General features: G+C 49.4%; 292 protein-coding genes, 8 tRNA genes, 47 pseudogenes, 1 CRISPR repeat array, 1 riboswitch and 1 other annotated feature. Of the genes and pseudogenes, 200 read left to right on the forward strand and 147 right to left on the reverse strand.

Annotated elements, in window-relative coordinates; translation table 11 throughout:
• Positions 1 to 22 precede the first annotated feature (22 nt).
• Positions 23 to 171: direct repeats of the CRISPR family, unit length 28 nt; unit sequence TTTCTAAGCTGCCTGTACGGCAGTGAAC.
• A 212-nt stretch (positions 172 to 383) separates the two neighbouring features.
• The 3 genes and pseudogenes from clpA to CRI63_RS24500 all read right to left on the reverse strand — a co-directional run bounded on the left by clpA (position 384) and on the right by CRI63_RS24500 (position 3,185).
• On the reverse strand, positions 384 to 2,660 hold the full coding sequence (gene clpA / locus CRI63_RS19030) for an ATP-dependent Clp protease ATP-binding subunit ClpA (protein ID WP_130205255.1): 2,277 nt from the start codon (positions 2,658 to 2,660) through the stop codon (positions 384 to 386).
• Positions 2,661 to 2,690: 30 nt separating this feature from the next.
• A pseudogene (gene clpS, locus CRI63_RS19035) lies at positions 2,691 to 3,012 on the reverse strand (ATP-dependent Clp protease adapter ClpS).
• Between the two features lie 98 nt (positions 3,013 to 3,110).
• Positions 3,111 to 3,185 carry a hypothetical protein gene (locus CRI63_RS24500; protein ID WP_214251107.1) on the reverse strand — a complete coding sequence of 25 codons (75 nt, stop codon included), beginning with the start codon at positions 3,183 to 3,185 and terminating at the stop codon, positions 3,111 to 3,113.
• Positions 3,186 to 3,334: 149 nt separating this feature from the next.
• Between CRI63_RS24500 and cspD the strand changes: the two genes are divergently transcribed.
• Entirely contained in the window at positions 3,335 to 3,559 is a 225-nt protein-coding gene (cspD, locus tag CRI63_RS19040; RefSeq protein WP_064530179.1) for a cold shock-like protein CspD, read from the forward strand.
• Between the two features lie 72 nt (positions 3,560 to 3,631).
• On the opposite strand, the gene macB is transcribed toward cspD, so the two are convergent.
• Positions 3,632 to 5,578, reverse strand: a complete 1,947-nt coding sequence (gene macB / locus CRI63_RS19045) for a macrolide ABC transporter ATP-binding protein/permease MacB (RefSeq protein ID WP_135520448.1) — start codon at positions 5,576 to 5,578, stop codon at positions 3,632 to 3,634.
• Positions 5,575 to 6,690 (reverse strand): macrolide transporter subunit MacA, encoded by a 1,116-nt coding sequence (macA, locus tag CRI63_RS19050; protein ID WP_130215658.1) that lies wholly within the window; start codon positions 6,688 to 6,690, stop codon positions 5,575 to 5,577. Before macA ends, macB begins: the two co-directional genes overlap by 4 nt.
• A 151-nt stretch (positions 6,691 to 6,841) precedes the next feature.
• Between macA and CRI63_RS19055 the strand changes: the two are divergent.
• Positions 6,842 to 7,797 (forward strand): annotated as a pseudogene (locus CRI63_RS19055) (VirK/YbjX family protein).
• On the opposite strand, the gene CRI63_RS19060 reads toward CRI63_RS19055, so the two are convergent.
• Positions 7,794 to 9,452, reverse strand: a complete 1,659-nt coding sequence (locus CRI63_RS19060; RefSeq protein ID WP_130215656.1) for an ATP-dependent endonuclease — start codon at positions 9,450 to 9,452, stop codon at positions 7,794 to 7,796. The pseudogene CRI63_RS19055 and the gene CRI63_RS19060 overlap by 4 nt on opposite strands.
• A gap of 423 nt (positions 9,453 to 9,875) precedes the next feature.
• Between CRI63_RS19060 and aqpZ the strand changes: the two genes are divergently transcribed.
• Positions 9,876 to 10,571, forward strand: a complete 696-nt coding sequence (aqpZ, locus tag CRI63_RS19065; protein WP_130215654.1) for an aquaporin Z — start codon at positions 9,876 to 9,878, stop codon at positions 10,569 to 10,571.
• A 232-nt stretch (positions 10,572 to 10,803) separates the two neighbouring features.
• Positions 10,804 to 11,829 (forward strand): IS110 family transposase, encoded by a 1,026-nt coding sequence (locus tag CRI63_RS19070; RefSeq protein ID WP_000868863.1) that lies wholly within the window; start codon positions 10,804 to 10,806, stop codon positions 11,827 to 11,829.
• A gap of 527 nt (positions 11,830 to 12,356) precedes the next feature.
• Here the strand turns inward: CRI63_RS19070 and CRI63_RS19075 are convergent.
• Positions 12,357 to 13,940, reverse strand: coding sequence for a TerC family protein (locus CRI63_RS19075; RefSeq protein WP_135405205.1), 1,584 nt, complete (start codon positions 13,938 to 13,940; stop codon positions 12,357 to 12,359).
• Positions 13,941 to 14,600: 660 nt separating this feature from the next.
• On the opposite strand from CRI63_RS19075, the gene wza reads away from it, so the two are divergent.
• The 39 genes and pseudogenes from wza (at position 14,601) to wzzB (ending at position 57,084) form a co-directional block, all read left to right on the forward strand.
• On the forward strand, positions 14,601 to 15,740 hold the full coding sequence (wza, locus tag CRI63_RS19080) for a polysaccharide export protein Wza (protein ID WP_000978094.1): 1,140 nt from the start codon (positions 14,601 to 14,603) through the stop codon (positions 15,738 to 15,740).
• 5 nt (positions 15,741 to 15,745) lie between these two features.
• Positions 15,746 to 16,189, forward strand: coding sequence for a low molecular weight protein-tyrosine-phosphatase Wzb (wzb, locus tag CRI63_RS19085; RefSeq protein WP_000482891.1), 444 nt, complete (start codon positions 15,746 to 15,748; stop codon positions 16,187 to 16,189).
• 2 nt (positions 16,190 to 16,191) lie between these two features.
• Positions 16,192 to 18,353, forward strand: a pseudogene (gene wzc, locus CRI63_RS19090) (tyrosine-protein kinase Wzc).
• A gap of 92 nt (positions 18,354 to 18,445) precedes the next feature.
• Complete coding sequence (wcaA, locus tag CRI63_RS19095; RefSeq protein ID WP_135520450.1) at positions 18,446 to 19,285, forward strand: colanic acid biosynthesis glycosyltransferase WcaA; 840 nt, start codon at positions 18,446 to 18,448, stop codon at positions 19,283 to 19,285.
• 2 nt (positions 19,286 to 19,287) lie between these two features.
• Positions 19,288 to 19,776, forward strand: coding sequence for a colanic acid biosynthesis acetyltransferase WcaB (gene wcaB / locus CRI63_RS19100; protein WP_135520452.1), 489 nt, complete (start codon positions 19,288 to 19,290; stop codon positions 19,774 to 19,776).
• On the forward strand, positions 19,773 to 20,990 hold the full coding sequence (gene wcaC / locus CRI63_RS19105) for a colanic acid biosynthesis glycosyltransferase WcaC (protein ID WP_135520454.1): 1,218 nt from the start codon (positions 19,773 to 19,775) through the stop codon (positions 20,988 to 20,990). Before wcaB ends, wcaC begins: the two co-directional genes overlap by 4 nt.
• Positions 20,965 to 22,182 carry a colanic acid polymerase WcaD gene (gene wcaD / locus CRI63_RS19110; protein ID WP_088475006.1) on the forward strand — a complete coding sequence of 406 codons (1,218 nt, stop codon included), beginning with the start codon at positions 20,965 to 20,967 and terminating at the stop codon, positions 22,180 to 22,182. Before wcaC ends, wcaD begins: the two co-directional genes overlap by 26 nt.
• 10 nt (positions 22,183 to 22,192) lie before the next feature.
• The gene (wcaE, locus tag CRI63_RS19115) at positions 22,193 to 22,939 is read left to right on the forward strand and encodes a colanic acid biosynthesis glycosyltransferase WcaE (protein WP_135520456.1); all 747 of its coding nucleotides are present in this window, start codon (positions 22,193 to 22,195) and stop codon (positions 22,937 to 22,939) included.
• 15 nt (positions 22,940 to 22,954) lie between these two features.
• Positions 22,955 to 23,503 (forward strand): colanic acid biosynthesis acetyltransferase WcaF, encoded by a 549-nt coding sequence (gene wcaF / locus CRI63_RS19120; RefSeq protein WP_135520458.1) that lies wholly within the window; start codon positions 22,955 to 22,957, stop codon positions 23,501 to 23,503.
• 26 nt (positions 23,504 to 23,529) lie between these two features.
• Positions 23,530 to 24,651, forward strand: a complete 1,122-nt coding sequence (gmd, locus tag CRI63_RS19125) for a GDP-mannose 4,6-dehydratase (RefSeq protein ID WP_000048207.1) — start codon at positions 23,530 to 23,532, stop codon at positions 24,649 to 24,651.
• Positions 24,652 to 24,653: 2 nt separating this feature from the next.
• On the forward strand, positions 24,654 to 25,619 hold the full coding sequence (fcl, locus tag CRI63_RS19130; protein ID WP_135520460.1) for a GDP-L-fucose synthase: 966 nt from the start codon (positions 24,654 to 24,656) through the stop codon (positions 25,617 to 25,619).
• A 2-nt stretch (positions 25,620 to 25,621) separates the two neighbouring features.
• Positions 25,622 to 26,101, forward strand: coding sequence for a GDP-mannose mannosyl hydrolase (gene gmm, locus CRI63_RS19135; protein WP_135520621.1), 480 nt, complete (start codon positions 25,622 to 25,624; stop codon positions 26,099 to 26,101).
• Positions 26,098 to 27,321 carry a colanic acid biosynthesis fucosyltransferase WcaI gene (gene wcaI, locus CRI63_RS19140; RefSeq protein ID WP_135520462.1) on the forward strand — a complete coding sequence of 408 codons (1,224 nt, stop codon included), beginning with the start codon at positions 26,098 to 26,100 and terminating at the stop codon, positions 27,319 to 27,321. The genes gmm and wcaI overlap by 4 nt, the downstream gene beginning before the upstream one ends.
• 2 nt (positions 27,322 to 27,323) lie before the next feature.
• On the forward strand, positions 27,324 to 28,760 hold the full coding sequence (gene cpsB / locus CRI63_RS19145) for a mannose-1-phosphate guanyltransferase (RefSeq protein ID WP_135520464.1): 1,437 nt from the start codon (positions 27,324 to 27,326) through the stop codon (positions 28,758 to 28,760).
• Positions 28,761 to 28,952: 192 nt separating this feature from the next.
• Positions 28,953 to 30,323 (forward strand): colanic acid biosynthesis phosphomannomutase CpsG, encoded by a 1,371-nt coding sequence (gene cpsG, locus CRI63_RS19150; RefSeq protein WP_130219638.1) that lies wholly within the window; start codon positions 28,953 to 28,955, stop codon positions 30,321 to 30,323.
• Positions 30,324 to 30,377: 54 nt separating this feature from the next.
• Positions 30,378 to 31,773: pseudogene (gene wcaJ / locus CRI63_RS19155) on the forward strand (undecaprenyl-phosphate glucose phosphotransferase).
• 1 nt (position 31,774) lies between these two features.
• Positions 31,775 to 33,253 (forward strand): colanic acid undecaprenyl disphosphate flippase WzxC, encoded by a 1,479-nt coding sequence (gene wzxC, locus CRI63_RS19160; RefSeq protein WP_089703468.1) that lies wholly within the window; start codon positions 31,775 to 31,777, stop codon positions 33,251 to 33,253.
• A 274-nt stretch (positions 33,254 to 33,527) separates the two neighbouring features.
• On the forward strand, positions 33,528 to 34,808 hold the full coding sequence (gene wcaK, locus CRI63_RS19165; RefSeq protein WP_130221817.1) for a colanic acid biosynthesis pyruvyl transferase WcaK: 1,281 nt from the start codon (positions 33,528 to 33,530) through the stop codon (positions 34,806 to 34,808).
• A pseudogene (gene wcaL / locus CRI63_RS24000) lies at positions 34,805 to 36,027 on the forward strand (colanic acid biosynthesis glycosyltransferase WcaL). Before wcaK ends, wcaL begins: the two are co-directional and overlap by 4 nt.
• 10 nt (positions 36,028 to 36,037) lie before the next feature.
• Positions 36,038 to 37,432: a colanic acid biosynthesis protein WcaM gene (gene wcaM, locus CRI63_RS19180; RefSeq protein WP_135520468.1), complete on the forward strand. Its 1,395-nt coding sequence runs from the start codon at positions 36,038 to 36,040 to the stop codon at positions 37,430 to 37,432.
• A 174-nt stretch (positions 37,433 to 37,606) separates the two neighbouring features.
• Complete coding sequence (gene galF, locus CRI63_RS19185; protein WP_000183029.1) at positions 37,607 to 38,500, forward strand: UTP--glucose-1-phosphate uridylyltransferase GalF; 894 nt, start codon at positions 37,607 to 37,609, stop codon at positions 38,498 to 38,500.
• Positions 38,501 to 38,874: 374 nt separating this feature from the next.
• A pseudogene (gene rfbB / locus CRI63_RS19190) lies at positions 38,875 to 39,961 on the forward strand (dTDP-glucose 4,6-dehydratase).
• A pseudogene (rfbD, locus tag CRI63_RS19195) lies at positions 39,961 to 40,861 on the forward strand (dTDP-4-dehydrorhamnose reductase). Before rfbB ends, rfbD begins: the two co-directional pseudogenes overlap by 1 nt.
• Before the next feature lie 59 nt (positions 40,862 to 40,920).
• The gene (gene rfbA / locus CRI63_RS19200) at positions 40,921 to 41,799 is read left to right on the forward strand and encodes a glucose-1-phosphate thymidylyltransferase RfbA (RefSeq protein ID WP_105280193.1); all 879 of its coding nucleotides are present in this window, start codon (positions 40,921 to 40,923) and stop codon (positions 41,797 to 41,799) included.
• Positions 41,800 to 41,803: 4 nt separating this feature from the next.
• A pseudogene (rfbC, locus tag CRI63_RS19205) lies at positions 41,804 to 42,356 on the forward strand (dTDP-4-dehydrorhamnose 3,5-epimerase).
• The gene (gene rffA, locus CRI63_RS19210; RefSeq protein ID WP_130206905.1) at positions 42,353 to 43,486 is read left to right on the forward strand and encodes a dTDP-4-amino-4,6-dideoxygalactose transaminase; all 1,134 of its coding nucleotides are present in this window, start codon (positions 42,353 to 42,355) and stop codon (positions 43,484 to 43,486) included. The pseudogene rfbC and the gene rffA overlap by 4 nt, the downstream one beginning before the upstream one ends.
• Positions 43,487 to 43,832: 346 nt before the next feature.
• Positions 43,833 to 45,080, forward strand: coding sequence for an oligosaccharide flippase family protein (locus CRI63_RS19215; RefSeq protein WP_276606374.1), 1,248 nt, complete (start codon positions 43,833 to 43,835; stop codon positions 45,078 to 45,080).
• Positions 45,077 to 45,979: a WavQ gene (locus tag CRI63_RS19220; RefSeq protein ID WP_135520470.1), complete on the forward strand. Its 903-nt coding sequence runs from the start codon at positions 45,077 to 45,079 to the stop codon at positions 45,977 to 45,979. Before CRI63_RS19215 ends, CRI63_RS19220 begins: the two co-directional genes overlap by 4 nt.
• A gap of 117 nt (positions 45,980 to 46,096) precedes the next feature.
• Positions 46,097 to 46,645, forward strand: a complete 549-nt coding sequence (locus tag CRI63_RS24505) for a glycosyltransferase (RefSeq protein ID WP_240782774.1) — start codon at positions 46,097 to 46,099, stop codon at positions 46,643 to 46,645.
• Positions 46,638 to 47,018, forward strand: a complete 381-nt coding sequence (locus CRI63_RS24510; protein ID WP_240782775.1) for a hypothetical protein — start codon at positions 46,638 to 46,640, stop codon at positions 47,016 to 47,018. Before CRI63_RS24505 ends, CRI63_RS24510 begins: the two co-directional genes overlap by 8 nt.
• 1,213 nt (positions 47,019 to 48,231) lie before the next feature.
• The gene (locus CRI63_RS24515) at positions 48,232 to 48,414 is read left to right on the forward strand and encodes a glycosyltransferase (RefSeq protein WP_240782776.1); all 183 of its coding nucleotides are present in this window, start codon (positions 48,232 to 48,234) and stop codon (positions 48,412 to 48,414) included.
• A complete protein-coding gene (locus CRI63_RS19235; protein WP_240782777.1) occupies positions 48,362 to 48,976 on the forward strand; it encodes a hypothetical protein in 615 nt (204 codons plus the stop codon). The genes CRI63_RS24515 and CRI63_RS19235 overlap by 53 nt, the downstream gene beginning before the upstream one ends.
• Positions 48,977 to 49,172: 196 nt before the next feature.
• Positions 49,173 to 49,346: a hypothetical protein gene (locus CRI63_RS24520; RefSeq protein ID WP_240782778.1), complete on the forward strand. Its 174-nt coding sequence runs from the start codon at positions 49,173 to 49,175 to the stop codon at positions 49,344 to 49,346.
• 4 nt (positions 49,347 to 49,350) lie between these two features.
• Positions 49,351 to 50,313: a glycosyltransferase family 4 protein gene (locus tag CRI63_RS19240; protein WP_240782785.1), complete on the forward strand. Its 963-nt coding sequence runs from the start codon at positions 49,351 to 49,353 to the stop codon at positions 50,311 to 50,313.
• Positions 50,314 to 50,740: 427 nt separating this feature from the next.
• Complete coding sequence (locus tag CRI63_RS19245) at positions 50,741 to 51,319, forward strand: acyltransferase (RefSeq protein WP_135520472.1); 579 nt, start codon at positions 50,741 to 50,743, stop codon at positions 51,317 to 51,319.
• Positions 51,320 to 51,576: 257 nt separating this feature from the next.
• Entirely contained in the window at positions 51,577 to 52,713 is a 1,137-nt protein-coding gene (locus CRI63_RS19250; RefSeq protein ID WP_135520474.1) for an ISAs1-like element ISEc1 family transposase, read from the forward strand.
• A gap of 425 nt (positions 52,714 to 53,138) precedes the next feature.
• Complete coding sequence (gene gndA / locus CRI63_RS19260; RefSeq protein ID WP_135520476.1) at positions 53,139 to 54,545, forward strand: NADP-dependent phosphogluconate dehydrogenase; 1,407 nt, start codon at positions 53,139 to 53,141, stop codon at positions 54,543 to 54,545.
• A gap of 245 nt (positions 54,546 to 54,790) precedes the next feature.
• Positions 54,791 to 55,959: pseudogene (gene ugd / locus CRI63_RS19265) on the forward strand (UDP-glucose 6-dehydrogenase).
• Positions 55,960 to 56,103: 144 nt separating this feature from the next.
• On the forward strand, positions 56,104 to 57,084 hold the full coding sequence (wzzB, locus tag CRI63_RS19270; RefSeq protein WP_135520623.1) for an LPS O-antigen chain length determinant protein WzzB: 981 nt from the start codon (positions 56,104 to 56,106) through the stop codon (positions 57,082 to 57,084).
• Positions 57,085 to 57,266: 182 nt separating this feature from the next.
• Here wzzB and hisIE read toward each other — a convergent pair whose 3' ends face one another.
• The 9 genes from hisIE to hisL form a co-directional block, all read right to left on the reverse strand.
• Positions 57,267 to 57,878 (reverse strand): bifunctional phosphoribosyl-AMP cyclohydrolase/phosphoribosyl-ATP diphosphatase HisIE, encoded by a 612-nt coding sequence (gene hisIE / locus CRI63_RS19275; protein ID WP_135487595.1) that lies wholly within the window; start codon positions 57,876 to 57,878, stop codon positions 57,267 to 57,269.
• Complete coding sequence (gene hisF / locus CRI63_RS19280) at positions 57,872 to 58,648, reverse strand: imidazole glycerol phosphate synthase subunit HisF (RefSeq protein WP_135489124.1); 777 nt, start codon at positions 58,646 to 58,648, stop codon at positions 57,872 to 57,874. Before hisF ends, hisIE begins: the two co-directional genes overlap by 7 nt.
• On the reverse strand, positions 58,630 to 59,367 hold the full coding sequence (gene hisA / locus CRI63_RS19285) for a 1-(5-phosphoribosyl)-5-[(5-phosphoribosylamino)methylideneamino]imidazole-4-carboxamide isomerase (protein WP_135520478.1): 738 nt from the start codon (positions 59,365 to 59,367) through the stop codon (positions 58,630 to 58,632). Before hisA ends, hisF begins: the two co-directional genes overlap by 19 nt.
• A complete protein-coding gene (gene hisH, locus CRI63_RS19290) occupies positions 59,367 to 59,957 on the reverse strand; it encodes an imidazole glycerol phosphate synthase subunit HisH (protein WP_096842980.1) in 591 nt (196 codons plus the stop codon). The genes hisA and hisH overlap by 1 nt, the downstream gene beginning before the upstream one ends.
• A complete protein-coding gene (gene hisB / locus CRI63_RS19295; RefSeq protein WP_135520480.1) occupies positions 59,957 to 61,024 on the reverse strand; it encodes a bifunctional histidinol-phosphatase/imidazoleglycerol-phosphate dehydratase HisB in 1,068 nt (355 codons plus the stop codon). The genes hisH and hisB overlap by 1 nt, the downstream gene beginning before the upstream one ends.
• Positions 61,024 to 62,094: a histidinol-phosphate transaminase gene (gene hisC / locus CRI63_RS19300; protein ID WP_135520482.1), complete on the reverse strand. Its 1,071-nt coding sequence runs from the start codon at positions 62,092 to 62,094 to the stop codon at positions 61,024 to 61,026. The genes hisB and hisC overlap by 1 nt, the downstream gene beginning before the upstream one ends.
• Entirely contained in the window at positions 62,091 to 63,395 is a 1,305-nt protein-coding gene (gene hisD, locus CRI63_RS19305; protein WP_135520484.1) for a histidinol dehydrogenase, read from the reverse strand. Before hisD ends, hisC begins: the two co-directional genes overlap by 4 nt.
• 5 nt (positions 63,396 to 63,400) lie before the next feature.
• A complete protein-coding gene (hisG, locus tag CRI63_RS19310; protein ID WP_000131780.1) occupies positions 63,401 to 64,300 on the reverse strand; it encodes an ATP phosphoribosyltransferase in 900 nt (299 codons plus the stop codon).
• 46 nt (positions 64,301 to 64,346) lie between these two features.
• Positions 64,347 to 64,470 (reverse strand) — a sequence feature (His leader region).
• Complete coding sequence (gene hisL, locus CRI63_RS19315) at positions 64,446 to 64,496, reverse strand: his operon leader peptide (protein ID WP_001364200.1); 51 nt, start codon at positions 64,494 to 64,496, stop codon at positions 64,446 to 64,448. (Overlaps the previous feature by 25 nt.)
• A 433-nt stretch (positions 64,497 to 64,929) precedes the next feature.
• On the opposite strand from hisL, the gene CRI63_RS19320 reads away from it, so the two are divergent.
• The 4 genes from CRI63_RS19320 (at position 64,930) to plaP (ending at position 68,355) form a co-directional block, all read left to right on the forward strand.
• The gene (locus CRI63_RS19320) at positions 64,930 to 65,754 is read left to right on the forward strand and encodes an SDR family oxidoreductase (protein ID WP_135520486.1); all 825 of its coding nucleotides are present in this window, start codon (positions 64,930 to 64,932) and stop codon (positions 65,752 to 65,754) included.
• A 45-nt stretch (positions 65,755 to 65,799) separates the two neighbouring features.
• Positions 65,800 to 66,729, forward strand: coding sequence for a LysR substrate-binding domain-containing protein (locus CRI63_RS19325; RefSeq protein ID WP_135520488.1), 930 nt, complete (start codon positions 65,800 to 65,802; stop codon positions 66,727 to 66,729).
• A 215-nt stretch (positions 66,730 to 66,944) separates the two neighbouring features.
• The gene (yoeI, locus tag CRI63_RS19330; RefSeq protein ID WP_010723108.1) at positions 66,945 to 67,007 is read left to right on the forward strand and encodes a membrane protein YoeI; all 63 of its coding nucleotides are present in this window, start codon (positions 66,945 to 66,947) and stop codon (positions 67,005 to 67,007) included.
• The gene (gene plaP / locus CRI63_RS19335) at positions 66,997 to 68,355 is read left to right on the forward strand and encodes a putrescine/proton symporter PlaP (protein WP_000019197.1); all 1,359 of its coding nucleotides are present in this window, start codon (positions 66,997 to 66,999) and stop codon (positions 68,353 to 68,355) included. Before yoeI ends, plaP begins: the two co-directional genes overlap by 11 nt.
• Before the next feature lie 75 nt (positions 68,356 to 68,430).
• Here the strand turns inward: plaP and sbcB are convergent, their stop codons facing one another.
• Positions 68,431 to 69,855 (reverse strand): exodeoxyribonuclease I, encoded by a 1,425-nt coding sequence (sbcB, locus tag CRI63_RS19340; protein WP_135520490.1) that lies wholly within the window; start codon positions 69,853 to 69,855, stop codon positions 68,431 to 68,433.
• Positions 69,856 to 70,066: 211 nt separating this feature from the next.
• On the opposite strand from sbcB, the gene dacD reads away from it, so the two are divergent.
• The 4 genes and pseudogenes from dacD to CRI63_RS19360 all read left to right on the forward strand — a co-directional run bounded on the left by dacD (position 70,067) and on the right by CRI63_RS19360 (position 73,588).
• Positions 70,067 to 71,233 carry a serine-type D-Ala-D-Ala carboxypeptidase DacD gene (gene dacD / locus CRI63_RS19345; RefSeq protein ID WP_135520492.1) on the forward strand — a complete coding sequence of 389 codons (1,167 nt, stop codon included), beginning with the start codon at positions 70,067 to 70,069 and terminating at the stop codon, positions 71,231 to 71,233.
• Between the two features lie 118 nt (positions 71,234 to 71,351).
• A complete protein-coding gene (gene sbmC, locus CRI63_RS19350; RefSeq protein WP_135520494.1) occupies positions 71,352 to 71,825 on the forward strand; it encodes a DNA gyrase inhibitor SbmC in 474 nt (157 codons plus the stop codon).
• 202 nt (positions 71,826 to 72,027) lie between these two features.
• On the forward strand, positions 72,028 to 73,086 hold the full coding sequence (locus CRI63_RS19355; protein WP_135520496.1) for an FUSC family protein: 1,059 nt from the start codon (positions 72,028 to 72,030) through the stop codon (positions 73,084 to 73,086).
• A gap of 171 nt (positions 73,087 to 73,257) precedes the next feature.
• A pseudogene (locus CRI63_RS19360) lies at positions 73,258 to 73,588 on the forward strand (DUF496 family protein).
• Positions 73,589 to 73,697: 109 nt separating this feature from the next.
• On the opposite strand, the gene CRI63_RS19365 reads toward CRI63_RS19360, so the two are convergent.
• From CRI63_RS19365 to pduA, 19 genes and pseudogenes are all read right to left on the reverse strand, one after another.
• Positions 73,698 to 74,141, reverse strand: coding sequence for a EutP/PduV family microcompartment system protein (locus tag CRI63_RS19365; RefSeq protein WP_135520498.1), 444 nt, complete (start codon positions 74,139 to 74,141; stop codon positions 73,698 to 73,700).
• 4 nt (positions 74,142 to 74,145) lie between these two features.
• Positions 74,146 to 74,496: a propanediol utilization microcompartment protein PduU gene (gene pduU / locus CRI63_RS19370; protein WP_130216389.1), complete on the reverse strand. Its 351-nt coding sequence runs from the start codon at positions 74,494 to 74,496 to the stop codon at positions 74,146 to 74,148.
• The gene (gene pduT / locus CRI63_RS19375) at positions 74,496 to 75,050 is read right to left on the reverse strand and encodes a propanediol utilization microcompartment protein PduT (RefSeq protein ID WP_130257601.1); all 555 of its coding nucleotides are present in this window, start codon (positions 75,048 to 75,050) and stop codon (positions 74,496 to 74,498) included. The genes pduU and pduT overlap by 1 nt, the downstream gene beginning before the upstream one ends.
• Positions 75,051 to 75,052: 2 nt before the next feature.
• Positions 75,053 to 76,397, reverse strand: a pseudogene (locus CRI63_RS19380) (4Fe-4S dicluster domain-containing protein).
• Complete coding sequence (locus CRI63_RS19385; protein WP_135520500.1) at positions 76,394 to 77,506, reverse strand: 1-propanol dehydrogenase PduQ; 1,113 nt, start codon at positions 77,504 to 77,506, stop codon at positions 76,394 to 76,396. The pseudogene CRI63_RS19380 and the gene CRI63_RS19385 overlap by 4 nt, the downstream one beginning before the upstream one ends.
• Positions 77,507 to 77,516: 10 nt before the next feature.
• A pseudogene (gene pduP, locus CRI63_RS19390) lies at positions 77,517 to 78,903 on the reverse strand (CoA-acylating propionaldehyde dehydrogenase PduP).
• Positions 78,900 to 79,908 (reverse strand): annotated as a pseudogene (gene pduO, locus CRI63_RS19395) (two-domain cob(I)yrinic acid a,c-diamide adenosyltransferase PduO). The pseudogenes pduP and pduO overlap by 4 nt, the downstream one beginning before the upstream one ends.
• An 11-nt stretch (positions 79,909 to 79,919) precedes the next feature.
• Complete coding sequence (locus tag CRI63_RS19400; protein ID WP_130208669.1) at positions 79,920 to 80,195, reverse strand: EutN/CcmL family microcompartment protein; 276 nt, start codon at positions 80,193 to 80,195, stop codon at positions 79,920 to 79,922.
• A gap of 3 nt (positions 80,196 to 80,198) precedes the next feature.
• Positions 80,199 to 80,690, reverse strand: coding sequence for a microcompartment protein PduM (gene pduM, locus CRI63_RS19405; protein ID WP_135520502.1), 492 nt, complete (start codon positions 80,688 to 80,690; stop codon positions 80,199 to 80,201).
• Positions 80,687 to 81,319, reverse strand: coding sequence for a phosphate propanoyltransferase (locus tag CRI63_RS19410; protein ID WP_135405071.1), 633 nt, complete (start codon positions 81,317 to 81,319; stop codon positions 80,687 to 80,689). Before CRI63_RS19410 ends, pduM begins: the two co-directional genes overlap by 4 nt.
• 2 nt (positions 81,320 to 81,321) lie before the next feature.
• Complete coding sequence (locus CRI63_RS19415; protein WP_205713432.1) at positions 81,322 to 81,744, reverse strand: BMC domain-containing protein; 423 nt, start codon at positions 81,742 to 81,744, stop codon at positions 81,322 to 81,324.
• A gap of 23 nt (positions 81,745 to 81,767) precedes the next feature.
• Positions 81,768 to 82,043 carry a propanediol utilization microcompartment protein PduJ gene (gene pduJ, locus CRI63_RS19420; protein WP_001057752.1) on the reverse strand — a complete coding sequence of 92 codons (276 nt, stop codon included), beginning with the start codon at positions 82,041 to 82,043 and terminating at the stop codon, positions 81,768 to 81,770.
• 19 nt (positions 82,044 to 82,062) lie between these two features.
• A complete protein-coding gene (locus CRI63_RS19425) occupies positions 82,063 to 82,413 on the reverse strand; it encodes a glycerol dehydratase reactivase beta/small subunit family protein (protein WP_000444000.1) in 351 nt (116 codons plus the stop codon).
• The gene (locus CRI63_RS19430) at positions 82,403 to 84,235 is read right to left on the reverse strand and encodes a diol dehydratase reactivase subunit alpha (protein WP_130257609.1); all 1,833 of its coding nucleotides are present in this window, start codon (positions 84,233 to 84,235) and stop codon (positions 82,403 to 82,405) included. The genes CRI63_RS19425 and CRI63_RS19430 overlap by 11 nt, the downstream gene beginning before the upstream one ends.
• A gap of 9 nt (positions 84,236 to 84,244) precedes the next feature.
• A complete protein-coding gene (gene pduE, locus CRI63_RS19435) occupies positions 84,245 to 84,763 on the reverse strand; it encodes a propanediol dehydratase small subunit PduE (RefSeq protein ID WP_135385803.1) in 519 nt (172 codons plus the stop codon).
• A 14-nt stretch (positions 84,764 to 84,777) separates the two neighbouring features.
• Positions 84,778 to 85,447 (reverse strand): annotated as a pseudogene (gene pduD / locus CRI63_RS19440) (propanediol dehydratase medium subunit PduD).
• Between the two features lie 9 nt (positions 85,448 to 85,456).
• Entirely contained in the window at positions 85,457 to 87,121 is a 1,665-nt protein-coding gene (pduC, locus tag CRI63_RS19445) for a propanediol dehydratase large subunit PduC (protein ID WP_130259966.1), read from the reverse strand.
• A gap of 18 nt (positions 87,122 to 87,139) precedes the next feature.
• Entirely contained in the window at positions 87,140 to 87,952 is an 813-nt protein-coding gene (gene pduB / locus CRI63_RS19450) for a propanediol utilization microcompartment protein PduB (RefSeq protein ID WP_130216411.1), read from the reverse strand.
• Positions 87,949 to 88,233 carry a propanediol utilization microcompartment protein PduA gene (gene pduA, locus CRI63_RS19455; protein ID WP_001183614.1) on the reverse strand — a complete coding sequence of 95 codons (285 nt, stop codon included), beginning with the start codon at positions 88,231 to 88,233 and terminating at the stop codon, positions 87,949 to 87,951. The genes pduB and pduA overlap by 4 nt, the downstream gene beginning before the upstream one ends.
• Before the next feature lie 514 nt (positions 88,234 to 88,747).
• On the opposite strand from pduA, the gene pduF reads away from it, so the two are divergent.
• From pduF to ldtA, 7 genes and pseudogenes are all read left to right on the forward strand, one after another.
• Positions 88,748 to 89,530, forward strand: coding sequence for a propanediol diffusion facilitator PduF (gene pduF / locus CRI63_RS19460; protein ID WP_135520505.1), 783 nt, complete (start codon positions 88,748 to 88,750; stop codon positions 89,528 to 89,530).
• Between the two features lie 231 nt (positions 89,531 to 89,761).
• Positions 89,762 to 90,676 (forward strand): regulatory protein PocR, encoded by a 915-nt coding sequence (gene pocR / locus CRI63_RS19465; RefSeq protein WP_135520507.1) that lies wholly within the window; start codon positions 89,762 to 89,764, stop codon positions 90,674 to 90,676.
• Positions 90,677 to 90,759: 83 nt separating this feature from the next.
• A riboswitch (cobalamin riboswitch) is annotated at positions 90,760 to 90,935 on the forward strand.
• Positions 90,936 to 91,152: 217 nt separating this feature from the next.
• On the forward strand, positions 91,153 to 91,587 hold the full coding sequence (locus CRI63_RS19470) for a cobalamin biosynthesis protein (protein ID WP_135405084.1): 435 nt from the start codon (positions 91,153 to 91,155) through the stop codon (positions 91,585 to 91,587).
• A 134-nt stretch (positions 91,588 to 91,721) separates the two neighbouring features.
• Positions 91,722 to 92,268, forward strand: a pseudogene (gene cobU, locus CRI63_RS19475) (bifunctional adenosylcobinamide kinase/adenosylcobinamide-phosphate guanylyltransferase).
• Entirely contained in the window at positions 92,265 to 93,008 is a 744-nt protein-coding gene (cobS, locus tag CRI63_RS19480; protein WP_130257616.1) for an adenosylcobinamide-GDP ribazoletransferase, read from the forward strand. The pseudogene cobU and the gene cobS overlap by 4 nt, the downstream one beginning before the upstream one ends.
• 24 nt (positions 93,009 to 93,032) lie before the next feature.
• Positions 93,033 to 94,112 carry a nicotinate-nucleotide--dimethylbenzimidazole phosphoribosyltransferase gene (gene cobT, locus CRI63_RS19485; protein WP_135520509.1) on the forward strand — a complete coding sequence of 360 codons (1,080 nt, stop codon included), beginning with the start codon at positions 93,033 to 93,035 and terminating at the stop codon, positions 94,110 to 94,112.
• 61 nt (positions 94,113 to 94,173) lie between these two features.
• Complete coding sequence (gene ldtA, locus CRI63_RS19490; RefSeq protein ID WP_130257618.1) at positions 94,174 to 95,109, forward strand: L,D-transpeptidase; 936 nt, start codon at positions 94,174 to 94,176, stop codon at positions 95,107 to 95,109.
• 55 nt (positions 95,110 to 95,164) lie between these two features.
• Here the strand turns inward: ldtA and CRI63_RS19495 are convergent.
• A tRNA-Asn gene (locus CRI63_RS19495) sits at positions 95,165 to 95,240 on the reverse strand.
• Between the two features lie 323 nt (positions 95,241 to 95,563).
• Here CRI63_RS19495 and nac point away from each other — a divergent pair.
• Together nac and cbl are read left to right on the forward strand one after the other, a co-directional pair.
• Complete coding sequence (gene nac / locus CRI63_RS19500) at positions 95,564 to 96,481, forward strand: nitrogen assimilation transcriptional regulator NAC (protein ID WP_130222268.1); 918 nt, start codon at positions 95,564 to 95,566, stop codon at positions 96,479 to 96,481.
• Positions 96,482 to 96,582: 101 nt separating this feature from the next.
• Entirely contained in the window at positions 96,583 to 97,533 is a 951-nt protein-coding gene (cbl, locus tag CRI63_RS19505; protein ID WP_135489138.1) for an HTH-type transcriptional regulator Cbl, read from the forward strand.
• A gap of 36 nt (positions 97,534 to 97,569) precedes the next feature.
• Here cbl and CRI63_RS19510 read toward each other — a convergent pair.
• Positions 97,570 to 97,645 (reverse strand) — tRNA-Asn (locus tag CRI63_RS19510).
• Positions 97,646 to 97,805: 160 nt separating this feature from the next.
• Here CRI63_RS19510 and yeeO point away from each other — a divergent pair.
• Together yeeO and CRI63_RS19520 are read left to right on the forward strand one after the other, a co-directional pair.
• On the forward strand, positions 97,806 to 99,263 hold the full coding sequence (gene yeeO, locus CRI63_RS19515; protein WP_346763498.1) for a toxic metabolite efflux MATE transporter YeeO: 1,458 nt from the start codon (positions 97,806 to 97,808) through the stop codon (positions 99,261 to 99,263).
• Between the two features lie 130 nt (positions 99,264 to 99,393).
• Positions 99,394 to 99,469, forward strand: a tRNA-Asn gene (locus CRI63_RS19520).
• Positions 99,470 to 99,563: 94 nt separating this feature from the next.
• On the opposite strand, the pseudogene amn reads toward CRI63_RS19520, so the two are convergent.
• The 3 genes and pseudogenes from amn to CRI63_RS19535 form a co-directional block, all read right to left on the reverse strand.
• Positions 99,564 to 101,017, reverse strand: a pseudogene (gene amn / locus CRI63_RS19525) (AMP nucleosidase).
• Between the two features lie 101 nt (positions 101,018 to 101,118).
• Positions 101,119 to 102,435 (reverse strand): shikimate transporter, encoded by a 1,317-nt coding sequence (gene shiA, locus CRI63_RS19530; RefSeq protein WP_135487617.1) that lies wholly within the window; start codon positions 102,433 to 102,435, stop codon positions 101,119 to 101,121.
• A 306-nt stretch (positions 102,436 to 102,741) separates the two neighbouring features.
• Positions 102,742 to 102,831 (reverse strand) — tRNA-Ser (locus CRI63_RS19535).
• A 93-nt stretch (positions 102,832 to 102,924) separates the two neighbouring features.
• Here CRI63_RS19535 and mtfA point away from each other — a divergent pair.
• A complete protein-coding gene (gene mtfA / locus CRI63_RS19540) occupies positions 102,925 to 103,722 on the forward strand; it encodes a DgsA anti-repressor MtfA (protein WP_130257621.1) in 798 nt (265 codons plus the stop codon).
• A gap of 100 nt (positions 103,723 to 103,822) precedes the next feature.
• Positions 103,823 to 103,898: transfer RNA gene (locus CRI63_RS19545), tRNA-Asn, on the forward strand.
• Positions 103,899 to 103,981: 83 nt separating this feature from the next.
• On the opposite strand, the gene CRI63_RS19550 is transcribed toward CRI63_RS19545, so the two are convergent.
• Both CRI63_RS19550 and hchA read right to left on the reverse strand, forming a co-directional pair.
• Positions 103,982 to 105,046 carry a glycosyltransferase family 9 protein gene (locus CRI63_RS19550; protein ID WP_135520625.1) on the reverse strand — a complete coding sequence of 355 codons (1,065 nt, stop codon included), beginning with the start codon at positions 105,044 to 105,046 and terminating at the stop codon, positions 103,982 to 103,984.
• Between the two features lie 292 nt (positions 105,047 to 105,338).
• Positions 105,339 to 106,191: pseudogene (gene hchA, locus CRI63_RS19555) on the reverse strand (glyoxalase III HchA).
• Between the two features lie 721 nt (positions 106,192 to 106,912).
• Here hchA and CRI63_RS24525 point away from each other — a divergent pair.
• Positions 106,913 to 107,290, forward strand: a complete 378-nt coding sequence (locus tag CRI63_RS24525; protein ID WP_240782779.1) for a hypothetical protein — start codon at positions 106,913 to 106,915, stop codon at positions 107,288 to 107,290.
• A gap of 89 nt (positions 107,291 to 107,379) precedes the next feature.
• Here CRI63_RS24525 and CRI63_RS19565 read toward each other — a convergent pair whose 3' ends face one another.
• A complete protein-coding gene (locus tag CRI63_RS19565) occupies positions 107,380 to 108,495 on the reverse strand; it encodes a porin (RefSeq protein WP_135405098.1) in 1,116 nt (371 codons plus the stop codon).
• Between the two features lie 649 nt (positions 108,496 to 109,144).
• Here CRI63_RS19565 and drpB point away from each other — a divergent pair.
• Genes drpB through CRI63_RS19585 form a run of 4 tightly spaced genes read left to right on the forward strand, consistent with a single transcriptional unit; the run spans position 109,145 to position 112,097 of the window.
• Positions 109,145 to 109,426 (forward strand): cell division protein DrpB, encoded by a 282-nt coding sequence (drpB, locus tag CRI63_RS19570; RefSeq protein ID WP_254446237.1) that lies wholly within the window; start codon positions 109,145 to 109,147, stop codon positions 109,424 to 109,426.
• 39 nt (positions 109,427 to 109,465) lie between these two features.
• Positions 109,466 to 110,185, forward strand: coding sequence for a phosphohydrolase (locus CRI63_RS19575; protein ID WP_135520513.1), 720 nt, complete (start codon positions 109,466 to 109,468; stop codon positions 110,183 to 110,185).
• Positions 110,186 to 110,227: 42 nt separating this feature from the next.
• Complete coding sequence (gene dcm / locus CRI63_RS19580; protein WP_135405101.1) at positions 110,228 to 111,646, forward strand: DNA-cytosine methyltransferase; 1,419 nt, start codon at positions 110,228 to 110,230, stop codon at positions 111,644 to 111,646.
• Positions 111,627 to 112,097 (forward strand): very short patch repair endonuclease, encoded by a 471-nt coding sequence (locus CRI63_RS19585; protein ID WP_130257626.1) that lies wholly within the window; start codon positions 111,627 to 111,629, stop codon positions 112,095 to 112,097. The genes dcm and CRI63_RS19585 overlap by 20 nt, the downstream gene beginning before the upstream one ends.
• On the opposite strand, the gene yedA is transcribed toward CRI63_RS19585, so the two are convergent.
• Positions 112,086 to 113,006 carry a drug/metabolite exporter YedA gene (gene yedA / locus CRI63_RS19590; protein ID WP_130259947.1) on the reverse strand — a complete coding sequence of 307 codons (921 nt, stop codon included), beginning with the start codon at positions 113,004 to 113,006 and terminating at the stop codon, positions 112,086 to 112,088. The genes CRI63_RS19585 and yedA overlap by 12 nt on opposite strands.
• A 172-nt stretch (positions 113,007 to 113,178) precedes the next feature.
• Between yedA and CRI63_RS19595 the strand changes: the two genes are divergently transcribed.
• From CRI63_RS19595 to dgcQ, 3 genes and pseudogenes are all read left to right on the forward strand, one after another.
• Positions 113,179 to 114,096: a DUF808 domain-containing protein gene (locus tag CRI63_RS19595; protein WP_130216453.1), complete on the forward strand. Its 918-nt coding sequence runs from the start codon at positions 113,179 to 113,181 to the stop codon at positions 114,094 to 114,096.
• Between the two features lie 78 nt (positions 114,097 to 114,174).
• Positions 114,175 to 114,357, forward strand: a complete 183-nt coding sequence (locus CRI63_RS19600) for a DUF2158 domain-containing protein (RefSeq protein WP_130208609.1) — start codon at positions 114,175 to 114,177, stop codon at positions 114,355 to 114,357.
• Positions 114,358 to 114,539: 182 nt separating this feature from the next.
• Positions 114,540 to 116,235 (forward strand): annotated as a pseudogene (gene dgcQ / locus CRI63_RS19605) (cellulose biosynthesis regulator diguanylate cyclase DgcQ).
• On the opposite strand, the gene CRI63_RS19610 reads toward dgcQ, so the two are convergent.
• Together CRI63_RS19610 and yodD are read right to left on the reverse strand one after the other, a co-directional pair.
• Positions 116,232 to 117,047 carry a mannosyl-3-phosphoglycerate phosphatase-related protein gene (locus CRI63_RS19610; RefSeq protein ID WP_130216459.1) on the reverse strand — a complete coding sequence of 272 codons (816 nt, stop codon included), beginning with the start codon at positions 117,045 to 117,047 and terminating at the stop codon, positions 116,232 to 116,234. The pseudogene dgcQ and the gene CRI63_RS19610 sit on opposite strands and share 4 nt — an antisense overlap.
• Before the next feature lie 297 nt (positions 117,048 to 117,344).
• A complete protein-coding gene (gene yodD / locus CRI63_RS19615; RefSeq protein WP_135520627.1) occupies positions 117,345 to 117,572 on the reverse strand; it encodes a peroxide/acid resistance protein YodD in 228 nt (75 codons plus the stop codon).
• 163 nt (positions 117,573 to 117,735) lie between these two features.
• On the opposite strand from yodD, the gene dsrB reads away from it, so the two are divergent.
• A complete protein-coding gene (gene dsrB, locus CRI63_RS19620) occupies positions 117,736 to 117,924 on the forward strand; it encodes a protein DsrB (RefSeq protein WP_000867217.1) in 189 nt (62 codons plus the stop codon).
• A gap of 43 nt (positions 117,925 to 117,967) precedes the next feature.
• On the opposite strand, the pseudogene rcsA reads toward dsrB, so the two are convergent.
• The 14 genes and pseudogenes from rcsA to fliF form a co-directional block, all read right to left on the reverse strand.
• A pseudogene (gene rcsA / locus CRI63_RS19625) lies at positions 117,968 to 118,592 on the reverse strand (transcriptional regulator RcsA).
• Positions 118,593 to 118,881: 289 nt separating this feature from the next.
• Positions 118,882 to 119,668 (reverse strand): annotated as a pseudogene (gene fliR, locus CRI63_RS19630) (flagellar biosynthetic protein FliR).
• 8 nt (positions 119,669 to 119,676) lie between these two features.
• A complete protein-coding gene (fliQ, locus tag CRI63_RS19635; protein ID WP_000187358.1) occupies positions 119,677 to 119,946 on the reverse strand; it encodes a flagellar biosynthesis protein FliQ in 270 nt (89 codons plus the stop codon).
• Between the two features lie 9 nt (positions 119,947 to 119,955).
• A complete protein-coding gene (gene fliP, locus CRI63_RS19640; protein WP_135520517.1) occupies positions 119,956 to 120,693 on the reverse strand; it encodes a flagellar type III secretion system pore protein FliP in 738 nt (245 codons plus the stop codon).
• Positions 120,693 to 121,058: a flagellar biosynthetic protein FliO gene (gene fliO / locus CRI63_RS19645; RefSeq protein ID WP_135520519.1), complete on the reverse strand. Its 366-nt coding sequence runs from the start codon at positions 121,056 to 121,058 to the stop codon at positions 120,693 to 120,695. The genes fliP and fliO overlap by 1 nt, the downstream gene beginning before the upstream one ends.
• Positions 121,059 to 121,060: 2 nt before the next feature.
• A complete protein-coding gene (fliN, locus tag CRI63_RS19650; protein ID WP_130208597.1) occupies positions 121,061 to 121,474 on the reverse strand; it encodes a flagellar motor switch protein FliN in 414 nt (137 codons plus the stop codon).
• The gene (gene fliM, locus CRI63_RS19655) at positions 121,471 to 122,475 is read right to left on the reverse strand and encodes a flagellar motor switch protein FliM (RefSeq protein WP_135520521.1); all 1,005 of its coding nucleotides are present in this window, start codon (positions 122,473 to 122,475) and stop codon (positions 121,471 to 121,473) included. The genes fliN and fliM overlap by 4 nt, the downstream gene beginning before the upstream one ends.
• A 4-nt stretch (positions 122,476 to 122,479) precedes the next feature.
• Positions 122,480 to 122,944, reverse strand: a complete 465-nt coding sequence (gene fliL / locus CRI63_RS19660) for a flagellar basal body-associated protein FliL (protein WP_135492736.1) — start codon at positions 122,942 to 122,944, stop codon at positions 122,480 to 122,482.
• A gap of 104 nt (positions 122,945 to 123,048) precedes the next feature.
• Complete coding sequence (locus CRI63_RS19665; RefSeq protein WP_135520523.1) at positions 123,049 to 124,176, reverse strand: flagellar hook-length control protein FliK; 1,128 nt, start codon at positions 124,174 to 124,176, stop codon at positions 123,049 to 123,051.
• Entirely contained in the window at positions 124,173 to 124,616 is a 444-nt protein-coding gene (gene fliJ, locus CRI63_RS19670) for a flagellar export protein FliJ (RefSeq protein ID WP_130208591.1), read from the reverse strand. Before fliJ ends, CRI63_RS19665 begins: the two co-directional genes overlap by 4 nt.
• Positions 124,617 to 124,637: 21 nt before the next feature.
• Positions 124,638 to 126,007, reverse strand: a pseudogene (fliI, locus tag CRI63_RS19675) (flagellar protein export ATPase FliI).
• Entirely contained in the window at positions 126,007 to 126,693 is a 687-nt protein-coding gene (fliH, locus tag CRI63_RS19680) for a flagellar assembly protein FliH (protein WP_135520525.1), read from the reverse strand. Before fliH ends, fliI begins: the two are co-directional and overlap by 1 nt.
• On the reverse strand, positions 126,686 to 127,681 hold the full coding sequence (fliG, locus tag CRI63_RS19685) for a flagellar motor switch protein FliG (RefSeq protein WP_032184453.1): 996 nt from the start codon (positions 127,679 to 127,681) through the stop codon (positions 126,686 to 126,688). Before fliG ends, fliH begins: the two co-directional genes overlap by 8 nt.
• Positions 127,674 to 129,332: a flagellar basal-body MS-ring/collar protein FliF gene (gene fliF, locus CRI63_RS19690; protein ID WP_135489151.1), complete on the reverse strand. Its 1,659-nt coding sequence runs from the start codon at positions 129,330 to 129,332 to the stop codon at positions 127,674 to 127,676. Before fliF ends, fliG begins: the two co-directional genes overlap by 8 nt.
• A 214-nt stretch (positions 129,333 to 129,546) precedes the next feature.
• Here fliF and fliE point away from each other — a divergent pair, with 214 nt between their 5' ends.
• A complete protein-coding gene (gene fliE, locus CRI63_RS19695) occupies positions 129,547 to 129,861 on the forward strand; it encodes a flagellar hook-basal body complex protein FliE (protein ID WP_130216481.1) in 315 nt (104 codons plus the stop codon).
• 112 nt (positions 129,862 to 129,973) lie between these two features.
• Here fliE and CRI63_RS19700 read toward each other — a convergent pair whose 3' ends face one another.
• The 4 genes from CRI63_RS19700 to yedE all read right to left on the reverse strand — a co-directional run bounded on the left by CRI63_RS19700 (position 129,974) and on the right by yedE (position 132,886).
• Entirely contained in the window at positions 129,974 to 130,453 is a 480-nt protein-coding gene (locus CRI63_RS19700; protein WP_130223609.1) for a GNAT family N-acetyltransferase, read from the reverse strand.
• Positions 130,454 to 130,856: 403 nt separating this feature from the next.
• A complete protein-coding gene (locus CRI63_RS19705; protein WP_130218640.1) occupies positions 130,857 to 131,261 on the reverse strand; it encodes a DUF1398 domain-containing protein in 405 nt (134 codons plus the stop codon).
• Positions 131,262 to 131,450: 189 nt separating this feature from the next.
• Positions 131,451 to 131,684, reverse strand: coding sequence for a sulfurtransferase-like selenium metabolism protein YedF (yedF, locus tag CRI63_RS19710; RefSeq protein WP_000790504.1), 234 nt, complete (start codon positions 131,682 to 131,684; stop codon positions 131,451 to 131,453).
• Complete coding sequence (yedE, locus tag CRI63_RS19715) at positions 131,681 to 132,886, reverse strand: selenium metabolism membrane protein YedE/FdhT (protein WP_130208577.1); 1,206 nt, start codon at positions 132,884 to 132,886, stop codon at positions 131,681 to 131,683. Before yedE ends, yedF begins: the two co-directional genes overlap by 4 nt.
• A gap of 185 nt (positions 132,887 to 133,071) precedes the next feature.
• Here yedE and yedD point away from each other — a divergent pair, with 185 nt between their 5' ends.
• Positions 133,072 to 133,485 carry a lipoprotein YedD gene (yedD, locus tag CRI63_RS19720; RefSeq protein WP_064529329.1) on the forward strand — a complete coding sequence of 138 codons (414 nt, stop codon included), beginning with the start codon at positions 133,072 to 133,074 and terminating at the stop codon, positions 133,483 to 133,485.
• A 120-nt stretch (positions 133,486 to 133,605) separates the two neighbouring features.
• Here yedD and amyA read toward each other — a convergent pair.
• The 4 genes and pseudogenes from amyA to fliD form a co-directional block, all read right to left on the reverse strand.
• Positions 133,606 to 135,094 (reverse strand): annotated as a pseudogene (amyA, locus tag CRI63_RS19725) (alpha-amylase).
• A gap of 70 nt (positions 135,095 to 135,164) precedes the next feature.
• Entirely contained in the window at positions 135,165 to 135,563 is a 399-nt protein-coding gene (fliT, locus tag CRI63_RS19730) for a flagella biosynthesis regulatory protein FliT (RefSeq protein WP_130257635.1), read from the reverse strand.
• Positions 135,563 to 135,973, reverse strand: a complete 411-nt coding sequence (fliS, locus tag CRI63_RS19735; RefSeq protein ID WP_130208571.1) for a flagellar export chaperone FliS — start codon at positions 135,971 to 135,973, stop codon at positions 135,563 to 135,565. Before fliS ends, fliT begins: the two co-directional genes overlap by 1 nt.
• Positions 135,974 to 135,988: 15 nt before the next feature.
• Positions 135,989 to 137,404, reverse strand: coding sequence for a flagellar filament capping protein FliD (gene fliD / locus CRI63_RS19740; RefSeq protein ID WP_135520527.1), 1,416 nt, complete (start codon positions 137,402 to 137,404; stop codon positions 135,989 to 135,991).
• Positions 137,405 to 137,650: 246 nt separating this feature from the next.
• Between fliD and CRI63_RS19745 the strand changes: the two genes are divergently transcribed.
• The 4 genes from CRI63_RS19745 to tcyJ all read left to right on the forward strand — a co-directional run bounded on the left by CRI63_RS19745 (position 137,651) and on the right by tcyJ (position 141,483).
• Complete coding sequence (locus CRI63_RS19745; protein ID WP_135487637.1) at positions 137,651 to 138,961, forward strand: FliC/FljB family flagellin; 1,311 nt, start codon at positions 137,651 to 137,653, stop codon at positions 138,959 to 138,961.
• A 317-nt stretch (positions 138,962 to 139,278) separates the two neighbouring features.
• Positions 139,279 to 139,998 (forward strand): RNA polymerase sigma factor FliA, encoded by a 720-nt coding sequence (gene fliA, locus CRI63_RS19750; protein ID WP_064529323.1) that lies wholly within the window; start codon positions 139,279 to 139,281, stop codon positions 139,996 to 139,998.
• A gap of 45 nt (positions 139,999 to 140,043) precedes the next feature.
• Positions 140,044 to 140,595: a flagella biosynthesis regulatory protein FliZ gene (fliZ, locus tag CRI63_RS19755; RefSeq protein WP_130208735.1), complete on the forward strand. Its 552-nt coding sequence runs from the start codon at positions 140,044 to 140,046 to the stop codon at positions 140,593 to 140,595.
• A gap of 87 nt (positions 140,596 to 140,682) precedes the next feature.
• Positions 140,683 to 141,483 (forward strand): cystine ABC transporter substrate-binding protein, encoded by an 801-nt coding sequence (gene tcyJ / locus CRI63_RS19760; protein WP_135520529.1) that lies wholly within the window; start codon positions 140,683 to 140,685, stop codon positions 141,481 to 141,483.
• A 21-nt stretch (positions 141,484 to 141,504) separates the two neighbouring features.
• Here the strand turns inward: tcyJ and CRI63_RS19765 are convergent.
• The 3 genes and pseudogenes from CRI63_RS19765 to CRI63_RS24540 all read right to left on the reverse strand — a co-directional run.
• A pseudogene (locus tag CRI63_RS19765) lies at positions 141,505 to 141,750 on the reverse strand (integrase core domain-containing protein); the annotation flags it as partial.
• Positions 141,751 to 141,773: 23 nt separating this feature from the next.
• On the reverse strand, positions 141,774 to 145,748 hold the full coding sequence (locus CRI63_RS24760; protein ID WP_135520531.1) for an autotransporter outer membrane beta-barrel domain-containing protein: 3,975 nt from the start codon (positions 145,746 to 145,748) through the stop codon (positions 141,774 to 141,776).
• A gap of 440 nt (positions 145,749 to 146,188) precedes the next feature.
• Positions 146,189 to 146,320 (reverse strand): annotated as a pseudogene (locus CRI63_RS24540) (integrase); the annotation flags it as partial.
• A gap of 240 nt (positions 146,321 to 146,560) precedes the next feature.
• Here CRI63_RS24540 and dcyD point away from each other — a divergent pair.
• The 4 genes from dcyD (at position 146,561) to sdiA (ending at position 149,931) form a co-directional block, all read left to right on the forward strand.
• Positions 146,561 to 147,547: a D-cysteine desulfhydrase gene (gene dcyD, locus CRI63_RS19780; RefSeq protein WP_135520533.1), complete on the forward strand. Its 987-nt coding sequence runs from the start codon at positions 146,561 to 146,563 to the stop codon at positions 147,545 to 147,547.
• A 14-nt stretch (positions 147,548 to 147,561) separates the two neighbouring features.
• Positions 147,562 to 148,230 carry a cystine ABC transporter permease gene (gene tcyL / locus CRI63_RS19785; RefSeq protein WP_130223595.1) on the forward strand — a complete coding sequence of 223 codons (669 nt, stop codon included), beginning with the start codon at positions 147,562 to 147,564 and terminating at the stop codon, positions 148,228 to 148,230.
• Positions 148,227 to 148,979 (forward strand): L-cystine ABC transporter ATP-binding protein TcyN, encoded by a 753-nt coding sequence (gene tcyN / locus CRI63_RS19790; protein ID WP_130218658.1) that lies wholly within the window; start codon positions 148,227 to 148,229, stop codon positions 148,977 to 148,979. Before tcyL ends, tcyN begins: the two co-directional genes overlap by 4 nt.
• Positions 148,980 to 149,208: 229 nt before the next feature.
• A complete protein-coding gene (gene sdiA / locus CRI63_RS19795) occupies positions 149,209 to 149,931 on the forward strand; it encodes a transcriptional regulator SdiA (RefSeq protein WP_130208555.1) in 723 nt (240 codons plus the stop codon).
• A 66-nt stretch (positions 149,932 to 149,997) separates the two neighbouring features.
• Here the strand turns inward: sdiA and yecF are convergent, their stop codons facing one another.
• Both yecF and CRI63_RS24545 read right to left on the reverse strand, forming a co-directional pair.
• The gene (gene yecF, locus CRI63_RS19800; RefSeq protein WP_000106474.1) at positions 149,998 to 150,222 is read right to left on the reverse strand and encodes a DUF2594 family protein YecF; all 225 of its coding nucleotides are present in this window, start codon (positions 150,220 to 150,222) and stop codon (positions 149,998 to 150,000) included.
• Positions 150,223 to 150,245: 23 nt separating this feature from the next.
• Positions 150,246 to 150,327: pseudogene (locus CRI63_RS24545) on the reverse strand (hypothetical protein); the annotation flags it as partial.
• A gap of 355 nt (positions 150,328 to 150,682) precedes the next feature.
• On the opposite strand from CRI63_RS24545, the gene uvrY reads away from it, so the two are divergent.
• The 6 genes and pseudogenes from uvrY to CRI63_RS19830 all read left to right on the forward strand — a co-directional run bounded on the left by uvrY (position 150,683) and on the right by CRI63_RS19830 (position 154,227).
• Entirely contained in the window at positions 150,683 to 151,339 is a 657-nt protein-coding gene (gene uvrY, locus CRI63_RS19805; protein WP_064529316.1) for a UvrY/SirA/GacA family response regulator transcription factor, read from the forward strand.
• Complete coding sequence (uvrC, locus tag CRI63_RS19810) at positions 151,336 to 153,168, forward strand: excinuclease ABC subunit UvrC (RefSeq protein WP_135520535.1); 1,833 nt, start codon at positions 151,336 to 151,338, stop codon at positions 153,166 to 153,168. The genes uvrY and uvrC overlap by 4 nt, the downstream gene beginning before the upstream one ends.
• Positions 153,169 to 153,224: 56 nt before the next feature.
• Positions 153,225 to 153,774: pseudogene (pgsA, locus tag CRI63_RS19815) on the forward strand (CDP-diacylglycerol--glycerol-3-phosphate 3-phosphatidyltransferase).
• A 151-nt stretch (positions 153,775 to 153,925) separates the two neighbouring features.
• Positions 153,926 to 154,001 (forward strand) — tRNA-Gly (locus CRI63_RS19820).
• Between the two features lie 54 nt (positions 154,002 to 154,055).
• Positions 154,056 to 154,129, forward strand: a tRNA-Cys gene (locus tag CRI63_RS19825).
• Positions 154,130 to 154,140: 11 nt separating this feature from the next.
• Positions 154,141 to 154,227 (forward strand) — tRNA-Leu (locus tag CRI63_RS19830).
• A gap of 122 nt (positions 154,228 to 154,349) precedes the next feature.
• Here CRI63_RS19830 and CRI63_RS24550 read toward each other — a convergent pair.
• Positions 154,350 to 154,720 (reverse strand): annotated as a pseudogene (locus tag CRI63_RS24550) (hypothetical protein); the annotation flags it as partial.
• Between the two features lie 325 nt (positions 154,721 to 155,045).
• On the opposite strand from CRI63_RS24550, the gene mzaA reads away from it, so the two are divergent.
• The 7 genes from mzaA (at position 155,046) to yecA (ending at position 165,368) form a co-directional block, all read left to right on the forward strand.
• A complete protein-coding gene (gene mzaA, locus CRI63_RS19840) occupies positions 155,046 to 157,088 on the forward strand; it encodes an MZA anti-phage system associated sigma-70 family RNA polymerase sigma factor MzaA (protein WP_135520539.1) in 2,043 nt (680 codons plus the stop codon).
• A gap of 5 nt (positions 157,089 to 157,093) precedes the next feature.
• The gene (gene mzaB / locus CRI63_RS19845) at positions 157,094 to 158,587 is read left to right on the forward strand and encodes an MZA anti-phage system associated ATPase MzaB (protein ID WP_240782781.1); all 1,494 of its coding nucleotides are present in this window, start codon (positions 157,094 to 157,096) and stop codon (positions 158,585 to 158,587) included.
• On the forward strand, positions 158,584 to 160,845 hold the full coding sequence (locus tag CRI63_RS19850) for a Z1 domain-containing protein (protein WP_240782782.1): 2,262 nt from the start codon (positions 158,584 to 158,586) through the stop codon (positions 160,843 to 160,845). The genes mzaB and CRI63_RS19850 overlap by 4 nt, the downstream gene beginning before the upstream one ends.
• A complete protein-coding gene (locus CRI63_RS24555) occupies positions 160,790 to 161,443 on the forward strand; it encodes a hypothetical protein (RefSeq protein ID WP_240782783.1) in 654 nt (217 codons plus the stop codon). The genes CRI63_RS19850 and CRI63_RS24555 overlap by 56 nt, the downstream gene beginning before the upstream one ends.
• The gene (gene mzaD / locus CRI63_RS19855) at positions 161,427 to 162,455 is read left to right on the forward strand and encodes an MZA anti-phage system associated PD-(D/E)XK motif protein MzaD (RefSeq protein ID WP_130223583.1); all 1,029 of its coding nucleotides are present in this window, start codon (positions 161,427 to 161,429) and stop codon (positions 162,453 to 162,455) included. The genes CRI63_RS24555 and mzaD overlap by 17 nt, the downstream gene beginning before the upstream one ends.
• Entirely contained in the window at positions 162,442 to 164,238 is a 1,797-nt protein-coding gene (gene mzaE, locus CRI63_RS19860) for an MZA anti-phage system associated AIPR family protein MzaE (protein ID WP_135520543.1), read from the forward strand. The genes mzaD and mzaE overlap by 14 nt, the downstream gene beginning before the upstream one ends.
• A 464-nt stretch (positions 164,239 to 164,702) precedes the next feature.
• Positions 164,703 to 165,368: a UPF0149 family protein YecA gene (gene yecA, locus CRI63_RS19865; protein ID WP_135520545.1), complete on the forward strand. Its 666-nt coding sequence runs from the start codon at positions 164,703 to 164,705 to the stop codon at positions 165,366 to 165,368.
• Between the two features lie 93 nt (positions 165,369 to 165,461).
• Here the strand turns inward: yecA and tyrP are convergent, their stop codons facing one another.
• Positions 165,462 to 166,673 carry a tyrosine transporter TyrP gene (gene tyrP, locus CRI63_RS19870; RefSeq protein ID WP_130208549.1) on the reverse strand — a complete coding sequence of 404 codons (1,212 nt, stop codon included), beginning with the start codon at positions 166,671 to 166,673 and terminating at the stop codon, positions 165,462 to 165,464.
• A gap of 189 nt (positions 166,674 to 166,862) precedes the next feature.
• On the opposite strand from tyrP, the gene CRI63_RS19875 reads away from it, so the two are divergent.
• Positions 166,863 to 167,102 (forward strand): YecH family metal-binding protein, encoded by a 240-nt coding sequence (locus CRI63_RS19875; protein ID WP_064529312.1) that lies wholly within the window; start codon positions 166,863 to 166,865, stop codon positions 167,100 to 167,102.
• A gap of 37 nt (positions 167,103 to 167,139) precedes the next feature.
• Here the strand turns inward: CRI63_RS19875 and ftnA are convergent, their stop codons facing one another.
• Both ftnA and yecR read right to left on the reverse strand, forming a co-directional pair.
• The gene (gene ftnA / locus CRI63_RS19880) at positions 167,140 to 167,637 is read right to left on the reverse strand and encodes a non-heme ferritin (RefSeq protein WP_000917207.1); all 498 of its coding nucleotides are present in this window, start codon (positions 167,635 to 167,637) and stop codon (positions 167,140 to 167,142) included.
• Positions 167,638 to 167,815: 178 nt separating this feature from the next.
• Positions 167,816 to 168,139, reverse strand: a complete 324-nt coding sequence (gene yecR / locus CRI63_RS19885; RefSeq protein WP_130208545.1) for a YecR family lipoprotein — start codon at positions 168,137 to 168,139, stop codon at positions 167,816 to 167,818.
• Positions 168,140 to 168,392: 253 nt separating this feature from the next.
• On the opposite strand from yecR, the gene azuC reads away from it, so the two are divergent.
• Positions 168,393 to 168,479: a stress response protein AzuC gene (gene azuC / locus CRI63_RS19890; protein ID WP_010723106.1), complete on the forward strand. Its 87-nt coding sequence runs from the start codon at positions 168,393 to 168,395 to the stop codon at positions 168,477 to 168,479.
• Positions 168,480 to 168,594: 115 nt separating this feature from the next.
• Positions 168,595 to 168,846 carry a DUF2766 family protein YecJ gene (gene yecJ / locus CRI63_RS19895; RefSeq protein WP_064529310.1) on the forward strand — a complete coding sequence of 84 codons (252 nt, stop codon included), beginning with the start codon at positions 168,595 to 168,597 and terminating at the stop codon, positions 168,844 to 168,846.
• An 82-nt stretch (positions 168,847 to 168,928) separates the two neighbouring features.
• Here the strand turns inward: yecJ and CRI63_RS19900 are convergent, their stop codons facing one another.
• Entirely contained in the window at positions 168,929 to 169,432 is a 504-nt protein-coding gene (locus tag CRI63_RS19900) for a non-heme ferritin-like protein (RefSeq protein ID WP_130208543.1), read from the reverse strand.
• A gap of 792 nt (positions 169,433 to 170,224) precedes the next feature.
• On the opposite strand from CRI63_RS19900, the gene araF reads away from it, so the two are divergent.
• From araF to otsA, 5 genes and pseudogenes are all read left to right on the forward strand, one after another.
• Positions 170,225 to 171,214: an arabinose ABC transporter substrate-binding protein AraF gene (gene araF / locus CRI63_RS19905; protein WP_130208541.1), complete on the forward strand. Its 990-nt coding sequence runs from the start codon at positions 170,225 to 170,227 to the stop codon at positions 171,212 to 171,214.
• Between the two features lie 70 nt (positions 171,215 to 171,284).
• On the forward strand, positions 171,285 to 172,799 hold the full coding sequence (araG, locus tag CRI63_RS19910) for an arabinose ABC transporter ATP-binding protein AraG (protein WP_130218664.1): 1,515 nt from the start codon (positions 171,285 to 171,287) through the stop codon (positions 172,797 to 172,799).
• Positions 172,800 to 172,813: 14 nt separating this feature from the next.
• The gene (gene araH, locus CRI63_RS19915; protein WP_135520547.1) at positions 172,814 to 173,824 is read left to right on the forward strand and encodes an arabinose ABC transporter permease AraH; all 1,011 of its coding nucleotides are present in this window, start codon (positions 172,814 to 172,816) and stop codon (positions 173,822 to 173,824) included.
• Positions 173,825 to 173,963: 139 nt separating this feature from the next.
• Positions 173,964 to 174,769: pseudogene (gene otsB / locus CRI63_RS19920) on the forward strand (trehalose-phosphatase).
• Positions 174,744 to 176,168, forward strand: a complete 1,425-nt coding sequence (gene otsA, locus CRI63_RS19925) for an alpha,alpha-trehalose-phosphate synthase (RefSeq protein ID WP_135520549.1) — start codon at positions 174,744 to 174,746, stop codon at positions 176,166 to 176,168. The pseudogene otsB and the gene otsA overlap by 26 nt, the downstream one beginning before the upstream one ends.
• Before the next feature lie 6 nt (positions 176,169 to 176,174).
• Here otsA and uspC read toward each other — a convergent pair whose 3' ends face one another.
• On the reverse strand, positions 176,175 to 176,603 hold the full coding sequence (uspC, locus tag CRI63_RS19930; protein WP_130208531.1) for a universal stress protein UspC: 429 nt from the start codon (positions 176,601 to 176,603) through the stop codon (positions 176,175 to 176,177).
• A 780-nt stretch (positions 176,604 to 177,383) separates the two neighbouring features.
• On the opposite strand from uspC, the gene flhD reads away from it, so the two are divergent.
• The 14 genes and pseudogenes from flhD (at position 177,384) to flhe (ending at position 191,498) form a co-directional block, all read left to right on the forward strand.
• On the forward strand, positions 177,384 to 177,734 hold the full coding sequence (gene flhD, locus CRI63_RS19935) for a flagellar transcriptional regulator FlhD (protein WP_130218670.1): 351 nt from the start codon (positions 177,384 to 177,386) through the stop codon (positions 177,732 to 177,734).
• A gap of 2 nt (positions 177,735 to 177,736) precedes the next feature.
• Positions 177,737 to 178,315 (forward strand): flagellar transcriptional regulator FlhC, encoded by a 579-nt coding sequence (gene flhC, locus CRI63_RS19940; RefSeq protein WP_064529301.1) that lies wholly within the window; start codon positions 177,737 to 177,739, stop codon positions 178,313 to 178,315.
• Positions 178,316 to 178,440: 125 nt separating this feature from the next.
• Positions 178,441 to 179,328: a flagellar motor stator protein MotA gene (gene motA, locus CRI63_RS19945; RefSeq protein WP_130208527.1), complete on the forward strand. Its 888-nt coding sequence runs from the start codon at positions 178,441 to 178,443 to the stop codon at positions 179,326 to 179,328.
• Complete coding sequence (motB, locus tag CRI63_RS19950; RefSeq protein ID WP_130208525.1) at positions 179,325 to 180,251, forward strand: flagellar motor protein MotB; 927 nt, start codon at positions 179,325 to 179,327, stop codon at positions 180,249 to 180,251. Before motA ends, motB begins: the two co-directional genes overlap by 4 nt.
• A gap of 4 nt (positions 180,252 to 180,255) precedes the next feature.
• On the forward strand, positions 180,256 to 182,220 hold the full coding sequence (gene cheA / locus CRI63_RS19955) for a chemotaxis protein CheA (RefSeq protein WP_135520551.1): 1,965 nt from the start codon (positions 180,256 to 180,258) through the stop codon (positions 182,218 to 182,220).
• Between the two features lie 21 nt (positions 182,221 to 182,241).
• Entirely contained in the window at positions 182,242 to 182,745 is a 504-nt protein-coding gene (gene cheW / locus CRI63_RS19960) for a chemotaxis protein CheW (protein WP_130218676.1), read from the forward strand.
• Positions 182,746 to 182,890: 145 nt separating this feature from the next.
• Positions 182,891 to 184,588 carry a methyl-accepting chemotaxis protein II gene (tar, locus tag CRI63_RS19965; protein WP_135520553.1) on the forward strand — a complete coding sequence of 566 codons (1,698 nt, stop codon included), beginning with the start codon at positions 182,891 to 182,893 and terminating at the stop codon, positions 184,586 to 184,588.
• 127 nt (positions 184,589 to 184,715) lie between these two features.
• Positions 184,716 to 185,576 carry a protein-glutamate O-methyltransferase CheR gene (gene cheR, locus CRI63_RS19970; protein WP_135520555.1) on the forward strand — a complete coding sequence of 287 codons (861 nt, stop codon included), beginning with the start codon at positions 184,716 to 184,718 and terminating at the stop codon, positions 185,574 to 185,576.
• 2 nt (positions 185,577 to 185,578) lie between these two features.
• Positions 185,579 to 186,628 (forward strand): protein-glutamate methylesterase/protein glutamine deamidase, encoded by a 1,050-nt coding sequence (gene cheB, locus CRI63_RS19975; protein ID WP_064529294.1) that lies wholly within the window; start codon positions 185,579 to 185,581, stop codon positions 186,626 to 186,628.
• 14 nt (positions 186,629 to 186,642) lie between these two features.
• A complete protein-coding gene (gene cheY / locus CRI63_RS19980; RefSeq protein ID WP_000763855.1) occupies positions 186,643 to 187,032 on the forward strand; it encodes a chemotaxis response regulator CheY in 390 nt (129 codons plus the stop codon).
• Between the two features lie 10 nt (positions 187,033 to 187,042).
• On the forward strand, positions 187,043 to 187,687 hold the full coding sequence (cheZ, locus tag CRI63_RS19985; RefSeq protein WP_064529292.1) for a protein phosphatase CheZ: 645 nt from the start codon (positions 187,043 to 187,045) through the stop codon (positions 187,685 to 187,687).
• A 194-nt stretch (positions 187,688 to 187,881) separates the two neighbouring features.
• Positions 187,882 to 189,030: a flagellar biosynthesis protein FlhB gene (flhB, locus tag CRI63_RS19990; protein ID WP_001563506.1), complete on the forward strand. Its 1,149-nt coding sequence runs from the start codon at positions 187,882 to 187,884 to the stop codon at positions 189,028 to 189,030.
• Positions 189,023 to 191,103, forward strand: a pseudogene (flhA, locus tag CRI63_RS19995) (flagellar biosynthesis protein FlhA). The gene flhB and the pseudogene flhA overlap by 8 nt, the downstream one beginning before the upstream one ends.
• Positions 191,103 to 191,498 (forward strand): flagellar protein FlhE, encoded by a 396-nt coding sequence (gene flhe / locus CRI63_RS20000; protein ID WP_135520631.1) that lies wholly within the window; start codon positions 191,103 to 191,105, stop codon positions 191,496 to 191,498. Before flhA ends, flhe begins: the two are co-directional and overlap by 1 nt.
• A 52-nt stretch (positions 191,499 to 191,550) precedes the next feature.
• Here the strand turns inward: flhe and argS are convergent, their stop codons facing one another.
• Positions 191,551 to 193,284, reverse strand: coding sequence for an arginine--tRNA ligase (gene argS, locus CRI63_RS20005; RefSeq protein WP_130208507.1), 1,734 nt, complete (start codon positions 193,282 to 193,284; stop codon positions 191,551 to 191,553).
• Positions 193,285 to 193,499: 215 nt separating this feature from the next.
• Between argS and CRI63_RS20010 the strand changes: the two genes are divergently transcribed.
• The 4 genes and pseudogenes from CRI63_RS20010 to torZ all read left to right on the forward strand — a co-directional run bounded on the left by CRI63_RS20010 (position 193,500) and on the right by torZ (position 198,765).
• Positions 193,500 to 194,066, forward strand: a complete 567-nt coding sequence (locus tag CRI63_RS20010; protein ID WP_130218686.1) for a VOC family protein — start codon at positions 193,500 to 193,502, stop codon at positions 194,064 to 194,066.
• 13 nt (positions 194,067 to 194,079) lie between these two features.
• A pseudogene (gene cutC / locus CRI63_RS20015) lies at positions 194,080 to 194,825 on the forward strand (copper homeostasis protein CutC).
• Between the two features lie 386 nt (positions 194,826 to 195,211).
• Positions 195,212 to 196,311, forward strand: a pseudogene (locus tag CRI63_RS20020) (NapC/NirT family cytochrome c).
• Between the two features lie 24 nt (positions 196,312 to 196,335).
• Positions 196,336 to 198,765, forward strand: a complete 2,430-nt coding sequence (gene torZ, locus CRI63_RS20025) for a trimethylamine N-oxide reductase TorZ (RefSeq protein ID WP_135520557.1) — start codon at positions 196,336 to 196,338, stop codon at positions 198,763 to 198,765.
• 164 nt (positions 198,766 to 198,929) lie between these two features.
• Here torZ and cmoB read toward each other — a convergent pair whose 3' ends face one another.
• The 5 genes from cmoB to CRI63_RS20050 are packed head-to-tail and all read right to left on the reverse strand — an operon-like array spanning position 198,930 to position 202,511.
• Positions 198,930 to 199,901: a tRNA 5-methoxyuridine(34)/uridine 5-oxyacetic acid(34) synthase CmoB gene (gene cmoB / locus CRI63_RS20030; protein ID WP_000564757.1), complete on the reverse strand. Its 972-nt coding sequence runs from the start codon at positions 199,899 to 199,901 to the stop codon at positions 198,930 to 198,932.
• Positions 199,898 to 200,641 (reverse strand): carboxy-S-adenosyl-L-methionine synthase CmoA, encoded by a 744-nt coding sequence (gene cmoA / locus CRI63_RS20035; RefSeq protein ID WP_130208500.1) that lies wholly within the window; start codon positions 200,639 to 200,641, stop codon positions 199,898 to 199,900. The genes cmoB and cmoA overlap by 4 nt, the downstream gene beginning before the upstream one ends.
• Before the next feature lie 40 nt (positions 200,642 to 200,681).
• Positions 200,682 to 201,077: an MAPEG family protein gene (locus CRI63_RS20040; protein WP_130218694.1), complete on the reverse strand. Its 396-nt coding sequence runs from the start codon at positions 201,075 to 201,077 to the stop codon at positions 200,682 to 200,684.
• A 52-nt stretch (positions 201,078 to 201,129) separates the two neighbouring features.
• A complete protein-coding gene (locus CRI63_RS20045) occupies positions 201,130 to 201,948 on the reverse strand; it encodes a DUF72 domain-containing protein (protein WP_135520559.1) in 819 nt (272 codons plus the stop codon).
• Positions 201,945 to 202,511, reverse strand: a complete 567-nt coding sequence (locus CRI63_RS20050; protein WP_130218698.1) for a hydrolase — start codon at positions 202,509 to 202,511, stop codon at positions 201,945 to 201,947. The genes CRI63_RS20045 and CRI63_RS20050 overlap by 4 nt, the downstream gene beginning before the upstream one ends.
• Before the next feature lie 310 nt (positions 202,512 to 202,821).
• Between CRI63_RS20050 and aspS the strand changes: the two are divergent.
• The 4 genes and pseudogenes from aspS to ruvC all read left to right on the forward strand — a co-directional run bounded on the left by aspS (position 202,822) and on the right by ruvC (position 206,491).
• A pseudogene (gene aspS / locus CRI63_RS20060) lies at positions 202,822 to 204,596 on the forward strand (aspartate--tRNA ligase).
• Positions 204,597 to 204,713: 117 nt separating this feature from the next.
• Entirely contained in the window at positions 204,714 to 205,166 is a 453-nt protein-coding gene (gene nudB / locus CRI63_RS20065) for a dihydroneopterin triphosphate diphosphatase (protein WP_001300367.1), read from the forward strand.
• A 28-nt stretch (positions 205,167 to 205,194) separates the two neighbouring features.
• Entirely contained in the window at positions 205,195 to 205,935 is a 741-nt protein-coding gene (locus tag CRI63_RS20070) for a YebC/PmpR family DNA-binding transcriptional regulator (RefSeq protein WP_000907234.1), read from the forward strand.
• 34 nt (positions 205,936 to 205,969) lie between these two features.
• On the forward strand, positions 205,970 to 206,491 hold the full coding sequence (ruvC, locus tag CRI63_RS20075) for a crossover junction endodeoxyribonuclease RuvC (protein ID WP_010350951.1): 522 nt from the start codon (positions 205,970 to 205,972) through the stop codon (positions 206,489 to 206,491).
• 1 nt (position 206,492) lies between these two features.
• On the opposite strand, the gene CRI63_RS20080 is transcribed toward ruvC, so the two are convergent.
• On the reverse strand, positions 206,493 to 207,095 hold the full coding sequence (locus CRI63_RS20080; protein WP_001024929.1) for a YebB family permuted papain-like enzyme: 603 nt from the start codon (positions 207,093 to 207,095) through the stop codon (positions 206,493 to 206,495).
• A 274-nt stretch (positions 207,096 to 207,369) separates the two neighbouring features.
• Here CRI63_RS20080 and ruvA point away from each other — a divergent pair, with 274 nt between their 5' ends.
• Positions 207,370 to 207,981: a Holliday junction branch migration protein RuvA gene (gene ruvA, locus CRI63_RS20085; protein ID WP_000580323.1), complete on the forward strand. Its 612-nt coding sequence runs from the start codon at positions 207,370 to 207,372 to the stop codon at positions 207,979 to 207,981.
• Positions 207,982 to 207,989: 8 nt separating this feature from the next.
• Positions 207,990 to 209,000: a Holliday junction branch migration DNA helicase RuvB gene (gene ruvB / locus CRI63_RS20090; RefSeq protein WP_000568522.1), complete on the forward strand. Its 1,011-nt coding sequence runs from the start codon at positions 207,990 to 207,992 to the stop codon at positions 208,998 to 209,000.
• 284 nt (positions 209,001 to 209,284) lie between these two features.
• On the opposite strand, the gene znuB is transcribed toward ruvB, so the two are convergent.
• Positions 209,285 to 210,070 carry a zinc ABC transporter permease subunit ZnuB gene (gene znuB, locus CRI63_RS20095; RefSeq protein ID WP_130208494.1) on the reverse strand — a complete coding sequence of 262 codons (786 nt, stop codon included), beginning with the start codon at positions 210,068 to 210,070 and terminating at the stop codon, positions 209,285 to 209,287.
• A complete protein-coding gene (gene znuC / locus CRI63_RS20100; RefSeq protein WP_130208493.1) occupies positions 210,067 to 210,822 on the reverse strand; it encodes a zinc ABC transporter ATP-binding protein ZnuC in 756 nt (251 codons plus the stop codon). The genes znuB and znuC overlap by 4 nt, the downstream gene beginning before the upstream one ends.
• Before the next feature lie 78 nt (positions 210,823 to 210,900).
• On the opposite strand from znuC, the gene znuA reads away from it, so the two are divergent.
• The 3 genes from znuA to lpxM all read left to right on the forward strand — a co-directional run bounded on the left by znuA (position 210,901) and on the right by lpxM (position 214,261).
• Positions 210,901 to 211,833 carry a zinc ABC transporter substrate-binding protein ZnuA gene (gene znuA / locus CRI63_RS20105; RefSeq protein ID WP_074399578.1) on the forward strand — a complete coding sequence of 311 codons (933 nt, stop codon included), beginning with the start codon at positions 210,901 to 210,903 and terminating at the stop codon, positions 211,831 to 211,833.
• Positions 211,834 to 211,848: 15 nt separating this feature from the next.
• The gene (gene mepM, locus CRI63_RS20110) at positions 211,849 to 213,171 is read left to right on the forward strand and encodes a murein DD-endopeptidase MepM (protein ID WP_130218704.1); all 1,323 of its coding nucleotides are present in this window, start codon (positions 211,849 to 211,851) and stop codon (positions 213,169 to 213,171) included.
• A gap of 118 nt (positions 213,172 to 213,289) precedes the next feature.
• Positions 213,290 to 214,261 (forward strand): lauroyl-Kdo(2)-lipid IV(A) myristoyltransferase, encoded by a 972-nt coding sequence (gene lpxM / locus CRI63_RS20115; protein ID WP_135520561.1) that lies wholly within the window; start codon positions 213,290 to 213,292, stop codon positions 214,259 to 214,261.
• A 131-nt stretch (positions 214,262 to 214,392) separates the two neighbouring features.
• On the opposite strand, the gene pyk is transcribed toward lpxM, so the two are convergent.
• Together pyk and hexR are read right to left on the reverse strand one after the other, a co-directional pair.
• Entirely contained in the window at positions 214,393 to 215,835 is a 1,443-nt protein-coding gene (pyk, locus tag CRI63_RS20120; RefSeq protein ID WP_130223539.1) for a pyruvate kinase, read from the reverse strand.
• A gap of 125 nt (positions 215,836 to 215,960) precedes the next feature.
• A pseudogene (gene hexR, locus CRI63_RS20125) lies at positions 215,961 to 216,829 on the reverse strand (DNA-binding transcriptional regulator HexR).
• 336 nt (positions 216,830 to 217,165) lie between these two features.
• Here hexR and zwf point away from each other — a divergent pair.
• The 3 genes and pseudogenes from zwf (at position 217,166) to kdgA (ending at position 221,368) form a co-directional block, all read left to right on the forward strand.
• Positions 217,166 to 218,641 (forward strand): glucose-6-phosphate dehydrogenase, encoded by a 1,476-nt coding sequence (zwf, locus tag CRI63_RS20130; RefSeq protein WP_130208489.1) that lies wholly within the window; start codon positions 217,166 to 217,168, stop codon positions 218,639 to 218,641.
• 235 nt (positions 218,642 to 218,876) lie between these two features.
• Positions 218,877 to 220,689: pseudogene (gene edd, locus CRI63_RS20135) on the forward strand (phosphogluconate dehydratase).
• A 37-nt stretch (positions 220,690 to 220,726) separates the two neighbouring features.
• Positions 220,727 to 221,368 carry a bifunctional 4-hydroxy-2-oxoglutarate aldolase/2-dehydro-3-deoxy-phosphogluconate aldolase gene (gene kdgA / locus CRI63_RS20140; protein ID WP_130257657.1) on the forward strand — a complete coding sequence of 214 codons (642 nt, stop codon included), beginning with the start codon at positions 220,727 to 220,729 and terminating at the stop codon, positions 221,366 to 221,368.
• A gap of 53 nt (positions 221,369 to 221,421) precedes the next feature.
• Here kdgA and purT read toward each other — a convergent pair whose 3' ends face one another.
• Positions 221,422 to 222,600: a formate-dependent phosphoribosylglycinamide formyltransferase gene (gene purT, locus CRI63_RS20145; protein WP_135520563.1), complete on the reverse strand. Its 1,179-nt coding sequence runs from the start codon at positions 222,598 to 222,600 to the stop codon at positions 221,422 to 221,424.
• 141 nt (positions 222,601 to 222,741) lie between these two features.
• Between purT and yebG the strand changes: the two genes are divergently transcribed.
• From yebG to ptrB, 4 genes and pseudogenes are all read left to right on the forward strand, one after another.
• Positions 222,742 to 223,032 carry a DNA damage-inducible protein YebG gene (gene yebG / locus CRI63_RS20150; RefSeq protein ID WP_130208483.1) on the forward strand — a complete coding sequence of 97 codons (291 nt, stop codon included), beginning with the start codon at positions 222,742 to 222,744 and terminating at the stop codon, positions 223,030 to 223,032.
• Between the two features lie 66 nt (positions 223,033 to 223,098).
• A complete protein-coding gene (gene yebF, locus CRI63_RS20155; protein ID WP_130208481.1) occupies positions 223,099 to 223,455 on the forward strand; it encodes a protein YebF in 357 nt (118 codons plus the stop codon).
• Positions 223,456 to 223,749: 294 nt separating this feature from the next.
• A complete protein-coding gene (locus CRI63_RS20160) occupies positions 223,750 to 224,406 on the forward strand; it encodes a tellurite resistance TerB family protein (RefSeq protein WP_130218718.1) in 657 nt (218 codons plus the stop codon).
• 208 nt (positions 224,407 to 224,614) lie between these two features.
• Positions 224,615 to 226,676, forward strand: a pseudogene (ptrB, locus tag CRI63_RS20165) (oligopeptidase B).
• Here the strand turns inward: ptrB and exoX are convergent.
• The 3 genes from exoX to holE form a co-directional block, all read right to left on the reverse strand.
• On the reverse strand, positions 226,673 to 227,335 hold the full coding sequence (gene exoX, locus CRI63_RS20170) for an exodeoxyribonuclease X (protein WP_135520565.1): 663 nt from the start codon (positions 227,333 to 227,335) through the stop codon (positions 226,673 to 226,675). The pseudogene ptrB and the gene exoX sit on opposite strands and share 4 nt — an antisense overlap.
• A gap of 24 nt (positions 227,336 to 227,359) precedes the next feature.
• Positions 227,360 to 228,016, reverse strand: coding sequence for a carbon-nitrogen hydrolase family protein YobB (gene yobB / locus CRI63_RS20175; RefSeq protein WP_130257660.1), 657 nt, complete (start codon positions 228,014 to 228,016; stop codon positions 227,360 to 227,362).
• A 100-nt stretch (positions 228,017 to 228,116) separates the two neighbouring features.
• On the reverse strand, positions 228,117 to 228,347 hold the full coding sequence (gene holE, locus CRI63_RS20180; RefSeq protein WP_135405188.1) for a DNA polymerase III subunit theta: 231 nt from the start codon (positions 228,345 to 228,347) through the stop codon (positions 228,117 to 228,119).
• Between the two features lie 138 nt (positions 228,348 to 228,485).
• Here holE and yobA point away from each other — a divergent pair, with 138 nt between their 5' ends.
• The 4 genes from yobA to pphA all read left to right on the forward strand — a co-directional run bounded on the left by yobA (position 228,486) and on the right by pphA (position 231,157).
• Positions 228,486 to 228,860 (forward strand): CopC domain-containing protein YobA, encoded by a 375-nt coding sequence (yobA, locus tag CRI63_RS20185; protein ID WP_135520567.1) that lies wholly within the window; start codon positions 228,486 to 228,488, stop codon positions 228,858 to 228,860.
• 3 nt (positions 228,861 to 228,863) lie between these two features.
• Entirely contained in the window at positions 228,864 to 229,736 is an 873-nt protein-coding gene (copD, locus tag CRI63_RS20190; protein ID WP_130223529.1) for a copper homeostasis membrane protein CopD, read from the forward strand.
• A gap of 13 nt (positions 229,737 to 229,749) precedes the next feature.
• Positions 229,750 to 230,091: a YebY family protein gene (locus tag CRI63_RS20195; protein ID WP_130208467.1), complete on the forward strand. Its 342-nt coding sequence runs from the start codon at positions 229,750 to 229,752 to the stop codon at positions 230,089 to 230,091.
• Between the two features lie 409 nt (positions 230,092 to 230,500).
• A complete protein-coding gene (gene pphA / locus CRI63_RS20200) occupies positions 230,501 to 231,157 on the forward strand; it encodes a protein-serine/threonine phosphatase (protein ID WP_135487660.1) in 657 nt (218 codons plus the stop codon).
• Here pphA and CRI63_RS20205 read toward each other — a convergent pair whose 3' ends face one another.
• From CRI63_RS20205 to yebS, 5 genes and pseudogenes are all read right to left on the reverse strand, one after another.
• On the reverse strand, positions 231,158 to 231,349 hold the full coding sequence (locus tag CRI63_RS20205) for a YebW family protein (RefSeq protein WP_130208463.1): 192 nt from the start codon (positions 231,347 to 231,349) through the stop codon (positions 231,158 to 231,160).
• Positions 231,350 to 231,454: 105 nt separating this feature from the next.
• Positions 231,455 to 231,691, reverse strand: a complete 237-nt coding sequence (locus CRI63_RS20210) for a YebV family protein (protein WP_002431586.1) — start codon at positions 231,689 to 231,691, stop codon at positions 231,455 to 231,457.
• A gap of 117 nt (positions 231,692 to 231,808) precedes the next feature.
• Positions 231,809 to 233,247 (reverse strand): annotated as a pseudogene (rsmF, locus tag CRI63_RS20215) (16S rRNA (cytosine(1407)-C(5))-methyltransferase RsmF).
• A 79-nt stretch (positions 233,248 to 233,326) separates the two neighbouring features.
• Positions 233,327 to 235,960 (reverse strand): lipid-binding membrane homeostasis protein YebT, encoded by a 2,634-nt coding sequence (gene yebT / locus CRI63_RS20220; protein WP_135385894.1) that lies wholly within the window; start codon positions 235,958 to 235,960, stop codon positions 233,327 to 233,329.
• Positions 235,929 to 237,212, reverse strand: coding sequence for a membrane integrity lipid transport subunit YebS (gene yebS / locus CRI63_RS20225; protein ID WP_130223519.1), 1,284 nt, complete (start codon positions 237,210 to 237,212; stop codon positions 235,929 to 235,931). The genes yebT and yebS overlap by 32 nt, the downstream gene beginning before the upstream one ends.
• Positions 237,213 to 237,341: 129 nt before the next feature.
• Between yebS and msrC the strand changes: the two genes are divergently transcribed.
• The 4 genes and pseudogenes from msrC (at position 237,342) to htpX (ending at position 241,776) form a co-directional block, all read left to right on the forward strand.
• Positions 237,342 to 237,839: an L-methionine (R)-S-oxide reductase gene (gene msrC, locus CRI63_RS20230; protein ID WP_130208455.1), complete on the forward strand. Its 498-nt coding sequence runs from the start codon at positions 237,342 to 237,344 to the stop codon at positions 237,837 to 237,839.
• A 96-nt stretch (positions 237,840 to 237,935) separates the two neighbouring features.
• Positions 237,936 to 238,634 carry an RNA chaperone ProQ gene (gene proQ, locus CRI63_RS20235; RefSeq protein ID WP_000431365.1) on the forward strand — a complete coding sequence of 233 codons (699 nt, stop codon included), beginning with the start codon at positions 237,936 to 237,938 and terminating at the stop codon, positions 238,632 to 238,634.
• Positions 238,635 to 238,653: 19 nt separating this feature from the next.
• Positions 238,654 to 240,703 (forward strand): annotated as a pseudogene (prc, locus tag CRI63_RS20240) (carboxy terminal-processing peptidase).
• A gap of 191 nt (positions 240,704 to 240,894) precedes the next feature.
• The gene (gene htpX / locus CRI63_RS20245) at positions 240,895 to 241,776 is read left to right on the forward strand and encodes a protease HtpX (RefSeq protein WP_000984517.1); all 882 of its coding nucleotides are present in this window, start codon (positions 240,895 to 240,897) and stop codon (positions 241,774 to 241,776) included.
• A gap of 48 nt (positions 241,777 to 241,824) precedes the next feature.
• On the opposite strand, the gene CRI63_RS20250 is transcribed toward htpX, so the two are convergent.
• Positions 241,825 to 243,198, reverse strand: a complete 1,374-nt coding sequence (locus tag CRI63_RS20250; protein WP_130208451.1) for an MFS transporter — start codon at positions 243,196 to 243,198, stop codon at positions 241,825 to 241,827.
• Positions 243,199 to 243,374: 176 nt separating this feature from the next.
• On the opposite strand from CRI63_RS20250, the gene kdgR reads away from it, so the two are divergent.
• On the forward strand, positions 243,375 to 244,166 hold the full coding sequence (gene kdgR, locus CRI63_RS20255) for a DNA-binding transcriptional regulator KdgR (RefSeq protein WP_096849880.1): 792 nt from the start codon (positions 243,375 to 243,377) through the stop codon (positions 244,164 to 244,166).
• A gap of 146 nt (positions 244,167 to 244,312) precedes the next feature.
• On the opposite strand, the gene CRI63_RS20260 is transcribed toward kdgR, so the two are convergent.
• Positions 244,313 to 244,552, reverse strand: a complete 240-nt coding sequence (locus CRI63_RS20260; RefSeq protein ID WP_130208729.1) for a YobH family protein — start codon at positions 244,550 to 244,552, stop codon at positions 244,313 to 244,315.
• Positions 244,553 to 244,708: 156 nt separating this feature from the next.
• Between CRI63_RS20260 and mgrB the strand changes: the two genes are divergently transcribed.
• From mgrB to rlmA, 5 genes are all read left to right on the forward strand, one after another.
• Positions 244,709 to 244,852 carry a PhoP/PhoQ regulator MgrB gene (gene mgrB / locus CRI63_RS20265; protein ID WP_130208449.1) on the forward strand — a complete coding sequence of 48 codons (144 nt, stop codon included), beginning with the start codon at positions 244,709 to 244,711 and terminating at the stop codon, positions 244,850 to 244,852.
• Between the two features lie 74 nt (positions 244,853 to 244,926).
• Positions 244,927 to 245,214: a YebO family protein gene (locus tag CRI63_RS20270; protein WP_130223513.1), complete on the forward strand. Its 288-nt coding sequence runs from the start codon at positions 244,927 to 244,929 to the stop codon at positions 245,212 to 245,214.
• A gap of 667 nt (positions 245,215 to 245,881) precedes the next feature.
• Positions 245,882 to 245,998, forward strand: coding sequence for a DUF2627 domain-containing protein (locus CRI63_RS20275; protein WP_064529246.1), 117 nt, complete (start codon positions 245,882 to 245,884; stop codon positions 245,996 to 245,998).
• Positions 245,999 to 246,037: 39 nt separating this feature from the next.
• A complete protein-coding gene (gene cspE / locus CRI63_RS20280; RefSeq protein ID WP_001062678.1) occupies positions 246,038 to 246,247 on the forward strand; it encodes a transcription antiterminator/RNA stability regulator CspE in 210 nt (69 codons plus the stop codon).
• A gap of 166 nt (positions 246,248 to 246,413) precedes the next feature.
• On the forward strand, positions 246,414 to 247,223 hold the full coding sequence (rlmA, locus tag CRI63_RS20285) for a 23S rRNA (guanine(745)-N(1))-methyltransferase (RefSeq protein WP_135520569.1): 810 nt from the start codon (positions 246,414 to 246,416) through the stop codon (positions 247,221 to 247,223).
• Here rlmA and mntP read toward each other — a convergent pair.
• The 5 genes from mntP to manX all read right to left on the reverse strand — a co-directional run bounded on the left by mntP (position 247,220) and on the right by manX (position 251,415).
• The gene (gene mntP, locus CRI63_RS20290; protein WP_001353153.1) at positions 247,220 to 247,786 is read right to left on the reverse strand and encodes a manganese efflux pump MntP; all 567 of its coding nucleotides are present in this window, start codon (positions 247,784 to 247,786) and stop codon (positions 247,220 to 247,222) included. The genes rlmA and mntP overlap by 4 nt on opposite strands.
• Before the next feature lie 417 nt (positions 247,787 to 248,203).
• Positions 248,204 to 248,662: a DUF986 family protein gene (locus tag CRI63_RS20295; RefSeq protein WP_135520571.1), complete on the reverse strand. Its 459-nt coding sequence runs from the start codon at positions 248,660 to 248,662 to the stop codon at positions 248,204 to 248,206.
• Positions 248,663 to 248,716: 54 nt separating this feature from the next.
• On the reverse strand, positions 248,717 to 249,568 hold the full coding sequence (manZ, locus tag CRI63_RS20300) for a PTS mannose transporter subunit IID (protein ID WP_130208438.1): 852 nt from the start codon (positions 249,566 to 249,568) through the stop codon (positions 248,717 to 248,719).
• Positions 249,569 to 249,580: 12 nt separating this feature from the next.
• Positions 249,581 to 250,381: a PTS mannose transporter subunit IIC gene (manY, locus tag CRI63_RS20305; RefSeq protein WP_064529241.1), complete on the reverse strand. Its 801-nt coding sequence runs from the start codon at positions 250,379 to 250,381 to the stop codon at positions 249,581 to 249,583.
• A 62-nt stretch (positions 250,382 to 250,443) separates the two neighbouring features.
• A complete protein-coding gene (gene manX, locus CRI63_RS20310) occupies positions 250,444 to 251,415 on the reverse strand; it encodes a PTS mannose transporter subunit IIAB (protein WP_130223509.1) in 972 nt (323 codons plus the stop codon).
• A 315-nt stretch (positions 251,416 to 251,730) separates the two neighbouring features.
• Between manX and CRI63_RS24765 the strand changes: the two genes are divergently transcribed.
• Both CRI63_RS24765 and yoaE read left to right on the forward strand, forming a co-directional pair.
• Positions 251,731 to 251,889: a hypothetical protein gene (locus tag CRI63_RS24765; RefSeq protein ID WP_276319693.1), complete on the forward strand. Its 159-nt coding sequence runs from the start codon at positions 251,731 to 251,733 to the stop codon at positions 251,887 to 251,889.
• The gene (gene yoaE / locus CRI63_RS20315) at positions 251,877 to 253,433 is read left to right on the forward strand and encodes a CNNM family cation transport protein YoaE (RefSeq protein WP_130218755.1); all 1,557 of its coding nucleotides are present in this window, start codon (positions 251,877 to 251,879) and stop codon (positions 253,431 to 253,433) included. The genes CRI63_RS24765 and yoaE overlap by 13 nt, the downstream gene beginning before the upstream one ends.
• Positions 253,434 to 253,435: 2 nt before the next feature.
• On the opposite strand, the pseudogene CRI63_RS20320 reads toward yoaE, so the two are convergent.
• The 4 genes and pseudogenes from CRI63_RS20320 to pabB form a co-directional block, all read right to left on the reverse strand.
• Positions 253,436 to 255,035, reverse strand: a pseudogene (locus CRI63_RS20320) (cyclic diguanylate phosphodiesterase).
• 130 nt (positions 255,036 to 255,165) lie between these two features.
• A complete protein-coding gene (gene sdaA, locus CRI63_RS20325; RefSeq protein WP_130208430.1) occupies positions 255,166 to 256,530 on the reverse strand; it encodes an L-serine ammonia-lyase in 1,365 nt (454 codons plus the stop codon).
• A 183-nt stretch (positions 256,531 to 256,713) separates the two neighbouring features.
• The gene (locus tag CRI63_RS20330) at positions 256,714 to 257,292 is read right to left on the reverse strand and encodes a CoA pyrophosphatase (protein ID WP_064529235.1); all 579 of its coding nucleotides are present in this window, start codon (positions 257,290 to 257,292) and stop codon (positions 256,714 to 256,716) included.
• A 3-nt stretch (positions 257,293 to 257,295) separates the two neighbouring features.
• Positions 257,296 to 258,657 carry an aminodeoxychorismate synthase component 1 gene (gene pabB, locus CRI63_RS20335; protein ID WP_135520573.1) on the reverse strand — a complete coding sequence of 454 codons (1,362 nt, stop codon included), beginning with the start codon at positions 258,655 to 258,657 and terminating at the stop codon, positions 257,296 to 257,298.
• Positions 258,658 to 258,730: 73 nt separating this feature from the next.
• Here pabB and CRI63_RS20340 point away from each other — a divergent pair, with 73 nt between their 5' ends.
• Positions 258,731 to 258,910 (forward strand): YoaH family protein, encoded by a 180-nt coding sequence (locus CRI63_RS20340; protein ID WP_130218763.1) that lies wholly within the window; start codon positions 258,731 to 258,733, stop codon positions 258,908 to 258,910.
• A 282-nt stretch (positions 258,911 to 259,192) separates the two neighbouring features.
• On the opposite strand, the gene CRI63_RS20350 is transcribed toward CRI63_RS20340, so the two are convergent.
• Together CRI63_RS20350 and CRI63_RS20355 are read right to left on the reverse strand one after the other, a co-directional pair.
• Positions 259,193 to 259,492: a DUF1889 family protein gene (locus CRI63_RS20350; protein ID WP_130208426.1), complete on the reverse strand. Its 300-nt coding sequence runs from the start codon at positions 259,490 to 259,492 to the stop codon at positions 259,193 to 259,195.
• A 433-nt stretch (positions 259,493 to 259,925) separates the two neighbouring features.
• Positions 259,926 to 260,270, reverse strand: coding sequence for a RidA family protein (locus CRI63_RS20355; protein WP_130223696.1), 345 nt, complete (start codon positions 260,268 to 260,270; stop codon positions 259,926 to 259,928).
• Between the two features lie 131 nt (positions 260,271 to 260,401).
• Here CRI63_RS20355 and CRI63_RS20360 point away from each other — a divergent pair, with 131 nt between their 5' ends.
• The 5 genes and pseudogenes from CRI63_RS20360 to rnd all read left to right on the forward strand — a co-directional run bounded on the left by CRI63_RS20360 (position 260,402) and on the right by rnd (position 266,772).
• Complete coding sequence (locus CRI63_RS20360) at positions 260,402 to 262,312, forward strand: ATP-dependent DNA helicase (RefSeq protein ID WP_135385903.1); 1,911 nt, start codon at positions 260,402 to 260,404, stop codon at positions 262,310 to 262,312.
• A gap of 57 nt (positions 262,313 to 262,369) precedes the next feature.
• Entirely contained in the window at positions 262,370 to 263,065 is a 696-nt protein-coding gene (gene tsaB / locus CRI63_RS20365) for a tRNA (adenosine(37)-N6)-threonylcarbamoyltransferase complex dimerization subunit type 1 TsaB (protein WP_135520575.1), read from the forward strand.
• A gap of 38 nt (positions 263,066 to 263,103) precedes the next feature.
• Entirely contained in the window at positions 263,104 to 263,685 is a 582-nt protein-coding gene (gene yeaY, locus CRI63_RS20370) for a Slp family lipoprotein YeaY (protein WP_130218769.1), read from the forward strand.
• Between the two features lie 204 nt (positions 263,686 to 263,889).
• Positions 263,890 to 265,575 carry a long-chain-fatty-acid--CoA ligase FadD gene (fadD, locus tag CRI63_RS20375; protein WP_130218771.1) on the forward strand — a complete coding sequence of 562 codons (1,686 nt, stop codon included), beginning with the start codon at positions 263,890 to 263,892 and terminating at the stop codon, positions 265,573 to 265,575.
• Between the two features lie 82 nt (positions 265,576 to 265,657).
• A pseudogene (gene rnd, locus CRI63_RS20380) lies at positions 265,658 to 266,772 on the forward strand (ribonuclease D).
• Between the two features lie 41 nt (positions 266,773 to 266,813).
• On the opposite strand, the gene yeaX reads toward rnd, so the two are convergent.
• The 4 genes from yeaX to dmlA all read right to left on the reverse strand — a co-directional run bounded on the left by yeaX (position 266,814) and on the right by dmlA (position 271,937).
• Positions 266,814 to 267,779 carry a carnitine monooxygenase reductase subunit YeaX gene (gene yeaX, locus CRI63_RS20385; protein WP_135520577.1) on the reverse strand — a complete coding sequence of 322 codons (966 nt, stop codon included), beginning with the start codon at positions 267,777 to 267,779 and terminating at the stop codon, positions 266,814 to 266,816.
• 55 nt (positions 267,780 to 267,834) lie between these two features.
• A complete protein-coding gene (gene yeaW / locus CRI63_RS20390; protein ID WP_000067822.1) occupies positions 267,835 to 268,959 on the reverse strand; it encodes a carnitine monooxygenase, oxygenase subunit YeaW in 1,125 nt (374 codons plus the stop codon).
• Positions 268,960 to 268,990: 31 nt separating this feature from the next.
• Complete coding sequence (yeaV, locus tag CRI63_RS20395) at positions 268,991 to 270,601, reverse strand: BCCT family transporter YeaV (protein WP_130257680.1); 1,611 nt, start codon at positions 270,599 to 270,601, stop codon at positions 268,991 to 268,993.
• 250 nt (positions 270,602 to 270,851) lie between these two features.
• The gene (gene dmlA / locus CRI63_RS20400; RefSeq protein ID WP_135385906.1) at positions 270,852 to 271,937 is read right to left on the reverse strand and encodes a multifunctional D-malate/3-isopropylmalate/tartarate dehydrogenase; all 1,086 of its coding nucleotides are present in this window, start codon (positions 271,935 to 271,937) and stop codon (positions 270,852 to 270,854) included.
• 102 nt (positions 271,938 to 272,039) lie between these two features.
• Between dmlA and dmlR the strand changes: the two genes are divergently transcribed.
• The 5 genes from dmlR to CRI63_RS20425 all read left to right on the forward strand — a co-directional run bounded on the left by dmlR (position 272,040) and on the right by CRI63_RS20425 (position 274,844).
• The gene (gene dmlR, locus CRI63_RS20405) at positions 272,040 to 272,963 is read left to right on the forward strand and encodes a DNA-binding transcriptional regulator DmlR (RefSeq protein ID WP_135520579.1); all 924 of its coding nucleotides are present in this window, start codon (positions 272,040 to 272,042) and stop codon (positions 272,961 to 272,963) included.
• 126 nt (positions 272,964 to 273,089) lie between these two features.
• A complete protein-coding gene (leuE, locus tag CRI63_RS20410) occupies positions 273,090 to 273,728 on the forward strand; it encodes a leucine efflux protein LeuE (RefSeq protein WP_130208404.1) in 639 nt (212 codons plus the stop codon).
• A gap of 181 nt (positions 273,729 to 273,909) precedes the next feature.
• Positions 273,910 to 274,260 carry a DUF1971 domain-containing protein YeaR gene (gene yeaR, locus CRI63_RS20415; protein WP_240725503.1) on the forward strand — a complete coding sequence of 117 codons (351 nt, stop codon included), beginning with the start codon at positions 273,910 to 273,912 and terminating at the stop codon, positions 274,258 to 274,260.
• Between the two features lie 3 nt (positions 274,261 to 274,263).
• Entirely contained in the window at positions 274,264 to 274,446 is a 183-nt protein-coding gene (locus tag CRI63_RS20420) for a DUF1869 domain-containing protein (protein WP_064529220.1), read from the forward strand.
• A gap of 149 nt (positions 274,447 to 274,595) precedes the next feature.
• The gene (locus tag CRI63_RS20425) at positions 274,596 to 274,844 is read left to right on the forward strand and encodes a GlsB/YeaQ/YmgE family stress response membrane protein (RefSeq protein ID WP_064529219.1); all 249 of its coding nucleotides are present in this window, start codon (positions 274,596 to 274,598) and stop codon (positions 274,842 to 274,844) included.
• Positions 274,845 to 274,903: 59 nt separating this feature from the next.
• Here CRI63_RS20425 and yoaJ read toward each other — a convergent pair whose 3' ends face one another.
• The 3 genes and pseudogenes from yoaJ to CRI63_RS20440 all read right to left on the reverse strand — a co-directional run bounded on the left by yoaJ (position 274,904) and on the right by CRI63_RS20440 (position 276,136).
• Positions 274,904 to 274,978: a protein YoaJ gene (yoaJ, locus tag CRI63_RS20430; protein WP_001386836.1), complete on the reverse strand. Its 75-nt coding sequence runs from the start codon at positions 274,976 to 274,978 to the stop codon at positions 274,904 to 274,906.
• Between the two features lie 2 nt (positions 274,979 to 274,980).
• Positions 274,981 to 275,079, reverse strand: coding sequence for a YoaK family small membrane protein (locus tag CRI63_RS20435; RefSeq protein ID WP_001219350.1), 99 nt, complete (start codon positions 275,077 to 275,079; stop codon positions 274,981 to 274,983).
• A 32-nt stretch (positions 275,080 to 275,111) separates the two neighbouring features.
• Positions 275,112 to 276,136: pseudogene (locus tag CRI63_RS20440) on the reverse strand (sensor domain-containing diguanylate cyclase).
• A 184-nt stretch (positions 276,137 to 276,320) separates the two neighbouring features.
• Here CRI63_RS20440 and CRI63_RS20445 point away from each other — a divergent pair.
• Entirely contained in the window at positions 276,321 to 276,575 is a 255-nt protein-coding gene (locus tag CRI63_RS20445; RefSeq protein ID WP_130218784.1) for a DUF333 domain-containing protein, read from the forward strand.
• 21 nt (positions 276,576 to 276,596) lie between these two features.
• Here the strand turns inward: CRI63_RS20445 and CRI63_RS20450 are convergent, their stop codons facing one another.
• The gene (locus CRI63_RS20450; RefSeq protein ID WP_130257685.1) at positions 276,597 to 276,944 is read right to left on the reverse strand and encodes a DUF488 domain-containing protein; all 348 of its coding nucleotides are present in this window, start codon (positions 276,942 to 276,944) and stop codon (positions 276,597 to 276,599) included.
• Between the two features lie 81 nt (positions 276,945 to 277,025).
• Positions 277,026 to 277,472 (reverse strand): DUF441 domain-containing protein, encoded by a 447-nt coding sequence (locus tag CRI63_RS20455; protein WP_130223473.1) that lies wholly within the window; start codon positions 277,470 to 277,472, stop codon positions 277,026 to 277,028.
• A 169-nt stretch (positions 277,473 to 277,641) separates the two neighbouring features.
• Here CRI63_RS20455 and yoaI point away from each other — a divergent pair, with 169 nt between their 5' ends.
• Positions 277,642 to 277,746: a small membrane protein YoaI gene (gene yoaI / locus CRI63_RS20460; RefSeq protein ID WP_130218789.1), complete on the forward strand. Its 105-nt coding sequence runs from the start codon at positions 277,642 to 277,644 to the stop codon at positions 277,744 to 277,746.
• Here yoaI and yeaK read toward each other — a convergent pair whose 3' ends face one another.
• From yeaK to yeaG, 5 genes and pseudogenes are all read right to left on the reverse strand, one after another.
• A complete protein-coding gene (gene yeaK, locus CRI63_RS20465; protein ID WP_135520581.1) occupies positions 277,747 to 278,250 on the reverse strand; it encodes a mischarged aminoacyl-tRNA deacylase in 504 nt (167 codons plus the stop codon).
• Between the two features lie 42 nt (positions 278,251 to 278,292).
• A complete protein-coding gene (gene dgcJ / locus CRI63_RS20470) occupies positions 278,293 to 279,783 on the reverse strand; it encodes a diguanylate cyclase DgcJ (RefSeq protein WP_130208727.1) in 1,491 nt (496 codons plus the stop codon).
• 180 nt (positions 279,784 to 279,963) lie between these two features.
• Positions 279,964 to 281,441, reverse strand: a pseudogene (locus tag CRI63_RS20475) (GGDEF domain-containing protein).
• A gap of 146 nt (positions 281,442 to 281,587) precedes the next feature.
• Positions 281,588 to 282,871 (reverse strand): YeaH/YhbH family protein, encoded by a 1,284-nt coding sequence (locus CRI63_RS20480; RefSeq protein ID WP_064529212.1) that lies wholly within the window; start codon positions 282,869 to 282,871, stop codon positions 281,588 to 281,590.
• A 111-nt stretch (positions 282,872 to 282,982) separates the two neighbouring features.
• Entirely contained in the window at positions 282,983 to 284,917 is a 1,935-nt protein-coding gene (gene yeaG / locus CRI63_RS20485; protein ID WP_064529211.1) for a protein kinase YeaG, read from the reverse strand.
• Positions 284,918 to 285,354: 437 nt separating this feature from the next.
• On the opposite strand from yeaG, the gene mipA reads away from it, so the two are divergent.
• Both mipA and CRI63_RS20495 read left to right on the forward strand, forming a co-directional pair.
• Positions 285,355 to 286,101: a scaffolding protein MipA gene (gene mipA / locus CRI63_RS20490; protein WP_130223469.1), complete on the forward strand. Its 747-nt coding sequence runs from the start codon at positions 285,355 to 285,357 to the stop codon at positions 286,099 to 286,101.
• Between the two features lie 89 nt (positions 286,102 to 286,190).
• Entirely contained in the window at positions 286,191 to 287,045 is an 855-nt protein-coding gene (locus CRI63_RS20495; protein WP_135520583.1) for an aldo/keto reductase, read from the forward strand.
• A 48-nt stretch (positions 287,046 to 287,093) separates the two neighbouring features.
• Here CRI63_RS20495 and CRI63_RS20500 read toward each other — a convergent pair whose 3' ends face one another.
• Complete coding sequence (locus CRI63_RS20500; protein WP_130223465.1) at positions 287,094 to 287,978, reverse strand: D-hexose-6-phosphate mutarotase; 885 nt, start codon at positions 287,976 to 287,978, stop codon at positions 287,094 to 287,096.
• An 83-nt stretch (positions 287,979 to 288,061) separates the two neighbouring features.
• Positions 288,062 to 289,057 carry a glyceraldehyde-3-phosphate dehydrogenase gene (gapA, locus tag CRI63_RS20505; RefSeq protein ID WP_000153502.1) on the reverse strand — a complete coding sequence of 332 codons (996 nt, stop codon included), beginning with the start codon at positions 289,055 to 289,057 and terminating at the stop codon, positions 288,062 to 288,064.
• Between the two features lie 341 nt (positions 289,058 to 289,398).
• Here gapA and msrB point away from each other — a divergent pair, with 341 nt between their 5' ends.
• From msrB to CRI63_RS20555, 10 genes are all read left to right on the forward strand, one after another.
• Positions 289,399 to 289,812, forward strand: a complete 414-nt coding sequence (msrB, locus tag CRI63_RS20510) for a peptide-methionine (R)-S-oxide reductase MsrB (RefSeq protein WP_130218799.1) — start codon at positions 289,399 to 289,401, stop codon at positions 289,810 to 289,812.
• Between the two features lie 42 nt (positions 289,813 to 289,854).
• The gene (locus CRI63_RS20515) at positions 289,855 to 290,127 is read left to right on the forward strand and encodes a YeaC family protein (protein ID WP_130208380.1); all 273 of its coding nucleotides are present in this window, start codon (positions 289,855 to 289,857) and stop codon (positions 290,125 to 290,127) included.
• A 360-nt stretch (positions 290,128 to 290,487) separates the two neighbouring features.
• Entirely contained in the window at positions 290,488 to 291,564 is a 1,077-nt protein-coding gene (locus tag CRI63_RS20520; protein WP_135520585.1) for a zinc-binding dehydrogenase, read from the forward strand.
• Positions 291,565 to 291,590: 26 nt separating this feature from the next.
• On the forward strand, positions 291,591 to 292,970 hold the full coding sequence (locus CRI63_RS20525; protein WP_130223459.1) for an MFS transporter: 1,380 nt from the start codon (positions 291,591 to 291,593) through the stop codon (positions 292,968 to 292,970).
• A 15-nt stretch (positions 292,971 to 292,985) separates the two neighbouring features.
• Positions 292,986 to 294,029 (forward strand): NAD(P)-dependent alcohol dehydrogenase, encoded by a 1,044-nt coding sequence (locus CRI63_RS20530; RefSeq protein WP_135520587.1) that lies wholly within the window; start codon positions 292,986 to 292,988, stop codon positions 294,027 to 294,029.
• Positions 294,030 to 294,049: 20 nt separating this feature from the next.
• Positions 294,050 to 294,886: a ketose-bisphosphate aldolase gene (locus CRI63_RS20535; RefSeq protein ID WP_135520589.1), complete on the forward strand. Its 837-nt coding sequence runs from the start codon at positions 294,050 to 294,052 to the stop codon at positions 294,884 to 294,886.
• Positions 294,887 to 294,890: 4 nt separating this feature from the next.
• Positions 294,891 to 295,838 (forward strand): sugar kinase, encoded by a 948-nt coding sequence (locus CRI63_RS20540; RefSeq protein ID WP_130257695.1) that lies wholly within the window; start codon positions 294,891 to 294,893, stop codon positions 295,836 to 295,838.
• Between the two features lie 9 nt (positions 295,839 to 295,847).
• A complete protein-coding gene (gene ydjG / locus CRI63_RS20545) occupies positions 295,848 to 296,828 on the forward strand; it encodes an NADH-dependent methylglyoxal reductase (protein ID WP_130257696.1) in 981 nt (326 codons plus the stop codon).
• 135 nt (positions 296,829 to 296,963) lie between these two features.
• Complete coding sequence (locus CRI63_RS20550) at positions 296,964 to 297,722, forward strand: DeoR/GlpR family DNA-binding transcription regulator (protein ID WP_130218813.1); 759 nt, start codon at positions 296,964 to 296,966, stop codon at positions 297,720 to 297,722.
• Positions 297,723 to 297,841: 119 nt separating this feature from the next.
• Complete coding sequence (locus tag CRI63_RS20555) at positions 297,842 to 299,200, forward strand: MFS transporter (protein WP_135520591.1); 1,359 nt, start codon at positions 297,842 to 297,844, stop codon at positions 299,198 to 299,200.
• Positions 299,201 to 299,301: 101 nt separating this feature from the next.
• Here CRI63_RS20555 and pncA read toward each other — a convergent pair whose 3' ends face one another.
• From pncA to sppA, 4 genes are all read right to left on the reverse strand, one after another.
• Complete coding sequence (gene pncA, locus CRI63_RS20560) at positions 299,302 to 299,943, reverse strand: bifunctional nicotinamidase/pyrazinamidase (protein ID WP_135487682.1); 642 nt, start codon at positions 299,941 to 299,943, stop codon at positions 299,302 to 299,304.
• A 10-nt stretch (positions 299,944 to 299,953) separates the two neighbouring features.
• Positions 299,954 to 300,970 (reverse strand): asparaginase, encoded by a 1,017-nt coding sequence (gene ansA, locus CRI63_RS20565; protein WP_135520593.1) that lies wholly within the window; start codon positions 300,968 to 300,970, stop codon positions 299,954 to 299,956.
• 131 nt (positions 300,971 to 301,101) lie between these two features.
• Complete coding sequence (locus CRI63_RS20570) at positions 301,102 to 301,812, reverse strand: SIMPL domain-containing protein (protein ID WP_130218821.1); 711 nt, start codon at positions 301,810 to 301,812, stop codon at positions 301,102 to 301,104.
• Between the two features lie 115 nt (positions 301,813 to 301,927).
• The gene (gene sppA, locus CRI63_RS20575) at positions 301,928 to 303,784 is read right to left on the reverse strand and encodes a signal peptide peptidase SppA (RefSeq protein ID WP_135520595.1); all 1,857 of its coding nucleotides are present in this window, start codon (positions 303,782 to 303,784) and stop codon (positions 301,928 to 301,930) included.
• Positions 303,785 to 303,945: 161 nt separating this feature from the next.
• On the opposite strand from sppA, the gene CRI63_RS20580 reads away from it, so the two are divergent.
• The 5 genes and pseudogenes from CRI63_RS20580 (at position 303,946) to CRI63_RS20600 (ending at position 311,504) form a co-directional block, all read left to right on the forward strand.
• Positions 303,946 to 304,497 carry an NAD(P)H nitroreductase gene (locus CRI63_RS20580; RefSeq protein ID WP_130218825.1) on the forward strand — a complete coding sequence of 184 codons (552 nt, stop codon included), beginning with the start codon at positions 303,946 to 303,948 and terminating at the stop codon, positions 304,495 to 304,497.
• Positions 304,498 to 304,613: 116 nt separating this feature from the next.
• Positions 304,614 to 305,657: a selenide, water dikinase SelD gene (gene selD, locus CRI63_RS20585; protein ID WP_001295485.1), complete on the forward strand. Its 1,044-nt coding sequence runs from the start codon at positions 304,614 to 304,616 to the stop codon at positions 305,655 to 305,657.
• A 4-nt stretch (positions 305,658 to 305,661) separates the two neighbouring features.
• Positions 305,662 to 307,607: pseudogene (gene topB / locus CRI63_RS20590) on the forward strand (DNA topoisomerase III).
• Positions 307,608 to 307,848: 241 nt separating this feature from the next.
• The gene (locus CRI63_RS20595; protein WP_240782784.1) at positions 307,849 to 309,288 is read left to right on the forward strand and encodes a molecular chaperone HscC; all 1,440 of its coding nucleotides are present in this window, start codon (positions 307,849 to 307,851) and stop codon (positions 309,286 to 309,288) included.
• 256 nt (positions 309,289 to 309,544) lie between these two features.
• Positions 309,545 to 311,504, forward strand: a pseudogene (locus tag CRI63_RS20600) (molecular chaperone DnaJ).
• A gap of 55 nt (positions 311,505 to 311,559) precedes the next feature.
• Here the strand turns inward: CRI63_RS20600 and gdhA are convergent.
• Positions 311,560 to 312,903, reverse strand: coding sequence for an NADP-specific glutamate dehydrogenase (gene gdhA, locus CRI63_RS20605; RefSeq protein WP_135405810.1), 1,344 nt, complete (start codon positions 312,901 to 312,903; stop codon positions 311,560 to 311,562).
• A gap of 295 nt (positions 312,904 to 313,198) precedes the next feature.
• Here gdhA and CRI63_RS20610 point away from each other — a divergent pair, with 295 nt between their 5' ends.
• Positions 313,199 to 313,471 carry a YnjH family protein gene (locus CRI63_RS20610; RefSeq protein WP_130218835.1) on the forward strand — a complete coding sequence of 91 codons (273 nt, stop codon included), beginning with the start codon at positions 313,199 to 313,201 and terminating at the stop codon, positions 313,469 to 313,471.
• On the opposite strand, the gene CRI63_RS20615 is transcribed toward CRI63_RS20610, so the two are convergent.
• Positions 313,437 to 313,844, reverse strand: a complete 408-nt coding sequence (locus tag CRI63_RS20615) for a pyrimidine (deoxy)nucleoside triphosphate diphosphatase (protein WP_135520597.1) — start codon at positions 313,842 to 313,844, stop codon at positions 313,437 to 313,439. The genes CRI63_RS20610 and CRI63_RS20615 overlap by 35 nt on opposite strands.
• 87 nt (positions 313,845 to 313,931) lie before the next feature.
• On the opposite strand from CRI63_RS20615, the gene CRI63_RS20620 reads away from it, so the two are divergent.
• The gene (locus CRI63_RS20620) at positions 313,932 to 314,552 is read left to right on the forward strand and encodes a CDP-alcohol phosphatidyltransferase family protein (protein ID WP_135520599.1); all 621 of its coding nucleotides are present in this window, start codon (positions 313,932 to 313,934) and stop codon (positions 314,550 to 314,552) included.
• An 8-nt stretch (positions 314,553 to 314,560) separates the two neighbouring features.
• On the opposite strand, the gene ynjE is transcribed toward CRI63_RS20620, so the two are convergent.
• The 9 genes from ynjE to xthA all read right to left on the reverse strand — a co-directional run bounded on the left by ynjE (position 314,561) and on the right by xthA (position 322,908).
• Positions 314,561 to 315,868 (reverse strand): thiosulfate sulfurtransferase YnjE, encoded by a 1,308-nt coding sequence (gene ynjE, locus CRI63_RS20625; RefSeq protein ID WP_135520601.1) that lies wholly within the window; start codon positions 315,866 to 315,868, stop codon positions 314,561 to 314,563.
• 66 nt (positions 315,869 to 315,934) lie between these two features.
• Positions 315,935 to 316,588 carry an ATP-binding cassette domain-containing protein gene (locus tag CRI63_RS20630; protein WP_135520603.1) on the reverse strand — a complete coding sequence of 218 codons (654 nt, stop codon included), beginning with the start codon at positions 316,586 to 316,588 and terminating at the stop codon, positions 315,935 to 315,937.
• Positions 316,588 to 318,123 carry a thiamine ABC transporter permease gene (locus tag CRI63_RS20635; RefSeq protein WP_135520605.1) on the reverse strand — a complete coding sequence of 512 codons (1,536 nt, stop codon included), beginning with the start codon at positions 318,121 to 318,123 and terminating at the stop codon, positions 316,588 to 316,590. The genes CRI63_RS20630 and CRI63_RS20635 overlap by 1 nt, the downstream gene beginning before the upstream one ends.
• Positions 318,096 to 319,262, reverse strand: coding sequence for an ABC transporter substrate-binding protein (locus CRI63_RS20640; RefSeq protein WP_135520633.1), 1,167 nt, complete (start codon positions 319,260 to 319,262; stop codon positions 318,096 to 318,098). The genes CRI63_RS20635 and CRI63_RS20640 overlap by 28 nt, the downstream gene beginning before the upstream one ends.
• A gap of 9 nt (positions 319,263 to 319,271) precedes the next feature.
• Positions 319,272 to 319,820 carry a carboxymuconolactone decarboxylase family protein gene (locus tag CRI63_RS20645; RefSeq protein ID WP_135405815.1) on the reverse strand — a complete coding sequence of 183 codons (549 nt, stop codon included), beginning with the start codon at positions 319,818 to 319,820 and terminating at the stop codon, positions 319,272 to 319,274.
• Positions 319,820 to 320,527 (reverse strand): TVP38/TMEM64 family protein, encoded by a 708-nt coding sequence (locus CRI63_RS20650; RefSeq protein WP_000977139.1) that lies wholly within the window; start codon positions 320,525 to 320,527, stop codon positions 319,820 to 319,822. The genes CRI63_RS20645 and CRI63_RS20650 overlap by 1 nt, the downstream gene beginning before the upstream one ends.
• A gap of 14 nt (positions 320,528 to 320,541) precedes the next feature.
• Positions 320,542 to 321,219 (reverse strand): lipoprotein YdjY, encoded by a 678-nt coding sequence (gene ydjY / locus CRI63_RS20655; RefSeq protein WP_135489206.1) that lies wholly within the window; start codon positions 321,217 to 321,219, stop codon positions 320,542 to 320,544.
• A 4-nt stretch (positions 321,220 to 321,223) separates the two neighbouring features.
• Positions 321,224 to 321,934, reverse strand: a complete 711-nt coding sequence (locus CRI63_RS20660) for a TVP38/TMEM64 family protein (protein WP_130257709.1) — start codon at positions 321,932 to 321,934, stop codon at positions 321,224 to 321,226.
• 167 nt (positions 321,935 to 322,101) lie between these two features.
• Complete coding sequence (gene xthA / locus CRI63_RS20665; protein WP_135520607.1) at positions 322,102 to 322,908, reverse strand: exodeoxyribonuclease III; 807 nt, start codon at positions 322,906 to 322,908, stop codon at positions 322,102 to 322,104.
• Positions 322,909 to 323,353: 445 nt separating this feature from the next.
• Here xthA and astC point away from each other — a divergent pair, with 445 nt between their 5' ends.
• The 7 genes and pseudogenes from astC (at position 323,354) to ves (ending at position 330,969) form a co-directional block, all read left to right on the forward strand.
• Positions 323,354 to 324,574 carry a succinylornithine/acetylornithine transaminase gene (gene astC, locus CRI63_RS20675; protein WP_135520609.1) on the forward strand — a complete coding sequence of 407 codons (1,221 nt, stop codon included), beginning with the start codon at positions 323,354 to 323,356 and terminating at the stop codon, positions 324,572 to 324,574.
• Positions 324,571 to 325,606 (forward strand): annotated as a pseudogene (gene astA, locus CRI63_RS20680) (arginine N-succinyltransferase). Before astC ends, astA begins: the two are co-directional and overlap by 4 nt.
• Complete coding sequence (gene astD, locus CRI63_RS20685; RefSeq protein ID WP_135520611.1) at positions 325,603 to 327,081, forward strand: succinylglutamate-semialdehyde dehydrogenase; 1,479 nt, start codon at positions 325,603 to 325,605, stop codon at positions 327,079 to 327,081. The pseudogene astA and the gene astD overlap by 4 nt, the downstream one beginning before the upstream one ends.
• Positions 327,078 to 328,421 carry an N-succinylarginine dihydrolase gene (astB, locus tag CRI63_RS20690; protein ID WP_135520613.1) on the forward strand — a complete coding sequence of 448 codons (1,344 nt, stop codon included), beginning with the start codon at positions 327,078 to 327,080 and terminating at the stop codon, positions 328,419 to 328,421. The genes astD and astB overlap by 4 nt, the downstream gene beginning before the upstream one ends.
• Positions 328,414 to 329,382, forward strand: coding sequence for a succinylglutamate desuccinylase (gene astE / locus CRI63_RS20695; protein WP_135520615.1), 969 nt, complete (start codon positions 328,414 to 328,416; stop codon positions 329,380 to 329,382). The genes astB and astE overlap by 8 nt, the downstream gene beginning before the upstream one ends.
• Positions 329,383 to 329,710: 328 nt before the next feature.
• Positions 329,711 to 330,196, forward strand: a complete 486-nt coding sequence (spy, locus tag CRI63_RS20700; protein ID WP_135487701.1) for an ATP-independent periplasmic protein-refolding chaperone Spy — start codon at positions 329,711 to 329,713, stop codon at positions 330,194 to 330,196.
• 197 nt (positions 330,197 to 330,393) lie between these two features.
• On the forward strand, positions 330,394 to 330,969 hold the full coding sequence (ves, locus tag CRI63_RS20705) for an environmental stress-induced protein Ves (protein ID WP_130218867.1): 576 nt from the start codon (positions 330,394 to 330,396) through the stop codon (positions 330,967 to 330,969).
• On the opposite strand, the pseudogene cho reads toward ves, so the two are convergent.
• Positions 330,929 to 331,817, reverse strand: a pseudogene (gene cho / locus CRI63_RS20710) (excinuclease Cho). The gene ves and the pseudogene cho overlap by 41 nt on opposite strands.
• Before the next feature lie 234 nt (positions 331,818 to 332,051).
• Positions 332,052 to 332,879 (reverse strand): ammonia-dependent NAD(+) synthetase, encoded by an 828-nt coding sequence (gene nadE / locus CRI63_RS20715; RefSeq protein ID WP_064529168.1) that lies wholly within the window; start codon positions 332,877 to 332,879, stop codon positions 332,052 to 332,054.
• A 200-nt stretch (positions 332,880 to 333,079) separates the two neighbouring features.
• On the opposite strand from nadE, the gene osmE reads away from it, so the two are divergent.
• The 7 genes and pseudogenes from osmE (at position 333,080) to chbG (ending at position 338,977) form a co-directional block, all read left to right on the forward strand.
• A complete protein-coding gene (gene osmE / locus CRI63_RS20720) occupies positions 333,080 to 333,418 on the forward strand; it encodes an osmotically-inducible lipoprotein OsmE (RefSeq protein ID WP_064529167.1) in 339 nt (112 codons plus the stop codon).
• Positions 333,419 to 333,716: 298 nt separating this feature from the next.
• The gene (gene chbB, locus CRI63_RS20730; protein WP_000412160.1) at positions 333,717 to 334,037 is read left to right on the forward strand and encodes a PTS N,N'-diacetylchitobiose transporter subunit IIB; all 321 of its coding nucleotides are present in this window, start codon (positions 333,717 to 333,719) and stop codon (positions 334,035 to 334,037) included.
• Positions 334,038 to 334,118: 81 nt separating this feature from the next.
• Positions 334,119 to 335,479: pseudogene (gene chbC / locus CRI63_RS20735) on the forward strand (PTS N,N'-diacetylchitobiose transporter subunit IIC).
• 53 nt (positions 335,480 to 335,532) lie between these two features.
• The gene (gene chbA / locus CRI63_RS20740) at positions 335,533 to 335,883 is read left to right on the forward strand and encodes a PTS N,N'-diacetylchitobiose transporter subunit IIA (RefSeq protein WP_064529165.1); all 351 of its coding nucleotides are present in this window, start codon (positions 335,533 to 335,535) and stop codon (positions 335,881 to 335,883) included.
• Positions 335,884 to 335,890: 7 nt separating this feature from the next.
• A pseudogene (gene chbR / locus CRI63_RS20745) lies at positions 335,891 to 336,734 on the forward strand (transcriptional regulator ChbR).
• Between the two features lie 119 nt (positions 336,735 to 336,853).
• Positions 336,854 to 338,206, forward strand: coding sequence for a 6-phospho-beta-glucosidase (celF, locus tag CRI63_RS20750; RefSeq protein ID WP_135520617.1), 1,353 nt, complete (start codon positions 336,854 to 336,856; stop codon positions 338,204 to 338,206).
• Positions 338,207 to 338,218: 12 nt separating this feature from the next.
• Positions 338,219 to 338,977 (forward strand): chitin disaccharide deacetylase, encoded by a 759-nt coding sequence (chbG, locus tag CRI63_RS20755; RefSeq protein WP_130218875.1) that lies wholly within the window; start codon positions 338,219 to 338,221, stop codon positions 338,975 to 338,977.
• Between the two features lie 139 nt (positions 338,978 to 339,116).
• Here the strand turns inward: chbG and katE are convergent, their stop codons facing one another.
• Positions 339,117 to 341,378: a catalase HPII gene (katE, locus tag CRI63_RS20760; RefSeq protein ID WP_135520619.1), complete on the reverse strand. Its 2,262-nt coding sequence runs from the start codon at positions 341,376 to 341,378 to the stop codon at positions 339,117 to 339,119.
• Positions 341,379 to 341,715 lie beyond the last annotated feature (337 nt).

The following is a 341,715-nucleotide window of genomic DNA, read 5'->3' on the forward strand; positions in this document are numbered from 1 at the left end:
ACGTACTGTCATCGATCGATGNTTTCTAAGCTGCCTGTACGGCAGTGAACAGCTCGCAGCACAACGCGGTGAATACGTTGAGTTTCTAAGCTGCCTGTACGGCAGTGAACTGACGCGGATATAGCGCAGGCTATCCTCTCACTTTCTAAGCTGCCTGTACGGCAGTGAACTCAAATACTACACGTTTAGCCCGTTGTTAATAAAGCAAAACCATCTCATTTTCCTGCTGCCACCCTTTTTTATCCTTACCTTCCAGCAGCACTAATTATCAACAACTTACCATCATCATCAAAAAAAGGGTCTGAACTTCCTCCACCCCATAAACAAAAAGTCCGTAACCCCTGACGAGATTACGGACTTCACCAACCTACTTAACAATCTGATTAATGCGCGGCTTCCGGTTTATGCTTTTGTGCACTCTGGAACCCGTAGGTCAGCTCATTTTTCTCTTTATCCAGCGCGACTGTCACCTGGCCACCATCCACCAGCGAGCCAAACAGCAGTTCGTTAGCGAGCGGTTTTTTCAGGTTGTCCTGGATGACACGCGCCATCGGACGTGCGCCCATTGCCCGGTCGTAACCTTTCTCGGCCAGCCAGTTACGCGCTTCCTGGCTCACTTCCAGAGAAACACCTTTCTGATCCAGCTGAACCTGCAACTCGACGATGAATTTATCCACCACCTGATGGATCACGTCGGTTGACAGATGATCGAACCAGATAATGTTGTCGAGACGGTTACGGAACTCCGGCGTAAAGATCTTCTTGATCTCTTCCATCGCATCGGTGCTGTTATCCTGCTGAATAAGACCAATGGATTTACGCTCGGTTTCACGCACCCCGGCGTTGGTGGTCATCACCAGTACCACGTTACGGAAATCGGCCTTGCGCCCGTTGTTATCGGTCAGCGTGCCGTTGTCCATCACCTGCAACAGAATGTTGAATACGTCCGGATGCGCTTTCTCGATTTCGTCCAGCAGCAGCACCGCATGCGGATGCTTGATGACCGCATCGGTCAGCAGACCGCCCTGATCAAAACCAACGTATCCTGGAGGCGCACCAATCAGGCGGCTGACAGTATGACGTTCCATATATTCGGACATATCAAAGCGCAGAAGCTCAATACCCAGTGCTTTGGAAAGCTGTACCGTCACCTCGGTTTTCCCGACCCCGGTTGGACCAGCAAACAGGAATGAACCAACTGGTTTATGTTCGTGACCTAAACCCGCACGCGCCATCTTGATGGCCTCGGTAAGCGCTTCAATGGCTTTATCCTGACCGAAGACCAGCATTTTCAGGCGATCGCCAAGGTTTTTCAGCGTATCGCGGTCACTCTGAGAAACGCTCTTCTCAGGGATACGTGCTATACGGGCTACCACGGACTCGATATCCGCCACATTCACCGTTTTCTTGCGCTTGCTTACCGGCATCAAACGTGCGCGAGCGCCCGCTTCGTCGATAACGTCAATCGCTTTGTCCGGCAGATGACGATCGTTAATGTATTTCACCGCCAGCTCCACCGCCGCACGCACCGCTTTCGCGGTATAACGCACATCGTGATGCGCTTCGTACTTCGGTTTCAGGCCATTGATGATTTGCACAGTTTCTTCGATCGACGGTTCAGTAATATCGATTTTCTGGAAGCGACGCGCCAGAGCACGGTCTTTCTCGAAAATGTTGCTGAACTCCTGATAGGTCGTCGATCCAATCACGCGAATTTTACCGCTGGAGAGCAACGGTTTGATCAGGTTAGCCGCATCGACCTGCCCGCCAGACGCTGCGCCCGCTCCAATGATGGTATGGATCTCATCGATAAACAGGATGCTGTTAGTATCCTGTTCCAGCTGCTTGAGCAACGCTTTAAACCGTTTTTCAAAGTCGCCGCGATATTTGGTGCCTGCTAACAGGGAGCCGATATCGAGAGAGTAAATCGTACAGTCAGCCATGATTTCCGGCACATCGCCCTGAACAATTCGCCAGGCAAGACCTTCAGCAATCGCCGTTTTACCGACGCCAGACTCCCCAACCAGCAGCGGGTTGTTTTTACGGCGGCGGCAGAGAACCTGAATGGCGCGCTCCAGTTCCTTCTCACGACCAATCAGCGGGTCAATTCCGCCCACGCGTGCAAGCTGGTTCAGGTTAGTCGTGAAATTCTCCATACGGTCCTCCCCACCAGCTTGTTCTTCACTGCTCGGCTGGTTTCCTGGTTCAGAAGACTGAGATGGCTCGTCTTTACGCGTGCCATGAGAAATAAAGTTCACCACATCAAGACGGCTGACTTCATGTTTGCGCAACAGATATGCCGCCTGCGACTCCTGTTCGCTAAAGATAGCGACCAGAACATTCGCACCGGTAACCTCACTGCGACCGGAGGACTGAACATGGAAGACTGCACGCTGCAATACACGCTGAAAACTCAAGGTCGGCTGCGTGTCGCGCTCCTCTTCACTGGCGGGCAGAACAGGTGTGGTTTGTTCAATAAAGGCTTCCAGTTCCTGACGGAGCGCAACCAGGTCCACGGAACACGCTTCCAGCGCCTCCCGGGCCGACGGGTTACTGAGCAATGCCAGTAACAAGTGCTCGACGGTCATAAACTCATGACGGTGCTCGCGCGCTCTGGCGAAAGCCATGTTTAAACTGAGTTCCAGTTCTTGATTGAGCATAGGCACCTCCCCCAATTTTTATACCTGCATTCAGGCTTTTTCCAGCGTACACAGCAATGGATGCTCGTTCTCCCTTGCGTACTTGTTCACCATCGCCACTTTGGTTTCTGCAACCTCAGCGGTAAAGACTCCGCAAATGGCCTTCCCCTGGTAGTGAACAGCAAGCATCAATTGCGTTGCACGTTCTACATCATAAGAAAAGAATTTTTTGTAACACGTCAATAACAAACTCCATTGGAGTGTAATCATCATTGACTAATATCACTTTATACATAGATGGCGGTTTTAGCGCGTCGCGAACTTTTTCTTCCGCCAGTTGATCAAAGTCCAGCCAGTCGTTCGTTTTACCCATTGTCAGTTATCATCTTCGGTTACGGTTACCGGCAGAACGCTCTGCCGCTGACAAGAGCGTATTTGCCTGACCAATCTACTCCACATGATAGATAATTATCATCTATCGTTGGTATAAGCGACATCAGTGACATTACTGTCAATAGCGTTAACTGCTTCAAATTTTTGATGCATACCTACCCCCTGGCCCCTGTCAAACGCTTGACGACTCGCCCCATTTCTCTAAATTGTATTTCAAGAGTTGGCGAGGTTTTGAACTGCCCCCTCTCTGACCCCGGTTTATTCCATCTTACTTGTATAAGATTTGCGAAGGATGTCGAAGCATGGAAAAGGGTACTGTTAAGTGGTTCAACAATGCCAAAGGGTTCGGTTTCATCTGCCCTGAAGGCGGTGGCGAAGATATTTTCGCTCATTATTCCACCATCCAGATGGATGGTTACAGAACGCTAAAAGCTGGACAACCCGTTCAGTTTGATGTCCACCAAGGGCCAAAAGGCAATCACGCCAGTGTTATTGTGCCCGTTGAAGTAGAAGTAGCAGTCGCATAGCTCTTCTGTCTCATTGTGTACATCCTAAAGGCAAAATGCCAGCCCGATCGGCTGGCATTTTTATCTCAAAAATCACTCTCGCGCCAAAGCATCCACTGGATCCAGCCGTGCCGCATTTCGTGCAGGTAGCCAGCCAAATAAAATGCCCGTAACGGTTGAGCATAAAAACGCCAGCAGCAACGCCAGTGGAGAAAAGCCTATCTCCCAGCCGGGTAAAAAAAGCTGTAGGGTGAAGGCAATTAACAGCGACAGCATTATCCCCATCGCGCCGCCCACCAGGCAAACCAGCACGGCTTCAATCAGAAATTGTTGCAGAACATCGCTGGCACGCGCGCCAACAGCCATGCGAATACCAATTTCCCGCGTCCGCTCTGTTACTGACACCAGCATAATATTCATAACGCCAATGCCGCCTACCACCAGCGAAATCACCGCCACCAGCGTCAGAAACAGTTGTAAAGTACGTGTGGTTTTTTCGACTGTTTTCAAGACGCCGTCCATGTTCCAGGTAAAGAAGTCTTTTTTGCCGTGGCGCAGCGACAACAAACGGGTGAGTTGTTGTTCCGCTTCGGTGCTGTCATAGCCTTCTTTTACTCTTACAGTGATGGAGTTCAGCCACGACTGGCCCATAACCCGCCCGGACATGGTGCTGTAAGGCAACCAGACGCGCAGCACTTTACTGCTACCAAACATCGACTGTTTTTCTTCCGCCACGCCGATGACTCTCGCAGGCATATTACCAACCAGAATGACCTCACCAACCACATCGGCCTTATGCGGGAAAAGCTGGCGGCGGGTATTACTGTCGAGAACCACCACCTGTGCGCGGCCGTTCAGTTGCTCCTGATTAAAGGTATTCCCTTCGCTGAAGGTCATGCCATAGACATCGAAATAATCGCCGCTCACGCCGTTGGCACTGGCAGCCACATCAACATTGTTATAACGCAGACGCAGGTTTTGCGAGACGGCGGGTGTGGCAGAGGCGACCCACGGTTGTTTTTGGATAGCGATTAAATCGTCGTACTTTAGCGCCTGCTGATATTGCGGATCGTCATCGCCAAAATCTTTCCCGGGATAGACATCAATAGTATTCGTACCAATAGAACGAATATCCGCCAGCACCATTTGTTTGGCGGCGTCGCCCACCACGACGATAGAAACCACCGACGCAATACCAATAATAATCCCCAGCATGGTCAGTAAGGTGCGCATTTTATTCGCTGCCAGCGCCCGCCACGCCATCGTCAGCGCCTCATTAAAACCACTGACGAATTGCCGCCAGCCAGACGCCGTTTTGACTATCGATTCCCTCCCCGTGGCGGTATTCACCTTTTCAATGGCGGGAGGATTACGCACAATTTCGCCGTCACGAATTTCGATTACCCGCTCCGCCTGAGCCGCAACCTGTGGATCGTGGGTAACGATAATCACCGTGTGCCCGCGATCGCGCAACTGATGCAATATCGCCATCACCTCTTCACCAGAATGGCTGTCCAGTGCGCCGGTAGGTTCATCGGCGAGGATCACCTGCCCACCGTTCATTAACGCACGAGCAATACTGACACGCTGCTGCTGGCCACCGGAAAGCTGGGCGGGGTAATAATCTAGCCGTTCTTCCAGTCCCAGTCGTTGCAGCAACTCCTGAGCGCGCAGCAATCGCTGTTTACGCTCAAGTCCGGCATAGACGGCGGGTACTTCAACGTTCTGCTCGGCGGTTAAGTGCGAAAGCAAGTGGTAACGCTGGAAAATAAAGCCGAAATGCTCACGACGAAGCTGCGCCAGCGCATCGGCGTCCAGCGTGGCAACATCCTGGCCGGCAACGCGATAGGTTCCACTGGTCGCTTTATCCAGACAGCCGAGAATATTCATCAGGGTCGATTTACCAGAGCCCGAAGCACCGACAATTGCCACCATCTCACCTGCATAAATATCCAGGCTGATACCCTTTAGCACCTCAACCTGCTCGTCTCCAGCAGGATAGCTACGGCGAATATCCTTTAGTTCGAGCAAGGGCGTCATTGTGCAGCTCCTGGTTTGGCCTCACCAATCACCACTTCATCACCCGCTTCCAGACCTTTGACAATCTCAACATCGGTGTCGTTGCGCGCGCCAATCGTCACTTCGCGCTCGCGTATTTCGCCATTACGCAGCAGTTTGATTTTATAACGGTTATCGCCAACCGAATCCCCCAGTGCTGACAACGGAATGGTGAGTACGTTTTTCACATCAGTGAGTTGAATGTGGACTTGCGCAGTCATATCCAGCCGCAGTAAACCATTGGGGTTTGGTACTTCAAAACGGGCGTAGTAGAAAATGGCATCGTTGACCTTTTCTGGCGTCGGCAGCACATCTTTAATCTGCCCCTCGTAGCGCGTCAGCGGATCGCCAAGCACGGTGAACCAGGCTTTTTGACCGGGTTTCAGGTGAATGACATCCGCTTCCGACACTTGCGCTTTTACCAGCATGGTACTCATATCTGCCAGCGTCAGAATGTTTGGCGCTTGTTGTGCGGCAATCACCGTCTGCCCTTGCAGAGTGGTGATTTGCGTAACTTCCCCAGCCATCGGGGCAACGATGCGGGTGTAATCGAGATTCGTTTTCGCCGTGTCGAGTGACGCCTGATTCCGTTTGATTTGCGCATCGATAGTACCTATTTGCGCCTGTTTAACTGCCATCTCCGTCGCTGCGGTGTCAAGATCCTGTTGCGAAACCGCCTGCGTTTGCGCCAGTCGTTGCTGGCGTGAGTATGTCACCCGTGCCAGTTTCAGTTCTGCTTCTGCCTGTTGCCTTTGCGCACGCAGCTCCATCAGTGTCGCTTCCACTTCCTTGATCTGGTTTTCAGCCTGTTCAGGATCAATAACCCCTAAAAGCTGGTCTTTTTTTACTTTATCGCCAATCGCCACCGACAGCGTTTTCAACTGACCGCTGACCTGCGCGCCCACATCAACCTTACGCAGCGCGTCCAGCTTTCCAGTCGCCAGCACGCTTTGCTGCAAATCACCGGGGCGGACAATCAATGTCTGATAAGTCGGCACGGGCGCGTTGAGTGTTCTCCACAACGCAATCAGCGCAGCGATGACTATCACCAGCGCAATAGCGTAACGCTTCTTAAGGTTTTTTCGCTTTTTCATAAATACTCTGAATGCTCCATATGCGCGAACGGGGCTGCCAACTTCAACGAAACATCAACAAAAACCGAAAATTTACGTTAGTAATTATACGATTGATGTTTGGTTAAGATGCCCGATGGTGAAATCAGTGTTACGTATAATCATTGATTTTATGAATATGTCTCAGATCACTGAACGAGCATTTACACCATCTGAATCTCTTAGCAGCATGTCTCTTTTCCTTAATCTGGCAGGGGGTCAGTGGCGGCCGGGTAAATTCTGGCATCGCCGTCGGTTTCGCCAGAAATTTTTGCTGCGCTCTTTGATTATGCCGCGTTTAAGCGTTGAGTGGATGAACGAACTCTCCCACTGGCCTAATCTCAGAACGCTGTTAACGCGTCAGCCGCGCCTGCCGGTTCGCCTGCATCGCCCTTACCTTGCCGTGAATATGACCCGTAAGCAATTGCTGGAGCGTTACGTTACCATTATGCGTTGCTGCGCGCGTGCATGTCGGCGGAAGAGTTCAGCTTATATTTGAACACCCCGGGACTGCAACTTGCGAAGCTGGAAGGAAAAAACGGCGAGCAGTTCACGCTTGAACTGACCATGATGATCTCAATGGATAAGGAAGGTGACAGCACAATTCTGTTCCGCAACAGCGAAGGTATTCCTCTGGCGGAGATCACATTTACACTGTGTGAGTATCAGGGGAAAAGGACGTTATTTATAGGCGGGCTGCAAGGTGCGAAATGGGAAATTCCACACCAACAGATCCAGAATGCGACGAAAGCCTGCCACGGGCTATTTCCCAAACGGCTCGTGATGGAAGCGGTCTGCCTCTTCGCCCAACGCTTACAGGTCGAACAAATTATTGCTGTCAGCAATGAAACACATATTTACCGCAGCCTGCGTTATCGCGATAAGGAAGGAAAAATCCATGCTGACTATAACGCGTTCTGGGAATCGGTTGGTGGTGAATGCGATGCCGAGCGGCATTATCGGCTTCCCGCTAGAATAGCGCGAAAAGAGATTGCGGATATCGCCAGCAAAAAGCGGGCTGAATACCGTCGACGCTACGAGATGCTTGACGCTATTCAGCCGCAGATGGCAAGGATGTTTTGCGGTTAATCAGCCCGACCGCGCGCCAGCCACAGCACGCGTGAGAACATTTTTTTCAGCAGCGTCGGTACGGAATCCACACCACGACGTCCGGCCTCCATTGCCACTTCAATGGCAAGGTCGGGCTTGGAAGAGCGATGGATCGCTTTTGAAATAATTTTGCGCAAATTCATCGGCACGTTTTCCGGGATCTGCGCCACGCGATGGAACACGTCGGAAAACCCCTGGCGATACATAAAATGTTCCATATCCAGCGCCGGTAACGTTGTCAAATGTTCACGTTCAGCTTCGCGATCGTTATTCAGCAGGCTGCGCACCGTTGCGGCATATTTCTTCCCGGCTTCATCGCCATCGACCAGCACATGCCACTCAATCCCCATCCGCCGGGCAAATTTCACCAGTGGTTTTAGCCCGGACTGGGCAAACTCAATGACCTTAATCCCTTCGGCATCGAAATGGTGTCCACACTGGCGCGCCAGTTCGTTGATAACCCAGGTTTCTGTTTCCCCTTCCACCAGCAACCAGCAGCGAGCAAACAGCGATGACGGACGATTAAAACGAATGTGAAAAGAGATGCGGCGGCTGTCTTCGGTGCTCAAGCCACTTGGCCCCAGACGCCAGGCGGCAACACGAGAAGATTCACGCACCAGGCGGCAAACATGTTCCACTGGAGTTAACGAAAGCAGCTCGCCAGAGTTGGTGGTAGCAATACGTTGTAAAGGCAAAAGATTCAACAGATGCCAGGCAACGGAAAGCATAATCGGATGCAGGCGGGTTTCTGGATCTTCAATTAGCAATAACGGACGCGCGTCTTTATCCAGTCGCAATGTCCCTTTTGCCTGCAATAAAGTGGCAAACAGGCCGAGTAAAATGACCCGATACGAACGCCCCCCTGGCCTGTCAATCATCCGGTTGATGATATCGAGGTAACGCCAGCTCCGTTGCTCATTGCTGGCTCGCCGACGCATTAAGCGATATCTCGCCTGCCCGGCCCCTTGCTCCGAGAAATAATGCTCAAGCAGTTGCACCATTGCCGAAAGCCCCTGGCGAATCTGCCCATCGGAGAGATTTTGCGGGTGTGAGGATAACTCGCGGGCGAGAAAATCCAACTGGCGCGCGGTGACTTCCACATTGGGTACATTTGGTACAGTTCCATTGCGAATGCGGCGCATAAAACGGGCGTCGCGCAAACGCAGAACCGGCATTAAACGCACCAGATGACGCGCCTGATCGTTAATATCTTCGACATCAATCGGATGACCGTCTTTATCAAGAAAGCTGCGTAACGTCATCACGCTACCGTCTTCCGCACTTTCCCCTTCCAGGCGATAAAAAATGCGGTGATAACCATCAGTACAGGGCGTCCAGCATGCTTCAAGCGGGCGATAACGGCGTACACGATGCCGTCCAGGCAGCGATTCGCGAAAGGTCAGAATGATATGCAGATGGTGTTCCCGACCATTAATATCACCTGGCGGAAACCAGAAATCATCACGTTCAAAATGGTAGAGATCTGACTCTGGTGATAACAGCAGGGTTAAGGCGTCCAGCAAGCTGGATTTACCCCACGCGTTCTCCCCAATCAGGACGTTGTTTTGCTCCAGCATCAATGACAATCGGTTGATACCGCGAAAGCCCACAATTTCAACGCGCTCAAGAATCATATCCCCTCCAGAAATATGTTACTCATCCTTTACTCTGGCAGTATAACGGGAAAGGCCGAGACAATACGTGACGACATCACAATTAAGCATGGCAAATGTCTGAAAAATGAGCGAATAATTGTGTTATACGTCTTCATGTTGTCTCTCATTAAAAAACAATAAAATCAAATAATTAACCTTGTAAATTATTTTTATTACCTCCAAAGGCTTATTTCAGCCGTTTGCACTACACTGTCAATCAGGCAAATGACTATATGGGGGAACTTACTGTTGCCCTAAATCAAAATTACTGGATTTATTTATCTGGCGAATGGCTCGACTTCGTTTTTAAAATACCGATGCATTATTTCTGTCGTCATTTTTTACGACGACCCTATAAAACGACCATATTTTTCACAGGGTCAATTTTTAATTGAGGTGGATATGTTCAGAAAATTAGCAGCTGAATGTTTTGGTACTTTCTGGCTTGTATTTGGTGGCTGCGGTAGCGCCGTGCTGGCGGCAGCGTTCCCGGAATTAGGCATTGGCTTTGCCGGTGTCGCGCTGGCGTTTGGTTTGACTGTACTGACGATGGCCTTCGCTGTCGGTCATATCTCCGGTGGCCACTTTAACCCGGCGGTCACTATTGGTTTATGGGCTGGTGGCCGTTTCCCGGCAAAAGAAGTCGTTGGTTACGTGGTAGCCCAGGTTGTCGGTGGTATTGTTGCGGCGGCACTGCTGTATTTAATCGCCAGCGGTAAAGCTGGGTTTGACGCAGCGGCCAGCGGCTTTGCTTCTAACGGTTATGGCGAGCATTCACCGGGCGGCTATTCCATGCTTTCTGCACTGGTGGTTGAACTGGTATTGAGTGCCGGTTTCTTGCTGGTGATCCACGGTGCAACTGACAAATACGCGCCGGCAGGCTTTGCGCCGATCGCGATTGGTCTGGCGTTAACCTTGATTCACTTAATCAGTATTCCGGTGACTAACACTTCTGTTAACCCAGCGCGCAGCACCGCAGTTGCCATCTTCCAGGGCGGCTGGGCGTTAGAACAGCTGTGGTTCTTCTGGGTAGTGCCAATTGTCGGCGGTATTATCGGTGGTCTGATTTACCGGACCCTGCTGGAAAAACGCGATTAATTAGCATTGGCATTTTATCTGCCCTGATTGTTTTATCATCGACGTTACAAACCGCACGGGTGTTGGTGGCGTCAAAATCGCTGAAGCGTTCCCCGAAGGCCGGGGCAGCCCACATGGATGTGGGCTGAGGGCGCGTCTTACAGGGATAATGAGATGGACGCTCCAGATTTTACGGTATCAAAGTACCAGACTGGATCGTTGCAATACGTCCTGAAAAATTAGGAGCGTCCACATGAAAGTATCAACTCTTGGTATCGACCTGGCAAAGAACGTTTTTCAGCTTCATGGTGTCGATCATGAAGGCCATACTATTTTGCGTAAAAAGCTCACCCGGGCTAAGTTTGTTCAGTTTGTGATTCAACTGGAACCTTGTCTGATTGGCATGGAAGCCTGCTCATCCAGTCATTATTTTGCGCGATTATTCACCCGCTATGGTCATGAGGTAAAACTCATACCTCCGCAGTATGTGAAGCCTTATGTGAAAACGAACAAGACGGATGCAGCAGATGCTGAAGCAATCTGCGAAGCGGTAACCCGTCCGAATATGCGTTTTGTTCAGATAAAAACCGAAGAGCAGCAGGCCGTTTTAGCGTTACACACTGAACGGGGAATACTTATCCGTGAGCGGATTGCCTGTGCCAATAGTTTAAGAGCCACACTTGCTGAGTTTGGTATTACGATTGCGGCCGGACAAAGCCATTTAACCCGTGAGCTGCCAGCCATTCTGGAGGATGGCGAAAATGGTTTATCTCCCTTTGTCAGAACCAGCATCTACAGACAGTCTAAACATATCCGGGAACTTGAAGAACAAGTTAAACAGGTAGAAGAAGCTCTGGCCTCCTGGTATAGAACGCAGGAAGCCTGCCAGAGAATGGCCAAAATCCCGGGGGTTGGCATGCTAACGGCCACTTATGTGGTAGCAGCAGTGGGTAATGCCCGACAATTCAGTACCGCAAAGCAGTTCGCTTCATGGCTGGGGCTGACACCAAAGGAACATTCCAGCGGCGGGAAACAGCAACTGGGAGGGATCAGCAAACGTGGAGATGGATATTTCCGATACCTGCTGGTTCACGGCGCACGCGCACTTACCGCCTGGGTCAACCGAAACGGCGCAGTTGAGGAGAATTCCTGGCTTCAGGGACTCCTGGAGCGGAAGCACTACAATGTAGCTGTTGTCGCCATGGCGGCAAAAACAGCGAGGATCATGTGGTCAATGTTGTCACACAATACTGAATATCAACCTCGGCAGCTCGCCTGACACAAGGTCAGTCAATCTGACGAGGTGCTGAAAAAAAAGTTAACGTTCTGGTAGGTGCAGGTGACTTCAGAAGATGGCAAAACAGGTAAGACCGCAGGCAGGATACACCGAGAGGTAACAAGGGCAAGTTAGCCCGTAGAGGATGATTGGTACCTGCCTGGCGGATTTCATCATGGTTCGGGATAAAAATCCCATCAGAAACCGGATATATGGCTGCACCTACCCGTTTTATTACATAACTGAAGAAAGCATTGCATTCCGGGAGCGTCCATATATGTTACCTCGCGCCCGTACCCGATAGCCGAAAGGAATAAGATGAGGGGACCGCGCTAGCGGCGATTTACCGCCGGGAGCCCGGGTTGCCAGGGTGGTGGCGATTGAGCCACCCTGGCACGTTCACCGACTTGAGCGTTCCATAGTAGCGAGGAACATAAAGTGAACGGAACAGCCTTCAATGTCACATACTCTCCCGGTTGAACGAAACGCCTGATGCGACGCTTTACGCGTCTTATCAGGCCTACATGCCATCACACCTCGTACTCCATCTCGCCATCCTTACGCAGCGGAATAATCTGCACCTTCTGCACGCGATGGCTTTCCACCTGCAACGTTTTAAGCAAATAATCCCCCACCTGAACTTCTTCGCCAGGTTTTGGAATACGCTGCAAATATTCCATCAACAGCCCGGCAATGGTGTGATATTCACGTTTTTCATCCAGCGGCAGCGGCACATATTGCACCAGATCTTCCAGCGGCATATGACCATTCGCCGTCCAGGAACCGTCCGCATTCTTCTGAATATCATGGCGGGCGTCGATCTCTTCCACTTCGTTCGGTAAGTTACCGGCAATGGTTTCAGTGACGTCACTTAATGTCACAATCCCTTCCACCGAGCCAAACTCATCCACCACAAAAGCAAAGTGCGTGCGGGCATTACGGAACTGCTCCAGGGCTGGTAACAACGGCAAGGTTTCCGGGAACACCAGCGGCTGGCGAATCAACACCCGCAGGTTGAGCGGTTCGCCGCGCAGTGACTGTTGTAGCAAGTCGATAACGTGAACAACACCGAGCAAATCTTCTGCGTCATCACCGTCGGTAACCACCAGCCGCGTATGCTGATTTCGCTCCAGCAACTGGCGGATCTCGTCTTCCGGCGCGTTGAGATCGATATGCTCAATATCATGGCGCGACGTCATAATGCTGCTGACGGTACGCTGGTTAAGATTAAGTACCCGCTCAATCATCCGCCGTTCCTGCGGATTAAAGATCTGCTGGTTACCATGATCCACCAGCATGGACGCGGTTTCGGCGTCCAGTTCCGCATCTTCTTTTTGTCCGCTTAACAGGCGCATTACCGCTTCGGTAGTCCGCTGGCGCAGCGTCTGGTTAGCGGAGAGAAAACGTCGCCGGTTAAAGATAGCCAACTGATTGAGCGCCTCGATCATCACCGAGAAACCAATGGCAGCGTACAGATAGCCCTTCGGAATAGCGAATCCGAAACCTTCCGCCACCAGGCTAAAGCCAATCATCAACAGGAAACTTAAGCAGAGTATGACGATGGTCGGATGGCTATTAACGAACTGGGTTAACGGTTTGCTGGCCATCAGCATCAGGCTGATAGCGATAACGACGGCGGCCATCATGACCAGTAAATGGTCGACCATCCCGACGGCGGTAATCACCGAGTCGAGTGAGAAGATGGCGTCCAGCACCACAATTTGCGTCACCACGCCCCAGAACTTCGCACCTTTGCGTTGTGTGGGATTATTGCTGTCTTTCCCTTCCAGCCGTTCGTTCAGCTCCATCGTGGCTTTGAACAACAGGAAGAAACCACCAAACAGCATGATTAAGTCGCGGGCGCTAAAGGTAAACGAGCGGAAGCTGAACAGTGGTTGAGTCAGGGTGACCAGCCAGGAGATTGACGCCAGCAGTAACAGGCGCATTAACATCGCCAGCAGCAGCCCGGTAACCCGTGCGCGGTCGCGCTGCTTCGGCGGTAGTTTTTCGGCGAGGATGGCAATAAAGACCAGGTTATCAATGCCGAGGACCAGTTCGATCACAATCAGCGTGATTAACCCGGCCCAGATAGACGGATCGGCAATCCATTCCATAGTAAGTACAAAACCTATTCGTTGTATGACAAATGTCACAATTCGATCATGGATAAATCAGGGCAAAAATGCAATGTTGCGGCACTATTTATCTCACATTATTTGAGGATTATAACATCGCATTATCCCTGAATTAAAAGTGGTAATAATAAAATATTATTTAAGAAATATCGCATGTGAAGATGCCATATTAATTATTGTCAACATAAAGAAATTCCTAAAAACCATATTGAATGACACTTAATATAATTCTTAAAAATAGCCAATTGCCGAATTGTTACCTTGCCTGCTATTCCGTTAGCTGTAACACTTCCTCCTGCATTATTGGAACGCCAATATTCAAATACCATAATGCCGCCTTATATCTGGAAAATTAATTCACGCAATAACGCTTTTTCATAAACGATCGCATGATGAAAGAGTTAGAAAATCTAAACTAAATCAGTGTATTGGTAGCTAAAAAGCCAGGGGCGGTAGCGTGTCTGGATGCCTGAAAGACCAGTCTGAATTATTCTGTCAATAGCCTGCGGATGAAATCAATTTTTTTTAGGACTGATGCCAGTTAAATTTTTATTCAATTAACTGCAAGGTAAATGTGCATGGCGACATTGCTATTAATAGTGCACAGGATAATTACTCTGCCAAAGTGATAAATAAACAATGATGAAATCCAAAATGAAATTGATGCCATTATTGGTGTCAGTAACCTTGATAAGCGGTTGCACAGTACTTCCGGGCAGCAATATGTCGACGATGGGTAAAGACGTCATCAAACAGCAGGACGCTGATTTCGATCTCGACAAAATGGTGAATGTTTATCCGCTGACCCCGCGCCTGATTGATCAATTACGCCCACGACCCAACGTAGCGCGCCCCAATATGACGCTGGAAAGTGAGATCGCGAATTACCAGTATCGTGTCGGGCCGGGGGACGTTCTTAATGTCACCGTCTGGGATCACCCGGAACTCACCACGCCAGCCGGTCAGTACCGCAGCTCCAGCGACACTGGCAACTGGGTACAGCCTGACGGCACCATGTTCTACCCGTATATCGGCAAGGTTCACGTAGTGGGGAAAACGCTCGCTGAAATTCGCAGTGATATTACCGGGCGCTTAGCGACGTACATCGCTGACCCGCAGGTGGACGTTAATATCGCCGCCTTCCGCTCGCAAAAAGCCTATATCTCCGGTCAGGTGAATAAATCCGGTCAACAGGCCATTACCAACGTGCCTCTGACCATTCTCGACGCCATCAACGCCGCAGGTGGCCTGACCGACACCGCTGACTGGCGCAACGTGGTGCTAACACACAATGGTCGTGAAGAACGCATTTCTTTGCAGGCGCTGATGCAAAACGGCGACCTCAACCAGAATCGCCTGCTTTACCCCGGCGATATTCTCTACGTGCCGCGTAATGATGATCTGAAAGTATTTGTGATGGGTGAAGTGAAGAAACAGAGCACCCTGAAAATGGACTTTAGCGGCATGACCCTGACTGAAGCCCTGGGCAATGCTGAAGGCATCGACATGACCACCTCCAACGCCAGCGGCATCTTTGTCATTCGTCCGTTGAAAGGCGAGGGCGGGCGTAACGGCAAGATTGCCAATATCTACCAGCTGGATATGTCCGATGCCACGTCGCTGGTGATGGCGACAGAATTCCGCCTGCAACCTTATGACGTGGTGTATGTCACCACCGCACCGGTTTCCCGCTGGAACCGTCTGATCAATCAGTTGCTGCCAACTATTAGCGGTGTCCGTTACATGACGGATACAGCCAGCGACATTCATAACTGGTAATCGTCATGTTTAACAACATCTTAGTTGTCTGTGTCGGCAATATTTGCCGTTCCCCGACGGCGGAACGCTTACTGCAACGTTATCACCCGGAGCTGAAAGTGGAGTCCGCTGGACTCGGCGCGCTGGTCGGTAAGGGCGCTGATCCTACCGCTATCAGCATCGCCGCAGAACATCAACTGTCTCTGGAAGGCCACTGTGCACGACAAATCAGCCGCCGTCTGTGTCGCAACTACGACCTGATTTTGACCATGGAAAAGCGCCATATCGAACGCTTATGCGAGATGGCACCTGAGATGCGCGGCAAAGTGATGCTGTTTGGTCACTGGGATAACGAATGTGAAATTCCCGATCCGTATCGCAAAAGCCGGGAAACGTTTGCAGCGGTGTACACATTACTTGAACGGTCTGCCCGCCAGTGGGCGCAGGCATTGAACGCAGAGCAGGTATAAGAATGACAGAAAAAGTAAAACAACATGCCGCTCCGGTAACGGGCAGTGATGAAATCGATATTGGTCGCCTGGTCGGCACCGTCATTGAAGCGCGCTGGTGGGTGATTGGCATCACCGCCGTATTTGCCCTCTGTGCCGTGGTTTACACCTTCTTCGCTACGCCGATATACAGTGCCGACGCACTGGTACAAATCGAGCAAAGCGGCGGCAATTCGCTGGTGCAGGATATCGGCTCGGCGTTAGCCAACAAACCGCCTGCATCGGACGCCGAGATCCAGTTGATTCGTTCTCGTCTGGTGCTTGGTAAAACGGTGGACGATCTCGACCTCGATATTGCGGTGAGCAAAAACACGTTCCCGATTTTCGGTGCGGGCTGGGATCGCCTGATGGGACGCCAGAACGAGACGGTGAAAGTGACCACCTTTAACCGCCCGAAAGAGATGGCGGATCAGGTGTTTACGCTTAATGTGCTGGACAAAAAAACTACACCTTGAGCAGCGACGGCGGCTTTAGCGCCCGTGGGCAAGCGGGCCAGATGCTGAAAAAAGAAGGCGTCACGCTGATGGTTGAAGCTATTCACGCCAGCCCGGGCAGTGAGTTTACCGTCACCAAATACTCCACGCTGGGGATGATCAACCAACTGCAAAACAGCCTGACGGTAACGGAGAACGGCAAAGACGCAGGCGTACTGAGCCTGACTTATACCGGTGAAGATCGCGAACAGATCCGCGACATTCTTAACAGCATCGCCCGTAACTATCAGGAACAAAATATTGAGCGCAAATCGGCGGAAGCGTCGAAAAGCCTCGCCTTCCTCGCGCAACAATTGCCGGAAGTACGCAGCCGCCTTGATGTCGCCGAAAACAAACTGAATGCCTTCCGTCAGGATAAAGATTCTGTTGATCTGCCGCTGGAAGCAAAAGCGGTGCTCGATTCGATGGTGAACATCGACGCGCAGCTGAACGAACTGACCTTTAAAGAGGCGGAAATCTCCAAGCTGTTCACCAAAGTTCATCCGGCGTACCGCACGCTGCTGGAGAAACGTCAGGCGCTGGAAGACGAAAAAGCCAAACTTAATGGTCGCGTAACGGCGATGCCGAAAACCCAGCAGGAAATTGTGCGTCTGACCCGCGATGTCGAGTCCGGTCAGCAGGTCTATATGCAACTGCTGAATAAAGAGCAGGAGCTGAAAATCACCGAAGCCAGCACCGTCGGCGATGTGCGCATTGTTGACCCGGCAATCACCCAGCCTGGTGTGCTGAAACCGAAGAAAGGGCTGATTATCCTCGGCGCGATTATCCTTGGCCTGATGCTCTCTATCGTGGGTGTACTGCTGCGCTCGTTGTTTAATCGCGGCATCGAAAGCCCGCAGGTGCTGGAAGAACACGGTATTAGCGTCTATGCCAGCATCCCGCTGTCGGAATGGCAGAAAGCGCGCGATAGCGTCAAAACCATCAAAGGGGTTAAACGCTATAAACAGAGCCAGCTACTGGCGGTGGGGAATCCAACCGATCTGGCGATTGAAGCCATCCGTAGTCTGCGTACCAGTCTGCACTTCGCGATGATGCAGGCACAGAACAATGTGTTGATGATGACCGGGGTTAGCCCGTCAATCGGTAAAACCTTTGTCTGCGCCAACCTGGCGGCGGTGATCAGCCAGACCAATAAACGGGTGTTGTTGATCGACTGTGATATGCGCAAAGGCTACACCCACGAGCTGTTGGGCACCAATAACGTCAATGGCCTGTCGGAAATTCTGATTGGTCAGGGCGATATTACTACCGCTGCTAAACCAACCTCTATTGCCAAATTTGACCTGATCCCGCGCGGTCAGGTGCCGCCAAATCCTTCTGAACTGTTGATGAGCGAACGCTTTGCCGAATTGGTGAACTGGGCGAGTAAAAACTACGACCTGGTGTTGATTGATACGCCGCCTATTCTGGCAGTGACCGATGCAGCAATTGTCGGGCGTCACGCCGGAACCACGTTGATGGTGGCGCGTTATGCGGTCAACACATTGAAAGAAGTGGAAACCAGTCTGAGCCGCTTTGAGCAAAACGGTATTCCGGTGAAAGGGGTGATTCTGAACTCCATCTTCCGCCGCGCCAGTGCGTATCAGGATTATGGCTATTACGAATACGAATATAAGTCGGACGCGAAATAACGACACCTGCATTCGCACCGCCCCGTAGGCCGGATAAGGCGTTCACGCCGCATCCGGCAAGCAAACCAGCTCATAAGCCGGGAGAACAAACTATGAAAGACAATCCTCTGATCTCAATTTATATGCCGACCTGGAACCGCCAACAACTGGCGATTCGGGCGATAAAATCGGTCCTGCGCCAGGACTACAGCAACTGGGAGATGATCATCGTGGATGATTGCTCCTCCTCCTGGGAACAACTGCAACAGTACGTCACCGCACTCAACGATCCGCGTATCACTTACATTCACAACGACATTAATAGCGGGGCGTGCGCGGTACGTAACCAGGCGATTATGCTGGCGCAAGGGGAATACATCACCGGGATCGATGATGATGATGAATGGACACCCAACCGTCTGAGCGTCTTCCTCGGCCATAAACAGCAACTGGTCACTCACGCCTTTTTGTACGCTAACGACTACGTTTGCCAGGGCGAAGTCTATTCCCAACCGGCAAGTTTGCCGCTGTATCCCAAATCGCCGTATTCACGCCGCCTGTTTTATAAACGCAATATCATTGGCAATCAGGTCTTTACCTGGGCGTGGCGTTTCAAAGAGTGCTTGTTCGATACCGAACTGAAAGCGGCACAGGATTACGACATCTTCCTGCGGATGGTGGTGGAGTACGGCGAGCCGTGGAAAGTAGAAGAGGCGACGCAGATCCTGCATATCAATCACGGCGAAATGCAGATCACCTCGTCACCGAAAAAATTCTCCGGATACTTCCACTTTTACCGCAAGCACAAAGACAAATTCGACCGCGCCAGCAAAAAATATCAGCTGTTTACCCTCTACCAGATCCGCAATAAACGCATGACCTGGCGCACTTTGCTGACGCTGCTGTCGGTGCGTAACGGCAAACGTCTGGCTGATGGTATTCGGGGGCGCTAAAGATGCTGGAAGATCTGCGCGCCAACAGCTGGAGTTTACGCCCGTGCTGCATGGTTCTTGCCTATCGCGCCGCTCATATTTGTTCGGTGTGGCGCAAAAAGAGCGTCCTCAACAATCTTTGGGCGGCCCCGCTGCTGGTGCTGTATCGCATTATCACCGAATGCTTTTTCGGTTATGAAATCCAGGCCGCCGCGACCATAGGCCGACGCTTTACTATCCATCACGGTTACGCCGTGGTGATCAATAAAAACGTGGTCGCGGGGGATGATTTCACCATTCGCCACGGTGTCACTATCGGCAATCGTGGCGCCGATAACATGGCATGTCCACACATTGGCAACGGCGTCGAACTCGGAGCCAACGTCATAATTCTTGGTGATATCACGCTTGGTAACAACGTCACCGTGGGCGCGGGCAGCGTGGTGCTCGACTCTGTCCCGGATAACGCGCTGGTGGCGGGAGAAAAAGCGCGAGTGAAGGTAATTAAATGAATATTCTGCAATTTAATGTGCGACTGGCGGAAGGCGGGGCGGCAGGTGTGGCGTTAGATCTCCACCAGCGTGCGCTGCAACAGGGGCTGGCGTCACATTTTGTCTACGGCTACGGCAAAGGCGGTAAAGAGAGCGTCAGCCATCAGAATTATCCGCAGGTCATCAAACATACGCCGCGGATGACCGCGATGGCGAACATTGCCCTGTTTCGTCTGTTTAATCGCGATCTGTTTGGCAATTTCAATGAGTTATATCGCACCATTACTCGCACAGCGGGTCCGGTGGTCCTGCATTTTCATGTGCTGCACAGCTACTGGTTGAATCTTAAGAGCGTGGTGCGCTTTTGCGAAAAAGTGAAAAACCATAAACCGGACGTCACGCTGGTCTGGACACTGCACGACCACTGGAGCGTTACCGGACGCTGCGCTTTTACCGACGGTTGCGAAGGCTGGAAAACGGGTTGCCAGAAATGCCCGACCTTAAATAACTATCCGCCGGTGAAGATTGATCGCGCGCACCAGCTGGTGGCGGGCAAACGCCAGTTATTTCGTGAGATGCTGGCACTGGGCTGTCAGTTTATTTCCCCCAGCCAGCATGTGGCTGATGCTTTCAATAGCCTGTACGGTCCAGGGCGTTGCCGGATTATCAATAACGGGATTGATATGGCAACCGAGGCGATTCTGGCGGATTTGCCTCCGGTGCGCGAAACTCAGGGTAAGCCGAAAATCGCGGTGGTGGCGCATGACCTGCGTTACGACGGCAAAACTAACCAGCAACTGGTGCGCGAGATGATGGCGCTGGGCGACAAAATCGAACTGCATACCTTCGGTAAGTTCTCGCCGTTCACCGCTGGCAACGTGGTTAATCACGGCTTTGAAACCGACAAACGTAAGTTAATGAGCGCGCTCAATCAGATGGATTCGCTGGTGTTCAGTTCTCGCGTCGATAACTACCCGTTGATTTTGTGTGAGGCGCTATCGATTGGCGTGCCGGTGATTGCCACCCATAGCGATGCAGCGCGGGAAGTGCTGCAAAAATCCGGCGGTAAAACCGTCAGCGAAGAAGAGGTGCTGCAACTGGTGCAGTTAAGCAAACCGGAAATCGCGCAGGCGATATTTTGTACCACGCTGGCTGAGTTCAGCCAACGCAGCCGCGCCGCCTACAGTGGACAACAGATGCTGGAGGAGTATGTCAACTTCTATCAGAATCTGTAGCTACCTGCTGCTGCCGCTGATCTACCTGCTGGTTAACGTCAAAATCGCCCAGCTTGGCGAAAGTTTCCCCATCACCATCGTCACTTTTTTACCTGTCTTGTTACTGCTGTTTTTAGAGCGCATCAGCGTTAAAAAATTGATGATTGCCTTAGGGATTGGTGCGGGACTCACGGCGTTCAACTATCTGTTTGGTCAGTCGTTGGATGCCAGTAAATACGTCACTTCAACCATGCTGTTTGTCTATATTGTGATCATTATTGGCATGGTGTGGAGTATTCGCTTTAAAACGATTTCGCCACACAACCATCGCAAGATATTACGTTTCTTTTATCTGGTGGTTGGGCTGGTGGTGGCGCTGGCGGCGGTGGAGATGGCGCAAATTATCCTCACCGGCGGCAGCAGTATTATGGAGTCGATTTCGAAGTATCTGATTTACAGCAACAGTTATGTACTGAATTTCATTAAATTCGGCGGCAAGCGCACGACAGCACTTTATTTCGAACCGGCATTTTTCGCTCTGGCATTAATCTCAATTTGGCTCAGTATCAAACAGTTTGGTATCAAAACGCCTAAAACCGATGCTATGATTCTCGCAGGGATAATATTATCCGGATCGTTTTCAGGGGTTATGACCTTTATCCTGTTTTATTTGCTGGAGTGGGCATTTCAATATCTGAATAAAGAGGCGATTAAGAAAAAATTACCGTTAGCATTGATTTCTCTGGCTGTATTCCTGGTTGGTGTGGTAATCGCGTTTCCTTATATTTCCACCCGCTTGGGCGATTTAGGTACGGAAGGAACGTCATCATATTATCGTATTGTCGGTCCGCTGGTGATGGTCGGTTATTCTTTGACCCATATTGACGGTGTAGTCAGATTTGGCTCACTTTATGAATATGTCGCATCATTCGGAATATTTAACGGTGCGGATGTCGGAAAAACCATAGACAATGGTTTGTATCTGCTGATTATTTATTTTTCCTGGTTCGCAGTTTTTTTATCGCTGTGGTACATGGGGAAAGTGATAAAAATGATGATCAACGCTTTTGGTGATAACCGCAATTTTCGCGTGCAATTATATCTTTTCACCCCGGTATCGCTGTTTTTTACCGGTTCGATATTTAGCCCGGAATATGCATTTTTAATCGTCTGTCCGTTTATTTTGCGAAAAGCGTTAAATATTACGAGGTAAGAATAAGAACATGTTGCTTAGCATAATCACTGTCGCATTTCGTAACCTTGAAGGGATTGCTAAAACCTATGCCTCGCTGGCGCATCTGGCGCAGGCGGACGATATCAGCTTCGAATGGATTGTTGTCGATGGTGGTTCCAACGACGGCACCCGTGAGTACCTGGAAAATCTCAATGGTATCTATAACCTACGCTTTGTCAGTGAGCCAGATAACGGTATCTACGACGCCATGAACAAAGGTATTGAAATGGCGCAAGGCAAGTTCGCGCTGTTTCTCAACTCGGGCGATATTTTTCATCAGGATGCCGCAAATTTTGTCCGTAAGTTAAAAATGCAAAAAGATAACATGATGATCACCGGCGATGCGCTGCTGAATTTTGGCGACGGGCATAAAATTAAACGTAGCGCCAAACCGGGTTGGTATATTTATCACAGCCTGCCCGCCAGTCATCAGGCGATATTTTTCCCGGTATCCGGCTTGAAAAAATGGCGTTATGACCTGGAATATAAAGTTTCTTCCGACTACGCGCTGGCAGCCAAAATGTATAAAGCCGGTTATGCATTTAAAAAACTCAATGGCCTGGTGTCTGAATTTTCCATGGGTGGGGTATCAACCACCAATAATATGGAATTGTGTGCAGACGCGAAAAAAGTCCAACGGCAGATATTACATGTGCCTGGCTTCTGGGCAGAATTATCCTGGCATTTACGCCAACGTACTACCTCAAAGACGAAAGCCTTATATAACAAAAGCTGAATATAAGGGAAAACGATGCAGGATTTAAGTGGATTCTCGGTGCCGAAAGGGTTCCGGGGCGGCAACGCTATTAAAGTGCAATTGTGGTGGGCAGTACAGGCAACATTATTTGCCTGGTCGCCACAAGTATTGTATCGCTGGCGGGCTTTTTTATTACGTTTATTCGGCGCAAAAATAGGAAAAAACGTAGTTATTCGTCCGTCAGTAAAAATTACCTATCCGTGGAAATTAACCTTAGCTGATTACGCGTGGGTCGGCGATGACGTCAATTTATATACCCTCGGTGAAATAACCATTGGCGCACATTCGGTGATATCGCAAAAAAGTTACTTATGCACCGGTAGCCACGACCATGCAAGTCAACATTTCACCATTAACGCCACGCCTATTGTGATTGGCGAGAAATGCTGGCTGGCGACAGATGTTTTTGTTGCCCCTGGCGTCACGATCGGCGACGGCACCGTCGTGGGTGCGCGAAGCAGTGTTTTTAAATCGCTTCCGGCAAATGTGGTTTGCCGGGGGAATCCCGCAGTGGTGATACGCGAACGCGTTGAAACTGAATAAATTCAAAAAATACAGAGGAATAAGACATGTCAAAAGTCGCTCTCATCACCGGTGTAACCGGACAAGACGGTTCTTACCTGGCAGAACTGCTGCTGGAAAAAGGTTACGAGGTGCATGGTATTAAGCGTCGTGCATCGTCATTCAACACCGAGCGCGTGGATCACATTTATCAGGATCCGCACACCTGCAACCCGAAATTCCATCTGCATTATGGCGACCTGAGTGATACCTCCAACCTGACGCGCATTTTGCGTGAAGTGCAGCCGGATGAAGTGTACAACCTGGGCGCAATGAGCCACGTTGCGGTTTCTTTTGAGTCACCGGAATATACCGCAGACGTTGATGCGATGGGTACGCTGCGCCTGCTGGAGGCGATCCGCTTCCTCGGTCTGGAAAAGAAAACCCGTTTTTATCAGGCTTCCACCTCTGAACTGTACGGTCTGGTGCAGGAAATTCCGCAGAAAGAAACCACGCCGTTCTACCCGCGATCTCCGTATGCGGTCGCCAAACTGTACGCCTACTGGATCACCGTTAACTACCGCGAATCCTACGGCATGTACGCCTGTAACGGTATTCTCTTTAACCATGAATCCCCGCGCCGCGGCGAAACCTTCGTTACCCGCAAAATCACCCGCGCAATCGCCAACATCGCCCAGGGGCTGGAGTCGTGCCTGTACCTCGGCAATATGGATTCCCTGCGTGACTGGGGCCATGCCAAAGACTACGTAAAAATGCAGTGGATGATGCTGCAACAGGAACAACCAGAAGATTTCGTTATTGCTACCGGCGTTCAGTACTCCGTGCGTCAGTTCGTGGAAATGGCGGCAGCACAGCTGGGCATCAAACTGCGCTTTGAAGGCACGGGCGTTGAAGAGAAGGGCATTGTGGTTTCCGTCACCGGGCATGACGCGCCGGGCGTTAAACCGGGCGATGTGATTATCGCCGTTGACCCGCGTTACTTCCGTCCGGCTGAAGTTGAAACGCTGCTCGGCGACCCGACCAAAGCGCACGAAAAACTGGGCTGGAAACCGGAAATCACCCTCAGAGAGATGGTGTCTGAAATGGTGGCTAATGACCTCGAAGCGGCGAAAAAACACTCTCTGCTGAAATCTCACGGCTACGACGTGGCGATCGCGCTGGAGTCATAAACATGCGTAAACAACGAATCTTTATCGCTGGCCATCGTGGGATGGTTGGTTCCGCCATCAGGCGTCAGCTCGAACAGCGCGGTGATGTGGAGCTGGTATTACGCACCCGCGACGAGCTGGATTTGCTGGACAGCCGCGCGGTGCATGATTTCTTTGCCAGCGAACGCATTGACCAGGTCTATCTGGCGGCGGCGAAAGTGGGCGGCATTGTTGCCAACAACACGTATCCGGCGGATTTCATCTACCAGAACATGATGATTGAGAGCAACATCATTCACGCCGCGCATCAGAACGACGTGAACAAACTGCTGTTTCTCGGTTCGTCCTGTATCTACCCGAAACTGGCAAAACAGCCGATGGCAGAAAGCGAGCTGTTGCAGGGTACGCTGGAGCCGACCAACGAGCCTTATGCCATTGCCAAAATCGCCGGGATCAAACTGTGCGAATCTTACAACCGCCAGTATGGACGTGATTACCGCTCAGTCATGCCGACCAACCTGTATGGCCCGCATGACAACTTCCACCCGAGTAATTCGCATGTGATCCCAGCATTACTGCGTCGCTTCCACGAGGCGACGGCACAGAATGCGCCGGACGTGGTGGTGTGGGGCAGCGGTACACCGATGCGTGAATTCCTGCACGTCGATGATATGGCGGCGGCGAGCATTCATGTGATGGAGCTGGCGCACGAAGTCTGGCTGGAAAATACCCAGCCGATGCTGTCGCACATTAACGTCGGCACGGGCGTTGACTGCACCATCCGTGAACTGGCGCAAACCATCGCCAAAGTGGTGGGTTACAAAGGTCGGGTGGTTTTTGATGCCAGTAAACCAGATGGTACGCCGCGCAAACTGCTGGATGTGACGCGCCTGCATCAGCTTGGCTGGTATCACGAAATCTCACTGGAAGCGGGGCTTGCCAGCACTTACCAGTGGTTCCTTGAGAATCAAGACCGCTTTCGGGGGTAATGATGTTTTTACGTCAGGAAGACTTTGCCACGGTAGTGCGCTCCACACCGCTTGTCTCTCTCGACTTTATTGTCGAGAACAGTCGCGGCGAGTTTCTGCTTGGCAAAAGAACCAACCGCCCGGCGCAGGGTTACTGGTTTGTGCCGGGAGGGCGCGTGCAGAAAGACGAAACGCTGGAAGCCGCATTTGAGCGGCTGACGATGGCGGAACTGGGGCTGCGTCTGCCGATAACAGTAGGCCAGTTTTACGGTGTCTGGCAGCACTTTTATGACGATAACTTCTCCGGCACGGATTTCACCACTCACTATGTGGTGCTCGGTTTTCGCTTCAGAGTCGCTGAAGAAGATCTGTTACTGCCGGATGAGCAGCATGACGATTACCGCTGGCTGACGCCGGACGCGCTGCTCGCCAGTAACGATGTTCACGCTAACAGCCGCGCCTATTTTCTCGCTGAGAAGCGTGCCGGAGTACCCGGATTATGAAAATACTGGTCTACGGCATTAACTACTCGCCGGAGTTAACCGGTATCGGCAAATACACCGGCGAGATGGTGGAATGGCTGGCGGCACAAGGTCATGAGGTGCGGGTTATTACCGCACCGCCTTACTACCCGCAGTGGCAGGTGGGCGAGAACTATTCCGCCTGGCGGTACAAACGAGAAGAGGGGGCCGCCACGGTGTGGCGCTGCCCGCTGTACGTGCCAAAACAGCCGAGCACCCTGAAACGCTTGTTGCATCTCGGCAGTTTTGCCGTCAGCAGTTTTTTCCCGTTGATGGCGCAACGTCGCTGGAAGCCGGATCGCATTATCGGCGTAGTGCCAACGCTGTTTTGTACGCCGGGAATGCGCCTGCTGGCGAAACTCTCTGGTGCGCGTACCGTGCTGCATATTCAGGATTACGAAGTGGACGCCATGCTGGGGCTGGGCCTTGCCGGAAAAGGCAAAGGCGGCAAAGTGGCACAGCTGGCAACGGCGTTTGAGCGTAGCGGACTACATAACGTCGATAACGTCTCCACGATTTCGCGTTCGATGATGAATAAAGCCATCGAAAAAGGCGTGGCGGCGGAAAGCGTCATCTTCTTCCCCAACTGGTCGGAAATTGCCCGTTTTCAGCATGTCGCAGAGGCCGGTGTTGATGCCCTTCGTAACCAGCTTGGCCTGCCGGATAACAAAAAAATCATTCTTTACTCCGGCAATATTGGTGAAAAGCAGGGGCTGGAAAACGTTATTGAAGCTGCCGATCTCCTGCGCGATGAACCGCTGATTTTTGCCATTGTTGGGCAGGGCGGCGGCAAAGCGCGGCTGGAAAAAATGGCGCAGCAGCGTGGACTGCACAACATGCAATTTTTTCCGCTGCAATCGTATGACGCTTTACCCGCACTGCTGAAGATGGGCGATTGCCATCTGGTGGTGCAAAAACGCGGCGCGGCAGATGCCGTATTGCCGTCGAAACTGACCAATATTCTGGCAGTAGGTGGTAACGCGGTGATTACCGCAGAGGCCCACACAGAACTGGGACAGCTTTGCGAAACCTTTCCGGGCATTGCGGTTTGCGTGGAACCGGAATCGGTCGAGGCGCTGGTGGCGGGGATCCGTCAGGCGCTTCTGCTGCCCAAACACAACACGGTGGCACGTGAATATGCCGAACGCACGCTCGATAAAGAGAACGTGTTACGTCAATTTATAAATGATATTCGGGGATAATTATGGCGCAGTCGAAACTCTATCCAGTTGTGATGGCAGGTGGCTCCGGTAGCCGCTTATGGCCGCTTTCCCGCGTACTTTACCCCAAGCAGTTTTTATGCCTGAAAGGCGATCTCACCATGCTGCAAACCACCATCTGCCGCCTGAACGGCGTGGAGTGCGAAAGCCCGGTGGTGATTTGCAATGAGCAGCACCGCTTTATTGTCGCGGAACAGCTGCGCCAACTGAACAAACTCACCGAGAACATTATTCTCGAACCGGCAGGGCGAAACACGGCACCTGCCATTGCGCTGGCGGCGCTGGCGGCAACACGTCATAGCCCGGAGAGCGACCCGTTAATGCTGGTGCTGGCGGCGGATCATGTGATTGCTGATGAAGACGCGTTCCGCGCCGCCGTGCGTAATGCCATGCCGTATGCCGAAGCGGGCAAGCTGGTGACCTTCGGCATTGTGCCGGATCTACCTGAAACCGGTTATGGCTATATTCGTCGCGGTGAAGTATCTGCGGGCGAGCAGGATGCGGTGGCCTTTGAAGTGGCGCAGTTTGTCGAAAAACCGAATCTGGAAACCGCTCAGGCCTATGTGGCAAGCGGCGAATATTACTGGAACAGCGGCATGTTCCTGTTTCGCGCCGGACGTTATCTCGAAGAACTGAAAAAATATCGCCCGGATATTCTCGATGCCTGTGAAAAAGCGATGAGCGCCGTCGATCCGGATCTCGATTTTATTCGTGTGGATGAAGAAGCATTTCTCGCCTGCCCGGAAGAGTCGGTGGATTACGCGGTCATGGAACGCACGGCAGATGCCGTTGTGGTGCCGATGGATGCGGGCTGGAGCGATGTCGGTTCATGGTCTTCATTATGGGAGATCAGCGCCCACACCGCCGAGGGCAACGTTTGCCACGGCGATGTGATTAATCACAAAACCGAAAACAGCTATGTGTATGCCGAATCTGGCCTCGTAACCACCGTCGGGGTGAAAGATCTGGTGGTAGTACAGACCAAAGATGCGGTGCTGATTGCCGACCGTAACGCGGTGCAGGATGTGAAAAAAGTGGTCGAGCAGATCAAAGCCGATGGTCGCCATGAGCATCGGGTGCATCGCGAAGTGTATCGCCCGTGGGGCAAATATGACTCTATCGACGCAGGCGACCGCTACCAGGTGAAACGCATCACTGTGAAACCGGGCGAAGGCTTATCGGTACAGATGCACCATCACCGGGCAGAACACTGGGTGGTTGTCGCGGGAACGGCAAAAGTCACCATTGACGGTGATATCAAACTGCTTGGTGAAAATGAGTCCATTTATATTCCGCTGGGGGCGACGCATTGCCTGGAAAACCCGGGGAAAATTCCGCTCGATTTAATTGAAGTGCGGTCCGGCTCTTATCTCGAAGAGGATGATGTGGTGCGTTTCGCGGATCGCTACGGACGGGTGTAAACGTCGCATCAGGCGCTGTTTGTCGGATGCGGCGTGAACGCCTTATCCGACCTACGGTTCGGGTTTGTAGGCCTGATAAGACGCGGCAGCGTCGCATCAGGCAATGAATGCGAAACAGCGATGTAAATAACGACAAAAACAAAATTGGCCGCTTCGGTCAGGGCCAACTATTGCCTGAAAAAGGGTAACGACATGAAAAAATTAACCTGCTTTAAAGCCTATGATATTCGTGGAAAATTAGGCGAAGAACTGAATGAAAATATTGCCTGGCGCATTGGTCGCGCTTATGGCGAATTTCTCAAACCGAAAACCATTGTGTTAGGTGGTGATGTCCGCCTCACCAGCGAAACCTTAAAACTGGCGCTGGCAAAAGGTTTACAGGATGCGGGCGTCGATGTGCTGGATATCGGTATGTCCGGCACCGAAGAGATCTATTTCGCCACTTTCCATCTCGGCGTTGATGGCGGCATTGAAGTTACCGCCAGCCATAACCCGATGGATTACAACGGCATGAAACTGGTGCGCGAAGGGGCTCGCCCGATCAGCGGCGATACCGGACTGCGCGATGTCCAGCGTCTGGCAGAAGCCAACGACTTCCCTCCCGTCGATGAAACCAAACGCGGCCGCTATCAGCAAATCAATCTGCGTGACGCTTACGTTGATCACCTGTTCGGTTATATCAACGTCAAAAACCTCACGCCGCTCAAGCTGGTGATCAACTCCGGGAACGGCGCTGCGGGTCCGGTGGTGGACGCCATCGAAGCCCGCTTTAAGGCCCTCGGCGCGCCTGTGGAATTAATCAAAGTGCACAACACGCCGGACGGCAATTTCCCCAACGGTATTCCTAACCCGCTGCTGCCAGAATGCCGCGATGACACCCGCAATGCGGTCATCAAACACGGCGCAGATATGGGCATTGCTTTTGATGGCGATTTTGACCGCTGTTTCCTGTTTGACGAAAAAGGGCAGTTTATCGAGGGCTACTACATTGTCGGCCTGCTGGCAGAAGCATTCCTCGAAAAAAATCCCGGCGCGAAGATCATCCACGATCCGCGTCTTTCCTGGAACACCGTTGATGTGGTGACTGCCGCAGGCGGCACGCCGGTGATGTCGAAAACCGGACACGCCTTTATTAAAGAACGTATGCGCAAGGAAGACGCCATCTACGGTGGTGAAATGAGCGCCCACCACTACTTCCGTGATTTCGCTTACTGCGACAGCGGCATGATCCCGTGGCTGCTGGTCGCTGAACTGGTGTGCCTGAAAGGAAAAACGCTGGGCGAACTGGTGCGCGACCGGATGGCGGCGTTCCCGGCAAGCGGTGAGATCAACAGCAAACTGGTGCAACCCGTTGAGGCGATTAACCGCGTCGAACAGCACTTTAGCCGCGAGGCGCTGGCGGTGGATCGCACCGATGGCATCAGCATGACCTTTGCCGACTGGCGCTTTAACCTGCGCTCTTCCAACACCGAACCGGTGGTGCGGTTGAATGTGGAATCGCGCGGTGATGTGCCGCTGATGGAAGCGCGAACGCGAACTCTGCTGACGTTGCTGAACGAGTAATGTCGGATCTTCCCTTACCCCACTGCGGGTAAGGGGCTAATAACAGGAACAACGATGACAAATCTAAAAAAGCGCGAGCGAGCGAAAACCAATGCATCGTTAATCTCTATGGTGCAACGCTTTTCAGATATCACCATCATGTTTGCCGGACTATGGCTGGTTTGCGAAGTCAGCGGACTGTCATTCCTCTACATGCACCTGTTGGTGGCGCTGATTACGCTGGTGGTGTTCCAGATGCTGGGCGGCATCACCGATTTTTATCGCTCATGGCGCGGTGTTCGGGCAGCGACAGAATTTGCCCTGCTGCTACAAAACTGGACCTTAAGCGTGATTTTCAGCGCCGGACTGGTGGCGTTCAACAATGATTTCGACACGCAACTGAAAATCTGGCTGGCGTGGTATGGGCTGACCAGTATCGGACTGGTGGTTTGCCGTTCATGTATTCGCATTGGCGCGGGCTGGCTGCGTAATCATGGCTATAACAAGCGGATGGTCGCGGTGGCGGGGGATTTAGCCGCCGGACAAATGCTGATGGAGAGCTTCCGTAATCAGCCGTGGTTAGGGTTTGAAGTGGTGGGCGTTTACCACGACCCGAAACCGGGCGGCGTTTCTAACGACTGGGCGGGTAATCTGCAACAGCTGGTCGAGGACGCGAAAGCGGGCAAGATTCATAACGTCTATATCGCGATGCAAATGTGCGACGGCGCGCGCGTGAAAAAACTGGTCCATCAACTGGCGGATACCACCTGTTCGGTGCTGCTGATCCCCGATGTTTTTACCTTCAATATTCTTCATTCCCGTATCGAAGAGATGAACGGCGTTCCGGTGGTGCCGCTATACGACACGCCGCTTTCCGGGGTTAACCGCCTGCTCAAACGTGCGGAAGATATTGTGCTGGCGACGTTGATCTTGCTGCTGATCTCCCCTGTGCTGTGCTGCATTGCGCTGGCGGTGAAACTGAGTTCACCAGGGCCGGTCATTTTCCGCCAGACTCGCTACGGCATGGATGGCAAGCCGATCAAAGTGTGGAAGTTCCGTTCCATGAAAGTGATGGAGAACGACAAAGTGGTGACTCAGGCGACGCAGAACGATCCGCGCGTCACCAAAGTGGGGAACTTTCTGCGCCGCACCTCGCTGGATGAATTGCCGCAATTTATCAATGTACTGACCGGCGGGATGTCGATTGTGGGTCCACGTCCACACGCAGTGGCGCATAACGAACAGTATCGCCAGCTCATTGAAGGCTACATGCTGCGCCATAAGGTGAAACCTGGCATTACTGGCTGGGCGCAGATTAATGGCTGGCGCGGCGAAACCGACACGCTGGAGAAAATGGAAAAAACGCGTCGAGTTCGACCTTGAGTACATCCGCGAATGGAGCGTCTGGTTCGATATCAAAATCGTTTTCCTGACGGTGTTCAAAGGCTTCGTTAACAAAGCGGCATATTGATATGAGCTTACGTGAAAAAACCATCAGCGGCGCGAAGTGGTCGGCGATTGCCACGGTAATCATCATCGGCCTCGGGCTGGTGCAGATGACCGTGCTGGCGCGGATTATCGATAACCACCAGTTCGGTTTGCTTACCGTGTCGCTGGTGATTATCGCGCTGGCAGATACGCTTTCTGACTTCGGCATCGCTAACTCCATTATTCAGCGAAAAGAAATCAGCCACCTGGAACTCACCACGCTGTACTGGCTGAACGTCGGGCTGGGGATCGTGGTGTGCGTGGCGGTGTTTCTGTTGAGTGATGTCATCGGCGACGTGCTGAATAACCCGGATCTGGCGCCGTTGATTAAAACATTGTCGCTGGCGTTTGTGGTGATCCCCCACGGGCAGCAGTTCCGCGCGTTGATGCAGAAGGAGTTGGAGTTCAACAAAATCGGCATGATCGAAACCAGCGCGGTGCTGGCGGGCTTTACTTTTACGGTGGTTAGCGCCCATTTCTGGCCGCTGGCGATGACCGCGATCCTCGGTTATCTGGTCAATAGTGCGGTGAGAACGCTGCTGTTTGGCTACTTTGGCCGCAAAATTTATCGCCCCGGTCTGCATTTCTCGCTGGCGTCGGTTGCACCGAACTTACGCTTTGGTGCCTGGCTGACGGCGGACAGTATCATCAACTATCTCAACACTAACCTTTCAACGCTGGTGCTGGCGCGTATTCTCGGCGCGGGCGTGGCAGGGGGATACAACCTGGCGTACAACGTGGCCGTTGTGCCGCCGATGAAGCTGAACCCCATCATCACCCGCGTGTTGTTTCCGGCGTTTGCCAAAATTCAGGACGACACCGAAAAGCTGCGCGTCAACTTCTACAAGTTGCTGTCGGTGGTGGGGATTATCAACTTTCCGGCGCTGCTGGGGCTGATGGTGGTGTCGAATAACTTTGTACCGCTGGTCTTTGGTGAAAAGTGGAACAGTATTATTCCGGTGCTGCAATTGCTGTGTATTGTGGGGCTGCTGCGTTCGGTGGGTAACCCGATTGGTTCGCTGCTGATGGCGAAAGCGCGGGTCGATATCAGCTTTAAATTCAACGTATTCAAAACATTTCTGTTTATTCCGGCGATTGTTATTGGTGGGCAGATGGCGGGCGCAATCGGCGTCACGCTCGGTTTCCTGCTGGTGCAGATTATCAACACCATTCTGAGTTACTTCGTGATGATTAAACCGGTGCTCGGTTCCAGTTATCGCCAGTACATCCTGAGTTTGTGGCTGCCGTTTTATCTCTCGCTGCCGACGCTGGTGGTCAGTTATGCGCTGGGCATTGTGCTGAAAGGGCAACTGGCGCTGGGGATGCTGCTGGCGGTGCAAATAGCCGCGGGCGTGCTGGCGTTTGTAGTGATGATTGTGCTGTCGCGCCATCCGCTGGTGGTGGAAGTGAAGCGTCAGTTTTGTCGCAGCGAAAAAATGAAAATGCTTTTACGGGCGGGGTGAGTTGTTGTTTTCGGTTCCGACAACGGTTGCCGGATGCGGCGTGAACGCCTTATCCGGCCTACGGTTCTGTGCTCGGATCTTGTAGGCCTGATAAGACGCGTCAGCGTCGCATCAGGCACTGAATGCCGGATGCGGCGTGAACGCCTTATCCGTCCTACGGTTCAGGGCTCGGGACTTGTAGGCCTGATAAGACGCGTCAGCGTCGCATCAGGCAAAAAGCGGCAACGAACACAACAAACACAGCCTCACCTGGCATCAAATTTATGAGGAAAAAATGAAATTACTTATTCTGGGCAACCACACTTGCGGCAATCGTGGCGACAGCGCCATCTTGCGCGGCTTACTTGATGCCATCAACATCCTCAATCCACACGCCGAAGTGGACGTGATGAGCCGCTATCCTGTCAGTTCTTCCTGGCTGCTCAACCGCCCGGTAATGGGCGATCCGCTGTTCCTGCAAATGAAACAACACAACAGCGCGGCGGGCGTTGTCGGGCGCGTTAAAAAAGTCCTCCGTCGCCGCTACCAGCATCAGGTATTGCTCTCACGCGTCACCGACACTGGCAAGCTGCGTAATATCGCCATCGCCCAGGGATTCACCGACTTCGTGCGCCTGCTGTCAGGTTACGACGCCATTATTCAGGTCGGCGGATCGTTTTTTGTCGATCTCTACGGCGTGCCGCAGTTTGAACACGCACTTTGCACGTTTATGGCGAAAAAGCCGCTGTTTATGATTGGTCACAGCGTCGGCCCCTTCCAGGATGAGCAATTTAACCAACTGGCGAACTATGTTTTTGGTCACTGCGACGCGCTGATCCTGCGCGAATCGGTCAGTCTCGATCTGATGAAACGCAGCAATATCACTACCGCAAAAGTGGAACATGGCGTTGATACCGCGTGGCTGGTCGATCACCACACAGAAGACTTTACCGCCAGCTATGCCGTTCAACACTGGCTGGACGTTGCCGCACAACAGAAAACGGTGGCAATTACCCTGCGCGAACTGGCACCGTTCGACAAACGTCTCGGCACCACTCAACAAGCGTATGAAAAAGCTTTTGCCGGGGTGGTCAATCGCATTCTCGACGAAGGGTATCAGGTCATTGCGCTCTCCACCTGTACGGGTATCGACAGCTATAACAAAGACGACCGCATGGTGGCGCTCAATCTGCGCCAGCACATCAGCGATCCTGCCCGTTATCACGTAGTGATGGATGAACTCAACGACCTGGAAATGGGCAAAATTCTTGGTGCCTGTGAACTCACCGTCGGTACGCGCCTGCACTCTGCCATTATCTCAATGAACTTTGCCACTCCGGCGATTGCCATCAACTACGAACATAAATCCGCCGGGATTATGCAGCAGCTGGGGCTGCCAGAGATGGCAATTGATATCCGTCATTTATTAGACGACAGCCTGCAAGCGATGGTTGCGGATACCTTAGGCCAGCTTCCGGCGCTGAACGCGCGACTTAACGAAGCCGTCAGTCGCGAACGTCAGACGGGAATGCAGATGGTGCAATCTGTGCTTGAGCGCATCGGGGAGGCGAAATGAAGGTCGGCTTCTTTTTACTGAAATTTCCGCTGTCGTCGGAAACCTTCGTTCTCAACCAAATCACTGCATTTATTGATATGGGATTTGAGGTGGAGATTGTCGCGCTGCAAAAAGGCGACACCCAGAACACCCACTCGGCATGGACGAAATATAACCTTGCCGCCAGAACCCGCTGGTTACAGGACGAACCTACGGGCAAAGTGGCGAAACTGCGCCACCGCGCCAGTCAGACCTTGCGCGGCATTCATCGTAAAAATACCTGGCAGGCGCTCAACCTCAAACGCTATGGTGCCGAGTCGCGGAACCTGATTTTGTCTGCCATTTGCGGCCAGGTCGCAACACCGCTTCATGCCGATGTCTTTATCGCTCATTTTGGCCCAGCGGGGGTTACCGCAGCAAAACTACGCGAACTGGGTGTCATTCGCGGCAAAATTGCCACTATTTTCCACGGCATTGATATTTCCAGTCGGGAAGTGCTCAACCATTACACTCCCGAATATCAGCAACTGTTTCGCCGTGGCGACCTGATGTTACCGATAAGTAATCTGTGGGCCGGAAGGCTGCAAAAAATGGGCTGCCCGAGGGAAAAAAATTGCCGTATCGCGTATGGGCGTGGACATGACGCGTTTTAGCCCGCGTCCGGTGAAAGCGCCCGCAACGCCGCTGGAAATCATTTCCGTCGCACGCTTAACCGAGAAAAAAAGGCCTGCATGTGGCGATCGAAGCCTGCCGTCAGTTGAAAGAGCAGGGTGTGGCATTTCGCTATCGCATCCTCGGCATTGGCCCGTGGGAACGACGCCTGCGCACGCTCATCGAACAATATCAACTGGAAGATGTGGTAGAGATGCCGGGCTTTAAACCGAGCCATGAAGTGAAGGCGATGCTCGACGACGCGGATGTCTTCCTGTTGCCATCGGTAACGGGTGCGGATGGCGATATGGAAGGCATTCCGGTGGCGCTGATGGAGGCGATGGCGGTCGGCATTCCGGTGGTTTCTACTCTGCATAGCGGAATTCCGGAACTGGTAGAGGCCGATAAATCCGGCTGGCTGGTGCCTGAGAACGATGCCTGTGCACTGGCGCAACGTCTGGCGGCGTTTAGCCAACTGGACACCGACGAACTGGCTCCGGTCGTCAAACGCGCGCGCGAAAAAGTTGAACACGATTTTAACCAGCAGGTGATTAACCGAGAACTCGCCAGCTTGTTGCAAGCTTTATAGAGGAGAACGCATGTCATTTAAAAAACTCTCCCGACGCACCTTCCTGACGGCAAGCTCGGCGCTTGCCTTCCTCCATACCCCCTTCGCCCGCGCACTTCCTGCCCGACCAAGCGTTAATATCAACGATTACAATCCGCACGACTGGATCGCCTCATTTAAACAAGCTTTTAGTGAAGGGCAAACGGTCGTCGTCACTGCCGGATTGGTGTGTGAAAATATCAACACCGGCATCTTCATCCCTCCCGGCAAAACGTTACACCTCCTCGGTAGCCTGCGCGGCAACGGCAGAGGGCGATTTGTCTTACAGGACGGCAGCCAGGTGACAGGGGAGAAGGGCGGCAGTATGCATAACATCACCCTGGATGTGCGCGGTTCTGACTGCATCATCAAAGGGTTGGCGATGAGCGGCTATGGCCCGGTAACGCAGATTTATATCGGCGGCAAAAATAAACGTGTCATGCGCAACCTGACTATCGATAACCTGACTGTTAGCCACGCTAATTACGCCATCTTACGCCAGGGATTTCATAACCAGATTATCGGTGCCAACATCACCAATTGTAAGTTCAGCGACTTACAGGGCGACGCCATCGAATGGAACGTGGCGATTAACGACAGTGATATTTTGATATCCGACCATGTCATCGAGCGCATCAACTGTACTAATGGCAAAATCAACTGGGGTATTGGCATAGGACTGGCAGGAAGTACTTACGATAATAACTACCCGGAAGACCAGTCGGTTAAAAACTTTGTCGTGGCGAATATCACGGGATCGGATTGTCGGCAGTTGATTCATGTTGAGAACGGCAAACACTTCATCATTCGTAATATCAAGGCTCATAATATTACGCCCGCTTTCAGCAAGAAAGCGGGTATTGATAACGCCACGGTAGCGATATATGGATGTGATAACTTTGTTATTGACAATATAAAAATGACCAATAGTGCCGGAATGTTAATCGGTTACGGAGTCATTAAAGGTAAGTATCTCTCAATACCACAAAACTTCAGATTGAATAATATTCATCTTGATAACACTAACCTTGCCTGGAAATTGCGCGGAATCCAAATTTCCGCAGGGAATGCCGTCTCATTCGTGGCGTTGACCAACATTGAAATGAAGCGTGCTTCGCTGGAGCTTCACAACAAGCCGCAACACATTTTTATGCGTAATATCAACGTAATGCAAGAATCCACTGAGGGGCCGGCATTGACCATGAATTTCGACCTGCGAAAGGACGTTCGTGGTGTCTTTATGGCAAAGAACGAGACGCTACTGTCGCTGGTAAATGTTCATGCGGTGAATGAAAAAGGACAAAGTTCAGTCGATATCGACAGGATTAATCACCATGTCGTTAATGTGGAAAATATTAACTTTAAGCTGCCGGAACGGGGCAGGTAGATTTGCGACCATTCCTGGAAAAATAGAGCCATACTTAGGAATAACGCTACTGCAATCTTGAGCGAAGCGGCGTAACATCGGAAGTAAATCAGTAATCAATTCAGGGGAATTGATGCTGGCGAAAAAAATCGAACAAGCTATAATTCAGCAACCATTTTACAGGTGGATGAAATAATGACGAATTTAAAAGCAGTTATTCCTGTAGCGGGTCTTGGGATGCATATGTTGCCTGCAACTAAGGCGATTCCTAAAGAGATGCTACCGATCGTCGACAAGCCAATGATTCAGTACATTGTTGACGAGATTGTGGCTGCAGGGATCAAAGAAATCCTCCTGGTAACTCATGCGTCCAAGAACGCAGTCGAAAATCACTTCGATACATCTTATGAATTAGAATCTCTCCTTGAACTGCGCGTGAAGCGCCAGCTTCTGGCGGAAGTACAATCTATCTGCCCGCCAGGTGTGACCATTATGAACGTGCGTCAGGGGGAACCTTTAGGTCTGGGCCACTCCATTTTGTGCGCCAGACCAGCCATTGGCGATAACCCGTTTGTCGTGGTGCTGCCGGATGTTGTTATCGACGACGCCAGTGCCGATCCGCTGCGTTACAATCTGGCCGCAATGATTGCGCGCTTCAATGAAACTGGCCGCAGCCAGGTTCTGGCAAAACGCATGCCGGGCGATCTCTCTGAATACTCCGTCATCCAGACCAAAGATCCGCTTGATCGCGAAGGCAAAGTCAGCCGCATTGTTGAATTTATCGAAAAACCGGATCAGCCGCAGACCCTGGACTCAGACATCATGGCTGTAGGGCGTTATGTGCTTTCTGCCGATATTTGGCCTGAACTGGAGCGTACTCAACCTGGAGCATGGGGACGTATTCAGCTGACTGATGCCATTGCTGAGTTGGCAAAAAAACAAGCAGTTGACGCAATGCTGATGACTGGGGACAGTTACGACTGTGGTAAGAAAATGGGTTATATGCAAGCGTTTGTGAAGTATGGACTGCGTAACCTGAAGGAAGGCGCTAAGTTCCGCAAAGGCATTGAGAAGTTGTTAAGCGAGTAACAAATTCCTGACTGGAAGTGTCGGTCAGTAAGAAATTAAAAACGGCAGTGAAGATTCGTAGCATAAGTTTTGCTCATTGAATCTCACTGCCGTTGTCGTTTTTATAAATACAATAAAAACAGCATGTTAGCTTGCAATCATAGTTCAAATTTTTCCAGGATTTTCCTTGTTTCTACCGCTGTTTGGTAAGACAATTAGCGTTTGAATTTTTTCGGATTTGGCACGAGTGGGTTACGCTCGTCACATCGTGGAAATGTACGCAGTGCTCTGGTAGCTGTTAAGCCAGGGGCGGTAGCGTGCATTAATGCATCTATTAATCAAATCTGGAGCAGTCTATTTCACAGCATGCTCTCTGGCTATATGGAATAAAAAAAGTGAAGATACTTGTTACTGGTGGCGCAGGATTTATTGGTTCTGCTGTTGTTCGTCACATAATAAATAATACGCAAGATAGTGTTGTTAATGTCGATAAATTAACCTACGCCGGAAATCTGGAATCGCTCGCTGAAATTTCTGATTCTGAACGTTATTCATTTGAGCATGCAGATATCTGTGATGCCGCAGCGATGGCTCGTATTTTTTCACAACACCAGCCAGATGCGGTGATGCACCTGGCGGCTGAGAGCCACGTTGACCGCTCAATAACTGGCCCGGCGGCATTCATTGAAACTAATATTGTAGGTACTTACGTACTTTTAGAAGCAGCTCGCAATTATTGGTCTGGCCTGGATGATGAAAAAGAAAAAAAACTTCCGCTTTCATCATATTTCTACTGATGAAGTGTATGGTGACTTACCCCATCCGGATGAAGTAAATAGCAATGAAACGTTGCCGTTATTTACGGAAACGACAGCATATGCGCCAAGTAGCCCATATTCTGCTTCTAAAGCGTCAAGCGATCATTTGGTTCGTGCATGGAAACGTACTTATGGTTTACCGACAATTGTGACTAATTGCTCGAACAACTATGGTCCTTATCATTTCCCGGAAAAGCTTATTCCATTGGTTATTCTTAATGCACTGGAAGGTAAGGCATTACCTATTTATGGCAAAGGGGATCAAATTCGCGACTGGTTGTATGTAGAGGATCATGCTCGAGCGTTGTATACCGTAGTTACTGAAGGTCAAGCGGGTGAAACCTATAACATTGGCGGACACAACGAAAAGAAAAACATCGATGTTGTGCTGACTATTTGTGATTTGTTGGATGAGATAGTCCCGAAAGAGAAATCTTATCGTGAGCAAATTACTTATGTTGCTGATCGCCCAGGGCATGATCGCCGTTATGCAATCGATGCCGATAAAATTAGCCGTGAATTGGGCTGGAAACCGCAAGAAACGTTTGAGAGCGGAATTCGGAAGACAGTGGAATGGTACCTGTCCAATACAAAATGGGTTGATAATGTGAAAAGTGGCGCCTATCAATCGTGGATTGAACAGAACTATGAGGGCCGCCAGTAATGAATATCCTCCTATTCGGCAAAACAGGGCAGGTAGGTTGGGAACTACAGCGTGCTCTGGCACCGCTGGGTAATCTGATTGCTCTTGATGTTCACTCCACTGATTATTGTGGTGATTTTAGTAATCCCGAAGGTGTAGCTGAAACTGTCAAAAAAAATTCGCCCTGATGTTATTGTTAATGCGGCTGCTCACACTGCAGTAGACAAAGCGGAATCAGAACCGGAATTTGCACAATTACTTAACGCGACAAGTGTCGAAGCGATTGCAAAAGCAGCCAATGAAGTCGGCGCCTGGGTTATTCACTACTCTACTGATTACGTATTTCCGGGAACCGGTGAAATACCGTGGCAGGAGACGGATGCAACAGCACCTTTGAATGTTTATGGTGAAACTAAACTAGCCGGAGAAAAAGCGTTACAGAAACATTGCGCGAAGCATATTATTTTCCGTACCAGCTGGGTATATGCAGGTAAAGGAAATAACTTCGCCAAAACAATGTTGCGTCTGGCAAAAGAGCGCGAAGAACTGGCTGTGATAAACGATCAGTTTGGCGCACCAACAGGTGCCGAATTGCTGGCTGATTGCACCGCTCATGCCATTCGCGTGGCAGTAGACAAACCAGAAGTTGCTGGTTTGTACCATCTGGTTGCTGGCGGTACAACAACCTGGCACGATTATGCCGCTCTGGTATTTGAAGAAGCGCGCAAAGCAGGGATTAACCTTGCTCTTAACAAACTTAACGCCGTGCCAACAACGGCCTATCCCACACCAGCCCGTCGACCCCATAACTCTCGCCTCAATACAGAAAAGTTTCAGCAGAACTTTGCGCTTGTCTTGCCTGACTGGCAGGTGGGCGTGAAACGAATGCTCAACGAATTATTTACGACTACGGCAATTTAACAAATTTTTTGCATCTCGCTCATGATGCCAGAGCGGGATGAATTAAAAGGAATGGTGAAATGAAAACGCGTAAAGGTATTATTCTGGCTGGTGGTTCCGGCACTCGTCTTTATCCTGTGACGATGGCAGTAAGTAAACAACTGCTGCCGATTTATGATAAACCGATGATTTATTATCCGCTTTCAACGCTTATGTTAGCGGGTATTCGCGATATTCTTATTATCAGTACGCCACAGGATACACCGCGTTTCCAACAATTGTTGGGGGACGGGAGCCAGTGGGGGCTTAATCTACAGTATAAAGTACAACCGAGTCCGGATGGCCTGGCGCAAGCGTTTATCATTGGTGAAGACTTTATTGGTGGCGATGATTGTGCACTCGTGCTTGGAGATAATATCTTCTATGGACACGACTTGCCAAAATTAATGGACGCTGCGGTTAACAAAGAAAGCGGTGCAACGGTATTTGCTTATCACGTTAATGATCCTGAACGCTATGGTGTCGTGGAGTTTGATAATAACGGTACGGCAATTAGCCTGGAAGAAAAACCGCTGGAACCAAAAAGTAACTATGCGGTTACTGGGCTTTATTTCTATGACAATGACGTTGTGGAAATGGCGAAAAACCTTAAGCCTTCTGCCCGTGGCGAACTGGAAATTACCGATATTAACCGTATTTATATGGAACAAGGACGTTTGTCTGTCGCAATGATGGGGCGTGGCTATGCATGGCTGGATACAGGGACGCATCAAAGCCTTATTGAAGCAAGTAACTTCATTGCAACAATTGAAGAGCGTCAGGGATTAAAAGTATCTTGCCCGGAAGAAATTGCTTATCGTAAAGGATTTATTGATGCTGAGCAGGTGAAAGTATTAGCCGAACCGTTGAAGAAAAATGCTTATGGTCAGTATCTGCTCAAAATGATTAAAGGGTATTAATAAAATGAATGTAATTAAAACTGAAATTCCTGATGTGCTGATTTTTGAACCAAAAGTCTTTGGGGATGAACGTGGCTTCTTTATGGAAAGCTTTAATCAGAAAGTATTCGAAGAGGCAGTGGGGCGTAAGGTTGAGTTTGTTCAGGATAACCATTCGAAATCAGTTAAAGGTGTTTTAAGAGGATTGCATTTTCAAATTAAACCTTATTCTCAGGCAAAATTAGTTCGCTGTGTTAAAGGTGAAGTTTATGATGTCGCTGTTGATATACGTCCTGACTCAAGTACATTCCGTAAATGGGTTGGTGTATTCCTTTCAGCGCGAAATAAAAAACAATTATGGATACCCGAAGGCTTTGCTCATGGTTTTGTAGTAATTAGTGAAGAGGCCGAATTTCTATATAAAAACGACCAATTATTACATGCCAAGTGCCGAAGGTTGTATCAGATGGAATGATCCTATATTGAATATTGACTGGCCAATAAAAAGTAATGAACTTATCCTATCGGATAAAGATAAAAATGCTGATTTTTTTTTGGAGAATAAGGAATGCAGATGATACCTTTTAATAAACCGTATCTTCATGGAAATGAGTTGAAATATATTTCAGAAGCTGTGTCGAATGGTAAGATCTCAGGTGATGGAATTTTTACAAAAAAATGTCATGATTTTTTTCAGGAAAAATACGGATTTCAGAAAGCGCTTTTGACTACTTCCTGCACAGACGCGCTGGAAATGGCAGCAATTCTGTTAGATATCAAGCCTGGCGATGAAGTTATAGCACCTGCTTATACCTTTGTTTCAACTGTAAATGCTTTTGCTCTCAGAGGTGCAAAAATAATTTTTGCTGATAGTTATGATGATAATCCAAATATGGACCCAGAATCTGCGAGTAAACTTATCACAAATAGAACAAAAGCAATAATCGTTGTGCACTATGCAGGTGTAGCATGCGATATGGATAGATTTTTAGAAATTGCTAAAGAATACGGGATTCATATTGTTGAGGATGCTGCCCAGGCAATTGATTCATATTATAAAGATAGACCGCTAGGCAGTATTGGTACATTTGGGACATTTTCATTTCATGAGACCAAAAATATAATATCAGGAGAAGGAGGATTAATTGTTTTAAATGATGGTGAATATTCTCATCGAGCAGAAATTATCAGAGAGAAAGGAACTAATCGCGCCTCTTTCTTCAGGGGGGAAGTCAATAAATATGGATGGGTTGATATAGGTTCTTCTTTTCTTCCATCGGATATAATAGCCGCTTATCTTTATGCGCAATTGGAGAATATTGAAACCATTCAAAATAAACGAAAGGAATTGTGGAATGAATACTATAGTAACCTAAATGATTTGGCTAGTTCTGGATATATTCAACTTCCTAAAATACCAGAATACGCAACCAATAATGCACATATGTTTTATATACTGTGCCATGATCTTAAAAAACGCTCTGAACTTATCTCTTACCTTAAAGAAAACAAAATACATTCTGTTTTTCATTACCTATCATTAAATAAAAGTGAATACTATATTAAACAAAATGAAAAGGTTAATTTGAAAAATAGTGACAAATTTTCAGATTGTTTGCTCAGACTACCAATGTATTATGAGTTGGAGAGTAAGCAGGTTAACTATATTTCGGAAAAGATAACTGAATTCTTTAAAAAAAATGCTTGAAATAAAGTGGTGGTATTATAACCACCACTTTATGCTCTGGAGGAAGTCTATATTATGAAGTATGGTTTATGAATAAACAAGTTAAGATTTTAACCTACATATATAGCGTAAGGATATATTCCGCATTAATTACAATTATTCTTATTCCAATACTGATAGATATAGTTGGATTAGAGACATATGGTCTAATTGGATTTTTTACAGTTCTTCAGGCTTGCCTTAGTATCTTGGATGCTGGCTTGGGAAGCGTAATAACTAGAGAAGCAATTATTTCTAGGAAAAATCAAGAAACATATAAAAAAATTTAACATACTATATAAAAAAATAGTTATGTTTTTTTTTAGTTGTGTCATTTTTATTAGCTATCATTGGTTGGTGGATAAGTGAGCAGTATAGTGCTTCATGGCTCAATACACAACTGGATAGAGGGGTGGTTGTTTTTTGTACAACATTGATGTTTTGGATATTTGCATTACGTTATATGCAAGGGCCATCTCGTAGCATACTACTTTCTAACGAATCACAAGTTACATTGACAACTATTAATTTATTCAGCATTACACTATCTCAACCATTAACGATATTTTTAATGAAATACTTTAATGAAGGGATTGAGTTTTATTTTTCGATGCAATTGATTTCATCGGCTATTAGCTGTGCTTTAATGGTGTTGTGTAGTGAGAAAATAAGAAAAACAGGATTATTATTATGTCCTCCAAAAGAAAATAATATCGAACTTAGTGATACATCAGTTAAGAAAATAATAGGATTCGCGTTACAGTTGTCAACTTTATCAATTTTATGGGTTTTGGTTAATCAATCAGATAAATTAGCACTAACCAAATACAGTACATTGACCGAATATGGCATTTACAGTGTGGCGGTATCAATAATAAGTGTATTAGCTATATTGAGTGACCCACTAAATCAATATTTACAACCCAAGCTAACAAGATATTATCATCAAAAAAACTTAAAAGCATATTCTGAATTGTTTAGCAATTCGTTGATATTTATATTTATCGTTACAATACCGCTAAGTGCATTTTTGGTTTTTTATAGTAAGGATATTATATTTATATGGAGCGGTAATGAAACATTATCAGTAAAAGCTGCCAACTATTTACCATGGTTATTTATAGGTGGAGTATTTTCAATATATTCCAATTTTGTATTTTTACTGTTATATAGCTTTGGTGAACTAAAGAAACATACTATTGTCTATGCACTATTTAGTATTATCGTAATCCCGGTAAATATCTTTGTTGCAAAAAAATATTTTGGAGAGGGAACATCTATTTTCTTTGGTGTAAGTTCTGCTTTTTTATTTTTATTATGGGGCGGGTATAATTTTGCCAAGTTCTTTATCAAAGGATTACGGATTATATATTTATATATCATTCCTTTATTTTTTGATAGAGTTGATATTATTTTAAGTTTTCTACAAAAATTTCAATATGAGCATGGTGTTAAATGGATTTTATTTGTACAACTATTTTTAGTGGGCTTTGCAGGGCTTGTGTTTGCTATTGTTCACTGTATGTTGATAGCGAAAAGAGTTTCACAAATTTCATTAAAGATTACTGATAAATGAATATATATATATATACAAACTCATATGATGAAAATAGCGGCGGTTCTGTGGTTTTGCATCGGCTATGTCATATAATTAACAAATACAGTACTCATAATGCATATTTAGTTAAATTAGACCCATTTTATTATGGAAGCAGAACAATTAGGAAGTTTCTATCAAAATTAAAATGGGAGCTTTATGGTAAATTTAAGTTTAAAACTAATAATGAGTGGGATACTCCTGTTTGGCTAAAACTAAATAATTTTCCGTCAGATTCTGTGGTGATCTATCCTGAAATAATTAATGGTAATCCTTTAAAAATAAAAAATGTTGTAAGGTGGCTGTTACATCAGCCAGGATATCATACTAATATTGTGGACTATGGAAAAAATGAACTCTATTTTAAATTTAACTCAGCGATTAATGACTTTTATAATGAGGGATCTTGCTTAGCATCAAATGAGCTAAAGGTAATTTACTATCCGATTCAGATATACAACAATAAAGTAAGTCAAGAAAGGGATATAGAATGTTGTTATCTTATTCGGAAAGGTTCTGACAAAAAAATAGTTCATCCCCCAAATTCAATAAAAATTGATGGTTTAACACATCAACAAATAGCGAATATATTTAAACGAGCACAAAAATTTATTTCTTATGATGATTATACTGCATATTCTATATTTTCTGTTCTATGTGGTTGCCCATCATATGTTGTACCAACAGAAGAGCAAAGTGTGAACGACTGGTACCCTAATGAAAGCGACCGTTATGGGATAGCTTATGGTTTTACTGAAGAACAAATTAATTGGGCAGAAAGGACCAAAGATAGAGTCTATAGTCATATAGTAGCTGAACATAATAAATCAATAGATAGAGTTATTAATTGCTTGCAAGAAATTGAATTTTTTTGGTAATAGCAAATTATAAACTAGTTACATATAACATAATCTATGTTGGTTTGGTTAAGTTTTACTAATGGATTGACCGTTGTATGATTTAATACATTGCATCTAACTAGTGATAGGAAAAATATGATAGAACAAGGTAAGTATATTATTGCGATTGTGATTCTTTTCAGGCCGGAAACTAATCGGGTACATGAATTATTAAGAACAACAATTGTACAAGTTGACAAAATTGTACTTGTAGATAACACGGATGATCCGAGTTTTATTATACCTGATGCAGAGTTTGAATCATACGAAGATAAAATTGAGCTCTATCGTTTAAACAACAATTTGGGTATTGCAAAAGCTCAGAATATTGGAATTCAATATGCCAAGCAATCGAAGGCATCACATATTTTATTTTTGGATCAAGACAGTATCCTTCCAGAAGATATGGTTAATACGTTGCTGTTGAGTGAACGTTCTCTTATAAATGACGGAAAACAAGTAGCTGTACTTGGTCCAGCATTTAAGGATGAGAAAACTGGAAAGATAACAGGAGCAATCCATATAAAACCTTTTCAGAAAACAACATTGCTCCAAGGCGTACACCCGATAGAGACTGATTTTCTAATTTCCTCAGGGAGTTTGATTAGAATGGAAGTCCTGGAAAAAAATAGGTGTTATGGATGAGTCTTTGTTTATAGATTTTGTCGATATTGAATGGTGCGAACGTGCGAAGAAAATGGGGTTAATATCTTATGTAGTGCCAAACATTGTCATGATGCACAATATTGGAAATGAAGCGAAACGTGTATTTGGGAAAAATGTGATAATGCATAGTGATTTTAGACATTATTTCATAGTTAGAAATTCAATATATCTAGTTCGTAAAAATAAAATATCATTCAATCATCGTGTATATTTGTTTTTTAAGTTACCATTATTTATAATTGTACATACACTTAGTGCATCTTCAAAATTAAAGAAAATCAAGTTGTTAGCGATTGCAATAAGAGATGGTGTAACAGGTAAAATGGGGAAAGGTTACTTCTCTAATTCTTGATAATATATTGGCAATTAAAAACTAATGTTAAGCTATATTAACCATTTTATCGTGAAATGAGATTGTAATGTTTTTATACCTATCAATATTTATAAGCATCGCTGCACTATCATTTCTTCCTGCGCAGAAACTCTTGCTAAAAGCAATAATGATATTCTTGTTTTTAATGTGTGCATTTCGCGGCGAGTCTGTCGATAGGGATTATGCAAACTATATCATGTTGATTTTTGATTCGGCAAATAACTTATTATTTCCAATAGAGCCATCATTTAAATTGATGAGTTTTATTGCAATCAATGTATTTAATGCCTATTTAATTGTTTTTGTCGTTTTTTGCGCTGATATCAATTTCATTAAAATATAATGTAATTAAAAATTGTTCACCTTTTTTATTGCTATCAGTGCTCGTGTATTACTCTAATACTTTTTTATTGCAAGATATGACTCAGATAAGGGCTGGGGTTGCAGGCGCTATAGTCTTATATTCGGTGTTGCAGTATGCTAAAAAAGACAAAAGCCATAGAATTTGTCATATTGATCTCTCTTGCAGCAACATTCCATATAACTGCATTATTATTTCTTGTTGTTTTATTGTTTGATCCATATGCTGTTAGCCGAAAATACATCATTATTTATTTTTTTATGCTATTTGGTGCGTATTTGTCTTATTATTCGGGGGTGAACTTTTTTAACTGTAATAAATTTTATCCCTATTTCTTATGTACAATATAAGTTCAGTGATTATATTAACCAAAGTCAAGGTGCTGATTTTGTCCCTGTTAATATTTTTTCTGTAATGCAAATATTACATCTGCTTATAGTTACACTTTCTTTTGTTATTGCTCGGGAAAAATTATTGATAGGTAAGGGGGTGCTTTTTTTAAAAATCTATTCTTTATCCCCGCTTGCTTTCATTGTTTTATCTTCACTGCCAGTTTTTTCATTACGTGTTAGTGAACTTTTTTCTATCAGTGAGATAATATTACTTCCATCCTTAGTCCTCCTTTTCAAGCAAAAAAATTTTGCAAAACTAGTCGTCGTTGGTATATGCTTTATCATGTTTTATATAAATATTTATCATCTTGAGATTTTAAAAGAATACTCGGTTCTGTAGATTTGGATAATATCAGATATAAGTAAAACCTGAGTTTTATTCAGTATGTGAAATACAATTAATGTTGATGATATAGGAAAAAAATGAAATTAAAAAAAAATGGCTATTTTATTATCGAGTTATAATGGCGAAAAATATATTAGAGAACAACTGGAGTCGATAATAAAGTGCTATAGAGATTTCGATTTGCATATTCATATACGAGATGATGGTTCTGTTGATTCAACATGTGAAATTATTAAAACACTATATGTCGCAAAATCACTCCATATTTTTGTATGAAGGTGAAAATGTTGGGGTTATAGCTAGTTTTTTGTGGTTGGTTAAGAAAGTTGAGGATTATGATTACTACGCCTTTTGTGATCAGGATGATGTATGGGATCCCCTTAAATTGATTGCTGCAACAACTAAGATTGCACAATATGAGCAAAATACAGCAATAGGCTATTGCTCTTCGTATAATTATGTTGATGATAAATTGAATTATATAGGTTGTTATGATTCTCATAGTGATTTTTCGCTGAATAATATATTGATTGAAAATTGTGCGCCTGGTTGTACTTTTGTTTTTAACCAATATTTACGTAAATTATATTTAGATTTAGATTTAGAAGAGGAAAATATTGCCAATCGGATTGTTATGCATGATTGGTTTTTTTTAATACTGGCAAAAATATCCGGCATATTAATATATGACCACAACAGTTATCTCAGTTATAGACAGCATGATAATAATGTTGTAGGCATAAAATCGGGATTTAAAAATATTTTTCATAATAGAATAAGGCAATTTAAAAAAAATAAAAAAATGGAAGCCATCTTTTATTGTTTCAGATGGAGTTGATTTCTTTATACTGTTTAAGACATAACAAAAAAGAAGCGTATGCAATGAGTAGAGATTTTGTTGAATGCCAAGATAGTTTAGTAGGTAGATTGAAGTATGTTCTTGCGAGGCGTGTAAAGAGAGTAAAATTTATGGATGATGTATTTTTTTAAAATTTTATTTGTTACTGGATGGTTTAAGTAAATAAGGATTAAATATGTCTCGTAAAAATGGTAAACATATATTGCTTGTGGCAAATACACTTTGGTCAGTCTATAATTTTCGGAAAGGATTGATAAAAAGTTTAATTGCAAAAGGATATGAAGTTACTATCGTTGCTCCAGCAGACGATTATATAAGAAAAAATCAAGAGCTTAGGGTGCTATTTTGAATCGATTTCTGTTTCATCTCAAGGAAGAAATCCATTTAAAGATTTAATGCTGTTGTTGAAGTTGATTAAAATATATAGGAAAATAAAGCCTGACTTTATTTTTCATTATACCATCAAACTAAATATTTATGGCTCGATAGCGGCTGGTATTACTAATTGCAAATCTATAGCGATAACTACAGGACTTGGTTTTGTATTTAACAAAGAAACACTTCTAACTAAGTTCATTACTCATCTATATGCGTTTTCATTTCGTTTTGCAAAAGAGGTATGGTTTTTGAATGAGGATGATAGGGATGTCTTTTTAAGAAAAAGAATAATAAATAAAAATAAATCATTCATTTTGGCAAGTGAAGGTGTTGATACTGATTATTTTAGCCCCAAACAAGTTTTGGAACAGATAAATTCTGATGATAATATTATATTTCTTCTTGTAGCCCGAATGCTCTGGGAAAAAGGTGTTGGTGTATATGTTGATGCTGCCAAGCTTTTAAAAGCTGAGTGTCCCAATGTTAGATTTCAATTGTTAGGCGCTTGTGATAGTCATAACCCTGGTGCCATTACAAGACAAGAAATTGAAAATTGGCAACTTAAAGGCATAGTTGAGTATTTAGGTGTAGAAAATGATATTAGACCACATCTAATGAGCGCTGATTGTATAGTTTTACCTTCATTCTATAGAGAAGGAGTACCTCGAGCATTAATGGAAGCATCATCAATGCGCAAGCCAATAATCACCACTAACAACGTAGGCTGCAAGGATGTTGTAGTCGATGGTGAAACGGGATTTATTTGCAATGTACGTGATCACATTGGCTTAGCGAATGCAATGCGTAAATTTATTGCGCTTACGTCACAAGAAAGAATAAATATGGGCTACGCAGGGAGAGAGTATATTATTAGAAAATTTGACGAAAATAAAATAATTAAAATGTACCATAACACATTAGAAAAATATTTATCTTAAAGTATTTGGAGGTTAATTCCGTTGCTTGGTTAGTTATTGATAACTTGTTTGTCAAATATGCATTAAAATTTATGTTGTAAAATTGTTTTGGTTATGATTATATGTTGAATGCAATTTCGTGATGTTTTATTTGTGGTTAATGACTATTGTATTTTTAGATGCGTTTTTGGTTCAATATTCTATTAACATTACTAATTTTTCTTTATATATATTGAAGATCGTTATGCGCACGCTACATTTTATTCGTAATAAATCATTTGCTTTTCATATGATACTTCAGTGATATAATTTTATTGTAACTTAGATTTCTATGATTTCATACATTTTTTAATCTAGTAGTTTGTTTTTTTGAGTCTACTATTAGGATTTAATGCTTGAATTATTATTCAAAAGCATTAATTATATTTTTAATATATTGGGGTGAACTATGTCATTTTTGTCTGATTTAGAACTTAAAGAATTAGGTTTCAAAAAAATTGGTAAAAATGTAAAGATTAGCAGCAAGGCTTCAATTTACAATTCTGAAAATATTGAAATTGGGGATAACTCAAGAATTGATGATTTTTGTCTATTATCCGGAAAAGTTACGGTAGGAAAGAATGTACATATTGCGGCATTTTGCAATATTGCTGGAGGTATAGAAGGTGTAACACTTGGTGATTTCTCTGGACTAGCATATGGTTGCCACGTCTTTTCTCAATCAGATGATTATACTGGGCGTACTATGACTAACCCTACGATACCCAAAAAATTTAAAAAGGAAATAATTAAGCAAGTTGTAATTGGTAAGCATGTCATAATTGGTACAAATTCATTAGTATTTCCTGGTGTAACAATTGAAGAAGGATGTTCAGTCGGAGCTATGACGATGGTGACAAAATCTACCAAACCTTGGGGCTGTTACTTCGGTATTCCTGCAAAAAGGATTAAAGAAAGAAAAAAAGATTTACTGGAGCTTGAACTGCTTTTTAATAAAGAATTAAATAATTCTAAACAAAGTCAGTAAAATAATTTAATATTTGAATTCTGCTGAATGGTTATTATTGAGACGGTAGTCAGGTAAAGGCATTTTGTATGTAGTACAACAGGGAAAGATCATCAGAAGTACACTTTTTGTACCAGGGAAAGATCATCAGAAGTACACTTTTTGTACTAAATAATTCGCATTTTATGTTTAAAAATTGAGATATTCCTCATTACCTGAAGCTGTTTTTTATTACTTATACATGATCAAATACTCCTTACATAATTAAGGAGAGCAAAATGGAACTTAAAAAATTGATGGAACATATTTCTATTATTCCCGATTACAGACAAGCCTGGAAAGTGGAACATAAATTATCGGATATTCTACTGTTGACTATTTGTGCCGTTATTTCTGGTGCAGAAGGATGGGAAGATATAGAAGATTTTGGGGAAACACATCTCGATTTTTTGAAGCAGTATGGTGATTTTGAAAATGGTATTCCTGTTCACGATACCATTGCCAGAGTTGTATCCTGTATCAGTCCTGCAAAATTTCACGAGTGCTTTATTAACTGGATGCGTGACTGCCATTCGTCAAATGATAAAGACGTCATTGCAATTGATGGAAAAACGCTCCGGCATTCTTATGACAAGAGTCGCCGCAAGGGAGCGATTCATGTCATTAGTGCGTTCTCAACAATGCACAGTCTGGTCATCGGACAGATCAAGACGGATGAGAAATCTAATGAGATCACAGCTATCCCTGAACTTCTTAACATGCTGGATATTAAAGGGAAAATCATCACAACTGATGCGATGGGTTGCCAGAAAGATATTGCAGAGAAGATACAAAAACAGGGAGGTGATTATTTATTCGCTGTAAAAGGAAACCAGGGGCGGCTAAATAAAGCCTTCGAGGAAAAATTTCCGCTGAAAGAATTAAATAATCCAGAGCATGACAGTTACGCAATTAGTGAAAAGAGTCACGGCAGAGAAGAGATCCGTCTTCATATTGTTTGCGATGTCCCTGATGAACTTATTGATTTCACGTTTGAATGGAAAGGGCTGAAGAAATTATGCGTGGCAGTCTCCTTTCGGTCCATAATAGCAGAACAAAAGAAAGAGCCAGAAATGACGGTCAGATATTATATCAGTTCTGCTGATTTAACCGCTGAGAAGTTCGCCACAGCGATCCGAAATCACTGGCACGTGGAGAATAAGCTGCACTGGCGTCTGGACGTGGTAATGAATGAAGACGACTGCAAAATAAGAAGAGGAAATGCAGCAGAATTATTTTCAGGGATACGGCACATTGCTATTAATATTTTGACGAATGATAAGGTATTCAAGGCAGGGTTAAGACGTAAGATGCGAAAAGCAGCCATGGACAGAAACTATCTCGCGTCAGTCCTTGCGGGGAGCGGGCTTTCGTAATCTTGCCCTGATTGGGAAAGATATTACGCCTGAAGTTTTAGATGCAGGAGGTAAAAATTCTTTAAGTTTCGCGCCAACAATATTGCACATGTTAGGGATTCAGTATTCAATGAATTATTTTTTGGGGTGTTCTCTTCTTGATAAGATGTGCACATCACCATTCTCACATCTTTCTGCTATTGGCAGCGATTATTTCAATACAAGCAAAGAAAATCATGTTGAACTAATTCAAAATAATAGTAATAATGAATTAATAAAATTAGCCGAACTTTTTTATAACATTAGTGGTTAAATATAAAACTGTACAAGTTACAAGCAATTTCCTAATTAGGAAATATATGGCTGTAAAAGAAGATATAAATTAAGCTATTCTTTATCTTCAATAAGCCGCAATCCGCGGTGACCACCCCTGACAGGAGTAAACAATGTCAAAGCAACAGATCGGCGTCGTCGGTATGGCAGTGATGGGACGCAACCTTGCGCTCAACATCGAAAGCCGTGGTTATACCGTCTCTATTTTCAACCGTTCTCGTGAAAAGACGGAAGAAGTGATTGCCGAAAATCCAGGCAAGAAACTGGTTCCTTACTATACGGTGAAAGAGTTTGTTGAATCTCTGGAAACGCCTCGTCGCATCCTGTTAATGGTGAAAGCAGGTGCAGGCACGGATGCTGCTATTGATTCCCTGAAACCATATCTCGATAAAGGCGATATCATCATTGATGGTGGTAATACCTTCTTCCAGGACACCATTCGTCGTAACCGCGAGCTTTCTGCAGAAGGCTTTAACTTCATCGGTACGGGTGTTTCCGGTGGTGAAGAGGGCGCGCTGAAAGGACCTTCTATCATGCCTGGTGGGCAGAAAGAAGCCTATGAACTGGTTGCACCTATCCTGACCAAAATCGCCGCCGTTGCTGAAGATGGCGAACCGTGCGTTACCTATATTGGTGCTGATGGCGCAGGTCACTATGTGAAGATGGTTCACAACGGTATTGAATACGGTGATATGCAACTGATTGCTGAAGCCTATTCTCTGCTGAAAGGTGGGCTGAATCTATCTAACGAAGAACTGGCACAAACCTTTACCGAGTGGAATAACGGTGAACTGAGCAGCTACCTGATCGACATCACTAAAGACATCTTCACCAAAAAAGATGAAGACGGTAAATACCTGGTTGATGTGATCCTGGATGAAGCAGCGAACAAAGGTACGGGTAAATGGACCAGTCAGAGCGCGCTGGATCTCGGCGAACCGCTGTCGCTGATTACTGAGTCTGTGTTTGCTCGTTATATCTCTTCCCTGAAAGATCAGCGCGTAGCTGCGTCTAAAGTACTATCGGGTCCGCAAGCACAGCCAGCGGGCGACAAAGCAGAGTTCATCGAAAAAGTTCGCCGTGCGCTTTATCTGGGTAAGATTGTTTCTTACGCGCAGGGCTTCTCGCAGTTACGTGCGGCGTCTGAAGAGTACAACTGGGATCTGAATTATGGTGAAATTGCGAAGATCTTCCGTGCCGGTTGTATCATTCGCGCTCAGTTCCTGCAGAAAATCACGGATGCTTACGCCGAAAATCCGAAGATTGCTAACCTGCTGTTAGCCCCGTACTTTAAGAAAATTGCCGACGATTACCAGCAAGCTCTGCGTGATGTTGTTGCTTATGCGGTGCAGAACGGTATTCCAGTACCTACCTTCTCTGCAGCGGTTGCTTATTATGACAGCTATCGTGCCGCAGTACTGCCTGCAAACTTGATCCAGGCACAGCGTGACTATTTCGGTGCGCATACCTATAAGCGCATTGATAAAGAAGGTGTATTCCACACGGAATGGCTGGATTAATCTGATTTAATCAGTATTAAACTAAGGCCCGGCATTTATCGCCGGGCTTTTTTTTTGCTATCAATCTTATTGATTTAAATTCATTGCTTAATACTAACTTAATAAATAGCAGCTATTCTTATAAAGAAAATCTGAAATGTTTTTCGTTTCGTTGACCAGACATCATCGTGGCGTTAAAACTTTTAACTCTTATCAGGATGCTAAAACATCATGATTCATAGTTAAGTTAATTCTGAGAGCATGAAATGAAAATCACCATTTCCGGAACCGGTTATGTTGGCCTGTCTAATGGGCTATTAATCGCACAAAATCATAACGTTGTAGCATTAGATATTTTACCATCTCGCGTTGCAATGCTAAATGATCGGATATCTCCTATTGTTGATAAAGAAATTCAGCAATTTTTGCAATCAGACAAAATACGTTTTAATGCCACGTTAGATAAAAAAAGAAGCCTACCGGAATGCTGATTATGTAATCATCGCAACCCCGACCGACTATGATCCTAAAACCAATTATTTCAATACATCCAGCGTAGAATCAGTAATTAAAGATGTTACAGAAATAAACCCTCATGCAGTAATGATTATTAAGTCCACGGTTCCGGTAGGTTTTACGGCCGCGATGCAAAAAAAAATTCAAGACAGAGAACATCATCTTCTCCCCTGAATTCCTCCGAGAAGGCAAAGCCCTTTACGATAACCTTCATCCTTCCCGTATTGTGATAGGCGAACGTTCTGAACGTGCACAGCGGTTTGCCGCGTTATTACAGGAAGGGGCAGTTAAGCAAAATATCCCGACTCTGTTTACTGATTCAACAGAAGCAGAGGCCATTAAACTTTTTGCCAATACTTACCTTGCCATGCGCGTGGCGTACTTTAACGAGCTGGACAGTTATGCAGAAAGCCTGGGATTGAACACCCGTCAAATCATTGAAGGTGTTTGTTTTGATCCGCGTATCGGCAATCATTACAACAATCCATCATTTGGTTACGGTGGTTACTGTTTGCCGAAAGATACCAAGCAGCTTCTGGCAAATTACCAGTCTGTGCCAAACAATATCATTTCTGCCATCGTTGAAGCTAACCGTACCCGCAAAGACTTTATTGCCGATGCTATCTTGTCGCGCAAACCAAAAGTCGTAGGGATATATCGCCTAATTATGAAGAGCGGTTCAGATAACTTTCGTGCGTCTTCCATTCAGGGGATCATGAAGCGTATCAAAGCTAAGGGGGTAGAAGTGATTATCTATGAACCGGTAATGAAGGAAGAAATGTTTTTCAATTCACGTCTGGAACGTGATCTCGCGACTTTTAAGCAACAGGCGGATGTCATTATCTCTAATCGAATGTCAGAAGAGCTTAAAGATGCAGCAGACAAGGTCTACACCCGCGATCTTTTCGGTAGCGATTAACTATCTGTAATCAGATGATTTTTGGCGGTAGTTGGTATCTATGTTCATGTAACAATTCATTATATTTATTGTTTATCCTATGGCATTCATACGGATTATCGCTAAACTATGGCGACCTGAAATTTTCCGTCTGTTAGGGTAATGATGAAAGTTGAAAATAATAATATTTCTGGGCACAACAATGACCCGGAACAGATTGATTTAATTGATTTACTGATGCAACTGTGGCGTGGGAAGATGACCATTATCGCCACAATCATTGTGGCTATCGTGTTGGCTATTGGATACCTGGCAGTAGCGAAAGAGCAATGGACGTCAACAGCCATTGTCACTCAGCCCGATGTGGGGCAAATTGCCGGCTATAACAACGCCATGAATGTAATTTATGGCCAGGCTGCGCCAAAAGTAGCTGATTTACAGGAGGCGTTGATTGGGCGCTTCAGTTCTGCTTTTTCTGCATTAGCGGAAACGCTGGATAATCAGGAAGAACGCGAAAAACTGACTATCGAACCTGCTGTTAAAAACCAGCCGTTACCGTTAGCTGTTTCTTATGTCGGGCACACTGCAGCGGATGCACAGAAAAAGCTGGCTGAATACATTCAACAGGTTGATGACCGAGTGAATGAAGAGCTGGAAAAGGACCTGAAGGATAATATCGCTTTGGGTATGAAAACCTTGCAGGACTCCCTGAAAACTCAGGAAGTGGTGGCTCAGGAGCAAAAAACGCTGCGTATCCGCCAGATTCAGGAAGCGTTGCAGTATGCGAATCAGGCGCAGGTAATAAAGCCGCAGATTCAGCAGACTGGTGAAAATATTACTCAGGATACGTTGCTTTTGTTAGGTAGCGAAGCGCTGGAGTCGATGATAAAGCACGAAGCGACTCGTCCGCTTGTGTTCTCGCCAAACTATTATCAGACTCGTCAAAACCTGCTGGATATCGAAAGCTTAAAGGTAGATGATCTTGATATTCATGCTTACCGCTATGTGATGAAACCCACACTGCCAATTCGTCGCGATAGCCCGAAAAAGGCCATCACACTGATTCTGGCTGTACTGCTGGGCGGCATGGTTGGCGCGGGAATTGTGCTGGGGCGTAATGCGCTGCGTAATTACAACGCGAAATAGTCTTTTCAGCTTTAAATAAAAAGGGCAGGGTGGTGGCGCCTTGCCCTTTTTTGTTGCTGGATGCGATGCTGGCGCATCTTATTCAGCCTACGTGTGCAGAGCGAATAGTAGGTCCGATAAACTTGCGCATCGGGCAATGGCTCCGGATGCGATAGCTACATCACATCCGGTCAGCCTGCAACTCACTGATGCCGTTTACGCAGGTTCTCAATTACCGTCGTTAAGTCCAGCTCCTGATCCTGCAACAACACCAGCAGGTGATACATCAAGTCCGATGCCTCGTTGGTCAGTTCAAAGCGGTCATGTACCGTCGCTGCCAGTGCGGTTTCCACGCCTTCTTCGCCCACTTTCTGCGCAATGCGCTTAGTGCCGCTGGCATACAATTTGGCTGTATAGGAGGTTTCCGGGTCGGCAGATTTGCGTTCGGCGAGCAGTTGTTCCAGTTGATAAAGGAACAGCCACTGGTGAGCGGTGTCGCCGAAGCAGCTGCTGGTGCCTTTGTGGCAGGTTGGCCCGATGGGATTCGCCAGCACCAGTAACGTGTCGTTGTCGCAGTCCGGGGCAATACTCACCACATTGAGGAAATTGCCGGACGTTTCGCCTTTGGTCCACAGTCGCTGTTTAGTGCGCGAGAAGAAGGTGACTTTGCCGCTTTCGATGGTTTTGTCTAAGGCTTCCGGGTTCATGTAGCCCAGCATTAACACTTCGCCGGATACCGCGTGTTGCACAATCACCGGCATCAGTCCGTCGGTTTTTTCCCAGTCCAGTTCGCGGCGTTGTTGTTCTGTTAACATATCCTGATCTCCACGCCCTGTGTTGCCAGGTACGCTTTTAATTCACCAATATTGATTATTTGTTTGTGGAATACCGAAGCTGCCAGCGCGCCGTCAACGTCGGCATCGCGGAAGGCTTCAAGGAAGTGCTCCATAGTGCCCGCGCCGCCGGAGGCAATCAGCGGAACGTGGCAGACTTCACGCACTTTTCTCAGTTGTTCGAGGTCGTAACCGTTACGCACGCCGTCCTGATTCATCATGTTGAGGACGATTTCTCCGGCACCGCGTTTTTGCACTTCCTCTACCCAGTCGAGTGTTTCCCACTGAGTGACGCGGGTGCGGCTTTCATCGCCGGTATATTGATTCACATGATATTTACCGGTTTCGGCGTCGTACCAGGTATCAATGCCGACCACAATACACTGCACGCCAAAGCGATCCGCCAGGCGAGTAATTAATGTTGGGTCTGCCAGCGCAGGGGAGTTGATGGAAATTTTATCCGCGCCAAAGGAAAGAATTTTCGCGGCATCTTCCAGAGACTTAATCCCACCCGCCACACAAAACGGAATGTCGATTACTTCCGCCACGCGAGATACCCAGCTTTTATCTACTACACGGCCATCGCTGGAAGCGGTGATATCATAGAACACCAGTTCGTCTGCACCTTCTTCGGCGTAGCGTTTTGCCAGCGGCACGATATCGCCAATGATTTCATGGTTGCGAAACTGTACGCCTTTCACCACCTGACCATCACGAACGTCGAGACACGGAATTATGCGTTTTGCCAGCATGCGATGGCCTCCTTCACGGTGAATTTACCTTCCAGTAATGCACGACCAACTATTACGCCGCGAACGCCAGTACCACGCAGGGCCGCCACATCATCAATGTCGCCAATACCGCCGGAGGACTGAAACGCCACCTGCGGATATCTGGCGCACACTTCTTCATATAAAGAGACGTTAGAACCTGCCAGCGTGCCGTCGCGCGAGATATCGGTACACAGCACATGTTTCAGGCCGTCGGGCAGATAGGTTTCCACCAGTTGTTCCAGCGAAACGCCCGAGTTCTCTTGCCAGCCGCTGACTGCCACATGCTTGTTGCCTTGCTCGTCAATGCGTACATCCAGTGCCAGCACCAGCGCATCGGCACCGAAGCGTTCAAACCAGCCTTTCACCATTTCTGGTGATTTCACTGCGGTGGAGCCGACCACCACGCGCGCAACGCCTGCTTCCAGTAACGCTGCCACATCTTCTTCGCTACGCACGCCGCCGCCAACCTGCACAGGGACGTTAACGCCCGCGACCAGGGTTTTAATCAGCGGGATTTGACGTTTAGCCGGATCTTTTGCCCCGGTCAGATCCACAAGGTGCAACACTTCGGCACCTTGTGCGGCGTAATCCTGTAAGCGCGGCAGCGGGTCGTTACCGTAATCACGTTGTTTGCCGTAATCGCCCTGATGGAGACGCACCACGGTGCCGTCGATTAAATCTAATGCCGGAATAATCATCACATCTCCAGGAAGTTTTTCAGCAGCTTAGCGCCAGCGGCACCAGAACGCTCCGGGTGGAACTGCACGCCGTAGAAGTTATCTTTTTGTACCGCCGCGGTGAATGGTTCGCCGTAATTACACTGGGCAATGGTCCACGGATTGACCGGCATTGCGTAACTGTGAACAAAGTAAAAGTACGCGCCGTCTTCAATCCCCTGAAACAGACGGTTGCCTGCCTGCGGGTAAACGCGGTTCCAGCCCATATGCGGCAGGGGCAGACCAAAGTCGGTCATTTTCGGCACGTCTTCGTCGATGATGCCCAGCAAATCGACGCCGTTGCTCTCTTCGCTGCGCCGCCCCAGCAGCTGCATCCCTAAGCAGATGCCCAGCACCGGTTGGGTACAGGCTTTGATGAGTTCAAACAGCTCGCGTTCACGCACCTGATCCATCGCTGCTTGCGCAGTGCCAACGCCGGGCAAAAACAGTTTATCGGCCAGCAACACCACGTCCGGGTCACGGCTGACTTTTGGTTCATAACCGTGACGTGCAATGGCCGACTTCACCGAGTTCAGGTTGGCGCAGCCGGTATCAAGGATCACCACGTTCATTACAGCACTCCTTTCGACGAGGGCAGGGTGTCGCCTTCCACGCGGATGGCCTGGCGCAGGGTGCGACCAAAGGCTTTGAACAGGCCCTCTACACGGTGGTGATCGTTTTTACCTTTGGTTTTCAGGTGGAGCGTCACGCCCATGGTGTAAGAAAGCGAACGGAAGAAGTGCTCGATCATTTCGGTGCTGAGATCGCCCACGCGCTGGTAGGTAAATTCAGCTTTATATTCCAGGTGCGGGCGACCAGAGATATCCAGCACGCAGCGGGCAAGGCATTCGTCCATCGGCAGCACAAAACCAAAGCGGCAAATACCGCGTTTGTCGCCGAGGGCAATTTTTAACGCTTCGCCCAGCGCCAGGCCGGTATCTTCGACGGTGTGGTGATCGTCGATATAGAGATCGCCTTTGACGTTGATTTCCATGCGGAAACCGCCGTGGGTGGCAATCTGGTCCAGCATGTGATCAAAGAAGCCAACGCCAGTGTTAATTTTGCTGCCGCCTTCGCGATCCAGCCACACCTGAACGTCAATCTGCGTCTCTTTGGTGTTACGTACTACGTGAGCGTAACGATCTCGTTTAGTGAGCTGCTCGCCAATCATTGGCCAGTTCAGGGTTTCGCGGTCGTAGCGTAAACCATTAATGCCCATGTTTTCCGCCAGTTGAATGTCGGTCGCGCGATCGCCAATTACATAACTGTTGGCACGGTCCATCGCTTGCTCTGCCAGATAACGCTCCACCAGTTTTACTTTCGGCTTACGGCAGTCGCACTCATCTGCGGGCAGGTGCGGGCAAATCAGCACTTCATCAAACTGCACGCCTTGCGAGGTGAAGATCTGCATCATCAGGTTGTGCGGGCCATCGAAATCCGCCTGCGGGAAACTTTGTGTTCCAAGACCATCCTGATTGGTGATCATCACCAGCTTGTAGCCCGCTTTTTGCAGCTTCAGCAGCTCCGGGATCACACCCGGTTCAAAGGCGAGTTTGTCAAAACGATCCACCTGAAAATCACTCGGCGGTTCGCTAATCAGGGTTCCATCGCGATCGATAAAAAGATACTTCTGACTCATCAAACTTGCTCCGCACGTAAGGCGTCAATGACGCGCTGGCTTTCTTCACGGGTTCCGACGGTAATTCGCAGGCAACCGCTTAAAGAGGGTTGTTTATTCTGATCACGTAAGATAATGCCCTGATCCCACAAAGATTTAAACACTGCGCTGGAAGCTTTAAAGCGCGCCAGAATGTAGTTGGTTTCGGAGTCGAAAACCTGCTCCACGCAGGGGATCTCTTTCAGTGCGGCAATCAGGTATTCACGTTCAGCAATAATTTGTGCCACTCGTTCGCGCATGGCGACGATCCCCTGCGGGTGTAACGCCTGGGCCGCAATGTCGGCAACGGGCGTCGAGAGCGGGTAGGGGGCGATCACTTTCATCAGCAGGTTGATGACTTCTTCGTTTGCCAGCGTAAATCCGCAACGAAGCCCCGCCAGAGCAAAAGCTTTCGACAGTGTGCGCAAAATAGCCAGGTGCGGATATTCCGCCAGCCAGCCAGCCAGCGATGCCTGCGGGCAAAACTCAATATAGGCTTCATCGGCAACCACAATCGCTTTACCGCGGGTTAACTCCAGCAGGGTGCGAAAATCCTGCGGGTTGATCAGTTGCCCGGTCGGGTTATTGGGGCTGCAAACATAGACCACTTTTACGCCGTCCAGCTTGTCGGAAATGCCCTGTAAGTCCAGTTGCCAGTTGTCCAGCGTCGGCACTGTGCGGCACTCGACGCCAATAGTTTCGGCGCTGACGCTGTACATGCCGTACGTTGGCGGGCAGTAGAGGATGGCGTCTCTACCTGGTTCGCAAAAAGCGCGAATCAGTAGTTCAATACCTTCGTCCGCGCCACGGCTGACCAGCACCTGTTCCGGTTTTACGCCTGCATATTGTGCGTAATTTTCAATCACCGCTTTCGGCTGGCATTCCGGGTAGCGGTTGAGCGTTTGCTGAGTGAGCTGAAACTCCACGGCTGTGGGATATTCGTTGGCGTTCAGCCAGACGTCGCCATTACCGCCCAGACGACGCGCCGACTGATACGGCGTCAGGTTGCGGACGTTTTCACGCGCTAAATCGGTAATAGTCACGGTGCTCATGCTTGCTCCTTAAGGGCGTTAACACGCAAAGTAACGGCATTTTTATGGGCGGTCAGGCGCTCGGCGGCGGCCAGTGTTTCAATGGTTGCAGCCAGCGCGGAGAACCCTTCTTTCGACAGTTCCTGCACGGTCATGCGCTTCTGGAAATCCGCCAGGCCGAGGCTGGAACACGTCGCGGTATAACCGTAAGTCGGCAGCACGTGGTTGGTGCCGGAGGCGTAGTCGCCTGCCGATTCCGGTGACCAGTCACCAAGAAATACCGAACCGGCGCTGGTGATGCCATCGACCAGTTCGCGGGCGTTGCGGGTCTGAATGATCAGGTGCTCCGGACCGTACTGGTTGGAGATCTCTACGCACTGCGCTAAATCGTTGGTCACGATCAGACGGCTGGCGCTCAGTGCCTGACGGGCGGTTTCGGCACGCGGCAGCTGTGCCAGCTGGCGTTCGACGGCTTCGGCAACGCAACGCGCCATATCAGCGTCGGGCGTCAGTAAAATCACCTGTGAATCCGGGCCGTGTTCAGCCTGGGAGAGCAAATCAGATGCCACGAAATCCGGCGTAGCGCCGCTGTCGGCGATGACCAGCACTTCCGACGGGCCTGCGGGCATATCGATCGCCGCACCGTCAAGACGCTGGCTTACCTGGCGTTTTGCCTCGGTGACAAAGGCGTTACCCGGCCCGAAGATTTTGTCCACTTTCGGCACAGATTCCGTACCAAACGCCAGTGCGGCAATGGCCTGTGCGCCGCCGACGTTAAACACGTCCTGTACACCGCACAGCTGTGCCGCGTAAAGGATCTCATCGGCAATCGGCGGCGGTGAGCACAGCACCACTTTTTTACAGCCCGCAATACGCGCCGGAGTTGCCAGCATTAATACCGTTGAGAAGAGCGGGGCGGAGCCGCCAGGAATATACAAACCAACCGAAGCGACCGGGCGCGTGACCTGCTGGCAACGCACGCCTGGCTGCGTTTCTACATCTACCGGCGGCAGTTTTTGCGCAGTGTGGAAGGTTTCAATATTCTTTACTGCCACCGCCATCGCCTGTTTTAGCTCGTCGCTCAGGCGATCGCAGGCGGCGGCGATCTCCTCAGCAGACACCTTCAGCGCGGTAACCGTGGTTTTATCAAACTTCGCGCTGTAGTCACGCAGGGCGTCATCGCCGCGTGCTTTCACGTTATCGAGAATATCGTTAACAGTGCGGGTAATGCTTTCAGAAGCGGAGATCGCCGGGCGCATTAACAGCTGGCGTTGTTGCTCCGCAGTACAGCTATTCCAGTCAATGATTGTGTTAAAGCTCATGGCGATCACTCCATCATCTTCTCAATCGGCAGGACCAGGATTGAACTGGCACCCAGCGCTTTCAGTTTTTCCATCGTTTCCCAGAACAGGGTTTCGCTGCTGACCATGTGCATCGCTACGCGTTGTTGATCACCCGCCAGCGGCAGAATGGTTGGGCGTTCGGCACCTGGCAGCAGGGCGATGACGTCATCCAGACGTTCGGTCGGTGCGTGCATCATGATGTATTTCGATTCGCGTGCCTGGATCACCCCCTGAATACGGGTCAGCAGTTTGTCGATCAGTTGCTGTTTGGATTCTTCCATTTCGCCATCGCGCTGGATCAGGCAGGCTTTCGAGCGGTAGATAACTTCGACTTCGCGCAGGCCGTTAGCTTCCAGCGTGGCACCGGTGGAAACCAGATCGCAAATCGCATCCGCTAGTCCGGCGCGCGGGGCGACTTCAACAGAACCGTTCAGTAAGCAGGATTTAAAAGAGATGCCTTTCTGGTCGAGATAACGTTTGAGCAGGTGAGGATAAGAGGTGGCGATACGTTTACCGTTTAAGGAGAGCGGGCCATCCCAGGCTTCATCAACCGGCGTTGCCAGCGAAAGGCGGCAGCCGCCGAAATCCAGTCGACGCAGGGTAAAGTAGCGCGGATCTTCACCCTGGGCGCGGCGGTTAAGCAGTTCTTCTTCCAGCACGTTTTCGCCGATAATCCCAAGATCTACCACGCCGTCCATTACCAGACCGGGAATGTCGTCGTCACGCACGCGCAGAATATCAATCGGCATGTTTTCTGCCATCGCGATCAGGCGCTGGGTGTGAAGATTAATTTTAATGCCACAGCGCGCCAGTAATTCGCGTGAGTCATCGCTTAAACGGCCGGATTTCTGCATAGCTATGCGTAAACGAGTGTTGTCTGTCATTTTGTTATTCCTCTTTAAACCTGTCTGAACCGTTATCAACCGCGCAATAAAAAAGCCCCCGGAAGGTGATCTTCCGGGGGCTTTCTCATGCGTTCATGCACCACTGGAAGATCTGAATGTCTTCCAGCACACATCGCCTGAAAGACTAGTCAGGATGATGGTGATGATGGTGGTGTTTAAATTGAACGCGTGTCATAAAATTCTCTGTGAATGTTTATTCAACTGATGTCTTTTAACCTAAACCACTTTCACGTTAGAAAGCAAGGGCTTTTTTATATATTTTGTGGCGAGGGATTTGTTTAATGAATGAGCGGGGAAAGGAGGAGGCTAAGAGTGAGTACTTTAAAAAAGTAATCGTGAAAACATGTCTTTAAAACCCTCAAGAACATTGTGTTCTGTAACTAAAGCGGGCTTTGTTCATGCCGGATGCGGCGTGAACGCCTTATCCGGTCAACAAATGTTGCGTAAATTCAATATATTGATGTTTTTGTAGGCCTGATAAGCGGAGCGCATCAGACAATTGTATAATTCTATATTTGCTAACAGTTTCGATTCATTCATAGAATGAATTGTCAGTTTTGATACGCTGGCGTAGCCTTATAGATCTAAGGTGTATCAGGAGATAACGGATGAAAAAGGTCGCAATTGTCGGGTTAGGGTGGTTAGGCATGCCGCTGGCGATGTCACTTTCAGCGAAAGGCTGGCAAGTCACCGGGAGTAAAACTACACAAGATGGCGTAGAAGCGGCCCAAATGAGTGGCATTGATAGCTATCAGCTTCGCATGGAGCCCGATTTAGTTTGCGACTCTGACGATCTGGATGCCCTGATGGATGCTGATGCGCTGGTGATTACGCTTCCGGCACGCCGCAGCGGCCCCGGCGATGAGTTCTATTTACAAGCAGTGCAGGAGCTGGTGGATAGCGCGCTGGCTCATCGTATTCCCCGCATTATTTTTACCAGCTCAACGTCTGTCTATGGCGACGCACAAGGCACGGTGAAAGAAACCACCCCGCGTAATCCGCTGACCAACAGTGGACGAGTGTTAAAAGAGCTGGAAGACTGGCTGCACAATTTACCCGGTACTTCGGTTGATATTTTGCGTCTTGCTGGTCTGGTTGGGCCTGGGCGTCATCCCGGACGCTTCTTTGCCGGAAAAACCGCACCGGACGGTGAACATGGTGTGAATTTAGTCCATTTAGAAGATGTTATTGGCGCTATCACTCTGTTGTTACAGGCACCTAAAGGCGGACACATCTATAATATATGTGCGCCAGCTCACCCTGCGCGCAATGTTTTCTATCCGCAGATGGCCCGTTTACTGGGGCTGGAGCCTCCGCAGTTCAGAAATAGTCTGGACAGCGGCAAAGGTAAAATTATTGATGGTAGTCGGATCTGTAATGAACTGGGATTTGAATACCAGTATCCCGATCCGCTGGTAATGCCGCTGGAGTAAACCATCACGCCAGCAGGACGCCGCATACACTGCAAGGGGGCGTGTATGAAACCACTGCTGGATGTGTTGATGATCCTCGATGCCTTAGAAAAAGAGGGCAGTTTTGCGGCGGCGTCGGCCAAACTCTATAAGACGCCGTCCGCTCTGAGTTACACCGTTCACAAGCTGGAAAGCGACCTTAATATTCAATTACTCGACCGCAGCGGTCACCGCGCTAAATTTACCCGTACCGGAAAGATGTTATTAGAGAAGGGGCGGGAAGTTCTCCACACTGTCCATGAACTGGAAAAACAAGCGATCAAACTCCATGAAGGCTGGGAAAACGAACTGGTGATTGGTGTTGATGATACCTTTCCCTTTTCACTGCTTGCGCCACTTATTGAAGCCTTTTATCAACATCACAACGTCACGCGTTTGAAGTTTATCAATGGCGTTCTGGGCGGTTCCTGGGAGGCTCTGACCCAGGGCAGGGCAGATATTATTGTTGGCGCTATGCATGAACCGCCATCTTCCAGCGAATATGGTTTCTCTCGGTTGGGCGATCTGGAACAAGTTTTCGCGATTGCACCTCATCATCCATTAGCTCTGGAAGAGGAACCGTTAAATCGCCGTATCATTAAACGCTATCGGGCGATTATCGTGGGTGATACCGCGCAGGCAGGCGCATCTACGGCATCACAACTTCTCGACGAACAAGAGGCCATTACCGTATTTGATTTTAAAACCAAACTGGAATTGCAAATCAGTGGCCTTGGTTGCGGATATTTACCGCGCTATCTGGCGCAACGCTTTCTCGAAAGTGGCGCGTTAATTGAGAAGAAAGTGGTTGCGCAATCCCTCTTTGAACCCGTATGGATTGGCTGGAATGAACAAACCGCAGGGCTTGCCAGTGCATGGTGGCGTGATGAGATTTTAGCAAATAGTGCTATTGCTGGTGTTTATGCAAAATCTGATGACGGTAAATCAGCCATTTAAATAAAAAATTATATGACAAGCCTCTCATTCTCTTGTCATTTACCCCCCATTTAGGCACAATGCGCCGCTGTCAAAAAATGACTAAAAACCGACGTTTCATACGCGTCGGTTATTTTTTGCTTCAAACCAATCATTCATACCAAGAGGCCGGGCTTCGTACCGGATAGATATTTACTAAAAATCGACAGTTGTTGTCGCTGAGGAATCAAAAAAAAATGGGGCAATTTTTTGCTTACGCGACGGTTATCACCGTAAAGGAGAATGACCATGTCGCATAACGTTACTCCAAACACCTCTCGCGTGGAATTGCGTAAAACGCTTACGTTAGTTCCGGTTGTAATGATGGGTCTTGCCTATATGCAGCCGATGACGCTGTTTGATACTTTTGGTATCGTTTCAGGCCTCACGGATGGTCATGTGCCGACAGCCTATGCGTTCGCATTGATTGCGATCCTGTTTACGGCTCTGAGCTACGGGAAGCTGGTTCGCCGCTATCCTTCTGCTGGCTCTGCATACACTTACGCCCAGAAATCCATTAGCCCGACGGTTGGCTTTATGGTGGGTTGGTCTTCTCTGCTCGACTATCTGTTCGCGCCGATGATCAACATTCTGTTGGCGAAAATCTATTTTGAAGCTCTGGTGCCTTCCATCCCATCGTGGATGTTTGTGGTGGCGCTGGTGGCCTTTATGACCGCCTTTAACCTGCGTAGTCTGAAATCCGTAGCGAACTTCAACACCGTAATCGTGGTGTTGCAGGTAGTGCTGATCGCGGTGATTCTGGGCATGGTTGTTTATGGCGTATTTGAAGGTGAAGGCGCTGGTACGCTGGCGAGCACGCGTCCGTTCTGGTCTGGCGATGCGCATGTTATCCCGATGATTACCGGTGCGACGATTCTGTGCTTCTCCTTTACCGGCTTTGACGGCATCAGCAACTTGTCGGAAGAAACCAAAGATGCAGAGCGCGTGATCCCGCGTGCAATTTTCCTGACCGCGCTGATTGGCGGCATGATCTTCATCTTTGCAACTTACTTCCTGCAACTGTACTTCCCGGATATCTCTCGCTTTAAAGATCCGGATGCGTCACAGCCTGAAATCATGCTGTACGTTGCGGGCAAAGCGTTCCAGGTTGGCGCGCTGATCTTCTCCACCATTACCGTACTGGCGTCCGGTATGGCGGCGCACGCAGGCGTAGCGCGTCTGATGTACGTAATGGGTCGTGACGGCGTGTTCCCGAAAAGCTTCTTCGGTTATGTACACCCGAAATGGCGTACTCCGGCGATGAACATTATCCTGGTTGGCGCGATTGCTCTGCTGGCAATCAACTTTGACCTGGTAATGGCAACGGCGCTGATTAACTTTGGTGCGCTGGTGGCGTTCACCTTCGTTAACCTGTCGGTTATCTCGCAGTTCTGGATCCGTGAGAAGCGTAACAAGACGCTGAAAGATCACTTCCAGTATCTGTTCCTGCCGATGTGTGGTGCGCTGACTGTAGGTGCGCTGTGGGTTAACCTGGAAGAAAGCTCAATGGTTCTGGGGCTGATCTGGGCGGCTATCGGTCTGATTTACCTGGCTTGCGTGACTAAGAGTTTCCGCAACCCGGTTCCGCAGTACGAAGACGTTGCATAATCTTTAAAGCCGGATGACATAATCATCCGGTAAATCTAAAAAAGCCGGAGAGATATAAACTCCGGCTTTTTTGTTTCAGACGATCTCTTCCGCGTACTGCCAAAGCGCTTTTAACAGCGCTACTTTCTCTTTGTCATCGGCATATTGTTGTGCCAGCATCTGCAATTCATCAGCATAACCTTGCAAAAATTCTGCTGTGAAGACCTGACGGCGGTGCTCCAGCCAGCGTTGCTGCTCGGCGTAATCCAGCGTCCCCGGGAAGTTACGCGCCCGATAATTGAACAACAGTTTCTCAATACGTTTATCGACAAAGGTGATATCCAGTGCCGGTAAATTACGCGGCTCGGTTTCCAGGACAATTTTCATTGCTGCGCGATCGGCGTCACTGAAAAAGCCATTATAGAGCTGTGCATCGACGTTATCTGAAGGTGTAAATGGTTCGGCTTCAGCAAATATCGCCACCACTTTTTCGCGGACTTGCGGGTTTTCACGCAGAATTTTCAGGTTATCGAGACAATGCTGACGATTAATTCCCAGTCGGTCGGCATCTTCCGGGCGCAGCGTATTCGCCTGCGCCAGCACCGGGCATTTATTGATATGCACCAGCTTAACCGGGATTGCGGCGTTATCGCCCAGATCGGCCTTTGCGGTGTACAGACGCTCGCGCAGCGTGTTGCTGTCCAGCTCCAGGAGTGGCGAGATATCTCCCGCCAAATCCACCATAATCACGGCATTGCGATTTTCAGGATGCCACGCCAGTGGCGCCACCCAGCTGGTATTGCCGCGCCATGCGCCAAACATACCGGAAACATGTACCAGCGGTTTCATCTGCGGCACATCAATCAACGCCGTCAGTTTGTGCTTATTACGATGGGTAAAGAGATAATCAAACAGGCGTGGTTGACGTGTTTTCACCAACTTCGCCATCGCAATAGTGGCGTACACATCGGCCATCGCATCGTGGGCGTTGCTATGTTCAATACCATTAGCTTTGGTTAAATGTTCAAGTCGAAAGCTCGGTAAACCATCTTCATTTTCAGGCCAGTTAATCCCCTCCGGGCGCAGGGCATAACAGGCACGCATCACGTCAAGCAGATCCCAGCGAGAGTTATCATGCTGCCAACTCCAGGCATAGGGATCGTAAAAATTACGATAAAAGATATTGCGCGTAACTTCGTCGTCAAAACGCACATTGTTGTAACCAAGAATACAGGTCTTCGGTACGGTAAAAAGCGAGTGAATACGGGCGGCAAAGGCAGCTTCGTTTTCCCCTTTTGCACGCGCTTCCTGTGGCGTGATGCCGGTAATTAACACCGCCCCTGGCTGGGGTAAATAATCGTCCGCAGGCTTACAGTAAAAGACTTCAGGTTCGCCGATAATATTGAATTCGCTATCAGTGCGAATGGCGGCAAACTGCGCAGGGCGATCTAACGCGGGGTGCGTGCCAAAGGTTTCGTAATCATGAAACAAAAAGGTAGATTGTTGCTTACCGTCATTCATCGTTAGGTTAAATCCGTTATTTCTGTTGTATGCCAGAGTATCAAATATCACTGTGCTAATCAGCTTTAGAGCGATATTTTGGCTGCGTGTGGAAACAGATAATGTCAGATTAAAATGAGATAAATGTCACATTTTCTTGCACTTTATTCCAGCCAGTTCATCAGGATTTCCGTAAAAAGAACAGCTATTGGAAACACCTGAGGATTTGCTGTTGAAACGCCGTCTTATTGTTGCTGCTTCTTTGTTCGTTTTTAATTTATCGTCTGGTTTTGCGGCGGAAAATATTCCCTTTTCACCCCAACCTCCGGAGATTCATGCGGGATCATGGGTTTTGATGGATTACACAACCGGACAGATCCTCACGGCGGGTAATGAGCACCAACAACGTAACCCTGCCAGCCTGACTAAGCTAATGACGGGCTATGTCGTCGATCGCGCTATCGATAGCCATCGCATAACACCAGACGATATTGTCACTGTGGGACGCGATGCGTGGGCGAAAGATAATCCGGTCTTTGTCGGCTCTTCATTGATGTTTTTGAAAGAGGGCGATCGCGTATCGGTACGTGATTTAAGCCGTGGATTAATTGTGGATTCCGGCAATGACGCCTGTGTGGCGCTTGCAGATTATATTGCCGGGGGGCAACGGCAGTTCGTCACAATGATGAACAATTACGCTGAAAAGTTGCATTTACAGGATACCCATTTTGAAACGGTTCACGGTCTGGATGCGCCGGGCCAGCATAGCTCAGCCTATGATTTAGCCGTGCTTTCTCGCGCCATCATCCACGGCGAACCTGAGTTTTACCATATGTACAGCGAAAAAAGCCTTACCTGGAACGGCATCACCCAGCAAAACCGAAACGGGCTATTGTGGGATAAAACCATGAACGTTGACGGCCTGAAAACCGGGCATACATCCGGGGCCGGGTTTAATCTCATTGCTTCGGCGGTGGATGGGCAACGCCGTCTCATTGCAGTGGTAATGGGGGCCGACAGCGCAAAGACTCGCGAAGAAGAGGCTAGAAAATTACTGCGTTGGGGGCAGCAAAACTTTACTACGGTGCAAATTTTGCACCGTGGGAAAAAGGTCGGTACGGAACGCATCTGGTATGGTGATAAAGAAAACATCGCACTGGGAACGGAACAAGAGTTCTGGATGGTGCTGCCGAAAGCGGAGATCCCTAATATCAAAGCAAAATATACCCTTGATGGTAAAGAACTAACTGCGCCAATTGCTGCTCACAAGCGGGTAGGGGAAATTGAGCTGTACGACCGCGATAAATTGGTTGCGCATTGGCCATTGGTTACCCTGGAGTCTGTCGGTGAAGGCGGTATGTTTTCCAGATTGAGCGATTATTTCCACCATAAATCCTGACCTTTATTTAGCGCCGACTGGCAGGAGTGCGAGTCTGCTCGCATAATCAACACTCATTCCTTGTGGTATTTACATTGCAAAATACACTGTACAAAAAAACAGTGTATGTGGAGGCGTCATGAACTACGAGATTAAGCAGGAAGATAAACGTACCGTTGCAGGTTTCCATCTCGTTGGCCCGTGGGAACAAACGGTGAAGAAAGGTTTTGAGCAGTTGATGATGTGGGTAGACAACAAAAAAGTTGTGCCTAAGGAATGGATCGCCGTCTATTACGATAACCCAGATGAAACACCCGCCGAAAAGTTACGTTGTGACACGGTGGTTTCCCTGGAGAACAACTTCACTCTACCGGAAAACAATGAAGGCGTGATCCTGACGGAAATCTCCGGTGGGCAATATGCGGTCGCCGTTGCTCGCGTAGAAGGCGATGATTTTTCTACGCCATGGTATCAGTTTTTTAATACTCTCTTGCAAGACAGTGCTTATCAGATGTCACCTAAGCCCTGTTTCGAAGTTTATCTTAATAACGGAGCGGAAGACGGCTATTGGGATATTGAAATGTATGTCGCAGTGCAGCCGAAAATGGGTTAATGCTGGTGCAACAACAGGGTGTTAACCTGGTTGCTTCGCTGTTTTTCGTCATGTAAAAGGGTAAAATTGACCTTCAGACTTCTGATAATCCCTTCGGGAATGTTCCTGATTACTTTTTGTAAGTCGGCTGGACACCTGGTTTAGTGTCTGGCCGCGGTAATCGTTCTGAGTTAACTTCATCCTTATTTTACGGAGTTCCAGCGTGCGAGCTGATAAGTGCCTTAGTCCGTTTGAAATTCGTGTGTACCGTCATTACCGTATCGTGCATGGTACTCGCGTCGCACTAGCATTCCTGCTGACTTTTCTCATTATTCGCCTGTTTACTATCCCGGAAAGCACCTGGCCACTGGTCACTATGGTGGTGATCATGGGGCCTATCTCGTTTTGGGGTAACGTCGTCCCTCGAGCATTCGAACGTATTGGCGGTACGGTGTTCGGCTCGATTTTAGGTCTTATAGCCCTGCAACTGGAGTTAATTTCGTTACCTCTGATGTTGGTCTGGTGCGCGGCGGCGATGTTCCTTTGCGGTTGGTTGGCGCTGGGCAAGAAACCTTATCAAGGCTTATTGATTGGTGTGACGCTGGCGATTGTTGTTGGTTCCCCGACAGGTGAAATTGATACGGCATTATGGCGAAGCGGCGATGTGATCCTCGGCTCTTTACTGGCAATGTTGTTTACCGGTATCTGGCCACAACGGGCGTTCATCCACTGGCGCATTCAACTGGCGAAAAGTCTGACCGAATATAATCGGGTCTATCAATCAGCATTCTCACCAAACTTACTCGAACGCCCACGTCTGGAAAGCCATCTACAAAAACTCCTGACCGATGCCGTGAAAATGCGTGGGCTGATTGCTCCCGCCAGCAAAGAAACCCGTATTCCAAAATCGATATATGAAGGTATCCAGACGATTAACCGTAATCTGGTTTGTATGCTGGAGCTGCAAATCAATGCTTACTGGGCCACGAGGCCCAGTCATTTCGTGCTACTGAATGCGCAAAAACTGCGCGACACACAGCAAATGATGCAGCAAATAGTGCTGGCTCTTGTTCATGCCCTGTACGAAGGTAATCCACAGCCGGTTTTTGCTAATACAGAAAAATTGAACGATGCTGTGGAAGAGTTGCGCCAGTTGCTCGCTAATCATCATGATCTGAAAGTCGTTGAGACGCCGATTTATGGCTATGTATGGCTAAACATGGAAACGGCGCATCAACTGGAGTTGCTGTCAAATCTGATTTGTCGGGCTTTGCGCAAATAAATTCCGACCTTCAGAATCAAATTGCTGCTGCTTCGATTCAGCAAGGATAAAGGGTATGATAGTGAATAGGGATAAAAGCATTGTCATCTGCGGCAGCTATGAGTAATGTTGGCCCTAACGAATAGCGGTTGCTTAAACGAATCCGACTCTCACATTATCAGGGGTATAAAAATGGAAACTACCAAGCCTTCATTCCAGGACGTGCTGGAATTTGTTCGTCTGTTCCGCCGTAAGAACAAACTGCAACGTGAAATCCAGGACGTTGAGAAAAAAGATCCGTGACAACCAGAAACGTGTCCTGCTGCTCGACAACCTGAGCGACTACATCAAACCTGGTATGAGCGTTGAAGCAATTCAGGGCATCATCGCCAGCATGAAAGGCGACTATGAAGATCGTGTTGATGATTACATCATCAAAAATGCTGAGCTCTCCAAAGAACGCCGCGATATCTCCAAAAAGCTGAAAGCTATGGGCGAAATGAAAAACGGCGAAGCGAAGTAATTTCTACTTTATTCAATGAGGATTGCCGGGCAATCCTCATTGTTCATTGATTCTTTTCTCACTGTTGTAAGTCATCATTCCCATCTCATTTCATATTGAAATTTCTGGCTTAACGACAGCCTTCTTCTGTATGCAATAAGGCAAGAAGTTCTGCAACCCCGATGTTATTTACCGCACTGGTCATTAACACCTTTCGTGCTCCGGCTTCCCGTAGCCAGCATTTCACCAAAGATATCTGTTCTTCACTGGCTAAATCCACTTTGGTGACTACCCCAATGACCGGGCGATTCATTGACGTGGTAAAGCCTGGCGAAAAAGGGGACCACGGCGCGTCCGCATTAAGCACCAGCGCGATAATGTCTGCTTCACAGGCGCTGACCAGCAGCGCACTGTAAAGACTGCGGTTTTCGAGGTATTCCCCGGGAGTGTCAATGGTGGCCGGTGACCAGACGATGGCCTGCGTTTTCTGATACTGAATATTCTCCCCGCGCAGGCATTGCGTGAGTGACGTTTTTCCGCACTGGCTGGGTCCGATGAGCATCATACGTTGCATCGAGTCAGGTCCGGGTAATGGGGCAGGCGGTAAAGCGCATCATTTCGCCCAGCGTGCGGGTAACCTGGCTAAGTGCATATTCGATAGCAGAAACATCGCCAGTCAGAACTACCGCGCCGGTAAAACGATCAAGAAAACCAATCTCTACAGCGCCTGACTTTGTGGCGATATCGCACGCGATGATAGATGCTTCGCTGGGGGTAATCGTCAGAATGCCAATAGCGGAAACGGTGTCCGGTAAGCCTAATTTTTTAAACAGATCCTTTCCAGGATTTGCAATAACATGTGCTAGCGTGACCTGTTTACCGGGGACATATTCCTGAATCATTCGTTCAGTCGTGTGCTGAGGTGACATTATCCCTCCACCATCTGACGCCACATGGCTTCATGCGGACGGGCAATTACTGAGCGATAGACCAACAAACCTTTTTCCCCCGCTCGCTCGCTGGCGACAGATACCGCGTTATTAACATCAGAAATATCGCCTGCCACTACCATGTAGCATTTACCGCCAATACCAAAGGCCATATGTACCCGTACGAGCGTGACGTTTGCCGCTTTCACTGCACAATCGGCAGCGTCAATGCAGGCCGCTACACTCCAGGTTTCGACTACACCGACAGCCCGTCGCTGGTCAACATGGTTCAGACCGCTGATTGCGGGCAGGATAGTGGGATGAATATTAGGAAGGACCAGACTGTCGACCAGCATTTCACCTGCAAGGGAAGCGCCGCTGTTGATGGCTTGCTGTACTGCACCGACATCGCCGCCGAGCATCAGCAGAAATTTACCGGGGCAAAGCGTTTTGCTGACCAGTAATTCAACGTTGGCACTTTTCAGCATGGCATCGCCGGTTTCCATCCCTTTCGCGATACTACTAAGTTCTAAAATACCTACCGCTTTTGACATGGTTAACCTCTCACAAGCGTAATCGCGTTTTCTGTCACATCGCTGACCATGCCATCAATACTGGCATGAATAGGGGCACCTAATGTGCCGTGTGGAATTTGCCCCACGCATTGCCCACGAACGACGCAATTCGCCTTTTTGTACACACGCAATTGCGCTGGCACCGATGTGCTGGCGTAACAATAACGTCACTTTTTCGGGTTGTGGTACGTGTTCAGACAATGGCGCGTCCTGATACCACGGGGTTAAGCCCAGTCTGGTTACCAGACGTTTTACGGGAATCAGTCGATAATTTGCCATGACATCCGCAGGGTTTAAGGTGCCTTCGTAGCGGAGGTTTTTTGCGCGTAGTTCCTGCTTAAGCAGGCGGTTTATGCGCATGGGTGAAATACCTACCGGGCAGGCAACGCTGGCGCAGACGTTGCACTCCGAACAGGTGAGCGCTGTCAGTAACAGTTGCGGCGTAGCGAGCTGTTGGTAGTTAACCGCACGAACTAACAAATGCGGTGACAGTTCGTGACCGATTAAATGACGTGGGCAGAGATCGGTGCATAAGCGGCATTGTTCACAAACGGTTTTCGCGACGGCAAGTACGCTGCGGTCATCCTGCATTCGACGTTGGATCAGTGAATGAGAGTTGGGTAAAACCAGCAAGCCGCCAGTGGTTTTGCTGACTGGCGTATCGAGCGATGTGATCAAACTCCCCATCATCGGACCGCCATTGATAAAACCAGGATTATCTACCGTTGCGCCTCCCGCCAGCGCCAGTACTTCGCGTAAAGACATCCCTATGGGAACGGTCACCGTTACGGGTTTAGCAACTGCACCATTAACGGTTAGCGTGCGGCGCGTTACCGGATACTGCTGCTCAACGGCTCTGGCAATATTCAGCACAGTCTGGACGTTATTGACGACTACGCCGACGCTAACGGGTAACGCAGCGGGTGGAACGCGGCGACCAGTTGCCATCCAGATGGTCAGCACTTCGTCTCCTGCGGGGTAAACGTCGGGCAAAATATGCAGGCGGATATCAGGTGGTAACAGTGGCGTGAGTGCGTTTATTGCCAGTTGATACTTTTCTTTCAGCGCGATGATTCCGCTACTGGCCCCGGTGGCTTTCATCGCGTAGTGAACGCCGCGAAGCAGGCGACTGGCTTGCTGCGCCATTAACTGCTGGTCCACTTTCAGCATCGGTTCGCATTCCGCCGCATTCACCAGGAACGTATCAACACGTGCTTGTAGCTTGATATGTGTCGGAAAGCCAGCTCCACCAGCACCAACAACGCCTGCTGCTTGTACTCGCTCGTGGATCGTCTGACCGTCGCAGGATGTAAACTCGACGTTCATAACAACTCCTCAAGCAGTTCGGCAATAGCATTGGCATCAGCCACACGTGGGTTGGTACGCAATGTAGCATCCGCCAGCGCCGCCTGAACCATATCGGGAATACGTGATGACCATTCTGCTCTTTTTTCTTTCAGAGCATTGGCGAGAGTCGGTATTGAACACGCTTTTTTGAGCTGTTCAATATGTTGAATGAGTGCATTCAGGCTTGCGGTGTCATTGGCATTGTCCGGGCATAAATGACACGTTTTAGCCAGCCGGGCGTAGCGTTTGACGGCGCGAGGATCGCCAGCATTAAAACGAATAACTGACGTCAGCAGGAGCGCATTCGCCAGACCGTGGGGCAAATGAAACTGCCCACCGAGTTGATGGGCAATCGCATGATTTAATCCCAGTCCGGCCTGACTAAAGGCAATTCCTGCAAGTGTAGAGGCATTATGCATTTTACCGCGGGTGGCAAGACAATCGCCTTTCTTCACTGCAGTGGGCAGGTAACGAAAAACAATTTGCATGGATTTTTCGACCATTGCATCTGTGAAGTCACTGGCGCGGGGAGAAACATAGGCTTCAAGCGCATGGGTTAAAACATCCATTCCGGTATTGGCCGTTATCGCGGGTGGCACACTGACGACCAGCGAGGGGTCGAGGACTGCGATATCCGGATAAAGTGCATCATCGAAAAGGGGATATTTAATTCCCTTCTCAGGATCGCTGATGACACAGGCGCTGGTCACTTCTGAACCAGTGCCGCTGGTGGTGGGGATGGCTACGCAGGTTTCAATTTCGATAGCACACTGGCGACTAAACCAGACAATCGCTTTTGCGGCATCCAGTGCAGAGCCGCCGCCAAAACCGATAACCACATCCGGGCGTAAAGTTTGCATCTGAGTGATGCCTTTTACCACTGTCTGGATAGTTGGATCGGGCGTTATTTCGCTAAAAATACTGAGGCGATTGCTGTCGGGTAGCGCCAGGCGCAAGGTATCAATCAACGGCGATCGCGCCAGAAAAGCGTCGCAAATAATCCAGATGTGCTTATTCGTAAAACGACTAAGCACTTTGAGACTTCCCGGTCCGATGTATAAACGCGTTTGCAGTGAAAAAGTATTCATTTCCGTTTCTCTAGCGAATGGAAAAGCCACTGGTCAATACACAGCGTCGTGAGCGGGCAAAAGTCCGGGCTGACGTTGTCCCTTCTCCGGTCGGTGTAGCAATGGTGAAGGTCGTAAAACCTTCGCCGCCGACGCCAATACCAGCCCAGGAAGGACCGTTTTTGACAAAGATTGAAGTTTGCATAACGCGCGCGGCAAGGTTGAGCCGTGAGACGTTCTGTGAATGCATTATTGCCGTGTGGTGCAAACTGTCTTCCACTTTCAGCGCCAGTGTGAGGGCGCTGTCAAAATCGTTGACCTTCACAATGGGCAGCATTGGCATTAGCTGTTCGCTGGTAACCCAACCATCATCGGCGTCAACAACGGCAATCAGCAAGCGGGGCGCTTTTGCTGGTAAAGGGAGGCCTGCTGCTTCCAGTAAGGCTGAGGGACTTTTGCCGACCAGTTTTTTGTTGGCGACGCCGTCTGGCAGGCAAACAGCACGCAATTTTTTCAGTTTGTTCATGGCTAAGAAGAAGGGCGCCAAAACTTTGCATCTGTTGAATCAAATAATCTGCCACTGAGGTCACGACAATCAGGCTTTTTTCAGCGATACATGGCAGGTTGTAATCAAATGACGCGCCGTTAATGATGTCTTCGGCGGCTTTCACAATATCCGCTGTTTCATCGACGATGCAGGGAGGGTTACCCGCACCGGCACCAATCACTTTCTTACCACTTTTCATTCCCATGGCGACGATGCCCGGACCGCCGGTAATCGCCAGAACGCTGATTTTAGGGTGCACCATCATCTGTTCGGTTGCGGCAAAGGTCGGTTCAGATACAGTAACGATCAGGTTATGAATGCCACTACAGCGAAACGCGATGTCTTCGATTATGGCGATCAATTTCAGCGAGACGTTTTGGGCTCCCGGGTGTGGACTGAAGTAGACGCTATTACCAGCTGCCAGCATGCTGATGCTGTTGTTAATGATGGTTTCCGTGGGATTGGTACTTGGCGTGACCGAGCCAATAACTCCAAACGGGGAGTATTCAAACAAAACCATGCCACCATCACCGGTCAGTGCGGTGGTGGTTAAATCTTCAATACCAGGTGTGTTATCGAGTGCCGCTTTGTTTTTTAAGTACTTATCTTCTTTATTTCCCATTCCCGTTTCGTTAGCGCTCTCTTCCGCCAGTTCTGTAAGACGGGGCGTTAATTCTTCGCGAATGGCGCTGATAATGGAGCTGCGAGTCTTAAGCGGACATTGTTGAAAACGCAAAAAGGCCTGGTGTGCAGCGCCGATAGCTTCATCGACAGTCTGGAAAATACCGTTTTTTTGCGTTTGTGATGTCGTGGGGACTAGCTGCTCGCGCAGAATATTGCGGATCAGTGTTTCTAATTCAGAGTTATTCATTGGTTTTCTCCCACGTTAATTGCCGTCATTGCGCTTTGGGCAATATCCATGTCTTGTTCAACGCTACCACCACTAATCCCAAGCCCTCCAAGCAATATTCCGTCACGCCAGAGGGGGAAGCCGCCACCAAATGTGACGACTTTGCCTTGCATATGGCTTTCTAGCCCGTAAAGTGGCGCCCCCGGTTGCACGGTATCCGTAAGCTTGTGTGTTGCCGTTTTCATCGCCACGGCGGTCCAGGCTTTTTTTCGGTGCCAGTTCACTGCTAACCAGCAGTGCATCAGGCATCCGCCAGGTAACACTTTCTGTTCCGTAGGCATCGACAATGCTGATAACAACGGGAATATGCAGTTCATCCGCACGCATTGCCGCGCTACGAATGAGCTGATGAAGATCCTGAAAAGTGAGCGACATCGTGCGTTCCTTCAATGCTGAAGTGTGGTTGGCTGCGTGATAACGTTTTGTGATTTCCTGAATCATCAGGTTCTGATGAGCAACGTTGTCTTCCACGCGGGCGAGGGCATACAGGCAATCGGAAAGCCGGTTAATATAGTGCAGCAAAACATGGCGGACGGAGGCTTCCGTTGTCAGTTCAACCAGACGCCTTTCAGCTCTCCGGGCCACGGTGCGGGCGAAATGCATGCGGCTCGCGGCTTCACAACGTCCTGGCAGAATGAAACTGTGAACTGGAGGAACAGCGCTCATTGCGCTATCGATCGCTTTTTCAAGTGCGGCAATTTCCTCCGTGCTGATGTAACGCTGCTCTGTTGATGGTTGTTCGCTCTCGCTGGCGAGTTCGGCGCTAAACCAAAATATCTGTTGCTGAATGGCTTCCAGCAATATGCGATGGCTTTCGATGGCGGTAGCGCAATAACACAGACTGAGTGTCGCGTTCAGTTCATCCAGTGTGCCGTAGGCTTCGACGCGTAGATGAGTTTTACTCACGCGTTGTCCGGTAAATAGAGACGTACTTCCTGAATCACCTGTGCGGGTATAAATCGCCATCTTTCAACTCCTTAGCGCGAAATCGTATCTACAATGCCGACCACTGCCAGGTCGATGGCTTCGTTGGGGCCGCTAAAAACATGTCTGGCGCTAGAGCCACTGCTGAGGAGTACCAACTCACCGACGCCAGCGCCAACTGAATCAACAGCAACTTCGTCGCCAGTTAATGGCGTAAGAGGCAATTCGCCGTCAGCACTGACCCGGCGAACTAGCAGCAGTTTTTTCCCGACCAGGGAAGGTGATTTTTGCGTGGATACCACCGCGCCAGTGACTCGAGCCAGATGCATGGGTTACTCCTGCCTGATTAACTGAATGTTTCGGGTCATTGCCGCTTCACGCGCAAGTGCGGTCACACAGCATTTCCGTTGCAACACCACTATCCCTGCGCATAACTGCACTACGTCGGCATAACTTAAAAGTTGACCACGATGAAGGTAGATCGGTTGTCCTTGTTCGTCGCACCAGGTTAGCGGTAGATGGGCGAGAGACTTCAATTTGATGGCGTTCAGGAAATGACTCTGCAACGACAATTGAATGTGTATTCCCCAGGCTAACGCCTCGTGAATGTGGATTACCGCTCGATCGGACGTTTCGTTCTCCGCAAGTTGTCGCAGCAACGGTAAATCGACGTATCGAATTTGTAACGAAGCATACTGATGAACTATCTCGTTAACGCTGGCTTCTCGCAGTTGCGAAACCGTCAGCGCGAGTGTTTTCCCCGCACGTTGTTTCAGGCGAAAAATCACTTCTTCAACAATGTGTTGCATCAGTTTGTTATTCATGGCACCGACACCAGCGTGGCAAAAACATCAGGATTATCAGCGCCTGCGGCGTTGGCCTCGTCGGTATCAATATGCATTTCAAGGCGCATATCTGGTGAGACGCGAACAGCAACGTTATCGAATATCAGTCGTCGTTCATTACCTTCAATGGCGACCGCCACTTTATCGCCATGTGTAACGCCATAAATCAGGGCATCAAGCGAAGACATATGGATGTGCCGTTGTGCGACAATAACGCCAGAAGCGATTTCCAGCTCTGCAAACGGGCTTATCAGACGAATCCCCGGTGTGCCGCTGAGATCGCCAGACATACGTAGCGGGGCGGTGATCCCTAATGTTCTGGCGTCAGTCCGGGAAATCTCCACCTGGCTTGAGTTACGTAGTGGCCCTAACAAGCGAACGTTGTGTAATTTGCCTTTTGGTCCCACCAGCGTAACAACCTGTTCAGCAGCGAATTGACCAGGTTGCAGTAATGACTTTTTCTCGCTGATCGGTTGTTCAGGAAAAAGGCGCACATAATCCGCCGTTGAAAGATGAATATGGCGACTGGAAACGCCCAGAGGGATAGGGCGCTCGCGCATTTCATCCAGAACCTGGCTAACAGTCTCCTGCAAGGTTTGTTTATCCATTGCTACTCCCCTCGCTTATCAGAGTGCAGACAAAGTGAACGTGGCTCACCTTTTTGCCGTTGACACGCGGGATCAAGACACAAATTACAGCTGATAATCTCTGAGGGGGCGACTGTTGCTGGCGTTTCGCTTACTGCCACCGTCGTATTCATTGCTTCTGTTGGGCGGGGCAGTATTCCCTCACCCGGGCGGGCAATCACTTTGTGTGCGACGAGGCCATTTCGCTGTTCGGCGAAACTGGCACCCGTCGCGATCGCCGCATTAACCGAGGCGACGTCACCGGTGATTTTAATGAGCGTCCAGCCTGAGCCATTGGTCTTCTCAAGGCCAACCAGCGTGATGGACGCGGCTTTTGCCATAGCATCTGCGCAACTGATGGCGAGTGCCAGACCACTGACTTCAAGTAATCCCAGTGATTGCTTCACGCTGTGCTCCTTAGCGAATGGGGTTATGCAGATTTAGGTAAAATGGCCTCAACATCGCTGTGTGGCCGCGGGATGACATGACAGGATTTCACTTCGCCAACGGCGCTTGCGGCGGCGCTTCCTGCATCAACGGCGGCTTTTACTGCGCCAACATCGCCACGGACCATCACCGTAATCAGACCCGAACCAATCTTTTCATAGCCAACCAGTTGCACGTTGGCGGATTTAACCATGGCATCTGCGGCTTCAATTGCGCCAACTAACCCTTTTGTTTCAACCAGTCCTAGTGCGTTGTTCATACAGCGTTTCTCCTGTGGATTATGAGTGGCATTCCCTGAAGGGAATGCCTTTTACCAGGCGGGCAGCGTTATTGCCGATGCTGCGCCGGGCATGGTTATCTTGTTGATACATCAGCGTAAACAGTGGCGCTGATGCCGGTAAGTTTTTGTAATGCACAATCAGCTTTTCCCGGTCGCAGGCTATGCCAACCAACAGGGGGGACTGACGAGCAGCCTGCCAGGCGCTATCGATGACTTCACCTGACGGGATATGTTGAATGCGAAAGGGGATACCTTCCTCTTCAATGCCAAGAAGCACCTCATTCCATGTACTGATACAGTCACCTATTTCCGTAACGACAATAGCGGGCGTATGTTCTTTACTTTCCATGAGCCAACTCCCTGTGCCAGGAAATCAGTAGCCCGGTAGCTACCGCATTGCGCGGGCCTTCACTACCACGGATATTCCCCCGTCCGGCGACCAATCGATAATGCGCCAATGCATCGGTGACTAACTGCGGTACTTCGAAATCCAGGGAAGAACCGCCCACCAGAACAACGAACGGAATATCGCGAATATTTCCGCCTGGACTTACCTGACGTAGCGCGCGCAGGGCATTGGTTACGAAGACGCGCTCTTTCGCACTGCGGCGAACAGCACGTACTTTTTCCAGTGTTAAATCGCCGGGAATAGGCACCAGTTCGTCAGGTTTCACCACACAAACGCGGGCAAATACATGAGGGGACAGCGGAGTAGGGAAGAACTGAACGCTGCCGTCTTCATGGCGTAAATGGAACAGGCTTTCTACTTTTGCCAACGGGTATTTTTTGATCTCTTCTGCCAGATAACGATCATTTAAGCCCAGTTCCCTGGCAATAATCATCGTCACCATGTCGCCCGCTCCCGCAAGGTGAGTAGCTATCATTTCCCCTTTCTGATTGATGATGGAGGCATCGGTAGAACCTGCGCCTAAGTCCAGAATTGCCAGAGGGCGTGTGGTTCCAGGGGTAGTCAAGGCTCCCTGAATTGCAGCTTCTGCTTCAGCGCCTCCGACCTGAACATCAACATGCAGTTTTTGCTTAATTTCACTGGCGATCATCGCCATTTGCAGTCGGTCGGATTTCACCATTGAAGCGATACCCACAGCCTGTTCCAGTGAAAATTCACCAGCCAGCCCACCGGTTACGCTGACGGGAACAGAGGTATCTATCGCCAGTAAATCCTGAATAAAAATTTCGTGGCTGGGTTTATTGGTCAGTTCCGCCATAGTCTGGCGAACATGTTCCAGCATACCGCCGATGTTGGTGCCCGGTTCTCCCGTTACGTTTTCCAGTTTTGAGCACTCGCCGACCGCTTTCATAATGGCATCGGCACCAGCAGCAACATCAACTCGTATTGTACGTCCGGCAGAAAGCAGCTCGATGTTTCCGGCGGGTATCGAACGGGCTTTAACATCGCCAGAAGGTGTTTTCACCACTACTGCAGAACGGTTGCCTATGAGTGCTCGTGCAACAGGAACGATATTTTTAGTCTCTTCAGCATTGAGGGCGAAGACAGTGGCAATCCCATACGGATTAGACAGGGTTTCGATAACCTTCCCGGGAACGGCGACTTCAATCGCGGCCAGCATGCCGAGCGGAATACGATCGATGTAGAGGACTTCATCAACAATGGGTAAAGGGATTTCCAGGCGGTTACTGACCAGCACGCCATCATCACGTTGCAGAATAACGCCAGTCAGTTGATATCCGGCACGCACGGAGGCGTTTATCATGGTCGCGATATCGGCAAAATCAAATGCCGATGACACGACCAGAATGTACGGTGTATCCGCCGGACGTGTTAACAACTCTTGTGGAGTGATGGTGAGCCCCACGCCCAGTCCCACTCCGCCCGGAGTTTTTGGGTTGTGACCAATCATGGTTGACTCGGTGATGATGGTTTCCGTAATGGTTTCCATCGCCACATCGCCAATGACAGGAGTTGCTTCGTTGATACGAATAAGCGAAATATCGCTGACATTGATGCCGACTTTTTTCGTTGCCTGTGCGAGCGCCTCCTGAATGCCATGGACGTTACGCAACGTACCTTTGATTCCGGTGGTTTCCGCAAGGGCGCTGCTCACGAACGACAATTCTCCAGACGTACTGAGCGTCGCCAGTGCAACTTCTGTGGATGAATTGCCGATATCAATGCCTGCTATATATCGCATAGTTCGTCCTTAATCGTCGCCTTTCAGTTTTTTACGCTCGACATAGAGTTCGGCGGCTTCGCGGACAAATGCAGCGCAAATCCTGGCCTGATAACGCTGTTCAAGATCGTCGGCAATGGCAATGAGCTCTTGCTTTGTCGAACGATAAGGGCGTAACGCATTGTAGATTTCGAGGATGCGATCGTCCGGCACTGAGGTAAGCTCGGCAGCGCGTTCAAAATTCATCGCCAGACGATCGCGACCCGCATCTCTGGCAATCGCGGCCTGAATACGCAATGTTTCAGGGGTTATACGCATATCCTGGGCGGTGACTTTATCGCTGAGGACATTCTCCAGAGTGAAATCGTCGAGCGTTTTATTGGTCGCCGTTTTAACCCATTCTGGATGTTTATTTGCCAGTGGATAATCCGTCACTTTGGCGCTCTGTATTGACGCGTTGGGTGCCGCAGAAACAGGAGCTGCATCCTGGAGGCTGTTCATGCGGTTCAACACGTCCCTGACCATCGACTCAATTGCATCGGTATTCATGAAGGTTTCCTTTGTTAAAACGTCACGCGCAGTTCTTGCGGTTTTTTGCCAGTGACCACGTACTTCGTCTCTTTGATATGTAAAATGGCTGATTTGGCCTGGTATTTAGGCCGCGCCATTTGATCGTTGAGGGTCGGAACTGGTTGTGGAGACTCACGCTTCGCATAACGCGCGGCGTTTTTTGCCAATCTGGCGATAAGTTTCCAGCGTCAACAAAGGCGCTTGCGGGAAAAGTTCCAGGTTAGACAAAGGGGGAAGCCCCTGTTGGTGGATAACCGTTGTGCCTTTCGACTGAATACCAATAGCAATGCCGGAACCACTAAGGCGATCGCCTTCGACCGCCACGAATGCGACATCAGACGATTTAAAACAACGAATCACACGCGCTTTAATGCCTTCTTCTTCGATACCGGCAATCACTTCACGCAAGATGTTTTTATGCGGAATACCGATGATATTGACGGTTTGCGCCAAGCCAAATGCCGGGCCTACAGCAATAATGACTTCATCCTGCTGAGTGCCTTGTTGGGCTTCGCCAATTTCGGTCAAAAAACTCCCTGCATCCGGTGCGGAAGGGGCAGTGGAGGCGACAGGCGCGCGAAATGAAACGGACTTGTCGCTGGTTTGCATTTCTGCCAGCACGTCTTCGATAATCTGACGCAGTAATTTTTCGTTAATTTCCATTTCTCACCCTTAGTCAATTTCGTTGGGATCAAGTGCACCGGGAATATTTTTGATCTCTTCCCAGCGTTCCCCTTGCAGGCGGTAACCTGTAGCCGGTCCGGCGTAATCATTGACATCATTGACCGCAGACAGCACTTGTCCGTCATCGACGATAATGGCTGAGGTATGGAGATAATCGCCGGTCAGTTTCGCTTTTTGCATGTTGAGCATGTCCTGAGCGACATCGGTAAAACCGCCTTGCGCCAGGGCTTTCACCACTTCCAGGCTGTTACGGTTTTTATTGATAATTTCCTGGGCGAACTTAATGTCTTCTACGATGTTGCGCTCTGGCATATCTTTCGAACCGTGGGCATAGGTCGCCGCTTCGACCTCTTCGTCGGTAATAAGGGGTAATCCCATACCGGCAAAGACAGCCTGTAAAGCGCGTGCGGCTTTATTGCGGATGGCGACAACATCTTCTTCGCGCACCGGTCGCAGACCGCCATCAACCTTCAGGTCACGCTGAATGACGTTGTAATCATCGAAGTCTTCGGCGTCTTCGTTTGAACCGGCAAACATGTTGTCGTAGTTAGGCACAGCGGAAAAACCGGAAGAGATAAAGTCAGTACCCGGCAGAAACTGCATCAGGAAACGCGCGGTACGGCGCATATCTGAGTGGGTAAAGGTCTGGTCATTACTGGAGGCACATTCCAGATCCAGCGATGAGCAAATTAAGTTTTCCGCCAGCACTGCGCGGATGCCTGACGGCACAGCTGATGGAACACCGATGCAACTTACGGAACCATTTTGCAGTCCCTGTACGCCTGCGGCTTTGGTGATGTAAATGCAACGAGCCTCGAGATAAAGCATTGATTTGCCTTCCGCGTAACCCATCTGTACTTCAGAGCCGGAGCCGGAAGTAAAGCGCATTTTTAAGCCGCGAGAAGCATAAGATGATGCGAGAAATCCTTTTGACCACGGGGTGTCATCGCCATCGGTGAAAACAGGTTCTGTGCCGTAAACAGAAATCGTTTCGGCGTAACAGGTGTGACCTAACATACCGAGTTTCAGTTCGGTGGCTTCTTCCAGTGAACACTGGGTCAACACGCCCGGGCGCCCTACCTGTGAACCTACCAGCAGAGCGATGGCGTTGAACGGCGCATAGCGAGCAACGGCAACGGTGGTTTCCTGTTCATCAAACCCGCGCCATGCGCCTTCAGCTGCGTCGGCGGCAATTTGTACCGGGTTATCTTTGACGTTGGTGACGTGAGCCTGTTGTGATGGTGTTCGACGGGCGCGCATTTTCTGCATCGCCATCATCATCTCTACCACGTTCATCTGCGAAACCACTTCGACGATTTTGGCGGGCGTCATTGCTGTGGTAAGGGGAACGATATCGCTACGTTTGACATTTGGATCGCACAGCATATTGGCAAGTTTTACCGAATCCATCGCGATGACTTCTTCGGCGCGCGCGAGATTGATGCCGTAACGGGCGATAAAGTGGTCGATCAGGTCAAACTGGCTGGCGGGTTTTCCATCCAGCTCGGTGACGACGCCGTTAACAATTTTGATTGACGGTTTGGGATCGTTCGGGCTTTCCATCGCAATGAAGCCTTCTTCAATCCACTCTTTAACGAAACCGTCCTGGTTGACCGGGCGTTTGGCGAGTGCTTCAAATCTTTTCGATCTCATGAATCTGCCTCAGGGAATTCAGATGTAGGAAGGGCGATCGTTTTTCGGTGTATCGCCGAGAGTCGAAAGTACGGTTTTACCGATTTCGCGTGCGGAGATGACCGCCTGACGGACTGCGCCGGAGTCACCTGAGATAATCAGAATGACTTCATTGCTGTAGCTGGTGCCATGAGAAGGCGAGCTGTATGCCACCACGTCCACATTGGCGGACTTCAGCGCGGTATCGGCCATCAGAACACCCACAGCGGCCGGAGCGCCGACAATAACGCCGCAAGCGCGACCCAGAGGTGCGCCAAACGCTTTTTCCAGTGCATAGCTGGCGCGGGCGGTATATTGCAGCTCAAGATGTCCGGCTTCGTTGGCATAGACATCGCCAAAGGTCCGATCGAGTTCTTTCAGGGCAACTTCAATACCGCGTTTCACGTCGGAAACATCGTTGCCACCTAAGAGGATCAATGAGCCGTGTCCGGCACCGCCTTTGGTATCGCGAGGAAGTTCAATGCTAATAACTTCAGTGTTCGTAGCTTTTACCGCTTCATCAGCGGCCATAATGTGTGGACCTGCGCCAATACGTGCACCCAGAATGCCAATGGAGCGATAGCGTTTTTCAAGTTTCATCGCGTCCAACAGGGCGCTATCAACGTTCGCAATGACCAGACCTACAGTGTCGCCAATAGCGGTGCCAACAAATTCCGTTAACGTGCAGCTTTTTTCTGCCATAGCCGTCTCTCGTGTTTGATGAGTGGTTTCCGGGAGAACCTCATGCTCTGGCGTCGCTACGCGAGCGATGACCTGCGCCATGATCTGTTCGACCAGTTCATTGCTGCTCATGGGTTAATTCCCTTTGGTAAGATTTTTTCGACATCGGTATGTGGGCGGGGAATAACGTGTACGGCTTTTACTTCACCGACGTTACGCGCGGCGGCGGCACCTGCGTCTGTTGCCGCTTTTACAGCCCCGACATCACCACGAACGATGACGGTCACCAGCCCGGAACCTATTTTTTCGTAGCCAACCAGCAATACATTTGCCGACTTCACCATGGCGTCTGCGGCCTCTATGGCGGCAGTTAAGCCTTTGGTTTCTACCATTCCTAACGCTTCTTGTTGCATAAAGACCTCGCCTGGATTTTTTGACGATATGACTATAAAAAAAAGCGAGGAAAAAGAATGGCTGACTTAGTCGACCAATGAGAAAAATAAATAGAGGACAAATATTATAAAATTGCTTTTATATACTATATGTTATTAATTTATTGGTTGTTTTGTGGGGGTTTTAATGTGAATTAATTGCGTTGGCTGAAGGAGTTAATCGCGAATAATATTTCGTTGGGTTTGGTTCGCGGAAGGGAACTGTGATATTTGTTTAAATTTTATTATGTCATGATGACAATTTTTTATTGTGAAAATTTGGCAGTAATTATTACTTTCAACACTGATTAACGCTGTGTTGGATGCTTCTGCAATGACAATAATTTGCTATGTCAGCACGATTTTTCCACGAGTCTGTCATGAATGTTGGCAATATTTTCCGCAGCGCAATTTTTTATAGTTGCGCTCGATATACACAACAATCAGCAATTCTGTTGGCTGATGAAGAAACAAACTCCGCAAAGAAGGTGTCACTATGAATGATTCACTCAAGGCGCAATGCGTTGCCGAGTTTTTGGGCACCGGACTGTTCCTCTTTTTTGGCATTGGTTGTTTGTGTGCCCTCAAACTTGCTGGGGCAAGTCTGGGGCTGTGGGAAATTTGTATTATTTGGGGGTTAGGTATTTCACTTGCTGTTTATCTTACGGCAGGAATTTCCGGCGCTCATCTCAACCCAGCGGTTACGATTGCTCTATGGTTATTCGCCGCTTTTCCTGGCCGTAAAGTGCTGCCATTTTGTATGGCCCAATTAGCGGGCGCCTTTGGTGGTGCGGTTCTGGCGTATTTTTTATACAGCAATTTGTTTACCGATTTTGAATCTGCCCACAATATGGTTCGTGGTAGTGCAGAAAGTTTACAACTCGCCAGTATCTTCAGTACTTACCCGGCAGCGGCAATAAATGTATGGCAGGCGGCGCTGGTTGAAATAGTCATCACGTCTATGTTGATGGGATTGATTATGGCGTTGACCGATGACGGCAACGGTGTACCGAAGGGGCCTCTTGCACCTTTACTGATTGGTATTCTGGTTGCTGTTATTGGTGCTTCTACTGGACCATTAACTGGTTTTGCCATGAATCCAGCGCGTGATTTTGGGCCAAAAATGTTCACCTGGCTTGCGGGTTGGGGAGAAATAGCGATGACTGGCGGACGCAATATTCCTTATTTCATTGTACCCATTATTGCCCCGGTCATTGGTGCCTGCGTTGGCGCGGCGATTTATTCGCTTTCTCATTGCACAAAATTTACCTGTCAATAGTGTTACGCCTAAAGATATCCGCGAATAGCAAAATAACCTGGCGGTTATAAACGTTTATTTTTTTACTGTTTGTGATCTGCTTTCCGAACTTATTAAAAAGTCTCCCGCTTCATGGAGGCTTTTGTTATTGTCCTTTGTGCTTCTCGTCAGTAAATCATCAGGGATGATGTGAAGATTAAATGTAAAACAATTGTTTTTACAATAACAATAAATTAACTGGGAGGTTTTATCATGATTTCTGCGGCGACACTTAATTCAGAACTCATTAATAAAATCGCGCAGGATTTTGCGCAGGCGACCAGCCTTGCGGTTGTCGTGGTCAATATCCACGGTGATGAAATTTCCGAACTTTTTAACTTCACCCCGTTTTGTCAGATGATGCGGCAACATCCACAGCTTAGCACTCGCTGCCGCATGAGCGATCGTTGTGGAGGCCTGGAAGCTTCTAAATCCGATCAACCTTGTATTTACCGTTGCCATGCAGGATTAACTGATTTCTCTATTCCTTTGGTGATTGCCGGGCATTTAGTCGGCTTTGTGTTGTGTGGACAAGTCCGCCTGCGTAATGGTGATGTCGATTTGATCGATATTCTGAATGTCGATGATCGTTGGCAAGCAGATCCCGAATTACTTAATGAATTTCGCAAAGTCCCGGAGATGGATTACTCGCGAGTTATGGCCTCTGCTGATTTGTTGAAGTTGATTGTGGAAAATTGCCTCAAAAAGCAACTCAATTTTGTCGTGATTAAAGAGAATAAACCTCATTCGGATTCAGTTCGTCAGACCCGTGCGTCTAATCCCCACGATAATAAAATGAAAAAAGCATTGCGCTATATTGATGCGCATTTATCAGACGATTTACGCCTGGAGGATGTCGCCTCGCATGTTTATCTAAGCCCTTATTATTTCAGTAAATTGTTTAAGAAATATCATGGAATTGGTTTTAATGCATGGGTAAACCAACAACGCATGGCCAGCGCCCGTGAGTTGCTGTGCCATAGTGACTGGAGCATCGCCAGCATTGCGCGTAATTTAGGCTTCTCTCAAACCAGTTATTTTTGCAAAGTTTTTCGACAGACCTATCAGGTAACGCCGCAGGTATACCGTCACCAAATTAGCGAAAATACGGCTGCGGAAACGGCATAAATTCAATGTAAAAAATGAGGGATGATTAAATATACTCTGGCAGTAATAATTCATTTACGTGTTATGGGAAAATTGAAATCGGCTCATAGCATACGCTGACATGTTTGGCACATTTGTGCCTGGGAAGAGGGTGGAAATCCCTCGCAGCCCCCGCTGCTGTAATGCTGACAACCCCGAAAATGCCACTGATCGTGAGATCGGGAAGGTCGGGGGAGGATGACGCTAAGCCAGAAGACCAGCCTGTCAGTTAATACCAACAACTTCGGTGGGAAGTGGGTTGTCTGGAAGCGCCCGGTTGAGCACTGGCGCGTCTTTATACCCCTACCACCCTGAAAGGATCAGGGGATGGCGGCAGCATTTATTTCATTCATCGTCGTGTCGACAGGCGCCAGGGCTGCACTTATGGTGTGGCAATCTTTTTTTGTGGCATATCAACCTGACCGTTATTACAGGAAACTAAGCGGAGGGTGGTGGTCATGAAAACGATAAAACCTGAATCGATAGCTCTTTTTTGCCTCTCATCTGGCGATATTGAACTCGCTAAACATCTGGCTGAAATGTTGCCTATTACCTGTTTTGTCGGTGAGGATTGGCAGCAAGGTTTCCTGCCTTTTAACGGTGGGCCAGAACAATCATTATCAGATGCGTATAGTGATTATTCAGTGCTGTTATTGATTGCTGAAAGCGGGACACTCATACCAGAAAGGCTCCCTCTGCCTGATGGCGTGACGGTAATCTTAATAGCAGAGCACAATGCTCGTTTGCTGAATGGCACGGCTGGTGGGGCTGTAGCGTTAATCCATTATCTGAATGAAATGTGTCAATTCAGAGAAACCGTTGCTAATGACACATTTCGTCGGTCGTTAACGCAGGGAAATCGGGCTATTTCACAATGCCTCCCTCATTCGTAATGGATTGAGAATGCTGGATTTTTATTTTTAATACGCGCAGTATTAATCGAAGAAATGTTATTACGGTCAGTAACAGTGGAACATCCATTGCTCTGGTCAATGAATACCATCATACAATTGAACCGGGAGTCCGTATGATGATTTTGGTGACGGGGGGGCGCACGGAGCGGGAAGAGCCGGCACGCCGAGGCGCTTATTGGGGACACTCCACAGGTCCTGTATATCGCTACTTCGCAAATTTTTGATGATGAGATGGCCGCACGGATTGAACACCATCGGCAAGGCCGCCCGGCGCACTGGCACACGGTGGAACGCTGGCAAAATCTTGATGAGTTAATTAACACAGACATTAATCCGCAGGCTGCCGTGTTGCTGGAATGCATTACAACAATGGTGACTAATCTTTTGTTTGAATATGGCGGCAATAAAGATCCTGAAAAATGGGATTATGACGCGATGGAGCAGGCGATTAATGGTGAGATTCAGTCGTTGATTGCCGCCTGTCAACGTTGTACTGCAAAGGTCGTATTAGTGACCAATGAAGTGGGCATGGGGATTGTGCCGGAGAATCGTCTGGCGCGACATTTTCGTGATATTGCCGGGCGGGTAAATCAGCAGTTGGCCGCTGCGGCAGATGAAGTATGGCTGGTGGTTTCGGGTATTGGAGTAAAAATCAAATGAGTAAATTATTTTGGGCGATGCTCTCTTTTATTACGCGTCTGCCTGTACCGCGTCGTTGGTCCCAGGGGCTGGATTTCGAGCATTATTCTCGCGGTATCATTACTTTTCCCTTAATTGGTTTATTGCTTGGCGCCATTAGTGGACTGGTCTTCATGGCGTTGCAGACATGGTGTGGCATACCGCTGGCGGCACTGTTTAGCGTGCTGGTGCTGGCGCTGATGACAGGGGGATTCCACCTGGACGGCCTCGCAGATACCTGTGATGGCGTTTTTTCTGCACGTAGCCGCGATCGCATGTTGGAAATCATGCGTGATAGCCGTTTGGGTACTCACGGTGGTCTGGCGCTGATTTTTGTGGTTCTGGCAAAGATTCTGGTGCTAAGCGAGTTGGCACTGCGTGGCGAACCGATCCTTGCATCGCTGGCGGCAGCATGTGCGGTTAGCCGTGGAACTGCCGCATTGTTGATGTATCGTCATTGTTATGCCCGGGAAGAAGGGCTTGGTAATGTGTTCATTGGCAAAATTGACGGGCGACAAACCTGTGTCACCCTCGGTTTAGCCGCTATTTTTGCTGCCGTATTATTGCCAGGTATGCATGGTGTGGCTGCTATGGTGGTGACGATGGTGGCGATTTTCGTCCTCGGTCAGCTTCTCAAACGGACTCTGGGCGGGCAAACCGGCGATACGCTGGGAGCAGCCATAGAGCTTGGTGAACTGGTCTTCCTGCTGGCACTGCTATAAGACTGATTACCGAGGAGACGTTACATGCAAACACTCGCCGAATTATTGAATACGATCCCTGCCATCGATCCTGCCGCTATGTCGTGTGCACAACGGCATATTGACGGGTTACTCAAACCTGTCGGTAGTCTGGGAAGACTGGAGGCGCTTGCCGTACAACTGGCAGGAATGCCGGGACTGAATGGTGTGCCTCATGTGGGCCAAAAAGCAGTGCTGGTTATGTGTGCCGATCATGGTGTCTGGGATGAAGGTGTCGCTATTTCTCCGAAAGCAGTGACAGCCATCCAGGCTGAAAATATGACACGTGGAACAACTGGTGTGTGTGTGCTGGCAGCACAAGCGGGCGCTAAAGTTCACGTGATTGATGTTGGGATTGATACCGTTGAGCCTATCCCTGGGCTTATTAACATGCGTGTCGCACGAGGTAGCGGTAATATTGCCTCGGGTCCGGCAATGAGCCCCTGTCAGGCTGAAGCGTTACTTCTGGACGTCATACAATATACGCGCGAGTTAGCGAGAAATGGCGCCACGCTGTTTGGTGTGGGTGAACTGGGTATGGCAAATACCACACCGGCAGCGGCGATAGTCAGTGCGATTACTGGACGCGATCCTGAAGAAGTGGTCGGTATTGGCGCAAACCTGCCGACAGATAAACTGGCGCATAAAGTTGATGTTGTTCGTCGGGCAATAACATTGAATCAACCGAATCCACAGGATGGTATTGATGTGCTGGCCAAAGTCGGTGGGTTTGATTTGGTCGGAATGGCTGGCGTAATGTTAGGTGCCGCTTCCTGCGGTTTACCCGTGTTGCTGGATGGATTTCTTTCTTACGCCGCTGCACTTGCCGCCTGCCGGATATGTCCTGCAATCAAACCGTATCTCATTCCTTCTCACCTGTCGGCAGAAAAAGGGGCGCGTATAGCGCTGTCACATTTGGGGCTGGAGCCTTATCTCAATATGGAAATGCGTTTAGGTGAGGGGAGTGGCGCAGCGCTGGCGATGCCCATCATCGAAGCCGCCTGCGCGATATACAGCAACATGGGTGAGCTTGCCGCCAGTAATATTGTTCTACCGGGAAAGACGACTTCTGAATTGAACAGTTAAAAACGAAAAGTCAGAGAAAAGCTATACTTATCGGATAGCTTTCGCGACTTAGGAAAGGGACATGATGCGTCGTGTAAATATTCTTTGTTCATTTGTTCTGCTTTTTGCCAGCCATAATAGTCTGGCGGTAACTTATCCACTCCCTCCAGAGGGTAGCCGTTTAGTAGGGCAACCACTGACAATAACGGTTCCTGATCACAATACCCAGCCGCTGGAAACCTTTGCTGCACAGTACGGGCAAGGTCTGAGTAATATGCTGGAAGCGAATCCGGGTGCTGATGTTTTCTTGCCGAAGTCTGGCTCGCAACTCACCATTCCGCAGCAACTGATTTTGCCCGCCACTGTTCGTAAAGGGATTGTGGTTAACGTCGCTGAGATGCGTCTTTATTACTATCCGCCGGACACAAATACTGTGGAAGTGTTTCCTATCGGCATTGGTCAGGCCGGGCGTGAAACGCCGCGCAATTGGGTGACTGCCGTTGAACGTAAACAAGAAGCACCAACCTGGACACCAACGCCGAACACTCGGCGCGAATATGCGAAACGAGGGGAGAGCCTGCCAGCATTTGTCCCTGCGGGTCCCGATAATCCTATGGGGCTTTATGCCATCTATATTGGTCGGCTTTATGCCATCCACGGAACTAATGCCAATTTTGGCATTGGCTTACGGGTGAGTCAGGGCTGTATTCGTCTGCGCAATGATGACATAAAGTATTTGTTCGATAATGTTCCAGTCGGGACGCGCGTGCAAATTATCGATCAGCCGGTGAAATACACAACGGAACTGGATGGCTCAAAGTGGCTGGAAGTTCATGAACCGTTATCGCGCAATCGGGCGGAATATGAGTCCGACAGAAAAGTGCCATTGCCGGTAACGCCTTCATTGCAGGCATTTATCAACGGGCAAGAAGTTGATGTGAATCGCGCAAATGCTGCGTTGCAACGTCGATCGGGAATGCCTGTGCAAGTTAATTCTGGTTCCAGGCAGATGTTTTAAAATAGTTGTTACGTAGAAAGCAAAAAACCTGCTCGAAAGCAGGCTTTTTTGAATTTGGCTCCTCTGACTGGACTCGAACCAGTGACATACGGATTAACAGTCCGCCGTTCTACCGACTGAACTACAGAGGAATCGTGTGAACGGGGCGCATATTAATGGCAGCGTTCCGCGATGTCAAAGGGGGAAATGCATTTTTTGTTCGTTTGCTGGCAATTTCAACAAAGCGATGAACATTCAAGCTTTTTTGTAATGTTCCATTGTAGTGCATGCCATCCTTTTATGGGGCAATTAACGCTCGTTCTGTAACCCGGATGAAAGGACAAAAAAATCATAATCTCTTATTTGACAGGCGATTAGCTTTCGCGTTAGCGCCAAACTTAAACTGGCAAGCATCTTGCAATCTGGTTGTGAGTAATACCGGCACTTGGGCCGATTCTTAAAAACCGGAGGCAACATGAACTTCAGACGCCTGAAATACTTCGTAAAAATTGTGGACATTGGTAGCCTGACCCAGGCTGCTGAAGTGTTGCATATCGCGCAGCCTGCGCTCAGTCAGCAGGTCGCCACACTGGAAGGCGAGCTGGATCAACAACTTTTGATTCGCACTAAACGTGGCGTTACTCCAACAGACGCCGGAAAAATTCTCTATACCCATGCGCGGGCAATTTTACGTCAGTGTGAACAGGCCCAACTGGCAGTTCATAACGTAGGTCAGACATTATCGGGTCAAGTCTCAATTGGCTTTGCGCCAGGAACCGCCGCGTCGTCTATCACCATGCCCTTATTACAGGCGGTACGTGCCGAATTTCCGGAAGTGATTATCTATCTACATGAAAACAGCGGCGCTGTTCTTAACGATAAACTTATAAATAGCCAGCTTGATATGGCGGTAATTTACGAGCATTCCCCTGTGGCAGGCGTATCCAGCCAGGCTTTGTTTAAAGAAGATCTTTTTCTTGTCGGAACTCAGGATTTTCCAGGGCAAAGCGTTGATGTTAATGCTATAGCACAAATGAATCTCTTTCTTCCCGGCGATTACAGTGCCGTAAGACTCCGCGTTGATGAGGCTTTTTCTTTACGGCGACTCACGGCAAAAGTCATCGGTGAAATTGAGTCTATCGCCACGCTTACCGCAGCGATTGCCAGTGGCATGGGGGTTGCAGTGTTACCCGAATCAGCCGCGCGCTCGTTATGTGACGCAGTTAACGGATGGATGTCACGTATTACCACACCGTCAATGAGTCTCTCCTTGTCATTAAATTTACCAGCCAGAGCAAAACTGTCGCCACAGGCACAAGCAGTGAAAGAGCTTTTATTGTCAGTGATCAGTCCTCCAGTCATGGAAAAAAGACAATGGCAATTGGTTAGCTAAACGTTATATCTGGATGGAATAAGATGCGGGTTTTTATTATTTGTTATGCCGGGCGTTAGACTTTAACAATAGCGGAATGTCTGATCTGCCCGGAGTTTACCGTGAATTTCCAACAACTAAAGATAATCCGCGAGGCTGCACGTCAGGATTACAACCTGACAGAGGTTGCGAATATGCTTTTTACCTCACAGTCAGGTGTAAGCCGTCATATTCGAGAGCTGGAGGATGAGCTTGGTATAGAAATATTCGTTCGTCGGGGCAAACGACTGCTTGGTATGACTGAACCGGGCAAAGCATTGCTGGTAATTGCAGAACGCATTCTGAATGAAGCCAGTAATGTTCGTCGACTTGCCGATCTCTTTACCAACGATACATCTGGCGTTCTCACTATCGCAACGACGCATACTCAGGCACGCTACAGCTTGCCAAAGGTCATTAAAGCCTTTCGCGAACTTTTCCCGGAAGTGCGGCTTGAGCTTATCCAGGGAACACCACAGGAAATTGCGACGTTGCTGCAAAATGGCGGGGCCGATATTGGCATCGCCAGTGAGCGTCTGAGCAATGATCCGCAACTCGTCGCCTTCCCATGGTTTCGTTGGCATCATAGTTTGCTCGTTCCAGATAATCATCCCTTAACAAAAATTACGCCATTGACGCTGGAATCAATAGCGAAGTGGCCGTTGATCACTTACCGACAGGGGATTACTGGTCGCTCGCGGATTGATGACGCATTTGCCCGCAAAGGCTTGCTGGCAGATATTGTATTAAGTGCGCAGGATTCTGATGTTATCAAAACCTACGTAGCCCTTGGCCTGGGGATTGGATTAGTCGCCGAACAATCCAGTGGCGAACAAGAGGAAGAGAATTTAATCCGTCTGGAAACGCGCCATCTTTTCGATGCTAATACCGTCTGGTTGGGACTAAAACGAGGACAATTACAGCGTAACTATGTCTGGCGTTTTCTGGAACTGTGCAATGCAGGACTGTCGGTTGAGGATATTAAGCGACAGGTGATGGAAAATAGTGAAGAGGAAATTGATTATCAGATATAGCAAAAAGCCCGCTATAAAGCGGGCTTTTCAGAAATTTGGCTCCTCTGACTGGACTCGAACCAGTGACATACGGATTAACAGTCCGCCGTTCTACCGACTGAACTACAGAGGAATCGCTGTTGAGGCACATCTTAACGGCGAAAAATCTTTTGTCAAACCTGATTTTTAAATTTCTCAACCGTTTGCCGTTTCTATCAACAGTTTGTTGCATTTGCAGACAATTTGCTGGCGAAAATCTTTGCAGCTTTGCTCATTCTCCCTCATTATTTGAAATGTGGTTTCACTTTCTGCAATTAAGGTCAGTTTTGAATATCTCCTCAGCTTTACGCCAGATTGTTCATGGCACTCGCTGGCACGCAAAACGTAAGAGCTACAAGGTGTTGTTCTGGCGTGAGATAACCCCGCTTGCTGTTCCTATCTTTATGGAGAATGCCTGTGTCCTGTTGATGGGCGTACTGAGCACGTTTCTGGTCAGTTGGCTGGGAAAAGATGCAATGGCAGGCGTTGGGCTGGCGGACAGTTTCAATATGGTCATTATGGCTTTTTTTGCAGCTATCGACCTTGGTACTACAGTCGTTGTGGCATTTAGTCTCGGTAAGCGTGATCGACGGCGAGCGAGGGTAGCGACACGGCAGTCATTAGTGATCATGACATTGTTTGCCGTACTGTTGGCAGCGCTTATTCATCATTTTGGTGAACAAATTATCGATTTTGTTGCAGGTGAGGCCACGCCGGAGGTAAAAGCACTGGCGCTGACTTATCTGGAACTGACCGTCATCAGTTATCCTGCGGCGGCAATCACCTTGATTGGCAGTGGAGCACTTCGCGGCGCAGGGAATACGAAAATACCGCTTCTTATAAATGGTAGCCTGAATATCCTTAATATCATCATTAGCGGCATATTGATTTACGGTCTTTTCTCCTGGCAGGGGTTAGGGTTTGTCGGGGCAGGGCTGGGATTAACTATTTCCCGTTATATTGGCGCAGTCGCCATTTTGTGGGTTCTGGCGATTGGTTTTAATCCTGCGTTACGGATCTCGTTAAAGAGCTATTTTAAACCATTGAATTTCAGCATTATCTGGGAAGTAATGGGGATTGGTATTCCGGCAAGTGTGGAATCCGTATTATTTACCAGTGGCCGGTTATTAACACAAATGTTCGTTGCCGGGATGGGGACGAGTGTTATCGCCGGGAATTTTATCGCTTTTTCGATTGCGGCTCTTATCAATTTACCAGGAAGTGCACTTGGTTCAGCTTCTACAATCATTACGGGTCGAAGGTTGGGGGTAGGGCAAAGAGCGCAAGCAGAAATTCAATTGAGGCATGTGTTCTGGTTGTCCACTATTGGGTTAACGGCAATAGCCTGGTTAACAGCCCCCTTTGCCGGGATTATGGCGTCGTTTTATACCCAGGATCCGCAGGTTAAACATGTCGTTGTGATTCTGATTTGGTTGAATGCTTTATTTATGCCGATTTGGTCTGCCTCCTGGGTACTACCTGCTGGTTTTAAAGGTGCCCGAGATGCACGCTACGCCATGTGGGTTTCTATGCTGAGCATGTGGGGATGCCGGGTAGTAGTCGGTTATATGTTGGGAATCATGCTTGGCTGGGGTGTGGTTGGCGTCTGGATGGGGATGTTTGCCGACTGGGCCGTGCGGGCTGTGCTGTTTTACTGGCGAATGGTGACAGGGCGATGGCTATGGAAATACCCTCGTCCTGAGCATAAATAGTATGAAAAAAAGCCAGGTGTGTCGGAATAAACGACAAAGCGCAGATTATTTCAGCAAACGAATTCAAAATTAAAAAACAGGCTTTGACATTGTGGATGGGCATCGTTAATATTCGCCCCGTTCTCGCGATTCCTCTGTAGTTCAGTCGGTAGAACGGCGGACTGTTAATCCGTATGTCACTGGTTCGAGTCCAGTCAGAGGAGCCAAATTTCTGAAAAGCCCGCTTTTATAGCGGGCTTTTTGCTTTGTTACTTAATCAAATCCTTCACATCTTTTCCTGACGCAAAGGATCTGAACTCATTATCGGAACGGTGGTTCATTAAAGGTCCGCAGTTTACGCGAATGCAGTCGGTCGCCTTCTGCGCGCAGCAAGTCTATCGCCCGAATGCCAATTTGCAGGTGCTCGGAAATTGCGCCTTCATAAAAACGGTTAGCCTGACCGGGAAGTTTAATCTCACCATGCAACGGTTTATCTGAAACACACAGTAGCGTCCCGTATGGTACGCGGAAACGATATCCTTGTGCTGCAATGGTGGCACTTTCCATATCAATCGCCACGGCCCGACTTAAATTAAAACGAAGTGCAGAAGCTGAGTAGCGTAGCTCCCAGTTCCTGTCATCAGTGGTTACTACAGTTCCAGTGCGTAGCCGCTGTTTAACTTCCTCACCCGGCCTGCCGCTGACCAGTTTGGTGGCGTCATAAAGTGCACGTTGTACTTCAGCAATGCTCGGAATAGGAATATCGGGAGGCAGGACCGCATCAAGAACGTGGTCATCGCGTAAATAAGCATGCGCAAGTACGTAATCTCCAATAGCCTGGCTTTCACGTAATCCTCCGCAGTGACCAATCATCAACCAGACATCCGGGCGCAGCACCGCCAGATGATCGCAGATAGTTTTGGCATTTGACGGCCCCACGCCAATATTAACCAGAGTAATACCCTGACCATCGGTAGTGATTAAATGCCATGCGGGCATCTGGTGTTTTTCCATGCGAGGTCGGAAATTGCTTCTTCCGGTGCTTCGGTTTCAGCGGTGATCCAGTTCCCGCCAGCACAAGAAAGGGCAATGTAGGGGCTATGAGGATCAAGGATCTGGCTGCATCCCCAACGTACGAATTCATCCACATAACGTGTGTAGTTGGTAAACAAGACGAACGGCTGAAAATGTTCGACTGGCGTACCCGTATAATGGCGTAACCGTGCTAGGGAAAAATCTACCCGACGTGCATCAAAATGCGATAGCGGGGAGAATTCCGTTGGATGATAAATGCCGTCTGCCGTTTCATCGCCAATTTGTGCCAGTTCGGTTGTCGGGAAATAACGAGTTAATCCGGCGCTCATTGAGCGATCAAGCGTCAGCTCTGAGCCGTCGATGACATAGGGATAAGGAATTTCATGCTCTGACGGTTGCACGGAAATATGTGCACCATAATCCTGGTACAGCAGAGTTAATTGTTCATTAAGATATGAACGAAAGAGAGCAGGGCGGGTGATGGTGGTCGTGTAGCTACCAGCGTGAGTAAAACGACCAAACGCGCGTGTTTTGGGAGGGTTTGTTGCGCTACCGTCCCAGGTCACGGTCAGCGATGGATAGACAAAAAGACCGTGTTTTCGGGCGTTTTCATCAGGCAGTTCGCCACTTTTAATATATTTGCCAATGGCGTTGCGTAAAGCGACTACAGATTTTTCATATAGCGCGTCAAGTTTATCCAGTGCCTGAGCAGGGGTCAGACCGGAGCCCTTATTATTCATACGTCTCTCCTGTTCCATACAATTACCGCATTTCCGATAGTATGTCACAGGAATGTGAAACAAAAGTGTAAGGCGAAGATCGGACGATCTTCGCCAGGCTATCAAGCGTGTTGATTGTCTTTCATTAACAACGCAGTTATTGCGGAAATCAGGCAGCCTGCCAGCAAATAAATGGCGACGCTATGCCAGTCTCCAGCAAAATAAGTAATCAGAGCAGCAGCAATAAAAGGTGTAAATCCACCGCCTACCACGCTGGCAACCTGATATCCGACGCCAGCGCCGCTGTAGCGATAACTGGCACCAAACATCTCGGTGAACATCGGCTGTTGCACGCAAACCACCATGTCATGCGCAATGTTCGCCAGCATAATGGAGAAGAAAACGATCCAGAAAATGGACTGTGCCTCAAGCGCTATAAAAAAAGGAAATGCGCTTAACGTTCCGATTATTGCGCCGGTGATATAAACCCTACGGCGACCAAAACGATCGGCAAGCCAGGCAAAACAGGGAATTGTCAGGCAGCTTAATCCACCCACCAGCAAACCAATATTGAGGAACAATTCGCGCGGCAGCCCCATATTCTGGGTCGAATAGTTAAGTGCAAAGGCGGTAACGATATACATTGTTAGCAACTCGCACAGTCGCAGCGCAATAATCTTAAGGAAAGCACCGGGATGTCGTAACAGAGCTTCGATAACCGGGATGCGTTTTTGCACTACCGCTTGATTATGCTGCTGTTGTTCAAATTCAGCGGACTCCTCCATGCCATTGCGTACCCACAATGCACCCAGCACCAATACGATGCTAAACAGGAAAGGAATGCGCCAACCCCAGCTCAAAAATTGCTCGTCAGTTGTCATCATACTGATCAGTGACACCAGTCCGGTTGAAAGGAGTAACCCTACACCGTAACCAACTTGTACGCCGCTACTGTAAAAGGCTTTTTTGTTTTTGGGCGCGCTCTCAACGGACAGCAACGCAGCGCCTCCCCATTCGCCGCCAACAGCAAATCCCTGAATAGCTCGCAGCATCACCAGTAAAATTGGTGCCCACCAGCCAATAGTTGAGAACGAAGGGAGAATGCCGATCAATGCTGTGGCGATGCCCATCATCCAGACGGTAAGCATCAACATGCGCTTACGCCCCAGTCGGTCGCCGAAATGGCCGAAAATGACGCCACCGAGCGGACGAAAAAGGAAACCGACACCAAAGGTAGCAAATGCAGCGAGCGTTCCCATTGCCGGGCTTACCTGCGGGAAAAACTCGCGATTAAACACCAATGCGGCAGTAATGCCATAGAGTAAAAAATCATACCAGTCGACGACGGCACCCGCGAAACTGCCTAACGCAGCGCGTCGGGCGCGACTTAACGAAAGCGTTCCTTCATCGGGACGCGTGGAGATGAGCGTGGAGTCCATAGTGATCCTGTTTGTACTGTCTTTTTATAATTAGTATGGAAAGGTAACTCACATTGCCGTCGATCTATAAACGAACCTTATGAGACTACCGCGACAGAAAGCATCTGCAAATGTTTTTATGCCAGGAACTGAGGATGAAGGGCCGGGAGGGGCAGTTACATGTCACAACCGCGTTGAACAGAAAAATGTGAATGCTAAAGCCGCAACGCATGCTCGGCTGATGCTATTTTTCTCTGATGGGGTTTTTTGAATTTTCCTAATGGGATTTGTGTCACTGACACCAGGCAAGCTAATTGCTTGAATGATTGGCGGAGAGAGGGGGATTTGAACCCCCGGTAGAGTTGCCCCTACTCCGGTTTTCGAGACCGGTCCGTTCAGCCGCTCCGGCATCTCTCCGTTCAGATGGTTGCCATGATGCCAGGAAATTTGGCATTTTAACAGTCCCTGTCCGTGCAATTTTGTTCAAGTGACGAGTTTGCGAGCAAAACGATGATTAAGTGGCCCTGGAAAGTACAAGAAACAGATCATGAAGATACGCTGCCATGGAAGGAAGCTCTGGCGATACCTCTTTTGACATGTCTGACAGAGCAGGAGCAAAGCAAACTAGTCACTCTTGCCGAACGTTTTTTACAGCAAAAAAGACTGGTCCCGCTACAAGGATTTGAACTTGATGCATTGAAAAGTAGTCGCATCGCCTTACTTTTCTGCTTGCCTGTTCTGGAGCTTGGACTGGAATGGCTGGATGGTTTTCATGAAGTGCTAATTTACCCTGCGCCATTTGTGGTGGACGATGAATGGGAAGACGATATAGGACTGGTACATAATCAACGTATCGTTCAATCAGGACAAAGCTGGCAGCAAGGCCCAATCGTGCTGAACTGGCTCGATATACAAGATTCTTTCGATGCCTCGGGCTTTAATCTGATTATCCACGAAGTTGCACATAAACTGGATACGCGAAATGGCGATCGCGCCAGTGGAGTTCCCTTTATTTCTTTACGTGAGGTCGCAGGATGGGAACACGATCTTCATGCGGCGATGGATAATATTCAGGAAGAAATTGAGTTAGTGGGCGAAAATGCCTCCAGCATCGATGCTTATGCTGCCAGTGACCCTGCAGAATGTTTTGCCGTGCTTTCCGAATACTTTTTTAGTGCGCCGGAGCTTTTTGCGCCACGCTTCCCCTCGCTGTGGCAACGTTTCTGCCAATTTTATAAGCAGGATCCATTACAACGGCTACGAAATGCCAATGGGCGAGACACCTATCCAGTACCAAATGTTCATTAAATATAAATTTTGTTGCTTAATTAACCGATTGAAATGGCTTGCGAATTTTAGTGTTGACACTCGCTGCGCTGCTAAGTAATATTCGCCTCGTTCTCACGATTCCTCTGTAGTTCAGTCGGTAGAACGGCGGACTGTTAATCCGTATGTCACTGGTTCGAGTCCAGTCAGAGGAGCCAAATTCAAAAAAGCCTGCCTTCGAGCAGGCTTTTTGCTTTTCTGCAAACGTGCTTTAGTGTTTGAATTTTTGTTAGAGCTTTCATTACGCTGTGACTGAAATTTTCGCGATAATCCTTTTCAGCGTATTGCTGAATTCATCCAAATTTAGATGATCAATAGCCTTTCCTACCACAATCGTCTCTGAAATATCGGCCATGGCGGGCCAGCGAGTCTTATAATCAGCATACACGGCGATGACAGGAACATTATAAGCACTTGCCATGTGTAAAATAGATGTGTCTGGCGTTATTGCAAGGAAGGCATCTCTTATGATTGCTGCAGACCGCATTATTGAAGGTGATAACGACAAATGATAAACGTTATCAAAATTCCGGGTTAGTTCCAGGGCTGTTTCCGAACCTTTCGGACCATGAACAATGACAATTGGCATGTCTGATTGTATTTTAATCATCTCGATGATTTTTTGTGCCATTGTTAGTGAAAATGTTCTCGCTTGCACGCTACCTTCTAAATTAAGAGCAATATATGAACCTAATGAATGCATCTCACAACGTACTTCTTTTAGCACTATTTCGCTGAGGGGCAATTCAAATATGGGCGGGGGCGCCGGAAATCCTACTTCTCGCATCATGAAGGCCCATGTCAGCGGTACTGGGGCGCGTAGTGACTGATCCATTTTCGACGCTGACTTACATATCGGTGAATAACATTTCATCGTTAAACCCACAACCTGTAAATTTGCATTGGCTCGTAAGTGACTAATAAATAGCATCGTCTTCAGGTTTTTCTTGCGCATTGCTTCAATACAAAGATCAGGAGTTCCATATTGTTCATTGATGTTTTTTGCTAATTTTTTTATTTCTTTAATACTGGCATTATCCTGCATTGTCATACTGACCAATGTTAATTTTGTTTGTTCCAGATGAAGTGCATCAAAAACAGATTTATTAATTGTTGATGTGACAATCAATAAGTGTTTTATTTTATGCATTTCAAGCGATCGGATTATTGGATAAATAGCCATTGCATCCCCAATTTGATCGGGAATGTGAATAACTACAAATTCACTTTTTGCAATATCAGTATCTTTGCAGCGATAATCATAATACGCAAATGCAATACGTCTGAAAAATGATACGAATGACATTTCCAACCTCGCTTCCATTCTGGTTAAAACGTGGTGAAGTTTATCAGAAATGATTGATTTCTAAAATCGATAAATAATAACGTGAAATATATTATATATTTATGGTTTATGTATTAATCATTTTCGAGAATTATCATTTTGTTTAAAAACAGCTTGTGTCGCATTCTTCAGTCTGGGGGGCGTAAAGTGAAGGGAAGCGTTAAAAGGTCAGCAATTGGAGGTGGTCGTTTTTCATGTTTGTTAAGTGGGGGAGAGCTACCCCCACTTTTACTCCACAGTAAGTGTCAGCCGATTAACCTACGTATGCGGCCAGCATCTCCTGTGCTGCCAGTTTGCCTAACGCATTTGCTGCGAAAGGACTGTCACCGGTTAAAAGTTTACGATCTTTGTGTACCCGGCCGGTAATATCATCATTGACGATGTTCATGCCCATTTTCTTCAGTTCTTCACCAAAGTACCAGGTCAGATGACCCGGCATGTAGCCAATCTCTGGCGTTTGTTTGTCTGCAGCGTCAGGGAATGCGCAAATTGAATAACCATTTAATGGGTTATCGCCGTGTCGAAGCGCCAGAAAGGCTGCTGGACCGTGGCAAAGGGAGATAACAAAACGGTCATTTTCGATTGCCCACTGCAGAGCGGCAGCCACGTCTTTGCTTTCTGGTAAACCAATGAGAGCACCGTGACCGCCAGGAACAAAGATTGCTGCATATTCGCTGTCTGCGTTGAGGCTGGCGACAACATCTGCCAATTTTTTTCGGATTGCGGAACAGAGATTTGTGCTGCTCAAAGAATGGCATAATTTTTTCATCTTTCCGCGGCATAGCCCAATATTCAAATTTTGTCATCAGGCCAGAAAGCGTCGCAACCTCGAACTCGAAACCAGCAGCATGCAGATGATATAACGGCAGCAACGTTTCAATCGGATGGTTTCCTGTTGAGAAGAGCTTACCATTATCGGTTGGCAAATAGCGTTCATCGGCGGCGATTACCAGGATTTTTTGCTTTCCGCTATACGGTTTTGGATAGTCTACCCCATCAAGATCAGAAATCGGGCTGGTGTATTGGCCTAACGAATATTCTGACGGGAAGAAAGCATTATCTTCAGCCATATCGATTTGCGGATTCTTACTTTGTTGAACAGTCATAGTGTATTCCTTGTTGTTACTTATGTAGGTTAGTCACTATATTCGCGACTGAGCTGGTTGCTATTTTTAACCAGATAGGAAATTGGAGTCAATATATCGAAAGCGGTATGCAAGGGGGAGTGTGCGATGACTATGCTGCACTTGTGTAGGATATTAGTCATGCCAATTTTCTCCTTATTGCGTAAAGTGGTTAGAATTGGTGTTAATTTATTTTAGTCTATTTTTCAGAAATCAGGATATTGACACCCTGGTAGCACAATTTTTAATTGTGGAGATTTTTTGTGCTCACGTGATGCTTAGAGCGGCGCCGGGGGAACTGACAACCGAATGATTTGCCTGAGGCCTGCTTAAGATAGGTAAATGCTGGAGCAAAGAGTCTCCCCGGAACATGCGATGAGAGTGTAAGTTAAGAAAATGAGATTATTAGCAAAAAATAATCGTAAAACTGTCTGGCACGAAAGATTATCGCGAAAGAATGATGATCCAGATTAAGGTTTAACTGATGACAGATATGATTAATTACTTGTCATCAGATGTACTCTTTGCGCAATTTGCCGGAGGGAATGGGCTGGAGACTAAAGTGGGGCAGCAACGATAACTTTTCTAAAGATAATGACATAAATATAGCATTAAAAATATGCACTAATCATTCAAGCGCAGTTGATTAATATTGAATTTTTTCAGGGAATACCTATGTACCGAAATATTGTTATTCCGGTGAATGTTTTTTCTCGGGATGATAGAGAGCAAGCGTTTTTTTCATGCGCAATTTTTCGCCAATGTTTCTTCTGGGCATGTTCACTTACTTGGCTTTATACCGGAATATTTAAGAGTTCTCGAGCGTGGGTATATTTCTGATATGCATCGTTTTAAAGAAGCTCTACGTGGGCAGGCTGTGTGCCGTTTAGCTCATATAGCAGAACAACTGGTTTTGCCTGAAGGATTTATTCATACATATGTTCATTTCGGCACTCTTCCGGAAGGGATAAAGGAACTTGCTGAACAACAACTGGCTGATGTTATTGTGCTGGGAGCTACGCAGGAATTAGGGTTTATCGACATGCTACGGCAGTTTAGCGTGCCGCTGTTGGTGATTTGATGTGGGATATAAAAAAGCCTGAATTCGATGAGGGACGAACTCAGGCCGATATTATGTTTTACAGTTACGTGCCGCGGCGCGTTGGCTGATTAGAACTGGTAGACAATACCAACTGCAAACTGGTCATCAGATGCGGCATTGGTAATTGCTGCATCATCTTTATCCAGCAGGTTAAATTTGTATGCAGTATAAACGTTCATGTTCTTATTGAAGTAGTACCAGGTACCAACTTCAATGTAGTTCACGCGGTCAGCGTCAACATATTTATGGCCAGGTACCCCTTTGATATCTTTACCTTTGGAGTAAACATAACCTAAGGATGGACGCAGACCAAAGTCGAATTGATACTGAACAACTGCTTCAAAGTTCTGAGTTTCGTTGATCAGTTGATCGCGCATTATCGAGTTGCCGTCTTTGTCGAAGCCGCCTGTATTAACTGATGTCGGTGTCATATTACGAGTTTCACCATACATCACAGCAGCGTAGACATTGTTCGCATCATATTTTGCTGCCAATGACCATACTTCTGCATTTGAACCGTTTCCATCAGCAACTTGCTCATTGGTACGATCAGATTTGCCATAAACACCGACAAAACCAAAACCTTCGATGTTGTAGTCTACAGACAACGCATAGCCATCACCGTTTTGTTTAGTAACGCCACGATTGCTGTTCTTACCTTGATATTGAACAGCAAAATTCAGACCGTCAACCAGACCAAAGAAATCAGAGTTACGGTAGGTTGCAACACCGTTGGTACGACCGTTCATGAAGTTGTCAGCGGAAGCCCAGGAATCGCCACCCCATTCAACTAACATATCGGTATAAGCTGCGGCATCATAGGCAACACCGTAGTTACGACCGTAATCGAAAGATCCAAGTCCGTTATATTTCAAACCAGCGAAGGTTAAACGAGTTTTTTCTTGGTTAGAACCTTCAGGCTTGCTGGCGTCAAGGTTGTATTCAAACTGACCAAAACCAGTCAGTTCACTGTTGATTTGAGTTTCACCTTTTACGCCAAAACGAGCATAGGAGGTATCTTCGTTTTCGCTGTTATTATCATCAGTGTTCGACCAGATGCGCTCACCAACCATCTTGCCGTAGAAATCAACTTTATTGCCATTTTTATTATAAATTTCAGCCGCATTTGCTGCGCCAGCAACTAATAACGCCGGGACCAGCATTGCCAGAACTTTTCTTTTCATTATGTATTCCCTTGTGATTATAATCTTCATGAATATATCAATAAGTGCCGTTATCCAAAAAAAAGCACATTTGGATACTATTCTATGAAGTTCATTTTATTTTAAAGATTACATGTAACAAATGTATTTAAAAGATTTCAAAATGTTTCCATTCTATTTAATATAATTCATGATTATGAATTTCAGACATAAGCATTCATCATATTTATATATGTATATCAATTGGTTATTGTTCTTTTGGAAGGATAGCTTGCGTCAATGGTTGTTGAGCTAAAGACTGAGTGTGATCTACTGCACATAAATAAACGCATAAAAAAAAGCCGGCATCATGCCGGCCCAAAAAATATAAACAAGACGATAAAAGGCTAATAACGCAGTCATCATGACACAGAAAACAAAAAAGGTATAATTGTATTCAATGCCTATATATTCAAAATATGAATTAATCAATTATGCCCAAACAAAAAACAAATGCCTTCTGACTTGTTTTTTCTGCACATAATGTCACTGGTTCAGATTCATATATTTGTTCAAAAAATGAGTGAGACTTGACTGGCTCGACCGATGTGGAAAAATGTGACTTTTATCACATAACAGTATAAGTCTGAATTTTCCGGGTTATCTCAAAATGGAGTATGGTTCGACAGCAATGGAAGAAAGACTCTCTCGCAGCCCTGGCGGCAAACTGGCTTTATGGGCTTTTTATACCTGGTGTGGTTATTTTGTCTGGGTAATGGCGCGTTACATCTGGGTAATGAGCCGCATCCCCGATGCCCCCGTGTCTGGATTTGAAAGTGATTTAGGTTCAACTGCGGGTAAGTGGTTAGGTGCGTTAGTGGGATTTTTGTTTATGGCCATGGTCGGTGCGTTGTTAGGCGGCATTGCCTGGTACACGCGACCTCGACCCGTACGTAACAGACGCTATGAGTAAAAACTGCTAAGGTTGCGACTCTTTGGCAGCGGAGCGCATATGGACTTACAACACTGGCAGGCACAATTCGAGAACTGGTTGAAGAGCCATCATCAGTATCAGGACGCGGCCCATGACCTGTGTCATTTTCGCCGCGTCTGGGCGACGGCACAAAAACTGGCGGTAGATGAAGACGTGGACATGCTGGTGATTTTAACCGCCTGTTATTTTCACGATATCGTGAGTCTGGCGAAAAATCATCCGCAACGGCAGCAATCTTCAATGCTGGCAGCAGAAGAGACGCGTCGCCTGCTATGCGAAGAGTTCGCGCAATTTCCAGCGGAGAAAATAGAGCCCGTTTGTCATGCTATTGCCGCACACAGTTTCAGTGCGCAAATTACGCCCTTAACGGCGGAAGCTAGAATCGTGCAGGATGCGGACCGGATGGAAGCATTAGGCGCGATTGGCCTGGCGCGCGTGTTTGCGGTTTCAGGCGCGTTGGGTGTGGCGCTGTTTGATGGAGAAGATCCGTTCGCGCAGCATCGCCCGCTCGATGATAAACGTTACGCGCTGGACCATTTTCAGACCAAGCTGCTAAAACTACCGCAAACGATGCAGACCACAAAAGGTAAACAACTGGCGCAACACAACGCCCGTTTTCTGGTGGAGTTTATGACCAAACTTAGTGCTGAACTGGCGGGGGAGAATGAAGGTATCGATCACAACGTGATTGATGCGTTTTCGTCAGCTGACTGCGCGCGTGGCCCTAAACCGATGTAATTATGTTAACCTGTCGGCCATCTCATATGGCCGGTTAAATCTATGCAGGAAAATATTTCAGTAACCGATTCATACAGCACCGGGAATGCCGCACAGGCAATGCTGGAGAAACTGCTGCAAATTTATGATGTTAAAACGCTGGTGGCGCAACTTAATGGCGTCGGTGAGAACCACTGGAGCGCGGCGATTTTAAAACGTGCGCTGGCGAATGATTCGGTATGGCACCGTTTAAGTGAAAATGAGTTCGCCCACCTGCAAACGTTGCTACCCAAACCGCCAACACATCATCCGCATTATGCGTTTCGCTTTATCGATCTCTTTGCCGGGATTGGTGGTATCCGTCGCGGTTTTGAGTCAATTGGCGGTCAGTGCGTATTTACCAGTGAATGGAATAAACATGCGGTGCGCACCTATAAAGCCAACCATTATTGCGATCCGGCAACTCATCATTTTAATGAAGATATCCGTGACATCACCCTGAGTCATAAAGAGGGCACGAGTGATGACGCGGCGGCGGAACATATCCGTCAGCACATTCCTGAACACGATGTTTTACTGGCCGGTTTTCCTTGCCAGCCGTTTTCACTGGCTGGCGTATCGAAAAAGAACTCGCTTGGGCGGGCGCACGGTTTTGCCTGCGATACCCAGGGTACGCTGTTCTTTGATGTGGTGCGCATTATCGACGCTCGTCGTCCGGCGATTTTTGTGCTCGAAAACGTTAAGAACCTGAAAAGCCACGACCAGGGTAAAACGTTTCGCATCATCATGCAGACGCTGGACGAACTGGGCTATGACGTTGCCGACGCAGAAGATAACGGCCCGGACGATCCGAAAATCATCGATGGCAAACATTTTCTACCGCAGCACCGTGAGCGCATCGTGCTGGTGGGCTTCCGTCGCGATCTTAATCTGAAAGAAGATTTTACTCTGCGTGACATTAGCGATTGTTTCCCGGTGCAGCGAGTGACGCTGGCGCAGTTGCTGGACCCGATGGTCGAAGCGAAATATATCCTGACGCCGGTGCTATGGAAGTATCTCTATCGCTATGCGAAAAAGCATCAGGCGCGCGGTAACGGCTTCGGTTATGGGATGGTTTATCCGAACAATCCGCAAAGTGTCACGCGCACGCTTTCTGCCCGTTATTATAAAGACGGCGCGGAAATCTTAATCGATCGCGGCTGGGATATGGCGACAGGTGAGAAAGACTTTGACGATCCGCAGAATCAGCAACATCGCCCACGAAGATTAACGCCTCGCGAATGCGCGCGTCTGATGGGCTTTGAAGCGCCGGGAGAAGCGAAATTCCGTATACCGGTTTCTGATACGCAAGCCTATCGTCAGTTCGGTAATTCGGTGGTAGTACCGGTCTTTGCCGCGGTGGCAAAACTGCTCGAGCCAAAAATCAGACAAGCGGTGGCGTTGCGTCAGCGAGAAACACAACATGGCCGATGTTCACGATAAGGCCACGCGTAGCAAAAATATGCGCGCGATTGCCACGCACGATACGGCAATCGAGAAACGTCTCGCCAGCCTGTTAACTGAGCAGGGGCTGGCGTTTCGTGTTCAGGAGGCCAATCTTCCCGGACGTCCGGATTTTGTCCTTGATGAATTTCGCTGTGTGATATTTGCCCACGGTTGCTTCTGGCACCATCACCATTGCTACCTGTTTAAAGTCCCCGCCACGCGAACAGATTTTTGGCTGGAGAAGATTGGTAAAAATGTCGAGCGCGATCGGCGCGATATCAGTCGTTTGCAGGAACTCGGCTGGCGCGTGTTGATTGTCTGGGAATGTGCGTTACGCGGGCGGGAGAAATTAACGGACGCGGCACTTACCGAGCGTCTGGAAGAGTGGATCTGCGGCGAGGGCGCCAGCGCGCAGATCGACACTCTGGGGATTCATTTACTCGCTTGATGCATCCTGAATGACGGGAGCGACAACGGGTTTTGCCGGGAAGAGATATTTCCCCAACGTGACCAGCACCACGGCGAAAACAATCACTCCTAGCGCCAGCCATTCAATCTTCGACAGCGTTTCGCCGCCCAGACCCGTACCCAGCAATACCGCGACCACGGGATTAACATAGGCGTAGCTGGTGGCCAGAGCCGGACTGACATTGCGGATTAAATACATATAAGCGTTGATGGCGATAATCGAGCCAAACAGCGTCAGATAGCCGACTGCAAGGAAACCAGAAAGCGAAGGGACTGCTGTCAGTTTTTCACCCGCAATCATCGACGCAATCATTAACACTACGCCAGCCGCCAGCATCTCAATGGCACCTGCCATCATCCCTACTGGTAAGGTAATGCGTGAGCCATAAACCGACCCAAACGCCCAGCTAATTGAGCCGATTAAAATCAGCATTGCACCCCACGGGTTACCGCTTAAATTACCGCCACTATTGAGCATGATGATCCCGGCAAGCCCAATGGCGATACCCACCCATTCCAGTTTGCGCGTTTTAATGCCAAACAGGCGGCTGAAGCAAAGAGTAAAGAGTGGCACCGTTGCCACCACCACGGCGGCAATGCCGGAAGGGACGTTTTGATGTTCGGCAACCGTCACCATACCGTTACCGACAGCCAGCAGTAACAGGCCAATAAGCGCGGCGTTGAGCAGGGGACGTAGCGGCGGCAATTTGTGCCCACGCAGCAGTAAAAATGCCATCAATAAAAGACCTGCTGCCAAAAATCGCACCCCCGCCATCATTAACGGTGGCCAGCTTTCAACGCCAATCCGAATGACAAAATAGGTCGAGCCCCAAATGATATACAACGCAAACAGCGCGCCAAAAAGCGGTAACAACTGGCGGAAACGCATAATCCCTCACGGTGGAAATAAAAAGGTGGTTCATAGTAAACGTGAAAATCATTCTGCTGGCGAGAGATATAATTGAGCTTAATTGTTAAAAAAAATGTTGACCTGTGAAGCAAGTATCAGGCAAGCCGATTTTGCTTCATACTTAGCGCGTCAACGATAAAAATGAGAGGGAATGCTTTTGGCCGGGAGTAGTTTATTGACGTTGCTCGATGATATCGCCACTTTGCTGGACGATATCTCCGTGATGGGCAAGCTGGCGGCGAAGAAAACCGCCGGTGTATTAGGGGATGACTTGTCGCTTAATGCGCAACAAGTTTCAGGTGTGCGTGCCAACCGGGAACTTCCTGTGGTCTGGGGCGTGGCGAAGGGATCGCTAATCAACAAAGTGATTCTGGTGCCGCTGGCGCTGATCATCAGTGCATTTATCCCGTGGGCAATTACGCCACTGTTGATGATTGGTGGTGCGTTTCTTTGCTTTGAAGGGGTAGAGAAAGTGCTACATATGCTGGAGGCGCGTAAACACAAAGAGGATCCGGCGCAGAGTCAGCAGCGTCTGGAAAAACTGGCGGAGCAAGACCCGCTCAAGTTTGAAAAGGACAAAATAAAAGGGGCCATTCGCACCGATTTTATTTTGTCTGCGGAAATTGTCGCCATAACGCTGGGCATTGTGGCGGAAGCGCCGCTGATTAATCAGGTGCTGGTGCTCTCAGGGATAGCTCTGGTGGTAACGATTGGCGTGTATGGCCTGGTGGGGATTATCGTTAAGATTGATGACCTGGGCTACTGGCTGGCAGAAAAGTCCAGTACGTTGATGCAGGCGTTGGGTAAGGGGCTGTTGATTATCGCGCCCTGGCTGATGAAAGCATTATCGGTTGTCGGCACGCTGGCGATGTTCCTGGTTGGTGGCGGTATTGTGGTGCATGGCATCGCGCCGCTGCATCATGCCATTGAACATTTTGCCGGACAGCAGAACGCGCTGGTGGCGATGATATTACCGACTGTTTTAAATCTGATTCTTGGATTTATCATCGGTGGCATCGTGGTGCTGGGAGTGAAAGTGGTAGCGAAAATGCGCGGCCAGGCACATTAAAATTCACATTGGCTGTTATGCAAAATTCGCCATCCTCGACTAAGGTGAACAAGTTTCACTCGAAAAAAGGAGGCGAGTATGAGCTTTATGGTTAGTGAGGAAGTCACGGTAAAAGAGGGCGGCCCGCGGATGATTGTCACCGGGTATTCCAGCGGTATGGTTGAGTGCCGGTGGTATGACGGTTATGGGGTCAAGCGGGAAGCTTTTCATGAAACCGAGCTTGTTCCGGGGGAGGGGAGTTGTTCGTCGGAAGAAGTTTGAAAATGTGCAATTAACACCAGGCCGGATGTGGCGTTCACGCCGCATCCGGCAGTCCTGCCAGCGTCAATATCGAAGGCCTGATGCCTCGTATCATGCCAACATTATAAAATTATCGTTGTTTGGCGGTACGCTATCGCCAGGTTATGCCAGAATCATTAAAAAGCAGGTTGGGAGTCGTCAGGGTGCAGCACGAGACAAAAATGGAAAACCAGAGCTGGCTAAAAAAAACTCGCGCGCCGCCTGGGGCCAGGTCATGTCGTTAATCTGTGTTTTATCGTGGTGTTGATCTTCTCCACTTTGCTCACCTGGCGTGAAGTCGTGGTGCTGGAAGACGCCTATATCTCCAGTCAGCGTAATCATCTGGAAAACGTTGCCAACGCGCTCGATAAGCAATTGCAATATAACGTCGATAAACTGATTTTTTTGCGTAATGGAATGCGTGAAGCCCTTGTTGCGCCGCTGGATTTCACCTCTATGCGTAACGCTGTTGTCGAGTTTGAACAACATCGCGACGAGCACGCCTGGCAAATCGAACTCAACAGACGACGCACTCTGTCAGTAAACGGTGTCTCGGATGCGTTAGTGAGCGAGGGAAATCAGCTTTCTCGCGAAAATGAATTACTCGACAATGAAATTACTGCCGCACTGGAAGTCGGCTACTTACTACGACTGGCGCACAACTCTACTTCGATGGTTGAACAGGCGATGTATGTCTCCCGCGCCGGATTCTACGTTTCGACGCAGCCGACGTTGTTTACCCGAAATATCCCTACGCGTTACTACGAATTTGTCACACAACCCTGGTTTATCGGCCAATCAGAACGAGAAAATCGTCAACGTGGCGTACGTTGGTTTACCTCTCAGCATGACCATAACAATGTTACTGAACCGCAGGTCACCGTAAGCGTGCCGGTCGACAGTAATAATTACTGGTATGGCGTGTTGGGGATGAGTATCCCTGTGCGCTCAATGCAGCAATTTCTAAAAAACGCTATTGATAAAAACCTGGATGGCGAGTATCAGCTCTACGACAGTAAACTGAAATTATTAACTTCCTCTAACCCGGAACACTTGGCGGAGGATCTCTTTGATCCTCGAGAGCTGGCATCTCTGGCGCAGGCTATGGAACACGATACGCGCGGTGGCATTAGGATGAACAGTCGCTATGTTAGCTGGGAGCGACTGGACCATTTTGACGGCGCATTGGTGCGCATTCATTCGCTCAGTGAAGGTGTGCGTGGTGATTTCGGCAGCATCAGCATTGCGTTAACCCTTCTGTGGGCGCTTTTTACGACGATGTTACTTATCTCCTGGTATGTGATTCGCCAGATGGTCAGCAATATGTTTGTCCTGCAAAGCTCGTTGCAGTGGCAGGCGTGGCATGACACCTTAACGCGCTTGTATAACCGTGGCGCATTGTTCGAAAAAGCGCGTCCGCTTGCCGAATTGTGTCAGATACACAAACATCCGTTTTCTGTCATCCAGGTCGACCTTGACCATTTTAAAGCGATTAATGACCGCTTTGGTCATCAGGCAGGCGATCGTGTGCTGTCGCATGCTGCCGGATTAATCAGTCATTCATTGCGTTCACAGGACGTTGCCGGCCGCGTGGGCGGCGAGGAGTTTTGTGTGATTCTGCCTGGCGCTAACCTGGCGCAGGCAACGGAAGTGGCCGAACGTATTCGCCTGAAGCTGAATGAAAAAGAGATGTTGATCGCCAAGAGCACGACCCTACGCATCAGTGCCTCGCTGGGGGTGAGTAGCAGTGAGGAAACCGGCGATTATGATTTTGAACAATTACAGTCTCTGGCCGACCGACGGTTGTATCTTGCAAAACAAGCGGGGCGCAATCAGGTTTGCGCCAGCGATAGCCCTTAACTGGCCGTGAAAAAGTGATCCAGCCCTTCGCGCCAGCCTTCCGGTCCTTCTCGCTGTGTCCGCAAGACACGGGCCGGATCCTCATTTTGCAAATGCACGCCTTCCCGGTTTAGCCCTTTTACAATCACCGCATAATCCATCACTTCCAGTAATGGTGCGTCATTTGGGCCATCGCCTAAGCCAAGCGTGGTCGGACGTTTTCCACGCGATTGCTGATATGCCGCAATGATCCAGTTGGCTGCCTGATCTTTCCCGGCTGAGACATCCAGCACATGCCAGAAACGCGCACCTTGCACAAACTGCAAGCCCAGTTCATTCAGGCGAGCGGTAAATTGCGCCATCCGCTCGTCACTGTCGCGCCAGATAAGCGTGACCGAAGCCTCATGCAATTGCGTCAGTGCGGCCTGGCTGCGGCTTAAGCCAGTCCATTCAGCGATGGTTGTATCATCGACGTCATCAAAGGTGGTGAATTTGAAGTGTTCTTTCTCACGCAGCGTATTTAATACCAGGCTGATTTCACTATGAGCAATCCCCGAGATGATGCGCGGAAAGCCGGCCAAATCCTGCCATTGTTGATCCAGTTGGATCACCGCGCCGTTCTCCGCAATGAGTGACAACCCTTGCAGACCTAACATCTTTTGCAGGTACAGCATTTCAGCCGAGGTTTTACTACTACACAGGATCACGGGGATCTCCGCTTCCCGCAGGCGGATTAACCAGGAGGCGGCAGGTTGCCAGTCATAGCTATGGCTGTCCAACAGGGTGCCATCAAGATCGGTAAAAATCAGCAGCGGTTGATGAATTGAAAGCATGATCGCGCAGTACTCCCCTTGCCTGGATGTTTCTTAAAACAGCACGAATAATAAAAAATCGTTTTTCGGGAGCGATCCCGTGAACGCCAGAGCCTTCAAGGGGTGACGTGGATCACACTTCCATTCATAAGTGACGTTAATCATTCATATCAAGAATATTTTCTTGTCAGCATAAAAAATTGCGGATAAGGTGATGAACGCATCAGATTTCCTGGTGTAACGAATTTTTTAAGTGCTTCTTGCTTAAGCAAGTTTGATCCCGACCCCAACAAGGGTCGGGATTTTTTTATGACGCATTTAGCGATTCACTTCAGAGACGCTAAAGTCATGAATATCAAGTTCAAAGGCATCGGCTAATTCACGCCATGTATGATATTCACGGCCATCGACGCTGACGTGTTCCGAATCGTTCTGGCTGCGATGAACTTCGCTTTCGCTAATTTCATTGATCGCCGCCAGCAGGGCATCGACATTGACGCTGACCTCACGTTTTGCGGTATCGCTGTACTCTTTTGCGGTTTTCATCATCTATCCTCACAACCGTTGCTTATATGTTGCTGCCGACACGTCATGTCAGCCAGGCATTTCTTAAGTATAGACCGTTGAGAAAATCAGCACTCGCACGCGCCTGGCGCTGTCAGAAAAACGAAATTGTTCTAAACTGGCACAAAGCCACAGGAGGAAAACGATGAAGGTGAATGATCGGGTAACAGTCAAAACGGATGGCGGTCCGCGTCGTCCTGGCGTGGTACTGGCAGTTGAGGAGTTTAGTGAAGGCACAATGTACCTGGTTTCGCTGGAAGACTACCCGCTCGGCATCTGGTTCTTTAATGAAGCAGGGCATCAGGATGGTATCTTTGTGGAGAAAGCAGAGTAATTTCTGTCAGCCTGACTGGTGGAATACCACCAGTCAGTATGCCCTAGCGCATGTTGACAAAAATACCATTTGTCACATTGTCCGTCAGTCGGACGACATGGTAGATAACCTGTTTATTATGCGTTTTGATCTTACGTTTAATATTGCCTTTATGCGATGAAACGGTCTTGGCTTTAATATTCATTTGGTCGGATATTTGAATCGTTCCCTGGCCAGCCATCCACATTCGCAACATACTCGATTCGGTCCGGCTTAATGATAGCGTTGGCATATTTAAAATGCTGGCCATCGTTGTCTCTTTTTTCAGAATATCGCCAAGGATATCATCAAGAGATTCCGGTTTAATCGATTTGGAACTGATCAATAAATTTTTTTCTGACCAATAGATATTCATCAAAATGAACATTGGCAATTGCCATAAAAACGATAAATAACGTATTGGGATGTTGATTAATGATGTACTTGATACGTTGACTGTTAGAAGCATCGTGGATAAAACAGTCCTCATTAATAAACACCACTGAAGGGTGCTGTGAATCACAAGCGATGGCAAGGTCATCAACGGTTTCAATGTCGTTGATTTCTCTTTTTTTCACCCCTCTACTCAACAGATACCCGGTCAAACCCAGCCGGGTGTAACTACATAAATCCATAATAATCGTTGACATGGCATACCCTCACTCAATGCGTAACGATAATTCCCCTTACCTGAATATTTCATCATGACTAAACGGAACGACATGGGTCACCTAATGCGCCACTATCGCGATTTTTCAGGCGGACTTACTATCCCGTAAAGCGTTGTATAATTTGCCTGGAATTGTCTTAAAGTAAAGTAAATGTTGCGATATGTGAGTGAGGTTAAAACAAATATTTCGCCACAGGAGTATCCTGGAAGATGTTCGTTGGTATTATTTTTCAGATAATCCTTAGGATAACAAGAGAAACATTAGGGAATCATATTACAGGCAATTCGCTGATAATATCCGCCAGCAAATTAAAAATTTCACTAAATAAATGTTCGCAAAAAGGAGCAATTAACGGCATTAATGCCGCCATTAATGAGATGCCGACAGTCAACGTTAATGGAAAACCAATAACAAAAAATTGATAATTGCGGGGCCATGCGATTCAGTAAACCTAATGCCAGATTCAGGGTCAGCAACAGGGTAATCAGCGGTAACGCCAGCATCAACCCGTTAAGGAAAATCAGACTCCCTGCTTTGGTGAGTGCCAGAAATGCATTGCTGTTCAGCGGCTCGCCACCAATGGGTAGAGTGTGAAACGTATCGACCAGCAGTGAAATCAACCATAAATGACCGTTAAATGTCAGGAATAGCAGTAACGCCAGCATATCCATAATGCGCGCTAAGACGGGCATATTGAGATGGCTGCCAGGATCGACGAACGTCGCAAATGACAGCCCCATTTGCAGACCGATAATTTCGCCAGCGGTTCGCACAGCGGCAAAGGCAAATTGCATGGTAAAGCCAAGTGCAATGCCGATCAGGATTTGCTGCACCGCCAGCCATAGGGCATAGAACGAAAAAACGGCAACATCGTTGGCGGGGATTGCCGGAGCAATGGCGAACGTGATCATCATTGCGAGGCCTAGTTTTACCCGTTTTGGCACGCTGCGTTCGCTCAAAATGGGCGCGGTGGAGATCAGCGCCAGCACACGCAGTAATGGCCAGAAATACAGGCTTAACCAGGAAAGCCATTGATCGCTTGTTACCTGCAACATTACATCGATTACCCGATGATATACGGCAGGTTAGTGAATAAGGTACGAACGTAATCCAGCAACAGGTTGAGCATCCACGGTCCGGCAATAATAATGGCGATAAATACGGCGATGATTTTCGGAATAAACGACAGCGTCATTTCGTTAATCTGCGTGGCGGCCTGCAAAATGCTGATGATAAGACCGGTGACCAGCGCCACCAGCAACAGCGGGGCAGCCAGTGCCAGCGCGACTTTCATCGCTTCTGTCCCCATCATCATGACCGATTCGGGTGTCATTTGGCCTCTCTAGCTGTAAAAGCTCTGCGCCAGTGAACCAACCAGCAATTGCCAGCCATCCACCAGTACAAACAGCATCAGTTTAAACGGCAGAGCAATGGTCGCGGGGGGAACCATCATCATCCCCAATGCCATCAACACGCTTGCAATAACCAGGTCGATAATCAAAAACGGAATGAAAATCGTGAAGCCTATCTGGAAGGCGGTTTTCAACTCGCTGGTCACGTAGGCCGGGAGCAAAATGCGCATCGGTACTGCTTCAGGTCCCTGCAACGGGCCGGTATTCGCCAGCCTGGCAAACAACCCTAAATCCGCCTCGCGGGTCTGGCGCAGCATAAACTCACGCAGTGGCTGCGCCCCTTTTTCCAGTGCCTCCTGCATTGAAATTGTCTCTTCGCTGAACGGCTGATACGCATCGACATAAATTTTGTCGATTACCGGAGACATAATAAAAAAGGTCAAAAACAGCGCCAGCCCCAGCAATACCTGGTTGGGCGGCGCGGAGGGCGTTCCCAGAGCGTTACGCAATAAACCAAAAACAATGATGATGCGGGTGAAGCTGGTCATCATCAGTAAAATTGCCGGAATAAAAGTCAGCGAGGTGATGAACACCAGCGTCTGCACCGGGAGTGACCAGCTTTGTCCACCGCCAGGCAGCGGCTGGCTGGTGATGCCAGGCAGTTGAGCAAAGGCGAGGGGAGTAAACAGCCAGAGAAGGGCCGGTGCGACAGACAAGAGATGACGCATCAGGCTCTCCCGCCACGCTTAAGTAAATTTTTCATGACCGACTGAAAATCGGCTTGAGGTAACTCTTCCGTTGGCGCAGAAGGGGGAAGTTTATGCAGCAGATTGATTTGCCCGGCAGTAACGCCGAGCACCAGTCGCGTATCTTCCACATCGACCACCACGACCCGTTCACGCGCCCCCAACGAGGCACTAGCGCTGACTTTCAGCCCGTTCGTGCCATTACGTTTGGGAGCAAATCCCAGCCTTTTTACCAGCCAGGCCGCAGCGAGGATCAGGACAATAATGGCAATTAGCGCGCCGCTCACCTGAAGGAGCGGAGCAGCAGAAACCGGCGCGGAAGGTTGTACAGTAGCGTGGTTATTCATCACTAACGGCTCAGGCGGCGCATCCGCTCGGATGGGGTAATGATATCGGTGATCCGCACGCCATATTTATCAGCGACTACGACAACTTCACCCTGAGCAATTAAATAACCGTTGATCAGAATATCCAGTGGTTCGCCCGCCAGACCGTCCAACGCCACGACTGACCCTTGCGTCAGACGCAACAACTCTTTGATGGTCATTCGTGTGCGGCCCAGTTCGACGGTCAGCTTAACCGGAATATCCATAATCAGGTCGATATCCTGCAATGTTCCACTGACGTCGCCGCCGCCAAGTTGCTGGAACACCGCTTCAGCTGCGCTTTTGCCGCTTGTTGATTTTTGTTCGCCTAACGCTTCAGCCCACAGATCGTCCATTGCGCCGTTGTTGTCATCTGCCGGATTATTCAAGTCACTCATTTGGGCTGTTCCTCGTTCAGAGAATTCAAAATCGGGTTAATCAAATGTTCTATCCGTAACGCATACTGACCGTTGATGGTGCCGTACTGGCTGGTCAGTACCGGAACGCCGTCAACATGGGCGATGATGCGATCGGGTTTTTCTATCGGCAGGACATCGCCGGGCTTCAGCTTTAAAATCTGCGACAGGCGCAGCGAAATATCGGCAAAGTTGGCAACCAGCTCCAGCTGTGAATGCTGAACCTGGCGCACCAGGTTATCGCGCCAGTTCTGATCTTCATTACGCGAGTTTTCCAGCGGCGGGTTAACCAACAATTCCCTCAGCGGCTCGATCATGCTGAATGGCAGGCAGATATTAAATTCGCCGGTCAGGTTGCCAATCTCCACATGGAACGGCGTGTTAACCACAATGTCGTTCGGTGAGGTGGTGATATTGGTAAATTTCACCTGCATTTCGGAACGAACGTACTCGACTTCCAGCGGATTAATCGCCTTCCACGCGTCGCTATAGCCTTCAAGTGCCAGCTTCAACATGCGATTGATGACGCGCTGTTCGGTATGAGTAAACTCACGACCTTCTACTTTGGTAGGGAAGCGTCCATCGCCGCCAAACAGGTTATCCACGGCGATAAACACCAGACTCGGCGAAAACACCACCAGCCCTGTTCCGCGCAGCGGTTTCAGATGGATAAGGTTCAGGTTGGTCGGCACCGGCAGGTTGCGGGCAAATTCATGGTACGGCTGTATGCGGATGGCCCCGACGGTAATGTCCGGGCTACGGCGCAGCAGGTTGAACAGCCCCATACGAAAATGGCGGGCAAAACGTTCATTGATGATTTCCAGCGCCTGTAACCGTTCGCGAACAACCCGGCGTTGCGTGTTGGGATCGTACGGACGAATGTCACTTTCGCCGCTAACACTGGTTGTCGGTTCGTCTTTGACCTCGCTGTCACCATTCAACAGCACATCAATTTCAGCTTGAGAAAGAATACTATCGCCCATGTCGTTATCGCAGAATAAAAGCGGTATACAGCACGTCGGTGACATCCTGTTTCGGTTGCCCGGCAACAAGCGGGGGGGAAAGTGTGGCTTTAATTGCGGCAATCAGTTGTTGCTTGCCTTCTTCCGTTGCCAGCACGGCGGCATCCTGGCGCGAAAACAGTAACAGCAAACGACTGCGGACTTCCGGCAAATACTCGCTCAACCGCGAACGGGTGGCTTCATCTTTCAGTCGCAGCGTTATACCGATATAAAGCACGCGATCTGCATCGCCAAGATTGACCGTAAAAGTGTCCAGCGCATAGAAGACAGGTGAGAGTACGACGCGTTGCTGTGCTTTGTCGCCAGCGGTCACTTGTTGCGAATGCCAGTAGCTGTAACCCGCGCTGGCACAGGCCGCGAGAGTGATGAATACCAGGATCGGGAGCCAAAGCGATCGCCTGCTTTTCTTGCTTATCGCGTAATCAGTCATGTGTTGCGGTCTTCCTGTGTCGCTACTGCTTATCGGCTAATTATCCTGCGTCTTAAGTGTGGCAAAGCGGGGAAAAGACGCGGATTAAGGTGCTACCTCTGACGTTAGGCGAAAATATCGACGCCACTATTGCCCGATGAAACTCTCTGGAGAGTTGTGGGAACTGGCAATGCATCGTCATCCTCGGTTGTCAGGCGTTCATGGCCTGATGTGCGTGGACGTTGTTGTTGCTCGGAAGCTGCCTGCTGCTGACCGCTAAAACTCTCTCCGCTGATATTGCTCTGCCCCAACTGAATTCCGCTTTCTGCCAGTTGTGTGCGCAGTACCGGCAAAGCCGCTTCCAGAGCGGCGCGCACGTGCTGATGCGGTGAAACCATCTGAATTTGCGCCTGGTTGTCATCCACCTTAAGGGAGATTTGCACTTCGCCTAAATCTTGCGGATGCAAACGCAGTTCGGCACTTTGTTGCCCCTGGCGGGTAAACAGCGAAATATGCTGGCTTAAGGATTGTTGCCATTCGTGGGAACCCAGCGGTGCGCTCAAAACAGGCGCTGCGACGGTGGGCAGTGGCTGCGTCTGGTGCGGAGTAATTAGCGGACTGGCGACAGTAGTAACAGGTGAAGGCGTGCTGATGACCTCCGCTTTACTCTGGGCTTCAGCGACCAGCGGTGTTAATGGCTGATCTGGCGCGCCAGGGGCGTCGTCAGGTTGTGCTGTTGCGAGTTGCGCGGTAGTCAGTTTGGTTGAGAGTGCTTGCTTCTGCGTCGGTAACGTTGTTACAGGCGCATCAGTCACTTTGGGGGTATTGTCAAAACCGGGCAGCATAGCAAAAAGGGCGCTCAGGCTGGCGACAGCATCTTCATTAAGGTCATCCGTTTTATCGTCGGCGACCGTCTCCTTTTCTGGCATGGCTGCCAGCGTATTAACCAGAGCCGTCGTCAGCGGCGTTGTATCGGGTCGTGCTGCGGTTATTTCAGCCAGCGTTTCGTCAGTAGCGATGTGTAAATCAGACGGCAGTACCCCGGCCAGAATTTCGTTGGCGCGTTCTTTACTTTGCGCGTGTGGGGTATCCACTGCAACCTGAAGCAATGGCGAAGCTTTGCCTGGTGCTGCATCTCCTGCTAATGCCCCGCTCAACAACGCAAGAAAATCCAGTGCCGTGTCAGTGGCGCTAGCACCGGGCAATGTGGATGTGTCAACGTCAGCGGTAATCAAGGGCGCTAAACGAATCATTCAGTTTTCCTCATGGCGGCGCGCTGGGCGAACTCGTCCATCTTTTTCTGATCGAGGCGGTTTTCTGCTAACAGGGCCGCCGTGGATTGCCGTTCCTGGAGGGTCTGCCAGGCCTGCAAGCGTTGTTTCTTTTCTCGCCAGCTGTTCAGAGCAATGTCAACTTTCTGCGTCCACTGATTAAGCTGCTGGCGGTGCTGGGTAATGGCCTTTTCCAGCGTCTGAATGAACTGCTGGTAGTTGATCCAGCGATTACTGGTCATTCCTGCACTCATGTCGTTGTTCAGGTTGCTGCGATATTCGTTTTGATAATCGATCAGCATTTTGAGTTGTTCTTCCGCCTGCTGACATCCGCGACGCATTTCACCCAGCAGGCGGGCCGCATTATCCACCTCTTTTTCTGCCAGATCTTTCAGGGTCGCCAGGGCGCCATGTTCTGCCATCTGTTGCTATCTCCTGCGTAATCACACCGTCGGAAAAATACGTTCCAGCCCCTGGAGAGAGTCTTCCCAGTCCGCGCGTCAAAAATGCCTTGTTGCAAATAGCCCTCCAGCTGCGGCCACAAGGCGATAGCTTTATCGAGCATTGGATCGCTGCCTTTGGCATACGCGCCGACGCTAACCAGATCGCGGTTACGCTGAAAACTCGACAACAGCTGTTTGAAGGTGCGTACCCGCGCGTAATGCTGCTCACTGATCAACGCCGTCATTGCACGGCTGATTGAGGCTTCAATATCAATCGCCGGATAGTGCCCGGCTTCTGCCAGACGGCGAGACAGCACGATGTGACCGTCGAGGATCGCCCGCGCGGAGTCGGCAATCGGATCCTGCTGGTCATCGCCTTCGGTGAGCACGGTATAAAACGCGGTAATCGAGCCGCCGCCGCTGATTCCGTTTCCGGCACGTTCGACCAGCGCCGGTAATTTGGCGAATACCGACGGCGGATAACCTTTGGTGGCGGGTGGTTCGCCAATCGCCAGCGCAATCTCACGCTGGGCCATCGCGTAGCGGGTGAGGGAGTCCATAATCAGCAACACATGCTGACCACGATCGCGAAAATCTTCGGCAATGCGCGTGGCATAGGCGGCACCTTGCATTCGCAGGAGCGGAGAAACATCCGCCGGAGCGGCAATCACCACGGAGCGCGCACGCCCTTCGGCACCGAGAATATTTTCAATAAAATCTTTTACTTCGCGCCCACGTTCACCAATCAAACCAACGACGATCACATCGGCACGCGTGTAGCGTGCCATCATTCCCAGCAGCACACTTTTACCAACGCCAGATCCGGCAAACAGCCCCATACGCTGCCCGCGCCCGACGGTAAGCAGGGCATTAATTGGGCGCACGCCCGTATCCAGCACATGCTCAATCGGTGTACGTTGCAACGGGTTAAACGGCGGGGTAATCAGGGCGCCAGTTTCCGTCGTATCGGGGGAGGGCAGACCATCGAGCGGTTTACCGCTGCCGTCCAGAACGCGACCTAATAACGCCGGACCAAGTGGAAGCTGCTTGCCGCTTTGCAGCCCATCGCCGGAGATATTTCTGGCGTAAACGCGTGCGCCGGGCAGCACGCCTTCCACTTCCTCCAGCGGCATTAAAAACAGCCGTTGACCGTTAAAGCCAACCACTTCGCTTTCCACTTCGTGCGTTTCAGTGCCGTTCTGACGTTCAATGACACAGGTTGCGCCGAGCGGCAGTTGCAATCCGGTGGCTTCCAGCACCAGCCCGGTGGCGCGGGTTAATCGCCCGTAGCGACGCACCGCAGGCAACTGAGCCATTTTGGCTTCAAAATTATCCAGCGTGGTTAGCCAACGTGTCAGGCGCGTGGTCATTACACCACTCCTGGCGCTGCCAGACGGCAGAGTTCTTGCCAGCGGGTGGCGACACTGGCGTCGAGATCGCCTTCATCAGCGGAGACTTTACAACCGCCAGGATGCAGAGTCGGATCGCCGCGCAAGCGCCAGCCATGCAAACTTAAGGTTGCGCCGAGCATCTCATCAACACGTTTCAGATCATCCGGATGCACGCGTAGCTGCGGTTTGCCACTGAATAACGGTTCTTGCTGCAACAACTGTTGGATCTGTTTGATCAGTGCCGAGTTATCCACCGTTGGCGTCTGGCCGATCACCTGACGCGCTGCCTCCAGCGCCATCTGCATCAGGCGTGAAGCAATCACGCTATCCAGCGCGTCAAGGGTGGTCTGAAACTCGCTGACCAGTTGCTGCATCCGGGCATGAACCGGCGCTTGCTGGGATTTTGCCTGTGCCAGTCCTTGTTCCAGCCCCTGAGCCAGACCTTCCTGATAGCCTTGTTCATGGCCTTGCTGGCGACCTTCGGCAATCCCTGCCTGATAACCTTGCTCGTGGGCCTGCATTTGCAGTTGCGCCAGTTGTTGCTCAAGGCTGGGTTCGGCCTCTTCAGTGACGGTTTCTTCTGGCTCCATCAGTGGCACAAACTCCGCCTGGGGTGGCGCGAGATCGTCCGGCGTCCAGGTTTTCCACGGCAGATTATCAGACATAGGTATCCTCGCCGCTGCCAATCACCATCTCGCCGGTTTCGGCAAGGCGGCGCACAATCAGCAGAATCGCTTTCTGTTCGTTTTCCACCTGTGACAGACGCACCGGACCACGGTTGGCGAGATCGTCGCGCAGAATATCGGCGGCACGTTGCGACATATTGCGCAGGAATTTTTCGCGTAGCGGCTGCTCGGCCCCTTTCAGCGCGATCAGCAGCGATTCGGAATCCACTTCCTGCAACAGACGCTGGATGCTGCGATCGTCGACATCCACCAGATTTTCGAACAGGAACATCTCGTCGATGATTTTCTGCGCCAGTTCGCCGTCAAATTCACGCACGGCGGTAATAACCGCTTCTTCCTGCTGAGTTTTCATCAGGTTGATAATTTCCGCTGCCGTTCTCACGCCGCCCATTTTGCTGCGCTTGAGATTCTGACCGTCGAGCAGGCCATTCAGCACTTCTGTCAGCTCAGCCAGCGCGGCAGGTTGTACGCCGCCAAAGGTAGCGATACGTAGCATCACGTCGTGGCGCAGGCGTTCATCGAACAACGCCAGAATATCGGCGGCTTGAGCGCGTTTCAGATGCACCAGAATGGTGGCGATAATCTGTGGATGTTCATCGCGAATCAGATCGGCGGCGCTCTGTGGCTCCATAAAGTTGAGCGTTTCAATACCGCTGGCAGTGTCGCGGGTTTCGAGAATATCTTCCAGCAGGCTGGCGGCACGCTCTTCGCCCAGCGCTTTGACCAGCACTGAACGCAGATAATCATTGGCGTTAATATTCAGTGCGGCAAACTGTTCGGCTTCTTGTTCAAACTCTGCCAGTACTTCAGTTAATTGTTTGTTGGAGATCTGCGAGACGTTCGCCATTGCCGCGCTCAGGGTTTGCACTTCTCGTTGGGACAGGTGCTTGAATACCTCTGCCGCCCGGTCTTCGCCGATGGTCATCAGCAGAATGACGCTTTTATCGGTGCCTGTCAGGTTACTCATGATCGTTATTTATCCACTGGCGAATGACCAGCGCCACTACGCGCGGATCGTTATCAGACATGTCGCGGATGCGCTGGCTCATTACCTCAGCCCCCAGACGTTGGTTAGCGCGGCGTTGTTGCAGTTGTTCGTCTTTGCTCAGGCGTACTTCCACTGCATCTTCCGTCTCCTGGCGAGTTTGTGTCTGTTGCTGAACGGCTTTCACCACCTCAGCGCGGCGGATTAATTGCGGACGTACCGCTTTACGCCACAGCAGCCACGCCACCAGCAGTACCAGCAACCAGCGACCGGCAGCCAGCAACTGATCGATAAACGCTTGTTGTTGCCAGAACGGCAACTCACCACCACTTTCATCACTACTGGTAAACGGCGAGTTGACGACATTGAGCGAATCACCGCGTTTTTCCGAAAAGCCCATTGCCTCGCGGGTCAGATCATCAATTTGTTTCATCTGTTCGGCGCTCAGTGGCAACGGTTTGCCATCCGGCAGCGTTTTGTAATTCACCACTACCGCGACAGACAGACGTTGCACGTCGCCGACGTTCATTTTGGTATGACGAATGGTGCGATCGACTTCGTAGTTGCTGGTTTCATTACGCTGTGTGCTGCGCGGTCCACTATTGCTGGTGGTGCTCGTCTGTTGCTGGCGATTGTTTTGATTTGCCGGAGGCGTACTGATCGGCGCGTTATTTGCGGGCGCGGGTTGATTAGATAATGCCCCCGGCACGCCGCCCGGATAACCGGAACCGCTTTGCTCGCTTTCATTCAGTTGACGGGAACGAAGCGCTGCCTGTGACTCATTGCCATTAGGGCGATACTGCTCTTCTGTTTGCTCTTTACTGGCGAAATCCAGCTGCGCTGTGACTTGCGCATGAATATTGCCGTTGCCGACAATAGGCGACAGAATTGCTTCAATACGACGCTGAATGCGGCCTTCGACATCGCTGGTATATTTCAACTGAACGTCATTGAGATCGCGCCCGCTGGTGTTGGACTGGGTTAACAGATGCCCACCTTGATCCACCAGTGTAACGTTACCCGGTGGCAGCCCAGCTACTGCACTGGAAACCAGATGCACAACGGCGCTAATTTGCCCTTCATCGAGTGCGCGGCCGGGTAACAGATTTACCGTCACCGATGCTGAAGGGGATTTTTGTTCACGGACAAATAAAGACGGTTTCGGCATCGCCAGATGCACGCGCGCCCCTTTTACCGGGCCGATAGTTTCGATGGTACGAGAAAGTTCGCCTTCCAGCGCTCGCTGATAATTCACCTGTTCGCTGAACTGGCTGATACCAAACTTTTCCTGATCGAGCAGTTCAAAGCCGACCGCTCCGCCTTTAGGTAAGCCTTGCTGCGCCAGACGCAGACGCAACTCGTGAACCTTATCCGCCGGAACTTCAATTGCACCACTGGCTTCACTAAAGCGGTAAGGGATGTTCATCTGCGTCAGTTGGCTGACGATCGCGCCACCATCCTGATCGGAAAGGTTGCTGAATAACGTGCGGTAATCAGGGGCTTTTGCCCATAGAACTAACGCGACTATCACTGCCACTGCAGCGGAACCAGCAACAATCAAAGGGATTCTCGGATTCGCGCGTAGGCGATTAAGCCACTCAAGAGATTTTGTCTGGGCTGCAGTCGTATTCATCGCGCACCTCGCGGCAGATGAAAGACGGCGTTATTGGCAAAGTGGAACAAGACGCACTCCCGGGTCAGCAAACTCGAAAAATTGACGGCCTCATTATTTGTGGTTTTATTTTTTTCTATGCGCCAATTAACCCGGTTTTTTATCGTTATTTAACGCCTTTATCTTATTGACTTACTGTTAATCTCTGCTACCAGAAATGATCCAGGAGATGAATATGTCAGCCATACAGGGGATTGAAGGGGTTATCAGCCAGTTACAGGCTACGGCGATGAGTGCCCGTGCGCAGGAATCACTACCACAACCTGGCATCAGTTTTGCCGGACAACTTCATGCCGCGCTCAATCGTATAAGTGATACGCAAACCGCCGCCCGCACCCAGGCAGAAAAATTCACCCTCGGCGAACCCGGCGTGGCGCTAAACGATGTGATGACCGATATGCAAAAAGCGTCGGTTTCGATGCAAATGGGGATTCAGGTGCGTAATAAGCTGGTGGCGGCGTACCAGGAAATGATGTCCATGCAGGTTTAGGTTTTGTAACTGAGGCGATAAAACAAAAAAAAGGCCTACGAAACCTGGGGCGGCGGTTAGTTAATGCAAACACATAATCAGCATTTCCTTCCGCAGTTGGTGGGGGTACCAGTCATGACAATTGATGATTTTCACATAAGTTCAAGGTCATAAAACGGCTATTTGGATCCGGTTTATAATCAGCGAAGGGCTCGCAGGCGGTGAAGCCATGTTTGAGATAAAGTTGATGGCAGGCCGTAAACCCAGCATGTGTTCCTGTTTCTAAACTCAGGCGATGAAGGCGTCTGTCATGTGCAACCCGCAAAATATGCCGTAGAATCAGATTTGCAACGCCACGACGTAAAAAGTCTGGCGCAGTACGCATTGATTTCAACTCGCCATGTTCATCATCCAGTAACTTCAGCGCGCCAATTCCGGCGAGTCGATCTCCTTCCCATGCTGACCAGAATGTCACTGCCGGATCACGTAGTTTTTGTACGTCCAAAGCATGGATGCTTTCTGGTGGAGATTGTTCCTGCATACCGGAAATATGGTAATTCACTAATTCTTGTACTGCAGGATGGGAGAGATCATCTGTTTTGACAGTGAACATGATTGTTTCTTGTTGGTTGTCTAATTACAACATACCAACAGGCGAAAACATCGTTGTCTAATAGATGTTTCTTATGACACGGTTCTGTTTGTAAAAAATGACCGCTCACCATTGTATGGAGCCATCGCTGGAAGAAAGCTTCGCAGTAACTTGCTTTCAGAATGCCCATCGAGTGATGGGCGTGTATAGGGTATGACACACCGGGAGATCTACGGTGAACGATGATGCTTGATGATTCACCCCGCCTGCTATCTGGCGCGCTCCTGGGTTTTCTTTGTCATCAACGAAAAATACATGGTCACAGGCATGAACATGAAGCCGTTAGTTAATCGCTATTTCAGAACCGTTCATTGAAAATTTTATTAATAACCAGCCACTGTCAGACCTGAGTTGGTGAGAACAGCTAAATAAGTGGTTTGTTGTTCTCGATATCTTCAATATATAGAAGTGTATTATCGATAGAATAGTAACGCCGCTTATTATCACCGACGTCAGTAACCCACCGAAAAACACCAGCCTTTGCAAGCGTTATACAATATTCCCGAAATGTTGACCGTCTTGAAATGTGAGTTCGGGCTGCTTTTTTGACTTGCTCAGGATCCTTGATGGCACTGACTTTTAATAGACTTCTGCTTCCTCTTATTAACAAAACATTGTCATCGTGCGTGACGATCCTGATGTTATCTGTGGCAAGATAGTAAATATAATGTGCAATATGATGACGTTTTAACTCAGCATAAAACCAGGAAAAATTTAGCTCCGTTCTCACTTGCTCAAACATCTTTTGAAAATTAGCAACCTGATCCATCAGGGAAATAATCTCTCGTCAGTTGTGAGGGAGAGTAGTTTGCATGATCGGTGTTATTCCTTCAATCTGGTCCGATCACTTAATGCTGTGTCTGTGTGAATGAATAATAATTCAACTGTGGTACGGAAAATAGACAACGGAGTATTCGTAGCAAGTGACTCCCGCTGCCTGAAACAGCGGGAGAAAAGATTACTTCTGAATTAAATAACGAATGGTCGGCCCGTCTTGCTGAATATCCAGTACCGTATAGCCGTGATTACGCGCATCCAGCGGAATATTGTTAATCGACTGTGGACAATCGCTGACCACTTCGAGGATCTCGCCTTTTTTTAACTGCGGCATAGCCTCAAGGGTTGCAACCGCCGGGTAAGGGCAGGGCTCACCCACCATATCAAGACGGTAATCAGGAACGATATTTTTCATGCGATCTCCTTAGCTGTCTGCGGCGCCGCACGGCGGAAGAAGCGTTTTTCCCAGCCGATAATCAGCATCAGCGCAGCGAACAATAGTAAATATGTCACCAGCAGGCCGCCCATTGGACCAAAGGTTTTTAGCAGGTTGATTTTGTCCCAGTCGGTTGCCAGTGCCGGGGCGAAATCATCCCAGTAATACGCCAGAATCGTGGAGCCAATAACGTTGCCCAGACCGACCCACCAGTAATGCACCTGGCCTTCCACCGCGCGGTACATCCATCCCGTTTCGCAGCCGCCCGCCAGCACAATACCAAAACCAAACAGTAATCCACCAATTACCGCGTTCGGACCCGCCCACATGATTTTAGGTTCTACGCCCAGCTGTACATAACTGAAAATCCCGATGGCACTTACCGCCATACCGAAAATGATCGCTTTCGCCATGTGGGTTCGTCCGGTGATCCACATGTCGCGGAACGCCGAAGTAAAGCAGATTTGTGCACGTTCTATCAGTAAGCCAAAACCGACGCCAAACAGCATCGCCAGCCCCAGCTTTGGTTGGTTCATCGCCGTCAGCAGCGCCCAGCCAAGCATGCCGAAAAAGACCAGCATCCCGAGACGAAAACGGCGCCGCGCCTGATCTGGTTTCTGCGTCAGCGGTGAGGCGGCAGAGACTTTCTGCATTTTCACGGGGATACGAAAAACAGGCAGCAGGGTAAAGCGCGCGCCAAACCATGAACCGATGGCGGTGGCGATGGCAAAGAACCAGGCGTGCAGCGAGAACTGAGGAATGCCGGTAAAGAACGCCGCCAGGTTACAGCCCATCGCCAGACGTGCACCAAAACCAGCAATAATCCCGCCAATAATGGCCTGCATAATGCGGATACGGCTACGCGGCATGCGCAGTTTGACGTTGTTGGCCCATAATGCCGCGGCAAAACAGCCGCCGAACATACCGAGAATCATCATCCCGTCAATGCGGGTTAATGGCGATCCTTCCAGATGGATAATTTTAAAATAGCCCCACTCTTCAGCATGGACGCCAAACAGTTGCAGGAGCTGGCCGCCCCAGCGGGTAAATTCACCCGTAACTGCCCAAAAAGTGCCGGTAATGCCAAAATAGTAAGTGGAGAGAATGCCCGCCGCGATGACTGCAGGGATTGGCGCCCAGAATTTAATCAACCAGGCTTGTTTGAATTGCTGCCATGACATGTATGTAGCCTCTGAACTCAGAAGGTTTAAACAAGAGTCGCGAATCATACATCAGGAGAATTTATTTGCGTGGCAATAATTCACAAAAATAATAGTTAGATCAAATTTCTCTTTGGGCCTGGAAAGGCTGGCAGCGTCAGGGCTTTAATGCCACAATCCACTTTTCTTCTCATGCAGGACGAATGATGAAAAAACTCGCAATTGCAGGCGCACTCATGTTGTTGGCGGGCTGTGCCGAAGTCGAAAACTATAATAATGTTGTAAAAACCCCCGCGCCAGACTGGCTGGCAGGGTACTGGCAGACCAAAGGGCCGCAACGTGCGCTGGTCAGCCCGGAAGCGATTGGTAGCCTGATTGTCACTAAAGAGGGTGATACCCTGGATTGCCGTCAATGGCAGCGAGTGATTGCGTTACCGGGTAAGCTGACGCTGATGTCTGATTCTCTCACTAACGTTACTGTGAAACGTGAGCTGTACGAGATTGAGCGTGACGGTAACACTATTGAGTATGATGGCATGACGATGGAACGCGTGGCTCGTCCGACGGCAGAGTGTGCCGCCGCGCTGGAAAAAGCGCCGTTACCGACGCCGCTGCCGTAATGAAATTCCCCTGGCCCAGGGGGATTTTCATGTCAAAAAAAGTGCCCGATACGCAAGCTTATCGGGCCTGGAACTGTAACGGCGCCGCAATAACGATGCGTGTATTGTCAGCGATCGGTTTTAAATCACCTCTTCGATAACCCAAACGCTGACGCTGCCGCCGTTGCAAAAAAAAGTCGCTTCGCCATTTTCATCGGTAACTATGCTCTCTTGTCGATTACCGAGGAAATCGCGCCAGGTTTTATTGCCATAGTTCTCCCCCAGATTAATCGTCTTTTCGCCATCGTCGCCGTTCGACATAACCACAACGCAGCCAGGATATTCATCGGTGCCACTGCGACTAAAGGCAATACAGTTCGGATGATCGAAAAATAGCGTCTGTACACCGTGGGCAAAACGCTGGCGGGCGAGGATTAGCTCATCAAGTTGTTCGATTATTGGCATATCGATTGGATAGGTTTGACCGTCACCGCCGACATCTTCGTAATGAGCTCCGTACAGATCAGGGTAAAACACCGAAGGCACGCCATTTTCCCGTAGCAAAATAAGGGCATAAGCCAGCGGCTTAAACCACGGCTCCACCGGAGCTTCAAGGGCTTGTAACGGCTGGGTGTCGTGGTTGGCGACCAGGGTCACAGCGTGGAAAGGATCGACTTCAACCAATGTGCCGCTAAAAATCTCAGTCATATCATAATCACGCCCCATACGAGACGCTTCGTGGAATTTCATCTGTAGCGGTGCATCGAACAGCATGGTTTTACCTTCCACCTGATCAATATACGTTTGCAGTTTCTCGACCTCGCGCGACCAGTATTCCGCCACAATAAAGAGTGGTTTCGGCGCAACTTCTTGCACATGCTCGATCCACTCTTTATAGAACCACGCCGGAATATGTTTTACCGCGTCGAGACGAAAACCAATCGCACTGAGTTTGTTCCATTACCCAGCGCGCCCAGTATTTGAGCTCTTCGGTGACGGCATGGTTACGAAAATCGATATTTTCGCCCATCAGATAATCGAAATTGCCTAATTCATCATCGACCTGATCATTCCACCCTTCGCCAGTGTAGTCGTTGACGATTTTAAAGATGCCATCTTCATGCGGGTTTTCGATATGGTCGATACCGCTAAAACATTTGAAGTCCCATATAAATTGTGAATATTTTCCGGCTCGTGCAGGGAAGGTGTAACGGGTCCAGCCTTCGCATTCGATGATTTCATCATCAATTTGCGTGCGACACTCTTCGTTAACTCGCTGAACGCGAATCGCTTCTTTTTCGTCGGCACCCATTTTGTGGTTCACCACCACATCCAGCAGTATGGCGATGTCGTTGCGTTTAAGCGCGTCGATGGCCGCAAGCAATTGCGCTTTATCACCATATTTCGTCGCGACAGTGCCTTTTTGATCAAACTCGCCTAAATCAAATAAATCATAGGAATCGTAGCCGACAGAATATCCGCCCGATGCACCTTTATAGGCAGGCGGCAGCCAGACCATATTGATACCAATATCATTTAAACCGTCGGCGCGCTCGGCAAGCTCGGGCCAGAGCTTGCCGCCTTCAGGGTAATACCAGTGAAAGCATTGCAACAGCGTGGGATTACGCATTCTTCGACTCCACATGAGGGGAACATTAGAAGCGTAGCCGTAATCAGGTTATTCGCGAGTAATCCAACTTTTATGCTTTGCCAAAATTCAGATGGGGAGAAAAATTGACGATATTCTCCTGCGGCGCCAGTACGTAGCCGCCCTGGTCGCCGTAAGCACTTAATACGGATTTTTGCATCGATGACTGACCAACCAGCTTCGCCAGCTCATCCATCCGGACCTGCAATAACTGCTTGACGTTGCTTTCGTTGTCCAGGACGAGGCGTAGCATCGGTTTGAGTTGTTCCTGCATCATGGCAGAGGGTTCCATCTCTTCCGTCAGGTGCGCGATTTGTTGCACCGCATTCACATAATCCATTTCGCTGGCGATGAGTTCATCCCATCGTCCTTCTGTCGCCAGGCGTAACATGAGCTGGCTTTTTTCGACAAGTTGTTGCCAGGCAAAATACAAGTGCGGTGCATGGTTCATCAGACAGGGTCCTGAATCAAAGAAGGGGAGAGTAAAGTCTCTTTCCAGGCATCGGCAATATTGCGCATCAACGTTTCCACTTCTTCTACTGCGGAGACATCGTTACGCAAATTCGCTTGCAGCAAACGCCTGACCATATAGCTATAGAGCGCAATTAAATTCTGGGTTAATTCATCCTGGCTTTCTTCTTCGAGGCTCACCTTCAGCCCATTCTCAATGATGTTGATAGCTTTCGATAAAGACACGCCTTTACCTTCCAGGTTGTTGTCCTGCATAAACAGGCGTGCTCTTACCAGCGCACTCAACACGCCGTCAAATAGCATGGTAACCAGTTGCTGTGGACTGGCGCTCATCACGGCGCTCTCAACGCCAATTTGTGCATAGGCCTGCGTGCCTTTTGCGCTGTACATAGTCTCTCCTGAAGATTATTTCGAGCTGCTATTTGAGGTGTCGAATTGCTGTGTCAGATAGCTACTGGTGGAGTTAAGCGAGTTCATTAGCACATCCAGTTGGGTGAACTGGGCTTTGTAGCGCGCCATTAATGTATCGATACGTTCACTGGCAGCGTTGTACTGATCCGTCAAATTGTTCAGTGTTTTGCTTACGCCATCTTTTGCAGCCTGGATTATCCCGGTGGAGGAGAGCCAACTGGTCAGGTTGCTGCTAATGCTGGTGGTTACGCCAGTGCTTTTACCGTCACCAATAAACATTTCACCTACGCCAGCGGCATCTTTCTTCAGGGCTGTTTGCAGCTTGTCGGTCGCTATTTCCAGCTTACCGGTACTGGCGTCGGTGGTAATACCGATCTGTGCCAATGTTTTATAGGCCGAACTGCTATGCGTATTGGCAAGCAGCGTTTTTAACTGGGTCTGGATGGTGCGAAGTGTGGAGTCACCGAGTAACGCGCCGTTGCTGGAGTCCTGACTTTCTGCCCCGGCATCGACAGCGGTGTATTTTGTTAAGCTGCTGAACGTATCCTGTAACGTGTTATAGGCATCCACCCACGCTTTAACCGCATTTTCAGCTTTAGAGGTGTCTTTGCTGATGGTGAGGGTCTGATTACCGGTGGTGACGTCATTCAGGTTGAGAGTGATATCTTCCAGCGCGTCACTGATAGTGTTGCTGCTGTTTTCAATCTCAACGTTATTAACCGTAAGTTTGGCGTTCTGCGCGGTGACGCTTTCAATCATGCCATTACTGCTATCACCCGACGTTCCGTTGTAACCCATAAAACTTTGCAGGGCGCTGTCGCCGCTGACGCTCAGTTTCATGGCGTTATCGCTACCGGTATCATTGGCGGTGATAGACAAACGATACTCGCCGTTACCCACATTGATGATACTGGCGCTGACGCCGGCTTTGGCGTTGTTAATTGCATCGCGGATGCCAGAGAGTGACGAGTTAGCCGCGCTGATATCAATCGTGACGGGATCTTTTCCACCGCCTTGCTGGATGGTCAGGACGCTATCGCCGGTGGCGATGGCGGCTTTGTTGTCTTTTTGGCTGTTTTGGGTCGTGAGCGTCTGTGCCTGTGCCAGTTGGCTGACACTAATGGTGTATTTTCCGGCAATCGCGCTGCCCGTGGTGGTGGCGCTAAAAGCCGAGGAACTGCTGGTGGTTGAGGTAGCGGTAAATAAGTCGGCTTTATTCAGTGCCGTGTTGGCGGTCTGAAAACTCTCCAGCGCGCTTTTCAGCGTCCCGTAGGCGCTCAGTTTCGCGGTGTACGAGCTTTGCTGTTTTGATATCGGCGTCAGGGTAGATTTTTCTGCCGCCTCAAGACTGTCGAGGATGCTGCTGAGATCCAGCCCCGACCCAACCCCGAGCGTTGAAATACTAGCCATATATATTCCTTAATCATGCGACATGTAGAACGAATACCGGGGTTATCGGCGGATGCGGGGCAAAGTTTACGATTTATTTTTTGGCTTAATGACACGAACAGCAACGAGGAAGGGGAGTATTTCGACGGCTAGAAAAAAATTCTAAAGGTTGTGAGTGACCAGACGATAACAGGGTTGACGGCGACGAAGCCGAAGGGTGGAAGCCCAATACTTAAACCGTAGAGCTAAAAAACAGGAATAAAAATTATGGCACAAGTCATTAACACCAACAGCCTCTCGCTGATCACTCAGAACAACATCAACAAAAACCAGTCTGCGCTGTCGACTTCTATCGAACGCCTGTCTTCTGGCCTGCGTATCAACAGTGCGAAAGACGACGCCGCTGGTCAGGCGATTGCTAACCGTTTCACCTCTAACATTAAAGGGCTGACTCAGGCCGCGCGTAACGCCAATGACGGTATTTCTCTGGCGCAGACCGCAGAAGGCGCACTGTCTGAAATCAACAACAACTTGCAGCGTGTGCGTGAGTTGACCGTTCAGGCGACGACCGGGACTAACTCTGATTCTGACCTGTCTTCTATTCAGGACGAAATCAAATCCCGTCTGGATGAAATTGACCGTGTATCCGGTCAGACTCAGTTCAACGGCGTGAATGTGCTGGCTAAAAACGGTTCTATGGCGATTCAGGTTGGCGCGAATGATGGGCAGACCATCTCTATCGATTTGCAGAAAATTGATTCTTCAACGCTGGGATTGAATGGTTTCTCCGTTTCGGGTCAGTCGCTGAATGTTAGCAGTTCCATTACTCAAATTACGGGTGATAAAGGAACGGAACCCTTTGGTGTTGATTTCACTGCTGTTGCGAAAGATCTGACTACTGCGACAGGTAAAACAGTCGATGTTTCTAGCCTGACGTTACACAATACACTGGATGCGAAAGGGGCTGCCACTGCACAGTTCGTCGTTCAATCCGGCAGTGATTTCTACTCCGCATCGATTGATCATACAAACGGTAAAGTCACGTTGAATAAAGCCGATGTCGAATATAAAGACACCGATAATGGACTAACGACTGCTGCTACTCAGAAAGATCAACTGATTAAAGTTGCCGCTGACTCTAAAGGCGCGGCTGCGGGATATGTAACATTCCAGGGTAAAAACTACGCTACAACGGTTACAACAGCGCTTGATGACGACACTGCAGCAACAGCCACAGGGAACAAAGTTGTTGTTGAATTATCTACTGCAACTCCGACTGCACAGTTCTCAGGGGCTTCTTCTGCTGATCCACTGGCACTTTTAGACAAAGCTATCTCGCAAGTTGATACTTTCCGCTCCTCCCTCGGTGCCGTTCAAAACCGTCTGGATTCTGCGGTCACTAACCTGAACAACACCACCACCAACTTGTCTGAAGCGCAGTCCCGTATTCAGGACGCCGACTATGCGACCGAAGTGTCCAACATGTCGAAAGCGCAGATCATCCAGCAGGCGGGTAACTCCGTGCTGTCTAAAGCTAACCAGGTGCCGCAGCAAGTTCTGTCTCTGCTGCAAGGTTAATCGCCAAAACCTGACTAACCGATAATGACAACAAACGCCAAATTGCCTGATGCGCGGCGCTTATCAGGCCTACAAGGTGAATCGCAATTAATTAAATTTGCATATTCGTCTAGGCTGGATAAGGCATTTACACAGCATCCAGCAAGATAAAGCGTACCTTGTCAGATCTCTTAACCCCGCTTCCGGCGGGGTTATTCTGCTCGTTATTTACCGATCACCCTAAATAACCGCTTATTTCACCCATTAATCGTCCGATTAAAAAACCTGCAGAAACGGATAATTATGCCGATTACTTATATAACGCAGGGTTGTTTATCGTGAAATCACTCTATACCGCTGAAGGTGTAATGGATAAATACTCGCTGTGGCAGCGTTATATCCCGCTGGTGCGACACGAAGCATTGCGCCTGCAGGTCCGACTGCCCGCGAGTGTAGAACTTGATGATCTCCTACAGGCGGGCGGCATTGGATTACTTAATGCCGTTGAACGTTATGACGCCCTGCAAGGAACGGCATTTACAACTTACGCAGTGCAGCGAATCCGTGGTGCTATGCTGGATGAACTTCGCAGCCGTGACTGGGTGCCACGAAGCGTGCGACGCAATGCGCGTGAAGTGGCGCAGGCAATGGGGCAACTGGAACAGGAACTTGGCCGTAACGCCACAGAAACTGAAGTGGCAGAACGTTTAGGGATCGAAATCGCCGATTATCGACAAATGTTGCTTGATACTAATAACAGCCAACTCTTTTCCTACGATGAGTGGCGTGAAGAGCACGGCGATAGTATTGAACTGGTAAGTGACGATCATCAGCGCGAAAACCCGTTACAAAAATTACTGGAAAGTAATTTGCGTCAACGGGTAATGGAAGCCATCGAAATGTTGCCGGAGCGTGAACAGTTAGTATTAACGCTCTATTACCAGGAAGAGCTTAATCTCAAAGAGATTGGCGCGGTGCTGGAAGTTGGTGAATCGCGGGTCAGTCAGTTACACAGTCAGGCCATTAAACGGTTACGCACCAAACTGGGTAAGTTATAACTTAAGTAAATGCCGCACATTAATTTTGAATACCAGGAGTTCTTAATAATGATGCAGCACCAGAAAAGGCGGCCATTGAGTCGCTATCTTAAAGACTTTAAACACAGTCAAACCCATTGCGCATTTTGCCGTAAACTACTTGATCGCATTACGCTGGTTCGCGACGGCAAAATAGTGAATAAAATCGAGATTTCCCGTCTCGATACACTGCTTGATGAAAATGGCTGGCAGGAAGAACAAAAATCATGGTCCGCGTTGTGTCGTTTTTGCGGCGATTTACACTGCAAAACGCAGAGTGATTTTTTTGATATTATCGGCTTCAAGCAATTTCTCTTTGACCATACTGAAATGAGCCCCGGTACTGTGCGCGAGTATGTGGTGCGTCTGCGTCGTTTGGGTAATTATTTAAGCGAGCAAGATATTTCCACCGACCTGCTGCAGGATGGTTTTCTTGATGAAAACCTGGCGCCATGGCTACCCACCACAAGCACCAATAATTACCGCATCGCATTACGTAAGTATCAGTGTTACCAGACGCAAACCCGCGGTGATCTTGCGCAGAATTCCCCCTGCATGTCAGCTTCTGATATATATTAAATAAGAATAAGATGTAGCAGACTTGTTTTTGTGTTTACAAACAATAGCTCTACACTGCAAACCAACAAAACAACATTCGGGGTGAATATGAAACTAGCACATCTGGGACATCAGGCGTTGATGGGCGTTGTGGCCGTGGCGCTGGTTGCGGGTATGAGCGTGAAAAGTTTTGCCAACGAAGGCCTGCTCAATAAAGTAAAAGAGCGTGGCACGTTGCTGGTGGGACTGGAAGGGACTTACCCGCCGTTTAGCTTTCAGGGCGATGACGGCAAGTTGACTGGTTTTGAAGTGGAATTTGCCCAACAACTGGCAAAACATCTGGGCGTTGATGCCGCATTAAAACCGACCAAATGGGACGGGATGCTGGCGTCACTGGATTCTAAACGCATCGATGTGGTGATTAACCAGGTCACCATTTCTGATGAACGCAAGAAAAAATACGACTTTTCTACCCCATACACCATTTCCGGTATTCAGGCGCTGGTGAAAAAAGGTAATGAAGGCACAATAAAAACCGCAGACGACCTGAAAGGTAAAAAAGTTGGTGTTGGTTTAGGCACCAATTATGAAGAGTGGCTGCGTCAGAATGTTCAGGGTGTTGATGTGCGCACCTATGATGACGACCCGACCAAGTACCAGGATCTGCGCGTAGGCCGTATTGATGCTATCCTGGTTGACCGTCTGGCGGCGCTGGATTTGGTGAAGAAAACCAATGATACGCTGGCAGTAACTGGCGAAGCCTTCTCCCGCCAGGAGTCAGGTGTCGCACTGCGTAAAGGTAACGAAGACTTGCTGAAAGCAGTCAACGATGCCATTGCAGAAATGCAAAAAGATGGAACCTTGCAAGCCCTTTCCGAAAAATGGTTTGGTGCTGATGTGACCAAGTAATCAACGTATTGACGGGCCCTGCTATAAGTTGACAGTTTTTTGTCTGTAAAACGCCTGATGAACTTCATCGGGCGTTTTGTATTTTAGTGCCAGGTGTGGCCGCTCATGGTTATAAATAGCCACGGATTTTTTACTTTTTTCCGGATCTGCAGGACGCGAGTTTTTCAGGAGCCCGTTTATTCGTTCAGCCAGCGCATTCTGGTCGCAGTCATAACCAACGGTCATTGAGCAGGTTATCCCGTTTCTCTCATGCACTGACTGATAAAGAGCTGGCTACTCCACTACCCGGTTCAGAATGTATACTTCATACCCAGCATGGCAGAGGCGTCGCTGTATCCCTCGTCACCGAGTTGTACACCCACATTGCCCCACAGGTTCAGATGGTCATTTATCTGCCCCTCAACACCGGTTTTTACTTCTCCGATATTGCTGGCGCCGTCCTGATGTACCGTCACACCGTTCATGCGAGTGCCAAAATCACGGGTGTTGTGCAGCCAGTTCACCTCAACGAACGGACGGAACTCATGGGATTTGCCGTCATTCATTCTGCTGTGTTCCTTAATCCAGGTCTTCACGCCCAGACGGGTACCGACGTTACCGTCACCGGTGCTTTCAACACGGGTACCATTGCGTTCGCGGTGCTCATCAGCTTTTACGCCCATCCAGATAACCTGAGCCTGAGGCTGGACATACCATTCGTTCAGACTGCCATGGCTGCCGGTAAACTCACCGGCTTTCCAGGCATAACCGGTTTCCAGTGAGGCTGTCAGACCTTTTGATTTCCAGGATTCCCCCGGCAGGCCGTCACCTTTCACATCGTTATCGAACCAACTGTACTGTGCCCAGCTATCCAGATAAGCCCCGCTATGTGTCTCATCATTAGCATACCAGGTGGCATACAGACCTGCGTTGTATCCTTTCACACTGCCTTTTGACCTGTATCCGGTACGTACAGAATCTGTATTGTTATGGTCATTACCGTAACCAGCCATAACTCCCAGATGCCAGCGGTCAGAGCTGTTCCGGCTCCACTGAGCCAGGTCACCGCCCAACTGCAGGACGTAACGGTTACCCTGTGTTTTCAGTTGACCTGTACCGTCACGCCAGCGGTTGTGTTCCCCTTCATGGTGCATCCACATGCTGGTTTTTTCCTGCTCACCAGTAATCACATCGGTGTAATGCATCGGCCCCAGGCGTTCATGAAGACGGGATACGAACATGGTGTTTGCGGCAGCCATGTTCGCCGTATAGGAGCCAGCTTCCGGGCGCAGGTCGTTGTCATGACCACCCGGAGCAGGTTCAGGGGCAGGGGGTTGCATTGCTTTCAGAGCGCGCAGCAGGAACGGAGTGTTTTTACCACTGGTCAGATACCAGTTATCACGGTTGCTTCCCCGACCACGTCCCAGCGTGTAGTCATAAGCCCCGGAGGCAATACGCCCGGCCTGAATAAATTCAGCACTGTCAGCATTTCCGTCGACATGAATCAACTCAATACCGTTCAGTGTCTGTGCTCCGGTACCACCTGCATTTATAACAACCACACGGGTCTGACTGGAAGCATCGCCTCTGATTACCAGTTTGTCTGTTGCGGAGTTGTCATTCCCCAGAGCGGTGTTCATGAGCAGTAAGCCATTATTACCGGTATAGTTACCCCCGATCGTCAGTACATTACCCGGAGCATCGGCTCTCAGGTCAAGAGTACCGCTGTTGGTTACGTTCCCGGCGACACCACCAGAGCCGGAGAGTGTCCCCTGCTGAGCGATGGTGACCTGGCTGTTAGCAAGCATGACAGGTGCATCAGCCTTGCCCAGAATCAGTGTGCCGGCAGTGTTAACCGAGCCTGCTCCCAGTCCGTCAGTATTAAGCACCTTCACTATTGCCTTATCTGCGATAGCAATGGTGGCATTCAGGGCGCGGCTGGCACCAGTAATATCGAACACGCCACCGCTGATGTTCAGGGAGCCAGAGCCGATGAGGGTACCTGCAGACAGGCCTCCACCTGTGAGGGTCAGATTACCGCCATTAATGTTCAGTATGGAACCTGCTGCGCTGTTCAGTTTACCTGCGGTCTGGCTGTGACCGTTCATGTCCAGCATGGTGTCGTCTGCCAGACGAATCTCGCTGGTCTGCCCCAGAGCACTGTTGCTGTTCATGCGAACATTGCCGCCGCGGATGTCTGTTACACCCGTGTAAGTGTTTTTGGAAGACAGAATCAGTGTTCCTTCGCCGGCTTTGGTCAGCGTTTTTCCATCCCAGCCATGAGATAACTGAGCCGCATTGTTATCTGCAAGTCGTACCTTCAGCTCTAACACCGCGCCATATCTCAGGTCAAACGTGCCATATCCATTTCCTGAAGGGTCATTCCACTTCAGAGAAGAACTCACCTCTTTTACTGTCTGCCCGTTACCACTAAGTGATGTTAAAACATAGTCTTCAGCACCATCACTCAGTAGATTATTATGCTGATAAATATTATTTTCAGAGAGCCCTGTTATGCCGTCGGAGGTCGTCAACAAGCCGTACTCATTTTGCTTCCATATTGTCATGGCAGTATCAACATTAAGCACTGCACCGTTATTGAACTGAATACTTTTGGCAGTTAAATGACTGGAACCTGTACCTATATTTAGCGATGAATCTGTGTCAAATACCGAACTTCCGCTAAAGGTGACATCAGCTCCCGAAACGGAAACATGTGTACCTGTACCCGCACTCAGATTGCCTTTTATCTCAGAGCTGGCGGAGTCTTTATTTGTAATGGACAGAGAATTACCATCAGCATTATTTTCAACATTATTCAAAACAATATCACCTTGAATGACAGAACCAGCGAAGAGATTCAACGAGTTAGTTCCACCATTCAGAGATATTGCGGTATCACAATCTTGCCCTCTGTTACCAGATACTCCTCCGGAGAAGATAACGTTACTTTCACCTTCCTGTCCGCCACTCCCAGGCAATATCCTGCCATGATTATTTATCGTGATATTACTCCCGGAGATAGCAGTACCACCATTACCTCCGTTGCCACCATTACCTCCGGCACCAGTTTTATTATTTTCATGGGAACGCCCTCCATAGCCACCATTACCACCAGTGCCGCCATTTCCACCAATAATATTTCCATAATTATTTATTTCCATATTATTTCCAGATATGGCAATCCCCCCGGTGCCACCAATACCTCCCGTACCACCAGAACCAAGGGGCGCTGAGTCAGTGTGATCATATTCATCTGTACCACCGCTACCACCTTCACCACCAGTGCCTCCCTGTCCGCCAGTTATATCTCCCGTATTATTTATCTTAATATTATTACCATATATAGCAGACCCTCCAATACCACCACTACCACCGGTACTCCCATTAATATTCGGAACGGTAGAAAATTCGACACTACCTTCACCACCGCGAGCACCATCCCCCCCCTGGCCACCTGTAATGTGATTATTATTTGTTATCTCCATATTATTTCCGGATATTGCCGTGCCTCCATTCCCTCCTGTGCCGGCAGAAGGCCCCCATACCGCCCACCAGGCACCACTACTACCTTGCCCGGCAGTGATGTTTCCGTTATTGCTTATTTGAAGATTATTGCCAGATATGGCAGTCCCACCAACAGCAGGAGTCCCCGTTAAACCACCGCTCTCATCGCCATAACCACTGGCTCCAGGCATTCCGCCATTGCCACCCGTAATGCTACCGTTGTTCGTAATGGTAAGATCATCTCCGGAAATAGCGGTACCCGCTTCACCTCCATCGCCTCCGCCATTACCATAACCTCCCCAACCCCCCTTACCACCGGAAATATCACCAGAATTAACAAGAGTAAAATTATTTCCAGTAATAGCTGTGCCGCCCTGGCCTCCTGCAGCGCCCTTCATAGTATGATCATCATCATGACCAGCCCATCCGCCTTCACCGCCACTAATGTAAGTTCCGCTGTTAATTGTCAGGATATTTTCATCCTGTAACGAACCGGGTACAACATTAACAATGAGAGCATCTTCACCGGCTTCTCCATCATCACTACCCAACCTATCCTGCGGGCCATCAGCACCAATGATATGTTCAGATATTTCAGCAGGGTTTCCTTCAGAAAGAGTAACCTCCTTTTTGGCTCCCAAAGCAGGCTGAATGGCCAGAGTGGCAGATATAAGGCTGAATAGTAATGTTGTCTTCATTCCCTCTTGTGTTACGCCGAATGTTTTTCTGTTTTTTATATAGACATAAAACTTTTCTTTTTTATTAATTTTGATTTTCACAAAAGCTCCAATTTCTTGTTTAAGAATGGTGGGTTAAATGTTTTGGCTGTGTAAATGCCATTGAGAAATAATATGTATTATCTAATCATCATACAAATGATCGATGCGAGCATTATTGCAAATAAACAGAAAAAATCCATCTCAAGCAATCAGGTTGATTTTTTTTGACGAGTAATTTGAAATTGTAATGTTTTCTGGATGTTAGTTTGTTTATTGATTGGTGTAATTTTAGATAGTGAGTGTTTCTCTGCTTTTTTATAAGAAAAGTGCCTGAAAATATCGGCAGGGAATATAATATTTTTATCCTAAAAACAGACCTGGATATAAATAATAATTAATGCAGAGATAATGATTACCATATTAATGAACGGGTATGGATAACCAGGATTGATCAACCTAAGATGCCAGGAGAAGTTATCCCCGTAACCAGGGGACATCAGATTTTCTGCTTTATGGACATAAGCAGCCTTTACACCGTTACGTTCCTGATGACCCATCGGACATTCAACAGTATCACGGGACCACAAATCTGATTCTATTAACACACTATCTGCTATCGCCCGGTATCCATGGGTACTACAGTTGCCATATGCTCAACGAAAGACCGAGAAAACTCCAGAGTACGAATCACTCACAGATCGGTTCAACCAGTGTGTTGCATCCCTCGGTTGAACTCACAGTCGGGAACGTGTCAACGCTATTCTGGACGGGGCATAATGACAAAAAAGGGCGCTTTAATCGGTGCATTTTTTATTTATACGTTTCCAGCGTGCATAATAACAAGATCACAACAACACACATCGGAGGCTTTTATGCCATTGCATAATTTAACTCGTTTTCCACGGCTGGAGTTTATCGGCGCACCGACACCGCTCGAATATCTGCCACGTTTTTCTGATTATCTCGGGCGGGACATTTTCATCAAACGGGATGACGTCACCCCGTTGGCAATGGGCGGAAATAAGTTACGCAAACTGGAATTTCTCGCAGCAGACGCCTTGCGCGAAGGTGCCGACACACTGATTACAGCCGGAGCGATTCAGTCTAACCATGTGCGCCAGACTGCCGCAGTGGCCGCAAAACTTGGTCTGCATTGCGTGGCGCTGCTGGAAAATCCCATTGGCACTACCGCAGAAAACTATTTAACCAACGGCAACCGCTTGTTGCTGGATCTGTTCAATACTCAGATTGAAATGTGCGATGCGCTGACCAATCCTGATGCCCAACTGGAAGAGTTAGCGACTCGCGTCGAAGCGCAAGGCTTTCGCCCATACGTCATTCCGGTTGGCGGTTCCAATGCTTTAGGCGCGTTGGGCTATGTGGAGAGTGCGCTGGAAATCGCCCAGCAGTGTGAAGGGGCGGTTAACATATCGTCGGTGGTGGTGGCATCAGGCAGTGCCGGAACTCACGCCGGGCTTGCTGTAGGGCTGGAACAACTGATGCCTGAAACAGAACTGATTGGCGTGACTGTTTCACGTTCTGTTGCTGACCAGTTGCCGAAAGTGGTTAGCCTACAACAGGCGATTGCGAAAGAACTGGAGCTGACTGCATCAGCGGAAATTTTCCTCTGGGATGACTATTTTGCGCCTGGCTACGGTGTGTCGAATGACGAAGGCATGGAGGCGGTGAAACTGCTGGCGCGTCTGGAAGGCATTCTGCTTGATCCCGTGTATACCGGAAAAGCGATGGCGGGGCTGATTGATGGTATAAGTCAGAAACGCTTCAAAGATGAAGGACCGATTCTGTTTATTCATACCGGGGGCGCGCCTGCACTGTTCGCCTATCATCCCCACGTTTAGCGCCGGAAATGCTCATGCAAGAAAGTATACAACTGGTTATTGATTCTCTGCCGTTCCTGTTGAAAGGGGCAGGGTATACGCTGCAACTCAGCATCGGCGGCATGTTTTTTGGCTTACTGCTGGGATTTATTCTCGCGCTGATGCGCTTGTCGCCCGTCTGGCCTGTGCGCTGGCTGGCGCGTTTTTATATCTCCATCTTCCGTGGTACGCCACTCATCGCACAGCTGTTTATGATCTACTACGGTTTACCTCAGTTTGGTATTGAATTAGACCCGATTCCGTCAGCGATGATTGGCCTGTCACTGAACACCGCCGCCTATGCAGCCGAAACGCTGCGGGCAGCGATTTCGTCCATTGATAAAGGTCAGTGGGAGGCGGCTGCCAGTATCGGCATGACGCCGTGGCAAACTATGCGTCGTGCTATTTTGCCACAGGCCGCGCGGGTAGCACTGCCGCCGCTGTCGAACAGTTTTATCAGCCTGGTAAAAGATACTTCTCTGGCTGCGACGATTCAGGTGCCAGAGTTGTTCCGTCAGGCGCAGTTGATTACTTCGCGCACACTGGAAGTTTTCACCATGTATCTGGCGGCTTCGCTCATCTACTGGATTATGGCGACGGTGTTATCGACGTTGCAGAACCATTTTGAGAATCAACTTAATCGCCAGGAGAGGGATCCAAAATGAGTGCCATTGACGTTAAAAACCTGGTGAAAAAATTCCACGGTCAGACGGTGCTGCATGGCATAGATCTGGAGGTTAAAACCGGCGAAGTGGTGGCGATTATAGGTCCAAGCGGATCCGGAAAAACCACGTTGCTACGCAGCATAAATTTGCTGGAACAACCAGAAGCGGGGACGATTACCGTCGGGGATATCACCATTGATACCGCGCGTTCGTTAAGTCAGCAAAAATCCCTGATTCGTCAGTTGCGCCAGCACGTTGGTTTTGTTTTCCAGAACTTTAATTTGTTTCCGCATCGTACGGTGCTGGAAAACATTATTGAAGGGCCGGTGATTGTCAAAGGTGAACCTAAAGAGGAAGCCACGGCGCGCGCACGTGAGTTGTTGGCGAAAGTTGGCCTTGCAGGCAAAGAAACCAGCTATCCACGTCGTTTATCTGGCGGTCAACAGCAACGTGTGGCGATTGCCCGAGCGCTGGCGATGCGCCCCGAGGTGATTTTGTTTGATGAGCCAACCTCGGCACTGGACCCAGAGTTGGTGGGCGAAGTCCTGAATACTATCCGCCAGCTGGCGCAGGAAAAGCGCACAATGGTGATTGTGACACACGAAATGAGCTTTGCCCGAGATGTTGCTGACCGCGCGATCTTTATGGACCAGGGGCGGATAGTAGAGCAGGGATCGGCGAAAGCGTTATTTGCCAATCCACAGCAGCCCCGTACCCGCCAGTTTCTCGAGAAGTTTCTACTGCAATAATAAGAAAAAATCAGCCCCGGTGAGTTAGTGACCGGGGCGAACCACTCTTCTGAAGACTCAATAAACGGTCAATAAATCAGCATAACTCATTAATAACATAAGAGAATGCGATGTCTTGCAAAAGTAATTCATTATCTGAATAATATAAATTATATATAAATCTTATTTATGTGATAGCTTGAGTTTTCAGTATAAATGATACTCACTCTCAGGGGCATTGCGGTTTACTATGCAGGATACGGATTTTTTTAGCTGGCGTCGCACAATGCTGTCGCGCTTTCAGAGGATGGAGGCCGCAGAAGAGGTCTACCATGAAATAGAGCTTCAGGCTCAGCAGCTCGAGTACGATTACTATTCGTTATGTGTTCGCCACCCGGTGCCATTCACGCGACCCAAAGTGGCTTTCTACACCAATTACCCTGAGTCGTGGGTTAGTTATTATCAGGCAAAAAACTTTCTCGCTATTGATCCCGTGCTCAACCCTGAAAACTTCAGTCAGGGCCATTTATTGTGGAATGATGACTTATTCAGTGAAGCCCAGCCATTATGGGAGGCTGCGCGTGCACATGGTTTACGCAGGGGAGTTACTCAGTATTTAATGCTACCGAACCGGGCGTTGGGATTTTTGTCATTTTCTCGTAGCAGTACGCGCGAAATACCTGTTCTTAGTGATGAGCTGCAATTAAAAATGCAGCTACTGGTGCGCGAAAGTCTGATGGCGCTGATGCGTTTAAATGATCAAATAGTGATGACGCCGGAGATGAATTTCAGTAAGCGGGAAAAGGAAATTTTGAAATGGACCGCGGAAGGTAAGACATCGGCAGAGATTGCGATGATCTTGTCAATCTCCGAGAACACGGTTAATTTTCATCAGAAAAACATGCAGAAAAAAATCAACGCGCCGAATAAGACCCAGGTTGCCTGTTACGCCGCCGCAACTGGCTTAATATGACCTCTATTACATTCTGCGTGCCAGGTGTAAAACCGGCTGAAAGGTGTGCTTTCAGCCGGTTTTATATTACTGACGGTAGGCCTGTTTAATTTGCTTAACCGTTTTGGAAAATACCGCAGCCTGGGTTTCGTCTTCGATCAGCGCAAGCTGTTTTTCCATCTTTAACATCACGCGGCCCGCGTCAGCTTGTCCCATCGCCTGCAGCATCAGCGTCAGCATCGCTTTCAGGCAGGAGACTTCATTTGCCAGTTCTTGATTATTCTCGGCAGTAGAAAAATCAGGCGTACTCATTTATTTTCCTCGTCATGTTGCAATCAAAATTTGCAGTAAAAAATGTTAAAGGCGGCGGAGTATACCATAAGCTTTGCTAAAAATAGCAGTGGTTGTTTTTTGGTCGCTGAATCATCATTGATATTAAATTAGTTAATATAGTGGTTAATAAATATTTATATCATGAATGTTTTTTGTGCGTATTTATTGAGTTAATTAATGTTACATATTCATGCTGATGATTTTTCATTTGTGCTGAATGAAGTCAATTTTTGTCACATTTCAGTCTAACCGGCAGGTTACAACGCAGCGGAAGCTTTTTGGTGACGGACGTGACCATAACTGTGGACAATCGAATTATCAAAAATGAGAGAAAAATCGAATACCCACCATTTTTAACGTTTCAAAGTTGCAATAAAACCCGCTAATATACGGATGACTAACTATCAGTAGCGTTATCCCTATTTCTGGAGATATTCCTTTGATCAACGTTCTACTTGTTGATGACCACGAACTGGTGCGCGCAGGGATACGACGCATTCTGGAAGATATAAAGGGTATTAAAGTCGTTGGTGAGGCTTCCTGTGGTGAAGATGCCGTTAAGTGGTGCCGGGCAAATTCCGTCGACGTGGTGCTAATGGACATGAGTATGCCTGGCATTGGCGGCCTTGAGGCGACGCGTAAAATCGCCCGTTCAACCGCAGATGTCAAAATCATCATGCTTACGGTTCACACCGAAAACCCTTTACCAGCAAAAGTCATGCAGGCTGGCGCTGCGGGCTATCTAAGCAAAGGTGCGGCCCCGCAGGAGGTGGTGAGCGCGATTCGTTCTGTCTATTCTGGGCAGCGTTACATTGCTTCTGACATTGCGCAACAAATGGCGTTAAGCCAGATCGAACCAGAAAAAACAGAAAGCCCATTTGCCAGTTTGTCTGAACGCGAATTGCAGATTATGCTGATGATTACCAAAGGCCAGAAGGTCAATGAGATTTCAGAACAGCTTAATCTCAGCCCGAAAACGGTGAACAGCTATCGCTACCGTATGTTCAGTAAATTAAACATTCATGGCGATGTTGAGCTGACTCACCTGGCTATTCGCCATGGTTTGTGTAATGCGGAGACGTTAACAAGTCAGTGAGTGTTCAGTTTGACGCAAAAGCGTTTTTAAAAACCGTCACCAGCCAGCCGGGCGTATATCGCATGTATGATGCTGGTGGTACGGTTATTTATGTCGGTAAAGCGAAAGACCTGAAAAAACGGCTTTCAAGCTATTTCCGTAGCAATCTCGCTTCGCGCAAAACGGAAGCGTTGGTCGCCCAGATCCAGCAAATCGATGTCACGGTGACTCATACTGAAACCGAAGCATTATTGCTGGAACACAACTACATCAAACTCTATCAGCCGCGTTACAACGTTTTGTTACGCGACGACAAATCTTACCCCTTTATTTTCCTCAGTGGCGATACACATCCACGTCTGGCGATGCATCGCGGTGCGAAGCACGCCACGGGAGAGTATTTCGGCCCGTTCCCGAATGGTTATGCGGTGCGTGAAACTCTGGCGTTGTTGCAAAAGATTTTCCCTATTCGCCAGTGCGAAAATAGCGTTTATCGCAATCGCTCGCGTCCATGTCTGCAATACCAGATCGGGCGCTGTCTTGGGCCGTGCGTGGCCGGGTTGGTTAGCGAAGAAGAGTATGCCCAGCAGGTTGAATATGTGCGCCTGTTTTTATCGGGTAAAGACGATCAGGTGCTTAAGCAACTGATTAGCCGCATGGAAACAGCCAGCCAGAATCTGGAGTTTGAAGAGGCGGCACGTATTCGCGACCAAATTCAGGCGGTGCGACGCGTCACCGAAAAACAATTTGTCTCTAATACGGGCGACGACCTTGATGTTATTGGCGTGGCGTTCGATGCTGGCATGGCATGTGTCCATGTTTTGTTTATTCGTCAGGGCAAGGTGCTCGGTAGCCGTAGCTATTTCCCGAAGGTGCCGGGCGGTACGGAACTGGGCGAAGTCGTGGAAACCTTTGTTGGTCAGTTCTATTTACAGGGCAGCCAGATGCGCACTCTCCCGGGAGAGATCCTGCTCGATTTTAATCTTAGCGATAAAACGCTGCTCGCCGATTCATTATCAGAACTGGCGGGGCGCAAGATTAACATTCAGACCAAACCGCGTGGCGACAGGGCGCGTTACCTGAAACTGGCGCGGACGAATGCAGCAACAGCGTTAACCACCAAACTTTCGCAGCAATCAACCGTTCATCAGCGACTGACAGCGCTTGCCAGCGTGTTGAAATTGCCGGAAGTGAAACGGATGGAATGTTTCGATATCAGCCATACGATGGGCGAACAAACCGTTGCCTCGTGCGTGGTGTTTGATGCTAATGGCCCACTGCGTGCGGAGTATCGGCGCTATAACATCAATGGCATTACGCCGGGCGATGATTATGCGGCGATGAATCAGGTGCTGCGTCGGCGTTATGGTAAAGCCATCGATGACAGTAAGATTCCGGACGTGATCCTGATTGATGGTGGCAAAGGACAACTTGCGCAGGCGAAAAATGTCTTCGCCGAGCTGGACGTCCCCTGGGATAAAAACCATCCGTTGTTACTTGGCGTTGCCAAAGGGGCCGACCGTAAGGCTGGGCTGGAAACATTGTTCTTCGAGCCTGAAGGCGAGGGCTTTAGCTTACCGCCAGATTCGCCTGCGTTGCACGTCATCCAGCATATTCGCGATGAATCACACGATCATGCGATTGGCGGACATCGCAAAAAACGGGCGAAGGTCAAAAATACCAGCACCCTGGAAACCATTGAAGGCGTCGGGCCAAAACGTCGGCAAATGTTGTTGAAATATATGGGCGGTTTGCAAGGTTTACGTAACGCCAGCGTCGAAGAAATTGCAAAAGTGCCGGGTATTTCGCAAGGTCTGGCAGAAAAGATCTTCTGGTCGTTGAAACATTGATGTCTCTGTAGCAACATAGGGGTAATCTTACTGACAACAGATAGTTACCCGTCATTATGCAATTTAATATCCCTACGTTGCTCACACTGTTCCGTGTCATCCTTATCCCATTCTTTGTATTGGTTTTTTATCTACCTGTTACCTGGTCGCCGTTTGCTGCCGCGCTCATTTTCTGCGTCGCGGCGGTGACTGACTGGTTCGATGGTTTTCTGGCGCGTCGCTGGAACCAGAGTACCCGTTTTGGTGCCTTCCTTGATCCAGTAGCAGACAAAGTGCTTGTCGCCATCGCCATGGTGCTGGTAACCGAGCATTATCATAGCTGGTGGGTGACCTTACCGGCGGCAACGATGATTGCCCGTGAAATTATCATTTCTGCTCTGCGTGAATGGATGGCTGAACTCGGTAAACGTAGCAGTGTGGCCGTATCCTGGATTGGTAAAGTCAAAACGACTGCCCAGATGGTCGCGCTGGCCTGGTTGCTGTGGCGCCCGAATATTTGGGTTGAGTACGCCGGTATTGCTCTTTTCTTTGTGGCTGCGGTGCTGACACTCTGGTCAATGTTGCAATATTTTGAGCGCTGCTCGCGCAGATTTGCTTGATCAGTGATCGTTTCGACGCAAATTTCAGCAAACGATCAAAAGTGGTGAAAAATATCGTTGACTCAACGCGTCAGGTAAGTAGAATGCAACGCATCGAACGGCGGCACTGATTGCCAGACGATAATAAAATCAAGTGATTAGCTGATTGCTTGATGATTGCGGGAATAGCTCAGTTGGTAGAGCACGACCTTGCCAAGGTCGGGGTCGCGAGTTCGAGTCTCGTTTCCCGCTCCAGTTTAAAAGGCATCGGCATTAAGCGGATGTCTGGCTGAAAAGCCTGAAGAATTTGGCGCGTTAACAAAGCGGTTATGTAGCGGATTGCAAATCCGTCTAGTCCGGTTCGACTCCGGAACGCGCCTCCAATTTTTCCCGAGCCCGGATGGTGGAATCGGTAGACACAAGGGATTTAAAATCCCTCGGCGTTCGCGCTGTGCGGGTTCAAGTCCCGCTCCGGGTACCATGGGAAAATAAGAATAAAATCAAAGCAATAAGCAGTGTCGTGAAACCACCTTCGGGTGGTTTTTTTGTATTTTCTTTTTCATTTCCGAAGATGCGTCCGAAGATCTCTGGACGCATCATCATTCATTTTCTCTGGCCACCAACTACGGGCACTACTTTAACTTTCCGGTCATAGGCAGCTGTCTGTCGTGGGTTCTTATGCCCGGAAATTGCTTGCTTCTCTTCCAGGCTGCCTTCCAGATCAGAGATACCTTTTGCTTTCAGATCATGAAATGTGAAGTCTATTTGCAGATGAGGATATTTTTCCTGTGCTGCCGCTTTGACATCACGCCAACGAGAATTAAAACCATCACGGGTGTACTTGCCTCCGGTAGTTCCATATAGCGCCGAATATGTTCAGGTTTGATTTTATCCGGGGCGATCTTCCCGAAGACAGGCAGAACTTTTCCGGAATATTTTGTGTAGTCTTTCCTGGTTTCAGCTGCCAAATTCAGTAAACCAATACACTCATACCAGACCTAAATAGCCTCGTCATCCAGCCTGAAAGTTATTGAGCAACGGTTAATAAGGGCGTTTTTTGTAGGTGTGCCAGTTGGTGGTTCTGAACTTCGGGTTTGCTACGTGACTGCATGTGTTGTCAGCAAATGCTTTAACTGGCCCTACAGCTCAGCAAAAGCTCAATTTTTCATCAATGCCCAATTGGCGATGAGGATCACCAAAAATGACATATAACTTATATATACAGTACCAAATTCAAATTTCTCCCTATAAGATAGATCTCAATTCCGCGGATGTGGTTTACAAGGAAAGACGGTCAACATGCATCGCACTATTTCTGAGTTTTATCGCATTCCCCCTTTACTTATTCGGGCGCTAAAAAGCGGAGTCTCCTCCGTAGTGGAGTTTCATCTCAGCAGGGGATTGCCGAAAGATTCACGAGATTCTCTGGGAAATAGCCCATTGATGATCGCAGCCCAGAATGGTCATTTCGCTATTTGCGAAATGTTGTTGTGCGAGGGTGTCGATGTAGAACATCGAAACGACCTCGGGTTGTGTGCCAGTGACCTCGCGCAGGAGCAAACGTTGCGCGATCTGTTGGCCCGTTATCGACAATCTCCTTCGCCTGCCGGGCAGCAACCTGCAGGGGAGCCAGTTGAAATTGAAGCCAAAGCCGAATCAGATGTTGACGTTGAAACAGAGCCTCCCGAAACCGAAGCCGCAATGGATTTTATGCAATGGGATGCTGAAGTCGAATCGGAACCCGCCGAAGATAATCTGACATTACGACAAGCTTCCGCGAAGGCTCAGCAATTATTATCACACTATCGCCCGAAAGATGACTCTGCAGAGTGGAGCGATATCGAACTCACCCTCCCTGATCCACCGACACCAGTTTCTCACTCCCCGCAAAATTACCCTTGTCTCTCAACGTTGCTCACCGGCGCACTGGATACCGGTCGTGTCTCTGTGCGTGACATCCGGCATGCCGGGGAAGAGGATTTCGGTATGCCGTGGTCTGAATTCCGGCTCAGCGTAGAGGCATTGATTAGGGACTTACCGACGATTGTGGATGGCGATGATACTTTTCCGGAAAGTGACGCCTGTGGGGAATTAGCGGCGAGTGATGATCTCGAGCCCTGGTTTGACGCTTTCGGGGCATTGCGGCAGCCCGGTATATTTGAACGTTATCTTGTGGACATTCGGCAATGGGATGTTGTCGATAAAACAAAGGAAGAGCGACTCGGGCAGCGCATGGATACGGCGCTTATCAATTTGATGACGATCCTGGCGGGATTACCCGAAGCAGAATATCTTCAGTTGCTGCATCCGTATCGCCTTCCGCCGCCAGCGCCTGAGAAAACTGAAGAGGAAGACTACGAGGAAGAAGCGGATGAGGAGATCTCTTCCGCAGCCGATGACGATTACGATGACGCCATCAGCTTTAACGATCTGCTCTTTCTGCTTAGAAGTGGGAAAGCAGAAGAGTACCAGGATAATCATATCCCCCGCCCGGAGTACGCAGACCTGCAACAGATAGTCGAGCGCGCCCAAAAGCTCATCCCTGATGAATGCCTTAAAGTGAGTCTGTATGTCAGTAATTACAGAGACGCATGGGAGGGATTAATCCACGCCAATTTACGTCTTGTAGTCGCGATTGCGAAAAAACACTGCGGGCGAGGATTAGATATTGAGGACCTGATCCAGGAAGGTAATTTGGGTTTGATCAAGGCCGTTGAAAAATTCGACTATCGGCGTGGATTTAAATTCTCCACCTATGCCTCCTGGTGGATCCGCCAGAAAATCACCCGTGCGATTGCCGATCAGGCGCAGCTCATTCGTTTACCCGTTCACTTCTATGATCAATTCAGACGCTGGCGGAGCAGTCGGGATCAGCTGCTGCATCGCCAGGGGATAACGCCCCTCCTTGGACAGTTGCAGGAAATGACCGACCTGTCAGAGCGTCAACTTCTTCAGATGGCTAAATATGAAGAACAGACGGTGCTGATTGGTGATTTTCATGATGACGCCCAGGACCTGTCGGGAGACGTGCTGTTGACCAGAAGGGATTTCACCAGTGCTCCTGTTCAGTCTCTGGAGCTAAGAGAACATATTTCATCGGTTCTGGATACGCTGTTGCCACGCGAAGCACAGATCATAAAAATGCGTTTTGGTATCGGTATGACGCAAGATTTCACGCTGGAAGAGGTGGGTAAACAGTTTGATGTCACGCGAGAAAGGATACGTCAGATAGAAGCCAAAGCGCTCCGTAAGCTCCGCTATCACAGCCGGGCGTCGAAATTAGGCGGCTTTGTCGAACAATGGGAAACCGCGTTGAGCGAGATGCAGGAAGAAGAAGAATGACGACCATGCGCCATGCGCCACCGAATGCAGCTATTATGATCGAAGCGCTGCGGGGACTCGGTTACAACACCGCCACCGCACTGGCTGATATCATCGACAACAGTATTAGTGCCGGTGCTCGTAAGGTCGATCTGACCTTTCACTGGCGTGAGTCGGATAGCTATATCGTGGTTCGGGATAATGGTTGCGGCATGTCGGCCGCTGAACTGGATGTTGCGATGCGGCTGGGTGTCAAAAACCCGCTGACAAAGCGCCCGGGACACGATCTGGGCCGCTTCGGTCTTGGACTCAAAACCGCCTCCTTTTCGCAATGTCGCCGTCTGACTGTCTCCTCCCAAAAAGAGGGGATAACGACTGTCCTGCGGTGGGATCTGGACATTCTCGCCGCCAGTACGGACGACGGTTGGTATTTGCTTGAAGGTGCTGACCCAGGAAGTCAGGATGCGTTAGCAAATGCGGAACCTGACTCCCAGGGTACGCTAGTGCTGTGGGAAGTTTTAGACCGAATTGTCACACCCGGTTACGGTGAGAAAGATTTCCTCAATCTGATGGATGGCGTTGAACAACATCTGGCGATGGTATTTCACCGATTCCTTGAGGGGCACTCTCCCCGGCTCACTCTCACCCTTAATGGTCGCAAAATTAAAGCCTGGGATCCCTTTCTCAGCGGGCATCCTTCCAAGCCCTGGCATTCGCCTTTGGCAATGGCGCCAGGTGCTCCTGCCGTGAAGGTGGAGTGTCATGTTCTGCCGCATCAGGATCATCTGACGACGCAGGAGTATCAACAGGCTCAAGGACCGGCAGGATGGACGGCTCAGCAAGGATTCTATGTATATCGGAATGAGCGATTGCTGGTCGCGGGCAACTGGCTTGGACTCGGTAGCCCCCGGGCCTGGACGAAAGATGAAACCCACCGCCTTGCGCGGATCCGTCTGGATATCCCTAATGATGCCGACATAGACTGGAAGATTGATATTCGTAAGTCGATGGCGCGCCCGCCGGTTTCGCTGCGTCCCTGGTTATCCCAACTGGCGCAATCAACACGCGATCGTGCGGTAAGGACATTTGCAAAACGCGGGAAAATGAATAAGCGCAAGCCCGGGGAGGAACTCGTTCATCTCTGGCAAGCGCAGAAGACGCAATCCGGTGTTCGTTACCAGATTTCGTTACAACATCCTGTCATCAGCAATGTCCTTTCCCTGGCTGGTGAATTATCCTCACAAATTCAGGCCATGCTAAGACTGATTGAGGAAACCGTTCCTGTTCAGCAAATCTGGCTTGATACGGCTGAGACAAAAGAGACGCCGCGAACAGGCTTTGAAACCGCACCGCCCGCAGAGGTGTTGTCCGTATTGCAGGTCATGTACCAGACTATGGTTGGACAGCAGGCGATGTCACCAGCGCTGGCGAAACAGCACCTGCAAAATATGGAACCCTTCGATAATTATCCCGAATTAATTGCACAACTCCCCGACGATCAACATGAGAAATCGCTATGAGTCTTAATCCCCTGGATGACACGCAACTGAGCGTATTGCAGATTGTGCAAACGTTCCTGCAAAGTCAGGATAAAAGCACGATCACGCCCGGTATTCTGCGCCAACATATTGATATGGTTTGTCAGATGAAACCTGAGTGGAGCAGCCTTGATAGCCGTGAGATTCTGGTCGAAGAGTTGATCCGCCGTTACAGCATCTGGATGGGGGAAGATTCTTCTCTGAGTAATGACGAAGGCCATCAACCCTGGTTGACCGCTGATGCGAAACGCGAATGGCGCTACTGGCATCGATATCGCCAGTGGCTTGGCAAAACGATGCCCTGGGAAGTCCTGGATACCCTGGACCGTTCAACGGATCGTGTTCTTGGATTACTTGAGCAACCGGGGCGGGAAGGGCGCTGGGACCGGCGTGGACTGGTGGTCGGCCATGTTCAGTCGGGGAAAACCAGCCACTATACCGGTCTAATCTGTAAAGCCGCGGATGCGGGATATAAGATAATCATTGTGCTCGCTGGTTTGCATAATAACCTTCGATCGCAGACCCAAATGCGTCTTGATGAAGGATTTCTTGGTTACGAGACAAGTCCACTCAGAGAAAAAGTGACCATCATTGGGGTGGGCGATATTGATAGCGATCCTGTCATTCGTCCCAATTATGTCACCAACCGATCTGAAAAGGGCGACTTCAGTGCCGGAGTGGCTAAGAATCTGGGAATCAGCCCCGAGCAACGGCCCTGGCTGTTCGTGGTAAAGAAAAATAAGTCTATTTTGAAACGTCTGCATACCTGGATTGAAAACCATGTAGCCACCAGCGTTGATCCCGTCACCGGAAAGCGTTTTGTTTCGGAATTACCGTTGCTGATGATTGATGATGAAGCGGATAACGCCTCAGTTGATACAGGGGAAATCGTCTACGATGACGATGGAAAACCGGATGCTGAACATCAGCCAACGGCAATCAATAGCCTGATTCGTAAGCTGTTGATGCAGTTCAGCCGAAAGGCGTATGTCGGCTATACCGCCACGCCCTTTGCCAATATTTTTATTCACGAGAGCAATGAAACGCGTGATGAAGGCCCGGATTTGTTCCCTTCCGCCTTTATCATTAATCTCGGCGCTCCCTCTAACTACATCGGCCCTGCGAGGGTATTTGGGCGGGCCGCCGCGGAAGGGCGGACCGGTGAACTGCCTTTGATCAGGCGGGTGAGCGATCATTGCAGCGATGACGGAAAAAGAGGGTGGATGCCGGTTTCTCATAAGAGCTCGCACTATCCCACACTGGATACGCTAACTCATTTCCCGGACTCGTTAAAACACGCCATCGATAGCTTTTTGCTGGCGTGCTGTGTCAGAGAATTACGTGGTCAGGGAGAAAAACACAGTTCGATGCTGGTCCATGTGACCCGCTTCAATAAAGTGCAATCGGTTGTTTATGAAAATATTGATGCCTACATTCAGGACGTGAGGCAGCGACTGACGCGAAAGATTGGACACGAACCTTTTTTACATCAGCTTGAGTCACTCTGGCAGGCCGATTTTTTGCCGACGAGTCAGGTGATCCGCGACGTTATGCCGCAGCAGTTTCCGGACGACGCCTTTGAGTGGCGGGAGATCGTCGACAAGCTATATACCGTGATCGAAAACGTGTCGGTAAGAATGATAAACGGAACGGCGAAGGATGCGCTTGATTATTCGGACAGTGCGACAGGTTTAAAAGTCATTGCGATTGGCGGAGACAAACTGGCTCGAGGGCTAACGCTTGAGGGATTATGCACCAGTTATTTTTTACGCGCCTCCCGCATGTATGACACGTTAATGCAGATGGGACGTTGGTTTGGTTATCGCCAGGGATATCTGGATGTATGCCGGCTTTATACCACCGATGAGCTGATTGAATGGTTTGAGCACATTGCGGATGCATCGGAAGAGCTGAGAGAAGAGTTTGACAATATGGTTGCCAGCGGCGGAACCCCACGTGATTTTGGGCTAAAAGTGAAATCACACCCGGTGTTAATGGTGACATCCCCCTTAAAAATGCGTAGCGCGCGCTCACTATGGCTCTCTTTCAGTGGCACGGTGGTCGAAACGATTTCGTTGTTTAAAGAGCCGGAGTACCACAAGCGTAACTATGCGGCCTTCCAGCATCTGACCGGGCGCGTCGGCGCTGGTGCGCCGATACCTGAGAGACGGCGCGGAGAGAAGATTGAAAAATGGAAAGGGGTCATTTGGCAAAAACGTCTCTCCCGAGCCGATCATTGATTTCTTATCGGAATATGAAACCCACACTCAGGCCAGGAAGGCCAACAGCAAACTGCTGGCGGATTTCATTGTGCGGATGAATCGTGTCGATGAACTTACCCAATGGACGGTGGCGGTTATTGGGGGGGGCGTCGATCGTCATCATGATGTCTGTGGCTTCCCGGTCCCGCTTATGATGCGTAAAACGTCTGAGGGGGTCACTGACCGCTATTCCATTGGCCGTTTACTTTCCCCACGCGATGAAGGGATTGACTGCGATGAATCGACCTGGCTTGCCGCGCTGGCAGAAACGCGGCGTATTTTTCATGCTGATCCCGGACGCAATGAAGGGCGAGAGGAGCCCGTCATTCCTGGTGGCGTAGTACTGCGTCGGATTAAAGGATTTGGCATAAACGACATCCCGGCACAGCGTCAAAAAGGGCTACTGCTCATTTACTTACTGGACCCGCAACAGGCATTGTCGCCAGCGGAATATCAGGATGATGCCTTGCCTGTGGTGGCTTTTGGCATCAGTTTTCCGGGAAGTAGCAGTGGGGTAACGGTGGAGTACAAAGTGAACAACGTACTGTGGGAGCAAGAGTATGGTGCGGCTGAGTAAAGATGATCTGCTGGCGGCCTGGAAAGCCTTAGACCGATCTCAGATAGACGAACAGCACGGCGCTCAGGGCTGGCGCGGGATTCGGCTTTTTACACACCAGGGTTGTAACTTTCATGCCGGACGTCGTCAGCCTGATAATGAAGAAATGCTGATTGCCGTGTTTCCTCATCCTCTTTCGCCGGGGTCGACGGCGCTGCCGTCCTGTAAAGGATTTCGCGTTGAGATGACTGGAACAGAGGAGGGGCGGCAGAACGGTTTGATGATCCGTCGCCAGCAAACGGGGAATGCGGATGTTTTTACGACGATGATTCTGGATATTCTCCATTCGCTCCTGAACGTTTCTGAACCGCGTCTATTTGAAACCCTGCTTCGTCGGATTCGTTTATGGCAGGCGTTTATGGAACGCGATACCCGTCCACTCAGCCACGAAGAAGAAGTGGGGTTAATCGGGGAATTGACGTGTCTGGAGCGGTTGATCGAGAGCGGTCTTGCGTCGTCAACGGCAGTCGAAGCATGGGTAGGCCCGCAGCATGGCCTACAGGATTTTGAACTCGATGAACGCGCCATTGAGGTAAAAAGCACCACTGCAGAGCAGGGTTTTTGCGTAACCATCCACGCTCTGGAACAACTGGACTGGCAGCGACCTGGCTCGCTCATGTTATGCGGTTTGCGCTTCAGCGAGCATCCTACCGGCGCGACCCTGAATCACCTCATTCACCGTCTTCGTCAGCGGTTTGAGGGAAACGCTCCGGCGACCTGTCTTTTTGAGGGATCGCTTTGTCACGTCGGATATTTCACTGAACATGCTGAATTCTATACACGTCATTTCTTGCTGACAGAGGCGTTCGCACTCCCCATTGAAGCGGATTTTCCCTCTTTGACGCATGCCAATGTCCCGTTGCCGGTGGTGAGTGCGTGCTATCAACTCGAACTCCAGACACTTATTCCCCAGGCTCAAAATTTTAACCATTGCTTGTCAGACTTTGCAGGATTACCGCATGGAACTTATTGATTTTTTACGTCAAACCCAGAATGAGATTCGCAAGGAATATCAGGATCAAATGGCGCAGCCTGGGGTAGAGTCGCCTTTTCCGGAGCTGATTTTTACCGATATTGTTATGCGTCATATGGCCGATATCGGCATGACATTCGACGATGCTGAGACGTGTCACTTTATGGCGAAAGTCAGTGGACACAATGTGCGTCTCAGCGGTTATGCCTTCTCAGAAGATGGCGATCAACTTGACCTTTTTGTCAGTATTTATCACGGTAGCGACGAGCTTTGTCACGTCCCGGATGCTGAGACAAAAGCGATTGCCGGTCACTGCATTCAATTTTTGCAGAAGTGCGTTGACGGTAAATTATCATCCACGCTCGATCAATCCAATGATGCCTGGCAACTGGTGACGACCATCGAACAGTCGTATACGGAACTGGAGCAAATCAGAATCTATGTTCTGACTGATGGTCAGGTGAAAACCCGATGGTATCAGTCCCGAGACGTGGCCGGTAAAACTATTAAATTAGAGGTTATGGACATTGTCCGCCTGTTCAACCACTGGCAGGAGGGTAAGCCACGCGACGAACTGCAGGTTAATTTTGATGAGGTAGCGGGTGGCGCACTCCCCTGCGTCTGGATCCCGGATGAAATGGGTGAGTACGATTATGCGCTGACGGTGGTTCCGGGCGAGACGCTGCGATTTATCTATGAAAAATATGGCAACCGGATTCTGGAAGCGAACGTTCGCTCATTTTTGAGCCAGACGGGGAAAGTCAACAAGGGGATTCGCGACACTTTACGTGAGCAGCCTGAGCGTTTTATGGCTTATAACAACGGCATTGTGATTGTTGCTGATCAGGTCAGGCTTGGTGAAGCGCCGGGAGGTGGCCCCGGTATTGCGTGGATGCAGGGGATGCAGATTGTCAACGGTGGGCAGACTACGGCTTCCATGTTTTTCACCAAAAAGAAATTTCCGGCAACCAATCTGCGTAACGTGCGTGTACCCGCAAAAGTCATTGTGCTGAAACAGACGAATAATGCACAAGAGGAGATGCTAATTGCGGATATTTCGCGCTTCTCGAATAGCCAGAACAAAGTCAATATTTCCGATCTGTCAGCCAATCGTCCGGTACATGTACAGCTGGAAAAAATGGCAAACACAGTGTATTGCCCGGACGGATACAGCCGTTGGTTTTACGAGCGAGCGAACGGCAGTTATAAGGTTATGCTGGAACGGGAAGGTAAAACACCCGCTGGAATCAAACGGCTAAAAGACGCGATACCTCCCTCTCGTCGAATAACGAAAACGGATTTCGCAAAATATCACTGTGCCTGGCTCCAGCGTCCGGATTTAGTCAGCCTTGGCGGACAGAAGAACTTTGCCGCATTAATGACGATGATCGACAAGGATACTGAGCGTTATGGGAATGAATTGAACATTGAGAGTTTTAAAAATTACATCGCGCAGGCCATTATTTATAAGAAAGCCTATAAGCTGATTAATTCACTTTTCCCTGCATTTAAGGCGAATATCGCCGCCTATACGGTGGCCGCCTATTCACATCTTTATGGCAACCAAACGGATCTGGCAGAGATCTGGAATCAACAAGGCATTGATAAAACGATGGGGAACCGCCTTGTCAGCTTAGCCTATCGGGTGAATAGTCTTCTGGCTGAATCCGCGAATGGCAGGATGATTTCGGAGTGGGCGAAGAAACCTGAATGCTGGGAGTATGTGCGCAGTAAAATCTATTTCTCCGTACTTGAAAAAATGGAAGATCACATGAGTAGTTAAATTGTCCACTGAGTTCATTATTGAAGCCCTGCGTGTGTATTATGGGTTGCTCGCTGCGGGGCTTTGTTGAATAAACCGAACTTTTTCTTAGTTGAAGACTCAGATTACACATCATCTTTCTTTAAAATATTCTCAGGCAGGAAACTGTTCTCCTGAGCTGTTCCTGTGCACAACATTATCCATGCCTATCTATTTACTGCCAGGCCAATTACAGTAAAGTAGAGGGGCAATTTCAGCAAAGTTTCGCAATGCACTGCTATATAACTCATAGAGTGTGCTTAGGGTTTAAAATCCCCTGGAAGCAGTGTCGTGAAACCACCTTCGGGTGGTTTTTTTGTATGTGCAACTTGTCGTTACACCCTCTCTGATTTTTAATCTCCGGGTAATCCACTCGAAAAGTATCTCTATGCCAGACCGACATGTAAGATAGGCGCTGGCGAGTCGAGATCCACAAGGAAAAGCGTATGAAAACTGGACCGTTAAACGAAAGTGAGTTGGAATGGCTGGATGATATCTTGACCAAATACAACACAGACCACGCCATCCTTGATGTGGCAGAGCTGGACGGTTTGTTGACGGCGGTGTTGAGTTCTCCGCAAGAAATTGAACCAGAACAGTGGCTGGTTGCTGTGTGGGGTGGGGCGGATTATGTGCCGCGCTGGGTGTCAGAGAAAGAGATGACGCGCTTTATGAACCTGGCGTTTCAACATATGGCCGATACTGCAGAGCGCCTCAACGAGTTTCCTGAACAGTTTGAACCGTTATTTGGTCTGCGAGAAGTTGACGGTAGGGAGCTGACGATTGTCGAAGAGTGGTGCTTTGGCTATATGCGTGGCGTTGCGCTTTCTGACTGGTCAGCATTGCCTGACTCATTAAAACCGGCGCTTGAAGCGATTGCACTGCACGGTACTGAGGAAAACTTCGAGCGCGTAGAGAAGATGTCGCCAGAAGCGTTTGAAGAAAGCGTGGATGCCATTCGACTGGCGGCGCTTGATTTGCATGCTTACTGGATGACGCATCCTCAGGAAAAAGCTGTTCAGCAACCGATTAAAGCTGAAGAAAAACCTGGTCGTAACGACCCTTGCCCATGTGGTAGTGGCAAGAAATATAAGCAGTGCTGCCTGCATTAAGAGGCTATATTGGGTGTCAGAATTAACTCTGGCACCCATGTTTTAAGGATGCGGACAAAAATCTGGACTATGTCCATATACACGGCAAAGCGTTTATCCCACTTCTGGCAACAATCCTGCCGCAATCAAAAATTGCACACCAATCACACCAATGCCACAGATAAACACCAACACCAGTGCGGGACGTCCACCTTTCACCCGATAGCTTGCTTGTGGATTATGCTTCCTGCTCTGCCAGGTCAGCAGTGAAGGAATTATCAACGCCAATACTGCCAGCGCTACGCCAGCATACCCGAGCGCCATTACAAAACCACGTGGATAAAACAGCGCAAACGCCAGTGGCGGCAGAAAGGTAATCACACCGGTTTGCAGTCTTCCACCAACGGTGTTGGAACGCTGAAACAAATCCGCCAGATAATCAAATAAGCCTAACGCTACGCCCAGGAAAGATGTGGCGAGGGCTAAATCAGCGAATAAATGCACTGCCAACTCGACATGCGGCGAGGCCACCACTTCGCGTAATGCCTGTAACAGCCCATTTAATCCAGCATGATTCGCCAGCAGTCCCATAAAGGTTGTTGAATCAATGCTGCCCAGTGTCGCCAGTTGCCAGAAAATATATGCCACCAGAGGGATCGCGCTACCGGTAATAAACACCCAGCGCAATTTACGAATGTTGCCATCCATATAGCTGACGATGCTCGGTACGCTACCGTGAAAACCAAACGAGGTAAAAATCACCGGAATTGCAGACAATGCCAGACCCTGTTGCAGTGGCAGCGTTAGCAGATTGATTTTATGAATATGTGGTAGCAGCAATACCAGCATTAGCACCAGGAAAATAATCTTGGCGCTGAACAAAAAACGGTTAAACAAATCGACCAGCGACGTCCCAACACAAACCACACCACCGGCAACAAAAGTAAACAACAGCACACCAGCGGTTGTGGTCATTGAAATGCCTGTCCAGTCGCTGATGCTGGAGGCAAGCAATTCGCCGGCACCGCTGATATATGCTGCGGTCAGGGCATACATTAAAAACATCATACTGAAGCCGGTCAGCCACTGACCGTAGCGGCCCAGATAGCGTTTTGCCAGCGTGCCTAAGCCGGTATCTGCAGGGACATGCTGATACACCTCCAGCAGTAACAGCGCGGTGTAACACATCAAGGCCCACAGGCCAATTAACAATGTCAGAGTGACGGTAAAACCGACGCCAGCCGCTGCCAGCGGCATTGCCAGCATACCTGCGCCAATTGTGGTTCCCGCCACGATAAAAACACTTCCCAGAGTTCTGTTTTTCACGCTTTCTTCTGTCCTGACGATCTTTATGAGTGATATCTGCGGCGCAGGTTAAGGCATTATCCAAACTTCGTCAAATCGACGTTACATGTAGTGTAAACAAAAATGTACGATAAATGCATTCAGAACTGAGCTGGCGCAAAGCCATAAGGCGCGGTGATCGTTACGCTATGCTTTTTTTGAGGAGGAACGATGGAATCGATTCACGGTCATGAAGTGTTAAATATGATGATTGAATCAGGTGAGCAATATACGCACGCCAGCCTGGAAGCGGCGATCAAAGCGCGTTTTGGTGATCAGACACGTTTTCATACTTGCTCGGCTGAAGGGATGACTGCGGGAGAGTTGGTGGCTTTTCTGGCGGCAAAAGGCAAATTTATTCCCTGCGAAGAGGGGTTCTCAACCGATAAAAGTAAGATTTGTCGTCACTGATCTGAAACGGCGGCAGAAAATCTGCCGCCAGAGAAGATTAGTTTTGTGCGTCGAGCGTAGAGAGTTCTTTATCGATGAAATAAAGTCCTTCGCCGCTTTTCCCCGCCAGGCTCAATTTATCAATAATAGATTTGAACAATTTCTCTTCTTCGTGTTGTTCAGATACATACCATTGCAGGAAATTGAACGTTGGGTAGTCCTGATTAGTCATGGCAGCGTGAGCGAGCTCGTTAATTTTTTGCGTAATTAATTGTTCGTGTTTATAGGTTTCCTGGAATAATTCATCAAGTGAAGAATATTCAGCAAACGGTGATTCAACGGTATTAATTCGCGGTAAATTTCCGGTATCGGTCAGGTAATCAAACAGACGCTGCATATGCGTCATCTCTTCCTGGGCGTGGCGACGCAGAAACGCGGCAGCACCTTCGAAGGTGTGATAGCTGCACCATGCGCTCATTTGCTGATAAAGCAGTGAAGAGTAGAGTTCCAGGTTCATCTGCTCATTAAGTTTTTCAATCATTTCTGGTTTCAGCATGATAGTGCTCCACAAAGGTTATATTTGTTGCTGTGGCGCCACTATAATTTGTTATTTTATTATTTGCAAAAGGTAAAATATTAAATTCAATTATTAAAAATGCGAATGTGAATAAAACGCATTAACGCTATTTGTGATGTTAATTAACCAGCGAAGCTTCCCTCGCTGATTAAAATCTTTATTGATAAGCCGAGGGTGTTAAGTATCGGCACTGATACGACAGCGTAAATTGCGTATTCAGACATAATGATCCCGCAAACAAACTACAGTTACTTACAGGTTGCCCAAACGCAAAGGCGCGGGTAAATCCAACCTGCTGACATGCGCGGTTCGCGATTCCCTGATCGAGATAGTTGTCAGTGCGGGCGTGTTGTAAAAAAGCCTGATTGTAAACGAGGCGGACAATGCCACTCGTGGCGTCAACATCGCTCAGGTGAGCCTGACGAGTTACGGTACAGCCCGCTACTGTTAAAAGTGAAAAAACAATTATCAGATGTTTCATGTCACAGCCTGAAGAGGGAGAAGAAACAGGTATTGTACTTGTGGACACAGCCAGGTTATGGACAGAAAAGACGACGGATTAGCGCTATTCCTTGCTTTCTTCAGAATGTACACGCTTTGTGGTTATCATTTACGTAACATTAAAGAGGTATTTATGTGATTTGTATCACATAAAGATTGATTTTTGTGATGGATGTCATATTATAAGCAGCAAGAACAATAACATTTGCATAACAAATAATCGGAGTGGCGCGATGAAACTGCGTAAGATCCTGAAAAGCATGTTCAATAATTATTGCAAGACGTTCAAAGACGTACCGCCTGGCAATATGTTCAGATAACAAAAAAACCTGCTCCGGCAGGTTTTTTTGTACCCTGATGCGGGCTGATGTGACTATCGTTGAGGAAGGGAAGCCGCTACTATAACGGCTTTCAAAATGCTATCAGGAGTTTAGGATGTCCCAGCCGCTGAATGCCGATCAGGAACTGGTTTCTGATGTTGTTGCTTGCCAGTTGGTGATCAAACAAATTCTCGACGTGCTCGATGTGATCGCGCCTGTTGAGGTACGTGAAAAAATGTCCAGCCAGCTGAAGAATATTGATTTTACTCACCATCCGGCTGCTGCTGACCCAGTCACTATGCGCGCTATTCAAAAAGCCATCGCGTTGATTGAGCTAAAGTTCACCCCACAAAACGAATCCCATTAAAAAAACCGCTGCCTCAGTAATGTGAGGCAGCGGTTTTCACCACTTTTTTGTATTCGGCGCATCTCTTTATGCGCCGATTTTATTAATGTATCTGATGCGACACGACATTCAGAACATGCTGGTCGGTCTGGACAGGGCACATACCGGCCAGTTTCGCACTGCGTACTTCATCAAGAATGGTTTGCAGTAAGAGGCCATCGTGCTGCTGTTCTTTTTCCAGATCGCGCAGAAAATCGACAGTAGAATCATCATTCAATTCTTTAGCTTCATTTGCTAATTGCGCCAGCGTGCTTGAACGCTGCTCATATTCTTCCAACGTTTTTTGGAAGAGTTCTTCCAGAGAGTTCAGTTTTTCTCCAGGTACATCAATGGCTTTAACGATGGGCGTCGCTCCGACACTTTTCATGAAGTTAAACATGCGCATCATTTGAGTCACGTTACTTTGTGCCTGGGAGCGAAGAAAAGTCGCGGTGCCATTCAGACTTTGTTCAGAACACCAGTTGCTCAGGTGAAGGTAGAGATTGGATGCATAAAACTCGCGGTTCATTTGGGTGTTGAGTTTGAGAAGCATTCCAGTGGTTGCCATACCTAATATCCTTATATCCAGAAGACGAGAGGTGCAAGATAAATCAAAACACCGTAATTACTGTTTGCAGAATAATTCCTTTCTGCGGGTCCGAAATGTGATCCTGGAGTCAATTCTGACGATGATCTGAAATAAGCATAACGTCTGAAGCATTATAAGAAAATCCTTAAATCACCAAGTTTATATTTTTTTACATTTCATTGATTAGGGTTATTGATTTGCAATAACTCTCAATGTTGTGATTTCTCGTATCTCATTGATATTAAATTGTTTTATCAATATCATGATGCCGTTCTTATATTTTCAGGTATTTTTTCAGTTTTGGGATGATGCTCGCATTATGGATTTATCCATTAATTAATGAAGCTGGTGATAATTTACAGCGAAAGGAATTTTGTCTGGAGTTTTGATACTTCTTCCCTGATTTACCATTCACCTGTAATGCGCAGTATCTTGCCCGAGCAAATTAGATTAAAAAGAAGACACGCCAGAGCTATCAAATGATGCCACAAGGATTTCCAGGCTAATCTTATGGACTAATCTGCTAAGTCATTTCTCATTTGTCATACAATTGACGTCTTCCGTATGTCTTTTATTGCTAAATTCATGCACGTTCTCACTGTAATTCTGCGGTGTGATATTGCTCTCCTATGGAGAATTAATTTCTCGCTAAAACTATGCCAACACAGTCACTTATCTTTTCGCCAAAGGTAATGCTTTGTTTTCCGATTGAATTAACAAAAGTTCTTAGGTTTTGCCCTACACAAAATGATGCTAAAGCTGGAGATAACCATGCACAAATTTACTAAAGCTCTTGCAGCCATCGGTCTGGCTGCCGTTATGTCACAATCCGCTATGGCGGAAAATCTGAAACTCGGTTTTCTGGTGAAGCAACCAGAAGAACCGTGGTTTCAGACTGAATGGAAGTTTGCCGATAAAGCCGGGAAAGATTTAGGCTTTGAAGTTATTAAGATAGCCGTACCTGATGGCGAAAAAACACTGAACGCTATTGATAGCCTGGCAGCCAGTGGCGCGAAAGGTTTTGTTATCTGTACTCCGGACCCGAAATTGGGTGCAGCCATCGTGGCGAAAGCGCGTGGCTACGATATGAAAGTTATTGCCGTGGATGATCAGTTTGTTAATGCCAAAGGTAAGCCGGTTGATACCGTTCCATTGGTGATGATGGCGGCGACGAAAATTGGCGAACGTCAGGGCCAGGAACTGTATAAAGAGATGCAGAAACGTGGCTGGGATGTGAAAGAAAGCGCCGTAATGGCGATTACTGCCAACGAACTGGATACCGCCCGCCGTCGTACTACCGGTTCTATGGACGCGCTGAAAGCCGCCGGATTCCCGGAAAAACAAATCTATCAGGTTCCTACCAAATCTAACGATATTCCGGGGGCGTTTGACGCCGCCAACTCAATGTTGGTTCAGCATCCTGAAGTTAAACACTGGTTGATCGTCGGTATGAACGACAGCACCGTGCTGGGTGGCGTACGCGCGACGGAAGGTCAGGGCTTTAAAGCAGCTGATATTATCGGTATCGGTATTAACGGTGTGGATGCGGTGAGTGAACTGTCAAAGGCACAGGCTACGGGTTTCTATGGTTCACTGCTGCCAAGTCCGGACGTTCATGGCTATAAATCCAGCGAAATGCTTTACAACTGGGTAGCAAAAGACGTTGAACCGCCAAAATTCACTGAAGTTACCGACGTGGTGCTGATCACGCGTGACAACTTTAAAGAAGAACTGGAGAAAAAAGGTTTAGGCGGTAAGTAATCTGCCGGAAAAATTCCCCTCTGCGTTATGCAGAGGGGGTGTAAAACGACCAGTGATTCACGGAGACGTTATGCAACAGTCTACCCCGTATCTCTCATTTCGCGGCATTGGTAAAACCTTTCCAGGCGTCAAGGCGCTTACGGATATCAGTTTTGACTGTTATGCCGGTCAGGTTCATGCATTGATGGGTGAAAATGGCGCCGGAAAATCAACACTTTTAAAAATCCTTAGTGGAAACTATGCGCCAACCACGGGTTCTGTAGTGATTAATGGGCAGGAAATGTCCTTTTCCGATACCACCGCAGCACTGAATGCGGGTGTCGCGATTATTTACCAGGAACTGCATCTCGTGCCGGAAATGACCGTCGCGGAAAACATCTATCTCGGCCAGCTTCCTCATAAAGGCGGCATCGTGAACCGTTCACTGCTGAATTATGAAGCTGGGATACAGCTCAAACATCTGGGTATGGATATTGACCCGGATACGCCGCTGAAATATCTCTCCATTGGGCAATGGCAGATGGTTGAAATTGCCAAAGCTCTGGCACGTAACGCCAAAATTATCGCTTTTGATGAACCAACCAGCTCCTTATCCGCGCGTGAAATAGACAATCTGTTTCGCGTCATTCGTGAACTGCGAAAAGAGGGGCGGGTGATCTTATACGTTTCTCACCGTATGGAAGAAATTTTTGCGCTCAGCGATGCCATCACTGTTTTTAAAGATGGTCGTTACGTCAAAACCTTTACCGACATGCAGCAGGTAGATCATGACTCGCTGGTACAGGCAATGGTTGGTCGCGACATCGGCGATATCTACGGCTGGCAACCGCGCAGCTACGGCGAGGAGCGCTTGCGTCTGGATGCGGTAAAGGCACCTGGCGTGCGTACGCCAATAAGCCTGGCTGTTCGCAGTGGCGAAATCGTCGGTCTGTTTGGTCTGGTGGGGGCAGGGCGCAGCGAATTAATGAAAGGCATGTTTGGCGGTACACAAATTACCGCTGGTCAGGTTTATATCGACCAACAGCCGATCGATATCCGTAAACCGGGCCACGCCATTGCCGCTGGCATGATGCTCTGCCCGGAAGATCGCAAAGCGGAGGGCATTATTCCAGTGCATTCGGTGCGCGACAATATCAACATCAGCGCTCGTCGCAAACATGTGCACGGCGGGTGCGTGATCAACAACGGCTGGGAAGCCAATAATGCCGATCACCATATTCGTTCTCTCAACATCAAAACGCCAGGTGCAGAGCAATTGATCATGAATCTTTCCGGCGGTAATCAGCAAAAAGCCATTTTGGGGCGCTGGTTATCCGAAGAGATGAAAGTCATTTTGCTTGATGAACCTACGCGCGGCATCGATGTGGGGGCTAAACATGAAATTTATAACGTGATTTATGCGCTGGCCGCGCAGGGCGTGGCGGTACTGTTTGCCTCCAGTGACCTGCCCGAAGTTCTTGGTGTCGCCGACCGCATCGTGGTTATGCGGGAAGGTGAAATCGCCGGTGAATTGCTACACGAGCAGGCAGATGAGCGTCAGGCACTAAGCCTTGCTATGCCTAAAGTCAGCCAGGCAGTTGCCTGAGTAAGGAGAATAAGATGTCTTCTGTTTCTACATCGGGTTCTGGCGCACCTAAGTCGTCATTCAGCCTCGGGCGTATCTGGGATCAGTACGGTATGCTGGTGGTGTTCGCAGTGCTTTTTATCGCCTGTGCCATCTTCGTGCCGAACTTTGCCACCTTTATTAATATGAAAGGGCTGGGACTGGCAATCTCCATGTCGGGGATGGTGGCTTGCGGTATGTTGTTTTGCCTGGCCTCAGGTGACTTTGACCTTTCTGTTGCCTCGGTGATTGCCTGCGCAGGCGTAACCACTGCGGTGGTTATTAACCTGACCGAAAGTTTGTGGATTGGCGTGGCGGCAGGTCTACTGCTGGGCGTTCTGTGCGGCCTGGTGAATGGCTTTGTTATCGCTAAATTGAAAATCAACGCCCTGATTACCACGCTGGCGACGATGCAGATTGTCCGTGGTCTGGCGTATATTATCTCTGACGGTAAAGCGGTGGGCATCGAAGATGAAAGCTTCTTTGCACTCGGTTATGCCAACTGGTTCGGCCTGCCTGCGCCAATCTGGCTCACTGTGGCTTGCCTGGTCGTCTTTGGTTTGCTGCTGAACAAAACCACTTTTGGTCGTAATACATTGGCAATTGGCGGTAACGAAGAGGCGGCACGTCTCGCGGGTGTACCGGTGGTCCGTACCAAAATTATTATCTTCGTTCTCTCTGGTCTGGTATCGGCGATTGCCGGGATCATTCTGGCTTCTCGTATGACCAGCGGCCAGCCAATGACGTCTATTGGTTATGAGCTGATTGTTATCTCTGCCTGCGTTTTAGGTGGCGTTTCTCTGAAAGGCGGCATCGGAAAAATCTCATATGTAGTGGCGGGTATCTTAATTTTAGGCACCGTGGAAAACGCCATGAACCTGCTTAATATTTCTCCGTTTGCACAGTATGTTGTCCGTGGCTTAATCCTGCTGGCTGCGGTGATCTTCGACCGTTATAAGCAAAAAGACGAAACGCACTGTTTAATGCTTTATCCGACCATTATTTAGTTCAAAAATCCTCCACAGCCAACCGCCACAACGGTTGGCTGTTCTTTTTGCCAATGGCGAGCCTCGTCACACTGTCTATACTTACATGTCTGTAAAGCGCGTTCTGCGCGAACAATAAAAAGATAAGGAGGAGTACCGGGTGACAGAACCGTTAACCGAACCCCCTGAACTATCCGCGAATTATGCCTGGTTTTTTGATCTCGATGGAACGCTGGCGGAAATCAAACCGCATCCCGATCAGGTCGTCGTACCTGAAAATATTCTGCAAGGACTCCAGCTGCTGGCAACCGCAAGTGATGGTGCATTGGCATTGATATCAGGGCGCTCAATGGTAGAGCTTGACGCACTGGCGAAACCTTATCGCTTCCCGTTAGCGGGTGTGCATGGGGCGGAGCGCCGTGACATCAATGGTAAAACGCATATTGTTCATTTGCCGGAAGCGATTGCCCGCGATATTAGCGTTCAACTGCATACGGCTATCGCCAGGCTTCCCGGTGTAGAGGTTGAGGCTAAAGGGATGGCGTTTGCGCTGCATTATCGTCAGGCACCGCAGCATGAGGACGCCTTATTGACATTAGCGCAGCGCATTACCCAGATTTGGCCGCAAATGGCGTTACAACAGGGAAAGTGTGTCGTTGAGAATAAAACCGAGAGGTACCAGGCAAAGGGGACGCGATTGCCGCATTTATGCAGGAAGTTCCCTTTATTGGCCGCAAGCCTATTTTTTTAGGCGATGACTTAACCGATGAGTCTGGTTTCTCGGTCGTTAACAGGCTGGGCGGAATGTCAGTGAAAATTGGCACAGGCGCAACTCAGGCATCATGGCGGCTGGCGGGCGTGCCGGATGTCTGGCGCTGGCTTGAAATGATAACCAACGCATTACAACAACTAAAAAGAGACAATAACAGGAGTGATGACTATGAGCCGTTTAGTCGTAGTATCTAACCGGATTGCACCACCAGACGAGCACGCCGCCAGTGCCGGTGGCCTTGCTGTCGGTATACTGGGGGCGCTGAAAGCCGCAGGTGGACTGTGGTTTGGCTGGAGTGGCGAAACAGGGAATGAAGATCAGCCGCTAAAAAAGGTGAAAAAAGGAAATATCACCTGGGCCTCTTTTAACCTCAGTGAAAAGGATCTCGACGAATACTACAACCAATTCTCCAATGCTGTTCTCTGGCCCGCATTTCATTATCGACTCGATCTGGTGCAATTTCAGCGTTCCGCCTGGGAAGGTTATTTACGCGTGAATGCATTGCTGGCAGATAAATTACTGCCGTTGCTGGAAGACGATGACATTATTTGGATCCACGATTATCACCTGTTGCCATTTGCGCATGAACTCCGTAAACGTGGCGTGAATAATCGTATTGGTTTCTTCCTGCATATTCCTTTCCCGACGCCGGAAATTTTCAACGCGCTGCCGACTTATAACACGTTGCTTGAACAGCTTTGTGATTATGATTTGCTGGGGTTTCAGACAGAAAACGATCGCCTGGCGTTTCTGGATTGCCTTTCCAATCTGACGCGCGTCACGACGCGAAGTTCGCGCAATCATATGGCCTGGGGCAAGGCATTTCGCACCGAAGTTTACCCTATTGGTATTGAACCGGATGAAATAGCCAAACAGGCTGCCGGACCGCTGCCGGCCAAACTGGCGCAATTAAAAGCGGAGCTGAAAAGCGTACAAAATATCTTTTCTGTCGAACGACTGGATTATTCCAAAGGTCTGCCTGAGCGTTTTCTTGCCTATGAAGCCTTGCTGGAAAAATATCCGCAGCATCATGGCAAAATACGTTATACCCAGATAGCGCCAACCTCGCGTGGTGATGTGCAGGCGTATCAGGATATTCGTCATCAGCTGGAAAATGAAGCCGGGAGAATTAACGGAAAATATGGGCAATTAGGCTGGACACCGCTTTATTATCTGAACCAGCATTTCGACCGTAAATTACTGATGAAAATCTTCCGCTATTCCGATGTCGGATTAGTGACGCCGCTGCGTGACGGGATGAATCTGGTGGCGAAAGAATATGTCGCCGCCCAGGATCCTGCCAATCCCGGTGTACTGGTACTTTCACAATTTGCGGGGGCGGCGAATGAACTGACGTCAGCGTTAATCGTTAACCCTTACGATCGTGATGAAGTCGCGGCGGCGTTGAATCGGGCATTGACTATGTCGCTGGCAGAACGTATTTCCCGTCATGCAGAAATGTTGGAAATTATCGTGAAAAACGATATTAACCACTGGCAGGAGTGCTTTATTAGCGACCTAAAGCTGATAGTTCCGCGCAGCGCGGAAAGCCAGCAGCGCGATAAAGTTGCGACCTTTCCAAAGCTGGCGTAATTGCGCTTAATCTCCCTTAAGCGGAACCAACAGCACATCAACCTCACTTGAAGCAATCACACTTTTCGCAGAGCAGGATGCTCGCGAAAAGAAACTGTGATTATGATTACCGCAAATCACCAAATCGAATTTATGTTTACGGCATACCGCCAGAATATGTTCGCTCAACTCTCCGTAAGCTATAAACTTTTCTTCAACGGGATATCCAGCATCCTGAATTAATTTGTCCAGAAAGTTTTGTGTTTCTTCATGCATCACACTGCGTAAATCCTCAAGCATCGGCGCGGCTAATTGATTGTACATTTCTGGATCGGACGCGAGGGTGATTAAACTGATACGCCCATTAACGGGACGGGCGATAGATACCGCTTTTGCTAACAGTTGCTGGCTTTCCGGTGAGACAGCAACGGCAACAAGAATATTGGCGTAACTCATAACCTGCTCCTTATTCTATGAACTTCAGGTGAGATCACAGCTTTACCCTGAATGAGGTACAGATGCAATAACAACCTGGTCAAAAAAGCAAATATTAGCATGGTCATTAATAAATATATTTAATCAATTGCGTAGTGTTACTGTGTAGTCATGCGGGGGATGATGAGGAAGTGGATAAATTGATTTCTCTCATTAAACAAATGGTTAATATTAACAAAACATCTTGTTAACATTGGTGTTAATGGCTGCCTTAATTTTTCTTAAATGGAATCTTATTATTTAATTGACTGTTTTTTTAATGATTTACAGAGAGCATAGATATTTATCCCATATCCAGGATATGGTTATTCACGGTGATTTATATTAACAGTGCGCAACATCTCAATTTTATCCCTTCTCATCATTTTTGCTGACAGATAAGCTGAAAAACTTTTTAACAGAATGAAATATACGCAAAACAAAAGTATGACTTATACATTAATGTTAAGTAATTGAGTGTTTTGTGTGATCTGTGTCACACATTGTCGAAAATCGCAGCTCCGCTCCGTTGTATGTATGAGTGGTGACGAGTACAGTTGCGTCGAATTAGGAAAAATCTTAGATAAGTGTAAAAAGCATCACTCTGTGTAAGACGTGTTTCACCTCTTATGATGTCTGTGTGTTTTTTCGTTGATCGCTACTATTCCATTTTTATTTACTTTTTACCGGGATTTCCCGGCGACATCACGGGGTGCGGTGATACCGCATAAAAAATAAAGTTAGTTCTTCTGGGTGGGAATAATGCATACCTCCGAGTTGCTGAAACATATTTATGACATCAATTTGTCATATTTACTTCTTGCACAGCGTCTGATCGTTCAGGACAAAGCGTCCGCCATGTTTCGTCTCGGTATTAATGAAGAAATGGCAACAACGCTGGCGACGCTGACTCTTCCACAAATGGTTAAACTTGCCGAAACCAATCAACTGATTTGTCAATTCCGCTTTGACAGCCACCAGACTGTTAACCAACTGACGCAGGATTCCCGTGTTGACGATCTCCAGCAAATTCATACCGGTATTATGCTCTCCACGCGTTTGTTGAATGATGTTAATCAGCCCGAAGAAGTACAACGTAAGAAAAGGGCCTGATCATGAGTGAAAAAAGCATTGTTCAGGAAGCCCGTGATATTCAACTCGCCATGGAGTTGATAACCCTCGGTGCTCGTTTGCAGATGCTGGAAAGCGAAACACAATTAAGTCGCGGACGCCTGATCAAACTCTATAAAGAGCTGCGCGGAAGCCCGCCGCCGAAAGGTATGTTGCCGTTTTCCACCGACTGGTTTATGACCTGGGAACAAAATGTCCATGCGTCGATGTTCTGTAATGCATGGCAGTTTTTACTGAAAACCGGGTTATGTAATGGCGTTGATGCGGTAATCAAAGCCTATCGTTTATACCTTGAACAGTGCCCACAAGCCGAAAACGGACCACTGCTGGCGCTAACCCGCGCCTGGACTCTGGTGCGATTTGTCGAAAGTGATTTACTACAACTTTCCAGCTGCAACTGCTGCGGCGGTAATTTTATCACCCATGCTCATCAACCTGTCGGCAGTTTTGCCTGCAGCTTATGTCAACCGCCATCGCGCGCCGTAAAAAGACGTAAACTTTCTCAGAACCCTGCCGATATTATCCCTCAACTGCTGGATGAACAGAGAATACAGGCTGTTTAACTCATACGGTGTGGCGAAACACTCCAGCAGCGGTAAGCAATTGCCGCTGCTTTTTTTTCTCCAGCCGTAAGGTAACGTCTGCCGACTGAACATCCTGTCATGGTCAACAGTGGAAGGATGATGTCGTGCTTATCTTATTAGGTTACCTGGTTGTTCTCGGTACAGTTTTCGGCGGTTATTTGATGACCGGTGGAAGCCTTGGAGCACTCTATCAACCCGCTGAACTGGTGATTATTGCCGGTGCAGGCATTGGGTCGTTTATCGTCGGCAATAATGGCAAAGCAATCAAAGGTACGCTGAAGGCGCTGCCATTATTGTTTCGTCGCTCTAAATATACCAAAGCAATGTATATGGATTTGCTGGCGCTGCTTTACCGCCTGATGGCGAAATCGCGGCAAATGGGCATGTTCTCACTGGAACGCGATATTGAAAATCCACGAGAGAGCGAGATCTTCGCCAGTTATCCGCGCATCCTCGCGGATGCCGTTATGCTGGATTTTATCGTCGATTATCTGCGCCTGATTATCAGCGGCCACATGAATACCTTCGAAATTGAAGCCCTGATGGACGAAGAGATAGAAACGCACGAAAACGAAGCGGAAGTCCCGGCGAACAGCCTGGCGTTGGTCGGAGACTCTCTTCCTGCGTTTGGTATTGTTGCGGCTGTAATGGGGGTGGTGCACGCACTAGGATCAGCCGATCGTCCTGCCGCCGAGTTGGGGGCGCTTATCGCACATGCGATGGTGGGGACTTTCCTCGGTATCTTACTGGCTTACGGATTTATTTCCCCGTTGGCGAGTGTTTTGCGCCAGAAAAGCGCCGAAACCAGCAAAATGATGCAGTGCGTCAAAGTCACCCTGCTTTCTAATCTGAACGGTTACGCACCGCCTATCGCCGTTGAATTTGGTCGCAAAACGCTCTATTCCAGTGAACGTCCGTCGTTTGTTGAACTGGAAGAGCATGTGCGCGCGGTGAAAAATCCGCAGCAGCAGACGACAACCGAGGAAGCATGAAGAATCAAGCGCACCCGATTATTGTCGTCAAACGACGCAAAGCGAAATCCCACGGCGCAGCACATGGTTCGTGGAAGATTGCTTATGCTGACTTTATGACCGCGATGATGGCTTTTTTTCTGGTGATGTGGCTTATCTCCATCTCCAGCCCAAAAGAGCTGATTCAGATTGCGGAATACTTCCGTACGCCGCTGGCGACAGCGGTAACGGGCGGCGATCGAATTTCTAATAGCGAAAGCCCAATTCCCGGCGGCGGTGATGATTTCACCCAAAGCCAGGGGGAAGTGAATAAGCAGCCGAACATTGAAGAACTTAAAAAACGCATGGAGCAAAGTCGGCTGCGGAAATTGCGTGGCGATCTCGACCAGCTTATTGAATCAGACCCGAAACTACGGGCGATGCGTCCACATCTCAAAATCGATCTGGTACAGGAAGGTTTACGTATCCAGATAATTGATAGCCAGAATCGCCCGATGTTTAAAACCGGTAGTGCTGATGTCGAGCCCTATATGCGCGACATTCTGCGCGCCATTGCGCCGGTGCTGAACGGTATTCCTAACCGTATCAGCCTTTCAGGCCATACCGATGATTTCCCTTACGCCAATGGTGAGAAAGGTTACAGCAACTGGGAGCTTTCCACTGAACGCGCCAATGCGTCGCGCCGTGAGCTAATGGTGGGAAGTCTGGCTGATGGCAAAATTTTACGTGTTGTCGGCATGGCGGCGACCATGCGCTTAAGTGATCGCGGCCCGGATGATGCCGTTAATCGTCGAATAAGTCTGTTGGTGCTGAATAAACAAGCCGAACAGGCCATTTTGCATGAAAACGCCGAAAGCCAGAATGAGCCAGTAAGCGTCCTGGAAAAACCTGGGGTAACACCGCAGGTCAGTGTTTCCACAATGCCATCAGCCGAACCGAGGTGACAGCGTGAGCATGGATATAAGCGATTTTTATCAGACATTTTTTGATGAAGCGGACGAACTGTTGGCCGATATGGAGCAGCATCTGCTGAATTTACAGCCAGAAGCGCCAGATGCCGAACAATTGAATGCCATCTTTCGTGCGGCCCACTCCATCAAAGGAGGGGCGGGAACCTTTGGCTTTAGCGTATTGCAGGAAACCACGCATCTGATGGAAAACCTGCTCGACGAAGCCAGACGCGGTGAAATGCTGCTTAACACCGACATTATCAATCTGTTTTTGGAAACGAAGGACATCATGCAGGAACAGCTCGACGCTTATAAACAGTCGCAAGAGCCGGATGCCGCCAGCTTTGACTATATCTGCCAGGCCTTACGTCAACTGGCAATAGAAGCGAAAGGCGAATCGACCCCCGCCATGGCCCGGTTAAGTGTGGTTGCCAAAAGTGAACCGCAAGATGAACAGGGTAACAGTGAGTCGCCGCGACGAATTCTACTTTCGCGTCTGAAAGCGGGAGAAGTCGATCTACTGGAAGAAGAGCTGGGTCATTTGACAACGTTGACTGATGTGGTGAAAGCCGCTGATTCTCTTTCGGCAATATTACCGGGCGACATCGCGGAAGATGATATTAAAGCGGTGCTCTGTTTTGTGATTGAGGCCGATCAGATTGCCTTTGAAACAGTAGAATCCGCGCCAAAAATATCCCCGCCACCGGTACTTAAACTGGCAGCCGAACAAGCGCCAGCAGAACGTGTGGAACGGGAAAAACCGACGCGCGGTAGTGAATCTACCAGTATCCGCGTGGCGGTTGAGAAGGTTGATCAGCTGATTAACCTCGTTGGCGAACTGGTGATTACTCAGTCGATGCTGGCCCAGCGCTCCAGTGAACTGGACCCGGTGAATCATGGGGATTTGATTACCAGCATGGGGCAGTTACAACGTAACGCCCGCGATTTGCAGGAATCAGTGATGTCGATTCGCATGATGCCGATGGAATATGTCTTTAGCCGCTATCCCCGGCTGGTGCGCGACCTGGCGGGTAAACTTGGCAAACAGGTGGAGCTGACGCTGGTGGGCAGTTCCACCGAACTCGACAAGAGTCTGATAGAACGCATTATCGATCCTTTGACCCACCTGGTACGCAATAGCCTCGACCACGGTATTGAACTGCCAGAAAAACGACTCGCTGCGGGTAAAGATAGCGTTGGAAATTTAACCCTGTCTGCTGAACACCAGGGCGGCAACATCTGCATCGAAGTGACCGACGATGGCGCGGGGCTTAATCGAGAGCGGATTCTGGCAAAAGCTGTCTCACAAGGTCTGAGCGTTAGCGACAATATGACTGACGACGAAGTGGCGATGTTGATATTCGCCCCTGGTTTTTCCACGGCGGAGCAGGTCACCGATGTTTCCGGGCGCGGCGTCGGCATGGATGTTGTTAAACGTAATATCCAGGAGATGGGTGGCCACGTTGAAATCCAGTCGAAGCAGGGCGTTGGCACCACAATCCGCATTTTACTGCCGCTAACGCTGGCGATCCTTGATGGCATGTCGGTACGCGTTGCTGACGAAGTTTTCATTCTGCCGCTGAACGCCGTCATGGAATCACTACAACCTCGTGAAGCCGATCTCCATCCACTGGCAGGCGGCGAGCGAGTACTGGAAGTGCGTGGTGAATATCTGCCCATCGTCGAACTGTGGAAAGTATTCAACGTCGCAGGCGCGAAAACCGAAGCTACAGAGGGGATTGTTGTCATTCTGCAAAGTGGCGGTCGCCGCTACGCCTTGCTGGTGGATCAGTTAATTGGTCAACATCAGGTGGTGGTTAAAAACCTTGAAAGTAACTATCGCAAAGTCCCTGGCATTTCTGCTGCAACCATTCTTGGCGACGGCAGCGTGGCACTGATTGTTGATGTTTCCGCCTTGCAGGCGATAAACCGCGAACAACGTATGGCGAATACTGCCGCCTGATTGAGTAAAAAGGGAATAAATATGACCGGTATGACAAATGTAACAAAGCTGGCCAGCGAACCGTCAGGCCAGGAGTTTCTGGTATTTACCCTCGGTGACGAAGAGTACGGCATCGATATTCTGAAAGTGCAGGAGATCCGTGGCTACGATCAGGTTACGCGGATTGCCAATACACCCGCGTTTATCAAAGGCGTCACTAATCTGCGCGGCGTGATTGTGCCAATTATCGATTTGCGTATTAAGTTCAGCCAGGTGGATGTGGAGTACAACGATAACACGGTGGTTATCGTTCTGAATCTTGGGCAGCGGGTGGTCGGCATTGTGGTAGATGGCGTTTCAGATGTTCTTTCATTGACGACGGAACAAATTCGCCCGGCACCGGAATTTGCGGTGACGCTTTCCACAGAATACCTCACCGGCCTGGGCGCGCTGGGCGATCGCATGCTAATTCTGGTTAATATCGAAAAACTGCTGAATAGCGAAGAGATGGCTTTGTTGGATAGCACGGCATCAGAAGTCGCATAATTTATCCCGCTGTACTCAAATGAAATGAGCCCGATACCCTGCGGATCGGGTTTTTCATTTTAATTTCGCCATGACTGGCATCAGAAATAAAGTTTCCCTCCTTCCTGCCGATAACGAAATCAACTTGTTTTCAGGAAGGTGCCTTATGATTAACCGTATCCGCGTAGTCACGCTGTTGGTAATGGTGCTGGGGGTATTCGCACTGTTACAGCTTATTTCCGGAAGTCTGTTTTTTTCTTCTCTTCACCATAGCCAGAAAAGTTTTGTGGTTTCCAATCAATTACGGGAACAACAGAGCGAGTTGACCTCAACCTGGGATTTAATGCTGCAAACGCGCATTAATCTGAGTCGTTCAGCCGTGCGGATGATGATGGATTCATCCAATCAACAAAGTAACGCCAAAGTTGAATTACTTGATAGCGCCAGGAAAACATTGGCCCAGGCAGCGACGCATTATAAAAAATTCAAAAGCATGGCACCGTTACCTGAAATGGTCGCTACCAGTCGTAATATCGATGAAAAATATAAAAACTATCACACAGCATTAACAGAACTGATTGATTATCTTGATTATGGCAATACTGGAGCCTATTTCGCTCAGCCAACCCAGGGAATGCAAAATGCGATGGGCGAAGCCTTTGCCCAGTACGCCCTCAGTAGTGAAAAACGGTATCAAGCTATCGTCACTGACAACGCGGATGATTACCGATTTGCCCAGTGGCAACTGGCGGTTATCGCGCTGGTGGTGGTATTGATTCTGCTGGTGGCGTGGTACGGCATCCGCCGCATGCTACTTAACCCGTTAGCGAAGATCATTTCTCACATCCGAGAAATTGCTTGTGGCAATCTGGCGAATACCCTCAGCATTGCCGGGCGTAGTGAAATGGGCGACCTGGCACAGAGCATTTCACATATGCAAGGTTCTCTGACTGACACGGTCAACCATGTGCGAGAAGGTTCAGACGCCATCTATGCCGGTACACGTGAAATTGCTGCGGGTAATACCGATCTTTCCTCCCGTACTGAACAGCAGGCATCGGCGCTGGAAGAAACGGCCGCCAGCATGGAACAGCTCACTGCAACGGTGAAACAGAACGCTGATAACGCCCGTCAAGCCTCGCAACTGGCGCAAAGTGCCTCCGACACTGCTCAGCATGGTGGCAAAGTCGTGGACGGTGTGGTGAAAACCATGCACGAAATTGCCGACAGTTCGCAGAAAATTGCCGACATTATTAGCGTTATTGATGGCATTGCTTTCCAGACCAATATCCTGGCACTGAACGCGGCTGTTGAAGCCGCCCGAGCAGGGGAACAGGGGCGTGGTTTTGCCGTGGTGGCGGGCGAAGTGCGTAATCTCGCCAGTCGCAGCGCCCAGGCGGCAAAAGAGATCAAAGCGCTGATTGAAGATTCCGCCTCCCGCGTTGATACCGGTTCGGTGCTGGTAGAAAGTGCCGGGGAAACCATGACTAATATTGTCAATGCCGTCACCCGTGTTACCGACATTATGGGCGAGATTGCCTCGGCATCGGACGAACAGAGTCGGGGTATCGATCAAGTGGCGTTGGCAGTGTCGGAAATGGATCGCGTCACGCAACAGAACGCATCGCTGGTGCAGGAATCAGCTGCCGCCGCAGCTGCGCTGGAAGAACAGGCCAGTCGTTTAACGCAAGCGGTTTCCGCGTTCCGTCTGACTGCCCGCTCGCAAACGAATAAACCACAATCACAATCCCGCCCTGGTACTGAACAACCACCCGCACAGCCGCGATTGCGTATTACTGAACAAGATCCAAACTGGGAAACATTTTTGATGGTTTTTTGCTCAAGAACCATCGCCGCCAGATGAGGCTGATGATGCAACAGAACCTCGCGCTTATCATCTCTGGTGGCGTTATTTATAGGTCGTTATACAACACAACTGGCGCAGTTACAGGCTGCGCCAGGGGTATCCTGAAGTGACTGAGAAAGGCGCTATGACATCATCTCTGCCCTGCGGGCAAACGTCTTTATTGTTACAGATGACCGAGCGCCTGGCGCTTTCCGACGCGCATTTTCGGCGGATAAGTCAATTGATCTATCAACGTGCGGGGATAGTCCTGGCGGACCACAAACGCGACATGGTTTACAACCGCCTGGTGCGCCGTTTGCGCTCGCTGGGGCTTGCAGACTTCGGCCATTATCTGAATTTACTGGAATCTAATCAGCACAGCGGCGAGTGGCAGGCGTTTATTAATTCGCTGACTACAAACCTGACGGCATTTTTCCGCGAGGGGCATCATTTCCCATTGCTCGCGGAGCACGCCCGCCACAGCTCTGGCGAGTATCGCGTATGGAGTGCGGCGGCATCGACAGGTGAAGAACCCTACAGCATTGCGATGACGCTGGCGGACACGCTGGGCACCGCGCCCGGACGCTGGAAAGTATTCGCCAGCGATATCGACACCGAAGTGCTGGAGAAAGCCAGAAGCGGCATTTATCGCCATGAAGAGCTGAAAAACCTGACGCCGCAACAACTCCAGCGCTACTTCATGCGCGGCACAGGGCCGCATCAAGGGCTGGTGCGTGTGCGTCAGACACTGGCGAACTACATCGATTTTTCCCCGCTGAATTTGCTGGCGAAACAGTACGCTGCGCCGGGACCGTTCGATGCGATCTTCTGTCGTAACGTCATGATCTACTTCGATCAAACGACCCAGCAGGAGATTTTGCGCCGCTTTGTACCGCTGCTTAAGCCCGACGGATTATTGTTTGCGGGTCACTCTGAAAACTTTAGCCACCTTGAGCGCAGCTTCACATTGCGTGGACAGACGGTGTATGCGCTAAGTAAGGATTAACGATGAGTAAAATCAGGGTGTTGTCGGTCGATGACTCGGCACTGATGCGCCAGATAATGACAGAAATCATCAATAGTCATAGTGACATGGAAATGGTAGCGACGGCTCCCGATCCGCTGGTCGCGCGTGATTTGATTAAGAAATTCAACCCTGATGTGCTGACGCTGGATGTCGAAATGCCGCGTATGGATGGACTGGATTTCCTCGAAAAATTAATGCGTTTGCGACCGATGCCCGTAGTGATGGTTTCTTCTCTGACAGGCAAAGGTTCCGAAGTCACGCTGCGTGCTCTGGAGTTGGGGGCGATAGATTTTGTCACCAAACCGCAACTGGGGATCCGCGAAGGAATGCTGGCGTATAGCGAAATGATTGCCGAAAAGGTGCGTACGGCAGCAAGGGCAAGCCTTACTGCGCATAAACCGTTATCGGCACCGACAACGCTGAAGGCCGGACCGCTCTTGAGCTCAGAAAAGCTGATTGCGATTGGCGCCTCAACGGGGGGAACTGAGGCGATTCGTCACGTATTGCAACCGTTGCCGCTTTCCAGCCCGGCACTGTTAATTACCCAGCATATGCCGCCCGGCTTTACCCGCTCTTTTGCCGACAGACTTAATAAGCTGTGCCAAATCGGCGTGAAAGAAGCCGAGGACGGAGAACGCGTCTTGCCGGGGCATGCCTATATCGCCCCGGGCGATCGGCATATGGAACTGGCGCGTAGCGGCGCGAATTATCAAATCAAAATTCACGATGGTCCGGCGGTTAATCGCCATCGGCCATCGGTAGATGTGTTGTTCCATTCGGTGGCCAAACAGGCGGGGCGTAATGCGGTTGGGGTGATCCTGACGGGCATGGGCAACGACGGCGCGGCGGGAATGTTAGCAATGCGTCAGGCGGGGGCATGGACTCTTGCGCAAAATGAAGCAAGCAGCGTGGTGTTCGGCATGCCGCGCGAGGCCATCAATATGGGTGGCGTCTGCGAAGTGGTCGATCTTAGCCAGGTAAGCCAGCAAATGCTGGCAAAAATCAGTGCCGGACAGGCGATACGTATTTAAATCAGGAGTGTGAGATGGCGGATAAAGAGCTTAAATTTTTGGTTGTGGATGACTTTTCCACCATGCGACGCATCGTGCGTAACCTGCTGAAAGAGCTTGGATTTAATAATGTTGAGGAAGCGGAGGATGGCGCCGATGCTCTCAATAAGTTGCAGGCGGGAGGATATGGTTTTGTTATCTCCGACTGGAACATGCCAAACATGGACGGCCTGGAATTGCTGAAAACGATTCGTGCTGATGGCGCGATGTCAGCCTTGCCGGTGTTAATGGTGACTGCGGAAGCGAAGAAAGAAAACATTATTGCCGCAGCACAAGCGGGGGCCAGTGGCTACGTGGTTAAGCCATTTACCGCCGCGACGCTGGAGGAAAAACTCAACAAAATCTTTGAGAAACTGGGCATGTGAGGATGCGACTATGATGCAACCATCAATTAAACCTGCTGATGAAAATTCTGCTGGCGATATCATTGCGCGCATCGGCAGCCTGACGCGTATGCTGCGCGACAGTCTGCGGGAGCTGGGGCTGGACCAGGCCATTGCAGAAGCGGCGGAAGCCATCCCTGATGCTCGCGATCGTTTGTACTACGTTGTGCAGATGACTGCCCAGGCTGCGGAGCGGGCGCTGAACAGTGTTGAGGCTTCACAACCGCATCAGGATCACATGGAGAAATCAGCAAAAGCGTTAACCCAACGCTGGGATGACTGGTTTGCCGATCCCATTGACCTTGCCGACGCTCGCGAACTGGTGACCGATACACGGCAATTTCTGGCGGATGTGCCGACGCATACCGGTTTTACCAATGCGCAGTTACTGGAAATCATGATGGCGCAGGATTTTCAGGACCTGACCGGGCAGGTCATTAAACGAATGATGGATGTCATTCAGGAGATTGAACGCCAGTTGCTAATGGTGCTGCTGGAAAATATCCCAGAGCAGGATGCACGTCCGAAACGTGAAAGCCAGAGTTTGCTGAATGGACCACAGGTAGATACCAGCAAAGCCGGTGTGGTAGCCAGTCAGGACCAGGTCGACGATTTGTTGGATAGCCTTGGATTCTGATTTGTATTGCCTGATGTGACGCGGCCGCGTCACATCAGGCGGTCGGATGACGCCGCATCCGACAAACATGTCACCATGCCTGATGTGCTGTGGCAAAAGCCCTAAATCCCGCCTTTTTTACCCCTTACTCAAACCATTGAACGCTTTGCGCTCTGGCATCATTCACGCTTATTACTCTTTCCAGGATTGGCGACGTGTCTGACGAGAGCGACGACAAAACAGAAGCCCCCACACCTCACCGACTTGAAAAAGCGCGGGAAGAGGGGCAAATCCCGCGTTCCCGTGAATTAACGTCGCTGCTGATTTTGTTAGTGGGCGTGTGTGTTATCTGGTTTGGCGGTGTGTCGCTGGCTCGTCGATTGTCGGGCATGCTCTCCGCGGGATTGCATTTTGATCACAGCATCATCAATGACCCGAATCTGATCCTCGGGCAGATTATTCTGCTAATCAGAGAAGCCATGCTGGCACTGCTGCCGCTGATTAGCGGCGTGGTGCTGGTGGCGCTCATTTCTCCGGTGATGCTGGGTGGCCTGGTATTTAGCGGCAAATCCTTGCAGCCGAAGTTTTCCAAACTCAACCCGCTACCGGGCATTAAACGGATGTTTTCGGCACAAACCGGTGCGGAGTTGCTTAAAGCGATTTTGAAATCCATCCTGGTCGGCAGTGTGACGGGGTTTTATCTCTGGCACCACTGGCCGCAAATGATGCGCTTAATGGCGGAGTCCCCCATTACCGCCATGGGTAATGCGATGGATCTGGTAGGGCTATGCGCACTGCTGGTGGTGCTTGGCGTTATTCCGATGGTGGGATTTGACGTCTTTTTCCAAATCTTCAGCCACCTGAAAAAGCTGCGTATGTCACGGCAGGATATTCGTGATGAGTTCAAACAAAGCGAAGGCGACCCTCATGTCAAAGGGCGAATCCGTCAGATGCAGCGAGCTGCGGCACGGCGGCGGATGATGGCCGATGTGCCGAAAGCGGACGTTATCGTCAATAACCCAACTCACTACTCAGTGGCTTTGCAGTACGACGAAAACAAAATGAGCGCACCTAAAGTGGTCGCTAAAGGTGCAGGGCTGGTCGCGCTGCGCATTCGTGAAATTGGCGCTGAAAATAACGTCCCGACGCTTGAAGCGCCGCCGCTGGCGCGAGCGCTGTATCGACATGCGGAGATCGGTCAACAAATCCCGGGTCAACTATATGCCGCCGTGGCGGAAGTGCTGGCCTGGGTCTGGCAACTGAAACGTTGGCGTCTGGCTGGTGGACAGCGCCCTGTACAACCAACTCATCTTCCGGTGCCGGAAGCCCTGGATTTTATTAACGAGAAACCGACCCATGAGTAATCTGGCCGCGATGCTGCGCCTGCCTGCAAACCTGAAATCGACACAATGGCAGATCCTTGCCGGACCGATTTTGATCTTGCTGATTTTGTCGATGATGGTGCTGCCATTGCCTGCATTCATTCTCGACCTGCTGTTTACCTTTAATATCGCGTTGTCGATTATGGTGTTGCTGGTGGCGATGTTTACCCAGCGTACGCTCGAGTTTGCCGCTTTTCCGACAATCCTGCTGTTCACCACGCTGTTGCGTCTGGCTCTTAACGTGGCTTCAACCCGTATCATTTTGATGGAAGGCCATACCGGCGCGGCGGCGGCAGGGAAGGTGGTCGAAGCGTTCGGTCACTTCCTCGTTGGTGGCAATTTCGCTATCGGTATCGTGGTGTTCGTCATTCTCGTGATCATCAACTTTATGGTTATCACCAAAGGTGCCGGGCGTATCGCGGAAGTGGGCGCGCGTTTTGTTCTCGATGGTATGCCGGGTAAGCAGATGGCGATTGACGCCGACCTGAACGCCGGATTGATTGGTGAAGATGAGGCGAAAAAACGCCGCTCCGAAGTGACTCAGGAAGCCGATTTTTACGGCTCAATGGACGGGGCAAGTAAGTTTGTTCGCGGCGATGCCATCGCCGGGATCCTCATCATGGTCATTAACGTTGTCGGCGGATTGCTGGTCGGTGTGCTGCAACATGGCATGAGCATGGGACACGCGGCGGAAAGTTATACGCTATTGACCATTGGCGACGGACTGGTGGCACAAATCCCGGCACTGGTGATTTCTACCGCCGCGGGGGTCATCGTTACGCGTGTCAGCACCGATCAGGATGTTGGCGAGCAGATGGTGAATCAGCTTTTCAGTAACCCAAGCGTTATGTTGTTAAGCGCCGCCGTGCTCGGTTTACTCGGCCTGGTGCCTGGAATGCCGAACCTGGTATTTTTGCTGTTCACGGCGGGATTGCTCGGGCTGGCCTGGTGGATCCGCGGACGAGAACAAAAAGCGCCTGCCGAACCCAAACCGGTAAAAATGGCAGAGAATAATGCCGTTGTCGAAGCGACGTGGAACGATGTGCAACTGGAAGATTCTTTGGGAATGGAAGTGGGCTATCGACTGATCCCGATGGTTGATTTCCAACAAGATGGCGAGTTGCTGGGCCGTATTCGTAGTATTCGTAAGAAATTTGCTCAGGAAATGGGCTTCCTGCCGCCGGTGGTGCACATTCGCGACAATATGGATTTGCAACCGGCACGTTATCGTATTTTGATGAAAGGCGTAGAGATTGGCAGTGGCGATGCTTGATCCGGGGCGCTGGCTGGCAATTAACCCTGGTACCGCTGCCGGGACGTTACCTGGTGAAGCGACCGTCGATCCGGCTTTTGGCCTGAATGCTATCTGGATCGAAAGTGCGCTAAAAGAACAGGCGCAGATTCAGGGGTACACCGTGGTTGAGGCCAGCACAGTGGTGGCAACGCATCTTAACCATCTCATTAGCCAGCATGCCGCAGAGTTGTTTGGTCGCCAGGAGGCGCAACAACTGCTGGATCGCGTCGCCCAGGAGATGCCAAAGCTGACGGAAGATCTCGTTCCTGGCGTCGTCACGCTCACCACGCTACATAAAGTGCTGCAAAATCTGCTCGATGAAAAAAGTGCCGATTCGCGATATGCGCACCATTCTCGAAGCGCTGGCAGAACATGCGCCAATCCAAAGCGATCCACATGAATTAACCGCCGTCGTGCGCGTGGCGTTGGGACGGGCGATTACCCAGCAGTGGTTTCCTGGCAAAGATGAAGTCCATGTTATTGGCCTCGATACGCCGCTGGAACGTTTGTTACTACAGGCGTTGCAGGGTGGGGGCGGACTGGAGCCAGGGCTGGCGGATCGTTTACTGGCGCAAACCCAGGAAGCGCTATCCCGTCAGGAGATGCTGGGTGCGCCGCCTGTATTGTTGGTGAACCACGCGCTGCGACCATTATTGTCTCGCTTCCTGCGCCGCAGCTTGCCGCAGTTAGTGGTGCTGTCGAATCTGGAACTATCTGATAACCGACATATCCGCATGACGGCGACGATTGGCGGTAAATGATGAGATCCTTATTGGCTATGCTGTTGTTTCCGGTGATTGCGCAAGCCGCCGGAGAGGGGATGTGGCAGGCAAGTAGTGTCGGAATTACGCTAAATCATCGCGGTGAGTCGATGTCTTCTGCACCTCTTTCTTCGCGACAACCTGTTTCAGGATTGATGACGCTGGTGGCGTGGCGTTATCAGCTTATCGGTCCGACCCCCGCGGGACTGCGGGTACGTTTATGCTCACAATCTCGTTGTGTCGAATTAGAGGGGCAGAGCGGAACCACCGTGGCTTTTTCCGGTATAGCGGCAGCAGAACCGTTGCGCTTTATCTGGGAAGTGCCTGGCGGTGGGCGGTTAATTCCGCCGCTGAAAGTACAACGTAATGAAGTGATTGTGAATTATCGGCGGTGATAAAAAAGCCGATGTCCGTAACTGCGACATCGGCCTTTGACACATAACGCGATTACATACGCTCTACAGTCTCAATACCCAGCGTATCCAGACCCAGCTTCAGCGTCTTCGCCGTCAGTTGTGCCAGTTTCAGACGGCTGTTACGCACTTCTTCGTTTTCTGCGCTGAGGATCGGGCAGTGCTCGTAGAAGCCAGAGAACAGACCGGCCAGGTCGTACAGGTAAGCACACATCACGTGCGGCGTGCCTTCACGGGCAACCACGGTGAGGGTTTCTTCAAACTGCAGCAGACGAGCAGCCAGTTGCGCTTCACGATCTTCACGGATGATTACCGGAGCTGAAGCCAGTTGCTCTTCGTTAATTTCTGCTTTACGGAACACAGACAAAACACGCGTGTAAGCATACTGCATGTATGGCGCGGTATTACCCTCAAACGCCAGCATGTTGTCCCAGTCGAAGATGTAGTCGGTAGTGCGGTTTTTAGAGAGATCCGCGTATTTCACCGCGCCGATACCCACCGCATTGGCCAGTTTTTCCAGCTCGTCAGCTGGCATATCCGGGTTCTTTTCTGCCACCAGACGACGTGCACGCTCCAGGGCTTCATCCAGCAGATCGGCCAGTTTCACCGTACCGCCCGCGCGGGTTTTGAACGGTTTGCCGTCTTTGCCCAGCATCATGCCGAACATGTGGTGTTCCAGCGGTACGGATTCCGGCACGTAGCCTGCTTTGCGGACGATCGCCCATGCCTGCATCAGGTGTTGATGCTGACGGGAGTCGATGTAATACAGCACGCGATCGGCATGCAGTGTTTCATAACGATATTTCGCACAGGCGATATCAGTAGTGGTGTAAAGATAGCCGCCATCTTTCTTCTGAATGATCACGCCCATCGGTTCGCCTTCCTTGTTTTTGAACTCATCAAGGAATACGACGGTTGCGCCTTCGCTTTCTACTGCCAGACCTTTGGCTTTCAGGTCCGCTACGATACCCGGCAGCATCGGGTTGTAGAGGCTTTCGCCCATCACGTCATCGCGGGTCAGCGTCACGTTCAGACGATCGTAGGTGATCTGGTTCTGCGTCATGGTGATGTCGACCAGTTTGCGCCACATCTCGCGGAAGTATTCGTCACCGCTTTGCAGTTTTACCACGTAGTTACGTGCGCGCTCGGCGAACTCTTCATCTTCATCGTAATGCTTTTTCGCATCGCGGTAGAAACCTTCAAGGTCAGCCAGTTCCATTTCACCGGCGTTTTCCTGCTGCTGTTTTTCCAGCCACGCAATCAGCATACCGAACTGAGTACCCCAGTCGCCGACGTGGTTCGCGCGAATCACTTTGTGACCGAGGAACTCCAGAGTACGCACTGCCGCGTCACCAATAATGGTAGAGCGCAGATGACCGACGTGCATCTCTTTCGCCACGTTCGGTGCGGAGTAGTCAACCACAATGGTCTGTTTTTCTGGCGTAGCAACACCGAGACGATCTGACGCCAGCGCCTGCTGAACATGTTCAGCCAGGAATGCCGGATCAAGGAAAATGTTGATAAAGCCTGGACCGGCGATCTCAACTTTGCTGGCGATACCGTTAAGATCCAGATGAGTCAGCACCTGCTCTGCTAATTGTCGCGGTGCCATACCCAGTTTTTTAGCAACTGCCATCATGCCGTTAGCCTGATAGTCGCCGAACTGAACTTTTGCTGACTGACGAACCTGCGGTTCGCAATCCGCAGGCGCGCCTGCCGCAATCATGGCCTGACGGACTTTTTCTGAGAGAAGAGCCTGAATATTCACCGGAATACCTTACATTGATGAAGCGAGCAAAAATTGCCCGCACCAGTTAAAGAAATTAGGGCGGGAGTATACTGCAAATGGCTGTTTTCGTCAGCAACGTGCGCGCGGCGTATTGCCGTTTTCACTATTGCATCAGAAGCGGCGTGAAATCAGCGGTTGGTTGGGGAAGGGCAACAGGGTAAATTAACGCTTTTACTGAAAGACGAAGAGTGATTATGGCGAACTGGCAATCTATCGACGAGTTGCAGGATATTGCATCGGATTTACCGCGATTTACCCACGCATTAGATGAACTTTCCCGCCGTCTGGGGCTGGATATCACTCCGCTGACTGCCGATCACATTTCTTTGCGTTGCCATCAAAACGCCACTGCTGAACGCTGGCGTCGCGGGTTTGAACAGTGCGGTGAACTCCTGTCAGAAAATATGATCAATGGCAGGCCGATTTGTCTGTTTAAATTGCATGAGCCGGTACAGGTTGCGCACTGGCAGTTTTCCATTGTTGAGCTACCGTGGCCCGGGGAAAAACGTTACCCGCACGAAGGTTGGGAACATATTGAAATCGTTCTACCGGGCGAGCCAGAAACGCTGAATGCCCGTGCGCTGGCGTTGCTTTCTGATGAAGGACTCAGCCTGCCAGGGATCTCAGTTAAAACCAGTTCGCCAAAAGGTGAGCATGAGCGATTACCGAATCCGACGCTGGCGGTCACCGATGGCAAAACGACGATTAAATTTCATCCGTGGTCCATTGAAGAGATCGTCGCCAGCGAGCAGTCGGCGTAATTAAGGAGCAAAAATGGCATTACTGGAAATTTGCTGTTACAGCATGGAATGCGCACTAACGGCGCAGCAAAATGGCGCTGACAGAATTGAATTGTGTGCGGCACCGAAAGAAGGGGCTTAACGCCGTCGCTGGGCGTGCTTAAATCCGTGCGTCAGCAGATAACGATTCCCGTGCATCCGATCATCCGCCCGCGCGGTGGTGATTTTTGCTACAGCGACGGCGAGTTTGCCGCCATTCTTGAGGATGTTCGTACTGTCCGCGAATTAGGCTTTCCGGGACTGGTGACGGGCGTTCTCGATGTTGACGGTAATGTCGATATGCCACGAATGGAAAAAATAATGTCTGCTGCCGGTCCGTTGGCCGTTACTTTTCATCGTGCCTTCGATATGTGTGCTAACCCATTAAATACACTGAATAATCTTGCGCAATTGGGCATTGCCCGGGTACTGACTTCCGGGCAAAAATCAGACGCTCTGCAAGGTTTATCAAAAATTATGGAACTTATTGCCTATGGTGATACTCCAATCATCATGGCCGGAGCAGGAGTCCGTGCAGAAAACCTGCACCACTTCCTCGATGCCGGAGTGCTGGAAGTCCATAGCTCCGCGGGAGCGTGGCAAGCCTCACCGATGCGTTATCGTAATCAAGGATTGTCCATGTCATCAGATGCACACGCGGACGAGTATTCGCGTTATGTCGTAGACGGGGCGGCGGTTGCTGAAATGAAAGGAATCATTGAACGCCATCAGGCCAAATGATTTTTACCGTTGCATCATGTCGCCCAATATGATGCTTGCTCGTACCAGGCCCCTGCAATTTCAACAGGGGCCTTTTTTATTCCCTGTTAGTATAAAAAATGAACGATTGCCGTGATGTGTAGAACGGGTGACAGTGCGCATAGCGTTGTGCTAAAAATATTTTATATATTCATATTAATTATGCGATTTAAATTACTAAAACTGACAAATATATATTATAAATAACGACTGGGTTATTCTTCCGCAATTAATGATTACATTGTAATAAATCATATTCTTTATCGATTATTTCAGGCAGTGTTGTGCCGAATTAAGCAAGTGGTTAATTCGTTGTATATTTATTTATACAATGATATCGGTGTTCTGGAATTTAATTAGAGGAATCTATGCGAGGGAAAAAACGCATTGGGTTATTTTTTCTGCTGATAGCGGTTGTGGTTGGTGGCGGCGGGTTATTGCTTGCGCAAAAAGCCTTACATAAACGTCGGATACAGCATTTTGTCTCTCCTGCCACTCGATGAGTAAACCTTTTGAGGAATATCAGGGAACTGTCCACTTTTCGAACCAGAAAGGGATACGTGCGGAATGTGCCGATTGCCATATTCCAAAGTCAGGGATGGATTATTTATTTGCCAAATTAAAAGCATCTAAAGATATTTATCATGAATTTGTTAGCGGCAAAATAGACAGTGACGATAAGTTCGAAGCGCATCGTCAGGAAATGGCCGAAACAGTATGGAAAGAATTAAAAGCAACTGACTCTGCAACGTGCCGTAGTTGCCATTCTTTTGACGCGATGGATATTGCCTCGCAAAGTGAATCTGCGCAGAAAATGCATACCAAAGCGCAAAAGGACGGTGAAACGTGTATCGATTGTCATAAAGGCATTGCCCATTTCCCGCCAGAAATAAAAATGGATGACAACGCGGCGCATGAACTGGAAAGTCAGGCTGCCACTTCTGTGACCAATGGCGCACATATTTATCCTTTCAAACCTTCCCGCATAGGCGAACTGGCCACTGTGAATCCTGGTACCGATCTCACCGTCGTTGATGCCAGTGGCAAACAGCCGATCGTTCTGTTGCAGGGTTATCAAATGCAGGGCAGTGAAAACACGCTCTACCTGGCGGCTGGTCAACGTCTGGCGCTAGCCACATTAAGTGATGAAGGTATCAAGGCGCTAACGGTAAACGGGGAATGGCAGGCTGACGAATACGGTAATCAATGGCGTCAGGCGTCATTACAGGGGGCGCTAATCGATCCCGTATTAGCGGATCGTAAACCGTTATGGCAATACGCTGAAAAACTCGATGACACCTATTGTGCTGGCTGCCATGCGCCTATTGCCGCTGACCATTACACCGTCAATGCCTGGCCCTCTATCGCCAAAGGAATGGGGGCGCGAACCAGCATGAGCGAAAACGAACTGGACATTTTGACGCGGTACTTCCAGTACAACGCCAAAGATATTACCGAAAAACAGTGATCCTCGTAGATCAGGGAGGAAGTTATGACATTAACAAGACGTGAGTTTATTAAACATAGCGGTATTGCTGCCGGGGCGCTGGTGGTGACATCGGCTACGCCGTTACCCGCATGGGCAGAAGAGAAGGGCGGAAAAATCCTCACCGCGGGTCGTTGGGGAGCGATGAACGTAGAAGTGAAGGACGGTAAGATTGTTTCTTCGACAGGCGCGCTGGCGAAGACTATCCCGAACTCGTTACAGTCTACGGCGGCGGATCAGGTACACACTACGGCGCGTATTCAGCATCCGATGGTGAGAAAAAGTTATCTCGACAATCCACTGCAACCGGCAAAAGGTCGTGGCGAAGATACCTATGTACAGGTGAGCTGGGAACAGGCATTAAAACTGATTCATGAGCAACACGATCGCATTCGTAAAGCTAACGGACCATCGGCCATTTTTGCTGGATCTTACGGCTGGCGCTCTTCTGGCGTGTTGCATAAAGCGCAAACCTTACTGCAACGTTATATGAACCTTGCGGGCGGTTATTCCGGGCATAGCGGCGATTATTCAACCGGGGCGGCACAGGTGATCATGCCGCACGTTGTCGGTTCTGTGGAGGTCTATGAACAGCAGACTTCCTGGCCGCTGATTCTGGAAAACAGTCAGGTGGTGGTGTTGTGGGGCATGAACCCGCTGAATACCTTAAAAATTGCCTGGAGCAGTACCGATGAGCAAGGGCTGGAATACTTCCATCAGCTGAAAAAATCGGGCAAACCAGTGATTGCCATCGACCCTATCCGTTCCGAAACCATCGAGTTCTTTGGCGATAACGCGACCTGGATTGCACCAAATATGGGGACCGACGTGGCGCTGATGTTAGGCATCGCGCATACCCTGATGACACAAGGTAAGCACGATAAAGCCTTCCTTGAGAAATACACCACCGGCTATTCGCAGTTTGAAGAGTATCTGACCGGCAAGAATGATAATACGCCGAAGAGCGCGGCCTGGGCGGCAGAAATTACTGGCGTACCGGAAGCGCAGATTGTCAAACTTGCAGAACTGATGGCGGCGAATCGCACGATGCTGATGGCTGGTTGGGGGATCCAACGCCAGCAATACGGTGAACAGAAACACTGGATGCTGGTGACGCTGGCGGCGATGTTAGGGCAAATTGGTACACCGGGCGGCGGTTTTGGATTCTCTTATCATTACTCCAACGGTGGCAACCCGACGCGAGTTGGCGGCGTACTGCCAGAAATGTCTGCGGCGATTGCCGGACAGGCAAGTGAGGAAGCTGATGATGGCGGAATGACCGCGATTCCGGTCGCCCGTATTGTCGATGCGCTGGAAAATCCTGGCGGGAAATATCAGCACAACGGTAAAGAGCAAACGTACCCAAATATCAAAATGATCTGGTGGGCGGGTGGCGGTAACTTTACCCATCACCAGGATACTAATCGTCTGATCAAAGCCTGGCAGAAACCGGAGATGATCGTCGTTTCTGAATGCTACTGGACCGCAGCAGCCAAACACGCAGATATCGTATTACCGATCACCACATCGTTTGAGCGCAATGACCTGACGATGACCGGTGATTACAGCAACCAGCATATTGTGCCGATGAAGCAGGCTGTCGCTCCGCAATTTGAAGCGCGTAACGATTTTGACGTGTTTGCCGATCTTGCGGAATTACTGAAACCTGGCGGAAAAGAGATCTATACCGAAGGTAAAGATGAAATGGCGTGGCTAAAATTTTTCTATGATGCCGCTCAGAAAGGAGCGCGTGCGCAACGCGTGACTATGCCAATGTTTAATGCCTTCTGGCAGCAAAATAAACTGCTTGAAATGCGCCGCAGCGAGAAGAGCGAGCAATATGTTCGCTATGGTGATTTCCGCGCCGATCCGGTGAAAAATGCGCTGGGTACGCCAAGCGGCAAAATTGAAATCTATTCAAAAACGCTGGAAAAATTTGGCTATAAGGATTGCCCGGCACACCCGACCTGGCTGGCTCCTGATGAGTGGAAAGGTACCGCCGACGAGAAGCAGTTACAGCTTCTGACCGCGCATCCGGCACATCGTCTACACAGTCAGCTTAACTATGCGGAGCTGCGTAAAAAATATGCGGTTGCCGATCGTGAGCCGATCACAATTCACACCGAAGATGCAGCTCGCTTTGGTATTGCGAATGGCGATCTGGTGCGCGTCTGGAACAAACGTGGTCAGATCCTGACAGGCGCTGTGGTGACTGACGGGATCAAAAAAGGCGTGGTATGCGTGCATGAAGGTGCATGGCCGGATCTGGAAAATGGTTTGTGTAAAAACGGCAGTGCGAACGTGTTAACGGCGGATATCCCCAGCTCGCAGCTGGCGAATGCCTGTGCCGGTAACTCTGCGTTGGTGTATATCGAAAAATATACGGGCAATGCGCCGAAGTTAACGGCGTTTGATCAGCCAGCTATTCAGGCATAAGAAGTGAATAGCGCCCGGAAACGGGCGCTGAGGTTATGCAAACGTAAAGCTGCCTGATGCGCTATGCTTATCAGGCCTACATAGTCCCTGCAATATATTGAATTAACAAGGTTTTGTAGGCCAGATAAGGCGTTCACGCCGCATCCGGCAGTAATACCAGACCTTTACGGCTTGCGTGCAATCAGCACCGCGCGTTTAGGCGCAGGATAACCTTCTACCGTCTTACCCGGATCATGCGGGTCGAGAAAATCGGCCAGCGATTCGGTGACCATCCACTCGGTACGACGCTGCTCTTCTGTAGTGGTGACGCTCACATCCGCAATGCGAATATCAACAAAACCACACTTCTTCAGCCAGTTTTTCAGTGCCAGGGCCGACGGGATGAAATAAACATTACGCATTTGTGCGTAACGATCGCCTGGTACCAGCACCGTGTTTTCGTCGCCATCAATAACCAGCGTTTCAAGCACCAGTTCACCCTCATTCACCAGTTGATCTTTCAACTGCCAGAGATGCTCCAGCGGTGAACGACGATGATAAAGCACGCCCATCGAAAAGACGGTATCAAAGGCTTTCAGTGCCGGAAGTTGTTCAATCCCTAACGGCAGCAGATGCGCCCGTTGGTCGTTACCTAAAAGTTTACGCACCGCTTCAAACTGGCAGAGGAATAGTTGCGTAGGGTCGATCCCCACCGCAAGGTGTGCGCCTGCGCCAATCATGCGCCACATGTGATAGCCGCTGCCGCAGCCGACATCAAGAATGGTGCGCCCGGTTAAATCAGAAAGATGGGGCAGAACACGATCCCATTTCCAGTCGGAACGCCATTCGGTATCGATGTTGACGCCATACAGTGAGAACGGCCCTTTGCGCCACGGCATCAGGTTGCGCATCAGCGTTTCAATGCGCTTAATCTGCCCAGCGCTCAGTGGTTCTTCGCTTTCTGCCGTCACGCTATGCAGTAAATCAAGACGATACGGTTTAATTTCAGGCAGAAATTCCACCGCGTTGGACCACTGTTTAAACAGACCGTGCTGCTGTTCGCGCTGCCAGCTGGCAATCTGCGCGGGCAGGGTTTCCAGCCAGTGTGAAAGATGATTTTTGGCAATCAGAGAATAAAAGTTACCAAAGTCGATCATGCAGCGTCCTCTGCTTTTAATGCCACCAGTGAACCAAAGTTAAAGCACTGGAACCACAGCTCGCTATGCTCAAAACCGGCTTTATGCAAGCGTGCCTTGTGGGTTTCCACGGAATCGGTCAGCATTACGTTTTCTAACATGCTGCGCTTCTGGCTGATTTCCAGCTCGCTGTAGCCGTTGGCACGTTTAAAATCGTGGTGCATGTTGAACAGCAGTTCACCAACTTTGGCATCTTCGAAACTGAATTTTTCCGAAAGCACCAGCGCGCCACCCGGGTTTAGCCCTTGATAAATTTTATCCAGTAACGCCTGGCGCTCGGAAGGTTCCAGGAATTGCAGGGTAAAATTCAGTACCACCATCGACGCGTTTTCAATGGCAATATCGCGAATATCACCTTCAATAACGTCAACAGGCGTAGGCGCTTTATAGGCGTCAATATGACGACGGCAGCGTTCAATCATTGCCGGGGAGTTGTCGATGGCGATAATTTTACAATTATCATGATGAATGTTGCGACGCACTGAGAGCGTCGCCGCGCCCAAAGAACAGCCCAGATCGTAAATCTGCGTACCCGGTTGAACGAAGCGTTCAGCTAACATACCAATCATGGAAATAATATTGGAGTAGCCGGGAACGGAACGTTGGATCATATCCGGGAAGACTTCAGCTACCCGTTCATCAAAGGTCCAGTCGCCCAGTCTGGCGATAGGAGCAGAAAATAGCGTGTCGCGGTGAGACATAACGTAAAAATCCGGGAAAAAGAAAGTGGCGTATTGTGCGCTAACGCAGGGAGAAAACCAACTCCCAGGGCATATACCAAAGATTCGCCAGCACCATCAGCAATAGCGCACACCAGGTGGCGCTCATACCAGAACGTCGCCAGCGAAACAGACGGTGATGGAAACCGTAATAATGCATCAGGCGACCTGCAAGCAAAACGAGGCCGCAAATATGCACCATCCAGGTTTCAGCACCATTCATTTCCATAAATAGCATCAATACAATCGCGATAGGAATATATTCCACCGCATTGCCATGAATACGAATAGCACTTTGTAGTTCGCTAAAACCGCCGTCGCCATAGGCAACGCGATACTGCATTCGCAGGCGAACAACATCAAAAGAGAACTTCATTAATAACAACGCACTTAAAACGGCATACAGCGCGCTTACCATACAAACTCCCTTTAAAATGGCCGATGGCACTTGTCTATGATAGGTGGCAAATTCAGAAAAGAGAAGATTGCTGTGGAATAGCCGGGACTGCTCCGATCTCTGGAAGCATTTTACGTAAGTCTTCCCACAGGGTATGTACCAGTTCCGGGGCCTGAGCAATATCTGGTGTGTGCAGAAAAAGATAAGGCGTGGTGTTCTGCTGCCACTGCGCTAATTTCTTTAACCAGACCTGAAATAATTCCCTGTTTTGCGCCATATCATCGCTGCCGATAAAACGGATCAGCGGATTTGTCGCCGTTAGTACGGCATGTACCGGAACCTTCGGTTTCTTCCGTTGAGCGTCGCGTATGGCTTCATTATGCGGACGTGCTGCATGAACCGGGCGGCTGTCTAAAATTACCCGATTAACGCCGCGCTGATGTAAACCGCGATTAAGCGTTTGTTCCTCTTCCCCTTTGGCGAAAAACTGCGGATGACGCACTTCCACACCATAATTAAATTCGCCGGGAAGAGAATCGAGAAAATGCCAAAGCGCAGGCAAATCCTGTGGGCCGAAGGTGGCAGGCAGTTGCAGCCAGTATTGCCCAATGCGCGGAGCCAGCGGTGACATACGGGTCAAAAATTCACTGGTTAAATCATCGCAATGACGCAACGCTGCCTGATGCGAAATGGTCGCCGGAAACTTAAAACAGAAGCGGAAGTCATCTGTGGTCTGCTCCCGCCAGCGCAGGACAACCTCGGGTTTCGGCAAGGCGTATAGCGTGGTGTTTCCCTCCACGCAGTTAAAGTAGCGGGCATACTCTTCCAGGCTGGTTATCCCCAGACGCACCCATTTAGGATGCGACCATTGCGGTAGACCGATGTAAATCATAACGCGTTGAGGATCTCTTCCACACTGCGCACACGGGCGATGCGTGGATAGATATGGTTGATGCTGTTATTGTGCTGCTCGGCACTGGCGGCGCTACAGGCATCTTCGGCAATCACCAGATTAAAACCGAGTTCCCAGGCATTGCGGGCGGTGGACTCAACGCCGATATTGGTCGAGATCCCACATAACACTATTGTATCGATACCTCGGCGGCGTAATTGCAACTCCAGATCCGTACCGTAAAACGCACCCCATTGACGTTTGATGATTTCGATATCGCTGTCGGTTGCGCCTAATGCAGCAGGATGTTGCCACCAATTTTCGGGCAACACTTTAGCGGGGGAGGGCGCATCGACCGGCTGTTTTAATGCTTCGGCGTAATCGGCAGACCAGCCAACACGCACCAGAAACACGGGCTGACCGCTCGCGCGAAATTTCGCCGCCAGCTTCCCGGCGCGATTTACCACGTCTTCGGCAGTATGCGGACCACCGGCAAAAGGCAAGATGCCTTCCTGTAAATCAATCACCACTAGCGCTGTGGATTTGGCATTAAGTTCAAGCATGATCACTCCAGATAAAACAAAATCGTGCCTCTCACCTTAATGCGATTAGCCGATGGCGGAACGACAAATTTTGTTAATTTTTATGAGTTCGGGCAACACCTTTATAGCAAACTGGCGTAGAGTCTGAATCCAGGCCCGATATAAAGTGGTAACGAGGCGTTCCAGCGCGGGCCAGGCTCTTACGGTGCGGCAGAATTTCCAGTATAATAGCCGCCTTTTTTCATTCAGTTGTGACATACAGCTAACGCTGCGACTCAGGTCACCTGCACAGCAGGGGACATCCGCCAGCAGCTAAGTTAAGGGATATCTCATGCGTACAGAATATTGTGGACAGCTCCGTTTGTCCCACGTGGGGCAGCAGGTGACTCTGTGTGGTTGGGTCAACCGTCGTCGTGATCTTGGTAGCTTGATCTTCATCGATATGCGCGACCGCGAAGGTATCGTGCAGGTATTTTTCGATCCGGATCGTGCGGACGCGTTAAAGCTGGCCTCTGAACTGCGTAATGAGTTCTGCATTCAGGTCACGGGCACCGTACGTGCGCGTGACGAAAAAAATATCAACCGCGATATGGCGACTGGCGAAATCGAAGTGCTGGCTTCCTCGCTGACCATCATCAACCGCGCAGACGTTCTGCCGCTTGACTCTAACCACGTCAACACCGAAGAAGCGCGTCTGAAATACCGCTACCTCGACCTGCGTCGCCCGGAAATGGCTCAGCGCCTGAAAACCCGCGCTAAAATCACCAGCCTGGTACGTCGTTTTTATGGATGACCACGGCTTCCTCGACATCGAAACTCCGATGCTGACTAAAGCCACGCCGGAAGGCGCGCGTGACTACCTGGTGCCTTCTCGTGTGCACAAAGGTAAATTCTACGCGCTGCCCGCAATCCCCGCAGTTGTTCAAACAGCTGCTGATGATGTCCGGTTTTGACCGCTACTATCAGATCGTTAAATGCTTCCGTGACGAAGACCTGCGCGCTGATCGTCAGCCTGAGTTTACTCAGATCGATGTGGAAACCTCTTTCATGACCGCGCCGCAAGTGCGTGAAGTGATGGAAGCGCTGGTGCGTCATTTGTGGCTGGAAGTGAAAGGCATTGATCTGGGCGATTTCCCGGTAATGACCTTTGCGGAAGCTGAACGCCGTTACGGCTCCGACAAACCGGACCTGCGTAACCCGATGGAACTGACCGACGTTGCCGATCTGCTGAAATCCGTTGAATTCGCGGTATTTGCGGGTCCGGCGAACGATCCGAAAGGCCGTGTTGCCGCTCTGCGTGTTCCGGGTGGCGCATCGCTGACCCGTAAGCAGATCGACGAATACGGTAACTTCGTTAAAATCTACGGTGCGAAAGGTCTGGCTTACATCAAAGTTAACGAACGCGCGAAAGGTCTGGAAGGTATCAACAGCCCGGTAGCGAAGTTCCTTAATGCGGAAATCATCGAAGCCATCCTGGATCGTACTGCCGCGCAGGATGGCGATATGATTTTCTTCGGTGCCGACAACAAGAAAATTGTTGCCGACGCGATGGGCGCACTACGTCTGAAAGTGGGTAAAGACCTTGGCCTGACCGACGAAAGCAAATGGGCACCGCTGTGGGTTATCGACTTCCCGATGTTTGAAGACGACGGTGAAGGCGGCCTGACGGCAATGCACCATCCGTTCACCGCGCCGAAAGACATGACGGCGGCAGAGCTGAAAGCTGCACCGGAAAATGCGGTGGCGAACGCTTACGATATGGTCATCAATGGTTACGAAGTGGGCGGTGGTTCAGTGCGTATCCATAATGGTGATATGCAGCAGACGGTGTTTGGCATTCTGGGGATCACCGAAGAGGAACAGCGCGAAAAATTCGGCTTCCTGCTCGACGCTCTGAAATACGGTACTCCGCCGCACGCAGGTCTGGCATTCGGTCTTGACCGTCTGACCATGCTGCTGACCGGCACCGACAACATCCGTGACGTTATCGCCTTCCCGAAAACCACGGCGGCAGCGTGTCTGATGACTGAAGCACCGAGCTTTGCTAACCCGACTGCACTGGCTGAGCTGAGCATTCAGGTTGTGAAGAAGGCTGAGAATAACTGATATGACTCAAATACACGAAATCATTCGCGTTGCATCGAGGCGGCAACTGAGTGAACTCCCATGAGCATAGATAACTATGTGAATGGGATGAGCGAAGGCAGTCAACGAAGAGGCAGCGTGAAGGATAAAGTGTATAAGCGTCCCGTTTCGATCTTAGTGGTCATCTATGCACAAGATACGAAACGGGTGCTGATGTTGCAGCGGCGTGACGATCCCGATTTCTGGCAGTCGGTAACCGGCAGCGTGGAAGAGGGTGAAACCGCGCCGCAAGCTGCCATGCGCGAAGTAAAGGAAGAGGTCACCATCGATGTTGTCGCTGAACAACTGACCTTAATTGACTGTCAGCGCACGGTAGAGTTTGAAATTTTTTCACATTTACGTCATCGCTATGCGCCGGGCGTGACGCGTAATACAGAATCATGGTTCTGTCTTGCGCTCCCGCACGAGCGTCAGATTGTTTTCACTGAACATCTGGCTTACAAGTGGCTTGATGCGCCTGCTGCGGCGGCGCTTACTAAGTCCTGGAGCAACCGGCAGGCGATTGAACAGTTTGTTATTAACGCTGCCTGAACAGGCAGGGCTATCTGGAGATATTTTTATGGCAGGTCATAGTAAATGGGCCAACACCAGACATCGTAAAGCTGCGCAGGATGCTAAGCGCGGTAAAATCTTCACTAAAATCATTCGTGAGCTGGTAACCGCGGCTAAGCTGGGCGGTGGCGATCCGGACGCTAACCCGCGTCTGCGTGCAGCAATTGATAAAGCACTGTCTAACAACATGACCCGTGACACCCTGAACCGCGCAATTGCACGTGGTGTGGGCGGTGATGATGATGCAAACATGGAAACCATCATCTACGAAGGTTACGGCCCAGGCGGCACGGCAATCATGATTGAATGTCTGTCTGACAACCGCAACCGCACCGTTGCTGAAGTGCGTCACGCATTCAGCAAATGTGGCGGTAACCTCGGTACTGACGGTTCCGTAGCCTATCTGTTCAGCAAAAAAGGCGTGATCTCCTTCGAGAAAGGCGACGAAGACACCATCATGGAAGCAGCACTGGAAGCAGGTGCTGAAGACGTTGTGACCTATGATGACGGCGCAATCGACGTCTACACTGCATGGGAAGAGATGGGTAAAGTACGCGACGCTCTGGAAGCGGCAGGTCTGAAAGCAGACAGCGCAGAAGTTTCCATGATCCCGTCAACCAAAGCCGATATGGATGCAGAAACTGCACCAAAACTGATGCGTCTGATCGATATGCTGGAAGACTGTGACGACGTGCAGGAAGTTTACCATAACGGTGAGATCTCTGATGAGGTTGCAGCGACCCTCTGATGAGGCCGGCTAAACAACAAAACGGAGACGCGTGATGTCTATTATTCTCGGTATTGACCCGGGTTCGCGCGTTACCGGCTACGGTGTTATCCGTCAGGTGGGCAGGCAACTGTCCTACCTGGGTAGCGGATGCATACGCACCAAAGTGGATGATTTACCGTCTCGTCTGAAACTGATCTATGCGGGCGTGACGGAAATCATCACCCAGTTCCAGCCCGATTATTTCGCAATCGAACAAGTCTTTATGGCAAAGAACGCTGACTCTGCCCTGAAACTGGGGCAGGCACGAGGCGTGGCGATTGTGGCAGCGGTGAATCAGGAATTGCCGGTGTTTGAATATGCTGCGCGTCAGGTGAAGCAAACAGTGGTGGGCATTGGTAGCGCCGAAAAAAGCCAGGTGCAGCATATGGTGCGTACCTTGCTGAAATTACCTGCTAATCCACAGGCGGATGCCGCCGATGCGCTGGCGATTGCCATCACCCACTGCCATGTCAGCCAGAATGCGATGCAGATGAGTGAATCGCGGCTGAACCTGGCGAGAGGGCGACTGCGTTAAGTTATACCGCCTCGGTCAGTTCCGGCTGAGGCGTTTCCACTCCCTCCGCATGAATCAACACCAAACCCGGATGATGCCACAAACTGGCTGGCGTGACGGTTTTACGCTCCCACGGAATAGAACCTAGGAACCAGAATTTCCAGAAAGTGAGTTTTGCATTCGGATTGCTATTTAACAATTCTCCAAACGTCTCTATTTCACCCACCGGAATACATAGCGCTTCTTTATAAATATCAAAAACAAATTTTGAACAGAACTGGCGCGAAGATTCGTATTTAAAACCGGTGTGGTAGAGCTTGCGTAGCCGGGAGGGAACCTGTTCAACAATTCGTTGTTTTTGTTGTTCTGTTAGCCCTGCGTCTAATCGCTTTATAGCATAGCGTTGATTAGAAGAACGTTTAATAAAACGGGATAGCGTGGTGATGGTTGAAAGGGGAACCCGGCTTTCTGCAACCAGGAAGTCTTCACCGTTATGACCGATAATGATCCCGACGTGATTACTCCAGCAATTTGATGCTGCTGATATTTGGCCAAATAAGGCAGCACCTATACATGTAAAGACGATATCACCAATTTCATATTCAGCAGGGTAATTAATATTCACGTTGTCATTCCATTGAAATAAATATGAATACACGTAATAACATAAAAAAGTTTATTTTTCAGGAGTCGAAATGTATATTTTTTTACGCATTAACTCACTGAATATGTAATATTCAAATATTTGCTTCCAATATAACCTGTAGAATAAATTATACTGCGCCATTTTTCAGATCATCGGGACGCCTCGCAAGTTTTCTTCATCCTTCGCTGGATATCTATCCAGCATTTTTTTTATCATACAGCATTATCTTTGATTCATTACGCAGGAGCGTCATGTGATAGGCAGACTCAGAGGCATCATCATTGAAAAACAACCCCCGCTGGTGTTAATTGAAGTGGGCGGCGTAGGCTATGAAGTGCATATGCCGATGACCTGTTTTTATGAACTCCCTGAAGCGGGTCAGGAAGCGATCGTTTTCACCCACTTTGTGGTGCGTGAAGACGCGCAGCTGCTGTACGGCTTTAACAATAAGCAAGAGCGCACGTTGTTTAAAGAGTTAATCAAAACCAACGGCGTCGGCCCGAAGTTGGCGCTGGCGATCCTCTCCGGAATGTCAGCACAGCAGTTCGTTAATGCCGTTGAACGTGAAGAAGTGGGAGCACTGGTGAAACTGCCGGGCATTGGTAAAAAAACCGCCGAGCGTTTAATTGTCGAAATGAAAGACCGATTTAAAGGTTTGCACGGCGATCTCTTTACGCCAGCCGCCGATCTGGTGCTCACGTCGCCTGCCAGCCCGGCAACCGATGATGCTGAACAGGAAGCGGTTGCTGCGCTGGTGGCGCTGGGCTATAAACCACAAGAAGCCAGCCGCATGGTGAGCAAAATCGCCCGCCCTGACGCCAGCAGTGAAACATTAATTCGCGAAGCCCTACGCGCCGCGTTATGAGGTAAAGGATGATTGAAGCAGACCGTCTGATTTCTGCCGGTACGACTTTGCCGGAAGATGTAGCAGATCGCGCCATTCGCCCCAAATTACTGGAAGAGTATGTTGGTCAGCCGCAGGTTCGTTCACAGATGGAGATTTTCATCAAAGCAGCGAAACTGCGCGGCGACGCCCTCGATCATCTGTTGATTTTTGGCCCTCCGGGTTTAGGTAAAACCACGCTTGCTAATATTGTCGCCAATGAAATGGGCGTTAATTTACGCACGACTTCCGGTCCGGTGCTGGAAAAAGCAGGCGATTTGGCAGCAATGCTCACTAACCTTGAACCACATGACGTGCTGTTTATTGATGAGATCCACCGTCTTTCACCAGTGGTGGAAGAGGTGTTGTATCCGGCAATGGAAGACTACCAGTTAGATATCATGATTGGTGAAGGTCCGGCTGCACGCTCCATTAAAATTGATTTGCCCCCGTTTACACTGATTGGCGCAACCACGCGCGCAGGTTCGCTGACATCACCGTTGCGCGACCGTTTTGGTATTGTGCAACGTCTGGAGTTTTATCAGGTGCCGGATCTGCAATATATCGTTAGTCGTAGTGCACGCTTTATGGGGCTTGAGATGAGTGATGACGGCGCGCTGGAAGTTGCTCGTCGCGCTCGCGGTACGCCACGCATTGCCAACCGTCTGCTGCGTCGAGTGCGTGATTTCGCCGAAGTGAAGCACGATGGCACCATCTCGGCAGATATCGCCGCCCAGGCGCTGGATATGCTGAATGTCGATGCCGAAGGTTTCGATTATATGGACCGCAAATTGTTGCTGGCGGTAATCGATAAATTCTTTGGTGGGCCTGTAGGTCTGGATAACCTGGCGGCGGCTATTGGCGAAGAACGTGAAACCATTGAGGATGTGCTGGAGCCTTATCTGATTCAGCAAGGCTTTTTGCAGCGTACACCTCGCGGGCGTATGGCGACAGTGCGGGCGTGGAACCACTTCGGCATCACACCGCCAGAAATGCCGTAGGTCGGTTCGGTCGCTCGTGCCGCATCCGACATTGGCAGTGTGCCTGATGCGACGCTGTTCGCGTCTTATCAGGCCTACCCGGTATAGCGAACCGTAGGTCGATAAGGCGCTCGCGCCGCATCCGACACTGGCAATATGCCTGATGCGACGTCGTTCGCGTCTTATCAGGCCTACCTGATATAGCGAACCGTAGGTCATAAGGCGCTCGCGCCGCATCCGACACTGGCAATGTGCTTGATGCGACGTCGTTCGCGTCTTATCCGACAATTGTGTTTAGGTACAAATTAGCTGGCCTGTTTTTTCATCATACTCAAAATAAACAACAGCGCAGCGCACAGCACCACTGACGGACCCGCAGGCGTATCGTAAAACGCTGAAAAAGTTAAACCGCCAGTTACAGCAATCATCCCCACTAAAACGGCGACACCTGCCATCTGTTCCGGCGTACGGGCAAAACGACGTGCAGTAGCAGCCGGAATGATCAGCAGCGAGGTAATAATCAACGCCCCGACAAATTTCATTGCCACACCAATCGTCAATGCTGTTACCAGCATCAACAGCAATTTCACGCGCTGTAATTTCACGCCATCGACAAATGCCAGGTCCGGGCTAATGGTCATCGACAGTAAATTACGCCATTGCCAGAACAGAATTGCCACCACAATGACCACGCCAATGGCGATGGAGATGAGATCTTCCGGCGTCACTGCCAGCAAATCACCGAACAGGTATGCCATCAAGTCAACGCGAATGTTAGACATCAGACTGACAACGACCAGGCCCAGCGACAAGGCACTGTGCGCCATAATTCCCAATAACGTATCGATCGCCAGCTGTGGACGCTTCTCCAGCCATACCAGACCGCCCGCCAGCAGCAGCGTAACGGCAATCACTGCATAGAAGGGATTCACGTCCAGCAACAGACCAAAGGCCACTCCAAGTAAAGACGCATGGGCCAGCGTATCGCCGAAATAAGACATACGACGCCAGACAACAAAAGAACCCAAAGGACCAGCGGCACAGGCCAGCATAATCCCGGCTAACCAACCGGGAAATAATAATTCAATCATGAGCGATCACTTCCCCGACGCAGAACAATTCGCCCCTGTAAATCGTGGCGGTGATTATGATGATGGCGATAAATACCCAGCTGTTCAGCTCCGCGAGGCCCGAACATCGAAATAAATTCCGGATGCAGGGAAACGACTTCTGGTGTGCCAGAACAACAGATGTGATGGTTAAGGCAAAGTACTTCATCGGTTTTTGCCATTACCAGATGCAGATCGTGAGACACCATTAAAACGCCACAGTCCAGTTCGCGACGTAACTGGTCAATAAGGTCATATAACGCCACCTGACCATTCACATCCACGCCCTGGGTGGGTTCGTCCAGAACTAATAACTGGGGTTGATTTAACAATGCGCGCGCGAGTAGTACACGCTGCGTTTCACCGCCAGAGAGCTTTTGCATTGGCGCGTCAATAAGATGCCCAGCCTGAACGCGTTTTAGTGCAGGCAGAATATCTTCCTTATGTGTTCTGGGGCGTAAGCGTAAAAAACGGTTTACGGTCAGTGGCAACGTGGTGTCGAGATACAGCTTCTGCGGCACATAACCAATGCGCAGTTTTCCGTGGCGCTTGATAACTCCTTCATCTGGTGTTACCAGCCCGAGTACAACCCGAACCAATGTCGACTTACCTGCGCCGTTCGGCCCAAGTAAGGTCAAAATTTTACCAGGCTTGAGTTCCAGCGACACATCAGAGAGGACGCGGCGTTGGCCAAATGAAACCGAGACATTTTCCAGGGAAACCAGACTTGTCATGTTAATTTTAGTCTTGCAGTAGTCATGAAATGTTATAATATCACACTTCTTATATTCATTACGATGATTGGTCGCATTATGTTACATAAAAAAACGCTTCTTTTCGCAGCATTATCTGCTGCTCTCTGGGGCAGTGCAACTCAGGTAGCAGAAGCTGCCGTTGTCGCTTCGCTTAAACCTGTTGGATTCATTGCTTCCGCTATTGCTGATGGGGTAACAGAGACGGAGGTGTTACTTCCTGATGGGGCCTCTGAACATGATTATTCACTGCGTCCATCTGATGTAAAACGCTTACAGAACGCGGACTTAGTTGTCTGGGTTGGACCGGAAATGGAAGCGTTTATGCAAAAGCCCGTGAGTAAATTACCCGAGGCGAAGCAGGTAACCATTGCGCAGCTTGAGAGTGTAAAACCGCTGCTGATGAAAAGCATTCACGACGCTGATGATGATCATGACCACGCGGAAAAAAGTGACGAAGATCACCATCACGGCGATTTCAACATGCACGTTTGGCTTTCCCCAGAGATAGCGCGGGCTACAGCGGTTGCAATCCATGGAAAATTAGTGGAACTTATGCCGCAAAGTCGAGCCAAACTTGACGCCAACCTGATGGAATTTGAGGCACAATTAGCTTCAAGTAGGAAACAGGTTGGTAACGAGCTCGCGCCGCTCAAGGGAAAAGGTTATTTCGTTTTTCATGATGCTTACGGCTACTTCGAAAAACAATTCGGACTGACACCGCTTGGTCACTTTACCGTAAACCCTGAGATTCAACCTGGCGCGCAGCGTTTACATCAAATAAGAACACAGTTGGTTGAGCAAAAAGCAACCTGCGTTTTTGCTGAGCCACAGTTCAGGCCTGCGGTCGTTGAAAGCGTCGCACGAGGGACATCCGTTCGTATGGGAACGTTGGATCCCCTTGGGACGAATATCAAACTGGGCAAAACAAGCTATTCAGAATTCCTGAATCAATTAGCTAACCAGTACGCGAGCTGCCTGAAAGGAGATTAATGAGGAAGTGATTACGTGCAACAGATAGCCCGCTCTGTCGCCCTGGCGTTTAATAATTTACCGCGACCACACCGCGTTATGTTGGGGTCGCTCACCGTTCTTACACTGGCCGTCGCTGTCTGGCGGCCTTATGTTTACCACCGAGACGCCTCGCCTATTGTCAAAACCATTGAGCTTGAACAGAACGAAATTCGTTCTCTATTACCTGAGGCCAGTGAGCCGATTGATCAAGCCGCGCAAGAAGATGAAGCCATTCCCCAGGACGAACTCGACGACAAAATCGCTGGTGAAGCTGGCGTTCATGAATATGTCGTTTCTACGGGCGACACGTTAAGTAGCATCCTTAATCAATATGGTATTGAGATGGGTGATATCACCCAACTTGCTGCTGCTGATAAAGATCTGCGTAACCTGAAAATTGGTCAACAACTTTCCTGGACATTAACCGCTGAAGGAGAGTTACAGCGTCTGACCTGGGAAGTGTCTCGCCGCGAAACCCGTACCTATGACCGCACCGCCGCTAATGGTTTTAAAATGACCAGCGAAATGCAGCAAGGGGAGTGGGTTAACAATCTGGTGAAAGGAACCGTTGGGACAAGTTTTGTTGCCAGCGCCAAAAATGCAGGTTTAACCAGTGCTGAAGTGAGCGCGGTGATTAAAGCAATGCAGTGGCAGATGGACTTCCGCAAAGTGAAAAAAGGTGACGAATTTGCGGTATTAATGTCACGTGAGATGCTTGATGGCAAACGTGAACAAAGCCAACTGCTGGGCGTGCGTTTGCGTTCAGAAGGCAAAGATTACTATGCTATTCGCGCTGAAGATGGCAAATTCTACGACCGCAACGGCACTGGCCTGGCGAAAGGGTTCTTACGATTCCCGACGGCAAAACAGTTCCGCATTTCGTCTAACTTTAACCCGCGTCGTCTGAACCCGGTAACCGCTCGCGTTGCGCCGCACAGAGGCGTTGATTTTGCGATGCCGCAGGGTACGCCGGTGCTTTCGGTGGGAGACGGTGAAGTGGTAGTTGCTAAACGCAGTGGCGCCGCTGGTTATTATGTCGCGATTCGTCATGGTCGCAGCTACACCACGCGATATATGCACCTGCGTAAGATTCTGGTTAAACCGGGGCAGAAAGTGAAGCGTGGCGATCGTATCGCGCTTTCCGGTAACACCGGGCGTTCAACTGGGCCACATCTGCATTATGAGGTATGGATTAACCAGCAGGCGGTGAACCCGTTGACAGCGAAACTGCCGCGTACTGAAGGGCTGACCGGTTCAGATCGTACCGATTTCCTGGCGAAGGCCAAGGAGATTGTACCGCAGCTACAGTTTGATTAATTAATACCCATTGGCAGCCGGTACGCAGTCAGTGCCGGCTTTTTTATTTGGTGCGGGGCAAGTTGCGCCGTTACACTACCACCAGATTGATTATTGCCTTATCCGAAACTGGAAAAGCATGGAAACGAAAAAAAATAATAGCGAATATATTCCTGAGTTTGATAAATCCTTTCGTCACCCTCGTTACTGGGGAGCCTGGTTGGGCGTGGCGGCAATGGCCGGTATTGCCTTAACACCAGCGAAATTCCGTGATCCCATTCTTGCGCGGTTGGGGCGTTTTACCGGAAGACTGGGTAAAAGCTCACGTCGTCGGGCGTTGATCAATCTGTCTCTCTGCTTTCCAGAACGTAGCGAAGCCGAACGCGAAGCGATTGTGGATGAGATGTTTGCCACCGCGCCGCAAGCGATGGCAATGATGGCTGAACTGGCGATACGTGGGCCGGAGAAAATCCAGCCTCGCGTCGACTGGCAGGGGCTGGAGATCATCGAAGAGATGCGGCGTAACAACGAAAAAGTGATTTTTCTGGTACCGCACGGCTGGGCAGTTGATATCCCCGCTATGCTGATGGCCTCACAAGGGCAGAAAATGGCAGCGATGTTCCATAATCAGGGCAACCCGGTTTTTGATTATGTCTGGAACACGGTGCGTCGTCGTTTTGGTGGTCGTCTGCACGCGAGAAATGATGGTATTAAACCTTTCATCCAGTCGGTTCGTCAGGGCTACTGGGGCTATTATTTACCGGATCAGGATCATGGACCTGAACACAGCGAATTTGTTGATTTCTTCGCAACGTATAAAGCAACGCTGCCAGCAATTGGTCGCCTGATGAAAGTATGTCGCGCGCGTGTCGTTCCGCTGTTCCCAATCTATGATGGCAAGACCCATCGTCTGACGATTCAGGTTCGTCCACCGATGGATGACCTGTTAGAGGCGGATGACGCTACCATTGCGCGGCGTATGAATGAAGAAGTCGAGATTTTTGTTGGTCCGCGACCAGAGCAGTACACCTGGATTTTAAAATTGCTGAAAACGCGCAAACCGGGCGAAATCCAGCCGTATAAGCGTAAAGATCTTTATCCCATCAAATAAAAAAAGCCTCTCGTGAGGAGAGGCCTTCGCCTGATGATAAGTTCAAGTTTGCTTCAGAAGATTAGAAATCTATTGAATTATCATTGAGCTGTAGGCCGGATGAGGCGTCTTCGCCACATCCGGCAACGTACTTACTCTACCGTTAAAATACGCGTGGTATTCGTCGAACCCACGGTACTCATCACGTCGCCCTGGGTGACAATCACCAGATCACCAGACATCAGGTAGCCTTTATCGCGCAGCAGATTTACTGCTTCGCTGGCAGCAACCACGCCTTCATTTGCACTGTCAAAATAGACCGGCGTAACACCACGATAAAGCGCAGTCAGGTTCAGAGTGCGTTCATGACGAGACATGGCGAAAATCGGCAGACCGGAGCTGATACGGGAAGTCATCAGCGCGGTACGACCGGATTCGGTCATGGTGATGATCGCGGTAACGCCTTTCAGGTGGTTAGCTGCGTACATTGCGGACATCGCGATAGCTTCTTCCACATTGTCGAACTGAACGTCCAGGCGGTGTTTAGACACATTGATGCTCGGGATTTTTTCGGCACCCAGGCAAACACGCGCCATTGCAGCAACGGTTTCAGATGGATACTGACCAGCGGCGGTTTCCGCAGACAACATTACGGCGTCAGTACCATCCAGAACGGCGTTCGCCACGTCCATGACTTCTGCACGCGTCGGCATTGGGTTGGTAATCATCGATTCCATCATCTGGGTAGCAGTAATGACTGCGCGGTTCAGCTGACGCGCGCGACGAATCAGCGCTTTCTGAATCCCAACCAGTTCCGGATCGCCAATCTCTACGCCGAGGTCGCCACGTGCGACCATCACCACGTCAGAAGCGAGGATAATGTCGTCCATTGCATCCTGGCTGCAAACGGCTTCCGCACGTTCAACTTTGGCTACAATTTTCGCATCACAACCTGCATCGCGCGCCAGACGACGAGCATAATTCAGATCTTCGCCGCAGCGTGGGAAAGAGACAGCCAAATAATCTACGCCAATCAATGCCGCAGTTTTAATGTCTGCTTTGTCTTTCTCTGTCAGCGCTTCAGCAGACAGACCGCCACCGAGTTTGTTGATCCCTTTATTATTGGAAAGAGGGCCGCCGACGGTCACTTCGGTGAACACTTTCATGCCCTGAACTTCCAGTACTTTTAACTGTACGCGACCGTCGTCCAGCAGCAGAATGTCGCCAGGCACGACGTCAGCAGGCAGACCTTTATAGTCGATACCGACTTTTTCTTTATCGCCTTCACCTTTGCCCAGGTTGGCATCCAGCAGGAATTTATCCCCAATATTGAGGAAAACCTTACCTTCTTTAAAAGTTGATACGCGAATCTTTGGCCCCTGAAGGTCACCGAGAATAGCCACATGACGACCCAGTTTTGCGGCAATTTCACGAACTTTATCCGCGCGCATTTTATGGTCTTCAGGCGAGCCGTGAGAAAAGTTCATTCGTACGACGTTTGCACCTGCTGCGATGACCTTTTCAAGGTTATTATCGCGATCGGTAGCCGGGCCTAACGTGGTAACGATTTTGGTTCTGCGAAGCCTTCTGGACATGTAATACTCCGTTGACTGAAACAACCAGGTGTTGCTTGAACATGAATTCGCATAAACTAAAACCATTATGGTTGTAATTTAAACACATGCGAATATCGTATAAGGATAGAACAGTGATAATCGATTTAGCGATCGTCACTCAATTTAAGTAACTGCTTATCAAAGCGCGATTCCTTGAGCGCTTCCTTGACCCGCTTCAAGTTATCTCTGAATTTTGTGCCGCGTCGCAAAGTAAATCCTGTTGCCAGCACATCTATCACGGTCAACTGCGCAAGTCGAGACACCATGGGCATATAAATGTCAGTATCTTCAGGTACGTCGAGGGTAATTGCCAGCGTTGCTTCCCGGGCGAGTGGCGTACCGGCGGAGGTGAGGGCAATTACCATCGCGTCGTTTTCCCGTGCTAACTGCGCCAGTTCAACCAGATTTTTGGTTCTTCCGGTGTGAGAAATCAGCACAACCACGTCTCCGTCGCTACAATTCATACAACTCATGCGTTGCAACACAATATCGTCGGAGTAAACCACTGGAACATTAAAGCGAAAAAACTTATTCATCGCATCGTGGGCGACGGCGGCAGAAGAGCCCAGACCGAAAAAGGCGATTTTTTGGCCTGAGTCAGGAGATCGACGGCACGGTTGACGGCAGATTTGTCCAGCGAGTGACGGACGTGATCGAGCGTGGCCATTGCCGACTCAAATATTTTCCCCGTGTATGATTCAACGCTGTCATCTTCATTAACGTTGCGATTAACATAGGGCGTGCCATTTGCCAGGCTTTGTGCCAGATGGAGTTTAAAATCAGGAAAACCGCGGGTGTCCATGCTGCGACAGAAACGATTCACCGTTGGTTCGCTAACATTGGCCTCAAGTGCCAGAGCAGCAATACTCGAATGGATCGCGTTATCAGGCGAAGCAAGAATGACCTCGGCGACTTTTCGTTCTGATTTGCTCAAATGTTCCAGTTGAGACTGGATTTTTTCCAGCATATTCATGATGTAAAGAGACTCACGGTAATGACGATTTCCACACTGAAAGAAATCGAAATGCAGTTTGGTCTGATATTACGCCTGTGTGTCGTATTAATGACAAAAGCGGATAAAAAAGTTGTCATTTTTTTTCATAACATGATCAGGGTCAGATTTTTACCCAATGGAAAACGATGATTTTTTTATCAGTTTTGCCGCACTTTGCGCGCTTTTGCCGTAATCGCACGGGTGGATAAGCGTTTACAGTTTTCGCAAGCTCGTAAAAGCAGTACAGTGCACCGTAAGAAAATTACAAGTATACCCAGGCTTAAGTACCGGGTTAGTTAACTTAAGGAGAATGACATGGCGGTAACGCAAACAGCCCAGGCTTGTGACCTGGTCATTTTCGGCGCGAAAGGCGACCTTGCGCGTCGTAAATTGCTGCCTTCCCTGTATCAACTGGAAAAAGCCGGTCAGCTCAACCCGGATACCCGTATTATCGGCGTAGGGCGTGCTGACTGGGATAAAGCGGCATATACCAAAGTAGTCCGCGAAGCGCTGGAAACCTTCATGAAAGAAACTATTGATGAAGGTTTATGGGACACCCTGAGTGCACGTCTGGATTTTTGTAATCTCGATGTCAATGACACCGCTGCATTCAGCCGTCTTGGTGCGATGCTGGATCAAAAAAATCGTATCACCATTAACTACTTTGCCATGCCGCCAGGCACTTTTGGCGCAATCTGCAAAGGGCTTGGTGAGGCGAAACTTAACGGCAAACCGGCGCGCGTGGTGATGGAAAAACCGCTGGGGACGTCGCTGGCGACCTCGCAGGAAATCAATGATCAGGTCGGTGAATATTTCGAGGAGTGCCAGGTATACCGTATCGACCATTACCTTGGTAAAGAAACGGTGCTGAACCTGTTGGCGCTGCGTTTTGCTAACTCCCTGTTTGTGAACAACTGGGACAACCGCACTATTGATCATGTTGAGATTACCGTGGCAGAAGAAGTGGGGATCGAAGGGCGCTGGGGCTATTTTGATAAAGCCGGTCAGATGCGCGACATGATCCAGAACCACCTGCTACAAATTCTCTGCATGATTGCGATGTCTCCGCCGTCTGATCTGAGCGCAGACAGCATCCGCGATGAAAAAGTGAAAGTACTGAAGTCTCTGCGCCGCATTGACCGCTCCAACGTACGCGAAAAAACCGTACGCGGGCAATACACTGCGGGCTTCGCCCAGGGCAAAAAAGTTCCGGGTTACCTGGAAGAAGAGGGCGCGAACAAAAGCAGTAACACGGAAACCTTCGTGGCTATCCGTGTCGATATCGACAACTGGCGCTGGGCTGGCGTACCGTTCTACCTGCGTACCGGTAAACGTTTGCCGACCAAATGCTCTGAAGTGGTGGTCTATTTTAAAACGCCAGAGCTCAATCTGTTTAAAGAGTCGTGGCAGGACCTGCCGCAGAACAAACTGACTATCCGTCTGCAACCTGATGAAGGCGTGGATATTCAAGTGTTGAACAAGGTTCCTGGTCTTGATCACAAACATAACCTGCAAATCACCAAGCTGGATCTGAGCTATTCAGAAACCTTTAATCAGACGCATCTGGCAGATGCTTATGAACGTCTGCTGCTGGAAACCATGCGCGGTATTCAGGCGCTGTTTGTACGTCGTGATGAAGTGGAAGAAGCCTGGAAATGGGTGGACTCCATTACTGAAGCATGGGCGATGGATAACGATGCGCCGAAACCGTATCAGGCCGGAACCTGGGGACCGGTTGCTTCGGTGGCGATGATTACCCGTGATGGCCGTTCCTGGAATGAGTTTGAGTAATATCTGCACTCATCCTTTATGGTTATTTTACCGGTAACATGATCTTGCACAGATTGTAGAACAATTTTTACACTTTCAGGCCTCGTGCGGATTCACCCACGAGGCTTTTTTTATTACACTGACTGAAACGTTTTTTGCCCTATGAGCTCCGGTTACAGGCGTTTCAATCATAATATCCATGTATGAAACGCGTTGTGAATCATCCTGCTCTGACAACTCAATTTCAGGAGCCTTTATGAATCCACAATTGTTACGCGTAACAAATCAAATCATTGAACGTTCGCGCGAGACTCGCTCTGCTTACCTCGCCCGGATCGAACAAGCGAAAACTTCGACCGTTCATCGTTCGCAGTTGGCATGCGGTAACTTGGCTCACGGTTTCGCCGCTTGCCAGCCAGAAGACAAAGCCTCCCTGAAAAGCATGTTGCGTAACAATATCGCTATCATCACCTCCTACAACGACATGCTCTCCGCCCACCAGCCTTATGAACATTATCCCGAGATCATTCGTAAAGCACTGCATGAAGCTAATGCGGTTGGGCAGGTTGCGGGTGGTGTTCCGGCGATGTGTGATGGTGTCACCCAGGGGCAGGATGGTATGGAACTGTCGCTGTTAAGTCGCGAAGTCATTGCGATGTCTGCGGCTGTGGGGCTGTCCCATAACATGTTTGATGGCGCGTTGTTCCTCGGCGTGTGCGATAAGATTGTCCCTGGGCTGACGATGTCAGCGCTGTCGTTCGGTCATCTGCCTGCGGTATTTGTGCCGTCAGGTCCGATGGCAAGCGGGTTGCCAAATAAAGAAAAAAGTGCGTATTCGCCAGCTTTATGCCGAAGGGAAGGTGGATCGAATGGCACTGCTGGAGTCAGAGGCTGCGTCTTATCATGCCCCTGGTACATGTACTTTCTACGGTACTGCCAACACCAACCAGATGGTGGTGGAGTTTATGGGGATGCAGTTGCCGGGCTCTTCTTTTGTTCATCCAGACTCCCCGTTACGTGATGCATTAACCGCAGCCGCTGCGCGCCAGGTTACACGCATGACCGGTAACGGCAATGAATGGATGCCGATCGGTAAGATGATCGACGAGAAAGTGGTGGTGAACGGTATTGTTGCACTGCTGGCGACCGGTGGTTCTACTAACCACACCATGCACCTGGTGGCGATGGCGCGTGCAGCCGGTATTCAGATTAACTGGGATGACTTCTCTGACCTTTCTGATGTCGTACCTCTGATGGCGCGTTTGTATCCAAACGGTCCGGCCGATATTAACCACTTCCAGGCGGCGGGTGGTGTACCGGTTCTGGTGCGTGAACTGCTCAAGGCGGGCCTGTTGCATGAAGATGTCAATACGGTGGCGGGCTTTGGTCTTTCGCGCTATACCCTCGAACCATGGCTGAATAACGGCGAGCTGGACTGGCGCGAAGGTGCAGACAAATCGCTCGACAGCAATGTGATTGCTTCCTTTGAACAACCTTTCTCGCATCATGGCGGGACAAAAGTGTTAAGCGGCAACCTGGGCCGTGCCGTCATGAAAACCTCTGCAGTGCCGGTTGAAAACCAGGTGATTGAAGCGCCTGCTGTTGTTTTCGAGAGCCAGCATGACGTTATGCCTGCTTTTGAAGCAGGTATGCTGGACCGTGATTGTGTGGTTGTTGTCCGCCATCAGGGGCCAAAAGCGAACGGAATGCCAGAATTACATAAACTCATGCCGCCACTTGGTGTATTATTGGACCGGCGTTTCAAAATTGCGTTAGTTACCGATGGACGACTCTCTGGTGCTTCAGGTAAAGTGCCGTCAGCTATCCACGTAACACCAGAAGCCTACGATGGTGGGCTGCTGGCAAAAGTGCGCGATGGGGACATCATTCGTGTGAATGGACAGACAGGCGAACTGACGCTGCTGGTAGACGAAGCTGAACTGGCTGCTCGCGAACCGCACATTCCTGACCTGAGCGCGTCACGCGTGGGAACAGGACGTGAATTATTCAGCGCCTTGCGCGAAAAACTGTCCGGTGCCGAACAGGGCGCAACCTGTATCACTTTTTAAGACGACAAAATTTGTAATCAGGCGAGAGAAAACTCTGATGAAAAACTGGAAAACAAGTGCAGAATCAATCCTGACCACCGGCCCGGTTGTACCGGTTATCGTGGTAAATAAACTGGAACACGCGGTGCCAATGGCAAAAGCGTTGGTTGCTGGTGGGGTGCGCGTTCTGGAAGTGACTCTGCGTACGGCGTGTGCAGTTGATGCTATCCGCGCTATCGCCAAAGAAGTGCCGGAAGCGATTGTCGGTGCCGGTACGGTGCTGAATCCGCAGCAACTGGCAGAAGTGACTGAAGCAGGAGCACAGTTCGCAATCAGCCCAGGACTGACTGAACCACTGCTGAAAGCGGCGACAGAAGGGACTATTCCTCTGATTCCAGGTATCAGCACTGTTTCCGAACTGATGCTGGGTATGGACTACGGCCTGAAAGAGTTCAAATTCTTCCCGGCAGAAGCTAATGGCGGCGTGAAAGCACTGCAGGCAATTGCGGGTCCGTTCTCTCAGGTTCGTTTCTGCCCGACTGGCGGTATTTCTCCGGCTAACTACCGTGATTACCTGGCGCTGAAAAGCGTACTGTGCATTGGTGGTTCCTGGCTGGTTCCGGCAGATGCGCTGGAAGCGGGCGATTACGAGCGCATTACTAAGCTGGCGCGTGAAGCAGTAGAAGGCGCGAAGCTGTAACAGTCAAAATGCCCGATCGTGGATCGGGCATTTTTGTCGCGTTTTTGCCAGATTTAACCTTGTACTTTTACCTGTGCGGCGGCGTGCTTCGCACGTTCAATCGCTTCATCAACACGTTCTGCTGTAGCCAGCGCAACCCCCAGACGACGGCTACCATCAATTTCCGGCTTACCAAATAAACGAATCTGCAAACCTGCGCCAACGGCCTTCTGCACGTTGTCAAACGTGACATTCTGGCTGGTCAGTTGCGGCAGGATAACGGCTGAAGCGGCAGGACCATACTGGCGAATCCCGCCCACCGGCAGTCCCAGGAAAGCACGCACATGCAGGGCAAACTCAGAAAGATCCTGAGAAATTAACGTCACCATCCCGGTGTCATGCGGGCGAGGGGAGACTTCACTAAAAATCACCTCATCACCACAGACAAACAACTCGACACCAAACAGACCATAACCACCCAGTGCAAGCACCACCTTGCGGGCAATCTCCTGCGCACGTTCGAGGGCCAGTGGGCTCATTTGCTGCGGTTGCCAGGATTCACGATAGTCACCATCTTCCTGGCGATGACCTACAGGCGCACAGAAATGAACACCATCCACCGCGCTGACGGTCAGCAGGGTAATTTCGAAATCAAACTTAACGACGCCTTCAACAATCACGCGACCCGCTCCGGCGCGACCACCTTGCTGGGCGTACTCCCATGCCTGAGCCAGTTGTTCGGCAGAGCGAATAAACGTTTGCCCCTTGCCGGAAGAGCTCATCACCGGTTTAACAATGCAAGGATAGCCAATGGCGGCGACCGCCTCGCGGAAAAGGTCTTCGCTATCAGCGAAACGATAAGTTGAAGTGGGAAGCTGAAGCTCTTCCGCAGCCAGACGACGAATACCTTCGCGGTTCATCGTCAATTGTGTTGCACGCGCGCAGGGGACAACATTTAGCCCTTCCTCTTCAAGCTGGATCAGCATATCGGTAGCAATAGCTTCGATCTCCGGCACGATATAATGTGGTTTTTCCAGTTCAACAACACGGCGCAATGCGTCGCTATCCAGCATATTAATGACATGGGCGCGATGAGCGACATGCATGGCGGGCGCGTCGGCGTAGCGATCGACCGCAATCACCTCTACGCCGAGGCGTTGGCATTCGATAGCCACTTCTTTACCCAGTTCACCGGAGCCCAATAACATCACGCGAGTTGCTGCCGGACGCAGCGCAGTGCCTAATAACGTCATAACGAATATCCCCTGATTAGTTCCGCGTGAAGTATAAACGAAAACGTTTGCGCGTGTCTTTATTGCTTGATTGCTTGCGTTGATTTCTCGACTGAAAAGAAATATACTGTATAAAATTACAGTTATGATGAGAGGCTGCAAATGGCGGTTGAAATTAAATACGTAGTCATTCGTGAGGGCGAAGAGAAGATGTCGTTTACCAGCAAAAAGGAAGCCGATGCTTATGACAAAATGCTCGATACAGCGGATCTACTCGACACATGGTTGGCGAATTCTCCGGTGACAATGGAAGACGAGCAGCGTGAGGCGCTTTCTTTGTGGTTGGCGGAACAGAAAGATGTGCTTAGTACCATTCTGAAAACCGGTAAATTACCTTCTCCTCAGGTGGTTGATACTGACACGGATGGGGAAGGTGAAACTCACGCCGCCTGAAGTAACTTGCGCTCCTGATAATTTGTACCATGCTTTCTCCTGAATCATTGTGCTATGGAGAAAAACATGAAAAAAAGAGGAGCGTTGTTGGGGCTGTTGTTGGTTTCCGCCTGTACATCAGTTTTCGCTGCCAATAACGAAACCAGCAAGTCGGTAACTTTCCCCAAATGTGAAGGTTTAGATGCAGCCGGAATCGCTGCGAGTGTAAAACGTGATTATCAGCAAAACCGCGTGGCGCGCTGGGCAGACGATCAAAAAATCGTCGGTCAGGCCGATCCGGTGGCGTGGGTTAGTTTGCAGGACATTCAGGGGAAAGATGATAAATGGTCGGTACCGCTGACCGTGCGTGGTAAAAGTGCCGATATTCATTATCTGGTTAATGTGGATTGTAAAGCGGGAATGGCGGAATATCAGCGGCGCTAATGGCTTCTGGTAATTCGGTTTACCGCTGGCGGATGCGGCGCGAGCGCCTTATCCGCCCAACAATGCACTAACCCCCAGAATCCTGATAAGAAACGCCAGGTTCGCATCAGGCAATTACAATCAAATCTACAAGCCTCAAATTAATCACATCATCCAGCACCTTACCTGACGTGAATTTCCTGTGAGGACTGCCTCCCGTCCCGCTTATTTGCGCATCTTTTGTCTCTATATACACTTTCTGACATCATCATTCGCTATGCTATTGCCATTAAAATGGTGAATTGAGGAGCAAAAATGGCTAACTGGTTAAATCAACTGCAATCCCTTCTTGGGCAAAGCAGTTCTTCCTCTTCGTCTACAGATCAGGGATTGGGAAAACTTTTAGTACCCGGCGCATTAGGCGGGTTGGCAGGACTGCTGGTTGCGAATAAATCAGCGCGTAAACTATTAACGAAATACGGTACAAACGCGTTGCTGGTTGGCGGCGGAGCGGTCGCCGGTACAGTACTGTGGAACAAATACAAAGATAAAATTCGTGCGGCGCATCAGAACGAACCGCAATTCGGCACCCAAAGTACGCCGCTGGATGAACGTACAGAACGTTTAATCCTCGCCCTGGTTTTTGCTGCCAAAAGCGATGGTCATATCGATAGTAAAGAACGCGCGGCTATCGACCAGCAATTGCGTGAAGCTGGTGTTGAAGAGCAGGGGCGTGAACTTATCGAACAGGCAATCGAGCAACCATTGGATCCGCAGCGCCTGGCCCAGGGGATTCGCAACGAAGAAGAGGCACTGGAGATCTATTTCCTGAGCTGTGCGGCTATTGATATTGACCATTTTATGGAGCGCAGTTACCTGAATGCACTGGGGGATGCGCTGAAAATTCCCCAGGAAGTCCGTGAAGGAATTGAACGCGATCTCGAACAGCAAAAACGCACTTTGTCTGAATAATATCTCACTCCGTATAGCCTGATATGCCTGTTTATCGGGCTATACAAAACCGCACAGCTATTTGAGCGAATTAATTTTCGCTGGCGACATCCTTTCGATTTTCACGCCATTACCTGTCATCATCTATACAATGACCGCCCTGTTTCGCTTGCATCCCGGGTGAGTTTTGCCACCCTTATAAGATGTTTCAACCAGAAAGAACAATAACATGCTACCAAAAGCCGCCCGCATCCCCCATGCCATGACGCTTCATGGCGACACGCGCATCGATAATTACTACTGGCTGCGGGACGACACACGCTCGCAGCCGGAAGTGCTGGATTACCTGCAACAAGAAAATAGCTACGGTCATCAGGTCATGGCGTCGCAACAAGCTTTGCAGGATCGGATATTAAAAGAAATCATTGACCGCATACCGCAAAGAGAAGTCTCTGCACCTTACGTCAAAAATGGCTATCGCTACCGGCAAATTTATGAACCTGGTTGTGAATATGCAATCTACCAGCGTCAGTCGGCGTTCAGTGAAGAGTGGGACGAATGGGAGACTCTGCTCGATGCGAACAAACGGGCGGCGCACAGTGAGTTTTATTCAATGGGCGGAATGGCGATTACGCCCGATAACACGATTATGGCACTTGCAGAAGATTTTCTTTCCCGACGCCAGTACGGTATCCGTTTTCGCAATCTGGAAACGGGCAACTGGTATCCTGAACTGCTGGACAACGTGGAACCCAGCTTTGTCTGGGCGAATGACTCCTGGACATTTTATTATGTTCGCAAGCATCCGGTGACGTTGTTGCCGTATCAGGTCTGGCGGCATGCCATTGGCACTCCAGCATCTGAAGACAAACTGATTTACGAAGAAAAAGACGATACCTTTTACGTCAGCCTACATAAAACGACGTCGAAACACTATGTGGTTATTCATCTTGCCAGCGCTACTACCAGTGAAGTTCGGCTGCTGGATGCAGAGCTGGCCGATGCCGAGCCGTTTGTCTTTTTACCGCGTCGCAAAGATCACGAATACAGTCTTGATCACTACCAGCATCGGTTTTATCTGCGCTCCAACCGCAACGGCAAAAAATTTTGGCTTATACCGTACCCGTATGCGTGATGAGCAAGCGTGGGAAGAGTTAATCCCTCCGCGCGATAACATCATGCTCGAAGGCTTTACGCTGTTTACTGACTGGTTGGTGGTTGAAGAGCGTCAGCGTGGGTTAACCAGTCTGCGGCAAATCAACCGCAAAACGCGGGAGGTTATCGGCATTGCCTTTGATGATCCGGCTTACGTTACCTGGATTGCCTATAACCCGGAACCTGAAACCTCACGATTGCGTTATGGCTATTCCTCCATGACTACGCCAGATACATTGTTTGAACTGGATATGGATACCGGAGAGCGTCGGGTATTAAAACAAACGGAAGTCCCTGGTTTCGATGCGGCGAATTACCGCAGCGAACACTTGTGGATCACCGCCCGTGATGGCGTCGAAGTGCCTGTTTCGCTGGTCTATCATCGCAAGCATTTCCAGAAAGGCCACAACCCGCTGCTGGTATATGGATATGGCTCTTACGGCGCAAGCATTGATGCCGATTTCAGTTTTAGCCGCCTGAGTTTGTTGGATCGCGGTTTTGTCTACGCCATTGTCCATGTCCGTGGTGGCGGCGAGCTGGGGCAGCAATGGTACGAAGACGGTAAATTCCTGAAAAAGAAAAATACCTTTAATGACTATCTCGATGCCTGCGACGCATTGTTAAAGCTGGGCTACGGTTCACCTTCACTCTGTTATGCGATGGGGGGCAGTGCTGGCGGTATGTTGATGGGCGTTGCAATTAATGAGCGCCCCGAGTTATTCCACGGCGTGATTGCCCAGGTACCGTTTGTTGATGTTGTAACAACGATGCTTGATGAGTCGATTCCTCTTACTACCGGCGAATTTGAAGAGTGGGGAAATCCGCAGGATCCGCAATATTATGAGTATATGAAAAGCTACAGCCCGTATGACAATGTCACGGCTCAGGCTTATCCGCATCTGCTGGTAACGACCGGATTACACGATTCACAGGTGCAATACTGGGAACCGGCAAAATGGGTGGCTAAGCTGCGCGAGCTTAAAACTGATAACCATCTATTATTGCTTTGTACCGACATGGATTCAGGGCATGGCGGTAAATCCGGACGTTTTAAATCCTACGAAGGTGTGGCAATGGAATATGCTTTTCTGATAGCCCTGGCGCAGGGGACATTACCAGGCCAATCAGCGGGTTAAACACTCTCCAGATAATGCTTCAAGGTTAAACGTAACTCCGGGCTCATACTGTCAAGGTTGTTAAACAACCAGCGCAGATAGCCCGGATCGCGCTTTGCAACGTCTGATACGGCTTTACCGCGATACTTGCCAAACGTGAACGTTGTCAACAACGACGGCCGCCCGGTGATATCCGCCATCTGCTCCGCCGTCCAGCCTGATGTGTTCATAATATCGATAAGCAGGGCTGCGGTAATATAGCAATCATACAGCGCGCGGTGGTGATGCAGACCCGATGGTGTCTGGACATTCAGCTTTCGCGATTTATACAGTGCCATATTGCTGTACTTGATTCCTGGCCACAAACGACGAGCCAGTTTCATGGTGCAAATCCACTCACCGGGCATTTCTGGCAATACCCGGCGGTCAAAAATGGCATTGTGGGCGACATACCATTCGCTACCGTAATAGTGCGGGATAACTTCTTCAATCCACGGTTTGTCGGCAACCATGGACTCTGTGATACGGTGAATCGCCATGGCTTGTGGACTGATGGGACGGTCGGGACGCACCAGGTGGCTCATAGGGTTGACGATTTTCCCGTTAACAACATCAACAGAGGCAATTTCAACGATCCCTCCCTGCAAACCGCAGGTTTCTGTATCGATAATGCGCAACATGGTCATGCTCCAGGAAGAAAACGCCTAGCGTAATGGAATGATATCGCCTTGCCAACCCTGGGAAGAGCGCTGGCCAACCAACAAAAGCGAACCGCGATCGGCGCGGACGATAAGGCGGCCATGTTCATCCCACAGCGCGCTGTTCCCGCGGGCGTTCGCCATTAGTACGGCGATGGAGTATTGATGTGAGAAAAACTCTAAGCGTCGGGTCGATGCCGACAAATCAGGCTCGCTGATGCACTGGCCTGTGGTGAAGAGTGAACAGCTCGGATCCATATCAATACCTTCCGGTTGTCCATCCACTACAGTGATGGTTTTAGAAAGTTGACCCAGGCATGCGCCATGACTTTGATGATAAATTCCTGGCGTTTTCATCCAGGGGGCGAATACTGCAATACCGCGAATAAAACGCTCATTATATTCAACGGGAAGGCCAGCAATAATGGTCATTCGCGAGGTTGTTGCTGCATAACAAAGCGGGTCTAAAAGCGAGAGATCGGGCGGAGACGGAAGCGCACGTCGTTTGTAATCACATCCCAGTAGAGAAAGTGAGGGAAAAACCAACAGTTCGCACTGGTGTCTGGCGGCAGCCCTCACGAACTCCAGATGATGGGCTACCTGTTCAGTGAGTGAAGCATTACGAGGCTCATATTGTGCTGCTGCAACTTTCCAGTACGACATGATGACTTCCTTTTCATAGTGTCTGCGAATAATGGTGTGTATGAGAAAATACTTATAATTTAGCAGGCACCATGTAAGAAAGTGTAACTTAATATAAGGTTTATTTAAGTTTGGGCTCGTAAGGTAAACGTGACAGATTTACAGAGGCGAGACGGTGGGTGATAAGGCGCTCACGAAACCAGCCACGCAAGTGTTCCGGTTGTTCACGTTCAACCGCTTCAGCAATCACCGGCATATTGTACCGTTCTTTAAATGCCACTCCGGCAGCGGCCAGATCGACATTTACTTTATCCATTTCAGTTTGATCCAGTTTGGCCAGATTCTTCAGCATACGGTGTCTCCTCGTTAATTGCGGGCAAAAGTTACTAAGAGTCAGCCAGGATGGCAAGCCTGAATTGATGATCCTCGACTCTCTCATTAGACAAGGTTATGCTCTGTAAAAAACTCATTACAAAAAGGAATAGATAATATGGTTTCAACTGCGCGTTCTCTTCGTTATACGCTGGCAATCATTGCCGGTTTGTTGGCGGCCCCTTCCGTCTGGGCTCATGCGCACCTGACTCACCAGTATCCTGCGGCGAATGCGGCGGTCACCGCTGCCCCACAGGCCGTTACTTTAAATTTCTCTGAAGATATTGAACCTGGATTCAGTGGGGTCAAAATCATCGGCCCGAAGAATGAAAATGTTAAAACATTACCCGCGAAGCGTAATGAACAAGACAAAAAGCAATTGATCGTTCCGCTTGCCGACGCCCTGAATCCCGGAAGTTATACCGTTGACTGGCATGTTGTTTCGGTGGACGGGCATAAAACCAAAGGGCAGTACACCTTTACTGTGAAATAAAGCATGCTAGCGCTTACCTGGGTCACACTGCGATTTATCCATTTTATCTCTCTGATGCTGGTTTTTGGCTTCGCGATGTACGGGGCATGGTTGGCACCAGTGACGATTCGTCGATTATTGACGAAGCGTTTTTTGCGTTTACAACAGCACGCAGCCGCATGGAGTTTGATCAGTGCCGCAGCGATGTTCGCCGTTCAGGGTGGGTTGATGGGGGCGGGATGGCCAGATGTAGTTTCGCTGAGCATCTGGCAGTCGGTGTTACAAACGCACTTCGGAGGCGTCTGGATTTGGCAAATCGTTCTCGCTCTCGTTACGTTGACCGTCGTTCTGATGCAACCACGGAATATGTTGCGGTTACTGTTTATGCTGACTACCGCGCAATTTATCCTGATGGCGGGTATGGGACACGCGACATTAAATGAAGGATTAACCGCAAAAATTCATCAGACCAATCACGCCGTACATCTTATCTGTGCTGCCGCATGGTTTGGAGGGCTACTGCCGGTTGTCTGGTGTATGCGGCTGGTGAAAGGGCGCTGGAAACGCCCGGCCATTCATGCGCTGATGCGTTTTTCCTGGTGCGGACATTTTGCTGTCATTGGCGTGCTAGTGAGTGGTGTGCTCAATGCATTACTTATCACGGGATTTCCCCCCACGCTTGCCTCTTACTGGGGCCAGCTCTTATTGCTCAAAGTCATACTGGTTATGATTATGGTGGTTATCGCGCTGGCAAATCGTTATGTTCTGGTCCCAAGAATGCGGCATGATGAAGTCCGGGCTGTTCCCTGGTTTGTATGGATGACTCAACTCGAGTGGGCGATAGGCGCGGTGGTACTGGTGATTATCAGCCTGCTAGCGACTCTGGAACCGTTTTGATGGATTACGATAAATGATGAAAAAAAGTATATTGGCGTTTTTGTTGCTCACCAGTTCCACTGCGGCGCTGGCGGCTCCTCAGGTGATTACCGTCAGCCGTTTTGAAATTGGCAAAGACAAATGGGCGTTTAATCGCGAAGAAGTGATGTTGACATGCCGACCGGGTAATGCGCTGTATGTCATCAACCCCAGCACCCTGGTGCAATACCCTTTGAACGATGTTGCGCAAAAAGAAGTTTCCAGTGGGAAGACTAAGGCCCAGCCTATTTCGGTGATCCAGATTGAAGATCCCAACAAACCCGGTGAAAAAATGAGCTTGATGCCATTTATAGAACGAGCTGAAAAACTCTGCTAGTTACCTGAGTTAGCTTTTTGATTTGCCAAAAAAAAACGCCCAGGATCTTTTATCAGATCGGGCGTTTTTTTTACTTTTAAAACGATGATAAAGACGCTTTTTTCTGACCACTTTTCGTGTGGACTGGAAAACCTGGCGTCGTCATCTATTCTTAAAGGGCAAGGCAACTAAGCCTGCATTAATGCCAACTTTTAGCGCACGGCTCTCTCCCAAGAGCCATTTCCCTGGACCGAATACAGGAATCGTATTCGGTCTCTTTTTATCTATTAAGCCAGCGGATGAATACATCACTGTTGTCCCTGTGCTGACTTCACAATCAACCATAACACACACTCTACTGCTTCAGTCCAGCCTTTTTTAACATTTATGTTAAAATAATGTGATCTTCTGCGCGGGAGTAAAAAAATTGATGAAAGAGGCAGGCCGCACCTATCAGAAAATTGATGGCAGCCATTGGCGACATATCTGGTTGGTGGGGGATATTCATGGCTGCCTTGGGCTACTGCGTATCAAATTATGGCATTGCCGTTTTGACCCGTGGCAAGACTTATTGATCTCGGTAGGTGATGTTATTGATCGTGGTCCGGAGAGTTTGCGTTGTCTTCAACTACTGGAGCAACGCTGGGTCAGAGCGGTAAGAGGCAATCATGAGCAGATGGCGATAGATGCGCTGGCCACGCAGCAGATGTCTTTATGGTATATGAACGGTGGCGACTGGTTTGCTGCACTGGCAGATAAGCAACAGAAGCAAGCAGAAAGGGCGCTCAGCAAATGCCAGCATTTGCCTTTTATTCTTGAATTAAACAGTCGCACTGGCAAACACGTTATTGCCCATGCTGATTATCCTGACGATGTTTATCAATGGCAAAAGGACGTCGATTTGCACCAGGTATTGTGGAGTCGTTCGCGATTACGTGAAGGCCAAAAAGGGCAGGGAATTACCGGTGCTGACCATTTCTGGTTTGGTCATACGCCGTTACCTCATCGCGTAGATATTGGAAACTTGCATTATATAGACACCGGCGCCGTCTTCGGAGGGACACTCACCGTGGAACAACTCCAGTAATTAAAAGTCACTGTACTCCTGCGCGGGCCGCCAGAACCCATCAATAAAATCCTCAACAGGAAAGCAGCCGCCGTGGCGGATCCGTTGATCGTCCATTGAGTAGACGCACTGCTGTTCCGTGTTGTAAACATCAACAACAATATCTTCACAGCCAGCATCCAGATAGCAAACAAAAAGTACCAGCGCGAACATTTCATCCTCGAAGTGTGGTGCCGTACCGTTAAGTTTAGGAGAGGATTTTACTTCGGGGAAATAACCAGAATAAATAACCCGCCATGCCGACGGGTTCTTTTTGGATCATGCAAGACGCATAATCCAGGCATCAGACTTTTGATCGTAGCGGGTACGGTACAGGACAGAGTGTTCGCCGTTTAGTAGAGCTGGAATGCTGGTTTCGGCGTCCCAGGCATCCAGTTGCATACATAAATCGGGGTCAGATTTACAAGGAATTGTTAATGTTCGATCACCTGGCGATTCGCCGTGTAACTCGCCGTCATCGATTTCAAAAGCGCCTATGCGCACACTGGTTTTCATCTTCGTGCTCTCCATTTATCTGCCGGTTGTGGTACGACCAGTCCGATCGCACCATTTTTCAGCGTAGTTGAGGCAGGCGAATGTGCCAGTCAAAAAGTGCGCTTTTTTTGTGCGCTATCAGGCGTTACCGGTAAAAAGTTTCCCATCGCGCACCAGTTCACGTGGGTAACTGTTTTTCAGTCGCGAGCCAATACGTTTGGCTAAACCTATTGGCTGATTCTGGAAGGTTACCAGCACATCATCCGTAGTTGGCACGGTTTGCGGGTAAACATCGCGCCCGCGATACCACTCTTCCGCTTCCTGAGGCGTCAGTTCGAAAGCGTTCGTATGGTTCGGGGATGCCAGGGCAATAACCGCTTCATGCTGCCAGCGATAACCTTTGTTATGCGTTTCAGCAAGCTTAATTCCCAGACGGGAAAATCGGACTTTACCGATCAGGGCTTCAATGCCTGCCGGGAACAGCCAGAGTTCTTTATCGCGCTGCCAGAGGCGCAGATTTTCATCCCACTGTAAGCCAACGGCAGTCGCCGCCTGGCGAATTTGTGCGGCTTCGCGATCTTTGATTGGGCTAAACGGGAAATTACCCACTTTGTATTTCGGTGCGGGTAAGGCGGGAATCGACTGTGTTTTGCGTAACCGGGCAACGAAGAAGCCTTCGCAGTCGTAAATTTGTGGGAAAACGTGCAAAAAGCCTTCTTCGGTGAGCGCCTTGTCCGCGCCAGGGAAGAGATCGCCCAGCGGTAAAACTCTACTGCGTCGGGGTAAGTCTCTTTCAGCCACAGGCAAACGGCTTCGTTTTCTTCCCGGTTTAAGGTACAGGTCGAGTAAACCAGCGTACCGCCAGGGCGTAATGCATGAAAGGCACTGTCGATCAGTTCCCGCTGGGTGGCAGCGATTTCCTGATTGCTTTCTGGTGACCAGTTTTTCAGTGCGTCGGGATCTTTACGCACCACGCCTTCGCCAGAGCAGGGGGCGTCCAGTAAAATGGCATCGAACATTTCTGGTAACGCCGCACCAAAGACGCGGCCATCAAAATGAGTCAGAGACACGTTACGGATACCGCAGCGACTGATATTGGCATGTAACACTTTTACCCGGCTGGCGGAAAACTCATTGGCAAGAATCGCCCCTTCGTTATTCATGCGAGCGGCAATTTGCGTGGTTTTTGAACCTGGCGCGGCGGCGACATCCATCACCCGCTGTGGGGTATTATCGTCGGCAAACAATGCGGCAACGGGCAACATTGAACTGGCTTCCTGAATATAAAACAGGCCGCTTAAATGCTCGGCGGTACTGCCCAACGGCAATGCATCTTCATCGTCGCGTTCAATCCAGAAACCTTCTTCACACCACGGAATCGGCGTTAGCGTCCAGCCGTAAGGGGCGGTTAATTGCAGGAAATCAGCAACGGAGATTTTCAGGGTATTTACGCGAATGCTGCGGCGCAACGGGCGCTGACAGGCGGCGAGAAAATCATCAAAAGAGAGCGTCGAAGGCATGGCTTCGCGCATTTGTGTCAGAAAGGCGTCCGGGAAATAAACGGTGTGTTGGGCCACGAGCATGTACCAACTGGCAAAAAACAGGCGCGCAGTTTAGCATAAACGCTCCGGCGCAGGCACGCCGGAGCAATGTGGCTTATCGGGGGAGTGCTGTTCCCCATTCACGCCACTCTTTCGGTTCACTTTCTTGCAACAGGAAGTGTTTGCCTTCCTGAGCTTTCGGCGCCAGCGGCGTACCTGGAGGCGTGGCGAAGGCGATCCCGCCACGGATAAACTGGTTAAAGGTACCGGTTTTCACCACGCCGCCCGTCAGACCGAAGTCCAGACTGTAGCCCGAAGCTAGCCAGAAGACGGAATTGTTACGTACCAGGTGCTGGTAACGTTTACTGATGCGCATCGCAATCATCACGCGATCTGACAATGTCCCCAGCGTCATTCCGGTGACTGTACCTACTTCCAGACCACGGAACAGTACTGGCGTACCAACACCTAACGAACCGGCTTCTGGCGCTTCAACAATAATGCTTAAGCCATCAAGGTAACGCGAATCAGTAATGGTGGCTTCTTGCAATTCAAAGTCACGGCGAGGATTACCCCGACCTGGTTCGACGTTGATATACGGCTGGAGGATCGTATCAAGATGCTCAACGCCTGCTGCCGAAATTTGCGGTGTGACCACTGAGAAGCGTGTACCACCGCGCGCAAAGGTCTGGACATATTCCGGATAGAGCACCGCCTTTGCCTGTACTTCATTGCGCGCGGTGATCAGATCCAGAGTCTGGATTTGCCCGATATCAATACCGAGATAGCGAATTGGCATACCGACCGCCAGTTTTCCGGCATCGAAAGCGTGGAGCGTAATCTGCCCGCCAACCGCACGAGCTGCTGTTTCGGAAGCATACAGAATCCGCTTATCGCCTTTACGTTGGCTGGCGCTGGCACCGCTGAGATTATCGAAGCTGATGGCCCCCTTTAACGCCCGCGAAAGCGGTGACGCCTGAACGGTCAGGCCGCTGCCGTTAAGTTGAACTTTCGCGCCGCCTTCAGCCCAGAACACGCTGTTGCTGGTCAGCAGGTTGCGATATTCCGGTTTAATATGCAAATCGATATCGAACGCATTGGCCCGTGGACGTACGGTAATCACTTCACCGACCTCAAATTTACGGTACAGCACTACCGACCCTGCCTGCACATCCGGCAGTGTCTCCGCACTTAAACTCACGGTCGTGGTAGGTAAATCACTAAGACTATTTTCGAGGGCTTTTTCCAGATTGGCATACAGCGGATAGCTGGCTTTCATCTCGCCTTTGTCGCCGGGCAGAATACGTATCCCGCCGTTGAGCCATTCTGAGGCGCTGGCACCGAGAAACTCGACACCATCCAGACCCACTTTCACGTCGACACGACTATTAACGACAAATTTGCTGTCGCCTTTTACCAGTTCGCGATGCTGGGGTTCGATAGCGACGGTAAATGTCACACCTTTGCTGGTGAGTTTACGGTCGATAACCTGACCTACCTGTACGCCGTGAAGAATGAGCGGCTGACCGGCATCAATTCCATAGCTTTCTGGTGCAGTCAGGGTAAGCGTCAGAACATCGGGTTCATGCAGTAAAGCTTTCTCGCCAGGCACAACGACAAACTCTTTGCGTGGCTCGCCATCACCCGGTACCAGTTCGAACGTTTTGCCGGTCAACAGGGCGCTGAGATTGGCGTCGTTGAGAGATAACTTCGGGTTACGTAATTCGATGCGGGTATTTTCACGAAGCAGGGTGACGACGCTGGGATCAACGGTCATTTCCCCGGTGACTTTGCCACCTGGGTTTAAATTCAGTTTGGTCAGTTGCCCGACTTCCAGCCCCTGGTACATGAGCGGCGTTGAATCGGCGTTTAATCCGGCTCCACCTGGTAGATCCAGCTTTATGATCACTCCACGCTGGCTGTGGGCGAGATCCTCATACAGACCAAAGGTATCTTCCGGATCGGCAGGTTTCGACTCTTCTGGTGAATCGAAGGCAATCGCACCGTTAACCAGGGCAGCCAGACTTTCCAGTTTTACCTTCGCGCCACTGATACTGACATTGGCATCAACACCAGAAACGTTCCAGAAGCGGCTGCCTTTTTTCACCAAATCGGTGAAACGCCGCTCAATCAGGACATCAATCACCACGCCTTGCTTATTGGGATTGATCGCATAGTCATAGACGCGTCCCACCGGAATTTTGCGGAAATAGACCAGCGAACCGCTGTTCAATGAACCGAGATCGGGGGCTTGCAGGTGAATCATCAGATCACCATTATCCAGCCGATACTTTGGCTGGGTATCGAGCGCCACAAAGTGATCCTGCTCTTTACCTTTACCCGGCATCATGCCGATATAGTTACCGCCGACCAGCGCATCAAGCCCGGAAACACCTGCCAGTGAGGCTTTCGGCGTCACCAGCCAGAACTGCGTCTCTTCGCGCAGGGCATCTTTCATATCGGACTTGATGCTGACCTTCACTTCAATCTTACGTAGATCGTCGCTGAGGCTGACATCCTGCACCGTGCCGACTTCAACGCCCTGATAACGAACAGGCGTGCGACCTGGAACAATGCCGTCTGCCGACATAAAGTCGATGGTGACGGTATTGCCTCTATCCTGATAACTACCCCAAATCAGCCAACCGGCAATCATTAGCGCGATGAACGGCAACAGCCAGAAAGGTGAGATACGGCGTTTAGTTTTAATTTGCGCTTCAGTCGTCGAAGCGGGCGTTTCCTGACTCATGTGCATCCCAAAGTAAGCGGCTGTCCAGCCATTCCACAGCAAGAATAGTCAAAATAACCGCTGCGCCGAAATAAAACGCAGCGGGTCCCATAGTAAAAGCGAGGATCTGATCGCGATTAATCAGCGACATGGTTAATGAAATGACAAACAGATCGAGCATCGACCAGCGGCCAATCCAGGTCACCATCCGCAATAGCAAAATCCGCGTGCGTAAGCCTTGCTGGCATTTAAAATGAATGCTTACCAGTAAAGTAAACATGACGATGACTTTGGTGAACGGCACCAGGATACTGGCGATAAAAACAATGCCGGCAACTGCAATATTGCTGTTTGCCAGCGACATAATTCCAGAAAGAATCGTATCTTCTTGTCGTCCACCGTTCAGGTAGATGATCGAAATAGGCAGCAGGTTGGCAGGTAACAATAAGACAATTGAAGCCAAAAGCGCCGCCCAGCATTTTTGAATACTATGATGGCGACGCAAGCGAAGTGGGATATGGCAACGGGGGCAACGACCGCGCGGATCGGGATAGCCGGTAAAGTGACAACCCAGGCAAACGCGTAATTTCTCATCCCTACGTGTGGCAGGGCGCTGCGGATAAAATCGCTCCCACAGCTGTTCAACATTAAGATGTGACAACGTCACCGTTGTTAAAATCACCAGCGCGAAAAAAGAGAATAGTCCGACGCCCGCCTGGATATGGGCGTAATCCTGTACCTTTATAGAAGCAACGCCAATGCCGACCAGATAGATATCCAGCATTACCCACTCTTTTAGTCGCTCCAGCATCAGCAACACCGGGCGTAAATTCATTCCCAGTCGATTGCCAAACCATAAATAAGCAATAGAAGTCACCAGTATGAGAGGTGCACCTATAACGCAGAAAAACACCATTGCGCCGGTTATCGCATCGCCCTGTTTGGTCATCTGCCAGATGCCTTGCATTACATTGGCGTCGATACGGATACCTAACAGCCAGATATGTAATAGAGGTTCGCCCCAGGCAAAAGGCATAAGCAACAACATAGTAAAAGCCATTGCTGCCAGCCTTGTGAGCGACCAGTCACGCCCATCGCGAATTTTCGCCTGACAGCGCGGGCAATAGGCACTCTGGTGAGAATTTATCTCGGGCAGGCTAAACAGCATGTCACATTGCGGGCAACGTTGATAATCACCACGCGGTAGTTCCTCGCCAATTGCGCTCACTGTTATCTTTTTTGTCGGCGTAATTTGTGGGGTGTTAAGAGCCATGACATGCCAAATGTGATAAGAATTAACATTTATCTTAACCCATGATGGGAATGATCTTGAGCATTAACGCATTTAATGCTTATTTTAATAGGCTGGCAGTTCCAGGTAAGACAACTAAGTGATTATATAATGAACAAAACAGAATTTTACGCGGACTTAAACCGCGACTTTAATGCGTTGATGGCGGGAGAAACCAGCTTTCTGGCAACGCTGGCGAATACCAGTGCTTTGTTATACGAGCGTCTGACTGACGTAAACTGGGCTGGGTTTTATTTACTTGAGGACGATACGCTGGTACTCGGGCCGTTTCAGGGCAAAATTGCCTGCGTACGGATCCCGGTAGGGCGTGGCGTGTGTGGCACTGCAGTTGCCCGCAATGAAGTACAGCGAATCGAGGATGTTCACGCCTTTGATGGGCATATCGCCTGTGATGCGGCGAGTAATTCTGAAATCGTTCTGCCGTTGGTGGTGAAAAATCAGATTATTGGCGTTCTCGATATCGACAGTACTGTCTTCGGCCGCTTTACAGACGAGGACGAGCAAGGCTTACGTCAGCTTGTGGCGCAGCTTGAAAAGGTGCTTGCAACGACGGATTACAAAAAATTCTTTGCGAGCGTCGCAGGATAATCAACGGATAACGTAGCATTTACTGATGACGTCATTATAATGACGCCTGTTCATGCCTGCGCTTGTTGGCTACGTCCGTTGTAATCAGGAAATTTCATGGAAAATCAACCTAAGTTGAATAGCAGTAAAGAAGTAATCGCGTTTCTGGCCGAACGTTTTCCCCACTGTTTCAGTGCGGAAGGTGAAGCGCGTCCGCTGAAAATCGGTATTTTTCAGGATTTGGTCGATCGCGTTGCTGGGGAAATGAACCTTAGCAAAACGCAACTGCGATCCGCTTTACGTCTCTACACTTCGAGCTGGCGCTATCTGTATGGCGTTAAACCAGGCGCGACGCGTGTCGATCTCGACGGCAACCCATGCGGTGAGCTGGACGAGCAGCATGTAGAACATGCTCGCAAGCAGCTTGAAGAAGCGAAAGCGCGCGTCCAGGCGCAGCGTGCCGAACAGCAGGCGAAAAAACGCGAAGCTGCCGCAGCTGCAGGTGAGAAAGAAGACGCACCACGCCGCGAACGCAAGCCACGTCCTGCTGCGCAACGCCGTAAAGAAGGCGCCGAGCGCAAACCTCGCGCGCAGAAACCGGCTGAGAAAGCGCCAAAAACAGTAAAAGCACCTCGCGAAGAACAGCACACCCCAGTTTCTGACATTTCAGCTCTGACTGTCGGACAAGCCCTGAAGGTGAAAGCTGGTCAAAATGCGATGGATGCCACCGTATTAGAAATCACCAAAGACGGCGTCCGCGTCCAGCTGAATTCGGGTATGTCTTTGATTGTGCGCGCAGAACACCTGGTGTTCTGAAACGGAGGCCGGGCCAGGCATGAACATGTTTTTTAGGCTTACCGCGTTAGCTGGCCTGCTTGCAATAGCAGGCCAGACCTTCGCAGTAGAAGATATTACGCGTGCTGATCAGATTCCGGTATTAAAGGAAGAGACGCAGCATGCGACGGTGAGTGAGCGCGTAACGTCGCGCTTTACCCGCTCCCATTATCGCCAGTTCGACCTCGATCAGGCATTCTCGGCCAAAATCTTTGACCGCTACCTGAACCTGCTTGATTACAGCCACAATGTGCTGCTGGCAAGCGATGTTGAACAGTTCGCGAAAAAGAAAAATGAGCTGGGCGATGAACTGCGCTCCGGTAAACTTGACGTTTTTCTACGATCTTTACAATCTGGCGCAAAAACGCCGTTTTGAACGTTACCAGTACGCCTTATCGGTACTGGAAAAACCGATGGATTTTACCGGCAACGACACTTATAACCTGGACCGCAGCAAAGCGCCCTGGCCGAAAAACGAGGCCGAGTTGAACGCGCTGTGGGACAGCAAAGTCAAATTCGACGAGTTAAGTCTGAAGCTGACAGGAAAAACGGATAAAGAAATTCGTGAAACCCTGACTCGTCGCTACAAATTTGCCATTCGCCGTCTGGCGCAAACTAACAGCGAAGATGTGTTCTCGCTGGCAATGACGGCGTTTGCGCGCGAAATTGATCCGCATACCAATTACCTTTCCCCGCGTAATACCGAACAGTTCAATACTGAAATGAGCTTGTCGTTGGAAGGTATTGGTGCGGTGTTGCAAATGGATGATGACTACACCGTTATCAATTCGATGGTGGCAGGTGGTCCGGCAGCGAAGAGTAAAGCTATCAGCGTTGGTGACAAAATTGTCGGTGTTGGTCAAACCGGCAAGCCGATGGTTGACGTGATTGGCTGGCGTCTTGATGATGTCGTTGCCTTAATCAAAGGGCCGAAAGGCAGTAAAGTTCGTTTAGAAATTTTACCTGCCGGTAAAGGGACTAAAACCCGTACGGTAACACTGACGCGTGAACGCATTCGTCTGGAAGACCGCGCAGTTAAAATGTCCGTGAAGACCGTCGGCAAAGAAAAAGTGGGCGTACTGGATATTCCCGGTTTCTATGTTGGCTTGACAGACGATGTCAAAGTTCAGTTGCAGAAGCTGGAAAAACAGAATGTCAGCAGCGTCGTCATCGACCTGCGTAGCAATGGCGGCGGGGCGCTGACCGAGGCAGTATCGCTCTCTGGTTTGTTCATTCCTTCCGGTCCGATTGTTCAGGTCCGTGATAACAATGGTAAAGTCCGCGAGGACAGTGATACCGACGGCCAGGTGTTCTATAAAGGCCCGCTGGTGGTATTGGTTGACCGATTCAGTGCTTCGGCTTCAGAAATCTTTGCCGCCGCGATGCAGGATTACGGTCGCGCGCTGGTTGTGGGTGAACCAACATTCGGCAAAGGTACTGTCCAGCAGTATCGTTCTCTGAATCGTATCTACGATCAGATGTTACGTCCTGAATGGCCGGCGCTGGGGTCAGTGCAGTATACAATCCAGAAATTCTATCGCGTTAACGGTGGCAGTACCCAACGTAAGGGCGTCACGCCGGATATCATCATGCCGACGGGCAATGAAGAGACGGAAACGGGAGAGAAATTCGAAGATAATGCGCTGCCGTGGGATAGCATTGATGCTGCAACCTATGTGAAATCAGGCGATTTATCGGCGTTTGAGCCGGAATTGCTGAAGGAACATAATGCGCGCATCGCGAAGGATCCTGAATTCCAGAACATCATGAAGGATATTGCTCGTTTCAATGCCATGAAGGACAAACGCAATATTGTTTCTCTGAATTACGCTGTGCGTGAGAAAGAGAACAATGAAGATGATGCGATGCGTCTGGCGCGCCTGAACGATCGCTTTAAACGTGAAGGCAAACCGGAGTTGAAGAAACTGGATGATTTGCCAAAAGATTACAAGGAGCCAGATCCGTATCTGGACGAGACAGTGAATATCGCACTCGATCTGGCGAAGCTGGAAAAATCCAGACCAGCGGAACAGCCCGCTCCCGTCAAGTAACATCAATCAGGCACAAGAAATTGTGCCTGATTTTTTAACAGTGGCAAGATGCCGTAAATCAGATGCTACAAAATGTAAAGTTGTGTCTTTCTGGTGACTTACGCTCTATCCAGACTTGAAAATAGTCGCGTAACCCATACGATGTGGGTATCGCATATTGCGTTTTGTTAAACTGAGGTAAAAAGAAAATTATGATGCGAATCGCGCTCTTCCTGCTAACGAACCTGGCCGTTATGGTCGTTTTCGGGCTGGTACTGAGCCTGACAGGGATACAGTCGAGCAGCGTTCAGGGGCTGATGATTATGGCCTTGCTGTTCGGTTTTGGTGGTTCCTTCGTTTCGCTTCTGATGTCCAAATGGATGGCATTACGATCTGTTGGCGGGGAAGTGATCGAGCAACCGCGTAACGAAAGGGAACGTTGGCTGGTCAATACTGTAGCAACCCAGGCCCGTCAGGCAGGGATTGCTATGCCGCAAGTAGCTATCTACCATGCGCCGGATATCAACGCCTTTGCGACAGGTGCTCGTCGTGATGCCTCTCTGGTTGCTGTCAGCACCGGTTTGCTGCAGAACATGAGCCCGGATGAAGCTGAGGCGGTAATTGCCCACGAAATTAGCCACATTGCGAATGGTGACATGGTTACCATGACGCTGATTCAGGGCGTGGTAAACACCTTCGTTATCTTTATTTCGCGTATTCTGGCGCAGCTTGCCGCGGGCTTTATGGGCGGTAACCGTGATGAAGGTGAAGAGAGCAACGGCAACCCGCTGATCTACTTTGCGGTTGCGACGGTGCTGGAGCTGGTATTTGGTATTCTGGCGAGCATTATCACCATGTGGTTCTCGCGTCACCGTGAATTCCATGCCGATGCAGGTTCAGCCAAACTGGTTGGTCGTGAGAAAATGATTGCTGCGCTGCAGCGTCTGAAAACCAGCTATGAGCCGCAGGAAGCAACCAGCATGATGGCTTTTTGTATCAATGGTAAGTCCAAATCGCTGAGTGAGCTGTTCATGACTCACCCGCCGCTGGATAAACGTATTGAAGCCCTGCGTACCGGTGAATACCTGAAGTAATTTGCAGTAAATTATAAAAAAGCGCGTCCTGGTTGACGCGCTTTTTTTTTAGCCTTGTGCGCGCGGTTGGGTAATGCGTAAACCACTGACACAGGCGGCGATCACTGCCAGAATAGCCGCAGCCGTCAGCGAGACGTGCGTACCATTATCACCAAACTGATTCAACATCAGCGCCACCAGAGCTGCGCCGCTACTCTGACCAAGCAGACGCGCTGTACCCAACATTCCACTGGCACCACCGCTACGCTCACGCGGGGCGGAGGTAATAATGGTGTGATTATTGGGGGACTGGAATAACCCAAAGCCTGCACCGCATAAGATCATCGGCCAGATGATATTGATATCGGCAGGTGAAGCTGGCAACAGGACCAGTGAAAAAAGTCCCGCCGCCATGATGAACAGCCCTAAAGCACCAAGCAATCCTGCATGGACGCGCTCTATCAAATAACCTGCCAGCGGAGCCATTACCATCGTTGCCAACGGCCACGGGGTCAGGAGCAAACCTGTCTCAACTTCACTACGCCCAAGTACGGTTTGCAGATAAAAAGGCAGGGAAACCATCGCCAGCATTTGCGCGCAGAAAGAACAAATGGAGGTACAAATTGATAGTGTAAACAGCGGAATACGCAGTAAATCCACTGGTAGCAGTGGAACAGGAAGGGAAAGCTGGCGGCGAATAAAGAAAATACCAACAATAATCATTACCGCCAGTTCAGCACCGATCAGCGTCAGTGATTGCCCCTGAGCAAAACCACTCAACGCGGTAATAAGCAGGCCAAATGTCAGCGCATTCATCACGGCGCTGGGCAGATCAAACCGCGGCTTACTGGCACGAGAACCATTTGGCGGCAGAAAACGCATCGCAAGGAGTAGGGCGATAATACCCAATGGTACGTTAATTAAAAATAACCACTTCCAGGACGCAATTGAAAGGATTGCGGCGGCGATCGTCGGCCCGGCAGCGGAGGAGACGGCGACGATAAAAGAGTTAATTCCCATCCCTCGCCCCAGAAAACGTTGTGGGTAGATTAAGCGGATGAGTGCAGTATTGACGCTCATTAACGCTGCGCCGCCAAAACCTTGTATTACACGCGCCAGGGTTAGCATTTGCAGTGAATCAGAAAGAGCGCAGAACAACGATGAGAGCAGAAAAACCACCAGACCGAATTTATAAATTCGTCGATAGCCAAACATATCGCCCAAAAAAGAAAACGAGAGTAAGGAGATAACAATCGCGATTTGGTAGGCATTCACCACCCAGATGGAACTGGCTGGTGTGGCGTGGAGATCGGTTGCAATGGTTGGCAAGGCGACATTAGCGATAGCGCCGTCGAGAACCGCCATCGAGATACCAATAATAATGGTTAAAATTGCGCCGTACCGCTGAGGCAACGGCAGGCCATCGGCCTGAACTTTTGGCATAGGAATTTTATATCTTTTGGTAATAATCAACAGGGGTATGATTTTAGCACTGATATTCACGGCGAATGTCGCAGAATTGTAACTAACCGGCAAAAGATGGATTGCGACCACCCTGGCGCGAAATTATAATAAAAAACAGTTCTGATTTTTATAAAACACTCGCAATGAGGTGATAAATGGCTAACGCAGATCTGGATAAACAACCTGATTCTGTATCTTCCGTACTGAAGGTTTTTGGCATTTTGCAGGCGCTGGGCGAAGAGCGCGAAATAGGGATAACCGAGCTGTCACAGCGTGTCATGATGTCAAAAAGCACCGTTTATCGCTTTTTACAGACCATGAAAACCCTGGGCTATGTCGCACAGGAAGGGGAGTCGGAGAAATACTCTCTGACTCTAAAATTATTTGAGCTGGGCGCTCGTGCGTTACAAAACGTCGATCTTATTCGCAGTGCAGATATCCAGATGCGTGAGATCTCCCGTTTGACCAAAGAAACCATTCATCTTGGCGCACTGGATGAAGACAGTATCGTTTACATCCACAAAATTGACTCTATGTACAATTTGCGCATGTATTCACGGATTGGCCGTCGTAATCCTCTGTACAGCACTGCGATTGGTAAAGTGCTGCTGGCCTGGCGCGATCGCGATGAAGTGAAGCAAATCCTTGAAGGCGTGGAATATAAACGCAGCACCGATCGGACCATCACCAGCACAGAGGCGTTATTACCCGTGTTAGATCAGGTCCGTGAGCAGGGATACGGCGAAGATAACGAAGAACAGGAAGAAGGACTGCGTTGCATCGCCGTTCCGGTGTTTGACCGCTTTGGTGTGGTGATTGCCGGCTTGAGTATTTCCTTCCCGACGCTGCGTTTTTCTGAAGAACGTTTGCAGGAGTATGTGGCTATGTTGCATACGGCAGCGCGCAAAATATCCGCACAAATGGGGTATCACGACTATCCATTCTGATTAAAATAAGAACCTGCCTGCATAAAATTCAGACAGGTTCTTCATTTAGCGTGGATTAAATAATGTTAATAGTGATATCGTTCGAGCAGAAGATGAAAGTACTTTATATCCATTAGTTTTGATATGGATATTTGTACCGTTATCTATCAATCATTATCGACGACGATATTGCTTTTACGTAGCAGCGGGCAATCTGTAATCCCCAAAAATCCACTTTTAGTATGCAGATATTGCACCGTGCTTGTGCTTCGGGCGGTGAGATATGTGCATTGCAGTCCTAACCCGGCAGCATTTTCCTTGCTTCCAATCAGAACGCCATATCCGCTGAGTAATAATCCTGTCCATACCAGTGCTATCAAGATAATTGTGCGAATGATGAATCGCATTACGACCTCTTCTCTTTTTGTTTGCTTAATCGTAGCGGCAATATGGACTGAAGCAAGCGTATCATTCCGAAAAAGCACGAATATCGACATGGTTAGACGTTGTTTAACTAACGCATGATAGTTTAAAGGCAGAAGAGAGGTTAAACGGAGATTGGAGTGAAAAAGTTTCGATGGGTCGTTCTGGTTGCCGCTGTGCTGGCTTTCTTGCTGTTATGGATGCAGGTATTCAACATAATGTGCGATCAGGATGTGCAATTTTTCAGCGGAATTTGTGCCATCAATCAGTTCATCCCATGGTGATATCATTTTTTCATCAGTAGATTTCCTTCCTGCGTAGCAGTGGTAAAATGGCGCCTCTACTTAGAGGTGGTTAAATGAACGAAGTTGTAAATTCAGGCGTGATGAACATTGCGTCTTTGGTCGTATCGGTAGTAGTTCTTATTATTGGGCTCATCTTGTGGTTTTTCATCAACCGTGCCAGTTCCCGGACTAACGAACAGATTGAACTGCTTGAGGCATTGCTGGATCAGCAGAAACGGCAGAATGTACTGTTACGCCGCTTGTGCGAAGCTAACGCACCTGAAAAAGCCGATGAAAAGGTGACTGAGAACCAAAAAACGGGTGAAGATGAAGATATTATTCGTCTGGTAGCAGAACGGTAATCCTTCCTCAATTTGAGTAACCCTGTGTTGATGGGTTACTCATCTCATCATTCTTACATGCACTATAATGATGCAATTGATTAAAATTAATCCTTTATTGGATTTTGATTATTTTCTCTGTTATTAATTCATTTATTTTGACATCAGAAAAAGTTATTTTTTGTACTTGCTGATTGGGATGTTTGCATCGGAATATTGATTAATTACAGCATTGTTTATAAGCGAAACGTTTCTCTTCTCATTTTTTTATCATTCATCATTTTTTCTTATTTTACATTATTAACATGCTTTGAATATGGCATCGGCATTGCATCTGTGTATGTTGTTAACTGACTGTTTTATGAGATAAAGTTATATAACACTTTATCATTACATAGTATAAAAAAGTGATATCACACACATTGTGTAATTAAATTGTATTTCTGAACTGGAAGATTAGAACTTATTGAACTATGTTAGAAACCACATCAGTTCAGGCATCTGTTTGTACTGGTATGCTTAAGTGTCTCGATATATCGACACGCATTCCGTTGCATAAATGTGCAAAAAAAAAGTGGAAGGCGCATCGAGATTTGTGCAGCTGATCGAGACATGTTTAAAAATGGCTTGCCATAATTAACGTTGTATGTGATAACAGCTTTGGGTTAAACGAGGTACAGTTCTGTTTATGTGTGGCATTTTCAGTAAAGAAGTCCTGAGTAAACACGTTGTCGTTGAATACCGCTTCTCTGCCGAACCTTATATTAGTGCCTCAAGCAGTAATGTGTCAGTTTTATCTCTGTAATGCCTGCGGGCGAAGAAAACAATCTAAGGAATTTTTCAAATGGCAAAGATTAAAGGTCAGGTTAAGTGGTTCAACGAGTCTAAAGGTTTTGGCTTCATTACTCCGGCTGATGGCAGCAAAGATGTGTTCGTACACTTCTCCGCTATCCAGGGTAATGGCTTCAAAACTCTGGCCGAAGGCCAGAACGTTGAGTTCGAAATTCAGGACGGCCAGAAAGGTCCGGCAGCTGTTAACGTAACCGCTATCTGATCGAATTCACTGATCTGAAGTGTCAACGCACTTCAATCTCGCTATAAAGCCTCGTCGAAAAGCGAGGCTTTTTACTTTGTTTAATGCTCGCTTACGACCTTCGAATATTTGCCCGCAGCGCGATTCGCGTTACACTTGCGGCATTTAGTATCCCGCCGGAGTTTTCATGTCGTTTTCCTGTCCACTTTGCCACCAGCCTCTATCTCTTGAAAAAAATAGCTATATCTGTCCGCAGCGGCATCAATTTGATATGGCGAAAGAGGGATATGTCAATCTGCTGCCCGTTCAATATAAACGATCCCGCGATCCGGGAGACAGCGCGGAAATGATGCAGGCGCGACGTGCGTTTTTAGATGCCGGTCATTACCAGCCGCTTCGTGATGCGATAGTCGCTCAATTGCGTGGATATCTTAATGAGCACGCAACAGCGGTACTGGATATTGGCTGTGGGGAAGGGTATTACACTCATGCTTTTGCCGATGCCTTGCCAGTAGTGACAACCTTTGGTCTTGATGTCTCTAAGGTCGCAATTAAAGCTGCGGCGAAACGCTATAAGCAGGTTACCTTTTGTGTCGCTTCCAGCCACCGTCTGCCTTTTGCCGATGCCAGTATGGATGCCATTATTCGCATCTACGCGCCATGCAAAGCAGAAGAGTTAGCGCGTGTCGTCAAACCGGGAGGCTGGGTAATTACCGTTACTCCAGGGCCACGACATTTAATGGAGTTGAAAGGGCTGATTTACGACGAAGTACTTCTGCATGCCCCCCATACTGAACAACTGGAAGGTTTTGCATTACAGCAGAGCGATGAACTGCGGTATCCGATGCGTCTTCGCGGCGATGAAGCTGTTGCATTGTTGCAGATGACGCCGTTTGCCTGGCGTGCGAAGCCTGATGTCTGGCAAACGTTGGCGGCAAAAGAAGTATTCGACTGCCAGACGGATTTTAATATTCACCTCTGGCAGCGAACAAATTAACCGTGGTAGTGCGTCCAGAGGATCTGGACGCCGATGCCGATCAGTACCAACCCGCCGAGAATTTCCGCTTTTTTCCCAATAATTGAGCCGATAAAGCGACCAACCATCATCCCTAATGTCGACATAATCAAGGTTGCACAACCAATGGCTAATGCGGTCGCGATAATGTTGACCTGCAGGAAGGCAAGACCTACACCCACAGCCATGGCATCCAGGCTGGTGGCAATCGCGGTGGTTACCAGTAGCCAGAAACCGTGTCGACGGCGCGGTTCTTCATCTTCATCATCTGCGCCACGAAAACCCTCAATAATCATTCGCCCGCCGAGGAATATCAGCAGCACAAACGCAATCCAGTGGTTCCATTCGAGGACAAAGCGGCTGGCTAACATGCCCATTCCCCAGCCGATCAGCGGCGTCAGGGTTTCGACGGCACCAAAAATAAGGCCGGTTCGCAACGCTTCAGAAAATTTCGGTTTATGGAGGGTGGCACCTTTACCGATTGATGCAGCAAATGCATCCATCGACATACCAAACGCAAGAAGAACAGTAGCAGTGATATTCATGACAACGTCCTGACCGGGGTATCCATAAAACACATCTTCGCCCCCCGCAAACATGCACACATGAACGACAAGACGCGCTCATGCAGGCATAGCGATTGATGTGCATATGGTCTCGCCTGACTGAAAATGTTCAGTCCGTACGTGCCACGTTTTTGCAACGAGTATGTTGACACGTACATTTCCGGAGTCTGGAAATCGGCTACTCCCCAAATGAGGGCGCAACCTTAACATATATTGAGAATATAAAACAACTCCTGGAATATATTATTTCATCACTTCATTGATAACGATTTTCATTTAGATTTATATATAAATGAAACGTTAAAATAAATAACAAATGATCGAAGAAATAATATAGCCTAAGCTATGTCTGGTTATTAAAAATACACTTAACATAGCTTTGGCTAAAGATATAACCTATTGAGTTGAAACAAGAAGTTTATAAATCTTTTCCAGATCGTCGATATTTCGAACGCGGATTAACAACCGACGCTGTTCTAATTGCATAACCAGGACACCATCTTCCGATAAGTTCATCGCTTTGATTCGGCTATATTCAATCCAGACATTGGCGAAGAAAAAACCTTTCTGTTTAAAGATGATCTTCGGAACGCGGATCCAGAATATATAAAAGCCCATCAGAGCCAGTGCACTTAATAACCATGTCGTTATCAGCGCGCCATGATTCGTGACGTTGTTATAGATAAGAATGACAATCAATCCGACGAAGATAACGCTATCGATGCGACCACGCCGGAGCAAAGGAATTGCCAGCAGGGTGGGGCCGTTGCAGCGGGGCATGATGAACTGATCGTAGATCGCGAAGGCCAGGAGTGCGGCGATGAAAAGAATCAGTACCAGGTCCGTGATTGTCATTAATCCTCCAGATAAAAAAACGGGGCCAAAAGGCCCCGGTAGTGTACAACAGTCTTACAGTCCCAGCAGGCCGCAAGCGTAACCAGCGATACCGATGACGAAGAAGCCAACGATGATCCACAGCGGGTTCACTTTTTTGCGCAGCAGCCACATACAAGCAAAGGTCAGCAACAGAGGTACCAGGCCCGGCATTAACTGGTCAAGAATGGTCTGTACAGTGGTAACGTGCTCTTTACCCGTCTGGTCAGTGATGCGTGAGACGACCAGCGGGATGTTGACATGTGTCCACTTGTTAACCAATGCCCCCATGACAAACAGGCCGAGAATAGACGCCCCTTCCGTCAGTTTTTGCAGGAAGCCGCCGCCCATATCTTTAACGATATCGATGCCCTTGGAGTAACCATATGCTACGCCGTAGTAACGCGTTGCCAGACGTACCAGGTTAAACAGGATAAAGAACAGCAACGGACCTAACAGGCTGCCGCTCATCGCGATACCGGCGCCCAGCGCTGCGAATACCGGACGTACTGTACCCCAGAAGATTGGGTCGCCTACACCTGCCAGCGGACCCATCAGACCTACTTTGATACCGTTGATTGCGCCATCGTCGATCTCTGCACCGTTAGCACGCTGTTCTTCCAGCGCCAGGGTTACGCCCAGAATTGGCGCCGCCACAAACGGTTGGGTGTTAAAGAATTCGAGGTGACGTTTAATCGCCTGTTTACGGGCATCGTTGTTTTCCGGGTAGAGGCGACGAATCGCCGGCACCATAGAGAAGCAGAAGCCCAGCGCCTGCATACGCTCGAAGTTCCATGAACCCTGGAAGAGGTTAGAACGCAGGAAGACGCCACGAATATCACTCTTAGTGAGTTTTTTCTCAGTGGTAGTTTGAGTTGTATCAACCATTTCGCTCACCTGTTAGTCCAGTTCGTTGTCGAGATCGTTGTTACCAGCAGCCTGAACTGGCGCACCGGCGACACGGTTATATTTCGGGCTCAGCTGAATGTAGAGCACCGCCATAACGGTACCGATGACACCCAGAGCAACCAGGTTAAAGTTGGTGAATGCTGCGGTTACGAAGCCGAGGTAGAAGAACGGCATCAGGTAGCCAGCACGCATCATGTTGATAACCATCGCATAACCAACTACCACGATCATGCCACCGGCAATGTTCAGACCATTGGTCACCACTTCCGGAATGGCGTTCAGCATGTTTTGAACTTCGCTGGTACCAACAGAAAGCGCAACGATAACGGCCGGAATAGCCACACGCATTGCTTGCAGGAACAGAGACGAAACGTGGATCCATGAAATCGCCGTCAGGTTACCGTTTTCAGCTGCCTTATCCGCAGCGTGCTGGAAAGCAACGGTAATAGTACGAACGATAATGGTAAGAACCTGGCCTGCTGCTGCCAGAGGGATTGCCAGCGCGATACCGGCACCGATGCTCTGATGACCAGCAATAACCAGAATTGTAGAAATAATTGATGCCAGGGCGGCGTCAGGTGCAACAGCGGCACCGATGTTCATCCAGCCCAGCGCGATCATTTCAAGGGTACCACCGATAATAATACCGGTTTTCATATCCCCAAGAACGATACCCACCAGGGTACACGCGATTAGCGGACGGTGAAACTGAAATTCATCGAGGATTGATCCCATACCTGCGATACAGGCTACGATAAATACCAGCACAATTTGAAGAGCGGTAATCTCCATTGTACTTCTCCTGTTTACGTAAGACTTAAGTGTGAAAACTGAGTGATAATCAACACAATACGTTACTTATCGATTTTGCTGATCAGATCCATCATTTTCAGTTTCTGGTCGGTGGAAACCTTACGGACTTCCAGCTCGATGCCGCGTGCATTCAGTTTCTTGAACGCTTCGATATCTTTTTCATCAACCGAAACTGCGTTATTCACCTGAGTTTTGCCCTGACGGAATGCCATACCACCGACGTTGACTGAGGTGATTTTCACGCCGCCTTCAACGAGACGCTCAACATCTGTCGGGTTGGTAAATAACAGCATCACGCGTTCGCCCGCATATTTCGGGTTGTTGTAGACGCGAATCATTTTGGCGACATCAACTACATGCGCTGTTACGCCGGGAGGTGCAACCTGGGTGAGCAGTGTCTTACGAACGGTATCCGCAGCCACTTCGTCACTAACTACGATGATACGGGAGACATTAGTTTCTTTGGTCCAGCGGGTAGCAACCTGACCGTGAATCAAACGATCGTCGATGCGCGCGAGGCCAATTACCATATAGTCGTTTGGTCCCATTGGTTTTGCCGGTGCAGGAGCCGCTTTCGGTGCCGCTGCGGCGGGGGCTGGCGCTGCTTTTTCAACGGGTTTCGCTTTCAGTGCTTTCACACCTTCGCGGCCTGTTTCTACCGCCAGTGCTACCAGCTCGTCAAAGCTTGGGTCATCATCACGAGCCATTAACGTTTCCACTAACATTGGAATGTTAACGCCTGCGATCACTTCATAATGCTCTTTGTCGACGACAATGCGGCTGGCAGCATTGAACGGACTGCCTCCCCATGTATCAACGAGAAACAGCACGCCTTTAGTGGTGTCGAGTTTTGCCAACTGAGCGTTGTACTTTTCGATTAGCGTTTCGGCATTTTCGCCAGGAACAAAATCGATCCAGCCAACGTTTTCCTGCTCGCCTAACAGCATCTCTGCCGTTTTAAGCAACTGCTCTGCAGCCCAACCATGTGTGCCTATAACAATAGCAATGGTCACTTGCTACCTCCTTATTATTGTTAACATCTCAACGAGCCAGATGTATTTTTGAATCGTCGTCCACAATCGAATCGATTCAGATAAGGGCTACAACCGGAAACCCCCTGTGCCTCGCGATTTATTTTAGATATCGAAAAAAATATTTTATGTGATGAAGATCCGTAAATTAACTTTGAATTGACAAAATTCCGAAAGAGTAAAAAAAGTTGTCACATTCATTTGCAAAGGAAGGTAAATCTTTGCCAAATCAGAGATCTCTCTGATATGTTTAACTCCCGTTTAACAACCAAGGAGTATAGGGCTGCAGCCCGCAGTATGGATCGTCACCGACGTCACTTCAGCATCAGGCCATATAGCGCCTGCCTTACTGGCATTTTTTGCCGCACCTTTTGTTTGTATTTTCTCGTTTCGCCTGCATTATTTCTGGCGCCGATTAGCTATTCCTTAAGCAGGAGCTTGTCATGGAATTCTTAATGGATCCCTCGATTTGGGCGGGGCTGCTCACGCTTGTCGTCCTTGAAATCGTGCTGGGTATCGATAACCTGGTTTTTATCGCCATCCTTGCCGATAAACTGCCGCCGAAACAACGTGATAAAGCGCGTTTGTTGGGGCTGTCACTGGCGTTGATTATGCGCCTGGGGCTGTTATCGCTTATTTCATGGATGGTCACGCTGACCAAACCGCTATTTACCGTAATGGATTTTTCTTTCTCCGGGCGCGATCTGATTATGCTGTTCGGGGGGATATTCTTGCTGTTCAAAGCGACAACCGAGTTGCATGAGCGGCTGGAAAACCGCGATCATGACTCTGGTCACGGTAAAGGTTATGCCAGTTTCTGGGTGGTCGTCACACAGATTGTCATCCTTGACGCTGTCTTCTCGCTGGATGCAGTGATTACTGCCGTAGGGATGGTCAACCATCTACCGGTAATGATGGCTGCGGTAGTGATTGCGATGGCAGTTATGTTGCTGGCATCGAAACCGCTGACGCGATTCGTTAACCAGCATCCAACAGTTGTAGTGCTCTGTTTGAGCTTCCTGTTGATGATTGGTCTGAGCCTCGTAGCTGAAGGTTTTGGTTTCCATATTCCAAAAGGCTACCTGTATGCAGCAATTGGTTTCTCGATCATCATCGAAGTGTTTAACCAGATTGCGCGCCGTAACTTTATTCGCCATCAGTCGACTTTACCGCTGCGTGCGCGTACCGCCGATGCCATTCTGCGTCTGATGGGGGGTAAACGTCAGGCAAATATTCAACACGATGCCGATAACCCGGTGCCAATTCCGGTTCCAGAAGGTGCCTTTGCCGAAGAAGAGCGTTATATGATTAACGGCGTTCTGACTTTGGCGTCACGTTCTCTGCGCGGCATTATGACGCCACGCGGCGAGATCAGTTGGGTAGATGCTAACCTTGGCGTTGATGAAATCCGCCAGCAACTGCTCTCTTCACCGCACAGCCTGTTTCCGGTATGTCGTGGTGAACTGGATGAAATCATCGGTATCGTGCGTGCCAAAGAACTGCTGGTGGCGCTGGAAGTCGGTGTCGACGTGACGGCAATTGCTTCTGCTTCTCCGGCGATAATCGTTCCGGAAACCCTCGACCCGATCAACCTGCTGGGCGTGTTGCGTCGTGCTCGTGGTAGTTTTGTTATCGTCACCAACGAGTTTGGTGTGGTGCAAGGTCTGGTTACGCCGCTGGATGTACTGGAAGCTATTGCTGGTGAGTTCCCGGATGCAGATGAAACGCCGGAAATTGTTATCGATGGTGACGGTTGGCTGGTAAAAGGTGGTACAGACTTACATGCCTTACAGCAGGCGCTTGATGTTGAGCACCTTACCGATGATGATGATATTGCGACGGTTGCAGGTCTGGTAATTTCGGCAAATGGTCACATTCCTCGCGCAGGCGACGTGATCGATGTTGGACCGCTGCATATCACCATCGTAGAAGCCAATGATTATCGTGTTGATCTGGTTCGCATTGTTAAAGAGCAACCGCCGCACGATGAAGACGAATAGCACTAACGCAATGGCATAACGGGCGTAACGTGTCTGTTATGCCTGGTGGGCGGCGGTTGGCTGCCCGCCAGCCATTTCGGGAAATCACGCAGCGGCATGGGCTGCGCGTACAAATACCCTTGTAAAATATGCACGCCATGACGGCGCAAATACTTCGCTTGTTCTTGCGTTTCAACGCCTTCCGCCACCAGTTCAATATTCAGTCTTTGCCCCAGCGCAATAATGATATCTGTCACCGTCGAGTTAACTGCATCTGAACCAATCGCCGCAGTGAAAGACTTATCAATTTTCAGCACGTCAGGACGTAACGTTTCAAGCCAGGAAAACGAACTGTTGCCGGTGCCGAAGTCATCAATCGCCAGCTTGACGTTTTTTACGATGCAGTTCGCGGGCAATCCGATAATCAACATCCAGTAAGGCATCGCGCTCGGTAATTTCGAGGATTAGTGGCTGAATCGGGTTAGCACTAAACCAGTAACGATTGAGATCTTTTAACAATACGCCACGGCGAAAATGGCTGGGGGCGACGTTAATGCCGATGTGGAACTGGCTGCTCATTGGAAAAACGTGGAGTTGACGGATGGTTTCCATCATCACATAACGGGTAAGTGGCACTATCAGGTGATGTTCTTCCGCAATGGGGATAAAAACATCCGGCGAGATCCATCCCTGACGCGGATTATTCCAGCGCAGCAATATCTCTACACCAATACATTGCTGCGAGCGCGCGTTGAGTAGAGGCTGACAAAATAACTCAAATTCGCGCTGCGCCAGCCCGAGATTTATCTCGCGTGAAAAGCTCATTCTATGGGCCGTGGCCAACCATGCGATGTACCCCACCAGTAAACTCAACAGTACCGCTAGTGGAAACTGGCTGGGAAGATATTGCAACGCCAGCGCTGTCGCACCAGGTCCACTAACGCTGATGATAAAAGGAAAATTCTGCGATGAAACCTGGTAACGTTCATTGCCATTAAGCGGAGGTAAAGAATCAACCAGACCATCATCATAGAGTAAATGGCGATCGGCTACCGTCAGGCTGGCCGTTCTTATTTGCGGCAATTGCGGCTCCAGCAACATTGCCATCAACAGGTCGATGTTGATCATCTCCATCACGCCATCTCGACCATTGCCCGGTAAAGGCGTCCACTGAATCAATACCGGGCTGTCTTTAATTAATACGCGGTCGGTAGTTAAGCGTAAAAGGGGCTGCGGCGCGGGTAAATCAGCCTGGATATCTTCAGCAGGAACATTGCGATAACCAAAAATGCTGGAACAATAAAGCGTGCCGTCTTGCACCAGGCCAATTGACCGTACAGTTTGCAGTTTTGCCGCCTGTTTTCGTAAGGGGAGATGGGCGACTGAGCAGGGGAGTCCAATCAGGGGAAGCAGTACGTTGTTACTCGCCTGAAGTGGAAGCAGGACTTTGTCTAATTCCTCAACGGCGTGATTGGCAAAGAGCACTACCCGCTGCTGATTTAAGTTCCGCTGTGAAATAAATCGCACGCTCAGTGTTGCCACAAACGTAAAGAGTGCGCAAATCGTACAAACAATCATTCGATTACGGCGATAGGTTTTAATGATCCGTTGTGCTTTTTGCATGCGGGCCACCCGGTAAGCGTATGGCGACAAACGCCTGACGCAACAGTGGAAGTGTAGTGGGGAAAATTACAGCAGACGAGAAAGCGAGGGTAAATTCGCCCATCCGTTGCAGATGGGCGAGGATAAAGTATTAGTCACACTGGACTTTAATCGCCAGACCACCGCGTGAGGTTTCGCGATATTTAGCGTTCATATCCTTTCCTGTTTCGTACATCGTTTCGATGACTTTATCCAGTGAGACGCGTGGTGCACTAGTACGACGCAGAGCCATTCGCGCGGCGTTAATCGCCTTCACTGATGCAATAGCGTTACGTTCAATGCACGGAACCTGAACCTGACCCGCAACCGGGTCGCAAGTCAGACCAAGGTTGTGTTCCATGCCAATTTCCGCCGCCACGCAAACCTGTTCAGGGCTACCGCCCAACAGTTCTGCAAGACCCGCCGCAGCCATTGAACAGGCAACGCCCACTTCGCCCTGGCAACCGACTTCCGCACCGGAAATAGACGCGTTCATTTTGTACAGTGCGCCAATCGCTCCGGCCGCCATAAAATAGCGGGTATAAATATCAGGGCTCACCGATTCAATAAAGTGGTCATAGTAAGCCAGTACCGCCGGAACAATGCCACAAGCACCGTTGGTTGGTGCAGTCACCACGCGGCCACCTGCGGCGTTCTCTTCGTTAACTGCCAGCGCAAACATGTTTACCCAGTCGATGACATTCATCGGATCGTTAGACAGTTTATCGCTGGAAACCAGCATACGGCGCAGGGCAGACGCACGGCGCGGAACACGCAGCGGGCCAGGCAATACGCCTTCGGTGTTCATCCCACGATCGATACATGCCTGCATGGTTTGCCAGACATGAGCGAAGTACTCGTCGATCTCTTTCTTGCTGTGCAACGCCAGTTCGTTCTGCATTGCCAGACCGGAAAGGGAATAACCGGTTTCATTACAGTACGCAAGCAGCTCGGTGGCGGATTTGAACGGATACGGCACACTGACTTCGTTGGCGGCATCGTGACCAAAATGTTCTTCATCGACGATAAAACCGCCGCCGATGGAATAATAAGTTTTGCTGTAAACAACGGTATCGCCGTTATAGGCGTGGATTTGCATCCCGTTTTCATGCAGCGGCAGGTTACCGTTATGAAAACGCATCCCGTTGTCGCGTGGGAAATCCACTTCATGCCGTCCCTGTGCCAGCAGCAGACGTTCGCGCTCTTCTACGTCGCGAATAAAACCGGGAATACTGTCGATATCCACGGTGGCAGGTTCGTTACCTGCAAGACCCATAATAATGGCGATATCGGTGTGGTGGCCTTTACCCGTCAGCGACAGTGAACCATAAACGTCCACGGCAACGCGGGTAACGCTATCCAGTAAGCCTTTTTCGACCAGATCATCGACGAACTGTTTACCCGCCTTCATAGGCCCTACAGTATGGGAAGATGAGGGACCAATCCCCACCTTAAACATGTCGAATAGACTAATCACGATAATACTCCTGACAAGGTGACTGGACTTCCAGTAACGAACGAATAACAGCGCATAGTGTAAGAGGGAACGCGGCGACAGGCTTAACTATTCACATGAATTAAACTAATCAAAAACCGCGATTTAACTAATATTGCGATGATTGTCTCAAGTAGTGTTTTGTAGATGTAAAGATAAGTATAGTCAGGGTTTCACACCAATTTGTAGCGCCAGTTCACGAATTATGCCTGCGGTCATTCCCCATACAAAATACTGTTCGTACCAGGAAAGCCATACCCGATGCGAATCGCCACGGCGGTAGATATCCAAAGGATGATAACGGCCCAAATGTAACGCCTGGGCGAGCGGCATTTCAAATACTGCGGAGACTTCATCTTCACTGGCGCGATACGGTAAATCAGGCGGGATAATGCCGACCACGGGAGTGACCTGGTAGCCCGTGACGCTATCGACAGGGGGTAACACGCCGATAACCTCAACGGCTGAAGGCGGTATGGCGACCTCTTCTTCGGCTTCACGCAGCGCAGCGGCGATAACTGACGCGTCCGTGTCATCGACTGCACCTCCAGGGAATGCGACTTGTCCAGCATGTTTGCGCAGATGAATGGAACGCTGAGTCAACAGTAAGCCCGGTTGCGGTCGGCGGACGATGGGGATTAACACGGCAGCCTGACGATGATTTAAGGTTTCCCGGTTAATTTGCGGACGCAATAGTTGAAATCGCGATAAAAAATCATCAAGCGTCAGGCCACGGTATTCCACGTCTTACTTCTCCAGTTGCTTCAGGATACGATTAACTTTATCAAAAGTTTCCTGATATTCCGCTTCTTCCTGGCTATCAGCAACGATGCCGCCACCAGCGGAACAGTAAATCTGCCCGTTAACCGCCGTTAGCGTGCGGATGGTGATGCTGGTATCCATATTGCCGCAGAAGCTTAAATAGCCAATGCTGCCGCACCAGGCATTGCGTCGCTGCGGTTCCAGTTCATCAATAATCTCCATTGCCCGCACTTTCGGCGCGCCGGTGATTGAGCCTCCAGGAAAAGCCGCGCGCAGCAGATCGCTGGCATGCAACTGCTCTGGCAAGCGCGCCGTTATGGTGCTGACCAGATGATGCACGGCAGGGAAGGGCTCTACCACAAACAGTTCAGGCACTTTTACTGAGCCTGGTACGGCAACGCGGCCGATGTCATTGCGCATTAAATCGACAATCATCAGGTTTTCGGCGCGATCTTTCGGTGAGTTCGCCAGTTTTTCAGCTTGTTTGTTATCTTCCTGAGGATCGGACAAGCGTGGGAGCGTGCCTTTAATCGGGCGGGTCTGGATCTCACCACCATCACAAAGAATAAACCGTTCTGGTGAAAGGCTTAAAATCACACCTTGTTCCAGACGCAGGAAGGCACTGAACGGTGCGCGGTTGGCCTGATTAAGCTGAACGAACGCCTGCCATTCATCGCCAGAATAGGTCGCGTGAAAACGCTGGGCGAGATTCACCTGATAGCAATCGCCGCTGTGCAGATATTCCTGTACCTGGCGAAATTTCTCGCCATACTGCTCGCGGTTCATATTGGATTGCCAGGCGGATGTTAACTTGAAATCTTGCTGTGGTGCTATTTGCTGGCTGTCCAGCCACACCAGACGAGCATTGACATCACGATGGCTGAGTAGCGAAATACGCTGACGCTGGTGGTCGACGATCAGCGCCCAGTCGTAGATACCAACCGCCATGTCAGGCAAGTCGACATCTCGTTGCGCAATTTCTGGCAGCGACTCAAACCGACGACCCAGATCGTAGCCAAACAACCCAAGCGCGCCGCCCTGAAATGGCAAATTATTGTTATGCGACGGGTGAATGTTTGCACGGTCCAGTGCCTGTTGGAGCACTTTGAGCGGATCGTCAGTGGTCGTTGTGCGGATTTCTCCTTCACACACTACGGTTTCATTATCGTGAGTGGTTAAAGTGCAAACGGGGTCAGCCACCACAATATCAAAGCGACTATGCGGATGGTCGGCGTAGCCGGAGTGCAACAACATCGCCCACGGCAGGTGGCTTAAGCGGGCAAAATAAAATTCAGCGGCGTCCTGACGCCAGGGTAAAGTAATCACAGCGGGAGATAACGTCTTCATCAGTCCTGACTCTACTGGCTATGTGCCGGGTAGCATGAAATAATTAGCGCCAACAATTTAGCAGGAGTTAACAATGTTTGCAGGTTTACCTTCACTCACCCATGAACAGCAGCAAAAAGCCGTTGAGCGTATTCAGGAACTGATGGCACAGGGGATGAGCAGCGGTCAGGCAATCGCGCTGGTGGCAGAAGAGCTGCGCGCCAACCATACCGGCGAGCAAATAGTGGCGCGTTTTGAGGATGAAGACGAGTAACACAAAATGATCCGTATCGATTTCGTCACGGATGACGTCCTGTATCTTGATACGGATAGCCTCATCGGCTGGGATTTTCCGGGATGAACTTACATCGTGCCATTTTTGACGGTATGTGCCTGGACGGCGCGCGTTATGACAATGGTCCACCGCGTCGAAACAAAAATCACGGGGCCATATCTGTTGATTAATTTGGGCTGTGTTGATGATGACGAGAAAAAAGGACGCTTTTCTGAGGTCAATGAAAGCGTCCGGATTGATTTTTAAAGCTGGAGTTTTAACTCACACAAGGGCTTTAAGTTCTTCCTGCATATAAGACGAGAAGTATTCAGGGTTTTTAATCACCACGCGTTCGCCAGAATCCATCTTTTTTGCCCATCCCACCATTTTTTCCGTGAATCCAGGATTCCAGCCTTCCTGTTCAGCTCGCGCAGTAATATCGGCGGTACTCGCGGGGACTCCCAGGTCATGCAAATATTTAAATATTCCTTTCGCCGTACTTTCATTCATCGAGCTTGGTGTTGATGCTGATACATCCATGGCACTAATGAAATCCAGGGCTTTATCTATTGCAGCAGGCATATTCTTGTCCTTAAATTAACCACGTTTTTGATAAGGCTATATATGACCTTAAATTGCATCTAATATCAAAGGGATTATAACGATATATCAGTAGTTAACCTGTTGACATTCAGGTGTTTTAAAGGTAGCAGGTCATGGCGGGTTTTCTAGTGATACAGCAAAAAATTAACGGTGAATCGCCGCGCTCCAGCCAGATTGTTAAGGGCAGAAAAGTCAGAGTAAACGGCTCGGGGAGTTAACAGAATGGTTTAGTTTGGGTGATTAATATCATTTTTGTATAGAAGCAGTTGAAATCATAAAAATAAGTTACCTGACGGATTTCATTATTTATCTAAAGTATCCTCTTAAACACTGGCCGATTTGTTTATAACCGACCAGTATTTTCGAACAATTATCGTCTGATTTTTACTTTGATAGAATTCTTTTTCTGGAATTAAACCGCAGCGATAATCTTAATTTCAACCTTGTACTGCGGATTCATCAGCCCCGCCTGCACCGTGCAGCGCACCGGCGCGTGACCCGCTACAACCCAGGCATCCCACGCTTTATTCATTGCCGCAAAGTCGTTTTTATCGGCAAGGAAAATGGTGGCATCCAGAATGCTCGATTTATTGCTGCCCTGTTTTTCCAGCACGGCGTCAATTTGCGCCAGCGTGTTGGCGGTTTGTTCAAAAGCATCGGCATCGAGGTTTTCTGGTACGCCAGTGTAGTAGAGCGTGTTGTTGTGGATCACCACATCAGACCAGCGGGTTTCAGCGTCGATACGAACGATAGTCATCATTATGTCCTCATTAACTTTCCATTTTTGTGCTGCAAAGACTGCCACAATGTGAGGTTGCCGTCACCACTTCAACTGGCGAAAACCAGCCTGGCCTGACATAATCCCTGTTCAAATCAACAGGGGGTAGTGTGACGGACGATTTTGCACCAGACGGTCAACTGGCGAAAGCGATACCAGGCTTTAAGCCGCGAGAACCACAGCGACAGATGGCGGTAGCCGTCACCCAGGCGATAGAAAAAGGCCAGCCGCTGGTGGTGGAAGCAGGAACCGGTACGGGCAAAACCTACGCTTACCTGGCTCCTGCGCTGCGGGCGAAAAAGAAAGTCATCATCTCGACCGGCTCAAAAGCGTTGCAGGATCAGCTCTACAGCCGCGATTTGCCAACGGTCTCAAAGGCATTGAAATACACGGGCAATGTGGCGTTGCTGAAAGGGCGCTCAAACTACCTCTGCCTCGAACGACTTGAACAGCAGGCGCTGGCGGGCGGAGATTTGCCAGTACAAACCTTAAGCGATGTGATCCTCCTGCGCTCCTGGTCTAATCAAACAGTCGATGGCGATATCAGCACCTGCGTTAGCGTGGCGGAAGATTCACAGGCGTGGCCGCTAGTCACCAGCACCAACGACAACTGTCTTGGCAGCGACTGCCCAATGTATAAAGATTGCTTTGTGGTTAAAGCGCGTAAAAAAGCGATGGATGCTGATGTGGTTGTGGTGAACCATCATCTGTTTCTGGCGGATATGGTGGTTAAAGAAAGTGGATTTGGCGAACTGATCCCGGAAGCAGACGTGATGATCTTCGACGAAGCCCACCAGCTGCCGGACATTGCCAGCCAGTACTTTGGGCAGTCGCTCTCCAGCCGACAACTGCTCGATCTGGCAAAAGACATCACCATCGCCTATCGCACCGAATTAAAAGACACTCAACAGTTACAAAAATGCGCCGACCGTCTTGCCCAGAGCGCGCAGGATTTTCGTCTGCAACTCGGCGAGCCAGGTTATCGCGGTAATCTGCGCGAACTGTTAGCCAATCCGCAAATTCAGCGGGCGTTTTTACTGCTCGATGACACCCTTGAACTCTGTTACGACGTGGCGAAATTGTCGCTGGGGCGTTCCGCCTTGCTGGATGCGGCATTTGAACGCGCCACGTTATATCGTACACGTCTGAAGCGGCTAAAAGAGATCAACCAACCAGGCTACAGCTACTGGTACGAATGCACTTCGCGCCATTTCACTCTCGCGTTGACGCCGCTCAGCGTGGCGGATAAATTCAAAGAATTAATGGAACAAAAGCCCGGAAGCTGGATCTTTACCTCGGCAACGTTGTCGGTGAATGACGATCTGCATCATTTCACCTCGCGGCTTGGTATCGAACAGGCGGAGTCGTTGCTGTTGCCAAGCCCCTTTGATTACAGCCGCCAGGCGTTACTCTGTGTGCCGCGCAATCTGCCGCAAACCAACCAGCCAGGTTCTGCTCGCCAGTTAGCGGCAATGCTGCGACCGATCATCGAAGCTAACAACGGTCGTTGCTTTATGCTTTGTACCTCGCACGCCATGATGCGCGATCTGGCTGAGCAGTTCCGCGCTACCATGACGCTTCCCGTATTGTTGCAGGGGGAAACCAGCAAAGGGCAACTGTTGCAGCAATTTGTCAGTGCCGGTAACGCGCTTCTTGTGGCAACCAGTAGTTTCTGGGAAGGGGTGGACGTGCGTGGCGATACATTGTCATTGGTGATTATCGACAAGTTGCCGTTTACCTCGCCGGATGACCCGCTGTTAAAAGCGCGCATGGAAGATTGCCGTTTGCGCGGTGGCGACCCGTTCGATGAAGTGCAACTACCGGATGCCGTCATTACTCTCAAACAGGGAGTAGGGCGACTGATTCGCGACGCCGACGATCGCGGCGTGCTGGTGATTTGCGACAATCGGCTGGTGATGCGCCCTTATGGCGCCACTTTTCTTGCCAGCCTGCCGCCCGCGCCGCGTACCCGTGATATTGCCCGTGCGGTTCGTTTCCTTGCGATACCATCCTCCAGGTAATTTGTGATGGAGTATGGTATGATGCGCGCCTTTTTATTGATCTAAGCACGAAGACCCATGCGAATTCTGGCTATCGATACCGCGACAGAGGCCTGCTCTGTCGCCCTGTGGAACGACGGTACTGTCAACGCTCATTTTGAGCTTTGCCCTCGTGAACATACTCAACGAATCTTACCGATGGTGCAGGATATCCTGACCACCAGCGGAACTTCCCTGACTGATATTAACGCTCTGGCTTACGGGCGCGGCCCCGGTAGTTTTACCGGCGTGCGCATTGGTATTGGCATTGCGCAAGGGCTGGCACTTGGTGCGGAGCTACCGATGATTGGCGTCTCCACGCTAATGACAATGGCGCAAGGAGCATGGCGCAAAACTGGCGCAACCCGCGTACTGGCAGCCATTGACGCGCGAATGGGCGAAGTTTACTGGGCCGAATATCAGCGTGATGAAAACGGTGTCTGGCACGGTGAAGAAACCGAAGCCGTACTCAAACCAGAACTCGTTCATGAACGGATGCAACAGCTTTCCGGTGAATGGGTAACGGTAGGGACGGGCTGGCAAGCCTGGCCGGATCTCGGTAAAGAACGCGGGCTGGTTTTGCGCGATGGCGAAGTGTTACTGCCCGCTGCAGAAGATATGCTGCCGATTGCCTGTCAGATGTTTGCCGAGGGTAAAACGGTGGCGGTGGAAAATGCCGAGCCGGTTTATTTGCGTAACAACGTCGCGTGGAAGAAACTTCCGGGCAAAGAATGAATCTTAAGAGTATGCCCTGAGAAAAAAGGAGTCGCATCATGGCGGTTCAAAACAATGTTATCAAAGGCATACTGGCAGGTACGTTTGCGCTGATACTGAGCGGTTGTGTCACTGTGCCGGACGCCATTAAAGGCAGTAGCCCAACGCCGCAACAAGATTTAGTTCGGGTGATGAATGCGCCGCAGCTGTACGTTGGTCAGGAAGCTCGATTTGGCGGTAAAGTGGTTGCGGTGCAAAACCAGCAAGGGAAAACCCGCCTGGAAATTGCCACTGTACCACTCGACAGCGGAGCAAGACCGACGCTGGGAGAACCGTCGCGTGGGCGCATTTATGCCGATGTGAATGGTTTTCTTGATCCGGTCGATTTCCGAGGCCAGCTGGTGACAGTTGTCGGGCCAATCACCGGTACGGTTGACGGAAAAATTGGCAACACGCCATATAAATTTATGGTAATGCAGGCAACGGGCTACAAACGTTGGCATTTAACCCAGCAGGTGATTATGCCACCACAGCCGATTGATCCCTGGTTTTATGGTGGGCGAGGCTGGCCCTATGGCTACGGCGGATGGGGCTGGTATAATCCAGGTCCCGCGAGAGTACAAACAGTTGTAACTGAATAATTGCTTGTTTTTAAAGAAAAAGAAACAGCGGCTGGTCCGCTGTTTCTGCATTCTTACAGTAAAGATAAAAATAAATAGTGACGCGCTTCGCAACCTTTTCGTTGGGTAATTATCAAGCTGGTAAGATGAGTTAATATTATGTTAACAACATGTTTATCACTTGGGGTTGCGATGACGACGAACACGCATTTTAGAGGTGAAGAATTGAAGAAGGTTTGGCTTAACCGTTATCCCGCGGACGTTCCGACGGAGATCAACCCTGACCGTTATCAATCTCTGGTAGATATGTTTGAGCAGTCGGTCACGCGCTACGCCGATCAGCCCGCGTTTATGAATATGGGGGAGGTCATGACCTTCCGCAAGCTGGAAGAGCGCAGTCGCGCGTTTGCCGCTTATTTGCAACAAGGGCTGGGTCTTAAAAAGGGCGATCGCGTTGCGCTGATGATGCCTAACTTATTGCAATATCCAGTGGCGCTGTTCGGCATTTTGCGCGCCGGGATGATTGTCGTAAACGTCAACCCGTTGTATACCCCACGCGAGCTTGAGCATCAGCTCAATGACAGCGGCGCATCGGCGATTGTCATTGTGTCTAACTTTGCCCACACTCTGGAAAAAGTGGTTGATAAAACCGCCGTTCAGCACGTTATCCTGACCCGTATGGGCGATCAGCTTTCCACAGCGAAAGGCACACTGGTTAACTTCGTTGTTAAATACATCAAGCGTCTGGTGCCGAAATACCATCTGCCAGATGCCATTTCATTTCGTAGCGCCCTGCATAACGGCTACCGGATGCAGTACGTCAAACCCGAACTGGTGCCGGAAGATTTAGCTTTCCTGCAATACACCGGCGGCACCACAGGTGTGGCGAAAGGCGCGATGCTGACTCACCGCAATATGCTGGCGAACCTGGAACAGGTCAACGCCACCTATGGGCCGTTGCTGCATCCAGGTAAAGAACTGGTAGTAACGGCACTGCCGCTCTATCACATTTTTGCGTTGACCATTAACTGTCTGCTGTTTATCGAACTCGGCGGGCAGAACCTGCTTATTACTAACCCACGTGATATTCCGGGGCTGGTGAAAGAGCTGGCGAAATATCCGTTTACCGCTATCACCGGCGTAAACACCTTGTTCAATGCGTTGCTGAACAATAAAGAGTTCCAGCAGCTGGATTTCTCCAGTCTGCATCTTTCCGCTGGCGGTGGGATGCCTGTTCAGCAAGTGGTGGCAGAACGCTGGGTGAAACTGACCGGACAGTATCTGCTGGAAGGTTATGGCCTGACCGAGTGCGCGCCGCTGGTCAGCGTTAACCCGTATGATATTGATTATCATAGCGGTAGCATCGGTTTGCCGGTACCGTCGACGGAAGCCAAACTGGTGGATGACGACGACAACGAAGTACCACCGGGTCAACCGGGTGAGCTTTGTGTCAAAGGACCGCAGGTGATGCTGGGGTACTGGCAGCGTCCGGATGCTACCGATGAGATCATCAAAAATGGCTGGTTACACACTGGCGACATCGCGGTGATGGATGAAGAAGGATTCCTGCGTATTGTCGATCGCAAAAAAGACATGATTCTGGTTTCCGGTTTTAACGTTTATCCCAACGAGATTGAAGATGTCGTCATGCAGCACCCTGGCGTACAGGAAGTCGCGGCTGTTGGCGTACCTTCCGGCTCCAGTGGTGAAGCGGTGAAAATCTTCGTAGTGAAAAAAGATCCATCGCTTACCGAAGAGTCACTGGTGACCTTTTGTCGCCGTCAGCTCACGGGCTACAAAGTACCGAAGCTGGTGGAGTTTCGTGATGAGTTACCGAAATCTAACGTCGGAAAAATTTTGCGACGAGAATTACGTGACGAAGCGCGCGGCAAAGTGGACAATAAAGCCTGAGCGTTAAGTCAGTCGTCAGACGCCGGTTAATCCGGCGTTTTTTTTTGACGCCCACTAAAGAGAATACAATTTGAATTACCAAATGATTACCACGGACGATGCGCTGGCTTCTTTGTGTGAAGCCGTCCGTGCCTTTCCGGCGATAGCCTGGATACTGAATTTGTTCGTACGCGCACTTATTACCCGCAGCTGGGGTTGATTCAACTTTTCGATGGCGAGCATCTGGCGCTAATCGATCCACTCGGGATCACCGACTGGTCACCGCTGAAAGCGATCCTGCGCGATCCGTCCATCACTAAATTTCTCCATGCGGGCAGTGAAGATCTGGAAGTGTTCCTCAACACGTTTGGTGAATTGCCACATCCCCTGATTGACACGCAAATCCTCGCTGCTTTCTGCGGACGCCCGATGTCGTGGGGTTTCGCTTCCATGGTGGAAGAGTACACCGGCGTTACGCTCGACAAGAGCGAATCGCGCACCGACTGGTTGGCAAGACCGCTAACCGAACGTCAGTGTGAATACGCAGCGGCGGACGTCTGGTATTTATTACCGATCACCGCAAAGCTAATGGTAGAAACGGAAGCCTCTGGCTGGTTACCTGCGGCGCTGGATGAGTGCCGCCTGATGCAAATGCGTCGTCAGGAAGTCGTTGCGCCGGAAGATGCATGGCGTGATATCACCAATGCCTGGCAATTACGTACACGCCAACTGGCCTGTCTGCAACTGTTAGCCGACTGGCGCCTGCGTAAGGCGCGGGAGCGCGATCTGGCGGTGAACTTTGTCGTGCGTGAAGAGCATTTGTGGTCGGTTGCGCGTTATATGCCGGGGAGTCTGGGCGAGCTGGACAGTCTGGGTTTATCCGGTAGCGAAATCCGCTTCCACGGAAAAACGCTGCTTGCGCTGGTGGAGAAAGCGCAGGCATTACCGGAAGAGGCGTTACCGCAGCCAATGTCAAACCTGATGGACATGCCCGGTTATCGCAAGGCGTTTAAAGCGATTAAGTCGCTGATCACTGACGTGAGCGAAACGCACAAGATCAGCGCCGAGTTGCTGGCATCGCGTCGGCAAATCAACCAACTGCTGAACTGGCACTGGAAACTGAAACCGCAGAACAATTTGCCCGAGCTGATTTCCGGCTGGCGCGGTGAGCTGATGGCAGAAGCGTTGCACAATTTATTGCAGGAATATCCGCAGTAAAACCTTCCTGAGCCGGACAGGTGCGTCCGGCTTCAGACAAACTACAAATCTAACACCAGGCGTTTACCCTTCGCGCGTGAACAACAGATCAACATACTTTGCTGGCTGGCGCGTTCTTCATCGCTGAAATACTGGTCCCGATGGTCAGCTTCACCTTCCAGAATCGCTGTTTCGCAGGTCCCGCATACCCCTTCACGACATAAACATTCCACTTTTGCCGCTTTATTATTTTCAATAACCTGCAAAATGGTCATCTCTTCCGGCACCACAAACTCTTTACCGGAACGGGCGAGCACCAGTGTAAACGCATCGCCGGTTTTGTCTTCAATAGCAAACTGCTCACAGTGCAGCGTATCGGCGGCGATGTCCAGACGTGCAGCTTCACTTCTTACCGCTTCATTTAGCGCCTCGGGGCCACAGGTATAAACGTGTGTGCCAGGTTCGATATCCGCCAATAATCGCGCTAATTCAAGTCGCGTTCCGGTCGATGAGTGATGCAAATGGATTTTCTCAGCCTGCGGATGTTGGACTAGCTCATCACGAAATGCGCAGCTTTCTGGATTTCGCGAGCAGTAATGCAGCTGCCAGTCGACGTCGCTGTGTTGCAACTCTGCCATGTGCGACAGGAAAGGGGTGATACCAATACCGCCCGCGATAAACAGATGCTTTCTGGCCGAGGGAATTAGCGCAAACAGATTATTAGGCGTCGAAATGGTCAACCGATCGCCTGCTTTCACCTGCTGATGCAAAAAGCGCGAACCACCGCGCGAGTTTTCTTCCAGTCGAACGGCAATCTGATAATGAGTTGTATCGAGCGGCGAACTCAGCAGTGAATACGCATTGCTGTACTGGTTATCACCATCGCTCATCTGCACAATGACGTGACTTCCACCGTTGAACGCAGGCAGCGGTTTGCCATCGGTTGCCACCAGCGTGAAGCGTTTCACCTCTTCGGTAAGCAGTTCCACCTGACTCACCTGTACTTCAAACATTTGATAGTCTGACATTGCTGTACTCCATCAAAAATCAGCCCGGCGGCGGAATAGACCGCCGCCGATGTCATTAGTCCTTAAACACCTGCGCCAGCAGATTATGGAAGTGGGCGATACCGTGTTCGGAAATCCCGCTACCGCTACTGTCGGCCATGATGCGCCCCTGACCACGATAGCCACGCGATTTCAGCCCTTTCTGTACGCTTTCAACCAGACGCAAATCCTCCGGACGGAATACATCGCGATACCACTCAATCAGCGATTTTTGCTCGTCGGTTAACTCTTCATTGGTGAAGTAAATATCGTAGTTTTGCAGGGTAGTTTCAGAATCCACCGGGAATTCATAAATGACCGTCATCATCCCTTTGATCGGTGTGACGTTCAGCATAGTGCACGGCCACAGCCAGAAACCGTGGAATGCCGCATCCGTACCCTCTTCAAATTTAAACGACTGTTCGGACGGTTTGGCGAAACCGTATTGCAGCGTCCAGTTACCGTGCATGGTGTGCCAGTAACGATCAACCTGAACGGAGTCGGAGAAACCTGGATGCGCCGGACCACAGTGATAGCACTCGAGATAGTTATCGACAATGTTCTTCCAGTTGGCAGGCGTGCGGGTGGTAAAGCGGGCCGCCAGTTTCAGGTCGTGGACTTCCGGGCAGGCTTCCAGCACTTTCGCGCCCAGACCGGGTAACTGATCTTCTACGCTGGTGGCGTTGGGGTCCATGTTGATGAAGACGAATCCAGCATATTCTTCCAGACGCACCGGAACCAGTTGCGCTTTGTCGCTATCGAAATTGGCGACGTTTTCACAGTTACGTGCGTGGGCCAGGTTGCCATCGAGTTTGAATGCCCATGCGTGATATGGGCAGGTAATCACATTTTTTGCTTTTCCTTCACCGCTCAACAACTGATGACCACGGTGCGGACACACGTTATAGAACGCGCGCAAAACCTTATCACGACCGCGTACCAGCACGATGCTTTCGCCAATGATCTCACGCGTCACGTAATCATTAGCATTCGCCAGTTCGCTGCTGTGGGCGACGCAAATCCAGCTTTTAGCGAAGACGTTCTCTTTTTCGTGTTCAAAGGCGTTCTGATCGGTATAAAAACGGGCAGGAATGGTCCACGCCTCTTGCGGGTTAGCGCAAAAATTTTCGGGTAGTACAAAGTCAGGGCTCAGATTGCTCATAGGGATACCTTTATCGTTAGGATGATGGCGCTCAGTTGTCGCCTTTGAATACGGTTCCCGCAGGGAGCACTGGCGTTTTTTCCGGGGCTTCAACCGGTGTCTGCGGGAGATAATGTTCAACTTGATGAGCCGGAATGTCGGCGTAATCCTGTTTCAGCCAGCGAAGAAATCCGCCGACTTTCACCAGTAAAATGACAAGGAAGGGAAGGGCTGTGAGCACGACGGTGGTTTTCATCGTTTCCAGCGACGCGCCGGTGAACAGAATTGAAAGCGGGATCAGTGTGATCACCACGCACCAGAAAAGACGCAGCCCACGGTCAGGATCGTCACCTTCCTGGAGATTTCGCGTACTGGTCGCCGCCATGGTGTAGGCCACCGCATCCATATGCGAGGCAAGGAAAATAATCATCACGCCCAGGTATGCGGCGAGGAACAATTTACCGGCTGGCAACGACATCAGAACTTGTTGAACGGCAGTTTCACCGCCCAGTGTTTCCAGCACCTGTGGGACGTTGATTACGCCATTGATAAACTGATGAATGGCATAGCTTTCCATTACACCAAAGAAGAACCAGCAACCGACGGTGCTGCCGAGGATCAGTCCCCAGATAACTTCTTTAATCTTACGACCGCGCGAAACGCGGGTGACAAACATTGCCACACCGGGCGTGTATGAGATCCACCACAGCCAGTAGAAAACGGTCCAGTTGCGGGTAAATGAACCATCGCCAAGCGGATCGGTAAATAAGCTCATTTGCAGGAAGTTTTGCGTGGTCAGGCCGATGGCATTGATGATGCTGTTGGTAATAAATTCGGTTGGGCCGACAATCAGAACCAGCAATGGCAGCAGGAAGGCGCCCCAGCCGACCATTTTGCTCAGACGTTGCAAACCGTTGTTGATACCAATCCACGAGCTAAGGCAAAAAATACCGCCGGAAAGCAGGATAACAAAAGCCTGTACGGTAAAGTTATCCGGTAAACCGGTCAGCGCGGAAAGACCACGAGTAAAAGTTGCGGCGGTGACGACCAGGGAAATAGTCAGTGCGCCGACAGTGGCGATCAGAAACATCAAATCGACCAGTTTTCCCCACGGACCTTGCGGGCGAATGCCGGTAATAGCAGCAATAATGCCGGAAAGGCTCAGCCCCTTATTTTTCCGCACATGGAAGTGGTAAGCCATGATTAATGAGGCCAGCGTATAGGTTGCCCACGCGCTGATTCCCCAATGGAAGAAGGAGTAGGGAACGCTAAATTCGAGTGCCTGTTGTGAACGCGGCGCGATATTTAAACCAGGCGTTTGATAATAATAGGCCCACTCAGCAACCCCCCAATAAAGCGTAGAAGAACCTAAACCGGCACAAATAAACATAAACAGCCAGGAGAGCGTGCTGTATTCCGGTTTTCCTTCGCCAAGACGAATATTGCCGTATTTACTGGTGGCTAAATAAATCACCAGTCCCATTGCCAGCAAAACCAATACCTGTACGGCGGAACCTAACGTACGCGTGACAAAAGTGAATATTGCGTTGGCCGCGTCGGCCGATTGTTGTGGGAAAAGGCTTAATGCAGCTGCGATGAAAAGAATGGCCACCAGACTGATGCTTATCAGCGGCACATCTTTTTTCTTAACATTGCTCATCATGAGTCATCTCCTGGGCATAAAAGCCCGTCTCTGGCTTTTGCCAGTTGTAATTATGTGCAGGGTAATGAATTGCATGTTGTGTTTAACAAATTGATTATTTGCATGTTACATAAATTAAACAATTAAGAATACGGAAAGCCATAAAACACGAAACGGAAACAATAAAAGGTGAAATGACGCAGGTTATTTACTGAAGAGAATGAATAAAAAAACCGCGTCAGTGACGCGGTTCAAATAAACTGGTTTGACCTTAACGCAAAATAATTTTGCAAATCGCGTCGGCAACCTGTGGTGTGGTGGCATTGCCTTTCATATCGGGTGTTTTCGGCCCGTGAGCAATCACTTCTTCAATCGCTGCCAGAATACCGTTATGCGCTTGCTGGAAACGCTCATCGCCATTGCCGAGGAAATCGAGCATCATTGCACCGGCCCAAATCGTGGCGATAGGGTTAGCAATATTTTTCCCGTAGATATCCGGCGCGGAACCGTGGACAGGCTCGAAGAGCGACGGAAAAGTACGTTCCGGATTCAGGTTGGCGGATGGGGCAATGCCGATGGTGCCGGTGCAGGCCGGGCCAAGATCGGAAAGGATATCGCCAAACAAATTGGATGCCACCACCACGTCAAAACGTTCTGGTTGCATCACAAAGCGCGCGCAGAGAATATCAATATGCTGCTTGTCCCAGCGGATCGCCGGGTAATTTTCTGCCATTGCTTCCACGCGCTCATCCCAGTACGGCATGCTGATGGCTAAACCGTTAGATTTGGTGGCAGAAGTTAGCGTCTTACGTGGGCGGCTTTGTGCAAGTTCAAAGGCATAACGCAAAATACGGTCGACGCCACGGCGGGTAAATACCGATTCCTGGATGACAACCTCATGCTCCGTTCCTTCGTTTAGCCGTCCACCCAGAGACGAGTATTCGCCTTCTGTGTTCTCGCGCACTACGTAAAAATCGATATCGCCAGGCTGTTTCCCCGCCAGTGGGCAAGGTACGCCAGGAAAGAGGCGGACCGGACGCAGGTTAACGTATTGGTCAAATTCACGGCGAAATTTCAGCAGCGATCCCCATAACGAAATATGGTCCGGAACGGTATCCGGCCAGCCGACAGCACCAAAGTAGATAGCGTCGAAACTGCTGAGTTGTTCATGCCAGTCGTCCGGCATCATTTTGCCGTGATGGCTGTAATATTCGCAACTTGCCCACTCCATCTGCTCAAAGCTTAAGGCGAAGCCCCAGCGTTCAGCGGCAGCCTGTAACACACGAATCCCTTCAGGAAGGACTTCTTTGCCGATTCCATCCCCGGGTATTGCAGCGATCCGAAACGTTTTCATCATTGGGTTCTCACTTCCTGACCATCAAAATTGACAATACCCTCATCCTATAATTGACTGAAAAGGAATTAATCCCCGCAACTGGTGAAACATAAAACACGAATCATGAATAATTTACCGCTGCTGAACGATTTGCGCGTCTTTATGCTGGTGGCTCGCCGGGCTGGTTTTGCTGCTGTAGCAGAAGAAATGGGTGTTTCTCCGGCTTTCGTTAGCAAGCGTATCGCCTTACTGGAACAAACGCTGAACGTGGTGTTATTACACCGCACCACTCGTCGCGTGACGATCACCGAAGAAGGTGAGCGGATTTATGAGTGGGCGCAGCGCATATTGCAGGATGTCGGGCAGATGATGGATGAACTCTCCGACGTGCGCCTCGTGCCACAAGGGATGTTGCGTGTTATCAGTAGTTTTGGGTTTGGACGGAGAGTTGTTGCTCCGGCATTATCGGCGCTGGCAAAGGCTTATCCGCAACTGGAATTACGCTTTGACGTGGAAGACAGACTGGTCGACCTGGTTAATGAAGGCGTCGATCTCGATATTCGTATTGGTGATGACATTGCACCTAACTTAATCGCCCGCAAACTGGCGACCAATTACCGTATCCTCTGCGCGTCGCCGGAATTTATTGCACAACATGGTGCGCCGAAACATTTCACGGACCTTTCAGCGTTACCTTGTCTGGTTATAAAAGAGCGCGATCATCCATTTGGCGTCTGGCAATTGCGCAATAAAGAAGGAAACCACGCCATTAAAGTCACCGGCCCGCTGTCGTCTAATCATGGTGAAATAGTGCATCAATGGTGTCTCGATGGTCAGGGTATTGCGCTGCGCTCCTGGTGGGATGTCAGCGAAAATATTGCCAGTGGCCATTTGGTGCAGGTACTACCAGAGTATTATCAGCCCGCGAATGTCTGGGCGGTGTATGTATCCAGGCTGGCAACATCAGCGAAGGTGCGGATAACGGTAGAGTTTTTACGCCAGTATTTTGCCGAACACTACCCGGGTTTTTCACTGGATCACGCCTGATTAATGATTCAATTATCGGGTTATTATCAGGTTAAAACCTGATTTTCTCCTTTCTAAGCCACTACAGATTGGTTAGCATATTCACCTTTAATCGCGCATTTCCCAAAGAAAATTAAAGAGGTTAACGTGTTCGCTGAATATGGGGTTCTGAATTACTGGACCTATCTGGTTGGGGCCATTTTTATCGTGCTGGTGCCTGGGCCGAATACTTTGTTTGTGCTTAAAAATAGCGTCAGCAGTGGAGTGAAAGGTGGTTATCTTGCAGCCTGCGGCGTATTTATTGGTGATGCGGTATTAATGTTTCTGGCGTGGGCAGGTGTGGCAACGTTGATTAAGACCACACCGATATTATTCAACATCGTACGTTATCTTGGCGCGTTTTATTTGCTCTATCTTGGGGGTAAAATTCTTTACGCCACCCTGAAGGGCAACAATAGCGAGGCCAAATCGGATGAACCGCAATATGGCGCTATTTTCAAGCGCGCCTTAATATTGAGCCTGACCAACCCGAAAGCTATTTTATTCTACGTGTCATTTTTCGTGCAATTTATCGACGTTAATGCGCCACATACGGGTATTTCGTTCTTTATTCTGGCGATGACACTTGAGATAGTCAGCTTCTGTTATTTGAGCTTTCTGATTATTTCCGGCGCCTTTGTCACGCAGTACATTCGCACTAAAAAGAAACTGGCAAAACTAGGTAACTCTCTGATTGGTTTGATGTTTGTTGGTTTTGCCGCTCGACTGGCGACGCTGCAATCTTAATGCTTTCCGCCCGCGATACCGCGGGCTTCCCTCCTGAACGCTACCGCGACTGGACGTTGACACGGTGCTAAAAAGTAACCAATAAATGGTATTTAAAATGCAAATTATCAGGCGTACCCTGAAACGGCTGGAGTAAACGGTTTTCAGCGCATTTACCGAAGGAGGGAGAAGGATGCTACAAATCCCACAGAATTACATTCATACACGCTCAACACCTTTCTGGAATAAACAAACCGCACCTGCCGGAATATTCGAACGTCATCTTGATAAAGGAACTCGTCCCGGGGTTTACCCTCGATTGTCCGTTATGCATGGGGCGGTCAAATATCTCGGCTATGCTGATGAACACAGCACAGAACCTGATCAGGTGATCCTTATCGAAGCAGGGCAATTTGCGGTGTTCCCGCCGGAAAAATGGCACAACATTGAAGCCATGACTGACGATACTTATTTCAACATCGACTTCTTCGTTGCCCCTGAAGTCCTGATGGAAGGCGCAAAACAACGGAAAGTCATTCATACCGGGAGATGAATTATGGGCAAAGCAACGTATACCGTAACCGTCACCAATAACAGTAATGGTGTCTCTGTTGATTATGAAACAGAGACACCGATGACATTGCTGGTGCCAGAAGTTGCGGCGGAAGTGCTAAAAGATCTTGTTAACACGGTGCGCTCTTATGACACAGAAAACGAACATGATGTTTGTGGCTGGTAATTTTACCTGATAGAAAATTGCGCCATTTTATGCGTCATCGCAAAAAAAATATGCGTGATGCCCATCACAATTTTTTACTTCTTTGATGTTGTGCTATGCTTTTTATTAGCGACCAACTCGCTAATACAAAACAGATAAGGAAGGATAAAATGGGCATTCTGTCATGGATTATTTTTGGGCTTATTGCAGGTATTCTGGCTAAGTGGATTATGCCAGGTAAAGATGGTGGTGGATTCTTCATGACTATCCTGTTGGGGATTGTCGGCGCCGTGGTCGGCGGATGGATCAGTACACTGTTTGGTTTTGGTAAAGTCGATGGCTTCAACTTTGGCAGCTTCGTGGTTGCGGTGATCGGTGCGCTTGTCGTGCTGTTTATCTACAGAAAAGTCAAAAGCTAACGCTGAAATAAAACAAAGGCTGCTTTTTCGCAGCCTTTGCTATTTTTACAGGTGCAGTGTTACCACCACCCTAGCTCGGTACCGAGGACGACAATAATCGCAACACCCATCATAATAATCGTTGTTTTTTTCATCTTTATGCTCCTGGGGCAGCATAGCCGCCAATAAAAAACCACGCTAAAAATACGACTGCCGTAATAAAGATTACGACAGGGAAAATAATACCGATTCGCATGTTATCACCAATCAAAAGGATGTGAATACGCCTCAGGAATCCAGAGCTGAATGCGCGACAAAAGGCTTTTTCTCTTTGTGTTTTTTCTCCTGGTACATTGCAATATCGGCGGCATGCAGGGCGCTGTCGGCATCGGTTGTTTCAGGATCCACTTCAATAATGCCAAGCTGGCGCCAGGATAAAACAAGTCAACATCACCTAAGTGATATTCACCGCGTATTTGCTGCTGAATACGCTCACGCAATGACGGGATATCGGCATTTTCATCGGCCAGCGAAGCGACCAAAAATTCATCACCGCCGAGACGACCAATAATCTCGCTATTCTGATGTAGTGTGTTAAGGCGCTGGCCAACCTGAATGAGAAACAGATCGCCGCTATTATGACCAAAACGGTCATTGATTAATTTGAAGTTATCCAGATCGATAAAGGCAATAATTGCTTTACGCTTCAGATGCCGCGCGAGAGAAAAAAGTGTCGTCAGATTATCAAAAATTGCCCTTCGATTCGGCAGTCCCGTCAAAGAGTCAGTATAGGATTGCGCAATCAACGCCGCATTAGCTTCACGCAATTGCTCAACCAGCGCCTCTTTTTGGATGTATTGTGTAATAAGCCCGGCGAATAACTGCAAAACTTGCTCTGCACGTTCGCTCCACGGGCGTTTCTCGCTGCTGGCGGCGCAAAGCGTGCCGTAGAATGAGCCATCCGGTAAGTGAATCGGTGTGCTCAGAAATGTCGTGATCCCAAGATTGCGTGCCGCAATGCAGTCGCCCCAACGGTCAGGGACTTCATCGCTGAAAAAACAGTTCTCATCAATTGCGCGTTTGCACAATGAGTGATCCCAGGAAACGGTAAAATTCTCCGGGATGTGCATTTTTTGGCTATTACGGGCATACAAAATGTGTTGCAGGCGCGCGTCAATATCCACTTTTGTCAGATACGTCGACTCCATGTCGGTAACCATTTCCAGCATCTCCAGAAGTTGCCGGACCAGACTTTCCAGAGACTGTTCCGAGGCGAGTGACTGCGAGACGCGGGCAATGATCTGATCTGACACGAAAGAACTCCAGGTGGTGGTAGGTAAAATGCTGAATATTTAATCTTTGCAGGCATGATAAAACATCATCAACAAAGATGAAACCAGACGTAATATATTTTGAATGAATGTAAAAGAAATAGTGCTGCAAAACATAACGATACCGCGATACTCTAAAGTGTAGATAAACGAGAGAGATCACTATATGAAAGTTATCCGTTTTGCTCTACCTTGCCTGTTAGTCCTGGCGGGGTGTTCAACCGCTTCTCAACCCGATGCGCCTAAACCACCACATGTTGGAATGGCTAATCCTGCATCGGTCTACTGCCAGCAAAAGGGAGGTGCGCTCATTCCGGTGCAAACAGCGCAAGGGGTCAGCAACAATTGCAAATTACCGGGTGGTGAAACGATTGATGAATGGGCATTATGGCGGAGGGATCATCCGGCTGATAGAAAATAACAACCGGATGCCGGGCTGGAATCACAAACTGCGTAGCCAATCGGCCAGCACCAGTGCATGGTTTTGCGTGGTATTTTTTGCCGAATAGAGTAGGGTTAGTGTCTGCTGGCGGGCAATATCCGCCAGTCGTTTCCCTTCTTGCTCATGCTGCGCCAGTTCTGCAAGATATTGTTCGCGAAAGGTTTCAAAATCGATCACTTCGCCGTGAAAGGCTTTGCGTAGTTCTGTTGAAGGCGTGATGGTTTTGTCCCATTCATCAAGTGCTAAATCTGTTTTCTTGATACCACGCGGCCAGAGACGATCGACCAGTACGCGATAACCATCGCCTTGTTCAGCCGCATCATAGACGCGTTTACACTGAATATTCATCGTGTTTGTTCTCCCTTTCACGCAACATTGCCACGCCACTATAGCACTTTGTTTTTATGCTTATGGCGGCTGCGGCAAAAATTACTGCTTACCAATAATCAGCGAAACCAGGCCAGCAGCAATAAGCGGACCGACGGGCACACCGCGAAAAAGCGCTACGCCCAAAACCGTACCCATCAGCAATCCGGCGACCAGTTGTGGTTGACTACCCATTAACGTGACGCCGCGTCCGCCAAGCCAGGAAACAATGACGCCTACGGCAATCGCGACTAATGATTTCCAGTTCAGAAACGAGTGAACAAGTGTTGACGGGGGCAGCGTCCCGCTGGCGATTGGGGCCATAACACCGATGGTGAGAATAATTATCCCGATGCTCAACCCTTGTTTTTCAATCCAGGGGAAAAAGGTGCTCAACGGTGTGACGCGGACAATGATCAACACCAGAATTGAAACGGCGACAGTGGTGTTGTGGCTGATGAAGCCCAGCGCAGCTAATCCGAGGAGGATTAACAAAGTGACATCAAACATCGTGGTTTCCTTGCCAAAAAATAATTATCCCCTGTACTTTACGCTTGCTGAGGGCAGGAATCAGACATTAATTACACTTTTTGCATAAAAAATAGGGAGAATTGTCATCAAACTGCCATTTGCGTACGCTAACAATAACGTGAAAACAGTTATCTCCAGGGGTAAAACCATGAACGATCAAATGTTCATTGAGACACTGATTATCACGTCATCGTTTTTTGCCATTGCGGTTGTGCTGGTGCTGTCAGTTTTGCTACTTGAACGGACCAGCTAGTTATACTGTGCGGCGGAAATGGACCAGCTCTGGTTGCGCAATACGTAAATAATCTGCGGTGTTAAGAATAACTGATTTATCCAGCATGCCCGCATTGAAGGCAATTTCATCGAATCGCTCGAAGAGTAGTGGGTCGGCGACCAGTTTGAGTTTGGGGTGAAAGCTGAAAGGTGGGATAGCGCCAAAAACGCAGTTCGTGAGTTCATCGACCTCTGCCGGGCTGGCAAGCGAGGCGCGTAACCCGCCAATGTGACTGGCGAGTTGGCTCAGATCGGCCTGTTGATCGGCAGGGAGTATCGCTAATACATGTTGATTAACGCCATTACCTTTGACTTTACACACCAGCGCCTTGGCGCCCTGGCCCAAAGCGGTGCCGCGAATTTCTGACACCGCTTCACATTTGCCCACAGCTTCGTGGGTGACGATGCGGAAGTTAGCGCCTTCTTGTGATAATAAAGCGATTAAGCGCTGATGCGTCACGCTTCCTTTAGCCACTTCAGTCATTTCACGCTCCTGGATTTATAACTAAACAACCACAGAAGATTATCATGAACTGCTGTTTTTGTTCTGTTTATTGACATACAGACGTTCATCGGAAGCTTTATAAGCATCATGGATCGTATCGGTTTCTTTCATCGCGTAAATACCGGAAGAGAAGCCGATCTCTTTCTGCGGCGCGATGTGTTGCAGGCGTTTTTCAATACGTTCAGGCAATTGCGCAGCAATTTGTGGCGTCGAATCGACCAGGATGATGCAAAATTCATCACCGCCGAGACGGATAGCATAATCACTTTTACGAATCGACTGTTTAATCGCCTGTGCTAATAAAGTAATCGCTAAATCACCTTCCTGATGACCCAGTGTGTCGTTAATTTGTTTTAACTTGTCCATGTCAATAGCAATGAACATGACTGCAGAACCTGCCTGAACCAGGCGTTGCAAGCGTTGCTGCAACTCAGGAGTCAATATTTTGCGGTTATACAATCCGGTCATCGCATCGCTAATATTTTCGCGAGTCACGTTTTGGTACAAGCGGAAGTGCATGCGTACCATATTCAGTAATATCAGTGCCGTCAGCAGCCAGAAGACAACGCTTTTCCATGAAGATGTAATAAAGTAAAGAATATCAATGGATAATGTGACGCGAATTCCGCCAGGCAAGTCATGGACATAACTGACATACTGAAATAGATTGTCTTCACTCTGGTTGATAATAATGTCTCGGCCCGAATCTACATCGGTAAGCGTAACATTGAGAAAACGCCAGAGGAGAGGGCGGTCATGAGTGTAAAAGATATTCCGCAGATTGTTTTTATTGATATCCAGCAGCACAATCCCTTTAAGTTGACCCGCGAGATAAACCGGCGTCAGCAAGCTCATCACATTCTGTTTGGTACGCTGATCCTGGTAAATGCTCGATAACACGGTGCGACCGGTAAACACCTTTTCAATATCTTTACGGTTAATGCCAATGCTTCCTGATTGCAAAAACGACCAGTTATTCATGGCGAAGTATTCAACATTGACTGGCTCATAAAAATAGACATAGCGGTCATTGAGATCGAGATAATAGTGAAATTTCTCTTCGGCCATCCCAAGACCGGAACCATACTCATCTTGATGGCGATTACCTTCCACCGCTTGATCAAATGCGGGTAATAGCGCCGCTGCTTCCACAATTGTGTCACAGTCATCGGATGCGCTCTGTAATGTCCCGCGTAAGCCAGAATAAGTATGGGCCGTCAGATTTAATCCATGAGTATTATTGGCCGTTTCAAAAGCCTCGCAGATAGCACGTCGCTGTTCTGGCGACACCTCTGACTGCTCAGCAGCAAGTGCGCGCATGACATGTGCGGCAATACTCTGATTTTGATACTTATCATAGAGAAAGGAGGAATCCGCTTTCTGGACGATATAGCGCAAGTAGGCGCTCATCGCTCTGTCGCTGGCGACAAGTTCAAAAATAAGGAAGGAAGATGTCAGCACAATGACACTTGCGGCGATAAAATGCCGGAGCATTCTATGGTGCAATTTCATGATAAATGGCACTCCTTCGGTTAGTGAAATGAGAAAACCAGTTAAAGTTCGATTGCGGCCTGGCACAGGGGCGCTAATTATACTCATCTCTGTGCCGTTGGGGAGGAGAAATTTAGTGGTATTAGATATTAATTGTATGCAAAAGCCACGCAAAAAGCATGGCTGTGAATATTTTTGCACTCAAAGACGATGAATAATCACTTTGTTGCCTCCCTCGTTTTTCGCCTCACGTAAGGCTTTATCTGCTTCTGTCATGACAAGTGAAAGATTGTGCGTATCTCCGGTGGAAAAAACACTGCCAATGCTGATGGTCATTGGTTCAGGAACATTATACCTGTTACTAAAGCCGGTCAGGAGTTCGACATTTTTACGCACACGTTCAGCAATAATTTTTGCCTGGGCAGCATTGAGTTCGGTAAATAGCAGGCCAAATACTTCCCCCTCAAGACGGGCTAAAATGTCATCGGGGCGGATACTTTGCTGGATAATATCGACAATTGAAACCAGCACTTTATCACCCACATGATGCCCCCATTGGTCATTGATGCGTTTGAACTGGTTAATATCTACCAGCATGATACAAAAATCCTTCACAACAGGTTGCGTCAATAATGATTCTACGCTGTTGAAAAAGTACCGGCGATTATAAATATTGGTCAACACATCATGAACCGCCAGTTTGCTGGAGAGTTGCAGCTCCTGAAAAATGTTATAAATCAGAAAAGCAACAACAAACAGTTTGCTGGAAACTTCGATACCACGACTGATGTACCAAATGGTGTAATTGTATTCATCCAGGGTCAGCAGAAGTAAGTTACAGCAGAGCGATGCCAGACATAATAACGCTATTGACGGCCAAAGTTCGCTGGCTAATCGTGTGCGCATGATAATAAAGAACAGTAAACATGCCCACAGACAAACCAAAATTTTTTGTGTAGTTAATTCCCCAGCTCGCAGAATGGCTATCCGGACAGTAATCTACGACGTACAAGGAATAGTCTGGATTATAACTGCTCAGGTTGTGTGCCAGTAAAGGAAACAACATGAAAGGTATCAGCGCCAACAACAGGATGCAGGTTTTTTTCTTGTTGTTCGTTAGAATACTGTTTCGGTCATAACAGAAGAGAGCTAACGCTGTTAAGCAAATGAAACTTAGCTGGCGAAACAGATATAATATGGAAACATCATTTGATTTAGCCTGAATAAGTGTGCTGTCACTGATAGGTTTATGAATAATGACAATGGTTTCAGTTAAATAGAAAATACCACTTAAAAATGCAAGGCTTAAAATGAGTGTTGGAAAAATTTCACGGTTAGTGAAATATTTCATTAGCATGAATAGAAAAATGACGGCGTTAAGGAAAAACAAAGCCACAACAACCATCAGGTAATTCATCTGCGGGATGAGTTTTACATTGGTGTTTTCGTTATATAAGGTGGTGATGCAAAATAAAATCAATGTCAGCAGTAAACTGAAAATAAAAAAGCTTTAGTGCTTTTAGCTTTTGTGTACACATAGAAATCATAAAAAGGAGAGCAATGTGAGTGCTGGATTTTATTGATGCTCGAGATATATAGTTTTGACTAGGATCAATTTTCACTATCAATAAAAAATAATTAAAGAATAACCCCGGGAAAATACGTGTTAACCGAATCATTTTTCCGAATGATTGTTTTCTGGAACTAAATTGTGTAAAGGTTACGCTGTCATATTTAAAGCAATTGTAAGCTAACGTATATAATAAATTAAATAATTTACAGTAAGCTAAAAATCAGCCAGGTAATAATGACCTGGCTGATGGTACTAGTCTTTAGCAGTTGCGTTTTGCTTATGAAACAGTTCACGGAATACCGGATAAATATCATCCTGATCGCGGATATGCTGCATCGCAAAGTTTTCGAAAGTAGATTGCAGATGCTCATATTCTCGCCACAATGTCTGATGAGCGCGACGGGTAATTTCGATATAGCTGTAATAACGAACAACTGGCAGTAATTTCTTCGCCAGAATCTCATGGCACAGCGGAGAATCATCAGCCCAGTTGTCGCCGTCCGATGCTTGTGCAGCATAGATATTCCACTGCGCCGGGTTATAACGCTCTTTTACCACATCATCCATCAGTTTCAGCGCGCTGGAAACAATGGTGCCGCCCGTTTCCTGTGAGTAGAAAAACTCATGTTCATCAACTTCTTTCGCCTGGGTATGATGGCGAATGTAAACGACTTCTACGTTCTTGTATGTTCTGCTCAGGAACAGATACAGAAGAATGTAAAAACGTTTGGCCATATCTTTGGTGGACTGATCCATCGAGCCAGAAACGTCCATCAGGCAGAACATTACTGCCTGGCTGGAGGGATCGGGCCGTTTCTCATAATTTTTGTAGCGTAAATCGAAAGTGTCGATGAAAGGAACACGTTCAATTTTAGCTCGCAGTTCAGCAATTTCTTTGCGCAAGCGTTCCTCTTCCAGCAGTTGCGCAGGTTCAGTATTGCTGATTATCGCTAAATCTTCTTCCAGCGCGTGCAGTTCCCGCCGCTTGCCCGCGGTCATCGCGGTACGTCGCGCCAGCGAATTTTGCAATGAACGTACCACGCTAATGTTGGCCGGAACGCCATTTGCGGTATAACCCGCACGATGCGTTTTAAATTCGGTCAACTGGCGTTGCTGGTTTTGTTTCAGATTTGGTAAGGCCAAATCTTCAAACAACAGATCGAGATACTCATCTTTCGAAATCTGAAAGACGAATTCATCCTGACCTTCACCGTCCTGGCTGGCCTGGCCCTGACCGCTACCAGAACCACCGCCGCCGCCTTGAGGCCGCTCAATACGGTCGTTCTGTACGAAATGGTCGTTGCCCGGATGAACGCGATGGCGCAAGCCGCCACGCCCCTGATGAAACATTGGTTCGCTGATATCTTCCGTTGGAATGGAAACAGACTCGCCGCTGTCGACATCGGTCACCGAACGCTTATTAATGGCCTCGGAGATCGACTGTTTAATTTGCGCTTTATAACGGCGTAAAAAACGCTGGCGATTCACCATGCTTTTATTTTTGCCGTTCAGACGCCGGTCAATAAACCAGGTCATATGCCCCCCGTACTGCATTTGCCAACTGTATGCTACGCCTGTGTTGCCGCCTGTCTGGCCCACGGTTCGCTGTCGTTGTAGGCCCGGCGCATGCGCACCGGGCCGTAGTTGTTAAGACGATTTACGTACGCGCAAATACCATTCGCACAGTAAACGCACCTGTTTACGGGTGTAGCCTTTTTCCATCATACGGTCGACAAAATCGTCGTGTTTCTTCTGCTCGTCGGTTGAGGTTTTGGCGTTAAACGAAATGACCGGCAACAACTCTTCGGTATTGGAGAACATTTTCTTCTCAATGACCGTGCGCAGTTTTTCGTAACTGGTCCAGTTCGGATTGCGTCCACTGTTATTCGCTCTGGCACGCAGTACAAAGTTGACGATCTCGTTACGGAAATCTTTCGGATTGCTGATCCCCGCCGGTTTTTCGATTTTCTCCAGCTCGGCGTTCAGCGACTCGCGATCAAACAATTGACCAGTATCCGGGTCGCGATACTCCTGATCCTGAATCCAGAAATCCGCATAGGTGACATAACGGTCGAAAATGTTCTGCCCATATTCAGAATAGGATTCAAGGTAGGCCGTCTGAATCTCTTTGCCGATAAACTCGGCATATTTCGGGATCAGATAGCCTTTCAGGAACTCCAGATAGCGTTCGGCCTGCTCTTGCGGGAACTGCTCGCGTTCAATCTGCTGTTCAAGAACGTAGAACAGATGAACCGGGTTAGCCGCCACTTCCACGTGATCGAAGTTGAACACGCGGGAGAGGATCTTAAACGCGAAACGCGTAGACAGACCGTTCATCCCTTCATCGACGCCCGCGTAATCACGATATTCCTGATATGACTTGGCTTTCGGGTCGGTATCTTTCAGGCTTTCGCCATCATAAACGCGCATCTTCGAATAAATGCTGGAGTTTTCTGGCTCTTTCAGGCGCGAAAGAATGGAAAAACGTGACAATGTTTCCAGCGTGCCTGGCGCGCATGGCGCGTGAGTCAATTCACTATGATTAAGTAATTTCTCGTAGATTTTGATCTCTTCGGAAATACGCAAGCAATACGGCACCTTCACGATATAGACACGGTCGAGGAAGGCTTCGTTGTTTTTATTATTACGGAAAGTCACCCATTCAGATTCGTTCGAGTGGGCGAGAATAATCCCGTTGAACGGCAGGGCGGAGATACCTTCCGTCCCGTTGTAGTTACCTTCCTGAGTGGCGGTTAACAGGGGATGCAGCACTTTAATCGGTGCTTTGAACATCTCAACAAATTCCATGATCCCCTGGTTGGCGCGGCACAGCGCCCCGGAATAGCCGTAGGCATCCGGATCGTTCTGGGCGTGGTGTTCGAGTTTACGAATATCCACTTTCCCCACCAGCGCGGAAATATCCTGGTTGTTCTCATCGCCCGGTTCCGTTTTGGCAATGGCAATCTGTTGCAAAATAGACGGCCACACTTTGACCACGCGAAATTTAGTGATATCGCCACCAAATTCATGCAGGCGTTTTGCCGCCCACGGCGACATAATGGTGCCAAGGTAGCGGCGTGGAATGCCGTACTCTTTTTCAAGGATCTGCGCATCTTCCTGTGGATTGAACAGGCAGAACGGATGATCGTTAACCGGGCTTCGCTCACCGTTGGCGCTCAATACGTAAATAGGCACGCGTTGCATTAATGATTTCAGTCGTTCAGCAAGTGACGACTTACCCCCACCCACAGGCCCCAGCAGATACAGGATTTGTTTCTTCTCTTCCAGCCCCTGAGCCGCGTGTTTCAGATAAGAGACAATCTGTTCAATCGCGTCTTCCATGCCGTAAAACTCTTCAAATGCCGGATAACGTGCGATGACCCGGTTAGAAAAGAGTCGAGAAAGTCTGGGCTCCTGGGCTGTATCGACCATGACAGGCTCACCAATAGCCATCAATAGCCGCTCTGCCGCGTTGGCATAAGCACTGCGATCTTGCCGACAAATGGTAAGAAACTCCTGCAGTGTGAACTCTTCGTCCTTGGCAGCTTCATATCGCTGGCGATAGTGATCGAATATATTCATGGTATGCCGTCCTTTCGTTTTTTAGCACAGGTTAAGAGCCGTTCATATGAATAGTAGAGGCTCCCGGAAGAGGTAAACTGAACGACGTCTCTTGCTAAAACACAGCAACTCTCATGCCATCCTGCCGACCATGAGAACAACGTGCCCGGTGATACACCTTCAAAATTAAGCGTAGATGGCAATTGAGAAACTTGCCTGCACGGCTTTCTGAATTTCAATGGCATATCAACAACTCATCCATAAAAAATTGCATAACTAATGTAAAGAATAATGCCGCCATTAATGCAGAATTCATTCAGCTGTAAGCACTGCGTCATCTGCGTCAGGAAAATTAAACAGTTACCTTTGGAAATGAAAACGTAAAAAAGTTTGGGTTTCGTTGTATTGACGGGTAAACTTTGTCGCCCGCTAAACATTTGTTTAAGGAATGATTAATTGTGACCAAACTCAAACTTCTGGCACTTGGAGTGCTTATCGCAACGTCTGCAGGCGTAGCACACGCTGAAGGTAATTTTTCCCTGGGCGCAGGCGTAGGTGTCGTTGAACACCCTTATAAAGATTACGATACCGATGTTTACCCAGTACCGGTAATCAACTACGAAGGCGATAACTTCTGGTTCCGTGGCTTAGGTGGTGGTTACTACCTGTGGAATGATGCAACGGATAAACTCTCAATTACCGCTTACTGGTCGCCGCTCTACTTCAAAGCCAAAGACAGTGGCGATCACCAAATGCGTCACCTGGATGACCGTAAGAGCACCATGATGGCTGGTCTGTCTTACGCTCACTTTACCCAGTATGGTTACCTGCGTACCACCCTGGCTGGCGATACCCTGGATAATAGCAACGGCATTGTCTGGGATATGGCCTGGTTGTATCGTTACACCAACGGCGGCCTGACCGTGACCCCGGGTATCGGTGTGCAGTGGAACAGCGAAAACCAGAATGAATACTATTATGGCGTATCGCGTAAAGAGTCCGCTCGCAGCGGTCTGCGTGGCTATAACCCGAATGACAGCTGGAGCCCGTATCTGGAGCTGAGTGCCAGCTACAACTTCCTCGGCGACTGGAACGTTTATGGCTCCGCGCGCTATACCCGCCTGTCTGACGAAGTTACTGACAGCCCGATGGTGGATAAATCCTGGACTGGCCTGATTTCTACCGGGATCACCTACAAATTCTGATAATGCATTTTTCCAGGGCATTTTGTGCATAAAAACAGGGCGTAATGCCCTGTTTTGCATTACGGTGGTGCAAAAACTGGGAGGAAGCGATGCAACAGAAAACGATTCAATTTAGTGGCGATGTCTCACTGCCAGCCATAGGGCAGGGAACATGGTATATGGGCGAAGAGGTCAGCCAGCGTAAAACCGAAGTTGATGCACTGCGTGCGGGCATTGATCTTGGTTTAACTCTCATTGATACCGCCGAAATGTATGCCGATGGCGGTGCCGAAAAGGTGGTTGGTGAAGCATTATCCGGCCTGCGTGATAAGGTTTTCCTCGTCTCCAAAGTCTATCCGTGGAATGCTGGCGGGCAAAAAGCCATTAACGCTTGCGAAGCCAGTTTACGTCGTCTCAATACCGATTATCTCGATCTCTACTTATTGCACTGGTCTGGCAGTTTCGCTTTTGAAGAGACTGTTGCGGCAATGGAAAAACTGATCGCCCAGGGCAAAATTCGTCGCTGGGGCGTTTCTAATCTTGATTATGCCGACATGCAGGAACTCTGGCAGGTGCCAGGGGGAAATCAGTGCGCTACCAATCAGGTGCTTTATCATCTCGGTTCGCGCGGTATTGAATATGATCTGCTACCCTGGTGTCAGCAACAACATATGCCAGTGATGGCATACAGTCCGTTGGCGCAGGCCGGGCGCTTACGTAATGGCTTGCTAAAAAACGCAGTGGTCAACGAAATAGCTCATGCTCACAATGCCACTGCCGCGCAAGTTTTGCTGGCGTGGGTGATCAGCCATCAGGGCGTGATGGCGATTCCGAAAGCGGCAACTGTCGCACATGTCCAACAAAATGCGGCAGTGTTGGAATTGACGCTTTCAGGGGAAGAACTGGCGATGCTGGAAAAAGCGTACCCGGCACCAAAAGGAAAAACTGCGCTGGATATGGTGTGATTTGCTGCAAGGCCGGATGCATGCATCCGGCACAGTAACTCACGCAAATTAACGTTTGGCAACGCGAATGGATTGCGCCAGATGTGAAGGTTTCTCTTTGGTGACTTTTTGAGTTTCTGAGGCGTAAGCTGTTTCTACACAAACAAATGTTTTGTAGCCATCATCCGGCATATCGCCCATGCTGACTGAAAGCGCCGGTCCTGGGTTCCAGCCAACGACGTTCAGATGATGCTGGTGGCCTACGGTGACAATACGATTCAACGCCTCGTCATTAATCACACTGCAATCCTGCGCATTCAGATACACGCGATCGGTACGGTCAGGGAAGGTCTGAATACCGTCGGTCAGTACATCTTCTTTCGCGTCATTTACTTTATCAATGAAGCGATCGCCCAGTCCGCTGACGCTTACCTTAGCAATATCACCCACGTTAAAGTAGGTATGTAGGGCAGAGGTGGTTTCAAATTCGCCATGTGATTCAAGATCGATTTCACAGGTTTTACCCACGCGGAAATGCGCTAACAGCGTAAAGTCGTGCGGCCAGAATTTTTTCGTCTCTTCGCTTTGTGTTAATTCGAAAGTCAGCGCTACGCCATCGGCATCTTCACGATGTGATTTCAGCGTCCACGGCAGGTTACGGGCAAAACCGTGCGCAGGCAGACCTTGTTGTGCAGCCGGACCAAACCACGGCCAGCAAACCGGTACGCCACCGCGAATGGCGACACCATTTTTAAACGGGGTATTGTTGCTCAACCACAGAACTTCTTCCTCACCCGCAGGTTTCCACGAGAGAAGATGAGCGCCCTGTAATGCAAAAGAGGCTTTTACCTGGGGATGATCGACCACAATAAGGTCCAGTTCATCCAGTTTACGACGGGAGAGGACAGGGGTAATTTGTTCGATGACCGGAAGGGCAAAAATTTTCTTAATCATGACGCAGTCCTTTAACTTCATTTCATCAGGTAAAAAAAAGAGCGACCGAAGTCGCTCTTTATAGATCACAGTATCATCTCAACTTATTTGGAGATGTGAGCGATCAGGTCCAGAACTTTGTTGGAGTAACCGGTTTCGTTGTCGTACCAGGATACCAGTTTCACGAAGTTGTCGTTCAGAGCGATACCAGCTTTAGCATCGAACACGGAAGTGCAAACTTCGCCGTTGAAATCGGTAGATACTACGTCATCTTCGGTGTAGCCCAGAACGCCTTTCATTTCGCCTTCAGCAGCAGCTTTAACGGCAGCTTTGATCTGCTCGTAAGTTGCAGCTTTTTCCAGACGAACGGTCAGGTCAACTACGGATACGTTCGGGGTCGGAACGCGGAACGCCATACCAGTCAGTTTGCCATTCAGTTCTGGCAGTACTTTACCTACAGCTTTAGCAGCACCGGTAGAGGACGGGATGATGTTCTGGGAAGCGCCACGGCCGCCGCGCCAGTCTTTGTGAGACGGGCCGTCAACGGTTTTCTGAGTAGCGGTGGTAGCGTGAACGGTGGTCATCAGACCTTCGATGATACCGAAGTTATCGTTGATAACTTTAGCCAGCGGAGCCAGGCAGTTGGTGGTGCAGGAAGCGTTGGAAACGATGTCCTGGCCAGCATATTTGTCGAAGTTAGCGCCTTTAACGAACATCGGAGTGTTGTCTTTAGACGGACCAGTCATAACCACTTTTTTCGCACCAGCGGTGATGTGTTTACGAGCAGTTTCGTCAGTCAGGAACAGACCAGTTGCTTCAGCGACAACGTCAACACCAACTTCGTCCCATTTCAGGTTAGCCGGATCACGTTCAGCGGTAACACGGATTTTTTTACCGTTAACGATCAGATGACCGTCTTTCACTTCAACGGTACCGTCGAAACGGCCGTGAGTGGAGTCATATTTCAGCATGTATGCCATGTAATCAGCGTCTAACAGGTCGTTGATTGCAACGATCTCGATGTCAGAACGTTTCTGAGCAGCACGGAAAACAATGCGACCGATACGGCCAAAACCGTTGATACCTACTTTGATAGTCATATATTCCACCAGCTATTTGTTAGTGAATAAAAGGTTGCCTGTAAAATTACAAAAACCTTACGCAGCGTCAAGCGGAATCGTGTCAATCATTGCGACAAATCAATCCTCTGCCTAAGCATTACGCGACTGACTTGCCTCACTCTTCCTTTGTGCCTGAAACCACATGAGGGCGGCGCCGGGAATTTTAAAGGGCAATTATGATAAAAATGTGATTTTCATCACGATTCAGGCGCTGCCATTTCGCTGAGATCAAGTTTAGGACAAATTTTTGCCAGTTGGTGTTAATGTTTTGTTAGAATTGGTCGCGTAATGTGAGCGTGATTAAAGTGAGATGTGAGCAAATGGCTAACAAACCTTCGGCAGACGAACTGAAAAACAAATTGTCCGAGATGCAGTTTTACGTGACACAGAATCACGGGACGGAGCCGCCATTTACTGGCCGTTTACTGCACAATAAGCGTGACGGCGTTTACCACTGTTTGATCTGCGATGCCCCTCTGTTTCACTCCCAGTCTAAATATGATTCAGGTTGTGGCTGGCCGAGCTTCTACGAACCGGTGAGTGAAGATTCAATTCGTTATATCAAAGACTTGTCACATGGAATGCAACGCATCGAGATTCGTTGCGGTAACTGTGATGCCCATCTTGGACATGTCTTTCCTGATGGGCCGCAGCCCACAGGCGAACGTTATTGTGTTAACTCAGCCTCTTTACGTTTCACTGATGGTGAAAATGGCGAAGAAATCAACGGTTGAAAAAACGATTCAGCAACTTATTCCACAGGAGCGGAAAAAATCATGAATCTTGATGAAATGATCAACAGCATGACGCCTGAGGTTTACCAGCGTTTATCGACCGCTGTTGAACTGGGGAAATGGCCAGATGGCGTTGCGCTGACCGAACAACAAAAAGAGAACTGCCTGCAACTGGTTATGCTGTGGCAAGCCCGAAACAATACCGACGCGCAGCATATGACCATCGACACCAACGGTCAGATGGTGATGAAGAGCAAGCAGCAACTGAAAGAAGATTTTGGTATTACGGCGAAGCCAATTGCTATGTTTAAGTGATGGAGTTATCCCCTTTACCGGTAATTAATAAAGGGGATTGCCTGAAATTAATTGTCCAACCCCTCGTCGATTTCATTTGTAGCTTTAAACCTTTCCGGAGCTTCACGTCTGTATTAACCCCCTGAATTTTTCATCCCTGAATCCTTTCTTTCGTTAAGTAGGGATCACTGCTGAATTTCCCTCTTTTGCGTACCGCCTTCCATCAATCTGTAACCCGTTCTCAGGTTTTCTGCGTATTTGTGATCTAAGTTGTAAATCGCAGATCAATATCTGTGTTTTAAAGATTTAATGTTGACCTCAAAAATCATGTGGGTAAGTATGATGGTCATCTAAGCAAAACAAAACACAGAGGATGACGCAATGAAAGCACTGGCTCGGTTTGGCAAGGCCTTTGGCGGCTACAAGATGATTGATGTCCCACGGCCCGTTTGTGGCCCGGAAGATGTGGTGATTGAAATTAAAGCCGCAGCTATCTGTGGTGCAGACATGAAACACTACAACGTTGATAGCGGTTCAGATGAGTTTAACTCGATTCGTGGCCATGAATTTGCAGGCCGAATTGCGCAGGTTGGCGAAAAAGTCAAAGACTGGAAAGTGGGGCAGCGCGTCGTCTCTGATAACAGTGGTCATGTTTGCGGCGTTTGTCCTGCCTGTGAACAAGGTGATTTTCTGTGTTGTACAGAAAAAGTGAATCTTGGTCTGGATAACAATACCTGGGGCGGTGGCTTTTCCAAATATTGTTTGGTTCCTGGCGAAATCCTCAAAATTCATCGCCATGCGCTGTGGGAAATTCCCGATGGCGTCGATTATGAGGACGCAGCCGTACTTGACCCTATCTGTAATGCCTACAAATCCATCGCGCAGCAATCGAAATTCCTTCCTGGTCAGGATGTGGTCGTCATCGGCACTGGCCCGCTCGGGCTGTTCTCTGTACAAATGGCGCGGATTATGGGGGCGGTAAATATCGTCGTCGTTGGTCTGCAAGAAGATGTGGCGGTCCGCTTCCCGGTTGCAAAAGAACTGGGGGCGACGGCAGTAGTAAATGGTTCTACCGAAGATGTGGTGGCGCGCTGCCAGCAAATTTGTGGCAAAGACAATCTCGGACTGGTGATTGAATGCTCCGGTGCCAATATCGCACTGAAACAAGCCATCGAAATGCTGCGCCCGAATGGGGAAGTGGTACGCGTTGGAATGGGCTTCAAACCTCTTGATTTCTCGATTAATGACATTACCGCATGGAACAAAAGCATCATTGGGCATATGGCCTATGACTCCACCTCCTGGCGTAACGCTATCCGGCTATTAGCCAGCGGCGCTATCAACGTCAAACCGATGATCACGCATCGTATCGGCCTTTCGCAATGGCGCGAAGGGTTTGATGCGATGGTCGATAAAACCGCAATCAAAGTGATTATGACGTACGACTTTGATGAATAACTACTCTCCTGAAGGAACGTTATCGCATGGAACAGATAACAAAACCGCATTGCGGCGCCCGGCTGGATCGCTTACCGGATTGTCGCTGGCATTCATCAATGTTTGCCGTCGTCGCTTTTGGCTTGCTTGTCTGCTGGAGTAATGCTGTTGGTGGCTTGATCCTCGCGCAGCTGAAAGCGTTGGGCTGGACAGATAACTCCACCACCGCCACATTCTCGGCAATTACGACCGCCGGAATGTTTCTTGGTGCGCTGGTGGGCGGCATTATCGGAGACAAAACCGGACGCAGAAACGCGTTCATCCTCTATGAGGCCATTCATATTGTCTCTATGGTTATTGGCGCTTTCTCGCCGAATATGGATTTCTTGATTGCCTGCCGCTTTGTGATGGGGGTCGGGCTGGGGGCATTACTGGTTACTCTGTTTGCCGGCTTCACCGAATATATGCCCGGTAGAAATCGTGGAACGTGGTCCAGTCGGGTTTCATTTATTGGCAACTGGTCATATCCGCTCTGTTCATTGATTGCGATGGGACTTACACCGCTAATTAGTGCCGAGTGGAACTGGCGAGTACAACTGCTCATTCCCGCAATATTGTCGCTTATCGCTACCGCGCTGGCCTGGCGTTACTTTCCTGAATCACCGCGCTGGCTGGAATCGCGCGGACGGTATCAGGAAGCAGAGCAAGTCATGCGGAACATTGAAGAAGGGGTCATTCGCCAGACGGGTAAACCCTTACCGCCAGTGGTTATTGCTGATGACGGTAAAGCACCACAAGCGGTGCCTTATTCTGCCTTACTGACGGGAGTATTACTGAGACGCGTTATTTTAGGCTCTTGTGTACTTATTGCCATGAACGTTGTGCAGTACACGTTAATTAACTGGTTGCCAACGATATTCATGACCCAGGGAATTAATTTAAAAGACTCCATTGTCTTAAATACTATGAGTATGTTTGGCGCGCCGTTTGGCATTTTTATTGCCATGCTGGTGATGGATAAAATTCCGCGCAAAACAATGGGTGTTGGGCTGTTAATTCTGATTGCGGTGCTCGGATATATCTATTCACTGCAAACCAGTATGTTGCTCATAACGTTGATTGGTTTCTTCCTGATTACTTTCGTCTATATGTACGTTTGCTATGCCTCGGCAGTGTATGTACCTGAAATCTGGCCGACAGAAGCCAAATTGCGTGGCTCGGGCCTGGCGAATGCAGTAGGGCGGATCAGTGGTATTGCCGCACCTTATGCCGTCGCAGTGTTACTAAGCAGCTATGGTGTTACTGGGGTATTTATCCTGCTTGGCGCTGTTTCAATTATTGTTGCAATTGCTATCGCCACCATTGGAATTGAAACCAAAGGTGTCTCGGTTGAAAGTCTAAGTATTGAAGCTGTGACTAATAAATAATTTTTAGGGGGATAAATGAAAAATTCAAAAGCAATATTACAAGTACCTGGCACCATGAAAATTATTGCTGCAGATATACCCGTACCCAAAGAAGATGAAGTGCTGATTAAAGTGGAATATGTCGGTATTTGCGGTTCAGATGTACATGGTTTTGAATCAGGGCCGTTTATTCCACCTAAAGACCCAAATCAGGAAATTGGCCTGGGCCATGAATGTGCGGGGACGATTGTGGCTGTGGGAAGCCTCGTGCGTAAATTTAAACCAGGGGATCGGGTAAATATCGAACCTGGCGTTCCTTGTGGCCACTGCCGTTACTGCCTGGAAGGCAAATACAACATTTGCCCGGATGTCGATTTTATGGCGACGCAACCGAACTACCGTGGTGCATTAACGCACTATCTGTGTCATCCGGCGAGCTTTACTTACAAACTGCCCGACAACATGGACATGATGGAAGGGGCGCTGGTGGAGCCTGCGGCGGTCGGGATGCACGCCGCCATGCTGGCAGATGTTAAACCTGGCAAAAAGATTGTCATTCTGGGCGCGGGATGTATTGGTTTAATGACTTTGCAAGCGTGCAAGTGCCTCGGGGCAACGGAAATTGCCGTGGTCGATGTGCTGGAAAAACGTCTGGCAATGGCGGAACAGCTTGGTGCGGCAATGGTCATCAATGGCGCTAAACAAGACACTATTGCGTGCTGTCAGCAATTTACCGAAGACATGGGTGCAGATATTGTTTTTGAAACAGCGGGTTCTGCGGTAACGGTAAAACAAGCTCCCTATCTGGTGATGCGCGGTGGAAAAATTATGATTGTCGGCACAGTACCCGGCGATTCGGCCATCAACTTTCTCAAAATCAATCGGGAAGTCACCATCCAGACGGTTTTCCGCTATGCCAACCGTTATCCGGTCACGATTGAAGCTATTTCATCAGGGCGATTCGATGTGAAATCGATGGTAACGCATATTTACGATTACCAGGATGTACAACAGGCATTTGAAGAGTCGGTTAACAACAAACGCGACATTATTAAAGGCGTTATTAAACTTAGCGATTAATTACTACGGGAGAACGGAATATGCTAGCAGATATCAGATTTTGGGAAAACGATGCCACCAATAAACATTATGCAATTGCCCATTTTAACGTATGGAATGCTGAAATGTTAATGGGTGTTATCGACGCAGCAGAAGAAGCAAAATCACCGGTTATTATTTCCTTTGGTACGGGATTTGTCGGAAATACCTCATTCGAAGATTTCTCGCATATGATGGTATCGATGGCACAAAAAGCAACGGTACCGGTAATTACCCACTGGGATCATGGCCGGAGTATGGAAATTATCCATAACGCCTGGAGTCATGGAATGAACTCCTTAATGCGCGATGCATCCGCGTTTGATTTCGAAGAAAATATTCGTTTAACCAAAGAGGCTGTTGATTTCTTCCATCCGCTGGGTATTCCGGTAGAGGCGGAATTAGGGCATGTCGGTAATGAAACCGTTTATGAGGAAGCGCTGGCGGGCTATCACTATACCGATCCTGACCAGGCCGCAGAATTTGTTGAACGCACGGGCTGTGACTCATTGGCTGTCGCCATTGGCAACCAGCATGGGGTTTATACGTCAGAGCCACAATTGAACTTTGAGGTCGTCAAACGCGTGCGCGATGCCGTTTCTGTTCCGCTGGTTTTACATGGCGCATCGGGGATCAGTGATGCTGACATTAAAACTGCAATTTCGTTGGGTATCGCGAAAATCAACATTCATACGGAACTGTGTCAGGCCGCAATGGTGGCAGTGAAAGAAAACCAGGATCAGCCTTTCCTGCATTTAGAGCGTGAAGTGCGTAAAGCCGTAAAAGAACGGGCATTGGAAAAAATTAAACTGTTTGGTTCTGATGGCAAAGCGGAATGATGATATGGATAATCTCGATGTTATTTGTATAGGTGCCGCTATTGTTGATATTCCATTACAACCGGTCAGTAAAAATATCTTTGATGTGGATTCTTATCCTCTTGAAAGAATCGCAATGACCACCGGGGGCGATGCAATAAATGAAGCAACAATTATTTCTCGTCTGGGGCATCGTACCGCATTAATGAGCCGCATTGGTAAAGATGCCGCAGGGCAATTTATTCTCGACCATTGTCGCAAAGAGAATATTGATATTCAAAGCCTGAAACAGGATGTCAGCATAGATACCTCTATTAACGTTGGACTGGTGACGGAGGATGGCGAGCGGACGTTTGTCACGAACCGTAACGGCAGTCTGTGGAAATTGAATATTGACGATGTTGATTTTGCGCGGTTTCCTCAGGCGAAATTATTATCACTGGCCAGTATTTTCAACAGTCCTCTATTGGATGGTAAAGCGCTAACAGAAATTTTTACGCAAGCGAAAGCCCGGCAGATGATCATTTGTGCCGATATGATCAAACCGCGGTTGAATGAAACGCTGGATGATATTTGCGAAGCATTGAGTTATGTCGATTATCTGTTTCCAAATTTTGCCGAGGCAAAATTACTCACAGGGAAAGATACGTTGGATGAAATTGCTGACTGCTTTCTTGAGTGCGGTGTAAAAACGGTAGTAATTAAGACGGGTAAAAACGGCTGTTATATCAAGCGTGGTGAAATGACGATGACGGTACCAGCAGTAGCGGGAATTACGGCCATCGACACCATTGGCGCGGGCGATAACTTTGCTTCAGGTTTTATTGCGGCACTGCTGGAAGGTAAAGAGCTGCGTGAATGCGCGCGCTTTGCCAATGCAACGGCAGCTATATCGGTACTGAGTGTTGGTGCCACCACCGGTGTGAAAAACAGAAAGCTGGTCGAACAATTGCTGGAAGAATATGAAGGGTAATGAAGGCAAATGAAAATGATACCTTTAGGCACAACGGATATAACGCTTTCTCGGATGGGGTTGGGGACATGGGCCATTGGCGGTGGCCCTGCATGGAATGGCGATCTCGATCGGCAAATTTGTATTGATACAATTATTGAAGCTCATCGTTGCGGTATTAACCTGATTGATACTGCGCCAGGATATAACTTTGGCAATAGTGAAGTTATTGTCGGGCAGGCGTTAAAACAATTGCCTCGCGAACAAATTGTCGTCGAAACGAAATGCGGTATTGTCTGGGAACGAGAAGGCAGTTTATTCAACAAAGTCGGCGTTCGTCAGTTGTACAAAAACCTCTCTCCTGAATCTATCCGCGAAGAAGTCGATGCCAGCTTGCAACGTCTCGGCATTGACTACATCGATATTTACATGACGCACTGGCAGTCGGTGCCGCCTTGTTTTACGCCGATTGCAGAAACCGTAGCAGTACTTAATGAACTGAAGGCTGAGGGGAAGATTCGTTCGATAGGCGCTGCTAATGTCGAAGCTGACCATATACGCGAATATCTGCGATATGGTGAGCTGGATATTATTCAGGCGAAATATAGCATCCTCGATCGGGCAATGGAAAACGAACTGCTGCCGCTATGTCAGGATAACGGCATTGTGGTTCAGGTCTATTCACCGTTAGAACAGGGACTGCTGACAGGTACCATCACTCGCGATTATATTCCGGGCGGAGCACGGGCAAATAAAGTTTGGTTCCAGCGTGAAAATATGCTCAAAGTGATTGATATGCTTGAACAGTGGCGGCCACTTTGTGCGCGTTATCAGTGCACAATTCCTACTCTGGCGCTGGCGTGGATATTAAAACAGAGTGATTTAATCTCCATTCTTAGTGGAGCAACCGCGCCGGAACAGGTACGCGAAAACGTGGCGGCACTGAATATCAACTTATCGGATGCTGATGCAATATTGATGAGGGGAATGGCAGAGGCCCTGGGGCGTTAACTACTCCACACGATCCACCTCTGTTTCTTTGAAAACTGTGATGAAAATCTGTGATTCAAACAGGTTATTTTGAAAGTAAACATCGCTTATGCGATAATCGCGCTAATGTGATGTAAAAGAGACAGGGGTGTAATCGTGGCGGCAAAAGACAGGATTCAGGCAATTAAACAGATGGTTGCCAACGATAAAAAAGTAACGGTTTCGAATTTGAGCTCGATTTTTCAGGTAACCGAAGAAACCATTCGCCGCGATCTTGAGAAGCTGGAAGATGAAGGTTTTTTGACCAGAACTTATGGTGGCGCTGTTTTAAATACAGCGATGCTGACGGAAAATATTCATTTTTATAAGCGCGCTTCGTCGTTTTATGAAGAGAAGCAGCTTATTGCTCGCAAAGCATTACCCTTTATCGACAATAAAACGACGATGGCAGCCGATTCCAGTAGTACCGTTATGGAATTGCTCAAATTGTTACAGGACCGTAGTGACCTGACGTTGCTGACAAACTCGGCGGAAGCCATTCATGTTCTGGCTCAGTCAGAAATTAAAGTTGTTTCAACCGGTGGGGAACTAAACAAAAATACACTTTCTCTGCAAGGGCGAATTACTAAAGAGATCATCAGTCGTTATCACGTCGATATTATGGTGATGAGTTGTAAAGGTCTTGATATTAACAGTGGCGCGCTGGATTCGAACGAAGCTGAAGCTGAAATCAAAAAGACAATGATCCGCCAGGCGGCAGAAGTCGCGTTATTAGTCGATCACTCCAAGTTTGATCGCAAAGCTTTTGTCCAGTTAGCTGACTTTAGTCATATTAATTACATAATAACTGATAAATCACCGGGTGCAGAATGGGAAGAATTTTGCAAAGACAATAATATCCAGCTGGTGTGGTAGCTTAAACACACGTTGTCAATGTTATTTGTTCCAGCGCCTGTGAAATAAAATGATGATAAAAATGCGGCAAGTAAATTTGCCGCAATTGCTACCTTTTTTAGCAAAATTCGAGGCACCAAATGGAACAATATGATCAAATTGGCGCAAGACTGGACCGCTTGCCTTTGGCCCGGTTTCATTATCGTATATTTGGCATTATAAGTTTTAGTCTGTTATTAACGGGCTTTTTGAGTTACTCCGGTAATGTCGTCTTAGCAAAGCTGGTAAGCAATGGATGGTCAAATAATTTCCTCAATGCTGCTTTTACGTCGGCATTGATGTTTGGTTATTTCATCGGTTCGCTTGCCGGTGGATTCATTGGTGATTACTGTGGACGGCGCCGGGCATTCCGCATAAACCTTCTGATTGTCGGTATTGCGGCGACAGGCGCTTCTTTCGTCCCTGATATGTACTGGCTCATCTTCTTTCGCTTCCTGATGGGGACAGGAATGGGGGCGTTGATTATGGTTGGCTATGCTTCATTTACTGAGTTTATTCCCGCTCTGGTTCGTGGAAAATGGTCCGCGCGACTCTCATTTGTCGGCAACTGGTCGCCCATGTTGTCAGCGGCGATTGGCGTTGTCGTTATCGCTTTCTTCAGTTGGCGCATAATGTTTCTACTGGGCGGCGTTGGGATAATATTAGCATGGTTACTTTCTGGTAAATATTTTATTGAGTCGCCTCGTTGGCTGGCGGGTATTGGACAATTAACGGGAGCAGAAAGGCAACTTCGTGAAGTAGAGCAGCAAATCGAAAAAGAGAAGGGTATTCATCTACCACCACTTGCTTTGAGGCAAAGCGAAAGTCGGAGTCATGAAATCAGTGGTACTTTTTGGTTGCTATTTAAAGGCGAGATGTTGCGGCGCACGTTAGTCGCGATTACGGTTTTAATTGCGATGAATATTTCACTTTATACCATCACCGTATGGATACCGACCATATTTGTTAACTCTGGTATTGATGTTGATAAATCGATATTAATGACCGCTGTTATTATGATTGGTGCTCCGGTGGGAATATTCATTGCTGCGTTAGTTATTGATCACTTTCCTCGCCGATTATTTGGCTCGTCTTTGCTTATAATTATTGCTGTGTTGGGATATATATATTCGATACAAACTACAGAATGGGCTATTTTAGGCTATGGCCTGGTGATGATCTTCTTTCTTTATATGTATGTTTGTTTCGCGTCTGCGGTGTATATCCCGGAACTTTGGCCAACCCATTTACGCCTGCGCGGCTCGGGATTTGTTAATGCAGTAGGACGAATCGTCGCGGTCTTCACTCCTTATGGCGTCGCGGCGTTATTAACACATTATGGTTCGATAACGGTCTTTATGGTGCTTGGTGTCATGTTGGTGTTATGTGCGCTGGTCCTCTCCATTTTTGGCATCGAAACGCGGAAGGTGTCGCTGGAACGAATTTCTGGTGTGAATTGAATCTTCGCTGATTGTGTCAATTGCCAGATGCAACGCTGGTGTGTTTATCTGGCCTACGATGTAATTAAGGAATTGTAGGCCAGAGATGGATCTGACTAATTTTATCCCTGCGTCTCTTCCCAGTCTGCCAGCGTGTACAATGTTGCCCCGGCAACTGACATCTCCATAAACGCGTGCGCACTGTCCTGCGGCTGGATATTCACGCCACGACAGCCATCGGTAATCACGTTCACCTTATAACCTAACTGTAATGCGTCCAGGACGGTAAACTTCACGCAATAGTCCGTAGCCAGCCCCATAACGATCAATTCATTGATTTCATGGTCGCGCAACCAACCATCGAGCTCGGTTTTCTGCCGCCGCCCGTTATCAAAAAAGGCACTGTAACTGTCAACTAAAGGATTTTCGCCTTTATGAAACACGGCATCAATCGACTTTTGCGCCAGCAGAGGGTGCAACGCCGCACCTTCGCTGTGTTGCACACAGTGATCGGGCCAGAAGGTTTGCGGTAGGCCATCGAGCTGACCCTGTGTATAAGGCTCTACACCTTGCTGGCTGGCGAAGCTGCCGTGATTGGCCGGATGCCAGTCCTGACTAGCGACGACCGCTTCACCGCGCGCTTTGCACCAGCTTATCAGGGCATTAGCAACATCAACCGTGCTATCGCCTTCGGCAACAGCCAGCGCACCGCCAGCGCAGAAATCATTTTGTAAATCGACCAGTAACAGAGCGCGTTGGGGCATTACAGTCTCCTTAATCATCCGGCGTCAGTTCGCCGCGTAGGTTTTGGCTCATGGCCCTGCGAATGGTTTCGGTATCCAGTCCCTGGCTGAGCAGGTAGTGCAGTTTGGTTAGCGTGGCTTCTACGGTCATATCCGCACCGCCAATAACACCGGCATGGGCGAGGGCGTTACCGGTGGCATAACCGCCCATATTCACTTTACCGGACATGCATTGTGTCAGGTTAACCACCACAATTCCGCGATCGCTGGCTTCTTGTAATTCTTGCAGGAATGCTTTGTTTTGCGGCGCATTACCCACGCCATAAGAGCGCAGAATCAACGCCTTAACCGGTTGACGCAGGAAGTTACGTACGACGTCAGCAGAAATCCCTGGATAAATCGTCACTACGCCGATCGGCTGTGGTGTAATCGGATGAACGATCAGCTCACCAGTGCCGTGTGGGGCGGGCGGTGTATTTAAACGGCGAATATGAATACCCGCTTCCAGTAACGGCGGAAGATTTGGTGACGCGAAGGCATCAAAACCATCGGCATGGGCTTTGGTGGTGCGGTTGCCGCGATACAGGCGATTATTAAAAAAGAGTGTGACTTCGTTGATGGGATAGTTCGCCGCAACGTACAACGCATTCAGCAAATTGATTTGTCCGTCAGAGCGTAACTCGGCTAATGGGATTTGTGACCCTGTCACAATAACCGGTTTTCCGAGGTTCTCCAGCATGAACGACAGCGCAGAGGCGGTATACGCCATCGTGTCGGTGCCGTGCAGAATGACAAAACCATCGTACTCGTCATAGTGCGCTTTAATATCTTCAGCAATATGCTGCCAGTCCTCTGGCGTCATATCAGAAGAATCCATCAGCGGCGTGTATTCATGAATGGTGAAATCCGGCATCTCTGGGCGATGGAATTCCGGCATCAGCGCCAGCTGGCGTTGTAGATGGCCCGACACCGGAATATATCCCTGCTCGGAACGCTGCATCCCGATGGTCCCGCCCGTGTAGGCAACGTAAATTGATTTCTTTTGCATGATATTGATATGAATGATACCGAAAGAGCAAAAGTATATACGTGAGGGGCAGCGAGCGCACCTGGATACTCTGTGGATATGAGAAAAGTCCGGCGGAACAGAGGGATTAGCGTTCCGCCGGAGAAAAATGGTTAATCCTGCAACGCATAGGTTACGGTCGTGACTACACGCACCGTTTTGTTAATCGCCGAGGGATCATCTTCGTCACTGCCACTGGCGAAAATCTGGAACACGCCTTGTGACGCATCGCTAATGGACCCCACCTGACTACCTGAATCCGTCGCAAACTGTAATGCTGCGTTACGTGCGTCTTTCGTTGCGGCAGCAATCATCTCCGCGCGAACTGCGCCAATACCATTAAAGCGGTAGGCGATTTTGCTATCAGCGATCGCGCCATCTGTGGCGATTTGCAGGTCGTTTAATTTAGCGACGATTTTTTCGACGGCAGCAACGTTATGCGTTTTTATCGTAACAGACCCGTCAGCGTTATAGCGTGGCATCGTCGGATCATCTTTGAGGTAAAAGGCATCCGTTCGCTTACTTGTCCATTGACCCACGTTGATCTCTTTATCGTTAATCCCCTGAGCGTGGAATTCGGCAACAATCTTTTTCTGCGCATCTTCAAGTTTCGGGAACAGTTCGCCAGGAACATTACCCTTAAAGTTGATAGCAATTGTTAATTCAGCCGTATCTGCGCGAACTTCTTTTTCTGAAAGCCCCCGCACGTTCACATAACGGTTGTTGGTTTTTAGATGTTTAACACCATCGCCAACAAAATAACCACAGGCGCTGATCCCCAGTCCGAGGACAATAGCGGCAATTAAAGAGGGTGCCTTATTCACTGATGACTCCATATCAGATGCTAAATGAGCAAGGGAATGTAGTGGAGAGAGGGAGTGAAAGACAGTCCGGTTCAGGAGCGTGGCCGACAGCATATCGGCCACATATTTGCAGGAATTAACGCACGTTGGCGCAGGTCAGGCAAAACGCGTAACGATTTTGCGGATCGTTAAAGGCTGCCAGCTTGTCGCTTTCGCTTTTAACGGTTGAAGCGACCGAGGCCAGCGGCGCAGGCAGCATGGTCTGGAGCGTATCTGGCAGCATCGCCCGTACTGAACCTGACATGTTGTCCATCACCTTGTCGAAGAAGGTCGGTTCATCGACGTAATATTCCAGATGCCATTGTTTCAGTTTTGCCAGTTCAGCCGCTTTGGCAACTGCATCATCGAAATCACCGAGACTATCGACCAGCCCATTCGCTTTTGCATCCTGACCGGTCCAGACATGGCCCTGGGCGATTTTATCAATCTGCTCTGGCGTCGAATTACGCGAATCAGCAACCAGCGTGATAAAGCGTTTATAGCCGTTCTCAATGCTCAATTGCATCATCTGCTGCGCTTCTGGCGGCAGTGATTTAGTGATGGAAACATCCGCCAGTGGCGATGTAGAAACGCCATCGGTATGTACACCAATCGAATCGAGACTGTTTTCTACCGTGGTGATCACGCCGAAGATACCGATAGAACCGGTCAGGGTGCTCGGGTTAGCCACAATGTAATTGGCCGGCGTGGAGATCCAGTAACCACCGGATGCCGCCATACCGCCCATTGACACAACCACAGGCTTGCCAGCGGCTCTGGCGGCTGCCAGTTCAGAGCGAATCACTTCAGAAGCCGTTACGCTTCCGCCAGGGCTGTTTACGCGCAGAACGATCGCTTTCACTTTCGGATCAAGGCGAGCGTCACGGATTTGTGCCGCAGTCGTATCGCCGCCAACATTCCCCTGAGTTTCTTCGCCATCCATAATCGCGCCATTAGCGAAGACGACACCGATGCTATCGCCGGTATCAGCCGGAGTTTTCAGTGCGTAATCGTAATAACTGATGGCGCGATAATTTTTATCAGCCTTGCTCCAGCCAAACTCTTTGGTCAGGGCTTTTTCAATTTCGGCATTCGTTGCCAGCGCGTCGACCAGTTTGTTGTCCAGCGCGTACTTCGCAGTATCGCCACCCGTTTTGGTTAAGCCTGCAAGTAGCCCTTGCGCCCCAGGGAATACCTGCTGGGCAGGGATCTGGCGGTTAGCGGCAACGGTGTTGAGATAGTTTTGCCACAGTTCGCCAATCCAACGGCTATCGGCTTCGCGAGCCGCCGGGGACATATCATCACGAATAAACGGTTCAACGGCAGATTTATACGTACCCACGCGGAACACATGGGTGGAAACTTTCAGCTTATCCAGCAACGATTTGTAGTACAGACCGTTGGTGGCAAAACCGTGCAGATCAACCGCGCCTTGCGGGGACAGCCAAATTTTGTTGGCGAAACTTGCGAGATAATATTGCCCCTGGCTGTAGTTCTCGCCAATGGCATAAACCGGTTTACCGCTGTCACGAAACTCTTTCAGGGCTTTGCCGATGTACTGCATAGACGGTTGGTCGCCGCCCGCAAAATCTTTCAAATCCATCACGATACCGGTGATATTCCGGTCATCTTTAGCCTGGCGAATCGTGTTCACGATATCAAACAGTGAATTTTCCTGCAGACGATCGGAACTGGCGCCAAGCAGCTGGCGGCTTAACTTACTAAACCGCTGCGAACTGTCGGGCTTATCGACGATCACGCCTGAAATATCGAGCAGTAATGCGCCACGACCGGCGGTTTCTTTGGTATCGCTACTACTGACCTGCATCCAGATCCCCACGCCAACCAGCACGAGGAAAATAAAGAACAGGTTAAGTACCATTTCACGGACAAAATTGAGCAGACGCCACGTCCATTTAAAAAATCCGGCAATAAATCGCCAAAGGGTTCGCATGTATTCTCCCAGACTAAAGGTCACACCTGTTGCAGGTGCAATAGATGTGGTTATCGTAATGACCCAACCGGCACTTGTCAGCAGGAATCGCGGACTGTGCTGTAACAAAATCCACTCTCGTGTTAATTTTGTGAATAAACATCATGACAGGAGTTAATCAAATGGATGCACTCGAACTATTGATCAACCGCCGCAGCGCCTCACGTCTGGCTGAACCTGCTCCGACTGGCGAACAACTGCAAAATATCCTGCGTGCCGGAATGCGTGCACCGGACCATAAGTCCATGCAACCGTGGCATTTTTTTGTGATTGAAGGGGAAGGCCGCGAACGTTTCAGTACCGTGCTGCAACAGGGTGCAATTGCTGCGGGTAGTGATGATAAAGCTATCGACAAAGCCCGTAATGCCCCGTTCCGTGCGCCGCTCATCATCACCGTGGTGGCGAAATGTGAAGAAAATCATAAAGTCCCGCGTTGGGAGCAGGAGATGTCTGCGGGTTGCGCGGTTATGGCGATGCAAATGGCGGCGGTTGCCCAGGGCTTTGGCGGCATCTGGCGTAGTGGTGGGTTAACCGAAAGTCCGGTGGTGCGCGAGGCGTTCGGCTGTCGGGAGCAGGATAAAATTGTCGGCTTTCTCTATCTCGGCACGCCGCAATTGAAAGCGTCAACGTCGATTAACGTTCCGGATCCGACGCCGTTTGTGACTTATTTTTGATAATTTTCGCAAAACTGTCTGGATTATGAGCAAAGGCGCAGGAATTCAGACACTCTCACTTATCACTTCACGGAATGAAGGTTACCATACCCGGATTGCATTGACAGGAGATGTCCATGAGCGAGAACTCGATTCGTTTGACCCAATACAGCCACGGAGCAGGTTGCGGCTGTAAAATTTCCCCAAAAGTGTTGGAAACCATTCTGCACAGCGAGCAGGCGAAGTTTGTTGATCCGAATTTGCTCGTGGGAAACGAAACCCGCGACGATGCGGCAGTATACGATCTTGGTAATGGCACCAGTGTCATCAGCACCACCGATTTCTTTATGCCGATCGTTGATAATCCTTTCGATTTTGGCCGCATTGCGGCGACTAATGCTATCAGCGATATCTTCGCGATGGGCGGCAAACCGATTATGGCCATTGCGATCCTTGGCTGGCCGATTAACAAACTTTCCCCGGAAATTGCCCGCGAAGTGACCGAAGGTGGCCGCTATGCGTGCCGTCAGGCGGGTATTGCGCTGGCAGGCGGTCACTCCATCGACGCGCCGGAGCCGATTTTTGGTCTGGCGGTGACGGGGATCGTACCGACCGAGCGAGTGAAGAAAAACAGTACCGCACAAGCCGGATGCAAACTGTTCCTGACGAAACCGCTGGGAATTGGCGTTCTTACCACGGCTGAGAAAAAATCACTGCTCAAACCAGAGCATCAGGGGCTGGCGACGGAAGTGATGTGCCGGATGAATATCGCAGGTGCGTCATTTGCCAACATTGAAGGCGTAAAAGCGATGACCGACGTCACCGGTTTTGGTCTGCTGGGCCACTTGAGCGAAATGTGTCAGGGCGCAGGTGTGCAGGCGCGCGTTGACTATGAAGCGATCCCGAAACTGCCGGGCGTGGAAGAGTACATTAAACTGGGCGCTGTGCCGGGTGGCACCGAACGCAACTTTGCCAGCTACGGCCATTTGATGGGCGAAATGCCGCGTGAAGTTCGAGATCTGTTGTGCGATCCGCAAACTTCCGGTGGTCTGCTGCTGGCGGTTATGCCGGAAGCTGAAAATGAAGTCAAAGCTACCGCAGCCGAGTTTGGCATTGAACTGACGGCGATTGGCGAACTGGTGCCTGCGCGTGGCGGTCGTGCCATGGTTGAGATCCGTTAATTCAATGCGGTTGTTTATAGCCGAAAACCGAGTCTGGCACGCGCTATTGCTGATGTCCTGCCCAAACCGCACCGCAAAGGCGATGGCTTTATCGAGTGCGGCAATGGTCAGGTGGTGACCTGGTGTATCGGTCACCTGCTTGAGCAGGCGCAGCCAGACGTCTACGACAGCCGCTATGCGCGCTGGAATCTGGCGGATTTGCCGATTGTCCCGGAAAAGTGGCAACTGCAACCGCGCCCCTCCGTAACCAAACAACTTAACGTCATTAAACGCTTTCTGCATGAAGCCAGCGAAATTGTTCATGCCGGTGACCCGGATCGTGAAGGGCAATTGCTGGTGGATGAAGTGCTGGACTACCTGCAACTGGCACCGGAAAAGCGCCAGCAAGTTCAGCGTTGCTTGATCAACGACCTGAACCCGCAGGCGGTTGAGCGGGCGATCGATCGTCTTCGCTCCAATAGCGAGTTTGTACCGTTATGCGTTTCTGCACTGGCGCGAGCGCGTGCCGACTGGCTGTACGGTATCAATATGACCCGCGCGTATACCATTCTCGGTCGCAATGCTGGCTATCAGGGTGTACTTTCCGTTGGGCGCGTACAGACTCCCGTTCTTGGGCTGGTGGTGCGGCGCGATGAAGAAATAGAAAACTTCGTGGCGAAAGACTTTTTTGAAGTCAAAGCGCACATCGTGACGCCTGCCGATGAACGATTTACTGCCATCTGGCAGCCGAGTGAAGCGTGCGAGCCGTACCAGGATGAAGAAGGGCGTTTATTGCATCGCCCGCTGGCGGAGCATGTGGTTAACCGCATCAGTGGTCAACCGGCGATCGTCACCAGCTATAACGATAAACGGGAATCAGAATCCGCGCCGCTGCCGTTTTCGCTTTCAGCGTTGCAGATTGAAGCGGCAAAACGCTTTGGTCTGAGTGCGCAGAACGTGCTTGATATCTGCCAGAAGCTGTACGAAACACACAAGCTAATCACTTATCCGCGTTCCGATTGTCGTTATTTGCCAGAAGAACATTTTGCCGGACGCCACGCGGTGATGAATGCCATCAGCGTTCATGCGCCGGGACTATTGCCGCAGCCGGTGGTTGACCCGAATTTACGCAACCGCTGCTGGGATGACAAAAAGGTCGATGCTCACCACGCCATTATCCCGACCGCGCGTAGTTCTGCCATCAACCTGACGGAGAACGAATCGAAGGTCTATAACCTGATTGCCCGTCAGTACTTGATGCAGTTCTGCCCGGATGCGGTGTTCCGCAAGTGTGTTATCGAACTGGACATTGCCAAAGGCAAATTTGTCGCTAAAGCCCGTTTTCTTGCTGAAGCAGGCTGGCGCACGCTGTTAGGCAGCAAAGAGCGCGATGAAGAAAACGACGGCACGCCACTGCCTGTGGTGGCGAAAGGTGATGAGTTGCTGTGCGAGAGGGGCGAAGTGGTAGAGCGGCAAACCCAGCCGCCACGCCATTTTACCGATGCAACACTGCTTTCGGCGATGACCGGGATCGCGCGCTTTGTTCAGGATAAAGATCTGAAAAAGATCCTCCGTGCGACCGATGGTCTGGGAACAGAAGCGACCCGAGCCGGGATTATTGAACTGTTGTTCAAGCGTGGTTTCCTGACCAAAAAAGGGCGCTATATCCACTCCACCGACGCCGGAAAAGCGTTATTCCATTCGCTGCCAGAGATGGCGACGCGACCGGACATGACCGCTCACTGGGAATCGGTGCTGACGCAAATCAGCGAAAAGCAGTGTCGCTATCAGGACTTTATGCAGCCGCTGGTGGGGACGCTTTACCAACTGATTGATCAGGCTCGCAGCACTCCAGTCAGGCAGTTCAGGGGAATTGTGGCACCAGGTGGGGAGTCAGTTAAAAAAGCACCCAATAAACGTGTGAAAAAAGTGGCAAAGCCCCAAAAAGATAATACGGATTCTGCTAATTAATTCGGTTTCCACTCTTAAACAAAGCCAGTGGTAGATATTCTGCCATTGGCTTTATTTATTATGATATAAATATCCACAGCTAAAATTATTAACGGAATATCTTTATATTCACGTGATTAATGTTATGGGCTGCATCATTATAAATTATTTTAAAATGCAGGGATTGTGAACATTATTCACAAAACGAATATATATAACTGCTCTATAAAAGGATCAGTTCATTTATTTGAAGAGGATAATTATGATTATCGGTATCGATCTAGGGACGACTAACAGTCTGGCAGCAGTCTGGCGAAATGGACAAAGTGAACTGATCCCCAATGCGTTAGGCAAGTTTTTAACGCCCAGCGTAGTTTGTGTTGACGAAGATGGTATAGTTTTGACAGGGGAGGCAGCTCGTGACCTGCAACTCATCAAACCACAAAACTGCGCAGCCAATTTTAAACGCATGATGGGCACATCAAAGACGTTTAAATTGGGCGGACGTGAATTTCGGGCAGAAGAACTCTCATCGCTGATATTACGTCAGCTAAAAGAAGATGCTGAAAGCTATTTAGGTGAAGAGATAACAGAAGCAGTAATTAGCGTACCTGCTTATTTTGGTGATGTGCAACGCAAAGCAACAAAATTGGCAGCTTCAATGGCAGGCTTAAACGTCGAACGTTTAATTAACGAACCAACCGCCGCTGCACTGGCGTATGGTTTGCATAATAAAGATGATGAACATCAGTTTCTGGTATTCGATTTAGGTGGTGGTACATTCGATGTCTCCATACTGGAGTTGTTTGACAACATTATGGAAGTACGTGCCAGTGCCGGGGATAACTTTTTAGGTGGTGAAGATATTGTCGATATCCTGATCGATGCATATTGCTCACGTATGGATCTTCCTGAAAATATTGAATGGCGTGAACCGACACTCCAGCGCCATTTACGCATTGAAGCGGAGCGTGTGAAACGCGTGCTTAGTATGCGCGACGAAGCTACTTTCAGTATGGAGATTGAAGGAAGGCGATATTACTGGCATCTGACCACAGAAAAATTTGAATTTTTATTACAGACCTTTTTCGAGCAAATCCGTATGCCACTGGAACGGGCAATTCGCGATGCCAAAATTAATATTAGCCAATTAGACCAGGTCGTTCTTGTGGGTGGCACTACACGTATGCCGCTGATTCGCAAACTTGTGACACGACTTTTTGGTCGTATACCGGCAATGCATTTAAACCCTGATGAAGTCATTGCTCAGGGCGCGGCTATTCAGGCCGCACTTAAAGCGCGCCACAGCGAATTACAAGATGTAGTAGTGACCGATGTTTGCCCTTATACGCTGGGCGTTGATACCTCTAAATCGCTGGGGCATACCCGCGAATCGGGCTATTTTGCACCCGTTATTGAGCGTAACAGGAGTATTCCTTGTAGTCGCGTTCGTGCCTTTTACACGGCACATGATCAACAAACAGAGGTTAATTTTAAAATCTACCAGGGTGAAAGCAGGATGGTGGCTGATAATATTTTCCTTGCGGAGTTGTCAGTGAATGTTCCCCCAAAACCGGCCGGTGTTGTGCGTATTGATGTTCGTTTTACGTACGACATTAACGGTATTCTTGATGTCGATATCAGCGTGCCACTGACAGGGGCTAAAATAGTCTGGTTATTGAACAGAATCCAGGGGCATTAACGGAAGAACAAATACAGCAGTCGTTGTCCAAATTAAGCCTGTTAAAAATTCACCCACGCGATGAACAGATAAACCAGGCCTTTATTGCCCGTCTTGATAACCTCTATCAACTTACGCTTGCGGAAACACGAGACTGGATAAGCAATTGCTCTCGTCAATTCAGTTATCTACTCGAGAAGCAGGATCCTGATCAACTTGCTGATTTTCGGGCTAAAGTTGAACCTACATTAGACTCTCTGGAATGGGAGCGTCTGCAATGAACTGCTGGGAAATATTAGGTTTACAACCTGGCGTGGAAGAACGAGATATTAAGCGTCGTTATGCGCAACTGGTAAAAAAATTGCCGCCCGGAAGATTCTCCCGAAGCCTGGCAACAATTGCACGATGCTTATGAACAGGCTTTACGTTATGACGACGAAGAGCTGTGGCAAGAAGATGAAGAAGAACAGTGGCAAGAAGAGGAAGAAGAGCAACCGATCAATATGTCCAGGGGTATTGTTCATCCTCGTCCTGTGATGACATTTCGCGCACCCAACACCTTTTCTGGTCATCCACTTCCAGACATCGCTGTTAAATCAGAAGGGGAGCTCACCTGGCAAGCCGTGCTGGATATGCTCTTTGAGGAGAATGAAGCTATTCCCGAACACGCCCCCATGCAACTTGCTAAGGCGTTATCTTTCCTTGAGCATAAAGATCTCAGCTCACGAATGTGCTTTGAAGAAGCGTTATTACTGCATCTTCATCGGGTATTCCGGCCACTATTAACTCTCGCTGCATCACAAACGTTCAGATGGCATTTAGTTGCAGGCAGTCGTCAACCCGTAATCCAGACAGAAATTAACGAAAGTTGTCTTCTTTATTATCGCATCGAAAAACAAATTACCCCTTTCTTTGCCAGTAACTTGTCTCCACTGGAAGAAATGGAAAACGGGAAGGAAATGGCTACGATTTATCAATCATTAAAGGATAATGAAGAGAGCCTGAAATGGTTTGATATCGCAGTATTAAATAAAGTTGCTGAATTTGAACTGTCAGACAATTATATGGCATTGTTAATAGAGCGCTTATCATATTCCTGGCGAAAAGAAAAAATGATTCGCAAGTGGAAATTAACAGAACGCTTCAATAATTTAGCGATGCAACATCATAGTGGATATGAAAAGTTGTTAAATGCTATAAAATTAAAAGGTCTTTATTATTATCCATCTTCTGTATTCCAGTCTTGCTTACATGCTGCAGAGCAAGGCTATTCACTTGCCTGGTATTCTCTTGGCAAAATGTATTACGAAGGTGATGAGGTTTCACAGGATCTAAAATTAGCCTTTAACTGGTTTACCCGCGCCGCACAGCATAATGTTATCGATGCTCAGTATGCGTTGGGCGTTATGTATAACGATGGAAAGGGGACGGACAAGAACATTAGTGAGGCAAGAAAATGGTTTTTACTTGCAGCCGAAAATGGCAAAACATCTGCGCAATATGAACTTGCCTGTATCTCCCGCTTTGCTGTTGCACCATTACGAAATTATGAAGAAGCATTACGGTGGTATTTATCTGCCGCCACACAAGGACATGAACTGGCCCAATATGAGTTGGGACAAATGTATATACAAGGTATTGGTGTGGCGCGTGATGAGGTGCAGGCCCATCGTTGGTTTTTGCAATCGGCGGAACAGGACCATCCTGACGCACAATATCATACTGCAAGGTTGTATAGTGAAAGCGAAAAAATTCCTCAGGATCCGGAAAAAGCACTGCACTGGTTTACCATATCTGCAAAAAATGGTTCCGGGGATGCCATGTATGAATTGGGGAAATATTATTTAACCAACAATGATGATCCTGAAAATAACGCTGAGGCTATTCAATGGCTTACTGGTGCAGCGCAGCGTGGGCGAATAGAGGCGATATTTTTGTTAGCCGAAATGTATCTCTACGGTACAAAAGATATCGCAAAAGATGAAAATCATGCGCTACACTGGTACGAAAAAGCGGCGCGTTTAGGGTCGACCGAAGCGCAACACCAGACTGCGGCAATGTATGCTCAGGGGACAGGCACTAAAATTGATAATAGACAAGCATGGATGTGGTTAACAATTGCCGGAAATAACAACCCCTGGATTGAAAAAGATGCGTTGCGATGCTTAATGTCTGAACAGGATATTCAGGATGCAGAACAAACGGCTGCAAATTGCAAACGTCTGCTAAGGATTTAATTAACTCAGGGAAAATCGTCTGGTTATAAGGAAAACCAGACGATTGTAATAACGATTAAATCACGCCCTGGCTTAACATCGCATCCGCAACCTTCACAAAGCCCGCAATGTTCGCGCCCTGCACGTAGTTGGTTTGCTCACCTTCACCACCATGTTCAACACAGGCATGGTGGATATCCAGCATGATGTGATGCAAACGTGCGTCAACTTTCTCGGCTTTCCAGCCCAGACGCGCAGCGTTTTGCGCCATTTCCAGGCCCGATGTTGCTACACCGCCAGCATTAGCCGCTTTACCCGGAGCAAACAGTACGCCTGCCTGCTGGAACAGTTCAGTCGCTTCGATGGTGGTTGGCATATTTGCCCCTTCGGCGACGGCTTTAACGCCATTGGCGATAAGCTGATGCGCGGCGTCAACATCCAGTTCGTTCTGGGTGGCGCAAGGCAGGGCGATATCAACTGGTACGGACCACGGCTGTTGGCCTTCGAGATAGACCAGGCCAAATTCTTTGGCGTAATCTGACACTCGACCATCGCGGCTAGCTTTGATTTCGATAAGACGCGCCAGTTTCTCTTTTGTGAATCCGCTTTCATCAACCACTGTGCCGCTGGAGTCTGATGCCGTGACCACGCGAGCGCCAAATTCCATCGCTTTTTCGATAGCGTACTGGGCGACGTTGCCGGAGCCAGAAACGGAAACGCGCATTCCTTCAAAACCCATACCGTGGCGTTTCAGCATCGCTTCTGTGAAATAAACCAGACCGTAACCGGTGGCTTCCGGGCGAATAAGACTGCCGCCAAAAGAAAGACCCTTACCGGTGAAGACGCAGGCGGTATTGTTAGACAGCTTTTTCATCATCCCTGCCATAAAGCCAACTTCACGACCTCCAACGCCGATATCACCTGCCGGAACGTCGGTATCCGCGCCCAGGTGGCGATACAGTTCAGTCATCAGTGCCTGGCAGAAACGCATCACTTCGCCTTCGCTTTTCCCTTTCGGGTCGAAATCGCTGCCACCTTTACCACCGCCCATCGGCAGGGTAGTCAGGGCATTTTTGAAGGTTTGCTCGAAGCCGAGGAATTTGAGAATGGAGAGGTTAACTGACGGGTGGAAACGCATACCGCCTTTGTACGGACCGATGGCGGAGCTGAACTGGACGCGCCATGCTCGGTTGACCTGCACCTGGTTGCGATCGTCAACCCATACCACGCGAAACTGGATCACGCGCTCCGGTTCAACCAGGCGCTCCAGTAATGACATCTGGCGATATTGGGGATTTTGTTCAAGAAAAGGCCAGAGAGTAGTCATTACTTCACGAACGGCCTGCGCGAACTCGGTTTGATTCGGGTCGCGCTTTTGTACATGGTTGAGGAATGACTCCAGAGAATATGTCTGATCCATAGATATAAAACCCTTATATATTAAGACGATTGTGCGTATGTTGTTTGTTTTGCAGTTTTCGACTATACCATCAAGAATGTGACGGTAAGCAAGTAAAAAATGACACCGGAAAGCAAATTAATAATGTGAGGAATTTATAAACGCCGCCTAATGTCGGATACATCTTCTTCGGCCTACCAAAATGGGGACATTTGGTGGATAAGGCATTCACGCCGCATCAGACCACCTGACGCTTAAGTTTTGCCGTCGGCCTACCGATATCAGTACATAGGCAACGAAATATAAGGAGTTTCCAGTGAGTCGAGCATTGTTCGCCGTAGCGTTGGTATTCCCGTTTTTTGCGCTGGCTAATCAGCATTATCGTCCGGATGTGGAAGTGAATGTGCCGCCGGAAGTGTTTAATTCTGGCGGACAGTCGGCGCAGCCCTGTAGCCAGTGCTGCGTTTATCAGGATCAAAACTATTCTGAAGGGGCCGTAATTAAAGCAGAGGGAATACTGTTGCAATGCCAGCGGGATGATAAAACCATTAGCACTAATCCGTTGGTCTGGCGGCGCGTAAAGCCATAAACGCCTGTAAAAGCGGAATGTCAGCAGGGGCCAGCGGATATTGCATTGCCTCTTCAGGTGAGCACCAGACCAACGCCTGATGTTCATGTGCCTGTAACGTCCCGTGGAAGTCGGGTACGTGCCAGGCATGAAGATGGATAATCCGCCCTGAAACTTCCCGCTGGTGGCTGGCTACATATTTCCCGATGATAGCATCGATACCGAGCTCTTCACGCAACTCGCGTGTCAGCGCCTGCGGCTGGCTTTCTCCTGGTTCGACTTTACCGCCAGCAAGCTCCCATAACCCCGCCTGATCGCTATGGACAGGGCGTTGCGCGATTAAAATTTTGCCATCCCGTTCGATAATGGCGGCAACAACATCAATCATTTCCATAAATTACACACGGTCGAATACAGGAAAAATGCCATAATATCCGCAGTGTTGCCCGAGCTGAAGGGTTTTATTTCTTAAGGAGTACCCGTGTTAGACCGCCATCTTCATCCCCGAATTAAGCCTTTGTTGCATCAGTGCGTGCGGGTTCTGGATAAACCTGGCATTACACCTGATGGTTTAACGTTAGTGGGATTTGCCATCGGCGTGCTGGCACTGCCGTTTCTGGCACTGGACTGGTATCTGGCGGCGGTGATTGCCATTTTACTGAACAGGTTGCTTGATGGTCTGGACGGTGCGCTGGCGCGGCGCAGAGGGTTAACCGACGCGGGGGGCTTTCTCGATATTTCGTTGGATTTTCTTTTTTACGCGCTGGTACCGTTCGGGTTTATTCTCGCCGCACCGGAACAAAATGCGCTGGCGGGCGGCTGGCTGCTGTTTGCGTTTATCGGCACGGGCAGCAGTTTTCTCGCATTTGCTGCACTGGCGGCGAAACATCAGATTGATAATCCCGGTTATGCGCACAAATCGTTTTACTATCTGGGCGGGTTAACAGAAGGCAGCGAGACGATTTTGCTGTTTGTTTTAAGTTGTCTCTTTCCGGAATATTTCCCGTGGTTTGCATGGATATTTGGCGCGCTTTGTTGGATGACAACATTTACGCGGATTTGGAGTGGATATCTGACGCTGAAGTCGCTTCAGCGTCAGTAATTGCCGTGTTATTGGCTACTGTCCGGGCCGCGTTCACCAGTTGCTACCGGATTTTTTGGATCGCTGCTCCATTCGTACCAGCCACCGTCATAAACGGAGACGTTATTCCAGCCCATTGCGCGTGCATACATAAAGGTTTCTGAGGCGCGCCAGCCGGTGCCGCAGTAGAACGAGACTTGTTGATCCGGCAGGATATTCCATTCTTTCCACATTGCCGCGACGTCATCGGCAGTACGCATGGTGCCGTCTGGGTTATGGAAATCTTCCATATGCGTTGAATCGCTGCCCGCATGGCCCCAACGTGCGCCCGGAATGTCACCTTTTGGCTTGATGTAGTCATAGCCGCTGGTGGTGCCGATAAATTCCGCCCAGGAACGTACGCTGACCAGTGAGGCATCCTGGCGATGTAGCAGACCGCGCGCCTGTTCCATATCGAGCATCAGTTGCGGTTGTGCCGGGATCTTCACGCCGAAATCCGGTTCCGGTTTCACTTTCGGTGGCGTACCGCGCTCAACGGGCAGACCTGCGTCGGACCAGGTTTGCCAGCCGCCATCCAGCAGTCGCACATCTTTCACGCCAGCGTAGAGCATAATTTGCGCCACGCGCGCTGCGGCGTAAACATCACGCCCGTAGAGAATGACCGTGGTGTCATGACGAATGCCGTGCTTCGCCAGCATTGCTTTAAGCTGTTCATCAGAAACTTTATTCCACAGCGGTTCGCTTTCCACTTCGTTGGTATCGATGTAGTCAGCGCCGGGAATATGGCTGATAAGGTAAAACTTTGGTGCGCCCCAGGCTGCTTCAATGACTTTCCAGTCACCCGCAGGTTTCGCCGTAACTTCTTTACCTTGTTGCAGGTCATGCAGCCACTGCGGATATACCAGCTGTTCAAAGTGCGGCAGTTTTTGCAGTCGGGAAGGTTCGCTCAGTGCATCACTCAAGATAGAGATGTGCGTAAAGCCTGCTTTTTGTAGTCGCGTTTTAACGGCATCGACATCTTTGTCATTACCGTACAGCGCCACCGGGGCATCCGTTTTTAGGTTATGCAGCTTGATCCACTCGTTGAGCTGCTCGGTGCTCATTTTGTCGAGCCAGCTAGCAGAAAGGTTTAAGGCGGCAGGTTCATGACCGGAAGGGCCATTTAGGGTTTGTGGCCAGCCGTTATAAAACGCGCTGGGGCGAGTATCAATCGCTTTGCCATTTTGTTGTTGAAGCTGGTCAAGTGTAAGAGGCTTCGCCAGTTCAGCGGCCCACGAAGAAGCGCAAGCCAGCCCTAAAGCCATTGCCAGCGCGGTCATTTGAGAAACACGTTTCATCGAAAATCCCGACATTGTAGTTTTGAGTGCGCCATTCTGAACTGACACATCGGGAAAAACTTTGCGTTATCGCAGTTTGTTGTAATTTTCTGACCACCGCGTCATATCCATAACGGGACTATCGGCAGGAACATCCTGAAGATCGTGGGTTACCTGAACGACGGGGATCGCCAGCTCGCGAACTTCATTGAATACCCACTGACGAAAATTATCGCGCAGAGCTACGTCAAGACGGCTGAACGGTTCATCAAGCAATAATGCCTTTGGCTGTGCGAGAAGGGCGCGCAGCAGGGCCACCCGCGCTCGCTGACCGCCTGATAATGTCGCAGGGTCCTGGTGATAAGTTTCAGCCAGTCCCGCTCGCTCAAGCGCGTCTTTCACGGCATTGCGCCTGGCCGTCCCCTTGAGCGTCGACGGTAGCGCCAGAAGCAAATTCTGTCCGACGCTGAACTGGTCAAATAACAGCGCATCCTGGAAAAGAATACCAATCTGACGCCGGGCGGTGGGCAGGGTATCGATACGTTGATCATTGAGCCATAGCTCACCTGTACAAGAAAATTGCCCGGAAAGCGCACCAATCATCCATGAAAACAGAGAAGACTTACCACAGCCTGAGGGGCCCATTAACGTGACAATGTCACCTTTATTGACTGTAAAGTTAACGTCTTCCAGTAAACAGCTTTCAGGCAAACGCAGCGAAACATCTTTCACGCAGAGCATTAGCGGAGTCCTTGTCTGATAAAACCTACCCATTTTGCGACTAACGCGGTCAGGGCAAAAATAATAAGTGGCAAAAGCAGTTGCCATAGGGCCTGGGTGGCGAGAATGCTGTTACTACCGCCGCTACTTAACGCTACCGCTTCGGTGGTGAGCGTCGAGAAACGTCCGGCTCCCAGCCACAGCGTTGGCATATACTGCGCAATACTCACTGAAAATCCGACAGCGAAGGCAATCAGCGCAGGGCGCAGCATTAGCGGACATTTCACGTAAAAGAAGGTTTTGGCCCGTGACCAACCCAGCGTCTGCGCAATCAATATTAATCGTGAATCGATGCGCCGCCAGGCCGGTTGCAGGATAAACAACATCCACGGCATCACCCACAGCAGATGCCCCCACACCACCGCCGTCCAGCTACCATCCAGGTTGAGCCATAGCGCCAGCGTGTACTGGCCCGCCACCAGCGGCAAGGCGGGTAATAATATGGGCAACCATAGCCACAACTGGCGACGCTGTGGCCCCCATTCCAGCCACAGCAGCAACAGAACCAAAGCGATGAATGTCGCCACCAGTCCCATCGTCAGGCTATTGAGCAGCGCCTCGTTATTGATCGTCGACTGATTCGCGAGGATCGCCAGCAGAATCACACAGAGCACGCCAGTTAAGGGTAACAACTTCGCCAGCATCTTCCCTGGCAATAAAGGCGTGGCTGGCATGCGAATGCCATCTTCCCGGGGGATCGTACATCGCCAGGCGCGCCATAATAGATAACCAAGCAAAACGTAGGCGGCGAGTAACAGCATCAGCAGCAGGCTGGCAAGCGCGCCTTTTGTTTGTTGGTCAATGTCGCCCTGGGTTAACCACTGCCAGCTAATTACCGCCAGCGTCGGTGGATTACCCGGACCAAGAATAATCGCTACATCCACGACCGAAAGCGACCAGGCGACAATCGCCAACATCGCCATTGCCAGCGCAGGCGCGACGGAGGGCAATAACAACCAGTTCAGGCATTGCCAGCGGCTGTAGCCCAGCGAATCCAGTACAATAACTTGCTGTACCAGGCGTTTTTCACTCAGTGCTGCCAATAAGATCCACAGCAGAAATGCGCTTTCTTTCACCGCCAGCGTGAAGCCCAGCCCAATACCCAATTTGTCCATTGGCGGAGTGAAATATGGGAAATAGTCATAAAGCAGCCCTCCGTCAGCAAAGAGCAGCAGGGCGCTGGTGGCAAAAGCCACGTGGGGGATGGCGAGTAGCCACGGCAGACGGGCGCACAGATGCTGCCATTTCGGCCCAGGCCATAGCGCTACTATCACCAGCAGGGCAATAAACAAAGCGCCGACCGCCGCGATGGTTGTCGACACCAGCGTCGCCAGTAATGCCTGCGGTAACTGTGGATCGGCAAATAACATCTGCCAGTGCGTCAGCGACATGGCAGGTGTTATCAGCGTGAAAGCCGACGGTACCAGCGGTGCGTAAATCACCGCCATCACCACCCACAGCAAAGAAATTAATGCGTACCGTAACGGCGTAGCCATTCTTGTTCCAGCGCATTTACCCAACCAGCATGCGGTTCCGCCAGTACCGGCGGCAGATCCTGCGGCATTCTTGATTGCAATGCTTCACGCTGCCCGGCAGGTAGTTTTTGCGGATCGAGAACCGAAGGATCGCCCCAGACAGCGGGATCCGCTTTACGCAGTTGTGCTTCAGGTGACAACAGGAAGTTGGCGACGACTTTTGCCGCAGCACTGGCAGTTGCGTTGGCTGGAATGGTGACGAAATGCACGTTGCCAATCATTCCCTCGCTAAAGCCAAAGCTGTAACTGCTGGTGGGTAAATCGCCGCTGGCGATTTTTTGCTGCGCATGAGCAGGATTAAAAGTCAGCGACAGGCGCAATGTGCCGGCTTTCAGCAGAGCATCCATCCGCGCGGGCGAAGGCGGGAAATCTTTTCCTTCGCGCCACAAATACGGATGCAGTGCATCAAGATATTGCCACAATGGCGCAGTGACGCGGGCGAAAGTGGCATCGTCCGGCGCTTTTTTTAATGCAGCGGGATCGGGCGTCAGCATAATCAGCAGCTGTTCAAGAAACGCGGTGCCGGTAAAGTCCGGTGGGCGCGGATAGGTAACCGTACCAGGGGTGGCTTTGGCAAATTCCAGTAAGGCTTGCGGCGTTTTCGGTGGCTGTGGTGTCTGATCGCGTCGGGCGATAAATGTCAGCTGTGCGCCGCCCCAGGGCGATTCCGCACCTTGTGTCGGCACTGAAAAATCTTCCCGCACCGGCTGCTGTGTGTCGACATAGCGCCAGTTGGGCAGAGTCTCCGACCAGTCAGTTTGCAGTAAATTAGCCTCTTTTAAGGTACGAAAGTTTTCGCCGTTCACCCAGAGCAGATCCACCGAGCCGCCCGTTTTGCGTCCGGCAGCAGCTTCGGTCTGAATGCGCTTCACCGCGTCTGCGGCATCCGCCAGACGGACGATTTTCAGGTTGATGGCGTAATGGGTTTTCAACTCGCCGCTAACCCAGTCGAGATAACGGTTAATTGCGGTATCGCCGCCCCAGGCGTTAAACCAGACGGTTTGCCCTTTGGCCTCATTTTTAATTTCCTGCCAGTCACTGGCATGTGTTGCCAAAGAAAACAGCGATAACAATCCCAGCAACCATACACAATGGCGCATCATCTCTCCTTAAGAACGTTTGTCAGGAATACGGCACAGCCCCTGAGCGGGAATGTCCATGGCAGAATTAAAACGGGCTGACAGATTTTGCAAGCCGATCAATGCCGTCAGCTCGGTGAGCGCCTGGGCGTCAAAATGCGTAGTCAGTCGGGTGCGCAGGGCATCATCGACCGTTGGCGGCGTTACGCTTGCGGCTTCGGCGTACTCCAGCGCCAGCCGCTCTTCGTCGCTGAAGAGCGGGCTTTGTCGCCAGTTAGCTACCGCCAGCAATTTATCGGTGCTGCCGGTGCGCTCGGCGACTTTCATACTGGTGATATCCACGCAAAACTCACACAGACACATTTGCGCAATACGCGCGCTGACAAGCGATCGCACCACTGGATCGAGCGGTGAGCGTTTGCGCTCCAGCCAGCCAACAAACATCGACACCAGATAAAAGATAAACGGGATCCGCCCCCACCAGCGAATGGGGCTTAGCACCTCGCCGTAATGGCGACGGTGCAGCCACGCCTGCGGACGTAAAATGAAAGGAATTTTGCTAAGCGGCGGTAAACCCATCAGGCATTCCTCTTCTGGCGCTCAAGCCAAATTTTCTTCGCCATAAAAATCACCACGGTCAGGGCAAACAAAATAAACAGTCCGGTGACAAACCAGAAAGTACCGCCTGTTAACATGCTGCCCGCCCAGGAATAAACAATAGTCGCCGGTAACTGACCAAGCCCGGTGGCGATAAAAAACGAGCGAAAACGTATTGAAGTCAAACCGGCAGCATAGCTGATTGGATCGAAAGGGACAAAAGGCAATAACCGACAGACCAGAATGGTGTGTTTGCCGTAGCGAGTGAAAAAGCCGTCCATACTGTCAAGCACGGTTTTACCGGTTAATTTTTCAACCACTTCGCGACCCATCACTCTGGCGATAAAAAAGCACAGCGCCGCGCCGGCCATCGAACTGGTCCACGACAGCAAGCCGCCCCAGAGCGCGCCAAACAGCGACGCATTGGCAAAGGTGATCAAAAACGCAGGTAGCGGTGCAGCAATGGCCTGTAGAATCATCAACAAGAACGAAACAACTGCCGCCAGTGCGCCGTAAGACTGAATAAAGCGTTCTATACCCTGTTGGTCCACGGCGGCAAACGCCGCAACGCTGCGATTGATAAACTCATGGACGCCGGGAAGCAGCGCCCATGCCAGCAGCATAGCGAACAACAGGATGATGAGGGTTATGCGGTAGTACCAGATTTTACGCGATTGCATTTTCATCATCCTTTATCCTGGTTTTATTCGGCGATTTTAAAGGTAACCGTTGCCAGCGTGTTATCTGCCGGGAGAACCGAGGCATTGCCTTTGAATTTCACTTCGCTGCGTTTTTCCACCGCACCATAAGTGTATGTCGCATTGCTGACGATACCGACCGGGCAACTATCCAGACATACCAGGCAGCCCGTTTTTTTCTCTTCAGCTGCCGTTAAATTACCGCCAAAGCGCATATCCAGTTTCTTGCCATTACTGTCAACAATCACTTCATCAAAGGAATACGCTTTTGCCGCTCCTTGCCAGTTAACTGAAATATCCAGTTTGCTGCCTGTGACATGAGTCGTTTCTTTATTATCCATCGTCATGTTTTCGCCCGGCGTACCACCGGCCTCTTTCAGGGCGTCATAAAATGCTTTCGGCGTGGCATAACCCATAAACAGCGATTTATGTCCGTTGGAGCCATCTTTAAACACAATACCGTGGCGGGTATCGTCGGTGAGGAAACGCCCATTAATTTGCACCAGCATGGTTACCGTATGGTTATTGGCATCGACACGCAGCGGCTGGCTGTCCGAAAGCCCGTCGTATTCCACTTTTGCCGCCGTATTCTCTTTTTGATCGCAGCCACTAAGCCCCGCAACGGCCAGTAAACACAGTGCAGCCAGTCCTTTTTTCCATGACACTGAATAATGTTGCAACATCGTTCTATCCTTCATTTTTAGGGTGAGTAAGTGGGCTGTGGCGCGAAGCAGACAGATCCACGTGTTTGTGACGAGCGTAGAGTTTGGCGAGCTGGACGAGAATAAACAGCGCCAGGCCCGCCAGACAGAGTTGTAAAATAAAGCGCAGCGTAATGCCTTCACTGGCAAGATCGCTGGCCATCACGGTATAAATCACTATTCCAGGCAGAGTGGTTAATGCCGAAATAAGGGTATAAGGCCAGAAGGCGATGGCGGTTAATCCGTAAGCGTAATTTTGAATATTGTATGGAAATAGCGGGATTAAGCGGGTCAGAATAAGAAAATCGATACCGTTACGCGTAATGCCTTTTTCAATAGCCTGAAAAGTGTGGCAATGACCGACGTATTTCAACAGTAAATCACGCCCCAGAAAGCGCGCCAACAGGAATGAGCACGATGAGGCCAGCGTGGCGGCAATTAACGAAAGTAGCGTTCCTGTTAGCGGACCAAAAACTATTCCACCGGCGATCACCAGTACGCTACCCGGTAGCAGAAAGAGGGTGGCGATGATGAATAACAGAATATAGAGGCTATAACCGAACAATCCGCTCTGGCGAATGAGTGTCTGTAAGTGGGGTAAATCGGTGAGCAGATCGAATAAACCGAAAGCATGGATAGCGTAAATGACCAGCGCAAAAAATAGACAGGCAAAAAGAAATTTACGCTCAGCGTTCATCGTGGAGTTTCCTATATCAAACTTGATAATAGAGAAGTGGTCAGACAACTAAAAAACGCAGTGACGGTATAACAAAGGACGGCGGGCAACAAATCATTACTGACAGTTTGTTGATTTTTCTCAAGGTTAATTCTCCTGACCCCGTGCGAGCCAGGAGAACGGAGAAATTAGCGGCGGAAGGTGGCCCAGACAGGTGCGTGATCTGACGGTTTTTCCATACTGCGGATTTCATAGTCGATGCCGGTTTCTACGCAGCATTCGGCCAGTGGCTGGCTGGCAAGCAGCAGGTCGATACGCAGACCACGGTTATCGTCAAAACCTTTTGAGCGGTAATCAAACCACGAGAAGCGATCTGCCGTTTCTGGGTTCGCATGGCGGAAGGTATCGACCAGCCCCCAACTCATCAGTCTCTCCATCCATTCGCGTTCTTCCGGCAGGAAAGAACATTTACCCGTACGCAGCCAGCGTTTGCGGTTCTCTTCGCCAATGCCGATATCCAGGTCGGTGGGGCTGATATTCATATCGCCCATAATCAGCACCGGATTATCACGTTTGAGTTCGGTTTCCAGGTAGTTTTGCAGGTTCTGGTAAAACTGTGCTTTAGCCGGGAATTTTATGGGGTGGTCGCGGCTTTCGCCCTGCGGGAAGTAGCCGTTGATCACGGTGACATTGCCCAGCGGTGAGGGGATTTCCGCCATAATAATCCGCCGTTGTGCCTCTTCGCCGTCGCCTGGGAAGCCACGACGCACAGCAATCGGCGTCTCTTTGGTCAACAGCGCCACGCCGTAATGGCCTTTCTGCCCGTGATAAAACACGTTGTAGCCAAGCTTTGCCACTTCTTCGAGCGGAAACATATCATCATGAACTTTTGTCTCCTGCAGGCCAATCACATCAGGCTGGTGCTTGTCGACGATAGCTTCAAGCTGGTGTGGTCTGGCGCGCAGGCCGTTGATATTAAAAGAGACAAATTTCATAGTCGCTGCCATTTATTCTGATAATGAGTGCGTGGATGTTAGCAGAAATTCGTCTGACTTACTGCCTGTTGTTAAGTGATTTGATCGATGGTTGTTAATGATGTCAACGATGGCGCAGAAAATGCCCGCTTTTGGTGCGAGTTGCGTCAGAATGGCGCAGTAATTTCCAGTAAATTTCGTCAAAGATCACAATTCCAGAATTATATTTTACTTCTGCATAACATTGCGTTTTTTATTCTATTTATTCATCCACATGGCAAACACATTCACTTTATATGCACTTAAGGTGCATATCGTTCGGTTGTAACACATTGATTTCCAGTTAGTGACCGTCATTTATGCACTTTTCCCCCTGGCTGGCATGAACCCCGCAATCTACATTTACAGCGCAAACATTACTTATAATTAACATATAAATAACGAATTATTTACTGTAGAGGTCGCTATGTCTCAGCCAATTACGCGTGAAAACTTTGATGAATGGATGATACCTGTTTACGCTCCGGCACCGTTTATACCGGTACGTGGCGAAGGTTCGCGCTTGTGGGATCAGCAGGGGAAAGAGTATATCGACTTCGCGGGTGGCATTGCGGTAAACGCATTGGGTCATGCGCATCCCGAACTGCGCGAGGCGCTGAACGAACAGGCGAGTAAGTTCTGGCATACCGGCAACGGTTACACCAACGAGCCGGTACTGCGACTGGCGAAAAAATTGATCGACGCCACGTTTGCCGATCGCATTTTCTTTTGTAACTCCGGTGCGGAAGCCAACGAAGCGGCGCTAAAACTGGCGCGTAAATTCGCTCACGACCGCTACGGCAGCCATAAGAGCGGCATCGTGGCGTTCAAAAATGCGTTTCACGGGCGCACGCTGTTTACCGTCAGTGCAGGCGGGCAGCCAGCCTATTCACAGGATTTTGCGCCACTGCCGCCGGATATCCGTCATGCCGCGTATAACGATATTAACTCTGCCTGCGCGCTGATTGATGACTCCACCTGTGCGGTGATTGTTGAGCCCATCCAGGGGGAAGGCGGTGTGGTACCAGCCAGCAACGCGTTTTTACAAGGTCTGCGTGAATTGTGTGACCGCCACAATGCTTTGCTGATTTTTGATGAAGTACAAACGGGCGTCGGGCGCACCGGGGAACTGTATGCCTATATGCACTACGGCGTGACGCCTGATCTGTTAACTACCGCCAAAGCGCTGGGCGGCGGTTTCCCCGTTGGCGCTCTGTTGGCAACCGAAGAGTGCGCCAGCGTGATGACCGTTGGCACTCACGGCACCACCTATGGCGGCAATCCGCTGGCCTCGGCGGTGGCGGGTAAAGTGCTCGAACTTATCAACACGCCAGAAATGCTTAACGGTGTTAAGCAGCGTCATGACTGGTTTGTTGAACGTCTTAATACCATTAATCACCGCTGCGGTTTGTTCAGTGAAATTCGCGGCTTAGGTCTGCTGATTGGCTGTGTGCTGAATGCGGATTACGCCGGGCAAGCGAAACAAATTTCTCAGGAAGCGGCGAAAGCGGGCGTGATGGTGCTGATTGCGGGCGGCAATGTGGTGCGTTTTGCTCCGGCACTGAATGTCAGCGAAGAAGAAGTGACGACCGGACTGGATCGTTTTGCAGCTGCTTGCGAACACTTTGTGAGCCGAGGTTCATCATGATGGTCATCCGTCCCGTTGAGCGATCAGATGTCTCGGCGCTGATGCAGCTTGCCAGCAAAACGGGCGGCGGCCTGACGTCGCTTCCCGCCAATGAAGCCACGCTTTCGGCGCGTATCGAAAGGGCAATTAAAACCTGGCAGGGCGAACTGCCCAAAAGCGAGCAGGGCTATGTGTTTGTGCTGGAAGAGAGCGAAACAGGTACTGTGGCGGGGATTTGCGCCATTGAGGTGGCAGTTGGGCTGAACGATCCCTGGTACAACTATCGCGTCGGCACGCTGGTTCACGCCTCAAAAGAGCTGAATGTCTATAACGCGTTGCCGACGCTGTTTCTCAGTAACGATCACACCGGCAGCAGCGAGCTGTGCACGCTGTTTCTCGACCCGGACTGGCGCAAAGAGGGCAACGGCTATTTGCTGTCGAAATCGCGCTTTATGTTTATGGCGGCTTTTCGCGACAAGTTTAATGACAAAGTGGTCGCGGAAATGCGCGGTGTGATTGACGAACACGGCTATTCACCGTTCTGGCAAAGCCTCGGTAAACGTTTCTTTTCGATGGATTTTAGCCGCGCCGATTTTCTCTGCGGCACCGGGCAAAAGGCATTTATTGCAGAACTGATGCCGAAACATCCGATCTATACGGACTTTTTATCCCAGGAAGCACAGGACGTCATTGGACAGGTTCATCCGCAAACAGCGCCCGCGCGGGCGGTGGCTGGAAAAAGAGGGCTTTCGCTACCGCAACTATATCGACATTTTCGACGGCGGGCCGACGCTGGAGTGTGACATTGACCGCGTTCGCGCTATCCGCAAAAGTCGGCTGGTGGAAGTAGCGGAAGGAAAACCTGCACAGGGCGATTTTCCGGCTTGCCTGGTCGCCAATGAAAATTATCACCATTTCCGCGTGTTGCTGGTGCGAGCCGATCCGGCGACCGAACGTTTGATTTTAACCGCCGCACAACTGGATGCCCTCAAATGCCACGCCGGGGATCGCGTTCGTCTGGTGCGCCTGTGCGCAGAGGAGAAAACAGCATGACTTTATGGATCAACGGTGACTGGGTGACGGGCCAGGGCGCACAGCGCGTGAAGCGTAATCCGGTATCGGGCGAGGTGTTATGGCAGGGCAATGATGCCGATGCTGCTCAGGTTGAGCAGGCTTGTCGGGCTGCTCGTGCAGCGTTTCCGCGTTGGGCGCGGCTCTCCTTTGGCGATCGTCAGGTAAGAGTTGAACGATTTGCTGCACTGCTGGAAAGCAACAAAGCCGAATTAACGGCGATTATTGCCAGAGAAACCGGCAAACCGCGTTGGGAAGCGGCAACCGAAGTGACGGCGATGATCAATAAGATCGCGATATCAATCAAGGCGTATCACGCTCGTACGGGAGAGCAGCGCAGTGAAATGCCCGATGGAGCAGCGAGCTTGCGCCATCGTCCACACGGCGTGCTGGCGGTGTTTGGACCGTACAATTTCCCCGGGCATCTGCCTAACGGGCATATCGTTCCGGCGCTGCTGGCAGGTAACACGATAATCTTTAAACCCAGCGAACTAACCCCCTGGAGCGGCGAGGCAGTCATGCGTTTATGGCAGCAGGCAGGTTTGCCGTCGGGCGTGCTGAACCTGGTGCAGGGTGGGCGCGAAACCGGTCAGGCACTCAGTGCACTGGAGGATCTCGACGGCTTGCTGTTTACCGGCAGCGCCAATACCGGCTACCAGTTACATCGCCAGCTTTCCGGTCAGCCAGAAAAAATTCTTGCCCTCGAAATGGGCGGCAATAACCCGCTGATTATTGATGACGTGGTGGATATCGACGCCGCTGTCCATCTGACTATCCAGTCGGCATTTGTCACTGCCGGGCAACGCTGCACCTGCGCCCGCCGTTTATTGGTGAAAAGCGGGGCGCAGGGCGATGCGTTTCTTGCTCGCCTTGTTGCCGTCAGCCAGCGGTTAACGCCGGGGAAATGGGATGACGAACCGCAGCCGTTTATTGGCGGGCTGATTTCTGAACAGGCCGCACAGCAGGTGGTTACTGCCTGGCAGGAACTGGAAGCATTGGGCGGGCAAACGCTGCTTGCGCCACGTTTGCTACAAGCGGGAACATCGCTGCTGACGCCAGGGATCGTTGAAATGACGGGCGTTTCAGGCGTGCCGGATGAAGAAGTGTTTGGGCCGCTACTTCGCGTATGGCGGTATGACACTTTTGATGGGGCGATTAAGATGGCGAATAACACCCGCTTTGGCCTCTCTTGTGGGCTGGTTTCCCCAAAACGGGAAAAGTTCGATCAACTGTTACTGGAAGCGCGGGCAGGGATTGTTAACTGGAACAAACCGCTTACTGGAGCCGCCAGTACCGCGCCATTCGGCGGCATTGGCGCTTCCGGCAACCATCGCCCCAGCGCCTGGTATGCCGCAGATTATTGTGCCTGGCCGATGGCAAGCCTGGAGTCGGACTCGTTAACGTTGCCCGCAACGCTTAACCCCGGGCTGGATTTTTCCGATGAGGTGGCGCGATGAATGCCAGGGAAGTCAATTTCGACGGACTGGTGGGGCTGACGCACCATTACGCTGGCCTGTCGTTTGGTAATGAAGCCTCCACCAGTCACCGTTTTCAGGTATCGAATCCACGACTGGCGGCGAAGCAGGGCTTACTGAAAATGAAAGCCCTTGCCGATGCAGGATTTCCCCAGGCGGTGATCCCGCCGCACGAGCGTCCGTTTATTCCGGTGCTGCGTCAGTTGGGATTCAGCGGCGGCGATGAGCAGATACTGGAAAAGGTTGCCCGCCAGGCACCACACTGGCTTTCCAGCGTCAGTTCAGCATCGCCAATGTGGGTAGCTAATGCGGCCACGGTAGCGCCATCCGCCGATACGCTGGATGGCAAAGTGCATTTCACGGTCGCCAACCTGAACAATAAATTTCACCGTTCGCTGGAAGCCCCCGTCACCGAATCGCTGTTAAACGCCATTTTTAACGATAAAGAGAAATTCACCATCCATTCGGCGTTGCCGCAGGTGGCATTACTCGGTGATGAAGGGGCGGCAAACCACAATCGCCTCGGCGGTCATTACGGCGAACCCGGTGTGCAGATTTTTGTTTACGGGCGAGAAGAGGGTAACGGTACGCGGCCTTCCCGCTATCCGGCGCGGCAGACTCGCGAAGCCAGCGAGGCGGTGGCAAGGCTGAATCAGGTTAATCCGCAGCAGGTGATTTTCGCCCAGCAAAACCCGGACGTTATCGACCAGGGCGTTTTTCATAATGACGTGATTGCCGTGAGTAACCGCCAGGTACTGTTTTGCCATCAGCAGGCATTTGCTCGCCAGGCGCAATTACTGGCAAACCTGCGTGCGCGGGTCAATGGTTTTATGGCGATAGAAGTTCCGGCGTCGCAGGTTTCTGTGTCTGATGCGGTGTCTACGTATCTGTTTAACAGCCAACTGCTGAGTCGCGATGATGGTTCGATGATGCTGGTGCTGCCACAGGAGTGTCGGGAACATGCAGGAGTATGGCGTTATCTCAATGAACTCCTTACTGCTGACAACCCGATAAGCTCACTAAAAGTTTTTGATTTGCGCGAAAGTATGGCGAACGGCGGAGGCCCTGCGTGCCTGCGGTTGCGCGTGGTGTTGACGGATGAAGAACGCCGGGCGGTGAATCCGGCGGTGATGATGAACGATACGTTGTTTAATGCGCTCAATGACTGGGTGGATCGTTACTACCGCGATCGTCTTACTGCTGCCGATCTGGCCGACCCGCAATTGCTGCGTGAAGGGCGGGAAGCGCTGGATGCGTTGACTCAATTACTGAATCTCGGTTCGGTTTACCCGTTCCAGCGCGAGGGAGGGGAGAATGGATAATTTTCTCACTCTGACATTAGAGGGTAAAAAACCTGCCATCACCGAGAGAGAAATCAACGGCATTCGCTGGCGCTGGCTGGGGGATGGCGTGCTGGAACTGACGCCATTAACCCCACCGCAAGGCGCGTTGGTAATTTCGGCGGGGAACCACGGTAATGAAACGGCGCCTGTAGAAATGCTGGACGCCTTACTTGGCGCAATTTATCACGGTGAAATTAAGTTACGCTGGCGCTTGTTGGCAATCCTCGGAAATCCCCCTGCGCTCAAGCAAGGAAAGCGCTATTGCCATAGCGATATGAACCGGATGTTTGGCGGACGCTGGCAGCAATTTACCGAAAGCGGCGAAACCTGCCGCGCCCGCGAGCTGGAACAGTGCCTGGAAGATTTTTATCAGCAGGGGAAAGAGTCTGTTCGCTGGCATCTTGATCTGCATACTGCCATCCGCGGTTCGTACCACCAGCGGTTTGGTGTTTTACCGCAACGAGAAATTCCCTGGGACGAAAGTTTTCTGACATGGCTGGGCGCGGCAGGGCTGGAGGCGTTGGTGTTTCATCAGGCGCCAGGCGGCACGTTTACCCATTTCAGCTGCAAACATTTTGGCGCACTGGCGTGTACGCTGGAGCTAGGCAAAGCACTGCCGTTTGGGCAAAACGAGCTTCGTCAGTTTGCGCCAACCACCAATGCAATTGCTACGCTGTTAGCAGGGGCAAGTGTCGGTATAGAGAAAAAACTGCCCCAGCGTTACCGGGTGGTTTCGCAGATTACCCGTCACACTGCTGCCTTCGAGTTGCATATGGCGAGCGAGACGCTGAATTTCACGCCGTTTAAGAAAGGAACGTTATTGGCGCAGGATGGTGAGGAACGTTTTACCGTGACTCATGATATTGAATATGTGTTATTCCCCAATCCACTGGTGGCGTTGGGATTACGCGCGGGATTAATGCTGGAAAAAATAACCTAGCACTTGCCCGCAGAAAGGTTTCTGCGGGTATTTAATAACGGCTTTCGGAATAATACGGATTAATCCTGGGTGTTTGCTTTATTTATCGCCATTTATCAGGTATAGTCCTCCATAATTTCTGCAAAATCATTGTGTTGTAATATTTGCTCATCACTTTCCTTCAATTTTTCTTTTTTTCTCCATAATTGGCGAGAAAATGTTTTTTATACTTTCATTGATTTACCGTTGCTCTGATTAATTGACGCTAAACTCAGTAAAGTTAATCTCGTCAACACGGCACGTTACTTAAGAAAGCCGTAACAAATAACTGAAAGGAAGGATATAGAATATGCGTAAATTAACTGCACTGTTTGTTGCCTCTACCCTGGCTCTTGGCGCGGCTAACCTGGCCCACGCCGCTGACACCACTACCGCAGCACCGGCTGACGCGAAGCCGATGATGCATCATAAAGGCAAGTTCGGTCCGCATCATGACATGATGTTCAAAGACCTGAACCTGACCGACGCGCAGAAACAGCAGATTCGTGAAATCATGAAAGGCCAGCGTGACCAGATGAAACGTCCGCCGCTGGAAGAACGCCGCGCAATGCATGACATCATCGCCAGCGATACTTTCGACAAAGCAAAAGCTGAAGCGCAGATTGCTAAAATGGAAGAACAGCGCAAAGCTAACATGCTGGCGCATATGGAAACCCAGAACAAGATTTACAACATCCTGACGCCGGAGCAGAAAAAGCAATTTAATGCTAATTTTGAGAAGCGTCTGACAGAACGCCCAGCGGGAAAAGGTAAAATGCCTGCAACTGCTGAATAATCTTTCAGCCAAAAAACTTAAGACCGCCGGTCTTGTCCACTACCTTGCAGTAAGCCGGTGGACAGGATCGGCGGTTTTCTTTTATGCGCCTGTGCCTGTCATTTTTGCAAAAACGCTAAGGTAAATCATACGAGTTGCCGATAACAATCCACGGTTGCCTGAGCGATAACAATGAAAAGAGCATGCCCGGAGCGAGTATGGAATACTTTGATATGCGTAAAATGTCGGTGAACCTGTGGCGAAACGCTGCCGGTGAAACTCGTGAGATCTGTAGTTTTCCCCCTGCGAAACGTGATTTTTACTGGCGTGCCAGCATTGCGTCCATTGCGGCCAATGGTGAATTTTCTTTATTTCCTGGGATGGAAAGAAGTGTGACGCTGCTGGAAGGCGGCGAGATGCTTCTTGAAAGCGCAGACCGTTTTAGTCATACCTTAAAGCCGTTACAGCCTTTTGCTTTTGCGGCGGACCAGGTGGTAAAAGCGAAACTGACGGAAGGGCAGATGTCGATGGATTTCAACATTATGACGCGCCTGGATGCCTGTAAGGCGAAAGTCAGAATTGCCGATCGCACGTTCACCACTTTTGGCTCACGCGGCGGGGTGGTGTTTGTGATTAGCGGGGCATGGCAACTGGGCGAAAAATTGTTAACTACCGACCAGGGCGCGTGCTGGTACGATGGCAAACACACCCTGCGGCTTTTGCAACCGCAAGGCAAACTGCTGTTCAGTGAAATTAACTGGCTTGCAGGCCATTCACCGGATCAAGTTCAGTAATTTCATAGCGACCGGAAAGTAGTGGTTTACAAAGAATTTTATAACCATCGTGATCGAATCCGGCAGGCGTACGGATCAACGTTGCCGCCTCTTCCAGCGAATTAACCGCCCCCAGCCACAGCCAGTTATGAATAATATGGTATTGGGTCATTTCCGGGTGCTGTTCTTTCAACGCCACCGCACCTTGCCACGGCCAGCAGATCACCCGCAAACGTTCCAGCGACTGGAGCAGACGTTGAGCATGATCTTCGTGGCTCTCTTTTCCGCAGCACGCTCCGGCGCAACGTTTTAGCGCTGAACGAAAGCAAGCACGACCGCGGCTTAGCGGTTCCAGCCCGAGCAGGCCATAACAGAGCTTTTGTTCATCGGCGATTGTCTGTAATGCCTGTAATGCCGAGCGGCGGTTGGCAAACAGGCCAAACAGGTTTGGCGCAGTAGAAAAATCCACGTCTTTGGCGTACACCACATCCACGCGTTTTTTCATTCAGTTGCAGGGCGCAGAGCTGACGATTGCGGCGCAACCGTTTATTAAACAAAGGCTGTTGCTCTTTGATTAGACGCGCTTCAAGGAGCAGAGCGCCGATTTCGCCCGCGGTACATATCCAGCTAATGCGTCGGGATTGTCGCAGCATGGCCGCTTCATCCGGGGTACGTAAATGGGAAAGGACGCGGCTGCGGATGTTAACGCTTTTGCCGATATAGAGCGGCATAGTGTTACTTTCGCCATGAAACAGATACACACCGGGCCGGGTGGGTAAGTCATTAAGAAATGAACGTAAATGTTCGGGATATTCATAAATTGCCGCCGCTTCAAATTCGAGGCGCGGGGAAGTTAAACGCCGTACCACTGTTTACTCCGAATGCTGGTTATCTATCCAGTGTAACAGGCGGGAAACGATTAAAAAAGAGGCGGGGCGATGACAAAGCTAACACTGCCTGATGCGCTACGCTTATCAGGCCTACTCGACTCCTGCAATGTATTGAATTCGCAAAGTTTTACAGGCCGGATAAGACGTTTACGCCACATCCGGCATGAATAAAGTGTTTGTTGTCGACAATCTCAGGCGGGGAGGCCGCACTGTTTATTTTTTCCAGAAATCATCGAAAACCGTAATGGGTGGGCGGCGTTTATGCTCGGTTTTCAGATACCAGTTCTCAATCGTTCTGGCGACCTGTTCCGGGACATTTTTCCCTTCAAGATAGTCATCGATATTTTCATACGTTACGCCGAGCGCGACTTCATCTGGCAGTGACGGGCGGTCATCTTCCAGGTCGGCTGTGGGTGCCTTCTTATAGAGATGCTCAGGGCAACCTAACGCCGCCAGTAACTGTTTACCCTGACGTTTGTTCAGACGATACAGAGGGTTAATGTCTGTGCCACCATCACCATATTTAGTGAAGAATCCAGTAATGGCTTCTGCCGCATGATCGGTGCCAACTACGACGCCATTAGTCATACCCGCAATGCTGTATTGCGCTTTCATCCGCTCACGTGCTTTTTCATTGCCACGCACAAAATCGCTCAGTTCGATACCTGCTTCCCGCAATGCCTGTTCACTGGCGAGTACCGCGCCCTTGATATTGACGGTTAATACGCGATCCGGCTGAATAAAGGCAATGGCGTCCTGGCAATCTTGTTCGTCGGCCTGAACACCGTAGGGAAGGCGCACGGCGATAAATTGCAGTGATTCATTACCGGTTTCCTGGCGCAGTTCATTAATTGCCATCTGACACAACTTACCGGCAAGGGTAGAGTCCTGACCACCGCTAATGCCGAGTACCAGTGATTTAATGAACGGGTAGGTTTGTAGATAGCTTTTCAGAAAATCGACGCTGCGACGAATTTCCTCTTCAGCATTAATCTGCGGTTTTGCGCCCAGCGCCTTTATTATTTGTTGCTGCAATGTCATTGAACCCCTCCAGACAAAAAAATAAAACTTCCTTAAAGCTAACCCGTTGCTACAGAAACGACAAGCGACAGCAGGTTGAATGGTGGTTAAAACGACATACAGGAATCCTCTGAAAGCGAAACCGTTTCGCTCTTAGGCTTGAAAAAGCCCCCGATGTATTCCAGGCTTATCTAACACGCTGATAAACAAGAGGACGGAATATGAACAAGAATATGGCAGGAATTCTGGGTGCAGCGGCGGTATTAACCATGCTGGCAGGTTGTACGGCGTATGATCGTACCAAAGACCAGTTTGTACAGCCTGTGGTGAAAGACGTCAAAAAAGGCATGAGCCGGGCGCAGGTTGCACAAATTGCGGGTAAACCTTCGTCTGAAGTGAGCATGATCCATGCTCGTGGTACTTGCCAGACCTACATTCTGGGTCAACGTGATGGTAAAGCAGAAACCTATTTTGTCGCGTTAGATGATACCGGGCATGTGATCAACACCGGCTATCAGACCTGTGCCGAATACGACACTGATCCGCAGGCTGCGAAGTAATTCCTTCATCTGAAAGCTTGAGTCACAACGAAAACCGGCCATTGTGCCGGTTTTTTTATGGGGAAAGCTTATTTGTTGACGCGAATTATTTAACCGAAATGTGAAGGTGGTCAAAACAGCAGGTCAAGGAGAGACAATTTGTATAGTCAAAGAAATACTATTGCTCAGGTCAATACCGTATACTCTTTTCAGCCACCAAAAAAAGTCATGTTGGTTTCGCAAGTTACCCAGAGCATGGAAGCAGGTGAAGGCTTGCGGAGTGTCTGGCTGACAGATAATCGTTGATGAGGGCAGTTTTATGGAAAAGAAACACATTTATCTGTTTTGTTCTGCGGGCATGTCTACCTCTTTACTGGTATCAAAAATGCGCGCTCAGGCAGAAAAATATGAAGTTCCGGTCATTATTGAAGCATTTCCAGAAACGCTGGCTGGTGAAAAAGGGCTGAATGCCGATGTCGTTTTATTAGGGCCGCAGATTGCTTATATGTTGCCCGAAATTCAGCGTTTGTTACCCAACAAACCGGTGGAAGTAATTGACTCGCTGTTATATGGCAAAGTCGATGGTTTAGGCGTGCTTAAGGCTGCTGTTGCAGCAATTAAAAAAGCCGCAGCAAATTAATTTTTAAATTTTCCCGTCAAAGAGTTATTTCATAAATCTATACCGCAATATTTGAATTGCGGTTTTTAAGGGTATTTTTCTATGAGTAATGTTATTGCATCGCTTGAAAAGGTACTCCTCCCTTTTGCTGTTAAAATAGGAAAGCAACCGCACGTTAATGCAATCAAAAACGGTTTTATTCGCTTAATGCCGTTAACCCTCGCAGGGGCTATGTTTGTATTAATTAATAACGTTTTCCTTAGCTTTGGGGAGGGGTCGTTTTTTTTTATTCCTTAGGTATTCGCCTCGACGCCTCGACCATTGAAACACTCAATGGTCTGAAAGGTATTGGCGGAAATGTTTATAACGGAACATTGGGGATTATGTCTTTAATGGCACCGTTCTTTATCGGCATGGCGCTGGCAGAAGAGCGTAAAGTCGATGCGCTGGCAGCGGGATTGTTATCCGTTGCGGCGTTTATGACCGTCACGCCTTATAGCGTCGGCGAGGCTTATGCCGTCGGCGCTAATTGGTTAGGCGGCGCAAATATCATCTCCGGGATTATTATCGGCCTGGTGGTGGCAGAAATGTTTACCTTTATTGTCCGCCGCAACTGGGTAATTAGACTGCCTGATAGCGTACCTGCGTCGGTATCGCGTTCTTTCTCTGCATTGATTCCCGGCTTTATTATTCTTTCCGTGATGGGGATTATTGCCTGGGCGCTGACGACCTGGGGTACAAACTTCCATCAGATCATTATGGATACTATCTCGACGCCGCTGGCATCGTTGGGCAGTGTGGTCGGCTGGGCGTATGTGATTTTTGTTCCACTGCTGTGGTTCTTCGGTATTCACGGCGCGCTGGCGCTGACTGCACTGGACAACGGCATCATGACGCCGTGGGCGTTGGAAAACATCGCGACCTACCAGCAATATGGTTCCGTCGAAGCGGCATTAGCTGCCGGTAAGACCTTCCATATCTGGGCCAAGCCGATGCTGGACTCCTTTATTTTCCTCGGTGGTAGTGGTGCGACCCTGGGCCTGATTCTGGCTATCTTTATTGCTTCTCGCCGTGCTGATTATCGTCAAGTGGCAAAACTGGCGCTGCCGTCCGGCATCTTCCAGATTAACGAACCGATTCTGTTTGGTCTGCCGATTATTATGAACCCGGTGATGTTTATCCCGTTTGTGCTGGTACAACCGATTCTGGCGGCGATCACCCTGGCGGCATATTACATGGGCATTATTCCACCAGTGACCAACATTGCGCCGTGGACCATGCCAACCGGTCTGGGAGCCTTCTTTAACACCAACGGTAGCGTCGCCGCCTTACTGGTCGCACTCTTCAACCTCGGTATCGCCACGCTGATTTATCTGCCATTTGTTGTGGTGGCTAACAAAGCACAAAACGTGATTGATAAAGAAGAGAGTGAAGAAGATATTGCTAACGCGCTGAAATTTTAATCGATATCGGCACAGGTAACGCTGTGCCGGGTAAGGAAAGTGAGGAACTGAGTATGATGGATCTCGACAATATCCCGGATACGCAAACCGAAGCCGAAGAACTGGAAGAAGTGGTGATGGGGCTTATCATCAATTCCGGGCAGGCGCGCAGTCTGGCGTATGCGGCGCTGAAACAGGCAAAGCAGGGCGATTTTGCGGCAGCAAAAGCGATGATGGATCAGTCACGAATGGCGTTGAATGAAGCGCATCTGGTACAGACGAAACTGATTGAAGGCGATGCGGGCGAAGGTAAGATGAAAGTGAGTCTGGTTCTGGTCCACGCCCAGGATCATTTAATGACCTCAATGCTTGCACGTGAACTGATTAGCGAATTAATTGAGCTTCATGAAAAATTGAAGGCATAAGGAGTTGATGATGCAGCCAGTGATTAACGCGCCGGAAATTGCCACAGCCCGTGAACAACAACTGTTTAATGGCAAAAACTTCCATGTGTTTATCTACAACAAAACTGAGAGTATCAGTGGGCTGCATCAACACGACTATTATGAATTCACCCTGGTGTTAACGGGTCGTTATTACCAGGAGATAAACGGTAAACGCGTGTTGCTGGAGCGGGGCGATTTTGTCTTTATTCCGTTGGGCTCGCACCATCAAAGTTTTTATGAGTTTGGCGCCACGCGTATATTAAATGTTGGGATCAGCAAACGTTTTTTTTGAGCAACATTATCTGCCGTTGTTGCCTTATTGCTTCGTCGCATCACAGGTATACCGGACCAATAACGCTTTTCTCACCTATGTGGAAACGGTCATCTCTTCACTGAATTTCCGTGAAACCGGGCTGGAAGAGTTTGTTGAGACAGTGACTTTTTATGTTATCAACCGCTTACGTCATTACCGTGAAGAACAGGTAATTGATGATGTGCCGCAGTGGCTGAAAGGCACGGTTGAAAAGATGCATGATAAAGAGCAGTTTAGTGAAAATGCGCTGGAAAATATGGTGATACTGTCGGCGAAATCGCAGGAATATTTGACGCGTGCGACCCAGCGATATTATGGCAAAACACCAATGCAGATTATTAATGAAATTCGCATTAATTTTGCCAAAAAACAACTGGAAATGACCAACTATTCGGTAACGGATATTGCATTTGAAGCCGGTTATAGTAGCCCAAGTTTGTTTATTAAAACGTTTAAGAAATTGACCTCATTTACACCCAATAGCTATCGTAAAAAACTGACTGAATTTAATCAGTAGCCATTGTATCAGAACACTAAATTTACATGCTTGCTCTGTATAACCTGGTATTTCCGGGTTATTCCTGACTTAGCGGCAGGCACGACGAATATCAGTATTTCCTAATGAAGGGAGAAATTATGAGCCAGAAATTAAAAGTCGTCACTATTGGTGGCGGGAGCAGCTATACCCCGGAATTACTGGAAGGGTTTATTAAACGTTATCACGAATTGCCGGTGAGTGAATTATGGCTGGTGGACGTCGAAGAGGGTAAAGCGAAGCTGGATATTATTTTCGATCTCTGCCAGCGGATGATTGATAACGCTGGTGTACCAATGAAGCTTTATAAAACGCTCGATCGCTGCGAAGCATTGAAAGATGCCGATTTCGTCACCACCCAGCTGCGCGTAGGTCAATTACCAGCACGCGAGCTCGATGAACGTATTCCGTTAAGTCATGGTTATCTCGGCCAGGAAACCAACGGTGCCGGTGGCCTGTTTAAAGGTCTGCGTACTATTCCGGTGATTTTTGACATAGTCAAAGATGTTGAAGAACTCTGCCCCAATGCCTGGGTGATTAACTTTACGAACCCAGCGGGAATGGTCACCGAAGCCGTTTATCGTCATACCGGATTTAAACGCTTTATCGGCGTGTGTAATATTCCGATTGGCATGAAGATGTTTATCAGCGATGTTTTAGCGTTGAATGAGAACGATGATTTATCTATCGATCTGTTCGGGCTGAACCACATGGTGTTTATTAAAGATGTGCTGGTAAATGGCAAGTCTCGCTTTGCCGAATTGCTTGATGGTGTGGCATCCGGGCAGTTAAAAGCGTCTGGCGTAAAAAATATTTTCGATCTGCCGTTTAGCGAAGGCTTAATTCGCTCACTGAATCTGTTGCCGTGCTCGTATCTGCTTTATTACTTCAAGCAAAAAGAGATGCTGGCGATTGAAATGGGTGAGTATTATAAAGGCGGCGCACGTGCACAGGTGGTACAGAAAGTCGAGAAACAACTCTTTGACCTGTATAAAAATCCGGACCTGAACGTTAAGCCGAAAGAACTGGAACAGCGCGGCGGGGCATATTACTCAGATGCGGCGTGTGAAGTGATTAATGCTATCTACAACGACAAGCAAGCGGAACATTACGTTAATATCCCGCATCATGGGCATATTGATAATATTCCGGCAGACTGGGCGGTAGAAATGACCTGTACACTGGGGCGCGATGGCGCGACGCCACATCCACGCATTACACACTTCGATGACAAAGTGATGGGCTTGATTCATACCATCAAAGGTTTTGAGATTGCCGCCAGCCACGCAGCCCTTAGCGGTGAATTTAACGATGTGTTACTGGCGCTCAACCTTAGCCCGCTGGTGCATTCCGATCGTGACGCGGAACTGCTGGCAAGAGAGATGATTCTGGCGCATGAGAAGTGGTTGCCAAACTTTGCTGACTGCATTGCAGAACTCAAAAAAGCACATTAACTGAGGCTGATTATGGAACGCTTACTGATTGTTAATGCTGATGACTTTGGCTTAAGTAAAGGCCAGAACTACGGCATTATCGAGGCCTGTCGTAATGGTATTGTCACCTCAACGACGGCGCTGGTGAATGGGGAAGCTATCGACCATGCGGTGCGGTTAAGTCGTGATGAACCGAGTCTGGCAGTTGGGATGCACTTTGTCCTTACACTGGGCAAGCCGCTGACTGAAATGCCTGGGCTGACCCGGCAAGGTGTGCTGGGGAAATGGATCTGGCAGCTGGCAGAAGACGATGCCTTACCACTGGAAGAAATTTCCCAGGAACTCGCCCGCCAGTATCTGCGATTCATTGAATTGTTTGGCCGCAAACCAACACATCTTGATAGTCATCATCATGTGCATATGTTCCCGCAGATTTTCCCGATTGTGGCGAAGTTTGCGGCTGAAGAGGGGATTGCGTTGCGTATTGATCGCCAGCCAGTATTTAACGACGGTGATTTACCTGCAAATCTGCGCAGTTCACAGGGCTTCAGTAGTGCATTCTATGGTGAAGAGATTAGTGAATCACTGTTCCTGCAAGTGTTGGATGATTCCAGTCATCGCGGTGAACGCTCACTGGAAGTGATGTGCCATCCGGCGTTCGTCGATAATACAATTCGCCAGAGTGCTTACTGTTTCCCGCGGTTAGCGGAACTGGATGTGTTAACGTCGGCGTCGTTGAAGTATGCCATTGCCGAGCGTGGTTATCGGTTGGGTAGTTATCTGGATGTGTAGGTAAGGCTGTTTTGCCGGATGCGGCGTAAATGCCTTATTCGGCATACAATATATTGAAATTTCATAGCATTATGAACATCCGGTAGGCCTGATAAGCGCAGCGCATCAGGCAAAGGTGGCGCAATTGCGCCACCCATATTTACGCCGGAATTTTGTCAATCTTAGGCATACGGGACCAGACGCGGTGCGCCGCCATTAGCGTTAACAGTTCATCCATAAAACTACCGTCGGCGCTGTCGGCTTCCACAACCCCTTCTTCGCTTTTGTCATCCACCTTAATTGTCGCTTTGAACTTGCGGGCGTCTCCCGCCAGCGCAATCGGTTTAAGGTGTTTGTAGGCTTCCATCAGGTAATAGTTCGCATCGCCATTGTCTGCGATATCCGCAATATTACCGCAAGGGACAATGACCGCATCCACCGTCAGCGAAGGCGCTCCGGCAAAGGTAGCAGCAATTGGCAATACTGTGCCGTCATCGGCGGTCACTTCGCCCATCCGTGAATAAAGCAGTTTGGCATGAACGCCTTTGGCTTTCAGGGCCTTGAGAATGACCAGCAGGTCTGCCGATCTCACTTCATCATTAAGCAAAATCGCTACCACACGGCCTTTGACATCACCGTCAGGAATGGCATACAGGCTTAATGTTGGGGCATTTTTCAGACCGTTGATGTCTGGTGGCGGGGTAATATTCAGTTGTTCATCAGTCAGTTCGATACCGAGATTTTCCGCCACAGCCTGCGCCAGAGTGAGATCGATATGTGCCAGTTGATCAACGACGCGTTCACGAATATACGGACGAGCAACTTTGCTCAATTCAAAGCTGAAAGCGTCGATAATGTGGCGCTGTTCAAACGGCGTCTGGCTTAGCCAGAACAGACGCGGATGGGAATAATATTCGCCAAACGATGGGCTACGCTCGCGGACTTTGTTGCCTTCTACACGTTCCTGGTATGATTCAAATCCGCCGCGTTTCGGCCCCGGCGGTGTTTCGCGCGGCCAGTTGTCGTTGATGGAGTTTGGTTCGTAGTTTGCCGGATTGGTGTCGATTCCCATGCGGTGCATGCCGTCACGCTGGAAATTATGGTAAGGGCAGGTCGGGCGGTTAATCGGAATTTCATGGAAATTGGGCCCACCAAGACGACTAATTTGTGTATCGGTATAAGAGAACAAACGTCCCTGCAATAACGGGTCGTTGGTGAAATCCAGACCGGGGACGATATGCCCTGGATGGAAAGCGACCTGTTCGTTTTCGGCAAAGAAGTTATCCGGGTTGCGGTTAAGCACCATTTTGCCGACGCGCTGTACTGGCACCAGTTCTTCCGGAATAAGTTTGGTTGGATCGAGAAGGTCGAAATCAAACTTGAATTCGTCTTCTTCCGGGATTAACTGGAAGCCCAGTTCGTATTCCGGGAAATCGCCTGCTTCAATGGCTTCCCACAGCTCACGGCGGTGGAAGTCCGGGTCACGTCCGGTGAGTTTCTGCGCTTCATCCCATACCAGCGAGGCTTTACCTGCCAGTGGTTTCCAGTGAAAACGCACAAACGTCGCTTTCCCTTCGGCGTTAATCAGGCGGAAAGTGTGGATGCCGAAACCTTCCATCGTACGGTAGCTGCGCGGGATCCCGCGATCCGACATCGCCCATATCACGTTATGCAGCGTTTCCGGTTGCAGGGAAACATAATCCCAGAATGTGTCGTGGGCGCTACCTCCCTGTGGGATCGCCCAGTGCGGTTCCGGTTTTACCGCATGAACAAAATCGGGGAACTTATGCGCATCCTGAATAAAGAAGATCGGCGTGTTGTTGCCAACAAGGTCAAAAATACCCTCTTCAGTATAGAATTTGGTGGCAAAACCGCGAATATCACGCACGGTATCTGCCGAGCCAGCGCCACCCTGAACGGTCGAGAAACGGACAAATACCGGAGTGATTTTGTTCGGGTCAGACAGGAAGTCGGCTTTGGTAATATCGCTTAAGTTTTTATACGGCTGGAAATAACCATGAGCCGCAGAACCTCGCGCATGAACAATACGTTCCGGGATACGCTCATGGTCAAAGTGAGTGATCTTCTCGCGCAGAATAAAATCTTCCAGCAGCGTTGGACCACGGCTACCGGCACGCAGTGAGTTTTGATCGTCAGCGATGCGCACGCCCTGATTGGTGGTCAGCGCATAATTTTCACTACCTTTACGTACATCTTGCAGGGAATTGAGTTTTTCGTTACGCGTATCAGGGGCTTTCAGACTGCCTGGCGCGGTAGGCTGCGCGCCTGGCGGGGTCGGTTCAGCCGCTGGACGATGAGAGCCGTCCTCAGGTGCCAGTGAGTCCATTCCTGGTTTCGCTTCGTTCGAGTCGTGCAGGGGGGACTGGTGCTGATGTGGGTTCTTTTCGTTATGTTGCGACATTGAACTCGTCTCCTTATTTCATTGCTGAAAGGGCCGCTTTTTTGGTCAAAAAACCCTCTAACTATAGACCATCAGGGGTATCTCGCTCTGGAAGTGGTGTCGGCGAAAGTTATTTGAAGATAGTACGCAAAGCAGGACGGAGCGTAGGCTNAGCATCGATCGATGACAGCTACGTACGTCGAGCATCGATCGATGTACAGCTACGTACGTCTGAGCATCGACGATGCAGCTACTGTACGTCGAGCATCGATCGATGTACAGCTACGTACGTCTGAGCATCGATCGATGTACAGCTACGTACGTCTGAGCTCGATCGTGTACAGCTACGACGCGAGCA

This window comes from Escherichia sp. E2661, assembly GCF_004745185.1.
In the GTDB taxonomy this organism is placed as follows: domain Bacteria; phylum Pseudomonadota; class Gammaproteobacteria; order Enterobacterales; family Enterobacteriaceae; genus Escherichia.

Bases quoted from the DNA above. Each gene is read 5' to 3' on its own strand.
- clpA (WP_130205255.1), bottom strand. From the start codon at position 2,660: ATGCTCAATCAAGAACTGGAACTCAGTTTAAACATGGCTTTCGCCAGA.
- cspD (WP_064530179.1), top strand. From the start codon at position 3,335: ATGGAAAAGGGTACTGTTAAGTGGTTCAACAATGCCAAAGGGTTCGGT.
- macB (WP_135520448.1), bottom strand. From the start codon at position 5,578: ATGACGCCCTTGCTCGAACTAAAGGATATTCGCCGTAGCTATCCTGCT.
- macA (WP_130215658.1), bottom strand. From the start codon at position 6,690: ATGAAAAAGCGAAAAAACCTTAAGAAGCGTTACGCTATTGCGCTGGTG.
- CRI63_RS19060 (WP_130215656.1), bottom strand. From the start codon at position 9,452: ATGATTCTTGAGCGCGTTGAAATTGTGGGCTTTCGCGGTATCAACCGA.
- aqpZ (WP_130215654.1), top strand. From the start codon at position 9,876: ATGTTCAGAAAATTAGCAGCTGAATGTTTTGGTACTTTCTGGCTTGTA.
- CRI63_RS19070 (WP_000868863.1), top strand. From the start codon at position 10,804: ATGAAAGTATCAACTCTTGGTATCGACCTGGCAAAGAACGTTTTTCAG.
- CRI63_RS19075 (WP_135405205.1), bottom strand. From the start codon at position 13,940: ATGGAATGGATTGCCGATCCGTCTATCTGGGCCGGGTTAATCACGCTG.
- wza (WP_000978094.1), top strand. From the start codon at position 14,601: ATGATGAAATCCAAAATGAAATTGATGCCATTATTGGTGTCAGTAACC.
- wzb (WP_000482891.1), top strand. From the start codon at position 15,746: ATGTTTAACAACATCTTAGTTGTCTGTGTCGGCAATATTTGCCGTTCC.
- wcaA (WP_135520450.1), top strand. From the start codon at position 18,446: ATGAAAGACAATCCTCTGATCTCAATTTATATGCCGACCTGGAACCGC.
- wcaB (WP_135520452.1), top strand. From the start codon at position 19,288: ATGCTGGAAGATCTGCGCGCCAACAGCTGGAGTTTACGCCCGTGCTGC.
- wcaC (WP_135520454.1), top strand. From the start codon at position 19,773: ATGAATATTCTGCAATTTAATGTGCGACTGGCGGAAGGCGGGGCGGCA.
- wcaD (WP_088475006.1), top strand. From the start codon at position 20,965: ATGTCAACTTCTATCAGAATCTGTAGCTACCTGCTGCTGCCGCTGATC.
- wcaE (WP_135520456.1), top strand. From the start codon at position 22,193: ATGTTGCTTAGCATAATCACTGTCGCATTTCGTAACCTTGAAGGGATT.
- wcaF (WP_135520458.1), top strand. From the start codon at position 22,955: ATGCAGGATTTAAGTGGATTCTCGGTGCCGAAAGGGTTCCGGGGCGGC.
- gmd (WP_000048207.1), top strand. From the start codon at position 23,530: ATGTCAAAAGTCGCTCTCATCACCGGTGTAACCGGACAAGACGGTTCT.
- fcl (WP_135520460.1), top strand. From the start codon at position 24,654: ATGCGTAAACAACGAATCTTTATCGCTGGCCATCGTGGGATGGTTGGT.
- gmm (WP_135520621.1), top strand. From the start codon at position 25,622: ATGTTTTTACGTCAGGAAGACTTTGCCACGGTAGTGCGCTCCACACCG.
- wcaI (WP_135520462.1), top strand. From the start codon at position 26,098: ATGAAAATACTGGTCTACGGCATTAACTACTCGCCGGAGTTAACCGGT.
- cpsB (WP_135520464.1), top strand. From the start codon at position 27,324: ATGGCGCAGTCGAAACTCTATCCAGTTGTGATGGCAGGTGGCTCCGGT.
- cpsG (WP_130219638.1), top strand. From the start codon at position 28,953: ATGAAAAAATTAACCTGCTTTAAAGCCTATGATATTCGTGGAAAATTA.
- wzxC (WP_089703468.1), top strand. From the start codon at position 31,775: ATGAGCTTACGTGAAAAAACCATCAGCGGCGCGAAGTGGTCGGCGATT.
- wcaK (WP_130221817.1), top strand. From the start codon at position 33,528: ATGAAATTACTTATTCTGGGCAACCACACTTGCGGCAATCGTGGCGAC.
- wcaM (WP_135520468.1), top strand. From the start codon at position 36,038: ATGTCATTTAAAAAACTCTCCCGACGCACCTTCCTGACGGCAAGCTCG.
- galF (WP_000183029.1), top strand. From the start codon at position 37,607: ATGACGAATTTAAAAGCAGTTATTCCTGTAGCGGGTCTTGGGATGCAT.
- rfbA (WP_105280193.1), top strand. From the start codon at position 40,921: ATGAAAACGCGTAAAGGTATTATTCTGGCTGGTGGTTCCGGCACTCGT.
- rffA (WP_130206905.1), top strand. From the start codon at position 42,353: ATGATACCTTTTAATAAACCGTATCTTCATGGAAATGAGTTGAAATAT.
- CRI63_RS19220 (WP_135520470.1), top strand. From the start codon at position 45,077: ATGAATATATATATATATACAAACTCATATGATGAAAATAGCGGCGGT.
- CRI63_RS24505 (WP_240782774.1), top strand. From the start codon at position 46,097: ATGATAGAACAAGGTAAGTATATTATTGCGATTGTGATTCTTTTCAGG.
- CRI63_RS24510 (WP_240782775.1), top strand. From the start codon at position 46,638: ATGGATGAGTCTTTGTTTATAGATTTTGTCGATATTGAATGGTGCGAA.
- CRI63_RS24515 (WP_240782776.1), top strand. From the start codon at position 48,232: ATGGCTATTTTATTATCGAGTTATAATGGCGAAAAATATATTAGAGAA.
- CRI63_RS24520 (WP_240782778.1), top strand. From the start codon at position 49,173: ATGTCTCGTAAAAATGGTAAACATATATTGCTTGTGGCAAATACACTT.
- CRI63_RS19245 (WP_135520472.1), top strand. From the start codon at position 50,741: ATGTCATTTTTGTCTGATTTAGAACTTAAAGAATTAGGTTTCAAAAAA.
- CRI63_RS19250 (WP_135520474.1), top strand. From the start codon at position 51,577: ATGGAACTTAAAAAATTGATGGAACATATTTCTATTATTCCCGATTAC.
- gndA (WP_135520476.1), top strand. From the start codon at position 53,139: ATGTCAAAGCAACAGATCGGCGTCGTCGGTATGGCAGTGATGGGACGC.
- wzzB (WP_135520623.1), top strand. From the start codon at position 56,104: ATGAAAGTTGAAAATAATAATATTTCTGGGCACAACAATGACCCGGAA.
- hisIE (WP_135487595.1), bottom strand. From the start codon at position 57,878: ATGTTAACAGAACAACAACGCCGCGAACTGGACTGGGAAAAAACCGAC.
- hisF (WP_135489124.1), bottom strand. From the start codon at position 58,648: ATGCTGGCAAAACGCATAATTCCGTGTCTCGACGTTCGTGATGGTCAG.
- hisA (WP_135520478.1), bottom strand. From the start codon at position 59,367: ATGATTATTCCGGCATTAGATTTAATCGACGGCACCGTGGTGCGTCTC.
- hisH (WP_096842980.1), bottom strand. From the start codon at position 59,957: ATGAACGTGGTGATCCTTGATACCGGCTGCGCCAACCTGAACTCGGTG.
- hisB (WP_135520480.1), bottom strand. From the start codon at position 61,024: ATGAGTCAGAAGTATCTTTTTATCGATCGCGATGGAACCCTGATTAGC.
- hisC (WP_135520482.1), bottom strand. From the start codon at position 62,094: ATGAGCACCGTGACTATTACCGATTTAGCGCGTGAAAACGTCCGCAAC.
- hisD (WP_135520484.1), bottom strand. From the start codon at position 63,395: ATGAGCTTTAACACAATCATTGACTGGAATAGCTGTACTGCGGAGCAA.
- hisG (WP_000131780.1), bottom strand. From the start codon at position 64,300: ATGACAGACAACACTCGTTTACGCATAGCTATGCAGAAATCCGGCCGT.
- CRI63_RS19320 (WP_135520486.1), top strand. From the start codon at position 64,930: ATGAAAAAGGTCGCAATTGTCGGGTTAGGGTGGTTAGGCATGCCGCTG.
- CRI63_RS19325 (WP_135520488.1), top strand. From the start codon at position 65,800: ATGAAACCACTGCTGGATGTGTTGATGATCCTCGATGCCTTAGAAAAA.
- plaP (WP_000019197.1), top strand. From the start codon at position 66,997: ATGTCGCATAACGTTACTCCAAACACCTCTCGCGTGGAATTGCGTAAA.
- sbcB (WP_135520490.1), bottom strand. From the start codon at position 69,855: ATGAATGACGGTAAGCAACAATCTACCTTTTTGTTTCATGATTACGAA.
- sbmC (WP_135520494.1), top strand. From the start codon at position 71,352: ATGAACTACGAGATTAAGCAGGAAGATAAACGTACCGTTGCAGGTTTC.
- CRI63_RS19365 (WP_135520498.1), bottom strand. From the start codon at position 74,141: ATGCAACGTATGATGCTCATCGGACCCAGCCAGTGCGGAAAAACGTCA.
- pduU (WP_130216389.1), bottom strand. From the start codon at position 74,496: ATGTCACCTCAGCACACGACTGAACGAATGATTCAGGAATATGTCCCC.
- pduT (WP_130257601.1), bottom strand. From the start codon at position 75,050: ATGTCAAAAGCGGTAGGTATTTTAGAACTTAGTAGTATCGCGAAAGGG.
- CRI63_RS19385 (WP_135520500.1), bottom strand. From the start codon at position 77,506: ATGAATACTTTTTCACTGCAAACGCGTTTATACATCGGACCGGGAAGT.
- CRI63_RS19400 (WP_130208669.1), bottom strand. From the start codon at position 80,195: ATGCATCTGGCTCGAGTCACTGGCGCGGTGGTATCCACGCAAAAATCA.
- pduM (WP_135520502.1), bottom strand. From the start codon at position 80,690: ATGAATAACAAACTGATGCAACACATTGTTGAAGAAGTGATTTTTCGC.
- CRI63_RS19410 (WP_135405071.1), bottom strand. From the start codon at position 81,319: ATGGATAAACAAACCTTGCAGGAGACTGTTAGCCAGGTTCTGGATGAA.
- pduJ (WP_001057752.1), bottom strand. From the start codon at position 82,043: ATGAACAACGCACTAGGACTGGTTGAAACAAAAGGGTTAGTTGGCGCA.
- CRI63_RS19425 (WP_000444000.1), bottom strand. From the start codon at position 82,413: ATGGAAAGTAAAGAACATACGCCCGCTATTGTCGTTACGGAAATAGGT.
- CRI63_RS19430 (WP_130257609.1), bottom strand. From the start codon at position 84,235: ATGCGATATATAGCAGGCATTGATATCGGCAATTCATCCACAGAAGTT.
- pduE (WP_135385803.1), bottom strand. From the start codon at position 84,763: ATGAATACCGATGCAATTGAGTCGATGGTCAGGGACGTGTTGAACCGC.
- pduC (WP_130259966.1), bottom strand. From the start codon at position 87,121: ATGAGATCGAAAAGATTTGAAGCACTCGCCAAACGCCCGGTCAACCAG.
- pduB (WP_130216411.1), bottom strand. From the start codon at position 87,952: ATGAGCAGCAATGAACTGGTCGAACAGATCATGGCGCAGGTCATCGCT.
- pduA (WP_001183614.1), bottom strand. From the start codon at position 88,233: ATGCAACAAGAAGCGTTAGGAATGGTAGAAACCAAAGGCTTAACTGCC.
- pduF (WP_135520505.1), top strand. From the start codon at position 88,748: ATGAATGATTCACTCAAGGCGCAATGCGTTGCCGAGTTTTTGGGCACC.
- pocR (WP_135520507.1), top strand. From the start codon at position 89,762: ATGATTTCTGCGGCGACACTTAATTCAGAACTCATTAATAAAATCGCG.
- CRI63_RS19470 (WP_135405084.1), top strand. From the start codon at position 91,153: ATGAAAACGATAAAACCTGAATCGATAGCTCTTTTTTGCCTCTCATCT.
- cobS (WP_130257616.1), top strand. From the start codon at position 92,265: ATGAGTAAATTATTTTGGGCGATGCTCTCTTTTATTACGCGTCTGCCT.
- cobT (WP_135520509.1), top strand. From the start codon at position 93,033: ATGCAAACACTCGCCGAATTATTGAATACGATCCCTGCCATCGATCCT.
- ldtA (WP_130257618.1), top strand. From the start codon at position 94,174: ATGATGCGTCGTGTAAATATTCTTTGTTCATTTGTTCTGCTTTTTGCC.
- nac (WP_130222268.1), top strand. From the start codon at position 95,564: ATGAACTTCAGACGCCTGAAATACTTCGTAAAAATTGTGGACATTGGT.
- yeeO (WP_346763498.1), top strand. From the start codon at position 97,806: ATGTGGTTTCACTTTCTGCAATTAAGGTCAGTTTTGAATATCTCCTCA.
- shiA (WP_135487617.1), bottom strand. From the start codon at position 102,435: ATGGACTCCACGCTCATCTCCACGCGTCCCGATGAAGGAACGCTTTCG.
- mtfA (WP_130257621.1), top strand. From the start codon at position 102,925: ATGATTAAGTGGCCCTGGAAAGTACAAGAAACAGATCATGAAGATACG.
- CRI63_RS19550 (WP_135520625.1), bottom strand. From the start codon at position 105,046: ATGTCATTCGTATCATTTTTCAGACGTATTGCATTTGCGTATTATGAT.
- CRI63_RS24525 (WP_240782779.1), top strand. From the start codon at position 106,913: ATGTTTTTTCTCGGGATGATAGAGAGCAAGCGTTTTTTTCATGCGCAA.
- CRI63_RS19565 (WP_135405098.1), bottom strand. From the start codon at position 108,495: ATGAAAAGAAAAGTTCTGGCAATGCTGGTCCCGGCGTTATTAGTTGCT.
- drpB (WP_254446237.1), top strand. From the start codon at position 109,145: ATGGAAGAAAGACTCTCTCGCAGCCCTGGCGGCAAACTGGCTTTATGG.
- CRI63_RS19575 (WP_135520513.1), top strand. From the start codon at position 109,466: ATGGACTTACAACACTGGCAGGCACAATTCGAGAACTGGTTGAAGAGC.
- dcm (WP_135405101.1), top strand. From the start codon at position 110,228: ATGCAGGAAAATATTTCAGTAACCGATTCATACAGCACCGGGAATGCC.
- CRI63_RS19585 (WP_130257626.1), top strand. From the start codon at position 111,627: ATGGCCGATGTTCACGATAAGGCCACGCGTAGCAAAAATATGCGCGCG.
- yedA (WP_130259947.1), bottom strand. From the start codon at position 113,006: ATGCGTTTCCGCCAGTTGTTACCGCTTTTTGGCGCGCTGTTTGCGTTG.
- CRI63_RS19595 (WP_130216453.1), top strand. From the start codon at position 113,179: ATGCTTTTGGCCGGGAGTAGTTTATTGACGTTGCTCGATGATATCGCC.
- CRI63_RS19600 (WP_130208609.1), top strand. From the start codon at position 114,175: ATGAGCTTTATGGTTAGTGAGGAAGTCACGGTAAAAGAGGGCGGCCCG.
- CRI63_RS19610 (WP_130216459.1), bottom strand. From the start codon at position 117,047: ATGCTTTCAATTCATCAACCGCTGCTGATTTTTACCGATCTTGATGGC.
- yodD (WP_135520627.1), bottom strand. From the start codon at position 117,572: ATGAAAACCGCAAAAGAGTACAGCGATACCGCAAAACGTGAGGTCAGC.
- dsrB (WP_000867217.1), top strand. From the start codon at position 117,736: ATGAAGGTGAATGATCGGGTAACAGTCAAAACGGATGGCGGTCCGCGT.
- fliQ (WP_000187358.1), bottom strand. From the start codon at position 119,946: ATGACACCCGAATCGGTCATGATGATGGGGACAGAAGCGATGAAAGTC.
- fliP (WP_135520517.1), bottom strand. From the start codon at position 120,693: ATGCGTCATCTCTTGTCTGTCGCACCGGCCCTTCTCTGGCTGTTTACT.
- fliO (WP_135520519.1), bottom strand. From the start codon at position 121,058: ATGAATAACCACGCTACTGTACAACCTTCCGCGCCGGTTTCTGCTGCT.
- fliN (WP_130208597.1), bottom strand. From the start codon at position 121,474: ATGAGTGACTTGAATAATCCGGCAGATGACAACAACGGCGCAATGGAC.
- fliM (WP_135520521.1), bottom strand. From the start codon at position 122,475: ATGGGCGATAGTATTCTTTCTCAAGCTGAAATTGATGTGCTGTTGAAT.
- fliL (WP_135492736.1), bottom strand. From the start codon at position 122,944: ATGACTGATTACGCGATAAGCAAGAAAAGCAGGCGATCGCTTTGGCTC.
- CRI63_RS19665 (WP_135520523.1), bottom strand. From the start codon at position 124,176: ATGATTCGTTTAGCGCCCTTGATTACCGCTGACGTTGACACATCCACA.
- fliJ (WP_130208591.1), bottom strand. From the start codon at position 124,616: ATGGCAGAACATGGCGCCCTGGCGACCCTGAAAGATCTGGCAGAAAAA.
- fliH (WP_135520525.1), bottom strand. From the start codon at position 126,693: ATGTCTGATAATCTGCCGTGGAAAACCTGGACGCCGGACGATCTCGCG.
- fliG (WP_032184453.1), bottom strand. From the start codon at position 127,681: ATGAGTAACCTGACAGGCACCGATAAAAGCGTCATTCTGCTGATGACC.
- fliF (WP_135489151.1), bottom strand. From the start codon at position 129,332: ATGAATACGACTGCAGCCCAGACAAAATCTCTTGAGTGGCTTAATCGC.
- fliE (WP_130216481.1), top strand. From the start codon at position 129,547: ATGTCAGCCATACAGGGGATTGAAGGGGTTATCAGCCAGTTACAGGCT.
- CRI63_RS19700 (WP_130223609.1), bottom strand. From the start codon at position 130,453: ATGTTCACTGTCAAAACAGATGATCTCTCCCATCCTGCAGTACAAGAA.
- CRI63_RS19705 (WP_130218640.1), bottom strand. From the start codon at position 131,261: ATGGATCAGGTTGCTAATTTTCAAAAGATGTTTGAGCAAGTGAGAACG.
- yedF (WP_000790504.1), bottom strand. From the start codon at position 131,684: ATGAAAAATATCGTTCCTGATTACCGTCTTGATATGGTGGGTGAGCCC.
- yedE (WP_130208577.1), bottom strand. From the start codon at position 132,886: ATGTCATGGCAGCAATTCAAACAAGCCTGGTTGATTAAATTCTGGGCG.
- yedD (WP_064529329.1), top strand. From the start codon at position 133,072: ATGAAAAAACTCGCAATTGCAGGCGCACTCATGTTGTTGGCGGGCTGT.
- fliT (WP_130257635.1), bottom strand. From the start codon at position 135,563: ATGAACCATGCACCGCACTTGTATTTTGCCTGGCAACAACTTGTCGAA.
- fliS (WP_130208571.1), bottom strand. From the start codon at position 135,973: ATGTACAGCGCAAAAGGCACGCAGGCCTATGCACAAATTGGCGTTGAG.
- fliD (WP_135520527.1), bottom strand. From the start codon at position 137,404: ATGGCTAGTATTTCAACGCTCGGGGTTGGGTCGGGGCTGGATCTCAGC.
- CRI63_RS19745 (WP_135487637.1), top strand. From the start codon at position 137,651: ATGGCACAAGTCATTAACACCAACAGCCTCTCGCTGATCACTCAGAAC.
- tcyJ (WP_135520529.1), top strand. From the start codon at position 140,683: ATGAAACTAGCACATCTGGGACATCAGGCGTTGATGGGCGTTGTGGCC.
- dcyD (WP_135520533.1), top strand. From the start codon at position 146,561: ATGCCATTGCATAATTTAACTCGTTTTCCACGGCTGGAGTTTATCGGC.
- tcyL (WP_130223595.1), top strand. From the start codon at position 147,562: ATGCAAGAAAGTATACAACTGGTTATTGATTCTCTGCCGTTCCTGTTG.
- tcyN (WP_130218658.1), top strand. From the start codon at position 148,227: ATGAGTGCCATTGACGTTAAAAACCTGGTGAAAAAATTCCACGGTCAG.
- sdiA (WP_130208555.1), top strand. From the start codon at position 149,209: ATGCAGGATACGGATTTTTTTAGCTGGCGTCGCACAATGCTGTCGCGC.
- yecF (WP_000106474.1), bottom strand. From the start codon at position 150,222: ATGAGTACGCCTGATTTTTCTACTGCCGAGAATAATCAAGAACTGGCA.
- mzaA (WP_135520539.1), top strand. From the start codon at position 155,046: ATGCATCGCACTATTTCTGAGTTTTATCGCATTCCCCCTTTACTTATT.
- mzaB (WP_240782781.1), top strand. From the start codon at position 157,094: ATGCGCCATGCGCCACCGAATGCAGCTATTATGATCGAAGCGCTGCGG.
- CRI63_RS19850 (WP_240782782.1), top strand. From the start codon at position 158,584: ATGAGTCTTAATCCCCTGGATGACACGCAACTGAGCGTATTGCAGATT.
- mzaD (WP_130223583.1), top strand. From the start codon at position 161,427: ATGGTGCGGCTGAGTAAAGATGATCTGCTGGCGGCCTGGAAAGCCTTA.
- mzaE (WP_135520543.1), top strand. From the start codon at position 162,442: ATGGAACTTATTGATTTTTTACGTCAAACCCAGAATGAGATTCGCAAG.
- yecA (WP_135520545.1), top strand. From the start codon at position 164,703: ATGAAAACTGGACCGTTAAACGAAAGTGAGTTGGAATGGCTGGATGAT.
- CRI63_RS19875 (WP_064529312.1), top strand. From the start codon at position 166,863: ATGGAATCGATTCACGGTCATGAAGTGTTAAATATGATGATTGAATCA.
- ftnA (WP_000917207.1), bottom strand. From the start codon at position 167,637: ATGCTGAAACCAGAAATGATTGAAAAACTTAATGAGCAGATGAACCTG.
- yecR (WP_130208545.1), bottom strand. From the start codon at position 168,139: ATGAAACATCTGATAATTGTTTTTTCACTTTTAACAGTAGCGGGCTGT.
- azuC (WP_010723106.1), top strand. From the start codon at position 168,393: ATGAAACTGCGTAAGATCCTGAAAAGCATGTTCAATAATTATTGCAAG.
- yecJ (WP_064529310.1), top strand. From the start codon at position 168,595: ATGTCCCAGCCGCTGAATGCCGATCAGGAACTGGTTTCTGATGTTGTT.
- CRI63_RS19900 (WP_130208543.1), bottom strand. From the start codon at position 169,432: ATGGCAACCACTGGAATGCTTCTCAAACTCAACACCCAAATGAACCGC.
- araF (WP_130208541.1), top strand. From the start codon at position 170,225: ATGCACAAATTTACTAAAGCTCTTGCAGCCATCGGTCTGGCTGCCGTT.
- araG (WP_130218664.1), top strand. From the start codon at position 171,285: ATGCAACAGTCTACCCCGTATCTCTCATTTCGCGGCATTGGTAAAACC.
- araH (WP_135520547.1), top strand. From the start codon at position 172,814: ATGTCTTCTGTTTCTACATCGGGTTCTGGCGCACCTAAGTCGTCATTC.
- otsA (WP_135520549.1), top strand. From the start codon at position 174,744: ATGAGCCGTTTAGTCGTAGTATCTAACCGGATTGCACCACCAGACGAG.
- uspC (WP_130208531.1), bottom strand. From the start codon at position 176,603: ATGAGTTACGCCAATATTCTTGTTGCCGTTGCTGTCTCACCGGAAAGC.
- flhD (WP_130218670.1), top strand. From the start codon at position 177,384: ATGCATACCTCCGAGTTGCTGAAACATATTTATGACATCAATTTGTCA.
- flhC (WP_064529301.1), top strand. From the start codon at position 177,737: ATGAGTGAAAAAAGCATTGTTCAGGAAGCCCGTGATATTCAACTCGCC.
- motB (WP_130208525.1), top strand. From the start codon at position 179,325: ATGAAGAATCAAGCGCACCCGATTATTGTCGTCAAACGACGCAAAGCG.
- cheW (WP_130218676.1), top strand. From the start codon at position 182,242: ATGACCGGTATGACAAATGTAACAAAGCTGGCCAGCGAACCGTCAGGC.
- tar (WP_135520553.1), top strand. From the start codon at position 182,891: ATGATTAACCGTATCCGCGTAGTCACGCTGTTGGTAATGGTGCTGGGG.
- cheR (WP_135520555.1), top strand. From the start codon at position 184,716: ATGACATCATCTCTGCCCTGCGGGCAAACGTCTTTATTGTTACAGATG.
- cheB (WP_064529294.1), top strand. From the start codon at position 185,579: ATGAGTAAAATCAGGGTGTTGTCGGTCGATGACTCGGCACTGATGCGC.
- cheY (WP_000763855.1), top strand. From the start codon at position 186,643: ATGGCGGATAAAGAGCTTAAATTTTTGGTTGTGGATGACTTTTCCACC.
- cheZ (WP_064529292.1), top strand. From the start codon at position 187,043: ATGATGCAACCATCAATTAAACCTGCTGATGAAAATTCTGCTGGCGAT.
- flhe (WP_135520631.1), top strand. From the start codon at position 191,103: ATGAGATCCTTATTGGCTATGCTGTTGTTTCCGGTGATTGCGCAAGCC.
- CRI63_RS20010 (WP_130218686.1), top strand. From the start codon at position 193,500: ATGGCGAACTGGCAATCTATCGACGAGTTGCAGGATATTGCATCGGAT.
- torZ (WP_135520557.1), top strand. From the start codon at position 196,336: ATGACATTAACAAGACGTGAGTTTATTAAACATAGCGGTATTGCTGCC.
- cmoB (WP_000564757.1), bottom strand. From the start codon at position 199,901: ATGATCGACTTTGGTAACTTTTATTCTCTGATTGCCAAAAATCATCTT.
- cmoA (WP_130208500.1), bottom strand. From the start codon at position 200,641: ATGTCTCACCGCGACACGCTATTTTCTGCTCCTATCGCCAGACTGGGC.
- CRI63_RS20040 (WP_130218694.1), bottom strand. From the start codon at position 201,077: ATGGTAAGCGCGCTGTATGCCGTTTTAAGTGCGTTGTTATTAATGAAG.
- CRI63_RS20045 (WP_135520559.1), bottom strand. From the start codon at position 201,948: ATGATTTACATCGGTCTACCGCAATGGTCGCATCCTAAATGGGTGCGT.
- CRI63_RS20050 (WP_130218698.1), bottom strand. From the start codon at position 202,511: ATGCTTGAACTTAATGCCAAATCCACAGCGCTAGTGGTGATTGATTTA.
- CRI63_RS20070 (WP_000907234.1), top strand. From the start codon at position 205,195: ATGGCAGGTCATAGTAAATGGGCCAACACCAGACATCGTAAAGCTGCG.
- ruvC (WP_010350951.1), top strand. From the start codon at position 205,970: ATGTCTATTATTCTCGGTATTGACCCGGGTTCGCGCGTTACCGGCTAC.
- ruvB (WP_000568522.1), top strand. From the start codon at position 207,990: ATGATTGAAGCAGACCGTCTGATTTCTGCCGGTACGACTTTGCCGGAA.
- znuB (WP_130208494.1), bottom strand. From the start codon at position 210,070: ATGATTGAATTATTATTTCCCGGTTGGTTAGCCGGGATTATGCTGGCC.
- znuC (WP_130208493.1), bottom strand. From the start codon at position 210,822: ATGACAAGTCTGGTTTCCCTGGAAAATGTCTCGGTTTCATTTGGCCAA.
- znuA (WP_074399578.1), top strand. From the start codon at position 210,901: ATGTTACATAAAAAAACGCTTCTTTTCGCAGCATTATCTGCTGCTCTC.
- lpxM (WP_135520561.1), top strand. From the start codon at position 213,290: ATGGAAACGAAAAAAAATAATAGCGAATATATTCCTGAGTTTGATAAA.
- pyk (WP_130223539.1), bottom strand. From the start codon at position 215,835: ATGTCCAGAAGGCTTCGCAGAACCAAAATCGTTACCACGTTAGGCCCG.
- zwf (WP_130208489.1), top strand. From the start codon at position 217,166: ATGGCGGTAACGCAAACAGCCCAGGCTTGTGACCTGGTCATTTTCGGC.
- kdgA (WP_130257657.1), top strand. From the start codon at position 220,727: ATGAAAAACTGGAAAACAAGTGCAGAATCAATCCTGACCACCGGCCCG.
- purT (WP_135520563.1), bottom strand. From the start codon at position 222,600: ATGACGTTATTAGGCACTGCGCTGCGTCCGGCAGCAACTCGCGTGATG.
- yebG (WP_130208483.1), top strand. From the start codon at position 222,742: ATGGCGGTTGAAATTAAATACGTAGTCATTCGTGAGGGCGAAGAGAAG.
- yebF (WP_130208481.1), top strand. From the start codon at position 223,099: ATGAAAAAAAGAGGAGCGTTGTTGGGGCTGTTGTTGGTTTCCGCCTGT.
- CRI63_RS20160 (WP_130218718.1), top strand. From the start codon at position 223,750: ATGGCTAACTGGTTAAATCAACTGCAATCCCTTCTTGGGCAAAGCAGT.
- exoX (WP_135520565.1), bottom strand. From the start codon at position 227,335: ATGTTGCGCATTATCGATACAGAAACCTGCGGTTTGCAGGGAGGGATC.
- yobB (WP_130257660.1), bottom strand. From the start codon at position 228,016: ATGTCGTACTGGAAAGTTGCAGCAGCACAATATGAGCCTCGTAATGCT.
- holE (WP_135405188.1), bottom strand. From the start codon at position 228,347: ATGCTGAAGAATCTGGCCAAACTGGATCAAACTGAAATGGATAAAGTA.
- yobA (WP_135520567.1), top strand. From the start codon at position 228,486: ATGGTTTCAACTGCGCGTTCTCTTCGTTATACGCTGGCAATCATTGCC.
- copD (WP_130223529.1), top strand. From the start codon at position 228,864: ATGCTAGCGCTTACCTGGGTCACACTGCGATTTATCCATTTTATCTCT.
- CRI63_RS20195 (WP_130208467.1), top strand. From the start codon at position 229,750: ATGATGAAAAAAAGTATATTGGCGTTTTTGTTGCTCACCAGTTCCACT.
- pphA (WP_135487660.1), top strand. From the start codon at position 230,501: ATGAAAGAGGCAGGCCGCACCTATCAGAAAATTGATGGCAGCCATTGG.
- CRI63_RS20205 (WP_130208463.1), bottom strand. From the start codon at position 231,349: ATGTTCGCGCTGGTACTTTTTGTTTGCTATCTGGATGCTGGCTGTGAA.
- CRI63_RS20210 (WP_002431586.1), bottom strand. From the start codon at position 231,691: ATGAAAACCAGTGTGCGCATAGGCGCTTTTGAAATCGATGACGGCGAG.
- yebT (WP_135385894.1), bottom strand. From the start codon at position 235,960: ATGAGTCAGGAAACGCCCGCTTCGACGACTGAAGCGCAAATTAAAACT.
- yebS (WP_130223519.1), bottom strand. From the start codon at position 237,212: ATGGCTCTTAACACCCCACAAATTACGCCGACAAAAAAGATAACAGTG.
- msrC (WP_130208455.1), top strand. From the start codon at position 237,342: ATGAACAAAACAGAATTTTACGCGGACTTAAACCGCGACTTTAATGCG.
- proQ (WP_000431365.1), top strand. From the start codon at position 237,936: ATGGAAAATCAACCTAAGTTGAATAGCAGTAAAGAAGTAATCGCGTTT.
- htpX (WP_000984517.1), top strand. From the start codon at position 240,895: ATGATGCGAATCGCGCTCTTCCTGCTAACGAACCTGGCCGTTATGGTC.
- CRI63_RS20250 (WP_130208451.1), bottom strand. From the start codon at position 243,198: ATGCCAAAAGTTCAGGCCGATGGCCTGCCGTTGCCTCAGCGGTACGGC.
- kdgR (WP_096849880.1), top strand. From the start codon at position 243,375: ATGGCTAACGCAGATCTGGATAAACAACCTGATTCTGTATCTTCCGTA.
- CRI63_RS20260 (WP_130208729.1), bottom strand. From the start codon at position 244,552: ATGCGATTCATCATTCGCACAATTATCTTGATAGCACTGGTATGGACA.
- CRI63_RS20270 (WP_130223513.1), top strand. From the start codon at position 244,927: ATGAACGAAGTTGTAAATTCAGGCGTGATGAACATTGCGTCTTTGGTC.
- CRI63_RS20275 (WP_064529246.1), top strand. From the start codon at position 245,882: ATGTGTGGCATTTTCAGTAAAGAAGTCCTGAGTAAACACGTTGTCGTT.
- cspE (WP_001062678.1), top strand. From the start codon at position 246,038: ATGGCAAAGATTAAAGGTCAGGTTAAGTGGTTCAACGAGTCTAAAGGT.
- rlmA (WP_135520569.1), top strand. From the start codon at position 246,414: ATGTCGTTTTCCTGTCCACTTTGCCACCAGCCTCTATCTCTTGAAAAA.
- mntP (WP_001353153.1), bottom strand. From the start codon at position 247,786: ATGAATATCACTGCTACTGTTCTTCTTGCGTTTGGTATGTCGATGGAT.
- CRI63_RS20295 (WP_135520571.1), bottom strand. From the start codon at position 248,662: ATGACAATCACGGACCTGGTACTGATTCTTTTCATCGCCGCACTCCTG.
- manZ (WP_130208438.1), bottom strand. From the start codon at position 249,568: ATGGTTGATACAACTCAAACTACCACTGAGAAAAAACTCACTAAGAGT.
- manY (WP_064529241.1), bottom strand. From the start codon at position 250,381: ATGGAGATTACCGCTCTTCAAATTGTGCTGGTATTTATCGTAGCCTGT.
- CRI63_RS24765 (WP_276319693.1), top strand. From the start codon at position 251,731: ATGGATCGTCACCGACGTCACTTCAGCATCAGGCCATATAGCGCCTGC.
- yoaE (WP_130218755.1), top strand. From the start codon at position 251,877: ATGGAATTCTTAATGGATCCCTCGATTTGGGCGGGGCTGCTCACGCTT.
- pabB (WP_135520573.1), bottom strand. From the start codon at position 258,657: ATGAAGACGTTATCTCCCGCTGTGATTACTTTACCCTGGCGTCAGGAC.
- CRI63_RS20340 (WP_130218763.1), top strand. From the start codon at position 258,731: ATGTTTGCAGGTTTACCTTCACTCACCCATGAACAGCAGCAAAAAGCC.
- CRI63_RS20350 (WP_130208426.1), bottom strand. From the start codon at position 259,492: ATGCCTGCTGCAATAGATAAAGCCCTGGATTTCATTAGTGCCATGGAT.
- CRI63_RS20355 (WP_130223696.1), bottom strand. From the start codon at position 260,270: ATGACTATCGTTCGTATCGACGCTGAAACCCGCTGGTCTGATGTGGTG.
- tsaB (WP_135520575.1), top strand. From the start codon at position 262,370: ATGCGAATTCTGGCTATCGATACCGCGACAGAGGCCTGCTCTGTCGCC.
- yeaY (WP_130218769.1), top strand. From the start codon at position 263,104: ATGGCGGTTCAAAACAATGTTATCAAAGGCATACTGGCAGGTACGTTT.
- yeaX (WP_135520577.1), bottom strand. From the start codon at position 267,779: ATGTCAGACTATCAAATGTTTGAAGTACAGGTGAGTCAGGTGGAACTG.
- yeaW (WP_000067822.1), bottom strand. From the start codon at position 268,959: ATGAGCAATCTGAGCCCTGACTTTGTACTACCCGAAAATTTTTGCGCT.
- yeaV (WP_130257680.1), bottom strand. From the start codon at position 270,601: ATGATGAGCAATGTTAAGAAAAAAGATGTGCCGCTGATAAGCATCAGT.
- dmlA (WP_135385906.1), bottom strand. From the start codon at position 271,937: ATGATGAAAACGTTTCGGATCGCTGCAATACCCGGGGATGGAATCGGC.
- dmlR (WP_135520579.1), top strand. From the start codon at position 272,040: ATGAATAATTTACCGCTGCTGAACGATTTGCGCGTCTTTATGCTGGTG.
- CRI63_RS20420 (WP_064529220.1), top strand. From the start codon at position 274,264: ATGGGCAAAGCAACGTATACCGTAACCGTCACCAATAACAGTAATGGT.
- CRI63_RS20425 (WP_064529219.1), top strand. From the start codon at position 274,596: ATGGGCATTCTGTCATGGATTATTTTTGGGCTTATTGCAGGTATTCTG.
- CRI63_RS20435 (WP_001219350.1), bottom strand. From the start codon at position 275,079: ATGCGAATCGGTATTATTTTCCCTGTCGTAATCTTTATTACGGCAGTC.
- CRI63_RS20445 (WP_130218784.1), top strand. From the start codon at position 276,321: ATGAAAGTTATCCGTTTTGCTCTACCTTGCCTGTTAGTCCTGGCGGGG.
- CRI63_RS20450 (WP_130257685.1), bottom strand. From the start codon at position 276,944: ATGAATATTCAGTGTAAACGCGTCTATGATGCGGCTGAACAAGGCGAT.
- CRI63_RS20455 (WP_130223473.1), bottom strand. From the start codon at position 277,472: ATGTTTGATGTCACTTTGTTAATCCTCCTCGGATTAGCTGCGCTGGGC.
- yoaI (WP_130218789.1), top strand. From the start codon at position 277,642: ATGAACGATCAAATGTTCATTGAGACACTGATTATCACGTCATCGTTT.
- yeaK (WP_135520581.1), bottom strand. From the start codon at position 278,250: ATGACTGAAGTGGCTAAAGGAAGCGTGACGCATCAGCGCTTAATCGCT.
- dgcJ (WP_130208727.1), bottom strand. From the start codon at position 279,783: ATGAAATTGCACCATAGAATGCTCCGGCATTTTATCGCCGCAAGTGTC.
- CRI63_RS20480 (WP_064529212.1), bottom strand. From the start codon at position 282,871: ATGACCTGGTTTATTGACCGGCGTCTGAACGGCAAAAATAAAAGCATG.
- yeaG (WP_064529211.1), bottom strand. From the start codon at position 284,917: ATGAATATATTCGATCACTATCGCCAGCGATATGAAGCTGCCAAGGAC.
- CRI63_RS20495 (WP_135520583.1), top strand. From the start codon at position 286,191: ATGCAACAGAAAACGATTCAATTTAGTGGCGATGTCTCACTGCCAGCC.
- CRI63_RS20500 (WP_130223465.1), bottom strand. From the start codon at position 287,978: ATGATTAAGAAAATTTTTGCCCTTCCGGTCATCGAACAAATTACCCCT.
- gapA (WP_000153502.1), bottom strand. From the start codon at position 289,057: ATGACTATCAAAGTAGGTATCAACGGTTTTGGCCGTATCGGTCGCATT.
- msrB (WP_130218799.1), top strand. From the start codon at position 289,399: ATGGCTAACAAACCTTCGGCAGACGAACTGAAAAACAAATTGTCCGAG.
- CRI63_RS20515 (WP_130208380.1), top strand. From the start codon at position 289,855: ATGAATCTTGATGAAATGATCAACAGCATGACGCCTGAGGTTTACCAG.
- CRI63_RS20520 (WP_135520585.1), top strand. From the start codon at position 290,488: ATGAAAGCACTGGCTCGGTTTGGCAAGGCCTTTGGCGGCTACAAGATG.
- CRI63_RS20525 (WP_130223459.1), top strand. From the start codon at position 291,591: ATGGAACAGATAACAAAACCGCATTGCGGCGCCCGGCTGGATCGCTTA.
- CRI63_RS20530 (WP_135520587.1), top strand. From the start codon at position 292,986: ATGAAAAATTCAAAAGCAATATTACAAGTACCTGGCACCATGAAAATT.
- CRI63_RS20535 (WP_135520589.1), top strand. From the start codon at position 294,050: ATGCTAGCAGATATCAGATTTTGGGAAAACGATGCCACCAATAAACAT.
- CRI63_RS20540 (WP_130257695.1), top strand. From the start codon at position 294,891: ATGGATAATCTCGATGTTATTTGTATAGGTGCCGCTATTGTTGATATT.
- ydjG (WP_130257696.1), top strand. From the start codon at position 295,848: ATGAAAATGATACCTTTAGGCACAACGGATATAACGCTTTCTCGGATG.
- CRI63_RS20555 (WP_135520591.1), top strand. From the start codon at position 297,842: ATGGAACAATATGATCAAATTGGCGCAAGACTGGACCGCTTGCCTTTG.
- pncA (WP_135487682.1), bottom strand. From the start codon at position 299,943: ATGCCCCAACGCGCTCTGTTACTGGTCGATTTACAAAATGATTTCTGC.
- ansA (WP_135520593.1), bottom strand. From the start codon at position 300,970: ATGCAAAAGAAATCAATTTACGTTGCCTACACGGGCGGGACCATCGGG.
- sppA (WP_135520595.1), bottom strand. From the start codon at position 303,784: ATGCGAACCCTTTGGCGATTTATTGCCGGATTTTTTAAATGGACGTGG.
- CRI63_RS20580 (WP_130218825.1), top strand. From the start codon at position 303,946: ATGGATGCACTCGAACTATTGATCAACCGCCGCAGCGCCTCACGTCTG.
- selD (WP_001295485.1), top strand. From the start codon at position 304,614: ATGAGCGAGAACTCGATTCGTTTGACCCAATACAGCCACGGAGCAGGT.
- CRI63_RS20595 (WP_240782784.1), top strand. From the start codon at position 307,849: ATGATTATCGGTATCGATCTAGGGACGACTAACAGTCTGGCAGCAGTC.
- gdhA (WP_135405810.1), bottom strand. From the start codon at position 312,903: ATGGATCAGACATATTCTCTGGAGTCATTCCTCAACCATGTACAAAAG.
- CRI63_RS20615 (WP_135520597.1), bottom strand. From the start codon at position 313,844: ATGGAAATGATTGATGTTGTTGCCGCCATTATCGAACGGGATGGCAAA.
- ynjE (WP_135520601.1), bottom strand. From the start codon at position 315,868: ATGAAACGTGTTTCTCAAATGACCGCGCTGGCAATGGCTTTAGGGCTG.
- CRI63_RS20630 (WP_135520603.1), bottom strand. From the start codon at position 316,588: ATGCTCTGCGTGAAAGATGTTTCGCTGCGTTTGCCTGAAAGCTGTTTA.
- CRI63_RS20635 (WP_135520605.1), bottom strand. From the start codon at position 318,123: ATGGCTACGCCGTTACGGTACGCATTAATTTCTTTGCTGTGGGTGGTG.
- CRI63_RS20640 (WP_135520633.1), bottom strand. From the start codon at position 319,262: ATGCGCCATTGTGTATGGTTGCTGGGATTGTTATCGCTGTTTTCTTTG.
- CRI63_RS20645 (WP_135405815.1), bottom strand. From the start codon at position 319,820: ATGGGTTTACCGCCGCTTAGCAAAATTCCTTTCATTTTACGTCCGCAG.
- CRI63_RS20650 (WP_000977139.1), bottom strand. From the start codon at position 320,527: ATGATGAAAATGCAATCGCGTAAAATCTGGTACTACCGCATAACCCTC.
- ydjY (WP_135489206.1), bottom strand. From the start codon at position 321,219: ATGTTGCAACATTATTCAGTGTCATGGAAAAAAGGACTGGCTGCACTG.
- CRI63_RS20660 (WP_130257709.1), bottom strand. From the start codon at position 321,934: ATGAACGCTGAGCGTAAATTTCTTTTTGCCTGTCTATTTTTTGCGCTG.
- xthA (WP_135520607.1), bottom strand. From the start codon at position 322,908: ATGAAATTTGTCTCTTTTAATATCAACGGCCTGCGCGCCAGACCACAC.
- astC (WP_135520609.1), top strand. From the start codon at position 323,354: ATGTCTCAGCCAATTACGCGTGAAAACTTTGATGAATGGATGATACCT.
- astD (WP_135520611.1), top strand. From the start codon at position 325,603: ATGACTTTATGGATCAACGGTGACTGGGTGACGGGCCAGGGCGCACAG.
- astB (WP_135520613.1), top strand. From the start codon at position 327,078: ATGAATGCCAGGGAAGTCAATTTCGACGGACTGGTGGGGCTGACGCAC.
- astE (WP_135520615.1), top strand. From the start codon at position 328,414: ATGGATAATTTTCTCACTCTGACATTAGAGGGTAAAAAACCTGCCATC.
- spy (WP_135487701.1), top strand. From the start codon at position 329,711: ATGCGTAAATTAACTGCACTGTTTGTTGCCTCTACCCTGGCTCTTGGC.
- ves (WP_130218867.1), top strand. From the start codon at position 330,394: ATGGAATACTTTGATATGCGTAAAATGTCGGTGAACCTGTGGCGAAAC.
- nadE (WP_064529168.1), bottom strand. From the start codon at position 332,879: ATGACATTGCAGCAACAAATAATAAAGGCGCTGGGCGCAAAACCGCAG.
- osmE (WP_064529167.1), top strand. From the start codon at position 333,080: ATGAACAAGAATATGGCAGGAATTCTGGGTGCAGCGGCGGTATTAACC.
- chbB (WP_000412160.1), top strand. From the start codon at position 333,717: ATGGAAAAGAAACACATTTATCTGTTTTGTTCTGCGGGCATGTCTACC.
- chbA (WP_064529165.1), top strand. From the start codon at position 335,533: ATGATGGATCTCGACAATATCCCGGATACGCAAACCGAAGCCGAAGAA.
- celF (WP_135520617.1), top strand. From the start codon at position 336,854: ATGAGCCAGAAATTAAAAGTCGTCACTATTGGTGGCGGGAGCAGCTAT.
- chbG (WP_130218875.1), top strand. From the start codon at position 338,219: ATGGAACGCTTACTGATTGTTAATGCTGATGACTTTGGCTTAAGTAAA.
- katE (WP_135520619.1), bottom strand. From the start codon at position 341,378: ATGTCGCAACATAACGAAAAGAACCCACATCAGCACCAGTCCCCCCTG.